Genomic DNA, 459,330 nt, shown 5'->3' with positions numbered 1-459,330 from the left:
ACAATTCAAAATGTGGGAGCTGGCTTGCCTGCGATGAGGCCATTAGCATCACCACAAGCCTCAAGGCTCCAACCCGATCCCGCGCAAAATCACACTCGTGACCGTCTGAATCGCCTTCTCGAACTGCATGTCCGACAACGGCTGATGATCGTTCAGAATCTTCACCTGATGATCAAAGTCCGCGTAGTGCTGGGTCGAGGCCCAGATCATATACAGCAGGCTCGACGGCTCCACCGGCAGGATGCGTTTGTCCTCCACCCACTGGCGGATTTTCGCTTCCTTCATCTTGGCCCAGTCATACAGGCTTTCATCCAATGCCTCACCGAGAGTGGGCGCGCCGTGGATGATTTCATTGGCCCAGACTTTGGAGCCATACGGCCGCGTGCGCGAGCGCTGCATCTTGGCGCGGATGTAGCTGCTGAGCACCACACGCGGGTCGTCGAAGGTCTCGAAACTCAGCGCGTCCTGCTTCCACACTTCCAGCAAGTCAAACAACACCGCGCTGTACAGCTCGCTTTTGGTGGTGAAGTAGTAATGCAGGTTGGAGCGCGGCAGTTGCACTTCTTCAGCGATGTCGGCCATGGCGGTACTGCCATAGCCCTTCTCGGCGAAGATTTTCTCCGCCGCCAGCAGGATTTTTTCGACGTTGGTGCGGCGAATTCCGATCTTGTGATTGCCCATAAGGGCTCCCTGACAACAACTTGGGATGAAGACTACCATCGGCTTCAGGTCGCGGCGACAAGGCATAATGAAACTTCTTGCGCGAAGCTTTCCCCTCCAAAAAGGATTGGTTAGGATCGCGGTCCCTTTGAAGGATCATTGCCATGACTATTCGACCTCGCGTGGCTGCCGACGACCCAGTGCTCGGAGCACTGTGGGAGCGCTCGGTGCGAGCCACTCATGACTTCCTCCCCGAGGATGACATCCAGCGTTTGCTGCCTTTGGTGCGTGACACCTACCTGCCGATGCCGGCACTTGATGTGTGGGTGTACGAAGACGCCCAGGGCATCGCGGGTTATATCGCCACCGGCGGGCACAACGTGGAAATGCTGTTTATCGAACCCGCACGCCGTGGCCAGGGCATCGGCCTCCAGTTGCTGGACCACGCGCTGGCGCGCCACGACACGCTGACGGTGGACGTCAACGAACAAAACCCCCAGGCCGTGGGTTTCTACCTGCACTATGGGTTTATTCAGGTGGGGCGTTCGCCACTGGATGGCGAAGGCAAGCCCTTTCCTCTGCTGCACCTGGCTCTACCGACCCCCAAACCTTGAGGTATTGAACCATGCTGATCAAGAAAGCCCTGACCACCGTCGCCCTGCTCGCCTCTTTGCTCGGTGCCTCGGCGGCATTTGCCCATGCTCATCTCAAGAGTGCGACGCCGGCCGCCGACAGCACCGTCGCCGCGCCCGCCGACCTGCGCCTGACCTTCAGCGAAGGCGTCGAAGCCACCTTCACCAAAGTGTCTCTGAGCAAAGATGGCACCGAAATCGCGATCAAAGGCCTGGAAACCACGGACGCCGACAAAAAAGTGCTGGTGGTCACCCCCGCCGCGCCGCTGGCGGCCGGTAACTACAAGGTGGTGTGGAACGCCGTGTCGGTCGACACTCACAAAAGCAACGGTGAATACAGCTTCAAGGTCGGCCAATAACCCATGGCGACCGCGCTGGTGCTGTGCCGTTTCCTGCATTTCATTGTCGTGTTGCTGATGTTCGGGGCCTGCGTATTCAGGCCCCTGTTGCTTGGCAAGGAATTGCAGCCGGTACTGGACCGGCAACTCTTGCGCCTCACGCGCGGCCTTGCCTGGGTCGGGCTCGGCTCTGGTGTGGCGTGGTTGCTATTGATCACCGCCAGCATGGCAGGCAGTTGGGACGCCGCGCTGCAACCGGCCACCGTGCAGTTGGTGCTGGGCAAGACCTTCTTCGGTCAGGTGTGGACCTGGCATCTGCTGCTGAACCTGTTGCTGGTGATCGCGCTGATCAAACCCTGGCAAGCCGTGCGTCTGCCGCTGATCGCGCTGCTGTTGGCGACCCTCGCACCCGTGGGCCATGGCGCCATGCTCAATGGCTTGAGCGGGCAACTGCTGATCCTCAACCAGGTGGTGCACCTGGTCTGCGTCGGAGCGTGGCTGGGGGGGTTGTTGTTGCTGGTGCTGGTCCTCCGGCTGCCGAACCGCCTGGCACTGGAACCGGTTTTACGGCGCTTCAGCGGCGTGGGTTACGGCCTGGTGGCCGGCCTGCTGGTGACCGGGCTGATCAACGTGCGCGTGCTCACCGGGCAGCTGTGGCCCACGCCGCTGTTTGATGGCTTTGCGCTGATTCTGCTGATCAAGGTACTGCTGGTGCTCGGCATGCTGGCGCTGGCGCTGTTGAATCGTTTGCGGATTGAACGCTGCGAAGAGCGCCTGGGCAGTTTGAAGGCCAGTGTGATGCTGGAATGGTTACTGGGTATTTCAGCAGTGGCCGCCGTTTCCCTCCTGGGCACCCTGCCGCCGATGGTCATGGCAGGCTGAAAATCCCCCTGCAAACACGCCCAACCGGTGGAGCTGGCTCGCCTGCGATAGCATCGCCGACGTATCACTGATAGACCGAGGTGTCTGCATCGCAGGCAAGCCAGCTCCCACATTGATCGTGTCCGTTTTTTGAGCGATTAAAGCCAAGTCATCGTATAACTTCTGCTTGACACCCCACGAAAACCCCGCAAATATTCGTCAAATGTTGTACGACGACGTACGACAAATAATAAAAACAACAAAAGAAAGGGAGTTTCACTGTGAGTCATTTCGCCCGCAATTCCTCCATCCGTATCGGCCTTCTCGGCCTCGGCAGCCTGGCGTTCACCCTTCCCATCAATGCCCAGGCAGACGGCTTCATCGAAGACGCCACCGCCACGCTCAACCTGCGCAATGCCTACTTCAACCGCAACTTCACCAACCCCACCTACCCACAAGCCAAGGCCGAAGAGTGGACGCAAAACTTCATTCTCGATGCCAGGTCCGGCTTCACTCAGGGCACCGTGGGGTTCGGGCTGGATGTGCTGGGCCTGTATTCGCAAAAACTCGATGGCGGCAAGGGCACGGCCGGCACACAATTGCTGCCGACCCACAGCGACGGCCGCCCCGCCGATAACTTCGGGCGCCTGGGCGTGGCCCTGAAAACCCGGCTGTCCAAGACTGAACTGAAGGTCGGCGAGTGGATGCCGGTACTGCCGATCCTGCGTTCCGACGACGGACGTTCGCTGCCCCAGACCTTCCGTGGCGGCCAGCTCACGTCCAAAGAGATCGACGGCCTGACCCTCTACGGCGGCCAGTTTCGCGGCAACAGCCCGCGCAACGACGCGAGCATGGAAGACATGTTCATGAACGGCAAAGCGGCGTTCACCTCAGACCGCTTCAATTTCGGCGGCGGCGAATACACCTTCAACGACAAACGCACCCAGGTCGGCGTGTGGTACGCCGAGTTGAGCGACATCTACCAGCAAAAATACTTCAACCTGACCCACAGCCAGCCCGTGGGCGACTGGACCCTGGGCGCCAACCTCGGTTACTTCACCGGCAAGGAAGACGGCAGCGCACTGGCCGGCGACCTCGACAACAAGACCGCCTTCGCCCTGCTCTCGGCCAAATACAAAGGCAACGCCTTCTATGTGGGCCTGCAGAAACTCACCGGCGACAGCGTCTGGATGCGCGTCAACGGCACCAGCGGCGGCACGTTGGCCAACGACAGTTACAACGCCAGCTACGACAACGCCAAGGAGAAGTCCTGGCAGGTGCGGCATGACTTCAATTTCGTGGTGCTGGGCATTCCGGGGTTGACCATGATGAACCGCTATATCAGCGGCAGTAATGTGCACACCGGCGCGATCACCGATGGCAAGGAATGGGGCCGCGAGTCGGAACTGGCCTACACCGTACAGAGCGGTGCGCTGAAAGACTTGAACCTGCGGTGGCGCAATTCGACCATGCGTCGGGATTTCAGCAACAACGAGTTTGATGAGAACCGGATCTTTATCAGCTACCCGATTTCGCTGCTGTAACCCGATTAATGTGGATGTTGGCTATCTGAGATCCAGCTTTTTGTGGGAGCTGGCTTGCCTGCGATGGCATCGCTGCGGTGTGGCTGACGTACCGAGGTGTCTGCATCGCAGGCAAGCCAGCTCCCACACAAGCCCAACACTTGCCCTCATTCGTCAGCACGGGCGTTGACAACCCGGGGAATCAATAACGATACTTCCACCAAGTCATACGACAACCTACAACAACAATGGAACCCCCATGACCACCACCACCTCCAACCCCGTTCCATTCAACCGCCTGCTGCTCACCGGTGCTGCCGGCGGCCTGGGTAAAGTCCTGCGTGAACGCCTGCGCCCTTACGCGCAGGTACTGCGCCTGTCGGACATCGCCGACATGGCCCCCGCCGCTGATGCTTCTGAAGAAGTGCAGGTGTGCGACCTCGCCGACAAACAAGCCGTGCACCACCTGGTGGAAGGCGTCGATGCCATTCTGCATTTCGGCGGTGTGTCCGTTGAGCGCTCCTTCGAAGAAGTGCTCGGCGCCAACATCAGCGGCATTTTCCATATCTACGAAGCCGCGCGTCGCCATGGCGTCAAGCGTGTGATCTTCGCCAGTTCCAACCATGTGATCGGCTTTTACAAGCAGGGCGAAACCATCGACGCCCACTCCCCGCGCCGCCCGGACAGCTACTACGGCCTGTCCAAGTCCTACGGCGAAGACATGGCCAGCTTCTATTTCGACCGCTACGGCATCGAGACCGTGAGCATCCGCATCGGCTCCTCGTTCCCGGAACCGCAGAACCGCCGGATGATGCACACCTGGCTGAGCTTCGACGACCTGACCCAACTGCTCGAACGCGCGCTGTACACGCCAAACGTGGGCCACACCGTGGTCTACGGCATGTCGGATAACCTCGACACCTGGTGGGACAACCGCTACGCCGCGCACCTGGGTTTCGCCCCCAAGGACAGCTCCGAAGTGTTCCGCGCCCAGGTCGAAACCCAGCCACCGGTGGCGGCCGATGACCCGGCCAAGGTGTATCAGGGCGGCGCGTTCTGCGCGGCAGGGCCCTTCGGTGACTGAGTACACATCAACTACCCAAAGGAATGAGTGGTCATGACAGCCGAATTGATTGTCGACGCCCGCAATGCAGTGGGCGAATGCCCAGTGTGGGTGCCGGAAGAAAACGCACTGTACTGGGTGGACATTCCCAACGGCGGCCTGCAACGCTGGAGCGCCGCCAGCGGGCATGTCGCCGCCTGGAAAGCCCCGCAGATGCTCGCCTGCATCGCCCGCACCGACGCGGGCAACTGGGTGGCGGGCATGGAGACGGGCTTTTTCCAGCTCACCCCGCACAACGACGGCAGCCTCGACACCACGCCACTGGCCGGGGTGAAACACCCGCGCCCGGACATGCGCCTGAACGATGGCCGCTGTGATCGCCAGGGCCGCTTCTGGGCCGGCAGCATGGTGCTGAACATGGGCCTGAACGCCGCCGAGGGCAGCCTTTATCGATATGCATCAGGCTCGGCACCCCACGCGCAACTGGGCGGGTTTATCACCCTCAATGGCCTGGCCTTCAGCCCCGACGGCCGCACGATGTACGCCTCGGATTCGCACCCGCTGGTGCAGCAGATCTGGGCCTTCGACTACGACATCGACACCGGCACGCCGTCCAACCGCCGCGTGTTTGTAGACATGCACCACTTCCTCGGCCGCCCCGACGGCGCAGCCGTGGACGCCGATGGCTGCTACTGGATCTGCGCCAACGACGCCGGCCTGATCCACCGTTTCACCCCCGACGGCCGCCTCGACCGCTCCCTCACCGTGCCAGTGAAAAAACCCACCATGTGCGCCTTTGGCGGCAGCCGCCTGGACACGCTGTTCGTCACCTCGATTCGCGACGACAACAGTGAGCAGTCGCTGTCCGGCGGCGTGTTTGCCCTCAACCCCGGCGTACAAGGACTGGCCGAACCCCGCTTCACCCTCTGAAAGCTGCATCGCTGTGCCTTGAATACAACAATAACAAGACAGGAGAGTCACCCCATGGACTTCAAACGCACCTTGCTCGCTGCTGCACTCGCTACCCTCGCCAGCGCCGCCCATGCGCTGGAAATCAAAATTGCCGACATCCACCCCGCCGGCTACCCCACCGTCGTCGCCCAGGAAAACATGGGCAAGGCCCTGACCAAAGAAAGCAACGGCGAACTGACCTTCAAGTACTTTCCGGGCGGCGTGCTCGGCTCCGAGAAAGAAGTGGTCGAACAAGCCCAGGTCGGCGCGATCCAGATGGCCCGGGTCAGCCTCGGCATCGTCGGGCCGGTGGTGCCGGACGTGAACGTGTTCAACCTGCCCTTCGTGTTCCGCGACCAGGCGCACATGCGCAAAGTCATCGACGGCGAGATTGGCGATGAAATCCTCGCGAAAATCACAGACTCGGAGTTCGGCCTGGTCGCCCTGGCCTGGATGGACGGCGGCACGCGCAATATCTACACCAAGAAACCGGTGCGCTCGATCGCAGACCTCAAGGGCATGAAAATTCGTGTGCAGGGCAACCCACTGTTCATCGACGCCTTCAATGAAATGGGGGCCAACGGCATCGCCATGGACACCGGCGAAATCTTTAGCGCCCTGCAAACCGGTGTGATCGACGGCGCGGAAAACAACCCGCCCACCCTGCTCGAACACAACCATTTCCAGAACGCGAAGTTCTACACCCTCACCGAACACCTGATCCTGCCCGAGCCCATCGTGATGTCGAAAATCACCTGGAACAAGCTCACCCCCGCGCAGCAAGTCATGGTGAAAAACGCCGCCAAGGCCGCCCAGGCCGACGAGCGCGTGCTGTGGGACGCCAAGTCCGCCAGCAGCGAGACCAAGCTCAAGGCCGCCGGCGTCGAGTTCATCACCGTCGACAAAAAACCCTTCTATGACGCCACGGCCCCGGTCCGCGCCAAATACGGTGCGGCCTACGCCGACATCATCCAGCGCATCGACGCCGTCGAGTAATCACCCTCCCCTTTAACAAGGCCCGGCGCGGTCGGCATCGACGCGCCCGGTTACGGTGAACGCCATGAAGAATTTACTGCTGCGCTTCAATGACCGGCTGTACATGACCTGCATCTGGGTCGCCGGCCTCTCGGTACTGGGGGTCGCGCTGATCATTCCCTGGGGCATCTTCGCCCGCTACATCCTCGGCACCGGCTCAAGCTGGCCGGAGCCCACCGCCATCCTGCTGATGCTGGTATTCACCTTTATCGGCGCCGCCGCCAGCTACCGCGCCGGCGCACACATGTCGGTGGCGATGATCACCGACCGCCTGCCACCCACTCAGCGCCGCCTCGTCGGCATCGTTTCCCAACTGTTGATGGCGACCATTTGTCTGTTCATGACGGTGTGGGGCACCAAGTTGTGCCTGTCCACCTGGAACCAGTTCATGAGCGCCATCCCCACCTTGCGCGTGGGCATCACCTACATGCCGATCCCGATTGGCGGGCTGTTGACCCTGGTGTTCGTGCTGGAAAAACTCCTGCTCGGCGATCAAAGCCAGCGGCGCGTGGTGCGCTTTGACCTGGTTGAAGAAAGCGAAGGAGCCGCCTGATATGGACGCATTGATTCTGTTGGGCAGCTTTATCGCCTTGATCCTGATCGGCATGCCGGTGGCCTACGCCCTCGGGCTGTCGGCGCTGATTGGCGCGTGGTGGATCGACATCCCGTTCCAGGCCCTGATGATCCAGGTGGCGGGCGGGGTGAACAAGTTTTCGCTGATGGCGATTCCGTTCTTCGTGCTCGCCGGGGCGATCATGGCCGAGGGCGGCATGTCGCGCCGTCTGGTGGCGTTTGCCGGGGTGTTGGTGGGCTTTGTGCGCGGCGGTTTGTCGCTGGTCAACATCATGGCCTCGACGTTTTTCGGCGCGATTTCCGGTTCGTCGGTGGCGGATACGGCCTCGGTCGGCTCGGTGCTGATTCCGGAAATGGAACGCCGCGGCTATCCCCGCGAGTTCGCAACCGCGGTGACCATCAGCGGCTCGGTGCAGGCATTGTTGACGCCACCCAGCCATAACTCGGTGCTCTACTCGCTGGCGGCCGGCGGCACCGTGTCCATCGCCTCGCTGTTCATGGCCGGCGTGGTGCCGGGCTTGCTGATGAGCGCGTGCCTGATGGTGCTGTGCCTGATCTTCGCCAGGAAGCGCGACTACCCCAAGGGCGAGGTCATCCCGCTCAAACAAGCCCTGAAAATCTGCGCCGACGCGCTGTGGGGCCTGATGGCCATGGTGATCATCCTCGGCGGCATTCTCTCAGGCATTTTCACCGCCACCGAATCCGCCGCGATTGCCGTGTTGTGGGCATTCTTCGTGACCATGTTCATCTACCGCGACTACAAATGGCGCGAGCTGCCCAAGCTGATGCACCGCACGGTGCGCACCATTTCCATCGTGATGATCCTGATCGCCTTCGCCGCGAGCTTCGGCTACATCATGACGCTGATGCAGATTCCGGCGAAGATCACCACGCTGTTTCTGACCCTGTCGGACAACCGCTATGTGATCCTGATGTGCATCAACGCCATGCTGCTGTTGCTGGGCACGGTGATGGACATGGCGCCGCTGATCCTGATTCTCACGCCGATATTGCTGCCGGTGATTCTCGGCATCGGCGTCGACCCCGTGCATTTCGGCATGATCATGCTGGTCAACCTCGGCATCGGCCTGATCACCCCGCCGGTGGGCGCGGTGCTGTTCGTCGGCGCGGCGGTGGGCAAAACCACCATCGAGAAAACCGTGAAGGCGCTGCTGCCGTTTTATGGCGTATTGTTCCTGGTGCTGATGGCGGTGACCTACATTCCCGCGCTGTCGCTGTGGCTGCCGGGCCTGGTGTTGTAAACGATCGTTCCCACGCTCTGCGTGGGAATGCATCCTGTGACGCTCCGCGTCACGGCTTTCAAAAGCAAACGCAGAGCGTCCAGGGCGGCATTCCCACGCAGAGCGTGGGTACGATCCTGTACCGAGGTAAACACATGCTGGAACTCTCAGATCATTTAACCCACCTCACCCTGGCCCCCGCCACCGGCGGCAGCATCGTCAACTGGACCGTCATCGCCACCGGCCAGCCGCTGCTGCGCCACAGTGACGAGCAGGCCGTGAACACCGGGTTGCCGGGCAAACTGGGCTGCTACCCGCTGGCGCCCTGGTCCAACCGGATTGCCGAAGGCGGTTTCAACAACCCGGACGGCTGGCTGGCGCTGGAGCAAAACAGCCTGCTCGACCCGCTGCCGATTCACGGTTCGGCGTGGCAGCAAGCGTGGCAAGTGGTCAGCCAGACGGCGGATGAAGTGGTGCTGGCAGTGGAATGCGAGACGCCTTTCGCCTACCGCGCCGAGCAACGTTTCAGCTTGAGTGACGGGGTGTTGAGCATCACCTTGCGCGTCACCCATCTGGCGGAAAAACCGGCGTGGCACGGGCTGGGTCTGCACCCCTACTTGCCACGCAGGCCCGGTACGCGGTTGCAGGCCAAGGCTTCACAGGTATGGATGAGTGATGCGTCCAAATTGCCCACTGCCCTGGCGCCGATACCGGCCGACTGGGACTTCCAACAACTCAAAAGCCTGCCCGACAGGCTGGTGGACAACGGCTTCTGCGCGTGGGACGGGCATTGCCGGGTTGAACAGCCGGAGCTGGGTTATGCGCTGGAATGCCAGGCCAGCGGCGCGGATTACTTCCTGCTGTTCTGCCCGCCGGCGTTCGAGTTCTTTTGTATCGAGCCGGTGAGCCATCCGGTGAATGCCCACCATTTGCCCGGACGACCGGGGCTGAAATTGCTGGAACAGGGCCAGTCAACCCAGCTCGAATTCCGCATGAAATACGTTCCCATTGTGGGAGCTGGCTTATGTGGCGAGGGAGCTTGCTCCCGCTCGGGTGCGTAGCGCCCGCAAGTTTTTTGGGGCTGCTTCGCAACCCAGCGGGAGCAAGCTCCCTCGCCACAGAAAGCAGCCCCACATTTTTGCTCGTTGTAGTGTCAGGGCGGGCTGTTTTTCAGCCGCCCCGCCGTGTCGATACTCACCACCACCGACAACCCCGGCCGCAACCGCTCGCTCTCGGCCTGATCCGGGTCCACGGTAATCCTCACCGGCACACGCTGGGCGATCTTCACAAAGTTGCCGGTCGCATTGTCCGCCTGCAACAGGCTGAACTCCGAGCCGGTCGCCGGGGAAATATGCTGCACCGTGCCGTGAAACTTGCGGTGGTTCAGCGCATCCACGGTGAAGGTCACCGGCTGGCCGACCTGCACGTTATCCATCTGGGTTTCTTTCATGTTGGCAATCACCCACAACTGCGGCGGCACCAGCGCCATCAGTTGCGCGCCGGAATTCACGTAGGCGCCCAGCCGCACGCCAATCTGCCCCAACTGGCCGTCACGCGGGGCGGTGATGCGCGTGTTGGACAGGTCGATACGCGCCAGCTCCACTGCCGCATCAGCATTCGCCACGGCCGCTTCCAGTGAGCCGCGGTTGACGATCACCGTCTGCAGGTCCTGCCGCGCAATCTCCAGGCTGGCCTGGGCCTGGGCCACGGCGGCGATGGTCTGCGCGTTGGCGGCGCGGGTCACGTCCAGCTCGCGCTTGGACACCGAACCGTCGCTGATCAGTTCTTCATTGCGACGCAGGTCCGCCGTGCTCTTGCGTGCCTGGGCTTCGCTGTCGGCCAACGCGGCCTGGCGCAGTTTGATGGTGGCCTCGGCACTGTTGCGCTGCTGCACCACGTTGGCCAGCCCGGCCTTTTGCACCGCCAGTTGCGCCAGCGCCTGGTCGAGGCGCTGCTTGTAGATGCGGTCATCCAGACGCACCAGCAGGTCGCCGGCCTTCACGTACTGGAAATCCTGCACCGGCACTTCGAACACATAGCCGCTCAGTTGCGGGCCGATAATCGTCACCTGCCCGCGCACCAGAGCATTTTCGGTGGTCTCTACCGCGCTGCTGAACGGCGGCAATTGCCAGGCGTACAACACGATCAGCACGCCGACGATGGCAATCGCGGCAAAGCCCAGCGTGGAGACAATGCGCACCCGCAACGAGCGCGGCTCAGTCACGGTTGACCCTGCGGGTGGTGTGCCTTCAGGGGTGGAGGCGACGGCATTGGTGGTAGTGGTGGTTTCGGTCATTGAGTCACGCCGCTGGGTTGAACGGGAGGGGCTGCTGCTTTGGTGGTACTCATCAGCCACAGGCTGCGGATGAAGATCCAGATCATGGTCAGGATCGCGATGATCGCAATCAACATGAAGACATCGTTGTAGGCCATCACGTTCGCCTCGCGGGTGGCCGCTGTGGCCAGGCTGCGGATACCCATGAGGTTGCGCAGTTCGGGGTCGGCGATGACGCCGCCATAGGCCGAGCCGCCGCTCTGAACGCGTGCGGCCACACGCGGGTCGAGCAGGGTCAGGTGCTCGGTGATCATGCTCGAATGGTATTTCTCGCGCACGATCTGAAAGGTGCCGAGCAAGGCCGCACCGATCAGGCCGCCGAGGTTCTGGCAAATGCCGAACATCACCGAAAAACTCACCAGGTTGCGCGGGTTGGTCAGCACGTTTTTCGTGCCCAGCACCATGGTCGGGCCGAGGAAGAACGTGCCGCCAAACCCCAGCAGGAACTGGCTGACATACAGGTTTTCCGGCCGGGTCAGGTTGCTGGAGAAACTGTCCATCACCGAGCCCGTGGCCATGAAGGCCAATGAGATCACCAGCGGCATCAGCAGGTGCGCGGGGTTGATGGTCAGTGCGCTGACCGCAAGCCCCGCAATCGCCCCGGCCAGCATCACCACGTACAGCGTGTGCATCTGCTGATAACTCATGTTCAGCATCTGCATGAAGCCCACGGCGCCGGTGGACTGTTCCGACAGCACCATGCGAATCAGCACCACCGCCAGCGCCAGGCGGATCATCACGCCGCTGCCCAGCCAGCGTGTCATCAACATCGGGTTGGCGCGGTTATGCTCGATGGCCAGGCCGGCCATGATCAGCACCAGCGAGCAGGCTGAGGCGATGCCGATCCACGGCGCCTCCAGCCACCAGTCGATGCGCCCCAGCGACAGCACCGCGCAGAGCAACGCCACGCCGGTGGCGAGGATGGCGAAGGTCAGGAAGTCGAGTTTTTCGAAGGTTTTGAAACGGTCGCCGGGCGGCAGCTTGAGCAGGAACACGCAGCCCAGGCAAATCAGTGCCATACCCAGTTCAAACAGGTACAGGCCGCGCCACTCAGCGATTTGCAGCAAATCTTCGGAGAACAGCCGCGCCAGGGGCAACGCAAGCTGCGCAGTGCCCAGCCCCAGCACCAGCGCTTTTAAACGCCATTTGGCCGGGAACGCCTGAATCATGTAGTACAAACCCAGCGAACTCAGGGCCGCGCCGACCATGCCGTGGGCCGCGCGCACCGCAATCGCCGAGCTGAGGTCGTTGACGAATAAATGGCCGAAGGTCACCAGCGCATACAGCACCAGGAACACTTCGGTGAACGCCCGCAAGCCGAACTGCTGGCGAAACTTCACCAGCAGCAGGTTCATGCACACGTTGGTCATGACATAGGCGGCGGGCAGCCAGGCCATTTCGGCGGTGGTCGCGCCCAGTGCGCCTTGCAGGTATTGCAGGTTGGCGATCACCAGCGCGTTACCCAGCCCCCCGGTGATCGCCACCAGCACGCCCACCAGCGCAAACAGCCAGCGCCTGGGCGTGGAATGCAGCGGCGTCGACGGCGAGCCGGGCAGGCTCGGCCGCTCGTGGGGCTGCCAGGTGTGGGGGGTGTATTTATCCATTGCATGACCTTGGTGAGCCGACGTGCAAGGTCGGTGGAGCGCTTACTCTAGAGTAGTAAACCTGAGAGGCGTTCATATTGCCAAGCCCAAGGCGCTCGCGGTCAAAAAGGTGGGAGCTGGCTTGCCTGCGATGGCGGTGGGTCAGTTACACCGTTATCGCAGGCAAGCTAGCTCCCACATTTGAACTGTATTTCAAGTCAGGATCAGAGCGCAGCCTTTAGCAACATGCCAGCGGCGACCACCACACACAGGCTGGCAAAGCCCACTTGCAGGGTGCGCGCCTTGACCATCGAACACAGCCGGCGGCCAACCAGCATGCCGACGATACTCGCGCCAATGAACACCCAGCCCATCGGCTGGATGCTGACGCCCGCCTGCATAGCGCCCGCCACGCCGATCAACGAAATCAGGCTGATCACCATCAACGAGGTGGCGACGATGCCGCGCATCTGCACATCGGTGAGCTGCTTGAACGCCGGCACGATCAAAAAGCCGCCGCCCACGCCGAGCAGGCCCGACACCGCGCCGGTCACCGCACCGAGCGCCGCCAGGGTGGCGCTGCATTTGGCGGTCCACGCCAGGCGCCCGGTCTGCTGGTTGAGCATGCAGTTCTTCTGGCCCCAGGAGGCGGCGCCGTGGTCACTCGGCCCGGCTTCGACCTTTTCACGCTGCAACATGCGCCAGGCCACCAGCACCATCAGCGCGCTGAACAGGCCCATCAGCAGTTTCTCCGGCAACTGGTGGGCGAAATACACCCCCAGCGGCGAGAACAACGCGCCGAGCAGCGCGATCAACAGCGCGGCGCGGTAGCGCACCAGCCCATGGCGCAAGCCGTCGATGGCCCCCACCGCTGCCGCCGCCCCCACTGCGAGCAATGACACCGGCGCGGCCTGGGTCATGCTCAACCCCAGCCCCAACACCAGCGCCGGCACCCCGAGGATGCCGCCGCCCGCGCCCGTCAGGCCCATGACCAGGCCCATCAACACCCCCAACATACTCGCCAGCAGCATTCAATCCACCTTGCTCAAGCGGGTCAGCCACTCGCGGCCCTTGAGCATGCCGTTCCAGTAGAACCACGGCAGCAGCGTCGCCTTTAGGAACCACATTGAACGGCGCGCCCGGGTCGGGTCCAGCGGAAAGGTCGGCAGCAGCTTGCCGCCATAACCGAACTCGGCCAGCACCACCTTGCCCTTCTCTACCGTCAGCGGGCAGGAACCATAGCCATCGTACTTGAGCGGCAACGGCGCCTGTTTGCGCAGGGCCAGCAGGTTTTCGGCCACCACCACGATTTGCTTGCGCACCGCCGCAGCGGTTTTCGCGTTGGTGGTGCCGCACACATCGCCCAGCCCAAAGATGTGCGGGTAACGCAGATGTTGCAGGCTCTGCGGGTTCACCTCGCACCAACCAGCGGCGTCGGCCAGCGGGCTTTGGCGGATGAAATCCGGGGAAACTTGCGGCGGGACCACGTGCAGCAGGTCGAAGGTCTTTTCTTCGACAGTGACGTTACCGTCGGCGTCCTTCACTTCGAACCAGGCCTGGCGTGCCGGGCCATCAACCTTGATCAGGTTGGAATTGAAGGCCAGGTGCGCGTTGTACTTTTCGATGTACTTCATCAAGGGCGGCACAAAGGTCGGCACGCCGAACAGTGCAGCGCCCGCCAGGTTGAACTCCACGTTGATGGTGTTCAGAACGCCCTGTTTGAGCCAGTGATCACAGGACAGGTACAGGGCTTTTTGCGGCGCGCCCGCGCATTTGATCGGCATGGCCGGCTGGGTAAAAATCGCCTTGCCGCCCTTGAGTTGCTGCACCAGTTGCCAGGTGTAGGCGGCGTGCTGGTAGCTGTAATTGGAGGTGACGCCGTTCTGGCCAAGGGTGTCTTGCAGCCCTTCGATTTTCTCCCAGGCCAGGCGCAGGCCGGGGCACACGATGAGGTTTGTCCAGCTCACGCGCTGGCCGCTGTCGAGCACCAGGGTGTGCTCGTCGGGCAACAACTCGGTAACAGCGGCTTGCACCCAGGTGACGCCATGGGGCAGCACGTCGGCCAGCGGGCGACGGGTCTTCTTTACGTCGTAGGCGCCGCCGCCTACCAGCGTCCAGGCCGGCTGGTAGCAGTGGAACTCACTCGGTTCGATGAGGATGATGTTGAGGTGGGGGTCGCGCTTGAGCAGGCTGGCCAGCAGGCCAATGCCCGCCGAGCCGCCGCCGATGACTACGATATCGCCACTGATGGTTGGGCCACCGTGTTGGTCATTCATGGTCAGTCGCCTTTCTTATGGTGCACACAAGGGTCGCTGCCGGATGGCGTCACGCCCAGCTTTTCATCACCGCGCCGCAGTACAGCCCGGACAGGGTTTTCATCACTTGAATCACTTCGTGGCTGGCCAGCCCGTAGAAAATGTATTTGCCTTCCCGACGGGTGGCGACCAACCCTTCGTCACGCAGGATGCCCAATTGTTGCGACAGCGTAGGCTGGCGTACGCCGGTCAACGCTTCGAGCTCGCCGACGTTGCGCTCGCCCTGGGTCAACTGGCAGAGGATCAACAAACGGTCTTCATTGGCCAGCGCCTTGAGCAGCGAGCAGGCCTTGGACGCCGACGCGCGCAACTGGGCGACTTCGCCTTCACTCAGAGTAGATTCCATTTGCCTCGGGTCCTTTGCTTCACTTAAGCTCAAAACATTATGTGTAAATGTAAACTGATTGTAACCACTTTTTTCTTCATCCGGGACAACCGCCATGCCAGCGCTGATTCAAGCCTTTCTGGACGACGCCTCTTCGACCTACACCTACGTCGTTTATGAAGCCGATGGCGGCCTCTGTGCCATCGTCGACTCGGTGCTCAACTACGACCCGGCCTCGGGGCGTACCGACACACGGCAGGCCGACAAGGTGATCGCCTTCGTGCGCGAGCACAGCCTGCAGGTGCAATGGCTGCTGGAAACCCATGCCCACGCCGACCACCTGTCGGCCGCGCCCTACTTGCGCCGGGCGTTGGGCGGCAAGATCGCCATCGGCCAGTCCATCAGCAAGGTGCAGGACGTCTTCAAAAACCTGTTCAACCTGGAGCCGGAGTTTCGCGTGGACGGCTCGCAGTTCGACCACCTGTTCGCACCGGATGAAGTCTTCCACATCGGAAACCTCAAGGCACAAGCGCTGCACGTGCCCGGCCACACCCCGGCCGACATGGCCTACCTGATCGACGGCCGTTTGATTCTGGTGGGCGACACCCTGTTCATGCCCGACGTAGGCACCGCCCGCTGCGATTTCCCCGGCGGCGATGCACGGCAGTTGTATGCCTCGATGCGCAAGTTGCTGGCCTTCCCGCTCGAAACCGAACTGTACGTGTGCCACGACTACCCACCCGAAGGCCGCGAGGCCAAATGCCTGACCACCGTCGCCGAACAGCGCGCGGGGAATATTCATGTGCATGACGGCGTGGATGAAACGGCGTTCGTCGAGATGCGCACCAACCGGGATGCGGGCCTGGGCATGCCGACATTGCTGCTGCCAGCGATCCAGGTGAATGTGCGGGCGGGGAACATGCCACCGGCGGAAGAGAATGGGGTGACTTACCTGAAGATCCCCCTCAACCAGCTCTGAAACACAAAACCCTGTGGGAGCTGGCTTGCCTGCGATGGCGGCGGCATTGCCAAAAGAAATATCGCCTGACCCACCGCCATCGCAGCCTCGCTAAAGCTCGACAGCTCCCACAGGCGACCGCGTCCATCCTTTGAAATGCGGTCGAATGTGGGAGCTGGCTTGCCTGCGATGGCGGCACATCAGTAGCAAATGTGCCAGCTGACCCACCGGTATCGCAGGCAAGCCGGCTCCCACATTTGAATCGAGTGGATTCAGGAACCGAGGTTGATGCCGTTTGCGGGCAATGGCAGTGCGGTTTTGTAGCGCACTTGCTTAAGCGCAAAGCTCGACCGAATGTTCGCCACCCCCGGCACCTTGGTCAAAAAGTCCATCATGAAACGCTCCAGCGACTGAATCGTCGGCACCAGCACCCGGATCAGGTAATCCGGGTCACCCGCCATCAGGTAGCACTCCATCACTTCCGGCCGATCGGCAATCGCCCCCTCAAACTGTTGCAGCGCCAGCTCGTTCTGTTTTTCCAGGCTTACGTGGATGAACACATTGACGTGCAGTCCCAGCAAATCGGCGTCGAGCAGCGTGACCTGGTCGCGAATCAGCCCCAATTCCTCCATCGCCTTCACCCGGTTGAAACACGGCGTGGGCGACAGGTTCACCGAACGGGCCAGGTCGGAGTTGGTGATGCGGGCGTTCTCCTGCAAGGCGTTGAGAATGCCGATATCGGTACGGTCCAGTTTGCGCATGAGACAAAATCACCTGTTTATTATGTTTATGCAGTTTTTTTATCCGCAAATGATCGGCAGCGCAATGAAACACAGATAAATATTCTTCTACGCCCCGCCTATGATTGTTGTAGGACAAGATTTCTCCTACCCGGAGGCTGACTGTCAGCTAGCGCGCCCACTACAAGAAATTCACAAGATAGAGCGTAGAAAGCCATGACCCAGCAGTACGAACCACTGCGCCTGCACGTTCCCGAACCTTCGGGCCGCCCAGGCTGCAAAACCGACTTTACCTACCTGCGCCTGACTGACGCGGGTACGGTGCGCAAACCCGCCATCGACGTAGAACCCGCCGACACCGCCGACCTGGCCAAGGGCCTGATTCGCGTGCTCGACGACAAGGGCCAGGCCCTCGGCCCGTGGGCTGAAGGTGTCTCGGTCGACATCCTGCGCCGCGGCATGCGTGCCATGCTCAAGACGCGCATCTTCGACAACCGCATGGTGGTCGCCCAGCGCCAGAAAAAAATGTCGTTCTACATGCAAAGCCTTGGCGAAGAAGCCATCGGCAGCGCCCAGGCCCTGGCCTTGAACATCGACGACATGTGCTTCCCCACCTACCGCCAGCAAAGCATCCTGATGGCCCGCGACGTGCCGCTGGTGGACCTGATCTGCCAACTGCTGTCCAACGAGCGCGACCCGCTCAAGGGCCGCCAGCTGCCGATCATGTACTCGGTCAAGGACGCCGGCTTCTTCACCATTTCCGGCAACCTCGCCACCCAATTCGTACAAGGCGTGGGCTGGGGCATGGCTTCGGCGATCAAGGGCGATACCAAAATTGCCTCAGCCTGGATCGGCGACGGCGCTACCGCTGAATCCGACTTCCACACCGCCCTGACCTTCGCCCACGTGTACCGCGCGCCGGTGATCCTCAACGTGGTCAACAACCAGTGGGCCATCTCCACCTTCCAGGCCATCGCCGGCGGTGAAGCCACCACCTTCGCCGGACGCGGCGTGGGTTGCGGCATCGCTTCCCTGCGCGTGGACGGCAACGACTTTATCGCGGTGTATGCCGCCTCCGCCTGGGCTGCCGAGCGTGCGCGCCGCAACCTGGGCCCGACGCTGATCGAGTGGGTCACCTACCGCGCCGGTCCGCATTCCACCTCCGATGATCCGTCCAAGTACCGCCCCGCCGACGACTGGAGCCACTTCCCCCTGGGCGACCCGATTGCCCGTCTCAAGCAGCATTTGATCCAGATTGGCCAGTGGTCCGAAGAAGAACACGCGGCGGTCAGTGCCGAACTTGAAGCTGAAGTGGTCAAGGCGCAAAAAGAAGCTGAAACCTACGGCACCCTCGCCGGCGGCCAGATTCCAAGCGCCGCGACCATGTTCGAAGACGTCTATAAAGAGATGCCGGAGCACTTGAAGCGCCAGCGTCAGGAGTTGGGGATCTGACATGAACGATCACAACAACAGCATTGAAGTGGAAACCGCGATGACCACAACCACCATGACCATGATCCAGGCGCTGCGCTCGGCCATGGATGTGATGCTCGAACGTGACGACAACGTGGTGGTGTTCGGCCAGGACGTGGGTTACTTCGGCGGCGTGTTCCGTTGCACCGAAGGTTTGCAGAACAAATACGGCAGCTCGCGGGTGTTTGACGCGCCGATCTCCGAAAGCGGCATTGTCGGTGTCGCCGTGGGCATGGGCGCCTACGGCCTGCGCCCGGTCGCCGAGATTCAGTTCGCCGACTACGTGTACCCGGCCACCGACCAGATCATCTCCGAAGCGGCGCGCCTGCGTTATCGCTCGGCCGGCCAGTTCACCGCGCCACTGACCATGCGCATGCCCTGCGGCGGCGGCATCTACGGTGGCCAAACCCACAGCCAGAGTATCGAAGCGGTGTTCACCCAGGTCTGCGGCCTGCGCACGGTGATGCCGTCCAACCCCTACGACGCCAAGGGCCTGCTGATCGCCTCCATCGAAAACGATGACCCGGTGATCTTCCTGGAGCCCAAGCGCCTGTACAACGGCCCGTTCGACGGCCACCACGACCGCCCGGTAACCCCGTGGTCGAAACACCCGCAAGCCCAGGTGCCGGACGGTTATTACACCGTGCCGCTGGACGTGGCCGCCATCGTGCGTCCGGGCTCGGCCGTCACCGTGCTGACCTACGGCACCACCGTGTATGTGTCGCAAGTGGCCGCTGAAGAAACCGGCATCGACGCCGAAGTCATCGACCTGCGCAGCCTGTGGCCCCTGGACCTGGAAACCATCGTCAAATCCGTGAAGAAAACCGGCCGTTGCGTGGTGGTGCATGAAGCCACGCGTACCTGCGGTTTTGGTGCCGAGTTGGTATCACTGGTGCAAGAGCACTGCTTCCATCACCTGGAAGCGCCGATCGAACGCGTCACCGGCTGGGACACCCCCTACCCGCATGCGCAAGAGTGGGCGTATTTCCCAGGGCCGTCCCGAGTGGGCGCGGCGTTGAAACGGGTCATGGAGGTCTGAATGGGCACGCACGTTATCAAGATGCCGGACATTGGCGAAGGCATCGCGGAAGTTGAGCTGTCGGTGTGGCATGTGAAGGTCGGTGACCTGGTGGTTGAAGACCAGGTGCTGGCGGACGTGATGACCGACAAGGCGATGGTGGACATTCCCTCGCCGGTGCACGGCAAGGTGATTTCCCTCGGCGGCGAGCCGGGTGAAGTGATGGCCGTGGGCAGTATTTTGATCAGCATTGAAGTGGAAGGCGCGGGCAATGCGAAGGAAGCCCCCGCCGTGAAGGAAGCGGTGAAGGAAGCGCCGAAGGCCGCACCGGTGGTCGAAGCCAAGCCTGCACCGGTGGCGGTTGAAAACAAACCGGCGCCGGTTATCGCAGCCCAGGCGCCTGTGGCGCGTGCAGCCGATGAACGCCCACTGGCCTCCCCTGCCGTACGCAAACACGCACTGGATGCCGGGATTCAATTGCGCCTGGTACAGGGCACCGGCCCCGCCGGGCGTATCCTGCACGAAGACCTCGACGCCTACCTGCAACAAGGCGCGGCGAAGTCATCGACCGCCGCCAATCCTTACGCAGAACGCAACACCGAAGAACAGATCCCGGTGATCGGCATGCGCCGCAAGATCGCCCAGCGCATGCAGGACGCCACCCGGCGCGCCGCGCATTTCAGCTACGTGGAAGAAATCGACGTCACCGCCCTCGACGAGCTGCGCGTGCACCTCAACGAGAAGCACGGCGCCACACGCGGCAAACTGACCCTGCTGCCCTTTATCGTGCGCGCGATGGTGGTGGCCCTGCGAGATTTTCCACAGATCAACGCGCGTTATGACGACGAAGCCCAGGTCATCACCCGCCTCGGCGCGGTGCATGTGGGCGTCGCCACGCAAAGCGACGTCGGCCTGATGGTGCCGGTGGTGCGTCACGCCGAAGCCCGCAGCCTGTGGGGCAATGCCGAGGAAATCGCGCGGTTGGCCAGCGCCGCGCGCAATGGCAAGGCCAGCCGCGATGAGCTGTCGGGGTCGACCATCACGCTGACCAGCCTCGGTGCTCTGGGCGGTATCGTCAGCACGCCGGTGCTGAACCTGCCGGAAGTGGCCATCGTCGGTGTCAACCGCATTGTCGAACGGCCGATGGTGATCAAGGGCCAGATTGTGGTGCGCAAGATGATGAACCTCTCCAGCTCCTTCGATCATCGCGTGGTGGATGGCATGGACGCGGCGCAATTCATCCAGGCCATTCGCGGCCTGCTCGAACAACCCGCCAGCCTGTTTCTGGAGTAAGCCATGCAAACCTTGAACACCAAACTGCTGATCATCGGCGGCGGCCCTGGCGGGTATGTGGCGGCGATTCGTGCCGGCCAGTTGGGCATTCCGACCATTCTGGTGGAAGGTCAGGCACTGGGCGGCACCTGCCTGAACATCGGCTGCATTCCGTCCAAAGCCTTGATTCACGTCGCCGAGCAATTCCAGCAGACCGTGCACCACAGTCAGGGCTCCAAGCTGGGCATTGAAGTGGATGTGCCGACGCTGGACATTCGCAAAAGTGTGGAATGGAAAGACGGCATCGTTGATCGCCTGACCACGGGCGTGTCGGCGCTGCTGAAAAAACACAAGGTTCAGGTGATACACGGCTGGGCCAAGGTGGTGGACGGCAAAACCGTCGACGTCGGCGACCAGCGTATCCAGTGCGAGCACCTGCTGCTGGCCACCGGCTCGAAAAGCGTCAACCTGCCGATGCTGCCGATTGGCGGGCCGATTATCTCGTCCACCGAAGCCCTGGCGCCGAAAAGCGTGCCCAAGCGTTTGATTGTGGTGGGTGGCGGCTACATCGGCCTGGAACTGGGCATTGCCTACCGCAAGCTGGGGGCCGAAGTGAGTGTGGTCGAGGCGCAGGATCGAATCCTGCCGGCCTACGATGCGGAGCTGACAGCGCCGGTGGCTGAATCCCTCAAGCAACTGGGTGTGAAGCTGTACCTCAAACACAGCGTTACCGGGTTTGCCGACAAGCAGTTGCAAGTGCGCGATCCGAATGGCGACACGCTGTCGCTGGAAACCGACCAAGTGCTGGTGGCCGTGGGGCGCAAACCCAATACCCAGGGCTGGAACCTCGAAGCGCTGAACCTGGAAATGAATGGCTCGGCGATCAAAATCGACAGCCGTTGCCAGACCAGCATGCGCAATGTGTACGCCATCGGCGACTTGAGCGGCGAGCCGATGCTGGCTCACCGCGCCATGGCCCAGGGTGAAATGGTTGCCGAGCTGATCGCCGGTGAACCGCGTGAATTCAACCCGGCAGCAATTCCGGCGGTGTGTTTTATCGACCCGGAAGTGGTGGTGGTCGGCAAGACGCCGGACGAGGCGAAGGCTGCCGGGCTGGACTGCGTCGTGGCCAGCTTCCCGTTTGCGGCCAATGGCCGGGCGATGACGCTGGAGTCGAAAACCGGCTTCGTGCGGGTGGTGGCGCGGCGTGATAACCACCTGATCGTGGGCTGGCAGGCTGTGGGTGTTGGGGTTTCGGAGCTGTCCACGGCCTTTGGCTTGAGCCTGGAAATGGGGTCAAGACTGGAAGATGTGGCGGGCACCATTCATGCCCACCCGACGCTCGGCGAAGCGGTGCTGGAAGCAGCGTTACGGGCATTGGGCCACGCGTTGCACCTGTAAAACCGGGGTGCGGCCATCGCGGGCAAGCCCGGCTCCCACAGGAGAATGCATTCCAGATGTGGGAGCTGGCTTGCCTGCGATAGCGGTAGATCAGCCACTACAGATGCTGAACGGCCGCCCCACCCGCTCCCACACCGGCCAAGAATGAAGTATTGTTGCGCCCATCCAGAAAAAAACCGACAAGCCTGCCTTCGACCAGGCGGTTGACCAGAGATAGAGGGTGTCATGGGTAACGAAAGCATCAATTGGGACAAGCTGGGTTTTGACTACATCAAGACCGACAAGCGGTTTCTCCAGGTCTGGAAAAACGGCGAGTGGCAAGAAGGCACCCTGACCGACGACAACGTGCTGCATATCAGCGAGGGCTCCACTGCCCTGCACTATGGCCAGCAGTGCTTCGAAGGCCTCAAGGCCTACCGCTGCAAGGACGGCTCGATCAACCTGTTCCGCCCGGACCAGAACGCCGCCCGCATGCAACGCAGCTGCGCGCGCCTGCTGATGCCACATGTGCCGACCGACGTGTTCATCGACGCCTGCAAAAAAGTGGTCGCGGCCAACGAGCGCTTCATCCCGCCGTACGGCAGTGGCGGCGCGCTGTACCTGCGCCCGTTCGTGATCGGCACCGGTGACAACATCGGCGTGCGCACCGCGCCGGAGTTCATCTTCTCGGTGTTCGCGATCCCGGTCGGCGCTTACTTCAAGGGCGGCCTGGTGCCTCACAACTTCCAGATCTCCACCTTCGACCGCGCCGCGCCACAGGGCACCGGTGCGGCCAAGGTCGGTGGCAACTACGCCGCCAGCCTGATGCCAGGTTCGGAAGCCAAGAAATCCGGTTTCGCCGACGCGATCTACCTGGACCCGATGACCCATTCGAAAATCGAAGAGGTCGGTTCGGCCAACTTCTTCGGGATCACCCACGACAACCAGTTCATCACGCCGAAGTCGCCTTCGGTGCTGCCGGGCATCACCCGCCTGTCGCTGATCGAACTGGCCCAGACCCGACTGGGCCTGAAAGTGGTCGAAGGCGAAGTGTTCATCGACAAACTGGACCAGTTCAAGGAAGCCGGCGCCTGCGGCACCGCTGCCGTGATCTCGCCGATCGGCGGCATCCAGTACAACGGCAAACTGCACGTGTTCCACAGCGAAACCGAAGTGGGCCCAATCACCCAGCAGCTCTACAAAGAGCTGACCGGTGTGCAGACCGGGGACGTTGAAGCGCCGGAAGGCTGGATCGTCAAGGTTTAATCGCGATACGGCGTACCCATGTGGGAGCTGGCTTGCCTGCGATGGCGGTGTATCAGTCACTACCGAGTTGACTGTTGCCCCGCTATCGCAGGCAAGCCAGCTCCCACATTTTTTTGTGGTGTGTTCAGGATTTCGGGATGTTCTGCGCAATCTTCTTGCCCATACTGATCCTCGGTTCCTCGCCATACCCCAGCGCTTCATAGAACCCCATCACCGCATCATTGCCGCCGGTGATCTGCAGGTTGATCTTCATGCAGCCCAGCGCAATCAACGCCTGTTCGGCATGCCGCACCAGTGAAGACCCCAGGCCATGGCGCCGATAGTCGGGGTGCACCGCCACCGAATACAACCAGCCGCGATGCCCGTCGTAACCCGCGAGAATGGTGCCGATCACGGCTTTTTTATCCGTCGCCACAAAAAACAAACCGTCGTTGACCGCAAGCTTCTTGTCGATCGCCAGGGTCGGCAGGTTATGTGCTGCGTCATAACCAAACGCCTGCTGCCATAACGCGACCACTTGCGCGCGATGCTGACGGTCGCGGTACGGGCCGATGGGGTGACGCGACAGCAAGGCTTTCTCCATCACCAGCGTGCGCTCGTTGCCGTGGTAAACGTCGCGTACCGTGTTGAATCCAAGCCTGGTGTAGAAGGGCTCGGCCGTCAGCGAGGCCGGCACGCTCAGCACCGTTACCCCGGCCTCGCGGGCACGCAGTTCGATTTCAATCATCAGCAACCGGCCAATCCCCTGCCCTTGCAGCGCCGGGTTGACGAACACCGAGCGCACCACATTGGCATCCAGCGCAGCAGTGGCCACAATCACCTGATCCTGCACCGCCACCAGTACCACGCGACGCTTGAGCAATGCGAGCACCGCGTCCGGGGTGAAATTGCTCGCCACCCGGGCGATCACTTCCGCCGGGTAATCCCGCGCATTGCTGCTGTGCAACGCCGCCAGGATGACCTGGCTGATTCCTTCGGCATCGGCGGTTTGGGCGAGACGAACGGCGGTAGACATGCACTCTCCTTCTTGGCTCGGGGTTTGGACCGTCACCATACTAATGTGGGAGTCGGCTTGCCTGCGATAGCGGTCTGTCAGTCAACCCCGTGATTGCAGCCAAGCCTCATCCGCATACAGACGTTGACGGTGGAAGGCCGTACCATGTGACGGTCAGGCAAGCGCGCAACGTTTGCCGTTTTTTCAACTGTTTGAAGTGAACGCCATGGACACCAAGGCCCCCGGCCCTCATTCCGCCCCCGCACTGGACCGCATCGATGAGGCGATCATCGACGTGCTGCGCCATCAGGGGCGTATCACCTACGAAAAGCTTTCCGCGCTGGTGCACCTGACACCCAGGCCGTGCCTGGAACGGGTGCGTAAACTGGAGCGGCACGGGGTGATTCGCGGGTACGGCGCGATCATCAATGTGCAGATGATCTCACCGGGGTTGTCGTTGCTGGTGCTGGTGTCTTTATCCAATCAAAGCGGGCGCTCGGCGCAGAAAGCCTTCGAAGCGTGCGTAAACGCCTGCCCTCAAGTGTTCGAATGCCAGTTGATCAGCGGGCCTTTCGATTACAGCCTGCGCGTCCGCTGCCGGGACATGGAACATTATCGGGTGTTGACGGAGAGCTGGTTGAACAACGCCGAGTTGCATATCGACAAGTTGGTGGCGCATCCGGAGTTGGCGGTGGTCAAGAATACTGCCACGGCACTGATCTGAAACCCGGTCTTCCAAACACTGCATAACCCTGTGGGAGCTGGCTTGCCTGCGATAGCTGAGTGTCAGTCAACATTGATCCAATTGGCCGACCGCCATCGCAGGCAAGCCAGTTCCCACTGTGGCCGGGTTAGCAATTTTCTTCCCGGGCCGGGCGCCAATCAGTTTCGCCTGCCCATCCTTCTGCTTGCCCGTGCGCGCTTCGCTGATCAAGCCGGGTATCAACTTGCCCTCCGGCAGGTTTTTCCAGAACCGGCTGGGCAAGTGCCCTTCCATGACCTTGGGGTTCAAGCGCGCCGGGTTGAAGATGTGGCTGTAATAGGTCAGCCACATGGCGCTGTGGGGGTCTTCCACGTTTTGCGCCAGTTGCCGCCACGCCTCGGGGCATTCGCGCTGGTGGATCAATTGCTCGCCGTCGTAATACACCCCGTCCAGCGGTGTGGCGATCATCCAGCGATGGCGCCCCATTCGCCCGACAAAATGCCTGCTGGCCGATTTCAAAATATCGTGAGCCGGTTCATGCCAGGCCACGTACTCGGGCAGTTCCGGCCCGGCACCAGCCGGTAGCGCAATAAACCGCACAAACGCATGCAGGTGGTGGGCTTCGCGGCTTACCTGTTTGATCCGCCGCTGCAGTTCACTGCCCAGCTTGTCACCGGCCAGCATCGCCGTGCGGTCGCCATGGCTGACCCGCCACAACACCTCATACAACAGGCTCCAGCGCTGGTCGCCATGGTAGCAGGCCGCGGACTCCAGCAACTCCAGCAGCGCCTTGGGGATACGCGCCTGGAATGGGCCGAGCCCTTCAGGAATCGGCTCGTCGGTGGCAAACAGGTCAGCCACTTCAGCCTCGCCCCAGCTCACCTGGCTGGGGTCGACCTGATGACTGAGCAGCCAGCGCGCCTGTTCGCGCCAGGTACCGAACAGGTTGCCGCATTCAAGACTGATCATCCCCACAACCCCATTTGTTGGGGCGCGGGGCGGTCGCGCAGTTGCTCACGGAGCAATACGCTGGTGCTGTCGGCCTGTTGCGGGTGGTAGTCACTGGTGATGAAAAACGGTTTGGCCTTGGCCAGCACGCAGCGCATGCGCGCCAGGTCTTCGAAGCGGATTTTGCGCTCGCGGCGCAGGTCCACCAGACGCTGGGTGGTGCGCAGGCCAATGCCGGGAATGCGCGCGATCAGGGTCGGCTCGGCGCGATTCAAATCCAGAGGGAACACCTCGCGATTATCCAGGGCCCAGGCCAGCTTGGGGTCAATATCCAGCGCCAGATCGCCCGGTCCTTCGAACAGCTCGTTGGCCCTGAAACCGTAGCTGCGCAGCAGAAAGTCCGCCTGGTACAAACGGTGTTCACGCATCAGCGGTGGCGCGGCCAGCGGCACGCTTTTCGGGCTGTTGGGAATGGGGCTGAACGCGGAGTAATACACACGGCGCAGCTTGTAGTTGCCATACAGCGCCTCGGCACCGTGAAGGATGGTGCTGTCGTCGGTTTCGTCGGCGCCGACGATCATCTGCGTGCTCTGCCCGGCCGGAGCGAAACGCGGCGCGCGTGGCTCGTTGAGCACGGTCTGCTCGCCGGTGTAGATGGTCTGCATGGCTTGCTTGATCGACACGATCTGCTTTTCCGGCGCCAGGGTTTGCAGGCTGGCATCGGTGGGCAATTCGATATTCACGCTGAGCCGGTCGGCATAACGTCCGGCCTCGGCAATGAGCGCCGGGTCCGCTTCGGGAATGGTCTTGAGGTGGATATAGCCGCGAAAGTCATGCTCTTCGCGCAGCAGCTTGGCGACGCGCACCAACTGTTCCATGGTGTAGTCGGCCGAGCGAATGATGCCGGAGCTGAGAAACAGCCCGCTGACGCAATTGCGCCGGTAGAAATCCAGGGTCAGCGTGACCACCTCTTCCGGGCTGAATCGTGCACGGGGCACGTCGCTGGAGCGGCGGTTGACGCAGTACTGGCAGTCATACAGACAGAAGTTGGTGAGCAACACCTTGAGCAACGACACGCAGCGCCCGTCAGGCGTGTAGCTGTGGCAGATGCCCATGCCGTCGGTCGAGCCCAGCCCGGCCTTGCCCTCGGAGCTGCGCTTGGGCGCGCCGCTGCTCGCACAGGAGGCGTCGTACTTGGCGGCGTCGGCGAGGATGCTGAGTTTTTCGATCAACTGCATGGAGGGCTACCGATACTGGTTTTTTGTACAGTATCAGCAGCCACTGCGTGTCACAAGTACAGCCTGTCAGCTCGCGGTTGCCAGCAGCAGGTCCTGCACCGAACGGCCCTTGCCACGGTGACGGTCATGCTCATACAGCGACGCGGCGATCTCATCGGCGCGAATCGGCAGGATCGACAGCAACGTATCGCTCAAACCATGGCTCGCCTGGCTGAAACCCTGAATATAGATCCCGGCCTTGCAGCGTTCATCGGTGACGATGCGGTAATCGCGGCTGACCTCGAAGTCGCCCAGGTAGTCATCCAGCGGCGCCAGCAGTTCGCGGTGCATCTGGCGCTCGTAGCCGGTGGCCAGCACCACGGCGTCGTAATGGCCGAGGGTGGTGTCGCCGTTTGCGTTGTTGCGCAGGGTCAGTTCGATGCCCAGCGGGCCGGCGGCGGCCTTCTCGACCACGGTCATGGTGCGGAAGGCATGACGGGCGATCCCGGAAACTTTCTGGCGATAGAAAATGCCATAGATGCGTTCGATCAGGTCCAGGTCCACCACCGAATAGTTGGTGTTTTGGTACTCCGCCACCAGGCGCTCGCGCTCGGCGCCGACTTGCTGGAACACCAGGTCGGTGAAGGCCGGCGAAAACACTTCGTTGACGAACGGGCTGTCATCGGCCGGCTTCAAGGCCGAACCGCGCAGGATCATGTCGACCTGCACCGATGGGAAGCTGTCATTCAGGTCGATAAAGGCTTCGGCCGCACTCTGGCCGCCGCCGATAATCGCAATGCGCATCGGCTTGCCTTGCACACACGGCTGTTGGGCCATGCGCGCCAGGTATTGCGAGTGATGAAAGACGCGGCTGTCATCCTTGAGCCCCTTGAACGCGACCGGCACACGCGGCGTGCCGCCGGCACTGACCACCACCGAGCGGGTGGTGCGCACATGCTGCTCGCCCTGAGCATCGCGGGAAATCACGCGCAGCGCTTCGACCTGCTGTTGATGCAGGATCGGCTCGATGGCCAGCACGTCCTCGCCATAGCGGCCCTGGGCCTGGAACTGCGCCGCCACCCAGCGCAGGTAGTCGTTGTACTCCATGCGGCAGGGGTAGAAGGTGCCCAGGTTGATGAAGTCCACCAGGCGGTCATGGGCTTTGAGGTAATTGACGAAGGAATAAGGGCTGGTGGGGTTGCGCAGGGTGACCAGGTCCTTGAGAAAGGAGATCTGCAGCTCGCTCTGGGTCACCAGGGTATTGCCGTGCCAGCGGTAATCGGCCTGTTTGTCGAGAAACAGCGCGTCCAGTTTGCCCTGGGTTTTCTCGCGTTCCTGCAGCGCGATGGCCAGTGCAAGGTTCGAGGGGCCGAAACCGATGCCGATCAAGTCATGAACCGCGGGCGAAGCAATTGCCTGTGTCATTCCAGTGTCCTCTGGATAAACCCCGTCGGGGTGGGGCGGGAATACCTTCGAGACCTGAAGGCTGATCAACAGGTCATGTGTTGATAGGAAACGAGGACAATGAAATAAAATTTAGCCAGCGTGTCAGTCAGTGGGCGTCCCACTCGCGCATGCGTACCCGGCAATGCTTCATGGCGTTGACGATGTGCTTTTCCACCACGCTGCGGGAAATGCCCAGACGCTCACCGATTTGCAGGTGGCTCAGGCCATCGAGTTTGCGCAGCAGGAAACTGTCGCGGCACGCCGTCGGCAGCTCGGCAAGGGCCCGCTCGAGCATTTCAAGGCGCAGCCCCTGGTCGTGGCTGGTGTGGGGCGAGCAATGGGCGAAGCGCCCTTCGCTGTCCAGCACTTCCAGGGGTTCGACCTGACGCAAGGCATTGCGCCGATGGCCGTCGATCACCAGGTTCAGTGCGGTGCGGTACAAAAAAGCGCGCGGCTGTTCGATCGGTGTGTCGCTGGAACGCTCCAGCACCCGCACATAAGCGTCATGCACCACATCCTCGGCCACCTGACGGTTGCCCAGCCTGGCGTTGAGGAAACACACCAGCTCGCGATAGTAGTTTTCCAACATGACTCCCGACCGTCCGGGTGGACGGCATCCGATCCTTGATGGCTGAAAAGGCAGCCTACCGATGATGGCAGTTTGAACGTGTGCAATTTATAATAATTCTCATCTACTTTTAAAGATTTCTTGTGGCTGTCGCCGATTTTTTATTCTCCGCACCTGTTACCGATTGTGTAACGGCCTAAATCCCCACGCAATTTCCTCGTTTAACTGTCAGCTCTGCGCGACTGCGCTCCGATCTTTCCTGGCTGGAACCTAAGCATGAAACGCCCTCGACCCGCCCGACGCGCCCTGCTTGTGGTGGCGTGCCTGATTCCCGTGTTCGCCGTCGCCGCCTGGCAAGTGTTGCCCTCGGGTCGCGACACCCTGGCCACCGTCACCGTGACGCGCGGCAATATAGAAAGCAGCGTCACCGCCCTGGGCACCCTGCAACCGCGTCGTTATGTGGATGTGGGTGCGCAGGCGTCCGGGCAGATCCAGAAAATCCACGTCGAGGCCGGCGATCAGGTCAAGGAAGGTCAATTGCTGGTGGAGATCGACCCGTCCACGCAAAAGGCCAAGCTCGACGCCAGCCGCTATGCCATCGAAAACCTCCAGGCCCAGTTGCAGGAGCAAAAGGCCCAGCACGAACTGGCGCGCCAGAAATTCCAGCGCCAGCAGCGTCTGGCTGCCGGCAACGCCACCCGCGAAGAGGACGTGCAAACCGCAAAGGCCGAGTTGAGCGCCACCCAGGCGCGGGTCGACATGTTCCAGGCGCAGATCCGTCAGGCCCGCGCGAGCCTGCGCAGCGACGAAGCCGAGCTGGGCTACACACGCATTTTCGCCCCCATGGACGGCACCGTGGTCGCGGTGGACGCACGGGTCGGCCAGACCCTCAATGCACAACAGCAGACGCCCTTGATCCTGCGCATCGCCAAGTTATCGCCAATGACGGTGTGGGCGGAAGTTTCCGAAGCCGACATCGGTCACGTCAAACCGGGCATGAGCGCCTACTTCACCACCTTGAGCGGTGGCAGCCGCCGCTGGACCAGCACCGTGCGCCAGATTTTACCGATCCCGCCCAAGCCGCTGAATGAAACCTCCCAGGGTGGCGGCAGCCCGAACAGCACGAACAAGAGCGGCAGCGGCCGCGTGGTGCTGTACACGGTGCTGCTGGACGTGGACAACGCCGACCAGGCGCTGATGGCCGAGATGACCACTCAGGTGTTTTTCGTCGCCAGCCAGGTCAAGGACGCCCTTACCGCACCGGTCGCGGCACTGTCCAATGGCGCGGGCAGCGACACGTCGATCGCCCGTGTCGTCGCGAAGAACGGCGCCATCGAAGAGCGCGAAGTACGCACAGGCATCAGTGATCGCCTGCGGGTCGAAGTGCTGGGCGGCTTGAATGAAGGCGATCATCTGCTGATCGGCCCGGCCAGCAGCAATGGGGGTTGAGTTGGCCACGCCCCTGATCGAACTCAAGAACATCCGCAAGTCCTACGGCGGTGGCGACAGCCCTCAAGTGGATGTGTTGCGCGGGATCGACCTGTCGATCCACGCCGGGGAATTCGTCGCGATTGTCGGCGCGTCCGGCTCGGGCAAATCCACGCTGATGAACATCCTCGGCTGCCTCGACCGCCCCACCGTCGGCGACTACCTGTTCGCCGGCGAAAATGTCGCACACCTGGACAGCGACGCACTGGCCTGGCTGCGCCGTGAAGCCTTTGGCTTTGTGTTTCAGGGCTACCACCTGATTCCCTCGGGCTCGGCCCAGGAAAACGTCGAGATGCCGGCGATTTATGCCGGCATCAGTGCAACCGAGCGCCACGCCCGCGCCAAGGCCCTGCTCACTCGCCTGGGCCTGGGCGAGCGCACCGGCAACCGCCCGCATCAACTTTCCGGCGGCCAACAGCAACGCGTGTCGATTGCCCGCGCATTGATGAACGGTGGCCATATCATCCTCGCCGACGAACCCACCGGCGCCCTCGACAGCAGCAGCGGCGCCGAAGTCATGGCGTTGCTGGACGAGCTGGCAGGCCAGGGCCACGTGGTGATCCTGATCACCCACGACCGCGAGGTCGCGGCGCGGGCGAACCGCATCATCGAAATCCGCGATGGCCTGATCATCAGTGATTCGTCGCAAGACGCAACCTTCATCCCCGCAACCGCCCACAGTGGCGCCTTGCAAGCCGTGGACCTGCGCCAGCGCCTGGTCGACGGCGCCGAGCACAATGGCGCGTGGAAAGCCGAGCTGGTGGACGCGGTCCAAGCGGCGTGGCGGGTGATGTGGATCAACCGCTTCCGTACGGCGTTGACCTTGCTGGGCATCATCATCGGCGTGGCGTCGGTGGTGGTGATGCTGGCGGTGGGCGAAGGCAGCAAGCGTCAGGTCATGGCACAAATGGGCGCGTTCGGTTCCAACATCCTGTACCTGGGCGGTACGGCACCCAACCCACGCACGCCGCCGGGCATTATCACCCTCAACGATGTGGCCGCCCTCGGCGCCTTGCCCCAGGTCAAGCGCATCATGCCGGTCAACGGTGCCGAAGCAGGCGTGCGTTTCGGCAATGTCGACCATATGGCGTATGTAGGCGGCAATGACACCAACTTCCCGGCCATCTTCAACTGGCCCGTGGTCGAAGGCAGCTATTTCACCGAAGCCGACGAGCGCGCGGGCGCCACCGTCGCCGTCATCGGTCACCGGATCCGCGAAAAACTGTTCAAGCACCTGTCCAGTCCGATCGGCCAATACATCCTTATCGAAAACGTGCCCTTCCAGGTGGTCGGTGTGCTCGCGGAAAAAGGCGCCAGCTCGGGCGACAAAGACAGCGACGACCGGGTGGCAATCCCCTACAACGCAGCGAGCGTACGCCTGTTCGGCAGTTACAACCCTGAATACGTGGCGATCGCCGCGGCCGACGCACGCAATGTGCACGAGGCCGAGCGGGCCATCGACCAGTTGATGCTCAAGCTGCACAACGGCAAGCGTGACTACGTGCTGACCAACAATGCCGCCATGATCCAGGCCGAAGCGCGCACCCAGAACACCCTGTCATTGATGCTCGGCTCGATTGCCGCAATTTCCCTGCTGGTAGGCGGCATCGGTGTGATGAACATCATGTTGATGACCGTACGCGAACGCACCCGCGAAATCGGCATCCGCATGGCCACCGGTGCACGCCAGCGCGACATCCTGCGCCAGTTCCTCACCGAAGCGGTGATGCTCTCGGTGGTTGGCGGATTGTGCGGTATCGCCCTGGCCCTGCTGGTGGGCGGTGTACTGGTGCTGGCCAACGTGGCGGTGCAGTTTTCCCTTATCGCGGTGTTCGGCGCGTTTGGGTGCGCGCTGGTCACCGGCGTCGTATTCGGCTTCATGCCGGCCCGTAAAGCTGCCCGGCTCGATCCGGTTAAGGCGTTGACCAGTGAATAAACATTCCTCCCTGCTTGGCCTGTGCCTGTTGCTCAATGCCTGCACCGGCACTCCGCCCGCCAGCGACAGTGGCATCGCGCCGCCTGCCGCGTGGCAATACACCGAGCGTGACGCGGCCCAGGTGGTCAACCAGCGCTGGTGGACACAATTCGGCAGCCCGTCACTGAACCGGCTGATCGACCAGGCCCGCCGCGACAGCTTTGATGTGGCCGCTGCCATGGCACGGGTGCGTCAGGCCCAGGCAAGTGCCGTGATTGCCGGTGCGCCGTTGTTGCCCGAGGTGAAATTCAACCTCACCGCCAGCCGTGAAAAGCTGCTGCGCGGCACCGGCAACTCAGACCTGGATGCCACCGAAAGCAACAAGACGGTGGACAGCTTCGGCGCCAACTTCACCGCCAGCTACGAGTTGGACTTCTGGGGCGGCCGCGCCGCCGCACGCGACAGTGCCCTGCAAACCCTGCGTGCGAGCGAGTTCGACCAGGCCACCGTCGAACTGACCCTGCTCAGCAATGTGGCCGACCGTTACGCGCAAACCCTCGCCGCCCGCCAACGCCAGCACATCGCCGAGCTGAACCTGGCCAACGCGCGCAATGTGCTCAACCTGGTGCAGACTCGCTACGACGCCGGTTCCGCCACCGCGCTGGAGCTGGCCCAACAGAAAAGCCTGGTCGCCAGCCAACAACGCCAGCTGCCGCTGATCCAGCAGTTGGCCGAAGAATCCCTGATCACCCTCGCCGCCTTGCTCGGCCAGCCCGTACAGGCGCTGGACCTGGGCAGCGAACCCTTCCAGGCGTTGACCTGGCCCGGCATTGGCCCCGGCGTGCCCAGCCAATTGCTGAGCCGGCGCCCAGACCTGGCCCGGGCCGAAGCCCAGTTGGCGGCCGCGAGCGCCGACGTTACGGTGGCCCGTGCGGCCATGCTGCCTACCGTCACCCTGGGTGCCACGCTGGGCTCGGGTTCCTACAAGGCCGCCGAAGTTCTGCACAGCCCCTTTTACAACCTGACATCCGGTCTGGTGGCGCCCATCTTCAACAACGGCCGCTTAAGTGCCCAGCGCGACCAGGCCCGCGCCCGCCAGGATGAACTGCTGCAAACCTATCGTGGCGCAATCATCAACGGTTTTGCCGACGTGGAAAAATCCCTCAGCAGCATCACGCGCCTGGACGAGCAGCGCCAATGGCAAGCCGAGGAGCTGCAACAAGCCCGGACCGCCTTTCAAATCGCCGAAAGCCGCTACCAGGCCGGGGCCGAAGACTTGCTGACCGTGCTCGAAACCCAACGCACGCTCTACGCGGCCCAGGACCTGGACGTACAACTGCGGCTTGCGCGGCTGCAAGCAAGCATTGCTCTGTACAAGGCGTTGGGCGGCGGCTGGAAAGCAGATATCTGATCACGAAACTCCATTTCCTTACACAAAGCGTTTACTTGCCCTACATTCCTTGACCCCGGGTCCTTGGTAAAAAGCCGTCCTCAAACGGCTGCCCGGAACCTCCTGATGAAACCCAGCGTTCTTGTAAAAGGCCTGGCGTGCGCGTGCCTCTGGCTGAGCGCAAGCCTGGGCTTTGCCGAGCCTCTGATCACATCGAGCGCAATTGACTGGCTGCTGGACTGCCCCTTTCCCGCGGTGGCGCGTCCGGACCCCGAAGTGCTTGACCGAACCCAATGCGGCACCGTGCGCGTGCCGCGCGACCATGCGGCCCCGACGCGCGGCAGCCTGCGCCTGACCCTGATCCGTGTGGGCGCCCGGCAGCCGCTGAACCGCGAAGGCGTGGTGTTTATCCAGGCCGGTGAGCCGCAACGCGGCCAGGGCGCGGCGTTCGCCGTCGATCTGGCCAGCCGCTGGGAGTCTTACGCCACACCAGCCTATCGCACGCTGGCCAACCGTTATGACGTGATCGAGCTAAGCGTGCGCGACCTCACTCAAGACAACTCGGCCGAGCAGGCCGCGAGGGACATGGATTTTGTGCGCGCACAACTGGGAGACGCGCAGCTCAACTTCCTCGGCATTGCGCAGGCGACCCGGCTTGGCGGGCGATACGCCGCGCTGTTTCCCGAGCGCGTTGCACGCATGGCCCTGGTGAACGCCGGCAGTGAAGAGCCGGCTATCTCGGGTGTCGACCTGCTGCGGCTCAAGGAAGTCACGCGACCGGGCGCCGTCACCAGCGGATGCGTCAACCAATGGGTCGGGGACTTTCTGGTGTTCGGCAAACAGCCGCCCGTGTCCACGCGCTGCCTTGATCGCGGCGCTTGGGAGTAGCCCGCATTGATCGCATTCCTTCGGAGCATCGCTCTACAATGCCCCCATTCAATACCGGGGGTTTCATGGACATCGAACTGGCACGCACCTTCCTCGAAATCACCCGCTGCGGCAGCCTGGCGGCAGCGGCCGAGAAACTGCACGTCACCCAGACCGCCATCACCGCGCGGGTCAAAAGCCTGGAAAGCCAACTGGGCAGCACGCTGTTCATCCGCAACCGCGCAGGCGCCCGGCTCACCGCCGACGGCGAAGCGTTTGTGGTGTATGCCAACCAGTTGCTGCAAACCTGGGAAGCCGCCCGGCGCGACCTGCCGTTGCCCGATGGCTACCGCAACGTGCTGCATATCGGGGGCGAGGTCAGCCTGTGCAACCCGCTGATGCTCGGCTGGACGCAGGCACTGCGCGAGCATATTCCAGGGCATGCGCTGCGCACCGAAGTGCGTGACGGCGAGTATTTGTTGCGCCAGCTGGAATTGGGCGTGCTCGATGCCGCACTGGTGTTCCAGCCGCAGTATTGGCCGGGGTTGCAGGTGGAGCAGGTACTGGAAGAGAAACTGATCCTGGTGCAGCTGGCAAGCAAACCCGACCCTTACGTGTACATAGACTGGGGCCCCGGCTTTCGCCAGCAACACGACACCGCCCTGCCCGACAAGGCCCGCGCCGCCCTGAGTTTCAACCTTGGGCCGTTGGCCTTGCAGTACATTCTGGAAAACGGCGGCGCCGGCTACTTCCGTACCCGCGTGGTGCAAAGCTACCTGGACAGCGGCGTGATGCAGCGAGTCCCCAAGGCGCCGGAGTTCAGTTTCCCCACGTTTCTGGTGTACTCACGGGCGCGTGATTCGGCGGTGTTGCAACAGGCGCTGGAACTGCTGCGCGGTGTGGTCAAGGCTGAAAGCGACTGGTCGCAACGCTGGGACCCGCTGATTTGAGTCACAGTGGCCGCCCGTGCATGCTAGCCTGCGGATGTTTCCTCTTGTTGCAGCCTTACCGATGACCAAGAAAAAGTCCGTCACCATCAGCGACATCGCCAAACGGGTTGGCATGACCACCATCACGGTGTCCCGCGCCTTAAGCAAACCTGACCTGGTCAAGCCCGCTACCCTGGCGCGCATCCTTGAGGTGGCGAGGGAGCTGGACTACGTGCCCAACGCCTTTGCGCGCGGGCTCAAGCGCAGTGAAAGCCTGATCATCGGCGTTATCACCGCGTCCGTGGACAACCCGTTCTACAGCGAGATGATCAAGGCGATTTCCCGCGAGGCCAAACAACACGGTTACACCATCATGCTGGTGGACACCGACGAACTGGAAGAGCTGGAAAACAAGGCCGTGGATACCCTGCTGGGCTACCGCGTGGCGGGGATTATCCTGTCGCCGGTCTCCGATGAGCCGAACTACCAGCCCGATTATCTTGAACGCCTGGGCAACGGCAAGACCCCGGTGGTGCTGCTCGATCGCACGATCCACGACAGCCCGTTCAGCCGCGTGGTGCTCGATAACTACCACAGCGGCATCCAGGCCGCGCACTACCTGCTGCGCCAAACCCCGAATCTCAAGCGCTTGCTGGTGCTGACCGGCCCCGCGCATTCGCGCATTACCGTGGAACGCCTCAAAGGCTTGCGCGAAGTACTGGCCGAACACCCGCAGGTGCACATCGAAGTGCAGGCCGGCGACTACACGCTGATGCCGTCTTACCTGCACACCCTCGACTACCTGGCCGAGCACTCGGCACCCGACGCGATCATGGGTTTCAACCAGTTGATCACCCTCGGCGCCCTGCGTGCGCTGCGCATGCACGACATTCCCCACGACAGCCTGACCATCTGCGGCATCGACCGCCTGCCCTTTGCCGATATCTTCGGCGTGCCGATCGCCTGCGTGGCCCACGACGCCTCCCTGGCCGGCACCAGCGCGGTCCGCCTGCTGCTCGATCGCCTGGAAGACCCGTACAAACCGCGGGACAAAGTGGTGATCCCAGGCCGTCTGGAAAACGGTTAGCGGCTGGTATAGCCGCCGTCGATGGGCAGGCTGACGCCGCTGATCATGCTGGCGGCGTCGCTGAGCAGGAACAGCACCGGCAAGGCCACTTCCTCCGTTTCGGCAAAGCGCCCCAGTGGTATCGCCGCCAGCGCCGGGTCGCGTTTGGTCGGGTCGGACCAGGCCATGGTCGCCATCGGCGTCAGTGTTACCGTGGGGTTGACGCTGTTGACGCGAATGCCGAAGCGGCCCCATTCGGCGCATTGCACGCGGGTGATCGCGTCCAGCGCCGCCTTCGAGGCGCAGTAGCCGAGGTGGTCGTCCAGCGCCACCAGCGAGGCCTGGCTGGAAACGTTGACGATGCTGCCGGCGATCCTGGCTTCGATCATCTTTGCGGCGACCCGGCTGGCGACCTGGGCGGCGGCGCGGGCGTTGACGTTCATGACTTGGTCGAACGCCTCGGCGCTGATGGCGACAGCGGGCTCCAGCCGCGAGATGCCGGCGCAGTTGACCAGACCGTGGAGCGGCGGCAGGCCCTGCAGGGCTGTATCGAGCGCGGCGCTGTCGGCGATGTCCAGGCACAGCGTTTGGCAGCCGAGTTGGGCGAGTGCCTGGGCGTCGCGGCCCAGGGCAAAGACCTCGGCGCCACTGGCGATCAGTTGCAAAGCGATTTCACGGCCAATGCCGCTGCTGGCGCCAGTGACGAGGATGCGGTGGTGAGTAAAATCAAAGGCTGCGTTCATGAATGAAAATCTCAAAAACAACGAAGATCCCCTGTGGGAGCTGGCTTGCCTGCGATAGCGGTACATCCGTCACATTTGCATGACTGATACACCGCTATCGCAGGCAAGCCAGCTCCCACGTTGGAATGTGTGGGTTCAGGTGGATTGCAGGTTGTGCATGATCGGTTTCAGCGCGGGATACAACTGCAAGTACTCGGCAAAGCCACGGTCATACACCTCGACGTTTTCCGCCTTCGGCTCGGCCCTTAACGCCAGCTGCACCCAGCCTGTCTCCATCTCCCCGTCACTTACCAGCCCCACCGTGTGCGCCGCCAGCAGCGCTGCGCCCAGCGCCGCTTCCACCTCCTGAATAATGGTGTAAACCGGGTAGCGGGTGACATCCGCAATAATCTGCATCCACAAATCCGAATGGCTCGCCCCACCGACCACAATCAGCCGCGGGTCCAGCGAGTGCGCCCCGCGCGTGCCCGCCTCGATGTTGTGGCGCAGGGCAAAACTCACGCCCTCGAGCACCGCGCGGTAGAGGTGGATGCGGCTGTGATACAGGTTCAGCCCGACAAAACTGCCGCTGGCGCGGTCGTCCCACACCGGGCTGCGCTCGCCCATCAGGTAGGGCTGGAACAGCACGCCTTCGCTGCCTGCCGGTATGTTGGTCGCAGCCTGTTCCAGCAACACCAGGCTGTCCTGGCCGGTGGCGTTGGCCTGCTGCTCTTCCGCCTGGCAAAACTGCTCGCGAAACCAGCTCACCGACGCCCCGGCCGTGATCGCGCCGCCGAAGATGTACAGGTCCCGATGGCCGTTGTAGACATGAGGCATGCTCACCAGACCATGACGCGCATCCACCTGCTGGTTCAAGTAACCCCAGCACATGCTGGTGCCGATCATCGCCACATGGTTGCCCGGCCGGGTCACGCCCGCGGCCAGCGTGGCCATGGCTGCATCCACGCCACCGGCCAGCACCGGCGTGCCTGCCTGCAAGCCCAGGCGCGCCGCCCAGTTGGCCTGCAAGGCGCCCACCACGTCGCCGGAATACACCAACCGCTCAGGCATCATCGCCTGTGGAATGCCCAGTGCATCAAGCATCTCGGCTGACCAACCGCGCGCCTTCACGTCATAGACGCCGCCGATATTGCCCGCACTGCTGTGGTCCACCGCCAGCTCGCCGGTGAGGCACCAGTTGATGTAGCTGTTGGGCGGCACCAGGTAGCGCGTGTTGGCCCACACTTCAGGCTGATGCTGTTTGAGCCAGAGCATCTTGGTGAAGCCGTAGTAGCTGTCCACCGAGTTGCCGGTCACCTCGAACAGCCGCTCAAGGTTCACGTTGTCTCGCACCCACGCCACCTGCTCACCCGCGCGGCGGTCCATCCAGATCAGGCACGGGTGCAGCGGCGTAATCTGCGCATCCACGGCAATTCCCGAGCCGCCATACAGGCTGCTGATGCACAGCGCCTTGACCTGCCCGCTGACAACCCCGGCCTTGTTCATGCACTGCAAAACGCAGGCCTCTACAGCGTCCAGCCACACCTGCGGCCATTGCTCGGCCCAGCGCACTTTCGGGGTGTCCACGCGATACCCCTGGCTGTGCTGGGCGATGATCGTGCCTTGACCATCCACCAGCAGCGCCTTGGTGCTCTGGGTTCCTATGTCGACCCCCATTACATAGTCCATGGATCAAACCACCGGCTTCAACAGCACCTTGATCGACTTGGTCGAGTTGGCCAGCTCAAAGGCTTCGGCCCAGTCGTCCAGCGGGAAATCATGGGTGACGATGCCTTTGGAGGTGACCAGGCCGCGCTCGAACAGGTCGATGGCGATCGGGTAGCAATACGGCCCGAGGTGGGCGCCACGAACGTCCAGCTCCTTGCGGTCACCGATGATCGACCAGTCAACGCTGGTTTCGGCGCCGAACACACTGAATTCGACAAAACGCCCGAGTTTGCGGATCAGGTCCAGGCCTTGGGTCACGCCCGCCGGCACACCGGTGGTTTCGATATACACGTCGCAACCATAATTGTCGGTCAGGCCATTGATGATCGCGCGGGCATTGTCACGGGCCGGGTTGATTACCACGTCGGCGCCGAATTTTTTCGCCAGTTCCAGGCGCTCGTCGACCATGTCGATCACCACCAGTTTCTTCGGCGTTTTCAGCGCGGCCACCTGCACCATGCACAGGCCGAGGGTGCCTGCGCCGGCAATCACCACCACGTCATCGAGCTGGATGTCACCCCGGTTGACCGTGTGAATCGAGCAGGCCATCGGTTCCACCAGCGCCGAGTCTTCCAGCGACACCGACTCCGGAATCTTGTGCACGATGGCAGTTTTCGGAATGCGCATGTACTGGGCCATGCCGCCTTCGGCGACCTCACGCTGGAAGCCAAAAATGTTGTGCACTTCGCACATCCAATACTTGCCGGATTTACAGAAACGGCACTTGCCGCACGGCACGATCTGTTCGGCAATAACCTTGTCACCGACCTTGACCTCAAAGTGCTCCTCGGCGCCCTCGCCCGCTTCCACCACGTAGCCAAAAAACTCGTGGCCCGGCACCACCGGCGCCTTGACCCACGGGTTGTCGCCGCCCCAGAACATCGCAGCGCCCGAATGGCATTTGCAGTCACTGGCGCAGATGCCGCAGGCGGCAATGCGGATCACCAGTTCATTGGGGCGCGCCTGGGGTTTGCCGATGCATTGCAGGCGGTAGTCTTTCGGGCCGTGGCAGACGACGGCTTGCATTTCGGTGTGCTTGTCCATGGGTTCGGTCCTGTTCTTGTGAGTTTATTTATGGCGCTGACGGCTGATAAAGATCGCCAGCAAAATGATCCCGCCCTTGATCACGCTCTGTACGTAGGGCGAGACCCCGAGCATGTTCAATCCATTGTTCAAAACGCCGAGCAGCATGGCGCCGAGCAAGGTCCCGACAATGACCCCGCGCCCGCCGGCGATGGAGGCACCGCCGAGTACCACGGCGGCAATCGCATCCAGCTCGAACGACACGCCGGCATTCGGCTGGCCGCTCATCAGGCGTGATGTGAGTACCAACCCGGCAATCGCCGCGGTCAGGCCGCTGATGCCATACACCAGCAACTTGAACCGCGCCGCGCGCACGCCGGACAACCGCACCGCTTCTTCATTGCCGCCGATGGCGTAGATGTAGCGGCCGATGCGCGTGTGCTGCAGCAACACGTAGGCGGCGAAATAGGTGATCAGCATGATCAGAATCGGCACTTCGATGCCGAACAGGCTCTGGCGGCCGAAGAAGCCGAACCAGTCCGGCAGCCCGGAAATCGGGTAGCCGTCGGTGTACATCAGGCCCAGGCCACGGGCGATGCCCATGGTCGCCAGCGTGACGATGATCGGCGGCATGTGCAGGTACGCCACAAACAGCCCGTTGCCGATGCCGAACGCCACACCCACCAGCATCCCGGCGCCGATCGCCAGGCCCGGTGGCAGGCCCGCGACCATCAAGCCCGCCGTGAGCGTGCCCGACAGGGCCATTACCGGCCCCACCGACAAATCGATGCCGCCGGTGAGAATCACGCAGGTCATGCCCACCGCGATAATCGCGTTGATCGACACCTGGCGGGCGATGTTCGACAGGTTGCTGGTGGTCAGGAAGGTGTCGCTGGCGAGGATCATCACCAGGGTCACCACCACCAGCCCCACAAAGGGATAAAACGCCGGCGAACGCACCAGCCGCGCCACGTTCAGGCGCAGCCGGGCGCTGTCGGCGGTTTTAATGGACATATTCACTTGAGCCCCCTGTTGCATGGCGCATGACCTCTTGAGGATTGACGGCAGACGCTTCGAGTACCTTGACGATGGCGCCCTTGTGGAACACTGCGACGCGGTCGCACATGCCGATGACTTCCGGCAGCTCGGAAGAAATCATGATGATCGCGTAGCCCTGTTCGGTAAGGCTGCGCATCAAGGCGTAGATCTGCGCCTTGGCGCCCACGTCAATGCCGCGCGTGGGTTCGTCGAACACCAGCACGTCGCAGTGGTGGTTGATCCAGCGCGCGATCACCACCTTTTGCTGGTTGCCGCCGCTGAGGTTGAACACCCGGCTTTCGCCACTGGGCGCCTTGATCGCCAGCTGTTTCATCAAGCCTTCGACACTCGCGCATTCACGGCTTTTGTCGATCAGGCCCGAGGCGTTCTGGTATTTGGGCAGGTTGTTCAGGGAGATGTTTTCGCGAATGCTGAAATCGGTGATCAGCCCTTCGCTCTTGCGGCTTTCGGGCAACAAACCGATACCGTGGGCCAGCGCCTGGGCCGGGTCGTCGAGGCTGACTTTCTCGCCGCGCAGCCACACGTCTTTGCTCACCGACGGCAGCGCGCCCATCATGCCCAGCGCCAGTTCGGTGCGGCCGGAACCGACCAGCCCGGCGAAACCGAGGATTTCGCCCTTGTGCAGCTGGAAGCTGTTGTGGGGCCCGTTGCGCACCAACTGGATGTCTTTGACGTCCAGCAACAGCGGGCCGCGCGCCTGGCTCGGTTTAGGTGGAAAACTGCTTTCCAGACGGCGCCCCACCATCATCTCGACCAGGCGGTCGATATCGCTGTCGGCCACGTCGGTCACGCCCACATTGCCGCCGTCACGCAGCACACTGATGCGGTCGCAGACCTGGAAAATTTCCTCCAGGTGGTGGGAGATAAAAATCACCGCCACGCCCTGGCGCTTGAGTTCGCGCATGATGTCGAACAGCAGCTCGGCTTCGCTGGGCGTAAGGGTGGCGGTAGGTTCATCGAGCACCAGCAGACGCGCGTCCAGGGCCAGGGCCTTGGCGATTTCGACGAATTGTTGCTCGGCCACACTCAGGTGCCTGACTGCGCATTGCAGGTCAATGGTCACACCCAGGCGCCGGAACAACGCTTCGGACGCTTCGACCATTTCGCGTTTGCGCAACAGGCCGAAACGGTTGCTCAACTCATGGCCCAGGAAGATGTTTTCCACCGCCGTGAGGTAAGGAATCAGGCTGAACTCCTGAAAGACGATGCCGATGCCGGCGGCGATTGCATCGCGGTACGTCGCGAATTGCTGTGCCTGGCCGTCGATCAGGATCTGGCCTTCGTCCTGATGCTCGACGCCGCCGAGGATCTTCATCAACGTCGATTTGCCCGCGCCATTTTCCCCGAGCAACGCGTGAATTTCGCCGCGCTCCACCTGCAGGTTGATGGACTTGAGGGCCTGTACGCCCGGGTAACGCTTACAGATATTTTCCAGTTTCAGAAGACTGCTCATACCGCCGACCTCGTATTCAGAAGGAAACCTCAAGCCCCACGGTTCATGTGGGGCCCAGGTGATTTACCAGCTGAAATCCTTGGCCTTGGCCTGGTCGATCAAGGTGATGTCCACCGGGATCGTGGCGGGCACTTGCGAGCCCCACTTCCTGGCCAGAGCGATACCGAGGGCCAGGCGAATCTGGTCGCGCGGGTATTGCGCCGAAGTAGCGATGAATTTGCTGCCCGGCTTCTGGATCGCCTTGATCGCCTCCGGCGCGCCGTCGACGCTGACCAGTTTCACGTCCAGACCGCTGGCTTCGATGGCCGAGAGTGCGCCGAGGGAGCCGTTGTCATTCACGCTGAAAATGCCCTTGAGGGTGGGCTGGGCCTGCAACATGTTCTCGGTGACGGTGAGGGCCTGGTCACGTTCCTGCTTGCCGTTCTGGACGCTGACAATCTTGATGTCCGGGTGCTTGGCCACGGCCTCTTTGCAACCGCGCACACGCTCCAGAATCGGCACCACGGCGATGCCGTCGAGAATCGCGATGTTGCCCTTGTCGCCGATGTTTTTGGCCAGGTATTCGCAGGCCTGGAAGCCGGCGTCGAAGTTTTTTGAACCGACGAAGGAATCCAGCGGGCCGTCGGCCTGGGCATCCACGGCCACCACGACGACACCTGCGGCGTGGGCGGATTTGACGGCCGATTGCACGCCGACCGAGTCGGTGGGGTTGATCAGCAGAATGTCGATGCCTTTTTGCAGCATGTCTTCGACGTCACTGACCTGCTTGGACACGTCGTGGCGGGCGTCGGTGATGATCAGCTTGGCACCGATGGTCGCGCCGGCTTCTTCCAGGGCGTTTTTCATGGTGACGAAATAGGGGTTGTTGATTTCCTGGAACGAGGCGCCGATACGGATGGGCTTGGCGGCATCGGCGAACGCGGGGGCTGCGACGCCCAGGGTGACGCTGGCGGCCAGTAAACACAGGGTTTTCGGAAGCATTTTCATGGCGTGGGTCTCTGTTTTGTTTTTATTTTTAGAGCAAATGTTATCGATAACATTTTGTCAGAAGCTAACAAGGAATCCCGGGGCGTGCAAGCCCCCGTCTGTCGCTCGGGGTTCAAGCCCCCCCTAAACCATTGTGGGAGCTGGCTTGCCTGCGATAGGGCCCTATCAATCACCCTTTCAGTGACTGATACACCGCTATCGCAGGCAAGCCAGCTCCCACATTTGAATCTCGTATCTGGCAAAAACTCGCACATTCCCCGCTACCGACTAAGCTCAGCCTCCAACAAAAAAACGCCGAGTTTCCCATCATGGCCCACCCCACCGAGACCTTCCGCGCACGCTACCGCGCCAATGTGTCATCGCTCTACAACCCCTGGCTCCACGCCACATTCGTGCTGGCCTACGGCATTACCTGCATCACCTTGGCCTGGTCCTCCACCGAGCACATCACCCCGTTGCAGTGGCTGACGGTTCCTCTGACGCTGGTCTTCTTCAACCTGTGCATCTACCTCGTACACCGTCATCTCGGCCATCACAAACATCACCTGGGCCGGCTGTTCTATGCCCGCCACACCGGCGACCACCACAGTTTCTTCACCCCCGGCCACATGACCTTCGACAACCCGCGCGACTGGCGCGTGATCCTGTTCCCTGCCTGGCTCATCGTGCTGCACAGCCTGGCCGTTACCCTGCCCGCCTGGTGGTTGCTCAGCCAACTGAGCCCCAACGTCGCCGGGCTGTTCGCCGGGTGCATGATCCTCGGCTACCTGCTCTACGAAGTGTTCCATGCCTGCGAACACCTGCCCGCCGATCACCCGGTGGCGCGCCTGCCGTGGATTCGCCAGATGCACCGGTTGCACGCCCTGCACCACCGTCGCGAGCTGATGCAGGGGCGCAATTTCAATATCGTTCTGCCGCTGATGGATTACCTGTTCGGCACCCTGCATTGGGAACCCGACAGCCCCCAATACAACAGGAAGTCGTCATGAGTACAGGCTCCAAAAAACTGCGTCATTTGGTATTCGTCGTGTTTCTTGCCGTGATCGCGTTTCTGTTGCTGATGCCAACCAAAGTCCAGCCGGTGAACTGGGCGCCGCCCAAGGCCCCATCGATGAAGGACGGCCCCTACGCCGAAAACCAGCGGCTCAAAGGCGTGCAAAGAATCGGTGCCCAAGGCATCGCCGGGCCCGAAGCCCTGCTGCTGGATGCCCAGGGGTTTCTGATCAGCGGGCTGCATGACGGGCGCATCATCCGCACCGCGCCCGACAGCCACACACTGGAGGTACTGGCCAACACCGGCGGGCGCCCGCTCGGCATGGCGCGCCACCCGGACGGGCGCTTGATCATTGCCGACGGCGTCAAAGGCCTGCTGGCCCTGGATGCCAATCGCCAACTCACTACCTTGAGCACCGCCGCCAATGGCGTGCCCCTCGGTTTCACCGACGACGTGGCGGTGGACGCCAGCGGGCGGTACGCCTATTTCAGTGACGCCTCCAGCCGCTGGGGCTACGGGCAGGATGGCGAGGCCGTGATCGAACATGGCGGCGATGGCCGCCTGTTGCGCTATGACTTCAGCACCGGCGCCACAGACGTTTTGCTCGACCATTTGCAGTTCGCCAACGGCGTGGCGCTGGGCCCGGATGAACACTACGTGCTGGTCAACGAAACCGGCGCCTACCGCATCAGCCGCTACTGGCTCAAAGGCGAGCGTGCGGGCAACCACGACCTTTTTATCGACAACCTTCCCGGCCTGCCGGACAACCTCAGCTTCAATGGCCGCGACCGCTTCTGGGTCGCCTTGTATTCACCCCGCAACCCGCTGCTGGATGGCTTCGCCGGCTACCCCCTGCTGCGCAAGGTGATGGTGCGAGCGCTGATGGTGGTGCCCAAGCCCCTCGAGCGCAAAGCCTTTGTGCTTGGGCTGGACACCGACGGCAACGTCATCGCCAACCTGCAGGATGGCAGCGCCGGCAATTACTCACCCATCACCACCGCTCGTGAATATGGCGACTGGCTGTACCTGGGCTCATTGAAAAGCACGAGCATGGCGCGGCTGCCGTTGAAGCTGGCGCTGGCCCGCGAATGACAAAAAAGGGGCAACCGGTGAAGGTTGCCCCTTTGCATGAACCTCAACGCATCAGTGGATGATGTCCTGGGTGCCGATAGGCGGCAGCCCCAAACCCCAGACGCCGCGTTCTTTCAGAAAGACCACGGCGTTTTTATGGGGCCGCTACGCAGCCCAACGCGGGCAAGCCCGCTCGCCACAGGGAGCCCCCTCACCAGGAAAATCGCATTCGCCACGCCAGCCTGCCTAGATGCGGAACTGCCCCACCAATTGCCCCAAACGCTGGCCCAAATCCGCCAGGCTGCGGGACGTCTGGGCACCCAACCGGGTCTCATCCGCCACACTGTCCACCGCTACGGCAATCTGATGCACGCTGCGGTTGATTTCTTCGGCCACGGCGGTTTGCTCTTCGGCGGCGCTGGCGATTTGCGCGTTCATGGAATTGATGGTGCCGATCAACTGCGCCATGGTGTCCAGCGACGCCCCGGCTTCATTGGCCTTCACCGAGGTGCCGTCACCGGCATCGCTGGAGCGGCGCATGGCATCCACGGCGGCGACCGTGCCTTTCTGCAGGCGGTCGATCATGCCCTGGATTTCCTGGGTGCTGGTTTGAGTGCGGCTGGCCAGGGCACGTACTTCATCGGCGACCACCGCAAACCCGCGCCCGGCCTCCCCGGCCCGCGCGGCTTCGATGGCGGCGTTAAGCGCCAGCAGGTTGGTCTGCTCGGCAATGGAGCGGATCACCCCGAGCACGCTGACAATCGACGACACGTCCTGCTGCAGGCTGTCGAGGGACACGCCGCTGCTGCGGATGTCGTTCACCAGTGCATGGATCTGCGCAATGCTGCCGTCCACCACGCGCTTGGCGGCCAGGCCTTCGACGTCGGTCTGCTGCGCGGCGACGGCGGCCCCCTGGGCACTGCGCGCCACTTCATGGGCGGCGGACGACATCTGGTTGATCGCGGTGGCCACCTGGTCAGTCTCGTGACGCTGGCGTTCCATGGCCTGTTCGGACCGCTGGGCTTGATCCGACACCTGGCTCACCAGGCCGGTCAGTTGCGAGGTCATCTCGGTAATCTGGCGCACCAGGCCGTGGATTTTGTCGACAAAACGGTTGAACGCGCCCGCCAGGTCACCCAACTCATCCCTGCTGGTGATGGCCAGGCGACGGGTCAAATCGCCCTCGCCTGCGGCGATGTCATCGAGGTTGGCTTTCATCAGATGCAAGGGGCGCAAGATGGTATTGGCCAGCACCATGCCCACCGCCGCAATCACCAACAGCACCACCACCGCCACGCCGAGGATACTCAGCAGTACGCCTTGCATGCGTTTCTCAACCTTGGCCTCAACCACCGCCACTTGGGTTTCAATAACGTCGAGGTTCACCGAAGTGCCGATGACCATGTCCCATTTGGGCAGGTATTCGGTGTAGCCGAGTTTGGGCACCAGCTCGGTCTGGCCGGGCTGGGTCGAGCTGTATTGCAGGTAGTGGGTACCGTCCTTGCCGACCTTGACCAGGTCGCGGTTGAGGTAGACGCCGTTGGGGTCGCGGTTGTCCTTGAAGCTTTTGCCTACACCGTCGGGACTGTTGCCCTTGAACAGGCGGACGGTTTCGGAATCGTAGCCGAAGAAGTAGCCGTCCTTGCCGTAGCGGGTATTGGACAGGAGCTTGACCACTTGGGCGCGCGCGGCCGTGTCGCCTGGGGCGGCGGCGTCGTAGAGCGGTTGGATGGTGGTCATGGCCACCTCAACGTAACTTTGCAGGGTGGCCTTGGCGTCGTTGAGCAGGCGCTGGCGGGTTTCGTCCACCTCATTGCGGGCCTGGGTCTTGAGGATCCACACGGTGGTCAGGCTGATGACAGCGGCGAACAGCAATACGGGCACTATGGCGAGGGACAGGACTTTGGCCTTCAGGCTCAGACGCATGGGATTTTCTCTCTTGTTCGGGGCGACTTGAGAGGTTAACGGCGGGCTGGGGGGAATCTGAAGGTGTGGCTTGTGGCGCAAAGACGGACATACGCACCACCTATCTTCCCTCCCGGGGCCTCAAAAGCTGCATCTGCTCCCGATAATCATCCGTCACCTGCCGCGCCTGCCCGCTGCTGGTCACCACCCGCGGGGTGATCAACACAATCAATTCCGTACGTTCCTTGGACTTGCTGGTACTCCCGAACAACCACCGCAACCCCGGAATCTTGCCCAAATAGGGCACAGCGCTGACCCCCTCGGCGTTGTCTTGCTTGATCAACCCGCCAAGCAACACCGTTTGCCCACTCTGCACCGCCACTTGCGTCGACACCGAGCGCGTCGAGATGCGCGGGTTCACCGGCGTATCGCTGTCGCCCGTCTGGCGCTCGGCATCACTGACCTGCTGCTGAATATCCATATACACCAGCCCCCCCGGATTGATGCGCGGCACCACATCCAGAATCACCCCGGTCTGCACGTATTCGACACTGCTCAGCGTGGTGTCCGAGGCGCCGGTATTGACCGTGGTCTGGCTGATCGGAATGTTGTCGCCCACCTGAATCTGCGCCGGCTGGTTATTCATCACCACCAAAGACGGCGCCGACAGCACTTGGGTGCGCCCGTTCTTCTCCAGCGCGTGCAAGGCCACTTGCAGGTTGGCACTGACAAACGAATAGAACAGCGAATCCGTCGCCCCCAACCCCGCCCCGCCACCGCCCAGCGCGCCCTGGCTGCCTGAGGCGTTGGCCACGGTGGTGCTGGAAGCATTGCCGGCCAGACGCCCCAGATACCACTGCACGCCGAGGTCCAGTTCACCACTGAGTTTGACTTCCAGAATGCGCGTCTCGATCTGCACTTGCAGTGGCGGGTTGTCGAGGCGCTTGATCGCCGCCTCGATTTCTTTCCACTGCACCGGGCGGGTACGCACCAGCAGTTGGTTGCTGCTTTTCTGCGCGGTAATACGGGTGCCGGCTTCAAGGCGGGTGGCGGGTGCCACCTCGGTATCGTCCGGTTCAGCGTCTTCCGGAACGGGCGCAGGGTTCTGCACGCTGTTGTTGGGCGAAGACAGGGTCGCCGTGCGCAACCCCGGCGCCACCTTCGCCGGCGGGTCATCCTTGATCGCGCCCGTACCGTAGATCTGCCGCAGGTACCTGGCAAGATCGGCAGCCTTCATGTTGCGCACGTCGTAAACGTACATCTGCGGCTCGTTGCCGCCGCCTTCATCGATGGTGTGAATCCAGTTGCCCACCTCACTGAGGTACTGCGGCTGCGAAGAAATCGCCACCACCGAGTTCGTTCGCTCAATCGGCAAAAACCGCAGCATGCCCGCCAACGGGCTGCCGCTGTCGGCGCCGAACATGGCCTGCAACTCGGGCATCAGCTCGGCCACTGACGCACGTTGCAGACCGAACACCCCCACCGACATGCCTTTGAGCCAGTCCACGTCGAAGGTGTCGATGGTGTCCTGATAATTGGCCAGTTCCTCCGGCGTGCCGGCCAGGCTCAGAACGTTGCGCGCCGGGTCCACCAGCAAAAACGCATTTTCCCGGGCGAAGGGTTTGAGCAGTTTCTGCATCTCGGTGGCGGAGATGTACCGCAGCGGAAACAGCCGGGCCGAAAGCCCGCTGGACGGCGCGGCAACGTTCATCTGCGGCACCAGTTTGCCGGCTACCGCCTGATCGGCGGGCAGGATCACATAGCGCTGGCCCTGGCGGATCATCGCGTTGTCGGTCCAGGACAACAGGGTTTCGAGGATCGACAGCGCCTGCTTTTTGTCGACTGGTTTGGAGGTGGAAAAGCTCACATTGCCCTTCACGCCCTGGGCAATGCTGTAGTTTTCGTGCAACAGGTCGCCCAAGACGCTGTTGATCACCGCCTCAATGGGCTGGTCGGCAAAGTTGAACACGATGTCGCCGCCCTCCTCCTTCGCGGCCATCGTTGCGGCCGGCGGGCGCACGAACTGCTGGTTGCCACGGATCACCTGGCGTTGCGGTACTGAGGAGGTTTCAGGCCTGGGGCTTTCGGGCGCAGGCGTCTGGGTTGGCGGGCGTTGCGAGCCGGTGCCTTGCAGGGCTTCGTGAAGCAGGTCATCGTCCGCGTCGAGGCGGTCGGGAAAGGCGCCGCAGCCACCCAGGGAGACGGCGGTGGCCAGGCAAAACAGGGAGGTGCGCATGTCGATCAAGGGAGAGGCTCGCGGGGCAAAGTCACGGGTGGGCGGGTGGACGGCGGCGGCAAACGCTTGGCGTAGAGGCTCAGGGTTTGGGTGCGGCCATCCAGCGCGAATCGGGCGTATTGCGGGGTGAGGTGTTCCAGGCGCCAGCCGTTGGGCAAACGCTGGCCCAGGCGCACGGTCAGGGCCGGGCCATTGGCCTGCTTGAGCCAGGCCATTTGCAGGTTGCCGGTGATCATGATGCCGCTGAGGGTGAAGTTGGCCAGGTTCGAGACCCGGGTCGGGCCCGCCTCGCGGTCCGGGCTGCGGTCCGGGCTGAACAGTGGCGTCTGCCAGGTGGCGGAGAAGTCTTCCAGCGGCACATTGGGCGCCACCTGCACGCGGGGAGAAGGATGGGCGCGGGTGCCCGGTTCAGGCAGCCAGTGCGGTTCATCACCGATGCTGCTGAGGATCACCGCCATCAGCACGCCGAGCAACGCGGCCAGACCGAGCAAGCCCCATTCCAGCGGGCGCAATACACCGATCATCGCGCCACCTCGGGTTGCAGGTAACCGCGCACCAGCAAGTGCACCACCAGTTTGCCCGCACCGCCAATGGCGGGGGCCTCGCGGCTGCGGCGGATGCGCAACTCATCGACAAACAGAAACGGCGGCTGATACTCCAGCTCATGCAGCAACGCTTCCAACGGCTCGATGGCGCAGTTGAGCGTGAGACTGACCTGCACCTGGCGGTAGGGCTCGCCGCCGTCCTGCTCCGGCGTGATGGGTTTGCGCTGAGTCAGGCTGCAACCGCCGCCGAGGCTGGCATGGCTACTGACCAAATCGGCCAGGCGTTGCATCAGGTCGGCGGCAACCACGTCGGGGTCATCGCCGGGCAACAGGCTGGTGCTGCTGGCCGGGTCCTGCCGTGCCTGCTCAAGCTGCTGGCGCAAGGCCTCGCGCTGGCGCAATACACCGGCATAGCGTTGCTGCTGCTCGCGCAATTGTTCAGCATGTTCGCCCATGGCACGCAAGGGCCCGGCAAACCAGCTGTCGACCAACAACCAATAGGCGATCCCCACGACCAGCGCCAACAGCAACAAGGCCGCACCACGGCGTTCACGGGGTGTGAGGGGTCGGCGCATCGGCAGCCTCCTGGCGCAAGTGGGCACGCAGCGCAAACTGGTCTTTGCCGGTGCGGACATCGGGTTGAATCACCCCTTCGAACTGGGCGTTTTCCAGGCGTCGGCAGCCTTTGATCCGTGTGATCAGGCCGCTGGCTTTGGCACTCTGCCCGGAGATCGTGATTTCGCCGTCCTTGACGTCCAGTTGGTCGAGCCAGGTATCGGCGGGCAGGCAGGTGGTGAGGTCATTCAGCAGCGCCGCCAGCGGTGGCTGGGCGAGTTTGCGCCGTGTGAGGTATTGCGCCGCCCCCCGGGTATTGAGCAGTTGCTGGCGCAGGGCATGCACCTGGGCAACCTCGGCTTTTTGTTGTTCCACGCTGGCGCGCATGGCATCGACCACACGCTGGCGGTCGTTGAGCCACAGCAGCATCGCCGCAATCAGCAACGCGCCGCACAGCCAGGGCAGGCTGCGTTGCAGGCCCAGGCCACGCGGCGGCTTGCGAGGGCGCAGCGGTGCCGGGAGCAAGTCGATGCCCAGGCCACCCGCATCCACCCGATGAGGGTGCAGGCCCAGGGCGGCGCAATCGGCGAGGATTCGGTCCAGGTGTTCGCGCAGGATCGCCACCAGCGTCACGTCAAGGTGAGTGGCCGTGCGCTGCCGCAGATGCGCGACAAAGTACAGCTGCCCGGCTTCGAAGGGCGTGAAGCGGTCCAGCTCATAGCCGACCACCGTGTTCAGGTCCCGCGCGGCGGCCAGCGGCAGTTGCACGTTTTGCAGGAGCACCGCATCCGGCGCCAGCATCAGCACCTGGCGCGAAGGGCCGGGCAAAACGGGCGCGTTGAGTGGCCAATGGTGGACCTGCTCCGGCGGTTCCGGGCGTGCCAGCCAGCCCGGCACACACGCGCGCAGTTCCGCAAGCCACAGGCGCCAGCCCTGTTGCAACAGGCTGCCGCGCCAGTGCCGGGCGATGGGTTCCAGTCGATTCATTCGTGCCAACGCAGCACCCGGTAGGGTTGCGCGCCGTCCTCCATAGGGCTCGATAAAACAGTCACTTGCCGCCGCGCCACATAGCCGCCGGGGCGTTCGGCGCGGCTGTCGATTTCCAGCATCTCGCCAGGGTCCGCACCTTCGGCGTCCGCGTGCGGCAGGTTCAGTGCCTCGCGCATCAACGGGCTGGCGAAGGCCGGATCGGGGCGATCGAGGTCGCTCCACAAGGTGATTTCCGGCAGCAATTGGCGGTACAGCGCCGGGGTCATGCCCGGCAATTGATGGAGTTCTTCCAGCACCCGAAACGGCGCCTGGCCTTGATGGCGGCGCGCGTCGAGGGCCTTGGCGATTTGCGTCGCCTGGGCCTGGGTCGCGCCGCACGCCAGGGCCAGGCGCATGACGTCATCCGCCTCGGCGTTGACCAGATACAACTTGCCGCGCTCGCTGCGCAGGCTGACGTGCAATCGGGCGTCGCCGAAGGTCAAGAGGGTCTCGCGGCCATCGGCCACCTGGGGCTGCGCGGCCATGACCAGCGCAATACCCGCCTCGGCGGCCAGTACCGTTTGGGCCTGCTGACGCAGCCACAACGCCTGGCGACTTTGCAACTGCACCCAACCGGCCAGACCGCCCAGCAACACGCTGAGCAAGGCCAATACCCACAGCACCAGCAACAGCGCCGCACCGCGCTGACGCCTCATTCTGCGGTCGCTCCACGGGGCACGCTCAGGCGCAGGGCAACCACCTGGGTCACCCACGGCAGCGGCCCTTTGCCGGTTGCCGCGATGCGCACTGCGTCAGGCAACCGCTTGGGCCATGGCCATTCACCCAGCCAGCCGGTGGCCTGGCCCAGGGGCGTGAGGCCGCGATAGCTGAATTGAACGCTGTCGATGTCGCTCAACAGCACTTGGGGCTCCAGCTCGGAGAACGCTGCCTGCAAATCCTGCCCGACGCGCTGCACAGTCACCCGCTGAATACCGCCGCCGAGCACACCGGGAGAGGTGGTCACGAACGTCAGGCGTTCGGGCGCACCGCTGAAAAACCCTTCGTCGGCGTCGATATTCAGCGGCAACGCCTCGCTGATTGACCGGCGCAAAAACTGTTGGGCCGCGCGCACCTCATCCAAACCCGCCGTGTAGCGCTGGGCCTTGGCCACCGCGCGATTGGCGCCCAGCAAGGCTCCGCCGACCAGCACTAGCAACACGCTGAGCAGGCTCAATACCACGAGGATTTCCAGCAAGGTAAACCCCTGCTGACGGCGCCTCACAGGCGTGCCTTCAAGGTGCTGAAGCGGGCCTGATGCGAGCCCTCGCTCACCCGCAGGTCGAGACGAAACAGGTGCGGCGGCTGACGGGTTCGGGTCAGTTGCCAGTGAACCCCTTCCAGCTCGCCCTGGCTGACGCCTTCGGTCAGCGGGCCGGACGCTTCCTGATCCAGCACCGTCAACGCCGCATGGGTCAGGCGATCGCTGCGGGCGACCTGCGCCAGCGAGCGTGCGCTCTGGCCAAATGCGACCAACAGCACCGTGCTGCCCACCGCCATCAGCGTCAGGGCGGCGAGCATTTCGAGCAGGGTGAACCCGCGCTGGTGTTTCATGGCAGCGCTCGGGATTGCACGCTGCCGGTCAGCCAGCCGATGTCGATACGCCAACGTCGACTGCCGTTGGCCACCAGCAGGTTGCCACCGGTGGAGCTGCCGTCCGGGTAAAACTCTACGGCCGCCCCCAGAACCCCGGCACTCTCGACGGTGACCTGAAGCTCTGGCGGCCATCGTTTGAGCGCACGCCCCGGCGCCTGAAAGGTTCGCCTTTGCAGATCAAACTCGGTGCGCGCCGCCTTGCCGCCGATGACGGCGCCAGCGCGCGTGGCACGCAGTGCGTCGACCATTTCGCCGACCACCCGGCGCTCTTTCGCCGCCTGCAACCCCTGGCGCACCCCCAGCCCCAGCAAGCCCGCAGCGAGGCTGATCAGCAGGATGACCACGAGCATTTCCATCAGAGTAAAGCCACGCTGGTTCATGGCGGGCTACTCCCAATTGCCCAGATCGGCGCTGTAGCCTTCGCCACCTGGCTGGCCGTCCTGGCCATAAAAAATCAGGTCGAAGGCACCGTGCTGGCCCGGGAACCGGTAACCGAAGGCATGGCCGAACGGATCCTTGAGGTCGGAGGGTTTGGCATAGGGCCCGGACCAGCCGGACGCGTTGCCAGGCTTGTCGAGCAGTTGTTGCAAGTTATTGGGCGGTGAGCCGACATCAAGTGCGTAGCTGTCGATCTTCATGCTCAGCCCGGCGAGTTGAGCCTTGCCGGCGCCGTATTTGCCCTTGTCCACATTGCCGCCGACCTGGCGCACCACAATCGTTGCGACAATGCCTAACAGCACGATCACCGCAAGCATTTCCAGTAGGGTGAAACCGCCTTGGCGGCGCGAACTTTTCATCGGTCTGGCTCCTTCAAATAGTGCTGGTCAGGCTCATCAGCGGCAGCATGATCGCGAGCATGATCACCGCCACCAGCACGGCCATGATCACGGTGAGGGTGGGCACCAGCGCAGCGAGCAGCCGGTCGATGCCGCGTTTGGCTTCGACGTCGAGCACGTCGGCGACCTTGAGCAACAGGCTGTCCAGTGCACCGGCCTGTTCGCCGACTTCAATCATTTGCAGGGCCAGTTCGGGCAACAACGGCTGCACGCCGAATGCGCCGGCCAGGGTGCCGCCGCCTTTCACCGTCTCCGCCGCCCTTTCCACCTGCGCCTGCAACGCACGGTTGCTGCAAACCTGCCGCGCGATCACAAGTGCCGCCAGCAAGGCCACGCCGTTGTTGAGCAGGGTGCCGAGGGTGCGCGTGAGCCGCGCCGCTTCGACGCGTTGCAACAACGGACCGACGACGCGGATGCCGAGCAGGCGACGGTCGTATTGCTCGCGCCGTCGTGGATCGCGCAGACGGGCAACAGCAAACCCTGTGATCGCAATCAGAGCCGCCAGCACCATCAACCCGTAACGGCCGAGGAACTGGCCCGACGCAAGAATCACCTCGGTGATCAGCGGAATCGGCACGCCCAGGTCCTGGAAAATCGGCACGAATTGCGGCACCACATACGCCAGCAACAACGCCAGGGAGCCGAGCACGCCCACCACCAGAAATGCCGGGTAGATCAGCGCATTGACCACCTCGCCGCGCAATAACTGGCTGCGTTCCAGGTAGTCGCCGAGCTGGCGCAAGGCGCTTTCCAGCGCGCCGCCCGCTTCCCCGGCGCGCACCATGCTCAGGTACAACGGGGAGAAGGTCTCGCCCTCTTGGGTCAGCGCGGCGGACAATGGCTTGCCGGCCTTGACGTGGTCGCGCACGCGCTCGATCAGCGCGCGCACCGAAGGCGGGCCGGGTTGCCTGAGCAGCAATCCAAGCGAGCGCTCGAGTGGCTGACCGGCCCCCAGCAATGTCGCCAGTTGTTGGGTGAACCCTACCAATGCCGCCCCCTTCAACTGCCCGCGCGTGCGCGGCAAAAAGGGGCTGCCTGCCGCGTCGATCTGCAACAGCAGCAAGCCGCGCTGGTGCAGCATGGCCACGGCGGCAGCTTGATCGACCGCCTCCAGCGTGCCGTGGTGGGCGGTGCCCTGGCCATCCAGTGCGCGGAACGTGAACAGGCTCACGTGCCCTCCCCGCGGGTCACGCGCAACACTTCTTCCAATGAGGTGATGCCCGCCAGCGCCTGACGCAACCCCTCTTCGTACAGGGTGCGCAAACCGGCGCGGCGCGCGGCGTGCTCAAGCGTGGCGGCGTCCGCGTGGCGCATCAACAAGTCGCGCAACTCGTCGTTCATCACCAGCAGTTCGGTGAGCGCGCTGCGGCCGTGATAGGCGCCCTGATAGAGCAGAATCGGGCGCTGCGCGGTCAGGCGATCCAGCCCATGCTCGGCGATCAGTTCCGCCGGCGCTTCAAATGCCACGCGTGTGGCCGGGTCCAGGCGGCGCACCAGTCGCTGCGCGAGAATGCCGCTGACGGTGGAGGCAATCAGGTAGCTCTCCACGCCCATGTCCAGCAGGCGCGTGATGCTCGCGGCGGCGCTGTTGGTGTGCAGGGTCGAGAGCACAAGGTGCCCGGTGAGGGAAGACTGGATGGCGATGCGGCAGGTTTCCAGGTCACGGATCTCGCCGATCATGATCACGTCCGGGTCCTGACGCACGATGGAACGCAGCGCGCCGGCAAAGTCCAGGCCGATGGCGGGCTTGACCTGAATCTGATTGATGCCTTCGAGCTGGTATTCCACCGGGTCTTCCACGGTGATGATCTTACGCTCGGCGGTATTGAGCCGCGACAGCGCGGTATAGAGCGTGGTGGTTTTGCCGGAACCGGTAGGGCCGGTGACCAGCAAAATGCCGTGGGGCCGCTCAAGCAGATCGAGGAAGGCGTTGAGCCGTTCACCATCAAAGCCCAGGCTTTGGAATTCGAACCTGACGGTTTGCCGGTCCAGCAGGCGCATCACCACCGACTCACCAAAACTGGTGGGCACACTGGACACGCGCAAGTCCAGCTCCTTGCCCTGAATACGCAGCATGATGCGCCCGTCCTGCGGCAGCCGGCGCTCGGCAATGTCCAGCCGCGCCATGATTTTCACCCGCGAAATCACCGCCGCCGACGAACTGGCCGGCGGCGCTTCGGCGTCGTGCAGCACGCCGTCAATGCGGTAGCGCACCTTGAGCTGGTTTTCGAAGGGCTCGATGTGGATATCCGACGCGCGCTGCTCGACGGCGCGCTGCAGAATCAGGTTGACCAGGCGGATCACCGGCGCTTCGGACGCCAGGTCCTTGAGGTGCTCGATATCTTCGAGCGTGCCGCCCTGCTCATCGAGGTTTTCAATCAGCGTACCCATGGCGGTGCGGCCCTGACCGTAATAGCGCTCGATCAGGGTATCCACCTCAGTGCGCGGGCCGATGGCCAACCACACCCGCACCCCGCATGCGTAGGCCAATGCCTGGAACGGGTACAACTGCGCGGGGTTGGCCGCCAGCACATGCAACCCTTCTTGAGACCAACCGATGGGCACAACCTGGTAGTGGCGCATGAAGCGCTCGGTCAGGGCGGGCAAAGGGTCAAGCAAGGATGGCGCAGCCTCGGCCAGCAACAAGGGGGCGCTGAGCAAATCCGCCCAGGCGCGCGCCAGTTCGGTTTCAGAAACCAGCCCCAGGCGCGTGAGCAACCCAAGCAGATCACCGGCCTGTGTGGACAAACGTCGAGCACGCTCCAGATCTACAGGTTTCAGCCCCGCGTGGTGCATCAGCCACGCGCACACTTGATCAGTGTGCGGTATCTGCAGATGGCAGGTATCGATAAGGGCTGACGACATAAAGTTAAGGTCTGGTTGCGAGAAAGTATGGCTATTTGGAACTACCGCTAAGTGCCATTAGTTCGCCACGCCCGAAGAGAGAGTTAGCCGGGGTAATCGACTGAAAGTTGTAAATCTAGTTCCTGAGATGAGTAAACAAACTGAAATGAGTGGATTAAGGCTGTCCCGGTTTTCCGGTACAACCCCTGCCCCACGGCTCTTTAGGACTGGGAGCCGGACCTAGCTAATTGCAATTAGCCACTTCGTTAGTTACTCCACCGATCTAACGCTTGCCCGGACAGCCCTATAAAAGAGGCCTTCATGCAACTTCATCTTCAGCGGCTGCGCGTCTGAACTTTCAAGCACTTGTGCAGGGGCCATTACTCACATGTTCAGCGAGATGGGAAAGAACGCTTTGCAAGCCAACCGAACTCTTGATTGTGGGAGCTGGTTTGCCTGCTCCCACATGTGTAAACGCGTCAGGCGTGAGTGCGGGTGCTTTTCTCGACGAGGCACATCGGCGTGCCGGAAACCGGCTCATTGATGATCTGCACCTGCACCTCGAATACCTGGCGCATCAATTCGGCACTGATGACAGATGAAGGCGCCCCGTCAGCCACCAGCTTGCCGCCATGCATGACCGCCAGGTGGTCGGCGTAGCGACAGGCCTGGTTAATGTCGTGAAGCACGGTGATTACGGTTTTGCCTTCGACCGCCAACTCGCCCATCAGGTCGAGCAGTTCGACCTGATGGCTGATGTCGAGGTAGGTCGTCGGCTCATCCAGCAGCACCACCGGCGCATTCTGCGCCAGCACCATGGCCAGCCAGGCGCGTTGGCGCTGGCCGCCGGACAAGTCTGCCAGGGCGCGGTCGGCCAGGCTGTCCAGCTCCAGGCGCTGCATCGCCTGGGTCACTTGGCGCCTGTCGCTACCGCTCAAACGCCCCCACAACGACGTGTGTGGGCTGCGGCCATAAGCCACCAACTGGCGCACACTGACGCCTTCCGGCACCGGCAATACCTGGGGCAAAAAGGCGATCTGCTGCGCCATCTGGCGCGCGGACAAGTCTGTATAGGCCTGGCCATCCAGCGTGAGCTGGCCCCGAGTCGGCACGAGAATGCGCGCGAAGGCCTTGAGCAAGGTGGACTTGCCGCAGCCGTTCGGGCCGATCAATGCGGTGACCTTGCCCGCCGGCGGCGTAAACGACAGGCCTTGCACGATGCGTGTGGCGCCGTAGCCGATATCGAGTTGATGTGCCTGGAGAATGCTCATGTCATCAGCCTTTGAACCGTGCCAGCAACCAAAGAAAATACGGTGCACCGATCACCGCCGTCAGAACGCCCGCCGGGATTTCGCTGGGCGCGATCAGCGTGCGCCCGAAGGTGTCGGCCAGCACCAACAACAAGGCGCCGATCAGCATCGCCGCGGGCAGCAGGAATGGGTGATGCCCGCCCACCAGTCGACGCGCCATATGGGGCGCCACCAGGCCGATAAAACCGATCGGCCCGATCACGCCCACGCCCAGGCTGGTGAGCAACACCGCACAGGCCATAGCCAGCCAACGCGTGCGGTTCAGCGCCGTGCCCAGGCTGTGGGCCGCTTCGTCGCCGAGGGCGATCAGGTTCAGCGGCTTGGCCAGGCACAGGCCAAGCGGAATCAGCAGCAGAAACGGCAACACCAGCGCCACATGGTGCCAATTACGGCTCCACAAACTGCCGGTGAGCGCGAGCAATGCGGTGTTGATGTCCAGCGGGTGGGACAGGATCAGAAATTCGGTGACGCTGGACAAGGTCACCGCAATGGCGACCCCGGACAGCGCAAAACGCACCCCGGAAAAACTCACGCCGGTGTTGTACAGCGCCAGCAGCAAGGCCCCGCCGGCACCGCCCAGGCAGGCCACCAGCGGCAGCCAGGTGATGGGCAGGTGCGGCCAACCGATGATCGCCACGGTCAGCGCGAGACCTGCGCCCTGGGTCACGCCGAGGATTTCCGGTGAGGCCAGCGGGTTGCGGATCACGCCCTGCACAATCGCGCCGGCCAGGCCGAACGCTGCCCCTGCAAGGATCGCGATCAGGCTGCGCGGCAGCCGGTGGTTCCACACCTCAAAGTCGAGGGCGTCGTGGGCCAACAGGCGTTCCAGCACAGTGGCAGGTTTGAGCCACACAGTGCCCGCGCTGAGGCTGACGAACGTCGCCAGCGTCAACAAGGCCAGCAGCAGAAAGAGGCGCAAGCGTGGCCGAGTCATAGGGTGCGCCTGGCGAGAAACAGGAAGAACGGTGCGCCGATCAGCGCAGTCACGACACCGGCCGGGGTTTCCACCGGAAAGGCCACGGCGCGGCTGAGCAAATCCGCGCCCAGCACGATCACCGCGCCCAGCGCCGCGCTCAACGGGATCAGCCAGCGGTAGTCGTTGCCGAGGAACTGGCGAACGATATTCGGTGCGATCAGCCCGACAAACCCGATGGGCCCTACCGCGCAGACGCTGGCGCCCACCAGCAAAAGGCTGGCGATAAACACCTGCAAGCGCAGGCTGGCGATGCCGACGCCCAGGGAGCGCGCGGCGTCTTCGCCCAGGTTGATCAGGTTCAGGCGCGGCGCGCACCACAGGGCCCACAACCCGCCAATCAAGGTGCAAGGCCACAGCAGTTGCACCTGTGCGGCGCCGACGTTGGCCAATGAGCCCGCCAACCAGTTCAACACGCTTTGCGCCTGGGCCTCGACCAGAATGACCGTGAGTCGGGTCAAGGCCGCACACAACGCAGCAACGGCGACACCGGCCAATACCAAGCGGCCTTGGGCCGTGGTCGGCGACCAGGCACCGCCCAGGCTGAACACTGTGACCCAGGCCAGCGCTCCCCCCATGCAGGTCATCAACAACGCACCACCGGCAAAGGGAGGCGCCACCAAACCGGTCGAAAACAGCGCCAACCCCAGCGCCGCCCCCGCCGTGACACCGAACAACGAAGGCGACGCCAGCCGGTTGCGCGTAATGCCCTGCATCAACGCACCGGCCAGGCCCAGGCACGCACCCACCAATGCAGCGCAAACGGCGCGCGGCACCCGCAATTGGGCGACGACATAAGCCATATTGCCGCCCACACGGCCCTGATGGACCAAGCCATTCCATGCGTCCGCCGTGGTCAGGGTGAACGGTGAAAAGCTGTACAGCGAGAGCCAGAACAACCCGGCCCCCAACAGCACGATGGCCAGCGCGGCAACACTGCGTTGCACGCTTATTGGCTCAGTACGGCTTTGCCGCCTTTGAGGATGGCCAGGGCATCTTCGGCAATTTGCTCAGAGGCCAGCACTCCACGGTTGCGCGCCCAACTGTCGCCGTCCACTTCGGCCACATGCTGGTTGTGCACCGCTCCCAGCACCTGCCACAGCGGCTGCTTGCTCCAGGTGTCGACGATGCTCGGGCGACGGTAATGCCCGACCAGCAACCAACCCGGGTCCAGCGCGAGCAGTTGCTCCAGGCTGACGAACTCGGTGGGGGCGGCGTTGGTCCGCACCGACGGGACTTTCAGGCCGATGGCTTGCAACACGCTGCCGGCGTAGGAATCAGGGCCATGTACGGAGAAGCTGTCCTCACGCGCCACGCCAAACAATACGCTGGCACCGGCAGGAATCTGCCTGGCGATCGCTTGCAAGTGTTCGCGGTTCTGCGCGATGCGCGTTTCCATCAACGGGCTTTTACCCAAGGCTTTGCCGATCAGTTCGGCGGATTTGAGGCTGCCCTCATAGTCTTCACCGCGCGACGGCAGCAACAGCGTCGGCGCGATGCTCGCCAAATCGCTGTAAAGCGCCTGATGGCGGTTGAGGTCGGCAACGATCAAATCCGGCTTGAGTCGGGCGATCTCCTCGATGCTCGGTTGCGAGCGCAAGCCGACGGATTTCCACCGGCCGATAGCCTTGCGCACACGCGGCAGCACGCGGTTGGCGTCGCCATCGTCGGCGGCGCCTACAGGCGTCACATCGACGGCCGCCAGGCTGTCGAGAAAGGAGAATTCCAGCACCACCACGCGCTTGGGCGCGTCGGGTAAGTGCACGGCGTGCTGGCCGTCATTGAGGTCGATGGGAGCGGCGCTTGATAGGCTGGAGGACAACGCCAGGAGGCCGGCGGCAAGGGTCGGGATGAAGCGCAGCATTCGCATGGAAAGTACCTCGGCGTTGAAACACCCCGGCTAGACAGGCCGGGGAAAACGGCGGGTACTATTCCATATCGGCGCGCTGCAATCAAAAAACATTCTCATTGGCGCCACCCCACCGGGCATTGGGCGGGCTTTTTGTGGGAGCCGGCACACATCAGGATCAGCGATTAGAAATCAACCGTGGCCGACAACAGGTAGGTACGCGGTGTCGACAGCGTCAGCCCCGGCTCGCTGTCATCGGAGGCTCCCGCCGAGCTCCAGTAGCGCTTATCGGCGACGTTCTCCACATTCGCGCGCAACGTGACCTGTTTTTCATCCACCTTGAAGGCATAACGCGCGCCGACGTCGATGTGGTTCCAGGCATCGATTTGCTTGACGTTGGACTGGTCAAGGTACTGCGAGCTGGAATAAATGCCCCGGCTGGACAGGGTCAGGCCTTGCACGGTCGGCACATCCCATTCGGCGCCGAGGTTGATGTTGTATTTGGGGGTGGCCGGCGCACGGTTGCCATCAAAAGTGCCATTGGTGGTATTCGTCAGTTCACTGTCGATGTACATCACCCCGCCAAGCAGCCGGAAACCCTTCAACGGCTCGCCGAACACGCTGAGCTCCACTCCGTCGTTCCGGCGCTTGCCATTGGGGCCGAATACGCGGGTGGTGGCGTTGGTTTCATAAGCCGGCTGTTTGATGCGGAACACGGCGGCCGTCACGGCAAAGGCGCCTGCATCGTATTTGGCGCCGACTTCAACCTGGCGGCTGATGAAGGGCGGGAAGATTTCGTCTTCGTTGACCGAGGTGGACGGCGCGATCTTGCCCTGGCTCAGGCCTTCCATGTAGTTGGCATACAGCGACAGCTTGTCGGTGGCCTTGAACAGGATGCCGCCCGAGGGTGAGAGTTTTTCTTCGTCGTAAGCGGTGTCGCCTTTGACGTCGTCAGCCCAGTCATCCACCTTCACGCGCTGCCAGCGTGCGCCGAGGGTGAGCAGCAAGCGGTCGTCTAAGAAACCCAGGGTGTCGGACAGCGCCACGCCACTGAAGCGGTTTTCGGTGTAGACCCTGGCGTCCAGACGCGTTGGACGGGATGGCGCCGGGGTTTGCACCGGGTTGTACAGGTTGCTCGGCGCGGCGGCGTAACGGGCGCCGCCGTTTTCAAAATCCATATAGAAATAGCTGGCCGCGAGGTTGAGCTCATGGCTGACCGGCCCGGTATGGAACCAGCTGCGTACACCCGCGGTGGCGGTGCGCACGTTTTCATCGCGGGTGAAATCCCTTGGCTGTACGCTGAAATCCCCGGCGTCATTAGTGACGGCCACGGCGTGCCGCAAGAAGTCGTGGTTGCTTTTACGTGCGCCCACGCCGCCGTACAGCATCACGCTGTCACTGAGGTCGAACTCGCCGTTGACGGTGCCGAAGGTATCGCGAGTGCTGGCCTTGCTCCAGGGCTGCGCGTAGTTGCGGTGCACGTCAGTGGCGCTCGGCACCCTGGCGTTGGCGCCGACCTGCACGCGTTCCTGAGGGGCATCGGTATCGCGCTCGGTGTGGCCGATATCGCTGGAAAGGCGCAGGCGCTCGCCACGAAAGTCCAGGCCCAATACCGCCATTTCACGGTCGACGGTCTGGTGGTCCCATTCGGTGTCGCCGGACTGTTTCACGCCGTTGAAGCGGATACCGAATTTGTTGTCCTCGCCAAAACGCCGCCCCACATCCACCGCACCACCCGCCTGGCTGCCGGATGCCCAGGTACCGGTCAACGAAGTAATGTCTTGATCGGTGGCGCGTTTGGGCACCACGTTAATGCCGCCGCCCACGCTGCCGCGCGGCGAGATGCCGTTGATCAATTGGCTCGGGCCTTTGAGGACATCGACGCGGTCGGCCATTTCCATGTCGATGGTGTATGTAGGCAACACGCCGTACAGCCCGTTGTAGGCCACATCGCTGTTGAACAGGCTGAAACCGCGAATGGTGAACTGCTCATAACGCCCACCGGCCGGGTTGGTGGCGCGCACCGATGGGTCGCTGGCGATCAGGTCGCCGAGGGTGCGCGCCTGCTGATTCTTCACGGCCTCCTGGGTGTAGGTGGTCATGCTGAACGGAGTCTCCATGAAATCCCGCGCACCCAACAGGCTCTGGGAGCCGCGCCGCGCCACCTGCCCTCCGGCGTAGGCGTCAGCATTGGACACATCCGCCGCGCCGAGAATAGACGTCGGCGCCAGCTGCACACTACCGCCCTGCGGCACGGGCACCACCTGATACGCCTGCTCTCCCATCGGCTGCACTTGCAGGCCGGAGCCCTGAAGCAAACGCAAGAAACCCTCCTCCACCCCGTATTCACCCGACAACCCTGTGCTGCTACGCCCGCTGACGAGCGCCGGGTCTACCGACAGATTGACACCGGCCAACCCGGCAAAGCGGGTCAACGCCGCACTCAAACTGCCGGCGGGTACTTGGTAGGTGCGGCGCACGGAGCTGTCTTCGGCATAGCTGACAGCAATGAATAACGGGCTGGTACTGAGGCTCAACAACAGGCTCAGGTTGAGCAAGGGACGCAGGCGCAAGGGTGGGGCTGCAGGCATTGGAGGAAGCTCTCAATTTGTTCACGTGCCTGAAATGACAGGCCAGGTGAAAAAAGGGGACAGGCTTTCGCCAATTTCTTTCGATCAAGGCTGCGAGCATAACCTTGGTTGTCGATGTTCTTGTTCCTCGCCGGGGGCAGGATCTGCGGCCGTTCAAGCAAGCGTGCTGGAGGTGGCTTATGGGAACCCATCAGACTCAACTCGCACTTAACTCGCTGCGTGGCGTGGCAAAAGTGAGTGCACCTAAGGCGTTTGATGATCCGAACACTGCGCCGGATGCGCCGCCAACACGAGGTATCGAACTGCAGACATGGGTGTTTTATGCGGGTTAGCCATTTTTTCACGGGCATGAAAAAGCCCAGCCTTTTCAGGCTGGGCTTTATCGAAAATATGGTCGGGACGGAGTGATTCGAACACTCGACCCCTAGCACCCCATGCTAGTGCGCTACCGGACTGCGCTACGCCCCGACTAGGCGTGTTACTGGGTTCGCTTCTTGACGAAGCGAACCGGAATATACCGCAAGCTTTTGAAATGTGGAAGTATTTTAAAAGCAGGAATCACTTTTTCAAAACCACCAGCACATCTTCAAGCTCGGCGATCATCTGGCGGATCATTTGCTTGTATTGGGTGGTGTCGTCTTTGGCTTCATCACCGGACATGCGCTGGCGCGCGCCGCTGATGGTGAACCCCTGGTCGTACAGCAACGCGCGGATCTGCCGGATCATCAGCACATCCTGGCGCTGATAATACCGACGGTTCCCGGTGCGTTTGACGGGGTTGAGTTGAGGAAACTCCTGCTCCCAGTAGCGCAGCACGTGCGGTTTTACCGCACAGAGCTCGCTGACTTCACCAATGGTGAAGTAGCGTTTGCCCGGAATGACGGGTAGCTCGTCGTTATGACTTGGTTCCAGCATAAGCCTCAACTCGGGCCTTCAATTTCTGCCCTGGACGAAAGGTGACCACACGGCGAGCCGTGATCGGGATTTCTTCTCCCGTTTTTGGATTGCGGCCAGGCCGCTGGCGTTTGTCCCGCAGGTCAAAATTGCCGAAACCTGACAATTTGACCTGCTCGTTGTCTTCCAGAGCGTGCCGAATTTCTTCAAAGAACAGCTCGACCAATTCCTTGGCCTCGCGCTTGTTCAGACCCAACTCTTCGTACAGACGTTCCGCCATCTCAGCTTTCGTCAAAGCCCCCATACGTCACTTCCTTAACGTGGCGTTCAACCTTTGTTCGAGCGAGGTGAGGATATTTTGTGTCGTGGTATTCACCTCATCGTCATTAAGAGTGCGCGATGGATGCTGCCAGGTCAAGCCAACTGCAAGGCTTTTTCTATGCGGATCAATGCCTTTACCCTGATAGACGTCAAATAGCCTGAGGTCTGTCAGCCATTCCCCTGCATTTTCACGGATTACATCCAGAACGGCAGTGGCGGCGACTTCACGGTCGGCAATCAGCGCGAGGTCACGACGCACTTCAGGGAAGCGCGACAACTCGCTGAATTTAGGCATTTTGCCCGATGCGACTTCAGCCAGGACCAGCTCAAACACGAAGACCGGACGGTCGAGACCGAGGGTTTTCGACAGTTCGGGGTGAATGGCGCCGACGAAACCAACCAGACGACCTTCACGCTCGATGCGCGCGGTCTGGCCCGGGTGCAGAGCCGGGTGGCTGCCTGGCAGGAAAGTGAAGTCATCCAGTGCACCGGCAAAGCCCAATACCGCTTCCACGTCAGCCTTGACGTCGAAGAAGTCCACCGCATCGCGGCCCTGCGCCCAGCCTTCCGGCAGACGGCTGCCGCACACCACACCGGCCAGCATCGGCTCTTGCTTCAAGCCGTCCAGTTGGCCGACAAAACGCAGTCCGCTTTCGAACATGCGCACGCGGTCTTGCTGACGGTTCAGGTTGTGGGACAGCGCCTTGACCAGGCCTGGCCACAGCGTCGAACGCATCGCAGCCATGTCATTGGAGATCGGGTTGGCCAGCAACAGCGGCTCGACGCCCGGATTGAACAGTTCGAACTGCTTAGGATCAATGAAGCTGTAGGTCACCGCTTCCTGATAACCGCGAGCAACCAGCAGGCGACGCAGTTCCGGCAGGTGCGCACGCGCCTCAGCCTTGGGTTGCGGCGCCAGTCGCGCTTGCGGGTAACGAACCGGCAAGCGGTTGTAGCCATACAAACGGGCCAGCTCTTCGATCAGGTCGACTTCCAGGCTGATATCGAAACGATGGCTTGGCACTTCAACGTGCCACTGCCCTTCCCCGTCGGCGGTGATACCCAGGCCGAGAGCGGACAACAGTTGCTCGATTTCAGCAGGCTCGATCACCAGGCCGAGCATTTGCTCAACGCTCTTGGCGCGCAAGGTGATCGGAGCAACGGACGGCAGGAAATGCTCGTTAACCGTTTCGGTGATCGGACCGGCTTCGCCACCGGTGATTTCCAGCAGCAGGCCAGTGGCGCGCTCCATGGCTTCACGGGCCAGCTTCCAGTCCACGCCACGCTCGTAGCGGTGCGAAGCGTCGGTGTGCAGGCCATAGGAACGGGCTTTGCCAGCGATGGCGATCTGGTCGAAGAATGCGCTCTCAAGGAACACATCGCGAGTGGTCGCGGATACACCGCTGTGCTCGCCACCCATCACGCCGGCAATCGCCAGGGCGCGGGAATGGTCGGCAATGACCAGAGTGTCGGCGCGCAGGCTGACTTCCTGACCGTCGAGCAATACCAGCTTCTCACCCTCTTCGGCCATACGCACGCGGATACCGCCGTTGATTTCGGCGAGATCGAAAGCGTGCAGCGGCTGACCCAGTTCCAGCATCACGTAGTTGGTGATGTCGACGGCCGCATCGATGCTACGCACGTCGGCGCGACGCAGGCGCTCAACCATCCACAGCGGGGTTGGCCTGGACAGGTCGACGTTACGGATCACACGACCCAGGTAACGCGGGCAGGCGTTCGGCGCCAGCACTTCAATCGGGCGCACTTCATCGTGTACCGCAGGCACGGCGGCAACGACCGGGCGGGTGACCGGGGCGTTGTACAACGCGCCGACTTCACGGGCCAGGCCAGCCAGGGACAGGCAGTCGCCACGGTTCGGGGTCAGGTCGACCTCGATGCTGGCATCTTCCAGTTCCAGGTAAACGCGGATGTCCTGGCCCACTGGCGCGTCGGCCGGCAGTTCCATCAGGCCATCGTTGCCCTCGCCCACTTGCAGCTCTGCCTGGGAGCACAGCATGCCGTTGGATTCAACGCCACGCAGCTTGGCTTTCTTGATCTTGAAGTCGCCCGGCAGCTCGGCACCGATCATGGCGAACGGGATTTTCAGGCCCGGGCGCACGTTGGGCGCTCCGCACACGACCTGGAAGGTTTCCGCGCCATTGCTGACCTGGCACACACGCAACTTGTCGGCATCGGGGTGCTGCTCGGTGCTCAGCACCTCGCCCACGACCACACCACTGAAAACACCAGCGGCCGGGGTAACGCTATCGACCTCAAGACCGGCCATGGACAGACGGGCAACCAGCTCGTCGCGACCTACCTGCGGGCTTACCCAGCCACGCAGCCATTGTTCACTGAATTTCATCCTGCTCTCCTAAAGATTCGTTACGACTTAGCGAAATTGCGCGAGGAACCGCAAGTCGTTGTCGAAGAACAGACGCAAGTCGTTCACGCCGTAACGCAGCATGGCCAGACGCTCAACGCCCATGCCGAAGGCAAAGCCCGAGAACTCTTCCGGGTCGATCCCGGACATGCGCAGCACGTTAGGGTGAACCATGCCGCAGCCCATCACTTCCAGCCAGCCGGTCTGCTTGCAGACGCGGCAGCCTTTGCCGCTGCACATCACGCATTCCATGTCGACTTCAGCGGATGGCTCGGTGAACGGGAAGAACGATGGGCGGAAACGCACCGCCAGCTCCTTCTCGAAGAACACCCGCAGGAATTCTTCGATGGTGCCTTTGAGGTCGGCGAAATTGATGTCGCGATCAACCAGCAGGCCTTCGACCTGGTGGAACATCGGCGAGTGGGTGATATCGGAGTCGCTGCGGTACACACGGCCTGGGCAGACGATGCGGATCGGCGGCTTGTTCGCTTCCATGGTGCGGACCTGTACCGGTGAGGTATGGGTGCGCAACAGCATGTTCGCGTTGAAATAGAAGGTGTCGTGCATCGACCGGGCCGGGTGGTGGCCTGGGATGTTGAGCGCCTCAAAGTTGTGATAGTCGTCTTCGACCTCAGGGCCCTCGGCAATGCCGTAGCCGATATGGGTGAAGAACTGTTCGATACGTTCCAGAGTCCGGGTAATCGGGTGCAGACCGCCCGACGCCTGGCCACGGCCAGGCAAGGTCACGTCAATCGACTCGGCGGCGAGTTTGGCCGCTAGATCGGCCTCCTCCATCGTCGCTTTGCGCGCATTGAGAACCTCTGTGACACGCTCCTTGGCGACGTTGATCAGCGCACCGACTTGCGGACGCTCTTCAGCCGGCAAATTCCCCAGGGTCTTCATCACCTGAGTCAATTCACCTTTTTTGCCAAGGTAGTGAACCCGGATTTGCTCCAGGGCATTTACATCTTCAGCGCTTTGCACAGCCTCAAGGGCTTGGGCGACGAGCGCGTCCAGGTTTTCCATGTACAGACTCCAGATACAAAATAGGGGAAGAGCTTGAAGGCTCTTCCCCTATTTATGACGTTTACCACCCTGGGCTGCGCGAGCAACCCGGAATGACTGTCGGGGGTACTTAAGCCAAGGTGGCTTTAGCTTTCTCGACAATCGCGGCAAACACCGCTTTTTCGTTCACTGCCAGATCAGCCAGAACCTTACGGTCGATCTCGATGGACGCTTTTTTCAGGCCGGCGATGAAACGGCTGTAGGACAGACCGTTAACACGTGCACCAGCATTGATACGAGCGATCCACAGAGCGCGGAACTGACGTTTTTTCTGACGACGGTCACGGTAGGCGTATTGGCCTGCCTTGATTACCGCTTGCTTGGCAACACGGAATACGCGTGAACGCGCGCCGTAGTAGCCTTTAGCAAGTTTCAGAATTTTTTTGTGACGTTTACGGGCAATGACGCCACGCTTTACACGAGCCATGAGTTACTTCCTCTATTCTTGATCCAAAAATTAACGAAGGCGCAGCATGCGCTCGACTTTTGCCACGTCAGACGGATGCAGCAAGCTGCTACCGCGCAGTTGACGCTTACGCTTGGTCGACATTTTGGTCAGGATGTGGCTCTTGAAAGCGTGCTTGTGCTTGATACCGTTAGCAGTTTTCAGAAACCGCTTAGCAGCACCACTTTTAGTCTTCATCTTTGGCATGTTCGGATACTCCGCATTCAGTTGATAAACATAATCAGAAGGCCTGCCGTGCCCTGTTGATTACTTCTTCTTTTTCGGGGCGATGACCATAATAAGCTGGCGTCCTTCCATCTTAGGATGCTGTTCGACCGAACCGTACTCGAGCAGGTCAGCTTCAACCCGCTTGAGGAGTTCCATCCCCAGCTCCTGGTGGGCCATCTCACGGCCGCGGAATCGCAAGGATACCTTGGCCCTGTCCCCATCACTCAGGAAACGTACCAGGTTGCGCAGTTTTACCTGGTAATCCCCTTCCTCCGTCCCTGGACGAAACTTGATTTCTTTTACTTGAATCTGCTTCTGGTTCTTCTTCGCCGCAGCAATCTGCTTCTTCTTTTCGAAGATCGACTTGCCGTAGTCCATCACCCGGCAAACAGGCGGGACTGCGTCGGCGGAGATTTCCACCAGGTCCAGTTTGGACTCTTCAGCGATACGAAGCGCTTCATCAATCGAGACGATGCCAATCTGCTCGCCGTCAGCGCCAATTAACCGAACCTCGCGTGCCGAGATATTCTCGTTGATCGGGGCTTTCGGTGCAGCTCGTTTATCTTGTCTCATTTCACGCTTAATAATAATTACTCCGAATCTGGGCGACCACGCCGGGAAACCGCTTGCGCGAGGAACTCAGCGAACTGGGCGACGGGCATCGAGCCCAGGTCAGCACCTTCACGAGTACGCACAGCGACAGTCTGCATCTCGACTTCCCGATCTCCGATAACCAAAAGATAGGGAACCTTGAGCAAAGTATGCTCGCGGATTTTAAAGCCGATCTTTTCATTTCTCAAGTCGGACTTGGCACGAAACCCGCTTTCGTTGAGAGTTTTTTCAACTTCAGCGGCAAAATCTGCCTGTTTATCAGTGATATTCATGATCACTGCCTGGGTCGGCGCCAGCCACGCAGGGAATGCACCCTCGTAGTGCTCGATCAGGATCCCGACGAACCGTTCGAACGAGCCGAGGATCGCCCGGTGCAGCATTACCGGGTGTTTGCGGCTGTTGTCTTCGGACACATATTCGGCGCCCAGACGAATCGGCAGGTTAAAATCGAGCTGCAGGGTACCACACTGCCAGACGCGGCCAAGGCAATCTTTCAGCGAGAACTCGATCTTCGGACCGTAAAAAGCCCCCTCCCCCGGCTGCAGATCGTACGCAAGGCCCGCACTGTCAAGCGCGGCGGCCAGTGCAGATTCAGCGCGATCCCACAACTCATCGGAACCCACGCGTTTTTCCGGACGAGTGGACAGCTTCATTTCGACTTCGGTAAAGCCGAAATCGCGATAAACATCCATGGTCAGCTTGATAAAGGCGGCGGACTCTTCCTGCATCTGCTCCTCAGTGCAGAAGATGTGGGCGTCGTCCTGGGTGAAGCCACGCACGCGCATGATGCCGTGCAGCGCACCCGATGGCTCGTTGCGGTGGCAGGCACCGAACTCGGCCAGGCGCATCGGCAACTCGCGGTAACTCTTCAGGCCCTGGTTGAACACCTGCACGTGGCACGGGCAGTTCATTGGCTTGATGGCGTAGTCGCGGTTTTCCGACTGCGTGGTGAACATATTGTCGGCGTAGTTGGCCCAGTGTCCGGATTTCTCCCACAGGCTGCGATCAACGACTTGCGGCGTCTTGATTTCCAGATAGCCGTTGTCACGCTGAACCTTGCGCATGTATTGCTCAAGCACCTGGTACAGGGTCCAACCGTTCGGGTGCCAGAACACCATGCCCGGCGCTTCTTCCTGGAGGTGAAACAGGTTCAGGCGCTTGCCGATTTTACGGTGGTCGCGTTTTTCAGCTTCTTCGATGCGCTGGATGTAGGCGGCCAGCTGCTTCTTGTCAGCCCAGGCGGTACCGTAGATCCGTTGCAGTTGCTCGTTCTTTGCGTCGCCGCGCCAGTAGGCACCCGACAGCTTGGTCAGCTTGAACGACTTGAGGAAACGCGTGTTAGGCACGTGCGGGCCACGGCACATGTCGACGTATTCTTCGTGGTAGTACAGGCCCATGGCCTGTTCGTCCGGCATGTCTTCCACCAGACGCAACTTATAGTCTTCCCCGCGAGCGGTGAACACATCGATCACTTCAGCGCGCGGCGTGACTTTCTTGATCACGTCGTAATCTTTTTCGATCAACTGATGCATGCGCGCTTCGATAGCGGCCAGGTCGTCCGGCGTGAAAGGACGCTCGTAGGCGATATCGTAATAGAAGCCTTCGTCAATGACCGGGCCGATCACCATTTTCGCGGTCGGATACAGTTGCTTGACCGCGTGGCCAATCAAGTGCGCGCAAGAGTGGCGAATGATCTCGAGCCCCTCTTGATCCTTTGGCGTGATGATTTGCAGGCTGGCATCGCCGGTGATCAGGTCGCTGGCGTCAACCAGCTTGCCGTCGACCTTGCCGGCCACCATGGCTTTGGCCAGGCCTGCGCCGATGGATGCGGCGACTTCGGCTACGGAAACCGAATGATCGAATGAACGTTGACTGCCGTCGGGAAGAGTAATAGTTGGCATGGCGCCTCCTCTCCTAGTGGTGACCCCTACCAAAGGTCACGTGGGTTGGGATGAGCCAGTACAAGATCCAATACCAGGCCGTTCAGTGATGAACGCCTGCCTTACAGCGGCAGGAGCCTTTCGGCCAACCGATAATCGAACCAGAGTGACTGGAGTGATCTAAAAAGAACATGGCAAGGCGGCAATGGGCACGCCTGGAAATAGCCAAGCGAAGGATGCTAGCACAGATGAACGGTCATCGCGCCGACACCGCCTTGCGAAATACAAATTCCTGCGTCTATAGCGCCAAAAGTGAACTTGAGCTGTACGCCAGGCCTCAAACCCATCGAGAATCGCCGTTCGTCCTCGACCCAAAGGAGCATCCACATGATGCGTTTTACCTCGACCCTCGCCATCGCAGCTTCCCTGGCTTTCCTGTCTTTCGGTGCCCAGGCCGCCGCCCCGTCGAACTGGCCAGCGGGCGCCCGCGACAGTTTCGTCAGCGACTGCAGCGCAGCCGCCAGCCAGAACGTAGACGCTAAAACCGCCAAAGACCATTGCGAATGTGGCGCCGACAAAATCAATGCCGAATTGAGCACCGCAGAAATCAAAGAACTCATGACCAACCCGAACGCCAGCCCGGAGCTTAAAAACAAAGCTGTCGCGGCTATTTCGTCCTGCAAGGTCGTGAAGAAAAAGTAAGATTGAGCTGGATTCAGGCGCGCATTTCGCTGAAAAAACAGCCTGAAAACTGCCATTTCTCACAAATTACGCAGGTTTTACGGCTTTTTTTAACTGTTGGTATTTTGCGCCAAAGCCCCGTAGATCGGGGCTTACAGCCGATCAAGGCATTAAACGCAACGCTATTGATTAGCAAACAATGCCTTGGGGGGGCTCCCAAGCCGAACATTTCGACTATGATAGCCCGGTGTGCCCAGTTGGCCTGAGCAGCACAGCACTACTGAAAATATATGTTTCTTGGAGATACACCATGTCTAATCGCCAAACCGGCACCGTTAAATGGTTCAACGATGAAAAAGGCTTCGGCTTCATCACTCCTCAAGGTGGCGGTGACGACCTGTTCGTACACTTCAAAGCTATCGAAAGCGACGGTTTCAAAAGCCTGAAAGAAGGCCAAACCGTTTCCTTCGTGGCTGAGAAAGGCCAAAAGGGTATGCAAGCTGCACAGGTTCGCGGCGAGTAATTCTCCGCTGAGCTAAAAAAACCCCGTCCATGTGACGGGGTTTTTTATGGGCGCTGCAAAAGCCTTGAAAGACTTAACCGCAATTGACGCGCGTGATCACCAGGTTTTCATCGGTGTTCAGGTTCAAACGGTCGGAACGATATTCCAGGGTAATCATATCGTTCGGCTTGAGAATGCGTGCGTTCTGGGCGCCGGCACGGCTACGCGCCTGCTCCAGCAGCTGGGGCGACGCCTTCTGGCCGATGGTGAATTCGGCGGCTTTCGACTCACAGCGGCTATGACCGGCATCTGCCGCAGCGGCGTCTTTGCCTGGCTCAGAGGCACCCGGGGTGCTGCAACCCGCCAACGCGAGTGCTGCCAACAAAGTACCGAATGATGCGAGCTTCCAAGGCATGAAGCCTCCTATGATAAAAAATGGACAGAGATCGTGCGACAGCGGTATGACGGATTGGTTTCAAGACGTAAACCGCGCCGGGCAAGTCTGCCTGACTCTCGTCCCGCCTTCGCCCGGTCAATCGTGACCAGATATGAACGCATTCAGTAGATATCGATGTAGTCGGACGAGGGCTTGGGCCAGTTCTGTTTCAGGGCATTGAAAATCTGCGTCACCCAGACCTCATCGCTCGCTGCGACGTTACCGACGTAGCCAGACCCCTTGGCCCAGGTTTCCAGGCGAAACAGCAGCCCGTCGATATCCACACCACCGACGATTCGACCCGAGGAAAGATAGGCAATACCCGCCTTGCTGACTCTCAGTTGAGCGTGCTCGTCGTCGCTGGCGCTGGCGATCAGTTGGCGCACGGCAGACAGGGTGAGGTTTTCGGGGTTGTTCAAATCGATCTGCACGCGGTGTTTCCCGGCAATTGGACAGGGGCACAGTGTCGCACAGCCCCCTCCTCATGCCTAAGTCGCAGTGCCAAACGCCGCGCAAAATGGTTAACTGGCCGGGTAAAAGCCGCGTTTTAGCGCATTGCCCCGTATTTCCAGCTCGCGAGACACCCATGACCACCGTAACCCTGCAAGCCGACATCAAAGCCAAGTGGCCTCAAGGACAAAGTTCCTACAGCCCCGGAAGCCCGGAGGAGCTGGCAATCATCGGTATCGACCTGCTGGTCAAGGAATTGGGCACACAGGCTGCGCAGGCGTTTATCGGCCAGATATTCGAAAAATACCCGGCCGACCATATGGGGGCACACAACCCCGAGCGCGAATAAGACCCGGCCGGCGAGCGCCGACCGGTCAACACGTTACTTCAGGCGCGCCAGGCGCTCGGTCAGCAGATCGAAGAAGCCCTGAGCGTTGCCGTTCTCCACCCAGAATGCGTTCTTCGGCTGTTTGAGGCCATCGTACCAATCGACGATGGTCTGGCCGAAGGTCGGGCCTTCGCGACTGTCCACCACCACGTTGACTTCACGGCCGGTAAACAGCTCGGGCTTGAGCAGATAGGCAACCACCGTGGCGTCATGTACAGGGCCGCCCGGAATACCGTAGTGCTCCATGTCGCCTTTGACGTATTCATTGAGAATACTGCTGACAACCTTGCTCGCATTGTTGTTCAGATCGGCGATCTTCTTCAGGCGAGCATCGCTGGTCAGGACCTTATGGGTCACGTCCAGCGGCAGATAGGTCAGTTTCACGCCGCTTTTGAGCACAATCTCCGCCGCCACCGGGTCGGCAAACAGGTTGAATTCCGCCACCGGCGTGATATTGCCGCCGTTGAAGTGCGCCCCGCCCATCACCACCACTTCCTTGATGCCTTGGGTAATTTCCGGGGCCTGGGTCAGCGCCAGGGCCAGGTTGGTTTGCGGGCCGAGCATGGCGATGGTGATGCTGTGTGGCTTGGCAGTGCTCAGGGTCTTGATCAGGTAATCAACGGCATTGCCTTCGGCCAGGCCTTTTTTCGGCTCATGCACCGTCACCCCGGAAATGCCTTCCTTGCCGTGAATGTTCTCGGCGTAGATCGGCTTGCGCAGCAGCGGCGCCGGGGCCCCTGCGTACACCGGAATGTCTTCGCGCCCTGCCCACTCGCGCGCCAGGCGCGCATTGCGGGAGGTTTTGTCCAGGCGCACGTTGCCGGCAACGGTGGTCAGCGCACGAATACTCAACTCCTCCGGAGACGCCATGGCAAACAGCAAGGCCACCACGTCATCGGCACCCGGATCGGTGTCGATGATCAGGTCGATTTTCTCCGCCGCATGGGCGTTGGCTGCAGTGAGTGCGGACAAAAGCAGGACACTCCGAAACAGGTTTTTCAGGGATGGAAGACCACGTTGCATGAAACACTCCTTGTCATAGGGAAACGCTAGAACGTAACGCCGGAGACCAGCGCGATATTGCAATAAGGTTGGCATTCGCCCGTGCGAACGACGGCGCGAGCGCTGCGGCTCAATTGCTTGAATGCTTCATGGCTGACGAGGCGGCGCTCACCCAGCGCGGCCTGTTCAGTCAGGGTATTGAGCTCGGTCAACGCGAGCGGCTGCTTGAGCAGGATTTCTTCGGCCAGCACATGGCTTTCTACCTGCATTTCGCTGAGCACAATGCGCAGGGTGCTGATGAAATCCGGAATGCCCTGGGTCAACGCCAGGTCGATCAATTCGACGCCCGGCGGTACGGGCAGGCCGGCATCACCAATCACAAGAATGTCACCGTGCCCCAGAGAGGCGATCACGCGCGACAGGGCGATATTAAGCAGAGGTGTCTTTTTCATGAGGGCACAAAACCTTGAACGTCGTGCAGCATAGGAATAGAGGGTTGCGCACCGGCACGGGTCACCGACAGCGCCGCCGCAACCTGGCCAAAGCGGATCGCCTCGGCCTCGCTTTTGCCATTGGCGAGCGCCGCGGCAAAGCCGCCGACAAAGGTGTCACCGGCTGCCGTGGTGTCCACTGCCTGGACCTTGGGCGCTGCCAGGTGTTCAAAGCTGCTGCCGTCGGCGAATAACGCGCCCTGGGACCCCAGGGTGATGATGACCTTGCCTGCGCCTGCCTTGATCAGTTCGGTTGCGGCGGCTTTGGCGCTGTCGAGAGAGTCGACCGTCACGCCGCTCAAGGCCGTGGCTTCGCTTTCATTGGGGATCAGGTAATCGACCGAGGCGTACCACTCGGCCGGCAAAGGCCCACTGACCGGCGCCGGGTTCAGGATGACGGTCTTGCCGAGTTCGCGACCACGCTTGAGGGCATGACCCACCGTGTCCATCGGTACTTCCAGTTGGCAGACGATCACGTCAGCCGCCTGCATGACCGCGTCAGCTGTGTGCAACGACGCAGGCGTCAGCGCTCCGTTGCTGCCGGCCACGATCACAATTGCGTTTTGACTGCTGTCATCCACCACAATCAGCGCCACGCCGCTGGAACCGTCCACGGTGCCGACGGCCTGACAATCAATGCCTTCAACCAGCAGCGCATCGCGCAGTTGAGCGCCGTAGGCGTCGGTGCCGACGCAGCCGATCATCGACACCTCAGCGCCAAGTCGAGCCGACGCCACCGCCTGGTTGGCACCCTTGCCGCCCGGGACGGTGGAGAACGTCTGGCCGATCAGGGTTTCACCGGCACGCGGCAAGCGGCTGGCGCGGGTGACCAGGTCCATGTTCAAGCTGCCTATTACCACTACTTTTGCTGGCATACATCAGTACTCATCAATTCGGTTCAGCGGTACTGGGCGAACACACCGGCAAACGGCGCCGTGGATTCACGCAATACGATGCTCGGCGTCACGATGCGCTGATCGATCGGCAGTTGGGGTGTCGCAATTCTTTGCAATAAAAGCTCGGCCGCCGTCTCGCCCAATTGCACGATCGATTGCCCGACCGTGGTCAGTGCGGGGTACACGTAGCGGCCCATTTGAATGTCATCAAAACCGATCACCGACAGCTCGCCCGGCACGCGGATATTGCGCTCTGCGGCGGCGCGCAACACGCCGAAACCAATCATGTCGTTGCTGGCGAAAATCGCACTGGGCGGGTTGTTCGCCAGCAACTGCACAGCAGCGGCATAACCACCGGTACTGGTGAAGTCGCTTTCGCGGGTACGCGCGGCATCCACTTCCACACCCGCCTCACGCAGCGCGCGGTGGTAGCCCGCCAGACGCATTTGCGCCACCCGGGTGTGGCCCGGGCCGCCGATGCAGGCGATATCCCGATGGCCCAGCTCCAGCAAATGCCGGGTTGCGAGGTAAGCGCCCTCTTCGTGGTCAATGCGCACCAGGTCGACATCAATGCCGTCCAGCGCCCGGTCGACGATCACCATGGGCGTGCGCACCGCACTCAGGCCGGCGGCGAGGCCGCTGTCGTCGCCGCCTACTGAGGTCACGATCAAGCCGTCGATGCGCTTCTCCAGCAGCACGCGCAAATAGTTGCGCTGCTTTTCAGCATTGTCGTCGGAGTTGCACAGGATCACGCAGTAGCCGTTACGCTCGCAGTAATCCTCAATGCCGCGCGCCAGTTCCGCGAAATACGGGTTGAGGCTGTTGGGCACCAGCAGGCCAATGGTCGCGGTGGTCTTGGCCTTGAGCGAGCGCGCCACCGCACTCGGCACATAGTCCAGTTGCTTGATAGCCGCCTCGACCTTGATCCGCACAGGCTCGCTGACCGGGCGCGTCTTGTTCACCACATGGGACACGGTGGTGTAGGAAATACCCGCAAGCGCCGCCACATCCTTGATCGTTGCCATGATTCAGCCCCGCCGACTGGCGCGCTGGCTGCGGTAAGTGTCGAGGACCACGGCGATCACAATCACCGCACCGGTAATGATGCGTTTGGTGGGCTCCGTGGCACCGATCTGCGCAAGGCCGGCGGCCAGTACCGAAATAATCAATACGCCAAAGAACGTGCTGATCACCGAACCGCGCCCGCCCATCAGGCTAGTACCGCCGATGACGACCGCAGCGATGACCTGCAACTCCAGGCCGGATCCGGCATTCGGGTCCGCCGCTTCCAGACGTGAAATCTGGAACAGCGCCGCCACACCGGCCAGCAGGCCCATCAGGCTGAACACCAGAATTTTGTAGGGCTTGGGGTTGATCCCGGCCAGGCGCACAGCCTCTTCGTTGGTGCCGATGCCGATCAGGTAACGACCAAATACCGTGCGGGTCAACACCAACTGCGCGGCGATGATCACCAGCAACGCAATGATGAAAGACGGCGAAATACCAAAGGCCACCGGGTTGGACAGCCAGGCGAACGAGTCACCGATATAGGCGGTGCGCGAGCCGGTCATCTGGTACGCCACACCGCGTGCCATTTCCAGCACACCCAGGGATACGATGAACGACGGGATGCGCCAGGCCACGGTGATCGAACCGGTGACGGTACCGGCCAGGGCCGCACAGCCCATGCCAAGCAAAGCGGCCGGCAAGACGCTCCAGCCCCAGCCCAGAATCGCCACGCTGACGGCCGACGCCGCCAGGGCCAGCACCGAGCCTACCGACAGGTCGATACCGCCGATGATCAGGATGAAGGTCATGCCCACCGCCAGCACCATCAGGTCGGGGATCTGGTTGGCCAGGGTGCTGAAGGTGTCGTAAGACAGGAAATGATCGCTCAATACAGAGAACAACGCGATCATCGCGAGCAAGGCACCGGCCAAGCCCAGATAAGTGCCCAGACCGTAGAAGTTGCCGCCGGTTTTACCGGGGGAATGTGTGGTTTTCATGGGGTTTCCCTAAGCAGTGCGTCGTTGAGCAGCGCATCACGTTTTTGATAGCCGGCAAACGCGGCGGCGAGCAGTTCGTCCTGGGTCCAGCTGTCGCGCTCGAAGGTCTCGATCAGGCGCCCGGCGGACAACACACCGATGCGATCGCAGATCAGCATCAGCTCGCGCAGGTCACTGGACACCACCACCAGCGCTTTGCCCTGGCGAGTCAGTTCGCCGAGCAAGGCATAAATATCGAACTTGGCTCCCACGTCGATGCCGCGGGTGGGCTCGTCGAACAACATCACCGCGCAGTCGCGCTCCAGCCAGCGGCCGATCACGACTTTCTGCTGGTTGCCGCCCGAGAGCTCGGAAACGAGCTGGGCCGGGCTGGAGCTGCGGATACGCATGGCATCCACCTGGCGCTTGGCCAAGGCAGTTTCGTCGCGGCTGTTGACCACGCCGCCGCCAGAGATTTTCGGCATGTTGCCCAAGGCAATGTTGGCGCTGATGGATTGGGTCAGCAGCAGGCCTTCGCCCTTGCGGTCTTCGGTGATCAAGGCAATGCCATGGCCCACCGCGTCGACGGGCGAGCGGATGCTCACCACTTGAGCGGGCGAACCGAGCGCCACAGTGCCGCTGTCGGCAAGGTCGGCGCCGAAGATCAGGCGCAGCAGTTCAGTGCGGCCGGCGCCAATCAGGCCGGAGATGCCGTAGATCTCGCCGGCGCGCACTTCAAAGGAAACATCCCGAACCTTGTCTGCGCGGGTCAACCCTTTCACCGTCAGGGCGGGGCCGCCGATGGTGCGCGGGCCCAGATCGATGTGCTCACCCAGCTCGCGACCGACCATCAGGGTGACCAGTTGCTCGCTGTTGTAGTTGGCCATCGGCTCGACGCAGACCAGCTTGCCGTCGCGCAGTACCGCAATGCGCTGGGCGACACGGGCCAACTCTTCGAGCCGGTGGGAAATATAAATGATCGCCACGCCCCGGGCCTGCAAGCGGGTGATTTGCTCAAACAGCATCTCGACTTCACGGGCCGTGAGCATGGCCGTGGGCTCATCGAGGATCAGTACATGGCAGTCGCCGATCAGGTTACGGGCGATTTCGACCATCTGTTGGTGACCGATGCCCAGGCTGCCGACGAGGGTGTCCGGGTCGATGGCGTCGAGGCCGACCTGGGCCATGGCCTCGATCGCGGCTTTGCGCAGTTGCTTGCGGCTGATCCAGCCGCCATGGCTGGGCAGGTTATCCAGGAACAGGTTTTCGGCCACGGTCAGGGTCGGCAACAGGTTGAGTTCCTGCATGACCATGCGCACGCCCAGCCCTTCGGCCTGGGTGCGGCTGCCCGGACGGTAATCCTGGCCGTTGAACTGCATGTGCCCGGTGGTCGGCGTGACCAGCCCGCCGATAATCTTCGACAACGTGCTTTTACCTGCGCCGTTCTCGCCGGTCAGCGCCAGCACCTCGCCGCGATTGAGCGTCAGGGTGATGTCGGACAGAACCGGTTGGGCATAGGTCTTGCCGATACCGCTGACCGAGAGGACAGCGTTCGGGGCGGAAGATGACATAGGAAAATCTCCAGGCGCCCGCTCAGGACGAGCGGACGCTGTTGGGTGCAGCCAGGATTACTTCTTGAGGACGAGTTCGACCGGGGTTTCGATCATGCCGTCAACCGCGTCGACTTTTTCACCCTTGACCAGCTTCAGTGCGTTCTGGATACCGAACACCGCTTGCTGGGCCGCAGCCTGGTCGGCGGTGGCGAGTACGCGGCCGTCCTGCAGCATGGGCTTGATGGCCTCGATGTTGTCGTAACCCACCACGAGGACTTTGCCGGCCTTGCCTGCGCCACGCACGGCGGAGACAGCGCCCAGCGCCATGTTGTCGTTGCCGGCCAGCAGGGCCTTGATGTTCGGGTTGGCCTGCAGCATGGCGGCGGCGATCGCGTTGCCCTTGTCGATTTCCCACTCACCGGACTGGGTGGACACGATTTTCATGCCGGCAGCGTCCATCGCATCCTTGAAGCCTGCGGTGCGTTGCTGAGCGTTGGTGGTGGTGGACACGCCTTCGATGATGGCAACCTCATCGCCTTTGGTGAGGTGCTTGGCGAGTTCTTCACCCACCAGGCGAGCGCCTTTGCGGTTGTCCGGCCCCACGAACGGGATATCCAGGGATTTGCTTTTCAGCACGTCCACATCAAGACGGTTGTCGATGTTGACCACCTTGATGCCTTTATCGGCAGCTTTCTTCAGCACGGTAACCAGCGCCTTGGAGTCGGCCGGCGCGATCACGATGGCGTTGACCTTGGCGAGGATCATCTGGTTGACGATGTCGATTTGCGCACTGGTGTCGGTTTCGTTCTTGATCCCGTTGGTGATCATGTCGAAATCGGCGGCGTGTTCTTTCTGGTACGTCTTGGCACCGTCTTGCATGGTGACGAAGAATTCGTTGGCGAGGGATTTCATGACCAGGCCGACCTTGGGTTTGGCGGCAGCGTCATCGGCAAAAGCAGAGGAGAGAGGCAGGGCAGCGGATGCGGCGGCAAGCACAGCGACAGCAAGTAGACGTCCGGCGAATGGCAGCTTCATGGGTTCACTCCGATCTTATGATTATTGTGAGCAACGCTCGCGCTGTGAAACATCTCGCAAACGTTTGCGTTGTTCAAACTATGAGAACGTTGCGGGGATTTGTCAACGGAAGAAAATCGTCTTTCATCTACGCCCGTCTGCCTCTGCGATCACACAAATCCGCTGAAACGATTAAACATCGCCTACGCCCGAGCGTTCTCTAAAACGACAGGCGGCGAACCTCTCGTCATACGTGAAGCTTCAATATTCCATCATAGTTTTCGGCCAACCGAACGCAAGACCACCGCCTGTTCGGAATGCCGGACAGAGGCTGATGGAGACAAACCAAAAAATCGATTTAAATTGTTTGAAATCAATAAGTTAATTAAAAAAAGCAAACACAATCAGCTTGGTACAAATCCTGCTCTTTCTCAGCACCTCGTGGCATTCAGAACCGCCCGGGTGTTCTAGATGAACCTGCTACCGCACTCATCAAAAACCAGAGAGAAAAATAATGAAATCTGCACTGAAATCCTTTGTTCCGGGCGCCCTCGCCCTCCTGCTGCTGTTCCCCGTTGCCGCCCAGGCAAAGGAAGTTGAAACCAAGACCAAGCTCTCCAATGTGGTGATTCTTGCCACCGGCGGCACCATTGCCGGCGCCGGTGCCAGCGCCGCCAACAGTGCCACCTACCAGGCCGCGAAAGTCGGCATCGAACAATTGATCGCCGGCGTGCCCGAGCTCAGCCAGATCGCCAACGTACGCGGCGAGCAAGTGCTGCAAATCGCCTCCGAAAGCATCAACAACGAAAACCTGCTGCAACTGGGCCGCCGCGTGGCCGAGCTGGCCGACAGCAAGGACGTGGACGGCATCGTGATCACCCACGGCACCGACACTCTGGAAGAAACCGCTTACTTCCTGAACCTGGTGGAAAAAACCGACAAGCCAATTGTGGTCGTCGGCTCCATGCGCCCAGGTACCGCGATGTCGGCTGACGGCATGCTCAACCTGTACAACGCCGTGGCCGTCGCAGGCAGCAAAGACGCACGCGGCAAAGGCGTGCTGGTGACCATGAACGACGAGATCCAGTCGGGCCGTGACGTCAGCAAGATGATCAACATCAAGACCGAAGCGTTCAAAAGCCCTTGGGGCCCACTGGGCATGGTGGTTGAAGGCAAATCCTACTGGTTCCGCCTGCCTGCCAAGCGCCACACCATGGATTCCGAGTTCGACATCAAGAACATCAAGAGCCTGCCCGATGTTGAAATCGCCTACGGCTACGGCAACGTGAGCGACACCGCCGTCAAAGCCCTGGCCCAGGCTGGCGCCAAAGCCATCATCCATGCCGGCACCGGCAATGGCTCGGTGTCGTCCAAGGTCGTTCCCGCCCTGCAGGAACTGCGCAAGCAAGGCGTGCAGATCATTCGTTCTTCCCACGTGAACGCTGGCGGTTTCGTACTGCGCAACGCCGAACAGCCTGACGACAAGTACGACTGGGTTGCCGCACACGATTTGAACCCGCAGAAAGCGCGGATCCTGGCGATGGTCGCCCTGACCAAAACCCAGGACAGCAAAGAGCTGCAACGGATGTTCTGGGAATACTGATTCCTGGTAATCGTTGCATAGAGGCGGGTTTACCCGCCTCTACTTTCTTCGCAGCCCCTCTATAAAACATCCGCTTCCTACGTCAAAAAGCCTTGAATGCTGTCAGACGAACTACTTGAACGTTAAGTAGTTGCGAAACTGCCCACAGTTAAATACTGTATGCACATACAGCAAATCAAGGAATACTCCGTGGCAAAGTCTTCTTCCGCAACACTCACCCCCCCTGATGCTTACGAACGCCTCGCCCTTCGCGTGCAGAAGATTATCAACTCGACGAACGCCCAGAAGGCCAAAGCGGCTTTGATCTTTCGTCTACCGGATGAGCCCGAAGATGAATGGGCGCGCTTGCTGGAAGAAATTGCCGAGAACGACAACGTTACTCTCGCCTACCGCGATGATGGTGGCGTGCAGATTTTCTGGGTCGTACCAAAGGAAGATTGATTGAATGATTGCCCGCGTTACCGCTGTGTTTTGCCTGCTTTTTGTTGTCACCGCCAATGCCCAGGCGCCTCGCACCTTCAGCGAGGCCAAGAAAGTCGCCTGGAAACTTTACGCGCCGCAATCCACCGAATTCTATTGTGGCTGCAAATACACGGGAAACCGTGTGGATTTGAAGGCCTGTGGCTACGTTCCGCGTAAAAATGCCAGCCGCGCCGCACGCATCGAATGGGAACACATCGTCCCGGCCTGGCAGATCGGGCATCAACGCCAATGCTGGCAGGACGGCGGGCGCAAGAACTGCACGCGCCGTGATGAAGTATTCAAACGCGCCGAGGCCGACCTGCATAACCTCGTACCCAGTATCGGCGAGGTCAATGGCGACCGTAACAACTTCAGTTTTGGTTGGCTGCCGGCACAGCGTGGGCAGTATGGTTCATGTTTGACGCAGGTGGACTTCAAGGCCAAAAAGGTCATGCCCCGCCCGTCAATTCGCGGGATGATCGCCCGCACGTACTTTTACATGAGCAAACAATATGGCTTGCGCCTGTCCAAACAGGACCGCCAACTGTATGAAGCCTGGAACAAGACCTATCCGGTGCAGGCGTGGGAGCGTCAGCGCAACCAAACCGTGGCTTGCGTGATGGGGCGCGGTAATGAATTTGTCGGCCCGGTAAACCTGAAAGCCTGCAGTTGAAAGCGGGCGGGAAACCCGCCCGATCGGCCTCTACTGCGCAGCCTTGTGCTCGACGACCTGTGAGACGGTGTCATTTTTCTTGGCGCGCGCCATTTTCTCGTTCAACAGCGCTTGCTTGGCTTCGGCTTCTGCCTTGCTGGCGAACGGCCCCAGAAACACCTCGTCCTTGCCGTCGATCCTGGCAATGTAAAAATTGAAACCATGCTCAAGCAACCAGGCAGTCAGGTCGGTGATCGCCTGCAACTTGTGGTCGGGCGGGCCAACCCACACGTCCCATTCCTGGGCGGCAATCGCTCCGGTTTGCGGCTGGCTCTCAGTCACGGAAGGCTTGGCTCTGGGGGTATCCACGCTTTTTCCTTCACCGCAACCGGCCAATGCCAACACCGCAATTGCCATCGCTACTTTACGCACTGCCCTGCTCCTTTGAGGATAAAGAGGCAACTTTATCATTCACTGTCTATTCTGGCCGTCATAAACATTGGCTTAAACAATGCGAATGATGTATCGCAGACCTGTATGATGCCGCCATGGGAATTAATGTCGCCTCTATGCGTCCTAAAAGAGGCAGTCACAGGGAAGCGCTTAGCAGTAAGCTACACACATCCGACACCTGCCCTGTCTGAAACATGTGTCCTTAAAAGTAATCAAGGAGAAGTCCATGCTTATACTCACCCGCAAAGTCGGTGAAAGCATAAACATCGGTGATGACATCACGATCACCATCCTGGGCGTCAGCGGCCAGCAAGTACGAATCGGCATCAATGCACCCAAGGATGTTGCCGTGCATCGCGAGGAGATTTATCAGCGCATCCAGGCAGGCCTGACTGCTCCGGACAAAAACCAGACGCCTTGAAGCACGCTCAGTAGCCAGCCCTTTCGTTCACGGTAACGGCTGGCGAAGACCCTCTGTTTGCGCACGCGGCTCGTCTTTGGCGTTGCTTCAAGATGAAACTGCGTAAATGCCTGGAACTTGTTACAAAATTAGTAGCCGAACCTCCTGAATGTGATTTTGCCGCCCTGGCAAATTCGGGAGCGCTCAAATGAGGCCTACGATAAGGCAACCGCTAGTGTCCAGGTCCTGGATGATCGCCCTGTTGATCGGGCTGGTCTTTGTGATACTGGGATATGCCCTGAAATTCGAAATTGAAGGTGTCGACGACCCAGGCAAGCGTTCCTGGCTGGACTTGGCACTCTTTCTTTGCGGCTACGTTTTTGTGTTCTGCATCAAGCCCATTCAAAAAGCCGTCCTGCGCAAGTTGTGCCAGCGAGCCGCTCACCGCGGCCACCCATAATCGCAAGATGACACCTGGCTGCCTGCCACCGGATTATCGGTATTGATACTGGCGTACCACCACCTATGCTATGGCTTGCAGGGTCAGTGAAGGCGTTAGAGCAGATGGACACCCTCAGTAAACTCGAAATCGAATCAGCTTTGGCAGCCCGGCTGCCCAGCTACAGTGTGACTTGCACACTCCACGCGGACGGCACCTTGTCCGCGATCCTCAGCGGTCCGGAAACCGACCATTTTGCAATCACCGGAATCGTCCGCGCCCACTATCGCGGCGCGGAAGCCATCGCTCGACTCGCCAACGAGATACTCAGAGAGATGGTGCTGTCTCGCCAGGGCCTCAGAAGCAATCGGCTACAGGCCTCCTCTGACCCACCCTTCTGCGAATAAGCCCGGCGCGTCATGCCTGGCGCTGCACACTCAAAAAGCCGTCTGCATCCGTTGCCGCGTGCAGCCCTTCATAACCGTCAATGCAAACATGCGCGGTAACCAACGGCCTGGAATGCGTTGCGGTCACGACCACCACATCCGCCCCCGCCGCCTCGCCTGCCCGGATGCCTACCGGCGCATCCTCAAACACAAGGCAATCCTGCACCGCCACACCCAAACGCTGGGCGCCCAGCACATAACAGGCCGGATCGGGCTTGCCGATCGCAACGTCCTCAGCCGTTACCCACACGGTTGGAGGCTTGATACCAGCCGCTTGCAGACGACGCAACGCCAACGCCCTGGGCGCCGACGTGACCAGTGCCCATTGGTCGCCCGGCACGCTATTCAGGAACTCCGCCGCGCCGGCAATGGCCACGACACCCTCCACGTCGTCGATTTCCGCCTCGGTGATCCACTGCGCTTCAACCTCGGCGTCGACACCGGGCAGCGCCTGACGGGTAATCGTGTCGATCGCCCGGGCGCCGTGAATCGTCTTTAGGAAAGCCGCCACATCCAGACCATGGCGCTCGGCCCAACGGCTCCAGACACGCTCGGCGGCGGCAATGGAGTTGAGCAAGGTCCCGTCCATATCGAACAGAAAGGCACGGTAACGTCGGATCAATACGGCGGAGTCTGAGGTGGACACTGCGGGGCTTTCCTTTTAGTCGGTAACAAAGGCTGACCCCGAAGCAATCTACGGATCACCCCCCAACTTGTAAACGCCGAAGACAACCTGACAGCGCATTGCATTACAACCTTGTAATGAAGCTGTAAGTCTTCGCAGCCCCCTCACTTCATACAGTGGAGTCGTCAGTCACCCACACCGGTTGACGTCACTTCCTACTGATGAAAAAGGGTCCACCCATGAAACCTGCAAGCAAACTCTGCCTGATCGCCGCCAGCCTGTTGATGCTGGGCACCGGCACCGCGATGGCCGGTACGGTCGCGCCGGTCAAAGCCAACAACGTGGTGCTGGTGCACGGTTCCTGGGCTGACGGCTCGAGCTGGTCCGAGGTCATCACCCGCCTCCAGGCCGCCGGCCTGCACGTCACCGCGGTACAAAACCCGCTGACGTCGGTTGCCGATGACGTCGCCGCCACCAATCGCGTACTCGATCAACAGGACGGCCCTACCGTGCTGGTAGGCCACTCCTACGCCGGCACCGTGGTCAGCGACGCCGGGGCCAACCCGAAAGTCAGCTCGCTGGTTTACGTGGCAGCCCGTGCGCCGGACGCCAACGAAGACTTCGTCGCGCTTTCCGCCAAGTACCCGACCATGCCCGTACGTGCCGGTGTGGAAGATCACGACGGCTACCTGACCCTGAGCCAGGACGCCTTCCTCAAGTACTTCGCCGCCGACGTACCGCGCGCCAAGGCCCTTGAGCTGTACGCCGTGCAGCAACCCATCACCAAGACCCTCTTCAGTGGCCGCACAGTGAATGCCGCCTGGCACACCAAACCGTCGTGGTACGCGGTGTCGAGCAATGACCAGACCATCAACCCGGACCTGGAACGCTTCCTGGCCAAACGCATGAACGCCACCACCATCGAGCTGCCTTCGAGCCACTTGTCGCTGGTGTCCCACGCCAAGGAAATCACCGACCTGATCCTCGAAGCGTCCGGTCGCCAGCCTTGATCCCTGAATGACGAACTTGTCATCAACCTGTTGGTTGGCTGTTGGGTACCGCTGGTTAACGTGAACTCACTGCCACGAACCGGCAGCCAACCCTTAAAGAGAGATACCGCCATGAAACTGTTTATCCTGGGCTTTGCCGCTTTACTCGCCACCGGTTCCGCGTTTGCTGCCGACACCCCTGCCGCCAACAACGTGATCCACGACAAGACCGGCTTCTTCGTGCACCTGGACGTCGACAAAGTGCTGTCGAGCACCGACACCTACGGCCAGTGCGGCATCGTGCCGGCCCGCCTCGACTACCTCGATCACCAGGGCCGTGAACACGTGCTGGACTACCAGGTACAAGGCATTGGTTGCGCCAGTGACAATTGATCGGGCTACACTTGCGCCACGTACAGAACCAGGGCACTTCCCATGAACATTCTTGTCGTCGAAGACGAACCCAAGGCCGGCAATTACCTGCTCAACGGCCTGCAGGAACTGGGCTACTCCGTGAGCCTGGCCCGCGACGGTGTGGACGGCTTGCACCAGGCGCTGGAAACGCCGTTCGACGTGATCGTGCTGGATGTCATGATGCCGAAAATGGATGGCTGGGAAGTGCTGCGCCGGCTGCGCAAAGAGGCCGACACGCCGGTGCTGTTTCTCACCGCCCGTGACGACATTGCCGACCGCATCAAGGGTCTGGAGCTGGGCGCCGATGATTACCTGATCAAACCGTTCTCCTTCGCTGAACTGGTTGCGCGCTTGCGCACCCTGACACGCCGTGGCCCCAGCCGCGAAGAAGAACAGCTGCAGATCGCCGACCTGCAAATCGATGTGCTCAAACGCCGCGTCACCCGCGCCGGTACACGCATCACCCTGACCAACAAGGAATTCGCATTGCTGCACCTGTTCGCCACCCATCAGGACCAGGTGCTGTCACGCTCGATGATCGCTTCGCGGGTGTGGGACATGAATTTCGACAGCGACACCAACGTGGTCGATGTGGCCGTGCGCCGCCTGCGCCTGAAAATCGACGACCCGTTCCAGCTCAAGCTGATCCACAGCGTGCGCGGTATCGGCTACCGCTTCGATACCCAGCCATGAACCAGCGCCGCCATTATTCGCTGACCCTGCGCCTGGCGCTGATCTTCGCCCTGCTCGCCTTTGCCCTGCTCGCGACCCTGGGCGTGGCGCTGTACCGCGAGCTGGAGCGCGAGTTGATCAAGCGTGATGATGCGGCGCTGATCTACCGCGCCGACCAGTTGCGCAACCTGCTCAATGACAGCAACACCCTGGACCTGATCAAGACCAAGCCGGAACTGTTCCAGAACATGTTGGGCAACAGTGAATCGGTGCTGAGCATCGCGGCGCCGGGGCAGAAGCCGCTGTTACTGGTCAACCCGGGCAACATTGAAATGCCGTCGGTGACACCGGTGCCGAAAAATCAGGAACTGGGGTTTTCCGACGTGCACCATTTGCCGGGTGTGAATGGCGTGCCCTTCGCCACCGTGGCCGCGTCCATCGACTCAGGCGACCTGGGCAGCCTGCAGGTCACCACCGGGCGCCTGATGACCGAGCGCACCGCCATGCTCGCCAGTTATCGCTTGAGCGTGTTTATCCTGGCCAGCATTGCCGCGATCATACTCGCCGTGGTGAGTTACGTGATGGTGCACCGCGGGTTGGTGCCACTGCGGCGCCTGGCCACACACGCCCAGGGCATCGGCGTGGGCAACCTGGCCGAACGCCTCGACAGCCACGGCGCGCCGAAAGAGCTGCTGCCGATGATCGACTCGTTCAATACCATGCTCGAACGCTTGGCCAAGGGTTTTGTACAGCTGGGTCAGGTCTCCACGGACATGGCCCATGAACTGCGCACACCGATCAACAACCTGCTGGGCGAAACCCAAGTGGCCCTGCATCAAAGTCGCAGCATCGAGAGCTATCAGCAGTTGCTCGCATCGAATGTCGAAGAGCTCGAACGCCTGGCGCGCATGCTCGACAACATGCTGTTCCTGGCCCGTACCGACCCGGCCAGCGCGCTGCGTCAACGCCAGGAACTGAGTGCCGCCGATGAAGTGGAGCGCATGGCCGATTACTTTGAAGGGCCGGCCAGCGATGTGGATATCCGCATTGTCGCCGAAGGTGACGGCGTGATCTGGGCCGAGCCGATGCTGCTGCGCCGTGCGCTGGCAAATCTTTGCGCCAACGCCATCAAGTACGGTGCGTCGAGTTCCGAGCTGGCCATTCAGGCGGTTCCGGACGCTGAAGGAATATGCCTCAGGGTCACCAACACGGGCGCAACCATTCCCGCGCAGCACTTGCCCCGATTGTTCGAACGATTTTACCGGGTGGATGAGTCCCGCGAGCGTTCCGCGCAGTCCAACGGGCTGGGCCTGTCGATTGTGGCGACCATCATGCAGTTGCATAACGGTCGTTACAGCGTCACCAGCGAGGAAGGCGTGACGTGTTTTGAGTTGTTCTTTCCGCGCCGAGAGGGCTGAAACGGCAGGTCAACTGACCTGCCCGCCGACCTCGGCGACATCCACCCGTGTATGCCAGGCGGCGGAAGCTGCCACGCGCAAGCCTTCAACCATCGTCGCCAGCGCCATCGACGGCTGCCCGCTCATGACCACTTGTTCCGGCAAATACGGCACATGGATAAACCCACTGCGCACGCCTGTTTCAGCCAACGCATGCTGTAACAGATAAAACACCTGATTGCAGACAAAGGTGCCGGCAGTTTGCGAAACCGAAGCCGCGCCCCCTGCCTCGCGCACGGCGTTGACCATGGCCTTGATCGGCAATGTGCTGAAATACGCCGCAGGCCCGTGGGCCACGACAGCTGTATCCACCGGCTGCTCGCCCAGGTTGTCGGGAATGCGTGCATCGTTGACATTGATCGCCACCCGCTCCACCGAGAGGTCGCTACGACCCGGCCCGAGCCCGGTGGCTATCACCATCGCTGGCTGCAACTCGTTAATCATTTGCGTCAGGCACGCCCCTGCCGTGGCAAACGCACAGGGCAGTTGGCGCGCAACAATTTGCACATCCTCACTCAGCTGTACGCCGTCCAACCGGCGCACGGCTTCCCAGGACGGGTTGATCAAGTCTTTGTCAAAGGGCTCGAAGCCGGTCAGCAATACAGTGTGCATCTGCGCCTCACATCAGCAGGTAAAGCAGGACGATGTTGACCACCAGCATCATCAGCGCGGTCGGCAGTTGCGCCTTGATCACTGCGTTTTTGTCCGGTAGCTCCAGCAGCGCCGCCGGGACGATATTGAAGTTGGCCGCCATGGGCGTCATCAGCGTGCCGCAATAGCCGGAAAACATCCCGATCGCCGCCATCACCGCCGGGTTGCCACCATAGATGCCCACCAGTACAGGCACACCAACGCCACCAGTCATCACCGGAAAGGCTGCGAAGCCGTTCCCCATGATCACGGTGAACAGCGCCATGCCCAGCACATACACCATCACCGCCACCAGTTTGAAATCCAGGTTGATGTAAGTGGTCGTGACATGGGCGACGGCCGTCCCGACGCCCGCTTCATTGAACAATAACCCGAGCATCGCCAGCATCTGTGGCAACACCATGGCCCAGCCCAGCGCTTCGGTCAGGCGCCGGGACTCACGCAGGGCTTGCACCGGCGTATCGCGAGTCAGCCAGCAGGCCAGGCCGAGGGCGATCAGGCAACCGATGCCCAGGGACACAAACGTGGTGTTTTTCGGATCCAGCAGCGGCACGCCGCCGATTTCGGTGTGTTTGAGCAACACCGAACCAATCACCGTGGTCAGCGGAATGGCCAATGCCGGAATAAACAATTTGTGGCCCAGGCGCCCGGCGCTTGCACGCGCAGCCTTGTCGTGCAACTGGCCGTGAGCACCACGACCCACCCCGCCGAAACCTGCGATCAGCGCCATCACCACAACGCCTGCGCCGATCACCACCGACGGCAAGCGCTCGCCTACCAGAAATGGAATGGCAAACAACAGCCAGAACAACGCGGTGGACCAGCGCTTGGGATGGGTCCGATCCATCAGGATCATGCCCGCCGTAATCAGCAGCAAAACGCCGGCCAGCCAGTAGAGGTATTGAATGGAAATGATCATTGCGCAGCCTCCACCGCAGTAGAGGCTGTCATTTCGCGGGTCAGCCTTCGGTCAAATCGGTGCAAGCGCATCGCGTGGATGATAAAGGCGCAAATCGCCGTCGGGATGCCCCACACGGCAATGTGCAAAGGCTCTACATCAATGCCTGAACCCAGCAGGAAAGTGTGCATCAGCGCAATCGCACCAAAGGCGACGAAAATATCCTCGCCGAAAAACAGCCCGACGTTATCGGTCGCCGCGCACATGGCCAGTACCTTGTGGCGCAACTTATCGGGCAGCTTGCCGTAGCGCTTTTCCGCCGCACCTTCGGCCATCGGCGCGAGCAGCGGCCGTACCATTTGCGGGTGCCCGCCCAGGCTGGTCAGGCCCATGGCGGCTGTGGATTCACGCACGAACAGATAGATGATCAACAAACGCCCGACGGTTGCCCGCTCGAACCGCGCGATCCAGTTCTGCGCATGCAAGCGCAAGCCATGACGCTCCAGCAGGCCAATGACCGCCAGGGGCAATAACAGGATCAGTTGCAGGGCACGGGTCTGAAGGAAACCGTCACCCATGCTGGCGAGAATTTTTTCGAGGGGAAACTGGGCGGCAAGCCCGGTGGCGATGGCGGCGGCGGTCACCACCAACAGCGGATTGAAGCGCAAGACAAAGCCAACCACGATGACAAGTACGCCGATCAACGGCCATAGGTTCACAACAGTTTGCATGACGATGAGGTCCTTGGATGCGCGCTGCGGCGCCATTACAGCAGGATGCGAACAAAGGGTTCACAGCATGAACGTGGCGTGCAGCCCGGCGCGGTTTTTATTGTTGACCTGAGAGGTCGAGCGTCAGTGGCGGCAACTTTGCTGCCTGTGGGCGGGGGTGTCCAACAAGAAAAATTGTAGCTGCGGACCAATAAATTTTGTGGGAGATGGGCGCCGGATAATCCGGCGCCGCGCGGGGATTCACACCAACCGTTTTTGAAAGAAATAGCGCTGATGACCTGGCGGGTAATCAGCGATATGGCCTACCTCGCTGAACCCCAGCTTGCGATAAAAGCCAGGCGCCTGGAAGCTGAAGGTGTCCAGCCAGATTCCCGTACAGCCCTTTTCCCGGGCGAGGTTTTCAGCGGTACGCATCAGTCGCGTCCCGGTGCCCTGGGTGCGCATTGAATCAGGAATGCTCAGTAACTCGACGAACATCCACTTGTAGGAAATTTTCCCGTAGAGCCCTCCCACCACCTCTTGGCTGTCGGGGTCACGCAGTAAAATCCCCACGGTTTCGTAAGGCAATTCGCCGGTGTGGCTGCGGTTGTAGGCCAGCAGAGGCTTGAGGATGGCTTCCCGCTCTTGCGCCGTTACGTCAAACGACACTTCCATTGCCAGTTCCATTTTTTGCTCCCAACTCTGAGTTCAATCACGGGCCAGTATGCCCGCCTCACTCGGATTTGAGCAGCGCCTCATAGTCCGGGCTGATCTCAGCCAGAATCATCAACGCCGCCGCGCCCAGCGCCACCGAGTCCTGCCCGGCCGCGCCTCTCTGGATGCGCGGATGCTGTCGGTCGGAACGGCTGCTGATGGAGCGGCTCAGCGGTTCCAGACGAGCCATAAGCCGCGCGAGCAGGGTCTCGGGCAGGAAGCCGCTGATCAGGATGGTCTGCGGGTCGAGCACCGACTCAAGGATGTTGATGGCCTGACGCAACGCAGGGGCCGCTTCATCCAGCCACACATCGACGCGCGCATTGAGGGCCTGATCGTTTTCGTCCCAAACGCCAAGATCATGTTCGGCCGGCAAGCCGAGGTGCTCCAGCAACGCGGCGATGGAAATGTAGCGCTCCAGGCAGCCCTGGTTGCCGCAATCGCAGGGCTTGCCGCCGGGAATCACTGTCATGTGGCCGATTTCACCGGCGTTGTGCCAGTGCCCGGAGTACAGGCGGTTATCCAGATACAAACCGGCGCCCAGGCCGCTGCCGATAAACAGGTGCACGAAATTGTTCAGATCGCTGGCGACACCGTACAAACGCTCGCCCATGGCGGCAGCGGTGGCATCATTTTCAATCAGCACCGGCAGGCCAAGGGCCTGTTGCAAACGCTGCGGAATGTCCGCTGCGTCCCAGCCGGACATCGCCGTCGGGCCCACGGCGGTCATGCCTTCGACACTGAACGGCCCGGGCAAGGCAATGCCCACGCCGAGGAATCGCCCCTTTGGTCGCTGCTCACGAAAGCCCTTCACGCTGTCGAGAATCAACGGCAGCGCTTGCTCGAAGGTCGGGTAACTGACCGTCAGCGCGACCTGAGCCACGGCCTGCCCCAGCAAATCAAGCAGCACGCCGATGATGCGGTGCTGTTCGACATGAATGCCTATTGAATAGCCGCCGTCAGGGTTGAGCGACAGCGGCACCGGCGGCTGGCCCCGCCCGCCCTTCTGCGCCGCGTGGGCCAACAGCGCGCCTTCTTCCTGTAACTCGGTGACGATATTGGAGATGGTCTGCGCAGTCAGCGACGTCAGGCGCGTGAGGTCGGCGCGGGTCAGGCGCCCGTTCTGGCGGATGGCTTCGAGGATCACCCGGCGGTTGTGTAACCGGGCATGCTCGGCATTGGTGCCGGTGGTGAGGGAGCGTTGGTTCTGGGGGCTTTTCATGCCTTGATGATCTGCGCTGCCGATTAATTAAATCAAGTTGAATTAATAGTCTTGCTGTGGTTTTCTAGGCGCCTCGGTCTCTCGCAGCCATTGCGAACGCCGGTTACGCCCCATAAAAACAATGACGGGTCGACAGAACCCTCGATGGCAAGCAGGCCCTTTTGCACACTGCCCTCACGCGTCTGTCACTCGAACAAGAGGTCGTCCCCATGAGCACGCTGACCCCCGTCGATCCGGATTTGCCTGGCGGCAAACGCAAAATCGGCCTATTCCCCGCCATTACCCTGAACATGAGCCAGATGTGCGGCGTCGGTCCGTTCATCACCATCCCGGCCATGATCGTGATCATGGGTGGCCCTCAGGCCTATCTCGGCTGGATCCTCGGCGCCTTGCTGGCTCTGTGTGATGGCTTGGTCTGGGCCGAACTCGGCGCTTCATTGCCCGGTGCCGGCGGCACTTATGTTTACCTGCGCGAAGCCTTCGGCAAACGCACCGGCAAACTGCTGCCATTCCTGTTCGTGTGGACGGCGATGCTGTTTATCCCCCTGATCATGTCCACCGGCATCATCGGCTTCGTGCAATACCTCACCTGGTTCTGGCCCGACATGAGCCAGACCGCCGGCAACCTGATCGGCCTGGTGGTGATCTGGCTGATCATTGCAATGCTGTGGCGCAAAATCGAATCCATCGCCAAATTGAGCGTCGTGTTGTGGGTGATCATGCTGGTCAGCATCGGCGCGCTGATCGCCGCAGCGCTTTCCAACTTTCATGCCGACCTGGCGTTCACTTTCCCCGAAGGCGCGTTCAACCTGGCCGACAGCGGTTTCTGGTTCGGCATGGCGGGCGGTTTGACCATCGGCATTTATGACTACCTGGGCTACAACACGTCGGCTTACCTGGCCGGTGAGGTCGAGCAACCGGGCCGGGTGATTCCCAAATCGATCATCCTGTCGATCCTCGGCATTCTCGCGATTTACCTGGTGATGCAGGTGGGCGTGCTGGGCGTGGTGGATTGGCACCGCATGCTCGACCCGGAATCTGCCGCCTATAAATCGGTGGCGTCCGTGGTACTCAGCGAAACCTGGGGCAGCACTGCTGCCGGGATCGTCACGGTGCTGATCCTGATCACCGCCGTCGCCTCGGTCTTCGCGGGGTTGCTCGGTGGCTCCCGGGTGCCGTTTGAGGCGGCCAAAGACAAGGTGTTCTTCAACGCCTTCAGCAAAACCCACCCCAAACATGAATTCCCGACCTGGGGCATCTTGAGCATGGGCCTGCTGACTTCGGTGGGTTTCATGATCGGTCGCCTGACTGACCTGAACACGCTGATCCAGTTGCTGACCACGGTGATGATTCTCGTGCAGTCGGTGGCGCAGATCGTCTCGCTGCTGGTGCTGCGCAAAACCAAACCGCATCTGGCGCGGCCTTACAAAATGTGGCTCTACCCGGTGCCGGCCTTCATTGCGCTGCTGGGCTGGGTCTATATCTATATGGCGTCCAACCACAATGCGCCGGGCGCTTACCCGATCCAGTGGTCGCTGGTGTGGGTGCTGGCGGGCAGCGTGGCCTATCTGTTCTGGGCGCGGGTTCACCGGCTGTGGCCTTTCAATAAGTGAATAACGCAATGTATGAACCCTTGGCAACCACCGGCGCCGCGGCGCCGCAACAAGGCTTGCTGCTGGCGATTGACGTGGGCGGCACCAAGACCCAGGTCGCCTGCTACGACACCGCTCGCCAGCGCATGACCACACGGATTCTCGCCACCCATGCCGAGGGGCTTTCGGGGGCGCCTGCCTTGCAGCGCATCCTCCAGGCAGCCCGCGATTGCGTGGTCGAATTCGACAACGCCCAAGTGTTGAGCGTGGCGGCCGTGTTCCCCGGCGTAGTGCGTGGCCCTACCCTGCTGATGGCGCCCAACACGCCGGGGTTTGAAGGCCTGGACCTGCAGGCGCTGATCGCCCAGGCATTCGGCAACGTGCGGGTCAGCCTGGATAACGACGTGAAAGCCGGCGCGCTCGCGGAGGTGCGCTGGGGTTCGCTGGCGGGCGTCGACAATGCCATTTACCTGAACCTGGGCACCGGCCTGTCGGCGGCGGCCATTGCCAATGGCAAGTTGATTCGCGGCCATAACGGCGCAGCCATGGAGATCGGCTACCTGCTGTCACCCTTTCTCGACCCGTTGCGGCCTGAAGAATGGGCAACCTATCAAAATGGCCATGCCGCCCTGGAAGAGCTGTTTTCCGGAAATGCCCTCAGCCGGTTGGCACAGGCGATGTTGGGCGACGGATGCCAGCCGCTGGACCTGTTCAACAGTGCCGACACCGAGGTGCGCCAGGCGCTGGAACGGCGGATCGCCGCCTGCGCCGTGCAGGTGGCCAACCTCGCCGTGGCACTCGATGTCGAACGCATCACGGTGGGCGGCGGCCTGTACCGTCAGGCCGCGCTGCTGGCGCCGATGATTGAGCAATTGATCCAGCGCGTGGTGCCTTTCCCGCCCGCCCTCACCACCGCGCACTTCACCCATGACGCGCCGCTGTGGGGCGCCTTCAGCATGGCCATGGAAGCGGCCGGGCTGGACGCGATCGCTCAACCGCTGATCGCTGCGGGCAAGCGCATCGACCTCTCTGGAGATTGACCATGTCATTGATGCTGAGTGAAACCCAGTCCATCCCCTCGATTGTGCAGCACATGCTGGAGGATGACCGTGCGGTGCGTGAGCTGAGCCAGCAATGGGCGCGATCCCTGCCGGAACTGATGATCACGGTAGCGCGCGGCAGCTCCGACCATGCCGCGGCCTTTTTCAGTTACGCGCTGATGAGCCAGATCGGCGTCCCGAGCCTGTCGATTCCTCTGTCACTGGTGAGCCTGCAACAGCCGCCGCTGCGCTTGAAGAACGCCTGGGTCGCGGCCTTTTCCCAGTCCGGCAAGAGCCCTGACTTGATTGACAGCGTGCATTACTTGCAGCAGTGCGGCGCCCGATCCGTGGCACTGGTGAATACGCCCTCCTCCCCGTTGGCCGCCGTCAGCGAACACGAAATTCTGCTGCCGGCCGGTCTTGAGCACAGCGTGGCCGCCACTAAAAGCTATGTGGCGATGCTGATGGCTGGCGCTCAAGCCGTTGCCCATCTGGCAGACAGGCTGGCCATCGGCAACGGGCTCAATGAGGCGCTGCAGCGCTTGCCCGACCAACTCAACGCCGTTGAAGACTGGCTGCCCATGCTGACCCTGCTGGCGACCGCCGACAAAATGATCGTCGTGGGGCGCGGCGCGGCCCTGCCGATTGCCCAGGAAGCCGCCCTGAAGCTCAAGGAAACCTCCGGCATCCAGGCCGAAGCGTTCTCGAGCGCAGAAGTAAGGCATGGCCCGATGGAAATCATCGAAGAGGGATACCCGGTACTGGTGTTTGCACCCTCCGGCCCGGAACAACCCGGAACGTTGGCGTTTGCCAAAGAGATGCGCGCGCGAGGTGCCCGCGTACTGGTGGTCGCGCCTGAAGGGACGGCCTGCGAGGGCTTGCTGCCAAGTGCACCGACGGCGCATCCATTGCTGGAGCCGTTCACGATGATTCAGGGGTTTTACTTGAACGCGGCGCGGCTGGCCGTCGCGCGAGGGCGAAATCCCGACCAGCCGAGGTTTTTGCAGAAGGTGACGCAGACGCGATAATCAGGAGAGGGACAATCTGAGTTTGCCCCCTTGAAGCAGTCTCAAAGCTGCTTGAGCGTCTCGCGCGACACTTCCTGCAAGCCTGCCTCAGTGATTTTCTTCCAATCGTTTTCAGTGACGGCCTGCATGCTTTCGTTTTTACGGGTCACCACGTTCAACTCGGCAGCGCCTGGCGTTTCAATACGCAGGTGCGATTTATTGCTGACGTCCACCGAGAAAAATCCGGGGGTAAACCACGACCAGAACTCGACGATATGCACGTTGACCGCGGTCGCATCCGTCGCGCCCTTCTCGGTGACAACCTGATAACCCGCTTGCTTGTAAGCGGCTGCAACCGAATCATTTACCAACTGTGAAACGGTACGTCCGGACGGCAGCAGCACGTCACCCAAACCCTTGCCGTAACTGTTGCGTTTACGCGCAATGGCACGCTCGGTGATGGATTTGTCCGTCACTTCGTCGTTTTTCAGCGAAGGAACATCGGGGCTGCGCGGGGAAATCTGGAAAACGCGATCATCCACAGTGCTGATCAGCACTTTTTTGCCATTGCTGGCAGCGGCGGGCTGAGTGGTACTCAAGGGCGCAACATTGATATCCACTTCCGACCGACTGGTGGCGCATCCCGACAGCACCACCAATGCCACTATCCCTAACGCTATCCGAACGCTCATCAGTACCGCTCCTTTGGACCTTATTGAATTGACCGCGAATCGGTCGAGCGCGATTGCACTCGGATAATGGCATTTTGAAATCAATCACCCCCCATTAAACATGAGAGCTGAATACAAGGTGCGCTCACAGCCACGAGACGCCTGGTATTGGCTCAACGGCTCTAAACAGAACCGGCCATGAAGAATTCGATTCAGCACCTATACTCACTACAAGCTGTTGCGCGTTCCAGCGCAGGCTCACGGCACCGATGCCGACAGAGAGGGTAGCCACTATGTACGCCGGACAAACAGGTATGGCGACAACCAATGGTGAAATTCGCTGCCAGATGGTGGTGCAAATCATCTGCCTGCTCTCGGTGGCGACGCTTTTCTGCTGAATCCCCCCGTCGCGCCGATATTGGCGTTTTACGCCAAGGCGAACGCCTGCCAAAAACTCAAGAAAACAAAAACCGCGCGCTTCCAGACTGCCAAGCGAGGCTGGTTTATTTGGCAGGCGCAATTGGACTCGAACTAACGACTGCGATCATTTCCGACAAGCGTGGCAAGAGACAAGAATGGAGCGTACCAGGCTGACATAACGCTCAAGGAGACTCTCAGGGTTTCGAAGCCCGAGTATCGCTGGCATGGTTCGCGATGATGGTTTCAAAGATAACCGCATACTTGTGATTGTGACTTGCACGTGCGGCGGCTGAACCGGTATCGGGCACTTCGTCAACAGCCCTCTTTTGCTCAAGAACCCTTGCCAGCGTGTCATCGTTATTACGTATTGCGCGCGATTGCAGATTGATCATTACCTTCTCCTGAAGAGCTCAACCGGAATGAGACGTCACCTGCTAAATGTGAGCTGTCCGATAGCTCGCTGGAAGTAAAGAAATGTGAGTAATTGCGCTATTACTATGAGAGCCACACAGGAGGCTTTCGATGCACCCGAGACGAACGGCACATCCTTTGCCAGCCTCCCGGAAGCAAAAAGGCATTGCGCATAAAGCCGACTCAATGACCGGACTTAATGCGCCAAAACGATCAGTTATCTGGATGTTCGCTTGCCACTGAGTCAGCAGCGTCCACATCCGACATGTCCTCCTCCAGAGGCGCATCGTCGTCCGGTGGCAGTGGGGTCTTATCCTCACCGCGCTTCGGGTCGTGACCTGTTTCGTTATCCGTACCTCGTGTCACGGCCTGCTGCGAAAGGTTGCCTGGGGCATTCTCATTGATTTCCATGCTGGCTCTCCGTTTTTGCGCACGGAATATCCGCGCTTAAAGATGGGAGCCAGCAGTGGTCAGCGAGTGCCATGTGCTGGACGAACGGCAGAAAGCAGAAAGCCCCGCACAATGGCGAGGCTCTTCGGTGACAATCATCGGCGCGGAAGATCAATAGACAACAAAAAAGGGCCCACCTTTCGGTGAGCCCTTCCAGACCGCCCAGCAGAGCGGATTTTGTTTGGTAGGCGCGATTGGACTCGAACCAACGACCCCCACCATGTCAAGGTGGTGCTCTAACCAACTGAGCTACGTGCCTGCTGTGAGGCGGCATTCTACGGAATTCAGAAGGTGTGTCAACATCTTTTTTGCAGCTAACCCTATGAATATGCGAATTTTTTATTTGCGGTGAGCACATCTGCGGTTTTCGGGTGGCTGGCAGGCAATTTTCAACTCAGGTAGGATCTCGGCACTCGTAAAAAATATAAAACAGAGGTTCCAGGATGGCGAACACCCCCTACCCCCAGTCCTATTACGCCGCTTCCGCCAATGCGGTTCCGCCTCGTCCGACCCTGCAAGGTGAAGTCGAAACGGATGTGTGTGTAATCGGTGCCGGCTATACCGGCCTTTCCAGTGCGTTGTTTTTGCTGGAAAACGGCTTTCGCGTGACTGTCCTGGAAGCCGCCAAAGTGGGATTCGGCGCCTCGGGCCGCAATGGCGGGCAAATCGTCAACAGTTACAGCCGCGACATCGATGTAATCGAGCGTAGCGTCGGTCCCAAGCAAGCGCAGTTGCTGGGAAACATGGCGTTTGAAGGCGGCAAGATCATTCGTGAGCGGGTGGCCAAATATCAGATCCAGTGCGACTTGAAAAACGGCGGCGTGTTCGCCGCACTCAACAGCAAGCACATGGGTCACCTGGAATCGCAGAAACGCTTGTGGGAACGCTATGGCCACACTCAGCTGGAATTGCTGGACGAGCGCCGCATCCGCGAGGTGGTGGCCTGCGACAACTATGTCGGCGGCCTGTTGGACATGAGCGGCGGCCACATTCACCCGCTCAACCTCGCACTGGGCGAAGCGGCCGCCGTAGAGTCGCTGGGCGGCACGATTTATGAGCAATCGGCCGCCGTGCGCATTGAGCGAGGTGCCAACCCGGTGGTGCACACTGCCGAGGGCCGAGTCAGGGCCAAGTTCATCATCGTGGCGGGCAACGCTTATCTGGGCAACCTAGTGCCGGAACTGGCCGCCAAGTCGATGCCGTGCGGTACTCAAGTGATCACCACTGCCCCATTGGGAGACGAACTGGCCAAGACATTGCTGCCACAGGATTACTGCGTCGAAGACTGTAACTACCTGCTCGACTACTACCGGCTCACGAGCGACAAACGCCTGATCTTTGGCGGCGGCGTGGTATACGGCGCGCGCGACCCGGCGAACATCGAAGCAATCATCCGCCCGAAGATGCTCAAAGCCTTCCCGCAGCTCAAGGATGTGAAAATCGACTACGCCTGGACCGGCAATTTCCTGCTGACCCTGTCACGTTTGCCGCAAGTGGGCCGCCTGGGCGATAACATCTATTACTCCCAGGGCTGCAGCGGTCATGGCGTGACATACACGCACCTGGCGGGCAAGGTATTGGCCGAAGCGTTGAGAGGCCAGGCTGAGCGTTTTGATGCGTTTGCCGACTTGCCGCATTATCCGTTCCCGGGCGGACAGCTGTTGCGCACGCCGTTCGCGGCGCTGGGGGCGTGGTATTACGGGCTGCGGGATAAGCTGGGGTTCTGATCGTATTAAGGGATTTGCCTGTGATGGTGAACATCACGTCTCGTTGATGAGACTGCGTCTATGCTATCGCAGGCAAGTCAGCTCCCACAGGTATCCCAGGTGGTCTTTAGAGATAAATGTAACAGGCGCCAAATCGCAGAAACAAAAAACCCCGGTCTTTCGACCAGGGTCTTTGCTATCGGATCAAAGTCAGCCATTGGCTTTCTTTGTGCTTCAAGGCGTTCAGTGGGCCTTGAGGCAGATATGGCGCAGCGGACGGGACTCGAACCCGCGACCCCCGGCGTGACAGGCCGGTATTCTAACCGACTGAACTACCGCTGCGTATCGCTTGACCGGCTGAGCCAAAAACCCTCAACCGTCTTTAAACGTCTGACTGACCAGCGTTGCTGTTCAATCTCAAACCCGACAAGTCAGGCCTGGAAAATATGGCGCAGCGGACGGGACTCGAACCCGCGACCCCCGGCGTGACAGGCCGGTATTCTAACCGACTGAACTACCGCTGCGCGTCGGTGCAACCTCTAACGTTGCTCTCAAGAAGTGGTGGGTGATGACGGGATCGAACCGCCGACCCTCTGCTTGTAAGGCAGATGCTCTCCCGGCTGAGCTAATCACCCTTTGCTTCGTTGAGGCCGCGAAATTTACGCAGGTAACGGACCTAAGTCAATAGCCTGCTTGAAGTTTTTCTGAAAAAGACAAAATAACTTCAAGACGGCCACACGCCCTACTCGCTGTAAATCATCTTCTTGCTCATGCCGCCATCCACGACAAACTCCTGCCCGGTGACAAACCCGGCCTGGCGTGACAACAGCCACGCCACCATCGCCGCCACATCCTCAACCGTACCCACCCTGCCCGCCGGATGCTGGGCATGGTCGGCGTCAGTCAAGGGCTCTGCGCGCCGAGCGGCCGGATCACGCGCGTCGATCCAGCCAGGGCTGACCGCATTGACGCGTACTTCCGGCCCCAGGCTCATCGCCAAGGCGTGCGTGAGGGCCAGCAGGCCACCCTTGCTCGCCGCATAGGCCTCGGAGTCAGGCTCGGACTGGCGAGCCCTGGTCGAGGCCAGGTTGACGATCGCGCCGCCGTGAGCACGCAGATACGGCGCACAGTGCTTGGCCAACAGCATCGGCCCACTCAGGTTGACCGCCAACACGCGGTTCCAGTAAGCCAGGTCCAGGCTTTCCAGCGTGATGTTGTGCGGATCGGCCACCGCCGCGTTGCACACCAACGCATCCAGCCGCCCAAACTGCCCAAGCACCTCGGCAACGCCTTGCGCGACCTGTTTCTCGTCGGCCACATCCATGGTGATGAACCAGGCATTCTCGCCCAACACCCTGGAGACCCTGGAGCCACGCTCGCGGTCCAGGTCAGTCAGCACCACTTGCCAGCCTTCGCTGATCAGCCAGGCGGCAATCCCGAGGCCAATACCCCGCGCCGCGCCGGTGACCAGCGCGACACGTCCGTTACTGGCCGTCGCCGCCTCCATGGACCACTCGATCACAAGGCTGCCAGCCCGCGAGCGAGGTCTGCCTGCAAGTCGGCCACATCTTCCAGGCCCACGGCGATGCGGATCAGGCTGTCGCGAATACCGGCCGCTTCACGCTCCTGCGGCGCCAAACGGCCGTGGGACGTGGTGCTTGGGTGAGTGATGGTGGTTTTGCTGTCGCCCAGGTTGGCCGTGATGGAAATCAAACGCGTCGCATCGATAAAGCGCCAGGCGCCCTCTTTGCCACCCTTCACTTCAAAACTCACTACCGCGCCGAAGCCACGCTGCTGGCGCTGGGCCAATGCGTGTTGCGGGTGGCTCTTGAGGCCGGCGTAATGCACCTTCTCGATACCGTCCTGCTGCTCCAGCCACTCAGCCAGCGCCTGGGCATTGGCGCAATGCGCCTTCATGCGCAGGTTGAGGGTTTCCAGGCCCTTGAGGAAGATCCAGGCGTTGAACGGACTCAGGGTCGGGCCGGCGGTGCGCAGGAAACCGACAACTTCTTTCATCTGCTCGCCGCGCCCCGCCACCACACCGCCCATGCAACGGCCCTGGCCGTCGATGAACTTGGTGGCCGAGTGCACAACGATATCGGCGCCCAGCTTCAACGGCTGCTGCAGCGCAGGCGTGCAGAAACAGTTGTCGACCACCAGCATCGCGCCTTTGGCGTGCGCCACTTCAGACAATGCAGCGATATCCACCAGCTCGGCCAACGGGTTGGACGGCGATTCGACGAACAGCAATTTGGTGTTGGCCTTGATCGCCGCATCCCAGCCGGAAAGGTCCGCCAGAGGCACGTAGTCCACTTCGATACCGAAGCGCTTGAAGTACTTTTCGAACAGGCTGATGGTCGAACCGAACACACTGCGCGACACCAGCACGTGGTCGCCAGCACTGCACAGGCTCATCACCACTGCCAGGATCGCCGCCATGCCGGTGGCCGTGGCCACGGCCTGCTCGGCGCCTTCCAGCGCCGCAATACGCTCTTCGAACGCACGCACGGTCGGGTTGGTATAGCGCGAATACACGTTGCCCGGCACTTCACCGGCAAAGCGCGCGGCAGCGTCGGCGGCAGTGCGGAACACATAGCTGGAAGTGAAGAACATCGGATCACCGTGCTCACCTTCCGGGGTGCGGTGCTGACCGGCGCGCACAGCCAGGGTATCGAAAGCTACGCCATCGAGGTCGCTGTCCAACCGACCGGCATCCCATTCCTGACTCATGCTGCGACTCCTTACTCAATACTTTATTTAAGATACAAAACCGGCCCCTCAGGGCCGGTCGTCACTCAGTTGTTGTACAGGTCGATGATCGCACTGACCGCCTGGGTCTTGATCTTCGACGAGTCGTTACGCGCCTGCTCGATCTTGTTCAGGTAGGCCTCGTCGACATCACCGGTCACATACTTGCCGTCGAATACGGCGCAGTCGAACTGGTCGATCTTGATCTTGCCCCCGCCGACCGCTTCGATCAGGTCCGGCAGGTCCTGATAGATCAGCCAGTCGGCGCCGATCAGGTCGGCAACGTCCTGGGTCGAACGGTTGTGGGCGATCAGTTCGTGCGCGCTCGGCATATCGATACCGTACACGTTCGGGTAGCGCACGGCCGGGGCCGCGGAACAGAAGTACACGTTCTTCGCACCGGCTTCGCGGGCCATCTGGATGATCTGCTTGCAGGTTGTGCCACGCACGATGGAGTCATCCACCAGCATCACGTTCTTGCCGCGAAATTCCAGCTCGATGGCGTTGAGCTTCTGGCGTACCGACTTCTTGCGCGCGGCCTGGCCGGGCATGATGAACGTACGACCGATGTAGCGGTTTTTGACGAAGCCTTCGCGGAACTTGACGCCCAAGTGGTTGGCCAGTTCCAGCGCAGCAGTACGGCTGGTATCCGGAATCGGGATCACCACGTCGATATCGTGCTCCGGACGCTCGCGCAGGATCTTCTCGGCCAGTTTCTCACCCATGCGCAGACGGGCTTTGTAGACCGAAACGCCATCAATGATGGAATCCGGACGCGCCAGATAAACGTGTTCGAAAATGCACGGAGTGAGTTTCGGCGCCACGGCGCACTGGCGGGTGTGCAGCTTGCCGTCTTCGGTGATGTACACCGCTTCGCCCGGCGCGAGGTCGCGAATCAGGGTGAAGCCCAACACGTCCAGGGACACGCTTTCGGAGGCGATCATGTACTCGACACCTTCGTCGGTGTGACGCTGGCCGAACACGATCGGGCGGATGCCGTGGGGGTCGCGGAAGCCGACGATGCCATAACCGGTGATCATCGCCACCACGGCGTAACCGCCGACGCAGCGGTTGTGCACGTCAGTTACGGCGGCAAACACGTCTTCTTCGGTCGGCTGCAGCTTGCCGCGCTGCGCCAGCTCGTGGGCGAACACGTTGAGCAACACTTCCGAGTCGGAACTGGTGTTGACGTGGCGCAGATCGGATTCGTAAATCTCCTTGGCCAGCTGTTCAACATTGGTCAGGTTGCCGTTGTGCGCCAGGGTGATGCCGTAAGGCGAGTTGACGTAGAACGGCTGAGCTTCGGCCGACGTCGAGCTACCGGCAGTCGGGTAGCGCACGTGGCCAATGCCCATGTGCCCGACGAGGCGCTGCATGTGACGCTGATGGAACACGTCACGCACCAGACCATTGTCCTTGCGCAGGAATAACCGGCCGTCGTGGCTGGTCACAATACCGGCAGCATCCTGGCCGCGGTGCTGGAGGACGGTTAGCGCGTCATACAGCGCCTGATTGACGTTCGACTTACCGACGATACCGACGATGCCACACATGCGACGCAACCCCTACTTAATGAATCTTGACTGAACACAACTTACTGAGGCGTTTTGGCCGGCAAGAGGTGTTCCTTGAACGGAAGATCAGCGGGTACGCTGATTCCGCTGGCCAGCCACTGACTGCTCCACCCCAAAATGAGGTTTTTGGACCAATCTGCAACCAATAGAAATTTTGGCACGAGTACCGACTCCTGCCACCACGAATCCTGCTGTACCGGCCCCAGGCTCAAAAGCCCGACCGCCACGACCACCAGCAACGCGCCACGCGCGGCACCGAAGGCCATGCCGAGAAATCGATCGGTCCCGGAGAGGCCGGTGACACGTATCAACTCGCCAATAAGATAATTGACCATTGCCCCCACCAGCAGCGTGGCGATGAACATGATGGCGCAGCCCGCGATGACGCGAGCCGAAGGTGTTTCGATGTATCCGGCCAGGTAAACCGACAATGAACCGCCGAACATCCAGGCTACGACTCCTGCGATGATCCAGGTCAGCAACGACAATGCTTCTTTTACGAAGCCGCGGCTTAGACTGATCAAAGCGGAGATGGCGACGATGGCAACGATCGCCCAATCAACCCAGGTAAATGGCACAGTGCAGCCTACGTACGGATAAGGCGGCGCATTTTAGCAGAGCGCCGGGCTATCGGTAAGCTGTGATTGCGGCTGCGTTGCAAATCAACAGTTTAGGGTTGGAACATCCGATTTCAACCTCACCCCAAAACCAATGTGGGAGCTGGCTTGCCTGCAATGGGGCCGGAACATTCAACATCACTGTTGACTGAACCACCTTCATTGCAGGCAAGCCAGCTCCCACATTCAGCTTGCATTCCAACCAGAAACCGACGGTATTAACCGCGTTCAGGCTGGAATCGGGTGACAAAGCCTTTGAGGTTCTGCTGGCGATCCAGCAGGTCGCGCAGGCGGTCCGCCTCGGCACGCTCGATCAGCGGCCCGATAAACACGCGGTTCTTGCCTTCGGCGCTGCGGATGTAGGCGTTATAGCCCTGGCTGCGCAGCTTTTTCTGCAAGGCATCAGCACCTTCACGATTACCCAGGCTGGCCACCTGGATGGACCAACTGATTGGCAAGCCATTCGGATCGATGCGGCTCTGACCCACATCCGGCTTACCCGGCGCAGCAGGCTGCGGCGCTACCGGCTTGGGCGCAGGCGCTGGTGCGGCCGGTTTGCCGGCCACGGCCGGCGCCGGAGCAGGTGCCGGCTTGACCACCGGCACGCTCGGCTGCACAGGCGCTGATGGCGGCTGCTGGGCAGCCACTTCCGCATCGGTCGGCACCGGTTCTTCCTCCGGCAATGCCTGCGGCTCAGGCACCACCACGGGTTCAACCTGAACCTGGGGCATCGCGGGCGCCTGGGGTGCAGCAGGAGCCTCCACCACGACCTGACGCTGCTCATCCTGACGGGAAAACAGCATCGGCAGGAAAATCACCGCCAACGCCACCAACACCAGGGCTCCGACCATTCGCTGCTTGTATGCGCTATCCAGTAATGCCATGTGCAGCTTCCTCCGTGGAGCGCCGGGCCAACCACTCGAGCGCCTCGGCAACACAATAAAATGATCCGAACAACAGAATCTCGTCGTCCGTCGTCGCCACCGCACACTGCGCTTCAAGTGCCGCCGTAACGCTTGCATACGACGCCACCGGCGCGCCAAGGTTCTGCAAGGCCGATTCAAGCTCGGCAGCCGGGCGGCTGCGCGGCGTATCCAGCGGCGCTACTGCCCAGGACTGAACGTTGTCCAGCAACGGCGCAACCACGCCCTCCAGGTCCTTGTCCGCCAGCAAGCCAAACACCGCGAGGCGACGGCCGGCGGGCGGCGTACGGGAGAGGCGTTGCGCCAGGTATTCGGCGGCATGAGGGTTGTGCCCCACGTCCAGCAGCAGGTTCAGCCGCTTGCCATTCCACTCGAAGAAACGACGATCCAGGCGACCGACGACACGCGTCGACAGCAAGGTCGCAGCGATCTGCTCGGCATTCCATGGCAGATCCAGCAGCAAATAGGCCTGCAAGGCCAGCGCTGCGTTTTCCATCGGCAGGTTCAGCAGCGGCAAATCGCGTAATTCAACCACTTGCCCGCGCGCATCCCGACCGCGCCACTGCCAGTATTGAGTGCCAATTTCCAGATTGAATTCACGGCCGCGCAGGTAGAACGGACAATCCAGCTCGCGCACCTTGTCGAGCAAGGTGTGCGGCGGATCGATATCACCACACAATGCAGGCTTGCCGTGGCGGAAAATCCCGGCCTTTTCAAAGGCCACGGACTCGCGGGTATTGCCCAGGTAATCAGCATGGTCGACACCAATGCTGGTGATCAACGCCAGGTCGGCATCCACTACGTTGACCGTGTCCAGGCGCCCGCCCAGGCCGACTTCCAGCACGACCACATCCAGTTGCTCACGCTCGAACAACCAAAATGCCGCGAGAGTGCCCATTTCGAAATAGGTCAGGGAGATATCGCCTCGGCCCACATCCAGCGCGGCGAAGGCTTCGCAGAGTTGCTCGTCCGTGGCTTCTACGCCATTGAGCTGCACCCGCTCGTTGTAGCGCAGCAGGTGTGGGGAGTTGTACACACCCACTTTCAGCCCTTGGGCCTGCAGCAGTGCGGCGACAAAGGCGCACGTCGAGCCTTTGCCATTGGTGCCGGTCACCGTGATCACTCGCGGCGCCGGGCGGCCCAACCCGAGGCGGGCCGCTACCTGTTGCGAGCGCTCCAGGCCCATGTCGATGGCTGACGGATGCAACTGCTCAAGGTAGGCGAGCCATTCGCCCAGGGTACGTTGGGTCATAGGTTTGCTGGCACCGGTGGAACGACGATAGGTTCGATTTTAGGCGCGACGTAGACAGGGGTCGGCAAGCCCATCATCTGTGCAAGCAGGTTGCCCAGGCGTGGACGCAGCTCACCGCGCGGAATGATCAGGTCGATCGCGCCATGCTCCAGCAGGAACTCGCTGCGCTGGAAGCCTTCCGGCAGTTTTTCACGCACGGTCTGCTCGATCACACGCGGGCCGGCAAAGCCGATCAGCGCTTTTGGCTCGCCGACGATCACGTCACCCAGCATGGCCAGGCTGGCGGAAACGCCGCCGTAGACAGGGTCGGTCAATACGGAGATGAACGGAATGCCTTCTTCGCGCAGACGCGCCAGTACCGCGGAGGTCTTGGCCATTTGCATCAGGGAGATCAAGGCTTCCTGCATGCGCGCACCACCGGAGGCGGCGAAGCAGATCATCGGGCAACGGTTTTCCAGCGCGTAGTTGGCAGCGCGCACAAAGCGCTCACCGACGATGGCGCCCATGGAACCGCCCATGAAGGAGAACTCAAAGGCCGACACCACAACCGGCATGCCCAGCAGCTTGCCGCTGACGGAGATCAGCGCGTCTTTCTCGCCAGTCTGCTTTTGCGCAGCGGTCAGGCGGTCCTTGTACTTCTTGCCGTCGCGGAACTTGAGACGGTCAACCGGCTCCAGGTCCGCACCCAGCTCGTTGCGGCCGTCGGCATCCAGGAAGATGTCGATGCGGGCGCGAGCGCCGATACGCATGTGGTGGTTGCACTTGGGGCAAACATCCAGGGTCTTTTCCAGCTCAGGGCGGTACAGCACCGCGTCGCAGGATGGGCACTTGTGCCAAAGACCTTCAGGAACCGAGCTTTTCTTCACCTCGGAACGCATGATCGAAGGGATCAGTTTGTCTACTAACCAGTTGCTCATGCTTTCTTTCTCCAGTACCGGTGGCTTGAACACAGCCCCGCGTATGCCCTTGAGCTAAATTCATATGTGGCGATGATGCGTGCGGGACGGGGTCAGACGTTCGACCTGCCAATTCCTGCCTGCATCCTCAGCCTTCCAGACAACCTGCCCGTGCAGGGTTGCCACTTCATTACCGGGCCTCCCACAGGCGGCGCCGGGCTGTTTTACACAGTGGTAGTTATGGACGGCGGCAGACTGCCAGCCGTCACATACCGTTACCACTGTCGCGCACGACCCGCATGAATGCGCGGATCTTGCCGTGATCCTTGATGCCCTTGCCCTGCTCCACCCCGCCGCTGACATCCACGGCGTAGGGCCGGACCTGCTCGATGGCCGCCCCGACATTCGCCGGGTTGAGCCCGCCCGCCAGGATAATCGGCTTGCTCAACCCCAAGGGAATCAGCGACCAGTCAAACGCCTCGCCGGTGCCGCCGGGCACGCCTTCAACATAGGTGTCGAGCAGAATCCCGCGGGCGCTGGTGTAGGCAGCACACGCTGCGGCAATATCATCCCCGGCCTTGACACGCAGCGCCTTGATATACGGCCGCCCGTAGCTCTCGCATTCATCGGGGCTTTCGTCGCCATGGAACTGCAACATGTCCAGTTGTACGGCATCCAGGGTTTCATTAAGTTCGCAGCGGCTGGCGTTGACGAACAACCCCACGGTGGTCACGAACGGCGGCAGCTCAGCGATGATCGCCCGCGCCTGCAGCACGTTAACTGCCCGGGGGCTTTTGGCATAAAACACAAAACCGATGGCATCCGACCCCGCTTCGACTGCCGCCAGCGCGTCTTCGATGCGGGTGATTCCGCAAATCTTGCTGCGAACGGCTGGCATGTCGTGAAACCTCAGGGGTTGGACCGAGAAAGTCCCGGATGGTAACAAAAGCAATTCCGGGCGTCAGCCGCCAAGTTCGCTGAAACCTGTGAGGAAGTGTGGCCCGATGAAACGTTCCGGCAACTCGAACTCATCGCGATATTCGACATCGACCAGATAGAGCCCGAAGGGGTGCGCCGTCACGCCGCCAGTGCGACGAATGCGGCTCTCCAGCACTTCCCTGGCCCATTCGACCGGACGCTCACCGGTGCCGATGGTCATCAACACACCTGCAATATTGCGCACCATATGGTGCAGGAACGCCCCGGCGCGGATATCCAGCACAATCATCTTGCCATGACGGGTCACCCGCAGATGATGCACTTCCTTGATCGGCGACTTGGCCTGGCACTGGCCGGCCCGAAACGCGCTGAAGTCATGCACACCGACCAGATACTGCGCGGCCTCGGCCATGCGCTCGGCATCCAGCGGGCGATGATTCCAGGTGATTTCTTCGTTGAGGTGCGCCGGGCGGATCTGGTCGTTGTAGATCACATAGCGGTAGCGCCGGGCGATGGCCTTGAAGCGCGCATGAAAATGCGCAGGCATGACCTTGGCCCAACTGACACTGACGTCATGGGGCAAATTGATATTGGCGCCCATCACCCAGGCCTTCATCGACCGTTCAGCCTGGGTGTCGAAGTGCACCACCTGACCACAGGCATGCACGCCCGCGTCGGTACGCCCGGCGCACATCAGCGACACCGGCGAGTCGGCGACTTTCGACAGTGCGTTTTCGAGGGTTTCCTGCACCGTCAGCACACCGGAGGCCTGGCGCTGCCAGCCGCGATAGCGCGAACCTTTGTATTCCACGCCGAGGGCGATGCGGTAAAAGCCTGCGGCCGCCATTTCGGCGGCCGCGTTATCTATATTTGCCAAGAACTGAGAGCCTGATGGGTTACGCAAAGGCGGCCATTATAGGCGGCAAACCTGAACTTGGGCCATTTTGTGGGGCTGCCCCTTGAGTCGCTGATTTCTGTGGGAGCTGGCTTGCCTGCGATTCAGGCGGCTCGGTCTTTCAGGCAAGCCCGGGTGATACTATCGCAGGCAAGCCAGCTCCCACAGAAAAGCAAAACGGCGACCCGAAGGTCGCCGCTGGATCAGACGCTAAAATTTACGCCAACCGGCCAAGCATTTCCTTGGCCTCGCCACGCTGGGCCTCATCCCCCTCGGTCAGCACTTCGGAAAGAATGTCCCGCGCGCCGTCGGCATCGCCCATGTCGATGTACGCCTGGGCCAGGTCCAGTTTGGTGGCGACCTCGTCGGTGCCGGACAGGAAGTCGAATTCCGGCTCATCACTGTCCAGCGCGGCGTCGTCAGCGGTGAAAGACGGCTCGATCGGCGGATGTTCCAGGCTTTGGGACAGACGATCCAGCTCGGCATTCACGTCATCCAGTTCCGACGCAAACGCATCCGGCTTCGCACCGGTCGCAGCGGCAGGCTCATCAGCCAGGGACAGATCGAAATCTTCCGGCAAGTCGAAATCGTCCAGCGCGGCAGGCGTCAACGTCGGCGGCTCAACCGGTGGCACGTCCTTCATCTGCGCTTCAAGACCGGAAAGAAAGTCATCATCGGATTGCGACGCAGGCTGTTCCAGTTGCAGGTCAAGGTCAAAGTCCGACAGATCGTCCCGGCTGGCCTTGGCTTCGGTCTGTTGTTGCAGCACCGACTCGAAGCTCAACTCGTCTTCGGGCGTGACCACAGCAGGCGAAGCGGCTTCCAGATCATCCAGGCTCAGGTCGAAATCCGTGTCGAAAGCCTCAGGTTCCGGGGCCGGCGCTGCCGGTTTGTCTTCCAGTAATTCTTTAACGTATTGCGCATCGAGCGCTGCGGCGGCCACGGCGGCACTTACGCCGGCGGCCAGCACCGCCATGGCCGGGAAGCGGCTCTTGAGCTGTTCAACCTGGGCGTGGTTTTCACCATTGGCCACCAGTTGGCGCTCCTGAGTGACGAAACCGTCCTTGTCGCCTTGCAGGCCATACACTTCCAGCAATTTCAAACGCAGGTCGCTGCGTTTCGGCTCGTGCTTGATCGCTTGCTGCAATACATCTGCAGCCTGGTTCAGGTGGCCGCGGTCGATATGGGACTGGGCTTGCGCCAACGCGTCGCTGGAATTCTGCGGTGCCACGGCAACCGCCAGGGGTGCCAGCACAGAGGCGACCGTCGGCACCACAACCGGCTCAACTGCGGGTGCAGGGGCCGGAGCGGCGGCGAGTTTGACGTTTGGCGGCGGGACTTCCAGGCCTTCGAAGCTGTCAGGCGGCAGATCGTGATCAACGTTGGCGGTGAATGCCGGCTCCTCGGCCAGCGCGCGCGCCATGCGCAGGTGTTTTTCCTCTTCGCGGCGAGCATTGCGATGGCGCGCCCACAGCAGCAGGAGCAGCAACACCACCAGCCCCGCCGCACCGCCGATTACGCCAAGCACAATCGGGTTGGTCAGCAGGTCATTGAATTTGCCTTCGGTGTTGGCAGGCGCCGCATCCGGCTTGACCGGCTCAGGCGTGGGCGCGGCGGTGGCGGGCGCTGCCGCAGGCGCAGGTGCGGCCGCAGTGGCCGCCGGTTCAGCGGCCAACTGAGCCGGCATCGCGGCGGCTGCCGGGTCGCCTTTTTCGGCTTGCAAACGCGCCAACTGGTCGTTTTTCAGCTGAATCAGTTTTTGCAGCTTGTCCAACTGGCTCTGCAAGTCGGCCGCACGGCTTTTCAGCTCTTCGTTGTCGCGGCGCGTAGTGTCCAGTTGTTCCTGGGTCATCGCCAGTTTGTCGCTCAGCGCCCGGCTGTCGCCAGCTTTGCCTTTCGCACCTTTTTTGGCGGACTCGGCAGACACCAGGCTCAAGTTGTCCTTGGCATTGGTGCTCGACGGCGCATTGCCCGCCTCGGTGCGCCGGGTGGCATCCAGCTGTTGCTTGCCCAGCGCCTGATTACTGGCCGTGCGACGACCTTCACGCCAGGCGGCGTTTTGCGCGCTTACTTCAGCAATGGCCTGGGGTTGCGGCAGGCTGGTGGCTTGCACGCGATCCGGCAGGCGCAGGACCTGGCCGGTTTTCAAACGGTTGATGTTGCCGTCGACAAAAGCGTCCGGGTTGAGCGCCTGGATGGCCAGCATGGTCTGTTGTACAGACGCCCCATTGCGATTCTTCTCCGCAATTTCCCACAACGTGTCGCGAGAAGTCGTGGTGTGCTGGGCAGACTTACTGACGGCAGGCGCCTTGTTGCCCGGCGCGCTCAAGCGCGGAGCGGCAGGAGTCGGGCTGGCGGTCGGCGCAGCCTGATCGAATTTGGCCGGGTCGAGCAACACGCTGTAGTCGCGCATCAGGCGGCCATTGGGCCACTGCACCTGCAGCAGGAATCGCACGTAAGAATCCGGAAGCGGCTTGCTGGAGGTGACACGCACCACGCTGCGACCGCTCGGGTTGACCACTGGCGTAAACGTCAGGTCGTTGAGAAACGCTTGGCGATCCACGCCCGCATCAACAAATGCCTGGTCGGATGCCAGGCTCGGCGTGATCTCGGAAGCGGTGAGGCCGCCGACATCAAGCAATTCAATTTCCACCGACAAGGGCTGGTTCAACTTCGACTTGAGGGTCATCTCCCCCAGCTGCAGCGCCTGCGCCATACCGGAAGACAGCGCCGAGGCGGCCGCTATTGCTAACACCAGTTTGCGAACTTGAACCATAGCCTCATCCTTTGTCTGAACACTCCCCGGCTTGCGAGAAGGTGGGTAACCGCTGCCATAAGGCATGGCGAGCCGATAGGTCACCGACGCGCAACTGTTCCTGCTGGGGCCAAGCATAGCGCCTGGTTAGAATCAATCTACAAATTGCCGCCAAGTATCTTTTACACAAGGCCTTTTATCAACAACTGAGCCAGCTGGACGGCGTTGAGCGCAGAGCCTTTGCGTACGTTATCTGACGTCAGCCACAGATTTAGTTCCGCGGGGTCATCCACGCCTGTGCGGACCCGCCCTACGTAAACCACATCCTGCCCCACCGCATCGCCCACGGCTGTAGGGTAATCGCCCTCCTCCACCCGCTCGATGCCTGGCGCAGCGTCGAGCGCACGGTTGACTGCGCCAAGGTCAACCGGTGCTGCCAATTGCAACGACACCGTCAGGCTATCGCCAAAAAACACCGGGGCTTGAACGCAGGTTGCAGAAACCTTGAGTAAAGGAGTTTCCAGCACCGCGCGCAATTCGTGTACGAAACGTTTCTCCAGGGCTGTATGACCCTGGGCGTCCGGCGTGCCGACTTGTGCCAGCAGGTTGAAAGCCATCTGCCTATCAAAAAACTTCGGCTCCAGCGGGCGCACGTTCAACAACTCGGCGGTCTGACGGGCCAGCTCGCTGACGGCTTCACGGCCCTGGGCGGAAACGGCCAGATTAGCGGTGACATTGACGCGCTGGATATCCAGCAAACCGCGCAACGGCGCCAGCACGACCGCCAGGTTGGTGGCGGACGGGCTTGGGCTGCCGAGCTGGAAGGGTTTTTTCAGGCCTTTGAGCACGTGGGCATTGGCTTCGGGCACCACCTGCGGCGCCTGTTCAATCGGCAAGGCGCCAGACAGATCGATCACCGAGCACCCCGCAGCCGTGGCGCGCGGGGCAAAACTCAGGGTCACGGCCGGGCCGGCGGCGAAGAACGCCAGCTGGGCCTTGCTGAAGTCAAACTCATCCACTTCCCTGACCCGCACGTTCTTGCCGCGAAACGCTACCGACGCGCCCGCGGAGTTGCTGCCTGCCAGCAGGTACAGGGTGCCTACCGGAAAATCCAGCTCTTCGAGAATCTGCACCAGGGTTTCACCCACGGTGCCGGTGGCGCCGATCACGGCGATTTCAAAGGTCTGGGTCATGGAGGCTGCCTCGGGTATTACGGGGGGAGCGGCACTTTACCGGGTGGCGGGGCAATTGGGCCAGTTTTTGTGGTGGGGCTGATGGCCTTATCGCAGGCAAGCCAGCTCCCACACTTTGGATTGTGAACCCACTCAAATGTGGGAGCTGGCTTGCCTGCGATGAGGCCTGAAAGGCAATAAAAAACCCGCGCCTGTCACCAGTCGCGGGTTTTTCGTACCGCCCTGAGCGATCAACGCTCCAGCAAAATCCGCAGCATGCGACGCAGCGGCTCGGCCGCGCCCCACAGCAGTTGGTCGCCGACGGTGAACGCGCCGAGGAACTGGCTGCCCATGTTCAGCTTGCGCAGACGGCCGACGGGTACATTCAGGGTGCCGGTGACCTTGGTCGGGCTCAGCTCCTGCATGCTGATGTCGCGGTTGTTCGGCACCAGCTTGACCCAAGGGTTGTGCTGGCTGATCAGCCCTTCGATATCGGCGATCGGCACGTCCTTGTTCAGCTTGATGGTCAGCGCCTGGCTGTGGCAGCGCATTGCGCCGATACGCACACAGATGCCGTCCACCGGGATCGGATTCTTGAAGCGGCCGAGGATCTTGTTGGTTTCGGCCTGGGCCTTCCACTCTTCCCGGCTCTGGCCGTTCGGCAGTTCCTTGTCGATCCACGGGATCAGGCTGCCGGCTAATGGCACGCCGAAGTTCTCGGTCGGGTAGGCATCGCTGCGCATGGCTTCGGCCACACGGCGGTCGATGTCGAGGATTGCGCTGGCCGGGTCAGCCAGTTGATCGGCAACGGCTGCGTGGGTCGCGCCCATCTGCTTGATCAGTTCACGCATGTTCTGCGCGCCGGCACCAGAGGCCGCCTGATACGTCATGGCGCTCATCCACTCGACCAGGCCGGCTTCGAACAGACCACCCAGGCCCATCAGCATCAGGCTGACGGTGCAGTTGCCACCGACGTAGTTCTTGGTGCCCGAATCCAGCTGCTGGTCGATGACCTTGCGGTTCACCGGATCGAGGATGATCACAGCGTCGTCCTGCATGCGCAGGCTGGAAGCCGCGTCGATCCAGTAACCCTGCCAGCCGGCTTCGCGCAGCTTGGGGAAGACTTCGCTGGTGTAGTCGCCACCCTGGCAGGTCAAAATCACGTCGAGGGTTTTCAGCTCTTCAATGCTGTAGGCGTCCTTGAGCGGGGCAATGTCCTTGCCCACGGACGGCCCTTGGCCACCTACGTTCGAAGTGGTGAAAAACACCGGCTCAATAAGATCGAAATCCTGCTCTTCCAGCATCCGCTGCATGAGCACGGAACCGACCATACCGCGCCAACCGATCAGACCTACACGTTTCATCGCAACTACACCTTGTTAAAAAGTGGGCCGCCTGCAGCAAACTTCTGCAAGGGGGCCCGAGAGATTACAGATTCCGCAGCGCGGCGACTACTGCGTCGCCCATTTCTTGCGTCCCGACCTTTGTGCAACCCTGCGACCAGATGTCGCCAGTGCGCAACCCCTGGTCCAGCACCAGGCTCACAGCCTTCTCGATGGCGTCTGCCGCTTCACTCAGGTTGAAGCTGTAACGCAGCATCATGGAGACCGACAAAATGGTCGCCAGCGGGTTGGCAATGCCCTGCCCCGCGATGTCCGGTGCCGAGCCGTGGCAAGGCTCGTACATGCCCTTGTTATTGGTGTCCAGGGACGCCGACGGCAGCATGCCGATGGAACCGGTGAGCATCGAGGCCTGGTCAGAGAGGATGTCGCCGAACAGGTTGTCGGTGACGATCACGTCGAATTGCTTGGGCGCACGCACCAGTTGCATGGCGGCGTTGTCGACGTACATGTGGCTCAGCTCGACGTCCGGGTAGTCCTTGGCGACTTCTTCGACGATTTCACGCCACAGCTGGCTGGAGGCCAGTACGTTGGCCTTGTCCACCGAGCAGACCTTCTTGCCACGTACACGGGCCATGTCGAAGCCGACACGGGCGATACGGCGGATTTCACTCTCGCTGTACGGCAGGGTGTCATAGGCCTGGCGCTCGCCGTTTTCCAGCTCGCGCACGCCCCGTGGCGAGCCGAAATAGATACCGCCGGTCAGCTCGCGCACGATCAGGATATCCAGGCCCGCCACCACTTCCGGCTTGAGGCTCGACGCGTCGGCCAGTTGCGGGTAGAGGATGGCCGGGCGCAGGTTGCCGAACAGGCCCAGTTGCGCACGGATTTTCAGCAGGCCGCGCTCAGGGCGGATATCACGTTCGATCTTGTCCCATTTCGGGCCGCCCACGGCGCCGAGCAGTACGGCGTCGGCCGCACGGGCACGGTCCAGGGTTTCGTCGGCCAGGGGCACGCCGTGCTTGTCGATGGCCGCGCCACCGATCACGTCGTGGCTCAGTTCGAAGCCCAGGCTGTACTTGGTGTTGGCCAGTTCCAGCACCTTGACCGCTTCGGCCATGATTTCCGGACCAATACCGTCGCCAGGGAGAATCAGAATCTGCTTGCTCATGCGTTCCTCATTTCATCAAGCGACCCGCCCGCGGGCAGGTCGGGAAAAATCAATCAGCGTTCGGCGAAGACCACCAGCACGTCGGTGCTGAAAGTGCCGTCGGCCTGTATTTCGTAGTAATCGCGCACTTCCTGGCCCATCGCCTGTTGCAGCTCAAGGATTGCCGCACGCAGCACCTGCGGCGTGCGCATGCGCTCGACCCACGAGGTGTATTCCAGACGCAGGCGCTGACGACTGCTGTTGCGCACATGCAAGCCGGACTCGCTGAGCTGCTGCATCCATTCGGCGGCGGAATAATCGCGCACGTGGCTGGTGTCACGCAGCACTTCGACGGTTTGCAGGTAAGTGTCCAACAGCGGGCTGCCCGGTGACAAGACGTCGACAAACGCCGCTATGCCGCCCGGTTTGAGCACCCGCCGTACTTCACGCAGGGCCGCGCCGAGGTCGCTCCAGTGATGAGCGGAGTAGCGGCTGAAGACGAAGTCGAACTCACCGTCGACGAACGGCAAGCGTTCGGCGGCGCCGTGCACGGTGCGAATGTTGCGCAGGCCACGGTCTTTTGCAGCGGCTGCAACCACGTCGAGCATTTGTTGGGACAGGTCGTAGGCCACCACGTCTTTCACCAGCGGCGCCACATTGAAACTCACATGACCGGCGCCACAGCCCAAATCCAGCAGTCGCGCACCACTCTGCCCGGCCAGTTCGGCCTGCAGCAGCGCGAATTCGGTGCCCTGGGCGTGCACGGCACTGCTCAGGTAAGCGGAGGCTTGCTCGCCGAATTGTTTTTGCACGACTTGGGTGTGGGCGGTGCTGGTCATGGTGGTTTTCCTTGGGTTTCGGGGTGTTGGTACTGGCGCTATCGCAGGCAAGCCAGCTCCCACAGTTGACTGTATTGACAGATCAAAATGTGGGAGCGGGGCTTGCCCGCGATGGGGCCCGCACGGCCTACCGCCAATCAGGCATCACGAAACAACCAGGGCTGGCTGGCCCGGTGTTTGGCTTCAAACGCGGCAATCGCATCGCCGTCCTGCAAGGTCAGGCCGATGTCGTCCAGGCCGTTGATCAGGCAATGCTTGCGGAACGCGTCCACCTCAAAGTGATACACCTTGCCATCCGGACGGGTCACGGTTTGCGCGGCAAGATCGACGGTCAGGTGGTAGCCCTCTTCGGCTTCCACCTGTTTGAACAACTCGTCGACTTCTTCGTCGGTCAAGATGATCGGCAGCAAGCCGTTCTTGAAACTGTTGTTGAAGAAGATGTCGGCGTAGCTCGGCGCAATGATGCTGCGAAAGCCATATTCTTCCAGGGCCCACGGCGCGTGTTCACGGCTGGAACCGCAACCGAAGTTCTCGCGGGCCAGCAGCACGCTGGCGCCCTGGTAACGGTCGGCGTTGAGCACGAAGTCCTTGTTCAGCGGGCGCTTGGAGTTGTCCTGGTAGGCATAGCCCACGTCCAGGTAACGCCACTCGTCGAACAGGTTGGGGCCGAAACCGGTGCGTTTGATCGACTTCAAGAACTGCTTGGGGATGATCTGGTCAGTGTCGACGTTGGCACGGTCCAGCGGGGCGACAAGGCCGGTATGTTGGGTAAAGGCACGCATCGGGTATTCCTCAGATCAATTCGCGAACGTCGATGAAACGACCGTTGACGGCAGCGGCAGCGGCCATGGCCGGGCTGACCAGGTGGGTGCGCCCGCCGGCGCCCTGGCGCCCTTCGAAGTTACGGTTGGAAGTGGACGCGCAATGCTCGCCCGACTCCAGGCGGTCCGGGTTCATCGCCAGGCACATCGAGCAGCCCGGCTCGCGCCATTCAAAACCGGCTTCGAGGAAGATTTTGTCCAACCCTTCCGCTTCCGCCTGCGCCTTGACCAGGCCCGAGCCCGGCACGACGATGGCCTGCTTGATGGTCGACGCCACTTTACGGCCCTTGGCGATCACCGCCGCAGCGCGCAGGTCTTCGATCCGCGAGTTGGTGCAGGAACCGATGAACACGCGGTCCAGCTGGATATCGGTGATCGCCTGATTGGCCTTCAGGCCCATGTACTTCAACGCGCGCTCGATGGAGCCGCGCTTGACCAGGTCGGCCTCTTTGGCCGGGTCCGGCACGTTCTGGTCGACGGCCAACACCATTTCCGGCGAGGTGCCCCAGCTGACTTGCGGCTTGATCTGAGCGGCGTCGAGTTCAACCACGGTGTCGAACACTGCATCGGCGTCGGACACCAGGTCTTTCCAGGCTTCTACGGCGGCATCCCAATCGGCGCCAGCCGGTGCGAAAGGACGGCCCTTTACGTACTCGACGGTCTTTTCGTCCGCCGCCACCATGCCTACACGCGCACCGGCTTCGATGGACATGTTGCAGATGGTCATGCGGCCTTCGATGGACAGGTCGCGAATCGCGCTGCCGGCAAATTCGATGGCATGGCCGTTACCGCCGGCGGTGCCGATCTTGCCGATCACGGCGAGCACGATGTCCTTGGCGGTCACGCCGAACGGCAAGGTGCCCTCGACCTTGACCAACATGTTCTTCATCTTTTTGGCGACCAGGCACTGGGTAGCGAACACATGTTCCACCTCGGAGGTGCCGATGCCGTGGGCCAAAGCACCAAATGCGCCGTGGGTCGAGGTGTGGGAGTCGCCGCAGACCACGGTCATGCCCGGCAAGGTGGCGCCCTGCTCCGGGCCGATCACATGCACGATGCCTTGACGCACGTCATTCATCTTGAATTCGGTGATGCCATATTCGTCGCAGTAGTCGTCGAGGGTTTGCACCTGCAAACGCGACACCTGGTCGGCGATGGCGTCGATACCGCCCTTGCGCTCGGGGGTGGTCGGCACGTTGTGGTCCGGGGTGGCGATGATGGAATCGACGCGCCAGGGCTTGCGCCCGGCCAGTCGCAGGCCTTCGAACGCTTGGGGCGAGGTCACTTCGTGGATGATGTGACGGTCGATATAGATCAGCGACGAGCCATCGTCGCGCCGTTTCACTTCATGGGAATCCCAAAGCTTGTCGTAAAGCGTTTTGCCAGCCATCAGTCGGTCCTCATCATCGGTCTTTCTATGCCCCGGGTCTTGAGACATTCAATAACCCTTTGGCTTGTGAGGCTGATGGTATGGCGCTACATTAAATAACTCAAATTCATATTTTTTATGCTTTGGATTACCAACTGGAATAGCTCAATGGACCTGGCCAACCTCAATGCCTTTATTGCCATCGCCGAGACCGGCAGCTTCTCCGGCGCCGGTGAACGCCTGCACTTGACCCAGCCCGCCATCAGCAAACGCATTGCCGGGCTGGAGCAGCAATTAAAGGTGCGCTTGTTCGACCGCCTGGGCCGCGAAGTCGGTTTGACCGAGGCCGGGCGCGCCTTGCTGCCGCGCGCCTATCAGATTCTCAACGTGCTCGACGATACGCGCCGCGCCCTGACCAACCTGACCGGCGAAGTCAGCGGCCGTTTGACTCTGGCCACCAGCCATCACATTGGCCTGCACCGCCTGCCGCCGGTGCTGCGCGCGTTTATTCGCGAATACCCCAACGTGGCGCTGGATATTCAGTTCCTCGATTCGGAAGTGGCCTACGAAGAAATCCTCCATGGCCGCGCCGAAGTGGCGGTGATCACCCTGGCACCCGACCCTCATCACCTGGTACGCGCTACCCCGGTGTGGGACGACCCGCTGGATTTCGTGGTGGCGCCGGAACACAGCCTCACCGGCAACGGCACGGTCAACCTGGCGGATATCGCCGGCCACCCGGCGGTGTTTCCCGGCGGCAATACCTTTACCCACCACATTGTGCAGCGGCTGTTCGAGGCCCAGGGCCTCACGCCGAACATCGCGATGAGCACCAACTACCTGGAAACCATCAAGATGATGGTGTCCATCGGCCTGGCCTGGAGCGTGCTGCCGCGCACCATGCTGGATGATCAGGTGGCAAGCATCGCTTTGCCGGGCGTACAACTCAGTCGCCAGCTAGGCTATATCGTGCACACCGAAAGGACGCTGTCGAACGCTGCGCGGGCTTTCATGAGCCTGTTGGATGCACAAGTCGATCTGCCAGGGATACCGGCATGAAGCTGTGCGGCCTCAAGGCCTGAAAAAGCCGCGCCGAATGCCCATCGAGCCAAGGCCCTTTGATAATGCGCAACCCCGTCGATTCCGTGCCACCTCTGCCCCGCATCTACGCCCTCGACCCTCAAGAGGCGGAGCAAAGCTGGGACAGCGCCCCGCAGTTGCTGGCCGCCCTGAACGCCGCCCGGCTGGGGGCGTGGTGCTGGGAAATCGACACGGGAAGAATAAGCTGGTCGCGAGGCACCCAGGCGCTGTTCGGCTTTGACCCACGCCAACCACTGCCCAAGGACCTCGACTACCTCGACCTGCTGGCGCCCGAAGACAGCGCCCGCGTGGTGCGCGCCTTTCATGCCGTGCTGGCGGGTGAGCCTTTCGAGCAGGCCATGCACCACCGCATCCAATGGCCCGACGGCAGCCTGCACTGGCTGGAGATCAACGGCAGCCTGGCGCCGGACAAGAATGGGCGACGGCGAATGATCGGCGTAATCCGCGAGATCACCCACCAGCGCGACCGTGAAAATGCCCTCAGCCACTCAGAAAAACGTTTCGCCACGCTGTTTCACCTGTGCCCGAACATGGTGCTGTTGACCCGCCAATCGGACGGCCGAATCAGTGAAGCCAACCAGTACTTCGAAATGCTGTTCGGTTGGCCGGTCGCCGATGTCATCGGGCGCACCACCCTGGAGCTGGGACTCTGGCGCCATCCCGAACAGCGCGCGCTGCTGGTCAAGGCCACCCAGCGCAAGGGCGAACCGATCACCATGGAAGTGCAATTCTGCGCCAGCAATGGCCAGATCCACGATGGCACCCTCAGTGCGCAAAAGGTCGAGCTGGAGGGTGAGGCGTACCTGATCAGCACTTTTCTCGACACCACCGAGCGCAAAAACGCCGAGCAAGCCCTCAAGGACAGCCAGGAACGCCTCGACCTGGCCCTGGACTCGGCGCAACTGGGCACCTGGGACTGGCACATTCCCAGCGGCATGCTTTACGGCTCGGCCCGCGCCGCCCAGTTGCATGGCTTGCCGCCGGAACCCTTTCACGAACCCTTCGATGCGTTTTTCGAGGGCATGTCCGATGAAGAGCGCGACGGCATGCGCAATGCCTACCGCAGCCTGCGCGAAGGCCCGGACGGCAACTACCAGTTGACCTATCGCGTGCTGATGGAAGACGGCAGCCCGCGCTTTCTGGAAAGCCGCGCGCGGCTGTATCGCGATGAAGCCGGCAAACCCTTGCGCATGGCCGGCACGCTGCTGGACATCACCGACCAGGTGGAGCGCGAACAACGCCTGACCGCGTCCGAAGAAAAATTCGCCAGCCTGTTCCAGGCCAGCCCCGACCCAATCTGCGTGACAGACCTGGAAAGCGGTGCCTTTATCGAAATCAACCCGGCCTTCACCCAGACCTTTGGCTGGACCGCCGCCGAAGTCATCGACAGAAGCGCCGAGCAGATTGGCCTGTGGGATGACTCAAGCAAGCGCCTGCAGCGCATCGAGCGTGTAATTCGCGAGCAGTCCCTGAACAATGTGGCCATCGTGGCGCATCACAAAAATGGCCAAATGCTGACCTGTGTGATTTCCAGCCGGTTGATCAAGGTCAGCAACCAGTCCTGCATCGTCACCACGCTGCGTGACATCACCCAGCAACAACGCTCGGAAGCCGCGCTGAAAGCCAGCGAAGAGAAGTTCGCCAAGGCCTTTCATTCCAGCCCCGACGCGATTTCCATTACCGAACGCGACACCGGGCGTTATGTGGAGGTCAACGACGGTTTCTGCCGCCTCACCGGCTACCGCGCCGAAGAAGCCATCGGCCTGACGCTGTACCAGATCGGCATCTGGGCCGATGAAAACCAGCGCGCGGCGCTGCTGGCCGAACTGCACATCAAGGGCCGCATTCATCACCTGGAAATGCTCTGGCACAACAAGCGCGGCGAACTACTTGCCGTGGAAGTGTCGGTCGAGCCGATCACCCTGAACGAAACGCCGTGCCTGCTGCTCACCGCCCGGGACGTGAGCCTGTTGAAAAACGCCCAGGCGCAGATTCGCCATCTTGCTTACCACGACCCGCTGACCAACCTGCCCAATCGCGCATTGCTGATGGACCGCCTGAGCCAGCAGATCGCCCTGCTCAAACGCCACAATTTGCGCGGCGCCCTGCTGTTTCTCGACCTGGACCACTTCAAACACATCAACGATTCCCTCGGCCACCCGGTGGGCGACACCGTGCTGAAGATCGTCACCGCGCGCCTGGAGGCCAGCGTGCGCATGGAAGACACCGTGGCGCGCCTGGGCGGCGATGAGTTTGTGGTGTTGCTCAGCGGCCTGGAGGGCACGCGCACGGAAGTCAGTGCGCAGGTGCAGGAGCTGGCCGACACCCTGCGTGAATTGCTCTCGGAACCGATGTTCCTCGACGGCCATCGCTTGCAGGTCACGCCGAGCATTGGCGTGGCGCTGATCCCCGACCACGGTTCGACCCCGGCCGACTTGCTCAAGCGCGCCGACATTGCCCTTTACAGGGCCAAGGACTCAGGGCGCAACACGACCCAGATGTTTCACAACAGCATGCAAAAAACCGCCAGTGAACGGCTGCGCATGGAAACCGACCTGCGTTTGGCCCTGTCTCGCGGCGAGTTCAGCGTGCATTTCCAGCCTCAGGTGGACGCCCGTGGCAACAAGATCGTGGGCGCCGAAGCCCTGGTGCGCTGGCAGCATCCGCAGCTGGGCGCGCAGTCACCCACCGAATTCATCAAGGTGCTGGAAGACAGCGGCCTGATCCTGGAGGTCGGCACCTGGATTCTCGACGAGGTCTGTGGTGCCTTTGCACAGCTGATTGCCGACGGCCTGGTGGACCCGTTGAACTTCAGCTTGTGCGTCAACATCAGCCCGCGTCAGTTTCGCCAGAACGACTTTGTTGAACGAGTAGAGCGCAGCCTCAAGCGACATCAGTTGCCTTTCAGCCTGCTGAAACTGGAAATCACCGAAGGCATCGTCATTCAGAACCTCGACGACACGGTGGTGAAGATGCGCCGCCTGAAACGCCTGGGCGTGAGCTTTGCCATGGACGACTTCGGTACCGGCTACTCGTCGCTGACCTACCTCAAGCGCCTGCCGGTGGATGCACTGAAAATCGACCAGTCCTTCGTACGCGATGCCACCCATGACCCCAACGACGCGGAAATCATCCGCGCCATTGTGGCCATGGCCCGCAGCCTGAACCTGGAAGTCATCGCCGAGGGTGTGGAGACCGCGGAACAACTGGCATTCCTGCAAAAGCTGGGTTGCCATTTGTTTCAGGGTTATTTGCACAGCAGGCCCTTGCCGATCGAGGGGTTCAGGCGGTTGCTGGAGTGACTCAAACAGACTTCGATGGGAAGCTGAGTCCGTCAGAGCAAGGCGATCGCGTCACCGTGAAAAGGCACCCCGCCTCGACGGCCCCACAGCTCTTCGCGCCCATTGATAACCGCAACCGAATGGCCTCTGCGATTGCAAATACCCAGTTGGCCACGGGCGAGGTCCTGCGCACTCACGGTGCGCATGTGCTCGCTCAGGCCCAGTCGCTTCAAGCCTTCCCCAGGCCCCCACTCATCTTCCTTATCGTTCAGACTGTTCCTGGCGGCGGCAAAACAGCATTCAGCCGTCCCGTCGTTGTTTTCCATTTGCGCGCGCTTGGCACTGGCGGCGTAAAGAAAATGCGCATCCTTGAGCATCCCTGCGTCAACCCCGACAAACTGTGCTCCACGTACACCCTGCATTAATTCCTGCTCCGTCAGCGTGAGCATAAAATCGTCGCGCATGACGACTCGGTAACCCCCGGCAATTTTTGTGACCTCCTTGTAGATATCCGTCGGGCTCTGCCCGAAACGGTGCATGGCCGCCTTGATCGCCGATACCGTTACACAGTTGCCTGCAGACCCTTGACGAAAACCGCCCCAGATATCGTTCGCCTTCGCACCATGCCGCTTCATTGAGAGGCCCGGTATAAACCCTGCGGGAGGGTTGGACGGTTGTAACTCAGGCTCTGGGAACGTTTTTACAGTCTCCCTGAACTCGCCCCCCGTTAACGCACTGGCAAAACGATTGAACAGGGTTGCAAGCAGCGATCCCAATTTGGAGATGGCGCCAACAACACCGTTTCTTGCCGAGTAACCCTTCACATCACTTTTGGCCCGCTCAAGTGTGGGCGAATAATGAATATCCCGGATTGAGTCGTTACGTTGCGGTTTATATTCCGCCTCCCTGGCAGGCTTGGAAATTCCCAGGGGTGGCCGCACCCAACCCCTGCCATTAGTCATGGAGCAACAGCGCATACAGGCGTCTCCTTGCAATTACTTCCCCGAATTAATCCAGAGAAGTAATTGGTTTAATCAACAGTTTAAACAAGTCTCAAATTATCGAGCGCCAAAACCGGATCGCATATTAAAGCGTCCGTGACGGGGACCGAATGAATGTGCATCAGACCCCGGGCTCGCTATATCAAGTTTCTCTTCTTGAGGCGGATGGTTGTGGGGGACCTCAAGTTGAGGGTCCACCTTTAGTTCTTGATCGGTATGCGGGTTCATTTCCGGCACGAGGCGTGGTGTCACTTCCAATTTGCCGCCCTCCTCCGGTACAGGCGTCGAAACCAGCAGCTGCGGTATGGTTGCCGGGTTCCGCCCAGGCCTCAGTGGGCGATTCGTGTCCGGGCAGTGACAGTGGTCAATGTTCACACTCACGTGCACATTCGCGTTGGCATCATTGGTCACGGTGACCTCCGGTTTCGAAACCGGAGGCAATATCGGGGCTGTCTGGTGCTTGAGCGTGTTGAGTATCGCTTTCGGCAGATGGCCTGTGTCGGGATCAGGGGTGTCGGCCATTTCCGGCTTAAGCTCAGGCGCCAAAACAGGCGTTGACAGTTGCTTCAGCGCGTTGCGCGTCATTAACGGTAACTCGTCTGTTTTCGAAGTCGAGGAATGCGTGGCCGCTTCCAGGTTCACCTCCGGTACATCGACCTTGTCCGGCAATACACTGGACTTCGCTTGTTTGCCGGCGAACATTTCCCGCAGCGCTTTGAACACCAGTTCCATCATGTCAAACAGTTTGTTCAGGGTCGCCGAGTCAACCGTCACATCGCCTTTTGCAGTACTGAACAGATTCTGGGCAGGCTTACCCGCTATTGAAGGCGGGCTAATGGTTTCGGGCGTTTTGGGTGAGTGATCAATAGGTGCGTTATCAATTCTTGTGAACACGGGCGTATTTATCGAAAGAGACATCAGCAAGTTCCTTATTCAGTAAGTTCCGGCCCAAACACAAACCGGCAAAGCGTAACGTTGATAACGTGAAAGCATTCGTCGTCGCTTCCAGTCCCTGAATTCGTGGAGTTTTCCAACGCCTGGTTCCCGTTATCACGCTTCATATAAGGAAACCAAAATAAAACCCGGGACTTTTCCCGTGTACTTCTCGGCAAAAGCCCCTGCGCGCGCTACCGGTCATCCAGAAATCTGAAATACACGTTAATAAACCGCCAACTAAGCAACTTACGGAAATCATTGCACGGCAGCGCCACCGGCCAATTATGTTAGCGCGCACAAAAAAGGCGCCTGCGGCGCCTTGGGTACAGCGAGTTTTTATGGATCTATTGCGCCAGGGCGACCGGATGGCTCATCCCCAACAAACGGCTGACCTGCTCCAGATCAGTCTCGCGGCGCAACGCCGTGAACAGCTCGACCGCCTCCGGATAATTGCGCGTCAGCATTGCCAGCCATTGCTTAAGGCGACCAGGCGCCTGGCGCTCCGTCAATTGCGCCACCGACTGGGTCCAGAATTCCTGGAGCATCGGCTGCATCTGCGCCCAGGTCATCTCCACCACGTCTTCACCGGCCTTTGCCGCCACAATCTGCCGCGCCAGGTCGGGGCGCGCTACCAGGCCGCGGCCGAGCATGATGTCTTCGGCGCCACTGACTTCACGGCAACGCTTCCAGTCCTCGACGCTCCAGATGTCGCCATTGGCGAATACAGGCACCTTGACCACATCTTGCACACGCGGGATCCACTCCCAGTGAGCAGGCGGCTTGTAGCCATCGGCTTTAGTCCGCGCATGCACCACAATGTGTGCCGCACCGCCTTCGGCCAGGGCCGTGGCGCACACCAGCGCGCCGTCCGGGCTGTCGAAGCCCAGGCGCATCTTGGCCGTGACCGGGATATGCGCCGGAACGGCACGCCGCACGTGCTCGACGATTTGGTTGAGCAACTCCGGCTCCTTGAGCAGGACCGCGCCACCACGGGACTTGTTGACGGTTTTGGCCGGGCAGCCGAAGTTGAGGTCGATCACCTCGGAGCCCAGTTCACAAGCCAATGCGGCGTTTTCCGCCAGGCACACCGGGTCCGAACCCAGCAACTGCACACGCAACGGCACGCCCGCCGCCGTGTGGGCACCGTGCAGCAGTTCCGGGGCGAGCTTGTGGAAATAGGCAGGGGTCAGCAGGCGGTCGTTGACGCGAATGAACTCGGTCACGCACCAGTCAATACCGCCCACGCGGGTCAACACATCCCGCAGGATGTTGTCGACCAACCCCTCCATGGGCGCCAAAGCAATTTGCATGGAAAACACTCAACAAAAATCGTGGCGCAGTTTACTGGGTTTCCTGCAACAACCGTTAACCCCCTGTCAGGGCAGGGCCGTAACCGTCAAGAAACTCGGCCGGCATGCGCTTGGGCTTACCGCTGGAGAGTTCGATACAGACAAAGGTGGTTTGCGCGCGCAGCAAGGTCGCGCCATCGCGCGGGCGGACCAGCTGGAAGCGCCGGGTCATTTTCAGGCGTTGGTCCCAGTCGACGATCCAGGTGGCCAGTTGCAGCTCATCGCCCTCATAACCGGCGGCCAGGTAGTCGATCTCGTGGCGCACCACCGCCATGGCGCGGTCGAGCCTGCGGTATTCGGTGAGGTCCAGCCCCAGACGCTGGGAATGGCGCCAGGCGCAACGCTCCAGCCAAGACACGTACACCGCGTTATTGGCGTGGCCCAGGCCGTCGATGTCTTCAGCGGCGACCTGCAGGTCGATGATAAACGGCGTTGCCAAATCCCAGCCCATGCCTTGCTCCTGTCGATTGATGTCGGCAAGGCAGTGTATCAGGCGGTCTGTCGCGCTTGTAAGCGACGGCCTGCGAGCAGCGTCAGCACCCCTTCTATCACGCGGGGATCGGCCAGTACCTTTTGGTGTCCACCCTGCTCCAGGCGCAGCAGGCGGCTGTCGAACCAGGCCTCGTGAATGGCTTGCGCCGCCTTGACCGGCACGAAGGTATCGTCCTCGGCGTGCACGATCAGACCCGGAATATTCATCTGGTAGTGCGCCACATCCAAATGCTTGAGCGGCATGCCAAAAGTCAGTTCGACCTCCTGAATGAACGCTGAGCGCGCGCGCGGTGGCAAACCCACCATGCGCGTGAAACCGCGCAGCACATCGAGGAAGCGCGACGGTGCGGCAATGCTGACCAGCGTCTCGGTGCGCAGCCCCAGCTGCACCGCCAGCATCGCACTGGCGCCGCCCATCGAGTGGCCGATGACCGCGTGCAGCGGCGGCAACTCATTGGCCGCCTCCAGCATGGCGCGTGCAAACAGCAACACATGCGCTTCACGGCCCGGCGAACGGCCATGGGCCGGGCCGTCCAGGGCAATCACCGAATAGCCGTTGTCCACCAATGCAGTGATCAGGCTGGCGAATTGCGTGGGGCGCCCTTCCCAACCGTGCATCAATAAAACCGCGGGCCCCTGGCCCCAGCGCAACGCCGACAAGCCAAAGCGCAGGGTGATGCGCTCCGATTGCGCCAGCAGCGGCAACTCCCAATCCCTCGGCGGCAGGTGGCGAGGCGTCATGAAGGTGCGGCGCAATTTGTTGGCAACCGTCCGCGGCGCGAGGCGGCCGACGGTGCCATTGAAGCCGCGGATCCAGGTCAAGGCGTCCATCTTGAGTCTCCCTGTTCAGCGCACCGCCGATTTGGCTGCACGCAATACGCGGTCCGACAACTCGCCCGGGCCGAGTGCACGCGCCAGGGCCAGGCCACCGATCATCAGCGCCATGTCTGCCAGGGCTTTGTCGGTGTCTTCGGGGCTGGCGGCCAATTGCGCGGCCATCAGTTCGACATGCTCATTCAGCGCCTCGCGAAACACCTCCGGCAGGCGGCTCATCTCGCCGACAGTCGCCGGAATCGGGCAGGCCTGGGCGGTGGAGTCGCGATGCTTGCGTGACAGGTAAAACGCCGCCACCAGGCTTCTGCGCTCTTCGCCGGTAAGCTGCGCATCCATGTCGTCAATCGACGCGCGGCGCCGAGCCAAAAGCTGGGTGAAGGCCTCCAGCATCAACGCGTCCTTGCTTTCAAAGTGTGCGTAAAAGCCGCCGACCGTGAGGCCTGCGGCACCCATGACTTCGCCGACACTTGGCTCGACCGGGCCACGCTGGATCAAGGCAGAGCTGGCTGCCTGCAGAATGCGCTCGCGGGTTTGCGCTTTTTTATCACTCATCACAGCCTCCGTTTTTCATGGGCTAGATATTATTATCATAATAATATTTGGCAAGCCATTGATGCGACCACCCGTCCGGGACGGCCATTGAAAACAAATGGAATAAAAACCGCGCATCAACCGTTTTCGATGCAATGACTGCACGACTGCGCGGAGAACACCATGGCCTGGACGCAGCAAAACGAGAACTGCTCATGGGTAGCCGGCGAGGCGCCTTACATCTTTGATAATGAATACACGGCCAACTTCATCAGCGGCTTTCGCACGGTGCTGATAGCGAAGATTGAAGCCGAAGGTGTTGGCAATCAACCGTTCGGCAAATTCTTCAATGACAGTGACGGACACGCCGAAGCCAACTTCCTGCAGGCCTTGCGCGCCAATGAGTGGGTCTTCGATGCGGGCTATCAGGAGATTGTGATCAGTATCAACAACTCACCCTGCCGCCAATGCTGCGTACTGTTCAAACAATACATGGAAGAAATTCAGGTTCGCTTTCCGAACACGACGCTGGTGATCGAAACCGCCAACATCTATCACCCGAATGACCCACAGGATCAGGCCTGTTTACGGGCGCTTTCACGCCTGCCGGGCATCCGCGTGGAGTTGTGGAATGTGGCACTGGTCAATGCGCAGAACCAGGGTCCGCAAGTCAGTCCTGCGCAGGAGCTGGCACGCATCAACAAATCCTTGCGCACTGCCGACGTGGTTAGAAGAATGCCTTGAGGTGCTTCGGGGGCAAAAACCCAAACGCCAGACAAACAAAAGGGCCATTCAATAATTGAATGACCCTTAAAAATCCCGCAGAGCGGGTAATCGTGGCGTCCCCTAGGGGACTCGAACCCCTGTTACCGCCGTGAAAGGGCGGTGTCCTAGGCCACTAGACGAAGGGGACACAAACCTTCTATACAACTGATCAGCGCTGAGAACTGATCGATTCAAGGACGGTGTGGCCAGACCTTGAACCTGTAAATTGGTGGAGCTAAACGGGATCGAACCGTTGACCTCTTGCATGCCATGCAAGCGCTCTCCCAGCTGAGCTATAGCCCCGGATTTTTCGTCTCGCGACGCAGCAGACCTTTCGAGCTGCTTGTTGAAACTGGCGTCCCCTAGGGGACTCGAACCCCTGTTACCGCCGTGAAAGGGCGGTGTCCTAGGCCACTAGACGAAGGGGACAAAACCTTCTGTACAACTGATCAGCGCTGAGAACTGATCGATTCAAAGCCGGTGTGGCCAGACCTTGAACCTGTAAATTGGTGGAGCTAAACGGGATCGAACCGTTGACCTCTTGCATGCCATGCAAGCGCTCTCCCAGCTGAGCTATAGCCCCTCATCGGTGAGGACGGGGCGAATCTTAATGGCGGTTTGGAAACGTGTCAAATTTATTTTCAACAATTTTCAAAATTTTTTGCCGGGATAACAATCACTTACCGGCGAAACCCCGGAAAACCGGGGTTTCGCCGTTTCAACGGCTTGCTCAGGCGATCGCGCCCAACAGCTTTTCCCACTCTTTGTTTTCTTTCTTGGACACACCTCCAAGCAAATCAAGGGCTTGGCGCAGACGGAAACGCGTCAGGTCCGGCCCCAGGATTTCCATTGCATCAAGCACCGACACCGAACTCGCCTGCCCGGTGATCGCGGCAAACATCAGCGGCATGGCATCGCGCAATTTCAACTCCAGGGATTCCACCACCGCCTGGATCGTCGCGGTGATCGCGTCCTTCTCCCACTGGCGCAGGCTTTCGAGCTTCCACAGGATCAACTGCATCAACTGGCGCACCTGGTCGCCCGAGAGCTTCTTGGACTCGAACAGCCTGGCATCCGGGTTCACGCCCCCGGCAAAGAAGAAACTCGCCAATGGCGCGACCTGACTGAACGTCTCCACCCTGCCCTGCACCAGCGGCGCGATCTTCATCATGTACTCAGGGTTCAACGCCCACTGCTGCACACGGCTGGCGAACTCTTCCACCGGCAGGTCACGCAGCCACTGGCCGTTAAGCCACGACAGTTTTTCGATGTCGAAAATCGGCCCACCCAGCGATACGCGGGACAAATCAAAGTTATCGACCATTTCCTGCAGCGAGAACTTCTCGCGCTCGTCCGGCATCGACCAGCCCATGCGGCCCAGGTAGTTGAGCATCGCTTCAGGCATGAAGCCCATGCGCTCGTAGAAGGTCACCGAGGTCGGGTTCTTGCGCTTGGACAGTTTGCTCTTGTCCGGGTTACGCAGCAGCGGCATGTAGCACAGCTGCGGCTGTTCCCAGCCGAAGTACTCGTACAGCAGGATGAGTTTCGGCGCCGATGGCAACCACTCTTCGCCGCGCAGCACGTGGGTGATGCCCATCAGGTGGTCGTCGACCACGTTGGCGAGGAAGTACGTCGGCAGGCCGTCGGTCTTCATCAGCACCTGCATGTCCATGCGGTCCCACGGGATCTCGACGTCACCGCGCAGCATGTCCGGCACCACGCACACGCCTTCGCTCGGCACCTTCATGCGGATCACATGGGGTTCACCGGCGGCCAGGCGTGCGGCCACCTCCTCTTTGGACAGCAGCAGCGCACGGCCGTCGTAGCGCGGGGTTTCGCCACGGGCCTGTTGCTCGGCGCGCATCTGGTCCAGTTCTTCGGCGGTGCAGAAGCACGGGAACGCGTGCCCCATGTCGACCAGCTGCTGGGTGTACTGCTTGTAGATGTCGCTGCGCTCGCTCTGGCGATACGGGCCGTGCGGGCCACCAACGTCCGGGCCCTCCGCCCAGGTAATGCCCAACCAGCGCAGGGCATCGAAAATCTGCTGCTCCGACTCACGGGTGGAACGCAGTTGATCGGTGTCCTCGATCCGCAGGATGAATTCACCGCCGTGCTGCTTGGCAAAGCAGTAGTTGAACAAGGCGATGTAGGCAGTGCCGACATGGGGATCGCCAGTAGGCGAAGGCGCAATGCGCGTGCGGACGGTGGTCATGGCAGGTCTCGAATGGGCGATAAAACTGAAAATTGAAACAAGGGGCGAATGGTAACACCAGCGCGGGGGGTTCTGGCAGACCGAGCTGACCCTATCGCAGGCAAGCCAGCTCCCACACCCGACTGCATTCACAGATCAACATGTGGGAGCCGGGCTTGCCCGCGATGAGGCCAGCCCAGCCAGTGAAAATCAAACAGCCAGCAACCGCTCGCGCAACTTGCCGATCTCGTCCCGCGTCTGCGCCGCGGCTTCAAACTCCAGGTCCCGCGCCAACTGGTACATCTTCTCTTCCAGCTGACGAATCCGCTTGGTGATCTCACTCGGCGAGCGCAGTTCGTTCTCGTACTTGGCGCTTTCCTCGGCCGCCTTGGCCATGCCCTTGCGCTTCTTGCTGCGCGAGCCGGGCACGGTGGCGCCTTCCATGATGTCGGCGACGTCCTTGAACACGCCTTTGGGGGTGATGCCGTTTTCCAGGTTGAAGGCGATCTGCTTGTCGCGACGACGCTGCGTCTCACCGATCGCGCGCTCCATGGAGCCGGTGATGCGGTCCGCGTAAAGAATGGCGCGGCCATTGAGGTTACGCGCCGCCCGGCCGATGGTCTGGATCAACGAGCGCTCGGAACGCAGGAAGCCCTCTTTGTCCGCATCGAGAATCGCCACCAGCGACACCTCCGGCATGTCCAGGCCTTCACGCAGCAGGTTGATGCCCACCAACACGTCAAAGGTGCCCAGGCGCAGGTCGCGGATGATCTCTACGCGTTCCACGGTGTCGATGTCCGAGTGCAGGTAGCGCACGCGCACGCCGTGGTCGGCCAGGTAGTCGGTCAAGTCTTCGGACATGCGCTTGGTCAGCGTGGTTACCAGCACCCGCTCCTCCAGCGCTACGCGCTTGGTGATTTCCGAAAGCAGGTCGTCCACCTGGGTCAACGCCGGGCGGATTTCGATTTCCGGATCGACCAGCCCGGTCGGGCGCACCAGTTGCTCGATCACACGGCCCGCATGCTCAGCCTCATAGTTGCCGGGCGTTGCCGACACAAAGATGGTCTGCGGGCTGATGGCTTCCCACTCGTCGAAACGCATCGGCCGGTTGTCCAGCGCCGAAGGCAGGCGGAAACCGTATTCCACCAGGGTCTCCTTACGCGAACGGTCACCCTTATACATGGCGCCCACCTGCGGCACGCTGACGTGGGACTCGTCGATCACCAGCAGCGCATCAGGCGGCAGGTAGTCATAGAGGGTCGGCGGTGCAGCGCCGGCTTCACGCCCCGAGAGATAGCGCGAGTAGTTCTCGATGCCGTTGCAGTAGCCCAGTTCAAGAATCATCTCCAAATCAAACCGCGTGCGCTGTTCCAGGCGCTGGGCTTCCACCAGCTTGTTGTTGGAGCGCAGGTATTCCAGGCGCTCGGCCAGCTCGACCTTGATGCCGTCAATGGCGCCCATCAGGGTCTCGCGCGGGGTCACGTAGTGGCTTTTCGGATAGAAGGTGAAGCGCGGCAGCTTGCGGATCACCTCGCCGGTCAACGGATCGAAGGCCGAGAGGCTTTCGACCTCATCGTCAAACAGCTCAATGCGGATCGCTTCCAGGTCGGATTCCGCCGGGTAGATGTCGATCACGTCGCCGCGCACCCGGAAGGTGGCGCGGGCAAAGTCCATGTCGTTGCGGGTGTATTGCAGGCTCGCCAGGCGACGCAACAGTTCGCGCTGGTCGAGTTTGTCGCCCCGGTCGACGTGCAACACCATCTTCAAATAGGTTTCCGGGCTGCCCAGGCCGTAGATGCACGACACTGTGGTCACGATGATCGCGTCCTTGCGCTCCAGCAGCGCCTTGGTCGCCGACAGCCGCATCTGCTCGATGTGGTCGTTGATCGACGCATCCTTCTCGATAAAGGTGTCGGAGGACGGCACATAGGCTTCGGGCTGGTAGTAGTCGTAGTAGGAAACGAAGTACTCCACCGCGTTGTTCGGGAAGAACGCCTTGAATTCGCCATACAGCTGCGCAGCCAGGGTTTTGTTCGGGGCCAGCACCAGGGTCGGGCGGTTGATCTGTGCGATCACGTTGGCAATGCTGAAGGTCTTGCCTGAACCGGTCACCCCGAGCAGCGTCTGGTGGGCCAGGCCGGCCTCGATGCCTTCGACCATTTGGCGAATGGCTTGCGGCTGATCGCCGGCGGGTTCAAAACGGGTGACGAGCTGGAAATCCGACATAACGTACCTCGTGAAGTCACCCCAGACTCGAAACCGCCAGGGACGAAATAGCTCAGCAACCCGCGAATTGTCTTCGCAGGCTGCAGGAAAAAACCATGATAGCTGTAGAAGTGGTGCCGAATGTGACGGGTTTCAAGGCAATCGTCCGACAGGCGCTGCCGGATCAACATTGCAATAAGACTAACGGTCGGCAAATAAACCGAAAAACTTGGCCGAAAAGCCGTTTCTGTGGTCGCCCTCGGCGTGGATGGCCTCTATACTAGCTCCCCGTTTGTGCACCGCTCTAGTGCATTCGGCTGGAGCGCGACACGTCCCTCCTACCCCCCATAGAGCTGCCGCAAAAATGAGCCTGTTCTCCGCTGTCGAAATGGCACCACGCGATCCAATCCTGGGCCTCAACGAAGCATTCAACGCCGACACCCGAACCACCAAGGTCAACCTTGGCGTGGGCGTTTATTGCAACGAGGAGGGGAAGATTCCACTCTTGCGTGCCGTTGCCGAAGCGGAAGCCATTCGCGTAGCGCAACACGCCGCCCGTGGCTACTTGCCGATCGACGGTATTGCAGCCTATGACAAAGCCGTGCAAACCCTGCTGTTCGGCGCCGAGTCGCCGCTGCTGGCAGCCGGCCGCGTCACCACCGTGCAAGCGGTCGGCGGCACCGGTGCGCTGAAAATCGGCGCCGACTTCCTCAAGCAACTGGTGCCGAACGCGGTCGTCGCCATCAGCGATCCAAGCTGGGAAAACCACCGCGCGCTGTTCGAAACCGCCGGTTTCCCGGTGCAGAACTACCGCTACTACGACGCCGCCACCCACGATGTGAACCGTGCCGGCCTGCTTGAAGACCTCAACGCCCTGCCGCCACAGTCGATCGTGGTGCTGCACGCCTGCTGCCACAACCCGACCGGCGTCGACCTGAGCCCGGCCGACTGGCAGAACGTGCTGGACGTGGTCAAGGCCAGGAACCTGATCCCGTTCCTCGACATGGCGTACCAGGGCTTTGGCGACGGCATCCACGAAGACGCCGCGGCCGTGCGCCTGTTCGCCGAGTCGGGGCTGACCTTCTTTGTGTCCAGCTCGTTCTCCAAGTCGTTCTCCCTGTACGGCGAACGTGTGGGCGCCCTGTCCATCGTCGGCGAATCCAGGGAAGAAAGCGCGCGCATCCTGTCCCAGGTCAAGCGCGTGATCCGCACCAACTACTCCAACCCGCCAACCCACGGCGCCGCGATTGTGGCGGCAGTGCTGAACAACCCTGAGCTGCGCGCCCAGTGGGAAGCCGAACTGGCCGAAATGCGCCTGCGCATCCGTGGCATGCGCGAGCAGATGGTCGCCACCCTGGCCAAGGCCGCTCCGGGTCAGGACTTCAGCTTCGTCGGTCGCCAGCGCGGGATGTTCTCCTACTCCGGCCTGACCGTTGAACAAGTCACCCGCCTGCGTTCCGAGTTCGGCATCTACGCGCTGGACACCGGGCGTATCTGCGTAGCCGCACTGAACCAGTCGAACATCGGTGCCGTGACTGAGGCGATTGTTAAGGTGTTGTAAGCCTGAGCTGATGTAAAAAAGGGGAAGCCGATGGCTTCCCCTTTTTTATTGTGGCGAGCGGGCCGCAAAAAAATATCGCAGCGCAGAGCGCCCAAGCCCTAGACTGAACCCGACTGCCCCTTTGCTGTGAGAGCCCTATGAGAAACGACGACCTGGACCTGCGCGCCGACCGCGACGAGCTGCATGACTACACCCCACGCGCCCCGCAAGCCAAGCGCCAGAAGAGCCTGGTGCTGCAAGTGGCACTCGGTGTTTTTCTCGGCGGTCTGGCACTGTGGCTGGTGCAATTGGGCGCGACGGCCATCATGGCCAAACTGGCGATGGGCACCTTCCAGTTCGGCGGCTGACACCGGTCAATCTGTGGGAGCTGGCTTGCCTGCGATACAGACACCTCAGCGTGTCAGTCACACCGCAGTGATGCAATCGCAGGCAAGCCAGCTCCCACACAAGCCAGCTCCCACATTGGATCTAAGCAGCTACGAGACCACGGTCTTCCAGTAACTTTACAAAACTGTTCAAACTCTGCGACACCGTGCCCCGGCGCCAGATCAGCCAGGTATGCAGAATGCGGAAGTTGTCCGTCAGCGGCCATACACTCACCGCCGCGTACCCCGGCATGCTTTCCAGCATGCTGCGCGGCATCAGCGCCAGCCCGGCCCCGGCGCTGACGCAGGCGAGCATGCCGTGGTAGGACTCGATCTCGAAGATCTTGCCCGGCACCGCGCCATCCTGTGAAAACCAGCGTTCCAGGTGGTGGCGGTATGAACAGTTGGAGCGAAAGGTGTAGATGCTCTCCCCGTTCACATCCTGGCCCCGAGTAATGGGTGCGTGATGCAGAGGCGCAATCACCACCATCTCCTCTTCAAACACCGCGACCCCTTCCAGTGTGGCGTGCAACAACGGCCCGTCAACGAACGCCGCCGTCAGCCGCCCCGACAACACGCCCTCGATCATCGTGCCGGACGGTCCGGTGCTCAAGTCCAGCTCGACCTTGGTGTGCTTCTGGTTATACGCCGCCAGCAGCGCCGGGATGCGCACCGCCGCCGTGCTCTCCAGCGAGCCCAGTGCAAAGGCGCCCTGGGGTTCCTCCCCCGCCACCGTGGCGCGGGCTTCCTGTACCAGGTCGAGAATGCGCCGCGCATAGCCGAGGAAATTCCACCCGGCCGGAGACAGACGCAGGCGGCTCTTCTCGCGGATGAACAATTCCACGCCAAGGTCCTGCTCCAGTTGCTTGATGCGCGTGGTCAGGTTCGACGGCACGCGATGAATCAACTGCGCGGCGGCGCTGATGCTGCCTTGCTCGGCAACGGCCTTGAAAATTTCCAGTTGCACCAGGTCCAAATCATTCTCCAATCGTGAACGTATTGCTTAATATTATTCAGTTTCCAGAAAAGAGATAGCCCCGTACGCTGAACGCAACTTAAATCACTCAGCAGGACGGTGTCATGAACGCGACTACCCACGCCCTCTCGATCAACCCGGCCAATGGCGAAACCGTCGGCAGCTACCCGTACGAAACCGATTTGCAGCTGGACGCCACCCTCAACCGTGCCACTGGCGCCTTCCGCACCTGGCGCCGCCAGCCGGTGAGCCAACGCGCAGAACGGTTGCTGGCCCTGGCCACCGCCCTGCGTGAACAAGCTGAAGACATGGCGCAAATGATCACCCTGGAAATGGGCAAACCCATCGCCCAGGCCCGCGCCGAAATCGAAAAATGCGCCTTGCTCAGCGAGTGGTACGCCACCCACGGCCCGGCCATGCTCGCCCCGGAGCCGACGTTGGTCGATAACGGCAGCGCCCACATCGAATATCGCCCGCTGGGCCCGATCCTTGCCGTGATGCCGTGGAACTTCCCGGTCTGGCAAGTGTTGCGTGGCGCCGTGCCAACCCTGCTCGCCGGCAATACCTACGTGCTCAAACACGCCCCGAACGTGATGGGCAGCGCCTACCTGATCCAGCAAGCGTTTCAGAAAGCCGGCTTTGCCGAAGGCATCTTTGAAGTGATCAATGTGACCACTGACGGAGTGTCCAAAGCCATCGACGACCCCCGCATTGCCGCCGTCACCCTCACCGGCAGCGTGCGCGCCGGTATCGCCATTGGCTCCCAGGCCGGTGCCGCGCTGAAAAAATGCGTGCTGGAACTGGGCGGCTCCGACCCGTTCATCGTGCTCAACGACGCCGACCTCGACGCCGCTGTCCAAGCCGCCCTGATCGGCCGTTTCCAGAACAGCGGCCAGGTCTGCGCCGCCGCCAAACGCCTGATCATCGAAGCCGGCGTGGCCGAAGCCTTCACCGCCAAATTCCTCGAAGCCAGCCGTGCCCTGGTGATGGGCGACCCGACCTCGACAGACACCTACGTCGGCCCGATGGCGCGCTTCGACCTGCGTGACGAGCTGCATGGCCAGGTCCAGGCCACCCTGAAAGAAGGCGCGACCCTGCTGCTGGGCGGCAACAAGGTTCCCGGCGCCGGCAACTACTACGAGCCCACCGTACTGGCAGGCGTCACCGACCAGATGACGTCGTTCAAACAGGAACTGTTCGGCCCGGTCGCCTCGATCATCGTCGCCCGCGACGCCGACCACGCCGTGGCACTGGCCAACGACAGCGAATTCGGCCTGACCGCCAGCATCTTCACTGCCGATGCGGCGAAGGCACGTGACATTGCAGACCAACTGGAAACCGGCGGGATCTTCGTCAACGCCTTTAGCGTGTCCGACCCTCGTGTAGCGTTTGGAGGTGTGAAAAAGAGTGGTTTCGGGCGGGAATTGTCGCACTTCGGCGTGCGGGAATTCTGCAATGCGCAGACGGTATGGCTGGATCGCAAATAACCTCAAACAGGCCTTGCGTGGCGAGGGAAGCTCTCCCTCGCCATGTGTCACAGGCTCACGTCACTTCTTGACCGGCGCATCCCAGCAATCGGGTTTGCGCGCACACACGCCGAACTGCCGGTCCATCAATGCCATACGGTTCAGGTGCGCATCGGTAGCGCCTTTGAACGACTGCTCGCTGGTCGTAATGTAGTTCACCATGCGGTCGCTCATCCGCGCATTCAATTGGCTTCGGGTATTGGCATCTACCGCCTGAGGGTGGGTGGCCAAGGCCTGCAGCGTCGAATCACTCATACGGCTCAACTCATCGCGATAGGCCTGCGTGTACTGCTCGCGCGCCGCATCGTGCTGGTGATTCAGGTCATATTGCATCGCCTCCAGGTTTTGCTTGTAGAGCGACCAGTAGCTGTCCGGCAATACTCCGCCATCCTGTTTGCGCAAGCGGGCGATGCGCTCATCGTTGCTTACCGGAGCTTTCAACACGGGCTTGAGCGATGAAACCACCACCGGGTCCTGCTGGATGATCTGGTCGATCCACCCCGCCCGCGCAGGGCTCGAGGCCAGCGGCTGGCCCAGGGCTTCAAGCTTTACAGGGGCAACCGGCGCAGGCGGTGCCACGGACTGGGCACAGCCCGAAAGCAGCAATACAGCCGACAAGTGAGTCAGCGCAACAACATGGCGAAACTGCATAAGCTCTCCATGAGCAAGGGGCATGAACGCGGCAGATGATATTACTAAGCCACCTTCGAGAAACTCCCCTCACTGACACTAATCGACTACCATACCGCGCCGGTTCCCAAACGGGACTAATAGGGAATTCGAAGCGCAACCCTTCGCGCCAATCGAAACTGCCCCCGCAACTGTAGGTGCCGAGCCTGCTCCCCAAACGCCACTGAGCCTTGCTCGGGAAGGCCGGAGCGTGGCGACGACGCATCAGTCAGGAGACCTGCCGGCCCAGCGTTATCACTGACCGGCGGGGTGTCCGGGAAGGACGTCCTCGCCTGCCTCACACGCAGCCATCGAGGGTGTGTTTCCGAACCGTACCTCTCCCGTTTCACTTACGGTTCTCACGGAGATCGCCCCATGCTGCCACGCGTTACCGCCCTGCTCGCAGGCGTTGGCTTCTGCACACTTGCCCAGGCTGCGCCCACTCAATACCCGCTCACCGTGCAGAACTGCGGCAGCGCGGTGACCTTCCAGCAGGCGCCGGCACGCAGCGTGACCATCGGCCAGGCCGCCACCGAAATGCTCTACGCCCTGGGCGTGGCCGATAAAGTGGTCGGCACGTCGCTGTGGTTCAACAACGTGCTGCCACAGTTCAAGGCGCAAAACGACAAGATCGAACGCCTGGCCGACAACGAGCCCAGCTTTGAAGCCGTGATCGCCAAGCGCCCGCAACTGGTGGCCGCCGAGCTGGAATGGGTGGTCGGCCCACAAGGTGTGGTCGGCACCCGCGAGCAATTTCACGAACTGAAGATTCCCACCTACCTGCTGCCCTCAGACTGCGAAGGCAAAGACAACCTGGTCGGCGCCGACGGCACGCGCCTTGAGCCGTTCCATATCGAAACCATCTATAAAAGCATCCGCCAGCTTGCCGAGATTTTTGACGTGCAGGACCGCGGCCAGCAATTGAACGACGAACTCAAGGCACGCCTGGCCAAATCCGTCGCCACCGCACACGGCAAAGGCCTCAAACAGGCCAGCGCCTTGGTGTGGTTCTCCAGTTCCGAAATGGCCAGCGACCCTTACGTTGCGGGCCATAAGGGCATCCCCGAGTTCATGCTGGAAACCCTCGGCCTGTCCAACGTGGTGCAATCCGACGAAGAGTGGCCCGCCGTCGGCTGGGAAACCATCGCCAAGGCCAACCCGACCTTCCTGGTGATCGCGCGCATGGACCGCCGCCGCTACCCCGCCGACGACCATGAAAAGAAACTTGCCTTCCTGCGCAGCGACCCGGTGACCCGTAACATGGACGCCGTGAAAAACAACCGCATCATCATTCTCGACGCCCTCGCGTTACAGGCCAGCATCCGCATGTTCGAGGGCCTTGAGCAACTGGCCACGGCCATCGACGGCTACGACCTGCCCAAATGATACGCACCCTGCTCGCCCTCGCCTTGCTGCTGGCGGCCGTGCTGGCTGGCGTGGCCATCGGCGAAACCGCCATCTCGCCGCAGGTGGTGCTGCAAGTGCTGGCCAACAAGCTGTGGGCCGCCGGTTATGCGCTTGACCCGATCGACGAAGGCGTGGTCTGGAACTACCGCCTGACCCGCGCTCTGGTGGCCGCCGCGTGCGGGGCCGGGCTGGCGACGTGCGGGGTGATCCTGCAGTCGCTGCTGCGCAACCCGTTGGCGGATCCATACTTGCTGGGCATCAGCGCCGGGGCGTCCACCGGCGCGGTGTTGGTGGCGCTGATCGGCGTGGGCGGCGGTTTGATTTCGCTATCGGCGGGAGCGTTTGTCGGCGCCATGGCCGCGTTTGCGCTGGTGATTCTGCTGGCGCGGGCCAGCGGTTCCAACAGCGGTACCGGGCAGATCATCCTCGCGGGTATCGCCGGCTCGCAGCTGTTCAACGCGCTCACCGCGTTCCTGATCACCAAGTCCGCCAGCTCCGAACAGGCGCGCGGCATCATGTTCTGGCTGCTGGGCAACCTCAGCGGCGTGCGCTGGCCGTCGGTGTGGCTGGCGGTGCCGGTGGCGGTCGCCGGTTTGGCGGTGTGCCTGTGGCACCGTCGCGCGCTGGATGCGTTCACCTTCGGCACGGATTCGGCGGCCTCGTTGGGCATTCCGGTGCGCCGCGTGCAGCTGGTATTGGTGGGATGCGCAGCGCTCGTGACGGCGGTGATGGTGTCGATTGTCGGCTCCATCGGCTTTGTCGGGCTGGTGATTCCCCATGCCGCGCGCCTGTTGCTTGGCACCGGGCATTCACGCTTGCTGCCGGCCAGCGCCCTGGGCGGCGCGCTGTTTCTGATTGCCGCTGATGTGCTGTCGCGCACGCTGATCAAGGGCCAGGTAATTCCGGTCGGCGTGGTCACCGCGCTGGTCGGCGCGCCGGTGTTTGCACTGATACTCATCGGCCGGAGGAATGCGCGATGAGCGTGCTCAGTTGCCATGGGCTGGGCTTCAAGGTACGTGACGCCGAGTTGCTGCGCGGTATTCACCTGACGGTTGAAACGGGCGAAACCCTTGGGATTGTCGGGCCGAACGGCTCCGGCAAATCCACCCTGCTCAAACTGCTGGCAGGCCTGCGGACTCCAGCCTCCGGCGAAGTGCTGTTGGGCGGCCAGCGCCTGGGTGATTTGTCCCGCCGAGCCATCGCACAGCAACTGGCCGTGGTGGAACAGCAGGCCGACACCGACGACGCCATTCGTGTGTTCGACGCCGTGGCGCTGGGCCGCACACCGTGGCTGTCGGCGCTGAGCCCGTGGTCGAGCGAAGACCACGCCATCGTGCGCCAGGCCTTGCACGACGTGGACGCCACTCACCTGAGCCAGCGCGCCTGGCGCAGCCTCTCCGGCGGCGAACGCCAACGCGTGCACATCGCCCGTGCACTGGCACAACGGCCGCAGATTCTGCTGTTGGATGAGCCGACCAATCACCTGGACATTCAGCATCAACTGGGGATTTTGAAAGGCGTGCAGGGCTTGCCCGTAACCACCTTGATCGCCTTGCATGACCTGAACCAGGCGCTGACGTGTGATCGCCTTGCGGTGCTGGACCGCGGCAGCATGGTGGCGCTGGGCAAGCCACTGGAAGTGCTGACGCCTGAGCGCTTGCGCGACACGTTTGGCGTGCAGGCGCATTACCTGACAGACCCATTTGACGGTGCGCAGATTCTGCGGCTGCGCCCTATCTGACAGATCAAGCGCAAATCCGCGTGGGAGCTGGCTCCCACACGGGATGGGTGGTGTTTGGAAAAACACTGTCCGCAGGGTCCTCGCGCCGGGCACTCTCTCACCCGCGATGAAGATCAAAGGTGGGAGCTGGCTTGCCTGCAGAGGCGGTGGCATTGAGCCTATACACGTGCAAACCTGTGCGGCATCAGCTAAACCTCACTGAACCCCGTCACGGAAGACTTCAACAATGATCAATGCAAAAGCGTTGTTCAGTGTTTGCCATGAAAGCGGCTGGCGCTGCGTTCACCTGTTCCTGCAATCCAGAAAGCAAGACTTTTACCTGACTATGGAACAAGGCAGTACGGGCAACTTCCACCTTTTTATAAAGGCCGCAGACGCCCCCAGGTTGTCAGCTTTTTTTACGGCTTCAGCTCCGGGGTGCGTGGTGAAGTGGAAACCTGCCCGCTTCATCTGGAACCGGCTATCACTGGTAAAAAGCAAAAAGCCTGGCGAAATCCATCTGCGCATCCTTTACGTAACCCCCATTTCCTTGCGGTTCACTTCTGCCCCTTTCCCGATGGAGAAACTGGTCCAGCTTGGCTTGGCCTGGCAGGCGTTGTTGGTCAGCCATCAAGAGCAGGCGTGAGCATTTTCCGAGTGATCCACTGGTGGTTGTAAGCCAATACACTGGCGCCCAGCGACACCGGAAAATGGATAAACCCATGGGCTGCCTCCGGCAGCAAATAGGCCTCGGCCTGCGGCCAACGCTCAGCCAGCAGCAGCGTGTCATCCTTCAACGGGTCCAGGTCGCCCACGAACATCAACGCCGGCGGCAGGTCGGTGAAGTCGCCATACAAGGGTGACAGCGGCGGTTGCCGACGCTGCTCATCACTCAAACCCGGCGTCAGCAGTTGCAACGCTGCGACCATTCCCGGCCCGTCCAGCAGCAACGTATCCGGCCTCGCCATGCGCACGCTGGGAGTGCCAGCCAGATCGTATACGCCGTAATACAGCACCGCCCCGCAAACCCGCGCGAGCAATTGTGGCCATTGCTTGAGCGCCAGCAAGGTCGCCGCCGCCAGATGCCCGCCCGCCGACTCGCCGACGACGATCACCGGTAAATCAGCAAACTCCGTCTCACTCAGCAACCAGCGTGCAGCCGCCAAACAGTCTTCCATCAGCCCCTCAACCGGCGTGTCGATTGCCAACCGATAATCCACTGACACCACGGCGACGTCGCAGGCCTGCACCATGCCCAGGTTCAGGTCATCGTCCATCTGCGCGTTGCCGATCACCCAGCCGCCACCATGGATGTCCAGCACCACACCCTTGGGTTTGCCTTGCGGGCGCAGGATGCGCACCGGCACTTGCACGCCGCCTGCGCTGATCAATCGGGTTTGCGCCGCAACAGGTTTCCTGACCTTTTGGCTGACGCGCAGCAGCGCCTGGATCAAACGCGGCGTAATGCGGTTACTACGGATCCTGAAGCGCGGCATCCACGCGAGTTTTTTGTTGAATGCGCGCATCTGCGCCAGCTCGGGCTCGCTGGCAGGCCAAGGTCTATGGGCCATCAGCGGTTATTGCGCAAAATCGAAAAATTCAAGGCTGCCGCTACACTCAGCCACGCCAGGTACGGAAACAGAATCAACCCGGTGATCAAATCCAGGCGAACGGCCAGCACCACCATGGTCGCCACGGTCACCCAGAGCAGCGTGATCACCAGCATTGCCGCGAAGATGCGGTGCGCGCCGAAGAACACCGGCGTCCACAGTGTATTCAACGCGATTTGCGCCGCCCATAACGCCAGCACGATCTGGCTGTCCGGTATCAGGCTTAACCGGTAACCGGCCCAGGCAAGCAACAGATAGATAATCGTCCACGCGACCGGGAACAGCCAATTGGGCGGGGTAAAGCCCGGCTTAACCAGCGCCTCGTACCAGGCACCCGGCTTGAAGAGCAGTCCGGTACTCGCCGCAGCGGCGCAGGCTAGCAGGAAGATAAAGAAGGTCATCGACTGTCCTCGGTTGGTCATTTCAACCTTGGACGCCTGACACGCCGGTAAAAGTTCACTGCAATCACCTGTGAGCTTCAGCAAGGCTGCGAAGGCGGTGGGTCAGGCGAGTTCTTTATCGGCAATGCCGCCGCCTTCGCAGGCAAGCCAGCTCCCACCTTTGATCTTCATTGCCTGACAGAACGTGCCCGGCGCCAGCGGCTTGGCAACAGCGATTTTTCAGGCTCTGCCAATCCCCTGTGGGAGCTGTCGAGCCTTGGCGAGGCTGCGAAGGGATCACCGCGCATTCACTGCCAACCGACAAAGCCTGCATCGCTAAACTGATTGCGGTGTCACAATCCTGAGCCACGGCCAGCGCGCCTGATAACTTCGGGCCTTGGCGGCAAACAACTCAGGCTCCGGGTGCAGCGGGTTGATCCGCAAAATACCCTGCGCCACGTCTTCCAGCCCGTTCGGCGCATACACCTCGCCTGTGTCTATCTCAAGCCCGATACACGTTCCCGCCACCAGGTAACGGTCGACTCCCTGTTTAGCCGTGTGCAACTGCGGATAGGGCCGGCCAAAACGCTGGGGATACCAGAGATGCACCCGCGCCTGGTTCTTCACTTCTACATTGACGCCAAGGTCTTGAAATAAATGCTCAGCCGCGCGAATGACCTTGTCTTCCGCCTCGTAGGAAAGGTCGGTGTCAAAATAAAAAACGTCATAGTCCTTCACGCCTTGATCAGCAGGCAAATTCGCCTGGTGATTCCACACCGCCTGAAACAGACAACCCGCCGTGAGCATGCACTGGTCCACACCAAGAGTCGGCAGGCGCGCGGTAATTTCGGCGTTGACGGGGTTGGCCATGGCCAGGTCGAGGAAGGTGTTGACGGTCAATGTCATGTTTATGCGTCCTTGAATTGCCCCGGCTGAAGATCAGCCCTTCAACTCACCTGCCCGATGACTCGCTGCGTCATCGTAAGCTACATACAACGACTCGGCGATCTGGCTTTTGATCGCCTTGGTGGCTTCCAGCCCCAACACAAAACCCTCGGCTTTCCCGCCTGCGCGGTTGAGTGCTTCGTGGGTGGCGGCGCCGGTGATGGCGTCGAGCAGCTTGGCGGCGTGTGGGCCGACGCCTTTGGGCAGGGAGATTTGGTCGATGGACATGGCGGTACCTTTAAACAAGAAGAATCGGTAGCGCGTGGAACCACTGCCGGGGAGGCATGGTAGACCTGTTTGGCGAAAAAGGGGCGGGTTTACTGCGCCGCGAGGTTGCAATATTGCCCCTTGAAGTACAGCAAGGGTTGCGCCGAAGCCGCTTCCTGCAGGCTCAGCGCCTTCACTTCGCCAATCACGATCAGGTGATCACCGGCGACGTGTTCGGCGTGAACTTCGCAATCCAGCCAGTGCAGGCTGCCGCCAAGGATGGGGTTACCCAGCGGCGAGGCCTGCCAGTCGACGCCTTGCCATTTGTCCGTGCCGCGCCGGGCGAACCGGTTGGAAATACCCACCTGCTCGCCCGACAGGATATTCACGGCAAACCGGCCGGCCTGGCGGATCCTGGGATAACTGGCCGAACTGCGCATAACGCTGAACGACACCAGCGGCGGGCTCACCGATACGCTGTAGAACGACTGGCACGTAAAGCCAACCGGCTCATCGTCAACGTGAGAAGTGATGACCGTGATGCCGGACGCGTAGTGCCCGAGCGCTTCGCGAAAGCTCAAAGGCTCGATGGCCGTGGTGGGAAGTGACATGGTCCGTCCTGACTACCTATTTCAAGAGTTCTCTACGGACTATCTCAGCGCCCGCACTGAGCGCATTCAGTTTGCCCCTGGCGACCCCGCGGGAAAGCGGCGCCATGCCGCAGTTGGTGCACGGATAAAGCTTGTCGGCATCCACAAACTGCAGGGCTTTGCGCAGGGTATTGGCGACTTCTTCCGGTGTCTCAACGGTGTTGGACGCCACGTCAATGGCACCGACCATCACTTTTTTACCGCGAATGAGTTCAATCAACTCCATGGGCACGTGGGAGTTGTGACATTCGAGCGAGACAATATCGATACTGGATTTTTGCAGTTTGGGAAACGCCTCTTCATATTGGCGCCACTCCGACCCCAGGGTCTTTTTCCAGTCGGTATTGGCCTTGATTCCGTAGCCGTAGCAAATGTGCACCGCCGTTTCACACTTAAGGCCTTCGATGGCCCTTTCCAGGGTGGCAACGCCCCACTCGTTCACTTCATCAAAGAAGACGTTAAAGGCCGGCTCATCAAACTGGATGATATCCACGCCCGCCGCTTCCAGCTCGCGGGCCTCTTCGTTGAGAATCCTGGCAAACTCCCAGGCGAGTTTTTCGCGGCTTTTATAGTGGTTGTCGTAGAGCGTATCGATCATTGTCATGGGGCCCGGCAGCGCCCATTTGATGGGTTGATCGGTTTGCTGGCGCAGGAACCTGGCATCCTCGACAAACACCGGCTTTTGACGACTGACCGCGCCCACCACCGTGGGCACGCTGGCGTCATAGCGGTCACGAATGCGCACGGTTTCACGCTTCTCGAAATCAACGCCGTTGAGGTGTTCGATAAAGGTGGTGACGAAGTGTTGGCGCGTTTGCTCACCGTCGCTGACGATATCGATACCGGCTTGCTGTTGCTCTTGCAACGCCAGGCGCAACGCATCCTGCTTGCCCTCAACCAAGCCTTCATCCTGCAATTTCCAGGGAGACCACAGCGTCTCGGGTTGGGCGAGCCAGGACGGTTTAGGCAGACTGCCTGCCGTTGAGGTGGGTAACAGTTTTTTCATGACAGATAACCTTGTATTTAAATAAATCAGAGCGCGTGGCCGGCAGACCATTGTTGAAGAACCGTTTGATAGGGCTTGATAAAGTGCTCTTCGACAAACTTGCCCTGTTCAATTGCCAGCCGGCTGCGCTCTTCACGGTCATAAACAATCAGCGTGAGTGAATAATCCTGATGTTTCAAACTCGGCTGATAGGACTTTCCTGCGGCTGAGTTCGCGTTGTAAATCTCGGGCCGGTAGATCTTTTGAAAGGTGTCCATGGTGCTGATGGTGCTGACCAACTCAAGGTTGGTGTAATCACCCAGCAAGTCGCCCGAGAAGTAAAACGCCAGAGGCGCGACACTGTTGGCAGGCATGAAATAGCGAACCTTCAACCCCATCTTCTTGAAGTATTCATCGGTCAGGGAACATTCATCCTGCCGGTATTCAATGCCCAATACCGGGTGCTGGTTTTCAGTCCGGTGATAGACCTTGCCGCTGGAAACACTCAGGCAGATGACCGGCGGTTTTTTAAAGTTTTCCTTGTACGCCTTTGAGTTGACGAAATGCTTGAACAGCTTGCCATGCAGCTCGCCAAAGCCTTCAGGAACACCGAATTCGGGCTTGCCCTTATTGTGTTCCAGCAGTACCACGCTGAAGTCATAATCGCGCACGTACGAGGAAAAATTGTTCCCGACGATACCGTCAACACGCTCGCCGGTGGTTCGGTCAACAATCGTTGTTTTCAATATTTCGATCAGGGGAATGGCAGTGCCACTGCTTTCAACCGCCAGGTCCATTTCGACGGATATGATGTCAAGTTCGACGGTATAACGGTCGCCTTTGGGATTATCCCAATGGGCAAGGGCATTAAAGCGGTTATCGATCATTCTCAGGGTGTTGCGCAAATTCTCTTGACGGCTTTCACCCCTGGCCAGGTTGGCAAAGTTGGTGGTGATGCGCGTGTTTTCCGAGGGATGGTAATCCTCGTCGAAATCAATGCTTTTAATAGCAAATGAAAAGTCGTTATTCATTTTAATCCGGCACCCTGAATATCGAGATAACGCCTCAACAGATCAAACCTCGACAAGTTCGAACTCTGCCCTACCGGCCATCACCTATAAATAGTTATGAAGGTCTTTAATTGACGGGCATTTTAGGCAGAGCCATTGTTCAAGAGATAATGAATTGATTTCACTGAACCTTTAGGCCGCCTCATGATGGCGTTTACGCCGGGTTTCAGGCCCCGCCCCACGTCCCGATCCCGCGCAAAACCTGACCCGATCCCGCGCGCCAAAAAAAATCCCCCATCGCATGCTTCGCCCTGACACGTCCGGTTTGCGACGTGCGCAACTCGTTTAAGACCGATCAAAAAAATAATCAAAGAGGTTCTTATGCCCGCACTCCCCCGCCCGTTATCGCGCTTCAAACACCACCCGCTTCACGCCCTGATGTGCGCTTCAACGCTCGCGCTGTCGCTGGCCGCATGCGCCACTCAACCCGACGCAGCCAAGCCCTACCCCCACGCCCAGGAACCGATCGGCGACGTACAGGCCATTTACGACGGCAGGCTCAGCGAAGCGCTGGCGGTCACCACGTTCCGCAACACTGACCGTCTGTTCCCGGTGCGTACGATCAAGGCCGGCGGCCACCCTTTCCCTCTGCCGCGCAGCAGCCAGCCGTTGGCGCCAGTGGCGTTTGACTTCAAGGGCAAGCACTACACCCTTGATGATTACGTGGCGACCAACCGGGTGACCGGGCTGCTGGTGCTCAAGGACGGCAAAATCGTTGATGAGCGTTATGAAAAAGGCAACACGCCACAGACGCGGTGGATGTCGATGTCGGTGGCCAAGTCCGTCACCTCGACGCTGGTGGGCGCGGCCTTGCAGGACGGTTCCATCAAGAGCCTGGATGACAAGGTGACGCGCTATTTGCCGGCACTGGCGGGCAGTGCTTACGACCAGGTCACGGTGCGGCAGATCCTCGCCATGCGCTCCGGAGTAAAGTGGAACGAGCAGTACACTGACCCGTCCTCGGACGAACGCCATTTGATCCAGCTGCGCAGCGAACAGGTGCCCGGCTCGTTGCTCAAGTTCATGGCAAGCCTGTCCACCGCCGCGCCGCCAGGCACACGCACCAACTACAGCACCGGCGAAACCCAGGTGCTCGGGCAACTGGTCAGCGCGGCGGTGGGCAAGCCGCTGACGCAATATTTGAGCGAGAAAATCTGGGGCCCGTACGGCATGCAAACCGATGCCAAGTGGTGGCTCGACGGCCCCAATGGCAATGAAGTCGGCGGCAGCGGTATCAGCGCAACGCTGGAGGATTACGGCCGTTTTGGCCAGTTCGTACTCAGCGGCGGTGTGGCCGCAGGGCAGCCGGTATTGCCCAAGGGCTGGTTGAGCTTCGCCAGCGCGACCACGGGTTCAGACGCCGCATACGGTGATTTCGGGTCGATGTGGTGGCCAGGCTGGACGGACGCATCCAGGGCCGATAAAGCCTTCACGGCGGCGGGCACGTTTGGTCAGTACGTGTACATCAACCCGACCAAAAACGTGGTGATTGTCGTGTGGCAGGCGCAGACCCAGCCCACCGGCGGCAAGATTATCGACGACATGGTCGCGTTTGACGCGATTGCCAAGGTACTGCCGTAACCGAAATAACCTAAGCGGGCTTTCTTGTGCCGAGAGGGCCTCCTGTGGCGAGCGGGCTTGCCCCGCGTTGGGTTGCGCAGCAGCCCCAGCACCTGACGACTCGGTTGCTCAGTTACACCGCGTCGCTTGAGTCGGGAGCGCTGCGCACTCCAACGCGGGGCAAGCCCGCTCGCCACAAAAAACTGTCAGGCACAGGGGCAGTGTTCGCTTTGGGTCTTTGTACATCCCTGGAAGACAGGCTCCTAGCGCCCCAACAACTCCCTCACCCGGCCACCCAAGACCTCCACCGCAAACGGCTTGGTCAACACGCCCATCCCCGCGCCCAGTTGCTCATACCCCATCACCGCATGCTCCGCGTAGCCGGTGATAAACAGCGTTTTCAAACCTGGCCGCAACGCCATCCCCGCCTCGGCCATTTGCCGGCCGTTCATGCCGCCGGGCAGGCCGACGTCAGTGACCAGCAGGTCGATGTGCACGTCCGAGCGCAGCAGTTTCAAGCCGGCGGCGCTGTCGGCAGCCTCGATCACGGTGTAGCCGAGCTCGCCAAGCACGTCGGCCAGGAGCATGCGCACGGTGGATTCATCGTCCACCAGCAGCACGGTTTCGCCGTGTTGCGTCGCTTCGATTTCGACTTGGCCAAGGGCGAGTTGGTCCAGCTGCACGGCGCCATGGTGACGAGGCAGAAACAGCGAGACGCACGTACCTTCGCCTACGGCGGAGTGAATGTGCACCTGGCCGCCGGATTGCTGGGCAAAGCCATAGATCATCGAGAGGCCCAGGCCGGTGCCCTGCCCGATCGGCTTGGTGGTGTAGAAGGGTTCAAACGCGTGGGCAAGCACGTCAGGCGGCATGCCGGTACCGGTGTCGCACACGCTCAGGCACACGTACTGACCTTCGGGCAGGTCATAGGCGCGGGCCGTGTTGTGGTCGAGCCAGCGGTTGTTTGTTTCAAGCGTGATACGGCCGCCTTCGGGCATGGCGTCGCGGGCGTTGATGCACAGGTTGAGCAGTGCGTTTTCCAACTGGCTGGCGTCGACAAACGCGTTCCAGGCATCGGCCGCGCCGAGGGTTTCAATCTGGGTGCCGGGGCCGACGGTGCGCTGGATCAACTCGGCCATGCCATACATCAGGCTGTTGACGTTGGTGGCGCGCGGCTCCAGGGTTTGCCGGCGCGAGAAGGCGAGCAGGCGCTGGGTCAGCACGGCCGCGCGTTTGGCGGCGCCCTGGGCGGCGACCATGTATTTGTCCACGTCGCTGAAACGCCCCTGGCTGATGCGCCGGTTCATCATTTCAAGGGCGCCGGAGATGCCCGCCAGCAGGTTGTTGAAGTCATGGGCCAGTCCGCCGGTCAATTGGCCGACGGCTTCCATTTTCTGCGACTGGTGCAGTTTTTCTTCGGCCTGCATCAGCATGGCGGTGCGCTCGGCGACGCGCTGTTCGAGGGTTTCGTTGAGCGCCCGCAGCTCGGCCTGGGTTTCGCGCAGGGCCTCGTCGGCGAGGGTACGTTCCAGCAGGTCGGCGGCCTGTCGCGCAAGGATGTCGAGCAGGCGCAGGTCACGCTCGGACGGCTGGTGCGGTTGGCTCCAATGGGTGGAAATCATGCCGAGCAAACGGCCATCGCGCGAGCGCAGCGGCGTGGTCTGCGCCGCGCGAATGCCCGCGCGGCGAAAAGCCTGCAGGTCTTCGGTGCCGGCGATCTCCGCCCATTGCTCAAAGTCGGGGATGATTGCGCGCTCGCCCAACTTCAGCGCCATGGTGCAGCTGCTGTAGGCAAACGGGCTCACCCACTGCCAGAAGCCGATGGCCTCCGGCGGCAAGCCGTAGGAACAGAGCAATTGCAACTCACCGTCGTGCCCGGATGCATGGCCTTGCGGGCAAAGCATCTGCATGGTGCCGAACTGCGAACCGGTGATGGACACGGCCGCGGCGACAATCTTGGAATAAAGGGCTTCGAGGTCCTGCTCGCCGATCAGATCAAGGCTGATGCGATGCAGGAATTCGATGTCGGAAAGTGCTGTTTCCGAAGCGCGGGAGGCGCCACGGGGGAACGCGGCCGGAAAGGCGGTGCGCAAGGTTTTCATGGAGGCCCCTGGGGAGCTGGCATTGAGCTATTAGCAGATTATCAGTAAAGCTCTGACCGCGCGAAGTGGGCGGATGTTCGGTGGTGGTGTGCCTACAGCCCCATCCCGCGCAGAAATGCGTGCACCTGCTGTTCAAACCCAGGCCTTTCAAACTTCACCAACGCCATACGCCACAGGCCCTGCAAGTAGGTCAGAAGTACCGAGGCGGTCACCTGCGGGTCCAGTGAGGCTGGCAGCACACCGCTGGCCTGATCCTCCGTCAAGCGCTCACACATGATTGCGCGCACCGCTTCCAGCCCTTGCTCGGCGCGCTCGCGCAGCTCCGGGTCGGACAACACCACATCGGTGACCATGGCCGCGACCATGCACAGCGGCGACGGCAGTTGCGCGGTGTCGAGGTCATCGAGGATGGCCGTAAAAAACGCCTGGATGCCGGCCGCAGCACTGGGTGCAGACACCAATGCCTCCAGGCGCCGGGCCACCACGTCATCTTCGTAACGCTGCACGCAAGCCAGGTAGAGGTGCTTTTTGCTCTTGAGGGCGTTGTAGAAAGAACTCTCGCCAATGTCCATCACCGTCAACAAGTCACGCAGGCCTGTGGCAACGTAGCCACGCTGCCAGAACAGGACCTTGGCCTTGTCCACGGCCTGGTCGTAATCAAATGCTCGTTTTCTCGCCATTGGGTACACCCGTCGGTTCTGTATCGGGCGATACAATATCATTGACACGGCATTTCTGTCCGGACTATTTTGTAGCACTCGCTACAAACAACTGTCCCGGAGAAAGAAATGCCCGATACAACCGTCCTCAATCACCCAACTGCGCGCCATGCGCTGGTATTGCCACCCGCCACCGAAGCGGTGACTGCGTTTGAGGTCAAGGTGCCTCAGGCGGCCCTCGATGATTTGCGCCTGCGTCTGAGCCTGGCGCGCTGGCCGGACCAGGAACTGGTAAGCGACTGGTCCCAGGGGGTGCCGCTGGAGGCGGCCAAAGCCCTGATCGACTACTGGCTCAACGACTATGACTGGCGCGCCTTCGAAGCGCGTTTGAACGGGTTCGCACAGTTCCGTACGCAGATCGATGGCGTAGGGATTTACTTTATCCACGCCCGCTCAAAGCACCCTGGCGCCACGCCGATTCTGCTGACTCACGGTTGGCCGGGCTCGGTAGCGGAGTTCCTGGAGGTGATCGAGCGACTGACTGACCCGGTAGCGTTTGGCGGCAGTGCCGAAGACGCGTTTGATGTGGTGGTGCCGGCGATTCCGGGCTACGGGTTCTCCGACAAACCCGCCGAACAGGGCTGGAACCCGGCCCGCATCGCAAAGGCCTGGGCGGTACTGATGACCGAGCGCCTGGGCTACACACACTGGGTGGCCCAGGGCGGCGACTGGGGTGCAGCGATCACCACCGCACTGGCAGGCCAGGCACCCGAAGGGTTGATGGCAGCACACGTGAATTTGCCGATGGTGGTACCGGCCAGGTTGCCCGCCAACCCGACCGAAGAAGAACGCCAGGCCCTGGCCGACATCGAACGCTACGTGTCCGACAAGGCCGGCTACGCCAACCAGATGAACACCCGCCCGCAAACCATCGGCTATGGCCTGAGTGATTCGCCCATCGCCCTGGCCACCTGGATGTACGAAAAATTCCAGGAATGGACCGACAATAACGGTCGCCCGGAGGACGCCCTCACCCGCGACCAGATGCTTGATGACATCTCCTTGTACTGGTTTACCGGTACCGGTACCTCCAGTGCGCGCCTGTACTGGGAAGGCGTGGGCGCGACCATTCGCGGGGCGGATTTCTTCTCGGCCGCACGAGGTGGCGTTGAACGCATTGAAGTGCCGATGGGCGCCAGTATTTTCCCGGCCGAAACCTTCAAGCCGCCACGGGCCTGGGCCGAGGCGGCGTGGGCCAATGTGTTTTATTGGAATGCGGTGGAAAAAGGCGGGCACTTTGCAGCGTTTGAACAGCCGCAGCTCTTTGCGCAGGAACTGTGGAAGGCCTTTCGCCCGTTCCGGCTGGCAGCTCGCTGACGAATGACCGACGCCGGCAGTGTCTCAGGCCGGCGCCTCGAGGTTCTCGATCGACGCCCACGCGGCCTGCGCCAACAGCTCGGCGTAGGCCGCCGGGCTTTGCTTGACCCGCCCGGACAGCCAGGCGCGGGAGTAGCTTTCCGCCGCGCCGATGATCAGCGAAAACAGCAGTTCCGCCGGCACATGGCTCAACTGCTCGCGACGCCCTTCTCCACCGAACCATTCGCTCATGTGCCGGTTGCGCAGCTGGTTACGGGTCAGCAGTTCGTCCTTGAACGGACCGTTTGCCACGGCAAAGCGGCTCTGGAACACAAACCGCGCCCAGTCGGGTTGCGCGTCCACCCACTGCACATAACTGCGCACCAACGCCGCCACGCCCTCGCGGGCGCTTTTGGCATCGCCCAGGAACTGCTCCCGCAATGCGGCCTGGTCCTCAAGGGCAGCAAAAAACAGCGCGGCGACGAGGCCTTCCTTGCTGCCGAAATGGTGGTAGATGGCGCCCACGCTGGTGTCGCACAACGCGCGGATGGTTTCGATATTGGTGGCTTCGATGCCCACCTCGTTAAAGCACGCCAGTGCCTGGCGCAAAATGGTGCGCTTGAGCTCGCTGCGCCGGCCGGGAAAGGTGCGTTCGATCAAATCAGCTGCGTGCATGAAGAGGCTCGCCAAATCAGCCGAGTCTAAAGGTACATCGGCCTGCAGAGAAGGCGCGGCTTGACACGCCTCAAATTAGCGGAATATTGTTCCGTTACAGAATATTATTCTGTAAGCCTATTTTTTGAGGATTCCCCATGAGCCAGTTCCTAACCATGTTCAACAGCGTCGGCCCGGCTGCGTTCAGCCAAATGGCGTGTCAGGTTGCCCCGTATTTCAGCACCATCACGCCGGAAATCTCCGAGCTGCGCCCCGGCCACGCAGTGGTCAACGTGCCGTTTCGCAAGGAAATCACCAACCATCTGGCCTCGGTGCACACCATTGCCCTGTGCAACGCCGCCGAACTGGCGGGCGGCACGATGACGGATGTGTCGATTCCGGCAGGCGCCAAATGGATTCCCAAAGGCATGACCGTCGAATACCTGGCCAAAGCCAAGTCGAACATCCGCGCGGTGGCCGACGGTTCGGGCATCGACTGGGAAACCGCTGGCGACAAGTTCGTGCCGGTGTCGATTTTTGATGAAGCCGGAATCAAGGTATTTACCGCGAGCATCACCATGAATGTGAAGCTCGGCTAGAAACCGGCGAGGCTGCGGTGGCGTATCAGTCGTTGAGCTGCAACTCGGTCAGGTGCCCTAGGCCGGGCTCATCAACGACGACGCCACCAGCAAATCCCGCGTGTACGCGTGCTGTGGCGCCTCGAACAACTGCTCGGTGCTCCCCGCCTCCACCACCACGCCGTCCTTGACCACAATCAAATCGTGGGCCAACGCCCTGACCACCGCCAGGTCGTGGCTGATAAACAGGTAAGTCAGCCCGTGTTCTTCCTGCAACCGGCGCAACAAACTCACCACCTGTTTTTGCACCGTACGGTCGAGGGCCGAGGTCGGCTCATCGAGCAGAATCAAGTCCGGCTTGATCACCAGCGCGCGGGCAATGGCGATGCGTTGGCGCTGGCCGCCGGAGAATTCATGGGGGAAGCGGTGCCGGGTGTCAGGGTCGAGGCCTACGTCGCGCAGTGCTGCGATCACTTGGGCTTCGCGGGCTGAAGCGTTGAGGTCGGTGTGCACGCGCAGGCCTTCTTCGATGATTTGCTGCACGCTCATGCGCGGGCTGAGGCTGCCGAACGGGTCCTGGAACACCACCTGCAACTTGCGTCGCCAGGGGCGCAGGGCCTTGCCCTGGAGTGCATCAAGCGGCTGGCCCTGAAAACGGATGCTGCCTTCGGCGTCGATCAACCGCAGAATCGCCTGACCGAGTGTGGATTTACCCGAGCCGGACTCGCCGACAATGCCCAGGGTCTTGCCGCGCTGCACACGCAAGTCGATGCCATCCACCGCCTTGATCGGCGGTTTGCGCCGCAACAGGCCGCCCTGGGCGAACCAGACCCTGAGGTTATCCACTTCCAACAGGTTGCTCGCCGGTTCGCGCTCGACCGCCCGCCCCTGTGGCTCGGCTTCCAGCAACTGGCGGCTGTAGGCATGCTGCGGCGCGGCAAACAGCGCGTGGCATTCGGCCTGCTCGACAATTTGGCCGGCGCGCATCACCGCCACCCGCTGGGCGATGCTGCGCACCACGTTGAGGTCGTGGCTGATCAACAGCAGCGCCATGCCCAGGCGTTGTTGCAAGTCTTTGAGCAGCGCAAGGATGCGCCGTTGTACGGTCACGTCCAGCGCGGTGGTGGGCTCGTCGGCAATCAGCAGCACCGGCTCGCAGGCCAGGGCCATGGCGATCATCACCCGCTGACGCTGCCCGCCGGACAGTTGATGAGGGTAGGCCGCAAGACGTTGGCGCGGTTGCCGGATGCCCACCAGCTCCAGCAGTTGCAGCACCCGTTCACGTGCCGCCGCTCCGCCCAGGCCCTTGTGCAGCAGCAGGGTTTCGGACAACTGCCGTTCTATGCTGTACAGCGGGTTGAGCGACGTCATCGGCTCCTGAAAAATCATCGCAATGCGGTCACCGCGAATCTGCCGCAACCGCTCCGGGGGCGCGCCGAGCAGTTCCTCGCCGCAGTAGCGAATGCTGCCACGGGTGCGGGTGGTATGCGGCGCCAGCAATTGCAGGATGGAATGAGCGGTCACCGATTTACCGGAACCCGACTCCCCCACGAGCGCCAGGCATTCGCCCGCGCGAATATCCAGGTCGATGCCACGCACCGCCTTGTGCCCCTCGAACGCCACCTGCAGGTTACGAATTTCAATCAACGCATCAGTCACGGCACAGGCTCACTTATCAGGATCGGGGGTCGAAGGCGTCGCGGCAGGCTTCACCGATAAACACCAAGAGGGACAGGATCAGCGCCAAGGTAAAAAACGCGGTGAGCGCCAGCCAAGGGGCTTGCAGGTTGTTCTTGCCCTGGCCGATCAATTCCCCCAGGGAGGCGCTGCCGGCAGGCATGCCGAAGCCGAGAAAATCCAGCGCCGTCAAGGTGGAAATCGCCCCGGTCAGGATGAACGGCAGGTAGGTCAGAGTGGCAGTCAGCGCGTTGGGCAGAATGTGCCGCAGCATCACCTGAAAATTCCCCACGCCCAGCGCCCGCGCGGCCTTCACGTACTCCAGGTTGCGCCCGCGCAAGAACTCGGCGCGCACCACGTCAACCAGGGTCAGCCAGGAAAACAGCGCCATGATTCCCAGCAACCACCAGAAATTGGGCTCCACAAACCCGGACAGAATAATCAGCAGATAGAGCACGGGCAGCCCGGACCAAATCTCGATCAGGCGCTGCCCGAACAGGTCGACCCAACCGGCGTAATAGCCTTGCAACGCGCCGGCCGCGATACCGATCACGGCACTGACGAGGGTCAACGCCAAAGCAAACAACAGCGACACACGGGCGCCGAAAATCACCCGCGCCAGCACGTCGCGCGCCTGGTCGTCGGTGCCGAGCCAGTTGCTCGCGCTGGGCGGTGTGGGCGATGGCACCTTGAGGTCATAGTTGACCGTGTCATAACTGAACGGGATGGGCGCAAACAGCATCCAGCCGCCCTGCCCTTCGATCAGTTCACGCACGTAGGGGTCACGGTAATCCGGCTGAAACGGCAACGTGCCGCCGAAGTCCTGTTCGGTATAGCGCTCGAACGCCGGAAAATACAGAGCGCCGTGCCAGGCCATCACCAGCGGTTTGTCATTGGCCAACAGCTCACCGCCCAGGCAGGCGGCGAACAACGCGATAAAAACCCACAGCGACCACCAGCCCCGGCGATTGCGTTTGAAGTGCAGCCAGCGGCGCCGGCCGATTGGAGAAAAAGCCTGCATCAGTGGGCCCTCCCGGCGAAGTCCAGGCGAGGGTCCAGCACGCGGTAACACAGATCGCCCAGCAGCTTGATGACCAACCCGGCCAGGGTAAAGATGAACAGCGTGCCGAACACCACGGGATAGTCCCGCGCCACCGCCGCTTCGTAGCTCAGGCGGCCAAGGCCGTCGAGGGAGAAAATCACTTCAATCAGCAGCGAGCCGCCGAATAACATGGCGGTAAGCGCCTGGGGCAGGCCGACCACAATCAGCAGCATGGCGTTGCGAAACACATGCTTGTAAAGCACCTGCCTTTCGCTGAACCCCTTGGCCCGCGCGGTAACCACGTACTGGCGGCTGATCTCGTCCAGAAAGCTGTTTTTGGTGAGGATGGTCAGCGTGGCAAAGCCACCGATCACCAGGGCCGACACCGGCAACACCAGGTGCCAGAAGTAGTCGACGATTTTGCCCGCCCACGACAGGTCGGCGAAGTTTTCCGAGACCAGCCCGCGCACCGGAAACCAGTTCAACAGGCTGCCCCCGCCAAATACCACGATCAGCAGCAACGCGAACAGAAACGCCGGCATGGCATGCCCGATGATCACCGCCGCACTGCTCCACACATCAAAGCGGCTGCCATGGCGCACGGCCTTGCGGATACCCAGCGGGATCGACACCAGGTAACTGATCAGCGTGGCCCAGAAGCCCAGCGACAAGGTCACCGGCAGCTTTTGCAGGATCAAGTCGGTGACTTTGGCACCGCGAAAGAAGCTGTCACCGAAGTCCAGCCGCGCGTAGCTGCCGAGCATCAGCCACAGGCGCGCGCCGAGGGGTTTGTCGAAGCCGTATTGGCGTTCGATGTCCGCCACCAGTTGCGGGTCCAGGCCACGGGTGGTGCGCGATTCACTGTTGCCACTTTCCACGCGCGTGCCCGCCACCGACGCCTGGCTGCCGATGCCCTGCAGCCGCGCGATGGCTTGCTCCACGGGGCCGCCGGGCGCCGCCTGCACAATGAAAAAATTGACCAGCAAGATGCACAACAAGGTCGGCACGATCAGCAATAGACGGCGCGCGCTATAGGCCAGCATGTTGGGCTCCTTCATTGAGTTGGCGCATTTGCGCGGTGGTCAGCGGCGTCGGGCTGACTTCCCACCAGGTGTCGATGCCCACGTCGTTCAGCGGCGCTGTGCCCGGGCGGCCAAAACGGTTCCACCACAGCGAGGACGAACCCGGCGGGTAGTAGTTGGGAATCCAGTAGAAGCCCCACTGCAACACACGGTCCAGCGCGTGGGCGTAACGCACCATGGTCGGGCGGTCGTTGGCGCGTACCAGGCCGTCGATCAAGGCGTCCACCGCCGGGTTGCGCAGCGCCATGTAGTTGTTCGAGCCGGGGTCGTCGGCACTCTCGGAGCCGAAGTAATTGGCCAGTTCGCCCCCCGGTGAAGGGCTGACCGGGTAGCCGGTGACGATCATGTCGTAGTCCCGCGCCCGCACGCGGTTGGCGTACTGGGCGGAATCGATCATGCGGATGGTGAAGCCGATGCCGATCTGCGCCAGGTTACGTTTATACGGCAGCAGCAAGCGTTCGAAGCCTTTCTGGCTATTGAGAAAGGTGAACTGCAACGGCGTGCCCTCGGCGTTCACCAGTTGATCACCGCGCGGCGTCCAGCCCGCCTGCGCCAACAACTTCAAGGCTTGCGCCTGCTGTGGGCGTACGCGCCCGCTGCCGTCGGTGTGCGGTGGCTGGTACACCTGAGTGAACACCTCATCCGGGATTTGCCCGCGCCAGGGCTCCAGAATCGCCAGCTCCCCGGCATCCGGCAGTTGGGTGGCCGCCAATGCACTGCGAGAAAAGAAGCTGCGCTGGCGCAAGTACATGCTGTGCATCATCTGGCGGTTGCTCCAATCGAAATCCCACAGCAAGCTCAACGCCTCGCGCACGCGGCGGTCCTGGAACGGCGGTTTTTGCAGGTTGAACACAAACCCCTGAGTGCCCTGCACGGCATTCGGCGCCAGCTGTTCACGTTGCAGGCGACCGTCGCGCAGGGCCTCGCCGTCATAACCCACCGCGTAACGAGTGGCGGAAAATTCGCGATTGAAGTCATAGCCCTGGGCTTGCAGGATCTGACGCGACACGTCGGTGTCTGCGAAAAACTCCAGGCGCAGCGTGTCGAAGTTGTATTGGCCCTTGTTCACTGGCAAGTCTTGCCCCCACCAGTCCTTGACCCGCTCAAAGGTCACGCTGCGGCCGTTGTCCACTGCACTGATGCGATACGGTCCGCTGCCCAGCGGTGGCTCAAAGCCGCCGCCATTGGCGAAGTTGCGCCCCTGCCACCAATGTTCCGGCAGCACCGGCAGCGAAGCGATGTCCAGCGGCAAGGTGCGGTTGTCGGTACTTTTGAAGGTAAAACGCACTTGGGTCGGCGACTCCACCAGTACCTGGTCGACATCGGCAAAGGTTTGGCGGTAGGCCAGGCTGCCTTCGGTGGTGAACAACTTGAAGGTATAGGCGACGTCTTGCGCGGTAATCGGCGTGCCATCGGCAAAGCGTGCCTTGGGGTTCAGGTAAAAACGCAGCCATGAATGGTCGTCGGCCAACTCCATGCGCTGCGCCACCAGGCCATACACCGTGTAAGGCTCATCCTTGGAGCGATACGCCAGCGGGCTGTACAGCCAGCCCTGGATCTGGGTGATGCCGGTGCCTTTGTCGACATACGGAATCAGGTGGTCGAACGCGCCGTCTTCCATGGACGAGCGGCGAAACGTACCGCCCTTGGGAGCGTTCGGGTTGACGTAGTCCAGGTGTTTGAAACCTGGCGCGTACTTGGGCGCTTCGCCGTAAACCGTCAAGGCGTGGGTCGGTTGAGCAAGCAGTGACGGGGCCCAGAGGCCAAGCAACAGCGCCCCCAGCATCGAACGAAACAGGATCACCACGGTGACTCCTTTGTTGAAAACACTGAAGGGCAATGTGGGAGCTGGCTTGCCTGCGATAGCGGTACATCAGCTAGCGAATAGTTGACTGACACGGCCGCATCGCAGGCAAGTCAGCTCCCACACAGATCGTGTTCCACGCTTAAAAGTTGTAGGAAACCCGGCTATACAACGTGCGCCCGAACGGGTCGGAATAGCGCGGGTCGTAGCCACTCTGGAACGTCGACGTCTGGTTGCTGAATGGCGGCTCACGGTCGAACAGGTTTTGCACACCCACGGTGACCTGCGCGGTGTCGCGCCAGGTGTAGGTGCCGGCCAGGTCCCACACGCTCCAGGCGCTGACCTTGTCGTGATAGGCACGGTTGTAGTCGTTGTAGCCGCTGGTGTACCGGTTGGTCAGCGAGGCACCTAACGGGCCTTTGCTCCAGCTGCCGGTCAGGCTGTGACGCCAGCGGGCCACGGCGCCGGCCGAAGCGAAATCACCACCGCGATAGTCGCCGGCCTTGTCAATGAAAGGCCCCTTGAGCTGCTGCTGATACTTGTAGGTATTAACGTAGGTGCCCTGCAGGTTGACGCCGAACAGCCCCAGTTTTGATTCGGGAAAGCGATAGTCCGCGCTGACGTCCACGCCATTGGTCTTGACCTTGCCCAGGTTGGCCAGGCCGGTGACGATGTGATCGATCGAGCCGTCGGCCTTGCGCACGATGCGCTCGGGGTACAGGTCCGGCTGCTCAAACACGGCCGACTCGGGGAATTCGGCGATCTGGTTGGCGATCTTGATCCACCAGAAATCCAGGCCCAGGGACAAGTCGTGGACCGGTTGGTAGACAAAGCCCAACGTCACGTTGCGCGCGGTCTCGGGGCTCAAGTCCTGATTGCCGCCCGTGCGGCTGAAAAACTGCTGGGCACAATCGCGGTTGGCCAGGCCGCCGTTGCTCGGCGAGCCCCCGGCACACAGACGCGGGTCGTTATAGTTGGCGATGGTGAAACCGGTGCTGGCCGGGTTGTACAGCTCATACAACGACGGTGCGCGGAACCCTTCGCTGTAGGCGCCACGCACCACCAACTCACGGAACGGCTGAAAGCGGAACGAGTACTTGGGGTTGGTGGTGTCGCCAAAATCGCTGTATTTGTCGTGACGCACCGCGGCGGAAAGCTCAAGGCTGTCGAGCACCGGCACATTCACCTCGGCATATTGCGCCGAGACGGTACGATCCCCCGACACACTCGCGGCCGGGTCAATGCCCAGGCTTTGCACGTTGGCGGCGAAGTCTTCGAAGTCCTGATGAAAGTCTTCCTTACGGTATTCACCGCCCAACGCCAATGCCGACGGGCCCGCACCAAACCAGTCACCGATGTCGCGGCTGATGCGCCCATCGATGCTTTTGACGCGGCCGATGGCGGTGGCGTAGTCGCCGTCCACCGCGTTGGCGCCGAGCAGCGCGGCACCGGCGGCCGACTGCGGGCCGAATGGGTTGATCACACCTGTGTTGATGCCGGTGGTAACCGCGCGGTCGTCCACATAACCGCTGAGAATCGAATTGGTGACCTTGTTCTGGTTGTAGGCTGCGCCGACGTTGTAGTCCCAGCCTGCCAGCGTGCCTTCAAAGGTCAGCAGCAGGCGCTGGCTGACGTTGTCGTCCTCATGCTTGCGTGGCCCCACCTCACTTTCGCGCCAGTTCGCATCGACCGGTTGGGTCGGGTCCAGGGCAAAAGTGGTCGGCCCTGGCGTGATGCCGTTGCCGGGAAAATACGGCGTACCGGGCTGCACTTGCAGGCCTTGCAACAGGCCCGGACCGATCTGTGTGCGGTTGAGGTTGCGCGCCCAGAAGTATTCGAGGCTGGCGGTGTGGTCATCGGCCAGCTTGGCGCTGGCCTTGCCGAAGAACGAGGTCTTTTCCGTCTCCGGCACCAGGTCCAGGTAACTCCACAGCGATTGCCTGCAGATGCCGCTGCGCGCGATCAGCCCCGGCGCATTGCAGCCTGACGCCGCCAGCGGGTTACTGGCATTCGAGCCCTGGCTGTAGTTGGCCGGCGAAGCCACGCCCGAGGAGTAGTCCAGGCCGCGACCCGGCTGGTAGTTGTAGGTGAAATCGCGGTCTTTGGCCTTCAGGCTCTGCTGTTTGTCGTGGCTGACCACGCCGAACACGTTGAAGCGGTCGTCTTCCAGGTCGCCAAAGCCCCAGCTGCCACTGAAGTTGTTTGTCTCGCCGCCACCGGAACGGGTCGGCGTGCTGCCGCCCAGGGTCAGTTGACCGTCGGTGACGCTCTTTTTGGTGATGAAGTTGATCACGCCGCCAATGGCGTCGGTGCCGTACAGCGCCGACGCGCCATCACGCAGGACTTCCACGCGGTCGATGGCGGCGAACGGGAGGGTATTGAGGTCGACGCCCGAGGCGTTGATGGCATTGGTCGCGTTGTTGCTCAGGCGTCGGCCGTTGAGCAACACCAGGGTTTTGTTGGGGCCGATGCCGCGCAAATCAGCAAAAGACGCCCCGCCGCTGCTGGAGCCGATCGAGCGGCCGGCGCCCACCGAGGACTGGTTGGCCGCGATGCGGTTGACCAACTGCTCGGTGGTGGTGACGCCCTGCTTCTTCAGCTCTTCGGTGCGCAAAATGGTGACCGGCACCGCCGTCTCCGCATCGACCCGGCGAATCGCGCTGCCGGTGACTTCGATGCGTTGCAGTTGCGGAATCACCGAGGGGCTTTCAACACCCTCGGCGTCTGCGGCCAGGGCACTGCCGGAGGCCGCCGTGGCAGCGAGTGTCAGTAAAAAACCGATGTGTTTGGGATCAAGCATGGCGTCGACGGCTCCCTGTCCGTTATGGGGGTATGCAGGGTTGTGTGTCGACGCCAGGTTTTTTATAGAGCACCGATTAGACCGTAATCGCATGTGCTTATGCGCTACTTGCCGAAGTGGTAACTCACGTCCAGCCAGACCTGACGGCCATAGGGGTCATAGTTGCCGCTGGGGTAGTACGGCCAGCCGGCGGAGTCATCGTGCTTGACCTGATTGAGCAGGTTGTTGACGGTCAGGCCCACACTGGCTTGCTCGTTCACCTGGTAGCGGGCACTGGCATTAAAGGTGGTCCAGGGCGACAGGCGACCGTCGCCGGCGCCATTGGTCACGCTGCCGTAGCGGATGCCGGTGAGCGTGGCGGAGAGGTGCTGGTAGTCCCAGGTCAGGCTGGCGTTGACCTTGCTGCGCCAGTCGTGATTATCCGTGCTGGAGCGCAGGTTCTGGGTTTGCGCGTCATCCGATTCCTTGAGGTAGTGGGACAGCACCAGGCTGTAGCCAATCGCCGAACTGAACGCACCGTACTGGCCTGCACCCCAACGGATATTGCTCTTGAGGTCCAGGCCGCTGACCCGTTCGCTGGCAGCGTTGATCGCGTTGACCTGCACGCGTTGCAGCACGTTCGGGTCGACTGCCGCGGTGCTGGCGTTACGCTGAATGCGCGCCAACACGTCGGCGCAGGTGGTCGCGTCGAGCTGGCCGTTGCGGCACTGGTTTTCCTGTTGCAGCAAGCGGTTGATGTCGACGGTGGTCAACAGGTCCTTGATTTCAACGCGCCAGAAGTCGGCGGAGAAATCGAACTGATGGGACGGCGACCAGACAAACCCGTACGTCCAGGACTTGCCACGCTCGGAGGCGAGGTCCGAATTGCCGGTCTGGGTGTAATCCACCCGGCCTCGGTCACACGCCCCTTCTACGCCTTTGCTGCAACCGTAATAGTCGATCTGGTCAGGCGTGTAGCCGTTGGTAGCCGCCTGGTAGAGATAGTTGAGGTCGGGGGCGCGAAAGCTGGTGCCGTAGCTGCCACGCAGCAGCAGGCTGGTGACCGGGCGCCATTCCAGGCCCAGGTTGTAGGTTTTTTGTTGCTCGGTGCGGCCACTGAATTTGTACTGGTCCCAACGCCCCGCAGCCGATGCCAGCAAGGTATCGGTCAGCGGAATGCTCAGCTCGCCACCGGCTGCATAGCGGTCACGCGCCCCCCCCGAATTGGAGGCGGGCGTGGTGTTGTAAAACGTGCCGTCATTGAGCTGGTCATCGACGTGAACGCTGTAGGACTGACGCCCCACTTCCGTCACACCGGCAAAGCCCACCGGGCCCGCCGGCAGCTCGAACAGGTCGCCATTGATGTTGGCGCTGAAGGTTTGCGAGACCGATTTACTCTTCTGCACCAGGCTGCCGCGAAACTGGTCCCACTGCTCCGGGGTCAACGGCTGATCCAGACGCGAAGGGTCCGGGGCGAAGACCGGATGACCATCCTGCGTGCCGAGTTGCGGCCCGAGGAAGTAATCCCGGATGCCGCTCAAGGGTGTGTAGCGTGTGGTGCGATCGCTGGTGTACTCGGAGCGGTTGGCCGCAATTTGATACCCCCAGTCGCTGTTGTTGAACTTGTCTTCCAGGCCCAGGGTGCCGGTCCAGGACACTTCGCGCCATTGGCTGTTGTTGCTGGTTTTGCCGCCGATTTCCTCGCTGGCAAAGTTGCGCGACCAGCGCTCCAGGTTGCCGGTGTTCCGGTTGATGAAGTCGGGCGAGGTGAAGCTCGGCCCGCGTGTATTGTTCTGGGTGTGATCAAAGCCAAACATCAGGTCGGCGAACACTTTGCCGGTGTCGCTGAAGTGCCAGGTGCCCCGGGTATAGCCGTCGTAGTTTTCCTTCTGCGCCTGCAAGGTCCAGTAATCGTTGTAGTACTGGTTGGTGGTGCAACGGTTGCCGCTGCCGCCAAGCTTGCCGTTGTAGATACCGCCGTAGGCACCGCAACCGGGGCCGAGGTAAGCGCCGCTGTCGAGGTTGCGGCGGTAGCCCACATCCTTCGCCGGGCCGTCGCTCATGAAGCCGCGCTGATTGCCCCAGATCGGCTGGCGCTGGGTCAGCTCCAGGCCGAATACCCCGTCAAAATCGCCCCAGGTATCACCACCGCTGATTTGCAGGCGCTGGTTATCACCGCCGCCGCGCTGGGCTTCGCCACCGCGCAGGTTGACATCCACGCCGCTGATTTTGTCTTTGAGGATGATGTTCACCACCCCGGCAATCGCATCCGAGCCGTACACGGCCGAGGCGCCGCTGCTGAGAATTTCGATGCGCTCGATCATCACCGCCGGGATGTTGGCAAGGTTGGTGAAATTGACCGTGCCGTCGTACGCCGTGGGGTAGTCGGCCACGCGCCGGCCATTGATCAGCACCAGCGAGTGGTTGGGGCCCAACCCGCGCAGGTTGAGGGCGCTGGCGGCGGGCTGGAACGTGTTGCCGTAGTCTTCGCCCTGGGTCATGCCGGTATTCTGGGTTTGCGAAGCAATGGCGTCGTAGACGTTCTTGTAACCACGGCGGGTGACTTCGTCAGCCGTGATGACCGTGACCGGCGACGGTCCTTCGACCTGGGCACGGGCAATACGCGAACCGGTGACCACGACTTTTTCCAGCGCGACATCCCCCGCCACTTTTGCCGCCGTGGGCGCAACCTTGACCGCAGCCGCCGGCACTGTGGCCGCACGGCGCAAGGTCCAGCCGCCGTCGCCGCTCGGCACCGCCTCAAGAGACGAACCGCGCAGTGCCTGCTGCAGCGCTTGCTCGGTGGTAAAGGCCCCGCGCACGGGCGCACTGGTGAGGCCTCGCACCAGGTCTTGCTGAAAGGAAATGATCTGCCCGCTGCGGCGTGACAGGGTCAGCAGCGCCTGGTCGAGTGGCCCGCTGGCGATATCAAAGTCAAAGGCCTGGGCCGCCGAAACGGCTGACGACGGTTGTGCCAGCGCCGTCGTGCCATGGCTTGCCAGCGCCAGCCCGATGGCCAAAGACAGCGCCGCCAGGGATGCTCGACTGAGGTGTTTGAATTGCATGCTTGAGGTTCCCATCATTGATATGCCGTTGATGGGTTGAACAACAGATCACAGGTTTTTATAGGCAGCCGTTAGGCTAAAAAAGCATGGGTTTATAACGCCCTGAAAGCACGCGGGCAGGCAGACAAACCTTTGCCTGCAACCGTTTGTGCAACAACCCCAGGCTTTTTATAGAGGGCCGGCGAATTATTTATCGACGCTCGATGCTGACCCAATACGGGCTGTGGTAATCGATCTGCACCGGCAACGATTTGGCCAGCAATTGCAGCGCGCTTTGGCTGTCATCCAGCGGGAAAATCCCGCTCAACCTGAGGCTCGCCGCCTCGGGGCTTATGCGAATGATGCCGCGCCGGTAGTCACGCAGGGCCTCGACCACTTCACCCAAGGAGCGGTCACGTACTTCCAGCAACCCCTGTGTCCAGGAAGACTCGCCCCCGCTGGCGGCTTCCAGTGTGAGGATGCCTTGGGCATTGAACGTGGCTTTCTGGCCGGCTTTGATGACCTGCACCGCGCCGTCGCGTGTGGTGATCTCCACTTGAGAGTGCAGCATTGTGATGTGGGTGTGATGCTCGCCCTGCTGCACCAGAAAACGCGTGCCCAACGCGCGCATGCGGCCGTGTTCGGTCTCGACAATAAACGGCCTGAGGCTGTCCTTGAACACATCCACCAGCAACTTGCCATCCAGCAGCTGCAGCAGCCGCTGCCGAGCATCAAAATGCGTCACCACCCGGCTGCGCGCATCCAGCGTCAATGCACTGCCATCTTCCAGAGTGAGGTTCAGGCGCTCGCCGGTGCCGGTGCGCAACGCGCCCAAGGGCAACCAGGTGTCAGACAGCCGCGTGACAATGCCCGCTAAGGAAACAAAGCCCACCAAGGCGAGCGTGTTGCGCAAGAAGCGGCGCCGGCCCGACGGCGCGTTGAGGGTGTGCAGCAGGCTGTCGCGAGGCATGCGGCGCAGTTCGTCGTTGGCCAGCACGGCCAGGCCGCCGCCCATCATGTTGAAGACTTCGGCTCGTCGCGGATCGCCTTCACGCCAACGACGGAAAGCCGTGTGTTCCTGCGCACTGGCATGCCCGGACTGCAACAGCGCCATCCACTGCGCGGCCTCGTCGATAATCGCCTCATCCGGCACACTGTGACTCATGACGGCGCCATCGCCAGATAACAGCGCTTGAACGCATCGACCATGTACTGCTGGACGCGGCTGACCGAGACCTGCAATTGCTCGGCAATTTGCGCGTAAGTCAGACCGTCCAACTGGTGATACAAAAACGCCGCCTTGGCCTTGGCGGACAAACCGTCGAGCAGGCGGTCCACCTGCAGCAAGGTTTCGATCAGCAGCAACCGCTCCTCGGGCGACGGGTGAACCATCATCGGCGCCTGCGCCAGTGCTTCCAGGTAAGCACGTTCCAGGTCCTGGCGGCGCCAGCCCTCATACATCAAGCGTCGCGCGATGGTGGTCAATAATGCCCGCGGCTCGCGGATGCTGGCGGGGTCCGGCAATGCCAGCACCCGCAGAAAGGTTTCCGACGCGATGTCCTGGGCGCCATGCGGGCAACCCATCGCCCGGCTGACCCGGGTACACAGCCAGCTGTAGTCACTCTTGAACATCTGCCCAATCAGACCGAAATGTGGGTTCTGATTCACACCCATTGCATGCTCCATGCGAATAACGGCCACTCAGCCTGGCGGTTGACAAGCGGTGGCAGGCCACCGCTGGAAGGGCGGACTGTGCATGAACGCGGTATAGCTTAGGAAAGAATAAAAAATTTCAAAGGCCTTTGGATTTGGCATATACCCGCACTGGCGGAACCTGCCTACTTCGCGAACGCATACTCGCCGCCCTTCTCCACCGCCTTGCGGTAAGCCGGGCGTGCCTGGAAGCGCTTCACCCACGCCACCAGGTTCGGATACGCCTGCAATTTGCCCTGGGCACCGGCCACTTCACCGATGAAACTCAGCTGGATATCCGCGCCGCTCAGCTCGTCACCCAACAGGTACGGGGTGTCCGCCAGCACGTCGTTCAAATAACCCAGGTAGTTGGCCACTTCCGATTGAATACGCGGTTGCAGCGGCGCGCCTGCGTCGCCGAGGCGGCCGACGTAGAGATTGAGCATCAGCGGCAACATGGCCGAGCCTTCGGCGAAGTGCAGCCATTGCACGTATTTGTCATAGGCGGCGGTGCTCGGCTCGGGCTGCAGGCGGCCCTGGCCGTGGCGGCGGATCAGGTAGTCGATGATGGCGGCGGATTCGATCAACACCAGGGAGCCGTCTTCAATCACCGGGGATTTGCCCAGCGGGTTGATGGCCTTGAGTTCAGCCGGGGCGAGGTTGGTTTTCGGATCGCGGCTGTAGCGCTTGATTTCGTAAGGCAGGCCGAGTTCTTCGAGCAGCCAGAGGATGCGTTGCGAGCGAGAGTTGTTGAGGTGGTGGACGGTGATCATCGGGGGCAACTCCATGGGATGAGCGTTGAGGGTATATCAGCAGACTGCACAGGTGCAGTGGAGTGCCCTGAAGTTGCTGACATGCCGTCGTGGCGAGCGAACTTGTTGTGGCGAGCGGGCTTGCCCCGCGTTGGGCTGCGAAGCGGCCCCAAACCTGACAACGCGGTTCATCAGTTGCACCGCGTTGGCTCAATTGGGAGTGCTTCGCACTCCAACGCGGGGCAAGCCCGCTCGCCACAGGAAGCCCGTTCGACAGGTCGAGCTATTCAGTTCCTCAGACCAGACGAAACCGGGCGGTGTTGTCACTCAGGGCGCGGCTGCCTTTGCTCAGGGTGTCGGCGGCCTGGTTCACGGCTCGGGCGCCGTCGAGCAGGCGCCCTGCCGCCTGGTCCACCTGCTGGATATTGCCGCTGACTTCATCCGCCGTCGCCGCCTGTTCTTCCACCGCCGCCGCAATCTGCGCGAGGGTGTCGGTGACGTTTTGCACCGCGCCGGCAATCTCGCCCAGGCGCGTGCCCAGCCCGGTGACGGACTCGGCATCGGTCAGCGCCTGATCGCAAGCAGCGCCCATCAAGCTGACGGCCTGGCTGACGGTTGAACGCAGGCTGTCGACGGTGCCGGCAATCTGCGCCGTCGAGGCCTGGGTGCGTTGCGACAGGCTGCGCACTTCATCGGCCACCACCGCAAACCCCCGGCCCTGCTCGCCCGCGCGGGCGGCCTCGATGGCGGCGTTCAGCGCCAGCAGGTTGGTCTGCTCAGCGATGCCGCGAATGGTGTCGACCACCGACTGAATCTGCTGGCCTTGCTGGCTGACCTGTTCCAGCGCGTTGGCCGTGTCGGTGAGGCGTTGGTTGAGCTGCTGGATGCTGGCCGTGGTGCGCTGGCTGTCGCGGCTGCTGTCTTCGGCAATACGCCGGGTGTTCTGGGCACTGCCCGAAGCCTGCTCACAGCTTTTGGCGACGCCCATGGAGGTGGCGGCCAGCTGTGTCGCCGCGGCGGCGATCTGGCTGATTTGCTGTTGCTGGTCTTCGACTTCCGTGAGCGTACTGCCCGACTGCGAATTCAGCGTGAGCACCGCCGAGCCGAGCTGCTGGGTCTCGTGGTTCACGCCCAACAGGCTGGTGCGCAACTGCACCACCGCGACGTTGAGCGCGGTGCTGATGGCCGCGAGTTCATCGCGGCCTTCCACCGCCACCTCCACGCACAGGTTGCCGTCCCGCAAGGACTCGGCCAGCGTGGTGATGCCACTGGCACTGCGGCGGATCGAGGCTTGCAGGCAGATAAACAGATACAACGCCGCCAGCGCCAACAGGCTGAACGTCGCCACCACCGGGATGAACTGTTTGAGCGAGCGATCGCGGTAGTAAGCCAGGCGCTCATCCAGCGAGTTCAACGACTGGCTGCGCAATGCGCCCAGGGCGCCGAGCGTACTGTCGACACTGCGGTCGAAGCCTGCGATGTCGAGCTTGATGCTGCCGCCGAAGACCCCATCGTCCAGGGCTTTAAGCTCGCTATCCAGCAATTGCAGACTGTTGTCGTATTGCGCGGTCCAGGGTTCAAGCCCGGCATACTGCTTGGCTTTGAGCGAGGTCGCCGCCTTGGCCAACTGGTCGCGAGCGTCCCCGATGCGGCCACGCAGGTCGCGCATCTGCAAGCGGCTTTGCAGGGTGAACTGCCCGGACGCCACGGACGATTCGCCAACACTCGCCGTGCGGCCGATACGCTCGATCAGGTCCGGGGTGTGCTGGGTGGAGATCTGCATCAACAGATAGGTTTCCAGCCACGGGTCCAGAATCAGCCCGGTGTCCAGGGTGATTTGTTCACGCAGGGTTTGCATCGCGGTCAGGGCTGCGGTGAAACGGTCGTAGCCGTCCGGCCACCAGCCCACGGTGCGCAGGGCCTGGCTGTCCATGCCCTTGACCGTCGCCTGCAACGCCTCGAAACGCGCCAGGGTGTCGGCGCTGGCATTGTGTTGTTTGAGCGCATCGCCCAAGGCCTGCAGGCTTTGGGCAATGGCAGGGCTACCGGCGTCCACTTTGTCCATCGCGGCCTGGGCCGCCGGTGTTGGCGTGTGCTGGATGTCCAGGGCTTTCCAGCGCGCAGCCAGGTTGCGCTGCGCGGTCAACTGGCCATCCAGCGTGTCCAGGGCCAGCAACTGGCGCACGCCGGATTGTTCACTGGAAATCACCGCGAGCTTGTCGCGATAGTCCTGGCCGATCATCCACAGGCTCCCGGCCAGGGGCAGCATGAACAGGAAAAACAGGATCTGGAACTTGCGCGCAAAACCGAAACGGCCGAGCAGACGGATACCGGGTGATAAAAGACTGTGCATGGCCGACCACTCCCTGAAGCAACCTGAAAAATGACTAGAAGCAAAATGCCATGTCATTGATTAGTTTGGCACTAGCAAGATATGGGCCGTCGGGATAGGGGCTGGAGATAGGCGCTGCGCCAGCCGATCGTCAACGCCGCGCGCACAAATATGGGGCAAAAACACTCAATACCGAGCACACGCCTGTAACCCCCGGAGACGCCGATCGGATGTTCAGGGGGTCAGCAAAGGGTTGCCGACTTTTTAGAGGAGTCTGATCAACCCTCTGCTTTCACCCGCATGTACTGACTGAAATTATTGATGTGATCATCCAGGTTGTCTTCCAGCATCATGCGGTACTGATCACAGAAATACGTCAGCATCGCCTCACGGGCCGCGGCCATTTCGGCGCCTGACTTGAAGTTGCGTGCACTGGCCCAGGCATTGAAGCGTGTGGTGCCGAACATCATTGAAGCACTGACTTCACCGAGGTTTTCGCAGGTGTTGAGCTGTTCGTTCGACAGCTCGATATGGGCGTCTGCGCGGTCGTAAAAGGCTTGGTCGGTGGTGTCGGCCATGGTCGGGTTCCCGGGTGATTAAACGAAGGCGGCCATTGGAGCATATCCGGCGGCGGGTTGGCAGGCGTGCCCTCACCGTGAGGCGATCAACTGTTGCGCCGGCCATTCAAGCCAGCAGCTCACTGATCCACCGCACCTGCTGCGCGACCTCCTGCAGCCTCTCCTGCGGCACCGCCTGCCGCGCCTGTTCGAAGCTGGCGAGGGTCTTGTGTTTCTGGCGCAGCATGCGCTGCCACTTGGCCAGGAACTGCGGGCTGCGCGCCTGTATGTGCAGGGGGCCGAAGTACAGTTCTTCCTGGGTGTAAGTCACAGGCTCGCCGCGTTCGGCGACGATAATCTCGTAGTAGAAACGATTTTCCAGCAGCAACTCTTCAGTGAGGATGCGGTAACCGTTGTTCATCAACCATTGACGCAGCGGTTGCTCGCCGCCGTTGGGCTGCAGGACCAGGCGCTCCCTGCCGCCGAGCCGCGCCTTGCCGGCTTCAAGAATGTCGCGAATGGTCTCGCCGCCCATACCGCACAGGCTGATGGCGGTGATGCCGTCGCCCGGTTCAATCGCCGCCAGGCCGTCGGCCAGGCGCACGGTGATGTGCTGTTCCAGCGCGTTTTCGCGCACGGTGCGCCGGGCCGCGTGAAAGGGCGTGGCCGCCACCTCCCCCGCCACCGCCGCCGTGATCAGGCCGCGGCGCATCATTGCCACCGGCAGATAGCCGTGGTCCGAGCCGATATCGGCCAGGCGCGCGCCGGCAGGCACGTTCGCCGCCACGCGCTCAAGGCGTCTGGATAACGTGTGTTCGTTCAACGTGTGTTCCTTATCACCAGAGGGTTACTCACCCGAGAAACGGTCACGGCTGTTGGTCAGGTGCAGCACCATCGCCGCGCGCGCCGCATCGGGGTCCTGGCGCTTGATCGCATTGAAGATCGCCTCGTGCTCCAGGTTGGCCAACTGCCCGAGCCGGGCGAAGTCGGCGCCACCGCGCTCGGCGCCCTTGACCTGGGTACGCGGGATCATTGCATTGCCCAGGTGCAGCATGATCTCGGTGAAAAACGTATTGCCGGTGGCCTCGGCGATCAGTTGATGAAAGCGTTTGTCTTCCTCCACACAACTGTCGTTGTTGGCCAGCGAGGCCTGGTAGTCGTCCAGCGCCTGACGCATCTGCGCCAGTTGCTCGCCAGATCGGCGCAGCGCGGCCAGCGCGACGGCCTGCACCTCCAGGCCCAGGCGCAGTTCGAGCATGTTGCGCACACTGGCGACCGTGTCCACGTTCAAACGCAAGCCCTGTTGGGCGCGAGGCGCCAGCACAAAGGTGCCGATACCGTGGCGCGTTTCCACCAGGCCCGACGCCTGCAATTTGGAAATGGCCTCGCGCACCACCGTTCGGCTCACGCCGTGCTCCAGCACGATGGTGGATTCCGAAGGCAGTTTTTCACCGGGTTTAAGCTGGCCGAGCAAAATGCGCTGGGTCAGCGCTTCGACCACGCCTTGAGCGAGGTTGCTGGAACGTCTACGGACGAGATTTGCACTTTCAACAGGCATCGCTGCGGGTCCACGGGGTTGGGCTGGAGGGAGCTTAACACCCTCACGGGCCGGATTCGAAAAGCAATCGACTTGTATGACAACTCATCTATTTTTACCGAAATCAAAAATGCGCCACTGCAGCCTCAAAGCGTGAATCCTGACGACAACCGGCGCGAAAAATTCGACAGAAAGCCCTATATCCATTGAGCAAATAACCAAAACGCTCACTCAACTCATTCGCTTATAAAAACAAAAACAGCCACCACTGCATTGCGGTATTCAGAAAACCACTTGTATGATGTCTATCAACAAGACACGCAAACCCGCATAAAAATAATCAGGGGGAGTTTTGAATTGTGAACAATTCAAGCCATGCATCTGCCGCTTCAGAAAGTGATTCAGTCCTCGCGCGTGCCGTGAGCAAAGTGAAGGGCCATGTGCTCCCACTGTTCGTGATCATGTTCATCCTCAACTACATCGACCGGGTCAATATCGGCTTCGTGCGCACGCACATGGAGCATGACCTGGGCATCGGTGCCGCCGCCTATGGCCTGGGTGCCGGGCTGTTCTTCATTGGCTACGCGCTCTTCGAAGTGCCCTCCAACATGCTGCTGCAAAAGGTTGGCGCGCGCATCTGGCTGACCCGCATCATGTTCACCTGGGGCATCGTCGCCACGTTGATGGCCTTCATCCAGAACGAAACCCAGTTCTACATCCTGCGTTTTCTGCTGGGCGTGGCCGAGGCGGGTTTCTTTCCCGGCGTGATCTATTACTTCACCCGCTGGCTGCCTGGCGTTGAGCGCGGCAAAGCCATCGCGATCTTCCTCAGTGGCTCGGCGGTGGCCTCGCTGATTTCCGGGCCGCTGTCGGGTGCGCTGCTGCAGATCGAAGGCTTTGGCTTCCACGGTTGGCAATGGATGTTTGCCATCGAAGGCCTGGCCTCGGTGGCGCTGGGCTTTTTCGTGTGGTTCTGGCTGGACTCCAAACCCCACGACGCCAAATGGCTGAGCCGCGAAGAGCAGGACGCGCTGGTGGGCGTCATCGACCAGGAACAGCGCGACCGCGAAGCGCTGACCACCGTCAAACCCACCCTCGGCAAGCTGCTCAAGGACCGTCAGATCCTGCTGTTCTGCGTGCTGTATTTCTGCATTCAACTGACCATCTACGCCGCCACCTTCTGGCTGCCGAGCATCATCAAAAAGATGGGCGACCTCAGTGATGTGCAGGTGGGGTTCTTCAACTCGATCCCGTGGCTGATCTCGATCATCGCCATGTACGCCTTCGCCTCGCTGTCGGGCAAGTTCAAGTTCCAGCAGGCCTGGGTGGCGGCAGCGCTGTTGATCGCAGCGGCCGGGATGTTCATGTCCACCACCGGCGGGCCGATTTTCGCCTTTGTTGCGATTTGCTTTGCGGCAATTGGTTTCAAGTCGGCCTCGTCGTTGTTCTGGCCGATCCCGCAGGGCTATCTGGACGTGCGCATCGCCGCTGCCGTGATTGCGTTGATCAACTCCATCGGCAACCTGGGCGGGTTTGTGGCGCCGACCACCTTCGGTTTTCTGGAACAGACCACCGGCTCGATTCAAGGCGGCCTCTATGGTTTGGCCGGTACGTCTATCCTCGCGGCGATCCTGGTGTTCTTCGCCAAGACCTCGCCCTCCTCCGTATTGATTGCGCCGGGTGCTGTGCCCGCCGGTGTCGCCCTCAGCAAACCTCTTTAAGCAGACTCAGGACCTTGCCATGACTACCCCTGTCGTTACCCATTTTCAGGTCATCCCCGTTGCCGGCCATGACAGCATGCTGCTCAACCTCAGCGGCGCTCACGGGCCATTTTTTACCCGCAATATCGTGATTCTCAAGGACAGCAGCGGCAACACCGGCGTGGGCGAAGTGCCCGGCGGCGAACGCATTCGCCAAACCCTGGAAGACGCCCGCAGCCTGGTGGTCGGCCAGCCGATCGGCCAGTACCAGCGCGTCCTCAACCAGATGCGCACCACCTTTGCCTCGCGGGATTCGGCGGGGCGTGGCCTGCAAACCTTTGACCTGCGCATCACCATTCACGCCGTCACGGCGATGGAAGCGGCGTTGCTCGACTTGCTGGGGCAGTTCCTGGAAGTGCCGGTCGCGGCCTTGCTCGGCGAAGGGCAACAACGCGATGCGGTAAAAATGCTCGGCTATCTCTTCTACGTGGGTGATCGCACGACCACCGACCTTGCCTATCGCAACGAAGCCGACGCCGACGATGACTGGTTCCGCCTGCGCCACGAAACGGCCCTGACCAGTGAAGCCGTGGTGCGCCTGGCCGAAGCCGCCAAAGCCAAATACGGCTTCAACGACTTCAAACTCAAGGGCGGCGTGCTGAGCGGCGATGCCGAAATCGAAGCCGTCACGGCGCTGGCCGAACGCTTCCCGGATGCGCGCATCACGCTCGACCCCAATGGCGCCTGGTCGCTCAAGGAAGCCGTGCGTCTGTGCCGCGACCAGCATCACGTACTGGCTTACGCCGAAGACCCGTGCGGCGCCGAAAATGGCTACTCGGGCCGCGAAGTCATGGCTGAATTCCGCCGCGCCACGGGCCTGAAAACCGCCACCAACATGATCGCCACCGACTGGCGCGAAATGGGCCACGCAATCCAGCTGCAATCGGTGGACATTCCCCTGGCCGATCCACACTTCTGGACGATGCAAGGCTCGGTGCGTGTCGCGCAGATGTGCCATGAATGGGGCCTGACCTGGGGCTCGCACTCCAACAACCACTTCGACATTTCCCTGGCGATGTTCACCCAGGTCGCCGCCGCCGCACCCGGCGACATCACCGCGATCGACACCCACTGGATCTGGCAGGACGGCCAGCGCCTGACCAAAGAACCGCTGAAAATCGAAGGCGGCTACGTGAAGGTGCCGAGCAAGCCGGGCCTTGGGGTGGACATCGACATGGACGCCGTGGCCAACGCCCACGAAGTGTACAAAGGCATGGGCCTGGGGGCGCGGGACGACAGCGTGGCGATGCAGTTTTTGATTCCGGGCTGGCGCTTCAACAACAAGCAGCCGTGCCTGGTGCGTTAACGCCCGCCCAATCACAGATGAGGGAGGTAGCAGGCTTACTGTGGCGAGCGGGCTTGCCCCGCGTTGGGCTGCGAAGCAGCCCTAAAACCTGACGACGCGCTTTATCAGTTGCACCGCGTCGCCGGAGTTTGGGAGCGCTTCGCACTCCAACGCGGGGCAAGCCCGCTCACCACAACAAACCCCATCCGCCACAAGAAGACCGCTCACCACAACAAGATCACTCGAAATGTCATGGGTACTGTCGGATTCAGGGTTTTCCAGCCGACACCGATTTAGCCCTGGCGGCTTTCCCGGACGCAATCGGCTGCACCGTAAGCTCAACCCCCAGGGCCAGCATCAACTTCTGCACCGTCTCATAACGGGTTTTCGAGCCGCCTTTGAGGGTTTTATAAAGGCTCTCCCGATTGACCCCCGCCGCCTCGGCCACCTTGTTCACGCCTTGGGCCTTGGCAACCTCGGCAAGTGCCTTCATGAGTATTTGGGGGTCGTGCGATTTCATGCTTTGCGCCAAATACGCACTGATCACCTCCGGGCTGTCGAGGAAGCGCGAAGCCTCGTAAACGCTGGTTCCGGACGTATCAAGATCGAGGATCGGCATATCCTCGGGTTTGAATTTCTGTTCACTCATTTCATTTACCTTTTAGAGTACTAAAGGTCACCGTTACCTCGCTGTTTTTGTAGCCTAGTGGCTACCACCTGCTAAAGCTAGTGAGTTTTCAGTTCCGGTGAGCTCCGGATCAAAAAAACCTGGCCCAGCCCCGCAGGAGCAGCCGTTCAATTCTATTAGCGCTTGTTTCCCTGCCGTTTAAAGCGCCCGATCAAACAACGGCGTCACGTCGTACCGCTGCTTGAGCATCTGCGCGTCCACCAGGAAATCCGCCGTGGCCTGGGCTTCGCTGACAATCGTCGGCGAGATCGGCAGCACCTTGATCGCATCGCGCTTGAACCACACCTTGGCAATTTCCGGCGCGGACTGGTTGGCCTTCGACCAGGCTTCGGCGTACTCGTCGACATGGCTGTTGCTCCACACCCGCGCGCGGGTCAGCCGGGCGATGAAGTCTTTGATGATTGCGCCTTTTTGCGCCAGTGCCGGCTCATACGCGACGATATAGGTCGGCGCGCTCATCAGGCCCTTGGCATTGCGAATCAGCGTGCTGCCCTCTTTTTCCTGCAGCGACACATAGGGCTCCCATGTGCCGAAGGCGTCGATATCGCCCTGGGTCAGCGCCAGGCTGGCTTCGGCCGGCAGCAGGTATTTGAACGTCACACTGCTGCGCGGCACACCGGCTTCATCCAGCGCCTTGTAGGCCAGTTGCTGGCTCCAGGAACCGTTCCAGATCGCAACGGTTTTGCCTTTTAGGTCAGCCACCGACTGAATGCCTTTGCGCGCCACAATGCCCACGCCGTCGAGGCTGGTTTGCGTGCTGGCCACCACCTTCACCGGCGCGCCATTGGCGGCGAGGCTGATCACCGGCGTGTCACCGACAATCCCCACATCCAGCGCGCCGCTGGCCACGGCCGAGGCCACCGGCGAGCCAGTGTTGAAGCGCTTGAAATCGATCTTGTACGGCAGGTCTTTCAACTCGCCGGACAGCTCCAAAACGATGCGATTGGAGAAGAACTGGTCACCCACAGTGAGGGTGGGCGGCTCTGCTGCCCATACCGAAGAACCCTGCAGCGAGAGAGAAGCCAGGCCCAGCAGGGCAAGCATATTGCGACGGTTGATCATGAATACGATCCACAGGTTGATGGCGGACTCAACCATCTGTGGGCGTGCAGTCTGGTAATGAGAAAAGGGTTTGAGGGTCGCCGAGCGTGGCGCCCGTAGAAGCTATCGCAATAAAAGCGCGAGGTTTAATACTGTTGCGCACTATGGATAGAACCACCGCGCAGCTTCATAGCAATTTTTCGTATTAAAAACTTCGCCACCCGTGGGTTAGGGTGACGTCACCAGACCACTGGGCCTCGCTTCCAACCCCCTTTTACAGCGCCGTCGCGACCACGCGTACCGGCCCGGCAAGGTCAATCATGTCCAATCCTGCTTTGAATCTCTGGGGCGCACCGCCGTCTGCCCGCTATGAACAACTGGCTGCACCGTTTCGCCCGCTCTTTGCCCACATTCTCGCCGGGGCTGCCGAAGCGGATCAGACCCGCGCCAGCCTGGCCGACGTCATCCAGCAACTGAACGCACTGGGCTTGCCGCGCTGGCGTCTACCTGAAAGCCATGGCGGCCAGGGTGCCACCTTCGCCGAACTGCTGGCCTTGCTTACCGAGCTGTCCGCCGCCGACTCCAACATTACCCAGGCGCTGCGCGGGCACTTTGGTTTTTGCGAAGACGTGCTGTGCGCCAAGGACCCCGACTGGCGCGCCCGCTGGCTCGACCGCCTCGGCCAGGGCGCCCTGCTCTCCCCGGGCAGCACCGAAGTGGGCAACCAGACGCGCGGCGAATTTGAAACCCGCCTGCACCGCGATGCCGACGGCACCCTGCGCATCAGCGGCAGAAAGTTCTACACCACCGGCGCGCTCTACAGCGACCTGATCAACACCATCGCCACCGGCGAAGACGGCGAAACCCACAGCGTGGTCGTCGACCTCAAGGCGCCGGGCGTGCAGATCGTCGACGACTGGAACGGCTTTGGCCAACGCCTCACCGCCAGCGGCACCTGCATTTTCGACAACGCACCGCTGGAAGACGAAGGTCGGCCTACCACGCACCGTTTCGGTTATGGGCAATCCTTCTTCCAGATCTACCACCTCGCCACCCTCGCCGGCATCGCTCGCCGTGCGGCACTCAGTGGTGCCGAAGAGCTCAGAGCGCGCGCCCGAACCTTTACCACCGGCAACGCGGATTCCGCCGCGCAAGACGTGCAATTGCTGCAAGTGATCGGCGAAGTCGCCAGCCAGGCCTACGCCGCGCACGCCATCACCCAGCAAGCCGCACGGCGTCTGGACGACACCGCGCACTACCTGATCACCCACGACCAACCGCTGCATGACGATGACCCGCAGGTGGCACTGGCGGAACTGGAAGTGTGCCTGGCGGTAAACCCGGTGATTGATGCCACACTCGCCGCGACCACGGCATTGTTCGATGCCCTGGGCGCCAGTGCCACGGCCAGCAACAAGGCGCTGGACCGGCTGTGGCGCAACGCGCGCACCCTGGCGAACCACAACCCGCGGGTGTACAAGTCGCGGATTGTGGGCAACTACCTGGTCAATGGCGTGTTGCCGCCCGCGCAGTGGCGAGTGGGTGTAGCGAAGCACTGAAAACACCACCCATCCCCTGTGGGAGCTGGCTTGCCTGCGATAGCAATCCATCAGTCAAACATGGGGCTGCTGACCCACCGCTATCGCAGGCAAGCCAGCTCCCACATTTGTTGACCGTGCTACTGGCTCACAAACGCAACCACCCGCGCCAGCATCCGGTCGCACGCCGCCAACTGCTCCATGCTGATGAACTCATCCGGCTTGTGCCCCTGCTCCATGCTGCCCGGCCCGCACACCACGGTGGGGATGCCCGCCTGGTCAAACAGCCCGCCTTCGCTGCCAAACGCCACCGTGCCGTAATCCCGAGAGCCGCAGAATTGCGCCACCCACTCGGCGGCCTGGCTTTCGACCGAGGTGGCCAGGCCTGGGTAACTGGAAAGTTCGCTGAAATGGATCGCGCACTGGCCACTGACTGCCTGCATCGCGGGCAGTAACTGCTTCTCGGCGTAGTCGCGCAACTGCTCTGCGATATGCCAGGGGTTCCCGGCCGGCAGCGAGCGCACTTCAAAATCAAAACTGCAGTTCTGCGGCACGATATTCAGCGCCTTGCCCCCCGCGATTACACCGGTTTGTACCGTGGAAAACGGCGGATCAAACCGCGCATCCTGATGCTGCGGTGCCTTGAGCGTTTCGCCCAGTCGCACCAGCTCACCCACCAGGCGCGCGGCGTATTCAATGGCATTCACGCCCGAGGGCGCATACGCCGAATGGCAGGCAGCGCCGTGCACTTCGCAGCGCATCGCCAGTTTGCCTTTATGGCCCAGCACCGGTTTGAGCTCAGTGGGCTCACCGATCACACACAACAGAGGCTTGACCGGTTGCCCGTGAAACCTTTCGATCAGCGAGCGTACGCCCAGGCAGCCCACCTCTTCGTCATAGGACAGCGCGATATGCACCGGCATGCGCAACGGCGCCGCCACCAACGCCGGCACGCTGGCCAACACGCAGGCGATATAACCCTTCATGTCTGCCGTGCCGCGGCCATACAAGTTGCCGTCTTTTTCCGTCAGCTCGAACGGCGCCACGCTCCAGCGCTGACCGTCCACCGGCACCACGTCGGTATGGCCGGACAACACAATGCCGGGCACGTCAGCCGGGCCGATGGTCGCCAGCAGGTTGGCCTTGTTTTTATGCTCGTTGAACACCAGTTCGCACGCCACGCCGTGGCCCTGCAGGTAGGTGCGCACACCGTCGATCAACGCCAGGTTGGATTCGCGGCTGGTGGTGTCGAAGCGCACCAGTTGCGCAAGCAGGTCGCGGCTGCTGCTCATCGGTCATCTCCCGGCACAGCGTAACCCGGCGCCTGTTGCGGGTTGAGGGCGCGGTCGATGTAGGCCTGCAACTGGCCGCGATAGGCTTGCCAAAGCTGGTCGAGGGCGCCGATCGGGTCTTCATCGGCCCAGTCCACGCGCAGGTTGACGATGGGCCACAGCAAATCGTCCACCACCACCAGCGCCGCCGAATGCACCGGCCCGGCTTCACCGCCTTTGGCCTGGCCGGTGTGCAGCGCGGCAAGCAAGCGGTCGGCAAGGTGCCCGGAGGCGTGCTCGAACGCGCGCACCATGGCACCGACCACACCGGGGTTGGCGAGCATATTGCCGGCGGCCACGCATTGCTCACCACTCAGTGCCGAGTGAATCCCCAACGTTTGCGCGCCGCTGAAATGCGCGGTGCGGCCCTCTTGATCAATCACCGTCACCTGGCGGTATTCGCGATGTTCCTCGTTTTCCAGCACGCGGGCCAGCGCCTCGATCGGCGCCATGCCCTGCTCCAGCCGGTCCAGCACCGACGGCCCCAGGCTGGGCAAGGTGATGTTCTGTGACGCCACCGCGCCCACACCGGGGCGCAACCACGGGCAACGCGCGCCCACGGCAATGCTCGACGAGCTGATGGCAATGCCCAGCTGGCCGGTTTCAGCGCAGCGGGCGACAACGGAAAACGTCATAAAAAGCCCTCAGTCGAGCACCGACGGGTCGGCGTCGATCATCAATTGCTTCATCTCTTCAAAGTGCTGGCGCGAGAAGTCGGCAATCCCTTCCCAGCCCCGTGCGGTTTTCTCCGCCACGTCGTCCGACAGCACACGCAGCGGCTGCCCGGTAGACCACGCCGTGACCAGAATCTGGCAGGCGCGCTCCAGGTTCCAGATGTCGTCAAAGGCCTCGCCAATGGAAACGCCGGTGACCATCACGCCATGGTTGCCCATCAGCAGGCGGCTTTTGCCGTCGAGCAGGCCGGCCAGGCGCGCGCCCTCGGCTTCGGTGTCGGCCATGCCGCCGTAGAGTTCATCCACCGCTACGCGGTTGAAGTAGCGCGCGGTGTTCTGGTCGATCGGCGGAATGTGCGGCTTGGCCAGGCACGCCACCGCCGTGGTGTAGACCGGGTGCAAATGCAGCACGGCGCGGGTGTGCGGCAACAGGCGATGAATCTGCCCGTGAATCGCCCAGGCGGTGGAATCCACATTCGGGTGGTCGGCGCTGGCCGGGTCGTCGGCATTCAGCAACAGCAAGTCACTGGCGCGAATACGCGAGAAATGCTTCCACTTGGGGTTGAGCAAAAACTGTTTGCCATCGGCCGACACGGCGGCGCTCAGGTGGTTGGCCACCGCTTCGTGCATGCCCACATGGGCGATGATGCGAAAGGTCGCCGCCAGGTCGATGCGCGCCTGTTCTTCGAGGGATAACGCCATGAATCGGTCTCCACAAGGCGCGCGCCGCAACAGGTTGCGGCGCGCTCGATTGGCTTACTTGGGCATCAGTTCGGCGATGTCGGCGTCGGTGGGTGCCTCGAAGTTGTACTTCTTGAGCAACGCGGCGTATTCCGGGGTAGCGCGGTATTTGGCCAGGCCATCGACCAGGGCTTTTTTCACCTCGTCATTGCCCTTTTTCACGCCAAAGCCATTGAGCACCGGGTAGATCAACGTGTCGGAGGAAATCACCACGCGGCTGCCCAGCTTGTCGATCACACCACGGGCCACGGCCGCGTCGGTGATCTGCGCTTCCACCGCGTGGGCGAGCAGGGCCTGGGTGGTTTGCGGGTCGGTGCTGTATTCGCTGATCTGGATCGGCTTCAGGCCCTTGGCCACGCAGTACTCATCCGACAGCTTGTGCATCTGCGCCAGCCAGGACGTGGCGCCCATGGAGCCGAGCTTGTGGCCGCAGAACTCTTCCGGGGTCTTGGGTTTATAGGCGCTGTCCTTGAGGGTGAGGATCGACTCGCCGCTTTTCAGGTAGGGGATCATATCGATGACTTTGACGCGCTCGGCGGTGATGTACATCGACGAGTTGGTCACATCAAAGCGCCCGGCTTGCAGGCCGGTGATCAGGTTGGGAAAGCGCGTGTCGAGGGTCTCGACCTTGCGCCCCATGACCTTGCCCAGGCCTTCCATGAACTCGATGTCAAAACCCGCTGGCTTGTTGTTGTCCATGTACTCATACGGAAAGAAGGTCACGTCGGAACCGGCGATGATCTTGCCGTCCTGCTGGAACGCCGAAGCGGCCAGCGAGGTCAGTGCCACCGCAGTGCCCAACAGGCACACGGCAAGGGGGCGAACACGTTTACGAAATGCTGTCATGGTCATTACCTGCAAGGGTTTAAGAAGCGCGTGGATTAAGCAGTCAGGCCGTGGCGGAATCCTGGCCGGCCTGTTGCACGAAAAAGGAGGCGCCACGGGGTTTCTGCGGCAAGCGCAGCTGGTTGTCCGTGGAGCGCACCAAACCGCTTTCTTCACCGGCCACCAACAGGCCGGCGTGTGCGCTGGGCAACGGGTTCTCGCCGAATGGCAGCGCGTCTTCAGCGGCGTAAACGCTGATAAACAAGGTGCGCGGCAGTTCGGTCTCGTTAGGGCTCGACGCATGCAAAAGCCGGGTGTGCATGAAGCACACAGAACCGGCCGGGCCGTAGCAGGCCACCGGTTGCTGGCAGTGTTCGGCGACCACCGCATCATCCACCGAGCCGGTGAACCGCTGGTTCTGCCAGTGCGACCACAGCGGGCCTTTATGGCTGCCGGGGATCACATTCAGCGGGCCGTTTTGCGGGGTCACTTCGCTGACCATCAGCAAGGCGGTGACGATGTCGTCGTTGCTGTGGGGCGTGAACAGAAAGTCCTGATGCCACTTCACCTGGGTCGCGGTGTGGGGCAGTTTCGAGTTGATCTTGCTGTGATGGAAACGCGCACCGCCGGCGCCGACCAATTGCGCCGAAATCGCCGCCATGCGCGACTGCAACGCCACCCGCTCGTAGGCCGGGGAAATCTCCGTGGGCGAACTGACCCGGCGCAACGACGGGTGATCCGCACGGTGATCGCCCTCCAGGTCAAAGCGCGCGCGGCCATCCACGGTAGCGCCCCAGCCTTCAACATGGCCGCGACTCTCCTCAACCCACTGGTCGAAGTCGTGCTGCAACGCGGCCACTTCCTCCGGCGAGAGCACGCCTTCTACCACCAAAAAACCGTCACGCTGGAATTGTTCGACTTGTGCTTGCCCGATCATTGTTTTGTTCCTGAAGGTTAGAGGGTTCACGCCAGCGAGACGTCCTTGAGGAACGCCTCCACGCGTGGGTTATGGCCGCTGCGCAAGGCAACCGGTGTGTCGTCGCAGACCACGCGGCCCTTCTCCATGAAGACGATGCGGTCGGAGACCTTGAAGGCGAAATTCATCTCGTGGGTGACGATCACCATGGTGATGCCCTCCCCGGCCAGCGCCTCGATGACCTGGAGTACTTCGTTGACTTTCTCCGGGTCGAGGGCCGAGGTGGGCTCGTCGAACAGCATGATTTGCGGGCGCATCATCAAGGCGCGGGCAATCGCCACGCGCTGCTGCTGGCCGCCGGACAACTGGTGCGGGTACTTCCAGGCGTGGTCGAGCATGCCCACCTTGTGCAACAGCGCGTAGGCCTGCTGTTTCAGCTCACTGGTGGCGCCCAGGCGATGGTATTTGGGCGCCATCAGCAGGTTGTCGAGCACGCTCAAATGCGGGAACAGGTTGAAGCTCTGGAACACCATGCCGATGTTCAGGCGGTGCTCGGTGTGCTCAATGAACTGGGGTTTAAGCGCGCCGGTTTTATGCAAATGAATGAACGGCAGGCCGTTGATATGAATCTCGCCGTTGTCCAGTTGCTCCAGGCCGTTAAGCAGACGGATCAGCGTGGTTTTCCCCGAGCCCGACGGCCCGATCACCGACACCACTTCCCCCGGCTGAATCTGCAGATTGACCGAGCCCAGCACCTCGATGTCGTTGTAAGCCTTGTGCAACCGCGAGGCCTGCAACGCGGCCACGCCAGTGCTGGCCGGGCGCGCAATGGCCGGGCGTTGTTGAGTGGCCAGGGCCAGCACCGCCGCGTCCGGCACGCGGGAAACGTTGCGCTGGTTGACGTCGAGAAAGCGCTCCAGGCGTTTGAGCAGGAAGTCGAAGACGGTGACGATAAACACATAGAAGAACGCCACCGCCGCCATGGTTTCAATCACCAGGAAGTTCTGCGAATACAGGCGCTGGCCGACCATCAGGATTTCAGTGAGGGAGATCACCGACACCAGCGACGTGAGCTTGACGATGGAGATGTATTCGTTGGCCAGCGACGGCAAGGCCACGCGCAGCGCCTGGGGAATCACCACGCGTATTTGGGTACCGAAAAACCGCAGGCCCAGCGCCCGCGCCGCTTCGCCCTGGCCCTTGGGAATAGAGAGCAGACCGCCGCGATGAATCTCGGCCACGTAGGCGGTTTCGCAGATCACCAGCGCCAGCAGGCCGGACCAGAACGGGTCGGCCAGAACCGCCGAAGTCCCCGGCAGCGCCTGGGGCAGGTTGTAGATGAAAATCAGCAGCACCAGCAGCGGCAGGCTGCGAAACAGCCAGATATAGCCACGAGCCGGCAGGCTGAGCAGCGGGCTTTTCGATTGCTTGGCCAGCGCCAGCAGAAAGCCCAAGGCGATGCTCAACAGCCAGGTCAGGGTGCTGAGCTTGATGACCGTCCACGTCGCGCGCCAGAACTCGGCATCGCCGAGCAAACCAAACATGTAGTGCCAGTCGAAAGTCATCGTGGTGGTGCCCTGAATAAGTGGATCGACATCGATGGGTTCAGAGTCGTGGCGGGAGGTGCCCAGGGTCAATTCGTAAAAGCCGGGGCACTGGGTAGGCAGAACCTATGCAGCCCTCTGAAGGCACTGATAGCGAATGTGGGAGCTGGCTTGCCTGCGATGGCGGTGGCTCAGTTGGCATCTCATCCACAGGCAGACCGCTATCGCAGGCAAGCCAGCTCCCACAGTAGATCTGTGTTACGCCTGGCATGGCGCCCTCATCCAAAATAGTGCGCGAGCAAAACGCGCACGCCACTTATTGGTGCAACCTCAACTCACCCCACTCATTACCCGCACCGCGTGCGGATCAAAAAAGCTCGGCGGCGCCATGCCGGGGATGTACTGGTCGGACACAAACATGCGGCAACGCTCGGCAAACGCCGACACCACCCGCGACAGCTGGGTGTTGCTGGCCGTGGCGTAACCCAGGCGCATCGGCCGGTGCGAGCCCGCCAGGCGCAGGCGGATCACGCGTTTGCCGTCCTGGGACAGATTCGATTTGGGCCGCGCATTGGCAAAGGAATAACCAATGCCATTGCCCACCATGGCGCGCACCGTTTCGAGGTTGGTGGAGCGCATGATGATGTTCGGCGTGGTGCCCGCCTGAATGAACAGGCTGAGGAAATAATCGCGGCTCCACGGCGTGTCGAGCAGCACCACCGGGTAGGCCTCGAGGTCTTGCATGCTGACCGCCGGCAGGTTGGCCAACGGGTGATACTCGCCGACCATCACATATGGCGGCAGTTGCGCCAGGGGCTGGAAGTCGATATCGGGGCTGGTCACCAGGTCATAGGTCAGGGCGATATCCAGCTCGCCGCTGCGCAGTTTTTCCAGCAATTCCTCATGGTTGCCCTCGGCCTGGGTCAGGCGTACGCCGGGAAACGCGCGGCCAAAACCAAACACCAGTTCCGGGGTGATCATCGGCGCCAGCGACTCCAGGCAACCCACCCGCAACGGCCCGCGCACGCTGTTCAACGACTCCGAGGCGATGGTGTAGAGGTTGGTCATCTGTTCCAGAATCAGCTTGGCCTCCTGCATCACCTGGCGCCCTACGGCGGTGAGGGAAATGCCCTGGGCGTGATGGCGCACAAACAGCTGAATCCCAAGCTCCGCCTCCATATGGGTGATCGCCGCCGAAATCGACGGCGACGACACATGAATGCGTTCCGCCGCTGCACTGATGCTGCCGGCCTCGCCGGACGCGACGAAATATTCCAGCTGGCGTTGGGTTATACGACTGAGCATCACGCCTCCACAGCAACAAATGGGTGTACGCAGCGGGTATTGCAGAGTTCGTGCCGGGTCGCGGCGCCAGCCGACGAGGCGCAGGGCTTCGGTTTTTCCTAAGCACTACCCCGCACAAATGCTGGTTTCGCCACGGCGGGCGCGGTGTGAAGCTGTTTTCATCCCGCTGCCGACGAGCCACCGCCATGCCCACTCACACCCGCATCCGCATGTTCAACACCCAGCAGACCTACCCCAACCAGGCCCTGGACAACGACCTGTGCCAGGCCGTGCGCGCCGGCAACACCATTTATGTACGAGGGCAGATCGGCACCGATTTCGACGGCAACCTCGTCGGCCTCGGCGACCCGCGCGCGCAAGCGGAACAGGCGATGAAAAACGTCAAGCAACTGCTGGAAGAAGCCGGTTCCGACCTGAGCCACATCGTCAAAACCACCACCTACCTGATCGACCCGCGCTACCGCGAACCGGTGTACCAGGAAGTCGGCAAGTGGCTCAAAGGCGTGTTTCCGATCTCCACCGGGCTGGTGATTTCCGGCCTTGGCCAGCCGGAATGGCTGATGGAAATCGACGTGATCGCCGTAGTGCCGGACGACTGGCAGCCTTGACCAACCTGGAGTACGCCATGACCCACCGCGTGTTTTTCCTCAATGGGCCCAACGCCAACCTCTACGGGCTGGACAAAAACGGCACCTACGGCAGCGAGAGCTTCGCCAGCATCGAAGCGCGTTGCCAACGCCACGCCGCCGAGCTGGGTTTGAGCCTGGAGTTTCGCCAGAGCAACCACGAAGGCGTGCTGGTGGACTGGATTCAAGAAGCCCGGCTGCACGGCGACGCCATCGTGATCAACGCCGCCGGGTTGAGCTACAGCTCGGTACCGATCCTGGATGCGCTGTTGGCCTTTGACGGTCCGATCATCGAAGCGCACATGAGCAACATCTGGAAGCGCGAGGGTTTTCGGCATCACTCGTACGTGTCCAAAGCCGCCACAGGCGTAATCGCCGGGTTGGGCGCGCTGGGCTACGAACTGGCCCTCACGGCGGTGGCCACCTTGCTGAAACCCTAAAAAACACCACCGCCCAACTGTGGGAGCTGGCTTGCCTGCGATGCGGGCACCGCGGTGCATCAGACAGACCGGGTTGATGCCATCGCAGGCAAGCCAGCTCCCACAGTTGGAACCCGGTGTTGCGCAGATAAATTTCTTATTCTCAGGAAACGCCCCATGTCAGTAGAAACCATCAACACCCTGGTCGTCGGCGCAGGCCAGGCCGGGGTTGCCATGAGCGAACACCTGTCACTGATGGGCGTGCCGCATATTGTGCTGGAGCGCCACCGCATCGCCGAACGCTGGCGCTCGGAGCGCTGGGACTCACTGGTCGCCAACGGCCCGGCCTGGCACGACCGCTTTCCGGGGCTGAAATTCGAGGGCGTCTCCCCCGAAGCCTTCCCGCCGAAAGAGCGCATGGCCGACTACTTCGAAGCGTACGTGGCCAAGTTGCAGGCGCCTGTGCGCACCGGCGTGGAAGTGCTGCAAGTGCAGCGCCACACGGGCCGCCCCGGCTTCAAGGTCACCACCTCGGCGGGCGTGATCGAAGCCGCCAACGTGGTCGCCGCCACCGGCCCGTTCCAGCGACCTTCGATTCCCAGCATCGTCCCGGCGTCGGCGCCGCTGCATCAACTGCACTCGTCCGCCTACAAGAACCCCGGCCAACTCCCCGAAGGCGCCGTGCTGGTGGTGGGCGCCGGCGCCTCCGGCTCGCAGATCGCCGAAGAACTGCAAAAGGCCGGCAAAACCGTCTACCTCTCCGTCGGCGAGCACTACCGCCCGCCCCGCGCCTACCGTGGCCGCGACTACTGCTGGTGGCTCGGCGCGCTGGGCTTGTGGGACGAAGTCAAAATCCAGCCGAAGAAAAAGCACGTGGCCTTTGCCGTCAGTGGCTACGAAGGCGGCAAGACCGTGGACTTTCGCCGGCTGGCCCACCAGGGCATCCACCTCGTCGGCGTCACCCGCGACTGGAACGACGGCGTCATGACCTTCGCACCGGGCCTGGCCGCCAACGTAGCCGAAGGCGACCGCGCCTACTTCGACGTGCTGCGCGACGCCGATGCCTACATCGAAGCCAACGGCCTGCCCTTCCCCCAGGAACCCGAAGCCTGGGAACTGCTGCCCGACCCCGAATGCCTGCTGAACCCCACGCTCAGCCTGAACCTGGCCGAGGCCGGCGTGACCAGCATTCTGTGGGCGACCGGATTTACGTTCGATTTCAGCTGGCTGCAAGTCGATGCCTTCGACGCTAAAGGCGAGCCCTTCCACAAGCGCGGCATCTCGGCGCAGAGCGGGATTTACTTCCTTGGCCTGCCCAACCTGGTCAACCGTGCATCGTCGTTTATTTACGGCGTGTGGCACGACGCCAAGTACGTGGCCGACCATATTGTTTTGCAGAATGAGTACATGTCCTACAGCAAGCCCTGAAACAGCAAAGTCCGAGGCGACAGCGCCTTGCTCCCTTGCCTACGCTTGCGTCAGAATCCGCCGGCTTGTGCGCTGCAGTGGGCGTCTCTAAGGTTGCCCGGTCGCTGACAACTCAGTGATCGGGTTTAGTAGCCCGCGTGACAACATAAAGTGCATGAGCCTCATCTCTCAGATGTTCTTGTCTGTACTTGATGGTGGCTGTGCGCAGGGCGCCCTCGGGCGCGCCGGCTTTGTGTGTTTCCCCGGTCTACTAACCTGTGCACAGCTGCCACCCCTTCGTTTAGTAGCGAAGAGGTGCTGGCCCTAATCAGGTACAACACACATGCATAAAGTCACGCCCAACCCGCCTCCACCATCCAGCCTGTTCAGCGTCGCCGCCGACGCCAGCAACGAAACCCTGATCACCAACAGCTACGAAACCTTTTCTTCTGTCACTGCCTTGTTGCTCGACCTGTCGGAGGACCTGACCGGCAAGCAACGCGATGTCGCCCTTGCGATTCACCAATTGAGTGAGTTGGGGGTTTTGTTGATGGACAGGTTGATGGAGCGGGAAGCTGCTGTGGTGGGGAGTTAAGCTTTCGAACCCACAGCTGGCAGACCATTGAGCCGTCGGTAGTGTTGACGGCTTGATGGCCTTCGGTTGCTGTGACGTTTTTAAAGGCTGTTTCTGCCATGGACAGTCGGCAACAAGAGCAAGCGCTTCACTTAACGGCTCAACGCCTGCGCATACTTCCCGCATGCCCCGACATCACCGTCATACGACGCGTTGCGAATGATCTCTTGACCATCCACTTCGATATCAATCTTGCACGTCGCATTCATCTGAACGGTGGTCCCGCCGATGCTGGTCCCCGAATAAGTAGATTTACCGCTACCGGTCGGCACTTTACCGGTGGAGACACTGCTGCTTGGCTGATAGGTGGATACCATTTGCGAGGTGGTCCAAGTGTAGACGTGGCGGCCGGCCAACGTTCGTTCGCTGGTCGGAACGCCCAGCCTGTCGATCGCCACGGACACGGGTTGTCCCCGCAGGCGTGCGAAGCCGTTGTCCAGTTGGTCGGTCACACATGCCGAAAGCAGCAGCAGTGGAAACAGCACAAACATTCCCTTCACGGTTTTTATTCTCCGAAATTTGTTGGGTTGGATACATTGCATACTCGGAGAAAATATAACCGATTAGGTAGAATACCTACCAAATCGGTTTGTTCTATTTTTGTAAAAATACTTCCAGTAGCCAACAATCGCCCCTGATTTCCTAAACGCTCTTGACTGGCTCCTGTTGGCCGGAAGCGGACGGTCAGGAGCGGCAGCTAACGGCCCAGAGTGTGTAAAAACTCCAAAGCCAGCTCGGATGATTAAAAATCGCCCCCCAACGCGCATTGCCGCATCTGTCCGGCGTCAGTAGGATTCGGTCATCGCTGACATAAGTGGATGTGTATATGGAAAGCATGCCGAGACTGGAAATTGAGCGCGTTGCGTATCAAGAGTTTTTAACTCTTTGGGAACGCGGAACATTCGATAATCAGCGCTTAGGCCAAGCGTTCTATAACCATTTTCGGCTTCATCGTCTGAGCGACCAAAGGCGCCTGTTCGGTCTCTATGAAACTGACGGAGACAAGGCCATGACCGCGATCTCCCGCCTGTTCCAAATCAGATAACTCCGACCCCGCGTTTCGCGAGAGCAGGGTCAGCCTTGGGTCAATATTCGCCTCTCATAAGAGACTGCGTTGGCTCAGAGTGGGTAAACGCTTTTGCGAACCCTTGCTATGATTTCTGAGGATTTCATCGCAGGGATCGCCCATGAAGCGCTTTATTCAAGGTGAACATCGAGGCCAAGGCACCTTACTTCCGGCTAGCCTCGACGACTACGTCAGCGATACCAATCCGGTGCGCGTAGTCGACGCCTTCGTCGACGAACTAGACTTGGTCAATCTGGGTTTTGAAGGTGCGATCCCAGCCGATACTGGCCGGCCTGCTTACCACCCTGCAATCCTGCTGAAGATCTACATCTACGGCTATCTCAACCGCATCCAGTCGAGTCGACGTTTGGAGCGAGAAGCCCAACGCAACGTCGAACTGATGTGGTTGACCGGGCGTTTGATGCCGGACTTCAAGACCATCGCCAACTTCCGAAAAGACAACAGTAAAGCCATCCGAGGCGTCTGCCGCCAGTTCGTCGTGTTGTGTCACCAGTTGGGACTGTTCGGAGAGCATCTGGTCGCCATCGATGGCAGCAAATTTAAAGCCGTCAACAACCGCGACCGCAATTTCACCAGCGCCAAACTGAAGCGGCGAATGGAAGAAATTGAATCGAGCATCAACCGTTACCTGACGGCACTCGATGCTGCTGATCGGCAAGAACCAACAGCTACCGAGCCCAGCGCCGTGCGACTGAAAAAGAAAATCGCCAAGCTCAAAATTCAAATGAAAGAGCTTCAGGCGATCGAGATTCAGCTCAATGATTCACCGGATAAGCAGGTCTCACTGACCGATCCAGACAGCCGATCCATGATGACGCGCGGCACGGGAATTGTTGGCTATAACGTGCAGACAGCGGTCGATACGCAGCACCATTTGATCGTTGCGCACGAGGTGACCAACGTTGGTTCCGACCGCGATCAACTCAGCTCGATGGCTATGCAAGCCCGCGAGGCGATGGCGTCAGATGCGTTGTCGGTAGTGGCTGACCGAGGTTACTTCAAAAGCGAGCAAATCCTGGCTTGTCACGATGCAGGCATCACCGCCTATGTACCCAAGCCGATAACCTCTGGAGCCAAGGCTGACGGGCGTTTCAATAACGATGCCTTCATCTATGACTCGGCAAAGAACGAATACATTTGCCCGGCTGGAGAGGCGCTGATCTGGCACTATTCCTACGTTGAAAAAGGCCTGAAGCTGCATCGTTACTGGAGTTCGAAATGCCAGGGCTGCGCGTTGAAATTGCAGTGCACACCGAGCACGGAACGACGAGTTCGACGCTGGGAGCATGAAGCCATATTGGAGGAGATACAGCTTCGGCTGAGCAAAGCACCGGAGATGATGCGAGTCCGAAAACGGACTGTTGAGCATCCCTTCGGGACGCTCAAACAATGGATGGGTGCGACGCACTTCCTGAGCCGAAAGCTGGCCGGGGTGAGCGCGGAGATGAGTTTGAATGTGCTCGCCTACAACTTGAAACGGGTCATGAAAATCATTGGTGCTAACGGTTTAATGAAGGCGCTGTCGCCATAAAAAAGGCTGGTTTTGGCCCATCCCAGAGGCTGTAAAAACAGCGTTACGTGTTCCAGGTCGCGACCGATGCGACTCGAAGCATTGACCGTGCGATCGCTCAGCCAACGAACGTCAATGGCTCAAGACGATCAGGTTATGAGCGTTTTTACACACTCTGGGCCAGAAGCGGACCTTCATTTCAGACGCATGTATTCGCCTATAGTGGCATCTAGTAGGATGCGGATTTGAACAAAAGAAGTTTCATCATGAATGTTCACGTACTTGAAGAAAGCAATGTCTTATCGATCAAAGTTGATCATGCCCATCGCTATTTCGAGATGATTGTCAGACTGGGTGACGGGACCAGAAACAAGCTGATGGCATGGAACGCGGACGGCACTGAGCTAACGATCAGGCTTGGTGCTCTTAACGTTCAAAACTCCAGCGAACTCGGAGAGCTTGAAGGGATAAACATCGTTGATAATGTTCTATCCCTTGAAGGTGATTTTGGAGATATAACGATCACAGCCACCTCGATTTTGATTGAAAAGCTGACGTAACTACCGTGCGGGAGGCTACTTCGAGCTGAATGCTCCCCGTCACGGATGTCTGTATCTGGCCGACTGCGCACTCTGTCCAGCAATTATTGAGGAGCCGCAGGCGTCAGGAAACGAATCACCAGCATGATGTATCCGAGGAGCCCCCCCTTTTTTCTTTGATCAACCTGTTGGCTCGGCAAATTGGCGTTTACGTCCGGGCTTGCTCGAGCGGGCGGTCCAGTACCGTCCGCAGAGAGCAGCTTCATTTACCTTCGCTCAATTCAGCAAGGTAGAGCAGTGAGTCGATAATTCATAAACCATTGCGCGCCGACCTCCGACTGACTTCAAAATGCCTCCAATCAGTCATATTTCTGCAATGAAAACCTGCGAGTTTTGTCGGCGAAAACAAGACGGAACGGTATGTTTTAGCTCGCTAAAATGCTGTTTTAATAATGGAAAATGGATTTTAAGGAAAATCGATGTCGACGTTTTGTCAGATTATGGATCAATCTGAGAGTGGTGGGTGCGGGTGCAAGATTCCATCCAGTGTTTTAACGAACATTCTGTCGCAAACTGCAGCAGCCAATACGGTCTCGGATGACAAGGTGGTAATGGGTTTTGAGTCTTCTGACGATTGCGCCGTCTATGATGCAGGTGAAAAATATCTTTTATTCACCACCGATTTTTTCTCCCCGATAGTCAACGATCCTTTTGTCTTTGGCCAATTGGCAGCCAGCAATGCTGTAAGCGATATCTTTGCTTCAGGCGGGAGCCCGCTTATCGCCAACTCGATCATGGCGTTCGACCCGGAATTGGTTTCAGTCGAGCAAGTAACGCAGATGATCCTCGGCGCCCAGTCAGTGATGAACAAGTTCAATGTCAGCATCGTCGGTGGCCATACGATCAAGAACAGTCAGCCCTTGTACGGTTTCTCGATCATTGGTGAGGTGGAAAAACACCGTTTAAAGAAAAATAACACGGCCAGGGTCGGTGACTTGCTGGTTATGACGCGTCCGATCGGTGTCGGCATCCTCGCCAATGCCCTGAAGACCGGAGTGATTGAACAAGAAGATATTGCTGCGTCGACCCTTGCACGGATTACCGGCGACAACGCGTTCGGCCGTACGCTGAGCGAAACCCCTGAGGTCAGCAGTTTGACTGATATCACTGGGTTTGGATTGATCGGCCATATCAGTGAGTTGGTCGGGCTTGGGCAACTGGATGTTGACCTGAATACGGGCAGCCTGGTTTTTTATGACGGCACGGAGTCATTGGCGGTGGCGGTGACGTCGGCTGACAGCGGTATTTTTTCTAACATTAAAAAGTACGCGCAGAACGTGGAGTACCTGGCTGATCTTCCATTAGCTAAAAAGTTTCTGTTGCATGATCCGCAAACGAATGGCGGCTTGCTATTCACTGTGAGTGCCGAAGGATTTGAACAGAATCGTCAGAGGTGGCAGGCGCTTTGCCCTGACCTGATTATTATTGGTCGGATGACGGAAGGGACCGGCAAGATCAAGGTTTACTGAGATGGTAGCCGTGACAATCTACCCGGTTATGGTCGGTGTGGGCGTGATGGCTGGCTTCATGTCAGGGTTGTTCGGTATCGGTGGGGGCATCATCGTGACGCCTCTGCTGGTGCTCATTTACCCGATATTGTCCGGTCAGAAACTGCCGATTGAAGTCGTGACAGGACTGTCTTCCGCACAGGGTTTCTTTTCGTCCCTCGTGTCGTTCGCGCTGCACCGCATCAAGTTCCAGCCGGATTGGAGAGTGATCAGAAGCTTTGCCATACCAATGGCTGTCGCCAACTTTTTTGCCTCGCTTCATGCTGAGGCATTCAGCGAAGACTTCATCCTGTTTGTGTTCGGACTGCTGGGGTTGATGTCACTGCTGGTGACGTACCTGTTCCATAAACCGGTGGCCCTGTTCTGCGACCATCCATCGCTGTCGTTACCACTGATAGGGCTGGTGCTTGGCGTATTGTGCGGGTTGGTCGGGCAAGGGGGCGGGTTCATCTACCTGCCTGTACTGATCAGCTTGTTTGGCCTGCAGATAAAGCAAGCCATTTCGACCTCGGCGCTGATCGGTATTATCGGAGCCAGTGGGGCGTTATTCGGCAGAGTCGGTTCATCCATGGACTTCCTCGGCTACACCGGTGAATTGGTACTGGGGATAGTGGTGGGTGGCTTCCTCGGCGCCATGCTTTCTCATCGGCTGGACCCGCGGCATCTGAAACAGGCGCTGAATGCTTTCATTTTGCTGTGCTCAATCCAGCTCATGCTGCGCTTGCTTATTTGACCGGTGAGTCTCTGTTCGCATGTTGCAAGCATCATTTTGAATGACATAAAACAGAAAACCTGGAAGTGTTTTGATATGGATATTGCTGTGGATGCAATTTATGCCGACATCTGTGGTTCGGCACCTGTTTCAAAGGGTGTCAGCAACATGCTTCAGGCGCTATTTTCGAACCGCCAATGCGCCAACCCCAATGCCAATCACGCCCTCGGCGTTCAGTTGCTCGAACGCGTCGAACGGGCGCGCGGCAACATCGCCAGCCTGTTGAAAGTGGACGCCGATTGCCTGATTTTCAACAGCGGATCCAGTGAGGGCTGTGCCCAGGTGTTTCATGGTTTTTTCGAACGCTACAAACATGAGCAACCCTTGGTGTTGTACTCAGCGATCGAACACTCCTGCACCCTGCAGAACATAAACCGCTACGGTCTGGAAGGCCTGCAAGCCATGGCGATCGGGCACAAAATGAACGGACTGCTCGACACCGAACAATTGGCGCAGTTGCTCCAGGCCCATACCGGTCGCCCGATATTGGTTTGCGTTATGGCAGTGCACAACGAAACGGGCGTAATTCAACCGATCGAAGAAATCGCCCGACAAGTGAAGGCTCGGGGTGGGTTGCTGTTTTCGGACATGACCCAGGCCATCGGCAAAATCCCTGTGGATCTGCATGCATCCGGCGTCGATTTCGCCATTGCGTCAGGACACAAGTTCGGAGCATTGCCCGGCGCCGGCTTCCTGTACGCAAGAAGTCGCTACGGGTTGTCGCCATTGATTGCTGGCGGCGGTCAGGAAGGTGGATTGCGCGGCGGTACTCAGAATTATCCGGGCATTCTTTCGATTGAAACCGCGCTGCAGGAGAAACAGCACACATACGGCACCGGTGAAGTCGCAGTACAACAGAGCCGGGAAACGTTTGAACTTGCGCTGCAAGCGATGCTGGGTGAAGTGGTCGTGATCGGTCAGCAAGCACCGCGTGTACCGTGTGTGAGTTTTGTTGCATTGCCAGGGGTTAATACAAAAAAACTGCAGTGGGCCTTGAACATGCAGTCGATCTACATAACCGGGGGGTCGGCATGCTCGGACAAGAAACTGAGCCTGTCCAACACGGTTACACAACTGGGATATTCCGACCGGATCGCCGGGGCCACGGTGCGTATTTCCATCGACGAAAATCAGTGTCAATTCGCGTATAAGCGGATTCTGGAAGGTATCTCCCAAGCGCTGAAGCTGTCCAGGACGGGCTCGGCAGCTCGCACTGGGAACCACGAGTTATGAGGGTGGTGACCTCCGGTTCGGCGTACCTGGACATCGACGCGTATGCCTGTTGCATTGCGTACGCCGAGCTGTTGAATCACCAAGGCGTTGAAGCTCGGGCCGTCAGTAGCGCCCCGCTCAATGCCAGCATTTCCAGGACCGTGCTCGGATGGCAATCTTCTCTGGACGATTATCTGCCGAGAGCGGGTGATGAGTTTGTGTTGGTGGATGTCTCCGACTACCACCATTTCGACCCGCTGGTGGTGCTTGAACAGGTGGTGGAAGTCATCGACCATCATCCTGGCTTTGAAAATTATTGGGCGCAGAGGCTCGGATCTACGTCAGATATCCTGCCGATCGGCGCAGCGGCGACCCTGATTTTTCAGCGTTGGGAAGCGGCAGAGCGGTTGCCGCTGATCAGCGAAAAAAGTGCTGCGTTGCTGGCCACGGCAATTCTGGACAATACCCTGAATTTCACCGGGCAGTTGACCACTCAATCGGATATCCGGGCTTATGAAGCCCTCGCATGGCGGGCGAAACTGGAAACGGACTGGCCCGAGCGGTATTTCGCCGAGTGTCAAGCCACTATCGAGTCAGACCTGATTGGTGCGTTGGCGGTTGATTTGAAGCGGCTGAAAGCCGACAGCAATCTGCCGCAGGTTTTCGCGCAGATGGCGGTGTGGGATGCCAGTGCGCTCATGCGAACACATCGCTCAACGATCGCTCACTGGCTGGCGACGCAGGGTGGAGACTGGCTGTTGAACGTCATCAGCATTCGCGAGTGCAAAAGCTACTTTTTGGCCGAATCCTTGGTCAGCCAACAAAAGTTAAGCCGTTTGCTGTCGATCGAATGGCAGGCGGGAATGGCTGTGCTTGAGCGCCCGCTGCTACGTAAGGAATTGTTGAAGTTGGGATTGGAGCGCTTCGCGACAACCGAAACAACGTAGGAAAAACATGGCACTTAAACCCGGCCCGCTTCACCGATTGCACAATTAATCGGTGAAGCGGGCTCAAACTTCATACTCACAACACTGGCCTGCTTAGCTTCAAACATCTTCACGTCGCCTGACTTGATTGAATAAGGGCCAACCGATACCTCACCTCCACCAACCCCACTCCCCCCCTCTCCAACCCCCGCTCACTCCCCACATCCTCCCCACACCCCACCCCACGGTAAAACCGAATAGCCCGGGCATTCCCGCTCAACACCCACAGCGTCAACGCCTCAAACCCCTGCCCCGCCAACCACGCCACACCCGCCTGCCACAACGCCAACCCCACTCCCGTTTGCCAATAGGCCGCCAGCACATAAATGGCCATGACCTCTCCCACCTTGCGCCCCTCAACATCCTCATCCCGGCTGGCCCCCACGGCGATCCACCCCACCACTTGCCCGTTCACCTCAGCAACGAATACGCACGGCTCCCCCGCTTCAATCGCGTGAGCCCAGTGCGCTTCGCGTTTGGCCAGGGTAGTGCCCAGCGAATCCAGGTATTGGGCAGGCATCAGGTCGCGGTAAGCCGCCTGCCAACTGCTGACGTGTACATGGGCGATGGCGTTGGCGTCGGTGGGTTGGGCGTGGCGAATCATTGAAATCGTCCTTGGTCAACGTTGAGGGTGCCTGTGTGTTTATCACAACTCGATGACGCCAGCCGCGCTGCCGCCTCTGCTTGCGCGCAGGTGTTCCACGTCCCGGGCCGGGGGCGCGCCGAACAGTCGGGCGTAGTCGCGGTTGAATTGAGAGGGGCTGTTGTAGCCGACTTCGAAGCCTGCGCTGGCGGCGTCGGCGCCTTCGGCGAGCATCAGCCTGCGGGCTTCTTGCATGCGCAGTTGGGTGCGGAATTCGAGCGGGCTGAGCGAGGTGACGGCGCGAAAGTGCAGGTGGAAGTTTGAGCGGCTCATGCCGGCGACGTCGGCGGCCTGTTCGATTCGGCAAGCCTGGCGAAAGTGTTGGCGGATCCACACCACGGCGCGGGCGATCTGGTTGAGCCGGCTGTTGGCGTGCGCCATGTGGCGCAGGGTGCCGCCGCCGGGGCCGGTGAGCAGCCGGTAGTAGATTTCGCGCAGCACCATCGGCGCCAGCGCGGGTACGTCGGCGGGGGTTTCGAACAGCGCCACCAGCCGCGTGGCAGCGTCGAGCAGCACCGGTGAGGTTTCGTTGAGTGACAGGCCCGAGGCCGGCGCGGCGGCGCTCATGCCGCCGGGATGGCGCATGACCAGTTCGGCGATTTCCTTGATATCCAGGTCGATCTGCAGGCACAGGTAGGGCTCGGCCGTGCTTGCCTCAATCACCGAGCCCATAACCGGCTGGGCGACGGAGGCGATGAGGTGGCGCGCCTGATCATAGACATAGGACACGGTGCCCACGCTCGCGCGCTTTCGGCCCTGGGCGACCAGGCACACGGTGGGCTCGTAGATCACCGGCATCGGCTCGCTCGGCACCGACCAGCGGATCAGCTTCACCCCGGCCACCGGCGTGTCGAAGGTGCCGTCGGTTGGGGTCTGGCGTGAAATCAGGCGGGCGAAGCTGGTCAGTGGGGTCATGCAGGTTCACCGGTTGGGACATGCAGCCGTTTTCTCATGATTTGGCCGAGGGCGAAAGCCAGGCGTCCACGCCTCTGGACGATCGTGCAAGCATCCGGGACAAGCGTGCTACCGACCCGCGCCGCACCGGGCCGAGGATAAACCTCGAAACGGGGTCGGCCTTACGCCGCCCTGCCTTGTCCGATTGACCGCAGGAGTTCGTGATGAAATACAAACAACTGGGCAACACCGGCCTCATCGTCTCGCAGCTGTGCCTGGGCACGATGACCTTCAGCAGTGGCACCGGCATCTATAAACATATTGGCGCCGTGGGGCAAAGCGCGGCGGATGAGCAGGTCAAGGCCAGCCTGGACGCGGGGATCAATTTCTTCGACACCGCCGACATTTATTCAGGCGGCGAGAGCGAGCAGATCCTCGGCCAGTCGTTTCGCAACCTGGGCCTGGCCCGCAGCGATTATGTGCTGGCCACCAAGGTCGCCGGGCGCATGGGGCCGGGGAAAAACCAGGTGGGCGCCTCCCGCGGGCACATCATGGACGCGGTGCACGCCAGCCTGAAACGGCTCGGCACTGACCATATCGACCTCTACCAGATTCACGCCACAGACTCGCTCACGCCGCTGGACGAAACCCTGCGCGCCCTCGATGACCTGGTACGGCAGGGCAAGGTGCGTTACGTCGGTGTGTCCAACTGGCAGGCGTGGCGGCTCGCGACCGCGCAGGGCATTGCCGCCCGCGCCGGGCTTGCGCGGTTCGAATGTTTGCAGGCGTATTACTCGGTGGCCGGGCGCGACCTTGAGCGCGAACTGGTGCCGCTGCTGGAGGCCGAGAAAATGGGATTGCTGATCTGGAGCCCACTTGCGGGCGGCCTGCTGTCGGGCAAGTACAGCCGCGAAACCCCATCACCCGAAGGCGCGCGGCGCTCAGGCTTTGATTTCCCGGTGGTGGACAAGGAACGTGGCTGGAAGGTGATCGACGTGCTGCGCCCGATTGCGCAGGCCCATGGCTGCAGCCCGGCCCGCGTCGCACTGGCCTGGTTGCTGGCCAAGCCGGCGGTGACGTCAGTGCTGATCGGCGCCAAACGGCTGGATCAGTTGGCGGACAACCTCGCCGCCATCGACCTGACGCTCACCGCCGATGACATGCGCCAGCTGGATGAGGTCAGCGAGCTGCCGCGCGAATACCCCGGCTGGATGGTCGAAACCCAGGGCGCCGACCGTTTCGGCGAGACGGACCTGTGGGACGCCGCGACGGCCCACACGTCCTGACCCGCTGGGGCCTGCCAGGTTTCATCCGCGCTTGGGCAGCTTCCAGTTCGGCCGGATGAAGTGGCAGGTGTACCCGTTGGGAATGCGCTCCAGGTAATCCTGGTGCTCGGGCTCCGCTTCCCAGAACGGGCCCGCCGGTTCGATCTCAGTGACCACCCGGCCCGGCCACAGCTTCGAGGCGTCGACGTCGGCGGCGGTGTCTTCGGCGATGTCGCGTTGTTGTTCGCTCAGGTAGTAAATCGCCGAGCGGTAGCTGGGGCCCCGGTCATTGCCCTGGCGGTTGGGCGTGCTGGGGTCGTGGATCTGGAAGAAGAATTCGAGAATCTGCCGGTAGCTGATCACGGCCGGGTCAAACACGATTTCAATCGCTTCGGCGTGGTTGCCGTGGTTGCGGTAGGTGGCATTCGGCACATCGCCGCCGGTATAGCCGACGCGCGTGCGCAGCACGCCGGGGTAGCGGCGCAACAGGTCTTGCATGCCCCAGAAGCAGCCGCCGGCGAGGATGGCGGTTTCGGTCGGGTTGGTCATGGTCGGTCACCTCAGTGGATACGGGTGTAGTTATGGGGACGGGTTGGCGGATACCAAGGACTAACGTTTTTTGTACGCAGGGGCTGCAAAAGGCACGGCGTTAAGTTCATGATGCGTCCACAAAAAATCAAGGACGATAACAACAGTGAAAAACGCCCTCACCGCCCTGTTTCTGCTGTGCCTGGCCGCCCCGGCTCTCGCTGAAGAAAGCCCCGTCGGTTTCCGCACCGCCACCCTCCCCGACGTACAGAACAACCGTCCACTGCAACTGGTGGTTTGGTATCCCGCTGCAACAACCGCCAAACCCGAGCTGATCGCCGACACCGTGGTGTTCGTGGGCGCCCCTGGCGTTCCCGACGCACCGCCGGCTGCAGGGGCGCATCCCCTGGTCGTGCTGTCCCATGGTTACGGCGGCAACTGGGGTAAACAGGTGTGGCTGGCCAGTGCATTAGCGCACAAGGGATACATCGTGGCGGCGGTCAATCACCCCGGCACCACCACCAAAGATCGAACCCCTGAAGTCGCCGCACACGTCTGGAAGCGCCCCGGCGACCTGAGCCGCGCGATCGATGCGGTACTGGCGCAGCCGCAACAATTTGGCGCAGTCGAGAACACGCGGATTGCCGCCATCGGCCATTCCCTCGGCGGCTGGACGGTACTGGAAATCGCCGGCGCCCGCTTCGACCCCGACCTGTTCAGCCGCGACTGCAAACTGCACCCCAAACTGGGCGGGTGCATCGCCTACCAAGAGATGAACCCCGCCGGGACGCCGGCCCTGAAGGCGCACTTGGCCGCCGATTTGAGCGACAAGCGCGTCACCGCCATTGTGTCCCTGGACCTGGGCCTGTCCCGTGGCTTCACCGACGCCAGCCTGGCCGCACTGACGGTGCCGACGCTGCTCATTGCCGGCGGCGCGCCCTCGGAGGATATGCCTGCCGAACTGGAGTCCGCCGACCTGGCCAGGCGGCTACCCAAAGCTTCGACGACCTATGTGGATATCCCCGACGCCAACCACTTCAGTTTTATGTCGATATGCAAGCCGGGGGCAATTGAGCTGATTGAAGAGGGTTCGCCGGGCGATGGCATGATCTGCCTGGACGGCAAAGGCGCCCGGCCACGGGAGGTGATTCAGCAGCAGGTGATCGGGTTGATTACCGAATTTCTGGCGAAATAGCCCCCGATCACTCGAAACATCCATTTCAGAAAACGCAGCCAATGCACAAGACCCGGTCGCCTGACGGCGCCGGGTCTTTTGCTGTGCAATCAGAACGGCTTGGTCGGCAAATACTTGCCATCCAGCGTGATCACCGCACGCGAACCGCCGTCCGGGTCCACGACCTTTTTAACCTCAAGCTTGAAGTTGATGGCGCTGATAATGCCGTCGCCGAACTTCTCATGCACCAAGGCCTTCAGCGTGGTGCCATAGACCTGAATCATCTCGTAGAAACGGTAGATCGTCGGGTCGGTCGGAATGCCATTGCCGAGGCTGCCACGCAGCGGGATGGTTTGCAGCAAGGCGACCGCGTCGGCATCCAGGCCCAGGGTGTCGGCGACCGCCTGGGCAGCGCTGGCCGGCAGCGGATGCTGGCCGAGCAAGGCGGCGGTGACGAACGCCTCGGACAGGCCGGTGCCTTCGGCGATTTGAGCGAACGACAGGTCTTTGCGGGCCTTGGCCAACAAAATGACGTCGGTCAGGGCAAGGCGGGAGTTCTGACTGATTTGCGACTGGATCATGGGGTTATCTCCGTGGGTGAAAAATAAGGGTTAAAACCGGCTGTGACTGAGGGGTGAACATCCACCATCGTTAGAACACCACCGCTCAAATGCGGGAGCTGGCTTGCCTGCGAAAGCGGCGGAACTGCCACTACCTATGTCGCCTGTGCCGCCGCCTTCACAGCCTCGCTGGGGCTCGACAGCTCCCACAGGGGTTCTGTGGGGGTTGGACTATCTCCCTTCAGAAGGCTGACCGGCTCGATGTGAAACAGCGCGTACATCCGGGTTGTCGGCAAGGGGCACGAACTGGCCGGTACGACCATCAACGGCCTGAATGCAACCGGTTTCGATGTCATAGACCCAGCCATGCAGTGTCACGCGCTGTTCCTCGAGGGCGAGGCGCACCGAGGGGTGGGTCTGGATATTGGCCAGTTGCGCGATCACGTTTTCACGCACCATGGAGGCCACCTTGGCCTGCAGGTCCTGATGCTTTCGGGCTTCGTTCACCACGCGGCCCGAGTCGGCGTAGCGCAGCCAGGCGGCCACGGCGGGCATGTGGTCGAGGCATTTGCACGTAGCAATGGCGGTCATCGCGCCGCAGTCCGAGTGCCCGCAAATCACGATGTCGCTGACCTGCAACGCCGCCACGGCGTACTCCACCGAGGCCGACACCCCGCCCGGCTCAGGGCCGTAGGACGGCACGATATTGCCCGCATTGCGAATCACAAACAGGTCGCCCGGCTCGCGCTGGGTCACCAGTTCCGGCACGAGGCGGCTATCGGAGCAGGAGATAAACAGCGCACGCGGGCTCTGCCTGTTGGCGAGGTCTTTGAACAGCCCTGCACGCTCGGGAAAGGCGTTGCGCTGGAATTTCAGGAAACCGTCGATGATGTCTTTCATGGGTGACTCCTTTGAGCCGCGAAGCGATGGATCAAAGGTTACGCAGCCCATCAAATAAGGTAAAAGTCTCATACCTGATCACCTGCATTCGATAATCTTATGGGCAGAGACATGCTTGCACGACACCTCCAATACTTCCTGGCCGTGGCGCAACACGAAGGTTTCACCAAGGCTGCTGCGGCCTTGCACGTGTCGCAGCCGGCCCTGTCACAGCAAGTGCGGCAACTGGAAGAAAGCCTTGGCGCGCAGTTGTTCGACCGTTCCGGGCGCAAAACCCGCCTCACCGATGCCGGCGAGGTTTACCTGCGTTATGCCCTGCGTGCTGCGCAGCAACTGCAGGAAGGCAAACGCGCACTCCACGACGTGGGCGACCTCAGCCGCGGCGCGTTGCGCATAGCAGTGACCCCCACCTTCACCCCCTATCTGGTCGGGCCGCTGGTGGCAGCCTTTCACGCTCGCTATCCGAACATCACGTTGACCGTGCGCGAACTCGCCCAGGAACAGATGGAAAACCAATTGCTGGCCGACGAGCTCGATGTGGGCATCGGGTTTGACGAGGTACACGCACAAGACATCGACGCCCTGCCCTTGCGGGTGGAAACCCTGGCGCTGGTGGTCGGACGTCAGCATCCGTTGGCGGGTGAACGCACAATCGGGCTGGAGGCGTTGAGCGCCGAATCACTGATTTTGCTCAGCACCGAATTCGCCACCCGCGAGCAGATTGATCGCTACTGCAACAAACACGGCATCCGCCCGCGTGTGGTGATGGAAGCCAATGTGATCGGCGCACTGCTTGAAGTGGTGCGCAGGACAGGGCTTGCGACCGTATTGCCCGCCGCCATCGCGCGGGCGCATCCGGACCTTAGTGCAATTGAATTGGCGCCGCAGCGCTTGCAAAGAACTGCCGTGCTGATGCAGCGCAAAAGCGGCTATCAGTCTTCGGCCGCACGGGCCTTTGTTGAAGTGGCCAAAGCGGTTGCGTCAGACGAGACTTGAGCCAGCAGCCACTCCCGAAAGGCTTTGATTTTCTCCAGGTCCGCCACCTCCGGCCGATGCACGATGTAATAGGCGAACGCCAGCGGGCAGCTGGCCTCGCCAAAGGGGCGGATCAAACGGCCCGCCGCCAGATCGTCCCGCAGCATGACGCTGCGCCCCAGCGCCAGGCCCTGGCCGTCAATCGCCGCCTGAAGCACCGCCGCCGCGTTATTGATGCGCAGCCCGTGTTCGGCATTGATGTGTGCAAAACCCGATGCGTCGAGCCAGGTCCGCCACGTCGGGTAATGGGGGTCGCTCGCCATCGACAGGTCGTGAATCAGCGTCGCCTGTTCGAGCTTGTGCGGCGGGAGCCGACCGTCTTCGAGCAACCCATAGCCGGGTGCGCAGACCGGGTACATGTCCTCGTCCATCAGCTTGGTAGCCACCAGCCCCGGCCAATGGCCGGTGCCGTAACGCACGCCGATATCCATGCCTTCGGCGATGAAATCCACCGGCTTGAGGTTGGTGTCCAGCAGCACATCGGTCCGGGGGTGGACCCGTTGAAAATCCTCAATGCGCGGCAACAGCCATTTGGCGGCGAATGCCGGGCTGACCGTCACCGTAAGCCCGGTGCTCAACGAGCCCTCCTTGAAACGCGACAGCCCCATGCGCAGGCGATCAAAGCCTTCACGGATATCCGGCAACGCATCGCGCGCCACATCGGTCAGTACCAGACGCGCACTCCCGCTCGACGCACGGTTGAACAGCGGCGCCCCCAGCCAGGCTTCCAGTGTGCGCACCTGTTGCCCCACGGCGGCCGAGGTCACGTGCAATTCGCTGGCGGCGCCTGAAAAGCTTTGATGCCGGGCGGCGGCTTCAAACGCGCGGAGGGCATTAAGGTGCAGGAGTGTGTTCATGATTAAAGTTTTTCTTTAACGATGGAGAATGAATTCTGATTTGTCGGGCCCTGGTTCCGAGCGAAGAATAGCAGCCAGGACCAACGCACCAAAGCTCACCTGTAGATCATTTACCATTGAACCGGCACAGGACACATTCAACATGCAAAGATTTTCTTCCAAAGTCGCCATCGTCACCGGGGGTGGTTCGGGTATCGGTAAAGAAGTCGCCCAGCGCCTGGTCGCCGAAGGCGCCAGTGTGGTGATCAGCGGTCGCGATGCGGCCAAGCTCGAACAGGCCGCCGCGCAAATCGACCCAAGCGGCAAACACGTGCGCACCCTGGCCGCCGACATTGCCCAACCTGCCACCGCCAACGCCTTGGTAGACCTGGCAACCGCTGCGTTCGGCGGCGTGGACATTCTGATCAACAACGCCGGCGTGTTTAACCCCAAACCCTTCCTGGAAGTGGAAGAGCACGAATACGACGGGTTTATCGACATCATCCTCAAGGGCAAATTCTTCATGGCCCAGGCTGCGGCCAAAGCCATGCAACAACGCGGTGGCGGCACCATCGTGCAAACCGGCTCGCTGTGGGCCTTGCAGGCCATCGGCGCCACACCATCGGCGGCTTACTCGGCGGCCAATGCGGGCGTGCATGCCCTGACCCGCAACCTGGCAATCGAACTGGCCTCGGCCAATATCCGTATCAACACCGTAGCGCCTGCGGTGGTGGAAACGCCGGTGTACACCACCTTCATGGACGTCGAGCAAGTCAAGGCGGTATTGCCGACGTTCAACGCCTTCCATCCGCTGGGGCGCAATGGCCAGCCCGCCGATGTGGCCGAAGCCATTTTGTTCATGGCCAGCGAACAGGCCGCGTGGATCACCGGCACGGTGCTGCCGGTGGATGGCGGCGTGACGGCCGGGCGCATTTAAAGCGCCTGCGGCACCGCCCGGTTTGCAGCCGCCAGCCGTTCGGCCGCGCGTGGAAACAGGTTCAGTGCATTGCGCCCGATGAACTGAACCTGTTCAGGCGTGAGGCAAGAGAGTTTCAGCATCGCCGCCCGGTTGGCCAGAATCGTCTCGTCAGAATTGCAGGCCACGCCGCAGTCGGAGCCATACACAATGTGCTTGCAACCGACCACCTCCAGCGCCGGGCCGATGGTGTGCGCCGAGCCGGTCATGGCCGTTGTACTTGCCTGTCACGACAAAGTTACAGCACGTCATCGGCGTTTATCGCCATGTTCAAGCGCGAGTGCGGCACGACGCCCGAGCAATTCAGGCGGCAGATGCTCACCTGAACCCAACCCCGCCACCAACGCCTCGACCAGTATTTGAACCTTGGGCTGCACCTCACGGCTTTTGACCCAGGCCACATGGATCTCCGCGCCCTGGATCGCCCCTTGCGGCAATACCTGCACCAACGTGCCCGCCGCCAACTGCTGCCGCACCAGCCATAAAGGCAACTGCACAATTCCGAAACCCGCCTCGGCAGCCATCACCAGCCCCTCGCCATTGCCCACCACCAATTGCGGGGTGACGGACCGGCGCAGGGTTGCGCCTTTTTCGTCGGCATGTCGCCAGGGGCTGACCCGACCGTCCCGCCAGCCGTAGGCGATGCAGTGATGTTGCTCCAGGTCGCACTCGGTCAACGGTTCGCCATGACGCGCCAGGTAGTCCGGCGAAGCGCAGAACAGATGCCACTCCTGCGCGAGCAGGCGGTGCCCCAGCGTTTGCGGCCAGGCGTCGGCATGGCCGATGCGCACGACGATATCCACGTCGTCCTTGAGCGGGTCAGTGTCACCCTCGCTGAACGTGATGTGCGGCACGAGCAAGGGGTGGGCTTTGGCCACGCGCAGCAGCACCGGCAGCACCTCGGCGCGGCCATAGGCGCCGGGCAAATCAATGCGCACGCGCCCGCGCGGCTCGCTGCTTTCGCTTTTGAGGGACAGCTCGGCTTCTTCCAGGTCGGCCAGCACACCGGTGCAGGTGCGCAGAAATGCAGTGCCCGCATCCGTCAGCGCCAGTTTGCGCGTGGTGCGCTGGAACAGTTGAACCCCCAGGCGCTTTTCCAGGCGGGCCACGCTTTTACTGATGGCGGAGCCTGTGAGGTTGAGTTTGTCGGCGGCCGCCGTAAAGCTGCCCAGTTGTGCGACGCACACAAACACGTCGATGCCCTTCAAGCGTTCGGACGAAAACATACCCCTCCTTGATTGATGAACTCAGTTCCGGCGTTTCGATAGAAAACATCCTAAATCAGAAATTGCGTCAACAGTAAGCTGCCCGGACTTTATCAAGACCGACCCCGAGGCACGGATGCTGGCCACACTCAAAAATTACCCTGCGACCCTCAACCTGCTGCTGTCTGCCTCACTGGTATTGACCCTCGCCCGTGCGATCACCCTGCCTTACCTTGTGATCTATTTGTCGGGCCACTTCGGCTTGAGCGTCGCCGATGTCGGCCTGGTGATCGGCAGCACGCTGATCCTCGGCTCACTGCTGAGCCTGTACGGCGGGTTTCTGGTGGACAGCCTGTCGAGTTATCGGCTGATCCTGACCTGCTGCGGCGTGTTCAGCGCGGGCTTTCTCGCAGCGTACGCCGCGCCCGAACTGTGGCTGTTCTACCTCGCACTGGTGACGGTCAACCTGGCGTACTCGGTGATCGACATCGCGGTGAAATCCGCTTTTGCCAGCCTGGTGCCCGTTGGCGAACGCGCTGAAGTGTTCTCGATCAAATACACGCTGACCAACATCGGCTATGCCGTCGGGCCTTTCCTGGGCGCGGGCCTGGCCGCGATGGATATCAGCCTGCCCTTCCTGATGTCGGCAGGGCTCGGCGCCGGGTTCTTTTTCATCTATTTCGTCTGGGGCGACAGGAACCTGGCAATCGGTGGAGCCCGTGTGAAAACACCCTTCCTGGCGGTGGGCAAACTGCTGCTGCGCGACTACCGGCTGGTGTGTTTTACCCTGGGCGGGTTGCTCAGTGCGGTGGTGTTCGGCCAATTCACGGCATACCTCTCGCAGTACCTGGTCGTGACCACCACGCCCCAGGCAGCCTACGAACTCATCAGCACGCTTGTCGCCACCAATGCGTTGATGGTGATCGGCCTGCAATACAGCCTCGGCAAGCGCATCGGCCACGCACACCTGAACCTGTGGCTCGCGACGGGGCTGGGCATGTTCATCATGGGGCTGGGCGGGTTTGCGCTGTCCACCACGATGATGGGCTGGATGTTGTCGATGGCCGTGTTTACCGTCGGCGAAATCATCGTGTTTCCCGCCGAGTACATGTTCATCGACAACATCGCCCCCAGCCACCTGCGCGGCATGTACTACGCCGCGCAAAACCTGAACAACGTCGGCGCAGCGCTGGGGCCGGTGCTGTGCGGGATCGTACTGGCCACGCAGCCGCCCCAGCATATGTTTTATGTGCTGGCGCTGTTCGTCATTGCGGGAGGTTTGTTGTACTGGCTGGGTGTCGCCCTGGCGCGAAGACACACAGGATGACGCGGCCTCAAGCGTAAGCGGCGGAAAAATTTTGCACGGCCCGCCGTATTCCCGGCAGACTGCCGGGAATGATATGAGTCATTCCAACGGGGAATAAAATGGATCGACTGGCGGCGATGGAAACTTTTGTCTACGTGGTAGAGACGGGTTCTTTTTCTGCAGCGGCCCGGCGTCTCAACGTCGGGCAGCCTGCCGTTTCAAAAAACATCGCTCAGCTGGAAGAGCACCTGGGCGTTCGTTTGCTCAGCCGTTCCACACGCGGGCTGTCGCCCACCGAAGCCGGCCTGCTGTATTTCGACCAGGCCAAAAAGGTCATCGAAAACGCCAACGAAGCCGAACTGCTCGCACGCGGGGCCGCCACCGGGTTGGCGGGGACTTTGCGAGTGTCCACCACCGTGACGTTTGCGCGGCTGTACATCCTTCCCTTTCTGGGTGGTTTTCTCGACCGGCACCCCTTGCTCGACGTGGATGTGCGCCTGGATGACCGTTCGATGAACCTTATTGAGGAAGGTACTGACGTTGCCCTGCGCATGGGCAACCTCAGCGATTCGAATTTCACCGCGCGAAAGATCGGCAAGTGCCGGCGACGGGTGATCGCCACGCCGGCTTATCTTCAACGGTACGGCACACCGCAGTCACCGGCCGAATTGGCCAATTATGAAGCGGTGATCTACATGATCGGCGCCGGTGGCGCTTCATGGGTGTTCAAGAAGGGCGAGGTTGAACAGGCAGTCACTTTGAGCGGGCGCATACGCATGAGCGCTGCCGAAGGCGTGCGCACCGCGGTGCTGTCGGACTACAGCCTCACCGTTTCCTCGGAATGGGTGTTCGGGCCCGAACTGGTAAGCGGCGAAGTGGTGGCGGTGCTGCAGGATTGGGAATTGCCGGCGCTCGACCTGTGGGCGATCTTCCCCACCGGGCGCATGGCCAGCGCCAAGGCCCGCGCGTTTGTCGACTATGTGGAGCAGTTGCTGAAAAACATTCGGGTGTGAAGCACAGCCTCTGTGGCAAGCGGGCATATTGTGGCGAGCGGGCTTGCCCCGCGTTGGGTGGCGCAGCCGCCCCAATAAAAACGCCGCGGCTTGTCAGACAGAACGCGGCACCCGGTTTTAGGGCTGCTTCGCAGCCCAACGCGGGGCAAGCCCGCTCGCCACAGGAAGACCGCTCACTGCAACAAGCGGTGTTTAACCACGCAGCGCCGGCAGCAACTCCGATGGATCCGGGCGCTGGGTGTAGTCCGGATTGACTTCGGCGTAGGTGATCACGCCGTCCTGGCCAATCACATAACGTGCCGGCATCGGCAGTTCCCAGGCCGGGTTGTTGTTGAAGGCCGGCAGGTCGTTGCCGAAGGATTTGTACAGATCCACCAGATAATCAGGCAGGGTGAAACGCAGGCCGAACGCTGCCGCCACATCGCTCAGGGTGTCGGACAAAATCGGAAAACTCAGGTGGTTTTCGCGCACCGATTTGCGACTGTTGACGGCGTTCTGCGGCGAGATCGCCACCAGGTTGGCGCCCAGTTCACGCAAGCCCGGCAATGCGGTTTCCAGCGCTTGCAGCTCCATGTTGCAGTAAGGGCACCACACGCCCCGGTAGAACGTGATGATCAACGGGCCCTTGGCCAGCAGTTCCACGGAGGACACCGGCTTGCCATCGGGGTCGTTTAGGGTAAATTGCGGAGCCTTGTCGCCGACTTTCAACGCGCGTTCAGCCTGGCCGCTGGCAATCAGCTCGGCGGTGGCCCGCTTCATGATGACGTGCACTTGAGGCGGCGCGTTGTAAGGCGGTTTGCCTGCAACGAAGTCAGCATTAAAGGCATCAAGTTTGGCTTGAAGTGTCATGTTCAATTCCTGAAGGTATGGAGGGAGGGTGTCTCTCGACGTGAGGTGAATCCCCGGGCCACGCTTAGCTCAAGGTGAATTTCCCGGTCGAAAATTCGATGCTGAGGTTCAGTCGCCCTTCATTGACCAGCCAGGGGCGAACCGAGAAAGTGCGCGCGCCGCATTTGTGCATGGGGTCCTGCGCGGCAATGCGGTTGGCATGCTCAATCGAGGTAGCACGGATGATGAACAGGCCGTCGCCATCCCAGTACTGCTCGTCATCACTCCAGTGCGGGCCCGCCGCCACCAGAATACCGTCGCGCTCTATCTGGCACTGATGTTCAAGATGCTCATGCAAGTTTTCCATCACGGCTTCGATGCCGTTGGCGGGCGTTGAAAAGACGGCATAAAACTGCTTCTGCAGCATGCCTTTGCTGGCTTCAAGTACTTGCGTTCGTGTCACTCGCTTGCTGGTCATAGCGCTACCTGTAGAACAATGCCGACTGGATGATTCAAGGGGACTGTTGGCCGCCGCAGGAGCGGCCAGGTGAACCGTTGAACAAGCATTGTCCAGGCAGGTTTGCCACGGTAGAGCAGAGGGGGGAATAGTATTTATTCTTTTCGGGAATGCGGCCGGCAGAATGGGCTCGCATCAACGTTCTATTTGCCGTCGATCAACCGAACCGCCAGCTCGGCACTGAACGTACCGGCGGCCGGGCCGCCGTGGCAGTCGGCCTTGGGCGAAGATGCACCGTCCGAGTTACCCGGTTGCTTGATCCACAACGCCAGAAGGTTCGGGGACAGCGTCTGTGGCGGCAAACCCAGCTTGCGCCCGGGCGGGTTGCACCAATCACCGGGGTGGGCGCCGTTGCCGTTGCGGCTGGTGTCGACCACGACCGCTCTGGTGTAGGCATGGTCAGCTGCGAGCTTGTTGTTGATGAGGTCGGCGTACTGCCGTGATTGGTCGAGGCTGTAGAAATTCGAGATATTCAGGGCAAAACCGCGTGCGTCCTTCACGCCGGCTGCGTGCAAGGCGTCCGCCATTGACGCTGCGGGTTTCCAGCCGGCATTGCCAGCGTCAAGGTAAACATTGGCCTGGGGCGCACGCCGTTTAAAACCTGATACGGCGTAATTGAACAGCGACAGGCGCTCACTCCGGTCAGCCGGGCTGAGGCATTGCAGGTCGGGCAAGGCATCCGGCTCAAGAATAAGCACGGCCGGGTTGCCGCCGACGCCGTTGATCACCTGATCGATCCAGCCACGGTAAGCGGCCGCATTCGCAGCCCCGCCCGCCGATGCGCCACCGCTGCAATCGCGGTGTGGCAGGTTGTACGCAACCAGAACCGGCGTGGTGTGAGCGCTCGCGGCAGCGGACACGTAGTGGGCGACGCGCGCCTCCAGTTGGTCGGTGGCCTGACTGGTGCCGGTCAACCAAAGGGCGCTGGGCACGCTGGCGATGGCGGCGCGGATTTTCGCGGCGTCAGGCGCGTCGGGGTTTTGCTTGACCCACTGCGCAGCGGTCGACCCAGGGTTGACGTAGAAAACCTCGCCCGCCTGGGCCACCGACTGCATCGACAACAGGACAGTGCTGGCAACCCAAACGGAAAACTTAAGCATGTTTCGACTCCACAATGCAGGCACCGTCGCTGATATCATTCAAACCATTACCCGTTGAGTAGCTACCCATGAACCGCCAGAAAAAACTGCAACAGCTCTTCAAGGCCAAAGCGAAAAAGGCCAGCGCCAAACTGGCGCCCAAGAGCAAAGACCGCTACATCAGCAAAGCCGACCGCCTGAAACTCGAAGCCGAAGCCGCTCAAGCCTCACCCGAAACCGCCGACACGCCCAGCTGACGGCGTGCCCGCTTCATATTTACCCCAGATACGCCGCAAGTGACGCGCCGACCCAAAGCCTGCGCGCTCTGCGACCGTTTCCATGTCCAGGCTCGACTCCGCCAACAACTCCCGAGCAACCGCCAAACGCAGCCGGTGCAGATAGTCCAAGGGGCTGGCCCCCACATGTTCATGAAACAGTCGCGCCAGGTGGCGGCTGCTGGTGAAGGCCAGCCCGGCCATGCGCGTAACGGTCCAGGCCTCACAGGGTGCGGCAGCGACAGCGTCCTGCACGCGATGCACCGCCGGGTGCAGGTGATTGCGCCCCCAGGTCCACGGCGATAATTGCGGGTCGGCGCCGCTGCGGCGCATGTACACCACCATGTCCCGCGCCACCGCACTGGCCAGCCGTGGGCCGGCCAGTTCGGCCACCAAGTGCAGCATCAGGTCGATGCCGGCGGTGACCCCGGCGCTGCAACTGATCGGGCCATCGGTGACGTACAGGCGGTTTTCCAGCACTCGGGCGTTGGGAGCCAGGGCTTGCAACGTCTCGCACAGTGCGTGGTGCGTGGTGCACTGGCGACCGTCGAGCAACCCTGCCCGCGCCGCCGCCAACGCACCGGCACACACGCACACCAACCGTTCGCCCGAGGGCGCGAAAACCGTTTGCAGCCACTGCACCAGCGTATTGCTGGCGGCTTCGAAGGCCTGCCGCTGCGCGTTCGACACCTTCGAGGTGGACCCCACCAACACCACCAGCGTACCGGGTTCAAGGCGCTGCGGCAGTGGCGCCAAACCGCTCAGCGGCAAGCCGATGGACGTTTGCAGCGCGTCCACCGGGCTGACGTACTGCAAGTCAAATCCGACGGCTGCCGGGTCGTCGACCTGCCCCGCCAGGCGCAGCACCTCCGCCGGGCCTGCCAGGTCCAGCATCAGCGCATTGGGCAACAGCACGAACAGCACCGGCACGCTCATGGGGTCAACGCTCCAGCGCTTCGGCGACGGTGACGATTCGCGCAAAGCGGTCTTCCAGGACCAGCTCGGTGCACTCGCGAATTTCCGCCGCCGAATACACCCGGCCGCTGCGCGAATAAGCCATCGGGAACGTCAGCGTGGCTTCGCTGACGAAGTCCACGCTGAAACCGCTGTCCGAGCCGTGGCGCGTGGTGGTTTCGCAGCACTGTTCGGTGCGGATGCCGCTGATGATCAACGAGGTGACGCCCATCTGCGTCAGCCGGGCGGCCAGCGGCGTGCCGGCGAACGCACTGTGATGACGCTTGTGAATGATCAGGTCAGGGTTGATCGATAACCCACTCAATGTCCTGACGTTGCCCGATGCCATGGAGAAATGCCCCTGCTCTTCAACATGGAAAACTTGTACCACCGGGATACCTTGTTGAACACACCCATCGATCAGGGCTTGTTGCTTTTCCAGATACGCCGGCAGGTCATTTTCGGACCAATAGGTGGAATGGCGAAACGACTGCTGGGCGTCGATAACGATCAGGGCTTTGCGGCTCATGGTAGGTCCTCTTGGCATGCAATGGAGTGGTTGATGCATGCCATGCTAAGAGGGTTACTCAAGCGCCGACAGACACGCCAAAGACCACTTGCGGACGGATTCGGACATGCTGCCTCAGCGCCGCAGTTCGCCCTGGGACGTCTCCCGCAATGTGGTCAGCGCCACCAACGCACACACCGCCGCCCCGGCCATGAAGAACCCCGGCACCAGCAAATTGCCGGTCGACCCGATCAACGCGGTGACGATGTACGGCGTGATGCCGCCGCCCAGAATCGCCCCCAGGTTGATGCTGATGGCCATGCCCGTATACCGCACGCGGGTCGGAAACTGTTCCGCGTACGTGGGGTAACCCACGGACTGGATCACCGGCATCGGCAGCGTCGCCACGAAAAACGCGATGACGGCAATCAGCAAGCTGCTGTTGTTCATCACCACCATCATCGGGATCACCAGCACGGCGTAGCCGACAAAGCCGATGGTCAGCGCCTTCTTGCGCCCGATGCGGTCCGACAGCCCGCCCCAGAACGGCATCATCGCCGCCATGCACAGACTGATGCCGGCGATGACCCAATAGATTTTGGCCTTCTCGAAATGCAGGTATGTGGTGAGGTAGATGTTCATGAACACCAGGCCGATGTAGTAACCGGCGTTCTGCGCAAAGGCAAACACCACCACCCGCAACACCGCCGGCAGGTTACGCGTGAGCACTTCCCTCACGGGCGCGGCAGGTGGTTTATCCACGGCGAGAAAGGCTTTGAACTCAGGGGTTTCCTCGACGTTGTGGCGCATCACGCAGGAGAAGATCACCAGGGGAATCGCAAGAAAAAACGGGATGCGCCACGCCCAGGCTTGCAATTGCTCGGCATCGACGAGGCCTGTGGTAATGCCGCAGATAATCGCCGCCATCGACCCGCCAATCGCCACGCCCACCGGGGTGAACGCGCCGTAGAAACCGCGCCGCCCCTTGGGCGATGACTCGGCCAGAAATGCCGCGGCACCGATCACTTCGCCCCCGGCAAAAAAGCCCTGGGCAAGGCGGATCAACACCAGCAGAATCGGCGCGACGATGCCCACCTGGGCGGAGGTCGGCAACAGCCCGATCGCCGCCGTCGCCGTGCCCATGCCGATCACCGTGCTCAACAACACTTTGCGCCGGCCAATACGGTCCGCCAGACGCCCGAGCAAGATGCCGCCCAAGGGCCGGATCAAAAACGCGCTGCCAAATACCGCCAGCGTGGCCAGCAAGGCAGCGGCGGCGTTGTCGCTGGGGAAGAATAACGGCGCGATGATCGTCGCCATGAAGCCGTACACACCGAATTCGTAATACTCCACCGCCGTGCCCGTGGCGGCCGCAATGGCGGCGCGTTTGGCAATTCGGGTGGTGCTGTTTTCAGTGATTTTTTCCGGCTCGTCGAAGCTGACTGACGGGGCCGTCGCTGGGAAAACTCGAGACATAAACACCTTCCACTCTGACCGCTGGTCATTTGAGTTGTTGAGGCGGCTCGCGCCACCCAGAAGTAAACCCGTCGGGAACCGAAGGGTTTTAATGCTCGACAGTAGGAATGTTGAAAATGGGCTTAATCATGTAGCGCTCCTGTTTTTATTATTGGGTAGCGGCGGTGGTTATGAGTGGGCAGCCTCCAGTCTTTTCAGGGTGCGGGCGCGTGTCACCCACAGTTGCTGGGCCGTGCGCAGGTCGATCAGGGAGAAGCGGATTTCATCGCCCGGCATCAATTGCGCCAACCTTGGTAAATCCACACTCGCTACCTGTGCGATGCGCGGATAACCGCCGGTGGTTTGCCGATCCGCCATCAACACAATGGGCTGGCCGCCGACGGGCACCTGCACGGTGCCGAAGGCCACGCTTTCGGACAGCAGCTGTTTGGGCCGGGTCAGCGCCAGCGCGGCGCCGTCCAGCCGGTAGCCCATGCGGTCCGAGGCGGCGGTCATTCGGTAGGGTTCGTTGAGAAAGTCGTGCCGGGCGGTTTCGCTGAAATCGCCCCACTCGCGCCCCTGAAGCACCCGGACACCCACGGGGTAAGCAGGCTCGGCAAACAGCAACCCCGCCGGAATATTCAGGCGCGGCGGGTTGGCGAATGACGAGCAGATCGGAATCACGTCCCCGGCTTTCAGTGCACGACCACAGAGCCCGCCAAACCCGCCGCGACTATAGGTGCTGCAACTGTTCATCACGGGGTCGAGCAGGTAACCGCCGCTGACGGCCAGGTAGGCGCGGGCACCGTATTCGCGCCTTTCAAAACGCAGCACGGTGCCCGGTTGGACGCGGGCGGCCTGCCCCGGTTTCAGTACGACGCCATCAAGGCTCGCGCCAAGGTCGGCACCGGCCAGCGCGATCAACGCCTTGGCCTGGAAACACAGCACGGGACCTTGAATCGTGATTTCCAGCGTGGCGGCACTCATCGGGTTGCCGACCAGCAGGTTCGCCAGCGCATGAGCGTCGGCGTCCATGGCGCCGTTGACGGGCACGCCCCAGTGCTGAAAACCCGTGCGGCCGGTGTCTTGAAAGGAAGAAAACAACCCGGGTCGCAGCACGTTGATGGTCATGGCTGCTCTGCGCTCATCAGTTGAAATTCACGGGCCGTGATCGGCACAAAACGCACCTGGTCGCCTCCCGTCAGCAGGCAAGGCGGCTCATTGGCGGGTGAAAACATCGTCAATGGGGTGCGCCCGACAATGTTCCAGCCACCCGGCAGATCCGTGGGGTAAATCACGCTCTGGCGGTTGGCCAACCCCACGCTGCCCTGCAACACCCGTGTGCGCGGCACGGCCCGGCGCGCCAGTTGCAGCGTGGGTTCGTGCATGCCGATGTAAGGATGGCCCGGCGCGAAGCCCACCATCAGCACATCCACCCATTGGCCACTGTGGGCGGCGATCACCTCGTTGGGAGTCAGGCCGCAGGCACTGGCGATGGCCGACAGGTCCGGCGCGCAATCGCCCGCGTAGCACACCGGAATGTCCAGGCGCCTTGGGGTTGTGCGGGGTGCGTTTTGCAGGTGCGCCAGGGCGTGGTCGAGCGCGTCGACCACGGAGTCATAGGGCAGCGATTCAGGGTAAAGCGTGGCGTAGACTTCCGGGGAATAGTGGACCCCCACCGAAACCATCGCCGGGATCACGTCCGTGATGCCTGCCAGCAACCCGTTCGCCATCTGTTGATGCAGGCTCGCACTGAACGCCACCGCGCGGCGGTTGGCCTGGGCGCTGAACACCGAGGCAAATACCACTACGATGCAACGGTCGCCACAGGGTTCGAACCGCCAATGCGGCTCGGCGCGCAGCGGACGGACCGGATCACGCACATCACAGTTAACGTCGGACATAACGTCGTTTCTCGCATGCGGCAGGCATGAAGATCCGCCCGGTCAGGCTTCACGTATTGTTTACGCCGTCGCTCTGCTGGCGACGGTCGCGCGGGTCAGGCTTACTTGGCGAACAGCAGGCTCATGTCCTTGAACGCCTTGAATTCCAGAGCATTACCACACGGGTCGAACAGAAACATGGTGGCTTGCTCGCCGACCTGGCCCTGAAAGCGGATGTAGGGCTCGATGACGAATTGTGTTTCGCGGGCGCGCAGGCGGTCGGCCAGGGCTTCCCACTGCTCCCACTGCAAAATGATGCCGAAATGCGGGACCGGCACGTCGTGGCCGTCCACCGGGTTGGAGTGCACCGATTCCTGGGATTCGGTCTTGGGGTGTTCATGGATCACCAGTTGGTGCCCGTAGAAGTCGAAGTCGACCCATTGCGCGCTGGAGCGGCCTTCCGAAAGGCCAAACACGTCGCCGTAGAAGTGGCGCGCGGCGGCAAGGTCGTAGACGGGAATTGCCAGATGAAAGGGCGAAAGGCTCACGGTGGTTACCTGCACGTTCTGTTATTTAGAACTCGATTCTTCACCAGAAAACCATGGGAATAAAGCGGATATCTTTCGCCCTGAGCCTCAATAATTTCGATGCTCGCGCCCTATTTCGGCGCAGCCAGCACTTCCATGACGCACGACCGGAACAGCGCGAAGAGCGGCAATTGGCGCTGGGTGTACTTGGTCAGCAGCACAATTTCGCGGTGGAACGTGAGCGTGTCCAATCGCAAAATCCGCACCTCGGGATCGTGTTCCAGCCACAAGCCCGCCAGGGGCACCAGGGACACGCCGAGGCCACTGCGCACCATCTTGACGATGGCGTCCAGCTCGTCGAGTTCCAGGGCTTGTTGCGTCTGGATCTTGTGTTCCTTGAGAAACTGGGTGACCTGGCGCCCGCCAAACGAGCCGCGGTCGTAACGTACAAACGGTTGCTCGCGCAGGATTTGCAACGGGTCGTCGCCCTCCACGTCTTTTGCAGTGATCAGCACAAACGGCTCGCGGGCGATGACTTCGGTGTTGAGGTCTTTGGGCAGGTTGAACGGCGGATGGATCATGATCGCCAGGTCCAGCTCGCCCGCGTCCACCTGGCTGAGCAAGTTGAGCGACACGCCGGGCACCAGGCTCACTTCGATGAACGGCGCACGGCGTTTCAGCGCCACCAGCGCCTGGGGCAGGATGCCGGTTTGCACGCTGCCGATGGCGCCGATGCGCAACGAGCCGTGAAAATTGTTGGCACTGTCGGGGGCGCCCATGCGCGAGAAAATATCGAGGATTTCCTCGGCCAGCGGCACTGCGCGCTGCCCGGCGGCATTGAGGGTGGCGGAGCGGCCGGTGCGGTCGAACAGCTTGACCCCCAACGCGTCCTCCAGGTGCTTGATCTGCGCGCTCACCGCCGATTGCGTCAGCCCGACCTGCTGCCCGGCGGCGGCAAACGTGCCGCGCCGCGCGGCGGATACGAAGGTTCTCAACTCTCGAATCATCCTGGCACCCTACCGCTCAAGGTTAATCATTCAGCAACCGCTCAACGCCACCTGCGGCCGCTCGCCCGCAAAGAAGAAGGGCCGCAGGCGCACGCCCACGCTGTTGCCGATAAACGCCGCCACCAGCCACACCCAGCCATGCAGGCTGCCCGAGGCGATGCCGCTGAAGTACGCGCCGATGTTGCAACCATAAGCCAGGCGCGAACCATAGCCCAGCAGCAAGCCGCCGATCACTGCCGCCACCAGCGAACGCGCCGGGATTTTCAGGCTCGGCGCAAAACGCCCGGCCAGGCCTGCGGCCAGCAACGCGCCAAGGATGATGCCCACGTCCATCACACTGGTGATGTCTTCCCACACCGGTGCCGCCAGGGCCTTGGCGTTGCCCGGCATCTGCCAGAACGCCCAGCTGGCCACGTCCACACCCAGGCCGCTCGCCACTTTGGCGCCCCACAGCGCGAACGCCGACGTAATGCCCCACGGCCGCCCGGCCAAGGCCAGGGTCGCGTAGTTAAGCAGTGCCAGGCCAATCGCGCCCCACACCAGCGGCCACGGCCCACGGAGGAAACGGCGCAGGCCGGTGTGCGGGCTGGTGATGCCCTCTTCGAGCTGGCCATGGCGGCCCTTCTCAAGGCGCACGGTGATCCAGGCAATCAGCGCGAACACGGCCAGGCTCAATACCAGCGCCGGCATTACGCCGAAACTCTTGACGATGGACACGGCGGGGAACGCCGGCAGTGCAAACCACCAATCCACATGGTGGGTGGCGATCAGCGAACCGCAGATAAAGAAGAACAGCGTCACCAGCATGCGCGCGTTGCCGCCGCCGACGGTGAACAGGGTGCCCGAGGCACAGCCGCCGCCCAGTTGCATGCCGATGCCGAAGATAAAGGCACCGAATACCACCGAGATTCCGGCCGGGGCTACCAGCCCTGTTACTGGCTGACCGAACAAGGTGCCTGCCCCCAGGGCCGGGAAGAACAGCACTACGGCGATGGCCAGCATCACCATTTGAGCGCGCAAACCGGCGCCGCGACGGTCGTTGATGAACACCCGCCAGGCCGAGGTGAAGCCGAACGCGGCGTGGTAGAGGGTCAGGCCCAGTGCGGCGCCGACTACCAGCAACAGCACCTGGCGCGAGCCGACGCTGTTTTGCAGGAACAGGGCGCCGAGCACCAGGATGATGAAGGCCAGCAGCGGCGCGACGGGCTTGCGCGTGGGGATGGGGAGAGTGGTGCTCATGGGGGTTCCGGGTTGTTTGGATGAGGGGGCGGTCGAGTATAAACGGGGGTTAAACCGTAGGTATCTACACATTTTTTTATGGTGGGGGATTTTTGGGGGGCTGGGGGTATATCCGTTATTTGGATGAAGGCGGCTTATGGTTCCGCCCTTACGGCGGGTCACTTTCGAAAAGCGCGAAAGTAACCAAAGCGCTCTTGCCCCAACACTCGGCACCTCGCCTAGGCTCGGTGTGCCCGTAATCCGACAGGCATTTGGGGGGCCGCCGCCACGCGCCATCCATGGCGCGGGGCGGCTAAACCGGCATCCCTGCCGGTTTACCCCCCAAATCCCTGTCGAATTCCGGCCAGCGTGTTTTAACGGGGCTCCCAGGATCAAGATCAAGATCAAAAGCACGGCGGCCTGAGTGGTTAGATCAAAAAACAATACAGCAAAACTGTACAGTTTCCCTTCCCTCATGCTACCGTCCCGGCATGACCAAATCCCACTCCGACCTCAATGCCGAAGCCGCCACCCTGGCCGCCGAGCTGCGCATCTCTCTGGGCAAACTGATCCGGCGTCTGCGCGAGCAAACCCACCCCGACGACTTCACCTCTGCGCAAAAATCCGTGCTGCTGCGCCTCGATCGCGACGGCCCGACCACCGTGTCCGCCCTCGCCCGCGCTGAAAGCGTGCGCCCGCAATCCATGCGCATCACCGTCGCCGGGCTTGAGGCGATGCAAGCAGTCAGCGGCCAACCCGACCCCAGCGATGGCCGTCAAACGCTGATCCAGTTGACACCTTCATTGCGCAAACACCTGATCGAAAGCCGCGCCGCCAAAGACGACTGGCTGCTGCACGCCCTGCAAGAACAGCTGACACCCCAGGAACAACACGAACTCGCCGCTGCGGTAAAACTGCTGGAGCGACTTGCCGATTTTTAAACGCACCGATTGAGGAAATAGCATGGCTGTCACCTCGCTGGACGCAACCACCGCCCTGATCATCGTCGACCTGCAACAGGGCATCATCGATTACCCCTTTATTCACCCCGTCAAGGACGTCATCAAGCACTCCCGCGCGTTGCTCGACGCCTTCCGCGAGCGCGGTTTGCCGGTGGTGCTGGTCAATGTCACCGGCTTCGCGCCGGGGCGTACCGAACGGCCACGGCGCAGCGATGCGCTGCCCGACGGTTGGGCCGACCTGATTCCTGAGCTCGGGCAACAGCCCGGCGATATCCAGGTGACCAAACGGTCCTGGGGCGCATTTGCCAATACGGACCTCGAAGCACAACTCAAAGCACTGAACGTCAGCCAGGTAGTGATCACCGGCGTCGCCACCGGCACCGGCGTCGAAGCGACTGCCCGGCAAGCCTACGAAGCCGGTTTCAACGTGACGCTCGCCACCGACGCCATGACCGATGCCAGCGCAGAAGCCCACGCCTACAGCGTCAATAACGTGTTCCCCAAGCTCGGCGAGTCGGGCACCACACAGGCCATCCTGGGTTTGCTCGACAACCGGGAGGCATGAAAAAAACATGGGTTTTCTCGGCACCTTTCGTTCCCTGCGCAGCCCCAACTACCGCATCTGGGCGGCCGGGGCGCTGGTGTCGAATATCGGCACCTGGATGCAACGTACGGCCCAGGACTGGCTGGTACTCACCCAGCTCACCCCGCACAACGCGGCAGCCGTCGGCATAGTCATGGCGTTGCAATTCGGCCCGCAGTTGCTGTTGCTGCCCTGGACCGGCTTTGCCGCCGACCACTACGACCAGCGCAAATTGCTGATCACCACCCAGGCGGTCATGGGCCTTTTGGCATTGACGCTGGGGGTGTTCACCATCACCGGGTTTGTCGAGTTGTGGCACGTGTATGTGTTTGCGTTTTTGTCCGGCTGCGCCTCGGCATTCGATGCGCCGGTGCGGCAGATTTTTGTGGCGGAACTGGTGGGCGAGAAGGATTTGTCCAATGCCATTGCACTCAACTCGACGTCGTTCAACATGGCCCGCATGATCGGCCCCGCAGTGGCCGGCGTGACCATCGCGTCAGTCGGCACCGGCTGGGCATTTCTGCTGAACGGCTCAAGTTTTTTTGCGGTGCTGGCGTCGCTGTTTTTCCTGCGGGTATCCAGGCAGACCAAAGTACGCGCGCTGCGCACCAAAGGCAGCCTCACCGAAGGTATTCGCTACGTATGGGCAAGGCCGGATTTGAAGGCGATTTTGCTGATGCTGTTTTTGATCGGCACCTTTGGCATGAACTTCCCGATCTTCATCTCGACCATGGCCGTCAGCGTGTTCCATGCCGACGCGCGCGGCTATGGCCTGCTGACCTCGACCCTGGCCATCGGCACCATCGCCGGGGCGTTGATCGCGGCGGGCAGTGAGCGGCCGCAGTTCAAATCGCTGCTCACCGGCGCGGCAGTCTTCGGCCTGGGTTGCACATTGGCCGCCGTGGCGCCGAACTATTGGACGTTTGCAATTGCGCTGGTGATCATCGGCGTGGGTGCGATGACCTTCAGCAATACCACCAACAGTTTGATGCAGCTCACCACCGAACCGGCCATGCGTGGCCGGGTGATTGCCTTGCGTGTGGCGGTGGCGCTGGGTGGCACGCCGATTGGCGCGCCCATCGTCGGCTGGGTCGCCGACCACCTGGGGCCGCGCTGGTCACTGGTGGTCGGCGCGGCGTCCGGCATCCTGGCCGTGGGCGTGGCGATCTGGACGATCAAACGCCAGCTGGACAAGCCTCAGTGGGTCAAGTCCGACCCACCGACCCCGTGACCGGAAGGTTGCCGAGCAACTTGAGCCCGGTGGTCTTGACGAAAGTCTCGTAGTCCATCGGCCGTTCGATACGGGTCTCAGCGTTGGGTAGCACGTAGGCCCAGGCGCGTTTCGAGGACGCGTCGTACACCAGCTTGAACAGGCGCGTCGGCACCCAGACCTTGTTGTCACCGATGGTGCCGTAGCCCGCATCAAACAACGGCCCGGTGAACACGAACACATCACCGCCGGCACGCACGGCGAACTTGCGCACGTCGGCCTCGACCTTGCTCCAGATCTTGCGGTTGTTGGTCGGGTCTTGCGGCACCATGTTCGACAGTGCGAACGACTGGGCCATGGCGTTGGCACTCGGTGCGTCGGCGGCCGGGGACTGATGGCCGCGGTCCATGGCCGGATGCTGGGCGCGGTAGTCGCTCAACTCGGCGCGGGCGCCCTTGGGAATACGCGGGTCGGCATAGAACTGGTTGGTGCGCTCTTCGCCTTTGGCGTCTTTCAATTGCGCGGCGTTGAGGCGTTCAACCACCACCAGCGGGGTCTTGCTGGTTTGCGAGTAGAGCACCGCAAAATTGTCCGAGCACAGCGCCAGCGGCTTCATGGTGGCGGGAACGGTCGCGGTGTTGATGGGGTTCGAGGCCGGGAACAGGTCGGCGCAACTGGCAAACGACAGCTGTTTTTCCTGCGGGGAGTAAAGGTCCGGAAGGTTGCGCGCCGCGGCGCCGGTGGAGAACAAAACGAGGGCTGACAGCCCGACTGCAATGTTGCGCAGGTGCATGGATGACTTCTTTGAAGAGGATGGAGGCGGCAGGCTCCGGCAAGCGGAGCCAAGTGAATGATATTGCGAGGGTTATTGACCCGAACAAGTCACTTTAGTGCCCGGCGGCAGCCGGTTTTCCTCCCGCGCGAGCACCCGGTTTGAAACCATGGGCATGTGCCGACCAGGCAATCATGAACGCCCCCCCAATCAGCAACAGCATGGCCCAGGGAAACGACGAGACACCCCAGGTATCCAGCAATACGCCGCCGACCACACCGCTGCCTGCAATCGCGCTGTTCCAAGCCACCACATTCAGCGACAACGCCACGTCTGCACCGTCACCTGCCGCATCGGCGAGTGCCGTTTGCAACAGGGTTGCCGCACCACCAAAGCTCAACCCCCACACCGCCACGCCGAGGTAAACCACCGTCGGAACGTCTCCCAGCCATCCCAATACCCCGCTCACCAAGGCAAACACCGCCAGACTCACCAGCACCGTCTTGCGCAACAAAGGCTCGACCAACCTGGCCGTCACCCAGATACCCGCCAATGCGGCAACGCCAAACACCAGCAACACCACGTCCACACGCTCGCCCAACCCGGCCAGCGCCACGAACGGCGCGATGTAGGTGTACAAGATGTTGTGCGCCAGCATCCAGCAGATCACCACCGCCAGCACCGGTCGCACGCCGGGCGTAGTCAGCACGTTGCCCAAAGACAGGCGTTGATGCGCGGCCTGTGGCGGATAGTCCGGGACTTTCACCAGTACCCACACAATCAAAACCAACGTGAGTGCCGACATCAGCCCGAACGTAATGCGCCAGCCCACTAGCCCGCCGAGCCATGTGCCCAGAGGCACGCCGAGAGACAACGCAATCGGCGTGCCGACCATGGCCAGCGCCAGCGCCCTGCCCTGCTGATGCGGGGCGACCATACGCCGGGCATAGCCGGCCAGCAGGCTCCACGCGAGCCCCGCCGCCACCCCGGCAAAGAACCGCGCTACCAGCGTGACGCCGTAGTGGGACGACAATGCCGTGATTGAGTTGAACAGCAGAAAGCCAACGATGGTCAGCAGCAGCACGTTGCGCCGACGCCAGCCACGGGTGGCGATGGTCATCGGGATCACCGCCAGCACCGATCCCAGCGCATACGCAGTGACCATCTGCCCGGCCATGGACGGCGAAATCGCCAGGCCTTCGCTGATCAACGGCAACAACCCGGCAGGCAGGGTCTCGGTGACGATGCAGATAAATCCGGTCATCGCCAGGGCCAGCAAGGCACCGATGGGCAAGCGCTCGGACGAGGCGGACAAACTGAGTGAAGGGGTCACGGGAAGCTCCTTGAGGCGACTTAAATACTGATCGATACAAATGTTGCGGGCGACCGCTACGCGTTGTCAATAACTTATGTATCGACTAGTATCTATCTCGTTTCCACAGGAGATCCGCACATGGCACAAATGGGCCGCCCGCGCAATTTCGACCGCGACCAGGCCGTAGAACAGGCAATGCACCTGTTCTGGCAACACGGTTACGACGCCACCTCGCTTGCCCAACTCAAGACGGGCCTGGGCGGTGGCATTTCCGCGCCGAGTTTTTACGCTGCGTTCGGCTCCAAGGAGGCGTTGTTCGATGAATGCGTGCAGCGCTACCTCGCGACCTACGCCCAGGTCACCGAATGCCTGTGGGACGAAAGCCTGCCGCCGCGTCGGGCAGTCGAGACCGCACTGCGCCAATCAGCGCGCATGCAGTGTGACAATGCTCACCCGAAGGGCTGCATGGTGACATTGGGTGTGATGAGCGCCCCGAGCCCCGAGAACGCGCGGGTGACCGATGCATTGACGCAATCACGTTTGCGCACGCGGGCGGGGATCGTGGCGTGTGTAGCGCGCGCGGTAGAGGCCGCAGAGTTGCCTGGCTCGCTGGACCCGCAAGTGATGGCGACCGTGTTTGACAGTTTTCTGCAGGGCATTTCGATTCAGGCACGGGACAACACGCCTTTTGAGACCATTGACGCAGCGATCAGCCAGCTCTTGCTGGTGTGGCCAGCGCCGCCCTCTCATCCCGAGATGCCAGCAAAAAATCCACAAACGCCCTGACCCGATGCGGCACATAACGCCCGTGGGGGTACAGCAGCGTGTAGGGGCGCGAGCGGCCGCCAAAGGGTTTCAACACTTCCACCAGGCTGCCGTCCGCCAATGCCTGCTCGACGATAAATCGGTAGGTCTGAAACAACCCCGCGCCATGGCGAGCCAGGGTGACGCCGCCCAGCACGTCGTCGGAACAGCTGTAACCCGCCTCCCCCGTAAACTCCCGCGCTTTGCCCTCCACGTTGAACAGCCACGAAATGCGTCGGCCATTGCTCGGCAGTTCGTACTGGATGCATTCGTGGGCGGCCAGTTCTTCCAGGGTTTGCGGCACGCCGGCGCGTTGCAGGTAAGAAGGCGCCGCGACGACCACCAGTTCGGCGTCTTCGAGCAATCGGGCGATCAGTGAGGAATCCGGCTGCGCCCGCACACGCACGGCCAGGTCATAGCCCTCGGCGACGAAGTCGATGTTGCGGTTGCTGATGTGAACATCCACGGTCACTTGGGGGTACAACGCGCGAAATTTCGGCAGCAAGGGCAGCAGACGATGATGCGCGTACGTGGTGGGAATACTGATACGCAGCAGGCCGGACGGCACGGCTTGGGCGCCCATCACTTCCTGTTGCGCCTCCACCAGTTGGGTCAGGGCCTGGCGGCATTGCTCGAAGAACGTGCGGCCGCTGTCGGTCAGGCGAATGCTGCGGGTGGTACGCACGAACAGGCGCGAACCCAGGCGTTCTTCCAGGCGCGAGACGCTGCGGCTGACGGCCGCCGGGGTGACACCCGCCACCTGCGCGGCGGCCGTGAAGCTGCTGGCTTCGGCGGCGAGGCAGAACAACTCGATGCTGCCCAATTGCAGGTCTTCGAAATGGCGCTTCATGATGGATTACACCGGGTATTGATAAGGGAAGAATAAGCCCTGTTTATCAGTACCCGGCGCACAAATCCAACGGTGGCGAAGCAGGAGCTTCCGGTGGCGAGCGGGCTCACCTCAATGCAGAAAGCTCAACCAGCAACGCTTCGCTCAATGCGTGCGGCTCGCCGCTGAACAGCACCTCCAGGGGCTTGCTGGTTTCCAGGTGTTGATACAACGCCAAGCGCTCGGCATAACTCCCCGCCATCCGCACTGCCGCGTCCACATATTCTTCAGGGGTTCGCGCCACTGTCCAGGGCGGCAACCCTACCCGCCGAAACAACCCTTCATCGATATGCTCAAATACCTGCGGCCCGGTCTTGCAAACGCCTGGCAGGCCCACGGTAAAGGCGTCAATAATGCCGTTGGTATTGCCGAACGGAAACGGACTGAGGAACAGGTCGCAGCCGTTGAGCGTGGCCATGTAGTCCGCATAGGCCTGGTGCGGGTACACCGTGGCATTGCCCACATAACGCTCGATCAAACGCACCAGTTGCGGAAACAGAAGCCCCTGCGCCTGCCCCACCAAAAAGTGAAAACGCACACGCTTGCCGAACGCGTGCAAGGTACGCACGGCGATCGCCTGGCACGCGCGCAAAAAGGCCGGGTTGAGTTTCATGGTGGTCGCCGCAACGGCGACGTTCACCCATTCAGTGTCCGTGCGCGCCCTGCGCGGCAGCTCAACCGTAATCGCCGAGGGCCGATACGGCTGCCCATTGGCCGGCAATTGCAACAGGCGTTCGGCGAAGCAATCCGGATCGCCGACAAAATCCGCCTCCACACTGATGCAGTCGATATGCCGCGACGCGGTCGTCGCCGGGTGCCCCAGTGCCGCCACCTGCAACGGCGCAAAGCGCAGGTTGCTGGCAAACATCGTGATCTGGAACATGCCGACACTGGGCATGTAGAACACGTCCGGCTGGTACTCGGTGGCGAATGCCGTGATTTGCCGCAGGCAAGAGAACAGGTCATCGGGCTCGCGCAATTCAATGAATTCATCGAAGACTTCACGCCCCAGCGCATCCACATTGGCCGCGTACCCCATCGCCACCACGTGGAAGTCGCGTCGCGCCGCCTGCAAGGTCAGCGAGTGGGTGCGGTAGATCGAATGCCCGCCGGAAAACCACTCCAGCAGCACCAGCATCAGCGGCTTTTGTCGCGCCGGCTTAGCGGTCACCGCCACGCTGTGGATGCCCACGCTGTCGAGCTTGCGCTCGATCAGCCCGTTGATCGACGCCTTGATGCGGTGGCGCTGCGGCAGGTCGGCGTAGCTGCAATGCATGTACACGTCATGCAGTACGTTCAGCGGCAGTGCATCCAGACTGTCCAATTGCTCCAGCCGTTCCGGCAGCCAGGCCAGCAAGGCTTCGCGCTTGGAATGCGCCGCCGGCGTGCCGAGAAAGCGCGGCGACATCAAGGCCATGAACAGCGCCGCCGCCAGGCTGGGGTTCTGCGCCCACAGCAACTCCACGTCCAGCGGCAACTGGGATTCGGGCGAATACAGCAGGCAGAACTTCACCAAGTCCTGCTCGGCGAGTCGGTAATCATTGCCGTTCGGCCCCAGCAGGTTGAGCGAACGCAGGATGTGGTCGCAATTGATAAACGCGCTGGCGGCAAACAGCGAAGACAACCAGCGTTGCAGGTTGATCAACTGGCCAAAACCGCCGGGGCTGAGGGTAAACCCCGGATCGGACAGCAGCGCCGTGATCGCGCTGGTGAGGCGTGTCAGCACATGGTTTTCCAGCTCCCCCGGCGTCAGCGCCGGGGACACGCTGAGGGAAAACTGCTCGGATAACTTGCCGTAGTTACGGTCGATCAATTGCAACAAGCGCACCAGCTCGCGGGCGCCGCCCTCGTGGTCGCGGGTGTAGCACAGGTATTCGAAGGCTTCGAGGGAGAACACCGGCTCGGTCATTGCGACGCTCCCTGCGCAACATCAATACTCACCGCATCCGTCACGCTGCCCAGCGGCGTGAGGTGATAGTCGCCCGTCAGCGGTTTGCGCCAGGTGTCGCTGACCATCTGGCTCTGGTGGTATTGCCGCGTGGGCTCGGAGGTGATCGGCAGCAGCCCGTTGTGAATAACCCCACCACGGTCGATCAGCACGGCCCCGTTGCCAGTAGCGGTGATTGCGGTGCTGTCGTTGTTTTGGCTCAGGTAGTTGCCCGAAGGCGTGTCCAGGTCCAGGCGCAGAATGCCGTCGGCCACCTGCAAAGTGTTGGTGCCGCTGTCGACACTCAAGGCCGCGCCGCTCGTGCTGCGCCCGGTGAGGTTAAGGTTGCCGCCGCTCTGCAGCGTGTTGAAACCGCGGGCATTGGTGGCGCCAATGGCCACCCCGGCGCCGCTGCCAAGGGCGGTGCCCTTCAGGTTGATGTCACCGCTGCCGGACACAATCTTCACGCCGTTGCCCGCCCCCGACGCCCCGCTGCGAATGCTGATCCCCGGCGCACTCGACGCTGGCCCCGCCGTACCCGTGAGCGACAGTTCACCACTGAGTGTGGATATCGTCACGGCACTGCTGCTGCCGGACGGAAAGATGTTGATCCCCGACGCCGTATCCGACGTGCCGTTGAGCGTCACCGAGCCGCTACCGGTGGCGCGGAGCGAGTTCTGCCCGGTCAACAAACCAATCCCATCCCCCGCGCCGCTGCTGCCGTTGAGGGTGAGCGCGCCATTTTCCACACTCAGTTGCGCCTTGCCATTGCCATACACCTCGATGCCGCTGCCCAGGTCGCGGGCGCTGCCGGTCAGGGTCACGTTGCCGTTACCAGTGGTCTGAATGAGGTTATTGACGCTGAGGATCGCAATGCCGTGGTCCAGCTCGCCGGCGTTGGGCGAGTGGAAGTTGCCGTTGAGGCTGATGTCGCCGCCCTTCGAGGTAATGCGGTTGCTGGCCGTGCCATTGCCGGTGCTGCCGCCGAGGGCGATGGCGTCGGAGGTGCCCACCGAATCGCCGCGCAGGGTGATGTCGCCAGTCTCTGTGCTGACGTTGACGCCGCGCGAGTTGCCGGTGGAGTTGAAGAAGATCCCGTAACCACCAAACGACGTGGTGCTGTTGCCATTGAGGTTGATGTCACCGCTGGTGGTCGCCAGGTTGATCGCCGCGCCGGCACCTGAAGGCGCAATGTCCACGCCGCGCCCGGAGGTGCTGGTGCCGTCCAGCGTGAGGTTGCCGCTTTGAGTCGACAGGCTGATGGCTGAAAACGCCCCGCCGGCGTCCAGGGAAATCGCCTTGAACGAGCCGGTCGCCGTGCTGACGGTGTTGTGGTTGGCATTCAACCGCAGGTTGCCGCGCGTGCTGGTCAGGTTGATTTGCGCACCCGGCGCGGCGGCGGTGCCATTGCCCGAAGCAATCAACGCCAGAGCAGGCGTGGTACCGCCCGAGGTTGCCCCGGAAACCGTGATGTTGCCGTCGGTGGTGAGGTTGATTGCCGACGTGGCGCCGGTGGAATTGAAAATCGTGCCATAGCTGCCTGTGCTGCTGCCGTCGATCACGATGTCGCCGCCCTGCGCCGCATTCAGGTTGATGGCGCCGTTGCCCGACGCTGCGAGGAACACCCCACGCCCACCGCCGCTGCCCTGCACGGTCAGCTTGCCGCTGCCCACGCTGAGTGTCTGGGTCGAACCCGCTGCCGTGGAGCACACCAGCACCGCCGCCCCCGACGCCGCATTGCCACGCACGCTGACATTGCCACTGCCGGTGGCCGCAATGATGTTGCTGGTACTGAAAATGCGCGTGCCGTTGCCGCTGCCCAGGTTGGTGCTGTCGACATTGATCGAGCCCGCGCCCGAGGTCAGCAGGCTGCTGCCGCCGGTCAGCACGAAAGCATCGCCGGTCCCGCTGGTGCTGGCCTGCAAGGCGTTAATGCTGATATTGCCGCCCCCGGCGTTGAGCGTACTGCCACTGATGTTGATCGCGGTGGCCGTGGAGCCCGCCGCCAAGGTGGACGACGTGGCGCCACGCAGGGTGATGTCGCCGCCGCTGGTGGTCAGCCGCGTGCCATTGCTCAACGAAATGCCCGTGCCGTTGCTGACGTTGGTGCTCGCCCACGCGGTCGCCGGGTTCACCGCACCGCTGAGGGTCAGGTTGCCGCCGTTGGTGCTGATGCTCGCGTTGCTCAACGCCACCGAGCCGTTGCCGCTGTTGTTGAAGTTCGACACCAGCGACACGTTCAGCGTCTTGCCGGTGCCATTGCTGATGCTGGTATTGGTCATCACGATATTGCGGTGCGCCTGCAGGGTCAGGGTGGCATTGCCCACGCCCTTGACGTTGGACAGCACGTTGATATCCCCCGAGGTGCCCGCCCCCGAAGAGGTGGTCACCCGGATATTGGCGCCTTCCGACAAGGACGCATTCAGCGTGGCCGAACTCAGGTTGGAACTGCCGCCGGCATTGGGCGTGAACGGCGAACTGCTCGAGGTACCGCTGCTGGCGCCGCTGGTGATATTGATATTGAACGGGTCAATCAACCAGCTGCCGCCCTGCCCCGACACCGCGCTGAGGTCGACGATACCGGCCACGTCCAGCGCATGCCCGGAGGTTTCCACCAGCCCGCCACGCCCCTGTTTTCCGGCACCGCGCACGCCAATGTTGCCGTAGAACTGCGTGCTGTCTTTGGACCAGAGGATCACCTTGCCGCCGTCGCCGTTGCTCAAGGCATTCGCGCTGATCCGCGCATCGCTGCCCATGAAGGTACTGTCAGCCTGGTGCAGACTGCCACTGCCTTGATAATCCCCGCCCATCAACACCGTGCCGCCGCCGACATCGCCATCGGCGTCAATGCGGCCACTGTCGAACAGGCCGACGTATTGCCCGGTCATGGTCACGTTGCCACCGCGCTCGCCGGCATTTTTGCCCGACACATCCAGCACGCCGCTGTTGACCACCACACCGCTGTCGCCGCCGTCGAGGATGATGCGGCCGTTGCGTTGTTGCAGGCTGCGCGCCTCGATCACGCCTTCGTTGTTCACCACGTTGCCAAGCATGGCCTGGGAGTCGCGGGCGGTCATGGCCACGGCGCCGCCGTTGGCACTGAGCAAGCCCCGGTTGACCACGCTGGCGCCGATGGCCGGGTCGTTGACCTCGACGTTGATCAAGCCGTCGCCGTTGAAATCCAGGGTAATTTTCTCGCCACCGCCCAACACCACCGAACCGAGGCGCGCGACCACCGTGCCTTCGTTACGCACCTGCGCACCGAGCAGCGCCACGCTGCCACCGTCCCGCGCGCTGATCGTGCCCTGGTTCACCACCGCGCCACCGCTCGGCCCGGCAAATACGTTTTTACCCGCCATGAAATCGCTGTTGGAAATGTTCAGCGAACTGGCGACCAGCCCACCCACATCCACCATGGCCCCGGCACCGAACAGCACGCCTTGGGGGTTGACCAGAAACACCTGGCCGTTGGCATTCAGGTGCCCGAGGATCTGCGAACCGTCGCTGCCGGTGACGCGGTTGAGCGCCACCGACGAGGCACCGGGTTGCAGAAAATTCACCTGGGCATTGCTGCCGATGTTGAACGTGTCCCACGTGGTGATCAGGCGGTCGCTGCCTTGGTGCACGGTGAGCACATTGCCGTTGCTGCTCAGGCTGCCGCTGCCGGCGACCACCTGGCCGTTAGTGGGCAGCGCGTTGCTGTCCAGGGCCAGGGCGGGCATCGGGGCCAGGCTGTACAGCGCGCAGAGCACGGCAAAACTCAAGGGTTTGAGAACAGGCAGCGCGGTTTGGATTTGTGGTTTGCTCACAGCCTTCTCCTCAGAACGAATAGTTGATGCCAGTGCCGATGGCGCTGATGGTGGTGCCCACGCCGGGCGAGTAGCCGCTGGCGGCCGTCACGCCGGTGAGGGCGAAGTTGTAGTTGGCCAGTGAGTTGTTTTTCAGCAGCACGTACTGGCCGAACAGGTCGATGCGCTTGGTCAGTTTGTAGTTGGCGCCCACCGCATATTGGGTGGCGCCCATGCCGTGGGTGTCGCAGTCGGGCGCGGCGGCACCGATCATTTCGCACTTGCCCGGCAGGGCCTTGCCGTAGCTGGCCTTCAGGGTCCAGGGGCCTATCTTGTGGCTCGCCCCCAGCAAATAGGCGCGGCGGCGGTAACGCGAGAGGTCGCTGGAGGTGGTGCTGGTGTTGATCACCCCGTCTTCGGAGTACGACAGGTCATCGGCGATCACCGACAGCTTGGTGTCGCCGAAGTCGTAGGCCAGGCCGTAGCGCAGGCTGAAATCATCCGAAGAAGTGCCATCGGTGACGTGAGTGCTGCTGCCCAGCCCACGGGCGTTGCGGCCCAGGTCGGCAATGCCGAAATAGTTGATGTGCCGCTCGGCGGCGAACACCGCGGTGAAACCGCCGTTGTTGTAGCTCAGGCTGGTGCCGTAGATGTAGCCCTTGTCCACATCATTGGCGACGCTCATGCCGTTGTTCGAATACGCCAGCTTGAGCTGCAGGCCGTTCCACACCGGCGTCCAGTACTCCACCACGCCGGACTGGCGACGGTTGAAGGCCGCATCGCCATTCACCGCCGTGTCGTCAAAGCTTTGCGGGCCGTTGACGTTGGTCGACAACCCGGCGCTGAAACCCGGCGAACCGATGATGTTGAAGTAGGCGGCGCTGGTCTTGCCGTTGAACGGGTCGAGGCTGGTGGTCGCCTCTTTCATCGGCATGTCCCACACGCCGTACAGCAACGTACCGTAATCGGTGTTGTTGAAGGCGGCGCCGGTGTTGCGCAATTTGGTACTCGGCGATGCCGACGGGTTCACCGACTTGTCGTTGCTGGCGGTGTAGTTCATCGAGATGCCGTATTCGAGCTGCCAGAGCAGTTTCCAGTCGTCGCTCAAGCCATAGCCGCCGTGCACGCCGATGGCCGAGACGTTATCGCGCGCGCGCCAGAAGCTCGCCATGTTGCGCCCGTTCGGCGTGGCCAGGCGGTTCTGGTCTGCCGGCGCGGCCGGTGTCGAGCCGTGACGGTCGACGTACTCGGGGACGATGCCGAAGTCGCCATAGATCACCGTGTCGGTTTCGGCCACTTCGAAGTCTTCACCTTTGGAACCGAGGTCGCTGGCCAGCCCGGCAAACGCCTGGGGCGAACCGGAAATCGAGAACCACAGGCGCTTGGCGGCACGGTCATCGCTGGTGGGGTCGGCGCCCGGCGAGAACGCCAGGCTGGTGTTCATCACCAGGTCGCGGTGATAGAGGTTCAGACCCACGCCGTAGCCGTAGCGTGTGAGGGTATTTTCACTGGCGTCCCACGGGTTCTTGTTGACCTTGACCTTGCCCGCGTCGGCAAACAGCGTGCCTTCGGCGATGGCGCCCTGAAAGCGCCCGAGGTATTTGCGCAACTCCAGACGACCCAGCAGGCCCTCGTCGCCTGCGACTTCACCCACCGGGTAAGCGCGCACGCCGTTAGGCCCGCCGAGGCTGAGTTTTTCCGAGGCATCGAGGTTTTTGTCGGCCCACTGCCCGGTCAGCGAACCGAACAACGAGTAGCCGCCACCGAGGTTTTGCAGGCGGCTGAAACTGGCATTGGCTTTCTTGTAGCGCCCGGCGGCGTTGGCGGTAAGCGCGTCCAGCGCGGCATCGGCAGCGGTGTTTTTGTCCAGGTCGCCAATGCCGTAAGACAGGCTCCAGGCGTTGCTGCCCTGCCAGTCATCGCGCCAATTGCCGTACAGCGTGGCGCTGCGAAACACCGCCGATTTGTTCACGGTAAAACCGCCCGCGGAGTCTTCAAAGCGGCGGTGATCTTCAGCGAGGTTGAAGCTGATATTGCTGTCGCGCGAGCGCAGCAACGTGCTGTTGATAAACACCGAGGACACCTGCGCAGTGCCGTCGGCGTCCAGGCCCTTGAGGTTTTTGCCGATCTTGTATTCAAGTTCGGCGTAGTTGGCGCCCACCGAAATGCCCGTCGCGCCCAGCGGCTGCTGGTAGCCGACGCCCTTGATGTTCAGGCCTTCGAAAGAGTTCTGCGACGTGGCGGTAAAGCTGTCACCCAGGCCCAGTGCATCGTTAAGGCTGACGCTGGAGGTCAGACGGTTGGCGCCGGTGTAGTAGTTACCGTAATTGTCGATCGTCGCGCGGGCGGTGATCGCGGTCATTTCACTGAGCTTGAGCACAATGTCGGCGGCGCCAGGCTGCTGCGACGGACGCAAAATGGCGTGCACCGCCACGCCTGTGATGTCCGACAAGCGCAGCAGCACGCGCTCCAGGTCCTGCTCGCGGATGATGGTGCCGGTGGGCAGTGCATTGATGAATTGCTGTTGCACGCCGGGGCGCAGGCGTACATCGGCGTCGGGCAAGGCGCTGACCTGGCCGATCACGCCTTCGGAAATGCCGACCGTGACCTGGCCGTTTTGAATATCCTGCGCCGGCAGATAGGCGCGCGCCACCAGGTAACCGCGTGCGCGATACAACGCAGTGACCTGCGCCGCCGCGTCACGCAAACCGTCGAGGCCGAGGGTCTTGCCGACATAGGGTTGCAATGCGGCCTGCAGCTGGGCGTCGCTGAGTTCGCGATTGCCCTTCACCACAAACCGGCGCACCTGCAACTGCAGGGTCGAGGTGCTGGCAGTGGGCACCGGTTCATCGTTCTGGCTTTCGATGCGCACACTGCCGGGCGGTGCCGGCTGCGCGTTATCCGTGGGACGCAGCACCGAGCGGCTGTTGTCGAACAGCGTGCCGGAGGACGGCAATGTGTCGGCTTGGGCGTGGGCGGTGAGCAAGGCAACGGCCAGCAGCGACAATGCGCCAGGCCCCCAGGCGCGATGCGCCCGGGTGATGGGAAGTGTTGGGCTCATACAGTTCTCTTATTGTTTTTATCGAGACGCAGCGTTGGGCGAAAACGTGGGGCTTAAGGGAACAGCATCCGTGCGACGGCTTTATCACCGAGCAATCGCGCCGCGTTGTGGCCGATGCCTGGAATCGTGTGCTGCGGGTGGCGCAGCGGGATCTGCCACTGGTTCGACAGGAACTGCTCGTAGCTCACGAAGTTCAGCTGCCGATCGAGCCGCGTGTCACCCTGGTAATTGGCGCCACAGGAGGTGTCGAGCACGCGGCTGGTGGGGTTGTTGTCCTGCGCACCGACCAGGTAGGTGATGTCCCGCGCGGCATAGCGGGCAAACACCTGGCGGCTCGACAGGTGCTGGTTCAGCAGGTACGCGGGCGCGCCCTCGATGCCGTAGCGGTAGCGGCTGTAGCTGGGGCAAAGGATGGAGACCACGGGTTTGAACACGCCGTTCTGCAGGCGATTGTCGTCGAAGTACACATAGCTCGAAGGGCTGGCGACCACGTAGCGAATCGTCAGGCCATGGGCCTTGAGGCCGGCGTCGAGGTCATTCATCACCGCGTAGCGCTGCATCAACTGCGCGCCGGCCGAGTGGCTGACCATCACGATTTCCTTGAGCGCCGGGTAGCGCTGGCGGTCGGACAAATAGCCGACCACGTCATCGAGTACCTGGAAGGCCGGAATGCCCTTGCGCCCGAACTGCGACTCGATGCCATGCATCCACTTGTCGCGGGGCCACAGCGGCATGTCATCGCTGACTCCGGAGTCGGTGGGAGTAAGGAAGTTCGGCGCGATCAACAAGGTGCTCGCACTCGGCAGGTGAGCATTGCCCAGCAACTTGCGGCCGGTGTTGAAGTACTGGTCACCGTCGCGTTGCACGCCATGCAGTATGATCACCGCGCGCTCGATGGTTGGAGGCGGGTTGTAGAGGTCGGTGTTGGCGTAGACCAAAAATGGATAGGCACTGGCGTCGTGGCCCAGGCGCAAGACCTGGCGGGCATCGGCGTCGGGCTTGTCGGCGCTTTCGCCGTGCACATCGACCTTGGCGCAACTGGTCAGTGTGCCCATCAGGGCGAGGGTCGCAAAAAGGCGGCAGAAGGGTTTCATGGAGGTGGACAGGCTTATGAACATGACCGGCACTTCTCTTGTTTTTTTAAGAGCCTACCAGTGCCGCCCACCTATGAAAAATATCTAAATAACGGGGTTTGAATACTTTAAATATATGAGGCTCAACGTGCGTTTATACGCTCGCTGACCACTTCCCACACCTCGGGATTGAGCAGGTGGGGCGGCCGTTCACCGCGCAGGATCGCCGCGATCTGCGCTGCCGACGAGCGCGCCACATTGCGTCGGCCGCCGTGGGTAACGCCCGCCGTGTGAAAGGTGGCGACCACATTCGTCAGGCTCAACAGCGGCGCATAGTGAGGCGGGGGTTCACAGGCCCACACGTCCAGCCCGGCGCCACTGAGCTGGCCTTTTTTCAGCGCTTCGAACAGGGCCGCTTCATCATGAATGCCACCGCGGGCGGTGGATAAGAACACCGCGCCCGGTTTCATCGCCGCGAACTGGTCGGCGCCCATCAGGTGGCGGGTGCCGGCATCCAGCGGGCAGTGCAGCGAGACGAAATCACTGCGCTGCAACAGCTCGGCCAGGGTCACCGGCGTTGCGCCGCGCGCCTGTATTGTTTCGCGGCTCAGGTGCGGGTCGTAAGCCAACACGTCCAACCCAAAGCCGTGGGCGATGCGCGCCACGCGCCCGCCGATTTCTCCCAGCCCGATCAGGCCGATGGTGCGCCCGTGGATCTCTTCGCCCATCAAATCTTCGCGGCTGAAACCCTTGGCATGCCGCAGCGTGTGATCCGACTCGACGATACGTTTGACCACCGCCAGCAAAAGGCCAAAGGTGTGTTCGGCCACCGAATGGGCATTGGCCCCGGCCTGGTTGACTACGGCAATGCCGGCGCGGGTGCAGGCGGCCACATCCACCGTGTCGAACCCCGCACCGCCGGAAGAAACGCAGAGCAGGTGCGGGCACTGTTCGATCAGCGCCTGGTTGGCGAACCAGTGCGCGGGCAATTCGTCTTTGGCCGCCGACACGTGGTAGGCATGCGCATTGCGCAGTGCCGCCAGGGTGCGGGCGTCGTCGCCCTGGCGCGGCATGACCTGCAAGGCCAGTTGCGGGTGGCTGCGGATCATCTCGTCGAACACGGGGCTGATCCAGAAATCGAGACGACAGACCTGCATGACGCTATTCATACGCGCTCCTGGGCATTAACGGGTGTGGCAGGACGTGGCTCGATCATGGTGAGCACAATGGCGAAGGTGATCAGCGAACTCACGCCGAGAAAACCAAACACGTAGTCCCAATTGAAATGGTCCAGCAACAGCCCGACCACGAACGGCGTGAACGCGCCGCCCAGCGAGCCGCCGGTGTTGACGATGGAGGCGGCGAACGGCACGCGGGCCTTGGTCGCCAGACCCATCGGGTACACCAGAAAGGTCGAGTAACCGATGTTCAACAGGATGCCGGCCAGCAGGAATACCGCCGACAGCAACAACGGATCGGTGGGCGCGTTGAGCAGCACGAACATCATGATCACGGTGGCGAGGGAGCTGATCAGCATCGCCGGTTTGCGCCGGCGGTCGAACACGCGGTCCGACAGCCAGCCGCCCAACAGGTTGCCGATGATCGCGCCGACCCACGGCGCCGAAGCGACCATGCCCATTTTCAATACGGAATACTGTTTGACGGTGATCAGGTAGGTGGGCACCCACGTCATGATCGAATAGGTGATGCCGACCATCAGGAAGTAACCCAGCGCACAGGCCCATACGTTCCATGAGGCGAGGATGCTTTTGTTGTCACTCAGCAAAGGGGTTTCACGGGTGCGCATCAGCCGGTCGAACCCGGCCGGAATGCGCACCATCGGTGTGTTCAGTGCCTGGCTCTGCGGGCCGCTGTCCTGAATATAGTGCAGCTCGGCCGGCGAGCAATGGCGGCTGTCGGCCGGGTCGTCCTTCACCAGCCACCACCACAACACGCCGACGAAAAACCCCGGGATGGCGAAAATAAAGAACACTTCGCGCCAGCCATACAGGTGCACGATCCACGCGCACAACGGCGGCACGATGGCCGGGGCCACCTTGGCCGCCGACATGAAAATACCGGTGGCGAAGCCCTTCTCCCGTGCCGGGAACCAGCGGTTGATGATCGAAATGATGCCGATATTGATCGGCCCTTCCGCCGCCCCCAACAAGGCACGCGCCAGCTTGAGTTGCAGCACGCTGCTGGTGAAGCCGATCAGCAAGGTGGAGAGCGACGTCAGAATCAGCGAGCCGGTCAGCAGTTTGCGAATGCCGTAGCGGCCGAACAGGTAACCGGCGGGAATCTGCACGATGGCGTAGGTCAGGTAGAACAGGCTGGCCAGGGCACCGATGTCGGTGTTGCTTAAGTGGTATTCCTGCTTGATGAAGGGCACCACCACGCCAATGTTGGCACGGTCGGCACCCGCCACCATGTACGCAAGGAAAAACAGCGCCGCCACGACCCAGCGAAAACGGCTGGCGGGTTTGGAATCAGCTTTCATTTCTTCACCGGTTTTTCTTGGAGTTATGGTCGGTACGTCGTGAAGAAACCCTCACGCCAGTAGGCCGTGAGCCAGATAGTGCCGAGGAAATTTAAGTAGACATAGAGATATTCCGTGAACTAAAAATATTCCAAATCATGATGAGAATATCTCGGTGCCTACCTTCAAACAGCTGGAAGCGTTGATCGCCGTGGTCGACCACGGCACCTTCGACGGCGCCGCCAACCGCCTGGGCCAAGTGCAATCGGCCATTTCGCGGCAAATCCAGGAACTGGAACACTGGCTCGGTTTTGCCCTGTTCGACCGCAGCGGTCGTGGGGCCAAACCCACGGCACTGGCGGCGCAGGTGGTGGCCCAGGCGCGGGACGTGCTGCTGCAACGCGAGATCGTCAACAGCTGCCTGCTCAGCCCCGAAGTGCTCAGCCGCAAGCTGCGCATCGGTATCACCGAGTTGAGCGCCCTGACCTGGCTGCCACGCCTGATCCAGGCGATTGCCGCCGACTACCCCAGGGTGCGCATCGAGCCCGAGGTGGAGCTGAGCGTACGCCTGCACAGCTTGCTGATGGCCGGGCATGTGGACGTGATCGTGGTGCCGGATGCCTTCAGCAGTAACGGGCTGATCAAGGTGCGGCTCGATGAAGTGCACAACAACTGGTTCTGCGCGCCCGGCCTGCTGGACCCGAGCCAGCCGCTGACGCTGGAAGACCTGACCCGCTTTACCCTGCTGGCCCAGGGCAAATCCTCCGGTTCCGGCTTGCTGATGGACAGCTGGCTGGCGGCCCATCAGGCCAGCCCCAGTGCGCATATTCCGTGCAGCAGCCTGGCGGCACTGATCGGCCTCACCGTGTCCGGCCTGGGCGTGACCTACTTGCCGGACGCCACTGCTGCGCCCTACCTGCTCACCGGGCAGCTGGTGAAACTCGACGTCGAACCGCCGCTGCCCACCACGCCCTATGTGGCGCTGGCCCGGGCCGACAGCTACAGCCCGTTCCATCGCCACGTGGTGGAACTGATGGGCCAGCATTGCGACCTGCAACAACCTTTCGGGCAGCCGGCATGATCAATATCAAACAGATCGAAGCGTTCTACTGGACCTCAAAACTGGGCACCGTGCAACGCGCCGCCACACGCCTGTTCATCACCCAGTCAGCCACCAGCAAACGCTTGCAGGAACTGGAAAAACAGGCCTGCCTGCCCTTGTTCCAGCCCGGCAACCACAAGGCGCAGTTGAGTGCCAAGGGCGCGGAATTGCTGGAAGTCAGCGAGGGCCTGATCCACAGCCTGGCAGGCCTTGAAGCCTTGCGTCACGCCAGCCGCCAGCCCCTGCGCACGGTACGCATGGGCCTCACCGAGCTGGTGACCATCACCTGGTTTACCGATTTCGTGGCGCGCAGCAAGGCGGCATTGCCGGACATCGAATTGCACCCCGACGTGGACCTCTCCGCGCGCCTGCAACGCAAGCTGCTGGACGGCGACCTCGACCTGGTCGTGATCCCGCAGGACTACGTGACCGCCGCCATGGCGGCCATCCCGCTGCAGTCCATCGAATTCACCTGGCTGGCCCCGCCGGGGCTGTTTCCGGTCGGTACCACGCTGTCACTCAAACAGCTCGCGCTGTGGCCGATCATCGTGCAGGGGCCGGACTCGGGCATCACCCACCGTTGCGAGCAACTGTTCGCCGAACAGGGTCTGGAGTTCAACCATGTGTACGGCAGCAACAGCCTGTTTGCGTTGCTCGCATTGATTCGCGCCGGGGTCGGCATCAGTTGCTTGCCCAGGGGATTGTTTGTGGGGGAAATCGAGCGCGGTGAATTTCAGGAAGTGGTACTGGAGGTGCCGCCGGTGCCGGTGAATTATCAACTGGCGTTTCTCAAGCATGGGCGCAGTGAGTTGATCGACCGGCTGGCGGGGCTGGCCAGGTTGTCGGCCATGAATGCCTGAATCTGGAGCGAGCAGGGCTTGTTGTGGCAAGCAGGCCAGGCTCACAGCAACAACTTCGAATAATCACAACACTCCTGCGCCAGCTGCGCCACGTCCTGGTTCAAGCCAAACTGCCGGTCCACCCGGTGCAGCGCCACGTACTGAATGCTCGGCAGTTCCGGCTGGGTGATCAGGGCGCGCAAGGTGCCTTGCTCGATCAGGTGCGACAGGCACGCCTTGGGCAGGTAACTCACGCCGATCCCCGACAGCGCCAGCCCCACCTGCACCAGCAGGTTATGGCTGGTCAGGGTGCGCGGCATCTGCACGTTGTGCGCCGCCAGCCAGCGTTCGTAGATCAACCCCGTGCCGGAATGCGCGCCCTGGGTGAGCACGGTGTAACTGGCCAGGGTTTCCAGGCTGATCGGGTCGGCATCCGGGATCAGGCCGGGCGAACACATCCAGGCGTTTTCCACGCACTGCAGCGGCGTGCTGTGAAAACGCGGGTCGCTGTAGACATCGGGCACGATCACCAGATCGAGCTGATCGCTCTCCAGCTTGCGAAACAACTCGCTGCTCAGTTCCACCGACGGTTCGATCTGCACTTTCGGGTAAGCCTGACGCAGCGCCTCCACCAGCGCCGGCAACCAGGTCAGGGCAGTGAGTTCGGTGACGCCCAGGCGAAACCGGCGCACCAGCACCTTGCGCGCGCTGACCCGCTCAAGCAATTGGTCGCGGCTCTGGAGCAAATCCTTGGCGTAATCGAGCAGTTCGCCGCCCTTTTCGGTGAGCCGGGCATTGCGTTTGCTGCGGTCGAAAATCTCCACATCAAAGGTCTCTTCCAACTCCTGGATGCGCTTGGAGATGGCCGATTGAGACATGTTGAGCTTGTTGGCCGCCGCTTCAAAACTGCCCAGTTCGGCGATCCAGTACAGCGCATCGATTTGTTTGAAGGTAATCAAGGCGGCCAGACTCATGAGAAAAAGCGATGCTATCACATCATAAAATATCGCTAAAACTGTCGCTTCATCGCTCCTAAGATCCGGCCATAGCTCATCGCTATCTAATAATTCTGGAGATTTGCCATGTCCTTGCCCGGTTCCCGCATCCTTCCCAACGCCCCCATGGCCCCGGCCGAGCTGGTCGAAGCGTTTGCCCACGTGGTCACGCCGCACATCAGCGACAACCTCGGCCGGCACATCGGCGCCCGCGGCCTGACGCGCTACAACCGCACCGGCAAACTGGTGGGCACGGCGATCACGGTAAAGACCCGGCCTGGCGACAACCTGCTGATCTACAAGGCGATGAGCCTGCTGCAGCCCGGCCATGTGCTGGTAGTGGATGGCCAGGGCGACACCAACAACGCGGTGATCGGCGAGCTGGTCAAGCTCTACGCCCAGCAACGCGGCTGTGTGGGGTTTGTGATCGACGGTGCAATCCGCGATGTCGCGAGCTTCGACGACACCCCCTGCTACGCCCGCGCCGTGGTGCACACCGGCCCCTACAAGACCGGCCCGGGCGAGGTGAACGTGCCAGTGTCCATCGGCGGCATGCTGATCAACCCGGGTGACCTGGTGGTGGGCGATGAAGACGGCCTGGTCGCGTTCTCCCAGGCCGACGCCGCCGAAGTGCTGCGCCGGGCCGGAGCACATGCCGAGCATGAAGAAGCCGTCAAAGCCGAAATCGCCACCGGCAACCTGCGCCAGAGCTGGATCGACAAAGTGCTGCAAAACGCTGGCCTGGCGGACTGAAGGAAGCCCTCATGAGTACTGCATTTTTGTCCGAACGGGTGCTGGGCATTGCGCCCTCCCCCAGCGTGGCGGCCAATGCCCTGGTCACCGAGCTGCGCGCCCAGGGCCGCGATATCGTCAACTTCACCGTCGGCGAGCCGGACTTCGACACCCCCGCGCATATCCTCGAAGCCGCCAGCCAGGCGATGCGCAGCGGCGACACCCACTACACCGCCACCGCCGGCACCCTCGCGTTGCGCCAGGCGATCTGCCTGAAACTGCAACGGGACAATGACCTGGTGTACGGGCTGGACGAAGTGGTCGCCGGCTGCGGCGGCAAGCACATCATCTATCACGCGCTGGCGGCCACACTCAATCGCGGCGATGAAGTCATCGTGCACACGCCGTACTGGGTGTCGTACCCGGACATCGCGCGGCTCAATGACGCCACGCCGGTGATCATCCCCGGCGACGAGAGCCTGGGCTTCAAGCTGACCCCGCAGGTGCTGGAACACGCCATCACCGCGAAGACCAAATGGGTGATCCTCAACAGCCCGAACAACCCCAGCGGCGCGGTGTACACCGAAGCCGAGCTGCTGGCGCTGGCCGAGGTGTTGCGCCGTCACCCCCATGTGCTGGTCATGGCCGACGAGATCTACGAACACTTCGTGTATGGCGACGCCCGGCACCTGCCGCTGACGCGCCTGGCGCCCGACCTCAAGTCGCGCACGCTGATCGTCAACGGCGCCTCCAAAGGCTACGCCATGACCGGCTGGCGCCTGGGTTTTGGTGCAGGCCCCGCGTGGCTGATCGCGGCCATCGCCAAACTGCTCTCGCAAACCACCACCTGCCCAAGCTCCCTGAGCCAGGCCGCGGCGGTGGCGGCGTTTGCCGGTGACCAAACGCCCATCGCCGACATGCGCGAAGAATACCGCCAACGCCGCGCCTTGATGTTGGTGTTGCTGGCCGGCATTCCCGAGTTGAGCGTGACCCCGCCGGACGGCGCGTTCTACGTGTTCGTCAACGTCAGCCGGCTGATGGGCAAGCTCACGCCACAGGGTGATCGCCTGGAAAGCGACACCCAATTGGTCGACTACCTGCTGCGCGACTACGGCCTGGCCACAGTGAGCGGCGCGGCGTACGGCATGTCGCCGTATGTGCGCCTGTCGTTCGCCAGCTCCCGGAGCGTGATCGAAGAAGGCTGCCGCCGCCTGCAAGACGCCTGTCACGACCTGCGCTGATACCCCGGCTGCACCCGGCGGCCAGCGGACGGCCGCCTTTTTGACTGCCTAGAACAACAACTTAAAAATCATTGATCTCAGATGAGGCATTCCCATGCACACGCCCCGTATTCCGCTGGTCTGGCAAATCATGCTCGGCCTGCTCGCCGGCATTGCCATCGGCGCCCTGCTGCATCGTTTTCCCGAATCCCGGCCGTGGCTGGTGGATAACGTTTTACAACCGGCCGGCGATATTTTTATCAAGCTGATGAAGATGATCGTGGTGCCCATTGTGTTCGCCTGCATGGTCGTGGGCATCGCCGGGCACGGCGACGGCAAAACACTGGGCCGCATCGGGGTGAAGTCCCTGGGCTATTTCTTCTGCATCACTACCCTGGCGATCATCGTCGGCCTGGTCATCGGCAACCTGCTCCAGCCCGGCGCCGGGACCGAACTGGCCAGCCTGCAGGCGGCGAATATCACCTTGCCAACCAGTGGCGGCGGCAGCCATAGCCTGGGGCAGATCATCGTCGGCATCATCCCTGACAACGTGATCAGTTCCATGGCCCAGGGCAGCCTGTTGTCGGTGCTGTTCTTCGCGGTGATGTTCGGCCTGGGCGTGTCGCGTCTGCCGGCTGAACGCAAGGACCCGGTGATCGCACTGATGCGCGGCGTGTCGGATGCGATGTTCAAGGTCACCTCAATGATCATGGCCTACTCGCCCATCGGCGTGTTCGGCATGATCGCCGTGACCGTGGCCAACTTCGGCTTCGGCTCGCTGCTGCCGCTGGCCAAGCTGATCATGGTCAGCTACCTGTCCATCGTGTTTTTTGTGCTGGTGGTGCTCAACCTCATCGCGCGGCTGTGCGGGATCAACCTGTTTGCGCTGATGCGCCATATCAAGGATGAGCTGGTCCTCGCCTTCTCCACCGCCAGCTCGGCGGCGGTGATGCCGCAACTGATGAAAAAACTTGAAACCTACGGCGTGCCGCCTTCGCTGGTGAGCTTTGTGGTGCCGGTGGGCTACTCATTCAACCTCGACGGCGCCTCGCTGTTCCTCGGCATCGGCACGCTGTTCGTGGCGCAGCTGTACGGCATCGACCTGAGTCTGGCCGACCAGGCGCTGCTGGTAGTGACCATGGTGCTCACCTCCAAGGGCGCCGCCGGGGTGCCGGGGTTCATGTTCGTGATTCTGTCGGCAACCCTGGGCAGCGCCGGGCTGCCGCTGGAAGGCATTGCATTTATTGCCGGCGTGTACCGGCTGATGGAAATGCCGACGACCGCGCTGAACGTGCTGGGGAATGCGCTGGCGCCGTTGGTGATTGCGAAGTGGGAGGCAAGGACTGCCCCTGAGCACAGTGCAGAGAAAATGCCCGCCCACTGATTTCGAGTACAGGTATCAACAGTCGCGGGCCAACGCCACACACCGCTTCGCCAGTAGCGTCGTGGGGTCCACCAGTGCCACCCGATACCTGTTGATCTCAAAACCCTCGCTGTGCGCCAGCACCAGAGGCAACTCGGTGCAGCCGAGAATCAGCACCCTCGCCCCCAGTTCACACAAATGCTCCGCCGCGAGCAGCAGTTGCTCGCGGCACACGCCTTCGGTAAACCCGGCCTTGATGCCTTTTTCGCCATAGATCGACGCCATCACCAGCGCCTGGTAATCAAAACCCGGCGTGATGATGTGCAGGCCCGAACGCCGTGCGGCGTGGTGGTAGACCTGGCTTTGCACGGTGCCCGAGGTGGCGAGCAAGCCGACTGGCTGGTCGGTGCCATGGGTGCGTGCAATCCACTCGATGGTTTCCGTGAGCATATTGACGATCGGCACGCGCAAATGCGCCTGGATGCGCTCGACAAAGGCATGGGCCGTATTGCACGGAATCGCGATGGCCTGGGCGCCGGCGCTTTCCAGGCGTTTGCACGTGGCGTACAGCGCCAGCGTCGGGTCGGTTTCATCGCGCAACAGATTGGCGGTGCGGTCGGGGATCTGCGGGTTTTGCTCCACCACCATTTTTATGTGGTCCTGGTCTTTGCCCGCCGGGGTGTGGGCGACCACCTTGCCCATGAAATCCACCGTGGCGGCGGGCCCTACGCCACCCACAACCCCCAGTTTGAAGGGCGGGCGACGGGCTGGGCCTTCCGCCTGGGTGGCAAAGTCGGCGTAGAGCCGGTTGATGTCCAAAACGCGGATGCCGCGGCGCTGCAAATCATCGCAGACCAGCGACAGTTCGGTCATGCCCGGCACCATCAGCGTGGCACCCTGTAAGTGCAACGACAGGCACGTCTGGTAGAGGGTTTCCAGCGGCTCGCCTTCCAGGTGGCCATCCTTGATGCCGTTGACGCCGTACATCGCCTCCATCAACGCGGCCTGGGTATCGGCGTCGGGGTAGACGAGGTTGAAGTCCTGCCCGAGGTGGCGCTCAAACAAACCGCAGTGGCGCACAAAGTCCGAGGCGATCACGCCCAGGGTGGTGCCCGGCGGGACGCTCTGGCGAATGTGGCGCACCAGGGCCTGCATCATGTCCAGCACCGGAATACCCAGCTCCTGCTGGATTTCGTCGCGAAAGGTCTGGCTGGCGAAGCACGGCAACAGCACGGCATCCACTCCGCTGGTTTCGAAACCCTTGCACACCTGGAACACGTAGAATTTGCGCGAGGTCATGCTCGCATTGCGGTCCAGCGGCAGCGCCACATCCTTGAACGGGTGCTGCTCGAACAGGAAGTGATAGCGGCCCGGGTCCGCCAGCACAGCGCGGGACCTGACCAGCTTGTAGAACAGATCACCGCCCGCCAGAGAGCCCAGCCCGCCGACGATGCCCAACCGCGACGTGCTGCTCATGCGCGCGCCACCTCTGGTTGCCCGGCGGCTTGTTCGTCTGTTTCCGATTGCGCGACCACCGCCGTGGCAATGCTGTTGCCCACCACGTTGGTGGCGGTGCGTGCCATGTCCAGGAACTGGTCGATACCGATGATCAGCAGCAACCCGGCTTCCGGCAGATTGAACATCGGCAGGGTCGCCGCCACCACCACAACCGATGCCCGCGCCACCCCGGCCATGCCTTTACTGGTGATCATCAGCGTCAGCAAAATCAGCAGTTGTTGAGTGAAACTGAGGTCGATGTTGTAGGCCTGGGCGATAAACAGGATGGCGAACGCCTGGTACATCATCGAACCGTCAAGGTTGAACGAGTAACCCAGCGGCAAGACGAAACTGGAGACACGTTTGGGGGCACCGAACTTCTCCAGCGCCTCCATGGTTTTGGGGTAGGCCGACTCGCTGCTGGCGGTGGAAAACGCCAACAGGATCGGCTCACGGATCAGCTTGCCGAGGGTGAACACCGAGCGCCCGAGAAACAGGTAACCGGCAGCAAACAACAATACCCACAGCAAGGCGATGCCCAGGTAAAACTCGGCGATCAGTTTGGCGTAATCGGCCAGCAGGCCCAGGCCATTAGTGGTAATCGCCGAGGCAATCGCGGCAAATACGCCGACCGGCGCGAAGGCCATCACGTAGTCGGTAATCTTGAACATCACCTTGGCCAGCTCTTCCACCGTCTCGGTGATGCGCGTGTAGCCGGCACGTTTCACGCCGGCCAGGGCGAAGCCGAAGAACAGCGAAAACACCACGATTTGCAGGATCTCATTATTGGCCATCGCTTCGGCCATGCTGCGCGGGAATACATGGCTGATAAACGCCTTGAGGCTGAAATCCCCGGTGCTCACCGGCACTGCCGCCGCAGCCTGCTGTGCCACCTGCAGATTCAACCCGGCACCCGGCTGGAACAGGTTCACCAGCGCCATGCCAAGCATCAGCGAAACCAGTGACGCGGTGACAAACCACAGCATCGCACGCAAGCCGATGCGCCCCACCGAACGCGAGCTGCCCATGCTCGCAATGCCGCCGACCAGCGTGGCGAACACCAGCGGCGCGATGATCATCTTGATCATGCGCAGGAAAATATCGGTGACCATCGAAAAGTACCCGGCCAGCGCCTTCGCGGCCTGCTCGCTGCCTGCAAAGTGGTGACACGCCCAACCCGTCAGCACGCCCAGGGCGATACCAACGGCAATGCGACGGGGGAGTTTGTTGTGTTTCACAGTGCTGCCCTCAGGTGGATTTTTGTTGTTGTGGTGATGGGGGCGATTCTAGGGACGACCCCAGGCCGCCATGATGAGTAATCCGGCTAACCCCATGCGCTTTTGGAATAAAGTATGAAAACCCCAGCCTGGCCTGGGCGCGAAGACATACACTCAGGGCTCATCAAGGGGGAACCCACATGCAGATCAAGTGGCTGGACGACCTGTTGGCCATCGCCGAATGGAAGAATTTTTCCCGCGCCGCCGAGGTGCGCTGCGTGACGCAATCGGCGCTGTCGCGACGCATTCGCTCATTGGAAGACTGGGTGGGCGTCGAGCTGGTCGACCGGGGCACCTACCCGGTGCAACTCACCGCCGCAGGCCAGGCGTTCTGCGCGGAAAGCCGTGACGCCCTCGCCGGCCTGATGCGCCTGCGCGCCAGCCTGCGCGAGGTGGAGCGCATGCCCGGCCGCTCGATTCAGGTCACCGCCGGGCACAGCCTGTCGATGACCTTCCTGCCCAAGTGGCTGGCGCAGTTCCAGCGCCAGACCGAGCAGTTCAACGCACGGGTGGTGGCGGCGAATATTCATGACGCGGTGATCGCGCTGGAAGAAGGCAGTTGCGACCTGATGATCGTCTACCACCACCCGCTGGCGCCGATCCTGCTCGACCCGGAACGCTTCGGCAGCCTGGCGCTGGGGCATGATGCGTTTATCCCGTTGTGCGCACCGGACAAACGCGGGCGGCCGCTGTTTCGTTTGCCCGGCACCACAGCCAAACCCGTGCCCCACCTGGCCTACACCGCCACGACATTTTTGGCGCGCGTCGCCGAAATCGTGATCAAGAACGGCCCGGCGCCTGCCACCATGGAACGTTGCTACGAGGCTGACATGGCCATGCTGCTGGCGCGCATGGCGGTCGAAGGTTACGGCGTGGCGTGGTTGCCCCAGAGCGCGGTGGCCGATGAACTGGAACGCGGCGTGCTCGTGCGCGCGGGCGGCGAAGAATGGAGTACGCGGCTGGAGATTCGCTCGTATTGCGCAAGTGCCAACCAGAACCCGACCATGAGAAAGCTATGGCGCACGTTGGAAGCCGGAGCTTGCAGCGCGCATCTTTGAGACGATCAGACAAAAAACTGAGCCTTGCGAGACAAGGCGCAACGGGGCAAAACCGCACACTTCTCCCACGTTCACACACCCCGTGGAATGACTGGAGAAGCCCTCATGTTGCACACGTTCACTGCTGGCCTGCGGGTCGTCGGCAAGCTCGACACCCTGGGTACCCACCTGATGCGCCTGGCGATTGCCATCGTCTTCTTGTGGATCGGCGCACTCAAATTCGTCCCCTATGAAGCCGACAGCATCACCCCTTTTGTCGCCAACAGCCCGTTCCTCTCGTTCTTCTATCAGCACCCGCAGGACTACAAGGCGCACTTGACCCACGAAGGCGAGTTGGCACCTGAGCAGCGCGCGTGGCAAACCGCGAACAACACCTACGCCTTTTCCAATGGCCTGGGCGCTGTGGAAATCCTCATCGGTTTGCTGGTGCTGTCCAACCCGCTCTCACGCAAGACCGGCCTGCTGGGCGGCGCGCTCGCCTTTGCCACGCCGTTGGTCACGTTGAGCTTTCTGATCACCACCCCTGAAGCCTGGGTGAGTGCGGCGGGTGATGCCCAGCACGGTTTTCCTTACTTGTCCGGCGGCGGCCGCCTGGTGCTCAAGGACGTGCTGATGCTCGCCGGCGCCCTGCCCGTGATGGCCGATTCCGCTCGTCGCTTGTTGCAAGAACACACCCTTTGATCCCCTGGAGAGCTGCCATGAAAATTCTGTTCGCCTTGCCCCTCGCCCTCGTCGTCAGCCACGCATTCGCCGCCCCGGCACCTGAACCTGCACGCACCGGCGTACCGCTGGATGTGGCCAGAACCATCAGCGTCACCGACACCAGCCAGGCCTGCGGCGTGGTGCCGGTGGAATGGGTCTACGACGACTCCCAGGGCGTGCGGCACATCGCAACCTACCTGGTGATGGGCGGCGGCTGTAACAGTTGAATGCCCGACGCTACCGCAGGCGCCGTGCGGTCAGTTGCCGGCCAGGATACGAATACCGTGTTGCTCTGCCAGCGCAACCACTGCCCGCAACTGCGCCTCGTTCGGTGCCTCCATCGGTGGCACCACCCCATCGATAACTGGAATGCCCGCGGCGGCGACAAACTCGTCAAACCCACCGGGCGTGCCCATCACCACGGCACGCACCGTGGTGCTCCCCAGGTTACGCAACCGTTGCGGCACATTGCGCGGGGCGAAATAGCTTTCACCCGCCTTGAGCGTGAACACCTCGTCGCCGATGGTGACCTCCAGCTCCCCTTCATACAAATACATCGACTCGTCTTCGTGGATGTGCAGGTGCAACCCGGCATCGCAACCGGGGGGCATCAGCCCCTCGACCATCGAGAACTGGCCCGCGGTTTCGCGGCTCGACAGCAGGATTTTCAACTGCACACCAAAGAGCAGGTAAGTGTCTGGATCCGTTTTATGAACAGCGGGTTCGACCAACATCGCGCGACCTTCAGCAACTGGAATGGGAACCGAAAGTTGAGCATGGCGCGCGCCGGTCATGCGTGCCGAAACGTGCGCCGGGTTGCCGAATCGTGCTTATTGGCAAGCGCGCCGAAAGTCAGTGGGGCTCATGCCGGTCAGGCCGCGAAAGGTTCGGGAAAAATGTTGCGGGGTCTGAAAGCCACAGGTCAGGGCGATGTCCAGCACCGACAGCGCCGGCTGGCGCAGCAGCAGCCTGGCCTTCTCGATACGGGCCTTGAGCACATACTGATGCGGCGCCATGCCGAACGTGGCCAGGAACAACCGGGAAAAATGCGCCCGGCTGAAACCGGCGCACTGGGCCAGTTCGTGCAACGACAGGCGTTGGTCGAGGTGAGTGTGAATGTAGTCCTCGACCCGACGTGAGCAATAGAGCGGCAGGCTGTTGAGGGGTTTTCCCGCCGCCGGGGTAAACACGTTGTAGCGGTTGACCAGCGAGGCGGCGATTGCCTGCTCGATCCCGTCAACAAACAGCCGCCCGGACGGGAAACCGTCAGCCTGCTCCTGGTACAACGCCTGAAACAACGCGCTCAGCCGCTCATCGCGCACCCCGGGACACGCCAACAACTCGAAGCGACCCTTGCCACGCTCTTCAGCCGCAGCCTGCAGGGTGTCATCACTGAGGGTGACGCTGACCAAATGAGCCGGAGCCAGCCAGCGGATGCTTTCATCGCGCCCGCGCAATGAAAACGCCAGTGAGCGCGCGGCGACCGGAATCTGCCGGGCATCGGCCTTTTCGGTGCAATGCAGCAAGCGACTGCTGCGCAGGAACAGCGTCAGCATCTGCGCATCCAGCCGGTGGGTATGCCAATGGCCAGGCTCAATGCGATGGGTTTCCACCGGCATGGCGGCGGGAGACGCAGCCCCGGTGACGCTGGAGCCGAACAGCGGGATCAGCGCGCCGTTGTGCCGCGCCGCGATTTTTGCGTGTGTCATCGAGCCAACCTCCCGAATGCCAGCGAAGTGCAGGTGGGGGTCCGTCCTTGAACACAAGGCAAGGATATTAAGCCGTGGCCGAATCCAGGGCAAAAAAAAGCCTGCATTTCTGCAGGCTTTTCTCTATCTGGCTCCACGACCTGGACTCGAACCAGGGACCCAATGATTAACAGTCATTTGCTCTACCAACTGAGCTATCGCGGAATGCGCCGTATGTTACTGATTAAAAAGAAGAAGTCAAGCACTTGCACGTATTCGTCCGGATGAGCGGTGCCGTCACTGTGCCGGGCTGGCCATTTCCCTGGCCAGATCCAGCCAGGCACGCGCCGCCGGTGGCAGATGCGCGCCGGCACGCCAGGCCAGGGCGATGTGCCAATCGGTGTGGGCTTCGTCCAGTGGAATCAGGGCGATGCCTGCGTGTTGGTGCTTGTGCGCCAGCATGCGCGGCAGGAAGGCCACACCCAAACCGGCCGCCACCAGATCGACAATAAAATCGATCTGCCCGCTGCGCGCCGTCACTCGCGGCGTCACGCCTTTGCGCTCGCAGGCGGCGAGAATCTTGGCGTTCAGGGCAAAACCGGCTTCGAACAGAATGAACGGCGAGTCGGCCAGGTCGGTGAAGTCGATGCGGGTGCGACCGGCCAGCGGGTGATTCAGCGGCAGCACGGCCACCAGCGGTTCATTGCGCACGGGCTGGTAGTCAAAATCCTCGTCCACCGGTAACAGCAGCGCAGCAAGGTCCACCTCGCCGGCGTCCAGACATTCCCGCAGCTTTTTACTGCCGTATTCGGTGAGCTCGATTTCGATGTCCGGATAGCGGCTGCGATAAGCCGTGAACATTGCCGCAAACAGCACGCCGCAGCCCACCGGCGGCAGGCCGATGCGCAGCAGGCCGCGCTTGAGGCCGCGCAGGTCATTGATCTCGGCCACCAAATCGTTGCGTTCGGCGAGCAACACCAGGGCGCGGCGGTAGGCAATTTCTCCGGCAGCCGTCAGTTCGTTCTTGTGGCCAAGACGATTAATCAACGGAGTGCCCAGCTCCTCCTCCAGCGTCTTGACTGCCTTGCTGACTGTGGATTGCGTCAGCGATACCACCTCGGCCGCCTGAGAAAAGCCGCCCTGGCGCACCACCTCAACGAACGCACGCAGTGTTCTCAAGTTCATCGGTATTCCTTTTGCGACTTCATGCCAGCGATAAAAGTTGTTTTTATCATGACAGATGTTTGCTTATCGTGAACCCACCTTGCCCCGTGGAGACACCGTTCATGATCATCTCGTCTGCGTCCGATTACCGCGAAGCCGCCAGGCGCAAACTGCCGCGCTTTCTGTTTGACTACATTGATGGCGGCGCTTACGCCGAACACACCCTGCGCGCGAACAGTTCGGACCTGGCCGACATCAGCCTGCGCCAGCGCATCTTGCGCAATGTCGACAACCTGAGCCTGAAGACCACACTGTTCGGCCAGGAACAGGCGATGCCGGTCATCCTCAGCCCCGTCGGCCTGACCGGCATGTATGCACGGCGCGGCGAGGTGCAGGCAGCCAAGGCGGCAGCCAATCAGGGCATACCGTTTTGCCTGTCGACGGTGTCGGTGTGTTCGATTGAAAAGGTGGCGTCGCAAAGCCCGCAGTCGATCTGGTTCCAGCTGTACGTGCTCAAGGACCGCGGCTTCATGCGCAATGCGCTGGAGCGTGCGCAGGCGGCCGGGGTGACCACGCTGGTGTTCACCGTCGATATGCCGACGCCGGGCGCGCGCTACCGGGATGCGCACTCGGGCATGTCCGGGCCATTTGCCGCCTCGCGGCGCCTGTTGCAAGCAGTGACCAAACCGCAATGGGCTTTCGACGTCGGCGTGATGGGCCGCCCGCACGACCTGGGCAACATTTCCAAATACCTCGGCAAAGCCACCACCCTTGAAGATTACGTCGGCTGGCTGGCCAACAACTTCGACCCGTCCATCAGCTGGAAAGACCTGGAATGGATCCGCGACTTCTGGAAAGGCCCGATGATCATCAAAGGCATCCTCGACCCACAGGACGCCAAGGATGCCGTGAGTTTCGGCGCCGATGGCATCGTGGTTTCCAACCACGGCGGCCGGCAATTGGACGGTGTGCTGTCCACCGCCAAAGCCCTGCCGCCGATCGCCGAGCGGGTGGGCGATGACCTGACCGTGCTGGTGGACTCGGGCATTCGTTCGGGCCTGGACGTGGTGCGCATGCTCGCCCTCGGCGCCAAGGCTTGCCTGTTGGGCCGCGCCACGGCCTATGCACTGGCCGCCGATGGCCAGCGCGGCGTGGAAAACCTGCTGGATATTTTCGCCAGGGAAATGCGCGTCGCCATGACCTTGACCGGTGTGACATCAATCGACCAGATAGATCGCAATACGCTGGTACAAAGTTGACCGCAAACTTGCCAAATAACTGGCACGCCTCACTATCGGCTGAGGCTAACTTTCAGATCAGCCGATTGATTTATAAAGAATTTTATCGAGTTATTCGAAGTGGCATGAATCTCGCTCTAACTTTCTACAAGCAGGTTAAGCGATGACAAGACGTGTGGCAGGGCCCAGGGGTTATAAAGCCACGGCAAAGCGGTTTAAACTGTTTCCAATGTTTTACGGAACTGAAGGAACAGTAAGACGCTTGGCACTCGCCACTCTCATCGAGCCTGTAAGACAGTTAAGTGCTTAGAGGCCGTCAGCTTATGAAAACACCGACCCAGACCAACGCAATTGACTTCGACAGTGCCAAATTGCAACGCCTGGGGTTTGGTCAACCAGCTCTGCGCCCCCACCGCCCCGTCACCTTCGCGCAACTGCGCCAGCAGCTGAGCCAGCAATTGCAGACCAGCCTGGAGCCGGAACGCATCCTCGGTTTGTTCTTTCGCGAGATCCAGCGCCTGGTGCCTTTGGATGCGCTGCACTATCGCCACCAGGCCAGCGACCTGCGCCTGGAGTTCGGCCATCGCGGCCACCACTCGGTGAGCTACACCTTGAGCCATGAAGGTGAGCATTTGGGTGAATTGATATTTCGCCGCAACCAGCGTTTGATCGAAGATGAACTGAACCAGCTTGAGTCTCTGCTGGCAACGTTGCTCTACCCGATGCGCAACGCTCTGCTCTACCGCGCGGCTACCCGCAGCGCCCTGCGCGACCCCTTGACCGAAACCGGCAACCGCATCGCCATGGACCAGACCCTGCAACGGGAAATAGACATGGCGCGTCGGCACCTGCACCCGCTGTCGTTGCTGATGCTGGACATCGATCACTTCAAGAGAATCAACGACACCCACGGCCATGCCGCCGGCGACAACGTGCTGCGTGCGGTGGCCGCGTCAATCAAAAGCCAGCTGCGCAACGTCGATATGGTGTTTCGGTTTGGCGGGGAAGAGTTTCTGATCCTGCTGTCCAACACCGGCCGGGACGCGGCGGGCATGGTCGGCGAACGTCTGCGCCGGGCGGCACAAGCTCGGGAATATTGGGCGGACGGTACGCGGATCGAATTGACGGTGAGCCTGGGTTGTTCGACTTTGCTGGCTGCAGAGTCTGCCGAAAGCCTGCTGCGCCGCGCCGACAATGCTTTGTATGTGGCCAAGCGTGAAGGCCGCAACCGCCTGGCCATGGCGGGGTAAAGCCTGTGGCGGGGGAGCTTGCTCCCTCGCCACAGGTTATCTGCCGTTTAGGCTTCGCTGGCGACGCGAGCCGGTCGCTCACGCACGGCTACGGGCGCCTTTTCCTTTTCCTTCTCCAACCGCATGCAGCTTTCCAGAAACAGATACATGTAGTCGTAACTCTTGCACACGGCCTGACGCAGCTCCACTTGCAGGGCCTTGGTCGGGTTCATGCCGGCCAGGGTGCAGATGATTTCCAGGGCTTCCCACGGGTGCGCATCGTCGTACTGCGCGTGCATCTTCAGCCACTTCATCGCGCGCTTGCGGTCTTCCTCCGGGAAGGCGGCCGCGTAGACGCCGGTAGAGCAGACCACGGCGGACCACTCCCCAGTCGCCCCCTCGATCGCATAGTTGGTGGCGGCAATCGCGACAATCAACGAATCGGCCGAACTGGTGTGCCAGCACCAATGGCTCAGTGCGTGCAATTCCGGCGCTACGTTCTGCGCTTGCAGTTCTTCCAGGCTCACGCCGTGTGCGCGGGCCCAATTGACCCAATAATCGGCGTGGTTCAGTTCCACGCGAATATTGCGCATCAGCCAGCGCCGCGCCATATCCTCCCCAGGATGGCGGGCAAACTTGGTTTTGGTGAGGTTTTGTGCCATGTACAAGGCAAACTGTTCGACCACAGGCCAGCCACCGATCAGGTAGTGGCGCAGAGTCTTGGCGCTGAGCGTGTTGTCGCGCATGCGCTGATACAGTTCGTGCTCGACAACTCGGCGCTTGCTCTCGCTACAGTCCTGGATGAGCTTTTGCGCCCAGGCGGGGTAACTGGAGGCTTCCATAAGCGGGCCGGTTCTGTTGAAGGTGTCGATCACTGTAGGGCTCCTTTTTTAGTGTGATGTACAGACCAGCAAATGTTTCAGCGGAATGTGCCGGGCGCCTTGAATAACAGAGGCTGCGGCCGCACAGGTCGACACTGCAAGCTATCAAAGGTAAACAATTGCGGGCGTTCGATCAGGTAACCCTGAGCGTAATCCACACCTATCTCAAGTAAAGCCTGTTCGATGTGCGGTGTTTCAACAAACTCGGCAATTGTGCGCTTACCCATGACATGGCCGATGTGATTGATCACTTCGACCATTGCGCGGTTAATCGGGTCGTCCAGCATATCCTTTACGAAACTTCCATCGATCTTCAGGAAGTCTACAGGTAAATGTTTGAGATAGGCGAATGAGGACATTCCGGCACAAAAGTCATCCAGCGAGAAATGACAACCTAAGGCTTTGAGTTCATTAATAAAACGAATGGCGCTGCCTAAATTGGCGATTGCACTGGTTTCTGTTATTTCAAAACAGATCATTGTGGGTGGAATGTTATAAGCGGCGAATTTCTCACGTAAAAAACCGAGAAAGTCTTCATCGCCAATAGTTATACCTGACAGATTAATCGCACATATGGCCATAGGACGGCCTGGTCGTTCGCGCAGGCAGTCCGCAATAATTTTAAATACATTTTCCACCACCCAACGGTCCAGCGACGTCATCAATCCATAACGTTCGGCGGCGGGAATGAAGCTGTCGGGAAGAATGATCCTGCCGGCTTCATCGTGCAGACGCAGGAGGATTTCGATGTGGCCAGTACCGCCGTCGGTCAGCCCCAAGGGAGAGATCTCCTGGGCGTACAGGCAGAAGCGGTTTTCTTCCAGCGCCATGTGCAACCGTTGCACCCAGGCCATCTCACCAAATCGCACCGACAGTTCCGAGTCATCGGCGTGGTAGACCTGCACGCGGTTGCGGCCCTTCTCCTTGGCCATGTAGCACGCCATATCGGCGGCGCGCAGTGACGTTTCCAGCGTGGTGGGCGTGTTCGAAATGTGCACCAGCCCAATGCTCACGGTGGTCATGAACGGCCGGCCCTTCCACACAAAATGCAGGCTTTGTACGGTATGGCGCAGGCTCTCTGCGATTTTCTCCGCCACCGGCGCCGGGCAGTTTTCCAGCAGGATGCCAAACTCGTCCCCGCCCAGACGCGCCAGGGTGTCGCCTTCACGCAGGTCCGATTGCAACAGCGCGCAAATGTGCCGCAACAATTCGTCGCCCGCCGCATGGCCACAGGTATCGTTGACCAGCTTGAACTGGTCCAGATCGAGAAACATCAAGGCGTGGCGCCCGTTCTGATGGCGCCCGGCCTGATGCAACACCTGCTCCAGACGGAACTCGAACTCACGGCGGTTGGCCAGGCCGGTCAAGGCGTCATGGGTGGCCTGCCACGACAGGTTGGCGATGTATTGACGTTCCTGCGTCATGTCGTGCAACACCAGCACGGCGCCGCTTACCTTGCCGGCGCTGCGGATCGGCGCACCCACCAGTGTGACCGACACCGTGCTGCCATCCAGGCGCTGGATCAGCTTGGAATGTTCGCTGCCACCGCTGAGCTGGCCCTTGATGATGTGTTCGATGAGCGTGAAACCGTCAGGCTCGGCGTTTTCGTCGAGCAACTTGAACAGCGCCGCCAGCGGCAAGCCTTGGGCCTGGGCGGATTTCCAGTGAGTCAACGCTTCGGCAGCCGGGTTCATGTAGGCAATGGCACCGTCGACATCCGTGGTGATCACGCCGTCGCCGATGGACTCCAGCGTGATCTGCGCCCGCTCCTTCTCTGCCTGCAGGGCATTGGCGAACGCGTGGCGCTGGGCCAGGAGTTTGTGGGTACGCAGCAACGCGAGGACGATCAAGCCCAGTGCAGTGGCCAGGTTGGTGATCAGCAACAGGCGCAAAATCACCCGCGAGCCTTCGCCCAAGGCATCGCTGAATGCCTTGGCCGCCGGGGTCACACCGTCATTGATCGCGATAATCCGAGCCTTCCATTGGCGCACTTGATTGCCGCTGACCTGATCACTGCTGACGACGCGGTGCATCTCCTGGGCCAATTCGTCCAGTTGCACCAGGTAACCGTCGCCGACGGTCCACAGCTCAATGGCTTTTTCCAGGTAGCTGAAATGGCGAAAGTTCAGGTACAGCCAGATCAGGCTGGACACGTCATCGGGGTGGTTGCCGCCCTTGAGAATACCCTGGCGCGCGGCGGCAAGGTCGGGGGTGGAGTGGTCCAGCGCAATGCGCAGCTCATGCCCGCCCTGGGGCACGGCAATCGCCTGCTGGTATTTGAGGTAAGTGCCTTCGTCGCGGTTATCGGCGTAAAGCGTCAGGTAATAGATGGCGTCTTTCTGACCCTTGGACCACAAGCTTTCGCCTGCCACGTAGCCGCGCACCGCTGAAAGCACGTAGAGACTGACACAGCCCAACAATGCCTGGAACAGCACAACGGCGATAAAGGGCCAGACGATGCCCAACAGCCGTGGCGTTCCGAGAGTCCGCTTTTGCTTCATGAAGTCCCTTGCACATGCACTGCAGGATACGCACGCGAAAATCCGCTTCCGATAGCTCAGCCTAGGCTAAATCAACGAACTTGTTGCAAGTGCCCGTACAACTTGGCGTACAAGCCTCCGTCGGCAATCAACTGCTGGTGATCGCCATCCTCGGCAATATGACCACCGTCAAACACCAATACTCGATCCGCCTGTTTCACCGCCGACAGACGGTGGGCGATGATCAGTGTAGTACGACCACTGAGAAACCGCGCCAGCGCCAAATGCAGGTTGTATTCGGTGGCGGCGTCCAGTGCCGAGGTCGCCTCGTCCAGAATCACCACTTTGGGTTCGGCCAGCACCATCCGGGCGATCGCCAGACGCTGGCGCTGACCTCCGGAAAAGCGTACGCCAGAGCGCCCCACCACGCTGTCCAGGCCCAGCGGCAATGCCTTGACGGTCGTGTCCAGCTGGGCGATCTCCAATGCTTGCCAGCAGGCCTGGTCCGTGCGTTCGCGGCCCATGGTCAGGTTGGCGCGCACGGTGTCGTTGAACAGCGCCGGGTGTTGCAGCACCACCGCGACGTTTTCGCGGATGGTCTCCAGGCCGATGTCCTGCTGGGTCGCCCCACCGAAGCGAATACTGCCCGCCTGCGGTGTGTAGAGGCCCAACAACAATTGCACCAGGGTACTTTTGCCGCCGCCGCTGGCGCCGACAATGGCCACCTTTTCACCCGGCGCGATGGCCAGGTTCAATCCATTGAGCACCAGGTCTTCGCCGTAGCCGAAGTTGAGGCCACGCACCTCGATGCCCACGGTTTCACGCCCGGAGAAAGGGTCTTCGCCCCCGGCATATTGCGGCTCATCGGCACGCGCCAGCAGTTCGTTGATACGCGTCACCGCGCCGCCTGCCGCGTAGTAGGCATATTGCAGGTTCAGCAGTTGTTCCACCGGGCCGATCATGAACCACAGGTAGCTGAACACCGCGAGCATCTGGCCGATGGACAGGTCGGAAAACAGCACAGTGAGCATCGCCGCCGCGCGAAAAATGTCGATACCGAACTGGAACAGCAAGCCGCTGGCGCGGCTGGAGGCGTCACTTTTCCACTGGGAGTTGACGGCAAAGTCGCGCACTTCCTGGGCGCGCTGGCCGAGGCGGCCGAGGAAAAACCCCTGGCGGTTGCCCGCGCGCACCTCCTGGATCGCGTCCAGCGTCTCGGTCAACGCCTGGGTGAAGCGTGAGGTGCTGTCGTTCTCCAGTTTTTTCAGATGTTTGACGCGCTTGCCCAACTGCACGGTGGCGTAAATCACCAGCGGGTTGAACAGCAGAATCAACAATGCGAGCTGCCAGTGCATCCACACCAGAATGGCCGAGGTGCCCACCAGCGTCAGCATGGCCACCAGGAAACGGCTGAGGGTTTCACCGACAAACTTGTCCAGCGTATCCAGGTCCGTGACCAGGTGCGTAGTGACCGTGCCACTGCCCAGGCTTTCGTATTCGCCCAGGGAAATGCGCTTGAGTCGTTCGATCAGGCGCACGCGAATGCGGTACACGATGTCCTTGGCCAACCGCGCAAACAGCCGCGCCTGCACCACGTTGAACACCAATGCGCCACAGCGCAGGCACAGCGTCACCAGCAGCATCAGGCCGATGTAACCGGCGGCCTTCTGCCACCCCAGCGGCAACGCGTGGTTCATGACTTTGAGCGCGGCATCGCCGTGGCCGAGCAGCACTTCGTCCACCAGCAACGGCAACAGCAGGGGGATGGGCACGCTGCACAGCGTTGCCAGCACGGCAACGCCATTGGCGATCCACAGGGATTTCTTGTGGCGCAAGGCCAGGCGGCGAATTTCCGACCAGGTCAGGCGGTCGGTGCGTTTGGGCGGGTCATTGAGGTCGGGCTGATCATGCACAGGCTGCTCGCTCCAGCCATCGGCCCAGCAACGGCGACAGCTCGGACAGCGGCTGGTAGCCGTTGGTCAGCAAGGCCAACTGGCCATTGCGCTCGGCCAACAGCGTGGGGAAGCCGGCGATGCCCAGATCCTGCACCCAGGTGAAATCCGCGGCGGTGGCGGCGTGTTGTTCAGCCCGGTCGAAAGCATCGGCGAACTCGATCCGCGGAATGCCCGCCTGTTCGGCCAACTCCACCAGCACGCTGGCCAGGGTGACATCGCGGCCCTCGACATAAAACGCGCGCTGGATCAGCCCCAACAGCTTCCACGCGCAATCCGGTGCCAGGCTGCGTGCGGTGACGATGGCGCGGCACGCAGGCTCGGTGTCGTAGACAAACCCATCGGGCAAGGCCCCTTCACGCTTGAACGGCTGGCCGGTGGCATCGGTGACGGCCTGCCAGTGCTCCAGAATGTAGCGCCGGGTGGTCGGCTCCAGCGCCGCGCCGCTGCCGGTGCGCAGGCCGCCCACCACCAGGTGCAGCTCCACACCGGCCGCCTGGGCCTGCTCCACCAACGCCTCGGCCACCGGGGCAAAGCCCCAGCACCAGGAACACATCGGGTCCATTACATAGAGCAGGCGTGCGGACATGGCTCAAGCCTCGGAAGGGGTTTGCTTGTAGTTGAAGCCAATCGGGTGCGGCATGTTGCGGGCTTTGGCCAGCTCGATCTGCTTCTGCCGGTCGATGGCACTGCGGCGGGTCTTCTCCGGCAGCTTATCCCAGCAATGCGGGCAACTGATGCCGGCCACATAGTGCTCGGACGCACGGTCTTCGACGCTCACCGGCGTGCGGCAGGCATGGCATTGATCGTAGTCGCCTTCGCTCAAGTCGTGGCGCACGGTTACGCGGTTATCGAACACGAAGCAGTCGCCCTGCCACTTGGTTTCTTCCTGCGGCACCTCTTCGAGGTACTTCAGAATGCCGCCCTTGAGGTGGTAAACCTCATCGAAGCCTTCACTGAGCATGTAGCTCGACGCCTTCTCGCAACGAATGCCGCCGGTGCAGAACATGGCGACTTTCTTGTGTTTGGCCGGGTCGAAGTTGGCTTTGATATAGTCGGGAAATTCGCGAAAACTGGTAGTTTTCGGGTCGATCGCGCCTTCAAAGGTGCCGATCGACACTTCGTAGTCGTTACGGGTATCGATCAGCAATACTTCCGGGTCGCTGATCAGCGCGTTCCAGTCTTGCGGGTCCACATAAGTGCCGACCTTTTTGTTCGGGTCCACGCCTTCGACGCCCAGGGTCACGATCTCTTTCTTGAGCTTGACCTTGGTGCGGTAGAACGGCTGCTCGTCGCAGTAGGATTCCTTGTGGTCGATGTCGACCATGCGCGGGTCGTTCTTCAACCAGGCCATCAGGCCATCAATGCCTTCGCGGCTGCCGGAAACGGTGCCGTTGATGCCTTCTTCGGCGATCAGCAAGGTGCCTTTGATGCCGTTGTCGACCATCGCCTGCAGCAGTGGCTCGCGCAGGGCGACGTAATCTTCGAGGGTGACGAACTTATACAGTGCCGCCACGACAATCGGTTGAGTCATGGGTGTTTTCTCCAGGTGGCTACCCTCGTAAGGGGTGAACCGGATGCAAAAAAAACGCGCCGGCTAAGCGGCGCGTTGCGGATTCTAACAAATGCCCGGTGTCAGAGACACCCGCTCATCAATCATGCCCGCCGGCGCAGGTCGGCGAGGCCGGGGCTGCGTCGATTTTCGCCCATTCGTCAGGCGTGTAGGTATGCAGCGCCAACGCATGAAACTCGCTCATCAAGTCACCCAGGGTGGCGTAGACCGTCTGGTGGCGCTTGACGCGGTTAAGCCCCTCGAACTGCTGGCTGACCAGCACGGCCTTGAAGTGGGTCTGCAACCCACGGCTGTGCATGTGGCTTTCATCCAGCACGCTCAAATGTTGCGGGCCCAGGGCGGCGAGCGCCGTTTCGATACGCTGTTGCATGGTCATTCCTGCTTACTTCTTCTTGGCCGGAGCGGCGGCTTTGGCCGGTGCCAGCTCGTTGGTCATGTCTTCCAGCAGCTTGTTGACCACCGGCACGGCGCTTTCCAGCTTGGCCTGGGTCATCTGGGCCGATTGCTGGGTCAGCTGCGGCATTTTTTCCAGGACTTTCTTGCCCAATGGCGACTGGTAGAACGCAACCAGGTCCTTGAGCTCGGATTCGCTGAAGTTGCTGGTGTAAAGCTTGACCATGTCCGGTTTCAGCTTCGGCCAGCCGATGGCCTGGTCCAGAGCCGCGTTCGCCTTGGCCTGGTAGCTGTCCAGTACGGACTGCTTGGCGGCAGGCGCCTTGGTCTGTTCGAAACGCTGGGCGAACATTTGCTGCACTTGCATGTACACCGGGGTACCCAGCTTGTCAGCGTGGGCCAGGGTAAGGAAGGCTTCGGCACTGGCGTTATGGCTGGCGGTATCGGCAAAAACCTGGCCGCTGGCGCAAACCAGAGCAACCGCGGTACAGATGGCACGAAGACGAGTCATCGAGTTTCCTTTTCTAGCAGGCGAGGTAAGACCCCAAGGGCGCCCATTCTGCGCCTAAAAAACCTCGCGGCTCAACCCCAGGCCTTGCAGGACCTGGTTTTGCGGGGCTGGCGGCCGATGAAACGTCTTTTATGGAACCCCACTGGCCGATCACAGCCTAAACTGCGCAAACGAACCTGAAGGAGTGTGCCCGATGAGCCGTATCGAAACCGACAGCCTGGGAGAAGTCCACGTCCCGGATGACGCTTACTGGGGCGCTCAGACCCAACGTTCGCTGGTGAATTTCGCCATCGGCGAGCAACGCATGCCGCTGGCGGTGCTGCACGCCCTGGCGCTGATCAAAAAGGCCGCCGCACGGGTCAACGACCGCAACGGCGACTTGCCCGCCGACATCGCCCGCCTGATCGAACAGGCCGCCGATGAAGTCCTCGCAGGCCAGCATGACGACCAATTTCCGCTAGTGGTCTGGCAGACCGGCAGCGGCACCCAGAGCAACATGAACGCCAACGAAGTGATCGCTGGCCGCGCCAACGAGCTGTCGGGCAAGACCCGTGGCGGCAAGAGCCCGGTGCACCCCAACGATCATGTGAACCGCTCCCAGAGTTCCAACGACTGTTTCCCTACGGCCATGAGCATTGCCGCGGTGCAGGCTATCCACACTCAGTTGCTGCCGGCGATCGGCAACCTGTCCGGTGGCCTGGCGGAGCTGTCGGCGCGGCATGTGAAGCTGGTGAAAACCGGCCGCACCCACATGATGGATGCCACGCCGATCACTTTCGGCCAGGAGCTGTCGGCGTTTATCGCCCAGCTCGATTACGCCGAACGCGCCGTGCGCAGCGCCCTGCCCGCCGTGTGCGAGCTGGCCCAGGGCGGCACCGCCGTCGGCACCGGGTTGAACTCCCCCCACGGCTTTGGCGAGGCGATTGCCGCCGAGTTGGCCGCCCTGTCGGGCTTGCCGTTTGTGACCGCGCCGAACAAGTTCGCCGCCCTGTCCGGCCACGAGCCGCTGGTAACCTTGCACGGCGCTCTGAAAACCCTGGCCGTGGCGCTGATGAAACTGGCCAACGACCTGCGCCTGCTGGGCTCCGGCCCCCGTGCGGGGCTGGCCGAGGTGAAGTTGCCGGCGAACGAACCGGGCAGTTCGATCATGCCGGGCAAGGTCAACCCGACCCAGTGCGAAGCGCTGTCGATGTTGGCCTGCCAGGTGCTGGGCAATGACGTGACCATCGGCATCGCCGCCAGCCAGGGGCACTTGCAGCTGAACGTGTACAAGCCGGTGATCATCCACAACCTGCTGGAATCAATCCGCCTGCTGGCCGACGGCTGCAACAACTTCCAGGAACACTGCGTGGCCGGCCTTGAGCCCGACGCCGAACAGATGGCCGAGCACCTGGAGCGCGGTCTGATGCTGGTGACCGCGCTCAATCCGCACATTGGTTATGACAAGTCGGCGCAGATTGCCAAGAAGGCTTACGCCGAAGGCTTGACTCTACGCCAGGCCGCGCTGGACCTGGGCTACCTCACCGACGCCGAATTCGACCAGTGGGTGCGCCCGGAAAACATGCTCGAAGCCGGCCACTAAGACGCCAGACGCAACCGCCGGGCCTTGAGCCCGGCTATCAGCGACGGCGCCAGCGCCACAGTCGCCGAGCCCAGCATCACCACCAGCGCCCCGGCATAGCCCAGGGCGTTGATCTCTTCAGCCTGCACGAAATCGGGCCACAACCACGCCGCCACCGCCACCGCCACGAATGTCACCAACGGCGTGAGCGCCAACGTTGCACTGACCCGCGAGGCCTCCCAATGGGCGAGCGCTTCGGCAAACGCGCCATAGGCCACCAGCGTGTTCATGCAGCAGGCCAGCAGCAGCCAGCCTTGCAACGGGCTCAGGTCCAGCGCTTCCAGCGGATGGGCCCACGGCGTGAGCAGCACGGCACATGACAGGTAGATCACCATCATCACCTGCAGCGAATTCCACACCGTCAGCAATTGCTTCTGGCCCAGGGCGTAGAACACCCAAATGGTGGTGGCGAGCAAAATCGTGAGCACGCCTGCGGTATAGGTGCCCAGCGACGTCAGCATTTCCACCAGCCGCTGGTTGAAGAACAACCCGAAGCCGATGATCAGTACCACAAACCCCACGCCCTGCCCCAGGCTGAAACGCTCCTTGAACACGAACACGCTGGCGACCATCAGAAAGATCGGCCCCATCTGCACCACCAACTGCGCCGTACCGGGGCTGAGCATTTTCAGGCCGACCAGATACAGCACGTAATTGCCCACCAGCCCGCACACCGCCATGCCCACCAGCCAACCGCCCCTGGGGCCGAGTACCTTGCGGCTGGGCAGGCGTTTGGTCAGCGCCAGGTAGACAAACAGGCAACTGCCGGCGACCACCAGGCGAAACCAGGTGACGGTGATCGGGTCCATCACCTGCAGAACTTGCTTGAGTTTGATCGGCAGGATGCCCCAGAGAAACGCGGTCAACAGGGTCAAGCCAAAGCCATAAACCCAGCGACCGGAAGAGATGTGCATGAGCGCCCCGAATGCCTGAGGAAGTGGAGCCGCATTCTAGGGGCAAGCGCAAGAATTGGGCTACGACGCAATTTAAATGTGGGAGCTGGCTTGCCTGCGATAGCGCAGTGGCAGCCAAAGAATGGCTGACTGATACACCGCCATCGCAGGCAAGCCAGCTCCCACACTTAACCGGTTTAGCGCACGGCTTCGAACAGGCCGGTAGCCCCCATGCCCCCGCCCACGCACATGGTGACGATGCCATAGCGCAGGTTGCGCCGCTGCAACTCACGCACCAGGTGCCCCACCTGCCGCGAACCGGTCATGCCGAACGGGTGCCCGATGGAGATCGAGCCGCCGTTGACGTTGTACCTGGCGTTATCAATTTCCAGGCGATTGCGCGCATACAGACACTGGGACGCGAACGCCTCGTTAAGCTCCCACAAATCGATATCCGCCACCTGCAAGCCCTTGGCCTTGAGCAACTTGGGCACCGAGAACACCGGACCGATGCCCATTTCGTCCGGCTCGCAACCGGCCACGGTGAAGCCACGGAAAAACGCCTTGGGCTTGAGCCCCAGCGCCAGGGCTTTTTCCAGGCTCATCACCAGCGTCATCGACGCGCCATCGGAGAGTTGCGACGAATTGCCCGCCGTCACCGACCCGTCTTCGGCAAACACCGGCTTCAGGCCTTGCAGGCTGGCCAGCGTGGTGTCCGGGCGATTGCAGTCGTCGCGGTCGACCACGCCATCAAGGATTTGCACCGCGCCGGTGTTCTTGTCTTCGACCTTGTACTTGACCGTCATCGGCACGATTTCATCGCTGAACAAACCGTCGGCCTGAGCCTTGGCGGTGCGCTGCTGGCTTTGCAGGGCGTACAGGTCCTGCTCTTCGCGGCTGACGTTGTAGCGGCGGGCGACGATTTCGGCGGTCTGCCCCATGGGGAAATAGATGCCCGGCACCTGCTCCTTGAGCAGCGGGTTAATGAGGTTGTCGGTGTTGACGCTTTTCATGGTCAGGCTGATGGACTCGACACCGCCGGCCACGATGATGTCGCTGCAACCCGAGGCAATCTGGTTGGCCGCAATCGCGATTGCCTGCAGGCCCGAGGAACAGAAACGGTTGAGCGTCATGCCCGCCACACCTGTGCCCAGTTGCGAGAGCACCGCCACGTTGCGCCCGATGTTGTAACCCTGCGCGCCTTCGTTGGAGCCCGCGCCGACGATGCAATCTTCCACTGAGGCCGGGTCAATGCCATTGCGCGCCAGCAACGCATTGACGCAGTGGGCGGCCATGTCATCGGGACGGGTCTGGTTGAATTTGCCGCGAAAGGATTTGGCCAGGCCGGTTCGTACGCTGTCGACGATCACTACTTCACGCATGGGCTACCTCGATCTTATGGTTGTTGGGCGATGGATCGAGCATAGATCCAGGCCCCGGCAACCGCGACGATCATTCATCCCGCCTATACAAAAGCATGATTGCACTGCCTCCTGTGGCGAGCGAGCTTGTTGTGGCGAGCGGGCTTGCCCCGCGTTGGGGCGCGAAGCGGCCCTGATCCAGGCACCGCATTCTTTCAGTCAAAACTCGGTGGCAGGTTTTAGGGCTGCTTCGCAGCCCAACGCGGGGCAAGCCCGCTCGCCACAACAAGTTTTTTCACAACAACAAACCCGGCACCGAGCTATTTCTTTTTCTTCTTGTCGTGCTTGTCGGTCTTGTCGAACGCCTCTTCCAGCGCCCGGTTGATGGTGCGCAGCACTTTGACCCGTGCCCAGCGTTTGTCATTGGCTTCCACCAGGGTCCAGGGCGCGATTTCGGTGCTGGTGCGGTCCACCATGTCGCCCACGGCGGCGCGGTAATCGTCCCATTTGTCGCGGTTACGCCAATCGTCTTCGGTGATCTTGAAACGCTTGAACGGGATGTCTTCCCGGGCCTGGAAACGCTCCAGCTGCGTGTCCTTGTCGATGGCCAGCCAGAACTTGACCACGATCACGCCCGCATCGCGCAACTGTTCTTCAAAATCATTGATCTCGCCATAGGCACGCATCCAGTCGGCCGGGGTGCAGAAGCCTTCGACGCGCTCCACCAACACGCGCCCGTACCAGGAACGGTCAAACACGGTAAACATGCCGCGCGCCGGGATTTTCTGCCAGAACCGCCACAAGTATGGCTGGGCGCGCTCGTCTTCACTCGGCGCAGCAATCGGCACGATATGGTATTGGCGCGGGTCCAGCGCCGCCGCCACCCGGCGGATCGCCCCGCCCTTGCCCGCCGCATCATTGCCCTCAAACACCGTAACCAGCGCGTGCTTGCGCATGCGTTTGTCACGCATCAGGCCGGAAAAGCGCGCCTGTTCGGTAATCAGCTGTTCTTCGTAATCGTCTTTTTCCAGGCGCTGGTTCAGGTCCAGGCTGTCCAGCAGGCTTTTTTTGTCCACCGACGCAATCAACGGCGCCGGGTTCTGGCCGCTCGCCTTGCCCTTGGGTACCTTCAAGGCATTTTGCAGGCTTTCAAGGAGGATCTTGCCCACAGTAAGGCTGCGGTAATGTGCATCGACGCCTTCGATCACATGCCATGGCGCATAGTCGCGGCTGGTACGACGCAGGATGCGCTCTCCGAAGTGCACAAATTTGTCGTAGGTCTCGGACTGCTGCCAGTCCAGCGGGCTGATGCGCCAGCTGTGCAGCGGGTCATCGGCCAGGGCCTTGAGCCGCGCTTTCATTTGTTTTTTGGACAAGTGAAACCAGAACTTGAAGATCAGCGCGCCTTCATCGCAGAGCATCTTTTCCAGGCGCTCGGCGCCGGCAATGGCCTGGTCCAGGCGCGCATCCTTGATCTGCCCGTGTACCCGGCTTTGCAGCATCTGGCTGTACCAGTTGCCGAAAAAGATGCCCATGCGGCCCTTGGCCGGCAGTTGGCGCCAGTAACGCCAGGCCGGCGGGCGCGCCAGTTCTTCATCGGTTTGCTGGTCAAAGGTACGCACCTCGATCAGGCGCGGGTCCATCCATTCATTGAGCAGCTTGACGGTCTCGCCCTTGCCGGCGCCTTCGATGCCGTTGATCAGGATGATCACCGGGAAGCGCTTCTGCTGTTGCAGTTCATACTGCACTTCCAGCAAGGCTTCACGCAGGGCCGGGACTTCGGCGTCGTAGGTGTCTTTGTCGATGGCGTGACCGATTTCGGCGGATTCGAACATGGGCAGCTCCGTTTCAAGATGGATCAAGACTAGCGGATTGGGCAACAACACGCGGGAGGAAATTCCACCCGCGCTTGCCATGGGTCAAATCATTGCCCATTGATCGGCTAGAATGGCCGCCTTGTCTTTAACGAGCCGCCCATGAGCCCCATCACCCACGCCCAGCTCGACTGGGACGAACAAGGCCGCCCGCACTCGCGGGTCTTCGACGACGTGTACTTCTCCGACAAGTCAGGCCTTGAAGAAACCCGTTATGTATTCCTTGAACAAAACCGTTTGCAGGAGCGCTTCGCCGCCCTGCCGGCGAATGGGCGACTGGTGATTGGTGAGACCGGCTTTGGCACCGGCTTGAACTTCCTGTGCGCCTGGCAGTTGTTCGAACAACACGCCGTGGCCGGTGCGCGCCTGCATTTTGTCAGTGTGGAAAAATACCCGCTGACCAACACCGACCTGCAACGTGCCCTCGCCCTCTGGCCTGAGCTTGCGCCGTTTGCCGAGCAACTGTTGGCCCAGTACATCGCCATCCACCAGGGCTTCCAGCGCCTGGTGCTGGACAACGGCCGCGTAACCCTGACGCTGTTGATCGGCGATGCCCTCGAGCAATTGCCGCAACTGGACGCGCAGATCGACGCCTGGTTTCTCGACGGTTTCGCCCCGGCAAAAAACCCGGGTATGTGGACCGCCGAGCTGTTTGCCGAACTGGCGCGCCTGGCCGCGCCCGGCTCGACCATCAGCACCTTTACCAGCACCGGCTGGGTGCGCCGCCTGATCAACGCGGCGGGCTTCAAGATGAAGCGCACGCCGGGCATCGGCCACAAGTGGGAAATCCTGCGGGGTGAGTTTCTCGGTTGGCCCGAAGAAGCGTCGGCGCTGCCAGCAGCCAAGCCGTGGTTCGCCCGGCCGCCGGCGATTGCAGGCGAGCGCCACGCGATAGTCATCGGCGGCGGCCTCGCAGGTTGCGCCAGTGCCGCCAGCCTCGCGGCACGCGGCTGGCGGGTCAGCCTGCTGGAACGTCATGACGCACTCGCCCAGGAAGCCTCAGGCAACCCCCAGGGCGTGCTGTACCTGAAACTGTCGGCTCACGGCACGGCGTTGTCGCAACTGATCGTCGCCGGTTTCGGCTACACCCGCCGGCTGCTGGAACACCTGCATCGCGGGGTGGACTGGGACGGTTGCGGCGTCTTGCAGCTGGCGTTCGATGCCAAGGAAGGTCAGCGCCAGGCGCAACTCGCCGAGGCCTTTGCGCCGCAATTGCTGCACCAGTTGGACCGCGAACAGGCCCAGGCCAAAGCCGGTGTCGCCCTGGCACACGGCGGGCTGTTTTTCCCCGAAGGCGGTTGGGTGCACCCACCCGCCCTGTGCGCATGGCAAGCCGGCCAACCCGGTATCAGCCTGCTGCCCCACCATGACGTGCTCGACCTGCGCAAGGCCGACGGCGGCTGGCAAGCCTGGGACGGCGACCGCCTGTTGGCCAGTGCCCCCGTAGTGGTCCTGGCGGGTGCCGCCGACGTCCAGCGGTTCGCCGACCTGCCCCTCAAGCGCATTCGCGGGCAGATCACCCGCCTGCCGCAAACGGCCGAGAGCGCTGCGCTTGCAACCGTGGTGTGCGCCGAAGGCTATGTGGCGCCGCCGCGTTTGGGCGAGCACACGCTGGGAGCCAGCTTCGATTTCAAGAGCGATGACCTCACGCCCACGGCAGCCGATCACGCCGGCAACCTGGCGCTGCTGCAAGACATCTCCACTGACCTGGCCCAGCGCCTGCACGCCGAAGCGCTGGACCCGGCCACCTTGCCCGGGCGCGCGGCGTTTCGCTGCACCAGCCCGGATTATTTACCCATCGTCGGCCCGCTGGCGGACCGCGAGGCCTTTGACCAAACCTATGCCGTGCTGCGCAAAGATGCCCGCCAGGTGCCGGATACGCCTTGCCCCTGGCTCGACGGTTTGTATGTCAACAGCGGCCACGGTTCACGCGGCCTGATCACCGCGCCCCTGTGCGGCGAGTTATTGGCGGCCTGGATCAATGACGAACCGTTGCCACTGGCGGCCAGCGTCGCCGAGGCCTGCCATCCGAACCGCTTTGCCCTGCGGGCGCTGATTCGTGGAAAAACCGCTTGATCGTTCTCAGCGCAATGGGCAGATACCCACGTCATCGATGCGCAAGGCATCTTCGCTCAGGCTGCGGATCTCGGCGGCCTGGGCCTGCTCCTGCTCCCTGAGGATCACGTTCATCCGGTCGCGATAATCGACGTCGCTCAGCGTCAGTCTTTGATCGAACACAGCGTTGACGCGCTGGCTGAAAGGCTCATTCAACCGCTCGAAACGGCTGTCGAAGGTCCGCTTCAAATAATCGGTCCAGAACGGCAACTCAACCAGGTAATCCAGCAGGCTCGGCGACAGCTCAGCCGCCTTCACCTGCACTTCGGCACTGTCCAACGCACTGGGCGTCACCCCGCCCAGATGCGCGAACCGCATGTGCAAGGGCTGGCCCGGCAAGTGGAAACGGTCGGCCAGCCCGGTGCGGTACGCCAGGCTGACCTCCAGCGGGTCCACCGCCGGGTTGCCGTCACTGTGGTGCCGCGCGATAGTTTCCAGCTGGTCGAGACGAAACAAACCTCTGGCCAGTTTCAACAAGGGTTTGGCGGTGATCACCCGGCCTTCAATCAGGCGTGTGGCCTCACTGATTTCCGTCAGGACTTCCAGGGCACTGAAACTGCTGGCCGCCGCATCGTCGCACCGCAACGGTGTGGCGGCCCGCTGAAACACCTCATCGCGCAGGTCTTCGTCGTCGGCGCAGCTCATTAACACGCGCCACACGCGCCGATCGAGGTCTTCCCGTACGAAGCGCGCATCGGCGGTACCGCCCAATTCCGCGAGCAATTTGAACAAACCGTCGGAGCCCGGTTCATCCATCAGCCCCTTCCACACCTGTTCTTTTTCCGCGTAATCACGTACCCGCTCATCAAACAGCCACAGCTCCCGGGCCTTCTGTTCGTTCAAGCGCGCGATGTCATCTTCAAGAAAGCCCATGCCCGTACCGGCGCTGCTACGATAATTTTTGAGCGCCACCTGGCTGGTAAACGATAACGGGTTGAGCCGCAGGTTGAATGCCTTGGTGAAACGCCGCGGCATGCTGAACAGCCAGTCCGGCAACGTCGTGATTTCGTTCTGGCGCAAGTCCACATGCTCGAGCCACGGCAACCGCCGGCACTCGTCAGGAAAGCCGCTCAGTTTGCAGTCACGCAGCAGCAGCTCACGCAGGTCGAGCATTTTTCCCACGTTGGGTACGTCCAGCAGCGGGTTACCACTCAGGTTGAGCGAACGCAGCTTTCGCAGCTCCGCCAGTTTGCGAAGGCTGTATTCATCCAGCTGCAACCGGTTATCAGCCATGCGCAGACGTGCCAGCTGCGGCATCTGCCCGAGCACCTCGGGCAGCCGGGCAATGATGTTTTTGGTCAGGTCCAGTGTATGCAAACCCTTGAAGTGCTTGAGAAAGTACGCGACGTCATCACCCAGTTGCATATTGCGCAGCGACAGGTGCTGAACATGATCGAAGTGAATCTGCGGCGGCAACGTGGGCAAGCCGCCCAGCAGCATGCCATCAAGTTCCAGCGCCGGCACACGCAGGCCGCGCTCATCGCGCGTCACGAGCATGCCTCGCCAGCATTGCTCGATCAGTTTCATGGCGTGGAGTCGGCTAAGTCGGTGGTCCCAGGGCGCAATGGCCTCGGCACTGCCTGACGCCTTCTGATTGCTCCAGGTTTTCAGCGCACGGTGGAGCGAAGAAAAATCCCGTTCAAGCGCCTCCACCTTTGTGGCACGGGACAAGTGATCGTGACCAGCGCCCTCGATCAATCGTGCGATCTCCACCTCGCTCAAGCGCGGGTACAGTTTTTTGACTTTGTGCACCAGCGCCGGCGGGGGCGCGGGCAGTGTGCTGGTCTGTGCCAGAACACAGCTGGGCGGCGCCGCTTCAGGCATGCCGCGTTCAGGCCACAGGTAGCCTTTCACCCGGTAGCGTTCGTCCTGGGATTTGAAGCGCAGTTGGCTGCGCAAGCGGCTGCCAGAGTGGGGCCCATCCAGGCGCAGCGTGGCACGCTGTGAACGCGACAGGCCGTCCACGATCGCCTGGTACACCCCGTCCGGTCCTGTCACCCGTGCGTCCAGATCATTCCCTTTTTCATCAAAGGCCTGGAAACCTTCGGCAGACTGGATGATTGTGCGGCGAACTGCGGCATCGGCCGGCCCGACCTGCTCAAGCAGGCGCCCGCTCAAGCGCTCTTCTCGAATCTGGAACGACACATCCCGGGGCCAGCCCTGCAAGCGCTCAAGCGTGCCCAGCGCGATGCGTCGCGTCCCTTCGTTGGCCAATTGCGGCCAATACAGCCCCATCAGCGCCTGGTCTTCGTGCAATTTGTCCAGGACATTTCGCGTCTGCCGGGCCAGGCGAAGGGGGACGCGACCCGTTTCGCGCAGAATCTTGCGGTCGATCGTGCGCGCATGGGTGGCTAGCTCCCAGGCCACCCGCCGCGGTAACTGTGGGTATCGAGCGACCAAGGGCACCAATTCGCCCGTGGCAACGCCTTCATAATCCTGGTAAAGCCGACGGTGCACCGCTGCATGCTGTGTGTTGACCGTCTCCAGCAGTCGCTTGCGAAGGCGCGCGGGAGCCTGTTCCAGCTCAACGGCTTCCCCCAGCAAATGCGTGCGCTCATCAGCGCTGAGCGCTTGCAGCAGCACGTCCAGCACCTGGCCATCCTTGAGCTGTTGCTCGGTGATATGAATGCTCATGTCTTCATAGTCGAAGGGCTCATGGTGCGACAGGCTTTCCAACAGGTTTTCGTGCTCGTCGAGCACCTCGAAAAAGCGCCCCTCGGGCCATCCCGGCATTAATGGCAACGCGAGCATTTGCGCGCGCGCCAGGGAAGCATCAGGCTGCACACCCTGCTCCAGGGCGTAAGTGAGTTCGCCCATCTTGTGGTGCAGGCGCAAGCGTGCCACGGCGTTCTGCACGCGCTCGGGCAGCGGTTGGTGTTCAAGAGCCAGGTGCTGCACGTCTTCCAGCTCCAGCTCGGTGATCGTCGCGAGGCTGCTCAAATGGTCCGAGCGCATCGCAATCAGCGTCGGGTCGATCCGCCCAAGGTTATAAAGAGGAGAACGCCAGTTTTGAGGGCGCTCGAAGGTGTGTTGCCAGCCGCCCTGCCCGTTATGCTCCAGCGGCGGACGCCAGGCCGCCGGCCGCGTGGGATGCAGGGCTCGCCACTTGCCGATGAGCGGATCGAAGCGGATGGCATACAGCGCACCATCGATGTTGGCGTAGGCATTCCCGTTGACCTGATAAATCCCCCTCGAATCGGCTCGCCACCCCGGCTGAAAGGTCTTCGGCGGTTGGCTGTAAGGCGCCAGCCGCGGGCGCCACAGCCGCGGGCTTTGATTCTGCAACGTAACGGGTTCGACTTTCTCAAAGAACTGCGATGAAGGGATGAGCTCACGCTTGAGTGTGCCGACAACCTTTCCACCGGCCGCGAACAACATCATGCCCGCAATGTTTTCCGCCACGCTGAACAGGTGCCTGAGGGCTTCATCCTTGTCGCCATGGGCCCAGTCCTCGACGCCTTCAAACACCTCGCCGAGCAGTTGGCCGACGGCCACGCCCAGCATCAGCTGGCCCAGCACCGGTACCACAAACCCGGCGACGTTGAGCAGGTTCAACCCGATATCCAGGTAGGTTTGCAGGCGCTGCTGCCAGGCCTCGGCATCCACTTGAGCCTTGGGCACCGCCAATACCTGGGCGTCGAGCTGGATCTTGCCGATGCAGGCCTGAACCTGGAAATCCGACAAGCGTGCCTGCACTGGAATCACCCGCAGCGGGCCAAGCTCGCGATCCTCGTCAAAACGCTGGAAAAACCCCAGGCGCTCAGACTCATCCAGATAAGCCCCGAACGCTGTGCGGTAAGACTGCGCCCGCAACATCAGGGATAGATAAAGGGTGAAGTCTTCCAGGCACGCGTATTCGTACCACGGGCGCAGCGGTTCGTTGGGCATGTAGACCACGAAGCCCTTGGCCGGCAGCTGCCCGGGCGGCTCTGCGCTGAACAGCATGACGCCCCACAGGCATGCGCCGTCGATGTTCAGACCTTGCCACGTCCACGGTAGGTTGGCCGGCATCATCTGGTGTGATTCATCCGCCGGCAGGTCGGCCTTGATCACCCTGAGCAACCCGGTATAGATCGATTCACTGACGTATCCCTTGGCGAAGGCGATGTGCAGGTCGATTTGCAGGTCGGCGCTTTTGGACCCGCCAAGGTCCAGGGCAGCCTGGCTATAACCCCGCGTGACCGCGCCTGGGTCGAGCACGTTGAACACACTGCGCACGTGGGCCTGGTAGGCGCCACCAAGATCCAGCTCACGGCAATATCCGACAAACTCCGCCACTGTCATGCCGACGATGGCCTGCCCGGTGGCTGCGCTGCGCAAAACAACCGCAGCGGACATGCCGTCCGGTTCAGCCTGGTCCTCAGAGAAGTTGCGCATCGCCGCCTGCACCAGGCTCAGGGTCTCGACGGTGACCGTCGTTTGCAGGGCGCCACCCAGGTCCGGGCCGACACCCGACAAGCTTCGTTTGGGCAGTTCCAGCAGGTCGCGCTGCACATCCACGCCGGTCACGCCTTTGGCGATTAAAAAAGCCTGCAGTTGCTCAATGCAAAAGGTATCGAGCGACTGCAGGCGCCCCAGCAGTTGCTGCGCGCGCTCACGGGTCTGCTGGCTGTCCCGGTGGGTTTGCTCAATCGCTCTGAGGGTATTCGGCCTGGCCTCAAGCAACCAGTGTGGGAGGGTCGACTGCAGTACTCGGGCCTTGCCCAGATCACCGGTCATTTCCAGCAGCCCGGCGTTCAGCTCGGCCTGGGTCACAGGGTGTGCGACCTCATGTAATTCGCGTTTTTGCACCATCGGCAACGTCTTCCTTAGCGTTGAATAATGGTCGATTACGATAAGCGCGAAACCCAGGAAAACAGATTCGAATAACCGTGCATTGAGCCCTCTGATAGCCGCAGATTTTCCATCAAGACGGGCGTTATTTAACGCCGATTCGCTGCGAGCCGCGCCAGACGCAGGTCGGGGCAAAACCCGTCACGGCCAATTGCCTTATAACTTATCGGTCTAAAACTCCACAGATAGCACCGGGTCAGTTTCTGGGTACGCGCCCTTCGGGGCGTATTGAGTGTTGACCCTCCCCAACGGAAAAACCGGTAAGGAATTTATGTGCGGATTAGCTGGAGAATTACGTTTCGATGCCCAACCTGCCGACCTGGCGGCCATTGAGCGCATCACCCACCACCTGGCCCCTCGTGGCCCCGACGCCTGGGGTTTCCATGCCCAAGGGCCGATCGCGTTGGGCCACCGACGCCTGAAAATCATGGACCTGTCGGACGGCTCGGCCCAACCGATGGTCGATTCGTACCTGGGCCTGAGCCTAGCCTTCAACGGTGCGATCTATAACTTCCCGGAATTGCGCGAAGAGCTGGAAGCCCTGGGCTACGCCTTCTACTCCGGCGGCGACACCGAAGTGCTGCTCAAGGGCTACCACGCCTGGGGCGAAGCCTTGCTGCCCAAGCTCAACGGCATGTTCGCGTTCGCCATTTGGGAACGTGACGCCCAGCGCCTGTTTATCGCCCGCGACCGCCTCGGCGTGAAGCCGCTGTACCTGTCGCGCACCGGCCAGCGTTTGCGCTTTGCCTCTGCTTTGCCGGCGCTGCTCAAAGGCGGTGATATCAACCCGATCCTCGACCCGGTGGCTCTCAACCACTACCTGAACTTCCATGCCGTGGTGCCTGCCCCGCGCACGTTGCTGGCCGGCATTGAAAAGCTGCCGCCAGCCACCTGGATGCGCATCGACGCCAGCGGCAAGACCGAGCAAAAAGTCTGGTGGACCCTGCCCTACGGCCCGCGTGACGATGAAAAGAACCTGACGCTGGAAGACTGGACCGACCGCGTGCTCGACAGCACCCGCGAAGCCGTGGCCATCCGCCAACGCGCCGCCGTGGATGTGGGCGTGCTGCTCTCCGGCGGTGTGGATTCAAGCATGCTCGTGGGCCTGTTGCGCGAAGTCGGCGTGGAAGACTTGTCGACCTTTTCCATCGGTTTTGAGGACGCCGGTGGCGAGCGCGGCGACGAATTTCAATATTCGGACCTGATCGCCAGGCACTACGGCACCCGTCATCACCAACTGCGCATTGCCGAAAGCGAGATCATCGAACAGCTGCCTGCTGCGTTCCGCGCCATGAGCGAGCCGATGGTCAGCCATGACTGCATCGCCTTCTACCTGCTGTCGCGGGAAGTGGCCAAGCACTGCAAGGTGGTGCAAAGCGGCCAGGGCGCCGACGAACTGTTTGCCGGTTACCACTGGTACCCGCAAGTCGACGGCGCCAGCGACCCTTACGCGGCGTACCGCGATGCATTTTTCGACCGCAGCTACGACGACTACGCCGCCACCGTCGCGCCGAAATGGCTGACCGCCAACGACGCCGCCGGTGACTTCGTGCGCGAGCATTTCGCCATGCCCGGCGCCGATGCGGCCGTGGACAAGGCCCTGCGCCTGGACAGCACGGTGATGCTGGTGGACGACCCGGTCAAACGCGTCGACAACATGACCATGGCCTGGGGCCTGGAAGCGCGTACGCCGTTCCTGGACTACCGCCTGGTGGAGCTCTCGGCACGCGTACCGGGCAAGTTCAAGCTGCCGGACGGCGGCAAGCAGGTGCTCAAGGAAGCCGCGCGTCGCGTGATCCCCGGTGAAGTCATCGACCGCAAGAAAGGCTATTTCCCGGTGCCGGGCCTCAAGCATTTGCAGGGCGACACGCTCAACTGGGTCCGTGAACTGCTGCTCGACCCGAGCCAGGATCGCGGCCTGTTCAACCCGGCCATGCTCGACCGCCTGCTCACCGACCCGCAAGGCCAACTGACGCCCCTGCGCGGCTCCAAACTGTGGCAACTGGCAGCGCTGAACCTGTGGCTGAGCGAACAAGGAATCTGATCAATGAAACCCCATTCAGCGGCTTACAGCCAACGCTTGCTCAAGGGCCAGGCGCCGTCGTATGAGCGCCTGCAAGCCCGGCTGGCCGAAGATGGCAGCCCGCAAAACGCTGAACCGATTGCCGTGCATTGCGGTTGGGGGCGCCTGTTGATCGGGCATACGTTTCCCGACCCGGCGACGCTGGCGGAAGAACTGCTCAATGAGCAGGCCGGCGAACGCGACATTGCGCTCTACGTGGCCGCGCCTCAGCAAATTCTGGGGATCGACCCGCAGCAACTGTTTCTCGACCCGTCCGACACCTTGCGCCTGTGGTTCACCGACTATCGCCCGGCCACCCGCGTGTTTCGCGGCTTTCGTATTCGCCGGGTGCAGACCGACGCTGACTGGCAGGCCGTTAACCAGCTCTATCAGGGCCGTGGCATGTTGCCGGTCGACGCCGAACGCCTCACGCCGCGCCATCAAGGCGGCCCGGTGTATTGGCTGGCGGAAGATGAAGACAGCGGCGCGGTGATCGGCAGCGTGATGGGCCTCAACCATCAAAAAGCGTTCCACGACCCGGAAAACGGCTGCAGCCTGTGGTGCCTGGCGGTTGACCCGCAATGCACCCGCCCCGGCGTGGGCGAGGTGTTGGTTCGCCATCTGGTCGAACATTTCATGAGCCGGGGTTTGAGCTACCTGGATCTGTCGGTGCTGCACGATAACCGCCAAGCCAAAAGCCTCTACGCCAAGCTGGGTTTCCGCGCGCTGACCACCTTTGCGATCAAGCGCAAAAACGGAATCAACCAACCGCTGTTTCTCGGCCCGGGACCGCAGGCGGGGTTCAACCCGTATGCGCGGATCATCGTCGAAGAAGCCCATCGACGCGGCATTGATGTGCAGGTGGACGACGCTGACGCAGGCCTGTTTACCCTCAGCCATGGCGGGCGCCGCGTGCGTTGCCGCGAATCCCTGAGCGACCTGACCAGCGCCATCAGCATGACCCTGTGTCAGGACAAGAGCCTGACCCACAAGGTGCTCAAGGCCGCCGGCCTGCAACTGCCGCAGCAGCAACTGGCGGGCAGCGCGGATGACAACCTGGAGTTTCTCGACGAACACCAGCGCATCGTGGTCAAGCCACTCGATGGCGAGCAAGGCCAGGGTGTTGCGGTGGACTTGCAGACCATCGAAGAGGTGCAGAAAGCCATCGAAGCCGCGCGCCAGTTCGACAGCCGTGTGTTGCTCGAAAGCTTTCATGAAGGCCTGGACCTGCGCATTCTGGTGATCGGCTTTGAAGTGGTCGCCGCCGCCATTCGCCGCCCGGCCGAAGTGACCGGTGACGGTCATCATTCCATTGGCGCGTTGATCGAAGCCCAGAGTCGGCGGCGCCAGGCGGCGACTGACGGCGAAAGCAAAATCCCGCTGGACGCCGAAACCCAACGTACCCTGCACGCTGCCGGTTTCGACTACAGCAGCATCCTGCCCCGTGGCCAGACCCTGGCCGTACGCCGCACCGCCAACCTGCACACCGGCGGCTGCCTGGAGGACGTCACCGCCATCCTGCACCCCACGCTGGTGGACGCCGCCGTACGCGCGGCGCGTGCGCTGGACATCCCCATGGTCGGCCTGGACCTCATGGTGCCCGCCGCCGACCAGCCCGAATACGTGTTCATCGAGGCCAATGAACGGGCGGGCCTGGCCAATCATGAGCCACAACCGACTGCGGAAAAATTTGTGGATTTGTTGTTTCCCCACAGTTAACCCAAGGCTTGATCGATGGGTGGCCTGTCCCGCCCTCATCGCGGGCAAGCCCGCTCCCACGTTGGAATGCGCTCAACCTGTGGGAGCTGGCTTGCCTGCGATGAGGCCATTAACGGCCCCCACCCCGACACGCTATCAGGAGTCTTTATGAGCCTAACCATCCCCGAACCGGATCTGAACTACCTGCAAAAAGTGCTGCTGGAAATGCTCGCCATTCCCAGCCCCACCGGGTTCACCGACACCATCGTGCGCTACGTCGCCGAGCGTCTGGAAGAACTGGGCATCCCCTTTGAAATGACCCGGCGCGGCACCATCCGCGCCACCCTCAAGGGCCAGAAAAACAGCCCTGACCGCGCGGTATCTGCGCATTTGGACACCATCGGCGCCGCCGTGCGGGCCATCAAGGACAACGGCCGCCTGACCCTGGCGCCCGTAGGCTGCTGGTCAAGCCGCTTTGCCGAAGGCAGCCGCGTCAGCCTGTTCACCGACAATGGCGTGATTCGCGGCAGCGTGTTGCCGTTGATGGCGTCCGGGCATGCGTTCAACACCGCCGTGGATGAAATGCCGGTGAGCTGGGACCACGTGGAGTTGCGCCTGGACGCCTACTGCGCCACCCGCGCCGACTGCGACTCGCTGGGGATCAGCGTGGGCGATTACGTGGCCTTCGACCCGCTGCCCGAATTCACCGAGAGCGGGCATATCAGCGCGCGTCACCTGGATGACAAGGCCGGTGTCGCCGCCCTGCTCGCCGCGCTCAAGGCGATCGTCGACAGCGGCGAACCCTTGCTGATCGACTGCCACCCGCTGTTCACCATCACCGAAGAAACCGGCAGCGGCGCCGCAGCCGCCCTGCCCTGGGACGTCAGCGAATTCGTCGGCATCGACATCGCTCCGGTCGCCCCCGGCCAGCACTCCAGCGAGCACGCGGTGAGTGTGGCGATGCAGGATTCGGGCGGGCCGTATGACTATCACTTGTCCCGGCATTTGCTGCGCCTGGCCTCGGACAACGACCTGCCGGTACGCCGCGACCTCTTTCGCTACTACTTCAGCGATGCACATTCGGCGGTCACGGCCGGCCATGACATCCGTACCGCCCTGCTGGCGTTCGGTTGCGATGCGACCCACGGTTATGAGCGCACCCACATCGACAGCCTTGCGGCGCTGAGTCGCCTGCTCGGCGCGTACATCCTCAGCCCGCCGGTATTCGCCAGCGATGCGCAGCCCGCCCAGGGTTCTCTCGACCGGTTCAGCCATCAGCTGGAGCATGAGACGCAAATGGAGAGCGACACCCGCGTGCCGTCGGTGGACAGCCTGGTGGGCAACAAGTTCTAGAGGCTGGCAACTATGATCCCGGCGCAGTAGCATCGCCGGGATCCATCACCCGAGGCTTGTATGCTGATTCCCTACGACGCACTTGAAGTCGACACCCTGACCCGCCTCATCGAAGATTTCGTGACCCGCGACGGCACCGACAACGGTGATGACACCCCGCTGGAAACCCGCGTACTGCGCGTGCGCCAGGCCCTGACCAAAGGCCAGGCGTTGATCGTGTTTGACCCTGAAAGCGAACAATGCCAATTGATGCTCAAGCACGATGTGCCCAAGCATCTGTTTGACTGAGGATGTTCAAGGGTTGGCCTGGGGTTCTGCGGCCTGGCGTTCGAGGATCTTCTGGTAGACCTCGGCCCGGTGCACGTTGACGCCTGACGGGGCCTGGATACCGAATTTCACTTGGGTACCGTTCAGTTCGAGAATGTGCAGGGCGATGTCATCGCCGATAGAGATGATTTCGCCTACGGCGCGGCTCAAGACCAGCATGGCGGTTGTCCTTTTTTGAGTGACAGGACCTTGAACATGCGCGCTTGGAGGGAGCCGGGCAATGGCTTGCGGTTAAATCAGGCGGGGCCTACATTTTTGGGTAATTTTGCTGACAGACTTGAGGTGATTTGAGCAGCCTCACAGCCGACCTGAGTGATGTGGGAGCTGGCTTGCCTGCGATGCAGGCACCTCGGTGTGTCAGGTGCACAGAGGTGATTCAATCGCAGGCAAGCCAGCTCCCACAGGCTATACCCCCCCAAAGCAACTCAGCCCTTAACCGCTCCCGCCTGCGCCTTGGCCCGCATCTTGTCCGCCATCAGCGTCATTTCGTCATACAGCAACTGCGGGTTCTTCTGCTTCAATGCCCACGCCATCCGCCCCTGCTCGTGGGGCAGAATCATGAACTCGCCCTCAGCCACCCGCTGGTAGATGTAGTCGGCAATGTCCGCCGCCGAAATCGGCGAACTCTCGAGCAGCTTGCCCACCTGGGCCTTCATCGCCGGCGTCGGCCCACGGAACGAGTCCACCAGGTTGGTCTGGAAAAACGACGGGCACACCACATGCACCCCCACTTCCTGCTGCTTGAGCTCCACCAGCAAACTTTCCGACAACGCCACCACGCCCGCCTTGGCCACGTTGTAATTACTCATCGCCGGGCCCTGCATCAACGCCGCCATCGAAGCGATGTTGATAATCCGGCCCTTGCTCTTCTCCAGCAGCGGCAGGAACGCCTTGCAGCCCTTGACCACACCCATCAGGTTGATTGCGATCTGCCAGTCCCAATCCTCCAGCGATAACTCGGCAAAGAACCCGCCCGAAGCCACGCCGGCGTTATTGACGATCACATCAATGCCGCCCAGCTTCACTTCACACGCCTGGGCAAACGCCGTGAGCTGGCTGTAGTCGCGCACATCGCAGCGCTGCACAAACCCGTCGCCGCCCGCTTCGCGCACCATTTTGAGGGTCTCCTGCAGGCCGGGCTCGCTCACGTCCGACAAGGCCAATTGCCAACCCTCGCGGGCCCAGCGCAGAGCGATTTCACGACCGAGGCCCGATCCGGCGCCCGTGATCATCATGCGATTTTGCATAGGAACATTGCCTTGTGGTTCACAGAAGAAGTGATCGGCAGTGTAGCGAAGGTTTTTCCCGCACCCACGCACCATCCAATTGATGAATGCCTCGGGCAAACCGGGGGCCGGGTGCGAGGCGGGCTTATAGCGTAAGTTCAATATTTTTCAACTAATACGCTGTTTTTGCGAACGCATTAAAAGAAATAAGCAAGTTTGCGAAATGCTTTAAAGAATCATGGAATTTTTCAGCAAGGCGCACAGTCGGAGTTGTTAAGGCGTCCGCATTTAAATGACGGCCTCTCGTTTAATAACCGGTCTTATAGAAGGCCTATAAGGAAAAAACCATGAGCCTCATTCTAATCATCATCCTGATCCTGCTGCTGGTTGGCGGTTTGCCAGTATTCCCTCACTCGCGCAACTGGGGTTATGGCCCGTCAGGCATTCTGGGCGTTGTCCTGGTAGTTCTGGTGGTGTTGTTGTTACTCGGCCGTATATAAACGCAGGGTAAAAAAAAGAGGCCTCATTGAGGCCTCTTTTTTATTGCCGATTTATTAGTCCGGCTTGCCGTCAACCACACCGGCGGTGTTATCCAACAGGCTCTTGGTCGCGGTTTGCAGGAACGACTCAAGTTTCTGCTTCAGCGCGGCTTCGTCCGGCGATTCGGGAATCACTTTGCCGGTCGGTTCGGCGCCCAGTTCGTATTCCCACAACTTCGGCGGCATTTCCTTGGGCAGTACCAGAATACGGTCGGCTGTCACCAGCGCAACGGTCTGGTCGCTGCCCGACGGCTTGATCACGCCAAAGCCCTTGTCGCCTTCGGGCAAGTTCAGCAGATCGCGGCCCCAGCATTGGTGCAAGGTGTCGCCGCCGAGACGGCCCATGATGGTCGGCACGATGTCGATTTGAGTACCCACGGTGTGGTCACGCTGGCCGAACTTTTCCTGCATGCCCGGCGCGATCATCAGCATCGGCACGTTGAAACGGCCCAGGTCCATTTCGGTGATCTGCTGCTCGTTGCCGAAGCCGTGGTCACCCACAATCACAAACAGGGTTTCCTTGAAGTACGGCTCCTTGCGGGCTTTTTCAAAGAACTGGCCCAGGGCCCAGTCGGAGTAGCGCATGGCCGTCAAATGCTCGTCCAGGCTGCCACGACCGGTGACCTTTTCGACCGGCAACGGCGTCGGCAAGGCATATGGCGTATGGTTGGACAGGGTCTGCAACAGCGCATAGAACGGTTTGCCGCTTTCACCGCGGGTTTTCAGTTCTTCCAGGCCACGGCTGAACATGTCCTGGTCAGAGACGCCCCATGTCGGGTCGGAGAACACCGGGTTCACGAAGTCGTTGCGCCCGATGAAATTGGTCATGCCCTGGTTGCTGAAGAACCCGGACTGGTTGTCCCAGGCAAAATCGCCGTTATAGACATACACGTCGTCAAACTTGCGCGCGCTCAGCAGCTGTGGCAGGCCCGACAGCTTGTGGCTGCCTTCCGGGGTCTGCATCAGATATTCGAAGCCCGGCAGGTTCGGGAAGCACGCCATGGTGGCGAACATGCCCTGGTGGGTGTGGGTACCGTTGGAGAAGAAACGGTCGAACAACAGGCCTTCCTTGGACAGCTTGTCGAAGTACGGCGTGATATTGCCTGGGCGGCCCAGCGCGCCCACCGAGTGACCGGCGAAGCTTTCCATCAGGATGACCACGACGTTCTTGATCGGCAGGGTCTTGTCGGCCGGTGGCGTGTAGTCACGGCGCACGGCGGCGGTGTCGGTATCCACCAGTTTTTCCTGCGGCAGCACCAGCATGTCACGCACGGTCTGGGTCGCCAGCGGCTGATCCAGGGTGGCTTTCCAGATATTCGAACGCTCTTCGGAGAAGCGCGACTTGGCGGCGGCAATCAGCGACAAGGTGCCGTTGAGGCCGAGCTGGTTGGCGAAGTTGGAGTCGGTGGTGTAGACGTCACCCCAACGCAGCGGTGGACCCTGGCGCAGCGTGCCGCGAATGGCGACCACCGCGATCAACAGGCAGACCACGAACACGGCGATGCGCGTGTACCACGGCGCCACCTGGCGGGTGCCGATGCTGCCACCGCTGAACGGGCCACGCGGGCGGGTGGCACGGTCGGCGCCCTTGAAGGCGATGCTCAGGATCAGCGTGCCCACGGCCCAGGCCAGCAGGTAGCGCACTACCGGGAAACCGTACCAGAGCATGCTCATCACGGTTTTCGGGTCTTCCTTTACATACTGGAAGACCAGGCCGTTGAGGCGCTGGTGGAATTCACGGTAGAAGTCCATTTCCATCAGGCCCAGGAACAGGGCAATGCTGGACGCGACAGTCAGCCACAAACGGAAGAAGCCCCGTGCCGCCATGGCCCGAACGCTGAACAAGGCCAGCAGCAGCGGAACCAGCACGTACATCACCAGGCGTATATCCAGGCGCAGGCCGTTGGCGAACGCTTCAAGGAAGGTCGAGGCCGGCGTGTCGAGGATCATCTCGCGGTTGTAGACCAGCAGCGCCAGGCGCAGCAGGGAGAACATCACCATCATGACCAGTGCGCAGAGCAGCGTGTACGCCAGATGGGATTTGACGGTCGGTTGCAGCAGGCGATTAGAAGCTCGCTGCTGACTCAGGGCGTCCGGGTTTGCCATGTCGTTTCAGGACCCATTGGAAGTTTAAGTTACGAAATAATGCAGTGGCGTCCGTCCCTCGCCCAGGCGAGCTGGGGTAGGCGGTTAACGCGGTGGCGCAAATGGTGCCCGATCAATAGCATCAACGCTATTAATTACTGAACGTGCGCGGTTGCAATGCCTTTAGCGGCCCTGGCGTTAGAGCCTTGGCCGCACTGTAAAAGCGGGCGAATTGTCTTGGATAAGATGTGAAAATTGTGTGCAGTGAATATTTCGAAACATAAATCCAATGAGTGTACTGAAACCAATGTGGGAGCGGGCTTGCCCGCGATTGCGGTGTCTCAGCCACAGATGTGCTGATTGACATACCGCTATCGCGGGCAAGCCCGCTCCCACATTTACTGTGCCTGTTTCACATTGAGTGAAATGCTTAAATCCGCACATTCCCCCGTGGCCCGGCAATCGCCCAGATAATCAGGCCCAGGACCGGCAACAGCAGGATCAACAGAATCCACAGCACTTTGGCGCCCGTGCTGGCACCGCTTTTGAACACATTGATGATCGCCCAGATATCCAGTGCCAGGATGATCAGGCCAATCAGGCCATTAAACGTCGAACCCATGGTGTCGCTCCTAAAGTGAGGGCATGCCTCTTTAGGATAGTCAGCCGTGACGGCGGTTCCGTTTTATTTCAGACGTGTACTGCCACGCGCAGCGCTTCCAGGGACGGCTCGGCCTTGATGCCGACCTCGGCGCACAGCTCCAGCACGCGCGGCAGGTCGTTGCCGTACACCAGCACCGTCTGGATTTCGTCATCGAGCAACTGGCTGAAGTTGAGCAGCACGTAGCCGCCGTCTTCCGGGCTGAGGGCACTCATCTGGATCTGGATGCGGTTCAGCGCAGTCAGGGCCTCGGTCCTGGCCAGTTGCTTGGGCTTGAGGTTGAAAGCCACGCCCGGGCCGAACGAGGCGACGATCTGCGCAAACAGATCGCCATAGGTGTCAGCCTGGAACAGCACCGTGTCGGGCAGGCTGCCGACCACCACCCACTCCCCCAACGGAATAGGGAAAGTATCGTCGTAGTTGATATCCGGATTGTCCGTCAGAAACGCCGCAGGGTCCGCATAAGCCTGGGCCGCTTCTTCGGCGATGCGCGCCACCTCGTCCGCCCCCATCACGCCGGCGCTGATTTTGCTGATAAGTTCGACGAGGGCAGCGTGCATGAGGTGATCCTGTGACGGGCGGGTTTTTGAGGGCGCGTAGCCTACACCAGTTTCTGCAACTGCGCCGCCGTATCCACTGCGCCCATGGTCTGGGCCGCCGCCAGTGCGGTGGCGCCCTGGGCATCGGTGGCCTTGGGGTTAGCGCCCTGGCCGAGCAGGTAGTCCACCATTTCGACGCGGTTGAACATCGCCGCCATCATCAAGGCGGTGCGCCCGTCGGAGGAGGTCGCATCCACGGGTGCGCCGCCTTCAATCAGCGCCCTGACCACCGGCAGATTGCCCTTGAACGCCGCGCCAGCCATCGGCAGCTGGTTTTTGTCGTTGGCGATTTGTGGGTCAGCCTTGAATTCAAGCAGCACTTTTACCGCGTCGGCGTGGCCGTGGTAGGCCGCGAGCATCAGCAAGGTGTCGCCATTATGGTTACGCAAGTTGGCCGGCAAGCCTTTGGCCAGCAGTGCGGCAAGCATGGCCGCATCGCCACGGCGGGCGACGTCGAAAACCTGCTCGGCAAACTCGGCGGCTTCGTCTTCGGTCATTTGTTTGGGCTGCTCTGACATGTGGGGCTCCTTGGCGTGTGCTTTCTAAGGTCGCCAGTGTCGCCAGTGAGTTCCCCACCTGTCATGGCTTTTTTGTCAAAAACGGCCATAGGCAGAATCAATAAGCCGGTTTTCAGTAACGAAAGTGCCCGCCCTGAATCTGCGCCAACAACGGCCCGGTGACCGGCACGTAACAATCCGAACCCGGCAGCCAGGCGAACACCGGGTCATTCCCCGCCTTGTCCGGGTCAAACGCCTCCTCCTTGAGCTTTACCTTCTGGTATTTGAAGGTGCCGGTGGTTTCCATCTGCACCTTGATGCGCAAGAACAGCGGCACCGCATAGTGCGGCAACTGGCCATGGGCGAACTGCAGCAACTCGCGCATGTCCAGGGAGGCCAGGGATTCGCTCGGCGTGATGGCAACCATGCCGGCGCGGCCATTGGTGTTTTCGATCTCGACGCCGTAGGCCACTACCTCAGCAATCTGCGGGTGTTGCAGCAGCACGTTTTCCACTTCGGTGGTGGAGACGTTTTCGCCTTTCCAGCGATAGGTGTCCCCCAAACGATCGACAAATTGCGCATGGCCGAAGCCGATACTGCGCAGCAAATCGCCGGTATTGAAATAGCGGTCGCCCTTTTCGAACACGTCGGTGAGCACCACCTTGCGATTTTTTTCCGGGTCGGTGTAGCCATCAAAGGGCGACTTCTCATCGATCCTGGCCAGCAACAGGCCCTGCCCGCCTGTTTGCACCTTGCGCATAAAACCATCGCTGCCACGCAGGGGCTCGCCGGTGTCAGGGACGTAGTCCACCAGCGCCCAGTGCTGCAGGCAAAAACCGATGGTGTTGTCGAAATTCAGCACATTGGTAAAGCCGATATTGCCGTCGCTGGCGGCATACAGTTCACAGATGTGATCCACGCCGTAGCGCTGCTTGAACTGCGCCCACACACCAGGGCGAAGGCCGTTGCCGACCATTTTGGTTACACGGTTATCAAGATCTTGCGCACCCGGCGGCTGGTCGAGCAGATAACGACACAATTCGCCGACATACCCCAGAGTCGTGGCCTTGAACTTGCGCGCGTCCTCCCAGAACTGGCTCGCGCTGAACTTGCGCCGAATCGCGAACCCTGACGCGCCGACAATCGCCGAGCCCCAACACACGCACAGGCCCGTGGCGTGATACAGCGGCAACGTGCAATACAGGACGTCATCCGGCCCCATGTCCAGAGCGATGCTGCCAAAGCTCACGGCGGTTTTGGTCCAGCGCCCGTGCTTCATGATGCCGGCCTTGGGCAGGCCGGTGGTGCCGGAGGTGTAGATATAGAAGCAGGGGTCGTTGAAAAAGATCTGCGCGGTGCTGGCCGGGTTGTCTTCGGCACATTCGGCGCTGGCAGCCATCAAGTCGATATAGCCCTCGGGCGCCGGGGCTACGCTGCTGTCCGCGACAAACCAGGTCCGGTCGGCCGCGATCGCTACCTGATCGCGCACGGCGTCAAACGCGCCGGCCAACTCTGCGCCCACCACAATCGCCACCGGGGTCACCAGGTTGAGGCTGTGCACCAGCGTCGCCTGGGTTTGGGAGGTATTGAGCATGGCGCAGATGCCGCCCAGCTTGGTCACGGCCAGTACGCTCAATAACAATTCGGGGCGATTTTCAATAAACAGCGCGACGACATCCCCTTTGGCAATGCCTTGAGCCTGCAGGTAATGAGCGAGCCGGTTCGCGCGCCGGTTGGCTTCGCTATAACTGAGCACGGTTTCGCCATACAACAAGGCCGCGCCATCCGGGTTGCGCAAGGTGGCTTGTTCGAAGTGCCAGCCCAGGCCGCATGGCTGTACGGGGTCGGTCACATTGGCAGCGCGCATGCCGCGCACCACGCGAGGCAGGGCTTTAACAATGGAGGGCACCTTACGCAGCATCATGCCCCAGGTGATCATCTCGTCTTGCTGATGGCTCATGGAGGAACGTCCTTTTTCTTATTCTTGGCCGGATCCGACACATCGGCATGCCTGTAGGCAGGATGCCGATGCCTTGCAGGAAAATACGCCCAGGGTTCTTTGGCTGTACACGCAGGATTTGAAAAGTTTTGTATCCCGGCGGCAGTACGACAGGAATGGAATTTCACGCTGACGCGCAGGTCATTAAGAGAAGCCACACGCGCAAACAGCCGGTGGCGATAACGCAAAATGCAGGATGCACGATGGCCATTCATGCAAATTGCACGAAAACAAAAATCCGAGAAAATTTTAAGCTGTTGTTTTATAAAGACTTTTTATAAAAACCAATACTGGCACAATCACTGCACCTATCACTCCATGCTTGCCAACTTGAGCCAACGGAGCTGATAGACATGAGCCTGATCCAAGACAAATTCGCTTCTGTATTCTCCCAATACGATGTCACCACCCAGCCACGCCCTGACGGCGGCATTTTGCTGACCCTGCGCAACAGCGAAGGCAAACAGGTCAAACGCTCGATTTCGTACCAGCAATTGCACACCGCCGACCAACTGACCTGGGTTATCAGCGCCATCCGCCGTGATCTGGCTGAACAAGCCAGTGAGCTGCCGCAAATTTCCATGCTGCAAAGCCAAAACCGCTTTGCACTGCCGACTTACCACTCGGCTTAAGCGTACAAATACAAAAAGGGCCGCGACGCCATCCAGCGTCGCGGCCCTTTTTCATGCCTTCAGAACAGTCCCTGGCGAGCGGCTTCATTCATCGCCTGTACCCGGTTCGTGACCTGCAACTTGCCGTAGATGTTGCGCAGATGGAATTTCACCGTGGCCTCGGATGTGGCGCGAATCCGGCTGATTTCCCAAACCGTCTTGCCCTCGGCAGCCCAGCGAAGAATTTCCAGTTCGCTCGCCGTCAGTGGTTTCCCGCTCAAACTCAGGCGTTTTCTGACAGCCATCGGTACGATAACAGGCGTACGACACGACTCCTCTCGGCCACTCATTGTTCTCTCTCCTTTCGTTAGCGGATGCCTTGCCACCCTTCGGATTCCTCCTATTGACAGGTGACATAAACATCGAGATAGAGAGAGTTACACAGTGAATGGAATGAAAGCATAAGACGCGAAATAACCAGCCGAGCCTTACAGATATCCAGGCTTCTTCCCACAGCAACTTACAACTCGCCGGGGTTGAAAACCTGGATTCTTCAATTTAATCGTCCAGACCGGGGAAATCTCGCGATAGCGCGTCACCGGTAAACTCCGGCACTGAACCTTGAGCGCTGTTGAATGGGCGCAGCGTTACTAAGTGCGGGTTCTCACCCATATCAAACCAATGGGCCAAACCGGCGGGAATAACCAGCAAGTCATTTTTCTCGCAACGTACGGCGTACACGTAATCGCCGACATGCAGGCTGAACAGTCCCTGGCCGGCCACGAAGAAACGTACTTCATCCTCGCTGTAACGGCGCTCACCGAGGAACCCGGCACGCCCTTCGTCTTTTTGCGGGTGATCGCTTGTGATACGGACGACTTCCACCGAACGGTAACCCAGCGCGTCGATCTGCGGCTGATAGGCGGCGATGATGTCCGCATCACTGGCGCCCTTCTCAATCGGGGCCGGCTGCCAGCGCTCGAAGCGCACGCCGTGTTCGGCGAGGGTCGAGGCGATGTCGTCGAAGTGGGTCAGCACCTTGTTGGGGGTGTCCGCAGTGGCGATGTGATAGACGGCTACATAACTCATTGCACGTTTCCTGTGTTCGGCTCTTGCAATCGAAGGCCAATGATAACGGCAGCAGCCAACGCCGCGACGCTGGCAATACTAAAGGTGAAGGTCGGGCCCAGCAGGTTCCAGCTGTAACCGGCGTAGAGTGCGCCCAATGCGCCGCCGGTGCCGGCCAGGGCCGCGTAAAGCGCCTGGCCCTGGCCCTGTTGGCGGTCGCCAAAGCTGCGCTGCACAAAGGCAATCGCCGAGGCGTGAAAACTGCCGAAGGTGGCGGCGTGCATCATTTGCGCCAGCAACAGTACCCACAGGTGTTCGGCAAACGAGCCCAGCAGCAGCCAGCGCAGTGCCGCCAACAGAAAGCTCGCCAGCAACACCCGGCGCACCGAAAACCGCATCAGGATGCGGCTCATGGCCAGGAACATCAGCACTTCCGCCACCACGCCCACGGCCCACAGCATGCCGATCACGCCACGGCTGTAGCCGAGGTGTTCAAGGTGCAGGGTCAGAAAGGTGTAATACGGGCCGTGGCTCATCTGCATCAGCGCCACACAGGCATAAAACGCAAGCACGCCGGGGCTGCGCAGTTGCTTGAAGAACCCGTCGGCGGCCAGGCGGTTGCCATGGGCGGCAGGCTGGGCGTTCGGCACCCACAGGCTGGCACCGATGATGCCGGCCATGATCACCACAACCACCACCGGGTAGATGTCCAGGCTCAACCAGTCGAACAGCCGGCCCATGATCACCACTGTGAGGATGAAACCGATGGAGCCCCACAGGCGAATCTGGCTGTAGCGCGAGGTCTGTTTTTGCAGGTGGGCCAGGGTGATCACTTCAAATTGCGGCAACACCGCGTGCCAGAAGAACGCGTGCAGCGCCATCACCAGGGCCAGCCAGGCATAGGTCTTGCTGACGAAAATCAACGAAAAGCTCGCCAGCGTGCACACTGCGCCGAAACGCACGATGGCCAGGCGTCGGCCGGTGTAGTCCCCCAGCCAGCCCCACAGGTTCGGCGCCACGCAACGCATCAACATGGGAATGGCCACCAGCTCGCCGATTCGCGCGCTGGAGAAGCCCAGGTGATCGAAGTACAGCGCCAGGAATGGCGCCGTCGCCCCGAGCAGGGCGAAGTAGAAGAGGTAGAAGCTGGAGAGGCGCCAGTATGGGAGGGCTGGAGTCATATTGTAGGGGGCTGCTTCGCAGCCCGGCGGGACGGTGCGACGATTCGACAAGCTCCCTCGCCACAGTAGCGCGTCACAGCTGGCCCAGCACCGGCGTACTTACACGCACATCGGCGTTTTGCCCGCGGTTGCGCAGCAGGTGGTCCATCAACACGATGGCCATCATGGCTTCGGCGATCGGCGTGGCACGGATGCCGACGCACGGGTCATGGCGGCCCTTAGTGATCACGTCCACCGGGTTGCCGTGCACGTCGATCGAACGACCCGGGGTGGTGATGCTCGACGTGGCCTTGAGGGCCAGGTGCGCCACGATCGGCTGGCCGGAGGAAATGCCACCGAGGATGCCACCGGCGTTGTTGCTCAGGAAACCTTCCGGGGTCAGTTCGTCGCGGTGTTCGGTGCCGCGTTGGGAGACGCAGGCGAACCCGGCGCCGATTTCCACGCCCTTGACCGCGTTGATGCTCATCAGCGCGTGGGCCAGTTCGGCGTCAAGGCGGTCGAAGATCGGCTCGCCCAGGCCTGGTTTCACGCCTTCGGCGATCACGGTGATCCTGGCGCCGACCGAATCCTGGTCGCGACGCAGCTGGTCCATATAGGCTTCCAGCTCCGGCACCTTGTCCGGGTCAGGACTGAAAAACGCGTTGTTTTCCACGCTGTCCCAGGTCTTGAACGGGATTTCAATCGGGCCCAACTGGCTCATGTAGCCACGCACCACGATGCCCTGGGTCGCCAGGTACTTCTTGGCGATGGCACCGGCAGCCACGCGCATCGAGGTTTCGCGCGCCGAGCTGCGGCCGCCGCCACGGTAGTCGCGCTCGCCGTATTTGTGGTGGTAGGTGTAGTCGGCGTGGGCCGGGCGAAACAGGTCCTTGATCGCCGAGTAGTCCTTGGACTTCTGGTCGGTGTTGCGGATCAGCAGGCCGATGGCGCAACCGGTGGTGCGGCCTTCGAATACGCCGGAGAGGATTTCGACTTCGTCGGGCTCCTGGCGCTGGGTGGTGTGGCGGCTGGTGCCGGGCTTGCGGCGGTCGAGGTCGCGCTGCAGGTCTTCCAGGGACAGCTCGAGGCCGGGCGGGCAGCCGTCGACAATGGCGACCAACGCCGGGCCATGGCTTTCGCCCGCGGTGGTGACAGTGAACAGCTTGCCGAAGGTATTGCCGGACATGCAGGGCGCTCCGTGAAATCAGTTGAATCAAGTCAACCGTAATAACTTAAGGCGGCCAGTATACGCAGGCTATTCGACTAGTTCATCCTCGAAACCTTACCGGTAGACATCTGTCCAACCGGCACCTTCCCGATGATGGCGCGATGATGCTGCGAGTTCTGCTTTTAACCCTCACCCTGTTTTCCAGCCTGGGCTTCGCCGCCTCCCCTGTGGTGCTGCAACGCCCCATCAGCCTCGACACCGGCAGCGGCGAGCTGTTTGGTTCGCTGTTGCTGCCGCAATCGGACAAACCCGTGCCCGTGGTGCTGATCATCGCCGGCTCCGGCCCCACCGACCGCAACGGCAACAGCGCCGACGGCGCGCGCAACGACAGCCTCAAGCGCCTGGCCTGGGTGCTGGCCCGCAACAACATTGCCAGCGTGCGTTATGACAAACGCGGTGTCGCCGCCAGCCTGGCCGCCACCCCGGACGAGCGCAACCTGACCCTCGACGCCTACGTGGCCGACGCCGTGGCCTGGGGCAAACTGCTCAAGGCCGACAAACGCATGGGCCCGCTGATCGTGCTGGGCCACAGCGAAGGTGCATTGGTCGCCACCCTCGCCGCGCCGCAACTGCAACCCGCCGGCGTGATTTCCCTCTCCGGCAGCGCCCGGCCGGTGGACCAGGTGATCCGCCAGCAACTGGCCGACCACCTGCCCCCTGCCCTGCTGTTGCGCAGCAATGAAATGCTCGATCACCTCAAGGCCGGCCAGGTCGATGCGGATGTGCCCGGCCCGCTGGAGGGCATCTTCCGACCCACCGTGCAGCCATATCTGATCAGCCTGTTTCGCGCCGACCCATCGGCCGAATTCGCCAAACTCACGATGCCGGCGCTGATTATCCAGGGCACCAACGATATTCAAGTCGGTGTCGCCGACGCTCAACAATTGAAAAAGGCCAAGCCCGATGCGCAACTGACCGTGATCGAAGGCATGAACCACGTAATGCGCATCGTGCCCAAGGACGTAAAGGAGCAACTGGCCTCCTATAACGACCCCAAACTGCCGCTGGCGGCCGAACTGGGGGCACGCATCGTGCGCTTTATCGACGGACTTCAACCCCGTTAAGCGACTATTGGCCTCCAGTCCTCGGCAAAACGGCCGATAAGCCAGGAGTCGACAGCAACAAGGCTGTCGGCTCGCAAGGCTTGGACAGGATCGCGCCGCATGACAACCACTGAAGCAACACCCGAACCTACCGCCGACACCCCGGCTGACAACACCGAGGCCGTCGCGGCGGCGGCTCTGCCGTGGGCGGACGTACAGGCCGAACACTTCAAGATGTTGCGCCTGGCCCCACTGGCGACCGACCGCGCCACCGGGCCACGCCCGTTGCGGTTTGTGCAGTTCGGCTACGCCGAGCGCAACGACAAGCATCGCAGCCTGCTGCGCATGGTCATTCAATTGCCGGGCCAGCGCGTACGCCGCGAACAGAACCATCTGGACATCTGGGTCGATCACGACACCCACCGCGTGCATTTCGGCCCAGGCAACAGCCTGGAAATCGAACCGGCCAACCGTGGCCTGGGGCGTTTCCTGGTGGCGCAAGGCGCCGCCTGGGCGAAAAAACGCTGGTCGCATTACCGCGTCGACGGCGTGGACCTCGCCAACAAGGACGCACTCAACGAAGCCACCCGCCTGCGTCGCGATCACTTCCTGCGCATCCAGGGTTTTGACGTGGCTTACGCCGACGTGCAGCACCTCAAAGGCAACGTGCAACCGGGCAAGGTCAGCGACGTGCTCGACAGCTGGAACTCCGAGAAGGTGCAGTTTGTGGAAATTCTCGAAGCTGCGCAGATGTTGCAACAGGCCGAGCACAACCTGGCCGAGCAGGAAGTGAAGCTGCGCAAGGAAGAAGAAAAGGTCACCAAGTTCAAGCGTGAGGACAGCGGCTTGCGCTTCACCATTACGTGTTTGGTGGCGTTTACGGTATTTCAGGCGGGGTTGTTGATCTGGATTGCGACACACCGGTAGTCGATTGGAATGCAACCTGAATTGTGGGAGCTGGCTTGCCTGCGATAGCGGTAGTGCATTTGTTACTGATGACCGCTATCGCAGGCAAGCCAGCTCCCACACCGGGCGCATATTTGCCGTTAAACCCTGGCGGCGAACACGGCCTGATGCTGGCGGCACTGCTCGGCCGTCAGCATGAACACGCCGTGGCCGCCGCGCTGGAATTCCAGCCAGGCAAAGTCCACTTCCGGGTACAGCGCTTCAACGTGCACCTGGCTGTTGCCCACTTCGACAATCAGCAAGCCTTTCTCGGTCAGGTGGTCGGCGGCTTCGGCCAGCATGCGGCGCACCAGGTTCAAGCCGTCATCACCGCAGGCCAGGCCCAGCTCCGGCTCGTGCTGGTACTCGTCGGGCATGTCGGCGAAATCTTCGGCGTCCACGTACGGCGGGTTGGACACGATCAGGTCGAAACGCTGGCCCGGCAAACCGTCGAAGCCGTCGCCTTGCACGGTGTACACGCGCTCATCAACGCCGTGGCGCTCAATGTTCTGGTTGGCTACTTCCAGGGCTTCGAAGGACAAGTCACCCAGCACCACTTCGGCGTCCGGGAATTCGTAGGCGCATGCAATGCCGATGCAGCCGGAGCCGGTGCACAGGTCGAGGATGCGTGCCGGTGATTTGCCCAGCCAGGGTGCGAAGCGGTTTTCGATCAGTTCGCCAATCGGCGAGCGGGGGATCAACACACGCTCATCAACGATAAACGACATCCCGCAGAACCAAGCCTCTTTCAACAGGTAAGCCGTCGGCACGCGCTCGTGGATACGGCGGTGCAGCAAGCGCTGGACGTGGGAAATTTCCTCTTCTTCGAGGTTGCAATCCAGATAGCTGTCGGCAATTTCCCACGGCAGATGCAAGGCACCCAACACGAGCTGGCGGGCTTCGTCCCAGGCGTTGTCGGTGCCATGCCCGAAAAACAGGTCTTCCCCATGGAAACGGCTGACAGCCCAACGGATGTGGTCGCGCAAGGTGCGCAGGCGGGAGGTGATCACGGGGGCAAGCTCCTGGAAAAAACGACTGGGGATTCTAACAGCCTTCGCCTGTCCCTTCGATGTCTGAAACCTCTGCGCCACCCGTCGGAATTCATCCAATTTGCCATCATTGCGCTACACAAGCCGTGCACTTGACATCGCTGCACGTCAACAACGGCGTACCTTACGATGGTAGCGATTCACAGAACCGCTCAGCCAGTGGACAATGTGACAAAAGCCCCCCTCACAGGAGCCCCAGAATGTCCGTTCCAAAGACGATGTTTCAACTCAGCGGTCGCGGTTACGCAGCAGCCAACCTGAACCATGCGACCCTCGTGATCATCGACGCCCAGAAGGAATACCTCAGCGGCCCGCTCGCGCTGTCCGGCATGGACGCGGCGGTCGACCACATCAAGCAACTGGTCGCAGCCGCCCGCAACGCCGGGCGCCCGATTGTGCATGTGCGCCACCTGGGCACCGTCGGCGGCCTGTTTGACCCGCAGGGTGAACGCGGCCAATTCATTCCAGGCCTTGAACCCCTGGGTGACGAAACCATCATCGGCAAACTGTTGCCGAGCGCCTTCCACGGTACCGGCCTGGAAAAGCACCTGCAGGACCTGGGCTCCCTGGACCTGATCGTCTGCGGTTTCATGAGCCATTCCAGCGTCAGCACCACCGTGCGCGCCGCCAAAAATCTGGGTTTTCGCTGCACCCTGGTGGAAGACGCCTGCGCCACTCGCGACCTGCCTTACAAAGGCGGCGTGCTGAGCGCCGAACATGTGCACCAGACTGAAATGGCCATCATGGCCGACAACTTCGCCACCCTCGCGCTGACCAAAGATCTGATCTGATCGACCTTCTGATGAGCGGCGCGGCAATGTTTATTGCCCCGCTCATCCGCAAAGCCCTTTCATTTGGCGCATTTACCCCTGCCCCCGGAACAACCTGTGTATCTTCCGGTCGAAGGGCCGATACCCTGGAGGAAAGGTCGGAATGAAGATATCCGATGGTTTTGATGCTCGTCGCTTGCGCCCCAAGGGCCCGAGCAACTGGCGTCTGCGCCTGGTGGCGGGCTTTGCCGCGCTGCTGGCGATTGTTGGTGTGTTGTTGGCCGGCGCTGGTGGCGCCGGGCTGTTTGGCCACTCGCCAGCCCTTGGCGAGTTGAATGCCAGCCCTGGTGGCTCGGCGATCCTGGCCGTGGTCGGCCTGCTGGTGTTGTGGTTGGGCGTGTGGTTATGGCGCCGCAGCCGTCGGAAAATGCGCCAGCCCTTGTCGTTGAATATCGCTTCGCACCTGATGAAAAAGCACGACTGATGGCACCTGGATAGCGTTTCCTGCGCCCCGGCCGCCGCGATTTAGGTAAACTGCCCGCCCTTCGCGGAGGCTGACATGCAAGACGACGATTTTTCCCTGTTCAAAAACGAGCTGCGCGGCGTCAAGCCGATCAAGCACGACCGCGCCGACACCGGCAAACCCAAGGCTGACCGGGCGCAGATCGCCAAACTGCGCCAGGCCGCGACCGTGCGCACCGATGCGACCACGGTGGATGGCTTGTCGGACCAGTTCGTTATCGACGTAGGCCCTGAAGACGAACTGATGTGGGCCCGCGACGGTGTGCAGGAAAGCCAGATGCGCAAGCTCAAGATCGGGCAGATCCCCTTCGAAGGCAGCCTCGACCTGCACGGCATGAGCGTGGAGAAAGCCCGCGAAACCCTTTGGGCCTTCCTCGCCGAAGCCACCCAATTCGAAATCCGCTGCGTACGCGTCACCCACGGCAAGGCCGTACGGCTTGACGGCAAGCGCCCGATGATCAAAAGCCACGTCAACACCTGGCTGCGCCAGCATGCCCAAGTGCTTGGCTTTACCTCGTGCCAGGCACGCCACGGCGGCGCCGGTGCGGTGTATGTGATGCTCAAGCGCACCATGATGGAAGGCCGCGACGAGTAACAAGTGCCATCGTCAAGCTTGCAGCGATGTGCCCGCCGCCGTACCCTTGCGCTTTGCGAAAATCCCACAGGTAGTTTCATGTCCCTGGAACAGAATTACACGGCGATCCTCGGCCAGCTCGGCGAGGACGTTTCCCGCGAGGGCCTGCTTGACACGCCAAAGCGTGCCGCCAAGGCGATGCAGTACCTTTGCCGCGGTTATGAACAGACACTGGAAGAGGTCACCAACGGTGCCCTGTTCAGCTCTGACAACAGCGAAATGGTGCTGGTCAAGGACATCGAGTTGTACTCGCTGTGCGAACATCACCTGCTGCCGTTTATCGGCAAGGCTCACGTCGCGTATATCCCGAGCGGCAAAGTGCTGGGCCTGTCGAAAGTCGCACGTATCGTTGATATGTATGCGCGCCGCCTGCAGATCCAGGAAAACCTCAGCCGCCAGATCGCCGATGCCGTGATGCAAGTCACCGGTGCCCTGGGCGTGGCGGTGGTGATTGAAGCCAAGCACATGTGCATGATGATGCGCGGTGTGGAAAAACAGAATTCGTCAATGATCACCTCGGTGATGCTGGGTGAGTTCCGCGAAAACGCGGCCACCCGCAGCGAATTCCTCAGCCTGATCAAGTAACGGGCTGCGCAGGAAAAAGCCGGCGTTCATCGCCGGTTTTTTTTCGCCCGTAAAATTCAGGTAAGCTGCCACCCCTTCGGTATCGGGCAAGAGGTTTCAGCATGTTCGTCAAAGCACTTCGAGTGGGTCTCGGCCACGTCATCATCGCGGGCGACTTTCTGACCCGCCCGCGCAAAAAGCAGCGCTCCGCCGAGCAACAGGCTCAGGTGAATACGGCGGCCAAAGCACTGACCCTGTATCAATTCCACGCCTGCCCGTTCTGCGTGAAGACCCGTCGCACCCTGCACCGCCTGAACGTACCGGTGGCCCTGAAGGACGCGAAGAACAACGAGCAGGACCGCCAGACCCTGCTGGAGCAAGGCGGCAAGATCAAAGTGCCGTGCCTGCGCATCGAAGAAAATGGCCAGACCACCTGGATGTATGACTCCAAGGTGATCATCGATTACCTCGACAAGCGCTTCGCGGCAATCTGACAGACTCCGGTCACCCCGTGGGGGAGCTGGCTTGCCTGCGATGACGGTGTATCAGTAGCAGAAATGCCGGCTGACCCACCGCCATCGCAGGCAAGCCAGCTCCCACATTCAGTTTTGTATTTCCAGGTTCAACAGCGCCGAACCCAGGCACTTGCCATGGGCATCCAGCGCCAGCGAGCGCGTCACCCCGCCACGCAGGATCCCCGGCAGTACAAAATTCAGTGCCTGCACATTGGGTAATTCATAACGTCGCACCGGCGCCGCGCCCGGCTCCCGTAGTCCGCTGAAAAACGCGGCCACACGCTCGGCCGTGAGCTGCTCGCACAGCAACGGATAGTCCTCGGCGCGATAGGCAATGATCGAGATGTTCGACGTATCGCCCTTATCCCCGGTGCGGGAATGGGCCAGCCTCTGCAGCTTCATGCTTCGATCCTCGGGTTGACCTGGCCACGCGGCAGCAACAACGACGCCACCGCCACCACCTGCCGCACACTTTTACTCGCACCGCCGCCGCCCGACGGGCCATTGGTGTAGAGCGTCTCCACCTCGTTGCCGACGCGCACCGCTTCACTGCGTTCGTCACAGCGGGCCGCCACGCGCAGGCGCACTTCCCAGGGCTCGACGCCGCTGCGCGGGCCGTGCAACGAATCCATGCCGATCAGTTCAGCGCGCACGTCCTGCATCTTCACCCCCATCATTTCGAGACGCTTGAGCACGACATCCCGCGCCAACTGCGCTCGTGCGACAGCGCCCGGGCCGCCGTAGGACATTTGCCCCTCGCCGATCCAACCGTCCAAAAAACCGACGCTGACCTTCAACTGCTCGGGCCGCGCCCGGCCCGTGGCGCCTTGTGCGCGCACGCGGTCAATACCCTCCTCCACAAAGCCTACGTGGGAAAAGTCGGCCGTCACATCCGGGGTCAGATACGCCGCCGGGTCGTGCACTTCATAAATCAACTGCTCGGTGCAGGTGGCGCGGCTGACCCGCCCACCCGACCCCGCGACTTTGGTGATCAGCGCCTCGCCGTCAGCGGTGATTTCAGCCAATGGAAAACCCAGGCGCGCCAAATCTTCCACATCCTTGAACCCCGGATCGGCAAAGTAGCCGCCACTGACCTGCCCGGCGCACTCCAACAAATGCCCCACCAGCGTGCCGCGCCCCAGGCGCTGCCAATCATCCGCCGCCCAGCCGAATTCAAACATCTGCGGCGCCAGGAATAGCGACGGGTCAGCCACGCGCCCGGTGATCACCACGTCCGCATCGGCACGCAACGCTTCCAGAATGCCGTCGACGCCCAGATAGGCATTCGCAGAAATCAGCTGATTGCCCAAAGAACCGAGGGTTTGACCGTTGTCCAGCACCTGCTCGGGCTGCAAGACACCCAGCACGTCATCGCCCACCACTGCCACCACCTTGAGGCTCAGCCCCAATTCGCCGGCAACACGGCGCACTTCAACCGCCGCCGCCAGCGGGTTGGCTGCGCCCATGTTAGTGATCACTCGCAGACGGCGGCGGCCTTCACGTTCACCCACAAATGGCAACACGCGGCGCATGCGCTCGCTCAGCAAAGGGTCGTAGCCACCCTGCGGATCGCCGATGCGCGCCTGTTGCGCCAGGGCGATGGTGCGTTCGGCCAGGCATTCGAACACCAGGTAATCCAGGTCACCCCGTTCGGCCAACTCCACGGCAGGCTCGATGCGGTCGCCGGAATAGCCGGCGCCGGAACCGATGCGCAAGGTTTTCATTTAAATCACTCCCAAGAGCAATGCCGTCAGGGTCATCAACACCGACGCGGCAAACAGAAAAGGGATGGTGAAGCGCTGGTGGTCGGCCAACTCGACCTTGCACAGCCCCACCAACAGGAAGGTCGCGGGGGTCAGCGGGCTGACCGGAAAACCAGTGGTGTGCACGCCCAGCAGCGAGGCCTGGGCCACTTGCAGCGGATCGACGCCCAGGGCTTTGCCGACCTCGGCGATCACCGGCATCACGCCGAAATAGTAGGAGTCGGGATCAAACAGCAGGCTCAACGGCATGGAAATAAAGCCCACCACCGCAGGAATCAGCTTGCCGTGGCCCGCCGGAATCTGCGCCACCGCGACTTCGGCCATGGCCTTGAGCATGCCGGTGCCTTGCATGATGCCGGTGAACACCCCGGCGGCGAGCAGGATACTGGCCATGGTCAGCGCGGTTTTCGCATGGGCATCGATGCGCGCACGCTGGGCGTCTACATTCGGGTAGTTGATGCACAGCGCCACCACGGTGCCGAGCATGAACATCACCACCGGATCGACCCAGCCGGCAATCATCACCACCATGACCAGCACGGTGAGGATCAGGTTGAGCCAGAACAGCCGGGGGCGGCGCAGTTTGATGTCGTCTTCACTGAGCACCCGCTGCGGCACCGCGTCCACGGAGGCGCCAGCGCCGAGGCCCAGACGTTTTTCTTCACGGCGGCCCAGCCACCAGGCGCAGGCGAATACAAAGGCCAGACCGACGATCTGCACCGGAATCAGTGGCTGGAACAGGTCTGCCACCGGCACATGCAACGCCGCCGACGAGCGCAGCACGGGACCGGTCCACGGCAGAAAGTTGACCCCCGCGGCCATGGCGCAGACGCAGGCAAGAATGCGTTTGTCGATACCCAGCCGCGTATAGAGCGGCAGCATCGCCGGCACCGTCACCAGAAAGGTCACGGCGCCGGAGCCGTCCAGGTGCACCAGCAGCGCCAGGGTCGCGGTGCCAACGACAATTCGCGTAGGACGCGTCCCAACCGTACGCAGGATGCGGTCGATGATCGGGTCGAGCATGCCGGCGTCGGTCATGATCCCGAAAAACAGGATCGCAAACACAAACATGCCAACCACGGGGGCGACGTTCTTGATACCGGTGATGATGAAGGCGCTGGTTTGCAGGCCGAAACCGCCGAGCAACGCGGCGATGATCGGCAAGGCGATCAGGGCCACCAGCGGCGAGAGGCGTTTGCTCATGACGGCAGCGAGCAAGCACAGGATGGTGATGACACCCAGGGTAGCGAGCATGGGGTACTCCAGAGCGGCCTTTGTGGCCGGTTATTGTTTTCCCTGGAGTATTGGAAGCGGGTTAGTCTTTGTAAATTGGAATATTCACCCGCTCGTGTTCGGAAAAACAAAATGAAGAACAGTATCCAGCACATTCAGGCATTTCTCGCCGTCGCCCGCACCGGCAGCTTCACCAAGGCGGCCAATGAGCTGCACCTGTCGCCATCGGCATTGACGGTTCAGGTACAGCAACTGGAGGACTGGCTGGGCGTCGCCCTGCTCGACCGCAGCCCGCGCCATGTGAGCCTCACCGCCGCCGGTCAGGAAGCGCGCGGGCCGATGGAAAAACTGCTGCTGGACCTGGACAACATCGTCACCGGCTCCCGCGACCTCGCCGCCCTGCGCCGGGGTGTGGTCACCATCGCCGCCCTGCCCTCCGTGTGTGCTGGCGCGCTGCCACCGGCCCTGCGCCTGTTTCGCGAACGCTTTGCCGGCATCGAAGTGCGCCTGCACGACCTGGTGGCCCACCGCATTCATGCGCAGGTGCGTGCCGGTGAAGTGGATTTCGGTATCGGCGTGCGCGCGCGGCTCAGCCACGGCCTGGATTTTTTGCCGGTACTCAATGATCGACTGTGCGCGTTCGTGCCGAAGGATCATCCCCTGACCCGTCACCGCCAACTGACGCTGGCACAGCTGGCCGACCAGCCGATCATCCTGACCGGACGCGACAGCAGTGTGCGCGAGCAAGTGGATGCGCTGTTCGACGAGACGCGGCTGACGATGAACGCGGGGATGGAGGCCAACTACATGTCGACGGTGTTGGCGTTGGTGCGTCAGGGGCTGGGGATCAGTGTGCTGCCGGAATCGGCGGCCGACAGTCTGGAGGGGTTGGTGCGGATCGCGATCGACCATCCGGGCGTCAATCGGGAGATTGGATTGATCAGTCGTAGTGGAATGGGCTTGAGCCCTGCGGCGCAGCGTTGTTTCGATATGCTCAGCGAAGAACTCTCTGACACACCACCCAGCTAGATGTTGAAGCTGCTTCGTGTGGGAGCTGGCTTGCCTGCGATGGCCTCACCGCGGTGCAACTGATACACCGCTATCGCAGGCAAGCCAGCTCCCACATAAGTCTGCACACAGCGTTGGCGCTGCGTTTAATCCAGCATCGCGACGTGCTTCGGATGGCTGGCCACCCGCGCCAGCCACGCCTGCACGGCCGGGTACGGTGCCAGGTCGAAGCCACCCTCATGGGCCACGTGGGTGTAGGCATACAGCGCGATATCGGCAATCGAATACTGCTCGCCCACCAGGTACGGCGTGGCTTGCAATTGTTTCTCCATCACCTTTAACGCCTTGTAGCCGCGTTTGTGGCAGGTTTTGTACTCCTCCAGGCGGTCCTGCGGCATGTTCAGGTAGAACTGGATAAACCGCGCCACCGCAATGTAGGGCTCATGGCTGTATTGCTCGAAAAACTGCCATTGCAGCACCTGGGTACGCAGGCGTGGCTCGGTGGGCAAAAACGCGCTGCCGTCGGCGAGGAAGTTGAGAATCGCGTTGGATTCCCACAGGCAGGTACCGTCTTCCAGCTCCAGTACGGGGATCTTGCCGTTGGGGTTCTTGGCCAGGAACTCGGCGGTCTGCGTGTCACCCTTGAGGATGTCGACATCGATCCATTCGTACGGGATGCCCAGCAGGTTGAGCATCAATTTGACCTTGTAGCAGTTGCCCGACTTGTAATCGCCATAAACCTTGTACATGACACTCCCCTTATGCCGCTCGCGCGTGCTGTGCTTGACGTACCACCGCAGCCAGGCGTTTGAGACCTTCGTCCAAACGGGCCGGGTCAATATGGCTGAAATTGAGCCGCAACGAACCCAGGTGTCGGTCCGGCTCGGAGAAGAAGGGTTCACCGGGCATGAACGCGACGTTTTGATCCAGCGCTTGCGCCAACAAGGTGCGGGTATCGAGCGGCTGTTTCAAGGTGAGCCAGAAGAATAATCCGCCCTGGGGCGTTTGCCAGTCGGCCAGGTCGGCGAAATGACGTTGCAGGGCTGCTTGAAATGCGTCACGGCGCTCTCGGTAAAAACTGCGCAGTTCTACCAAATGCTGTTGATAGGTGTCGGTGCCGATCCACTGCATCGCCTGCCACTGGCCCACGCGGTTGGTGTGCAGGTCGGCCGACTGCTTGAGCTTGAGCAAGTGCGGAAACAGATCCGGGCTGGCAATCAGGTAACCGACGCGCAGGCCCGGCAGCAGGGTTTTGGACACCGTACCGGTGTAGATCCAGCTGGCCTTCTTCAGGCGCCCGGCGATCGGCTGCGCGCGCCGCCGTCGAAGGTCAGTTCGCGGTAGGGCTCGTCTTCAATCAGCGTCACGTCGAACTCATCGAGCAACGCAGCGACGGCAGCGCGCTTGGCCTCGCTGTAGCGCACGGCGGACGGGTTCTGGAAAGTCGGGATCAGGTAGATGAACGCCGGGCGGTGCTGTTCCAGGCTGTTGCGCAGCGCGGCCAAGTTCGGGCCGTCGGCTTCCAGTTGCACGGTGAGGCAATCGGCGCCGAACAGCTGGAAGATCTGCAGTGCGGCCAGGTAGGTCGGGCCTTCCAGCAAAATTTGCGTACCTTTGTCGAGATACAGCTTGGCCGCCAGGTCGAGGGTTTGCTGGGAGCCGCTGACCACCAGCACCTGGCTGGCCTGGCACGGCACACCCAGCGCACGCGCCTCGGCAGCGAGCAACTCACGCAGCTGCGGCTCGCCCTCGCTCATGCCGTATTGGCCGATGTTCAGCGGCATGTCGTCCCAATTCAGCGCGGGCAACATGGCTTCGGCGGGCAGGCCACCGGCGAATGACATCATTTCCGGGCGCTGGGCCGCGGCGAGGATTTCACGAATCAAGGAGCTTTTGAGGCGCGTAACACGTTCTGAGAAGGCCATAAGGTCACCGCTGGCGAAGCTTGGGGGAAATACGTCAAACTGGTTGACCGAAATTACGACGACTTCAGTGGATACGTCAACATGCTTGACCTTAAAAACCCGATTCACCAGCAAGAGGCCATGAAAGCGTTCTTCTTCGGTTACCAGGCGTTTACCGCCAAGGCCGATGAGATGCTTGAACGCCGGGGCCTGAGCCGCGTGCATCAGCGCATCGTATTTTTTATTGCGCGTTATCCCGCGCTAAGCGTGAAAGAGCTGCTGGAACTGCTGGGTGTGAGCAAGCAGGCGTTGAACATGCCGTTGCGTCAATTGCAGGAAATGCACCTGGTCAACAGCGTTGCGTCCGAGACCGACAAGCGCAAACGCCTGCTGGAACTGAGCGAGGAAGGTTTGCGTTTTGAGCAGTCATTGCGCCGTGAGCAGGTGAAATTGCTGCAGCGCGCGTTCGGGGATGCCGGGGAAGACGCCGTGGCGGGATGGCTGGCGGTGAATCAGGCGCTCGCTAAAGCTTGATGGTTGCGATGCTAACAACAACGCCCCTGGGTAAGCCTTTCATCCCCTTTCGCCCAGCCGATCGAAAACATTATTTGCTTTATTTGTATACAAAAGCATAATCCACTGCGTGCGAGTTCTTGACCTATTGGTCAACAAAACCCGCCAGTACCTCAAAGCGCTGTTGCCCACTTTTTGTGACCGGCGCTGGAAATAACAATAAAACTCTTGAGGAGTACTCGCTGTGGAAAGCCGCAAATCCGAAGCCCCTACGCTGGAAATCGCCCGGCCCAACAACCGTTGGCTGGAACGTCTGTTCAAACTCAGTTTGCACGGCACCACAGTGAAGACCGAACTGATCGCCGGCCTCACGACCTTCATCACCATGGCCTACATCATCTTCGTCAACCCCAACATCATGGCCGACGCCGGTATCGACCATGGCGCGGCGTTCGTTGCCACCTGCATTGCCGCCGCGCTGGGCTGCCTGCTCATGGGCCTGTATGCCAACTGGCCGGTGGGCCTGGCGCCGGGCATGGGCCTGAATGCGTTCTTTACCTACACCGTGGTCGGCACCATGGGCTACACCTGGGAAACCGCGCTGGGTGCGGTGTTCATTTCCGGCGTGCTGTTCATGGGCCTGACCCTTTCCCGCGTGCGCGAATGGCTGCTCAACAGCATTCCGGTGAGCTTGCGCCATGCCATGGGCGCAGGCGTGGGTTTGTTCCTCGGGGTGATCGGCTTGAAGACCGCCGGCATCATCGTCGACAGCCCGGCCACCCTGATCAAGCTCGGCTCCCTGCATGAACCCGCGCCGCTGCTGGCCGCCGTGTGCTTTTTGCTGATCGCCATCCTCAGCTACCACCGCGTGTTCGGCGCGATCCTGATCAGCATCATCGCCGTGACACTCGCCGGCTGGGGCCTGGGCCTGGTGCACTACAACGGCATTCTCTCCACACCACCCAGCCTGGCACCCACCTGGATGGCGATGGACGTGAAGGGTGTATTCAATGTCAGCATGATCAGCGTGGTATTTGCCTTTCTTTTTGTACACATGTTCGACACCGCAGGTACACTGATGGGCGTCGCGCAGCGGGCGGGCCTGGTGAACGCCGAAGGCAAGATCGACAACCTGTCTCGTGCCCTGAAGGCTGACAGTGCGTCGAGCGTATTCGGCGCCATGGTCGGCGTGCCGCCAGTGACCAGCTATGTGGAAAGTGCTGCGGGCGTGGCTGCCGGGGGCCGCACCGGGTTGACGGCGGTGACCGTGGGCGTGCTGTTTGTGGCGGCGATGTTTTTTGCGCCATTGGCGGGGATGATCCCGGCCTATGCCACGGCGGGCGCGCTGATTTATGTGGCGATGCTGATGATGGCGAGCATGGCCCATATCAATTGGGATGAAGCCACCGACAGCATTCCGGCGATTGTCACCGCGATCATGATGCCGCTGACCTTCTCGGTCGCCGACGGGATCGCCCTGGGCTTCATCACGTATGTGGCGCTCAAGGCCGGTACCGGCAAGTACCGCGAGATTTCCGTCAGCCTGTGGGTGTTGTGCGCGATCTTTATCGCGAAATTTATCTTTCTATAAAGGAGCAACGAATGAACCTGGAAACCTGGCTACTGTTCAGCGGCGCGGCACTGGTGGTGATTCTGATCCCCGGGCCGTTGTCACTGTTGATGATCAGCAACAGCCTCAATTATGGCTTGCGTCGGTCGTATCCAGCGTTTCTGGGCGGGGTGTTTGCCTCGATCTGCCTGCTCAGCGCCTCGGCCCTCGGTTTGGGCGCGCTGTTGCTGGCCTCGGAGCAGCTGTTCAGTGCCTTGAAAGTGCTGGGCGCGGCGTACCTGTTTTATCTGGCCTGGCAAAGCTGGCAGCAATCGCGGCAGCCGGCGCACGCTGCCGAAGTCCCGCAGGTGGCAAGCACGCCGCGCTTTGGCGCCCTGTTTGGCCGTGCGTTTGTACTGGGCGCCAGCAACCCCAAGGACATCCTGTTTTTTGCTGCGTTCCTGCCGCAATTTCTCAGCAGCCAGCAGGCGTTCCTGCCGCAGCTGCTGATAATGATTGCGACGTGGACGCTACTCGATTTGTGCTGCAAGCTGGCCTACGGACTGGGCGCACACGGCGCTGCCCGCTACTTGCGCAGCGGCAAGGGCCAAAGTTGGTTCAACCGCATCAGTGCCGCCCTGTTCAGTGGGGCGGGCATTGTTTCGCTGATCAAGGTCAGGCTGCCAGTTTGATGAAATAAACGGTGGCAGAAACCCGCCCATGAACGGGCCACTGAATGCCAGCCAAAATACGCACCAACCGTTGCTCACGCAGTGCGAGGTGAACCTCGGCCGACAACGCCGTGCTCATGTAGAGAGTGGATCGCGCCACGAACCAATGATCCGTCAACCTGGCGCCCAGGGTGAGGTGGCCCTGTTCAAACCAGTAAAAAGACAGGTAGTAGAGTGTGTCGGGTGAACGGGGATGCGTGGCGATGGCTTCCCGTACGGCTTTACCGCCGCGTATGACTTCGAACTCCCGAACACTGAACCCTTGCTCCTGCAGCACGCTCTTGACGGCATCGCGCTGCGCAATTTCGCGTTGCGCCGCCAGCCCTTTGCCTTCGCGCTGCAGTGGTCTTGCCAAGGGGCGCGGCGGCGTGAAGTCAATGCGCGTGAAGCCTGGGGCGGCACCCTGGTAGCTGATGAATGTGCTGTTTCGCCCTCGTTCAGTCGGCCGCAACATCCTCAATAAGTCGTCGGTCTGCCCGGGTTTTGCAGGGGCTGGCGGCAACCAGCTGTCCAGCGTTGCGCGCACATTGAGCAAATGGGTCGCCGTCGCCGCCCTGCTCGAATCCGACAGCTCAATCATCCTCGCTACGGTAAATTCGCGGCTTTTATGTGTCATGGAAGGAAAGGCGTCCGCCACATACGCCGTGAGCGGCTTATCGAACAAGGGCGCATGCAGCTGCCACCCGCCGGTTGGCGTGCGAGACGCCGCGAGGGGTTGTTCAAGCAGGTGCGTGCTTGTCCAACGCTCGATATCGGCCCGAGCCAACGAGACCGGGGGCTCATTCTTCGTAATAAACACGATATGGTTCAGCGGTGCTTGCCCACCCTGCGGCAGCAAGCGGTAAAAACCGCTCGAGGGGTCCGTCAGGCTTGTATAGGCGGGGGCGACCCGCAGGGCATTGTAGGAAAACCCGTGAGCATCCAATGGCACAAAAAAAATGCCCGGTGCGGGGGAGCTCAATTGCGTACTGATCGGGACTTGCATACGCCAATCGAGCCAATGGAGTGCGGGGTTGGAGGACTGGAGGATCCTGTTTTCCGTGGCACTGCGCACCACAGGTGGCCACCAGTCCGGCGCCGGCGATGCCCGCGCGGGCCATGGATCAAGCACGCCCGAACTGGTTCCGGCTGCCGGCAGAGGCGAATCCGCGCCGAGCAACCACTCCCTGGGCTCGTGAATATGGATGATCAGTTCGTCCTGTTCCGGCAACTGTGTGTTTTTCAAGCGCAACGACGGCTCGTTCCCGCGCCGGTAAGCCGGATAATGGTGAGTGCCATCTTCCACAAACAGCTCGCCATTTTTGACGTAGACACCTTCCCGCCCTGGCCCCTTCAACGCCACTGCGCCTTCGGGCACCGATTTGACTTTAAACCGCTCCAGTGCCGGAAGCTGCCTCACCGATGGAGCCGAACGGGGAGCGAGGCTCGGCTCGACACGCCAGCGATGCATCCGCCGCAACGCAGGCGGCAGAGCAGACCGGACAGCACCGGCCCCCGCTCTACCCGGGCCAGGTATGAAGGTCATGACCAGGCCGACCATGAAAAATTTTATCGTATCGGCCAGCACGTCTTTATCACGAGGATCACCAGAGCGTTGATAACGTTGCGCCGCGACGTATAACTCATAGAGGTCACTGAACAGACCGAAGACCGGAACAAAGAGGCTTAGCACCATGCGGACTTTGGCAATGCTTTCGTCGCGACGACGGCGTATTCGATATTCTTCCAGTGCCTTGTTGGAGTAACTGGCCGCCTGTGTCTGGCGCTGCAGTTCCTGCACGTACCCGCGATACAGCAACGCCTGGGCATTGCAGCCGGGGTTGGGGACAATCGCCAGCCAATCCTGAGGGTCACTGGCAATCTGTTCGAACACCTGCTCCTCTATCTGCTCAAGTGCCAGCGATGGCTCACGATGCTGCACGCGAAGTGCGCGCGACAGCCGCCAGATTCCTTTCACAAACGCGAAACCGGTGGCCACATCGAACAGGCTGGTGGCCTCCGGTTCGAGCATTGCCTGAAAGGCCCAGCCAGGCGCGACCTGCCGCGCCAGTGCCCTGGCGTTATCAGGCAATGCGCCAAGACGGTTCAACTCAGCCCGGGCCGTTTCAAGACAGTTGTACTCGGTAAGCACCAACGCTTGCGGGGCCTGGGGCCAATACACCAGGCAAAGCCGGGAACGCTTGTCTTCTATCACCACGATCCCGGCGACATAGCGATCATGCTGCATCGTATGCCCCACCACATGCACCCCGTACAGTTGTAATGCATGCCGGTTTTTCAACAGGTCCTGGGGCGCTTGTGCAGCCATTGCCGTGCTGAACACGCTTTGCGCTGTCGCCGACAACCCCTGTTGAACCGCAGAAAACAGATGATAGTCAGCGCCTGTGCGCAGCACGCGGTTCAACAATTCGGGAATACGTCCTTCGCTGGGCGAATACTCGGGGCTGGCCGGCGGGTAAAAGGTCGTTTTGATCAACGCGTCGTAGCGACCGCCGACATCCAGCGAAGACATCATTTGCCTCAGGTGGCCCGTGGAAAGTTTGCTCGGCCACATCCAACGCAGAAAGCATGCACGGTTGAGTGCGTATTGCGTCCAGGGGGCCAACGGGTCGAGGTTATGCAGCGCCAACTCGAGCAGGCTGAAGGCTCTGCACGCAGAGGTGGGGGGTAATGCCCGCTGGGGGTCCTTGAGCCGGCAAGCTTCGGCATGATCGCAATAGGTGCCGTGGATATCGCCTGACATCGCGATAAAGGGCTCGTCTATTTCCACCCCCAGGACGATCCCTTCCTGATGCAAACGGGCGGTCAACGCCTGGCGGGCAAACGTGTTCAAGTCCGGCAGGCGGTGTTCTTGCCGCGCCAAAAAGGCCCAGACGCTGCTCAGGTAACGCTTTTGCAAGCGCCTGAAGTGTTTACGCTGTGCCTGGGTTGAGCCTGTTAACCAGGAGGGCCGTTTTTTCGCGTCAAGCGCCGCCTTGCGCAACAACTCGATATTGGTCTGCGCCCGGCTCAGCGCGCTATTGGTCGGCACCTGCAGGTGGGTTTCCAATTCGGTCAGCAGCAGTGCACGGCTCAGCTCGGCGTCCTTGACCTCACTGAAAAGGCGCGTGACGTCATCGCCGCTTTTGTACAACCGATCACAGGAACCCAGCAGTTTCTTGAGGCATACCAAGGCAGGCTTGCCATCAATGGGCACATAGCGCACCCCCAGGGTGTGATGCGCCGCCAGTGCGCGCAAGCCGTTACGCTTGTCACGCGCAACGCTGCCCCAGAGCACCGAATCGTCCCGACTGGACAGGCTGGCCTTGACGCTTCGAGTCAACGCGTCCACACCGGCCAACGCGCTCAAACCACCGACCTCCCCGAAAACATACAGCACCACGGGCAGTTGCCGACGGGGGACCCTCACCGCTGCTGCAGTCGTCACCACCCAGGCGTTATGAAGCGGGTAAAACCCTTGCGACTCGCTGCCGATGACAACGCCCAGCACGCGGGTCTGGCTGTCGGGGCGATGGCTGGGCAGAGGCTGCTCCAGCACCTCCATCACCAGGTCGCGATGCGCCGTACTCAGCAGCTTGAGCCCGTGCTGCACCTGCACCTCGCAGCGCAACGCCTGGGTTTGCGCGTTCAGGAACGCCGTGACCCTTCTGGGCGTGCCCGCGCCACTGAGACGCGCGGACCAGAAATCAACCTCGAGCAAGCGTTGTCGAGCCCCTTGCGAAAACGTATTCAAGGTGTGGGCATGAACCTTGAGTTGGTCCACCCAGGCGACAAGTTCCTGATACGCCGCTGTCTCGGCGCCCGGATCAAGCGGGTCCAGTAAAGCGACCAGGCCTTTCTCATAACGCTCGACCTGCTGTTCCTGGGCGCGCAAGGCCAGCCCGGACGCGGAACCGGCGAGGACGATTTCGGCGTGCCGTCGCTGGTAGTCCCAGGTGAGCAGCTCGTCACACACTTCGCCAAGCCGGCCTCCACCGACCAACTGTTTCCTGTTGCCCTCCACAAACCTGAGGAAAGAGGCGGTATCAAGGGTAGGTGGCCGGTCCCGGGCAAATATTTGCGGGTGATAACGCGTTCCGGCACACGCCAATTCATTCTCCCACTGCTGCGTCAGCAACGCGTGCGCCTGCAGCGCCAACGCATCTCCCTCGATCTCCAGGCCACGGGTCACGCTCAACGCAGCGGACAAATCCGCAGGGCGGCATAGCACTTGGCGACGGTTCAAGGGCAGGCATTGCCAAAGCTCGTCAAACCTCGCCTTGCTCAGTTCCAGCAAGCCGCACTGAAGGGCCACGAAAGAAGGGTATTCATGGAAATTACGGGCGACGCCGGGCAGGTAAATAATGTGGGGCACGCCAACGGGGTCTCCTTCACGATAGATATGCAAGGCGCCTGCAATCGCAATCGAAGGCGTGCCTGGCCACAACAACCCGCCCACTCGAACCCGCGCCCAGTCACCACCGGCGCATCGACGCAACTCAGCGCTCGGCGCATCCGTCACCGCCTGCACCAACTCCATTCCGGCGCTCGACAGCTCATCCAGATGCCGCGCGATCAAGGCACGGTCGGCAAACAGCTCCTTGTGCAAGGCGACCCAGTACTCCCGTCGCGTCAGCCAGGAACCGTAAGCCAGGCTGTCCCAATACTGGGTCGTGGCCAAAGTCAGTCGTTCGAAGAGCCCCATCGCCCTCACCCGCTGCAAGGCTTCCAACGGCGTAAAGGGCAATCGATAGCCCGGTTTTCCTTTGACGCTCAGGGTGGTTGACGCGTAAACACTGGCGTCCATTGCGTGCTGAAAGAGCCACACAAGTGCCTGGCCCGTCAGGCTATCGACCTTCTCGGGCTGCCCGTCCTGTGCGGGCAGGGTAAACAGCACCTTGTCCGGATCCTCATCGAACGTGTTGAGCAACTGCGCGCGGATCACCTTCAGAATTCTGGGCGAGCGGCCGATCAGATGGGTCAGCGCCTGCGCCGATTCGCGACAGCGCATGTCGGCAAGGCAAAGCTGATTGATCAGGCGACTGGGATGAGTGCAAGTATTGATGCGCCGTTTCACCTGGCCGCGAATCGCCTGCCATTCGGCTTCGGCGGCCACTTCGGCGTGCGGGGTGTCGTCACTATCGCCGGTGTCCGACGCAGGGTTGGCAGCGAGAGGAAGGTGGGGCGTTTCGAGGGTCGAGGTCATGGCTGTTTTCTTCGCGTGGAAAAAGCCAGCCTAGGTAACGCGAGTATTCAAGGAAGGTTAGATAAATAACGCAGACGAAAAAAAGCCCGCAGTGTGGGCGGGCGAAAAACCAACGAAGAGCTTGGGGGTGTGTAGCGAGGTGACGCTCAGCTACCGCGATAGGTGGAGTAGCTGTAAGGCGAAATCAGTAGCGGGACATGGTAATGCTCCTGCTCGGCGCTGATGCCGAAGCGCAGGACCACCACGTCGAGAAAAGCCGGCTCCGGCAGTTGCACACCACGGGCACGGTAGTAGTCGCCGGCGCTGAATTGCAGCTGGTACACACCACTGCGGTAATCATCGCCTTGCAACAAAGGCGCGTCGCAGCGGCCGTCGCTGTTGGTCAAGGCCGTACCCACCAGCTCAAGTTGCGCGCCTTCGACGCGATACAGCTCAACCTTGATGGCACTGCCGGGGCTGCCGTGTGCGGCGTCCAAAACGTGTGTGGTCAAACGTCCCATGGCGTCTACGCGCCTCCCGAAGTCAGTAGAAAAGAAATCCGCACTTTTTCAGGGCAGCGAAAAAGCCGGCGATGACTGATTAAGACACTTTTCAAAAAAATTGTACACAATAAAAATCACAAAGTTATGGATCCACCCGCTGGCATTGGCTCAAGGACCAATCGACGAGTAAACCTTGCTTTTTAACGACCTTTTGTCCATTAGCTGACCAGTCAGGCAAGTTTCTTGCTACACCCTTTGCCAAGAGCTTCACAGAAAAAATGCAGAAATGTAGGCTTACAAAGTCGACGATAAGTTGTATACAATCACTCATCGCTGTGACGCCACCCAGTCATTTCGCTGCCCGGCCGCCACATGAATGATCACGAACAAGAAGGAAGACTGCAGTGAGCGCTGACTACCCACGCGACCTGATCGGTTACGGCAGTAACCCTCCTCACCCCCAATGGCCGGGCAAGGCGCGCATTGCGCTGTCTTTCGTACTCAACTACGAAGAAGGCGGCGAGCGCAACATTTTGCACGGCGATAAAGAGTCCGAGGCCTTCCTCTCGGAAATGGTCTCGGCCCAGCCGCTGCAAGGCGTGCGCAACATGAGCATGGAGTCGCTGTACGAATACGGCAGCCGTGCCGGCGTATGGCGCATCCTCAAGTTGTTCAAGGAATTTGATATCCCGCTGACCATCTTCGCCGTGGCCATGGCCGCCCAGCGCCACCCGGATGTGATCCGCGCGATGGTCGACGCCGGCCACGAGATCTGCAGCCACGGCTACCGCTGGATCGACTACCAGTACATGGACGAGGCTCAAGAGCGCGAGCACATGCTCGAAGCCATCCGCATCCTCACCGAGCTGACCGGAGAACGGCCGCTGGGCTGGTACACCGGGCGCACCGGCCCCAACACCCGCCGGCTGGTGATGGAGGAAGGCGGCTTCCTCTACGATTGCGACACCTACGACGACGACCTGCCCTACTGGGAACCCAACAACCCCACCGGCAAGCCGCACCTGGTGATCCCCTACACCCTGGACACCAACGACATGCGCTTCACCCAGGTGCAGGGTTTCAACAAGGGTGATGACTTCTTCGAATACCTGAAAGACGCGTTCGACGTGCTCTACGCTGAAGGCGCCGAGGCCCCGAAGATGCTGTCCATCGGCCTGCACTGCCGTCTGATTGGCCGCCCTGCGCGCCTGGCCTCATTGAAACGTTTTATCGAATACGTCAAAGGCCACGACCAGGTGTGGTTCACCCGCCGCGTTGACATTGCCCGCCACTGGCACGAAACCCATCCGTTCAAGGGAGCGGCCAAATGACTGCGTTCCAGACCGTCCAACCTTCGACCTTGAGCCGCGACGCATTCGTCAACGCCTTCGCCGACATCTACGAACACTCGCCATGGGTGGCCGAAAAGGCCTTCGACCTGGGCCAGGACCCTTCGATCGACGAAATCGAAACCCTGCACCAGCGCATGAGCGACATCCTGTTGAGCGCCGATCATGCCAGTCAACTGGCCTTGATCAACGCTCACCCGGACCTGGCCGGCAAAGCTGCCGTCCAGGGGCAACTCACCGAAGCCAGTACGAATGAACAAGCTGGCGCCGGTATTCACCAATGCACGAGTGAGGAGTTCTCGCGCTTCACCGAGCTGAACGATGCCTACAAGGCCAAGTTCAAGTTTCCCTTCATCATGGCGGTAAAAGGCAGCAACCGACACCAGATCCTGGCGGCGTTCGAAACGCGTATTCACAACTCGGTAGACGCCGAGTTCAAATGCGCACTGGCCGAGATCAACAAAATCGCGTTGTTCCGTTTACTGACTCTTTAAGCAACCCTCGCCCGAGTGTTCATGAGCACCCAGGGCCTGGTGAGCATCCCAAGCCACTCAATTCAAGGCAGACAAGAAGAATGAAAGCTTACGCCGTACCTTTCGAGAAGTTCGTCAACCTGGCCGACGCGCGTCTGGGCACCAAGATCCTTTCGGTGACCGATGACTGGTTCGCTGATGCCAACCGCCTGTTCCAGCCGACCCCGGCCGTGTGGAAGGAGGGCGTTTTCGATGACAACGGCAAGTGGATGGACGGCTGGGAGTCGCGCCGCAAGCGCTTCGAAGGCTACGACAGCGCGGTCATCCGCCTGGGCGTACCTGGCTCGATCAAGGGCGTGGACATCGACACTTCATTCTTCACCGGCAACTATCCACCGTCCGCCTCCCTGGAAGCCTGCTTCCTGGCCTCGGGCGACCCGGATGAAAACACCCAGTGGGTGGAAGTGCTGTCGGCCGTCGAGCTGCAAGGCAACAGCCACCACTACCACGAGATCAGCAACGACCAGGCGTTCAGCCACCTGCGCTTCAACATCTACCCGGATGGTGGCGTGGCCCGTCTGCGTGTGTACGGCATTCCGTTCCGCGACTGGTCCTCGATTGGCGACAACGAACAGGTTGACCTGGCTGCCGCGCTGAACGGCGGTCGTGCCCTGGCCTGCTCCGATGAACACTTTGGCCGCATGAGCAACATCCTCAACCCGGGCCGTGGCATCAATATGGGCGACGGCTGGGAAACTGCCCGTCGTCGCACGCCGGGCAATGACTGGGTGATCGTCGCCCTGGGCCATCCGGGCGAGATCGAGAAGATCATCGTCGACACCCTGCACTTCAAGGGCAACTACCCGGACACCTGCTCGATTCAGGGCGCCTTCGTCAAAGGCGGCACCGACAGCCAGATCGAAACCCAGTCGCTGTTCTGGCGCGAACTGCTGCCGGCGCAGAAACTGGAAATGCACGCCGAACACACGTTTGCCGAGCAGATCAAGGCGCTGGGCCCGATTACGCACATCCGCCTGAACGTGTTCCCGGATGGCGGTGTGAGCCGCCTGCGCGTCCTGGGCAAAGTAGCCAAGTAACGGCAGATCGTTCCCACGCTCCGCGTGGGAATGCATACCGTGACGCTCTGCGTCACAAAAGCGGACGCAGAGCGTCCGAGGCAGCGTTCCCACGCAGAGCGTGGGAACGATCGATAGACAGGATTAAGAGACAACCATGCGCACACTCGTGATCGAACCCCTGACCAAAGAAGCCTTCGCCCCTTTCGGAGACGTCATCGAAACCGACGGCAGCGATCACTTCATGATCAACAACGGGTCGACCATGCGCTTTCACAAACTGGCGACGGTCGACACCGCTACGCCTGAAGACCACGCCATCATCAGTATTTTCCGCGCCGACGCGCAGGATATGCCGCTGACCGTGTGCATGCTGGAACGACACCCGCTGGGCAGCCAGGCTTTCATTCCGCTGCTCGGCAACCCCTTTCTGATCGTGGTCGCGCCACTTGGCGATGCACCTGTATCGGGCTTGGTCCGCGCCTTCGTCACCAACGGCAGGCAGGGCATTAATTACCATCGCGGCGTCTGGCACCACCCGGTGCTGACGATCGAAAAGCGGGATGACTTCCTGGTGGTTGATCGCAGTGGCACAGGCAATAACTGCGATGAGCATTTTTTCAAAGAGGATGAGCGGTTGATCCTCGCCCCCCACCAATAAGAGAAGGTCTGATCACCCGACAACAGGGTGACAGGCGAGAGGTAAAGACTGTGGAAGCACATTTGATGGAATGGCTGAACCTGAGCGTGCGCTGGGTTCACATGATCACGGGCGTCGCGTGGATCGGCGCTTCTTTCTACTTTGTCTGGCTGGAAAACAACCTCAATCGCGTCAACCCCAAGAGCGGCCTGGCCGGTGACTTGTGGGCGATCCACGGTGGCGGTATCTACCACCTGGAAAAATACAAACTGGCCCCGCCGACCATGCCGGACAACCTGCACTGGTTCAAATGGGAAGCCTATTTCACCTGGATGTCGGGCATTGCACTGTTGTGCGTGGTGTTCTACTGGAACCCGACCTTGTACCTGCTGGCTCCGGGCAGCAGCCTCAGTGGTCCGGAAGGCGTGTTGCTGGGCATTGGCTCACTGTTCGCCGGCTGGTTCATCTACTCTTTCCTCTGCGACTCGGCCCTGGGCAAGCGCCCTGCCCTGCTCGGGTTCATCCTGTTCGTGCTGTTGATTGCCGCCGCGTACGGCTTCAGCAAAGTGTTCAGTGGCCGTGGCGCCTACCTGCACGTGGGTGCGGTGATCGGCACCATCATGGTCGGTAACGTGTTCCGCATCATCATGCCCGCCCAGCGTGCACTGGTGGCGGCGATTGCCGAGAACCGCACGCCGGACCCGGCACTGCCGGCCAAGGGCTTGCTGCGTTCGCGCCACAACAACTACTTCACCTTGCCGGTGCTGTTCATCATGATCAGCAACCACTTCCCGAGCACCTACGGCAGCCAATACAACTGGCTGATCCTGGCGGGCATCGCGGTGGCGGCGGTGTTGGTGCGGCACTACTTCAACACCCGTCATGACAGCCAGAAATATGCGTGGACGCTGCCGGTCGGGGCGTTGGCGATGATTACCCTGGCTTACGTGACCGGGCCCAAGCCCGTCGCCGAAGTGGCCACGGCCCCTGCAGCCATCGAATACCAGCCCTTGCCGGAAACCGCATTGGGTGGTGGCCTCAAACCTGCCGCGCCGGCAGAACCGGCTGCCGCACCGGCGTCGGCGCCTGCCCAGGCCTCGATTGATTTCGACAAGGTGCACGGCGTGATCCAGGAGCGCTGCGCCGTGTGCCACTCGGCCAAGCCCACCAGCCCGCTGTTCAGCACTGCACCGGCGGGCGTGATGTTCGACACCCCGGCGCAGATCCAGCAGCAGGCGGCGCGCATTCAGGCGCAGGCGGTGGCCAGCCAGATCATGCCGCTGGGCAACATCACCCAGATGACCCAGCAGGAGCGGGACTTGATTGGCACCTGGATCAATCAAGGAGCCCGCACTAACTGACTGCTCCCGCTCATAGGTAGGAGGGCTTTGTGTGGGAGCTGGCTTGCCTGCGATGCATGCGCCTCGGTGTAGCAGGTCTACCGAGATGATGCCATCGCAGGCAAGCCAGCTCCCACACAGGTCAACTCTCACAATTGAGATCAGCTTTGCTCTGAAAATTGAGTTCCACCCGGCAATTGAATGCCGAACAACACAACAATAAAAAAGATTCGAGGTGTTGCATGACCGAGTTAGCCGAACCGCAGATTCCTGCCGCACCCGCCATGGTGCGGCTGCCCCTCTTGCAACTGATTCTGGTAGGCCTGCAACACGTCTTGCTGATGTACGGCGGCGCCGTCGCCGTGCCCCTGATCATTGGCCAGGCCGCCGGCCTCGGCCGTGAAGAAATCGCCTTTCTGATCAACGCCGACCTGCTGGTGGCCGGTATCGCCACCATGGTGCAGTCGTTCGGCATCGGCCCGGTGGGCATCCGCATGCCGGTGATGATGGGCGCCAGTTTCGCCGCCGTCGGCAGCATGGTCGCCATGGCCGGCATGCCAGGCATCGGTTTGCAGGGCATCTTCGGCGCAACCATCGCCGCCGGGTTCTTCGGCATGCTGATCGCGCCGTTCATGTCCAAGGTCGTGCGCTTCTTTCCGCCATTGGTAACCGGCACGGTGATCACCGCCATTGGCCTCTCGCTGTTCCCGGTCGCCGTGAACTGGGCCGGTGGCGGCAGCGCTGCGGCCACTTTCGGCTCGCCGGTATACCTGGCGATTGCCGCACTGGTGCTGGGCACCATCCTGCTGATCAACCGCTTCATGCGCGGCTTCTGGGTGAACATCTCGGTGCTGATCGGCATGGGCCTGGGCTACCTGCTGTGCGGCCTGCTGGGCATGGTCGATCTCAGCGGCCTGGCCCACGCGCCCTGGGTGCAAGTGGTGACGCCGCTGCACTTTGGCATGCCCACGTTCGAATTGGCGCCGATTTTGTCGATGTGCCTGGTGGTGGTGATCATCTTTGTCGAGTCCACCGGCATGTTCCTCGCGCTGGGCAAGATCACCGGCCAGGACGTCACCTCGAAAATGCTGCGTCGCGGCTTGTTGTGTGATGCCGGCGCATCGTTTTTCGCCGGGTTCTTCAACACCTTCACCCACTCCTCGTTCGCACAGAATATCGGCCTGGTGCAGATGACCGGCGTGCGTTGCCGCTCGGTGACGATCATGGCCGGCGCCTTTCTGATCGTGCTGAGCCTGCTGCCCAAAGCTGCATTCCTGGTGGCATCGATCCCGCCGGCAGTGCTGGGCGGCGCAGCGATTGCCATGTTTGGCATGGTGGCGGCCACCGGTATCAAGATTTTGCAGGAGGCCGATATCGCCGACCGGCGCAACCAGTTGCTGGTCGCCGTGAGCATCGGCATGGGCCTGATTCCGGTGGTGCGCCCCGAGTTCTTCGCGCAACTGCCGCTGTGGATGAGCCCGATTACCCACAGCGGCATCGCCATGGCCACCCTCAGCGCGTTGTCGCTGAACATACTCTTCAACATCCTCGGTGGTTCTGAACGACCTGCCGTCGCCCATACGCATTGATTCCGCCCGTTATCCAATAACAACAAAAACAATAACGAACAGGAAACACCCACATGCACGCCATTCACCCGGGGCCGGCCACAAGCTGCGCCCCATTCTCGCCCCACGCGCTCTGTAACAGCGCACTTGAGCCAAGGCCTGGGAGCCAGTATTCTCCGCGCCCGCTCGAATCGACTCAAAAAAAAACAGCGAATGTAAAAGCTGACTGCAGGGCCAACTTATCCGGGCCTGATGTCTGCGGCCAACCTGTACTGAAAACCTCTGGTTTCGACTGCATCAAGTGCAGCCGAAGGCGTTTTATTGGCTTTTTGAACAGCTTGGCGCAGCTCTTGCTAAAAGCATTAAAGCTGACCAAACAGACGATTTTTGCAGCGAACCAAAAGGCGCCACACCAGAGCGCCTGCGTAGAAAAACAACCATAAAACTTTGACTCGGGAGCAACCGAATGAAACCTATGTTGAAAGGCTTGATGCTGGCAGGATCCCTGCTGGCTGGCGGTCAGGCCGTGGCCGGTGACTTGTTGCAATGGCAGAACAACAGCCTGACGTACCTGTGGGGCAAGAACTTCACTGTTAACCCGCAGATCCAGCAAACCGTCACTTTCGAACATGCTGACGCATGGAAGTACGGCGATAACTTTATCTTCGTCGACCGCATCTTTTACAACGGCAAGGAAGACGGCAACGTCGGGCCGAGCACTTACTATGGCGAGATCAGCCCGCGCTTGTCGTTCGGCAAGATCTTCGACACAGACCTCTCATTCGGCCCAATCAAAGATGTATTGCTGGCCTTCACTTACGAGTTCGGCGAGGGCGATAACGAGTCCTACCTGCTCGGCCCGGGCTTTGACCTGAACATTCCCGGTTTCGACTACTTCCAGTTGAACTTCTACCAGCGCCAGACCGAAGGCAACCGCCCGGGTGACGGTGTTTGGCAGATCACGCCGGTATGGTCGTACACCATCCCTGTCGGCAACTCCAACGTGTTGATCGACGGCTTCATGGACTGGGTGGTGGACAACGACAAGAACGCCCGTGGCACTTACCACGCCAACCTGCACTTCAACCCGCAGATCAAATATGACTTGGGCAAGGCGCTGCATTGGGGCGACAAGCAGTTGTATGTGGGTATCGAATACGACTACTGGAAGAACAAGTACGGGATTGAGGACAGTGGCGCGTTTGAAACCAATCAGGACACCGCGAGCCTGCTGGTCAAATACCACTTCTAACTGACACCGCCGCTCTCCTGTGGGAGCTGGCTTGCCTGCGATAGCGGTCTTTCTGTGCCAATGTTATTGGCTGACCCACCGTTATCGCAGCGGTGCGGCGGTCCGACAAGCCAGCTCCCACATTCAGTTCGGTGTGAGCCCCAGGAATTTCAACAATTGCTCACGCTTGGCCATCGCATCCCGCCGCCCCAACTCGATCAACTCGCTGCAATACCCCGCCTCGAACAGCAAGTAACTCAGCACCCCCGCCCCACTCGTCTTGGTCGCCCCCGGCCCGCGCAAAAACAGGCGTAGCGCCGCCGGTAATTCCTGGCGATGCCGCGCGGCGATTTCATCGATGGGCTGGCTCGGCGCAATCACCAGCACTTCCACCGGCGCCAGGCCCTGTATGGCAGCATCGGACGGTAACAGGTGGCTGAACTGGTTCAGGCGCTCCAGCAGTTCGATGTCACTCTCCAGGCTGTCAATGAACGTGCTGTTGAGCATATGCCCGCCGATCTGCGCCAGCGTCGGCTCCTGGCCGGTGTAGGTGCGCTGGGCCGACGGCTCGTTCCCCCGCGGGTTACCGCTGACGCCCACCACCAGCACGCGGCTGGCACCGAGGTGCAAGGCCGGGCTGATGGGCGCCGACTGGCGCACCGCGCCGTCGCCGAAATATTCCTGATCAAGTTTGACCGGGGCAAACAGCAAGGGAATCGCCGAACTGGCCAGCAAATGCTCAACGGTCAATTGGGTGGGCACGCCGATTCGCCGATGACGCAGCCACGGGTGGATGGTGCCGCCACCTTGATAAAAGGTCACCGCTTGCCCGGACTCATAACCGAACGCGGTGACCGCCACCGCATGCAGACGTTGCTGGCGAATGGCCTCGTTGATGCCTTCCAGGTGCAGTTTGTCGCGAAGCAACTCTCGCAACGGCGAGCTGTTGAGCAGCGCCACCGGCCGTTGCGCGCCGAACCCCAGCAAGCTGTGGGTAAAGAAACGGCTGGCTTGACGCACCACGCCGGGCCAGTCGCTACGCAACACCAGATGGCTGCGAAAGCCTTGCCAGAACGCGGTCAGGCGTTCGATGGCGGCCGTAAAGTCCATGGCGCCGCTGGCCAGGCTCACCGCGTTGATCGCACCGGCCGAGGTGCCGACGATCACCGGAAACGGGTTCGGCGCCCCTGGTGGCAATAACTCGGCAATCGCCGCCAACACCCCCACCTGATAAGCCGCTCGCGCCCCGCCGCCGGAAAGAATCAAACCTGTGACCGGTTCAGCTGGGCGCATCGCATCACTCCATGTTGGAAAGGTCAGTCGTATTGTTTGTCTCAGCGAGGGCGTTTTTCGTACAGCTTGGGCTCACCCGGCGGACGGCTCTTGAAGCGGCGATGCGTCCACAAGTATTGCTCCGGGCATTCACGCACCGAGGCCTCGACCCACTGGTTGATGCGCAGGCAATCGATCTCGTCGGTTTCGCCGGGGAAATCCGTCAGCGGCGGGTGAATCACCAGGCGATAACCACTGCCATCCGCCAAGCGTTCCTGAGTGAATGGCACCACCAGCGCCTTGCCCAGCTTGGCAAACTTGCTGGTGGCGGTGACCGTAGCGGCCTGAATGCCGAACAGTGGCACGAAGATGCTTTGCTTGGCGCCGTAGTCCTGGTCGGGTGCGTACCAGATGGCGCGACCGGCGCGCAGCAGCTTGAGCATGCCGCGTACGTCGTCACGCTCCACCGCCAAGGAATCGAGGTTATGCCGCTCGCGGCCACGGCGCTGGATAAAGTCGAACAGCGGGTTGCCATGCTCGCGGTACATGCCGTCGATGGTGTGCTTTTGCCCGAGCAGTGCCGCGCCGATTTCCAACGTGGTGAAATGCAGGGCCATCAGGATCACGCCCTTGCCGTCCAACTGCGCCTGCTTCAGGTGCTCCAGCCCTTCAACGTGGGCCAAACGCGCCAGGCGCGGCTTGGGCCACCACCAGCTCATGGCCATTTCAAAAAAGGCGATACCGGTGGACGCAAAGTTTTCCTTGAGCAGGCGCTTGCGCTCCTGGGCGGTTTTTTCCGGGAAGCACAATTCCAGGTTGCGCGCGGCGATGCGGCGGCGGTCACCGGCCACACGGTACATGCCCGCGCCGAGTAAACGACCAATGGTCAACAACGCCCGATACGGCAACAGAGTGATCAGCCACAGCAGGCCGAGCCCCAGCCATAGCAGCCAAAAACGCGGGTGAAGAAATGCAGCACGAAAACGCGGGCGATCCATTACAGATTCCGGTAAAGACAAGGGCCGCGCATTCTACAACGGATCGACTCGGCTTGCGGCCCGGGGTTGTTCTCGTTATAAGTCTCGACACTTTTCGTGACAAGCCGCTTTTGCCGACCATGAGCCAAACCGAACCGCTAGACCAAGATCCCGTGTTCCAGCTGAAAGGCAGCATGCTCGCCATCACCGTGCTGGAGTTGGCCCGCAACGACCTCGACGCCCTGGACCGCCAACTGGCTGCCAAGGTCGCCCTGGCGCCGAATTTTTTCAACAATGCGCCGCTGGTGCTGGCCCTGGACAAACTCCCGGCCGGCCAGGGCGCAATTGACTTGCCCGGCCTGATGCGCGTGTGCCGCTCCCATGGTTTGCGCACCCTGGCCATTCGCGCCAGCCGTATCGAAGACATCGCCGCCGCCATCGCCATTGAACTGCCAGTATTGCCGCCGTCCGGTGCCCGCGAGCGTCCGCTCGAACCGCTGGAAGGTGAGGTGAAGAAAAAACCGGAAAAACCACCTGAGCCGATGATCAAGCCTACAAAGATCATCACCTCCCCCGTACGCGGCGGGCAGCAGATTTACGCCCAGGGCGGTGACCTGGTGGTGGTCGCTCCGGTCAGCCCGGGGGCGGAACTTCTCGCCGATGGCAACATCCATGTATACGGCCCGATGCGCGGCCGTGCCCTCGCCGGCATAAAGGGTGATACAAAGGCGCGGATTTTTTGCCAGCAGTTGACCGCTGAGCTAGTGTCCATCGCAGGCCAGTACAAGGTTTCAGAAGATTTGCGCCGTGATCCGCTGTGGGGGGCCGGGGTACAAGTCAGCCTGTCGGGCGATGTGTTGAACATCATCCGTCTTTAACGGATACTGCCGCATTTTCCAAGCATCTCTAGACTCTGATAGCACAGCGAAACCGGCAAGACTTGCGTAGGAATAATTGGAAGTTAGTGTTTGCCTCGCGCAAACCAGATCTTTTTCCTACAAAGGCTGTCCGCCTGCAGCGAGTTCCAAGAGATGTTTTTCAGGGACCGAAAAGTCCTTTTTCCTTAGGGGTGAAACACCTTGGCCAAGATTCTCGTGGTTACATCCGGCAAGGGTGGTGTGGGTAAGACCACCACCAGCGCCGCTATCGGTACCGGCCTCGCTCTGCGCGGCCACAAAACAGTCATCGTCGACTTCGACGTCGGTTTGCGTAACCTCGACCTGATCATGGGCTGCGAGCGCCGCGTGGTGTACGACTTCGTCAACGTGGTCAACGGCGAAGCCAACCTGCAACAGGCCCTGATCAAGGACAAACGCCTTGAGAACCTGTATGTGCTGGCCGCCAGCCAGACCCGTGACAAGGACGCGCTGACCAAAGAAGGCGTGGGCAAAGTCCTCGCCGAGCTGAAAGAAACCTTCGAATACGTGGTGTGCGACTCCCCGGCCGGGATCGAGACCGGTGCTCACCTGGCGATGTACTTCGCCGATGAAGCCATCGTGGTGACCAACCCGGAAGTTTCCTCGGTACGTGACTCGGACCGCATGCTCGGCCTGCTGGCCAGCAAGTCCCAGCGCGCCGAAAAAGGCGAAGACCCGATCAAGGAGCACTTGCTGCTCACCCGCTACAACCCTGAGCGCGTCAGCAATGGCGAAATGCTCGGCGTTGAAGACGTGAAGGAAATCCTCGCAGTGACCCTGCTGGGCGTGATCCCCGAATCCCAGGCCGTACTCAAAGCCTCCAACCAGGGTGTTCCGGTCATTCTCGACGACCAGAGCGACGCCGGCCAGGCGTACAGCGATGCCGTTGATCGCCTGCTGGGCAAGTCCGTGGAACATCGCTTCCTCGATGTCAAGAAGAAGGGATTCTTCGAGCGTATCTTTGGAGGCAACTAAACAATGAAATTTCTCGACTTCTTTCGCGCCAACAAAAAGCCAACGACCGCGTCGGTCGCGAAAGAGCGTCTACAGATCATCGTGGCGCACGAACGCGGCCAACGCAGCACCCCGGACTACCTGCCAGCCTTGCAGAAGGAACTGGTGGAGGTGATCCGCAAGTACGTCAACATCGGCAACGACGACGTCCATGTCGCCCTGGAAAACGACGGCAGCTGCTCGATTCTGGAACTCAATATCACCCTGCCTGATCGTTAATCGAAAAGGCGGTTGCCACGGCGGCTCGGCCACCTCGATCCCTTTTCGGGAACCGGGTGGGCGAGCCGCCGTTGGCGTTTGTTACGAGGCTGTTTAATGCCGCTGTCCAATATCCACATCCTGCATCAGGACGACGCCGTCCTGGTGGTGAACAAACCGACCCTGCTGCTCTCGGTACCTGGCCGCGCCGACGACAACAAGGACTGCCTGATCACCCGCCTGCAGGAAAACGGTTACCCCGAAGCCCGCATCGTCCATCGCCTGGACTGGGAAACCTCGGGGATCATCCTGCTCGCCCGCGACGCCGACACCCACCGCGAACTGTCGCGCCAGTTTCACGACCGCGAAACCGAAAAGGCCTACACCGCTTTGGCCTGGGGCCAGCCGGCACTCGACAGCGGCAGCATCGACCTGCCCCTGCGCTACGACCCGCCGACCAAACCCCGCCATGTGGTGGACCACGAGTTCGGCAAACACGCGCTGACCTTCTGGAAAGTGCTGGAGCGTTGTGGCGACTGGTGCCGTGTGGAGCTGACGCCGATTACCGGGCGCTCCCATCAACTGCGTGTGCACATGCTTTCGATCGGCCACCCGTTGCTGGGTGATGGCCTCTATGCCCATGAACAAGCCCTGGCCGCGTGGCCACGCCTGTGCCTGCATGCCAGCATGCTGAGCTTCACCCACCCGCAAAGCGGCGAACGCCTGCGCTTCGAGTGCCCTGCACCTTTTTAATCTGCAAACCCAATCAACTGTGGGAGCTGGCTTGTCGGACCGCCGCACCGCTGCGATAGCGGTCTATCAGAAACAAATGTGGCGCTGATACACCGCTATCGCAGGCAAGCCAGCTCCCACAGTGGTTTTGTGTTGTCCACAAGCAGGCAGCTTCACTTCAAATGTGGAGCCAATACGGTAAACTCCGCGCACTGCTGTCTGGAGCTATTTATGCGCGAAGCGTTGAATCAAGGCCTGATCGACTTCCTCAAGGCCTCCCCTACTCCTTTTCATGCCACTGCTGCCCTGGCCCAGCGCCTGGAAGCGGCCGGTTACCAGCGCCTCGACGAGCGCGAAACCTGGGCCACCGAGGCCAACGGGCGCTATTACGTGACCCGCAACGATTCTTCGATCATCGCCTTCAAGCTCGGCCGCCATTCGCCGCTGCTGGGCGGGATTCGCCTGGTCGGCGCCCACACCGACAGCCCGTGCCTGCGGGTCAAGCCGCAGCCGGAACTGCAGCGCCAGGGCTTCTGGCAGTTGGGCGTGGAAGTCTACGGCGGCGCGCTGCTGGCCCCGTGGTTTGACCGCGACCTGTCCCTCGCCGGCCGCGTAACCTTCCGCCGCGACGGCAAGGTTGAAAGCCAGCTGATCGACTTCAAGCTGCCGATTGCCATCATCCCCAACCTGGCCATTCACCTGAACCGTGAAGCCAACCAGGGCTGGGCGATCAATGCCCAGACCGAGCTGCCACCGATCCTCGCGCAATTTGCAGGTGACGAGCGCGTCGACTTCCGCGCCGTGCTCACCGAGCAGTTGGCCCGGGAACACGGCCTGAACGCCGACGTGGTGCTCGACTACGAGTTGAGCTTCTACGACACCCAAAGCGCTGCGGTGATCGGCCTCAACGGCGACTTCATCGCCGGCGCGCGCCTCGACAACCTGCTGTCGTGCTACGCCGGCCTGCAAGCCTTGCTGACCAGCGAAACCGACGAAACCTGCGTGCTGGTGTGCAACGACCACGAAGAAGTCGGCTCCTGCTCGGCCTGCGGTGCAGACGGCCCGATGCTGGAGCAGACCCTGCGCCGCCTGTTGCCCGAAGGTGATGAATTCGTACGCACCATTCAGAAATCCCTGCTGGTCTCGGCGGACAACGCCCACGGTGTGCACCCCAACTACGCGGAGAAGCACGACGCCAACCACGGCCCGAAACTCAACGCCGGCCCGGTGATCAAGGTCAACAGCAACCAGCGTTATGCCACCAACAGCGAAACCGCCGGGTTCTTCCGCCACCTGTGCATGGCCCAGGAAGTGCCGGTACAAAGCTTCGTGGTGCGCAGCGACATGGGCTGCGGTTCCACCATCGGCCCGATCACTGCCAGCCACCTGGGCGTGCGCACCGTGGACATCGGCCTGCCGACGTTTGCCATGCACTCCATCCGTGAACTGTGCGGCAGCCATGACCTGGCGCATCTGGTGAAGGTGCTGGGCGCGTTTTACGCCAGTCGCGATCTGCCCTGAGACCGAGGCGCGACCATCGCGGGCAAGCCCGCTCCCACAGGGAAATGCATTCCAAACTGTGGGAGTGGGCTTGCCCGCGATGGCCATTCCAAACACACCCAACTCCATCTGACACACATCAACACCACTTCCTGTAATCCGACCTAAACTTGTCAGTATTCCCACTCCGACAAGGCCGTCGCCCCATGATTTCCATGTCCTCGTTCCACGCCATGCTCATCCCCATTCTGATCGGCATGATCATGCTCGCCGTAGGCTTCAACTTTCGCGACAAGCCCTTGGGCGTATTTGGCATGTGGGTCGGCATGCTGTTGATCCTGGGCACGGTGGTTTACAAGATCCTCGCCAAACTGGCGGAATGACAAATGCACTCGCATCTGGCATAGCGGCCTCGTACACTCGGTCAATTCGTCGTTTTCAAGGTTGACCGCCTCGTGCTCTCCCGTCTGTTTGCCCTGCCCTGCTGTTTTCTGATTGCCCTGCTCACGTTGCTGCCGCTTGCGCCTGCCCAGGCCGTGAGCCTGCCCGGCTTGCTGGGCAACGCCACCAAGACCCAACCCCAGGCCGACGTGCCGCTGGGCCAGTCGCTGGACGAGGTGATCAAGACCCTGGAGAACGACCAGCAACGCACCCAGTTGCTCGCCGACCTGAAAAAATTGCGCGAGGCCACGCAAAAAGCCCAGCCGGCCACCGAACAAGGCGTACTCGGCCTCATCGGCGGCACCCTGTCCAGTCTGGAAGCCCAGTTTTCCGGAGCCGACAGCCCGCTGCAGCGCTGGTCCAACGAAGTCGACCAGGCCAGGGATGAACTTGGCGCGCTGATGCTGCCGGCCAACGAATGGCTGCCGATCATTTTCGGTTTTGCGGTGATCCTCGCCGTGTGGAGCCTGCTCGCCGCCGCGCTGATCTGGCTCAGCCACCGCGTACGCGAGCGCTTCGGCCTGCCCGAAGAACTGCCGCAACACCCGCGCACCTGGGACATGGTGCGCTTCGCCCTGCGCAAACTCGGGCCGTGGATGATCGCCCTGATCATCACGGTTTACCTGAGCTACGCCCTGCCCTCGTCCCTGGGCAAATCCCTGGCGATGGTGCTGGCCTATGCGCTGGTGGTCGGCACCTGTTTCTCGGCCATTTGCGTAATCGCCTTCTCGGTGCTCGACGGCCCGCACCGTCATCGCGCGCTGTATATCCTGCGGCACCAGGCCTTCCGGCCGCTGTGGTGGATCGGCAGTTTCGCCGCGTTCGGCGAGGCCCTGAGTGACCCGCGACTGGTGCAAGCCCTCGGCCAGCACCTGGCGCACACCGCCGCGACCGTCGCCAATGTGATGGCCGCGCTGTCGACCGGCGTGTTTATCCTGCGCTTTCGCCGACCCATCGCCCACCTGATCCGCAACCAGCCGCTGTCGCGCCGCCTCACACGCCGGGCGCTCACCGACACCCTCTCGATCATCGGCAGCTTCTGGTACTTGCCGGCGCTGTTGCTGGTGGGGATTTCGCTGTTTGCCACCTTCCTGTCCGCCGGCGACACCAGCACCGCCTTGCGCCAGTCGCTGCTGTGCACGGTGTTGCTGGTGTTGTGCATGGTGATCAACGGCCTGGTGCGCCGTCATGCGCTCAAGCCGCAACGCGGGCACAAACGCCATGCGCTGTACTCCGAACGCCTGAAAAGCTTCCTCTACACCCTGGCCCACCTGGTGGTCTGGCTGGTGTTTATCGAGCTGGGGCTGCGCGTATGGGGCCTGTCGCTGATTCGCTTTACCGAAGGCGACGGCCATGAAATCAGCGTCAAACTGTTCGGCCTCGGCGGCACGCTGCTGTTTGCCTGGCTGATCTGGATCCTCAGCGACACGGCGATCCACCACGCCCTGACGCGCTCGCGCAAAGGCCTGGCCAACGCGCGCGCGCAGACCATGATGCCGCTGATCCGCAACGTGCTGTTCGTGACCATTTTCATCATCGCCGCCATCGTCGCCCTGGCGAACATGGGCATGAACGTCACGCCGCTGCTGGCCGGTGCCGGTGTGATCGGTCTGGCCATTGGTTTTGGTGCGCAGTCGCTGGTGGCGGATTTGATCACCGGCCTGTTCATCATCATCGAAGACTCCCTGGCCATCGACGACTACGTGGATGTCGGCGGCCACCTCGGCACCGTCGAGGGCCTGACGATTCGCACCGTGCGCCTGCGCGACATCGACGGCATCGTGCACACCATCCCGTTCAGCGAGATCAAGAGCATCAAGAACTACTCGCGGGAGTTCGGCTACGCGATCTTCCGGGTGGCGATCCCCTACAACATGGAAATCGACGACGCGATCAAGCTGATGCGCGACGTCGGCCAGAAAATGCGCAACGACCCGCTGCAGCGCCGCAACATCTGGTCGCCGCTGGAGATTCAGGGCGTGGAGAGCTTTGAATCCGGCAGCGCCATCCTGCGCGCACGCTTCAAAACGGCGCCGATCAAGCAGTGGGAAGTGTCGCGGGCATTCAACCTGTCGCTCAAGCGCCATCTGGACGAGGCCGGGCTGGACCTGGCCACGCCGCGCCTGAGTGTGCAAGTGGTCACCGCCGGCACGGTGCAGGAGAAAGATCAACAACAATAAACATGGAGAGGTTTTTATGCGTTTGAACGGTCTGACACACCCATGGGTGCTCGGCGCCCTGTGCGGGTTGGCCAGTAGTGCGGTCATTGCCGCCGGCGGCGGCCAGGACAGTGCCCGGGAGGAAATCGCCGCCCAGGCAAAAATCCTTGAACCGGTGCTGCTGGAAACCCGCCGCGACATTCATGCCCACCCTGAACTGGGCAACACCGAAACCCGCACGGCGGAGCTGGTCGCCAGGCAACTGCGCGACCTGGGGCTGGAGGTCAAAACCGGCGTGGCCCGCACCGGCGTGGTGGCCGTGTTGAAAGGCGCCCTGCCCGGCCCGACCGTGGCCTTGCGGGCCGACATGGACGCGCTGCCGGTCAAGGAAGTCGCCGACCTGCCGTTTGCGTCCAAAGCCAAGGGCACCTACCTCGGTAAGGAAGTCGACGTGATGCACGCCTGCGGCCACGACGCTCACACCGCCATCCTGCTCAGCACCGCGAAAATCCTGACCGGCATGCGCGACCGCCTGCCCGGCACCGTGGTGTTTTATTTCCAGCCGGCCGAGGAAGGCCCGAGCGACTTTATCCCCGACGGCAAAAACACCTGGGGCGCGAAAATGATGGTGCAGGAAGGTGTGATGAAGGCGCCCAAACCAGACGCGGTGTTCGGCCTGCACGTGTGGGCCGGTGTGCCCGCCGGGCAAATCGCCTATCGTCCGGGGCCGACCCTCGCCAGCTCCGACGACCTGCGCATCAAGATCCTCGGCAAACAGACCCATGCCGGGCGTCCGTGGGACGGCATCGACCCGATCACCGTCGGGGCGCAGACCATTGTCGGCCTGCAAACCGTGGTGAGCCGCCGTACGGATATCTCCTCATTTCCGTCCGTGGTGAGCATCGGCACCATCAACGGCGGCACGCGCTACAACATCATTCCCGAGTCGGTGGACATGAGCGGCACGATTCGCTCCTACGACTACGGCATCCGGCAGAAACTGCACAGTGATGTACGCCAGACCGTGGAGAAAATCGCCGAAAGTGGCGGGGCCAAGGCCGAAGTCACGATCATCGAAAAATACGACCCGACCATCAACAACCCGGCGCTGACCGAGAAAATGCTGCCGAGCCTGCGCTGGGCGGCCAAGGATGATGTGGTGCAAGGGCCATTGGTGGGCGGTGCCGAGGACTTCTCCTTTTATGCCAAGGAGGCGCCGGGGCTGTTTGTGTTCCTGGGGGTAACCCCGCGGGATCAGGACATGAGCAAAGCCGCACCGAACCATAATCCGGGCTTCTTTGTGGATGAGTCGGCGCTGGTGGTAGGGGTGCGGACGCTGGCGTCGTTGGCGACGGATTACCTTTACACCAATACACCGTAGGCGTGCTTTTCTGTGGGAGCGGGCTTCCGTGGCGAGGGAGCAAGCTCACTCGCCACAAAAAAGCCGCGGTGTGTCAGTTGGTCAATGCCACGCTGTCCATCTTCTGGCGCAAGCTCAGCGGGCGCATATCGGTCCAGACTTCTTCGATGTAGGCCAGGCACTCCTTCTTCATGCCGCTTTTGCCCACGGTGCGCCAGCCCTCAGGCACCACCTTGTAGTCGGGCCAGATGGAATACTGTTCTTCGTGGTTGACCACTACCTGAAACAGGATGTCGTCGCGGTCAAATACTGAGGTCATTGCTGTTCTCCATCGTTTATAGGCTGGCTGCGCGACACGCGCAGCGCTGATATCTGTAAAAACGTTTAACGCTCGCCAAAAATTAGAGGCTGGCGACCGCCGCCGCCAATGCGCGACCAAAAATGTCGGCCACTTCATCCACTTCAGCCGCCGTGATCACCAATGGCGGCAGGAAACGCACCACCGCGCCATGCCGGCCGCCCAGTTCCAGAATCAGGCCACGCTTGAGGCATTCGCGCTGCACCCGCGGTGCCAGTTGGCGGTGAACCGGTGGATGGCCCTGGCTGTCCGGCGTGTCAGACGGGTCGACCAACTCGACACCGAGCATCAGCCCACGGCCACGAATGTCGCCCAGTTGCGGGAAGTCGCGTTGCAGGATGCGCAAATGTTCGCTCAGCCGTTCACCCATGGCCGCGGCATGGCCCGCCAGGTCGTGCTCCTTGAGATAACGCATCACCGCCGAACCCGCCGCCATGGCCATCTGATTGCCGCGGAAAGTCCCGGCATGGGCGCCCGGCAGCCAGGTGTCGAGCCAGTCGCGGTACACCACCACCGCCAGCGGCAGGCTGCCGCCGATGGCCTTGGACAGCACCACCACGTCCGGAACGATGCCCGCGTGTTCAAACGCGAACATCTTGCCGGTGCGCCCGAAACCGCTCTGGATTTCATCGACGATCAGCGCCACACCGGCCTGTTCGGTGATGCGTCGCAGGCCGCGCAGCCAGTCAAGATCCGCCGGAATCACGCCGCCCTCGCCCTGCACCACTTCCACGATCACCGCCGCCGGCAGCAACACTCCGGCTTCCGGGTCGTTGAGCAGGTTTTCCAGGTAATGCAGGTTGACCCGTACGCCTTCTGCGCCGCCCAGCCCGAACGGGCAGCGGTAATCATAAGGAAAGGGCAGGAACTGCACCCCGTTGCCCAGCAACGCGCCCAGCGGTTTTTTCGGCCCCAGGCTGCCCATCAGGCTCAACGCGCCCTGGCTCATGCCGTGGTAACCGCCCTGGAACGAGAGCACGGTGCTACGACCAGTGGCGGTGCGCACCAGCTTCAATGCGGCTTCCACGGCATCCGTGCCGGTGGGGCCGCAGAACTGGATTTTCGCTTCTTTAGCCAGCGCTTGCGGCAACAGGCCAAACAGGTCCTGCACAAATTGGTCCTTGACCGGCGTGGTCAGGTCGAGGGTGTGCAGCGGCAACTCGTCGCTCAGCACCTGGCGGATCGCTTCGATCACCACCGGGTGGTTGTGCCCCAACGCCAGCGTGCCGGCGCCGGCCAGGCAGTCGATGAAGCGGCGGCCTTCCACGTCTTCCACATGAATGCCCTTGGCACGCTTGAGCGCCAGGGGAATGCGCCGCGGGTAGCTGCGCGCGTTGGACTCCTGTTGGCGTTGGCGGGCGAGCAACGGCGTTTCTTCGAACTGGTAGAGCGTTTCCACAGGTTCGGGGTTGACCTGGTGGGCTTCGATACGGCTGGTAGCGACTGACATCTCTCGATCCCTCAATACGCTGGTGGGGGTGACCAAACTGCCGATCCGCTGGCGTCTGGCCCAAGGGCATGCGCACGGATTTACTGTTCTGGAAACGCACCAGCGCCGGGCGGATTTACTCCTCTGGTCGCGAAAAGGCCTCAGCCACACAAGCCCAGGTACTTTTCATTCAGGGCATACAGAATGGCGCAGGTCTCGGCGTCCAGAAATCCGCAGTAATCGCGGCTGCGAAAGTGCATCTGAAACGCCCGGGTACGCTGCTCAAACGCCCGGCGGTTTTGCGCAGCCTTGTACCCGTAGCGCTGGAAAGCCCGCTCCACCTCCACCTCCACCTCCGATGGCAAGCCCATGCAAAACCGTCGCTGATACATCGCCCGCGTGGCCTCATCAAACCAGGCGCCAATACCCGCCTCATGTAAACACTGCCATGGCAGCCGGGGCCCCGGATCGCTCTTGCGCCAGTACGCCACGTCCGAATGCCCGAGGATGTCCGTCGGCCCTATGTGCGGATACCGCTCGAGCACGTCACGAAGCAAGGCAACCAATACCTCGATCTGAGCCTCGGGGTAGGCGGGAAACGTAAACACCCCGCCGTCATCCCGCGCCAGGTTGACGATTTCGACGCCAATCGCGCGGCTGTTGAGGTTATCCCGCCCGCCCCAGTGGCTGACGCCGGCATGCCAGGCGCGCTTGTCCTCTTCGACCAGGCGGAACACTCGCAATTCGTCGTAGCCACGAACACGGTAGCCGGGCTCCAGCGGGTCAGGCAGCAAATAATGGGCGCTGACGCCATTGTGGGTCAGTGTGTGCAGGGACGACGCGAAAGGCGCGGCGGTGTAATGCAGGATTACCTGACGCACGGGCTCACCGTTGCGTTCATCAAAGTCCCGGGAGGGGAAACTGGTATCGATCACCAACATAGAAGTTGTCCTTTTCCATCCAGGCCAAGTCATTCGGCCGGTTCAAGCGCAAAAAAATTACCGCCATCCTGAGGTGTTCATTCTCGAGAAGGCGGTAATTATTTAGGGCTGGAGGAAAAGGAATCAGCGACGCAGTGGCATGCCCAGATCAACCCGCAGGCCGTCCGGCTGGCTGTCGAACTTCAACGAACAGGAACAGCGCTGCACGATGGCCTGAACGATCGCCAGCCCCAGACCGCAGCCTTCGCTGCTGCCATTGCGCCAGAAACGTTGGGTCAGGTGTTGCAGGTCCTCACTGGAGATCTGCTTGCCGTGGTCGCGCACGCGAAACACCACGTTGTCGGTACCGGTGAACACGCTCAATTCTACGCGGGTATCCGCTGGAGTATGGCGCAAGGCGTTATCCAGCAGGTTGCGCAGGGCCGCGACGGCCAGGCCCACCGGCATTTCCACCGGCGTGTCGGACAGGTTGGCGGGCAGAATCAGGTCGATGCGCGAATTGTCGCCGGCATTGGCATCCTGAATGGCCAGCCGCGCGACCTGTTCGGCGCTGGAGTGCATGCCGTCATCAAATGACAGGTTGCCCTCTACCCGCGCCAGCAAGAGCAACTGTTCCAGCGTGCGGTGCAAACGGTCGGCGCCTTCCTCGGCGTGAGCCAGAGACTGGTCGCGCGCTGCGCCATCGGTCATGCGTGCCACTTGCAGGTGGGTCTTGATCGCCGTTAGCGGGCTGCGCAGTTCATGGGCCGCATCACCGGTCAGGCGGCGCTCACGTTCGATGGTCTTGGCGATGCGCTGCAACAGCTGGTTCTGGGTGTCGAGCAGCGGTTTCAGCTCGCTGGGCAGCGGGTGAATCTGCAGCGGTTCGAGGGAGTCGGCGCTGCGGCGCATCAAGGCATCGCGCATGCGGTTGAGCGGCACCAGGCTCTGGCCGATGCCCAGCCATAACAGGCACAGGCAGCCGAGCAACGCCACGGCCACCGGCACCGAGGCGGCCAGCAAAATCGACAGGTTCAAGGCCTCGCGCTCCACCTGGCGGTCGGCGGTGGTAATCAGCAAATCGCCACGGGACAGAGTAAAACTGCGCCAGCCCACACCGTCGATCACCTGATCGCGAAAGCCGCTTTTGCGCGACTCCAGGCCTTCATCGGGCGTGGTGTGGCTGCGCGCGAGGATTTCCCCGCGCAAGGAGCTGACCTGACAGGCCATGCCCCCCGGCACATTCAGTTGTTCGGTGCGCAAGTGCGTGGTGCTGCCCACGCTCGCAAGCCCCGGCATCTGCTCGGTCAACCCCGCCACCATGCGCGCTGACGCCACCAGGCGCTGGTCGAGGGAAAACATCATCTGATTGCGCAGATCGTTCAGCATCCAGGCTGCCGCCAGGGCCCAGATCAGCACAAAAGCGGCGCCCAGCTTGAACGTCAGGCGCAGGCGCAAACTCATCACGAAACGGTTTCCCCCTCTTCCACCGCGCCACCGTCGGCAGTGCCCAGGCGGTAGCCCAGGCCGCGCACGGTCTCGACAATGCCGTTGCCCAATTTGCGTCGCAGGTGGTGGATGTGCACGTTCAGGGCATTGCTTTCCAGCTCGTCGTTGAAGCCGTAGACGCTGTCTTTGAGTTGTTCGCTGGACAACACGTTGTGCAGCAGGGCTTGCAGCAGCGCCTGCTCGCGGCGGGACAGATCAACCGGCTGGCCACCGAGGAAGGTCTCGCGGCTGCTCGGGTCGTAGGCCAGGCGGCCGTGTTCGATCAGGTTGACGCTGCGCCCGGCCACGCGTCGCAGCAGGGTTTGCAGGCGGGCGGCGAGTTCGCGCAGGTCGAAGGGCTTGAGCAGGTAGTCGTCGGCACCGGCCTGCAGGCCGTCGACGCGGTTGGTCACCGAGTCGCGCGCGGTGAGAATCAGCACCGGAATTTCCAGGCCCTGGCTGCGCTGTTGCTGCAACAGCTTGAGGCCATCTTCGTCGGGCAGGCCGAGGTCGAGCACAATGATGTCGAACGTGGCGGCCTTGAGCATCGCGCGCGCAGCGCCGGCGCTGGCCACGCGCTCGACGGTAAAGCCCTGGGCGCTGAGGCCGGCCACAATGCCGCTGGCGATCAGTTCGTCGTCTTCACAGACCAGTACGTGCATGGTGAACCCTTCATGAAAGATGGGGGGAATTAAAAGTGCCACGGATTAAGCGCAGATTATGCCGCTAAAACCGGCCCGCACCCTCTAGAATAGCCGCGGTTAATCATCGGTTAATCAACGCCACACATTGTGTGCCTCACTTGCATCGAACTAAGGCTTGACCATGCGGCATCTGTTTACCTTTTTGCTGGTGTTGTTCGCAGGGTTTGCCCAGGCTGCGCCGGGTAACCCCTTTGAGACCAAACCCGACTTCCTCCCGGTGGGCAAAGCCTTCACGTTTACCTCCGAGCGTCTTGAAAGCGGTGAAACCCAGCTGTATTGGCAGATTGCCGACGGATATTACCTGTATCAGCAGCGCCTGAAGTTCGACGGCCTCGCCGAAAAACCGGTATTGCCGCAAGGCGAGGCCCATAGCGATGAATTCTTCGGCGAACAGCAAGTGTACCGCCAGGGCCTGGAAGTGAAGATTCCGGCGGGCGCCACCGGCCAGGTCAAGCTGGGCTGGCAAGGCTGCGCCGATGCGGGCCTGTGCTACCCGCCGCAATCGATCACCGTGGACCTGGGCGGCAATCCCGCCGTGGCTGCCACCGCACAGGCCCAGGATCAAAGCCTGGCCAGCGGCCTGCAACAACGCAGCCTGGGCTGGAGCCTGCTGGTGTTCTTCGGCTTGGGCCTGCTGCTGGCGTTTGCGCCGTGTTCATTGCCGATGCTGCCGATACTGGCCGGTTTGGTGGTCGGCAGCGGCGCCAGCCCGCGTCGCGGCTTTGCCCTGGCCAGCAGCTACGTGGTGTGCATGGCGCTGGTGTATGCGGCGCTCGGCGTATTGGCCGCGCTGGCGGGCGGCAACCTCGCCGCGCTGCTGCAAACTCCCTGGATCCTCGGCAGTTTTGCGGCGCTCTTTGTGATCCTCGCCCTGCCGATGTTCGGCTTCTTTGAACTGCAACTGCCCGCCTTCCTGCGTGACCGCCTCGACAACGTGAGCCGTCAGCACAGCGGCGGCAGCCTGGTAGGTGCCGGAGTGCTCGGCGCCTTGTCCGGTTTGCTGGTCGGCCCGTGCATGACCGCGCCACTGGCCGGCGCCTTGCTCTATATCGCCCAGAGCGGCAATGCACTGCACGGTGGGTTGATCCTGTTCGCCATGGGCATCGGCATCGGGGTTCCACTGCTGTTGCTGGTGACCGTGGGCAACCGCTTCCTGCCTAAACCCGGCACCTGGATGAATGTGCTCAAGGGCGTCTTCGGTTTCCTGTTCCTCGGCACCGCCGTGCTGATGATTCGCCCGGTCGTGGATGCAAGCCTGTGGATCGGACTGTGGGGCGCCCTCGCCCTGGTTATGGCTTACTGCGGCTGGACGCTGGCCCGCGAATACGGCCTGGCCGCCAGGGTGTTCGGCGCCGGTTCACTGGTACTCGGCCTGTGGGGCGCGGTGCTGGTGGTGGGTGCGGCCGGTGGCAGCGACGACCTGTGGCAACCGTTGAAGGTCTATGGTGGCTCGAACACCGCCGCCGCCCCGAACGCCCACGACGCCTTCATGACCATCAACGACCCGGCCGTGCTGCAAAGCCAGCTCGACAGCGCCAAGGCCCAGGGCCAATGGGTGCTGGTGGACTACTACGCCGACTGGTGCGTGTCGTGCAAAATCATGGAAAAACAGGTGTTCGGCCAACCCGCAGTGATGGATGCCCTCAAGGACGTGCGCCTGTTGCGTCTGGATGTGACCGCCGACAACGCCGCCAGCCGCGAACTGCTCGGCCGCTATAAAGTGCCGGGGCCACCCAGCTTTGTGTGGATCGGCCCGGACGGTGAAGAGCGCCGAGCCCAACGCATCACCGGCGAAGTGGATGCCGCTGCCTTCCTGCAACGCTGGACGCAAACCCTGGACGCGCGCTAATGCTGACCCTGACCATCGGCACCTTTGCCATCGCCCTGAACCACATCCTGCTGATCGGCGCGCTGGTGCTCGCCACCCTGGTGGGCTGGCGCGTGGCCAAGCGCGGTGGTGAAAACCCGGAATCGGTGCTGTTCAGCCTGTTCCTGCTGGGCATGCTGGTGGCGCGCATCAGTTTTGTATTGATGTACTGGAGCGACTACCGCCACGACCCGCTGCAAATGGTCGACCTGCGTGACGGTGGCTTCCTCGCCTGGCCGGGCGTAATCGCCCTGATACTCGGCGCCCTCTTGTACGGTTGGCGCCGCCCCGCCCTGCGCACGCCACTGGGCGCCGGCGTGGTCACCGGGCTGGTGTTCTGGGGGCTGGCCAGCTTGTCGCTGAGCCTTTACGACAAGGGCGCGCAATTGCCGCAGATCACCTTGCGCAACGCCAATGGCGACGAGGTGCAACTGGCCGACTACAAAGGCGGCCCGCTGGTGATCAACCTCTGGGCCACCTGGTGCCCGCCGTGCCGCCGTGAAATGCCGGTGCTGGAGCGCGCGCAACACCAACTGCCGGACGTGACCTTCCTGTTCGTCAACCAGGCCGAAAGCATGCAAAGCGTCAGCACCTTTCTCGCAACCCAGGGCCTGACCCTCGACAACGTACTGTTCGACGCCAGCGGCCGCCTCGGCCAGGCCGTGGGCTCCATGGCGCTGCCCACCACCTTGTTCTACCGGGCCGACGGGCGCCTGATCAACAGTCACCTGGGCGAACTCTCCCAGGCCAGCCTGGCCCGCGCCATGGAACCCTTCGACACCGCCCCTGCAAGGAAACCGACATGCCAAGACTCCGCCACCTGCTGACCCTGCTGCCACTGACGCTGGCGGCTGCCCTGGCCCAGGCCGAAGACTGGCCCGCGCCGATCAAACAGATCGAGGCCAAAGGCGCCAAAATCCTCGGCAAATTCGACGCGCCCAGCGGCCTCACCGGTTACGCCGCGCAGTACCAGAACCGTGGCATGGCGCTGTACCTGACCGCCGACGGCAAAAGCGTGATCGCCGGCAACCTGTACGACGCCCAGGGCAATGACCTGAGCAGCGCGCCGCTGGAAAAACTGGTGTACGCGCCGATGGCCAAGCAAGTCTGGGCCAAGATGGAACACAGCAACTGGATTCAGGACGGCGATAAAAACGCACCGCGCATTGTCTACCTGTTCAGCGATCCCAACTGCCCGTACTGCAACATGTTCTGGGAACAGGCACGGCCGTGGGTCAAGGCCGGCAAGGTGCAGTTGCGCCACATCATGGTCGGTATCATCCGCGAGGACAGCCCGGGCAAATCCGCCGCCCTGTTCGCCGCCAAAGACCCGCAGAAAGCCCTGGAAGAACACGAAGCCGCCGGCAAGGGCAGCAAATTGCAGGCACTGGACAAGATTCCGGCGGATATCGAAGCCAAGCTCGATGCCAACATGAAGTTGATGGATGAGCTGGAGTTGTCGGCGACCCCGGCAATTTTCTATCTGGATGACAAGGGCGGCCTGCAGCAACAGCAAGGGGCGCCTTCGCCGGAGAAATTGGTCAAGATACTCGGACCGAAATAGGCGGCGCCTGGGCTGACGCCATCGCGGGCAAGCCCGCTCCCACACTTGAATGTTTTCACCGTTCAAAATGTGGGAGCGGGCTTGCCCGCGATGAGGCCCTGACAGGCAAAGCGGATTAAAGCCCTTCCAGCTCCGCCATCAAATCACTCAAACGGTCCACCTTCTCGGCACTGATGTCATTGGCTGCCAACCCTTCGATGTATTCGGCCAGCTCCGCCACCGTGCTGCACTCGAACATCGCCCGCAGCGGCACATCCCGTTGCAGGGTTTTCTGCACGCGGGAGGCGATCTGCGTGGCCAGCAACGAGTGCCCGCCCAGTTCGAAGAAGTTGTCCTGCACGCCGACTTTTTCAACTTTCAGCACGTCGGCCCAAATCCCGGCCAATGTGCTTTCCAGTTCGTTGCGCGGTGCCAGGTAGTCCTGGCTGTGCAACTGGCCGATGTCCAGCGCGGGCAAGGCCTTGCGATCAAGTTTGCCGTTGGCGTTCAACGGCAGGCGTTCAAGCCACAGCCAGTGCAGCGGCACCATGTATTCCGGCAGTTCGGCACGCAGGCGCTGCTTGATACGGTCGAGGCGTTCGCTCGGGTTCAGGGCCGCATCGGCAGCCACCAGGTAACCCACCAGATGCTTGCCGTTGACGCCTTCCTGCACGCCCACTGCGGCGTCACGCACTTCCGGCTGTTCGTGCAGGCGCGCCTCGATTTCACCCAGTTCGATGCGATAGCCGCGAATTTTCACTTGGTGGTCGATACGCCCCACGTACTCCAGCACGCCATCGCTGCGGCGGCGCGCCAGGTCGCCGGTGCGGTACAAACGTTCGCCGGGTGCGCCGAAGGGGTTGGGCACAAACACTGAAGACGTGCGCAGCGGATCACTGACATAGCCACGCCCTACCCCCGTCCCGGCCACACACAACTCGCCGACCGCGCCTTGCGGCACCAGCTCCAGCGCGCCGTCCAGCAGGTACAGGCGGTTGTTGTCGGTCGGCGTCCCGATCGGCAGGTAGGTGCCACGGGTAGAAGCCAAATCCACGCGGAAGAACGCCACATCATCCGAGCATTCCGCCGGGCCATACGCGTTCACCAAGCCAATCTGCGGGTAACGCAGCAACCACTGGTGCGCCAGCTCCGGCGGCATCGCCTCGCCGGTCGGCAGCATCCAGCGCAGGCCGTCCAGGCTGATGTGTTCCTGGGCAAGCATGCCCTGGATCAGCGACGGCACGCTTTCCAGCACGGTGATGCCCTGGGCCTGTACGTGGGTCAGCAAACCTTGCGGATCGTGGGCGATGGTATTCGGCACGATAGCCACCCGCGCACCAAACAGCGGCGCGGCGAGGAACTGCCACACGGAAATATCGAAGCTCTGCGACGCGGTTTGCGCGATCACGTCCGCCGGGCTCAAGTTCAGGTACGGCACCTTGCTCAACTGGTTATTGAGCATGCCACGCTGTTCCACCATCACGCCCTTGGGCAAACCGGTGGAACCCGAGGTGTAGATCACATAGGCGAGGTTATCCGGCCCACTGTAAATGCCCGGGTTGGTGTCGGCCTGCGCCAGCGCCTCCCAGATCAACAGCTTTGGCCGCGCGGAACAGGCGAACGCTTCGAGCAGTTCCAGCGCCTGCTCGCGGCACGCCTGCGTGCACACCAGCAACGGCGTGCGGCTCAGGTCGATAATGCGGCTCAGGCGCTGGCTCGGCAGGCCCGGGTCCAGCGGCAGATAACCGGCACCGGCCTTGAAGCTGCCGATGATCATGCCCAACAGGTCGAGGCTGCGCTCGGCCAGCAAGGCCACCGGCTGATCCAGCCCGACGCCCGCCTGCAACAGCGCATTCCCCAGGCGGTTACTGCGCCGGTTCAGCTCGGCGTAGCTCCATTGCCGGTCGAGGCAACTGGCGGCGATCCGTTGCGGGTGCGCGGCCACCTGCTCTTCGAACAGCTCGATGTAGCTGCGCTCCAGCGGGTAGTCATGGGCGCTGCTGTTGCAACCCTCCACCAGAAATTCACGTTCCTGCTCACCGATCAACGGCAGGTCGGCCATGTCGCCATGGAACCCTTGCACCAGTGCCAGCAGCAGGCGCTTGAACTCGCCGAGCATGCCTTGCACGGTGGTTTCGTCGAAGTAGCGTTTGTCGTAAGACAGGTGCAGGCCAAGGTCATCGCCGGGGTAGCACACGGCCGTCAGCGGGAAGTTGGTGTGGGTGCGGCCGGAATCCGAGGTGGCGTTCAGGCTTTGCGCACGATCCAGCACCGAGACTTCCACCGGGGCGTTTTCGAACACAAACAGGCTGTCGAACAGCGGTTGGCCCTTGGGCAACTCGCTGTGTTCCTGGATCGTCACCAGCGGCAGGTATTCGTACTCGCGCAGCTGCATATTGCTGTCGAGCAGCCCGCTCAACCACTGGCGCACGCTGCAACGCTGGTCATCCTCGGGCAGTTTCACCCGCAGCGCGATGCTGTTGATGAACAGGCCCACCGTGCGCTGCATTTCAGGCATTTCCACCGGGCGACCGGCCACGGTGACGCCGAACAACACGTCGCGGTCGCCACTCAGGCGGCGCAACACCAGCGCCCACGCCGCCTGGGCGAAGGTATTGACGGTGAGTTGGTGGGCCTGGGCCAGTTCGCGCAAGTGCGCACCCTCGCGGGCATCTAGGCGGGTGTAACAATCGCCCACTACCATGCCGCCGCTGTGGCCTGCGTGTTCACGCAGGAAAGGCCGGTCGCTCGGGATCGGCGTGGTGCGCTCGAACCCTTGCAGGTTCTGTTGCCACCACTGGCGCGCTTCGGCGAGGTTCTGCCGTTGCAGCCAGGCGATGTAGTCGCGGTAGCGCGGCGGCGTGGCCAGCTGCGCGTCGCGGCCTTCGCCGAGGGCCATGTAAATCTCGAAGAAATCATTCATCAGCAGGGAGCGGCACCACGCATCGATCAGGATGTGGTGGTTGCTCATCATGAACCAGTAGCGCGCTTCCCCCACACGGATCAGGCGCAGGTGAAACGGCGCCTGGTTGAGCAAATCGAACCCTGCTTCGCGCTCAGCCTTGAGCAGCGCTTGCAGGCGCGGCTCGTGCTCGGCTTCGGGATCATTGCTCCAGTCGAGGTACTCAATGGGCGTGCTGCCCGGTTTGTGGATCACTTGCAGCATGTCCTCGCCGACGTTCCAGCAGAACGACGCGCGCAAGGCTTCATGCCGTGCGATCACCGCCTGCCAGGCCTGGGCGAAACGCTCCGGGTCCAGGGCGCTGTTGATGCGGTAGCGGTCCTGCATGTAGTACAGGCCGGTGCCCGGTTCCAGCAAGGTGTGCAGCAGCAGGCCTTCCTGCATCGGCGTCAGCGGGTACACGTCTTCAATGGCACTGGCGGGTACCGGCAAGGCGTCCAGCTGCGGTTGGGTCAGGCGCGCCAGGGGGAAGTCGGACGGCGTGAGGCCGCCGGCTTCGCCCGTGAGGCAATGCACGATCAGGCTTTGCAATTCGGCCAGATACGCCTCGGCCAGCGCGACAATGGTCTGTTGATCATGACGCTCGCGGCTGAAGGTCCAGCGCAGCACCAGCTCACCGCCGTACACCTGGCCGTCGACACTGAGCACGTTAGGCAGCGGCGCATCCGGGTCATGGGCCAGACCGGCCGACTCGTCCAGCGGATGGAACAGCGCATCGGCACCAAAGCTCTGGTCGAACTGCCCCAGGTAGTTGAAGGTGATTGGCGCCTGCGGCAACGCCTGCAGGGTCTGCCGGGTCGGGTCGTCGGCCAGGTAGCGCAGCACGCCATACCCCAGGCCTTTGTGCGGCACGCCGCGCAGTTGCTCCTTGATCGCCTTGATCGAAGCGCCCTGCTCGGCCTGCGGCGTCAAACGCAGCGGGTAAGCACTGGTGAACCAGCCGACGCTGCGGGTCAGGTCGATTTCATCGAACAGGGTTTCGCGGCCGTGGCCTTCCAGCTGGATCAACGCCGAGTCATGGCCGCTCCAGCGGCACAGCACGCGAGCCAGGGCCGTCAGCAGCAGGTCGTTGACCTGAGTGCGATAGGCGCTCGGCGCCTGCTGCAGTAACTGGCGGGTGTGTTCGGCATCCAGGCGCACGCTGACGGTGTCGGCATCACGGTTGCGCAGCGAACCCTGCGCGCGATCCACCGGCAACTCCACAGCCGGGCCCGCCAGTTGAGCCTGCCACAGGCTCAACTCTTCGCGCAGGGACTCGCTGCCCGCGTAGGCCTGCAAGCGTGCGGCCCAGTCACGCAGGGCGCTGGTCTTGGCCGGCAGGCTGACGGACTGGCCATCGCTGAGTTGGCGGTAAACGTTTTGCAGGTCTTCCAGCAGCACACGCCACGACACGCCGTCCACCACCAGGTGATGGATCGCGATCAGCAAGCGTTGTTGACCCTCGGGGCCGTCCACCAACAAGGCGCGCAGCAGCGGGCCGTGGGCAAGGTCAAGGCTGCGCTGGGTGTCGGTAAACAAGGCGGTGCACTGGTCCATATCACGCACTTGCGCCTGCATCAGCACGCCGCCCTGAGGCACGGCCAGGTGTTCGGCATGCCACTGGGCATCGCGCGGGGTGAAGCTCAGGCGCAAGGCGTCGTGATGTTCCAGTACCGCCAGCAGCGCCTGCTCCAGGCGGTGGGGGTCAAGCAATTGCAGCGGCTTGAGCAGCAGCGCCTGGTTCCAGTGCTGACGGTTGGGGATGTCGGTATCGAAGAACCAATGCTGGATCGGCGTGAGGCCGGAAGGGCCGGTCAACACACCTTGCTCGGCGGTGACCTGCTCGGTTCGCGTGGCCACGGCCGCCAGGGTTTGCACGGTCTGGTGCTGGAACAGGTCGCGGGGGCTGAAGTGAATCCCGGCCTGCCGCGCACGGCTGACCACCTGGATCGACAGGATCGAATCGCCGCCCAGTTCGAAGAAGTTATCGTCCAGGCCGACGCGCTGCACGTTCAGCACCGCGCACCAGATCGCCGCGAGGGTTTGCTCCAGCTCGCTGCGCGGCGCCACGTACTGCTGGCGGTTGGCTTCAGGATCAGGCTGCGGCAATGCGCGACGGTCGAGTTTGCCGTTGGCGGTCAACGGCATGCCGGCCAGCACGATCAGGTGCGCGGGCACCATGTAGTCCGGCAGTTGCGCTTTCAGATGCGTCTTGAGGGACTCGCGCAAGGCACCGTGCTCGGCGTCGCTGACCAGGTAGGCCACCAACTGCTTGCCACTGGGCGAATCCAGCGCCAGCACCACCGCTTCACGCACGGCCTCGTGTTCGAGCAGGCGGGTTTCAATCTCGCCCAGCTCGATGCGGAAACCACGGATTTTTACCTGATGGTCGATACGCCCCAGGTACTCGACTAACCCGTCGGCGCGTTGGCGCACCAGGTCGCCGGTGCGGTACAAACGGCCACCGTTCAAGGCAAACGGGTCGGCGACAAACCGCTCCGCCGTCATCCCCGGCCGCTCGTGGTAACCCTGGGCCAGACCGGCCCCGCCCACATACAGTTCACCCTGCGCGCCCTGGGGCACCAGTGCCAGGTCGGCGTCGAGAATGTAAGCCACGCGATCACCAATAATGCTGCCGATCGGCACACTGCCCGCGCCCTCTTCCAGGTGCTGCGGCGCGAGGCTGGCCAGTGGCATCACCACGGTTTCAGTCGGGCCATAGGCATTGAAAAACACTTCGGGGCGGAACGCGGCACGGATGCGTTGCAGGTGTTCGCCGGTCAGCGCCTCACCGCCGGTGATGCACATGCGCACCGGCAGGGTTTGCTGTTGGGTCGCCAGCCATTGCGCCAACTGGCTGCCGTAGCTCGGCGTGAACCCCAGAATGGTGATGCGATGGGCGCGGATCAGCGCGCAGATTTCCTCCGCGTCCCACTGGCCCTGGGCACGCAACACCACGTGCGCGCCACTGAGCAACGGCACCAGCAAACGCTCGGTGGCGGCGTCGAAGTTGATCGAATAGAAGTGCAGCTCACAATCGTCAGGGCGCATGCCGAAACGCTCGATCACAGCCTGGCAATGCATGGCGATTTCACCGTGGGACACCACCACGCCCTTGGGCTTGCCGGTGGAGCCCGAGGTGTAGATCAGATACGCCTGATGCTGCGGCAGGCTGATCGACGGCAACGCATCTGCCGGGTAATTGCCCAGCACGGGCAGGTCATCTTCCAGGCACCAGCAAGCGACCGTCGCCGGCAACTCGCCCAGGGCTTCGAACATCGCCGCGTCACTGAGCAGCAGGCCGATGCCGCTGTCTTCGATCATGTAATGCAGGCGGTCCAGCGGGTATTCCGGGTCCAGCGGCACGTAGGCGCCGCCGGCCTTGAGAATCGCCAGCAGGCCGATGACCATTTCCAGTGAGCGCGGCAGCGCCAGGCCGACGCGCACCTGCGGGCCGACGCCGCGCTCGCGCAGCATCCAGGCCAGGCGGTTGGCACGCGAATCCAGCTCGCGGTAGTTCAGCGTCTCTCCCGCGAAGGTCAGCGCCGGCGCATCACCTCGGGCCATCGCTTGCTGGCTGAACAGTTGATGCAGGCACTGATCGAGACGATGCTGACCTTTTTCGGCCCCCAGACTGTCTTGCAACACGCGCTGTTCAGCCGCGCTCAGCAACGGCAATTCGCTGAGGCGTTGTAGCGGGTCGGCGATCAAGGCTTCCAGCACGTTGCGCCAATGCTCGGCCATGCGGGCAATGCGCGGCTCGTCGAACAGGTCGGTGCTGTACGTCAGGCAGCAACCCAGGCGATGGTCGAGGTCAGTGACTTCCAGGTTGAGGTCGAACTTGGTCGCGCGGGCATCGTTGGCCAGGTATTCGACGGTCATGCCCGCCAGTTGGCGGCTTTGCTGGAACTCCCAGCGCTGCACGTTGCACATCACCTGGAACAGCGGGTTGTACGCCGCACTGCGCGGGGGTTGCAGGGCTTCCACCAGATGGTCGAAGGGCAGGTCCTGATGGGACTGGCCTTCGATCACGGTGTGGCGCACTTGCTCGAACAGCTCGCCGACGCTCATCTGCCCATCGAGCCGGCAACGCAGCACTTGAGTATTGAGGAATGCACCGATCAGCCCTTCACTCTCCGGGCGGATACGGTTGGCCACCGGCGCGCCGATGCGCAGGTCGGTCTGGCCGCTGTAGCGGTAGAGCAACACGGCCAGCGTGGCGGTCATGGTCATGAACAGCGTGAGGCCGCGCTCGGCATTGAAAGCCCGCACGCGGGCGGCGAGGTCATCACTGAGGTCGAAACGGTACAGCTCGCCCTGATGGCTTTGGACCGGCGGGCGCGGGCGGTCACCGGGCAGTTCCAGCAGTGGATGCTCGTGACCCAGTTGCGCGGTCCAGTAGTCCAGTTGGCGCTGACGCTCGCCGGACTCCAGCCACTGACGTTGCCACACGCTGTAGTCGAGGTATTGCACCGGCAACGGCGCCAGCGGTGACTCGCGCTCGTCGATAAAGGCTTCGTAGAGCGCGCTGAGTTCACGGGCAAAAATGTCCATGGCCCAGCCTTCGGTGACGATGTGGTGCAGGGTCAGCACCAGGTAATGCTCCTGCTCACCGGCCTTGACCAGGCAGGCGCGCAGCAAAGGGCCGGTTTCCAGGTTGAACGGAGTGTGAGCCTCCACGTCCGCCAATTGTTGCAGGCGCTGCCGGCACTCGGTTTCGTTCAGCGCAGTGAAATCCTGCCAGTCCATGCGCAGGCCGGTTTGTGCCGAGACCTGTTGATACGCCACGCCGTCGACACTCGGGAAGGTGGTACGCAGGGTTTCGTGGCGCATGATCAGCGCTTGCAGCGCCGCCTCGAAACGCCCCACGTCCAGCACGCCACGCAGGCGCGCCATGCCGCCGACGTTATAGGCCGGGCTGTCCGGCTCCATCTGCCAGAGGAACCACATGCGCTGCTGCGAATAGGACAGCGGCACCGGCTGGCTGCGGTCGACTCTGGCAATGGCGGTTTGTTGGTTGCGCTGGCCAGCAGCCTGAAACCGGCTCACCTGCTCGGCAAACGCGCCCAGCTCGCTGGCTTCGAACAAGGTGCGCAACGGCAGCTCGACGTCACAGGCCTGACGGGTGCGGGAAATGATTTGCGTGGCCAGCAACGAGTGGCCGCCGAGGGCGAAAAAGTCATCGCGCAGGCCAATACGTGACAGGCCCAATACCTCGCGCCAGATGGCGGCGATCTGTTGCTGTAATGGGGTTTCAGGCTCCACATGTTCACGGATTTGCCACACCGGCTCGGGCAGCGCGCGGCGGTCGAGTTTGCCGCTGGGGCTCAAGGGCATGGCGTCCAGGCGCATCAACAGTGCAGGCACCATGTATTCCGGCAGCTCGGCGGCCAGAGAGGCTTTCACCTGGTGTTCATCCAGCCCGGCAGGGGCGGTGTAGTAGCCGATCAGTTGCGCGTCGCGCACCAGCACCACGGCCTGGGCGATACCGTCGAGGGCCAGCAGGCGCGCTTCGATTTCTTCGGGCTCCACCCGGAAACCTCGCAGCTTCACTTGCTGGTCGAGGCGGCCGAGGTATTCGAGCACGCCGTCGGCGTTCCAGCGGGCGCGGTCGCCGGTGCGATACAGCCGCGCACCCTGGTCATCCGCGACAAAACGCTCGGCGGTCAACCCGGCGCGCCCCAGGTAACCCCGGGCCAGGCCGATGCCGCCAATGCACAGTTCGCCCGGCACGCCCAGCGGCACGGGGTTGAGCTGCTCGTCCAGCACGCGGCAGATGACATTGCCCAACGGGCGGCCGATCGGCGAGCGCTCGCCGTCTTCCACGCGACAGTGCCAGTGAGTCACGTTGATCGCGGTTTCCGTCGGGCCATAACGGTTGTGCAACTGCACCGCCGGCAATTGCGCCAACACGCGGTTGCGCAGCTCGGCAGGCAAGGCCTCGCCGCCGGAGAACAGGCGACGCAGGCTGGTGCACTCGGCCACCAACGGTTCGTCGATAAACAGCTGCAACAACGGCGGCACGAAGTGCAGCGTGGTCACGCCATGCTCCTGCACCAGTTGCGCGATGCGATGCGGGTCACGATGCTCGCCCGGCCCCGCCAGCACCAGGCGGCAACCGGTGATCAGCGGCCAGAAGCATTCCCACACCGACACGTCAAAACTGATCGGCGCCTTTTGCATCAGCACGTCGGTGGCGTCCAGCGCGTAGGTGGCCTGCATCCATTGCAGGCGCTCGGCAAGGGCCGCGTGGGTGTTGCCCACGCCTTTGGGCTGGCCGGTGGAGCCGGAGGTGTAGATCACGTAGGCGAGGTTGTCGCCGTGCAAATGCAGGCCCGGCGCCTGGGTTGGCCAGCTGTCCAGATGCAGGCTGTCCATGGCGATCACGCACACGCCTTCAGGCGTCGGCAATTGTTCCAGCAACGCGGTCTGGGTGAGCAACAGGTGCACGCCGCTGTCGTGCAGCATGTAGGCCAGGCGGTCAGTCGGGTAGTCCGGGTCCAGCGGCACGTAGGCGCCACCGGCCTTGATGATCGCCAGCAGGCCGATCAACAGCTGTGGCGAACGCTCGGCGGCGATGGCCACGCACACGTCCGGGCCCACGCCTTTATCGCGCAGGTAATGGGCCAGGCGGTTGGCCTGGGTATGCAACTGGGCGAAGGTCAGGCTGCCGCCCTGCCAGACCAGCGCGGTGTCGTCGGTGGTGTTGCGGTTGAGCAATTCCGGCAGCCATTGCTGTGCGGGCGTGCACGGCGCTTCGTTCCAGGGTTGCTGCTCGTCATGCGGCATCAGCTTGAGGTCGCCGATGGCCTGCTGCGGCTGTTCGGTGATGGCGTGCAGCAGGTTGATGAAGTGTTCGGCCAGGCGCTGGATCGTGGTGACATCGAACAGTTCGTCGGCGTAGTCGAACGCCAGGCTCAGGCGCCCGTTGCGGTCTTCTTCGCTGTGCAGTTGCAGGTCGAACTTGGCTTCACGGCTGTGCCACGGCAGCTCATCGGCCAGCATGCCCGGCAGGCGGCGCAAGGCGCTCAAGTCGCGTTGCTGGTGGTTGAACATGACCTGGAACAAGCCCTGTTCGCGGGCTTGCGGGAAGGCTTCGAGCAGTTGTTCGAATGGCAGGTCCTGATGGGCCTGGGCGCCTATGACTGTCTCGCGGGTGGCAGCCAGCAACTGGTTGAACGGCAGTTGCCCGTCCAGCTCGGCGCGCAGTACCAATGTGTTGATAAAGAAGCCGACCAACCCCTGGGTTTCCTGGCGCGGGCGATTGGCATTCGGCACGCCGATACGAATGTCGCGCTGGCCGCTGTAGCGATGCAGCAAGCTCTGGAATGCCGCGAGCAACAGCATGAAAGGCGTGGACTGATTGGCCTGGGCCGTCTGGCGGATCGCCTCGCTGAGGCTGACGCTCAGGCGCACGCTGTGCCGCGAGGCACTGTGAAGGTGCTGCGCCGAGCGCGGGTGATCGGTGGCCAGGCTCAGACTCGGGTGTTCCTCGCCCAACTGCGTTTTCCAGTAGGCCAGTTGGCGCTGCCCTTCTCCTTGCGCCAGCCATTGGCGCTGCCAGCTGCCATAGTCGGCGTATTGCAGGGCCAATGGCGGCAGCTCCAGGGTTTGCCCCTGAATGGCGGCGGCATACAGGCTGGAAAATTCGTCGATCAGAACAGTCAGCGACCAGCCGTCGGCAATGATGTGATGCAGGGTCACCAGCAACTGGTGATCTTCATCGTCAAGGCGCACCAGGGTCACCCACAGCAGCGGGCCCTTTTCCAGATCGAACTGGGTTCGCGCTTCATCTTCGCGGATTTGCTGCGCGCGGGCCTCACACTCGGCCGCGGGCAGGTCGCTGAGGTCGATGACTTGCAGGTCGAAGTCGGCCGTTGCCTCCACGCGCTGGAAGGCTTGGCCATCGCGCTCGTAGAAGCGCGTGCGCAGGGCTTCGTGGCGCCCGATCAGGTGCCGGAAGCTGGCGCGCACGGCATCTTCATCCAGCTCGCCGCGCAGGCGCAGGCCGCCGGGAATGGTGTAGGCGCTGCTGTGCGGGTCCAATTGCCAGGTGATCCACAGGCGGTTTTGCGCCAGGGATTGAGGCAGTTCTTCCTGACGCGACAGCGCATGAATCGCACCCTGCGCCACGCCGCCGTCCTGCTGCAAGCGCGCCACACTGGCGGCAAATGCGGCCAGGCTCGGTGCCTCGAACAGCAAACGCAGGTTCAGCTCCAGGCCCAGGGTTTCACGCAAGCGCGCGACCACTTGGGTCGCGGTGATGGAGTTACCGCCGAGCAGGAAGAAATGGTCATCACTGCAGACGGTGGCGATATTCAACTGCTCACACCAGATCGCTGCAATGTGGCTCTGCAGCTCGGATTCCGGTACTGCATCGCCCGTCTGCGCCGGCAGGTCGGGGAATTGCGCATAGCGGTCGAGGCTGCCATCGGCATGGCGCAGGCCGCATGCGGCGCGCTGCACCTTGCCGCTGGAGGTTTTTGGCAAGCCGCCGGGGTTGAGCAGCACCACCACGCTCGGGGCCTGCTGATACGCCTCGGCCACGGCCTGGCGGATCGCCTTGATCAGCGCCTCGGGCGGTAGGATTTTCTGCACGCTGCGGCTGATTTCCGCGGCGATGCCGATGCCTTCCAGGCCCGCGTCCTGCACAGCAAACGCTGCGACCCGGCCTTTGCGCACCACTTCCACTTCACGCTCGATGGTCTGCTCAATGTCCTGCGGGTACAGGTTGTGGCCACGCACGATCAGCAGGTCTTTCAGACGCCCGGTGATGTACACCTCGCCGTCACGGATAAACCCCAGGTCGCCGGTGCGCAGCCAGGTGCGACCTGCCTGCTGCACAAAGGTTTTGGCCGTGGCTTCGGGGTTGCGCCAGTAGCCGTGGGCGATGCTCGGGCCGCTGGCCCAGATTTCGCCGACGCGGTTATCCGGCAGTTCAGCGAGCGTGTGCGGGTCGGCGATCAGCACCGCGTGTTCAGGCTGGCTGGTGCCACAGCTCATGATCGCACTGCCCTGCCCCGGCTCGGCACGATTGGCGGCCAGCGCTTGCTCGTCCACGCGCAACGCCGGGATTCCGTTGCCACGGGTGCCGCCGGCGACAAACAACGTCGCCTCGGCCAGCCCGTAAGAGGCGAAGAAGTTGTTCGGTGTAAAACCACAAACGGCGAACTTTTCGGCGAAGCGTTCCAGGGTGTCCAGGCGGATGGGCTCGGAGCCCGAATAGGCTACGCGCCACCGGCTCAGGTCCAGACGTTCCAGCGCGGTGTCGCTGACCCGCTCGCTGCACAGGCGGTAGGCGAAATCCGGGCCGCCACTGATGGTGCCGCCGTATTCGCTGATCGCTTCAAGCCAGCGCAATGGCCGGCCCAGGAAGTAAGCAGGCGACATCAACACGCAGGGCACGCCACTGAAAATCGGTTGCAGCAGGCCGCCGATCAAGCCCATGTCGTGGTACAGCGGCAACCAGCTGACGATCACGTCGTCCGGGTTGAGGTCGATGCCGAAGCCCCGGCGGATCAGCACTTCATTGGCCACCAGGTTGCCGTGGCTGACCTGCACGCCCTTGGGCAATGCGGTGGAGCCGGAGGTGTATTGCAGAAAGGCAATGTCATCGGCTTGCAGTTCGGGGGCGACCCAGTTGCCCGCAATGCCGGCGTCCAGCGTGTCGACGCTGAGCACCGGCGGCGCGTTGTCGATCTGCGCCAGGCCATCGCCCAGGCTGGCAATGGTCAGCAGCAAGCGCGGCTCGGCGTCGGCGATGATCGACAGCAGGCGTTCCTGATGGTGACGGCGAGTGGACTCCGGCGGATAGGCCGGCACCGCGATCACGCCGGCATACAGGCAGCCGAAAAACGCTGCAACGTAATCCGGGCCGCTGGGGAACAACAGCACCGCACGGTCGCCCAATGCCGCATTGGCTTGCAACGCAGCGGCAATGGTGCGGGCGCGCTGGTCCAGTTCGTGATAACTGAGCACCACGTTCTGCTCGGCACTGTCGGCAAGGAAGCGCAAAGCGATCTGGTCCGGGGTTTGCGCGGCGCGGCGTTGAAGGGACTCGACCAGGGTGCGGGGAAGTTCGAAGGCGTCCATCATGGGGTTCCTGCCTGAAATCGGCTTGCGGGAAATTCGGGAAATAAAGGGCGTTCAGCCGGCGACCAGGGACCGCGCCGCGCCATTGCGCCAGCGGGCCAGGTGTTCGTCGGCATAGCGGCGCAGGCAGCGCAATACCGCGCTTTCGTGCTGCACGAGAAAGAAGTGGTGGCCGTCAAACAGGTCCAGGGAAAATCCACTGGCCGCATCGGCCTGCCAGTCGAGCAACTGGTCGGCGCGCACGCTGTCTTGCTTGCCGCCGAATACGTGGATCGGCACGTCCAACGGCGCTCGTTCGCCATAGTTGAAACTGCCGCACAACAGGAAGTCGGCACGCAGGATCGGCAGCATCAGTTGCATCAATTCGGGGTCGGCCAGAGCCTCTTCGGTGGTGCCCTTGAGCTCGCGCAGGCGGGCGATCAGTTGCTCGTCAGTCTTTTCGACGGCGTATTCGCTGACATCACGGCAGGCCGGGCCGGCAGTACCGGAGGCGAACAACGCCAATGGCGCAGGCAGGCCACGCTCGCGCAAGGCATGCACCAATTCAAACCCCAGCAGGCCGCCGAGGCTGTGACCGAACACGGCATACGGGCCGTTCAGCTCATGGCTGATTTCGCCGGCCAGCTGCACCGCCAGTGCTTTGATGTCGCGCTGCAAGGGCTCGTCCATGCGCATGCCGCGCCCCGGCAATTCCAGCGGGCACACCTGCAACCATTCGGGTAAAACCCGGCGCCAGCGTGCATACACCATGGCACTGGCCCCCGAGTAAGGCAGGCAAAACAGACGCAATCGGGTCGGCGCACTCATGGTGTGAGGACTCCAAACTGAAACACGCTGTGTGCACGATAAAAACCCATCTCGCCCTCCTGCGGGTGCTGATCCATGGCCGTCTGCGCAACGGACCTGTCACCCAAGAGAACGGACGGAGGCGCCGGATAATTAGTCGCGAGGGGCGAGTGAGACGCGCCTGGCACCTAACGGGAAGGCATAAGATTAGTTCGCCTTCTCATTTGACAATCATTATCATTCAACATAATTTGTTGCCCGATGTGTAGGAGGCCTCAGCAAGGACGCCCTCCCCCAACCTCTTTTGCAACAAGGTGATTTCCATGACGGAACAAGTATCCACAGGCAGGTGCGACTCACCGCTTCTCCAGGCCTTCGTCGACAACCGGCTGATCCTGGTGAAGATCGCGGCACGCATTACCGGCTGTCGCTCCCGCGCTGAAGACGTCGTGCAGGACGCCTATTTCCGGCTGCAATCGGCGCCGACGATCACCTCATCGTTCAAGGCCCAGCTCAGTTACCTGTTCCAGATCGTGCGCAACCTGGCAATCGACCACTACCGCAAGCAGGCCCTGGAACTCAAATACTCCGGCACCGAAGAGGAAGGCTTGAATGTGGTCATCCATGGCGCTTCACCGGAAACCTCCCACATCAACTTCAACACCCTGGAAAACATCGCCGACGCCCTGACGGAGCTGCCCCAGCGCACCCGCTACGCCTTCGAGATGTACCGCCTGCACGGCGTGCCGCAAAAGGACATCGCCAAGGAACTCGGCGTGTCACCGACCCTGGTGAACTTCATGATTCGGGATGCGCTGGTGCACTGCCGCAAGGTGTCGGGCAGCCAGAGCGATACGTTTGCACGGCGGGTTTGACCGCCCGATCAAGCCCGATGAAAGCTGGCTGTTGTGTGGGAGCTGGCCTGCCTGCGATGGCATTAACCGGGTTTAACTGAGAGACCGAGGCGCCTGCATCGCAGGCAAGCCAGCTCCCACATCAGCCAGGCGCCTGCGGATTCAATGCCGACTCAGACCAACCCGCACCGCTCAAAAAAACGCTCCCGCCCCAGAATCATCAGCGCCGCGCGCTTGTGGGGGAAGTCAAATTCCTTTTCGCAGTGAAAACACTGGTTGTGCATATGGCCGATCATCTTCGCGTTATCGGCACGAGGTTCTGCCACCACGCGCTGGGTGCGCGGGTCGTCGAGAAACAGGTAGTGCACCAGCGCCGACAACCAGCTGGCAACCTTGTGCGGCCCGCGGTGATGCTCTTCGCCCACCAGCATGTGAATGCCACGATCGTAATCACCCGCGTCGTAGAACGGGGCGATGCGGTCTTCCTTGGCCCAATAGGCTTCGAAGTAGGCAAACGGCTCGTCGTCGAAGCATCCGATCAGCGTCAGGGTGTGGGGGTCGGCGTCGAGCTTGTCGAGGTACTCGCGGTGCTGTTCCAGGCTGCCGGTTTCCTGCCAGAAATTCGCCACGCGGGTGCTGTTCTGCCAGCGATTGAAGCGAGCCAGGTCCACGTCGATTTCAACGGTGCGCAAGGAAACCCAGGCGCCCAGACGCGCATCGAAACGCCGGTAGACCTCGCCGCGCGGTTTGGGTGCGCGGGTCGGGTGGCGTTTGCCGGCGCTGATGACCATCTGTTGCGGGTAACTGCCGCTGAAGGATTGGCCCAGCCACGGTTGAGGCAGTTGCCAGAACAGTGTGCGCTCGCAGCGAAATTGCCCCGGCGTTTCGGTTGCCACCAGCAAGCCGCTGCGCAGCGCATCTTCCGGCGCATGCTCCAGGTGCCAGATCACACGCTGGCGCGCCGGCTCCCTGGCGAACAACCAGTAACAGGCGCTCCACAACGCGCGGGCGTTGGCGACGCTGTTGGCCTCCTGCAAATGCACCTGCAGTTCATCGCCGCGTTCCAGACGCAGGCGAATCAGCGGCTGGCCTTCGAGGGTCAGGCTCAGGCGGCTGTCGGTTTCATCGGCATTCAGGGCAGGCCCGGCCGGCAATGGCAGGGCAGATAAATCATTCATGGTGGCGGCTCATGGTATTCGTCGGCAGATAGAAGAAGTGACGTGAGCAGCGCCGGAAAATTTACCCGTCAGGGCGACGCGGGGACCGTCGTGACGTCAATACGGTAGGGTTCGAAGATTTTCAGCATCTGGCCATTGTCCCGCAGCCCCTTGAGCAACCCGGCGAACGTCGGGCCGCTGATCGGCGCCTTCGGCCTGAGCAAGGCGAAGTGATGATAGATCTGGTCGATGCGCTCCGACACCAGGAATTGCCCGGCCAAATCCGCATTGCGCACCATGAAGTCGCTCAGGTACGAACGGGTGACCAGCGCGATATCGGCGCGCCCGCGTGCCACCATCAACAGGTTGCTGTCGTGGGAGTAGGTCAACGTGGCGTTGAAGTGCTCGGCCATGTTTTTCGGGTCGGGATTGAAGTTGGCGAACGCATAGTGATAGCCGCTGAACACGGCGAGGCGCTTGCCGGTCAGGTCGGCGAAGTAGCTTTGATCGCGGCCGGGCTCACGCTGGGCGACGAAAATTTCCGCGTCTTCCAGGCCCATGTCGACGCTGGTGTGGGGAATGCCTTGCCAGCCCCAATTGGGGTTTTCGAAGATCGCCATGTCGACCCGGCCCTGCTCGAAGTCACGAAAACGACGCGGGATCGAGGTGGGCACCAGCACGAATTGGTAGTCGGTCTGCTCGGCATTCAGGGCTTCCACCAGTTGCGGCAGCAAGCCCGTGTCGGCCCCTTGCTCGGGACGTACGGTGTAGGGCGGAAAGTGCGCGGCGCCTATCCTGACCAGTTGCGCAGCCGAAGCCGGCAACCCGTATGCAGTGCCCAGTGCCCATAAAGTCAGTCCTGCAGCCAGTCGCCATGGCGATAACATCAAGGCACACACCGTTAAACACTCTGATGGCGATAAGCTAGGCGTTTTTGTCAGTCGAGACAACTTTTGCCATCAAATTAGTGGCTTAGTCGGCCTTGAGCACCATCAACAAGGCTTCTTCGGCCAATTGTTCCAGGGTCAGACTGCCTTCGGCGCGGAACCAGGTAGTGGTCCAGGACAGCGCACCTGTCAAAAAACGCCGGGTGATAAACACGTCGCCACGGATGTAACCGGCCGCCCTGGCCTCGCCCAGCACCTGCAGCCAGATCTGCTCATACACATCACGCAGTGCCAGCACCTGGGCCTGGCCTTCGGCCGACAACGAGCGCCACTCGTACACCAGCACCGCCATCGCCTCGCCGCTGCCGCCCATGATCGACTGCAATTCGCAGCGAATCAGCGCCAGCACGCGCTCGCGCACATTGGTTGCCTCTTCCAGCGAGGCGCGCATCATGGCGGTGTTGTAATGGATGGTTTCTTCCATCACCGCACGCAGGATCTCGTCCTTGCTCTTGAAGTGATGAAAGATACTGCCCGACTGAATGCCCACGGCGCTGGCCAGGTCACGCACGGTGGTGCGCTCAAAACCCTTGTTGCGAAACAGGTGAGCCGCGGTTTGCAGCAACTTGCCCCGGGCACTGTCGGGGTCGGTCAACTGGCCGCCTTCGACCATGGTGCGCATCACCCGCAGGGCTTTTTGCTCATCCATGCCACTCTCCTTCACTTCTGCTGACATCTTGGGCGGCAATTTAGGCCGTGGCCGCCAACCAAGCAAGCGCTTGGGTAAAACTTGTTTCGCACGTTTACAAACCAAGCGCTTGCTTGGTAGTCTCGACACCAGCCATTCGGGGGAAGGATTTCTCATGAGCAAGACGGTTCGTATCGGCTGCGCCAGCGCCTTCTGGGGCGACACCTGCACTGCCGCTGCCCAGTTGGTGCACGGCGGCGCGCTGGATTACCTGGTGTTCGACTATTTGGCCGAAGTCACGATGTCGATCCTTGCCGGCGCACGAATGAAAGACCCCGAAGCCGGTTATGCCACGGACTTCGTTGAGGTCCTGACACCCCTGCTCGCCGATATCCACCGCCAGGGCATCCGCGTGATCAGCAACGCCGGGGGCATCCACCCCCAGGCCTGCGCCGCTGCGCTGCAAGCGGCCTGCGACAAGGCCGGGGTTGCGCTGAAAATCGCCGTGTTGCTCGGCGATGACCTGCAACCCCAACTCAAACACCTGCACGGCATCCGCGACATGTTCAGCGGCGCACCTTTGCCGCCGGTTTGCGTGTCCGCCAACGCCTACCTCGGCGCGCCGGGCATTGCCAAAGCGCTTGAACTGGGTGCCGATATCGTCATCACCGGCCGGGTAGTCGACAGCGCCGTGGTCAGCGCCGCGCTGGTGCATGAATTCAACTGGTCGTGGCAGGACTATGATCGCCTCGCCCAGGCCGCATTGGCCGGGCACATCATCGAATGCGGCGCGCAGTGCACCGGCGGCAACTTCACCGACTGGCGCGACGTGCCGGACTACGAGCACATCGGTTTCCCCATCGTCGACGTCAGCGCCGACGGGCAGTTCACCGTCAACAAGGTCGAAGGCACCGGCGGGCTGATCAGCGAGCTCAGTGTCGCCGAGCAACTGCTGTATGAAATCGGCGACCCACGCGCCTACCTGCTGCCGGATGTGATCTGCGATTTCAGCCAGGTCAAATTGCAGCAACAGGGTAAAAACTGCGTGCGCCTGCACGGTGCCAAGGGCTCACCGCCCACCGACCAGTACAAGGTCAGCGCGACCTGCCCGGACGGTTTCCGTTGCACCGCCAGTTGCCTCATTGCCGGGATGGATGCCGTTGAAAAAGCCGAACGCGTCAGCCAGGCCATCCTCCACAAAACCTCGGAGCTGTTCAGCCAGCGCGGCTGGGCACCCTACACCGAAGTGAACATCGAACTGCTTGGCAGCGAAGCCACCTACGGCGCCCACGCCCGACGCCAGGATTGCCGCGAAGTGGTGGTGAAACTGGCGGTGCGTCACCCGAGCAAACCCGCGCTGGTGCTGTTTGCCCGCGAGATCGCCCAGGCCGCCACCGGCATGGCGCCGGGGCTGACCGGCATTGTTGGCGGACGGCCCACGGTGTATCCGCTGATTCGTTTGTTTTCGTTCCTGATCGATAAATCCGCCTGCGACCTGGTGATCGACCTTCAGGGCGAGCACCACCGGTGCGAATTGCCCGTGGCCGCAGCACTCGCCACAGCCGGCGCTCCGATTGATCCGCCCAAACCCGAGGGCCGCGCCGATGCCAGCGTGCCGTTGGTGAAGCTCGCCGTGGCGCGCTCCGGCGACAAAGGCAACCACAGCAATATCGGCGTGATCGCCCGCCAACCGGACTACCTGCCGTGGATTGCCGAGGCGCTGACGCCTGAAGTCATCGTCGACTGGATGGGCCACGTGCTCGACCCACAGCTCGGCCGCGTCGAGCGCTGGTACCTGCCCGGCAGCCACAGCCTGAATTTCCTGCTGGAAAACGCCCTCGGCGGTGGTGGCATCGCCAGCCTGCGCATCGACCCGCAGGGCAAGGCCTTCGCCCAGCAACTGCTGGAAATCCCCATCGCCGTGCCGCAACACATCGCTGATCAATTCAAATAAAGGAGCGTTGCCGTGGCCTTCGACTCGATCTTCAAAGCCGACTTGTTCCAGGGGCAAACCGTGATTGTCACCGGTGGCGGCAGCGGCATTGGCCGTTGCACCGCCCATGAACTGGCGGCCCTCGGCGCCAGGGTTATTCTGGTGGGGCGCAAGCCGGAAAAACTGCAGAAGGTGGCGGCGGAAATTGCTGAAGATGGCGGCAGCGCCCATTGGCAGGCCTGCGACATCCGCGAAGAGGACGCTGTGAAGGCGCTGGTCACGCAGATCATTCAGGCACACGGACCGATCCATGGGCTGGTCAACAATGCCGGCGGCCAGTACCCGTCACCCTTGGCGTCGATCACCCAGAAGGGCTTCGAAACCGTGTTGCGCACCAACCTGGTCGGCGGTTTTTTGATGGCGCGGGAAGTGTTCAACCAATCCATGAGCAAACACGGTGGCGCTATCGTCAACATGCTCGCCGACATGTGGGGCGGCATGCCCGGCATGGGCCATTCGGGCGCGGCGCGTGCAGGCATGGACAATTTCACCAAGACCGCCGCGTTTGAATGGGGTTACGCCGGTGTGCGCGTCAACGCCGTGGCGCCGGGCTGGATCGCTTCCAGCGGCATGGACACCTATGAAGGCGCGTTCAAGGCGGTGATCCCGACCCTGCGCGAACACGTGCCGCTCAAGCGCATCGGTACCGAATCGGAAGTCAGCGCGGCCATCGTGTTTCTATTGAGCCCCGCTGCCGCATTCGTCAGCGGCAGCACCTTGCGCATCGACGGCGCCGCCACCCTCGGCAACCGCGCCTGGCCACTGCACAAGGCACAGCCGCCCAGCGACCCCTTTAACGGCTTCCACCGTGCGTATCTGCCCGACGTACTCAAGGCGGAGCAATAAACCATGCCGATGATTGAAACCCTGATCGACGCCCACAGCCCGCAGTTCGCGCAGAACCGCGACGCCATGCTGGCGGCCATCGCGCACCTGCGCCAGCTGGAGCAGAACCTGCTGAACAAGGCTCAGGAAGCCAAGCCCAAATTCGACAAACGCGGCCAATTGCTGCCCCGCGAGCGCCTCAACCGGCTGCTGGACCCCGGCGCGCCATTTTTGGAGCTGGCCAGCCTGGCCGGCTACAAACTCCACGACGACAAGGACGGCAGCGCCGCCGGTGGCGGCTTGATCGCCGGCATCGGCTACGTCAGCGGCGTGCGCATGCTGGTGGTGGCCAATAACAGCGCGATCAAGGGCGGGACGATTTCGCCCTCCGGTTTGAAGAAGTCCCTGCGCCTGCAACAGATCGCACTGGAGAACAAACTGCCGGTGGTGACACTCGCCGAGAGCGGCGGCGCCAACCTCAATTACGCCGCCGAGATTTTCGTCGAAGGCGCGCGCAGCTTCGCCAACCAGGCGCGCATGTCGGCCATGGGCTTGCCGCAAATCACCGTGGTGCATGGTTCGGCCACGGCGGGCGGTGCCTACCAGCCGGGGCTGTCGGATTACGTGGTGGTGGTGCGCGGCAAGGCCAAGCTGTTCCTGGCCGGGCCGCCGTTGCTGAAAGCGGCGACCGGCGAGGTGGCGACGGATGAGGCATTGGGCGGCGCCGAAATGCATGCGCAAACCGCCGGTACCGCTGAATACCTGGCGGAAAACGATGCCGATGGCGTGCGCATTGTGCGCGAGATCGTGGCGTTATTGCCTTGGGATGATCGTCTGCCGCTGGCGCAAAAGCGCACGTACGCCGAGCCACTGTACCCCATCGACGACCTGCTGGGCCTGATCCCCGACGATCCGAAAAAGCCTTACGACGTGCGTGAAATCCTCGCGCGGCTGGCCGACGGTTCCCGTTTCCTTGAATTCAAAAGCGAATTCGACGCCCACACTGTCTGCGGCCACCTGCACATTCAGGGCCGCGCCATCGGCGTGATCGGCAACAACGGCCCGATCACGCCCAAAGGGGCGAGCAAGGCCGCGCAATTTATCCAGCTGTGTGACCAGAGCCGCACGCCGCTGCTGTTTTTGCACAACACCACCGGTTTTATGGTCGGCACTGAATCGGAACAACAAGGCGTGATCAAGCACGGCGCCAGGATGATCCAGGCGGTGGCCAATGCGCGGGTGCCCAAACTCACGGTGGTGGTCGGTGGCTCCTACGGCGCCGGCAACTACGCAATGTGCGGTCGTGGGCTGGACCCGCGCTTTATCTTTGCCTGGCCCAATAGCCGCACGGCGGTGATGGGCGGCGCGCAGGCCGGCAAAGTGCTGCGCATCGTCACCGAGGCCAAGCAGTTGAAAGACGGTTTGGTACCCGACCCCAAGGTGCTGGACATGCTCGAACAGGTCACCGCGCAGAAACTCGACAGCCAATCCACAGCGCTTTACGGCAGCGCGAACCTGTGGGATGACGGGCTGATCGACCCACGGGACACCCGGACCTTGCTCGGCTTTTTGCTGGACATCTGCCACGAAGCCGAACTGCGGCAATTACAACCCAACAGCTTCGGCGTGGCGCGTTGACCGTTCCCACGCTCCGCGTGGGCATGCAGCCAGGGGCGCTCCGCGTCCCAACAGGGAGAACAATAAAAATGATCTTCACCCAGGAACACCAGGAACTGCGCCGCACCGTGCGCTCCTTCGTCGACCGCGAAATCAACCCGCACGTGGACGAGTGGGAAAAAGCCGGGCGTTTTCCCATCCACGCAATCTTCCGCAAGGCCGGCGACCTCGGCCTGTTGGGCATCTCCAAGCCGGAGAAATTCGGCGGCATGGGCCTGGACTACAGCTACTCCATCGTCGCGGCTGAAGAGTTCGGCACCATTCGCTGCGGCGGCATCCCCATGTCCATCGGCGTGCAGACTGACATGTGCACCCCCGCCCTCGCCCGCTTCGGCTCCGATGAACTGCGCGAAGAATTCCTGCGCCCGGCCATCAGCGGCGAGCAGGTGGGCTGCATCGGCGTGTCGGAAACCGGCGCCGGCTCCGACGTGGCCGGACTGAAAACCCACGCGCGCAAGGACGGCGACGATTACGTGATCAACGGCAGCAAAATGTGGATCACCAACTCGCCCAGCGCCGATTTTATCTGCCTGCTGGCCAACACGTCCGATGACAAGCCGCACATCAACAAATCCTTGATCATGGTGCCGATGAACACGCCGGGCATCAGCGTCAGTCCGCCGCTGGAAAAGCTCGGCATGCACAGTTCCGAAACCGCCCAGGTGTTTTTCGACGGCGTGCGCGTGCCGCAACGCAACCGCATCGGCCATGAAGGCGCAGGCTTTATGATGCAGATGCTGCAATTCCAGGAAGAACGCCTGTTTGGCGCGGCCAATATGATCAAGGGCCTGGAGTACTGCATCGACAGCACGATTGAGTACTGCAAGGAGCGCCAGACCTTTGGCAAGGCGCTGATCGACAATCAGGTGATCCACTTCCGCCTGGCCGAACTCGCCACCGAAATCGAATGCCTGCGTGCGCTGGTCTACCAGGCCACCGAGCAATACATCAAGGGCCAGGACGTGACGCGCCTGGCCTCCATGGCCAAACTCAAGGCCGGGCGCCTGGGCCGTGAAGTCAGTGACAGCTGCCTGCAGTACTGGGGCGGCATGGGGTACATGTGGGACAACCCCGTAGCCCGCGCCTATCGCGACGTGCGACTGGTGTCGATCGGCGGCGGCGCCGACGAAATCATGCTGGGCATCATCTGCAAACTGATGGGCACCCTGCCCGGGAAAAAACCATGAACACCCTGCTGCTCGAACCGCATAACGGGGTGCTGCACATCACCCTCAACCGCCCCGAATGCCGCAATGCCATGAGCCAGGAAATGGTCGACGAATTGCGCGCCGTGCTGGCAGACCTGGACAGCCGCACGCGCGCACTGGTGATCAGTGGCGCGGGCGGGCACTTTTGTGCGGGCGCGGATGTGAAAGACATGGCCAGTGCAGGCGAGCGCATGCAGGCGTTGAACCGGGCGTTCGGCGCCCTGTTGCAGGCGGTCGAGGCCGTGCCGCAAGTGGTCATCGTGGTGCTGCAAGGCGCAGTGTTGGGTGGCGGCTTTGGCCTGGCGTGCGTGAGTGATATCGCGATGGCCGACCATCAGGCGCAGTTCGGTTTGCCGGAGACGGGCCTGGGTTTGCTGCCCGCGCAGATTGCGCCGTTTGTGGTCAAGCGCATCGGGCTGACCCAGGCTCGCCGGCTGGCACTGACCGCGGCGCGGTTTGATGGGATCGAGGCTGAACGGCTGGGTGTGGTGCACTTTACCGAGCGTGACCCGCAGGCGTTGGCCGAGCGGTTGGATGACGTGTTGGGGCAGGTGCTCAAGTGTGCACCGCAGGCGAATGCGCGAACCAAGGCGCTGTTGCTGGCAAGTGTGGAGGAGCCGCTTGAAACCGTACTGGATCGCGGGGCGCAGTGGTTTGCCGAGGCGGTCAAGGGCGAGGAAGGGATAGAGGGAACGCAGGCGTTTGTACAGAAACGCAAACCGGGTTGGTCCCGATGACGCTATCGCAGGCAAGCCAGCTCCCACTTTTGAAAGTATTCACAAATCCAAATGTGGGAGCTGGCTTGCCTGCGATGAGGCCCCAACTCACACCGAATACTCAGGAATGACCCAATGCCCACATTCAGCAAAATCCTGATCGCCAACCGCGGCGAAATCGCTTGCCGCCTCCAGCGCACCGCCCAGGCCCTGGGCTACCGCACCGTGGCCGTCTACAGCGACGCCGACGCTCAGGCCCTGCATGTGCAGATGGCCGACGAAGCCGTCAACATCGGCCCCGCCCCCGTTCAACAGTCCTACCTCAGCATCGACGCCATCCTTCACGCCGCCAAACTAACCGGCGCGGATGCCGTTCACCCGGGCTACGGTTTCCTCTCCGAAAACCCCGAATTCGCCCGCGCCTGCCAGCAAGCCGGACTCACCTTCATCGGCCCCAGCGTCGAAGCCATCGAGCTGATGGGCAGCAAACGCCAGTCCAAGCTCGCCATGCTCGCCGCCGGCGTGCCCTGCATCGCCGGCTATCAGGGCAGCGCGCAAGACGACCAAACCCTGCAACAGGAAGCCGACCGCATCGGCTACCCGCTGATGATCAAGGCCAGCGCCGGTGGTGGCGGCCGTGGCATGCGCCTGGTGCATCATCCGGAAAGTTTGCTGGACAACCTGAATACCGCCCGCTCCGAAGCAAAAAACGCCTTTGGCAGCGACGAGCTGATTCTCGAACAGGCGCTGATCAACCCGCGCCACGTGGAAGTCCAGCTGTTCGGCGACAGCCACGGCAACCTTCTCTACCTCGGTGAACGCGACTGCTCGGTCCAGCGCCGTCATCAGAAAGTCATCGAAGAAGCGCCCTGCCCGGTCATGACGCCCGAGCTACGCCAGGCCATGGGTGAAGCCGCGCTCAAGGCGGGCCGGGCCGTGAATTACGTCGGCGCAGGCACCGTGGAGTTCCTGCTCGACCGCGACGGCACGTTCTACTTTCTGGAAATGAATACGCGCCTGCAGGTCGAGCACCCGGTCACCGAACTGATCACCGGCCTCGACCTGGTGGCCTGGCAACTGCACGTCGCCACCGGCCTGCCGTTGCCCTTGCAGCAAGCCGACGTGACCTTGAGCGGCCACGCGATGGAAGTGCGCCTGTACGCCGAAGACCCGGCGCAGGGGTTTCTGCCGCAAACCGGCGACGTGCTGCACTGGGAGCCCGCCCCCGGCGTGCGGATCGACCACGGCCTCTGCGAAGGCCAGCGTATCAGCCCGTTCTACGACCCAATGCTGGGCAAGATCATCGCCCATGGCGCCACTCGCGAAGAGGCGCGGCGCAAGCTGCTGCGCGCCGTGGAAGACACGGTGTTGCTCGGTGTCACCACCAACCAGCGGTTGCTCACCGACCTGCTCACACACGCGGATTTTGTCGCGGGCGACTTCAGCACCGGGTTTATCGCCGAGCATTTCAAGGAAATAACGCTTCAACCCGCCTCCCCCGACCAGCTCGCCCTGGCTGCCGCGTTGTTTTATCGACACAGCGCCAGCCGGCATGCGCAGGGTTTAGCGGGGTGGAGCAACAACGCCGTTTCGCCTGCGAGCTACCGCCTGGAGGCCAATGGTGAAATTCACGACGTGAGCGTCGATGCCCTGCAGCTCACTGCCGACGGCCGCTACGCCACCGTGGTGCTCAACGGCATTCGCCGACGCATCGCCTACCACCTCGACGGCACGCAGCTATGGCTGCCGGGCCTGCGGGTGGTCAACCGTACCCAGCAAACCGCCAGCCGCCAGGCCGGCTTCAGCAGCGGTATGGTCAAGGCGCCGATGGACGGTGCCATTGTGGAGGTGCGCGTGAGCGCGGGGGAAAACGTGGTCAAAGGTCAGCTGTTGGTGGTGCTCGAAGCCATGAAAATGGAGCATCCGCTGACCGCCGGCATCGATGGCGTGGTCAAGGGCGTACAGGTAACCGCGGGCGACCAGGTGCGCAACCGCCAGGTTTTGCTGGAGATCGAATAGGCCTGGGCGGAACTACAAGGCCGGGCTACGCTCTATCCCCATCAGAAAGGGATGAGTACGGGAACCTGCGCAATGCCTCATTGGCTGATTATTGACCTTGAAGCCACAACGGATGAAGGCGGCTGGCCCGTGACGGAGATGGAAGTCATCGAGATCGGCGCCAGCCTGGTGAACCGCGAGGGCCGCGAGCTGGACCATTTCCAGCGCTTCGTGCGCCCGCAGCGTCGCCCGTTGCTGACGCCGTTTTGCCGCCAGTTGACCCACATCACCCAGGCCAACATGGACAGCGCCGCGCCGTTCACCGAGGTCTGGCCGCTGTTCGAGCGCTGGCTCGGTCAGCACCAGACGCGCCTGGAAGGCTGGGCCAGTTGGGGTGATTACGACCGCGCGCAGCTTGAACTGGAGTGGCAACGCCACGGCCTGACCAGCGCCCTCGCCCAAACGCCCCACGTGAACCTCAAGCAGCGCTTCGCCAAGGCACGGCGCCTGGACAAGCCACTGGGGCTCAACGGCGCCCTGCAACTGGCGGGCATGCAGTTTCATGGCCAGCAACACCGCGCGCTGGAAGATGCGCGCAATACCGCACGCTTGCTGCCGCTGATACTGCCGGTCTAGGCAGCCCTCGTGCCCTTGGGCATACTGGCCGACCTTTCCAGACCCTTTTCCGAGGATTCACCCATGTTTAAAGTCAACGAGTACTTCGACGGCACCGTCAAGTCGATCGCTTTTGGCACCGCAGAAGGTCCGGCGACGATCGGCGTGATGGCCCCGGGTGAATACGAATTCGGCACCGCCCAGCGTGAAATCATGCACGTGGTGTCCGGCGCCCTGACCGTGAAACTGCCGGATGCCAACGACTGGGAAACCTTCGCCGCCGGCAGCCAGTTCAACGTGCCGGCCAACAGCAAGTTCCAGCTGAAGGTTGCCGTGGAAACCGCTTACCTGTGCGAATACCGCGGCTGATCTTTCAGCCGGTCAAAAAAATGCCCGTCTCTTGCGAGACGGGCATTTTTTATGGGTGCTGACTTTATTTGAAAGCCTTACTCGAGAATCGTCACCGGCATGCCCACTTCCAGGCGCCCCGTGCCATCGTTGACCAGGTTCTGACCAAAGAACACGTCGCCATCCTGTTCGCGATAGGTTTTGAGGGTCGCCAGGGGTTCACGGTCGGCACTGCGCTCGCCGCTGGCCGGGTCGATGGTGGTGAGGATGCAACGGGAGCACGACTTGACCACACGGAACTCCACATCACCGATGCGCAGGCGTTTCCAGCCGTCTTCGGCAAACGCCTCGCTGCCTTCGATCACCAGGTTCGGGCGAAAACGCAGCATTTCCATGGGGCGGCCAATGCGCCCCGACAGGTCATCGAGGGACGCCTGGCCGATCAGCAGCAAAGGAAAACCGTCGGCAAACCCGACCTTGTCGTCATCCTTGCCATAACCGGCTTCGGTGCTGCGTGCGCGATCAACCGGCACGTGCACCAGGCGCGTGGGCTTGCCGATAAAGTCGCTGACCCAGGCGGCGGCCGCCTCACCGGCATCGGGCACGCGCAGGGTGTCGCGCCAGATGGTGACGCCCCGCAGCTCGGCCTCGCTGCCGGGCAATGCCACGTCCAGCGGCGCATAGCCTGCGCTACTCAAGGTCAGGCCACCGGCGCCGTTCCACAACGCCGACAACTGGCTCATCTTTGCTACGGCACGCTGGGTGAGGAAACGCCCACTGGCTTCGTCCACCAGCATCCAGCGTCGATCCCCGTCCAGCCCGAGCGTATCCAGGTCGATCTGCGGCAAGGTTTCGGCCTTGCCGGATTTCAAAGGGTAACGGTACAACGCGCTGAGACGAAGCATGGGCCTGCTTTCCTGAGGGGTAAAGCAAACACCCTATAGGAGGGCGGTTCCGGAATCAAAGGGCACTGAAACTCCCTATTGCGGGTGGGCTGACTTGTGGCGAGCAGGCTCAGGCGGGCACTTCGTCCAGCAGCAGACGCTGGCGCACCACATCCACCAGTTTGTCGGGCTGGAATTTGGACAGGAAGTTGTCGCAGCCGACCTTCTTCACCATCGAATCGTTGAAGCTGCCCGACAACGAAGTGTGCAGCACCACATAAAGGCCACGCAGGCGCGGGTCGTTGCGGATTTCGGTGGTGAGACGGTAGCCGTCCATCTCGGGCATTTCGGCGTCGGTGAAGATCATCAGCAACTTGTCAGTCATCACCTGGCCGCTGTCGGCCCAGGCCTTGAGCATGTTCAGCGCCTTGAGGCCGTCACTGGCTATGTGCATCTTCACGCCCAGTTGGCCGAGGGTATCGCGCAGTTGAGAGAGGGCCACGTTGGAGTCGTCCACCAACAGCACTTCGCGGCCACGGGCACGTTCCAGCACCGGGTCTTCGAGTTTTTCACGGGAGACCTTCGCGTTGTACGGCACGATCTCGGCGAGGACTTTTTCCACGTCGATGATTTCCACCAACTGGTCATCGACCTTGCTGATAGCCGTCAGGTAATGCTGGCGACCGGCGCTGGTCGGCGGCGGCAGGATGGCCTCCCAGTTCATATTGACGATGCGGTCCACGCCGCCGACCAGGAAAGCCTGCACCGAACGGTTGTACTCGGTGACGATAATCGTGCTGTTGGGCCCCGGCACCAGCGGGCGCATACCGATGGCCTGGGACAGGTCGATCACCGGCAGGGTCTGGCCACGCAGGTTGACCACGCCGCACACGAACGGATGGCGCTGGGGCATCAGGGTCAGCTTGGGCAGTTGCAGCACTTCCTGCACTTTGAACACGTTGATCGCGAACAGCTGGCGCCCTGCCAGGCGAAACATGAGGATCTCCAGGCGATTCTCACCCACCAGTTGCGTGCGTTGATCTACCGTGTCGAGAATGCCGGCCATTAAAAGCTCCTGATGTGGGATTGTGCTGCGCAGTTAAGGCTGGTTATCGGCGACGAACGCCAAACCTTGACCCCTGTAAAATGCCACGTAAATGAATTGATGTCACACTGACATCATGCTTTACTGCAAACGCCTCCACACACGGCACTCCAGCAACCCTGCACGACAGGTGATTCGCCGCGAGGTTCCGCTGCGTAAGGGATTCCCCTATGAACAATCAGGCCCAACCTGATATTCGCGATATCTAATAGCCATTAATGTGACGCCATTCTCATTGCATGAATGGAGTCAGGCTTTTGTTTGCCATCCCAAGCCCTCGGCCCACGCGTCTTCCAGACACTTGCGTGACGGCAACTGAAGTTGTGCAACAGCCCCTGACAAACAGGGCCACACGCCGTGCTTGCTATTTAGTAAATAAAAGGCCTACTAACATTTCAGAAGTGGGCTACAGATTTCAGTCATATTTCAGCGGTAGTTTTACGCCATTCACCCGGTGCAGCACTTCATCACCCGAGCTAATGTTGCGGAGACTTGCAGGATGAACAGCGCAAACGAATGGCAAACCGCACTTCCTGAATTCTTGCTGGAAGCTGAAATGCTTTTGGCCAAATCGGAAGAATGCTTGAACCACCTGCACTTGATTCGCAACGACAGCGATGCCATCGACTGCATGAAAGCCAGCCTCGCCAAACTGGCCGAGAAGGCTGAGGGCCTTGCCTTGCAGGCGATCAGCGAGTTCTCGCGACATATTCAGGACCTAATCGCCAATGCCGTCAGCCCTCTGCATTTGCATGACCAGGCGCTGAATGCCTTGCATGACTGCCTGACTTTATTGGCCTGGCAACTGGAACTGATTGATTCGCGCACGGGCGAATTGAGCCTGGATGAAAGCGAGCAAACTACGTTGATTGCCACCGTGACGCTGCAGATCCCGCAGAAAGACTTCGCGAATAAACCGCAGCAGCGAATGCATCACGCCTCGTGATGTATCGCGCAGGTCGTATTTAATAATCGGCTTATCTAAAAGCGACCCTTCCCACTAAATGGCCAGTACCGCTTTGCGGGCAAACATATCAATTAGCCATCAATGCAAGAGTGATACAAACCCACTTAATTAATACAACGGCTCACTCTTTGGGCACTGGGATTACCGCCCAGAACGCTCGCCTGCTTAATAAGCCTTCAACGAGAAGCGCCAGGCGACCAACGGTAACAGTGGTGGTACTATGCCCCGCTCGAAGTGGCTCAACTTCATCATGTATAAAAACGATTCCACACAAAGCCCTGTCAGCCGAATTGGCCGGGTTTCCCGCAGCGAACCTTCAGTGGCTCCATCCGCTATGTACGCCAGCCTCAAGTCACTCATCGCAAGATCCGTGTCCCGCCGCCATGCGCGCCGCATGGTGCTGGTTCTGTGCCTTTGTTCGTTGCTGGTCAGCCTGTGGGCCTACACCCGTTCCGCACCGTTGCCGCTGTCGATCCTGCTGCTCAACCTCGCGACCCTGCTGGTGGCAGGCCTGCAGCAATGGAGCTCACGCAAGTCGATCAAATTCCAGCCTCAGGAGCTGGCCGACCGCCTGCTGCAAGTCCAGGAAAACGAACGGCACCGTCTCAGCCGCGAGCTGCATGACGATATCGGCCAACTGCTCACCGCCGCCAAACTGCAGAGCGAATGGCTCAAGCGCCGCCTGCCCGAAGACCTGCAGAGCCAGTGCACGGTGCTGTGCAACACCCTGAATGAAACCCTCGCCAAAGTGCGCGACGTGTCCGCCATCCTCAACCCCCGGCAGCTGGCAAGCCTGGGCCTTGAGGCAAGCCTGCGTGCGCACCTGCTCAAGACCCTGGAAAACACCCCCGTTCACTGGAGCCTGGAATGCCAGCAACGGCTGACCGGGATCCCGGAAGAAATGGCGGTGGCGGCGTTTCGCATCACCCAGGAAGCGGTGACGAACATGCTTCGCCATGCCCAGGCGCACAACTTGCTGGTACGCCTGCAACGCTTGCCCGAAGGCTTGTCGCTGATGATCTGCGATGACGGCCTGGGCTTCTCGCCTGCCGCCAACCCGGGCAGAGAAGGCCAACGGGGCATGGCCGGCATGTCCGAACGCATCGATCAACTGGGCGGCTCCTTGTCCGTCACCAGCCAGCCTGGCAAAGGCACGCGCATCGACGCGCTTTTCCCCTGGGCGCCCCGCGCCCTCGAACGGGCCAGTTCCCCTAAGGTTCTCGAGTGACGTGCAAATTACTCTTGGTAGATGACCACGCATTGATCCGGGCCGGCGTTCGCGCGCTGGTCCAGGACATCCCCGGCTACAACGTGATTGGCGAAGCCAGCGATGGCGCGCAGTTACTCGAGAAATTCAGCACCCTGCAGCCCGACATCGTGCTGCTGGACCTGTCGATGAAACACATCGGCGGCCTGGACGCCTTGCAGCAGCTCAAAGCGGCTTATCCCAGAAGCAAGGTGCTGATCCTGTCGATGCACACCGACCCGGAACTGATCATGCGCGCGCTGGAATCCGGCGCCCATGGCTACCTGCTCAAGGACACCACCGCCAACGAGCTGGAACACGCGCTATTGGCGTTGCGCAACAACGAACGCTACCTGAGCCCCGCCATCGCCCACACCGTGATCAACCAGGCGCTGATCCGCAGCCAGGGCCCGGCCTCCCCCGTCGCCCAGAGCCACAACCTCACGGCGCGGCAGCTGGAGATCCTGCGTTTGATCGTGCGCGGCAAGTCCACCCGTGAAATCGCCCAGGGCCTGGGCTTGAGCATCAAGACGGTCGAGGCCCATCGCTCGCAGATCATGAAGCGCCTGCAGATTTTTGACGTGGCGGGCCTGGTGTTATTCGCCGTTCGCGAGCAGATCATCAGCCTGGACGACTAGCGGCGAATTCACCGGCAGATGCACGCGCAAGGCGTTGGGCAGTGCGCTGAAACGCAGCTCATCGCCTTTGAGCGGCTCGCCGTCAAGGTTGATGTACAACCCTTCGGCCACCTTGATCTCGACCCACGGCAGACGCGCACGCACGAACAGGTTGTCCAGGCCCCAGCCGTCGCTCATCAGCGTCATCAGGGTGCCGACCACTTCCTGCGGCGCCGGCAGGATGCTGATATCGAGCAGGCCGTCATCGGCCAACGCGCCGGGGCACAACACATGCCCACCGCCCGCCTGGCGGCCGTTACCGATGCCCAGCGCCAGCAAGTCGCCTTTCCAGTGGAAACCCGGGCCTTCCAGTTCGCCGTAAGCGGCTTTCAACTCACTGAAGCGGGTCAGACCGGTGAACAGGTAGGCGGCGCCGCCCAGTACTTTTTTCAGGTCTTCGGAGGTGTTGGCGGTGACCTGGCTGCCGAAGCCGCCGGTGGCCATGTTGAGGAACATTTGGCTGCCCGCCTGGCCGAGGTCGATGGCCCGGGGTTCGACATCGAGCAATGCCAGGGCTTCGGCCGGTTGCAGCGGTACACCGGCAGCCTTGGCAAAGTCGTTGGCGGTGCCCAAAGGCATCAACACCAGGCTGGCATCGGTTTTGGCCAGGGCCATGGCTTCGGCCACGTCGCGCAGGGTGCCGTCGCCACCACCGGCGATGAGATGGGTGTAGCCGTCGGCCAGGGCTTCGTTGACCAGGCGCTGGGCGTCGCCGCCTTCCCAGGTGACTCGTACGGCCAGTTCCCACCCCTGTTCACGCCGGGCCTGCACGGCGGTGCGCACGTCCTCGTTGAGGGCTTGCTTGCCGTGGAGGATCAGCAGGGCTTTGGGGGTGGTCATGGGGGGTACTCCTGGGGTTTAGTGGTTCCTGAAGGATGTGGACATTTGGGGAGGGGGTTTGGTTTACCGGGGGCCTGTCCATTTTTTGGGTAATGGAGGCCTGACAGCCGGTCTGAGAGGTGTGAAGCAAAAGAGGTTCAGTGTGGGAGCGGGCTTGCCCGCGATGGCAGCGTGTCAGTCAATACATTCTTGGCTGAACCACCGCGATCGCGGGCAAGCCCGCTCCCACACAGGTGTCCGTTCAGTACAACGCTTCAAAAATTGACCGCCGTAAGCGCGGAACCCTAAGTCGCCGTTACCGCAGCAACGGTTATGTACACAATCAGCCTTTGTGCAACTTACTCATCAACTGCGCCTCAGCCTGAGTCAACCCACAAGACTGAGTAAGCTCATCCACCGTCGCCCCCATCCCGACCAGCTTGGCCGCCTGGGCAAACGACAGGCTCGACGGATCCCGTTGCTCCAATTGCGCCAACTTGTCAGGCAAAGGCCCAAGAATCGCGCGCAACTCGTGCACCTCATCCCCCACTTTCACCGCACTCTGCTGAAAGTGATCCACCCGCTTGACCAGATCCAGAATGCGCCGGTCGCGCACGGCATCCCGCTCGGCCTGTTGCTGGGCCAACTCCCGTTGCTGGCGCATGTAGCGCAGCAGGAACGCCAGGGTCCCGGCCCACAACAGGGCCAGGACAATCACCGCCGCCTCAAAGAACAATCAGATGCTCTCCAGTTCCGACCATTCTTCTTCGCTCATCATCTTGTCCAGCTCAACCAGAATCAGCAGTTCGCCGTTCTTGTTGCACACGCCCTGGATAAACTTGGCGGATTCTTCGTTACCCACGTTCGGCGCGGTTTCCACTTCCGATTGGCGCAGGTAAACCACTTCGGCCACGCTGTCGACCATGATCCCGACCACTTGCTTGTCGGCTTCGATGATCACGATACGGGTGTTGTCGTTGACTTCAGTCGGCACCAGGCCAAAACGCTGGCGGGTGTCGATCACGGTCACCACGTTGCCGCGCAGGTTGATGATGCCCAGCACGTAGCTTGGCGCACCCGGCACCGGGGCGATCTCGGTGTAGCGCAGCACTTCCTGCACGCGCATCACGTTGATGCCGTAGGACTCGTTGTCCAGTTTGAAGGTTACCCATTGCAGGATTGGATCATCGGCCAAACCTTGTGCGGACGCTGACTTGTTCATACCCCTTTGCCCCTTCTGTGTGTGCTTCTTTGGCCACGCAACCGCACGGCCCTTATTGTTCAATCAACTGCGTTTGTTCTGTGGCATCGATTTGACGGCGCCACTGGCGATCAACTCGGCCAGCTCGGCGACATCAAGCAACGCGCACATGTGTTCGATCACGGTGCCCGCCAGCCATGGCCGCTGGCCCCGGTGGCTGCGCCATTTGATTTCGTTCGGGTCCAGGCGCAATGAGCGGCTGACTTGATGCACCGCCAGCCCCCACTCGTAACCCTGCACCGAGATCACATATTGCAGGCCCTGGCGAAAGTCATCGCGGTAGCGGTCGGGCATCACCCAGCGCGCGGTATCGAGGACTTTAAGGTTGCCGGCCTGGCTGGGCAGGATGCCAAGGAACCACTCCGGTTGCCCGAACAGTGGCGTCAGTTCCTGGCCTTCCAGCGAGTAGATCGAGCCCAGGCACACCAGCGGCACCGCCAGAGTCAGCCCGGCGACGTCGAACAGCAGGCATTCGAACGGCTCGGCGGCCCACGCCGGGCGGTCATCGCCCGTCACCGGCGGTGGGGTGATGCTTGGCGGCAGGTGAACTTCCACCACCGGCTCGACCACAACCGGTGCAACCACTACCGGCGCCGAAACAACCGGTGCAATCGGCACCACCACCAAGGCATCCCGGGCTTGCTCTTCCAGCACCGCCAACTGGAATTCATCCAGCGCGGCTTCCGGTTCGACCGCCGGTTCCAACACCAGAATCGGCTCAGGCAGTTCTTGCGCAGTCGCATCCTGCAGCAAGGCATCCAGGTAGGATTCCAGTGCCAGTTGCGGCCGGGTCTTGAGTTCTACGGGACGGGTCATCACGCCACCTGCGCCACAAGCTGCTGCGACAGCAGGTGCTTGAGCAACGCGCGGTAGGCCAGCACGCCACGGCTCTTGCCGTCGAACTGCGACGGCGTCAGACCGGCGCGGCTGGCGTCACGCAGGCGCGTGTCCACCGGGATGTAGCCATTCCAGATGGTGTCCGGGTAGGCATCGCGCAATACGCGCAAAGTCCCCAGGGACGCCTGGGTGCGGCGGTCGAACAGGGTCGGCACGATGCTGAACGGCAGCGCCTGTTTGCGCGAGCGGTTGATCATCGCCAGGGTGCTGACCATGCGCTCCAGGCCTTTGACCGCCAGGTGCTCGGTCTGCACCGGGATCACCAGCTGCTGGCTGGCCGCCAAGGCGTTGACCATCAGCACGCCAAGCAACGGCGGGCTGTCGATGATCGCGTAGTCGAAGTCCTGCCACAGTTGCGCCAGGGTCTTGGCGATCACCAGGCCCAAACCGCTCTGCCCCGGCGACTGGCGCTCAAGGGTGGCCAAGGCGGTGCTGGACGGCAGCAGGGAAATGCTTTCGTTGCTGGTGGGCAGCAGCAGTTGCCCCGGCAAATCCGCCGGCACGCTGCCCTTGTGCAGGAACAGGTCGTAGCAGCTGTGTTCCAGCGCATCCGGGTCGTAACCGAAATAGCTGGTCATGGAGCCGTGGGGGTCCAGGTCGACCACGACCACGCGCTTGCCCGCCTCTGCCAGCAAACCGGCCAGGGCGATGGACGTGGTGGTCTTGCCGACCCCACCTTTTTGATTGGCAACTGCCCAGACTCTCATTCGGTTGGTTCCTCCCGGCAGGCATTGGCGCGACCGAGACAGTGCATAAAGTTATTGAGCCGGTGACGGAGAATTGACGGCACTCTGACGAACCGACGGTTTAACGGTTGGCGGTGCAGTTTGTGTGCCAGCCCGCTTCAACGCCGCGTCCGGCGTTGCATTGGCCGTGCCGGTGCCGGTCAGGCTGCGGCGCACGTCCAGGTTACGCGAGACCACCAGCACCACCCGGCGGTTGCGCGCGCGGCCTTCCGCCGTGGCGTTGTTGGCCACCGGCTGGAATTCGCCATAACCCACCGACGCCAGGCGCCCGGGGTTCACACCCTGCATCGCCAGCATGCGCACAATGCTCGCGGCACGGGCCGAAGACAATTCCCAGTTGGTCGGGTATTGCGCCGTGCTGATCGGAAAGTTGTCGGTAAAGCCTTCTACGTGCACCGGGTTTTCAAACGGTTTGAGGATCGCCGCCACCTTGTCGATGATGGTGAACGCCTGGTCGCTCGGCATCGCATCGGCGCTGGCGAACAACAGGCTGGAGTTCAACTCGATCTCCACCCATAGCTCGTTACCGCGCACGGTCATCTGGTTGGACTTGATCAGGTCGCCAAACGCGGCGCTGATGTCGTCGGCAATGCTTTTGAGCGGGTCGCTGGTGCCGCCGATGCCCGCCGCGGTTTCGTCGCTGTCATTGACCAGCGGCTTGGCCGGGGTCACGGTCTTGGGCCGTTCATCGCCAATCGGAATCGGCTTGAGGGAACGGTCAGCGTCGTTGAACACCCCGACCAACGCCTGGGAAATCACCTTGTACTTGCCTTCATTGATCGACGAGATGGAGTACATCACCACGAAAAACGCGAACAACAAGGTGATGAAGTCCGCGTAGGACACCAGCCAGCGTTCGTGGTTAACATGTTCTTCAGGCTCGCGACGGCGACGGCTCACAAGTCTTTACCTCCGAACGATTCACTGTGGCGAGCGAGCTTGCTCGCGCTGGGGCGCGAAGCGGCCCCAATGAACTCACCACCGCTCTCCTGCCGAAACCGAGTCGCCAGTGTTGGGGCTGCTGCGCAACCCAGCGCGAGCAAGCTCGCTCGCCACAATAAGCTCGCTCGCCACAACGGCGCAGTTCGCCACACGTCGATACCCATCATCAATCCATGAAGCCCTGGAGCTTCAATTCGATGGAGCGCGGGTTTTCGCCCTCGGCAATCGACAGGATGCCTTCCAGCAGCATCTCGCGGTAACGGGACTGGCGCATGGCGATCGACTTCAACTTGCTGGCCACCGGCAGCAGCACAAGGTTGGCACTGGCCACGCCGTAGATGGTGGCGACAAACGCCACGGCAATGCCGCTACCCAGTTGCGAGGGGTCAGCCAGGTTGCCCATCACATGAATCAGGCCCATCACCGCACCAATGATGCCGATGGTCGGCGCGTAGCCGCCCATGCTTTCAAAGACCTTGGCGGCATTGATGTCACGGCTTTCCTGGGTGTAGAAATCCACTTCCAGAATGCTGCGGATCGCTTCCGGCTCGGCGCCGTCCACCAGTAATTGCAGGCCTTTGCGCGCGTAACTGTCGGGCTCGGCATCGGCCACGCCTTCCAGACCCAGCAGGCCTTCCTTGCGCGCGGTGAGGCTCCAGTTGACCACGCGGTCGATGCCGCCCGGCAAATCCACGCGCGGCGGGAAAATGATCCACACCAGAATCTGCATGGCGCGCTTGAATGAGCTCAGGGGCGACTGCAGCAACGCAGCGCCCACGGTGCCGCCGATCACGATCAGCGCGGCCGGGCCGTTGGCCAACGCGCCGAGGTGGCCGCCTTCGAGGTAGTTGCCGCCAATGATCGCGACAAACGCCATGATGATGCCGATCAGGCTCAATACATCCATCAGAGGCAGGCCTCCACCAGATGTTTGCCGATGTCGTCCAGGCTGTAGACCGCGTCGGCCAGTTCAGCCTTGACGATGGCCATGGGCATGCCATAGATCACGCAACTGGCTTCATCCTGGGCCCAGATGGCACTGCCGCCCTGCTTGAGCAGGCGCGCGCCTTCACGGCCGTCGGCGCCCATGCCGGTGAGTACCACCGCCAGAACTTTGTCACCGTAGGATTTGGCCGCCGAACCGAAGGTGATATCCACGCACGGCTTGTAGTTCAGGCGCTCGTCGCCCGGCAGGATTTTCACCGCGCCACGGCCGTCCACCATCATTTGTTTGCCGCCGGGGGCCAGCAGCGCCAGGCCAGGGCGCAGGATGTCGCCATCCTCCGCTTCCTTGACGCTGATGCGGCACAGCTTGTCCAAACGCTCGGCGAACGCCTTGGTAAACGCGGCCGGCATGTGTTGTACCAGCACAATCGGCGCCGGGAAGTTGGCCGGCAGTTGGGTCAGCACGCGTTGCAGGGCGACCGGGCCGCCCGTGGACGTGCCGATAGCCACCAGCTTATAGGCTTTGCGTTTCGGCGCAGGCGAGTGGGCAGTTGCAGGCGCAGCGGCGCGAACCGGCGCCACGGCAGGCCGTGCAACCGGCGCGGGCGCTGGGCGAGCAAACGATGACGTCGGCGCAGCCGGTGCCGCAACCGATGCAGGCGTCGGCGCAGGCGCGCTGAACAGACTGCGACGGTTACTGCGTGAAATGCTGTGCACCTTCTCGCACAGCAGTTGCTTGACCTTCTCGGGATTGCGCGAGATGTCTTCGAAATTCTTCGGCAGGAAGTCCACCGCACCGGCGTCCAGCGCATCCAGGGTCACCCGGGCGCCTTCGTGGGTCAGTGAGGAAAACATCAACACCGGGGTCGGACAGCGCTGCATGATGTGCCGCACGGCCGTGATGCCATCCATCATCGGCATCTCGTAGTCCATGGTGATCACGTCCGGTTTCAACGCGATGGCCTGATCAATCGCCTCTTTGCCGTTGGTGGCCGTACCGACCACCTGAATCGTTGGGTCGGCGGAAAGAATTTCCGAGACGCGGCGGCGGAAGAAACCCGAATCGTCCACCACCAGGACCTTGACTGCCATAAACACTCCGTTAGGCGGGGCGGGCACTACCGCCCTGCCCCTCCAGAATCAAATACGCCGAGCGGCGTAACGCTTGAGCATGCTCGGAACATCGAGAATCAGCGCGATCCGACCGTCACCGGTGATGGTCGCACCCGACATGCCCGGGGTTCCCTGCAGCATTTTGCCCAAAGGCTTGATGACCACTTCTTCCTGGCCCACCAGTTGATCGACCACAAAGCCGATGCGCTGGGTGCCCACGGAGAGAATCACCACATGGCCTTCGCGCTGCTCTTCATGCTTGGCCGATGCCACCAGCCAGCGCTTGAGGTAGAACAGTGGCAACGCCTTGTCGCGCACGATCACCACTTCCTGGCCGTCCACCACGTTGGTGCGCGACAGGTCGAGGTGGAAGATTTCGTTGACGTTGACCAGCGGGAAAGCGAACGCCTGGTTGCCCAGCATCACCATCAGGGTCGGCATGATCGCCAGGGTCAACGGCACCTTGATGACGATCTTCGAGCCCTGGCCCTTGGTCGAGTAGATATTGATCGAGCCGTTGAGCTGGCTGATCTTGGTCTTCACCACGTCCATGCCGACGCCACGGCCGGACACGTCGGAGATCTCGGTCTTGGTCGAGAAGCCCGGGGCGAAGATCAGGTTGTAGCACTCGGTGTCGGTCAGACGGTCGGCGGCGTCCTTGTCCATCACGCCGCGCTTGACCGCAATGTTGCGCAGAATCGTCGGGTCCATGCCTTTGCCGTCATCGGTGATCGACAGCAGGATATGGTCGCCTTCTTGCTCCGCCGCCAGAATCACCTTGCCGTTGCGCGACTTGCCTGCGGCTTCGCGCTCTTCCGGGGTTTCCACGCCGTGGTCGACGGCGTTGCGCACCAAGTGGACCAGCGGGTCGGCCAGGGCCTCGACCAGGTTTTTGTCGAGGTCGGTTTCTTCGCCCACCAGCTCCAGGTTGATCTCTTTCTTGAGCTGACGCGCCAGGTCGCGAACCAAGCGCGGGAAGCGGCCGAAGACTTTCTTGATCGGCTGCATCCGCGTTTTCATCACGGCGGTTTGCAGGTCGGCGGTGACCACATCCAGGTTCGACACGGCCTTTTGCATGGCCTCGTCGCCGCTGTTCAGGCCCAGGCGCACCAGGCGGTTACGTACCAGTACCAGCTCGCCGACCATGTTCATGATGTCGTCCAGGCGCGCGGTATCCACCCGCACGGTGGTTTCGGCTTCACTGACGGGTTTCTCGGCCACCGGTGCCGGAGCAGCACGCGCGGGAGCCGGGGCAGCCGCCGCTGCCGGAGCAGGCTTGGCGGCGGGCGCGGCGGCTTTGGCGGCCACCGGTGCCGCCGTGGCGACGGCGGCCGGTGCCACTTCGCTGAACTTGCCTTTGCCGTGCAGCTCGTCGAGCAGGGCTTCGAACTCGTGGTCGGTGATCAGCCCGTCGCCGGCAGGCTCCGGGCTTGCAGCCGGCGCGGCGCCAGTGGCAGCAGTGGCAGCGACTTCCGGCAAGGCTTCGGCAGCAAAAGTGCCTTTGCCGTGCAATTGGTCGAGCAGCGCTTCGAATTCGTCGTCGGTAATGTCGGTGTTGGCGTTGGTCGCTGGCGCTTCAGGCGCGGCGGCAGGTGCCACGGCGTCAGCGGCGAACTGGCCTTTGCCGTGCAACTGGTCGAGCAGGGATTCGAACTCTGCGTCGGTGATGTCTTCGCTGGCGGGTTCGGCAACCGGTGCCCGCGGCGCCTCGGCTTCGGCCTTGACCGCGCTGAGGGAGTTGAGCAGCTGTTCGAACTCACTGTCCGTCACATCCGGCTCGGCTTGCACCACAGGCTCGGGTGCCGCAACGACAACCGGCGCCGCCGATGGGTCGGCAGGTTCGGCCAGGCGCGCCAGGGCAGCCAGCAGTTCCGGGGTGGCAGCGGTGATCGGGGCACGTTCGCGAACTTCGCTGAACATGCCGTTGACTGCATCCAGTGCTTCGAGAATCACGTCCATCAATTCCGAATCAACGTGGCGTTCACCCTTGCGCAGGATGTCGAACACGTTCTCGGCGATGTGGCAGCACTCCACCAGCTCATGGAGCTGGAGGAAGCCGGCGCCCCCTTTTACAGTGTGAAAACCGCGAAAAATTGCATTGAGCAGGTTCGCATCATCCGGTCGGCTTTCCAGCTCGACCAGTTGCTCGGACAGTTGCTCTAAAATTTCGCCGGCCTCTACAAGGAAATCCTGAAGGATTTCTTCATCGGCGCCGAAGCTCATGTGGGTGCTCCTTAGAAGCCTAAACTGGACAACAAATCGTCTACGTCGTCTTGCCCGGATACAACGTCTTCACGTTTATCGGCATGAATCTGCGGACCTTCACCCTTGGCGAGATGTTTTTTTGGATCTTTTTCCGAGAGGATCGCCGCGCGGTCATGTTCGATACCGGCAAAACGATCGACCTGGCCAGCCATGAGCACCAGTTTGAGCAAATTGCTTTCCACTTCGGTGACCAGTTGGGTCACGCGCTTGATCACCTGGCCGGTGAGGTCCTGGTAATCCTGAGCCAGCAGAATGTCGTTGAGGTTGCTGGAAACCGTGCGGTTTTCCTGCTCGCTGCGCGACAGAAAGCTGTCGACCCGACGCGCCAGCTCACGAAACTCTTCGGCGCCCACTTCGCGACGCATGAAGCGGCTCCAGTCGTGGCTCAGGGCCTGGGCTTCGTTGGCCATGCCGTTGACCAGCGGCGTGGCGTTTTCCACCAGGTCCATGGTGCGGTTGGCCGCCGCCTCGGTCAGCCTGACCACATAGGACAGGCGTTCGGTGGCATCGGTGATCTGCGAGATCTCTTCGGCCTGGGGCATGTGCGGGTCAATCTGGAAATTGACGATCGCACTGTGCAGCTCGCGCGTGAGCTTGCCCACTTCCTGATACAGGCCGCGGTCACGGGTCTGGTTGAGCTCATGGATCAACTGCACCGCGTCGCCGAACTGGCCTTTTTCAAGGCTGTCGACCAACTGATGCGCATGCTTTTTCAGGGTCGACTCAAAGTCTCCCTGCGACGTTTCTTTATGCTCCATAGCTCCCCCGTGATGACATCAGCCGTGGATGCGTTCGAAGATTTTTTCAATCTTCTCTTTCAAGGCCAATGCGGTGAATGGCTTGACCACGTAACCGTTTACCCCGGCCTGGGCGGCTTCGATGATCTGTTCACGCTTGGCTTCGGCGGTCACCATCAGCACGGGCAGGCTGCGCAGTTTTTCATCCGCGCGCACGTGGCGCAGCAAGTCGATACCGGTCATGCCCGGCATGTTCCAGTCGGTTACCAGAAAGTCGATGCTTCCGCTGTTGAGGATCGGGATAGCCGTCAGGCCGTCATCCGCCTCGACCGTGTTGGTGAACCCAAGGTCACGCAACAGGTTTTTTATGATCCGCCGCATCGTTGAGAAGTCATCAACGATGAGGATTTTCATGTTCTTGTCCAATTCGACCTCCAAGCAGTCTTAAACGCGCCCAGCACCTGGACGCGCCATTTCAATCAACAGGCGTTACACAAAAAGGACTGCCCAGGGCACCACGGAACTGATCCGCGAAAACATGAAGCCTTCGCGGTAGCGTCTGCAGTGTCCCCACACTGCCTGTCAGCGCGCGCGCCACTCTCCCAATCGCCCCCGCAAGCGGGCTGCGCACTGGCTGTGCAGCTGGCTGACACGCGACTCGCTGACCCCCAGGACCTCACCGATTTCCTTGAGGTTCAGCTCTTCGTCGTAGTACAGCGCCAACACCAGTCGCTCACGCTCCGGCAAATTGGCAATCGCCTCCGCCAACGCCCCCTGGAAACGTTCGTCTTCCAGGTCACGCGACGGTTCGAGATGTGCACTCGCGCCGTCCTCGTGCAGCCCTTCGTGTTCGCCGTCCTGCAACAGGTCGTCGAAACTGAACAGGCGGCTGCCCAAGGTATCGTTCAAAATCCCGTAGTAATCGTCGAGACTCAATTGGAGTTCGGCCGCAACTTCATGATCTTTAGCGTCACGACCGGTTTTTGCTTCAATTGCGCGAATGGCGTCACTGACCATTCGCGTGTTGCGGTGTACCGAACGCGGCGCCCAATCCCCTTTACGCACCTCATCGAGCATCGCGCCACGGATGCGGATGCCCGCATACGTCTCGAAACTCGCACCCTTGCTCGCGTCGTATTTGGTCGACACTTCGAGCAGGCCGATCATGCCGGCCTGGATCAGGTCTTCCACCTGCACGCTGGCGGGCAGGCGTGCCAGCAAGTGATAGGCAATGCGCTTGACCAGAGGCGCATAACGCTCGATCAATTCGCCCTGGCTGTCACGGGCCGACTTTTTGTAAAGGTTGTAGCCGCTGGATGTCATAGCACCGGTCCTGCGCTCGTCTGATGCACCAAACGCTCGACGAAAAACTCCAGATGCCCCCGCGGGTTGGCAGGCAACGGCCAGGTATCGACCTTCTGGGCAATGGCCTTGAACGCCAGTGCGCACTTCGAACGAGGGAACGCTTCATAGACCGCACGCTGCTTTTGCACGGCCTTGCGCACACACTCGTCATACGGAACTGCGCCGACGTATTGTAAGGCGACATCGAGGAAGCGATCCGTGACCTTGGTCAACTTGGCGAACAGGTTGCGCCCTTCCTGCGGGCTCTGGGCCATGTTGGCCAGCACGCGGAAGCGGTTCATGCCGTAGTCACGGTTAAGCAGTTTGATCAGGGCGTAGGCGTCGGTGATCGAAGTGGGTTCATCGCAGACCACCAACAGCACCTCCTGCGCCGCGCGCACGAAGCTGACCACGGACTCGCCGATCCCGGCGGCGGTGTCGATCACCAGCACGTCGAGGTTGTCGCCGATGTCGCTGAAAGCCTGAATCAGGCCGGCATGTTGCGCCGGGCTCAGGTGCACCATGCTCTGGGTGCCCGAGGCTGCCGGCACGATGCGAATGCCGCCGGGGCCTTGCAGCAGCACATCGCGCAGCTCACAGCGGCCTTCAATCACATCGGCGAGGGTGTGTTTGGGTGTCAGCCCGAGCAAAACGTCGACATTTGCCAACCCCAGGTCAGCATCCAGCAGCATGACGCGACGGCCAAGCTCTGCCAGGGCCAGGGACAAATTCACTGACACGTTAGTTTTCCCGACGCCACCTTTGCCGCCGGTCACCGCGATCACCTGTACGGGATGCATGCTGCCCATTTTATTTCTTTACCTTGTCTTGCTTAGACGCAGGCTACATGGCTTGGCCGCGTGAATCGCTTGCAGACCATCGATGTAGATACTTTTCACGGTGTTCACTGCCCTCAACCGACCCGTTTTGCCGGGTTGTGGTAGAGGTCCGCGAACATGTCAGCCATCGCTTCCTCGCTAGGCTCTTCTTGCATTTGCACACTGACGGCACGGCTGACCAACTGATGACGGCGCGGCAGATGCAGATCATCCGGAATCCGCGGGCCGTCGGTCAGGTAAGCAACCGGTAATTCATGGCTGATCGCCAGGCTCAACACTTCACCCAGGCTCGCGGTTTCATCGAGCTTGGTCAGGATGCAACCGGCCAGGCCGCAACGCTTGTAGCTGTGGTACGCAGCGGTAAGAACCTGTTTCTGGCTGGTGGTTGCAAGCACCAGGTAATTTTTCGACTTGATGCCACGCCCGGCCAGGCTTTCGAGCTGCATGCGCAAGGCCGGGTCGCTGGCTTGCAGGCCGGCGGTGTCGATCAGCACCACGCGCTTGCGCAGCAGTGGATCGAGGGCATTGGCCAGGGACTGGCCCGGGTCGACGTGGGTCACCGGCACATTGAGGATGCGGCCCAGGGTCTTGAGCTGTTCCTGGGCGCCGATGCGATAACTGTCCATGCTCACCAGCGCAATATTCTGCGCGCCGTATTTGAGCACATAACGCGCGGCCAGCTTGGCCAGGGTGGTGGTCTTGCCCATGCCGGCAGGGCCGACCATGGCGATCACACCGCCCTCTTCCAGGGGTTCGATTTCCGGGGTGACGATCATGCGCGCCAAGTGCGCCAGCAGCATGCGCCAGGCCTGGCGCGGCTCTTCGACTTCGGCGGTGAGCGCCAGCAGGTCGCGGGACAACGGGCCGGACAGGCCGATCCGTTGCAGGCGGCGCCACAGGTTGGCCTGTTGCGGTTTGCTGCCTTGCAGTTGGGTCCAGGCCAGTGAGCCGAGCTGCACTTCCAGCAGTTCACGCAGACCGTTGAGCTCAAAACGCATCGAATCGAACACGCGCGGGTCAACCGCAGGCGCCGGGGCAGGCGCAGCAGGACGCGGTGGTTCTTTGAAAGTGGGCTCGACCAACGGCTCGGACGCGGTCAGCGGCAACCCGGCGAACAGCTGGCGATTGGTGGTGGCATCGCTGTCGCCACGCATGCTCAATTCCGCCTGGGCCGACACAATGCGCGAGGCGGTCTTGCGCAACTCGTCTTCGAGCTCCATGTTCGGCACGCGCGGCGCCAGCGCCTGGGGAGTGTAATCCAGGGCAGCCGTCAGCTCGACACCGCCGGCAATGCGACGGTTTCCGATAATCGCGGCATCGGCGCCCAGCTCATCACGAACCAGTTTCATGGCCTGACGCATATCGGCGGCGAAAAAACGCTTAACTTGCATAACCCACTACCTCAGCCGTTGGGCCCTACTGTCGCGACGATAGTCACTTGCTTGTTGTCAGGAATTTCCTGATAAGCCAAAACGTGCAAATTCGGAACTGCCAGGCGACCAAACCGCGACAACATCGCTCGAACCGGGCCCGCCACCAGCAGGATCACCGGGTGGCCCGCCATTTCCTGGCGCTGTGCGGCTTCGATCAACGAACGCTGCAGTTTTTCAGCCATGCTTGGCTCCAGCAGAACGCCCTCTTCCTGGCCTTGCCCTGCCTTCTGAATACTATTGAGCAATATTTGTTCCAACCTTGGCTCCAGGGTGATCACAGGCAGCTCAGACTCAATGCCTACAATGCTTTGCACGATGGCACGGGACAGGCCGACACGCACCGCAGCCACCAGAGCGGCAGTATCTTGACTCTTGGCGGCATTGTTGGCGATGGCCTCGGCAATGCTGCGGATGTCGCGCACCGGCACCTGTTCGGCCAACAACGCTTGCAGCACTTTGAGCAATTGCGAAAGTGACAGCACGCCGGGCACCAGTTCTTCGGCCAGTTTTGGCGACGCTTTGGCCAGCAACCCCATCAATTGCTGGACTTCCTCGTGGCCGATCAGCTCGTGGGAGTGCTTGTACAGAATTTGGTTAAGGTGGGTGGCGACCACCGTGCTGGCGTCCACCACGGTGTAACCGAGGGACTGCGCCTGACTGCGCTGGCTGACTTCGATCCACACCGCTTCCAGGCCGAAAGCCGGATCTTTGGCGGTAATGCCGTTGAGCGTGCCGAACACCTGGCCCGGGTTGATCGCCAGTTCGCGGTCCGGGTAGATCTCGGCTTCGGCGAGAATCACGCCCATCAGCGTCAGGCGATAGGCGCTGGGCGCAAGGTCGAGGTTGTCGCGGATGTGCACGGTGGGCATCAGGAAGCCCAGGTCCTGCGACAGTTTCTTGCGCACCCCTTTGATCCGCGCGAGCAATTGCCCACCCTGGTTGCGGTCCACCAAGGGAATCAGGCGGTAGCCGACTTCCAGGCCGATCATGTCGATCGGGGTCACGTCATCCCAGCCCAGCTCCTTGGTTTCCTGGGCGCGGGCCGGGGATGGCAACAGGTCCTGCTGGCGGGCGATCTCTTGCTGGGCGAGTACCTTGACCGCATTTTGCTTGCGCCAGAACAGGTAGGCAGCGCCGGCCGCCATGGCCGCCATGCTCAGGAACGACACGTGGGGCATGCCCGGCACGATGCCCATGATCGCCATGATGCCCGCCGCCACGGCCAGCGCTTTGGGCGAGGCGAACATCTGGCGGCTGATCTGCTTGCCCATGTCTTCGGAGCCCGACGCACGGGTCACCATGATGGCCGCTGCTGTGGATAACAACAGTGATGGCAATTGCGCCACTAAACCGTCACCGATGGTCAGCAAGGCGTAGACCTTGCCCGCATCGCCAAAGGTCATGCCGTGCTGGAAGATCCCGACTGCCATGCCGCCGATCAGGTTGATGAACAGAATCAACAGGCCGGCGATGGCATCACCGCGCACGAATTTGCTCGCACCGTCCATGGAGCCGTAGAACTCGGCTTCCTGGGCGACTTCCAGACGGCGTGCCTTGGCCTGGTTCTGATCGATCAGGCCGGCGTTGAGGTCGGCGTCGATGGCCATTTGTTTGCCGGGCATGGCGTCGAGGGTAAACCGTGCGCTCACCTCGGAAATCCGCCCGGCGCCCTTGGTCACTACCACGAAGTTGATGATCATCAGGATCGCGAACACCACAATACCGACGACATAGTTGCCGCCGATCACCACCTCACCAAAGGCCTGGATCACTTTACCGGCGGCGGCGTGGCCGTCCTGGCCGTGCAGCATGACCACACGGGTCGAAGCCACGTTCAGCGCCAGCCGCAACAGGGTCGCCACCAGCAGAATGGTCGGGAATACCGCAAAATCCAGCGGCCGCAGCGCGTACACGCACACCAGCAGTACGACGACGGACAGGGCGATGTTGAAGGTGAAGAACACATCGAGCAGGAACGGCGGCATCGGCAACATCATCATTGCCAGCATCACCAGCAACAACAACGGCACGCCCAGGTTGCCCCGCGACAGGTCAGTCAGGGTGCCACGGGCCGTGCTGAGCATTTGAGAGCGATCTACCACCGGTATTCCTCGTGTTCCTTGAAGCAAAGTTTTGACGCCTGAGGGCGTCTTGAAGGCGGTATTGCAAGAAGCCTTCCAACTTTGGTTTCAAGACGACGATCATCGAGGGACACCCCGTTCAAGTGTGGGAGCTGGCTTGCCTGCGATGGCGGTGAGTCAGTCGAGGATGAGCAAGCTGACCCGGCGCTATCGCAGGCAAGCCAGCTCCCACACTATTGGCCTGTGCAGGCAGGCAGGCCGCTAAATAACCTTGATATAGAGCGCAAAAACGCCCTTGGGCCGGTGGATTCTACCGAACTGCACGCGCTGGCCTTGTTGCAGCCATACCCCCGCCGAGCTCTTGAGGTCGACACGCACGGATTCGCCCGCGTCGTCCAGCAGGATGAACCCCTCGCCGGTGCTGCGGTTATATGACTTGATCGTGCCGGTGATCGCTTCCATGGCCCAGTCCTCTGCATCTCTTGACTACGTGTGCGCAGGTGCCTGGCGCTATGGAACCGCGGGGCCGCACCCCTGACTACTGTCAACATTGACAGTCAGCAGGGGTTTCGGACGAATGGAACGGTGTCAATTTTTCAGACATGAGCGTCGCGCAAAAGCCGGCAATCAGGCGTCGCGACGCAACTCCGGTGGAATCGGCAGATCCTTCAGCGGCTCCGGACGTTTGCCTTTGCCCGCGCGGTATTGGCGGATTTGATAGACATAGGCCAACACCTGCGCCACGGCGAGGTACAGGCCGGCAGGGATTTCCTGATCGAGATCGGTGGAATAGAAGATCGACCGCGCCAGTTCCGGCGACTCCAGCAACAGGATGTCGTTGGCCACGGCAATTTCGCGGATTTTCAGTGCAGTAAAGTCACTGCCCTTGGCCAGCAGCATCGGCGCACCACCCTTCTCCGGGTCGTACTTGAGGGCCACGGCGTAGTGGGTCGGGTTGGTGATGACCACGTCGGCGTCGGGCACCGCCGCCATCATCTTGCGCTGGGACATCTCGCGCTGCAGCTGGCGAATGCGTTGCTTGACCTCCGGGCGCCCCTCCTGGTCCTTGTGCTCGTCGCGCACTTCCTGCTTGGTCATCAGCAGTTTCTTGTGGGCTTCCCACAGCTGGATCGGCGCATCCACGGCAGCAATGATGATCAACCCGCACGCCATCCACAAAGAACTCCAGCCCACCAATTGCACGCTGTGAATGATCGCCGACTCCAGCGGCTCATGGGCGATGCGCAGCAGGTCGTCGATGTCGGACGACAATACGGTCAGCGCCACGAACAGAATCAGGATGAATTTGGCCAGGGCCTTGAGCAGCTCCACCAGCGCTTTGCTGGAAAACATGCGCTTGAGCCCGGGCCCCGGGTTCAGGCGGCTGAATTTGGGCGCCATGCTGCCCGGCGCAAACAACCAGCCACCGAGGGACACCGGGCCGATCAACGCCGCCAGCAGCAACGTGATCAGCACCGGCTGCACCGCCAGAATCGCGATTTTGCCGGAATGCAGCAGGTACAGTCCCATGGCGCCAGGGCTGAGCAGCACCTCTCGGGGCAACGCGAAGTTGAGCTTCATCAACTCCATCAGGTCCAGCGCCAGGCCACCACCGTAGATCAGCAGGCCACCGGCACCGGCGAGCATCACCGCCAGGGTATTGAGCTCTTTGGAACGAGCAATCTCACCCTTTTCCCTGGAGTCCTTTTTGCGTTTCTCCGTGGGGTCTTCTGTTTTGTCCTGGCCACTCTCGCTTTCGGCCATGGCTCAACGCGCCCGTGCCAAGTCACGTAAGAACTGCAAGGCGTCGGTCGCCAGCGGTTGATACTGATTGAGAATGTCGGCCATGCCGATCCAGAAAATCCCCATGCCCAACACCAGCGTCAGGGGGAAACCAATCGAGAAGATGTTCAGTTGCGGCGCCGCGCGGGTCATCACGCCGAACGCGATGTTGACCACCAGCAGCGCCGTGATCGCCGGCAGCACCAGCAGCAACGAGGCGCCGAGCACCCAGCTCAGACGGCCCACCAGTTCCCAGAAATGATTGACCACCAGCCCCGAGCCCACCGGCAAGGTGGTGAAGCTCTCGGTCATGACTTCGAACACCACCAAATGGCCGTTCATCGACAGGAAAATCAAGGTCACCAGCATGGTCAGGAACTGCCCGATCACCGCCACCGACACGCCGTTGGTAGGGTCGACCATGGACGCGAAGCCCATGCCCATCTGGATCGAGATGATTTGCCCGGCGATCACGAATGCTTGGAAAAACAGCGTGAGCGAGAAGCCCATCAGCGCACCGATCAGGATTTGCTCGGCAATCAGCAGCAAGGCACTCAGGTCCAGGGCATTGACCGGCGGCATCGGCGGCAAACCGGGCACGATCACCACGGTGATGGCAAAGGCGAAATACAGGCGGATACGCCGCGGCACTAGGGTGGTACCAAATACCGGCATGGTCATCAACACGGCCGTGACGCGGAACATCGGCAGGATGAAGGACGCGACCCAGGTGCTGATCTGGGTGTCGGTCAGGGCCAGGACAGACTGCATGCGGTCAGCCGATCAACTGCGGAATACTGCCGTACAGCTGCAGGATGTATTCCATGAAGGTTTGCACCAGCCACGGGCCGGCGACGATCAGGGTGATCAGCATCACCAGCAGACGCGGCAAAAAGCTCAAGGTCTGTTCGTTGATCTGGGTGGCCGCCTGGAACATCGCCACCAGCAGGCCCACCAACAGGCTCGGCACCACCAGTACGGCGACCATCATGGTGGTCAGCCACAACGCTTCACGGAACAGGTCGACCGCAACTTCGGGCGTCATCGCGCTATACCCCGCCGAAACTGCTGGCCAGGGTGCCGATAATCAGCGCCCAGCCGTCAACCAATACAAACAGCATGATCTTGAACGGCAACGAAATGATCAGCGGCGACAGCATCATCATACCCATGGCCATCAACACGCTCGCCACCACGAGGTCGATGATCAGGAACGGGATGAAGATCATGAAACCGATCTGGAATGCGGTTTTCAGTTCCGAGGTCACGAACGCAGGCACGAGGATGGTCAGCGGCGCCTGATCCGGCGTGGCGATGTCGGTACGTTTGGACAAACGCATAAACAGCTCAAGGTCGCTGGAGCGGGTTTGCGACAGCATGAAATCCTTGATCGGGCCCTGGGCCTTTGCCACCGCGTCCTGGGCCGAAAGCTTTTCCGCCAGATAGGGTTGCAGCGCCTGCTGGTTCACCTTGTCGAACACCGGCGCCATGATGAACAGCGTCAGAAACAGGGCCATGCCGGTGAGGATCTGGTTCGACGGCGTCTGTTGCAGGCCCAGGGCCTGACGCAGGATCGAGAACACGATGATGATGCGCGTGAAGCTGGTCATCAGCATGACGAACGCCGGGATAAAGCTCAGCGCCGTCATGATCAACAGGATCTGCAGGCTGACCGAATATTCCTGCGCCCCGGCCGCGTTGGTGCCCAAGGTAATCGCCGGGATCGACAACGGGTCGGCCGCAAATGCCAACGGCGCGGCCAGCAACAGCATGAGCGTCAATAAAACGCGCATTACTTCTTATCCTTCTGATCCTTGCCCAGCAACTCCATCAGGCGCTGGGCGAATTCCGGCGTGGCAGCCTCGGTTTTGGCCACTTCGACCGGCGACTTGAGCACGTGCAACGGTGTGATGCGCCCGGGCGTGATGCCCAGCAGAATCTGCTCATCGCCGACCTGCACCAGCACCAGCCGATCACGCGGGCCGAGGGCGCGCGAACCGACCATTTCGATCACCTGCGCATTGCCCGGCCCGATTCGCTGCACGCGGCGCATCAGCCAGGCCAGCACGAAGATCAGGCCCACCACCAACAGCAAACCCAGCACCAGCTGGGTCAACTGGCCGCCAATGCCACTGCTGACCACCGGCGCAGCCGCTGCCGCCTGGGCCACCGGCTCAGCCGCCAAGGCGCTCAATGGCAGCGCCAGAAACAGTCCCGCCATCGAATACTTCATATCAGCGCAACTTCTTGATGCGTTCGCTCGGGCTGATCACGTCCGTCAGACGGATGCCGAACTTCTCGTTGACCACCACCACTTCGCCATGGGCGATCAGCGTGCCGTTGACCAGTACGTCCAGCGGCTCGCCGGCCAGGCGGTCCAGCTCGATCACCGACCCCTGGTTGAGTTGCAGCAGGTTGCGGATGTTGATTTCGGTGCTGCCCACTTCCATGGAGATCGACACCGGAATGTCGAGGATCACATCCAGGTTCGGTCCATCAAGGGTCACCGGGTCATTGTTCTTCGGCACGCTGCCGAATTCTTCCATCGGCAGGCGCTTGCCGGCGGGCGACGTCGCGGCGTCGGCGGCGAGCAGCGCGTCAATGTCGTCCTGGCCAACATCGCCGGTTTCTTCCAGGGCCGCAGCCCATTCGTCAGCCAGGGCCTGGTCTTCGGCGGAAGTGTTTTCGTGTTCGGTAGCCATTACATGTCCTCGGCGCAGCAAAAATTAAGGTTGATCAGCGGCGGTTGATCGGTTCGATCACTTGCAGCGCCAGGTTGCCTTTGTGGGAACCCAGCTTGACCTTGAACGACGGCACGCCGTTGGCGCGCATGATCAGCTCGTCCGGCAGCTCGACCGGGATCACATCACCCGGCTGCATGTGCAAAATATCGCGCAAACGCAACTGGCGACGGGCCACCGTGGCGCTCAGCGGCACGTCGACGTCCAGCAGATCTTCGCGCAGGGCCTTGACCCAGCGCTCGTCCTGGTCGTCGAGGTCGGACTGGAAGCCAGCGTCGAGCATTTCACGCACCGGCTCGATCATCGAGTACGGCATGGTCACGTGCAGGTCGCCGCCACCGCCATCGAGTTCGATGTGGAACGTGGACACCACAATGGCTTCGCTGGGGCCGACGATGTTGGCCATGGCCGGGTTCACTTCCGAGTTGATGTACTCGAAATTGACTTCCATGATCGCCTGCCAGGCTTCCTTCAAGTCGATGAAGGCTTGCTCCAGCACCATGCGCACCACGCGCAGTTCGGTGGGGGTGAATTCACGGCCTTCGATCTTGGCATGGCGGCCGTCACCGCCGAAGAAGTTGTCCACCAGCTTGAACACCAGTTTGGCGTCGAGGATGAACAGCGCGGTGCCGCGCAGGGGTTTGATCTTGACCAGGTTGAGGCTGGTGGGCACGTACAGCGAGTGCACGTATTCGCCGAACTTCATCACCTGCACGCCGCCCACCGCCACGTCCGCCGAGCGACGCAGCATGTTGAACATGCTGATGCGGGTGTAACGGGCGAAACGCTCGTTGATCATCTCCAGGGTCGGCATGCGCCCACGGACGATGCGATCCTGGCTGGTGAGGTCATAACTTTTGACGCTGCCGGGCTCGGCAGCCATTTCGGTCTGTACCAGACCATCGTCGACGCCGTGCAACAGCGCGTCGATTTCATCCTGGGACAGCAGGTCTTGCACGGCCATGTCGTGATCCTACTGCAATACGAAGTTAGTGAAGAGCGCCTGCTCGACCACGACTTTGCCGAGCTCTTTCTGGGCCACTTCCTGCACGCTGGCAGTGACCTTCTGACGCAGCATTTCCTGGCCGACGGGCGTGGCCAGGCTGTCGAAGCTCTGGCCGGAGAACAGCATCACCAGGTTGTTGCGGATCACTGGCATGTGCACTTTGAGCGCATCCAGGTCCGCCTGGTTACGCGCCAGCAAGGTGATGCTCACCTGCAGGTAGCGTTGACGACCGTTCTGATTGTAGTTGGCGACAAAGGCCGGAAGCATCGGCTCGAAGATTGCCGGTTGCTTGACGTTAGTGGCGGCCTCGGCCACAGGGGCCGGTTTGCTGGCGCTGCTGTGCATGATGTACCAGGTGCCGCCGATCGAGGCGCCAATGGCCAGCAGCAGGCCCAACACAATCAACAGGATAAGCTTGAGCTTGCCCTTGGCTGCAGGTGGTTTTGCTGCGTCGTCGCTCTTCGCCATGCCAATAATCCGTCACTATTCTGGGATTCATAGATCTACGGAATGGCAAGAGCAAGTGTTATGCCAGAGTTGTCTGGCACTCTGGGGGAAGAGCGGGCAACACCAATCAAATGTGGGAGCTGGCTTGTGTGGGAGCTGGCTTGCCTGCGATGCCTACGCCTCGGTCTGTCAGCCATACCGAAGTGATGCTATCGCGGGCAAGCCCGGCTTCCACACAAGCCAGCGCCCACACTCAGGGCTGTGTACGGCCTGGGTCAGGCGTAATAGTCGACGGCGCTGGAGCCAATCACGCTGGTGGTGACCGGCGCGACGGCTGCTGCGACTTCGGCGTGATCGGCCACATCACCGCCGTCCCCACGCCCGCCGCCGCCACTCACACCGCGCGCCTGGTTCTGCTGCTGTTGTTCCTGGCCTTGCCCCTGCCAGCCGCGGGACTGGTCGGAGACGTTAACGTCCACCTGCCCCATGCCCTGCTGGGCGAACATCTCACGCAGGCGGCCGGACTGGCTTTCCAGCGCTTCACGCACCACCGCATGACCGCTCATGAAGGTGACCTGGGCCTGCTGGTCGGCGGCCATATTCACTTTGATATCCAGGCGCCCCAGCTCGGCCGGCTGCAACTGGATCTCCGCCGACTTGAGGTTGGCGCTGGACAGGTACATCACGCGGTTGACCACTTCTTCGGTCCAGCCACTTTGATGCATCGCCAGCGGCGCGTTGGCCACCGGCGGCAAGGCGTTGGCGGCTTTCGGCGTGGCGGCCTGGGTCAACGCGGCGAGGCGGTTGGCGAAATCGTCGACGCGGGTGTCGCTGCGGGCGTCTTTCAAATCCTTGAGGCCGCCTTCGATCAAGCCGCTGAAGGCTTTGTCGCCGCCGTCAGTGCTGTCTTTGGTGGCTTGTTGATCGACCATGTTGGCCAGGCCCGCAGCAAAGTTTTGCGCAGCGGTGGGCTGATCCTGAGGCGTGGTGGGGGCGGCTTTCTGCGGCGTCTGGCTGCTGGCCGAGACGTGACCGCCCTGCTCCATCGCCAGGCGTACGGCGGGCATCGAATCCAGCGGATCGGCCGTGGGGTCGAACGCAGGTTGCTTGGCATCTTCGGTGGCGGCAACGGGCGCTGCGACGACGGGCTGGGCCTTGTCGTCCTGGGTGGCCGCAGGTGCCGGTGTTTGCACAGGCGGCGGAACAACCACCGGCGTGACGGCGGCGATCACGGCCGGGTCGACGACCGGGTCTGCCGGGGGCTGCTGCGCGACGGCCGGGTCGGTGGTTTTGTCGTCGTCAGTGCTGGCACTGTCGTCAGACTTGGCCGCGGGTTTGGCTGGCAAGGCATTGCCGCTATCGGCAACCGCTGGCGTGCTGGCGGCAGGTTTGTCGTTGCCCGCTGCAGGCTTGGCGCTGGCGTCGGAAGACTTGTCCCGCGAGGGTTTGGCGGGGGTGTCGTCGGATTTGATGGCCGGTTTTGAGCCTTGGCTGGCGAACACCTGAGCGAAGCCAGGGGCTTTATCCCGCGGGTCCGCAGCTGCCACCGAGAGGGTGGGAGCAGGCGCTTGAGGCTTGGCCGCGGGGGCAGCCTGAAGGAGCGAATTCGGGGCGACTGGCATAGGTAAGGGTCTCCACTGCATTGGGGGTCGGGGATGCAGTATGGGGAGGGAGAGCAAGAGTTGGGCCAGGTTTTGGTTTGGAGTGAATATCCGTTATTGGGGTGATGGCTGATATTGGTTCCGCTCTTACAGCGGCTCACTTTTGAAGAGCGCAAAAGTAAGCAAAACGCTCTTGCCCCAACACTCGGCACCTCGCCCAGGCTCGGTGTGCCCGTAATCCGACAGTGATTTGGGGGGCCGCCGCCACGCGCCATCCATGGCGCGGGGCGGCTAAACCGGCATCCCTGCCGGTTTACCCCCCAAATCCCTGCCGAATTCCGGCCAGCGTGTTTTAACGGGGCGCCTCAGATCAAGATCAAAAGCACGGCGGCCTGACAGCCGGCCTGAGTGGTGTAGAGCAAAAGCCAGCTCCCACAGAGAAGCAGATTTGTGCAGAGATTAGAGGCTCACTCGGTCAAAAAATGTGGGAGCGGGCTTGCTCGCGAATGCGGTCTGTCAGTTACATGGATGCTGGCTGACACACTGCTTTCGCGGGCAAGCCCGCTCCCACAGTTGGATATTCATTTATCAGGGTGAATGCAACCTGCCCTGGCAAAAACAGCGCTTTTGATCCAACCACTCAGGCCGGCTGTCAGGCCGCCGTGCTTTTGATTTTGATCTTGATCTCAGGCGCCCCGTTAAACACGCTGGCCGAACGCAGGCTTGAATCCGTGGGTAACCCGGCAGGACGCCGGGTTAGCCGCGCTGGGCCAAGGATGGCCCATCGCGGCGGCCCACGGATTCAAGCCGGAGTGAGGGCACACCGAGCCTAGGCGAGGTGCCGAGTGTAGGGGCAAGAGCGTTTGGTTACTTTGCGCTTTTCAAAGTGACCCGCCGTAAGGGCGGAACCAATAGCAGCCTTTACCGCAGCAACGGATATGTACTCAACTCAACTCAACTCAACTCAACAAAACCTAAATCTGAAACCGCTCCCGCTCCGACTCATACAACGGCCGAACCAACGCAAACTCATGATCTATCTGATCAACCAGCGCCCCGAGGTCCGCAACCGCCGTCCCCACAGACTCAGCTTCCAACCGCTGACACAACTGCGCCAACTTCACCGCCCCAAGGTTCCCGCTACTGCCCTTGAAGCTATGGGCAATCCGCCCCAACGCCTTGGCATCATCCCGCGCCTTGCGCAGTGCCTCGACGCGCTTTTGCGAGTCATCGAGAAAGGTATCCAGCAACTTGGGATACTCGCCCTCCATTACCTCCTGCAAACCCGACAACACGTCGGGGTCCAGATGAATCTCGGCCACTTGCTCGCTCCTTGATCAAGAATCGGCGGATTATGCCAGAGCCCCCCAGCAAAACTCCACGCACACACTGCGCCCGCCATCGGACCAGCGTACATCGCTGCTCAATTGACGCACCAGGCTCAGGCCCCGGCCAGACAGACGGTCAACATCCAGCGGTCGCGCCAGCACCTGTTCCACATCAAACCCCGGCCCGCTGTCTTCGATGCGCAAGGTCATCTTGCCGCCCGTGTCAGTCGGCACCACCTGCACATGCACGCGCACATAACCACTGTTCAACTGCGCCAACCGTTCATTGCGCTCGCGATAGTAGTGGGCAAACCCCTGGGCATCGCGCTTGAGCCTCGAATCCAGACACAGCACGCCATGTTCGAGGGCGTTGGAGTACAACTCGGCCATCACACTGTAAAGCGCCCCGCTCTGCGCACGCAGACCGTGGATCTCCAACAGCAGTTGCAGCAGATACGGCAGCGGGTTGTAACTTTTGAGGGTCTGGGCGCGAAATTCGAAACTCACTGACCAGTCCAGCGGGCACGACTGGCCGCTGTCCGCATACAAAGGTTCGGCGGCGCGCAGCGGCTGACCGGGTTGCAGGGTGATTTCCACCATGCTCACATCGTCCCGCGCTTCGCCCCGAAACGCCGCCAACGCTTTCTCGATGTCTTCAAACAGCCGGTCAGGCTCGCGGTTGGCAGCGAATACCTGCTGCAAACGCTGGGCGCCGAAAAGCTGGTCATTGGCGTCTGCCGTGTCGAGCACACCATCGGAAAGCAGAAAAACCCGGTCGCCCAGGGCCATTGGCCAGACTTCGGTGCTGTCATCAAAGGTTTCCGCCGACAGCACACCCAGCGGCAAATGCCGTGACACCAACGCCGTGCGCTTACCCGTGGCGACTTCATGCACATACCCCTCGGGCATGCCGCCGTTCCACACCTCCACCACGCGCCGCTGGGCGCTCAGGCACAGCAGTGTGGCGCAACAAAACATGTCCACCGGCAGGATGCGCTTGAGCTTGACGTTCATCTCGCGCAGGGTCTGCGCCAGGCCGTAGCCCTTGGCGGTCATGCCGTAGAACACTTCCGCCAGCGGCATGGCGCCCACCGCCGCCGGCAAGCCGTGGCCGGTGAAGTCGCCGAGCAGCACATGCATGTCGCCCGACGGCGTGTAGGCCGCCAGCAGCAAGTCACCGTTGAACAGCGCATAGGGCGACTGCAGGTAGCGGATATTCGGCGCGGCGTTGATGCAGCCGGAGTGGGCAACCTTGTCAAAGACGGCCTTGGCCGCGCGCTGCTCGTGCAGCAGGTAATCGTGGTGCCGGGCGATCTGGTCGCGCTGCTGCAATACCGTGGCTTGCAGGCGGCGCAAACGGTCCATGGCGTTGATCTTTGCGGCCAGGATCAGCGGGTTGTAGGGCTTGGGCAGAAAGTCATCACCGCCCGCGTCCAGGCATTGCGCCAAAGCTTCGCTTTCACGCAAAGAAGTGAGAAAGATGATCGGCACCAGCGCTTCGCCCGCCAGTTGCTTGATCTGCCGCGCCGCTTCGAAACCGTCCATCACCGGCATCAGGGCGTCCATCAACACCAGTTGCGGGCGTTCGCGGGCGAACAGCTCGACAGCTTGCGCGCCATTGTTGGCAGTCAGCACCTCATGGCCCTGACGCCGGATGATGGTCGACAGCAACAGCAAATCCGCCGCGCTGTCTTCGGCGATCAGGATCGTCAGCGCTTCAAGGACAGGGGCCAGGGCGCTCAACTGATGTCGAACAGTTTGTCGAAGTTGGAGATGGCGAGGATCTTGCGTACATCGGAATTGCTGTTGACCACCTGCACTTCCGAGTCGTCGCCACCGGCGTGGTCACGCAGCAAAAGCAGCATGCCCAGGGCCGAGCTGTCCATGTAAGTGGTGTCTTTAAGGTCGACCACATACAGCTCGGGGACTTTATAGAACCGCTCGTAAGCGTCACGAAAGGTCTGGTGGCTACCGAAATCGAACCGGCCCTTGACCGCGATCGTCAACTTCTTCCCGTCCAGGGATACTTCTGACTCGACTGACATGCGACTGCTTCCTTGTCATTGGCAATATGAGACAAGGTTTAGCAGCTGTACCGGATCTGAGCAACACAGAGAATCAAATGTGGGAGCTGGCTTGTGTGGGAGCCAGCTCCCACAGTAGACCAGGCAGGTGATTAGTATTGGGATTGACGGGGCAGGCGCTGGGACAGCTCATCGAGCAATTTCTGCTCACGCTTGTCTTCAATCGCCCGCGCCTCATCAATATAGCGCTGCACCAGCTTGCGCAAACCCTCGACCCGGGCGAACGCCGCCTGCCAGCTTTCGCGGGCTTTATCGAGGTTGTTCTGGTGCCACGCCAGGCTCTGGCGCTGCTGGCCCACGGCGGTTTCCAGCTGGTTGAGAAACCCCTGATAACCCATCAGCCACTGGCCCGAGACACCTTTGCTGCCGCGCTCGATCCACTGCTGCTGGTATTCGCCGCGAAAGCGCTCAAGGTCGCCCAGCTTGCTCTCGGCCAGGCGCACTTGCCCCTGGAAATACCCCAGGCGTTGCACGGCGGTTTTCTCGGCCTTTTCGGCCATGTCCACCACGGGAGCCAGGCGAGAAGAACGGGTGCTGGCCATGGCTTAGCCGCCTGGCGCCGGGGCGAAGATCGAACCCAGGTGCGCTTCGCTTTCGCCCATGCTGATCTTGTCGTTGAGGCCTTGGCGCAAGTAGGTCACCAACTGCGGTTGCAGGGCAATCGCCAGGTCGGTTTCGCGGTCACCACCGGCCACATAGGCGCCGACGCTGATCAGGTCGCGGCTCTGCTGATAACGCGACCACAGCTGCTTGAAATGCTGCGCTCTGGCCATGTGTTCCGGCGTGACCACTGCCGGCATCACCCGGCTGATGGACGCTTCGATGTCGATGGCCGGGTAGTGCCCTTCTTCGGCCAGGCGCCGCGACAGCACGATGTGGCCGTCGAGCACGCCCCGCGCCGAATCGGCAATCGGGTCCTGCTGGTCATCGCCTTCGGACAACACGGTGTAAAACGCGGTGATCGAGCCCCCGCCCGCCTCGGCATTACCGGCGCGCTCCACCAGTTTCGGCAGTTTGGCGAACACTGACGGCGGATACCCCTTGGTCGCCGGCGGCTCGCCGATGGCCAGGGCGATTTCCCGCTGGGCCTGGGCGAAACGCGTCAGCGAGTCCATCAGCAACAGGACATTTTTGCCCTTGTCGCGAAAATATTCGGCAATGCGCGTGCAATACATGGCCGCCCGCAAGCGCATCAGCGGCGCATCATCCGCCGGCGATGCCACCACGACCGAGCGCTTGAGGCCTTCCTCGCCAAGGCTGTGCTCGATGAATTCCTTCACCTCACGACCCCGCTCACCGATCAGCCCGACCACGATAATGTCGGCCTCGGTAAAGCGCGTCATCATGCCCAGCAACACCGATTTACCCACGCCGGTACCGGCGAACAGGCCCAGACGCTGGCCACGGCCGACCGTCAATAAACCGTTGATGCTGCGAATGCCCACGTCCAGCGGCACGCTGATGGGGTTGCGGTTGAGCGGGTTGATGGTCGGGCCGTCCATCGGCACCCAGTCTTCGGCCTTCATGCCGCCCTTGCCGTCCAGCGCGCGACCGGCGCCGTCGAGTACGCGGCCAAGCATGCTCATGCCCATCGGCAAGCGGCCGGTGTCGGCCAAAGGCACCACGCGCGCACCGGGGGCAATGCCCGCCAGGCTGCCCACGGGCATCAGGAAAATCTTGCTGCCGGAAAAGCCCATCACCTCGGCTTCAACCTGCACCGGGTGGTAGCTGTCGTCGTTGATCACCAGGCAGCGGCTGCCCATGGCGGCGCGCAAGCCTTCAGCTTCGAGGGTCAGGCCGACCATGCGCAACAGGCGCCCTTCGAGAATCGGCTGGCCGGGCAACTCGGTGGCCTCGGCATAACCGCCCAGGCGCTTGGCGAAGCTGGTGCGGTCAAGGCGCATCGGGGGCGTCCAGGTCAACGCTCAGGTCAGGCTCGGCCGGGTGCAAAGCCTGCTCGTGAAGTTGATCGAAGAGTTTGGCCATGATCTGGCTGATGCGGGTTTCCACCGTGGCATCGATGCGGCTGTGCTCGGTTTCGACGCGGCAACCGCCGGGCTGCAGGTTCGCGTCTTCGACAATGCGCCAGGTTTCTTCATGACGCTCGCGCAGGGCTTTGACCTGCTCGAAGTCCTGCGGGTTGATGTACAACCGCACATTGCCGACGCCCAGGGGCAGCAGCTTGAGCGCCTCGCGCATCACGCTTTCGATGTGGCTGGAGTCGAGCACCAGTTCGCGCTGAATCACCTGGCGGGCGATGTGTTCCACCAGACCGACCATGGCTTTCTCGATCTGCGAATCCTGCTCGGCAATCGGGTTGAACAGCGTGCCCATCAAGCGTTCCAGGCTGGTGAGCTTGACGCTCAGCGCCTCCTCGGCTTCCTGGCGAACTTTCAGGGTGGTGCTGCGAAAACCGTCTTTTTCACCCGCCGCGAAGCCTTCGTTATAGGCCTCCTGGCGGATGGCTTCGAGTTCTTCGAGGGTCAGCGGCTGGACTTCATCCAGCGGCACTTCTTCCATTTCCACCGGCGTTTCAATCACCGGCTCCGGCTCAGGCTCCGGCACATGGGGGTCGAAGCTGGGCAACGACCAGATGTCGAACCCGCCGACATCCCGCGCGCGAATCAGATCGCTGGGCGCCTCATCTTTGTTCGACATGGGGCGCGCCTTAGATCATTTCTTCGCCGCCCTTCCCGCCGAGAACGATTTCTCCGGCTTCGGCCATACGGCGGGCAATGGTGAGGATTTCCTTCTGGGCGGTTTCCACGTCGCTGACGCGCACCGGGCCCTTGGCTTCGAGGTCGTCGCGCAACAGCTCGGAAGCCCGCTTGGACATGTTCTTGAAGATCTTCTCTTTGACGTTCTCGTCCGAACCCTTGAGGGCCAGCACCAGCACGTCGGAGGACACTTCGCGCAACAGCGCCTGGATGCCACGGTCGTCGACATCGGAGAGGTTGTTGAACACGAACATGAGGTCTTCGATCTGAGTGGACAGGGTGTCGTCGATCTCGCGGATCGAGTCCATCAACTGGCCTTCGACCGAGCTGTCGAGGAAGTTCATGATGTCGGCCGCACGCTTGATGCCACCCAGGGTGGTACGCGAAGCGTTCGAATTGCCGGAGAACTGTTTCTCCAGAATCGTGTTGAGTTCTTTGAGCGCCGCCGGCTGCACAGTATTCAGCGACGACACGCGCAGGATGATGTCCAGGCGCACTTTATGGTCGAAGTGGCCGAGCACTTCACCGGCCTGGTCGGGGTCCAGATACGCCACCACGATCGCCTGGATCTGCGGGTGCTCGTAGCGGATCACGTCGGCGACCGCGCGCGGTTCCATCCATTTCAGACTGTCGAGGCCACTGGTGTTGCCGCCCAGCAGGATACGGTCGATCAGGCCATTGGCCTTGTCTTCACCCAGGGCCGAGGTGAGCATCTTGCGGATGTAGCTGTCGGAGCCGACGCCGAGGCTGGTCTGGTCGCCGACGATCTCGACGAACTCGCTCATCACCTGCTCGACTTGCTCGCGGTGCACATTGCGCATTTGCGCCATGGCCACGCCCACGCGCTGAACCTCTTTGGGGCCCATGTGGCGCAGCACTTGGGCGGCGTCGGTTTCACCCAGGGACAGCAGCAATACAGCGGCTTTGTCGACCTTGGTGAGCTTGGCAACGGCGGCTCGATTATCACTCATCTGCGTTGATCCACTCTTTCACGACCTGAGCCACACGGCCCGGGTCTTCTGCTACCAGACTCTTGATTGCGTTCAGCTGAGCGTCGTAGCCTTCGCTCGGGCTTGGCAACAGAATACTTTGCGGGCCACCGAGGCTGACGCGGTCGTTGGCCAGTTCGCCGTCCAGGCCGCCCATGCCACCCAACTCGACATCGCCACCGGCCAGGGCCAGCTGTTTTTTGCCATGGCCGGTGATGTTGTTGAGCACTGGGCGCAGCACGCCGAACACCAGCACCAGGATGAACAACACACCCAGCACTTGCTTGACGATGTCCCAGAACCACGGCTGGGTGTAGAACGCCGGGTCGGCGATCACTTCGCCGCGCTCGGCGGAGAACGGCATGTTGATCACGCTGACGCTGTCGCCACGGCTGGCGTCGAAACCGACGGCGTCCTGCACCAGGCGGGTGAAGCGTGCCAATTCATCGGCGCTCCATGGCGCACGGGTGACGGCGCCGTCAGCCGGGTTGACCTTGACCTGATCATCGACCACCACCGACACCGACAGGCGATTGATTTTGCCCTGCTGCTGCTTGGTGTGGCTGATGGAACGGTCGAGTTCGAAGTTCTTGGTGGACTGGTTACGCTTGTCCGCCGGGTACGGCGCGAGCATCGGCTGGCCGGTGGCCGGGTCCATGATCTGCTGGCCGTTGGCGTCCAGCAGTGGCTGGCCCGGCTGGATAGCCCCGGCGGTCGCGGCAGCGCCACCGGTGGTTTGCGGCGCAGAAGCCGGCGCGGGTGGCTGGTTGCTCAAGGCACCCGGCACACCTTGCGGGCCATTGCTGGCGGTGCGTTGTTCGCTGGTCGACTGCTCGCTGCGCAGGGCGGGCTGGTCGGGGTTGAACTGTTCGGAGGTCGACTCCACCGCGCTGAAGTCCACGTCGGCGGACACTTCGGCCTTGTAGCGGTCATTGCCCAACACCGGTTGCAGGATGTTGTGCACGCGCTGGGTCAGCATGCTTTCCATGCGACGGCTGTAGTCGAACTGCTTGCCGGCCTGGGTCAATGCGGAGTTTTCGGCCTGGTCGGACAGCAGGTTGCCCTTCTGGTCGACCACGGTGATTTGCGACTTGCTCAATTCGGGAACGCTGGTGGCCACCAGGTTGATGATCGCCAGCACCTGGCCAGGCTCCAGGGAGCGGCCGGCAAACAGTTCGACCAGCACCGAGGCGCTTGGCTTGCGTTCATCGCGCACAAACACTGAGCTTTTAGGGATCGCCAGGTGCACACGGGCGCCCTTGACGTTGTTCAAGCTGGAAATGGTGCGCGCCAGTTCGCCTTCCAGGCCACGGCGGTAGCGCGTGGCTTCCATGAACTGGCTGGTGCCCAGGCCCTGGTCCTTGTCGAGGATTTCAAAACCAATGTTCGCGTCAGACGGTGTCACACCGGCGGCGGCGAGTTTCATGCGCGCACGGGCCACGTCGTCCGCCTTGACCAGCAGTGCGCCGGAGTTGGGCTCCACGGTGTAGGCGATGTCGGCGGCGGCCAGGGTTTCCATGATCGCCTTGGAATCCATGCCGGCCAGGCTGCCGTACAACGGGCGGTAATCCGGTTGTTGCGACCACAACACCACGGCAAAACCAATCGCCACGCTCGCCGCCAGCCCGACCATCAGGCCGACCTGACGCAACATGGTCATTTCCGAAAGGTTTTCCAGGAACGACAGGCCAAACAGCGGCGGCTTGCCGTCTGCCTTGGCGGGTGCGTTGTCCACGACTGCTTCTGCCATGACTTAAATCTCGTCCTTAAACCGGCATCTGCATGATGTCTTGATAAGCCTGAACCAGCTTGTTGCGTACCTGGGTCAAGGCCTGGAAGGAAACGCTGGCCTTTTGCGAAGCGACCATCACATCGGTGAGGTCCACGCCGCTTTTGCCGATTTCGAAGGCGGTCGCCAACTGGTTGGAGGCCTGCTGGGTATCACTGACTTTGTTGATTGCCTGACCTAGCATGTCGGCAAAACTGCTTTGGCCCAATTCCGGCGCTGGCGCGACGGATTTCGGTTGAGCCATGGCATCCATTTGCATGGAGCGCATATCCAACATCAACCGATTGAACTCAATACCCTGGCTCATGACCTTCTCTCTCCGACGACCCGCAATTTTTTGACACTACGCAGCGGTTACTGGGGGTAGTAGCAACAAGGGTGCCAGCTCCGTGGCAGCTTGTAAGAAAAGGCGACAAACCCTGTCGGCTTGGATATTTCTCAGGTGGCGAACAGGTAGGCTTCCACGTCCATCCCGGCATCACGCATCTGCGCCAGCTTGTAGCGCAAGGTGCGCGGGCTGATGCCCAGGCGCTCGGCGGCCTCTTTGCGGCGGCCGCGCTCGGCGCGCAGGGTGTCGATAATCATCTGGAATTCGCGGCGACGCAGGTCATCGCCCAGCCCGCCGGCAGGCTCGGTTTCGGTGACGGCCGGCGCCGGCGCTGGGGCCAGGCTCGGCAACGGCGCAGCGCTGGTACCCATCGCCAGACAGAAGTCTTGCGGCTGAATCAGCCCGCCCTGCTGCAAAATCAGCGCGCGCTGGATCGCGTTGTCCAATTCGCGCACGTTACCGGGCCATGGGTAGCCGATCAGGCACGCTTGTGCCTCGGCCGACAACCGCGCCTGGGCGTGCTTCATTTTTTTGACGTGGTTGTTCAGCAGGCGCTCGGCCAGCGGAATAATGTCCGCTGGGCGCTCGCGCAAGGGGCGCCACGCCAGCGGAAACACCGAAAGACGGTAAAACAAATCTTCACGGAAGCGCCCCGCCGCCACTTCACCCGCCAAGTCACGGTTGGTGGTGGCAACCACGCGGATATCCAGCTGGATCGGCTTGCGCGCGCCAACGCGCTCCACTTCACGCTCCTGCAATACCCGCAGCAGCTTGGCTTGCAGGCCCAGAGGCATTTCTGAAATTTCATCGAGCAGAATGGTGCCGCCGTCGGCCTGTTCGAACTTGCCGGCCTGGGCCGCGATGGCGCCAGTGAACGAGCCCTTTTCGTGGCCGAACAGTGTGGCCTCGAGCATGTTGTCGGGAATGGCCGCGCAGTTGATCGCAATGAACGGCTGTTTGGCGCGGCTCGATTGCTGATGGATATAACGCGCCAGCACTTCCTTGCCGGTGCCTGACTCGCCGGAGATCAACACCGTGGAATCGCTGCGCGCCACCCGGGCGGCCAGTTCCAGCAATTGTGCGCTGGCCGGCTCGAAAGCGATCGGGCCTTCGCCATCGGCGGCCGGGCTCACGCCGAGGGCATGCCGGGCGACCAATTCAATCAAGGCTTTGGGTTCGAACGGCTTGACCAGGTAATCCGCCGCGCCCTGGCGCATGGCGTCGACCGCACGCTCCACGGCGCCGTGGGCAGTCATCAGCAATACGGGCAATTGTGGCTGGCGCGCGCGCAGCAGGCCGAGCAATTGGTGGCCGTCCATGCCGGGCATGTTCACGTCGCTGACCACCAGGCTGAACGCCTCTTGCTCAACGGCCTCCAAGGCCTCTTCGGCAGAACCGACCGCCCGGTAGTCATGGCCCGCCAACAGCAGCGTGTCAGCCAATGCTTCACGCAGGGCGCGGTCGTCTTCAACCAATAGAACCTTGATAGCCATCATTCCTTTACTCCGCGCTCGCCGCGCTTGAAAACAGCGGCAAGGTCATCAATGCACAGGTGCCACGCCCCAACCGGGAACGCAGTCGCAATTCTCCCTGATGGGCGCGTGCCACTGCCTTGACCACGGTCAGGCCCAGGCCGGTCCCGTTGGTTTTGGTGGTGAAAAACGGTTCGCCCAGGCGCTGCAGCACCACGGGGTCAATGCCGGCGCCACGGTCGCTGATACACAGGCGCAATGTTTGCCCGCGGGCATACAGGTGCACTTTCAGGCGCGCGCCGGGGCCACTGGCCTGGGTGGCGTTTTCGATCAGGTTGAGCAAGGCGCCGACCAGGGTGTCGCGGTTGCACAGCAACTCGCCGTGGTGGCTGTCGCACTGCCAACGCAGTTGAGCGTCCTGCACATGGGTGGCGGCCGCCGCTTGCAGCGACTGCATCAGCGCCGCCGGCGTCACGCGGTCGGTCAGCGGCAGTTCGCCACGGGCAAACACCAGCATGTCACGCACCTGGTGCTCCAACTCATGCAGGCGCTCCTTGAGACGGCCAGCAAACCGTTGGTGGGTGGCGGCCGGCAATTGCTCATCAGTCAAATGACTGGCGTAGATCAACGCGGCCGACAGCGGCGTGCGGATCTGATGCGCCAAAGAAGCGACCATCCGCCCCAGCGACGACAAGCGTTCATGGCGCGCCAGTTGGTCTTGCAAGTGACGGGTTTCAGTCAGGTCGTTGAGCAGCACCAACTGGCCGGGCTCGGCGTCGAGGGAGCGGGTGGCGATGGACAGGCGGCGCCCGTCCTTCAGGGAGATTTCGTGGCCGTCGTCTTCACGCGGGGCGAAGCAGCGGGTGATGACTTCACGCCACAGTTCGCCTTCGAGCGGCAGGCCGAGCATGTCGATGGCGGCCGGGTTGGCTTCGCGCACGCGGCCATGGTCGTCGATCACGATCACACCGCCAGGCAGCAGCGACAGCAGGTTTTGCAGGCGGTTGGCCAAGCGCTCCTTTTCCGCCAGCTCTTCCATTCGCTGGGCACTGACCACCGCCAGTTCGCCTTTAAGCTCGGAAACCCGGGCCTCCAGCAAGCTGTAGGAGTCAGTCAATTGGCTCGACATCTGGTTGAACAGAGAAAAAGCCTGCTCAAGACCTTGTCGGCTTTGTTGCTCTACAGAAGGGAGTAGCCCCGCGAGATCGGGGGCTGAAGCGTGTTGGGCGGCGTGGGGCATCATGCTCTCTCGCTTGGCTGACCGTCAGTTAAACGGAACGTTGCGAGGGCTGTAGCAATACCCGTGCCGAAAAAAAACCGCTGAGTAATCAGCGGTTTGTATTTCAGGCGTCAATCATCTGTCTGTTCATCGCCTTCGCGGCGGCTCATTCCGTACTTGCGCATCTTCTCCACCAGGGTGGTTCGGCGGATGCGCAGGCGCTCGGCGGCACGGGCGACGATACCATTGGCATCATCCAGGGCTTGCTGGATCAGGCCCTGCTCGAGGTTGCCCAGGTAGTCCTTGAGGTCGAGGCCTTCGGGCGGCAGCATTGCGGTGGAACCGAAGTCCGGCGTATGGCCGTTGATGGCCACGCGCTCTTCCATGTCGCTGCGGATGCTGTCGACCATTTGCTCGTCTTCGTCGTCGACGTAGCGGAATTTCTTCGGCAACTCGACCACGCCGATCACACCATAGGGATGCATGATCGCCATGCGTTCCACCAGGTTGGCCAGCTCGCGAACGTTGCCCGGCCAGCCGTGGCGGCACAACGACATGATGGCGGCAGAATTGAAGCGGATCGAGCCGCGCTTTTCGTGCTCCATGCGCGAAATCAGCTCGTTCATCAGCAGCGGAATGTCTTCCACACGCTCACGCAACGGCGCCATTTCGATCGGGAATACGTTGAGGCGGTAGTACAGGTCTTCGCGGAAGCTGCCGACCTCGATCATGCTTTCAAGGTTTTTGTGCGTGGCCGCGATAATGCGCACATCGACGCTCTGGGTTTTGTTGCTGCCCACGCGTTCGAAGGTGCGCTCCTGCAATACGCGCAGCAACTTGACCTGCATCGGCAGCGGCATGTCGCCGATTTCGTCGAGGAACAGGGTACCGCCGTTGGCCAGCTCGAAACGCCCGGCGCGGCTGGTGATGGCGCCGGTAAAGGCGCCCTTTTCGTGGCCGAACAGCTCACTCTCCAGCAACTCGGCGGGAATCGCCCCGCAGTTGACCGGCACGAAGGGCCCGTCGCGGCGCTTGGAATGGTAGTGCAGGTTGCGTGCAACCACTTCCTTGCCGGTGCCGGACTCGCCGAGGATCAGCACACTGGCGTCGGTATCGGCCACCTGCTGCATCATCTGGCGTACATGCTGAATCGCACGGCTGGTGCCGACGAGGCTGCGGAACAGGTTGGGTTCGCGGTGACGGCCGCGCTCGCGGGCCTGGTCGTACATCTCGCGATAGACCTGGGCACGGTGCAGGGAGTCGAGCAATTTGCTGTAGCTGGGCGGCATTTCCAGGGTGGAAAGTACCCGGCGGCGCTGGTCTTCAGGCAGGTCGACAGAAGAAATATCGCCCATCAGCAACACGGGAAGGAACTCATCCCAGGTTGAGAGTGTCTTTAACAGGCCCAGAACTGCGCCAGGAGCGTTTACCGTCCCGATCAGCACACAAATGACTTCACGGCTCGACGACAATGAGCTGACCGCCTGCTGCCAGTCATGGCTGCCGCAGGGCAAATTTTCTTCACCGAGAAAATTTAAAATGACCGCTAAATCGCGGCGGCGGACGCTATCGTCATCAATCAGCAGAATTTTGGTTTCACGCCACATGCAATAGCAACTTCCCTAGTTAACTCAAATGCCCTGAACTCGCGGGCAATCTAGATGGTTGTAGGCATTTTCTGCGTCACAACCGTCTGAAATCTGAAAACAGCACTAGTTAAGTCAAAAAATCGCTCGCAGTCAAATTTATGACGCGGGTTCGGATTAACTGCGCCCGTTCAGCTGAACAGATGGTAAACCTTTGACGCACTTTGCGCGCGATTGATCTGCGACATCTCTTCGAAAATCGCCTGGCGTTCGCCGGTCGTCACCTCAAGCAGTTGCTGGTAAACCTCCAGCAGGCTCTCCAGCTTTTCACGCAGCGCATCTTCGTCCACCGGCGCATTGTGCAGCGCCTCATCGATCACCGCACGGCAACCCAAATCCAGTTCACCGATGGCGTCCCAGTTGCGTGCCGCCAATGCGTCGACCAAGGCTTCGCGGGTCTCGTCAATCCGTTGCAGGGCGTGGCTCATGACATCATCCTCAGGCCAAAGGCCTACAGTGTTGCAATACCGTCCCAGCCTTCCTTGAGCGTAATCATCAGGCCGGCTACTTCGTCGATCATGGAGACATCGTTCTTGCTGTTGGCTTCCAGCAGGCGCGTGGTCATGTAGGCGTACAGGTTGTCCAGCTGCTGCAGCGCGGCCGGATCATCGGTTTTTTCCGGATTCAGGCCGTCACGCAGGCCGATCAGGATGTCGATCGCCTTGCCGAGCAGCAGGCCTTTTTGCGCGATATCGCCACGAGCCATGGCGCCCTTGGCCTGAGCCATGCGATCCAGCGCGCCTTCCATCAGCATCTGGACCAGACGGTGCGGGCTGGCCTCGGAGACTTGGGCATGGGAATTGACCTTCTGGTATTGGCGAAGGGCTCTCATGGGATTCATGTTTCTACCTCGTGACAGGCAACGACTAAATAGGATGGGCTATGAACATTATGTCGACGGGATCACACAAAACTTTAACCCGCCGATCATCTGAAGGCCGCGCCCGGTGAGGGATCACCGGGCGCCTTCAGCCGGGATCAACTGTCCGAAGACGACGACTTGTTCAGCGCGTTGAGCGTGCTCATGACACTGGAACGCTGGCTGGTGAGCTGGGCCACCAGGTTGTTCATCGTGGTGTACTTGGCGGTTAGGCTGGTGGTCAGGTCGGCCATGCGCTTGGTCAGGGTATCCTGCTGGGTTTGCAGGTCCTGCAGGGTAGCGGTAAGCGTTGACGAACGGGACGCAAGCACGCCCGTGCCGCTCAACGCATAACTGTCGGTCGCCGACTTCATACGCGCCAGCAAACCAGTATCACCGTTGAAAATACCGCCGATATCGGTGGGGTTGGTCGCCACAGCCGCACCGAATACCTTGTCGTCAATGCTGAGCTTGCCGGTTTTCTGGTCAGTGTTCACACCAAATTGGGCCAGGGACTTCAGGGTCCCGGTGCCGCCCAAGGCATTCAGCTCGCTGCGCAAGGCCGTCTGCAGGGTGCGTATGGTCGAGTCGCCCGTCAGCGCGGAAGGTGTCGTCGTACCGTCCGGGTTGGTGGTGACGGCCGTTTCAGTGTTCATGGCCGTGATCAGCGCGTTATACGTATCGACGAAGCCCTTGACCGAACTCTTGAGGGTATCGTTGTTGCGACTGACGGTGATGGTGGACGCGATCCGGTTCTTGCTGTTCGGGTCTGTATCACCGGCAGGCAAAGGCGACAGCGCCGTGAGCTTGATGCTTACGCCACTGATTGCATCGGTCAGCGTGTTGCTCTTGGATTCCTGAGCCGTGCCGTCAATGGTGTATTTGGCATTCTGTGGAGGGTTACCCACTACCGAGGTGCCGACTTCCAGCCCGGAGTTGCCGCCGATGGTGATGTCGGTGCCGACGCCCGTGCTGGTCGATGTCAGCACCATCCGCGAACCCGTGGAGTCGGTCAGAATGTTGGCACTCAGGCCCGAGCTGCTGAGCTGCGCGTTGATCGAGTCACGCACCTGCTGCAGGGTTGCGCCCGGCGGAACGCTCACGCCGTAGCTCTGGCCCGATTGGGAGATGGTCAGGGAAGTCGCCGTAGTGCCAGCGTTGACGACCGTGGAAGCACCCGTTGCGAACGTCTTGGTGGAAACCTTCGAAGCCGTGGCCAGTTGATTGACCACCAGTTGGTAGCTGCCCGCAGAAGCGCCGGCGCCCAGGGTGACGCTCGATACGTTGGCGTCCGAGGTGGTCGCCGCCAGGCCGCCGATACTCGCGTCCTTGGACATGTTGTCCAGGGCGCCGCGGAACGCATCCAGAGCCGCCTGAATCTTGCCGATCGAGGAAAGCTGGGCACTCGATGTCTGCGTCTGCTTGTTGATCTGCGACTGCTTGGGCGCCTGTTCAGCACCCACCAGGGCCTTCACGATCGACTGGGTATCAATACCCGTGACGGGGCCGCTAACCGTAATACCACCCATGACTTTTCTCCTGATCCGGGGCTGGCGCTTTATTGACGAACGACGCCTCAAGCAGCTACAGCAACAAAATTCATGCCAGCTCAGACTTTGGCGTCAAACAGCACATTGCTGGCGTCGTGAAGGCTTTGTGCGAGTTTCAATGCGGTTTCCGACGGGATCTGGCGAATCACCTCACCACTGTCGGTCGCGATGACCTTGACCACCACCTGATGGGTGGAGTCATCGATCGAAAATTCCAGGTTGCGCTGGGCCGCCTGGACGAATTTGCGAATATCCGTGACCGCCTGTTCCAGGTCGGACGGTTTCGAGTCCTGCTTTGTCTGAACCGCGGCCGGTACAGGATCTACCTTGGCTTGCTGCGGGTCGTTGCTCACGGGTGCAGGAGCACTCTGCGGTGCCGCTGCTGGATAAGACAGGTTCAGCTTCACACTCATGTCCATGTCCAATCTCCTCATCACGCAAAAGACAAAAGGGCACGTAAACGCGCCCTTCCGTCAGTCATCTACCGATGGCTATTACTGAAGCAGCTTCAGTACAGCGGAAGGCAGTTGGTTGGCCTGGGACAGGATCGCAGTGGAAGCCTGTTGCAGGGTTTGTTGCTTGGTCAGCTGAGCAGTTTCAGCAGCGTAGTCAACGTCCTGGATCTGGCCGCGAGCGGCAGTGGAGTTGTCGGCAATGCTCTGCAGGTTGGCAACGGTGTTGTCGAAACGGTTTTGAACAGCACCCAGACCAGCACGTTGGGAGTCGATGTCGGAGATCGCTTGAGTGATCACGTCGATCGCGTTTTGCGCGGTGGCAGCAGTCGTTACGTCGGTGTTGTTGACGGTGGTTTTTGCGGAGTTTGCAGCGTTACCTGCCGCGAACACACCAGCCACACCCGGGCCGCTCAGCGAGTAGCTGGAGCTGGAGTTCAAGGACACGGCACCAGTGGCCTGCAAGGTAGTAGCGTTCAACGCGACAGCGTTGCTGTAGGTAGCGCCGTCACCAGCCAGGGAAGCAACCTTGATACCGGCCTGAGCGGTGGCATCGGCAGCACTGAAGGTCAGGTTCTCGCCGGTATCGGATTTGACCGACAGGCTTTGAGTCGACGAATCATAGTTAACACTGATGCCCAGTTTGGCAGCGTTGGATTTCAGTTGGTCAGCCAGGTCGGAAGTGCTGGTCACACCAGTGAACTGAACGGCGGCACCGCTACCAACTTGCAGCTTGAAGTTGGCGTTGGCAGGCGTGCCGGCAGCAATGGCTGTGGCGTCAACGCTGAACTTGACTGTAGTGCTGGCGCTAGCGCTCAGACCACCAACTGCGCCGTTCATTTTAGAAGCGATCGACTTGGCGGACTCGCCTGCACCAAGGGTAACACCAGTCGCCTGGCCACTACCGGTTACGGTGATCAAACCACCTACAGCACCCGTGGCGCTTGGATCCTGAGCTACGGACTTCAGCTGCTGCGAACCAATGTTGTTGGCTGCAACGTTACCGATGCTCATGTCGATGGTTTGGTTGGCGTTGGCGCCGACCTGGAACGAAGTGGTACCGAAAGAACCGTCCAGCAGGTTCTTGCCACCAAAGGTGGTGGTGGTTGCGATACGGGTCAATTCAGCCGTCAGAGCAGCGTATTGAGCCTGGTTCGACTTGCGGTCTTCAGCGCTTGGCGAGCCGTTGGCCGATTGCAGAGCCAGGGTACGCATGCTTTGCAGGATGTTGGTGGACTGCTGCATGGCGCCTTCAGCGGTCTGAGCAATGGAGCTACCGTCGTTGGCGTTTTTGATTGCAACGCCCAGGCCGTTGATCTGGCTGGTCAGACGGTTGGAGATTTGCAGGCCGGCCGCATCGTCTTTGGCGCTGTTGATACGCAGGCCGGAGGACAGACGCTGCATGGAGGTTTGCAGGGCGCCGGAAGCCTTGTTCAGGTTGTTCTGAACGGTCAAGGAAGCAAGGTTGGTGTTTACTGTTAAAGCCATGACGAAATCCTCGTGGGTGGTGTACTGCGGCTTCCGGCCCTGGCAACCGCCGGGTGTGGCCTAGAGAACCTTCGTAATAGTTATCGTCGTATAAGCCCGTTGCTTGAGGACTTTTTTGGTTTTTTTTACTGGCACCGCGCCACTCCTTGCAATTCAAGCATTTACGATAGCCCAACCCCCTACAAATGCTGGCTTTTCTGGCGCCAAATAAAAAACGCCCAGGCTTTTTCAAGCCTGGGCGTTTTTTATGCAGCCTATCAGGGTGTCACGGGCGATAGAGAATCGCCGAGCCCCACGACAGGCCTACACCAAATCCGCTGATTGCCACACGCTTCCAGTCGGCATCCATCATGTGCTTTTCCAGCAGCAGCGGAATGCTCGACGACACGGTGTTGCCGGTCTCGACCATGTCCTTGATGAACTTCTCCACCGGCGCCTCTTCGAAACGCCGCGCCACCGCATCGACAATCGCCGCACTGCCCTGGTGAATGCAAAACGCGTCTATTTCGTCGGCCTTGAGGTCAGACTCATTGAGCAGTTCGTGCAAATGCGCCGGCACTTTGAGCAAGGCAAAGTTGAACACCTGGCGGCCGTTCATGAAAAACACGCCGTCGGAGACTTTCAAATGCGGGGCGCCGGAGCCGTCGGTGCCGAATTTCGACTTGCCGAGCAACCACGGGGCGTCTTCGCCCATCCAAGTCGCGGTGGCGGCGTCGCCAAACAGCATGGTGGTGTTGCGGTCTTCCGGGTCGACGATCTTCGAATAGGGGTCGGCGGTGATCAGCAGGCCGTTTTTCAGGCCGGTGGCTTCCATGAAGCCCTTCATCGCATAGATGCCGTAGACGTAGCCCGAGCAGCCCAGGGAAATATCGAACGCCGCCACGTGGGTCGGCAGGCCCAGTTTGTCCTGAACGATGGCAGCCGTGTGCGGCAACCCCTCTTCGTCACCGTTCTGGGTCACGACGATCAGCGCGTCAATGGATTCGCGCTTCAGATCCGGGTTGTTGGCAAACAGGGTGTTGACCGCTTCGACACACAGGTCGGAGGTTTCCTGCGCAGCATCCTTGCGCGGCAGGAACGCCGAACCGATCTTGCCGATGATGAATTCTTCATCCTTGGCGAATTTGGCGCCCTGGGCGTAGTTATCGACCCCGTCTGCCGGCACGTAACTGGCGATGCTTTTTATGCCAATCATTGTGGCTTCCCAATACTAAATAGCTGGAGAACACCCCTCGGGCTACGCCGGGAGTGCTGACAATAAAGGGGATAACCCCATAAAAATCTCGCTGAAAGCGCCGCGCAAAGACCCGCTGACGACTTATCCTTTTCACACGATACAGTGAAGATGCGCTTTATGACTCACAGGTCACTCAATTTTGTGCGCTTTATGCAAAACCCGGCAACATTTGCGCCTGCCCGAAACGAGAACGGCCCACCCTGTTGCCAGGGTGGGCCGTCTGTTATTACACCGATCACATGCGGCTGAACAGGCTCAATTGGGAGATCTTCACAAAGGCCAGCTGCGAGGCCTGCAACATGGTTTGCTGCAATGTCAGGTCAATCGCCGCCTGGCCCATGTCGACGTTGGCCAGGGAGGTCATGGTCGAGGTATTGGCCAGGCCCAGGCTGGTGTTCTCCTGGCCCTGGATATCCAGGGCATTCTGACGCGCACCGATAGAACCGCGCACCTGGTCGATCTGCGCCGAAGCGTTGGCCAGGTTGGCGGTGGTGGTGTTCAGCACGTCCTTGAGGTTGTTCTTGGCAACCTGATCGCCATCCGCCGGCGTCAGCAGGATCTTGCGCAATTGGCCCAGAGTGTCCAGGGCATTCATGTTTTTGTTGCTGGTGGCGCCGACCGAAAATTGATCCCCGGCGCCCGGCGTACCGCTGATGCCAAACGTGACCCCGGCCGCCGTGATCGACGTTGCGCCGGCCGCGATGGTACCGCTGGCAATGGCTTTGCTGTCGGCACTGTAGGGCTGGGCGAACACCTGGTAATCGGTACCGCTGGTGAACTTGATGACCGCCCCCGCGTTGGGGAAGGTACTGGCGTAAGCCGTCTGATCGGTGACACTGCCGCCCGTCAATTGTGCGGTGGACGCATTGCTGGCCGTGCGCGACACACTGAAGCTGTCCGGCTTGCTTTCCAGGGTGAACGCCTTGCCCGCCACCAGCGCATCGGAAGGTGCGCCCGTTGCAACATCCGGCCCAAGGTTCAGCCTGATATCGAATTTGACCCCGCGCAGGTTGACGCTGGAGGCGCCCTCCTTGGTGGAGTCAAACGTGCCGTTGCCGGTGATTTCGGAGGTTACATCGTTACCGTCCTTGTCGGTCACGCTGTACTGGGTACTGCTGGAGAAAGTCAGCTTGTAGGGCTGGCCGTCGGCAAAACTCTTGGTGTAAGCGCTGCTTGAAGTCACCAGGCCCGCCGAGATCGAGACCTTGCCGTCGTTGACCGAAGGCGGCAACAGCGTGGCCTGGGTGCGGCCCGCGTTGGAGGAGCTTTCAAGCAAGGTCTTGCCGGTATCGCCGGCAGCAATCGACAGGTTGCTCGACACTTGCAGGCTCAACGGGGTTTCATCGCCCTGATAGCTGTAGGTGCCGTCATTGTTGCGGGTGTAAGGCGGCGTATCGGTCTTGGCCCCGGAGAACATGTAGTTGCCGCTGGAGTCCTTGGAGTTGAGCAAACCCAGCACCTGATCCTCCAGCGCGCCGACCTGGGCGGCAATCGCCTTGCGGTCGTCATTGCTCAACTGCAGGTTACCCGCCTGCAACGCCAGGCCCTGGGCAGTCTGCAACGCGGTGTTGATGCTCGACAGCACGCTTTCTTCGTTGGTCAACGAGTTCTGCAGGCTGGTGATGTTGCCGTTGTACTGGCCCAGCATGTCTTTTTGTTGCTGCAACAGCAGGAGCTGGGCGGCGGCGACGGGATCATCCGCCGCGGTCTGCACGCGTATGCCCGAGCTCGCTTGATCCTGAGCCTTGACCACACCCGAATAGTTGTCCTGATATTTGCTGGAGCTGGTGTCGAAATACTGCTGTGTAGAGATACGCATCGTTCCAGACTCCTTTAAAGGGCGTTGATCAATGTGCTGAAGGTTTCTTGTGCGGCCTTGATGATCTGCGACGACGCGGTGTAGTACTGCTGGAACTTGATCATGTCGCCCGCCTCTTCATCCAGGTTGACCTGGGACACCGAGTTGCTGGCCGCCTTGTTCGCCGCCAGGAGCGCGCCGGTAGCGGTGCTGTCGGTATTGGCCTGGGCCGCTTTCGAGCCGACCTGGGACACCAGCCGGCTGTTGGCCGACACCAGGCTCACGCCCGCATTGCCATCCACCGCACCCACCGTTGCCTTGGTCTGCAAGCCCAGCAATTGTTGGGCATTGCGACCATCGGACGTCGCGCCGCTGTTGAATGAAAAGGTGGTGCTGTCGCCATTGGCAGGCGAACCGGCGACGGTGGTGTCGAAGCCGAACGTCTTGCCAGGGATCAACGCGCCGCTGGCATCACGCATCGGCACGTTGACGGTAATCTTGTTGTCCTGGCCCGGGATGATGGTGCCGGTGCCGATCGAGTTGCCTTGGGCGTCGCTCAACGTGTAGGACTGGGTGCCGTCCGCCGCCGGTTTGCCGAACACCATTTTCACGGGCATCGAATTTTCGATCCCGGTGCGCAGTTGCGCACTGGCAGCCCCACCATTGATATCGATGGGCAGGGTCAACGTCGGCGGCGTGAAGGTGCCGGTACCGGTGTTGGTCTTGCTGGCGTTACCGGCCAGAGGCCCGGCAAACGCAATTTTGTTCGGGTCCTTCAGGTCGGCGGAAATGCCGCTGGCGCCGTTGGCGGTCGGGCTAACCTTGAAGCTGTCACCGGCGGCAACCGGCCCAGCGCCATTGAGCGCGAGGGTAAAGCCGTCGATCACCGGCGGCGGCGTGGTGGTGGTGTCAAACGAGCCCATGGCCTTGCCATCGGAGCGCACCACGTTGTACTGGTTGCCGCTGGTGAAGGTGACCTTGTAGTCAAAGGTCGACAGCTTGCTGCTGTCGGCAATCGTCACGTTCAGGTTGCCCGACCCCGCACTGTTACCCGCGGCCGCCTGGCTGCGCTGGGAAATCGCGGCCGGGCTGTTGATGTTGCCAAACAGCGAAGAGCCAAAATCGCCGTTCAGGTCCAGGCCTTGGCCCAGTTGCTTGTTGACGCTGTCGGCGGTGGCGATGGCGATGCGCCCGAGGTCGTTGATGGCCGGCATCAGCACATCATCGCGGTAGCGCAGCAAGCCACCGATGCTGCCACCGGAAATCACCGAGCCGATGTCCATCGAGGTGTCGCCCACCTTCAACTGGATGGTGTACTGGCTGTTATCGGTCTTGCTCGGCACCGCCGAGATGGTATTGGCAATACCGCCTTCCACCAGGGACTGCCCGGTGCCGGTGGTCACACTGAACTGGCCGTTTTTCTCGGTCGCGGTCACGCCGATCAGCTCATTGAGCGAACGCACCGCTTCGTTGCGTGCGTCCAGCAGGTTGGCCGGTGCGCTGGTGGACGAGCCCTGAGCCGTTGCAATTTGCGTGTTCAACGAGGCAATCGACGCGGTCAGCTTGTTGACCTGATCACTCATGGTCCCCAACTGGCCGTTGATCGACTCTTTCTGCTGGGTCAATTGCGTGGAAATCGAGTTGAAGCGGTTGCTCAAGGTCTGCGCGCTGGTCAGCAACAATTGCCGGGCCGACACATCGCTGGGCGTGGCGGCAGCGGTTTGCAGCGAAGCGAAAAACGCGCTGAGGGCGGCCGACATACCGGTGGACTTGTCCGACAGGGTCTTGTCGATCGCGGCGGCCTGGCCTGCGTAAGCCGTGGCGTCGCTGTTGAGCGCGGTGCTGCTTTGATAGGCCGCGCCGAGGAAATCGTTATAAATGCGGCGCACGTCCGCCAGGGTCGTGCCGCTGCCGATGAACACCCCGCCATACTGGTTGTTGGCGCTGGCGTTCTGCGTGGTCTGCTGACGCGAGTATCCCGGGGTATTGACGTTGGCAATGTTGTTACTCAAGACCGACAGCGATCCTTGAGCGGCGTTGAGCCCTGACATCCCGATACTGAGCAAACTCATGATTCAGACCTTATAAATGAGTGGTCGCGCCCGCGGCAGCGTAATTCTGGTAACTGTTCATCGTTTTGGCGATCTGCGAAATCTTGCTGGCGTAGTCCGGGTCGGTTGCATATCCGGCTTTTTGCAACTCGCGTACAAACTGCTCTGGGTTGTCGGCTGACTTCACAACTTCTTTATAGCGATCATTGCTTTGCAGCAATGTCACCAGGTCATGGAAGCTGTCCTGGTAGGAGTTATAGGAACGGAACTGCGCCGTCTCCTTGACCATCGCCCCATCGCGAAACTCGCTGGTAATCGCACGGGCCTGGCCGCCCTGCCAGCTTTGCCCGGCCTTGATGCCGAACAGGTTGTGGCTGCTGCTGCCGTCCTCGGCGCGCATCACCGATTTACCCCAACCGGTTTCCAGCGCGGCCTGGGCGACCAGGTATTTCGGATCGACACCAATACGCGCGGCTGCGGCCTTGGCCATCGGCAACATGGTGGCGACGAATTCGTCCTGGGAGCTGAAGGCCTTTTTCGCCGGCGCCAGTGGCGGCTGGGCGATGGCGCGGCCGTACACCTGCATGCGCCCGCTCGGCACGGCAATATTGTGGGCGGTGCTGTTGATCACATTGTCGTCGGCGGCGCTGTTGCGCAGCGGCGCGGCTTTGGCGGCAGCGGCGTCGGTGCTCGGCACGATGCCGGCGAGCAGGCGGTCGGTCAGCCGGCTCGGCAGGGAGATACGCCGCTGGTTCATCAGTTCCATGTCGTTGGCGTGTGTGTGGGTGTTTTCCGGCACGGCCACACGCACCGCCCACAGTGGGCGCTGACCGTTGGAGCGGCCCAACGGTCCGTCGGCCTGGGTGCCCGCCGCAATCTCGGTCGGCACATCCGGCTTCTTCGCCGGTGCTTCGGCGGCCGGGCCCTGCAACGTGGCCGCCTGGGCGTCCACCGGTTTGTTCTTCTGCATCTGGCGTATCAGCACGTCAGCCAGGCCGATACCACCGCCTTCACGCGACATCGAAACCGCCAGCTGCTGGTCGTACATTTCCTGATACTGCTTGGCCGCCGGAGTGTTCAGCGGGTTGTCCTTGCCCAGCGCCTCGGTGGCCGAGCGCGCAGACTTGAGCATCTCGCTCAGAAACAGCGATTCAAACTCCTGCGCCACTTTGCGCACGTTGGCATCGCTGTTCTTGTCGGCGCCGACCTTGAGCTGGTTAAGCCGGTTCAAGTCGGAGTAAGACCCCGAGTCCGCCGTGCTGCTGATTCCGCTCTTGTGCATATCCATGGCCATGGCCTCAGATCACAATCAGGTCGGCTTGCAAGGCGCCGGCCTGTTTCAAGGCTTCAAGAATCGCCATCAAGTCGCCTGGGGCGGCGCCCACCTGGTTCACCGCGCGGACAATCTCGTCCAGGGTGGTGCCGGGGCCGAACTTGAACATCGGCTTGGCTTCTTGCTGGGCGTTAACCCGCGAGCGTGGCACCACGGCCGTCTGGCCGTTGGACAAAGGCCCCGGCTGGCTGACGATGGGGTCCTCGGTGATGGTGACGGTCAGGCTGCCGTGGGTCACCGCGGCCGGCGACACCTTGACGTTCTGGCCGATCACGATAGTGCCGGTACGCGAGTTGATGATGACTTTGGCGACGGCCTGGCCCGGATCCACCTCGAGATTTTCCAGGATCGACAGGTAATCGACGCGCTGGCTGGGGTCCAGTGGCGCGGTGACGCGCACCGAGCCGCCGTCGATGGCTTGCGCCACGCCTGGGCCGAGCATGTCGTTGATTTTGTCGACCACACGCTTGGCGGTGGTGAAGTCCGAGCGGTTGAGGTTCAGCGTCAGGCTGTTGCCCTGGTTGAAGCCGCTCGGCACGGTCCGTTCAACGGTGGCGCCGCCCGGAATGCGACCGGCCGAAGGCACGTTCACGGTGATTTTCGAACCGTCGCGGCCTTCGGCGTCAAACCCGCCCACCACCAGATTGCCTTGGGCGATGGCGTAAACATTGCCGTCGATACCCTTGAGCGGGGTCATCAACAAGGTGCCGCCGCGCAGGCTTTTCGAGTTACCCATCGACGAAACGGTGATATCCACCACTTGGCCCGGCTTGGCGAATGCAGGCAGGTCAGCACTGATGGACACGGCCGCCACGTTCTTCAACTGCACGTTGCCCGAACCTGGCGGCACTTTGATACCGAACTGCGAGAGCATGTTGTTGAAGGTCTGCAGGGTGAACGGGGTCTGGGTGGTCTGGTCACCCGTGCCGTTGAGCCCCACCACCAGGCCGTAGCCGATCAACTGGTTGGAGCGCACGCCGGAAATGCTGGCGATGTCTTTCAATCGCTCGGCACAGGCGCCTGCGCTCAAGGCCAGCAACACTGCCGCAGCCATCAGCTGTTTGAGTTTCAAAATGGCCACCTAGAAAGGGAACAGCGGGCTAAGGAAGAAACGGTCGAACCAGCCCGGCTGACTTGCGTCGGCAAACGAACCCGTACCCGAGTAGGTAATGCGTGCATCGGCGATTCGCGTCGACGGCACGGTGTTGTCAGTGGAAATGTCATCGGCACGCACCATGCCCGCGATACGCACCAGCTCGTCGCCGGTGTTGAGGGTCATCCACTTCTCGCCGCGCACGGCAATGATGCCGTTGGGCAACACGTCGGCCACGGTCACGGTGATCGAACCGGTCAGGCTGTTGCCCTGCCCCGCCGCGCTCTTGCCGTTGGTGGCGCGGTCGCCGCTATAGCCGGCGTCCAGGCTCAGGTCGCCACTGCCCAGCGGGTTGTTGGTGTTGGGCACACCGCCGAACAGCGAAGTCAGGCCGATGCTGGTCTTGCTGGTCTTGCCGATCTGCGAGTTGGCGTTCTTGCTGGCCTGGGTCTTCTCGTTCAGGGTGATGGTGATGATGTCACCGACCCGGAACGCCTTGCGGTCGCTGTACAGGTTCTGTTCGAAACCGGCCTGGTAGATCGAGCCGTTGTTGGCCGCCGCCGGCAGCGGCGTGCGCGGCAGCACCGGTGCGTAGTACGGGTCATTGGGCTTCGGCGTCGGGGCGACACAGCCCGCGAGCACGGCGATCCCACTCAATGCCAGAACAGAAACATAGCGATTCATGACCCTTACCTCACGGTGTTGCAGGCGCCGCAAAAAGCGCCCCATAGACTTGATTACAGATTCTGCGTTACGAACGAAAGCATCTGGTCGGCGGTGGAAATCACCTTGGAGTTCATCTCGTAGGCGCGCTGGGTGGTGATCATGTTGACCATCTCCTCAACCGTGCTCACGTTGGAGGTTTCCAGGGTGCTTTGCAGCGTGGTGCCGAAGCCGTTCAGGCCGGGCGTGCCGATTTGCGGCGCGCCGCTGGAAGCGGTTTCCAGGAACAGGTTGTTACCCATGGCCTGCAGACCGGCCGGGTTGATGAAGTCGGCGGTTTGCAGGTTGCCGATCACTTGCGACGCCGGGTTACCGGCCACGGTGATCGACACGGTGCCGTCAGTGCCGACGGTAAAGGTCTTGGCATCCGCGGGGACCACCACCGCAGGCTCGAGGGCGAAGCCGTTGGCAGTCACGATCTGGCCATTGGAGTCCAGGTGGAAAGTACCGTCGCGGGTGTAGGAAGTGGTGCCATCCGGCTGCAGGATCTGGAAGAACCCACGACCATTGATGGCCATGTCCAGCGGCTGGTTGGTTTGCTGCAGGTTACCGGCCGTGAAGTTTTTCTGGGTGCCGACGATCTGCACACCGGTACCCAATTGCAGACCCGACGGCAGTTCGCTGTCCTGGGTCGACTGGGCGCCTGGTTGGCGTTTGATCTGATAGAGCAAGTCCTGGAACTCGGCGCGGTCGCGTTTGAAACCTGTGGTCGACACGTTGGCCAGGTTGTTGGAAATGGTGGTCAGGTTGGTGTCCTGCGCGGCCAAACCTGTTTTGGCAACCCATAGAGCCGGAAGCATAGTGTTCTCCTTCGTGCGCCTGTTTGTTGGCGCTGCGCTGCAAAATTAGTCTTCAGTGACGCTGCCAATCAGCTCATCGACAGAACGCGGGTCATGGCCTGGTCGTCTTCCTTGGCGCTGTTCATCATCTTGATGTGCAGCTCGAACTGCTTGGAAAGCGCCAGTACCGCCGTCATTTCTTCCACCGCGTTGACGTTGCTCGCCTGCAGGAAACCCGAGGTCAGCCGCACGTTCGCGTCGGCCTGTGCCGGCTGGCCATCCTTGGTGTGGATGGTGCCGTCCAGGCCTTTGGTCATGTTCTTGAGGTCGGGGTGGACCATCTTGATACGGTCCACTTCAGCCATCACCCGCGGGCCTTCGCCCATGGCGCGGATGCTGATGGTGCCGTCGGCCCCCACTTCAACCTTCTGCTCGGGCGGCACGGCAATCGGCCCGCCGTTGCCCATCACCGGCATGCCGTTGCCGGTGCGCAGCACGCCGAGGGCATCGATGTTCATGCTGGCGCTGCGCACATAGGACTCGCCGCCATCAGGGGTTTGCACGGCAATCCAGCCGTCGCCGCTGACCGCCACGTCGAGGTCACGACCGGTTTCGATCATGGCGCCCGGCGAGAAGTCCGTGCCCGGCCGCTCGGTCAGGGCAAAGGCCCGCGCCGGAAAGCTGTCACCGAACACCGGCATCGATCGCGCCTGCTCCAGGTCACGCTGAAAACCGTTGGTGGAGATGTTCGCCAGATTGTTGGCATGGGCCTTCTGCGCCAGAGCATTCTGGCTGGCGCCGGTCATTGCCACATAAAGGTACTTGTCCACGCGTTATCCTCTTTCTGACGGACGCTTGCCGCCCACCGCTGTACTGATGAGGCTTAAGCAATTTGCGGTCCAACTTTTTAAAAGAGGATGAAGCCCAGGCGGGGCGGGGGTTTGCGGGAACGCGTGAAGATTTCAATGCACTGGCAGAGTCGAAAAAACGGCGGACTACTGCCGCTAACGGCAAGCCTCGGTCTCACTGACAAAAAAGATCAAATGTGGGAGCTGGCTTGCCTGCGATGGCGGCGAATCAATCACACATGAGCCAGTTGAACTACCGCTATCGCAGGCAAGCCAGCTCCCACAGTTTTACCCTAGGGTGCCAGGTGGTTTACTTGTCGCTCTTGAGAATTTCGTAATCACGCAGCTTGTTGGCGATGGTCGTGTGCGAAACCCCCAGCCGCTTACCCAACTGCCGGCTGCTGGAGTGTTCGGCATACAAGGCTTCCAGCACCGCCTTCTCAAACCGCCCGACGATCGCCTCCAACCCGCCCTCCAGCGAAAAATCGCCAAGCGGTTGGCGCACGCCATAATCCGGCAAGCGAATATGTTCGGCCTTGACCGTGCCACCGTCACACAGCGAAACCGCCTGAAACAGTACGTTTTCCAGCTGCCGCACATTGCCCGGCCAGTGGTAGTGGCTGAGACGATCCATCGCCGCCGGCGCCAGTTTGGGCAGCGGGCAACCAATCTGCCGGCTGGCCTGATCCAGAAAGTGGTCAACCAGTGGCGCCAGCCCATCAAGACAGTCACGCAAAGGTGGGATGTGCAGCGACAACACATTCAGGCGGTGATAAAGGTCCTGGCGAAACTCGCCACGGGCGCATAACTCGGACAAGTCCACCTGGGTTGCGCAGATCACCCGCACATCCAGGTACACCTCTTCATCACTGCCTACACGGCGAAAGCAGCCGTCCTGCAAAAAGCGCAGAAGCTTCACCTGCAACCGCGCGCTCATTTCGCCCACGCCGTCGAGAAACAACGTACCGCCCGCCGTCAGCTCCAGCAGCCCCAGCTTGCCTTCGGCCCGCGCCCCTTCAAATGCGCCGGGGCCATAGCCGAACAATTCGGTTTCGGCCATCGACTCCGGCAGCCCTGCACAATTGAGCGCCATCAACGGTGATTGCCCACGCGGGCTGGCCAGGTGGCAAGCGCGTGCCAGCAGTTCCTTGCCGGTGCCGGTTTCGCCTTCTATTAATAGCGGCGCGTCCAATGGCGCCATGCGCCGGGCTTCACGCACCACGGCGGCCATGACTTTGGAGCTCTGGAAGATGCTGTCGAAGCCGCGCAACTCCTGCTTGCGTACGTTGTAGATACGCTCGCCCACCCGGTCGGCGCGGTGCAGGGTCAACACGGCACCGGCCATGGCTTCGCTGTCGTCATGCTCGGACGATTGCAGCGGCGCGATGTCCGCCAGAAACACGTCACCCTTGACCTTGACCCGCAGGCCATTGATCCGCGACTTGCTGGCGCGCACCAGTTCCGGCAAATCGAAATCCTCGGCATACCGCGACAATGGAATGCCCGGCACCTCGTCCACGCGCACCCCGAGCAGCTGCGCCGCGGCGCGGTTGGCGGCGACGATGGAGCCGCCCATGTCGATGGACAGCACTGGAAACTCCAGCGCGCCGAGCAGCGCATTGAGCTCCATGTGCCTGCGCTCGCTGGGCATCAGCCCTACCCGCTTGACGCCAAACACCCCGGCAATTGCCTCGAACTGCGGGCGCAACGCCTGGAACTGCATGTTCACCAGGTTCGGGCAAAACAGGTAGATGGCGTTGCCGTGTTCGCCGCCCACCTCGCCCTTGGCGACGTTGACGCCGTATTCCACCAATAGGTTGAGGATGTCCCGCAGAATGCCGATGCGGTTCTGGCAGTGCACTTTGATACGCATGAAAAGGCCCGAAAGGTGGGAAGGCGCCGCAACTTTTTGCGGTCTGACACAGATAGTCGTCAAGATTATGTGACAGAACGTGACCTTTTCACAGCCCGCCGCGCCGATCAATGGCACGCTCGTAACGAAAACTTTACGGAAAACGGTAAACTTTCCTACATCCCCCGCCCGCAGCCCGATGGCATCCGCCGTCGTCCGCGCTATCAATAGGCTCATCGCAGGACATAACAAGAACGAATGCCTAGCAGGAGAGCCGTATGAAGCAGACGCAATACGTGGCCCGCGAGCCCGATGCGAGTGGTTTTATCCACTACCCGCCGGAAGAGCACGCGGTGTGGAACACCCTGATCACGCGCCAGTTGAAAGTGATCGAAGGCCGCGCCTGCCAGGAATACCTGGACGGCATCGACAAGCTCGGCCTGCCGCTGGACCGCATTCCGCAACTGGGCGAAATCAATAAAGTGCTGGCCGAAACCACCGGCTGGCAAGTCGCCCGGGTACCGGCGCTGATCCCCTTCCAGACCTTCTTCGAATTGCTCGCCAGCAAACAGTTTCCGGTGGCGACCTTTATTCGTACCCGCGAAGAACTGGACTACCTGCAAGAGCCGGACATTTTCCACGAGATCTTCGGCCACTGCCCGCTGCTGACCAACCCCTGGTTCGCCGAATTCACCCACACCTACGGCAAGCTCGGCCTGGCGGCCACCAAAGAGCAGCGCGTCTATCTCGCGCGCCTGTACTGGATGACCATCGAATTCGGTTTGGTGGACACCCCGCAAGGGCGGCGCATCTACGGTGGCGGTATTTTGTCGTCGCCCAAGGAAAGCGTGTACTGCCTGTCGGATGAGCCCGAGCACCAAGCCTTCGACCCGCTGGAAGCGATGCGCACGCCGTATCGCATCGACATCCTGCAACCGCTGTATTTCGTCCTGCCCGAGCTCAAGCGCCTGTTCGACGTGGCGCAGGAAGACATCATGGGCATGGTTGAGCGCGGTATGCAGTTGGGCTTGCACGCGCCGAAGTTTCCACCGAAGCCTAAAGCCGCGTGAACCTTACATCTCGAGGCCAGGTGAGCCTTTTCCCTGGCCGTGCGTTGCTTTAGGGTGACGCCACTGATCTTCACACTTTCGAATTCAGGACACCTTCATGACCACCTTGAACCAAGCCCACTGCGAAGCCTGCCGCGCCGACGCCCCGCAAGTCAGCGATGAAGAGTTGCCGGTACTGATCAAGCAGATCCCCGACTGGAACATCGAAGTCCGCGACGGCGTGATGCAGCTGGAAAAGGTTTTCCTGTTCAAGAACTTCAAATTCGCCCTGGCCTTCACCAACGCCATGGGTGAAATCTCCGAAGCCGAAGGCCATCACCCGGGCCTGCTCACCGAATGGGGCAAAGTCACCGTGACCTGGTGGAGCCACTCCATCAAGGGCCTGCACCGCAACGATTTCATCATGGCCGCGCGCACCGACGACGTCGCCAGGGACGCCGAGGGCCGCAAGTAATGTATTTCGACGCGATTGCCCGCGTGCCCGGCGACCCGATCCTCGGGCTGATGGACCTGTACGCCCAGGACGCCAATCCGAACAAGTTCGACCTGGGCGTCGGCGTGTATAAGGATGACCAGGGCCTGACGCCGATTCCGCACTCGGTCAAAGTCGCCGAGCAGCGCCTGGTAGACACCCAGACCACCAAAACCTACATCGGCGGCCACGGCAACCCGGCGTTCGGCACGCTGATCAGCGAGCTGGTGCTGGGCGCCGACTCGGCCTTGATCCGCGACCACCGCGCCGGCGCCACCCAAACCCCGGGCGGCACCGGTGCGCTGCGCCTGAGCGCCGACTTCATTGCCCACAGCCTGCCCGGTCGTGGTGTGTGGCTGAGCAACCCGACCTGGCCGATCCACGAAACCATCTTCGCCAAGGCCGGGCTCAAGGTCAGTCACTACCCTTACGTGGGTGCCGATAACCGCCTGGATGTGGCGGCAATGCTGGCGGTGCTCGCCACCGTGCCAAAGGGCGATGTGGTGTTGCTGCACGCCTGCTGCCACAACCCGACAGGGTTCGACCTGTCCCGGGACGACTGGCGCCAGGTGCTGCAGATCGTGCGCGAACGCCAATTGCTGCCGCTGATCGACTTCGCCTACCAGGGCTTTGGCGATGGACTGGAGCAGGACGCCTGGGCCGTGCGGTTGTTTGCCGCCGAGTTGCCGGAAGTGCTGGTCACCAGTTCCTGCTCGAAGAACTTCGGCCTGTACCGCGACCGCGTCGGCGCACTGATCGTGTGTGCGGCGGATGCCGAAAAGCTCACGGATGTGCGCAGCCAACTGGCAAATATCGCGCGTAATTTGTGGTCGACACCGCCGGATCACGGCGCGGCGATCGTCGCAACGATCCTCGGTGACAGTGAGCTGAAAAAGGTCTGGAGCAACGAAGTGGAAGCCATGCGCTCGCGCATTGCACTCCTGCGTTCCGGGCTGGTGGAGGCGCTGGCGCCTCACGGGCTGGCCGAGCGGTTTGCACATATTGGTGCACAGCGTGGGATGTTTTCCTACACCGGCTTGAGTGCCGAACAGGTCAGGCAGCTGCGGGAGAAGCACAGCGTGTACATGGTGAGTTCCGGCCGGGCGAGTATGGCGGGCATCGACGCCACGCGTTTGACCCTGCTGGCCCAAGCCATCGCGGACGTCTCGAACATCTAGCTGAAGAAACACAAAACAGTGTGGGAGCTGGCTTGCCTGCGATAGCGGTGTATCAGCCAACTGATCAGGTACAGACATACCGCCATCGCAGGCAAGCCAGCTCCCACATTTGTCACACCGAGTGAATCCTTTAGCCTGTGACCATCTCGGCCTTCAACTGCGCCTGTTTCGCCTGCGCATCCGCCAACCGATACAACTCGATACTGCCATCCCAGTGCTCGATCAACGCCGTGCACGACTCCACCCAGTCCCCGCAATTGAGGTAATCCACCTCGCCCACCTTGCGAATCTCGGCATGGTGAATGTGCCCGCAGACCACGCCATGCAACTCACGCTTGGTCACTTCGTGGGCGATGGCTTCTTCAAAATCGCTGATAAAACTCACGGCCGTCTTCACCTTGTGCTTCAGGTAGGCCGACAGCGACCAATAACCGTAGCCATACCGTGCGCGCCAGTGGTTCAGCCAGCGGTTCAACGTAAGGGTGAATTCGTAGGCCGAATCCCCCAGGAACGCCAGCCAGCGGTGGTAACGGGTGATCACGTCAAACTGGTCACCGTGGATCACCAGCAAATGCCGGCCGTCGGCGGTAACGTGCACCGCCTCGTCCACCAACTGGATATTGCCCAGGATCAGCTTGGAATAGCGGCGCAGGAATTCGTCGTGGTTGCCGGTGACGTAAATCACTTCTGTGCCGCGCTTGGCCATGGTCAGCAGACGGCGGATCACGTTGGTGTGGGCCTGGGGCCAATACATGCCGCCGCGCATTTTCCAGCCGTCAATGATGTCGCCTACCAGGTAAACCTTGTCGGCGTGGTAGCCCTTGAGGAACTGCGACAGGTGTTCGGCCTGGCAATCCCGGGTGCCCAGGTGCACGTCGGAAATCCACAGGGTACGAACCCGTTGTTTGCGGCTGGGTTTGGCGAATTCGGCACTGGTCATGGGCATCCCTCGACGGTGTTTTCGCGAGCTTGCGCCCCGGCAGTTAATAGCCCATGACAACTTCGCGTCAGTCTGATGACAGCGCTCAAACCCCTTGAAGCGTTGTAGACTGGCGGCCTGCAGCCCTGGAGACCGTGATGAGCCCGACCCTCACACTGCGCCACTACATCGAAGCGCCCCTCGCCCACAGCCATGACCATGCGCAGTTGGTGTTCGGATTGTCCGGGCATCTGGACCTTGAGGTGGATGGCCGTGGCAGCCAGGTGCACGAAAGCAGCGTGATGGTGCTGCCCTTCTCCGCCCACCACGCCTGTGGCAGCCGCGACGGCAGCCGTTGCCTGGTGCTGGATGTGCCGACGGAACACTGGGTGCTGCAGTCGCTGGGTGAACACGCCGACGCCAGCCGCCGCCTGCTCGACCGACCCGCGCGGCTGACCCTGGATTCACGCCAAAGCCAACTGGTGCAATGGCTGGCGCACAGCCCGGTGGATGACCCGCTGATCGTCCAGCAAGGCGCGGTGCTGTTGCTGGCCAGCCTCAACCATCCCCTTGCCCAACCTGTGCCAGGCCGGCGCCTGCCCTATGCGGCGTTCAACGCGCATATCGAACGACACGCGGCGCACCCTCTTCAAGTGGCCGACCTTGCGCGGCTGGCCGACCTGTCGGTAGCACGTCTGCACGCGCGGTTTATGGCCGAATGCGGGCAAACGCCCATGGACTACATTCGCAGCCGTCGCCTGAAAATGGCCTTGACCCTGCTGCGGGAGACGCCTCTGCCCATCGGTGAAATCGCCGAGCGCGTCGGCTACAGCTCACAAAGTGCGTTTGCCGCCGCGATGCTGCGCGAATTTGGCGCGTCCCCCGGCGCACTGCGGCGGGCGTCGTAGGAAGAGTCTTGCGCTAAACATCGCGAGCCGGACGACAGACATTCGCCCCGGCCACGCTCTAGACTGGGCTGTCTGTCACCCGTTGGTTCAAGGATTGCAATGACTCCCCGCTCAGCCCTCGGCGCCCTGCATATCGGCGCATTGATGTTTGGCCTCACCGGCGTATTCGGCAAACTGGCGGCCGCCTCGCCGGCCATCATCGTGTTTGGTCGCGCCGCCTTTGCCGTGGTGGCGCTCGCGGTATTCGCGCGCTTTGCCAGCAATGCCCCGTGGAAAAATCTGGAAATGCGCGACTGGCGCCGGCTGTTGATCAGCGGCTTGCTGCTGGCGGCCCATTGGGTGACGTTTTTCATTGCCGTGAAAGTTGCGGGCGTAGCCGTGGCAACCCTCGGGTTTACGGCCTTTCCCGCCTTCACGGTCATGCTGGAAGGGTTGATCTTCCGCGAGCGCATCCGCGCCAATGAAGTGTTGCTGGTGGCCCTGGTGACCGTCGGCCTGGTGCTGGTCACGCCGGATTTCAACCTTGCCAGCGAAGCCACGGGCGGGCTGCTGTGGGGCATTGCGTCGGGCCTGCTGTTCTCGTTGCTGTCCTTGAACAACCGCGCCAGCGCCGGGCGGATTCCGGCGGTGCAAGCTGCGCTGTGTCAGAACGTGGTGGTCGCCGCCTGCCTGTTACCCGTGGCGGCGCCGGGGCTGGCCGAGGTGCGCGCACTCGACTGGCTGTGGATCGGCCTGCTCGGTGTGTTCTGCACCGGCCTGGCCCACAGCCTGTTTGTCGCGAGCCTCGCGGTGATCAAGGCGCGTACTGCGTCGGTGGTATTCGCCATGGAGCCGCTTTACGGCATCACCGTGGCGTGGCTGCTGTTCGCCGAAACCCCGACCTTGCGCATGCTGCTCGGCGGCGCACTGATCATCATCGCCATCGTGCTGTCCGGCCTGATGGGAGGCGCCAGCCAGGCCAAGCAACCGGCAGCGGCTGCCTGACCGTCAGACCGTACGGTCGTTGTGCCCGAGGTCGCGCTGCGGGTCGATCCTGTCGCGCACGCGCTGCTTGAGCACCTTGGCTTCCGGGAAGCCGCCATCGGCCTTGCGTTCCCAGATCTGCACGCCATCGCAGGTAATGCGGAACGCCCCGCCGGTGGCCGGCTCCAGTGCCACGCGGCTCAAGTCGTCGCTGAACGTACTCAATAACTCCTGGGCCAGCCACGCGGCGCGCAGCAGCCACTGGCATTGGGTGCAATAGGTTATGACGATCTCGGGTTTGTTTGCGGACATAATTTGAGAGGTTCCTGGCGTAACGGGCTCGGTGGATCAGGCGGCTATAATACCGGCCTTTATCGCCCAGCCCCGAGATTCATGATGCGCCGCCTGCTGTCCTGCCTGTTTCTGTGCCTGATCCCCCTTCTTGCCGACGCCGTTGAAGCACCACGCCCGAAAATTGGCCTGGTACTGTCCGGCGGCGCTGCCCGTGGTTTGGCGCACATCGGTGTGCTCAAGGCGCTTGAAGAGCAAGGCATTCAGATCGATGCCATTGCCGGTACCAGCATGGGCGCGGTAATTGGCGGGCTGTACGCGTCGGGCTACAAGATTGATGAGCTTGAGAAGCTGGCGCTGAATATCGACTGGCAACAGGCGCTGTCCGACGCACCGCCGCGCGAGGATGTACCGTTTCGGCGCAAGCAGGATGACCGGGATTTCCTGGTCAAACAGAAACTCAGCTTCCGCGACGACGGCAGCCTCGGCCTGCCGCTCGGCGTGATCCAGGGCCAGAACCTGGCACTGCTGCTGGAAAGCATGTTCGCCCACAGCAGCAACACGCGAAACTTCGACAAGCTGCCGATCCCGTTTCGCGCCGTGGCCACCGACATCACCACCGGTGAAAAGGTGGTGTTCAACAAGGGCCATCTGCCCCAGGTGATTCGCGCCAGCATGTCGATCCCGGCCGTGTTCGCCCCGGTAGAACTCGACGGCCGGCTGCTGGTGGACGGCGGCATGACCGACAACATCCCGCTGGACGTGGCGCGGGAGATGGGCGTCGACATCGCCATCGTGGTCGATATCGGCACCCCGCTGCGTTCGCGCAAACAGCTGAACACCGTGGTGGATGTGCTGAACCAGTCCATCACGCTGATGACCCGGCGCAACTCCGAAGAACAACTCAAGGCGCTGCATCCCAAAGACGTGCTGATCCAGCCGCCGCTGGCCGCCTATGGCGTGACGGACTTTGGCCGCGCCAAAGACATGATTGACGCAGGCTACCGCGCCACCCGTGCCCTCGACCTGCGGCTGGCTCACCTGCGCCCCACCACCCCTATCGACCCGGAACTGGTGGCTGCGCGCACGCCGGGCGAACGGACCCCGGTGATCACCGCCATCAAGGTCGAAAACGACTCGAAAGTCAGCGATGACGTGATCCGCTATTACATCCGCCAGACCCTCGGCGAGCCGCTGAACCTGGGCCGCCTGCAAACCGACATGGGCACCCTGTACGGCCTGGACTACTTCGAGCAGGTGCAATACCGAGTGGTAAAAAAGGGCCAGGACAACACCTTGGTGATCAGCGCGCGCGGCAAGCGCGCCGGCACCGATTACCTGCGCCTGGGCCTGAACCTGTCGGATGACATGCGCGGCGACAGCGCCTTCAACCTCGGCGCCAGCTACCGCATGAATGGCATCAACCGCCTCGGTGCCGAATGGCTGACCCGCGTGCAGATCGGCGATCGCCAGGAGCTGTACAGCGAGTTCTACCAGCCGCTGGATACCGGCTCACGTTACTTCGTCGCGCCCTATATCAGTGCCCAGGCGCAGAACGTTGAACTGATTCTGGACAACGACCCCATCTCTGAATACCGCCTGGAACGCTACGGTTTTGGCTTGAACGTGGGTCGGCAGATCGGCACCAGCGGCGAGATCCGCTTCGGCGTTGGCGAGGCCTGGGGCAAGGCGGACGTGCGCATTGGCGACCGCGACCTGCCCAGCGTGAACTTCAGCGAAGGCTTCTATGAGCTCAAATACTCCTTCGACTCCCTGGATAACGTGTACTTCCCCCATACCGGCGAAGACATCGGCCTGGCGTTGCGCGAATTCGAACCCGGCCTGGGCTCGGACCAACGTTATCGCCAATGGGAGTTCAAGCTGGACAAAGCCATGAGCCACGGCCCGGACACACTGATATTGGGCGGCCGTTACGGGCGCACTCTGGATAAATCCGACGTGGTGATTTCCAGCTTCCTGCTGGGCGGTGCACGACAGCTGTCAGGCTTTCGCGAAGATGCCATTTCGGGGCAGAACATCGCCCTGATGCGAGCGGTGTACTACCGGCGCCTGACACCGCGTTCGTACCTGCCACTGGATTTCCCGCTGTACCTCGGGGCCTCGGTGGAACGTGGCCGGGCGTGGAACAATGACAACCAGTTCGACAGCGGCTACATCAACGCTGCGAGCATTTTCCTGGGGTTTGATACGCCATTGGGGCCGCTGAATTTCAGCTACGGATTCAATGATGCCAATGAGCAGGCGGTGTACCTGAATCTGGGCCAGACGTTCTAAAAACCCGAATGCAAAACCCACTGTGGGAGCTGGCTTGCCTGCGATGGCGGTGTATCAGTCAACAAGCAAGCTGACTGAGCCACCGCCATCGCAGGCAAGCCAGCTCCCACATTTTGATTATCAGTGTGCTAGGGATCAGGGCTTTTCCAGATTCGCCAGAATGTGCCCATGCACGCGCATGCACACGCGCAGATCCTCTTCATCCACCCCCACGAACAGTTCGTGGCGCAAGGCGGTGGCGATGGTTTCAATCTGATCAATCAAGGGCCGGGCGGTGTCGCACAACAGAATGCGCTTGGCGCGGCGGTCTTCCACCACGGCCTGGCGTTGCACCAGGCCCTGGCCTTCGAGGCTGTCAAGCAAGCGTGCGAGGGTCGGCCCTTCAACCCCGACACTTTGCGCCAGCTCGCGCTGAGTCGGTGCTTCTTCAAAGCGGGCCAGGTGCAAGAGCACCAGCCAGCGCGCCTGAGACAGGCCCATCCCCGCCAGGCGTCGGTCCAGTTCGGCGCGCCAACCTCGCGACATTTGCGCCAACTGCATGCCAAAACGGTGTTGATCGGTTAACGACATAAAAAACTCTTGTTTTAGACTGAAAATAAAGTGTGGCTAATTATTAGTCAGCTAAGCATGAGCCATGCCAGTAGGCAAGCGTCGCTATGTACTGATTCGTTACATTGTCGTAATTGATGCATTAAATTTCGAATTCGGACTGCAAAGCGGCCCGCACACAGTACAAAACACCCTCAGGAACACGTCCGGTAAACAGCGGTGCGATTTCCGCAACTGCTGGCAATTCGCCTTCTCCGTCGAGGAAAGCGTCCTGGATTTCACCGAGTAAATCTTCCGGCAAATCAAGAGCCTGCTCCAACGACAACTGCTGCTTGCCGATCGATTCGGCAAGCAAGGTGTAGACGTTTTTTTCCGAGCATTGAAGCTGACCGGCGATCTGGACCGGGGTCATGCCGGCACGCGCCAAACTGATCAGCTCGTGGCGAATATCGGCGACCTCCTTGGGCGCTTCAGCCTGCCCGCCGAGCACCTCGAGGAACGCCTGACCGTAACGCTCCAGCTTGCGCGCACCGACGCCACTGACCCTGGCCATCTCGGCCATGGTGGTTGGCTGCTCGCGCAGCATTTCCAGCAAGGTGGAGTCGGGGAAAATAACGTAAGGCGGCACACTGTGTTCCTGCGCCAGTTTGCGGCGCAGCGTGCGCAAGGCTTCCCACTGTTCGCGCTCCTCGCCACGCACCAGCTGGCTGGCCTGGCTGGTGCTGCTCTTGACGGTGGTTTGCGGCTTGAGGTCGCGGCGCAGTTCAAGGCTCACTTCGCCCTTGAGCAACGGCCGGCAACTGTCGTTCAAACGCAGGCCGCCATACCCTTCAATGTCGATGTCCACCAGATTGCGCGCGACCATCTGGCGGAACAACGACCGCCACTCGCCTTCTGCACGGGCTTTGCCGATGCCGTAGACCGAGAGTTTTTCGTGGCCGAAGCTGCGTATTTTTTCGTTGTCCTTGCCCAGCAACACGTCCACCAGGTGGCCCACCCCGTAGCGTTGGCCGGTGCGGTGAATGGTCGACAACGCCTGACGCGCAGGTTCGGTCGCATCCCAGGTTTGCACGCCATCGATGCAGTTATCGCAGTGCCCGCAGGGTTCGGGCATGTCTTCATCGAAGTACGCCAGCAGCGTTTGCCGGCGGCAGCGGGTCTCTTCACACAACGAGAGCATGGCGTCGAGCTTGTGCTGCTCCAGACGCTTGTGGCGCTCGTCACCTTCGGAGTTTTGCAGCATTTGCTTGAGCATCACCACGTCTTGCAGGCCATAGACCATCCAGGCATCCGCGGGCAGGCCATCACGACCGGCGCGGCCGGTTTCCTGGTAATAAGCCTCGAGGGATTTGGGCAGGTCCATGTGCGCAACAAAGCGTACGTTGGATTTGTCGATACCCATTCCGAATGCAATGGTGGCCACCATGATCAGGCCTTCCTCATTGAGGAAGCGCTTCTGGTGGTAGGCGCGCAGATCATTGGGCAGACCGGCGTGGTAAGGCAGCGCCGGGTAGCCCTGTTCGCACAGGAAGGCGGCCACTTCATCGACCTTCTTGCGCGACAGGCAATAGACGATGCCCGCGTCGCTGCGCCGCTCGGACAGGAACGCCAGCAACTGCTTGCGCGGCTGTTCCTTGGGCACGATGCGGTAAAAAATATTCGGACGGTCAAAGCTCGACAGGAAACGCTCGGCGTTCTGCAAATGCAGGCGCTCGACGATTTCTTCGCGGGTACGCTTGTCGGCGGTGGCGGTCAGGGCGATGCGTGGCACATCGGGAAACAGTTCGGCCAACTGGCCCAATTGCAAATATTCACGGCGGAAATCATGGCCCCATTGCGACACACAGTGGGCTTCGTCGATGGCAAACAGCGCGATTTCCAGGCTCTGCAGAAAGGCCAGCATGCGCGGCTGCACCAGGCGTTCAGGCGCGAGGTAAAGCATCTTCACTTCACCGCGCTTGATCCGCGCGGCCAGGTCGCGCTGCTGCTCGGGGCTGAGGGTGGAGTTCAGGGACGCGGCGGCCACACCCAACTCTTCGAGGGTGGCGACCTGGTCATCCATCAACGCGATCAACGGCGATACCACCACCGCCAGGCCGTTGCGCAACAGCGCCGGTACCTGGAAGCACAGCGACTTGCCACCGCCGGTAGGCATCAGCACCAGGGCATCACCGCCGCTGGCCACGCGCTCAATGATCGCACCCTGGCGGCCACGAAAGCTGTCGTAGCCGAAGATGTCCTTGAGGACGCGTTGAGCCTGCTCGAGCATGTAAAACTCCAAAATGGTGCCGAAATCCCTCTGTACAGGCTGGTCGAAAAAAACCGCGCTCACGGGAAATAATCCGTAAGCGAAGTTTTCCCGAAGTGGCGCTCGGCCTGCAGGGGCATCACAAAACGCGGCAGTATACCCGAGCAACATCCGGCAGAGGGCACCGCTGACGAATTGCAGCCCGTCCCTAAAACCTGGCAAATCTGCATGGCGGCTGGCCTGGGCGCTCAAGAAAGCCTAGAATTCAGCATCGTTTATTCCCAAGGTAGCCCTTCAATGTCCTTCGCTGAGCAACTAACCCGCCTGCAAGCCTTCCTCGACGCCGATGAGCTGCATGACGAGGCGCTGGACTACGTGGCCGCCCACGGCTACCTGACCGCCCTTTCCATCTGCTCCGAAGTCGTGCCCGATCGTGAATGGATCGACGCGCTGTTCGCCGAGGAGCCTCACTACACCGACGCCGCCCAGCGCGAAGAAATTGAATCCACCCTGCTGGCCCTCAAGGCCCACATCGGTCGCCAGCTGGCCTCCGACGAGGAATTCGAGCTGCCGTGCGAGCTGGACCTGGGCGAAGAGCCGGACGACTCCGACCTGCGCGGCTGGTGCATCGGTTTCATGGAAGGTGTGTTCCTGCGTGAAGCCGCCTGGTTCGAAACCGCCGAAGAAGAAGTCAGCGAAATGCTGCTGCCGATCATGGTCGGTTCGGGCCTGTTCGACGACCAGCCGGAGTTCTCCGACATCGCCGCCGACGCCAACCTGATGGACGACATGATCGTTCAGATCCCTGAGGCCTTGACCGCGCTGTACCTGCTGTGCAACGCGCCTGACGAAAAACCGGCGATCCTCAAGCCACGTCACCACTGAGTCGTTTGCCCGTGACACCCATGGGCAACCGCTCGCTGCTCCTGCGCTACGGGCTGCTGGCCATCGGCTGGCTGAGCGTAGCGCTGGGGGTGATCGGCATCTTCCTGCCGGTACTCCCCACCACTCCCTTCCTCCTGCTTGCCGCCGCTTGCTTCGCTCGAAGCTCCCCACGCTTTTACCAGTGGCTGGTGGAACACCCGCGCCTGGGGCCGTGGATTCGCGACTACCTGGACGGTAATGGCATCCCGCTCAAGGGCAAGGTCTACGCCATTGGTCTGATGTGGCTGAGCATTGGTTTTTCCTGCTACCTTGTGCCCCTGCCGTGGGCGCGCGGGTTCATGCTGACCAGTGCCGTGCTGGTGACGATCTACATTCTGCGCCAGAAAACCCTGCCTCCCCGCGAACTGTAGGACCTGTCTTGTGTGGGAGCGGGCTTTTGTGGGAGCTGGCTTGCCTGCGATGCAATCACCTCGGTGCATCAGTTGCACTGCAGCGATGCTATCGCGGGCAAGCCCGGCTCCTACACAAGCTGCTCCCACAAAGCAGCGCACGCGACCTTGGTCGACACTGACTAACCCCAGGCATCATGCGAGACTGTTCCACCGGGCCCGGAATGCCCGGGTGTTCCCACGCTCGGAGTTACCATGACGCTGTCCAGCGGGCTGATCGCCGCCGTTGCCCTGGCCTATATGGCCATTATGTTTGCCATCGCCTTTTACGGCGACCGCCGCCGTGCGCCACTGCCGCCGCGCGTTCGCGCCTGGGTGTACAGCTTGTCGCTGGCCGTTTACTGCACCAGTTGGACCTTCTTCGGCGCTGTAGGCCAGGCCGCCGAACAATTGTGGGCGTTCTTACCGATCTACCTCGGACCCGTGCTGCTGCTGGTGCTGGCCCCCTGGGTGCTGCAGAAGATGATTCTGATCAGCAAGCAGGAAAACATCACTTCCATTGCCGACTTTATTGCCGCGCGCTACGGCAAATCCCAATCCCTGGCCGTGGTGGTTGCGCTGATCTGCCTGGTCGGCGTGTTGCCCTACATCGCCCTGCAGCTCAAAGGCATTGTGCTGGGCGTCAACCTGCTGATCGGTGCCGGCGTCGACACCTCCGGCACTCGCGCGCAGGACACCGCGCTGATCGTGTCTCTGGTGCTGGCGCTGTTCACCATCGTATTTGGTACGCGCAACCTCGACGCCACCGAGCACCACCGGGGCATGGTGCTGGCAATCGCGTTTGAATCGCTGGTCAAGCTGTTCGCTTTTCTCGCCGTCGGCGCGTTTGTAACCTACGGCCTGTACGACGGTTTTGGCGACCTGTTCAGCCAGGCCATGCTCGCGCCGCGCCTGGAGGAGTACTGGCAAGAAACAGTCAACTGGCCATCGATGGTGGTGCAAACCGGCGTGGCGATGATGGCGATCATCTGCCTGCCTCGGCAATTTCACGTCACCGTGGTGGAAAACATCGACCCGCAGGACTTGCGCCTGGCCAAGTGGGTGTTCCCGGCGTACCTGATCCTCGCTGCACTGTTCGTGATCCCTATCGCCCTCGGCGGCAAAATGCTGCTGCCGGGCTCGGTGCTGCCGGACTCCTACGTGATCAGCCTGCCCATGGCCGAAGCCCACCCCGCCCTCGCGGTGCTGGCATTTATCGGCGGCGCATCGGCGGCGACCGGCATGGTGATTGTGGCGAGCATCGCCTTGTCGACCATGGTGTCCAATGACATGTTGCTGCCCTGGCTGCTGCGTCGCTCCAGCGCCGAGCGGCCGTTCGAAGTGTTCCGCCACTGGATGCTGTCGGTGCGCCGGGTCAGCATCGTCATCATCTTGCTGTTGGCCTATGTGAGTTACCGATTGCTCGGCTCCACCGCGAGCCTGGCGACGATCGGCCAGATCGCCTTTGCCGCCGTGACCCAGCTCGCCCCGGCCATGCTCGGCGCGCTGTACTGGAAGCAGGCTAACCGTCGGGGCGTGTTTGCCGGCCTCGCGGCGGGCACATTCTTGTGGTTTTACACCCTGGTCCTGCCGGTGACGGCGAAAAGTCTGGGCTGGTCGCTTAGCCTTTTTCCTGGGCTCACCTGGATGCATTCCCACCCGTTTGGCCTGTCCGTGACCTCGTTGACGTTGGGCACCGTGTTCTCGCTGGCAGGCAACTTCACACTGTTCGTCTGGGTTTCGATGCTTTCACGCACACGAGTGTCGGAACACTGGCAGGCCGGGCGCTTCATCGGCCAGGAAATCAGCCAGCGCGCCAGCGCCCGCTCGATGCTCTCGGTGCAAATCAGTGACCTGCTCAGCCTCGCGGCGCGTTTTGTCGGTGAAGAGCGCGCCCAGCAGAGTTTTATTCGCTTCGCCTACCGACAAGGCAAAGGGTTCAACCCCAACCAGAATGCCGACAATGACTGGATTGCCCACACCGAACGGTTATTGGCCGGTGTACTGGGTGCTTCTTCGACACGTGCGGTAGTAAAAGCCGCAATTGAAGGTCGGGAGATGCAACTGGAGGACGTAGTCCGCATCGCCGACGAAGCCTCCGAAGTGTTGCAGTTCAACCGGGCTCTGTTGCAGGGCGCGATCGAGAACATCACTCAAGGCATCAGCGTGGTCGACCAATCGCTGAAGCTGGTGGCGTGGAACCGGCGTTATCTGGAGCTGTTCAATTACCCCGACGGTTTGATCAGCGTGGGCCGGCCGATTGCCGACATCATTCGCTACAACGCCGAGCGCGGTCTGTGCGGGCCGGGCGAAGCCGAGGTGCATGTGGCGCGACGCCTGCACTGGATGCGCCAGGGCCGGGCGCACACCTCCGAGCGTTTGTTCCCCAATGGCCGCGTGATCGAACTGATCGGCAACCCGATGCCCGGCGGTGGTTTTGTCATGAGTTTTACCGACATCACTGCGTTCCGTGAGGCCGAACAGGCACTCACCGAGGCCAACGAAGGCCTGGAACAACGCGTGGCCGAGCGTACCCATGAACTGTCGCAACTGAATGGGGCGCTGACCGACGCCAAGGGTGTTGCAGAGTCGGCGAGCCAGTCGAAGACGCGTTTTCTGGCCGCGGTGAGCCACGACCTGATGCAGCCGCTGAACGCCGCGCGATTGTTCTCCGCCGCCCTCTCCCACCAGAACGACGGCCTGTCCACCGAGGCACGCCAGTTGGTGCAGCACCTGGACAGTTCGCTGCGCTCGGCCGAAGACCTGATCAGCGACCTGCTGGATATTTCGCGTCTGGAAAACGGCAAGATCAACCCGCAACGCCAACCCTTCGTGCTCAACGAGTTGTTCGACACCCTGGGCGCCGAATTCAAGGTGCTGGCGCAGGAACAGGGCCTGCGTTTCCGCCTGCGTGGCAGCCGTTTGCGGGTCGACAGTGACATCAAACTGTTGCGCCGGATTTTGCAGAATTTTCTGACTAATGCCTTCCGTTATGCCGACGGCCCGGTGCTACTTGGCGTACGTCGGCGCAAGAATGAACTGTGCCTGGAAGTCTGGGACCGTGGCCCCGGCATTCCGCTGGATAAACAGAAGGTCATCTTCGAAGAGTTCAAGCGCCTGGACAGCCATCAGACCCGCGCCGAGAAAGGCCTGGGCCTGGGCCTCGCGATTGCCGATGGCCTGTGCCGCGTGCTGGGCCATCGTTTGAGCGTACGCTCGTGGCCGGGCAAGGGCAGCGTGTTCAGCGTGCGCGTGCCGCTGGCGCGCAGCCAGGTCAGCGCGCAAGCCAGGATCCCCCAGAACCATGGTTTGCCGCTGAGCGGCGCGCAGGTGCTGTGTGTGGATAACGAAGAGAGCATTCTGATCGGCATGCGCAGCCTGCTGACGCGCTGGGGCTGCGAAGTGTGGACTGCCACCGACCAGGCCCAATGCGCGAAGCTGCTGGCCGAGGGTGTGCGCCCGCAACTGGCGCTGGTGGATTACCACCTGGACCATGGCGAAACCGGTACCGAGCTGATGGGCTGGTTGCGCGCGCAACTGGCAGAGCCGATTCCCGGCGTGGTGATCAGCGCCGACGGCCGCCCGGAAATGGTGGCCGAGGTGCATGCGGCGGGGCTGGATTACCTGGCGAAACCGGTGAAACCGGCGGCGTTGCGAGCGTTGCTCAGTCGGCATTTGCCGCTGTAGGAAGATTCACTCAAGATGGTTGCAAACTGGCTTGTGTGGGAGCTGGCTTGCCTGCGATGCAGACACCTCGGTCTGGCAGTAAGACCCCGGTGATGCCATCGCAGGCAAGCCAGCTCCCACACAAGCGCCCCACAGCCTACTCCGGCAAATGCGCCACACCATCAGCATCGGTCATCGCCCGCTCCAGCAAATCCGCCGGCAAACTTTTACTGGCACGCGCGCCCAGCAACCTTAGCTGCTCGGTACGACTGACCAGATTCCCACGCCCGTCGGTCAGCTTGTTTCGCGCCGCGCTGTAGGCCTTGTCCAACTGTTGCAGACGGTTACCCACCTCATCCAGGTCCTGGATAAACAGTACGAACTTGTCGTAGAGCCAACCGGCGCGTTCGGCAATCTCACGTGCGTTCTGGCTTTGGCGCTCCTGCTTCCACAGGCTGTCGATGACCCGCAAAGTCGCCAGCAAAGTGGTGGGGCTGACGATCACGATGTGACGGTCGAAGGCTTCCTGAAACAGGTTCGGCTCGGCCTGCAACGCGGCGGAAAACGCCGCTTCGATCGGCACGAACAACAGCACGAAATCCAGGCTGTGCAGACCTTCCAGGCGCTTGTAATCCTTGCCGGCCAGACCTTTGACGTGATTGCGCAGGGAGAGCACATGTTGCTTCAGCGCCGCTTGACCAATGACGTCATCATCGGCCGCCACATATTGCTGGTAAGCGGTGAGGCTGACCTTGGAATCGACGACCACCTGCTTGTCGCCCGGCAACATGATCAACACGTCCGGCTGGAAGCGCTCTCCATCCGGGCCTTTGAGGCTCACTTGGGTCTGGTACTCGCGACCCTTTTCCAGCCCGGCATGTTCCAGTACGCGCTCGAGGATCAGCTCGCCCCAGTTGCCCTGGGTTTTCTGGCCCTTGAGGGCACGGGTCAGGTTGGTGGCTTCGTCCGACAGGCGCAGGTTCAATTGCTGTAGGCGTTCAAGCTCTTTAGCCAGGGAAAAGCGCTCACGGGCTTCGTTTTGGTAGCTTTCTTCCACGCGCTTTTCGAATGATTGAATGCGCTCCTTCAACGGGTCCAGCAGTTGCCCCAGGCGCTCCTGACTGGTCTCGGCAAAGCGCTGTTCACGCTCATCGAAAATCTTGCCGGCCAACTCGGCGAACTGCGCACGCAGTTCATCGCGCGAGCCTTGCAGATCGGTGAGGCGCTGCTGGTGGCTTTCCTGTTGTTCACGCAGTTCGGCGCGCAGGGCGGCGGCCAGCGCGTCCAGGCGGCGCAGCTCGGTCTCCTTGGCGCTGCGGTCGAGGTTCCAGGCGTGCGCTGCGTCGCGAGCGTTGTCGCGGTCGATTTGCAGCAGCTCGACCTCACGGCGCATGGCGGCCAGGTCAGCCTGTTTGGCGGCGTTGGCCTGGCTGAGGTCGCTGATTTCATCACGGCTGGCGTCAAGCTGAGCGGCCAGGCCTTCCTGGGCCAGTTGCGCGGTGGCCAGGCGCTCTTCGAGCAACTCCCAGCCCGTCATGCGCGCAGTCAGTCGCCGCTGGAGCTGCCAACACAGGGCCAATAGCGGCACTGCTGCGCCCGCAAGGCCCAGGGCAACACTGGTCCAGTCAAAAGCCATAGCCATTTTCTGCCATTACCTGAAAAGGGAGAGGTTAACGGAGCGCAAGGCTGGATGACAGTGTCAGTCTTCGACCTGGCCCAATTCGCGCTGGGCGCGGCGGTCACCGGCACGGGCGGCGGAGCGCAGCAGGTCATGACCGATACGACGGTCGCGGGCGTTGCCACATTCACGGCACATCAACTGCCCCAGGCGGCTTTGCGCGGCGACCACCCCTTCACGCGCAGGTTGCTTGAGCAAACGCCCGGCGAAGTGTTTGACGTTGGTGTTGTGGCCCAGGCGCGGGCTGTCGAGCAACCACAGGGCGACCTTCAAGGAAAAGCGCTTGGGTGCGGTAACAGTTTGAGGAGTGTCGGTAACAGAAGGTGATACTGAGCGAAACTTCATAAAGCACTGCGGGACAGAACGGAAGGCGCGCCACTCTACTCTTTTTTTCGTACAGGTAAAGCTGAAAAAACCCTGCACGCCCGTTCTAGAGCAAGCGCTCGGGACAATCCACAGAAGCTGTGGATAACTCAGTGGACAACCCTCCTTTAACTCGCGCAAAGCCCCATGGAATGGGGGCCGCAGTCAAACTGACGATTTTTTCACCAATAAAAAAAAGCGATATTTTTCATTGACTTAAATTTTCATTGCAGGCAAATGCCAGCGCTTCCGGGCCATTGAAAGCGTGGTTACACACCCCGCAACTAATGTGCACAAGTACCCATCCAGTGGTTATATCGCCGGCGCTTTTTGCTTCAACACGTCGAAAAAATGTTACCGCCCGGCAAAACCTCGGGACTTTTCAAACGCGTCCCGGCTCGCCACACTGCCCCACCGGCAATACACGTGTGATGCAACCACCCTGTAGGCGACGATGAAAGGAATTCTGTTATTTGCCCTGTTGCTGCTCGCCATCTGCGCGACGTCGCTCGGAATCAATGCCGCGCTGCCCTCGCCCGACGGCGCGCTGTTCGCCATCGCCATCCTGCTGTCAGCGGCTTTTACCGCCGTGAGCCTGTGCATCGAGCTGGGCGATGGCAGGATCAATGACATGCGTGATGTGATGCAGGTGATCGAGGCTGGCCGCTCCTGGCGCCTGACCCTTGCCGCTTACGGGCTGGGCTGCTCGCTGGCGGCTGCCGTCACGGTGCTGGTCTATCGCGGGCTGTTGGGCGGCTGATTGAAGTTTTTTGGTTAGCACACTTTCTTTCCTTGTTTCAATCCGTTACTATCCGCGGCGTTAGTACCAAGCTGAAAGTCAATTCTGGTCGAACAAGTCCCCTGTACAACACGGGATCGGCCACCTCGATGGTTTCCAGGTATCACTTGCGACGACACTGCCTTTGAACAAGCAAAGGGTGCCGCGAAGTTTCAATACTCTGACCGAACCAACCTGCAAATTGATCAGGATCTTCACCCCGGGCCCAGAACCTTTGCCCCTGTTGTGTTGCCTGCCCTCCTAAGTACCTACCTGCCAGCCCAAGCGCGCCTGACTTAATTCAGCGCTTCAAACTGGCTGCTTTGTTCCAGTCGGGTTCTTCGTTTGATCAATGGTGATCAGCGTTACTGGAACGTTTTAACGTTGCACGGTTCTTAAACCGTGTCATTTGTAGGAACACCAATAATATGAACACTCAAATCCACACTCAGGATGCCATTCGCACCCTCACCAACGCTTTTGCTCCAATGAACTGCCTGATCATGGCCGCTCGCAAAGGCTGCTTCAGCTTCACTCTGGTCAACGAACACGGCATCGCCCGTCACAGCGAACGCCTGTACCCCGATCAATACTCCAGCGCAGAACCGCTGCAGGCTGTGATCGAGCGTACCCGTCAGGCACTGACTGCCTGATCGACCCGAACGGCTGAAACACAAAAAACCCTGTTTAAAACACAGGGTTTTTTATTGCCTGAAATTCGGGTTTTCAGTCGACGCACTAAGTTCAAATAGATATAAACGTTATAACTAAATGAAGAAGATGTTTTAAAAACAGTCCTTTACATCACAAATATGACACTACACTTCAACTCAAGCGGCGTGATCCGCTTGCGACGGGCCTGAGATCCGATTCACAGCTGCCAAGCTCCCCCCTCAGGCACCGTCGACCACTTTCATGGACCGAGGCTTGTATGGGTATCGCCGCCAGCGAATTGTGTCGTTATGTGATCAGGCCGACGTTGTCGTACCTCGGCTGCCATGACCAGACTGCGGAATCCCTGTTGCTGGGCATTGCCGCCAGCCAGTCGGAATTAGGGTCGGCCCTGCATGATCGGCGCGGCCACGGCCTGTACAGCATCACCGAACCCCGCCACCGCGCCTTGTGGGACGACTACCTGGCGCAGGACCCCGAACGCGCCAGCCTGGTCCGCGGGCTGGCAAGCCAGCATGCCTTCCTCAGCGCGCCCCAGCTCGAGCTCACGGTCAACCTGCGCTACGCCACGGCCATTGCGTGGTTGCTGGTGGAACAACACCGCCCCGCCCTGCCGCCGCCCGGCGATGTGGTGGCCATGGCGCGTATCTGGAAAGAAATATTTCACCCACAAGGAAGGCTGCGAGATTTCACCCACGCCTGGAAAACCTGTGTTTCACCCATGAATCAGGTCACTTGTTGATCAGGCGTTTTGCAAGATTCGGCTAAAAACGCTGACTTTGGTCTGATTGTCCTACAAAACCGCTCTATCTCCTGCATTACAGCCTATAGCGCGAACTTAAATTTATTGTTACTTTCCGCAGCGGTGATCACCACGGAGTTCTAATAATGAAAAAAGTAATGCTCAAGACCACACTTAGCCTCGCCGTCGCCATGGCATCCTCCCAACTGTTTGCAAGCGGATTTGCACTTAACGAACAGAGCGTCAGCGGGATGGGTACGGGTTTCGCAGGTCGATCCTCTTCTGCCGATGATGCAAGTACTGTTTACGGTAACCCTGCCGGTATGGCTCGCCTGAGCGGCCAGCAAATCACCGGCGGCGTTGCAGCCATTGATGCCTCCACCGACATCAGCGATGTCAGCGGCCGTTCCCGCGGCAGCAACAAAGGCGATATGGTGCCTTTCACCGCTGTGCCTTTCGGTTTCTACACCAACAAACTCAATGATCAGTGGGCAGTCGGTTTCGGCGTCTATGCGCCGTTCGGTCTGGTGACTGATTATGAAAACGGCTTCCAGGGTCGTGGCTTCGGCAGCAAGAGCGAAGTTAAAGTCATCACCCTGCAACCGACCGTCAGCTATGCCTTCAACGATCGCGTTTCCGTTGGTTTCGGCCCGACCATCAACCGTATCGCCGGTACCCTGGAATCGGACCTGACGCTGAACCCTGCCGCGCCGGACACCAATATCAAGATCAAGGGTGACGACACTGCGCTCGGCTTCAACATCGGCGTGCTGGTACAGGCCACCGACACCACCCGCGTCGGCCTGACCTACCACTCCAAGGTCAGCTACAAGCTGGACGGTCACACCGAAGTCAAGGCGCCTGCTGCGACCTCCGGCTTCCTGCGCAGCAACCGCTACGACGCCTCGCTGAAGATCGACACGCCTGAATCCTACGACCTGTCGGTCACCCAGGACCTCACCGACGCATGGAAACTCTATGCCGGTGCCACCTGGACCCGCTGGAGCCGCCTGAAAGACATCACCGTCAAGAACGAAGGTGTGGTTGGCGGGGCAACCGGTGGCGCACTCGCGCCGGCGCTGGTCGGCACCATCAAGGAAGACCAGAACTGGCATGACACCTGGGCTTACGCCGTGGGTACTTCTTACCAGCTGACCAAGCAAGTGGTATTGCGTACCGGCCTGACGTTCGACCAGTCGCCAACCAATAACACTGACCGCTCGCCACGCATTCCTACCGGCGACCGCACCATCTTCAGCCTGGGTCTGGGCTATGAGGTCATGCCAAACATGACGGTCGACCTGGCCTACTCCTACTTGAAGGAAGAAGACGTCAAGGTCAACCGCTCCAACGCACTGGCCAGCTACAACGCCAAGTACGAAAACAGTGCCAACGGCTTTGGCCTGGGCATGACTTACCGCTTCTGATTCAAAGCGGTACAAAAAGCCCCGCTCTCCTGCAAAGGAAGCGGGGCTTTTTTAATGCTGGAGCATCAGGGTTTCGACGCCAGCGCCTGCTCGACAGCCTTGATCATGTCCGGGCTGTCCGGCTTGGTCAGGCTGGAGAAATTGGCGATCACCTTGCCCTGACGGTCCACCACGTACTTGTAGAAATTCCACTTCGGCGCGCTGGTTTGCTGGGCGAGCACCTTGAACAGGTGCACCGCATCCGGCCCCTTGACCTTCTGCGGCTCGGTCATGGTGAAGGTCACGCCGTAATTCACGTAGCAGACCTTGGCCGTTTCTTCGCCGGTCCTGGCTTCCTGCTTGAAGTCATCGGACGGCACGCCAATCACTTCCAGACTTTGGCCCTTGTAGCGTTGATACAGAGCTTCGAGGCCTTTGAACTGCGGCGCAAAACCACAGAAACTGGCGGTATTGACGATCACCAACGGTTTGCCGGCGAAGCGCTGGCACAGGTCGATGGATTCCTTGGCGCGCAGCTTGGGTAATTGGCCCTCAAGCAACGGCGGGCAATTGGCGGCCATGGCGACGCTGCCAATGACCATCAGGGCGGGTACTGCAAGCCAGCGCATCTGCATGTCGTGAAGTCCTTGAACGATTCCAGACCCCGAACTTAACAGATCGACATACCCAGTTGCATCAACGCCAACCCGCCGCGCTGCCAGCCCCACCAGGCCAACAGTGCCAGGGTGACGAACGCCGCAATGGTCAAACACCGCACTGCCACACTCATGCTGCCTCCATCTGCGCCTGCAAACGCGCCACCGGCCGCTCGCGCACCGGCCAGTTCAGGGCCGCCGCGAGCAGGCTCAACAGGATTGCTACTTGCCAGATCAAATCGTAGTTACCGGTTCGATCATAGACCACGCCGCCCAGCCAGCCGCCCAGAAACGAACCGAGTTGATGGAACAGGAACACAATCCCGCCGAGCATCGAGAGGTTTCGCACACCAAATAACGTCGCAACCGTGCCGTTGGTCAGCGGCACCGTGGACAGCCACAAAAAGCCCATGGCCATGCCGAACAGGTAAGCCGTGACCTCAGTCACCGGCGCCCACAGAAACAGCACAATCACCACCGCACGCAGCAGGTATAACCCGGTCAGCAAGCGTGGTTTGGACATGCGCCCGCCGAGCCAGCCGGCGGTGTAGGTGTCGAACACGTTAAACAGCCCGATCAACGCCAGCACCGTAGTGCCCACCGTCGCCGGCAAGTGCTGGTCCACCAGATACGCCGGCAGGTGCACGCCAATAAACACCACCTGGAAACCGCACACGAAAAAGCCGAACGCCAACAGCCAGAAGCCTGAGTGGGAACACGCCTCTCGCAGCGCTTCGCCCAGGGATTGCTGGCCGACCACCGCCGGCAGGGGCTTGTCCTTGAGCATCGCCACCAACGGCAGAATCAGCGCCACCATCAAGCCCAGCGCCAGCAAGGCTTCCGACCAGCCCAGCCAGCCGATTAAACCCAGCGTGCCCGGCACCATGGCGAACTGGCCAAAGGAGCCTGCAGCACTGGCGACGCCCATGGCCATACTGCGTTTTTCCGGCGCTACAGCGCGGCCGACCACGCCAAGAATCACCGAGAACGAGGTGCCCGACAGGCCGATGCCAATCAGCAAACCGGCGCTCAACGACAGCGACCACGCCGAATCCGACATGCCCATCAACACCAGGCCCACGGCGTACAACACGCCGCCGACAAACACTGCCTTGGTCGCGCCAAAACGGTCGGCCAGGGCCCCGGTAAAGGGTTGCGACAAGCCCCAGATCAGGTTCTGCAAGGCGATGGCAAAGGCGAAAGTCTCACGCCCCCAGCCGAATTCGTTGCTCATCGGCGCCAGGAACAGACCGAAGCCGTGGCGCACGCCCAACGACAACGCCAGGATCAGCGCACTCCCCAAAAGAACCCATCCGCTGGTGCGCCACATCGAAGTCATTTCTTGTTCTCCGTTCGCGGGTATATACCCGCTTGTATTCAAACAAACCCGCGCTCAGGCGAGTTCGTCCAGCAAGGCCAACAGGGTTTCGCGTTTTTCCGCGCCCAGTTGATCGATCAATTTCTGTTGTGCCGCTTCCCACGCCGGCAAGGCCGCCGCCAGCCGCTCTTCACCGGCCTGGGTCAGCAACACCAGGCGGTTGCGCAGGTCGTCGCCCTCCACCAACTGCACCAGCCCCTCGCCTTCCAGCACCCGCAGGTTACGGCCGAGGGTACTTCGGTCCAGTCCCATGGCTTCAGCCAGGCTGGAAATGCTCGGCTGGTCGAGGCGCTGCAGGTTGCACAGCAGAGAATACTGGGCAACGTTGATCCCGAAGCCGTCGAGAGCGCCGTCGTAATGCCTGCTGACGCCACGGGCGGCGCGTCGCAGGTTGGTGCATAAACATTGGGAGGCAAGCATTGAGCGTGTATATACCCGGAATTAGTGAATTGCAAGCAAGCGTTACAGCGCCAGACCGACCAGCACGGCCACCTCCAGCAGCTCCAGCAAGGCGCCAGCCGTGTCGCCAGTGGTGCCGCCCAAGCGGTTGACCATCAATTGGCGCAGCCACACAAAGCAGATGGCTGCGAGCAGAACTGCCATTCCGCCATTGAAACCACCGATCAACACACACGCCAGGCCGCTGAGGATCAGCACCTGCTGGCCGACAACCCGTGGTAAATGATCGGACAACGCCTGGCCCAAGCCTCCTGCGCGCACGTAGCGCGTGGTCAGGAACAGCGCCAGCATCGACGCGCGCCCGATCAGTGGCGCAAGCACCAGCGCGGCACCGTTGTGCTGCTCGATCAACGCCACCAGCGCGGCAAATTTGAGCAGCAACACCAGGCCCAAGGTGACCACGGCGATCGGGCCGCTGCGCGGGTCTTTCATGATGGTCAGCGTGCGCTCACGGTCGCCGAAACCGCCGAGCCAGGCATCGGCGCTGTCGGCCAGGCCGTCCAGATGCAAGCCGCCGCTGAGCAACACCCACGCCGTCAGCAACAACGCGGCGTGCAGCAACAATGGCGCGCCGGCCAGTGCCAGGTTCAGGCCCCACAGCAACGCGCCGAACAGCAGGCCCACCAGCGGATAAAACAGCAGTGAGCGTCCCACTTGCTGCGGTTCCGGCATGCCCGGCAGCTTGATGGGCAGGCTGCTGAGAAATTGCAAGGCGATCAGGAACGGCAACATGCTCAGACGCCTTCCTTCAACACGCCATCCACCCCGACCTGCAAACGGAACAGACCACCGTGGCCGACTTCGACATTCAGCAATTGCTCCCGGGGCAGCCCACGCGCCCGCGCGAGCAACAGTTTCATCACACCGCCATGGCTGATCAGCAATACGCGTTCACCGGCATAAGCCTGATGCAGACGCGAGACTGCTCCCAAAACACGGTGGGAAAAATCACTGACCGCCTCGCCTTCGGGCGGCGTGAAACGGTAGGGGTCGGCCCAGAACAGCCCCAGGGCCTCGGCATCGGTCTGCATCAACGCCGCCGCGCTCTGACCTTCCCACGTGCCGAAGTGCAATTCCTGCAGATCCTTTTCCAGGCTCACCGGCAGATTGAGCCGTTCGCCCAACTCGCGGGCGAACAACGCGCAGCGCTGCAAGGGTGAGCTGACCACACGGTCCCAGGGCCCCTGCTCCACCACGGCGGTGCGCATCTGCTCCCAGCCTTTGGCGGTCAGCGCATCATCCAGACTGCCGCGCAGGCCGCCACCCAGCTCGGTTTCGCCGTGGCGCAGCAGGTCCAGGTGCAAGGTCATGCCGGGCGATCTGCCACGGCCGCCTCGGCGAAGGTCGCCATCTGCCCGTGCAATGCACAAGCCAGACGCAGCATGGGCACCGCCAGCGCCGCGCCGCTGCCTTCGCCCAAACGCAAGCCGAGTTCAAGCAATGGCTGGGCATCGAGGCTTTGCAGCACATGACGATGGCCGGGCTCGGCGCCCCGGTGGCCAAACACCAGCCATTCACGGCATGCGGGGTTCAGGCGTGTCGCCACCAGGGCGGCGACGGTGCAAATAAAACCGTCCACCAGCACCACGATGCCTTCCTGGGCACAGGCCAGATAGGCGCCGACCAACGCAGCGATCTCAAAACCACCGAGGTTGAACAGGGTTTGCAGCACGTCGCCATGCTGCCCGGCATGCAGCGCCAGCGCGCGTTCAATGACCGCGACTTTGTGGCTGACGCCCTGGGCATTCAAACCGGTGCCGGGGCCAGTCAGGTCACTCACCGCGCAATCGAGCAAGGCACACGCCAACGCACTCGCCGCCGTGGTGTTGCCAATGCCCATCTCGCCGCCGATGAACAACTGCGCACCGGCTTCGCGCGCGCGAAGCACACTGTCTCGGCCCGCTTGCAGCGCCAATCGGCCCTGAGCCGCCGTCATCGCCGGCCCGTTAACAAAGTTGGCTGTGCCGGCACCGATATTCAGATGGCGCACACCGGGCAGATTCAGCGACGGCGTTACCGTGCCGAGGTCGACCACTTCCAGTTGCGCGCCCAACTGCCGCGCCAATACGCTGATGGCGGCGCCACCGGTGACGAAGTTATGCAGCATTTGCCCGGTCACTTCCTGGGGAAACGCCGACACGCCCTCGGCTACCACGCCATGGTCACCGGCAAAAATGGCGATCCACAGCTGATCCACCGACGGTTTGACCTGGCCCTGCAAACCGGCCAATTGCACGGCGACCGCCTCCAACCGGCCGAGGGAGCCAGCAGGTTTGGTCAGTTGCTGCTGGCGGGCCAGCGCTTGTTCATGGGCCGAAGCGTCGACGGCCTTGCACGGGTTGAGCCACCAGGAATCAGTCATAACGGGGTACCTTTCAAAGTCAGGGGCAGGCCGGCAACCGTCAGGACAACACGCTGACACCGCTCGGCCAAGGCTTGATGCAGCCAACCGGCTTCATCCACATAGCGGCGAGTCAATTCGCCCAGCGGCACGACACCCAGACCGGTCTCGTTGCTGACAAAAATGATTTCACCCGGCAACGAGGCCAGGGTTTCCAGCAATTGGTCACGCTCAAGTTTCAGGCGCTCGGCGGCTTCAAGCATCAGTAGATTGGTGAGCCACAAGGTCAGGCAATCTACTAGCAGGCAACGATCCACAGCGGCGTTTTCACGCAACACGCGGGCCAGTTCGACCGGTTCTTCGATCAACCCCCAAGCGTCTGGGCGACGCTGGCGATGCAGAGCCACGCGCGCGTTCATTTCCCCATCCAGCGGTTGGCTGGTGGCAATGTAAATGACGGGCAAACCGCTGTCGCCGGCGAGCTTCTCAGCCAGGCGGCTTTTGCCGGAGCGAGCGCCGCCGAGGATCAATTGGAGCATGGGATGGCACCTGGGGTTGGCTGAATTGGGTTGGCCGCCAGGCCGCCATCGCAGGCAAGCCAGCTCCCACATAAAAACCGCGTACACATGCTCAAATCCCACATAGCTTGCGCAGCAGATCGGTATCCAAGTGGTTTTCCACCAGGTCCGCCAACCGCTCGATGTCCCGCTCGCGCAGGGCGTGGTAATCCACTGCCTGCACATCCTGCAAACCTGCCCAGCGCAACAAGGCGCCGCAGGCGGCCGGGGTTTCGAACAGGCCATGCAGGTAGGTGCCGAGAATTTGCCCGTCGGCACTTTGGGCGCCGTCGTGGCGGCCGTCGTCCAACTGCACGGCGGCGTGTTCCAGGGCGCTGCCTGAGGTCACGCCGGCATGGATTTCATAACCACTGACCTCGGCGTCCTCCAGCAGCAGGCGCCCGCGTACATTGCGCAATTGTTTCTCTTGCTCAAGGGTCGTGCTGAACGCCAGCAGCCCCAGCCCTTCGCTGGAGCCGGCCGGGCCTTCCAGGCCGAGCGGGTCGTGCACCTGTGCGCCGAGCATCTGCAAGCCGCCGCAAATACCCAGCACCTTGCCGCCATAGCGCAAGTGGCGCGCGATGGCGGTGTCCCAGCCGTTGGCACGCAGGTAGGCCAAATCACTGCGTACGCTTTTCGAGCCGGGCAGGATGATCAAATCCGCCGCCGGAACCGGCTGGCCCGGCCCGACGAACTGCAAATCCACCTGGGGATGCAGGCGCAGCGGGTCGAAATCCGTGTGGTTGCTGATGCGCGGCAGCACCGGCACCACCACCTTGAGCACCTGCGCGGCCTTGTCGGTCTGGCGCCTGTCGATGCCGTCTTCGGCTTCAAGGTGCAAGTCCATGACATACGGCAACACGCCCACCACCGGTTTGCCGGTGCGAGCCTCCAGCCAGTCCAGCCCTGGCTGCAGCAGGGCGATGTCGCCGCGAAAGCGGTTGATGATGAAGCCCTTGACCCGGGCCTGTTCGCTGGGCGACAGCAACTCCAGCGTGCCGACCAGGTGGGCGAAAACCCCGCCGCGGTTGATGTCGGCGATCAACAGCACCGGGCAGTCCACGGCTTCGGCAAAGCCCATGTTGGCGATGTCATTGGCGCGCAGGTTGATCTCCGCCGGGGAGCCGGCGCCTTCGACCATTACCACCGGGTAGGCTTCGCTCAACCGCGCGTGGGAGGCCAGCACCGCTTGCATCGCGACGGCTTTGTAGTCGTGATAGGCGACCGCGTTCATGCTGGTGACGGCGCGGCCATGGATGATGACCTGGGAGCCGGTGTCGCTGTTGGGCTTGAGCAGCACCGGGTTCATGTCGGTGTGCGGTGCCAGGTTGGCGGCCTGGGCCTGCACGGCCTGGGCGCGGCCGATCTCGCCGCCCTCGGCGGTCACCGCGCTGTTGAGTGCCATGTTCTGCGGCTTGAATGGCGCCACCGCCACGCCCTGGCGCACCAGCCAGCGGCACAGCGCAGTCACCAGGGTACTTTTGCCGGCGTCGGAGGTGGTGCCCTGCACCATCAGCGTACTCATGGTGCTTCCTTATAGGCAGTCAGCGCTGCGTCCAGCCGCCGCCAATCCGCCTCGGTGTCGGGCAGGCCGAAACGCACGCTGCTGTCGTGAACAAACAGGCGCAGCAGAATGCCGCGCTGGGCCATGAATTCGTGCAGCCGTTCGGCATGGGGCGTGATCAGCCACTGGAACAGTGCGCAGCCGCCATGGGGTTGAAAGCCATGGCCTTCAAGCAGTTCGAACAAGCGCTGGCCGGCCTCGACACAGCGCGCTCGTTGCCGAACATGCCCGGCGGTATCGCGCAGGCACTCCTGGCCCAGCACCCGCGTCGGCCCGCTGACGGCCCAGGGCCCGAGCTGCTCGGCCAACAACCTGAGCAAGCGGCGCTCGGCCAGCACGAAGCCCAGGCGCACACCGGCCAGGCCGAAAAACTTGCCGAACGAGCGCAACACAATCAACCCGACCTGATGCGTCTGGCCCGCCAGGCTTAACTGCGGGGTGACGTCCATAAACGCTTCGTCCACCACCAGCCAGCCGCCGCGCTGGGCCAGGCGCGAGTGCCAGTCCAGCAGGCGCTGGGGAGCCAGGTTCAAACCCGTGGGGTTGTTGGGGTTGACCACCACCAGCACGTCGAGGCTGTCGAGGAAGAAGTCGACTTCCTGCTCCTGCACTTCACGCACCACATACCCGGCGCGGCGCCAGGCTTCAGCGTGCTCGGCGTAACAGGGTGACAGCACGCCAACCTTGCCGGTGCGGCGCAAACGCGGCAGCAACTGGATCGCCGCCTGGGAGCCCGGCACCGGCAGCACGTGGGCGGCGCCGTAATACTCACTGGCGGCCTTTTCCAGGCCGTCGTCGGTTTCCGGCAAGCGCGCCCAGGCCCGCAAGGGGATCTCGGGGATCGGCCACGGCCAGGGCGCCAGGCCGCTGGACAGGTCCAGCCAATCAGCCTCGGCAATCCCGTACTGCATGGCTGCCTTGCGCAGCCGACCACCGTGCTCAAGCATAAAATTGCGCCCCCGCGCACAGGATCAGCAGCCACAACCATACGCCGCGCTGCACCAGCTGCCAGCCCCGGTCAATGGAATCGGCATCGGCCGCCGGGCCTTCGCCCAACTGCGGGCGCTGATGCAACTCGCCGTGATAGATCGCCGCTCCGCCCAACTCAACCCCCAGGGCACCGGCACCAGCGGCCATGACGGGCCCGGCGTTGGGGCTGTCCCATGTCGGCCCCTGGGTGCGCCAGCATTTGAGTGCCAGCCGGGTTTTGCCCAATACGGCGTAGGTCAATGCCACCAGCCGTGCAGGAATATAGTTCAGTACATCGTCGATTTTGGCCGCCGCCCAGCCGAAACGCTCAAAGCGTTCATTGCGATAGCCCCACATGGCGTCAAGGGTGTTGCTCAGGCGATAGAGCACCACGCCCGGCACCCCGGCGACGACAAACCAGAACAGCGCGGCGAACACCGCATCGCTGCCGTTCTCCAGCACCGACTCGGTGGCGGCACGGGCCACTTCGGTGCTGTCCAGCTCACTGGTCTGACGGCTGACCAGGTAGCTCACGCGCTTGCGCGCCTCTTCAAGGTCGCCACTGCGCAGAGCTTGGGCCACCGGAATCACATGCTCACCCAGGCTGCGCATGCCGAGGGCGCAGTACAGCGCCAGAATCTCCAGCACCCACCCGATATAGGGTGCCCACGACAAGGCGGTGGCGAGCAGGGTCAGCGGCACCACGGCGATAAACCACGCGGTCACACCATGGCTGCGCCAGCCACGGCCACCGCTGTTGAAACGCCGCTCGATGCGCGCGGCGAAATTGCCGAACGCCACCAGCGGATGCCAGCGCCTCGGTTCGCCCAGCAGCGCATCCAGCGCCACTGCCGCGACACACAGCAAGGCCACACTCATTGACTCACTCCCCACCTATTTTCATACAACATGTCACTCAGCGGCCGCGGTTCGGTCCAGCCTTCGAGCTGCAACATCGGTGCCGGGTAGAACTCCGCTACCGGACCCAGGCACAGCACCGCCAAGGGTTTTGCGCCGGGCGGCAAGCCCAGCAAGTCGGCCAGGGCCTGGGGTTCGAACAACGACACCCACCCCATGCCGAGGCCTTCGACGCGCGCCGCCAGCCACAGATTCTGGATCGCGCAGGACAGCGACGCCATGTCCATTTCCGGCAACGTGCGCCGGCCAAAAATGTGGCGCTCGCGATCATCCATCAGCGCTGCCACCAGCACCTCTGCGCAATCGTGGATGCCTTCGACCTTGAGCTTCATGAACGCGTCGGAGCGCTCGCCCAGGGCGTCGGCGGTGCGCACACGTTCTTCCTCCACCAATTGCTGAATTTTCCCACGCAATTGCCGGTCGCTGATGCGGATGAACCGCCAGGGCTGCATCAAGCCGACACTGGGCGCCTGGTGCGCGGCCTGGAGCAAACGTTGCAGCAATTGGGGCGCGACGGTGCCGCCGGTGAAGTGGCGCATGTCGCGGCGTTCGGCGATGGCGCGGTAGACGGCCTGGCGGTCGGCTTCGGGGAAGGCGCTGTCGGTCATGACCTCTTCGCGGGCAAGCCCGCTCCCACACTGGATTGGGTTTCAACTCGGTACATTGTGGGAGCTGGCTTGCCTGCGATGGCGGCCTCCCGGTCGGGCGCGAACAGTGCAGCCACCGCCGCCGGATTCGACGGAAAATAAAAGTGCACGTAGGACGCGGTCATTCGCCCCTGCCGGTAAACCGCCTCGGCGCCGCGCCCGCCATTGGGGCTCAGGCCACGGGCAATCGGCTGCCATTCGGTGCTGGTCAGGGAATGGTGATAGGTGTGGCCACGCAGTACGCCTTCCGGCAATTCGACACTTTGCAGGGCCAGCGCCGCGAGTTTTTTCTGCATCACCGCGTCGCCCTGCAACAAGCCGACCAGCTCGGCACGGGTGCCGTCTACGTCGGTGAGCGAATCCAGCAGATAAAGCATGCCGCCGCATTCAGCGAGCAAGGGTTTGCCGGCGGCGTGGTGGGCGCGGATGGCGCTGAGCATCGAGGTGTTTTCCGACAGCGCCTTGTGGTGCAGTTCCGGATAACCGCCGGGCAGATACAGACTGTCGGCGTCAGGCAATTCGCGGTCGTGGATCGGCGAGAAAAAGTGCAGCTCGGCGCCCATGGCCCTTAACAGATCCAGGCTGGCGCCGTAGGTAAAGGCGAACGCTTCGTCACGGGACACGGCGATGCGCACACCATGAAGCAACGGCTCGGCCTCAATCACATGCGGCGCGGCAAACGTCACCGGCGGCGGCAAGGCGACTTCACAGCTGCTGCCCAATGCCTGGGCGGCGGCATCCAGGCGTACGTCGAGGTCGTTCAACTCGCTGGCTTGCACCAGGCCAAGGTGGCGGCTGGGCAATTCGATGCCCGTTTCCCGAGACAACGCGCCGTACCAGCGCAGGCCCTCGGTGAGGCTGCCCTCCAGCAATTGCGCGTGACGCAGGGTGCCGACGCGGTTGGCCAGCACGCCGGCGAACGGCAGGTCCGGCTGATAGCGCGCCAGGCCCAGGGCCAGCGCGCCGAACGTCTGGGCCATGGCGGTGCCGTCGATCACGCCGAGCACCGGCACACCGAAATGCCGCGCGAGATCGGCGCTGGACGGGGTGCCGTCAAACAGACCCATCACGCCTTCGATCAGGATCAGGTCGGCCTCGCCGGCTGCTTCCCACAGCAAACGGCGACTTTCCTGCTCGCCCACCATCCACATGTCCAATTGATACACCGGCGCACCGCTGGCGCGCTCGTGAATCATCGGGTCGAGAAAATCCGGCCCGCATTTGAACACGCGCACTTTACGCCCCAGGTTGCGGTGCAAACGGGCGAGCGCGGCGGTGACGGTGGTTTTGCCCTGGCCGGACGCCGGTGCGGCGATCAGTACGGCCGGGCAATGACGGGGCTGATTCAAAGTTCGACGCCCTTCTGTGCCTTGATACCGGCCTGGAACGCGTGTTTGAGCATGCCCATTTCAGTGACGGTGTCGCCCATTTCGATCAATTCGGGCTTGGCGCCACGGCCGGTGACCACTACATGTTGCATCGGCGGCCGGGCTTGCAGGTCGCTGAGAACCTGGTCGAGGTCAAGGTAGCCGTGCTTGAGGGCGATGTTCAGCTCATCCAGTACGACAAGGCCGATGGAAGGGTCTTGCAGCAATTCGCGGGAAACCGCCCAGGCCGCTTCGGCCGCCGCGATGTCGCGCTGACGGTCCTGGGTTTCCCAGGTGAAACCTTCGCCCATCACATGGAAACGCACCTGCTCGGGGAAACGGCGGAAAAACAGTTCTTCGCCTGTGCTGTTGCGCCCCTTGATGAACTGCACCACGCCGCACTGCATGCCGTGGCCCATGGCGCGGGCGAGCATGCCGAACGCCGAACTGCTCTTGCCTTTACCGTTACCGGTGAGTACCAGCAGCAATCCGCATTCGTTGGGGGAGTTGGCGATGCGCTCGTCGATCACGGCTTTTTTGCGCAGCATGCGCGCCAGGTGACGCTCGTCGCGGTCGGGGGAATCAGTCATGGCAGCTCTCCGTTGGGGCTGGACAAAAACGGCGGGCAGGAAAAAGACAAAACAGACAGCCAAGCATCGCCCACCGTGATGCTGTTGGATGCTTCAGGCCGGTCTCCGGACTCATGAGGGGCGCGCTCTGCTGGAAAGCGGCCGACGATGCACCTTCCCATATCGCGCGCGATACAGTGGCAAAAAGCATCGTTTCACTCATTTACCGTTGCGGGGGCAGCGCCGGAATCGCGGCGGCACTGTGTACAAGTGCGCTCACTCACCGGCTTCCCTGTTTCACTCCGTCGACACGCGGGCCACAGAGCACCTGGAACAAGCCGCGAAGGTTAGTGGGTTGGGGGTGGAGCGTCAATTAAAGCTGGCCTCTGACTTGAACCATCTGACAGCCCTGCTTCTCTACCCTTACAGGTATTCAGGAGAAAACCATGCATAAAACAAGACTTGCCTTACTCATCATGGTCGCAGGCACCCTCGCTGCCTGCGGTGAAAGCTCTACCCTGCAGGTGTCCGATGGCACCGGGCCGTCGCCCAAGCTGCCGGAACCCAACAAAACTCTGATCCCCACCGTGAATATTGCACCGGCGATTG

At 61.6% G+C, this 459,330-nt stretch carries 423 protein-coding genes, 10 tRNA genes, 1 pseudogene and 2 riboswitches (1 of these 436 only partly in view); of the genes and pseudogenes, 154 read left to right on the top strand and 280 right to left on the bottom strand.

Annotated features, from left to right (window positions below; genetic code table 11):
- Positions 1–60 precede the first annotated feature (60 nt).
- Complete coding sequence (locus tag ATI14_RS18395; protein WP_016974112.1) at positions 61–681, bottom strand: TetR/AcrR family transcriptional regulator; 621 nt, start codon at positions 679–681, stop codon at positions 61–63.
- Between the two features lie 143 nt (positions 682–824).
- Here ATI14_RS18395 and ATI14_RS18390 point away from each other — a divergent pair, with 143 nt between their 5' ends.
- From ATI14_RS18390 to ATI14_RS18340, 10 genes are all read left to right on the top strand, one after another.
- Positions 825–1,274 (top strand): GNAT family N-acetyltransferase, encoded by a 450-nt coding sequence (locus ATI14_RS18390; RefSeq protein ID WP_016974113.1) that lies wholly within the window; start codon positions 825–827, stop codon positions 1,272–1,274.
- Positions 1,275–1,285: 11 nt separating this feature from the next.
- Positions 1,286–1,651: a copper homeostasis periplasmic binding protein CopC gene (copC, locus tag ATI14_RS18385; protein WP_016974114.1), complete on the top strand. Its 366-nt coding sequence runs from the start codon at positions 1,286–1,288 to the stop codon at positions 1,649–1,651.
- Positions 1,652–1,654: 3 nt separating this feature from the next.
- Positions 1,655–2,512, top strand: a complete 858-nt coding sequence (copD, locus tag ATI14_RS18380) for a copper homeostasis membrane protein CopD (protein WP_016974115.1) — start codon at positions 1,655–1,657, stop codon at positions 2,510–2,512.
- A gap of 260 nt (positions 2,513–2,772) precedes the next feature.
- Positions 2,773–4,035: an OprD family porin gene (locus tag ATI14_RS18375; RefSeq protein ID WP_016974116.1), complete on the top strand. Its 1,263-nt coding sequence runs from the start codon at positions 2,773–2,775 to the stop codon at positions 4,033–4,035.
- Between the two features lie 238 nt (positions 4,036–4,273).
- Positions 4,274–5,098, top strand: coding sequence for an NAD-dependent epimerase/dehydratase family protein (locus ATI14_RS18365; protein ID WP_016974117.1), 825 nt, complete (start codon positions 4,274–4,276; stop codon positions 5,096–5,098).
- Positions 5,099–5,131: 33 nt separating this feature from the next.
- Positions 5,132–6,007: an SMP-30/gluconolactonase/LRE family protein gene (locus tag ATI14_RS18360; protein ID WP_016974118.1), complete on the top strand. Its 876-nt coding sequence runs from the start codon at positions 5,132–5,134 to the stop codon at positions 6,005–6,007.
- A 54-nt stretch (positions 6,008–6,061) separates the two neighbouring features.
- On the top strand, positions 6,062–7,024 hold the full coding sequence (locus tag ATI14_RS18355; RefSeq protein ID WP_016974119.1) for a TRAP transporter substrate-binding protein: 963 nt from the start codon (positions 6,062–6,064) through the stop codon (positions 7,022–7,024).
- A gap of 64 nt (positions 7,025–7,088) precedes the next feature.
- Positions 7,089–7,616 (top strand): TRAP transporter small permease, encoded by a 528-nt coding sequence (locus tag ATI14_RS18350; RefSeq protein ID WP_016974120.1) that lies wholly within the window; start codon positions 7,089–7,091, stop codon positions 7,614–7,616.
- Position 7,617: 1 nt separating this feature from the next.
- Positions 7,618–8,898 (top strand): TRAP transporter large permease, encoded by a 1,281-nt coding sequence (locus ATI14_RS18345; RefSeq protein WP_016974121.1) that lies wholly within the window; start codon positions 7,618–7,620, stop codon positions 8,896–8,898.
- Positions 8,899–9,032: 134 nt separating this feature from the next.
- A complete protein-coding gene (locus tag ATI14_RS18340) occupies positions 9,033–9,938 on the top strand; it encodes an aldose 1-epimerase (RefSeq protein ID WP_016974122.1) in 906 nt (301 codons plus the stop codon).
- Between the two features lie 92 nt (positions 9,939–10,030).
- Here the strand turns inward: ATI14_RS18340 and ATI14_RS18335 are convergent, their stop codons facing one another.
- From ATI14_RS18335 to ATI14_RS18315, 5 genes are all read right to left on the bottom strand, one after another.
- Entirely contained in the window at positions 10,031–11,173 is a 1,143-nt protein-coding gene (locus ATI14_RS18335) for an HlyD family secretion protein (RefSeq protein ID WP_016974123.1), read from the bottom strand.
- Entirely contained in the window at positions 11,170–12,816 is a 1,647-nt protein-coding gene (locus ATI14_RS18330) for an MFS transporter (RefSeq protein WP_016974124.1), read from the bottom strand. Before ATI14_RS18330 ends, ATI14_RS18335 begins: the two co-directional genes overlap by 4 nt.
- Before the next feature lie 203 nt (positions 12,817–13,019).
- The gene (locus ATI14_RS18325; protein WP_016974125.1) at positions 13,020–13,826 is read right to left on the bottom strand and encodes a sulfite exporter TauE/SafE family protein; all 807 of its coding nucleotides are present in this window, start codon (positions 13,824–13,826) and stop codon (positions 13,020–13,022) included.
- Positions 13,827–15,071: an FAD/NAD(P)-binding oxidoreductase gene (locus ATI14_RS18320; protein ID WP_016974126.1), complete on the bottom strand. Its 1,245-nt coding sequence runs from the start codon at positions 15,069–15,071 to the stop codon at positions 13,827–13,829.
- A gap of 49 nt (positions 15,072–15,120) precedes the next feature.
- Complete coding sequence (locus ATI14_RS18315; RefSeq protein ID WP_016974127.1) at positions 15,121–15,456, bottom strand: ArsR/SmtB family transcription factor; 336 nt, start codon at positions 15,454–15,456, stop codon at positions 15,121–15,123.
- Positions 15,457–15,550: 94 nt separating this feature from the next.
- On the opposite strand from ATI14_RS18315, the gene ATI14_RS18310 reads away from it, so the two are divergent.
- A complete protein-coding gene (locus tag ATI14_RS18310; RefSeq protein WP_016974128.1) occupies positions 15,551–16,414 on the top strand; it encodes an MBL fold metallo-hydrolase in 864 nt (287 codons plus the stop codon).
- A 251-nt stretch (positions 16,415–16,665) separates the two neighbouring features.
- Here ATI14_RS18310 and bkdR read toward each other — a convergent pair whose 3' ends face one another.
- Positions 16,666–17,154, bottom strand: coding sequence for a Bkd operon transcriptional regulator BkdR (bkdR, locus tag ATI14_RS18305; protein WP_080520409.1), 489 nt, complete (start codon positions 17,152–17,154; stop codon positions 16,666–16,668).
- A 195-nt stretch (positions 17,155–17,349) separates the two neighbouring features.
- Here bkdR and ATI14_RS18300 point away from each other — a divergent pair, with 195 nt between their 5' ends.
- The 5 genes from ATI14_RS18300 to ATI14_RS18280 all read left to right on the top strand — a co-directional run bounded on the left by ATI14_RS18300 (position 17,350) and on the right by ATI14_RS18280 (position 23,542).
- A complete protein-coding gene (locus ATI14_RS18300) occupies positions 17,350–18,585 on the top strand; it encodes a 3-methyl-2-oxobutanoate dehydrogenase (2-methylpropanoyl-transferring) subunit alpha (RefSeq protein ID WP_017256359.1) in 1,236 nt (411 codons plus the stop codon).
- Between the two features lies 1 nt (position 18,586).
- On the top strand, positions 18,587–19,645 hold the full coding sequence (locus ATI14_RS18295; RefSeq protein WP_016974130.1) for an alpha-ketoacid dehydrogenase subunit beta: 1,059 nt from the start codon (positions 18,587–18,589) through the stop codon (positions 19,643–19,645).
- Complete coding sequence (locus tag ATI14_RS18290; protein WP_016974131.1) at positions 19,646–20,917, top strand: dihydrolipoamide acetyltransferase family protein; 1,272 nt, start codon at positions 19,646–19,648, stop codon at positions 20,915–20,917. It begins immediately after the preceding gene.
- A 3-nt stretch (positions 20,918–20,920) separates the two neighbouring features.
- Positions 20,921–22,297 (top strand): dihydrolipoyl dehydrogenase, encoded by a 1,377-nt coding sequence (lpdA, locus tag ATI14_RS18285; RefSeq protein WP_016974132.1) that lies wholly within the window; start codon positions 20,921–20,923, stop codon positions 22,295–22,297.
- A gap of 225 nt (positions 22,298–22,522) precedes the next feature.
- Positions 22,523–23,542, top strand: a complete 1,020-nt coding sequence (locus ATI14_RS18280) for a branched-chain amino acid aminotransferase (protein WP_016974133.1) — start codon at positions 22,523–22,525, stop codon at positions 23,540–23,542.
- A gap of 124 nt (positions 23,543–23,666) precedes the next feature.
- Here ATI14_RS18280 and ATI14_RS18275 read toward each other — a convergent pair whose 3' ends face one another.
- Positions 23,667–24,557, bottom strand: coding sequence for a GNAT family acetyltransferase (locus tag ATI14_RS18275; RefSeq protein WP_016974134.1), 891 nt, complete (start codon positions 24,555–24,557; stop codon positions 23,667–23,669).
- Between the two features lie 205 nt (positions 24,558–24,762).
- Here ATI14_RS18275 and ATI14_RS18270 point away from each other — a divergent pair, with 205 nt between their 5' ends.
- Entirely contained in the window at positions 24,763–25,260 is a 498-nt protein-coding gene (locus tag ATI14_RS18270; protein ID WP_026083202.1) for an Lrp/AsnC family transcriptional regulator, read from the top strand.
- A 66-nt stretch (positions 25,261–25,326) separates the two neighbouring features.
- On the opposite strand, the gene ATI14_RS18265 is transcribed toward ATI14_RS18270, so the two are convergent.
- From ATI14_RS18265 to ATI14_RS18250, 4 genes are all read right to left on the bottom strand, one after another.
- On the bottom strand, positions 25,327–26,208 hold the full coding sequence (locus ATI14_RS18265; RefSeq protein ID WP_016974136.1) for a TIGR03915 family putative DNA repair protein: 882 nt from the start codon (positions 26,206–26,208) through the stop codon (positions 25,327–25,329).
- The gene (locus tag ATI14_RS18260; protein WP_016974137.1) at positions 26,205–27,425 is read right to left on the bottom strand and encodes a putative DNA modification/repair radical SAM protein; all 1,221 of its coding nucleotides are present in this window, start codon (positions 27,423–27,425) and stop codon (positions 26,205–26,207) included. Before ATI14_RS18260 ends, ATI14_RS18265 begins: the two co-directional genes overlap by 4 nt.
- Positions 27,426–27,491: 66 nt before the next feature.
- Complete coding sequence (locus ATI14_RS18255) at positions 27,492–28,829, bottom strand: lysine N(6)-hydroxylase/L-ornithine N(5)-oxygenase family protein (protein ID WP_080520339.1); 1,338 nt, start codon at positions 28,827–28,829, stop codon at positions 27,492–27,494.
- 127 nt (positions 28,830–28,956) lie between these two features.
- Positions 28,957–29,439 (bottom strand): sigma-70 family RNA polymerase sigma factor, encoded by a 483-nt coding sequence (locus tag ATI14_RS18250; protein ID WP_016974139.1) that lies wholly within the window; start codon positions 29,437–29,439, stop codon positions 28,957–28,959.
- A gap of 255 nt (positions 29,440–29,694) precedes the next feature.
- Between ATI14_RS18250 and ATI14_RS18245 the strand changes: the two genes are divergently transcribed.
- The 6 genes from ATI14_RS18245 to ATI14_RS18220 all read left to right on the top strand — a co-directional run bounded on the left by ATI14_RS18245 (position 29,695) and on the right by ATI14_RS18220 (position 37,094).
- Positions 29,695–30,867, top strand: a complete 1,173-nt coding sequence (locus ATI14_RS18245) for an efflux RND transporter periplasmic adaptor subunit (RefSeq protein ID WP_016974140.1) — start codon at positions 29,695–29,697, stop codon at positions 30,865–30,867.
- Complete coding sequence (locus tag ATI14_RS18240) at positions 30,857–32,842, top strand: MacB family efflux pump subunit (protein WP_016974141.1); 1,986 nt, start codon at positions 30,857–30,859, stop codon at positions 32,840–32,842. Before ATI14_RS18245 ends, ATI14_RS18240 begins: the two co-directional genes overlap by 11 nt.
- Entirely contained in the window at positions 32,835–34,232 is a 1,398-nt protein-coding gene (locus ATI14_RS18235) for an efflux transporter outer membrane subunit (RefSeq protein WP_016974142.1), read from the top strand. The genes ATI14_RS18240 and ATI14_RS18235 overlap by 8 nt, the downstream gene beginning before the upstream one ends.
- Positions 34,233–34,337: 105 nt before the next feature.
- A complete protein-coding gene (locus ATI14_RS18230; RefSeq protein ID WP_016974143.1) occupies positions 34,338–35,099 on the top strand; it encodes an alpha/beta fold hydrolase in 762 nt (253 codons plus the stop codon).
- A 65-nt stretch (positions 35,100–35,164) separates the two neighbouring features.
- Positions 35,165–36,028 (top strand): LysR family transcriptional regulator, encoded by an 864-nt coding sequence (locus tag ATI14_RS18225; protein ID WP_026083309.1) that lies wholly within the window; start codon positions 35,165–35,167, stop codon positions 36,026–36,028.
- A gap of 61 nt (positions 36,029–36,089) precedes the next feature.
- The gene (locus ATI14_RS18220; protein ID WP_016974145.1) at positions 36,090–37,094 is read left to right on the top strand and encodes a LacI family DNA-binding transcriptional regulator; all 1,005 of its coding nucleotides are present in this window, start codon (positions 36,090–36,092) and stop codon (positions 37,092–37,094) included.
- Here ATI14_RS18220 and ATI14_RS18215 read toward each other — a convergent pair.
- The 6 genes from ATI14_RS18215 to ATI14_RS18190 all read right to left on the bottom strand — a co-directional run bounded on the left by ATI14_RS18215 (position 37,091) and on the right by ATI14_RS18190 (position 44,045).
- The gene (locus ATI14_RS18215; protein WP_016974146.1) at positions 37,091–37,816 is read right to left on the bottom strand and encodes an SDR family oxidoreductase; all 726 of its coding nucleotides are present in this window, start codon (positions 37,814–37,816) and stop codon (positions 37,091–37,093) included. The genes ATI14_RS18220 and ATI14_RS18215 overlap by 4 nt on opposite strands.
- A 135-nt stretch (positions 37,817–37,951) precedes the next feature.
- Entirely contained in the window at positions 37,952–39,484 is a 1,533-nt protein-coding gene (locus ATI14_RS18210) for an FGGY-family carbohydrate kinase (protein WP_080520338.1), read from the bottom strand.
- A 3-nt stretch (positions 39,485–39,487) separates the two neighbouring features.
- On the bottom strand, positions 39,488–40,567 hold the full coding sequence (locus ATI14_RS18205) for an alcohol dehydrogenase catalytic domain-containing protein (RefSeq protein WP_080520337.1): 1,080 nt from the start codon (positions 40,565–40,567) through the stop codon (positions 39,488–39,490).
- Positions 40,568–40,591: 24 nt separating this feature from the next.
- Positions 40,592–41,584 (bottom strand): ABC transporter permease, encoded by a 993-nt coding sequence (locus tag ATI14_RS18200; protein WP_016968951.1) that lies wholly within the window; start codon positions 41,582–41,584, stop codon positions 40,592–40,594.
- On the bottom strand, positions 41,550–43,058 hold the full coding sequence (locus tag ATI14_RS18195) for a sugar ABC transporter ATP-binding protein (protein WP_016968952.1): 1,509 nt from the start codon (positions 43,056–43,058) through the stop codon (positions 41,550–41,552). The genes ATI14_RS18200 and ATI14_RS18195 overlap by 35 nt, the downstream gene beginning before the upstream one ends.
- Before the next feature lie 63 nt (positions 43,059–43,121).
- The gene (locus ATI14_RS18190; protein WP_016968953.1) at positions 43,122–44,045 is read right to left on the bottom strand and encodes a substrate-binding domain-containing protein; all 924 of its coding nucleotides are present in this window, start codon (positions 44,043–44,045) and stop codon (positions 43,122–43,124) included.
- A gap of 308 nt (positions 44,046–44,353) precedes the next feature.
- Between ATI14_RS18190 and ATI14_RS18185 the strand changes: the two genes are divergently transcribed.
- Together ATI14_RS18185 and ATI14_RS18180 are read left to right on the top strand one after the other, a co-directional pair.
- Entirely contained in the window at positions 44,354–45,034 is a 681-nt protein-coding gene (locus tag ATI14_RS18185) for a sterol desaturase family protein (RefSeq protein WP_016968954.1), read from the top strand.
- Positions 45,031–46,131 carry an SMP-30/gluconolactonase/LRE family protein gene (locus tag ATI14_RS18180; protein WP_016968955.1) on the top strand — a complete coding sequence of 367 codons (1,101 nt, stop codon included), beginning with the start codon at positions 45,031–45,033 and terminating at the stop codon, positions 46,129–46,131. Before ATI14_RS18185 ends, ATI14_RS18180 begins: the two co-directional genes overlap by 4 nt.
- 225 nt (positions 46,132–46,356) lie before the next feature.
- On the opposite strand, the gene ATI14_RS18175 is transcribed toward ATI14_RS18180, so the two are convergent.
- The 26 genes from ATI14_RS18175 to thrS form a co-directional block, all read right to left on the bottom strand.
- Positions 46,357–48,036 carry a methyl-accepting chemotaxis protein gene (locus tag ATI14_RS18175; RefSeq protein ID WP_016971015.1) on the bottom strand — a complete coding sequence of 560 codons (1,680 nt, stop codon included), beginning with the start codon at positions 48,034–48,036 and terminating at the stop codon, positions 46,357–46,359.
- A gap of 100 nt (positions 48,037–48,136) precedes the next feature.
- Positions 48,137–50,251, bottom strand: coding sequence for a type II secretion system secretin GspD (gene gspD, locus ATI14_RS18170; protein WP_016971014.1), 2,115 nt, complete (start codon positions 50,249–50,251; stop codon positions 48,137–48,139).
- A 5-nt stretch (positions 50,252–50,256) separates the two neighbouring features.
- Complete coding sequence (locus ATI14_RS18165) at positions 50,257–50,775, bottom strand: general secretion pathway protein GspN (protein ID WP_016971013.1); 519 nt, start codon at positions 50,773–50,775, stop codon at positions 50,257–50,259.
- The gene (gspM, locus tag ATI14_RS18160) at positions 50,772–51,371 is read right to left on the bottom strand and encodes a type II secretion system protein GspM (protein WP_016971012.1); all 600 of its coding nucleotides are present in this window, start codon (positions 51,369–51,371) and stop codon (positions 50,772–50,774) included. The genes ATI14_RS18165 and gspM overlap by 4 nt, the downstream gene beginning before the upstream one ends.
- The gene (locus ATI14_RS18155; protein ID WP_016971011.1) at positions 51,346–52,338 is read right to left on the bottom strand and encodes a PilN domain-containing protein; all 993 of its coding nucleotides are present in this window, start codon (positions 52,336–52,338) and stop codon (positions 51,346–51,348) included. The genes gspM and ATI14_RS18155 overlap by 26 nt, the downstream gene beginning before the upstream one ends.
- Positions 52,335–53,036: a type II secretion system protein GspK gene (locus tag ATI14_RS18150; RefSeq protein WP_016971010.1), complete on the bottom strand. Its 702-nt coding sequence runs from the start codon at positions 53,034–53,036 to the stop codon at positions 52,335–52,337. Before ATI14_RS18150 ends, ATI14_RS18155 begins: the two co-directional genes overlap by 4 nt.
- Positions 53,033–53,602, bottom strand: coding sequence for a prepilin-type N-terminal cleavage/methylation domain-containing protein (locus ATI14_RS18145; protein ID WP_016971009.1), 570 nt, complete (start codon positions 53,600–53,602; stop codon positions 53,033–53,035). Before ATI14_RS18145 ends, ATI14_RS18150 begins: the two co-directional genes overlap by 4 nt.
- Positions 53,599–53,931: a type II secretion system protein gene (locus ATI14_RS18140; RefSeq protein ID WP_016971008.1), complete on the bottom strand. Its 333-nt coding sequence runs from the start codon at positions 53,929–53,931 to the stop codon at positions 53,599–53,601. Before ATI14_RS18140 ends, ATI14_RS18145 begins: the two co-directional genes overlap by 4 nt.
- The gene (locus ATI14_RS18135; RefSeq protein WP_016971007.1) at positions 53,928–54,353 is read right to left on the bottom strand and encodes a prepilin-type N-terminal cleavage/methylation domain-containing protein; all 426 of its coding nucleotides are present in this window, start codon (positions 54,351–54,353) and stop codon (positions 53,928–53,930) included. The genes ATI14_RS18140 and ATI14_RS18135 overlap by 4 nt, the downstream gene beginning before the upstream one ends.
- 6 nt (positions 54,354–54,359) lie before the next feature.
- The gene (gspG, locus tag ATI14_RS18130; protein WP_016971006.1) at positions 54,360–54,770 is read right to left on the bottom strand and encodes a type II secretion system major pseudopilin GspG; all 411 of its coding nucleotides are present in this window, start codon (positions 54,768–54,770) and stop codon (positions 54,360–54,362) included.
- 13 nt (positions 54,771–54,783) lie between these two features.
- The gene (gspF, locus tag ATI14_RS18125) at positions 54,784–55,980 is read right to left on the bottom strand and encodes a type II secretion system inner membrane protein GspF (protein WP_016971005.1); all 1,197 of its coding nucleotides are present in this window, start codon (positions 55,978–55,980) and stop codon (positions 54,784–54,786) included.
- Positions 55,977–57,674, bottom strand: a complete 1,698-nt coding sequence (gspE, locus tag ATI14_RS18120; protein WP_016971004.1) for a type II secretion system ATPase GspE — start codon at positions 57,672–57,674, stop codon at positions 55,977–55,979. Before gspE ends, gspF begins: the two co-directional genes overlap by 4 nt.
- 458 nt (positions 57,675–58,132) lie before the next feature.
- Entirely contained in the window at positions 58,133–58,924 is a 792-nt protein-coding gene (gene fecE / locus ATI14_RS18115) for a Fe(3+) dicitrate ABC transporter ATP-binding protein FecE (RefSeq protein ID WP_016971003.1), read from the bottom strand.
- Between the two features lie 4 nt (positions 58,925–58,928).
- On the bottom strand, positions 58,929–59,897 hold the full coding sequence (locus ATI14_RS18110; RefSeq protein ID WP_016971002.1) for an iron chelate uptake ABC transporter family permease subunit: 969 nt from the start codon (positions 59,895–59,897) through the stop codon (positions 58,929–58,931).
- Positions 59,894–60,883, bottom strand: coding sequence for an iron-dicitrate ABC transporter permease FecC (fecC, locus tag ATI14_RS18105; protein WP_016971001.1), 990 nt, complete (start codon positions 60,881–60,883; stop codon positions 59,894–59,896). Before fecC ends, ATI14_RS18110 begins: the two co-directional genes overlap by 4 nt.
- 2 nt (positions 60,884–60,885) lie before the next feature.
- Complete coding sequence (locus ATI14_RS18100; protein WP_016971000.1) at positions 60,886–61,800, bottom strand: Fe(3+) dicitrate ABC transporter substrate-binding protein; 915 nt, start codon at positions 61,798–61,800, stop codon at positions 60,886–60,888.
- Positions 61,801–61,970: 170 nt separating this feature from the next.
- Positions 61,971–64,376, bottom strand: coding sequence for a TonB-dependent receptor (locus ATI14_RS18095; protein ID WP_016970999.1), 2,406 nt, complete (start codon positions 64,374–64,376; stop codon positions 61,971–61,973).
- 391 nt (positions 64,377–64,767) lie between these two features.
- Positions 64,768–64,844: transfer RNA gene (locus ATI14_RS18090), tRNA-Pro, on the bottom strand.
- Between the two features lie 90 nt (positions 64,845–64,934).
- Positions 64,935–65,291 (bottom strand): MerR family transcriptional regulator, encoded by a 357-nt coding sequence (locus tag ATI14_RS18085; RefSeq protein WP_010209127.1) that lies wholly within the window; start codon positions 65,289–65,291, stop codon positions 64,935–64,937.
- Positions 65,272–65,574, bottom strand: a complete 303-nt coding sequence (ihfA, locus tag ATI14_RS18080) for an integration host factor subunit alpha (protein ID WP_002553164.1) — start codon at positions 65,572–65,574, stop codon at positions 65,272–65,274. The genes ATI14_RS18085 and ihfA overlap by 20 nt, the downstream gene beginning before the upstream one ends.
- Positions 65,575–65,577: 3 nt before the next feature.
- A complete protein-coding gene (pheT, locus tag ATI14_RS18075; RefSeq protein ID WP_016970998.1) occupies positions 65,578–67,956 on the bottom strand; it encodes a phenylalanine--tRNA ligase subunit beta in 2,379 nt (792 codons plus the stop codon).
- Positions 67,957–67,983: 27 nt separating this feature from the next.
- Positions 67,984–69,000: a phenylalanine--tRNA ligase subunit alpha gene (gene pheS / locus ATI14_RS18070; RefSeq protein WP_010209123.1), complete on the bottom strand. Its 1,017-nt coding sequence runs from the start codon at positions 68,998–69,000 to the stop codon at positions 67,984–67,986.
- Positions 69,001–69,109: 109 nt separating this feature from the next.
- Entirely contained in the window at positions 69,110–69,466 is a 357-nt protein-coding gene (gene rplT, locus ATI14_RS18065; RefSeq protein WP_007913489.1) for a 50S ribosomal protein L20, read from the bottom strand.
- A 30-nt stretch (positions 69,467–69,496) separates the two neighbouring features.
- Positions 69,497–69,691 carry a 50S ribosomal protein L35 gene (gene rpmI, locus ATI14_RS18060; RefSeq protein ID WP_002553160.1) on the bottom strand — a complete coding sequence of 65 codons (195 nt, stop codon included), beginning with the start codon at positions 69,689–69,691 and terminating at the stop codon, positions 69,497–69,499.
- A 60-nt stretch (positions 69,692–69,751) separates the two neighbouring features.
- Entirely contained in the window at positions 69,752–70,303 is a 552-nt protein-coding gene (infC, locus tag ATI14_RS18055) for a translation initiation factor IF-3 (RefSeq protein ID WP_169850653.1), read from the bottom strand.
- Positions 70,303–72,225, bottom strand: a complete 1,923-nt coding sequence (gene thrS, locus ATI14_RS18050) for a threonine--tRNA ligase (protein ID WP_080520336.1) — start codon at positions 72,223–72,225, stop codon at positions 70,303–70,305. Before thrS ends, infC begins: the two co-directional genes overlap by 1 nt.
- A gap of 366 nt (positions 72,226–72,591) precedes the next feature.
- Between thrS and ATI14_RS18045 the strand changes: the two genes are divergently transcribed.
- Positions 72,592–72,906 (top strand): hypothetical protein, encoded by a 315-nt coding sequence (locus ATI14_RS18045; protein ID WP_016970996.1) that lies wholly within the window; start codon positions 72,592–72,594, stop codon positions 72,904–72,906.
- 289 nt (positions 72,907–73,195) lie between these two features.
- Complete coding sequence (locus ATI14_RS18040; RefSeq protein WP_003234260.1) at positions 73,196–73,408, top strand: cold-shock protein; 213 nt, start codon at positions 73,196–73,198, stop codon at positions 73,406–73,408.
- Positions 73,409–73,481: 73 nt separating this feature from the next.
- Here ATI14_RS18040 and ATI14_RS18035 read toward each other — a convergent pair whose 3' ends face one another.
- Together ATI14_RS18035 and ATI14_RS18030 are read right to left on the bottom strand one after the other, a co-directional pair.
- Positions 73,482–73,802, bottom strand: coding sequence for an I78 family peptidase inhibitor (locus tag ATI14_RS18035; RefSeq protein ID WP_016970995.1), 321 nt, complete (start codon positions 73,800–73,802; stop codon positions 73,482–73,484).
- Positions 73,803–73,945: 143 nt separating this feature from the next.
- Complete coding sequence (locus tag ATI14_RS18030; protein ID WP_016970994.1) at positions 73,946–74,254, bottom strand: hypothetical protein; 309 nt, start codon at positions 74,252–74,254, stop codon at positions 73,946–73,948.
- Between the two features lie 155 nt (positions 74,255–74,409).
- Here ATI14_RS18030 and ATI14_RS18025 point away from each other — a divergent pair, with 155 nt between their 5' ends.
- Positions 74,410–74,622 carry a hypothetical protein gene (locus ATI14_RS18025; RefSeq protein ID WP_015884938.1) on the top strand — a complete coding sequence of 71 codons (213 nt, stop codon included), beginning with the start codon at positions 74,410–74,412 and terminating at the stop codon, positions 74,620–74,622.
- Between the two features lie 33 nt (positions 74,623–74,655).
- Here ATI14_RS18025 and ATI14_RS18020 read toward each other — a convergent pair whose 3' ends face one another.
- The 7 genes from ATI14_RS18020 to ATI14_RS17990 are packed head-to-tail and all read right to left on the bottom strand — an operon-like array spanning position 74,656 to position 81,623.
- Complete coding sequence (locus ATI14_RS18020; protein WP_016970993.1) at positions 74,656–75,684, bottom strand: nucleoside hydrolase; 1,029 nt, start codon at positions 75,682–75,684, stop codon at positions 74,656–74,658.
- Between the two features lie 26 nt (positions 75,685–75,710).
- Complete coding sequence (gene rbsD / locus ATI14_RS18015) at positions 75,711–76,115, bottom strand: D-ribose pyranase (protein ID WP_016970992.1); 405 nt, start codon at positions 76,113–76,115, stop codon at positions 75,711–75,713.
- Entirely contained in the window at positions 76,112–77,029 is a 918-nt protein-coding gene (gene rbsK, locus ATI14_RS18010) for a ribokinase (protein ID WP_016970991.1), read from the bottom strand. The genes rbsD and rbsK overlap by 4 nt, the downstream gene beginning before the upstream one ends.
- A gap of 23 nt (positions 77,030–77,052) precedes the next feature.
- Positions 77,053–78,075: a LacI family DNA-binding transcriptional regulator gene (locus ATI14_RS18005; protein ID WP_016970990.1), complete on the bottom strand. Its 1,023-nt coding sequence runs from the start codon at positions 78,073–78,075 to the stop codon at positions 77,053–77,055.
- Positions 78,076–78,078: 3 nt separating this feature from the next.
- Positions 78,079–79,056: an ABC transporter permease gene (locus tag ATI14_RS18000; RefSeq protein ID WP_016970989.1), complete on the bottom strand. Its 978-nt coding sequence runs from the start codon at positions 79,054–79,056 to the stop codon at positions 78,079–78,081.
- The gene (locus ATI14_RS17995) at positions 79,053–80,606 is read right to left on the bottom strand and encodes a sugar ABC transporter ATP-binding protein (RefSeq protein ID WP_016970988.1); all 1,554 of its coding nucleotides are present in this window, start codon (positions 80,604–80,606) and stop codon (positions 79,053–79,055) included. The genes ATI14_RS18000 and ATI14_RS17995 overlap by 4 nt, the downstream gene beginning before the upstream one ends.
- 57 nt (positions 80,607–80,663) lie before the next feature.
- Entirely contained in the window at positions 80,664–81,623 is a 960-nt protein-coding gene (locus tag ATI14_RS17990) for a sugar ABC transporter substrate-binding protein (RefSeq protein WP_016970987.1), read from the bottom strand.
- 493 nt (positions 81,624–82,116) lie between these two features.
- Between ATI14_RS17990 and ATI14_RS17985 the strand changes: the two genes are divergently transcribed.
- The 3 genes from ATI14_RS17985 to ATI14_RS17975 all read left to right on the top strand — a co-directional run bounded on the left by ATI14_RS17985 (position 82,117) and on the right by ATI14_RS17975 (position 84,340).
- A complete protein-coding gene (locus ATI14_RS17985; RefSeq protein WP_016970986.1) occupies positions 82,117–83,205 on the top strand; it encodes an asparaginase in 1,089 nt (362 codons plus the stop codon).
- A 189-nt stretch (positions 83,206–83,394) separates the two neighbouring features.
- Positions 83,395–83,646: a DUF1654 domain-containing protein gene (locus ATI14_RS17980; RefSeq protein ID WP_020372586.1), complete on the top strand. Its 252-nt coding sequence runs from the start codon at positions 83,395–83,397 to the stop codon at positions 83,644–83,646.
- 4 nt (positions 83,647–83,650) lie between these two features.
- Positions 83,651–84,340: an endonuclease gene (locus tag ATI14_RS17975; protein ID WP_016970984.1), complete on the top strand. Its 690-nt coding sequence runs from the start codon at positions 83,651–83,653 to the stop codon at positions 84,338–84,340.
- 30 nt (positions 84,341–84,370) lie between these two features.
- On the opposite strand, the gene ATI14_RS17970 is transcribed toward ATI14_RS17975, so the two are convergent.
- A complete protein-coding gene (locus ATI14_RS17970; protein ID WP_016970983.1) occupies positions 84,371–84,736 on the bottom strand; it encodes a hypothetical protein in 366 nt (121 codons plus the stop codon).
- 262 nt (positions 84,737–84,998) lie between these two features.
- Between ATI14_RS17970 and csrA (ATI14_RS17965) the strand changes: the two genes are divergently transcribed.
- The 3 genes from csrA (ATI14_RS17965) (at position 84,999) to ATI14_RS17955 (ending at position 86,018) form a co-directional block, all read left to right on the top strand.
- Positions 84,999–85,193: a carbon storage regulator CsrA gene (csrA, locus tag ATI14_RS17965; RefSeq protein WP_003192511.1), complete on the top strand. Its 195-nt coding sequence runs from the start codon at positions 84,999–85,001 to the stop codon at positions 85,191–85,193.
- A gap of 187 nt (positions 85,194–85,380) precedes the next feature.
- Positions 85,381–85,632: a hypothetical protein gene (locus tag ATI14_RS17960; protein ID WP_016970982.1), complete on the top strand. Its 252-nt coding sequence runs from the start codon at positions 85,381–85,383 to the stop codon at positions 85,630–85,632.
- Positions 85,633–85,736: 104 nt separating this feature from the next.
- Complete coding sequence (locus ATI14_RS17955) at positions 85,737–86,018, top strand: hypothetical protein (protein WP_031319746.1); 282 nt, start codon at positions 85,737–85,739, stop codon at positions 86,016–86,018.
- Between the two features lie 10 nt (positions 86,019–86,028).
- Here ATI14_RS17955 and ATI14_RS17950 read toward each other — a convergent pair whose 3' ends face one another.
- Positions 86,029–86,703, bottom strand: a complete 675-nt coding sequence (locus ATI14_RS17950; RefSeq protein ID WP_016970980.1) for an HAD family hydrolase — start codon at positions 86,701–86,703, stop codon at positions 86,029–86,031.
- A 218-nt stretch (positions 86,704–86,921) separates the two neighbouring features.
- Here ATI14_RS17950 and ATI14_RS17945 point away from each other — a divergent pair, with 218 nt between their 5' ends.
- The 4 genes from ATI14_RS17945 to ATI14_RS17930 all read left to right on the top strand — a co-directional run bounded on the left by ATI14_RS17945 (position 86,922) and on the right by ATI14_RS17930 (position 90,175).
- On the top strand, positions 86,922–87,692 hold the full coding sequence (locus tag ATI14_RS17945) for an alpha/beta fold hydrolase (protein ID WP_016970979.1): 771 nt from the start codon (positions 86,922–86,924) through the stop codon (positions 87,690–87,692).
- A gap of 111 nt (positions 87,693–87,803) precedes the next feature.
- Positions 87,804–88,064: a DUF2790 domain-containing protein gene (locus ATI14_RS17940; RefSeq protein ID WP_016970978.1), complete on the top strand. Its 261-nt coding sequence runs from the start codon at positions 87,804–87,806 to the stop codon at positions 88,062–88,064.
- A gap of 42 nt (positions 88,065–88,106) precedes the next feature.
- On the top strand, positions 88,107–88,778 hold the full coding sequence (locus ATI14_RS17935; protein WP_016970977.1) for a heavy metal response regulator transcription factor: 672 nt from the start codon (positions 88,107–88,109) through the stop codon (positions 88,776–88,778).
- Entirely contained in the window at positions 88,775–90,175 is a 1,401-nt protein-coding gene (locus ATI14_RS17930) for a heavy metal sensor histidine kinase (RefSeq protein ID WP_016970976.1), read from the top strand. The genes ATI14_RS17935 and ATI14_RS17930 overlap by 4 nt, the downstream gene beginning before the upstream one ends.
- Before the next feature lie 9 nt (positions 90,176–90,184).
- Here ATI14_RS17930 and pcp read toward each other — a convergent pair whose 3' ends face one another.
- The 5 genes from pcp to ATI14_RS17905 form a co-directional block, all read right to left on the bottom strand.
- A complete protein-coding gene (gene pcp, locus ATI14_RS17925) occupies positions 90,185–90,826 on the bottom strand; it encodes a pyroglutamyl-peptidase I (protein ID WP_016970975.1) in 642 nt (213 codons plus the stop codon).
- Positions 90,827–90,833: 7 nt separating this feature from the next.
- On the bottom strand, positions 90,834–91,784 hold the full coding sequence (locus ATI14_RS17920) for a DUF979 domain-containing protein (RefSeq protein ID WP_016970974.1): 951 nt from the start codon (positions 91,782–91,784) through the stop codon (positions 90,834–90,836).
- Entirely contained in the window at positions 91,781–92,494 is a 714-nt protein-coding gene (locus ATI14_RS17915) for a DUF969 domain-containing protein (protein WP_031319745.1), read from the bottom strand. The genes ATI14_RS17920 and ATI14_RS17915 overlap by 4 nt, the downstream gene beginning before the upstream one ends.
- A 240-nt stretch (positions 92,495–92,734) precedes the next feature.
- Positions 92,735–93,160 (bottom strand): GNAT family N-acetyltransferase, encoded by a 426-nt coding sequence (locus ATI14_RS17910; protein ID WP_031319744.1) that lies wholly within the window; start codon positions 93,158–93,160, stop codon positions 92,735–92,737.
- Positions 93,161–93,206: 46 nt separating this feature from the next.
- Positions 93,207–94,409 carry an ROK family transcriptional regulator gene (locus tag ATI14_RS17905; RefSeq protein WP_016970971.1) on the bottom strand — a complete coding sequence of 401 codons (1,203 nt, stop codon included), beginning with the start codon at positions 94,407–94,409 and terminating at the stop codon, positions 93,207–93,209.
- 209 nt (positions 94,410–94,618) lie between these two features.
- On the opposite strand from ATI14_RS17905, the gene ATI14_RS17900 reads away from it, so the two are divergent.
- Genes ATI14_RS17900 through ATI14_RS17890 form a run of 3 tightly spaced genes read left to right on the top strand, consistent with a single transcriptional unit; the run spans position 94,619 to position 98,069 of the window.
- The gene (locus ATI14_RS17900) at positions 94,619–96,022 is read left to right on the top strand and encodes an APC family permease (RefSeq protein WP_016970970.1); all 1,404 of its coding nucleotides are present in this window, start codon (positions 94,619–94,621) and stop codon (positions 96,020–96,022) included.
- 8 nt (positions 96,023–96,030) lie between these two features.
- Positions 96,031–97,041, top strand: coding sequence for an ROK family protein (locus ATI14_RS17895; RefSeq protein ID WP_080520335.1), 1,011 nt, complete (start codon positions 96,031–96,033; stop codon positions 97,039–97,041).
- Positions 97,042–97,043: 2 nt separating this feature from the next.
- On the top strand, positions 97,044–98,069 hold the full coding sequence (locus ATI14_RS17890; protein ID WP_016970968.1) for an SIS domain-containing protein: 1,026 nt from the start codon (positions 97,044–97,046) through the stop codon (positions 98,067–98,069).
- 41 nt (positions 98,070–98,110) lie between these two features.
- Here the strand turns inward: ATI14_RS17890 and ATI14_RS17885 are convergent, their stop codons facing one another.
- The 5 genes from ATI14_RS17885 to ATI14_RS17870 form a co-directional block, all read right to left on the bottom strand.
- The gene (locus tag ATI14_RS17885; RefSeq protein WP_016970967.1) at positions 98,111–98,707 is read right to left on the bottom strand and encodes a YajG family lipoprotein; all 597 of its coding nucleotides are present in this window, start codon (positions 98,705–98,707) and stop codon (positions 98,111–98,113) included.
- 157 nt (positions 98,708–98,864) lie between these two features.
- Positions 98,865–99,239: a hypothetical protein gene (locus ATI14_RS31180; RefSeq protein WP_155773653.1), complete on the bottom strand. Its 375-nt coding sequence runs from the start codon at positions 99,237–99,239 to the stop codon at positions 98,865–98,867.
- Between the two features lie 94 nt (positions 99,240–99,333).
- Positions 99,334–99,531: a hypothetical protein gene (locus ATI14_RS17880; protein WP_016970966.1), complete on the bottom strand. Its 198-nt coding sequence runs from the start codon at positions 99,529–99,531 to the stop codon at positions 99,334–99,336.
- Positions 99,532–99,763: 232 nt separating this feature from the next.
- The gene (locus tag ATI14_RS17875) at positions 99,764–99,961 is read right to left on the bottom strand and encodes a hypothetical protein (RefSeq protein ID WP_016970965.1); all 198 of its coding nucleotides are present in this window, start codon (positions 99,959–99,961) and stop codon (positions 99,764–99,766) included.
- 221 nt (positions 99,962–100,182) lie between these two features.
- Positions 100,183–100,259, bottom strand: a tRNA-Val gene (locus ATI14_RS17870).
- Between the two features lie 184 nt (positions 100,260–100,443).
- Here ATI14_RS17870 and ATI14_RS17865 point away from each other — a divergent pair.
- Positions 100,444–101,727, top strand: a complete 1,284-nt coding sequence (locus ATI14_RS17865; RefSeq protein WP_016970964.1) for an NAD(P)/FAD-dependent oxidoreductase — start codon at positions 100,444–100,446, stop codon at positions 101,725–101,727.
- A gap of 244 nt (positions 101,728–101,971) precedes the next feature.
- Here ATI14_RS17865 and ATI14_RS17860 read toward each other — a convergent pair.
- From ATI14_RS17860 to leuC, 19 genes are all read right to left on the bottom strand, one after another.
- Positions 101,972–102,048: transfer RNA gene (locus ATI14_RS17860), tRNA-Asp, on the bottom strand.
- A gap of 105 nt (positions 102,049–102,153) precedes the next feature.
- A tRNA-Asp gene (locus ATI14_RS17855) sits at positions 102,154–102,230 on the bottom strand.
- A gap of 35 nt (positions 102,231–102,265) precedes the next feature.
- A tRNA-Val gene (locus ATI14_RS17850) sits at positions 102,266–102,341 on the bottom strand.
- Between the two features lie 107 nt (positions 102,342–102,448).
- The gene (locus ATI14_RS17845; protein WP_020372585.1) at positions 102,449–103,213 is read right to left on the bottom strand and encodes an SDR family oxidoreductase; all 765 of its coding nucleotides are present in this window, start codon (positions 103,211–103,213) and stop codon (positions 102,449–102,451) included.
- A gap of 11 nt (positions 103,214–103,224) precedes the next feature.
- Entirely contained in the window at positions 103,225–104,436 is a 1,212-nt protein-coding gene (locus ATI14_RS17840) for an O-succinylhomoserine sulfhydrylase (RefSeq protein WP_016970962.1), read from the bottom strand.
- A gap of 65 nt (positions 104,437–104,501) precedes the next feature.
- Complete coding sequence (gene purF, locus ATI14_RS17835; protein ID WP_016970961.1) at positions 104,502–106,007, bottom strand: amidophosphoribosyltransferase; 1,506 nt, start codon at positions 106,005–106,007, stop codon at positions 104,502–104,504.
- Positions 106,008–106,048: 41 nt separating this feature from the next.
- The gene (locus tag ATI14_RS17830) at positions 106,049–106,606 is read right to left on the bottom strand and encodes a CvpA family protein (RefSeq protein ID WP_003192538.1); all 558 of its coding nucleotides are present in this window, start codon (positions 106,604–106,606) and stop codon (positions 106,049–106,051) included.
- Between the two features lie 257 nt (positions 106,607–106,863).
- Positions 106,864–107,529, bottom strand: coding sequence for an SPOR domain-containing protein (locus tag ATI14_RS17825; RefSeq protein ID WP_031319740.1), 666 nt, complete (start codon positions 107,527–107,529; stop codon positions 106,864–106,866).
- Positions 107,513–108,820: a bifunctional tetrahydrofolate synthase/dihydrofolate synthase gene (gene folC / locus ATI14_RS17820; RefSeq protein ID WP_016970958.1), complete on the bottom strand. Its 1,308-nt coding sequence runs from the start codon at positions 108,818–108,820 to the stop codon at positions 107,513–107,515. Before folC ends, ATI14_RS17825 begins: the two co-directional genes overlap by 17 nt.
- The gene (accD, locus tag ATI14_RS17815) at positions 108,817–109,737 is read right to left on the bottom strand and encodes an acetyl-CoA carboxylase, carboxyltransferase subunit beta (RefSeq protein ID WP_003234319.1); all 921 of its coding nucleotides are present in this window, start codon (positions 109,735–109,737) and stop codon (positions 108,817–108,819) included. The genes folC and accD overlap by 4 nt, the downstream gene beginning before the upstream one ends.
- A 244-nt stretch (positions 109,738–109,981) precedes the next feature.
- Entirely contained in the window at positions 109,982–110,614 is a 633-nt protein-coding gene (locus ATI14_RS17810; protein ID WP_016970957.1) for a phosphoribosylanthranilate isomerase, read from the bottom strand.
- A 63-nt stretch (positions 110,615–110,677) separates the two neighbouring features.
- Entirely contained in the window at positions 110,678–111,502 is an 825-nt protein-coding gene (gene truA, locus ATI14_RS17805) for a tRNA pseudouridine(38-40) synthase TruA (protein WP_016970956.1), read from the bottom strand.
- A gap of 265 nt (positions 111,503–111,767) precedes the next feature.
- A complete protein-coding gene (locus ATI14_RS17800) occupies positions 111,768–114,326 on the bottom strand; it encodes a FimV/HubP family polar landmark protein (protein WP_016970955.1) in 2,559 nt (852 codons plus the stop codon).
- A 161-nt stretch (positions 114,327–114,487) separates the two neighbouring features.
- The gene (locus ATI14_RS17795) at positions 114,488–115,498 is read right to left on the bottom strand and encodes an aspartate-semialdehyde dehydrogenase (protein ID WP_016970954.1); all 1,011 of its coding nucleotides are present in this window, start codon (positions 115,496–115,498) and stop codon (positions 114,488–114,490) included.
- Between the two features lie 230 nt (positions 115,499–115,728).
- Positions 115,729–116,841 (bottom strand): aspartate-semialdehyde dehydrogenase, encoded by a 1,113-nt coding sequence (gene asd, locus ATI14_RS17790; protein WP_016970953.1) that lies wholly within the window; start codon positions 116,839–116,841, stop codon positions 115,729–115,731.
- Between the two features lie 64 nt (positions 116,842–116,905).
- Positions 116,906–117,988: a 3-isopropylmalate dehydrogenase gene (leuB, locus tag ATI14_RS17785; RefSeq protein ID WP_016970952.1), complete on the bottom strand. Its 1,083-nt coding sequence runs from the start codon at positions 117,986–117,988 to the stop codon at positions 116,906–116,908.
- A 53-nt stretch (positions 117,989–118,041) separates the two neighbouring features.
- The gene (locus tag ATI14_RS17780; RefSeq protein ID WP_016970951.1) at positions 118,042–118,806 is read right to left on the bottom strand and encodes a class I SAM-dependent methyltransferase; all 765 of its coding nucleotides are present in this window, start codon (positions 118,804–118,806) and stop codon (positions 118,042–118,044) included.
- 137 nt (positions 118,807–118,943) lie between these two features.
- Entirely contained in the window at positions 118,944–119,588 is a 645-nt protein-coding gene (gene leuD, locus ATI14_RS17775; RefSeq protein WP_016970950.1) for a 3-isopropylmalate dehydratase small subunit, read from the bottom strand.
- 10 nt (positions 119,589–119,598) lie between these two features.
- A complete protein-coding gene (gene leuC, locus ATI14_RS17770; RefSeq protein WP_016970949.1) occupies positions 119,599–121,017 on the bottom strand; it encodes a 3-isopropylmalate dehydratase large subunit in 1,419 nt (472 codons plus the stop codon).
- A 147-nt stretch (positions 121,018–121,164) separates the two neighbouring features.
- On the opposite strand from leuC, the gene ATI14_RS17765 reads away from it, so the two are divergent.
- Together ATI14_RS17765 and ATI14_RS17760 are read left to right on the top strand one after the other, a co-directional pair.
- Positions 121,165–122,055, top strand: a complete 891-nt coding sequence (locus tag ATI14_RS17765) for a LysR family transcriptional regulator (protein WP_080520334.1) — start codon at positions 121,165–121,167, stop codon at positions 122,053–122,055.
- Positions 122,056–122,120: 65 nt separating this feature from the next.
- Positions 122,121–125,399, top strand: coding sequence for a PAS domain S-box protein (locus tag ATI14_RS17760; protein WP_080520333.1), 3,279 nt, complete (start codon positions 122,121–122,123; stop codon positions 125,397–125,399).
- Positions 125,400–125,431: 32 nt separating this feature from the next.
- Here ATI14_RS17760 and ATI14_RS17755 read toward each other — a convergent pair whose 3' ends face one another.
- The 6 genes from ATI14_RS17755 to ATI14_RS17730 all read right to left on the bottom strand — a co-directional run bounded on the left by ATI14_RS17755 (position 125,432) and on the right by ATI14_RS17730 (position 130,542).
- The gene (locus tag ATI14_RS17755; RefSeq protein ID WP_016970947.1) at positions 125,432–126,355 is read right to left on the bottom strand and encodes a hypothetical protein; all 924 of its coding nucleotides are present in this window, start codon (positions 126,353–126,355) and stop codon (positions 125,432–125,434) included.
- An 81-nt stretch (positions 126,356–126,436) separates the two neighbouring features.
- The gene (locus ATI14_RS17750; protein WP_016970946.1) at positions 126,437–127,297 is read right to left on the bottom strand and encodes a hypothetical protein; all 861 of its coding nucleotides are present in this window, start codon (positions 127,295–127,297) and stop codon (positions 126,437–126,439) included.
- A 362-nt stretch (positions 127,298–127,659) separates the two neighbouring features.
- Positions 127,660–128,625: a tRNA dihydrouridine synthase gene (locus ATI14_RS17745; RefSeq protein ID WP_016970945.1), complete on the bottom strand. Its 966-nt coding sequence runs from the start codon at positions 128,623–128,625 to the stop codon at positions 127,660–127,662.
- A gap of 55 nt (positions 128,626–128,680) precedes the next feature.
- Positions 128,681–129,115 (bottom strand): acyl-CoA thioesterase, encoded by a 435-nt coding sequence (locus ATI14_RS17740; RefSeq protein WP_016970944.1) that lies wholly within the window; start codon positions 129,113–129,115, stop codon positions 128,681–128,683.
- A gap of 38 nt (positions 129,116–129,153) precedes the next feature.
- Positions 129,154–129,987, bottom strand: a complete 834-nt coding sequence (locus ATI14_RS17735; protein WP_016970943.1) for an alpha/beta hydrolase — start codon at positions 129,985–129,987, stop codon at positions 129,154–129,156.
- A 15-nt stretch (positions 129,988–130,002) separates the two neighbouring features.
- A complete protein-coding gene (locus ATI14_RS17730; RefSeq protein ID WP_016970942.1) occupies positions 130,003–130,542 on the bottom strand; it encodes a TetR/AcrR family transcriptional regulator in 540 nt (179 codons plus the stop codon).
- Positions 130,543–130,704: 162 nt separating this feature from the next.
- Between ATI14_RS17730 and ATI14_RS17725 the strand changes: the two genes are divergently transcribed.
- Complete coding sequence (locus ATI14_RS17725; protein ID WP_016970941.1) at positions 130,705–131,265, top strand: hypothetical protein; 561 nt, start codon at positions 130,705–130,707, stop codon at positions 131,263–131,265.
- A gap of 93 nt (positions 131,266–131,358) precedes the next feature.
- Here ATI14_RS17725 and ATI14_RS17720 read toward each other — a convergent pair.
- From ATI14_RS17720 to uvrB, 6 genes are all read right to left on the bottom strand, one after another.
- Positions 131,359–131,434 (bottom strand) — tRNA-Glu (locus ATI14_RS17720).
- Between the two features lie 79 nt (positions 131,435–131,513).
- A tRNA-Ala gene (locus ATI14_RS17715) sits at positions 131,514–131,589 on the bottom strand.
- A 50-nt stretch (positions 131,590–131,639) separates the two neighbouring features.
- Positions 131,640–131,715 (bottom strand) — tRNA-Glu (locus ATI14_RS17710).
- A 78-nt stretch (positions 131,716–131,793) separates the two neighbouring features.
- Positions 131,794–131,869: transfer RNA gene (locus tag ATI14_RS17705), tRNA-Ala, on the bottom strand.
- Between the two features lie 147 nt (positions 131,870–132,016).
- Positions 132,017–133,498 carry a glutamate--tRNA ligase gene (gene gltX, locus ATI14_RS17700; RefSeq protein ID WP_016970940.1) on the bottom strand — a complete coding sequence of 494 codons (1,482 nt, stop codon included), beginning with the start codon at positions 133,496–133,498 and terminating at the stop codon, positions 132,017–132,019.
- 189 nt (positions 133,499–133,687) lie between these two features.
- Positions 133,688–135,703 (bottom strand): excinuclease ABC subunit UvrB, encoded by a 2,016-nt coding sequence (gene uvrB / locus ATI14_RS17695; RefSeq protein WP_016970939.1) that lies wholly within the window; start codon positions 135,701–135,703, stop codon positions 133,688–133,690.
- A 343-nt stretch (positions 135,704–136,046) separates the two neighbouring features.
- Here uvrB and ATI14_RS17690 point away from each other — a divergent pair, with 343 nt between their 5' ends.
- Positions 136,047–137,243 carry an amino acid aminotransferase gene (locus ATI14_RS17690; protein ID WP_016970938.1) on the top strand — a complete coding sequence of 399 codons (1,197 nt, stop codon included), beginning with the start codon at positions 136,047–136,049 and terminating at the stop codon, positions 137,241–137,243.
- A 137-nt stretch (positions 137,244–137,380) separates the two neighbouring features.
- On the top strand, positions 137,381–137,590 hold the full coding sequence (locus tag ATI14_RS17685; RefSeq protein ID WP_016970937.1) for a hypothetical protein: 210 nt from the start codon (positions 137,381–137,383) through the stop codon (positions 137,588–137,590).
- 121 nt (positions 137,591–137,711) lie between these two features.
- On the opposite strand, the gene ptrR is transcribed toward ATI14_RS17685, so the two are convergent.
- Positions 137,712–138,584, bottom strand: coding sequence for a putrescine utilization regulator PtrR (ptrR, locus tag ATI14_RS17680; RefSeq protein WP_017256221.1), 873 nt, complete (start codon positions 138,582–138,584; stop codon positions 137,712–137,714).
- A gap of 104 nt (positions 138,585–138,688) precedes the next feature.
- Here ptrR and ATI14_RS17675 point away from each other — a divergent pair, with 104 nt between their 5' ends.
- The gene (locus ATI14_RS17675) at positions 138,689–140,071 is read left to right on the top strand and encodes an aldehyde dehydrogenase family protein (RefSeq protein WP_016970935.1); all 1,383 of its coding nucleotides are present in this window, start codon (positions 138,689–138,691) and stop codon (positions 140,069–140,071) included.
- A gap of 60 nt (positions 140,072–140,131) precedes the next feature.
- Here the strand turns inward: ATI14_RS17675 and ATI14_RS17670 are convergent, their stop codons facing one another.
- Positions 140,132–140,761, bottom strand: coding sequence for a hypothetical protein (locus tag ATI14_RS17670; protein WP_016970934.1), 630 nt, complete (start codon positions 140,759–140,761; stop codon positions 140,132–140,134).
- 83 nt (positions 140,762–140,844) lie between these two features.
- Positions 140,845–141,039, top strand: a riboswitch (cobalamin riboswitch).
- A 115-nt stretch (positions 141,040–141,154) separates the two neighbouring features.
- Between ATI14_RS17670 and ATI14_RS17665 the strand changes: the two genes are divergently transcribed.
- The 4 genes from ATI14_RS17665 to ATI14_RS17650 all read left to right on the top strand — a co-directional run bounded on the left by ATI14_RS17665 (position 141,155) and on the right by ATI14_RS17650 (position 144,552).
- Complete coding sequence (locus tag ATI14_RS17665) at positions 141,155–142,165, top strand: ABC transporter substrate-binding protein (protein WP_016970933.1); 1,011 nt, start codon at positions 141,155–141,157, stop codon at positions 142,163–142,165.
- A complete protein-coding gene (locus ATI14_RS17660) occupies positions 142,162–143,166 on the top strand; it encodes a FecCD family ABC transporter permease (protein ID WP_016970932.1) in 1,005 nt (334 codons plus the stop codon). The genes ATI14_RS17665 and ATI14_RS17660 overlap by 4 nt, the downstream gene beginning before the upstream one ends.
- Complete coding sequence (locus ATI14_RS17655; protein ID WP_016970931.1) at positions 143,163–143,927, top strand: ABC transporter ATP-binding protein; 765 nt, start codon at positions 143,163–143,165, stop codon at positions 143,925–143,927. The genes ATI14_RS17660 and ATI14_RS17655 overlap by 4 nt, the downstream gene beginning before the upstream one ends.
- A gap of 226 nt (positions 143,928–144,153) precedes the next feature.
- A complete protein-coding gene (locus ATI14_RS17650) occupies positions 144,154–144,552 on the top strand; it encodes a hypothetical protein (protein WP_016970930.1) in 399 nt (132 codons plus the stop codon).
- Here ATI14_RS17650 and ATI14_RS17645 read toward each other — a convergent pair.
- The 7 genes from ATI14_RS17645 to ATI14_RS17615 all read right to left on the bottom strand — a co-directional run bounded on the left by ATI14_RS17645 (position 144,530) and on the right by ATI14_RS17615 (position 149,714).
- Entirely contained in the window at positions 144,530–145,477 is a 948-nt protein-coding gene (locus ATI14_RS17645; protein ID WP_016970929.1) for an alpha/beta hydrolase fold domain-containing protein, read from the bottom strand. The two genes, ATI14_RS17650 and ATI14_RS17645, sit on opposite strands and share 23 nt — an antisense overlap.
- On the bottom strand, positions 145,477–145,917 hold the full coding sequence (tspO, locus tag ATI14_RS17640) for a tryptophan-rich sensory protein TspO (protein ID WP_016970928.1): 441 nt from the start codon (positions 145,915–145,917) through the stop codon (positions 145,477–145,479). The genes ATI14_RS17645 and tspO overlap by 1 nt, the downstream gene beginning before the upstream one ends.
- Before the next feature lie 315 nt (positions 145,918–146,232).
- A complete protein-coding gene (locus tag ATI14_RS17635) occupies positions 146,233–146,802 on the bottom strand; it encodes a nucleotidyltransferase family protein (RefSeq protein WP_016970927.1) in 570 nt (189 codons plus the stop codon).
- A gap of 33 nt (positions 146,803–146,835) precedes the next feature.
- Positions 146,836–147,069, bottom strand: coding sequence for a hypothetical protein (locus ATI14_RS17630; RefSeq protein ID WP_016970926.1), 234 nt, complete (start codon positions 147,067–147,069; stop codon positions 146,836–146,838).
- Between the two features lie 89 nt (positions 147,070–147,158).
- Complete coding sequence (locus ATI14_RS17625) at positions 147,159–147,659, bottom strand: flavin reductase family protein (RefSeq protein ID WP_016970925.1); 501 nt, start codon at positions 147,657–147,659, stop codon at positions 147,159–147,161.
- Between the two features lie 16 nt (positions 147,660–147,675).
- Positions 147,676–148,704 carry a methionine synthase gene (locus ATI14_RS17620; RefSeq protein ID WP_020372584.1) on the bottom strand — a complete coding sequence of 343 codons (1,029 nt, stop codon included), beginning with the start codon at positions 148,702–148,704 and terminating at the stop codon, positions 147,676–147,678.
- A gap of 26 nt (positions 148,705–148,730) precedes the next feature.
- A complete protein-coding gene (locus ATI14_RS17615; RefSeq protein ID WP_016970922.1) occupies positions 148,731–149,714 on the bottom strand; it encodes a DUF1852 domain-containing protein in 984 nt (327 codons plus the stop codon).
- Positions 149,715–150,074: 360 nt separating this feature from the next.
- On the opposite strand from ATI14_RS17615, the gene ATI14_RS17610 reads away from it, so the two are divergent.
- Positions 150,075–151,334, top strand: coding sequence for a serine hydrolase domain-containing protein (locus tag ATI14_RS17610; protein ID WP_016970921.1), 1,260 nt, complete (start codon positions 150,075–150,077; stop codon positions 151,332–151,334).
- 242 nt (positions 151,335–151,576) lie between these two features.
- Here ATI14_RS17610 and ATI14_RS17605 read toward each other — a convergent pair whose 3' ends face one another.
- On the bottom strand, positions 151,577–153,415 hold the full coding sequence (locus ATI14_RS17605; protein WP_016970920.1) for an ATP-binding protein: 1,839 nt from the start codon (positions 153,413–153,415) through the stop codon (positions 151,577–151,579).
- Between the two features lie 92 nt (positions 153,416–153,507).
- Entirely contained in the window at positions 153,508–154,095 is a 588-nt protein-coding gene (locus ATI14_RS17600; RefSeq protein WP_016970919.1) for a TetR/AcrR family transcriptional regulator, read from the bottom strand.
- Between the two features lie 108 nt (positions 154,096–154,203).
- Between ATI14_RS17600 and ATI14_RS17595 the strand changes: the two genes are divergently transcribed.
- Positions 154,204–155,451, top strand: a complete 1,248-nt coding sequence (locus ATI14_RS17595; protein WP_016970918.1) for an epoxide hydrolase family protein — start codon at positions 154,204–154,206, stop codon at positions 155,449–155,451.
- A 24-nt stretch (positions 155,452–155,475) separates the two neighbouring features.
- Here the strand turns inward: ATI14_RS17595 and ATI14_RS17590 are convergent, their stop codons facing one another.
- Entirely contained in the window at positions 155,476–156,105 is a 630-nt protein-coding gene (locus tag ATI14_RS17590) for a TetR/AcrR family transcriptional regulator (protein ID WP_016970917.1), read from the bottom strand.
- Positions 156,106–156,242: 137 nt separating this feature from the next.
- Here ATI14_RS17590 and ATI14_RS17585 point away from each other — a divergent pair, with 137 nt between their 5' ends.
- Complete coding sequence (locus tag ATI14_RS17585; RefSeq protein ID WP_080520332.1) at positions 156,243–156,683, top strand: hotdog fold domain-containing protein; 441 nt, start codon at positions 156,243–156,245, stop codon at positions 156,681–156,683.
- A gap of 57 nt (positions 156,684–156,740) precedes the next feature.
- On the opposite strand, the gene ATI14_RS17580 is transcribed toward ATI14_RS17585, so the two are convergent.
- The 13 genes from ATI14_RS17580 to ATI14_RS17520 form a co-directional block, all read right to left on the bottom strand.
- Complete coding sequence (locus ATI14_RS17580; RefSeq protein WP_016970915.1) at positions 156,741–158,321, bottom strand: ABC transporter ATP-binding protein; 1,581 nt, start codon at positions 158,319–158,321, stop codon at positions 156,741–156,743.
- Between the two features lie 16 nt (positions 158,322–158,337).
- A complete protein-coding gene (locus ATI14_RS17575) occupies positions 158,338–159,360 on the bottom strand; it encodes an ABC transporter permease (RefSeq protein ID WP_016970914.1) in 1,023 nt (340 codons plus the stop codon).
- On the bottom strand, positions 159,360–160,424 hold the full coding sequence (locus ATI14_RS17570) for a microcin C ABC transporter permease YejB (protein ID WP_016970913.1): 1,065 nt from the start codon (positions 160,422–160,424) through the stop codon (positions 159,360–159,362). The genes ATI14_RS17575 and ATI14_RS17570 overlap by 1 nt, the downstream gene beginning before the upstream one ends.
- Positions 160,411–162,249, bottom strand: a complete 1,839-nt coding sequence (locus ATI14_RS17565) for an extracellular solute-binding protein (protein ID WP_031319737.1) — start codon at positions 162,247–162,249, stop codon at positions 160,411–160,413. Before ATI14_RS17565 ends, ATI14_RS17570 begins: the two co-directional genes overlap by 14 nt.
- 160 nt (positions 162,250–162,409) lie before the next feature.
- The gene (locus tag ATI14_RS17560) at positions 162,410–165,067 is read right to left on the bottom strand and encodes a TonB-dependent receptor (protein WP_016970911.1); all 2,658 of its coding nucleotides are present in this window, start codon (positions 165,065–165,067) and stop codon (positions 162,410–162,412) included.
- Between the two features lie 104 nt (positions 165,068–165,171).
- Positions 165,172–168,111 carry a TonB-dependent receptor gene (locus ATI14_RS17555; protein WP_080520331.1) on the bottom strand — a complete coding sequence of 980 codons (2,940 nt, stop codon included), beginning with the start codon at positions 168,109–168,111 and terminating at the stop codon, positions 165,172–165,174.
- A 190-nt stretch (positions 168,112–168,301) separates the two neighbouring features.
- The gene (locus ATI14_RS17550) at positions 168,302–169,255 is read right to left on the bottom strand and encodes a FecR domain-containing protein (RefSeq protein WP_016970910.1); all 954 of its coding nucleotides are present in this window, start codon (positions 169,253–169,255) and stop codon (positions 168,302–168,304) included.
- Positions 169,252–169,764 carry a sigma-70 family RNA polymerase sigma factor gene (locus tag ATI14_RS17545; protein ID WP_016970909.1) on the bottom strand — a complete coding sequence of 171 codons (513 nt, stop codon included), beginning with the start codon at positions 169,762–169,764 and terminating at the stop codon, positions 169,252–169,254. Before ATI14_RS17545 ends, ATI14_RS17550 begins: the two co-directional genes overlap by 4 nt.
- A gap of 164 nt (positions 169,765–169,928) precedes the next feature.
- Positions 169,929–170,555 (bottom strand): glutathione S-transferase family protein, encoded by a 627-nt coding sequence (locus ATI14_RS17540; protein ID WP_016970908.1) that lies wholly within the window; start codon positions 170,553–170,555, stop codon positions 169,929–169,931.
- A gap of 274 nt (positions 170,556–170,829) precedes the next feature.
- A complete protein-coding gene (locus ATI14_RS32105) occupies positions 170,830–171,522 on the bottom strand; it encodes a methyl-accepting chemotaxis protein (RefSeq protein WP_370590101.1) in 693 nt (230 codons plus the stop codon).
- A 1,622-nt stretch (positions 171,523–173,144) separates the two neighbouring features.
- On the bottom strand, positions 173,145–173,444 hold the full coding sequence (locus ATI14_RS17530; RefSeq protein WP_016970906.1) for a DUF3144 domain-containing protein: 300 nt from the start codon (positions 173,442–173,444) through the stop codon (positions 173,145–173,147).
- A gap of 106 nt (positions 173,445–173,550) precedes the next feature.
- Positions 173,551–174,246 (bottom strand): tRNA (adenine(22)-N(1))-methyltransferase, encoded by a 696-nt coding sequence (locus ATI14_RS17525; protein ID WP_016970905.1) that lies wholly within the window; start codon positions 174,244–174,246, stop codon positions 173,551–173,553.
- Positions 174,247–174,270: 24 nt separating this feature from the next.
- Complete coding sequence (locus ATI14_RS17520; protein WP_016970904.1) at positions 174,271–174,981, bottom strand: FadR/GntR family transcriptional regulator; 711 nt, start codon at positions 174,979–174,981, stop codon at positions 174,271–174,273.
- Between the two features lie 338 nt (positions 174,982–175,319).
- Between ATI14_RS17520 and ATI14_RS17515 the strand changes: the two genes are divergently transcribed.
- Positions 175,320–176,681 carry an MFS transporter gene (locus ATI14_RS17515; protein WP_016970903.1) on the top strand — a complete coding sequence of 454 codons (1,362 nt, stop codon included), beginning with the start codon at positions 175,320–175,322 and terminating at the stop codon, positions 176,679–176,681.
- A gap of 19 nt (positions 176,682–176,700) precedes the next feature.
- On the top strand, positions 176,701–178,026 hold the full coding sequence (gudD, locus tag ATI14_RS17510; RefSeq protein ID WP_016970902.1) for a glucarate dehydratase: 1,326 nt from the start codon (positions 176,701–176,703) through the stop codon (positions 178,024–178,026).
- A gap of 247 nt (positions 178,027–178,273) precedes the next feature.
- Here gudD and ATI14_RS17505 read toward each other — a convergent pair whose 3' ends face one another.
- Entirely contained in the window at positions 178,274–178,654 is a 381-nt protein-coding gene (locus tag ATI14_RS17505) for an addiction module antidote protein (RefSeq protein ID WP_016970901.1), read from the bottom strand.
- 177 nt (positions 178,655–178,831) lie between these two features.
- Positions 178,832–179,791, bottom strand: a complete 960-nt coding sequence (locus ATI14_RS17500) for an ABC transporter substrate-binding protein (RefSeq protein WP_016970900.1) — start codon at positions 179,789–179,791, stop codon at positions 178,832–178,834.
- Positions 179,792–180,054: 263 nt separating this feature from the next.
- Between ATI14_RS17500 and ATI14_RS17495 the strand changes: the two genes are divergently transcribed.
- A complete protein-coding gene (locus tag ATI14_RS17495) occupies positions 180,055–181,293 on the top strand; it encodes an acyl-CoA dehydrogenase family protein (RefSeq protein WP_016970899.1) in 1,239 nt (412 codons plus the stop codon).
- Between the two features lie 119 nt (positions 181,294–181,412).
- Here the strand turns inward: ATI14_RS17495 and argE are convergent, their stop codons facing one another.
- The 7 genes from argE to ATI14_RS17460 form a co-directional block, all read right to left on the bottom strand.
- Positions 181,413–182,564, bottom strand: coding sequence for an acetylornithine deacetylase (gene argE, locus ATI14_RS17490; protein ID WP_016970898.1), 1,152 nt, complete (start codon positions 182,562–182,564; stop codon positions 181,413–181,415).
- A complete protein-coding gene (locus tag ATI14_RS17485; protein ID WP_080520326.1) occupies positions 182,561–183,238 on the bottom strand; it encodes a DUF1028 domain-containing protein in 678 nt (225 codons plus the stop codon). The genes argE and ATI14_RS17485 overlap by 4 nt, the downstream gene beginning before the upstream one ends.
- Before the next feature lie 9 nt (positions 183,239–183,247).
- Positions 183,248–183,979, bottom strand: a complete 732-nt coding sequence (locus ATI14_RS17480; protein ID WP_017254116.1) for a class II aldolase and adducin N-terminal domain-containing protein — start codon at positions 183,977–183,979, stop codon at positions 183,248–183,250.
- A 54-nt stretch (positions 183,980–184,033) separates the two neighbouring features.
- Positions 184,034–184,864 carry an ABC transporter substrate-binding protein gene (locus ATI14_RS17475; protein WP_016969976.1) on the bottom strand — a complete coding sequence of 277 codons (831 nt, stop codon included), beginning with the start codon at positions 184,862–184,864 and terminating at the stop codon, positions 184,034–184,036.
- 43 nt (positions 184,865–184,907) lie between these two features.
- Positions 184,908–185,780, bottom strand: coding sequence for a phytanoyl-CoA dioxygenase family protein (locus ATI14_RS17470; RefSeq protein ID WP_016969979.1), 873 nt, complete (start codon positions 185,778–185,780; stop codon positions 184,908–184,910).
- Between the two features lie 26 nt (positions 185,781–185,806).
- Complete coding sequence (locus ATI14_RS17465; protein ID WP_031319614.1) at positions 185,807–187,324, bottom strand: amino acid ABC transporter permease/ATP-binding protein; 1,518 nt, start codon at positions 187,322–187,324, stop codon at positions 185,807–185,809.
- Positions 187,325–187,633: 309 nt separating this feature from the next.
- Entirely contained in the window at positions 187,634–188,608 is a 975-nt protein-coding gene (locus tag ATI14_RS17460; RefSeq protein WP_016969984.1) for a LysR family transcriptional regulator, read from the bottom strand.
- 185 nt (positions 188,609–188,793) lie between these two features.
- On the opposite strand from ATI14_RS17460, the gene ATI14_RS17455 reads away from it, so the two are divergent.
- The 4 genes from ATI14_RS17455 to ATI14_RS17440 all read left to right on the top strand — a co-directional run bounded on the left by ATI14_RS17455 (position 188,794) and on the right by ATI14_RS17440 (position 191,655).
- The gene (locus tag ATI14_RS17455) at positions 188,794–189,216 is read left to right on the top strand and encodes a RidA family protein (RefSeq protein WP_016969985.1); all 423 of its coding nucleotides are present in this window, start codon (positions 188,794–188,796) and stop codon (positions 189,214–189,216) included.
- Between the two features lie 17 nt (positions 189,217–189,233).
- Positions 189,234–189,674, top strand: coding sequence for a type II 3-dehydroquinate dehydratase (locus ATI14_RS17450; protein ID WP_016969986.1), 441 nt, complete (start codon positions 189,234–189,236; stop codon positions 189,672–189,674).
- 156 nt (positions 189,675–189,830) lie between these two features.
- The gene (locus tag ATI14_RS17445; RefSeq protein ID WP_016969987.1) at positions 189,831–191,081 is read left to right on the top strand and encodes a flavin-containing monooxygenase; all 1,251 of its coding nucleotides are present in this window, start codon (positions 189,831–189,833) and stop codon (positions 191,079–191,081) included.
- Between the two features lie 322 nt (positions 191,082–191,403).
- On the top strand, positions 191,404–191,655 hold the full coding sequence (locus ATI14_RS17440; RefSeq protein ID WP_016969989.1) for a DUF6124 family protein: 252 nt from the start codon (positions 191,404–191,406) through the stop codon (positions 191,653–191,655).
- A gap of 131 nt (positions 191,656–191,786) precedes the next feature.
- Here the strand turns inward: ATI14_RS17440 and ATI14_RS17435 are convergent, their stop codons facing one another.
- Positions 191,787–192,194 carry a hypothetical protein gene (locus ATI14_RS17435; RefSeq protein WP_130886685.1) on the bottom strand — a complete coding sequence of 136 codons (408 nt, stop codon included), beginning with the start codon at positions 192,192–192,194 and terminating at the stop codon, positions 191,787–191,789.
- A gap of 326 nt (positions 192,195–192,520) precedes the next feature.
- Between ATI14_RS17435 and ATI14_RS17430 the strand changes: the two genes are divergently transcribed.
- The 7 genes from ATI14_RS17430 to ATI14_RS17400 all read left to right on the top strand — a co-directional run bounded on the left by ATI14_RS17430 (position 192,521) and on the right by ATI14_RS17400 (position 199,329).
- Entirely contained in the window at positions 192,521–192,739 is a 219-nt protein-coding gene (locus ATI14_RS17430) for a hypothetical protein (RefSeq protein WP_016969992.1), read from the top strand.
- 142 nt (positions 192,740–192,881) lie between these two features.
- Entirely contained in the window at positions 192,882–194,312 is a 1,431-nt protein-coding gene (locus ATI14_RS17425; protein WP_016969993.1) for an IS1182 family transposase, read from the top strand.
- Between the two features lie 245 nt (positions 194,313–194,557).
- Positions 194,558–194,851 carry a hypothetical protein gene (locus ATI14_RS17420; protein WP_016969994.1) on the top strand — a complete coding sequence of 98 codons (294 nt, stop codon included), beginning with the start codon at positions 194,558–194,560 and terminating at the stop codon, positions 194,849–194,851.
- A gap of 458 nt (positions 194,852–195,309) precedes the next feature.
- Entirely contained in the window at positions 195,310–196,359 is a 1,050-nt protein-coding gene (gene selD, locus ATI14_RS17415) for a selenide, water dikinase SelD (RefSeq protein WP_016969997.1), read from the top strand.
- 1 nt (position 196,360) lies between these two features.
- Positions 196,361–197,131 (top strand): sulfite exporter TauE/SafE family protein, encoded by a 771-nt coding sequence (locus ATI14_RS17410; protein ID WP_016969998.1) that lies wholly within the window; start codon positions 196,361–196,363, stop codon positions 197,129–197,131.
- 75 nt (positions 197,132–197,206) lie between these two features.
- Complete coding sequence (locus ATI14_RS17405) at positions 197,207–198,403, top strand: cysteine desulfurase family protein (protein ID WP_016970000.1); 1,197 nt, start codon at positions 197,207–197,209, stop codon at positions 198,401–198,403.
- A complete protein-coding gene (locus ATI14_RS17400) occupies positions 198,400–199,329 on the top strand; it encodes a DHH family phosphoesterase (protein WP_016970003.1) in 930 nt (309 codons plus the stop codon). Before ATI14_RS17405 ends, ATI14_RS17400 begins: the two co-directional genes overlap by 4 nt.
- A 109-nt stretch (positions 199,330–199,438) precedes the next feature.
- Here the strand turns inward: ATI14_RS17400 and ATI14_RS17395 are convergent, their stop codons facing one another.
- Positions 199,439–199,972 (bottom strand): GNAT family N-acetyltransferase, encoded by a 534-nt coding sequence (locus ATI14_RS17395; protein ID WP_016970005.1) that lies wholly within the window; start codon positions 199,970–199,972, stop codon positions 199,439–199,441.
- A gap of 42 nt (positions 199,973–200,014) precedes the next feature.
- The gene (locus ATI14_RS17390; protein WP_016970006.1) at positions 200,015–200,926 is read right to left on the bottom strand and encodes an AraC family transcriptional regulator; all 912 of its coding nucleotides are present in this window, start codon (positions 200,924–200,926) and stop codon (positions 200,015–200,017) included.
- Between the two features lie 203 nt (positions 200,927–201,129).
- Between ATI14_RS17390 and ATI14_RS17385 the strand changes: the two genes are divergently transcribed.
- Complete coding sequence (locus ATI14_RS17385) at positions 201,130–202,191, top strand: aldo/keto reductase (protein ID WP_016970007.1); 1,062 nt, start codon at positions 201,130–201,132, stop codon at positions 202,189–202,191.
- A 21-nt stretch (positions 202,192–202,212) separates the two neighbouring features.
- On the opposite strand, the gene msrA is transcribed toward ATI14_RS17385, so the two are convergent.
- Positions 202,213–202,719, bottom strand: a complete 507-nt coding sequence (gene msrA, locus ATI14_RS17380; RefSeq protein ID WP_016970009.1) for a peptide-methionine (S)-S-oxide reductase MsrA — start codon at positions 202,717–202,719, stop codon at positions 202,213–202,215.
- A gap of 145 nt (positions 202,720–202,864) precedes the next feature.
- Between msrA and ATI14_RS17375 the strand changes: the two genes are divergently transcribed.
- Positions 202,865–203,893, top strand: coding sequence for an alpha/beta hydrolase family protein (locus ATI14_RS17375; protein WP_016970010.1), 1,029 nt, complete (start codon positions 202,865–202,867; stop codon positions 203,891–203,893).
- Positions 203,894–203,982: 89 nt separating this feature from the next.
- Here the strand turns inward: ATI14_RS17375 and cynS are convergent, their stop codons facing one another.
- Complete coding sequence (gene cynS, locus ATI14_RS17370) at positions 203,983–204,453, bottom strand: cyanase (RefSeq protein ID WP_016970012.1); 471 nt, start codon at positions 204,451–204,453, stop codon at positions 203,983–203,985.
- A 210-nt stretch (positions 204,454–204,663) separates the two neighbouring features.
- Complete coding sequence (locus ATI14_RS17365) at positions 204,664–205,332, bottom strand: carbonic anhydrase (protein WP_080520318.1); 669 nt, start codon at positions 205,330–205,332, stop codon at positions 204,664–204,666.
- A gap of 111 nt (positions 205,333–205,443) precedes the next feature.
- Here ATI14_RS17365 and cynR point away from each other — a divergent pair, with 111 nt between their 5' ends.
- Positions 205,444–206,328, top strand: coding sequence for a transcriptional regulator CynR (gene cynR, locus ATI14_RS17360; RefSeq protein ID WP_016970014.1), 885 nt, complete (start codon positions 205,444–205,446; stop codon positions 206,326–206,328).
- On the opposite strand, the gene gcvA is transcribed toward cynR, so the two are convergent.
- Positions 206,265–207,224 carry a transcriptional regulator GcvA gene (gene gcvA / locus ATI14_RS17355; RefSeq protein WP_080520319.1) on the bottom strand — a complete coding sequence of 320 codons (960 nt, stop codon included), beginning with the start codon at positions 207,222–207,224 and terminating at the stop codon, positions 206,265–206,267. The two genes, cynR and gcvA, sit on opposite strands and share 64 nt — an antisense overlap.
- 142 nt (positions 207,225–207,366) lie before the next feature.
- On the opposite strand from gcvA, the gene ATI14_RS17350 reads away from it, so the two are divergent.
- Positions 207,367–208,140: an SDR family NAD(P)-dependent oxidoreductase gene (locus tag ATI14_RS17350; protein ID WP_016970017.1), complete on the top strand. Its 774-nt coding sequence runs from the start codon at positions 207,367–207,369 to the stop codon at positions 208,138–208,140.
- On the opposite strand, the gene ATI14_RS17345 is transcribed toward ATI14_RS17350, so the two are convergent.
- Together ATI14_RS17345 and ATI14_RS17340 are read right to left on the bottom strand one after the other, a co-directional pair.
- Positions 208,137–208,388, bottom strand: coding sequence for a hypothetical protein (locus tag ATI14_RS17345; RefSeq protein WP_016970018.1), 252 nt, complete (start codon positions 208,386–208,388; stop codon positions 208,137–208,139). The two genes, ATI14_RS17350 and ATI14_RS17345, sit on opposite strands and share 4 nt — an antisense overlap.
- 39 nt (positions 208,389–208,427) lie before the next feature.
- Positions 208,428–209,405, bottom strand: coding sequence for a LysR family transcriptional regulator (locus ATI14_RS17340; protein WP_016970020.1), 978 nt, complete (start codon positions 209,403–209,405; stop codon positions 208,428–208,430).
- Positions 209,406–209,520: 115 nt separating this feature from the next.
- Here ATI14_RS17340 and ATI14_RS17335 point away from each other — a divergent pair, with 115 nt between their 5' ends.
- Both ATI14_RS17335 and ATI14_RS17330 read left to right on the top strand, forming a co-directional pair.
- Positions 209,521–210,711: an MFS transporter gene (locus ATI14_RS17335; RefSeq protein WP_016970021.1), complete on the top strand. Its 1,191-nt coding sequence runs from the start codon at positions 209,521–209,523 to the stop codon at positions 210,709–210,711.
- Positions 210,712–210,809: 98 nt separating this feature from the next.
- Positions 210,810–211,703, top strand: coding sequence for a LysR family transcriptional regulator (locus tag ATI14_RS17330; protein ID WP_026083335.1), 894 nt, complete (start codon positions 210,810–210,812; stop codon positions 211,701–211,703).
- A 192-nt stretch (positions 211,704–211,895) separates the two neighbouring features.
- Here ATI14_RS17330 and ATI14_RS17325 read toward each other — a convergent pair whose 3' ends face one another.
- From ATI14_RS17325 to ATI14_RS17315, 3 genes are all read right to left on the bottom strand, one after another.
- Positions 211,896–212,552 (bottom strand): peroxiredoxin-like family protein, encoded by a 657-nt coding sequence (locus ATI14_RS17325; RefSeq protein ID WP_016970023.1) that lies wholly within the window; start codon positions 212,550–212,552, stop codon positions 211,896–211,898.
- 64 nt (positions 212,553–212,616) lie between these two features.
- The gene (locus ATI14_RS17320; protein WP_016970025.1) at positions 212,617–213,009 is read right to left on the bottom strand and encodes a YciI family protein; all 393 of its coding nucleotides are present in this window, start codon (positions 213,007–213,009) and stop codon (positions 212,617–212,619) included.
- A gap of 182 nt (positions 213,010–213,191) precedes the next feature.
- Entirely contained in the window at positions 213,192–214,148 is a 957-nt protein-coding gene (locus ATI14_RS17315; RefSeq protein WP_016970026.1) for a glycoside hydrolase family 6 protein, read from the bottom strand.
- 68 nt (positions 214,149–214,216) lie between these two features.
- On the opposite strand from ATI14_RS17315, the gene ATI14_RS17310 reads away from it, so the two are divergent.
- Positions 214,217–214,384: a DUF2986 domain-containing protein gene (locus tag ATI14_RS17310; protein ID WP_016970027.1), complete on the top strand. Its 168-nt coding sequence runs from the start codon at positions 214,217–214,219 to the stop codon at positions 214,382–214,384.
- Here the strand turns inward: ATI14_RS17310 and ATI14_RS17305 are convergent.
- The 8 genes from ATI14_RS17305 to ATI14_RS17270 form a co-directional block, all read right to left on the bottom strand.
- Positions 214,355–215,338 carry a GlxA family transcriptional regulator gene (locus tag ATI14_RS17305; protein WP_016970028.1) on the bottom strand — a complete coding sequence of 328 codons (984 nt, stop codon included), beginning with the start codon at positions 215,336–215,338 and terminating at the stop codon, positions 214,355–214,357. The two genes, ATI14_RS17310 and ATI14_RS17305, sit on opposite strands and share 30 nt — an antisense overlap.
- A 4-nt stretch (positions 215,339–215,342) precedes the next feature.
- The gene (locus ATI14_RS17300; protein ID WP_016970029.1) at positions 215,343–215,885 is read right to left on the bottom strand and encodes a cysteine hydrolase family protein; all 543 of its coding nucleotides are present in this window, start codon (positions 215,883–215,885) and stop codon (positions 215,343–215,345) included.
- A 114-nt stretch (positions 215,886–215,999) separates the two neighbouring features.
- On the bottom strand, positions 216,000–217,340 hold the full coding sequence (locus tag ATI14_RS17295) for an MFS transporter (protein WP_016970030.1): 1,341 nt from the start codon (positions 217,338–217,340) through the stop codon (positions 216,000–216,002).
- A gap of 168 nt (positions 217,341–217,508) precedes the next feature.
- On the bottom strand, positions 217,509–218,450 hold the full coding sequence (locus ATI14_RS17290) for a 5-oxoprolinase subunit C family protein (RefSeq protein WP_016970031.1): 942 nt from the start codon (positions 218,448–218,450) through the stop codon (positions 217,509–217,511).
- The gene (pxpB, locus tag ATI14_RS17285) at positions 218,447–219,223 is read right to left on the bottom strand and encodes a 5-oxoprolinase subunit PxpB (RefSeq protein ID WP_016970033.1); all 777 of its coding nucleotides are present in this window, start codon (positions 219,221–219,223) and stop codon (positions 218,447–218,449) included. The genes ATI14_RS17290 and pxpB overlap by 4 nt, the downstream gene beginning before the upstream one ends.
- A 101-nt stretch (positions 219,224–219,324) precedes the next feature.
- Entirely contained in the window at positions 219,325–219,750 is a 426-nt protein-coding gene (locus tag ATI14_RS17280) for a VOC family protein (protein ID WP_016970035.1), read from the bottom strand.
- Between the two features lie 110 nt (positions 219,751–219,860).
- The gene (locus ATI14_RS17275) at positions 219,861–220,736 is read right to left on the bottom strand and encodes a LysR family transcriptional regulator (RefSeq protein WP_020372580.1); all 876 of its coding nucleotides are present in this window, start codon (positions 220,734–220,736) and stop codon (positions 219,861–219,863) included.
- Between the two features lie 30 nt (positions 220,737–220,766).
- Positions 220,767–221,975 (bottom strand): YeeE/YedE family protein, encoded by a 1,209-nt coding sequence (locus tag ATI14_RS17270; protein WP_016970037.1) that lies wholly within the window; start codon positions 221,973–221,975, stop codon positions 220,767–220,769.
- Between the two features lie 470 nt (positions 221,976–222,445).
- Here ATI14_RS17270 and ATI14_RS17265 point away from each other — a divergent pair, with 470 nt between their 5' ends.
- Genes ATI14_RS17265 through ATI14_RS17255 form a run of 3 tightly spaced genes read left to right on the top strand, consistent with a single transcriptional unit; the run spans position 222,446 to position 224,730 of the window.
- Positions 222,446–222,895 carry a MarR family winged helix-turn-helix transcriptional regulator gene (locus ATI14_RS17265; RefSeq protein WP_016970038.1) on the top strand — a complete coding sequence of 150 codons (450 nt, stop codon included), beginning with the start codon at positions 222,446–222,448 and terminating at the stop codon, positions 222,893–222,895.
- Between the two features lie 22 nt (positions 222,896–222,917).
- Positions 222,918–223,481: an isochorismatase family protein gene (locus ATI14_RS17260; RefSeq protein WP_016970039.1), complete on the top strand. Its 564-nt coding sequence runs from the start codon at positions 222,918–222,920 to the stop codon at positions 223,479–223,481.
- A 7-nt stretch (positions 223,482–223,488) separates the two neighbouring features.
- Entirely contained in the window at positions 223,489–224,730 is a 1,242-nt protein-coding gene (locus tag ATI14_RS17255; protein WP_016970040.1) for an MFS transporter, read from the top strand.
- On the opposite strand, the gene ATI14_RS17250 is transcribed toward ATI14_RS17255, so the two are convergent.
- Positions 224,705–225,502, bottom strand: coding sequence for a DNA/RNA non-specific endonuclease (locus ATI14_RS17250; RefSeq protein WP_016970041.1), 798 nt, complete (start codon positions 225,500–225,502; stop codon positions 224,705–224,707). The genes ATI14_RS17255 and ATI14_RS17250 overlap by 26 nt on opposite strands.
- A gap of 94 nt (positions 225,503–225,596) precedes the next feature.
- Positions 225,597–226,814 (bottom strand): MFS transporter, encoded by a 1,218-nt coding sequence (locus tag ATI14_RS17245; RefSeq protein WP_016970042.1) that lies wholly within the window; start codon positions 226,812–226,814, stop codon positions 225,597–225,599.
- A gap of 120 nt (positions 226,815–226,934) precedes the next feature.
- Here ATI14_RS17245 and ATI14_RS17240 point away from each other — a divergent pair, with 120 nt between their 5' ends.
- Entirely contained in the window at positions 226,935–227,582 is a 648-nt protein-coding gene (locus ATI14_RS17240) for a TetR/AcrR family transcriptional regulator (protein ID WP_016970043.1), read from the top strand.
- On the opposite strand, the gene ATI14_RS17235 is transcribed toward ATI14_RS17240, so the two are convergent.
- The 7 genes from ATI14_RS17235 to ATI14_RS17205 all read right to left on the bottom strand — a co-directional run bounded on the left by ATI14_RS17235 (position 227,506) and on the right by ATI14_RS17205 (position 240,838).
- Positions 227,506–228,450 (bottom strand): LysR family transcriptional regulator, encoded by a 945-nt coding sequence (locus tag ATI14_RS17235; RefSeq protein ID WP_016970044.1) that lies wholly within the window; start codon positions 228,448–228,450, stop codon positions 227,506–227,508. The two genes, ATI14_RS17240 and ATI14_RS17235, sit on opposite strands and share 77 nt — an antisense overlap.
- 106 nt (positions 228,451–228,556) lie before the next feature.
- Positions 228,557–230,398, bottom strand: a complete 1,842-nt coding sequence (locus ATI14_RS17230) for a peptide transporter (protein WP_080520320.1) — start codon at positions 230,396–230,398, stop codon at positions 228,557–228,559.
- Positions 230,395–234,225, bottom strand: a complete 3,831-nt coding sequence (locus ATI14_RS17225) for a beta strand repeat-containing protein (protein WP_080520321.1) — start codon at positions 234,223–234,225, stop codon at positions 230,395–230,397. The genes ATI14_RS17230 and ATI14_RS17225 overlap by 4 nt, the downstream gene beginning before the upstream one ends.
- 10 nt (positions 234,226–234,235) lie before the next feature.
- Positions 234,236–237,265: a porin gene (locus ATI14_RS17220; protein ID WP_080520322.1), complete on the bottom strand. Its 3,030-nt coding sequence runs from the start codon at positions 237,263–237,265 to the stop codon at positions 234,236–234,238.
- Positions 237,266–237,318: 53 nt separating this feature from the next.
- Positions 237,319–238,383 (bottom strand): hypothetical protein, encoded by a 1,065-nt coding sequence (locus tag ATI14_RS17215; RefSeq protein ID WP_080520323.1) that lies wholly within the window; start codon positions 238,381–238,383, stop codon positions 237,319–237,321.
- A gap of 98 nt (positions 238,384–238,481) precedes the next feature.
- Entirely contained in the window at positions 238,482–239,507 is a 1,026-nt protein-coding gene (locus ATI14_RS17210) for a hydroxyacid dehydrogenase (protein WP_016970051.1), read from the bottom strand.
- Positions 239,504–240,838 carry an MFS transporter gene (locus tag ATI14_RS17205; protein ID WP_016970053.1) on the bottom strand — a complete coding sequence of 445 codons (1,335 nt, stop codon included), beginning with the start codon at positions 240,836–240,838 and terminating at the stop codon, positions 239,504–239,506. The genes ATI14_RS17210 and ATI14_RS17205 overlap by 4 nt, the downstream gene beginning before the upstream one ends.
- A 154-nt stretch (positions 240,839–240,992) precedes the next feature.
- Here ATI14_RS17205 and ATI14_RS17200 point away from each other — a divergent pair, with 154 nt between their 5' ends.
- Together ATI14_RS17200 and ATI14_RS17195 are read left to right on the top strand one after the other, a co-directional pair.
- Positions 240,993–241,898 carry a LysR family transcriptional regulator gene (locus ATI14_RS17200; protein WP_016970055.1) on the top strand — a complete coding sequence of 302 codons (906 nt, stop codon included), beginning with the start codon at positions 240,993–240,995 and terminating at the stop codon, positions 241,896–241,898.
- Complete coding sequence (locus ATI14_RS17195) at positions 241,895–242,779, top strand: LysR family transcriptional regulator (protein ID WP_017255267.1); 885 nt, start codon at positions 241,895–241,897, stop codon at positions 242,777–242,779. The genes ATI14_RS17200 and ATI14_RS17195 overlap by 4 nt, the downstream gene beginning before the upstream one ends.
- 41 nt (positions 242,780–242,820) lie before the next feature.
- On the opposite strand, the gene ATI14_RS17190 is transcribed toward ATI14_RS17195, so the two are convergent.
- Positions 242,821–243,717 carry a LysR family transcriptional regulator gene (locus ATI14_RS17190; RefSeq protein WP_031319621.1) on the bottom strand — a complete coding sequence of 299 codons (897 nt, stop codon included), beginning with the start codon at positions 243,715–243,717 and terminating at the stop codon, positions 242,821–242,823.
- A gap of 123 nt (positions 243,718–243,840) precedes the next feature.
- On the opposite strand from ATI14_RS17190, the gene ATI14_RS17185 reads away from it, so the two are divergent.
- The 3 genes from ATI14_RS17185 (at position 243,841) to ATI14_RS17175 (ending at position 247,089) form a co-directional block, all read left to right on the top strand.
- Positions 243,841–244,506 (top strand): RraA family protein, encoded by a 666-nt coding sequence (locus ATI14_RS17185; protein ID WP_016970061.1) that lies wholly within the window; start codon positions 243,841–243,843, stop codon positions 244,504–244,506.
- A gap of 11 nt (positions 244,507–244,517) precedes the next feature.
- Positions 244,518–245,726, top strand: coding sequence for a pyridoxal phosphate-dependent aminotransferase (locus tag ATI14_RS17180; RefSeq protein WP_016970063.1), 1,209 nt, complete (start codon positions 244,518–244,520; stop codon positions 245,724–245,726).
- A gap of 94 nt (positions 245,727–245,820) precedes the next feature.
- Positions 245,821–247,089 (top strand): cation:dicarboxylate symporter family transporter, encoded by a 1,269-nt coding sequence (locus tag ATI14_RS17175; protein WP_016970065.1) that lies wholly within the window; start codon positions 245,821–245,823, stop codon positions 247,087–247,089.
- A gap of 15 nt (positions 247,090–247,104) precedes the next feature.
- Here the strand turns inward: ATI14_RS17175 and cuyB are convergent, their stop codons facing one another.
- Both cuyB and ATI14_RS17165 read right to left on the bottom strand, forming a co-directional pair.
- Positions 247,105–248,544 (bottom strand): cysteate racemase, encoded by a 1,440-nt coding sequence (cuyB, locus tag ATI14_RS17170; RefSeq protein WP_080520324.1) that lies wholly within the window; start codon positions 248,542–248,544, stop codon positions 247,105–247,107.
- Positions 248,541–249,803 carry a dicarboxylate/amino acid:cation symporter gene (locus ATI14_RS17165; RefSeq protein ID WP_016970069.1) on the bottom strand — a complete coding sequence of 421 codons (1,263 nt, stop codon included), beginning with the start codon at positions 249,801–249,803 and terminating at the stop codon, positions 248,541–248,543. The genes cuyB and ATI14_RS17165 overlap by 4 nt, the downstream gene beginning before the upstream one ends.
- 179 nt (positions 249,804–249,982) lie before the next feature.
- Between ATI14_RS17165 and ATI14_RS17160 the strand changes: the two genes are divergently transcribed.
- The 3 genes from ATI14_RS17160 (at position 249,983) to ATI14_RS17150 (ending at position 251,829) form a co-directional block, all read left to right on the top strand.
- Positions 249,983–250,900 carry a LysR substrate-binding domain-containing protein gene (locus tag ATI14_RS17160; RefSeq protein WP_016970071.1) on the top strand — a complete coding sequence of 306 codons (918 nt, stop codon included), beginning with the start codon at positions 249,983–249,985 and terminating at the stop codon, positions 250,898–250,900.
- A gap of 105 nt (positions 250,901–251,005) precedes the next feature.
- Entirely contained in the window at positions 251,006–251,581 is a 576-nt protein-coding gene (gene rclC / locus ATI14_RS17155; RefSeq protein ID WP_016970074.1) for a reactive chlorine resistance membrane protein RclC, read from the top strand.
- Between the two features lie 17 nt (positions 251,582–251,598).
- Complete coding sequence (locus ATI14_RS17150) at positions 251,599–251,829, top strand: DUF2790 domain-containing protein (RefSeq protein ID WP_016970076.1); 231 nt, start codon at positions 251,599–251,601, stop codon at positions 251,827–251,829.
- 30 nt (positions 251,830–251,859) lie between these two features.
- Here the strand turns inward: ATI14_RS17150 and ATI14_RS17145 are convergent, their stop codons facing one another.
- From ATI14_RS17145 to ATI14_RS17130, 4 genes are all read right to left on the bottom strand, one after another.
- Complete coding sequence (locus ATI14_RS17145; protein WP_016970078.1) at positions 251,860–252,336, bottom strand: cupin domain-containing protein; 477 nt, start codon at positions 252,334–252,336, stop codon at positions 251,860–251,862.
- Between the two features lie 96 nt (positions 252,337–252,432).
- Positions 252,433–253,311 carry an AraC family transcriptional regulator gene (locus tag ATI14_RS17140; protein ID WP_016970080.1) on the bottom strand — a complete coding sequence of 293 codons (879 nt, stop codon included), beginning with the start codon at positions 253,309–253,311 and terminating at the stop codon, positions 252,433–252,435.
- 128 nt (positions 253,312–253,439) lie between these two features.
- A tRNA-Asn gene (locus ATI14_RS17135) sits at positions 253,440–253,515 on the bottom strand.
- Between the two features lie 72 nt (positions 253,516–253,587).
- Positions 253,588–254,475, bottom strand: coding sequence for a LysR family transcriptional regulator (locus tag ATI14_RS17130; RefSeq protein WP_016970082.1), 888 nt, complete (start codon positions 254,473–254,475; stop codon positions 253,588–253,590).
- Between the two features lie 101 nt (positions 254,476–254,576).
- Between ATI14_RS17130 and lldD the strand changes: the two genes are divergently transcribed.
- Together lldD and ATI14_RS17120 are read left to right on the top strand one after the other, a co-directional pair.
- Entirely contained in the window at positions 254,577–255,713 is a 1,137-nt protein-coding gene (gene lldD, locus ATI14_RS17125; RefSeq protein WP_080520325.1) for an FMN-dependent L-lactate dehydrogenase LldD, read from the top strand.
- A gap of 302 nt (positions 255,714–256,015) precedes the next feature.
- A complete protein-coding gene (locus ATI14_RS17120; RefSeq protein WP_016970086.1) occupies positions 256,016–256,942 on the top strand; it encodes a GGDEF domain-containing protein in 927 nt (308 codons plus the stop codon).
- A gap of 47 nt (positions 256,943–256,989) precedes the next feature.
- On the opposite strand, the gene ATI14_RS17115 is transcribed toward ATI14_RS17120, so the two are convergent.
- The 7 genes from ATI14_RS17115 to ATI14_RS17085 form a co-directional block, all read right to left on the bottom strand.
- On the bottom strand, positions 256,990–257,763 hold the full coding sequence (locus ATI14_RS17115; protein WP_218166430.1) for an iron-containing redox enzyme family protein: 774 nt from the start codon (positions 257,761–257,763) through the stop codon (positions 256,990–256,992).
- A gap of 77 nt (positions 257,764–257,840) precedes the next feature.
- Entirely contained in the window at positions 257,841–260,303 is a 2,463-nt protein-coding gene (locus tag ATI14_RS17110) for an EAL domain-containing protein (RefSeq protein WP_016970088.1), read from the bottom strand.
- A 71-nt stretch (positions 260,304–260,374) separates the two neighbouring features.
- Positions 260,375–262,195 (bottom strand): ABC transporter ATP-binding protein, encoded by a 1,821-nt coding sequence (locus tag ATI14_RS17105; RefSeq protein WP_016970089.1) that lies wholly within the window; start codon positions 262,193–262,195, stop codon positions 260,375–260,377.
- Positions 262,188–262,790, bottom strand: coding sequence for a DsbA family protein (locus tag ATI14_RS17100; protein WP_177007286.1), 603 nt, complete (start codon positions 262,788–262,790; stop codon positions 262,188–262,190). The genes ATI14_RS17105 and ATI14_RS17100 overlap by 8 nt, the downstream gene beginning before the upstream one ends.
- Before the next feature lie 36 nt (positions 262,791–262,826).
- Positions 262,827–263,768, bottom strand: coding sequence for an oxygen-dependent tRNA uridine(34) hydroxylase TrhO (gene trhO / locus ATI14_RS17095; protein WP_016970095.1), 942 nt, complete (start codon positions 263,766–263,768; stop codon positions 262,827–262,829).
- Positions 263,769–263,886: 118 nt separating this feature from the next.
- Positions 263,887–264,183, bottom strand: a complete 297-nt coding sequence (locus ATI14_RS17090) for a BolA family protein (RefSeq protein WP_016970096.1) — start codon at positions 264,181–264,183, stop codon at positions 263,887–263,889.
- Positions 264,184–264,189: 6 nt separating this feature from the next.
- Entirely contained in the window at positions 264,190–264,711 is a 522-nt protein-coding gene (locus tag ATI14_RS17085) for a DUF2059 domain-containing protein (RefSeq protein WP_016970097.1), read from the bottom strand.
- 193 nt (positions 264,712–264,904) lie between these two features.
- Between ATI14_RS17085 and ATI14_RS17080 the strand changes: the two genes are divergently transcribed.
- Complete coding sequence (locus ATI14_RS17080) at positions 264,905–266,293, top strand: class II fumarate hydratase (protein ID WP_016970098.1); 1,389 nt, start codon at positions 264,905–264,907, stop codon at positions 266,291–266,293.
- Here the strand turns inward: ATI14_RS17080 and ATI14_RS17075 are convergent.
- The 3 genes from ATI14_RS17075 to pap all read right to left on the bottom strand — a co-directional run bounded on the left by ATI14_RS17075 (position 266,290) and on the right by pap (position 270,421).
- Positions 266,290–267,246: a DMT family transporter gene (locus ATI14_RS17075; protein ID WP_016970099.1), complete on the bottom strand. Its 957-nt coding sequence runs from the start codon at positions 267,244–267,246 to the stop codon at positions 266,290–266,292. The genes ATI14_RS17080 and ATI14_RS17075 overlap by 4 nt on opposite strands.
- Before the next feature lie 176 nt (positions 267,247–267,422).
- Positions 267,423–268,607 (bottom strand): thiolase family protein, encoded by a 1,185-nt coding sequence (locus ATI14_RS17070; RefSeq protein WP_016970100.1) that lies wholly within the window; start codon positions 268,605–268,607, stop codon positions 267,423–267,425.
- A gap of 299 nt (positions 268,608–268,906) precedes the next feature.
- A complete protein-coding gene (gene pap, locus ATI14_RS17065; RefSeq protein WP_016970101.1) occupies positions 268,907–270,421 on the bottom strand; it encodes a polyphosphate:AMP phosphotransferase in 1,515 nt (504 codons plus the stop codon).
- Positions 270,422–270,562: 141 nt separating this feature from the next.
- Here pap and mnmC point away from each other — a divergent pair, with 141 nt between their 5' ends.
- Positions 270,563–272,536, top strand: coding sequence for a bifunctional tRNA (5-methylaminomethyl-2-thiouridine)(34)-methyltransferase MnmC2/FAD-dependent 5-carboxymethylaminomethyl-2-thiouridine(34) oxidoreductase MnmC1 (gene mnmC / locus ATI14_RS17060; protein ID WP_016970102.1), 1,974 nt, complete (start codon positions 270,563–270,565; stop codon positions 272,534–272,536).
- Between the two features lie 6 nt (positions 272,537–272,542).
- Here mnmC and ATI14_RS17055 read toward each other — a convergent pair whose 3' ends face one another.
- Positions 272,543–277,369 carry an NEL-type E3 ubiquitin ligase domain-containing protein gene (locus tag ATI14_RS17055; protein ID WP_080520328.1) on the bottom strand — a complete coding sequence of 1,609 codons (4,827 nt, stop codon included), beginning with the start codon at positions 277,367–277,369 and terminating at the stop codon, positions 272,543–272,545.
- A gap of 310 nt (positions 277,370–277,679) precedes the next feature.
- Here ATI14_RS17055 and ATI14_RS17050 point away from each other — a divergent pair, with 310 nt between their 5' ends.
- The 4 genes from ATI14_RS17050 (at position 277,680) to ATI14_RS17035 (ending at position 282,809) form a co-directional block, all read left to right on the top strand.
- On the top strand, positions 277,680–279,452 hold the full coding sequence (locus ATI14_RS17050) for an N-acetylglutaminylglutamine amidotransferase (protein WP_016970104.1): 1,773 nt from the start codon (positions 277,680–277,682) through the stop codon (positions 279,450–279,452).
- 3 nt (positions 279,453–279,455) lie between these two features.
- Complete coding sequence (gene ngg, locus ATI14_RS17045; protein ID WP_080520329.1) at positions 279,456–281,189, top strand: N-acetylglutaminylglutamine synthetase; 1,734 nt, start codon at positions 279,456–279,458, stop codon at positions 281,187–281,189.
- 147 nt (positions 281,190–281,336) lie between these two features.
- Positions 281,337–282,521, top strand: a complete 1,185-nt coding sequence (locus ATI14_RS17040) for an osmoprotectant NAGGN system M42 family peptidase (RefSeq protein ID WP_016970106.1) — start codon at positions 281,337–281,339, stop codon at positions 282,519–282,521.
- Positions 282,522–282,581: 60 nt separating this feature from the next.
- Complete coding sequence (locus ATI14_RS17035; protein WP_003192759.1) at positions 282,582–282,809, top strand: YheU family protein; 228 nt, start codon at positions 282,582–282,584, stop codon at positions 282,807–282,809.
- Between the two features lie 6 nt (positions 282,810–282,815).
- On the opposite strand, the gene csrA (ATI14_RS17030) is transcribed toward ATI14_RS17035, so the two are convergent.
- Positions 282,816–283,007, bottom strand: a complete 192-nt coding sequence (gene csrA / locus ATI14_RS17030) for a carbon storage regulator CsrA (protein ID WP_016970107.1) — start codon at positions 283,005–283,007, stop codon at positions 282,816–282,818.
- Between the two features lie 266 nt (positions 283,008–283,273).
- Entirely contained in the window at positions 283,274–284,095 is an 822-nt protein-coding gene (locus ATI14_RS17020) for an SDR family oxidoreductase (RefSeq protein WP_080520330.1), read from the bottom strand.
- A gap of 326 nt (positions 284,096–284,421) precedes the next feature.
- On the opposite strand from ATI14_RS17020, the gene ATI14_RS17015 reads away from it, so the two are divergent.
- The gene (locus ATI14_RS17015) at positions 284,422–284,574 is read left to right on the top strand and encodes a DUF3309 family protein (protein ID WP_003236711.1); all 153 of its coding nucleotides are present in this window, start codon (positions 284,422–284,424) and stop codon (positions 284,572–284,574) included.
- Between the two features lie 54 nt (positions 284,575–284,628).
- Here ATI14_RS17015 and ATI14_RS17010 read toward each other — a convergent pair whose 3' ends face one another.
- From ATI14_RS17010 to ATI14_RS16990, 5 genes are all read right to left on the bottom strand, one after another.
- Complete coding sequence (locus ATI14_RS17010) at positions 284,629–286,719, bottom strand: LTA synthase family protein (RefSeq protein ID WP_016970109.1); 2,091 nt, start codon at positions 286,717–286,719, stop codon at positions 284,629–284,631.
- A gap of 409 nt (positions 286,720–287,128) precedes the next feature.
- Complete coding sequence (locus ATI14_RS17005) at positions 287,129–287,320, bottom strand: PLDc N-terminal domain-containing protein (protein WP_003172956.1); 192 nt, start codon at positions 287,318–287,320, stop codon at positions 287,129–287,131.
- A 68-nt stretch (positions 287,321–287,388) separates the two neighbouring features.
- Positions 287,389–287,919 (bottom strand): hypothetical protein, encoded by a 531-nt coding sequence (locus ATI14_RS17000; RefSeq protein WP_016970110.1) that lies wholly within the window; start codon positions 287,917–287,919, stop codon positions 287,389–287,391.
- A gap of 41 nt (positions 287,920–287,960) precedes the next feature.
- Positions 287,961–288,476, bottom strand: a complete 516-nt coding sequence (locus tag ATI14_RS16995) for an ankyrin repeat domain-containing protein (RefSeq protein WP_016970111.1) — start codon at positions 288,474–288,476, stop codon at positions 287,961–287,963.
- Positions 288,477–288,588: 112 nt separating this feature from the next.
- Positions 288,589–290,415, bottom strand: a complete 1,827-nt coding sequence (locus ATI14_RS16990) for a long-chain-acyl-CoA synthetase (RefSeq protein ID WP_016970112.1) — start codon at positions 290,413–290,415, stop codon at positions 288,589–288,591.
- 392 nt (positions 290,416–290,807) lie between these two features.
- Here ATI14_RS16990 and ATI14_RS16985 point away from each other — a divergent pair, with 392 nt between their 5' ends.
- Entirely contained in the window at positions 290,808–291,086 is a 279-nt protein-coding gene (locus tag ATI14_RS16985) for a DUF3509 domain-containing protein (RefSeq protein WP_016970113.1), read from the top strand.
- Between the two features lie 59 nt (positions 291,087–291,145).
- Here the strand turns inward: ATI14_RS16985 and ATI14_RS16980 are convergent, their stop codons facing one another.
- From ATI14_RS16980 to aroC, 4 genes are all read right to left on the bottom strand, one after another.
- Positions 291,146–291,415 carry a response regulator transcription factor gene (locus tag ATI14_RS16980; protein ID WP_016970114.1) on the bottom strand — a complete coding sequence of 90 codons (270 nt, stop codon included), beginning with the start codon at positions 291,413–291,415 and terminating at the stop codon, positions 291,146–291,148.
- Positions 291,416–291,623: 208 nt separating this feature from the next.
- Positions 291,624–292,154, bottom strand: coding sequence for a 1,2-dihydroxy-3-keto-5-methylthiopentene dioxygenase (locus ATI14_RS16975; protein WP_016970115.1), 531 nt, complete (start codon positions 292,152–292,154; stop codon positions 291,624–291,626).
- A complete protein-coding gene (locus tag ATI14_RS16970; RefSeq protein ID WP_016970116.1) occupies positions 292,151–293,314 on the bottom strand; it encodes an MFS transporter in 1,164 nt (387 codons plus the stop codon). The genes ATI14_RS16975 and ATI14_RS16970 overlap by 4 nt, the downstream gene beginning before the upstream one ends.
- 73 nt (positions 293,315–293,387) lie before the next feature.
- On the bottom strand, positions 293,388–294,479 hold the full coding sequence (aroC, locus tag ATI14_RS16965; protein WP_016970117.1) for a chorismate synthase: 1,092 nt from the start codon (positions 294,477–294,479) through the stop codon (positions 293,388–293,390).
- A 143-nt stretch (positions 294,480–294,622) separates the two neighbouring features.
- Here aroC and ATI14_RS16960 point away from each other — a divergent pair, with 143 nt between their 5' ends.
- Both ATI14_RS16960 and ATI14_RS16955 read left to right on the top strand, forming a co-directional pair.
- Positions 294,623–295,585 carry an alpha/beta hydrolase gene (locus ATI14_RS16960; RefSeq protein ID WP_016970118.1) on the top strand — a complete coding sequence of 321 codons (963 nt, stop codon included), beginning with the start codon at positions 294,623–294,625 and terminating at the stop codon, positions 295,583–295,585.
- Between the two features lie 99 nt (positions 295,586–295,684).
- On the top strand, positions 295,685–296,491 hold the full coding sequence (locus tag ATI14_RS16955; RefSeq protein WP_016970119.1) for a hypothetical protein: 807 nt from the start codon (positions 295,685–295,687) through the stop codon (positions 296,489–296,491).
- Positions 296,492–296,610: 119 nt separating this feature from the next.
- On the opposite strand, the gene prmB is transcribed toward ATI14_RS16955, so the two are convergent.
- Positions 296,611–297,519, bottom strand: coding sequence for a 50S ribosomal protein L3 N(5)-glutamine methyltransferase (prmB, locus tag ATI14_RS16950; RefSeq protein WP_016970120.1), 909 nt, complete (start codon positions 297,517–297,519; stop codon positions 296,611–296,613).
- Between the two features lie 239 nt (positions 297,520–297,758).
- Here prmB and ATI14_RS16945 point away from each other — a divergent pair, with 239 nt between their 5' ends.
- The 5 genes from ATI14_RS16945 (at position 297,759) to ATI14_RS16925 (ending at position 300,542) form a co-directional block, all read left to right on the top strand.
- The gene (locus ATI14_RS16945; protein WP_016970121.1) at positions 297,759–298,349 is read left to right on the top strand and encodes a cysteine hydrolase family protein; all 591 of its coding nucleotides are present in this window, start codon (positions 297,759–297,761) and stop codon (positions 298,347–298,349) included.
- A gap of 142 nt (positions 298,350–298,491) precedes the next feature.
- Positions 298,492–298,812 carry a hypothetical protein gene (locus ATI14_RS16940; protein WP_016970122.1) on the top strand — a complete coding sequence of 107 codons (321 nt, stop codon included), beginning with the start codon at positions 298,492–298,494 and terminating at the stop codon, positions 298,810–298,812.
- 75 nt (positions 298,813–298,887) lie between these two features.
- The gene (locus ATI14_RS16935) at positions 298,888–299,445 is read left to right on the top strand and encodes a Smr/MutS family protein (RefSeq protein ID WP_016970123.1); all 558 of its coding nucleotides are present in this window, start codon (positions 298,888–298,890) and stop codon (positions 299,443–299,445) included.
- Between the two features lie 78 nt (positions 299,446–299,523).
- Positions 299,524–300,069, top strand: coding sequence for a GTP cyclohydrolase I FolE (folE, locus tag ATI14_RS16930; RefSeq protein ID WP_003442011.1), 546 nt, complete (start codon positions 299,524–299,526; stop codon positions 300,067–300,069).
- A 101-nt stretch (positions 300,070–300,170) separates the two neighbouring features.
- Entirely contained in the window at positions 300,171–300,542 is a 372-nt protein-coding gene (locus ATI14_RS16925) for a glutathione S-transferase N-terminal domain-containing protein (RefSeq protein WP_016970124.1), read from the top strand.
- Between the two features lie 108 nt (positions 300,543–300,650).
- Here the strand turns inward: ATI14_RS16925 and ATI14_RS16920 are convergent, their stop codons facing one another.
- From ATI14_RS16920 to ATI14_RS16910, 3 genes are read right to left on the bottom strand one after another with little or no spacing between them, the layout of a single operon-like run.
- The gene (locus ATI14_RS16920) at positions 300,651–300,965 is read right to left on the bottom strand and encodes an AtuA-related protein (protein ID WP_016970125.1); all 315 of its coding nucleotides are present in this window, start codon (positions 300,963–300,965) and stop codon (positions 300,651–300,653) included.
- Positions 300,962–302,287, bottom strand: coding sequence for an acyclic terpene utilization AtuA family protein (locus tag ATI14_RS16915; protein ID WP_016970126.1), 1,326 nt, complete (start codon positions 302,285–302,287; stop codon positions 300,962–300,964). Before ATI14_RS16915 ends, ATI14_RS16920 begins: the two co-directional genes overlap by 4 nt.
- Positions 302,288–303,580, bottom strand: coding sequence for a CitMHS family transporter (locus tag ATI14_RS16910; RefSeq protein WP_016970127.1), 1,293 nt, complete (start codon positions 303,578–303,580; stop codon positions 302,288–302,290).
- A 111-nt stretch (positions 303,581–303,691) separates the two neighbouring features.
- Between ATI14_RS16910 and ATI14_RS16905 the strand changes: the two genes are divergently transcribed.
- Positions 303,692–304,588 (top strand): LysR family transcriptional regulator, encoded by an 897-nt coding sequence (locus tag ATI14_RS16905; protein WP_016970128.1) that lies wholly within the window; start codon positions 303,692–303,694, stop codon positions 304,586–304,588.
- A gap of 125 nt (positions 304,589–304,713) precedes the next feature.
- Here the strand turns inward: ATI14_RS16905 and ATI14_RS16900 are convergent, their stop codons facing one another.
- Positions 304,714–305,316, bottom strand: a complete 603-nt coding sequence (locus ATI14_RS16900) for a glutathione S-transferase family protein (protein ID WP_016970129.1) — start codon at positions 305,314–305,316, stop codon at positions 304,714–304,716.
- A 10-nt stretch (positions 305,317–305,326) separates the two neighbouring features.
- Positions 305,327–306,492: pseudogene (locus ATI14_RS16895) on the bottom strand (aminotransferase-like domain-containing protein).
- A gap of 81 nt (positions 306,493–306,573) precedes the next feature.
- On the opposite strand from ATI14_RS16895, the gene ATI14_RS16890 reads away from it, so the two are divergent.
- The 3 genes from ATI14_RS16890 (at position 306,574) to ATI14_RS16880 (ending at position 309,225) form a co-directional block, all read left to right on the top strand.
- Positions 306,574–307,005, top strand: a complete 432-nt coding sequence (locus ATI14_RS16890; protein WP_016970132.1) for a MarR family winged helix-turn-helix transcriptional regulator — start codon at positions 306,574–306,576, stop codon at positions 307,003–307,005.
- Between the two features lie 223 nt (positions 307,006–307,228).
- Positions 307,229–308,575, top strand: a complete 1,347-nt coding sequence (locus ATI14_RS16885; RefSeq protein ID WP_016970133.1) for an NCS2 family permease — start codon at positions 307,229–307,231, stop codon at positions 308,573–308,575.
- Between the two features lie 11 nt (positions 308,576–308,586).
- Complete coding sequence (locus ATI14_RS16880) at positions 308,587–309,225, top strand: LysE family translocator (RefSeq protein ID WP_016970134.1); 639 nt, start codon at positions 308,587–308,589, stop codon at positions 309,223–309,225.
- Here ATI14_RS16880 and ATI14_RS16875 read toward each other — a convergent pair.
- Both ATI14_RS16875 and uraH read right to left on the bottom strand, forming a co-directional pair.
- Positions 309,209–314,449 carry a dermonecrotic toxin domain-containing protein gene (locus ATI14_RS16875; protein ID WP_016970135.1) on the bottom strand — a complete coding sequence of 1,747 codons (5,241 nt, stop codon included), beginning with the start codon at positions 314,447–314,449 and terminating at the stop codon, positions 309,209–309,211. The genes ATI14_RS16880 and ATI14_RS16875 overlap by 17 nt on opposite strands.
- A 146-nt stretch (positions 314,450–314,595) precedes the next feature.
- Positions 314,596–314,949 (bottom strand): hydroxyisourate hydrolase, encoded by a 354-nt coding sequence (gene uraH, locus ATI14_RS16870; RefSeq protein ID WP_016970136.1) that lies wholly within the window; start codon positions 314,947–314,949, stop codon positions 314,596–314,598.
- A gap of 386 nt (positions 314,950–315,335) precedes the next feature.
- Here uraH and puuE point away from each other — a divergent pair, with 386 nt between their 5' ends.
- From puuE to ATI14_RS16835, 8 genes are all read left to right on the top strand, one after another.
- Complete coding sequence (puuE, locus tag ATI14_RS16865) at positions 315,336–316,262, top strand: allantoinase PuuE (protein ID WP_017254848.1); 927 nt, start codon at positions 315,336–315,338, stop codon at positions 316,260–316,262.
- Entirely contained in the window at positions 316,259–316,774 is a 516-nt protein-coding gene (uraD, locus tag ATI14_RS16860) for a 2-oxo-4-hydroxy-4-carboxy-5-ureidoimidazoline decarboxylase (protein ID WP_016970138.1), read from the top strand. The genes puuE and uraD overlap by 4 nt, the downstream gene beginning before the upstream one ends.
- 80 nt (positions 316,775–316,854) lie before the next feature.
- On the top strand, positions 316,855–317,850 hold the full coding sequence (gene alc / locus ATI14_RS16855) for an allantoicase (protein WP_016970139.1): 996 nt from the start codon (positions 316,855–316,857) through the stop codon (positions 317,848–317,850).
- A gap of 136 nt (positions 317,851–317,986) precedes the next feature.
- Positions 317,987–318,490 (top strand): ureidoglycolate lyase, encoded by a 504-nt coding sequence (locus ATI14_RS16850; RefSeq protein WP_017254847.1) that lies wholly within the window; start codon positions 317,987–317,989, stop codon positions 318,488–318,490.
- 50 nt (positions 318,491–318,540) lie between these two features.
- Positions 318,541–319,830 carry a urate hydroxylase PuuD gene (locus ATI14_RS16845; RefSeq protein WP_016970140.1) on the top strand — a complete coding sequence of 430 codons (1,290 nt, stop codon included), beginning with the start codon at positions 318,541–318,543 and terminating at the stop codon, positions 319,828–319,830.
- 221 nt (positions 319,831–320,051) lie between these two features.
- Positions 320,052–321,398 carry a nucleobase:cation symporter-2 family protein gene (locus ATI14_RS16840; protein ID WP_080520592.1) on the top strand — a complete coding sequence of 449 codons (1,347 nt, stop codon included), beginning with the start codon at positions 320,052–320,054 and terminating at the stop codon, positions 321,396–321,398.
- 53 nt (positions 321,399–321,451) lie between these two features.
- A complete protein-coding gene (locus ATI14_RS31175) occupies positions 321,452–321,820 on the top strand; it encodes a hypothetical protein (protein WP_130886683.1) in 369 nt (122 codons plus the stop codon).
- A gap of 23 nt (positions 321,821–321,843) precedes the next feature.
- Entirely contained in the window at positions 321,844–322,629 is a 786-nt protein-coding gene (locus ATI14_RS16835) for an outer membrane protein OmpK (RefSeq protein ID WP_016970142.1), read from the top strand.
- A 123-nt stretch (positions 322,630–322,752) separates the two neighbouring features.
- Here ATI14_RS16835 and ATI14_RS16830 read toward each other — a convergent pair whose 3' ends face one another.
- Together ATI14_RS16830 and ATI14_RS16825 are read right to left on the bottom strand one after the other, a co-directional pair.
- Positions 322,753–323,901, bottom strand: coding sequence for a patatin-like phospholipase family protein (locus ATI14_RS16830; RefSeq protein ID WP_016970143.1), 1,149 nt, complete (start codon positions 323,899–323,901; stop codon positions 322,753–322,755).
- Between the two features lie 41 nt (positions 323,902–323,942).
- A complete protein-coding gene (locus tag ATI14_RS16825) occupies positions 323,943–324,878 on the bottom strand; it encodes a lipid A biosynthesis lauroyl acyltransferase (RefSeq protein WP_016970144.1) in 936 nt (311 codons plus the stop codon).
- Positions 324,879–324,997: 119 nt separating this feature from the next.
- Here ATI14_RS16825 and minC point away from each other — a divergent pair, with 119 nt between their 5' ends.
- The 8 genes from minC (at position 324,998) to ATI14_RS16790 (ending at position 333,199) form a co-directional block, all read left to right on the top strand.
- Complete coding sequence (gene minC, locus ATI14_RS16820) at positions 324,998–325,735, top strand: septum site-determining protein MinC (protein ID WP_016970145.1); 738 nt, start codon at positions 324,998–325,000, stop codon at positions 325,733–325,735.
- A gap of 201 nt (positions 325,736–325,936) precedes the next feature.
- Positions 325,937–326,749, top strand: coding sequence for a septum site-determining protein MinD (minD, locus tag ATI14_RS16815; protein ID WP_016970146.1), 813 nt, complete (start codon positions 325,937–325,939; stop codon positions 326,747–326,749).
- 3 nt (positions 326,750–326,752) lie between these two features.
- Positions 326,753–327,007 (top strand): cell division topological specificity factor MinE, encoded by a 255-nt coding sequence (minE, locus tag ATI14_RS16810; RefSeq protein WP_010208824.1) that lies wholly within the window; start codon positions 326,753–326,755, stop codon positions 327,005–327,007.
- Positions 327,008–327,103: 96 nt separating this feature from the next.
- On the top strand, positions 327,104–327,739 hold the full coding sequence (locus ATI14_RS16805) for an RluA family pseudouridine synthase (protein ID WP_003192838.1): 636 nt from the start codon (positions 327,104–327,106) through the stop codon (positions 327,737–327,739).
- Between the two features lie 210 nt (positions 327,740–327,949).
- Positions 327,950–329,239: a M18 family aminopeptidase gene (locus ATI14_RS16800; RefSeq protein ID WP_016970147.1), complete on the top strand. Its 1,290-nt coding sequence runs from the start codon at positions 327,950–327,952 to the stop codon at positions 329,237–329,239.
- Positions 329,240–329,424: 185 nt separating this feature from the next.
- Positions 329,425–329,601: a hypothetical protein gene (locus tag ATI14_RS31420; protein ID WP_016970148.1), complete on the top strand. Its 177-nt coding sequence runs from the start codon at positions 329,425–329,427 to the stop codon at positions 329,599–329,601.
- 72 nt (positions 329,602–329,673) lie between these two features.
- Positions 329,674–331,839 (top strand): mechanosensitive ion channel family protein, encoded by a 2,166-nt coding sequence (locus ATI14_RS16795; protein ID WP_016970149.1) that lies wholly within the window; start codon positions 329,674–329,676, stop codon positions 331,837–331,839.
- Between the two features lie 16 nt (positions 331,840–331,855).
- Complete coding sequence (locus ATI14_RS16790; protein ID WP_016970150.1) at positions 331,856–333,199, top strand: amidohydrolase; 1,344 nt, start codon at positions 331,856–331,858, stop codon at positions 333,197–333,199.
- A 73-nt stretch (positions 333,200–333,272) separates the two neighbouring features.
- Here the strand turns inward: ATI14_RS16790 and ATI14_RS16785 are convergent, their stop codons facing one another.
- The 5 genes from ATI14_RS16785 to ATI14_RS16765 all read right to left on the bottom strand — a co-directional run bounded on the left by ATI14_RS16785 (position 333,273) and on the right by ATI14_RS16765 (position 338,035).
- Positions 333,273–333,497, bottom strand: a complete 225-nt coding sequence (locus ATI14_RS16785; protein WP_016970151.1) for an MbtH family protein — start codon at positions 333,495–333,497, stop codon at positions 333,273–333,275.
- An 82-nt stretch (positions 333,498–333,579) separates the two neighbouring features.
- Positions 333,580–334,986, bottom strand: coding sequence for an aspartate aminotransferase family protein (locus tag ATI14_RS16780; protein ID WP_016970152.1), 1,407 nt, complete (start codon positions 334,984–334,986; stop codon positions 333,580–333,582).
- 140 nt (positions 334,987–335,126) lie between these two features.
- Positions 335,127–335,906, bottom strand: a complete 780-nt coding sequence (locus ATI14_RS16775; RefSeq protein ID WP_080520591.1) for an N-acetylmuramoyl-L-alanine amidase — start codon at positions 335,904–335,906, stop codon at positions 335,127–335,129.
- Between the two features lie 123 nt (positions 335,907–336,029).
- Positions 336,030–337,349, bottom strand: coding sequence for an ATP-binding protein (locus ATI14_RS16770; protein ID WP_016970154.1), 1,320 nt, complete (start codon positions 337,347–337,349; stop codon positions 336,030–336,032).
- The gene (locus tag ATI14_RS16765; protein ID WP_080520590.1) at positions 337,349–338,035 is read right to left on the bottom strand and encodes a response regulator; all 687 of its coding nucleotides are present in this window, start codon (positions 338,033–338,035) and stop codon (positions 337,349–337,351) included. Before ATI14_RS16765 ends, ATI14_RS16770 begins: the two co-directional genes overlap by 1 nt.
- A gap of 163 nt (positions 338,036–338,198) precedes the next feature.
- Between ATI14_RS16765 and dsbD the strand changes: the two genes are divergently transcribed.
- From dsbD to dsbG, 3 genes are read left to right on the top strand one after another with little or no spacing between them, the layout of a single operon-like run.
- Positions 338,199–339,926 carry a protein-disulfide reductase DsbD gene (gene dsbD / locus ATI14_RS16760; protein ID WP_016970156.1) on the top strand — a complete coding sequence of 576 codons (1,728 nt, stop codon included), beginning with the start codon at positions 338,199–338,201 and terminating at the stop codon, positions 339,924–339,926.
- Positions 339,926–340,771, top strand: coding sequence for a TlpA disulfide reductase family protein (locus ATI14_RS16755; protein ID WP_080520589.1), 846 nt, complete (start codon positions 339,926–339,928; stop codon positions 340,769–340,771). The genes dsbD and ATI14_RS16755 overlap by 1 nt, the downstream gene beginning before the upstream one ends.
- On the top strand, positions 340,747–341,508 hold the full coding sequence (gene dsbG / locus ATI14_RS16750; protein ID WP_016970158.1) for a thiol:disulfide interchange protein DsbG: 762 nt from the start codon (positions 340,747–340,749) through the stop codon (positions 341,506–341,508). The genes ATI14_RS16755 and dsbG overlap by 25 nt, the downstream gene beginning before the upstream one ends.
- A gap of 115 nt (positions 341,509–341,623) precedes the next feature.
- On the opposite strand, the gene ATI14_RS16745 is transcribed toward dsbG, so the two are convergent.
- Complete coding sequence (locus ATI14_RS16745; protein WP_080520588.1) at positions 341,624–354,523, bottom strand: non-ribosomal peptide synthetase; 12,900 nt, start codon at positions 354,521–354,523, stop codon at positions 341,624–341,626.
- Positions 354,524–354,574: 51 nt separating this feature from the next.
- Entirely contained in the window at positions 354,575–355,327 is a 753-nt protein-coding gene (locus ATI14_RS16740) for a thioesterase II family protein (protein ID WP_016973404.1), read from the bottom strand.
- Positions 355,328–355,629: 302 nt separating this feature from the next.
- Here ATI14_RS16740 and ATI14_RS16735 point away from each other — a divergent pair, with 302 nt between their 5' ends.
- Positions 355,630–356,181, top strand: coding sequence for an RNA polymerase factor sigma-70 (locus ATI14_RS16735; protein WP_016973403.1), 552 nt, complete (start codon positions 355,630–355,632; stop codon positions 356,179–356,181).
- A gap of 152 nt (positions 356,182–356,333) precedes the next feature.
- On the opposite strand, the gene ATI14_RS16730 is transcribed toward ATI14_RS16735, so the two are convergent.
- From ATI14_RS16730 to ATI14_RS16720, 3 genes are all read right to left on the bottom strand, one after another.
- Positions 356,334–357,338, bottom strand: a complete 1,005-nt coding sequence (locus tag ATI14_RS16730; protein WP_016973402.1) for a GNAT family N-acetyltransferase — start codon at positions 357,336–357,338, stop codon at positions 356,334–356,336.
- A gap of 68 nt (positions 357,339–357,406) precedes the next feature.
- Positions 357,407–358,204 (bottom strand): substrate-binding periplasmic protein, encoded by a 798-nt coding sequence (locus ATI14_RS16725; protein WP_031320251.1) that lies wholly within the window; start codon positions 358,202–358,204, stop codon positions 357,407–357,409.
- A gap of 85 nt (positions 358,205–358,289) precedes the next feature.
- Positions 358,290–358,913 (bottom strand): TetR/AcrR family transcriptional regulator, encoded by a 624-nt coding sequence (locus ATI14_RS16720; protein ID WP_016973400.1) that lies wholly within the window; start codon positions 358,911–358,913, stop codon positions 358,290–358,292.
- A gap of 154 nt (positions 358,914–359,067) precedes the next feature.
- On the opposite strand from ATI14_RS16720, the gene ATI14_RS16715 reads away from it, so the two are divergent.
- From ATI14_RS16715 to ppnP, 8 genes are all read left to right on the top strand, one after another.
- Positions 359,068–360,846: an acyclic terpene utilization AtuA family protein gene (locus ATI14_RS16715; protein ID WP_016973399.1), complete on the top strand. Its 1,779-nt coding sequence runs from the start codon at positions 359,068–359,070 to the stop codon at positions 360,844–360,846.
- A 12-nt stretch (positions 360,847–360,858) separates the two neighbouring features.
- Positions 360,859–361,731: an SDR family oxidoreductase gene (locus ATI14_RS16710; protein WP_016973398.1), complete on the top strand. Its 873-nt coding sequence runs from the start codon at positions 360,859–360,861 to the stop codon at positions 361,729–361,731.
- 3 nt (positions 361,732–361,734) lie between these two features.
- Positions 361,735–363,348: an acyl-CoA carboxylase subunit beta gene (locus ATI14_RS16705; protein ID WP_016973397.1), complete on the top strand. Its 1,614-nt coding sequence runs from the start codon at positions 361,735–361,737 to the stop codon at positions 363,346–363,348.
- Between the two features lie 68 nt (positions 363,349–363,416).
- Positions 363,417–364,574, top strand: coding sequence for a citronellyl-CoA dehydrogenase (atuD, locus tag ATI14_RS16700; RefSeq protein WP_016973396.1), 1,158 nt, complete (start codon positions 363,417–363,419; stop codon positions 364,572–364,574).
- Entirely contained in the window at positions 364,571–365,332 is a 762-nt protein-coding gene (locus ATI14_RS16695) for an enoyl-CoA hydratase/isomerase family protein (RefSeq protein ID WP_016973395.1), read from the top strand. The genes atuD and ATI14_RS16695 overlap by 4 nt, the downstream gene beginning before the upstream one ends.
- 114 nt (positions 365,333–365,446) lie before the next feature.
- Positions 365,447–367,330: an acetyl/propionyl/methylcrotonyl-CoA carboxylase subunit alpha gene (locus ATI14_RS16690; protein ID WP_016973394.1), complete on the top strand. Its 1,884-nt coding sequence runs from the start codon at positions 365,447–365,449 to the stop codon at positions 367,328–367,330.
- 72 nt (positions 367,331–367,402) lie between these two features.
- Positions 367,403–367,945, top strand: a complete 543-nt coding sequence (locus tag ATI14_RS16685; RefSeq protein WP_016973393.1) for a 3'-5' exonuclease — start codon at positions 367,403–367,405, stop codon at positions 367,943–367,945.
- Positions 367,946–368,008: 63 nt separating this feature from the next.
- On the top strand, positions 368,009–368,293 hold the full coding sequence (gene ppnP, locus ATI14_RS16680; protein WP_016973392.1) for a pyrimidine/purine nucleoside phosphorylase: 285 nt from the start codon (positions 368,009–368,011) through the stop codon (positions 368,291–368,293).
- 77 nt (positions 368,294–368,370) lie between these two features.
- Here ppnP and ATI14_RS16675 read toward each other — a convergent pair whose 3' ends face one another.
- Both ATI14_RS16675 and ATI14_RS16670 read right to left on the bottom strand, forming a co-directional pair.
- Entirely contained in the window at positions 368,371–369,177 is an 807-nt protein-coding gene (locus tag ATI14_RS16675; RefSeq protein WP_016973391.1) for an MOSC domain-containing protein, read from the bottom strand.
- A gap of 109 nt (positions 369,178–369,286) precedes the next feature.
- Positions 369,287–370,222, bottom strand: coding sequence for a chemotaxis protein CheV (locus ATI14_RS16670; protein WP_016973390.1), 936 nt, complete (start codon positions 370,220–370,222; stop codon positions 369,287–369,289).
- A gap of 538 nt (positions 370,223–370,760) precedes the next feature.
- Between ATI14_RS16670 and ATI14_RS16665 the strand changes: the two genes are divergently transcribed.
- The 3 genes from ATI14_RS16665 to ATI14_RS16655 all read left to right on the top strand — a co-directional run bounded on the left by ATI14_RS16665 (position 370,761) and on the right by ATI14_RS16655 (position 373,112).
- Complete coding sequence (locus tag ATI14_RS16665) at positions 370,761–371,207, top strand: hypothetical protein (RefSeq protein ID WP_016973389.1); 447 nt, start codon at positions 370,761–370,763, stop codon at positions 371,205–371,207.
- A gap of 355 nt (positions 371,208–371,562) precedes the next feature.
- Positions 371,563–372,456 carry a sensor histidine kinase gene (locus ATI14_RS16660; protein WP_026083073.1) on the top strand — a complete coding sequence of 298 codons (894 nt, stop codon included), beginning with the start codon at positions 371,563–371,565 and terminating at the stop codon, positions 372,454–372,456.
- Complete coding sequence (locus ATI14_RS16655; RefSeq protein ID WP_016973387.1) at positions 372,453–373,112, top strand: response regulator transcription factor; 660 nt, start codon at positions 372,453–372,455, stop codon at positions 373,110–373,112. Before ATI14_RS16660 ends, ATI14_RS16655 begins: the two co-directional genes overlap by 4 nt.
- Here ATI14_RS16655 and yegS read toward each other — a convergent pair.
- The 51 genes from yegS to ATI14_RS16395 form a co-directional block, all read right to left on the bottom strand.
- On the bottom strand, positions 373,071–373,991 hold the full coding sequence (gene yegS, locus ATI14_RS16650; RefSeq protein WP_016973386.1) for a lipid kinase YegS: 921 nt from the start codon (positions 373,989–373,991) through the stop codon (positions 373,071–373,073). The genes ATI14_RS16655 and yegS overlap by 42 nt on opposite strands.
- Positions 373,992–374,313: 322 nt before the next feature.
- Positions 374,314–374,706, bottom strand: a complete 393-nt coding sequence (locus ATI14_RS16645; protein ID WP_016973385.1) for a DUF2802 domain-containing protein — start codon at positions 374,704–374,706, stop codon at positions 374,314–374,316.
- Positions 374,707–375,192 (bottom strand): chemotaxis protein CheW, encoded by a 486-nt coding sequence (locus ATI14_RS16640; protein ID WP_016973384.1) that lies wholly within the window; start codon positions 375,190–375,192, stop codon positions 374,707–374,709.
- 63 nt (positions 375,193–375,255) lie between these two features.
- Positions 375,256–376,047, bottom strand: a complete 792-nt coding sequence (locus ATI14_RS16635; RefSeq protein WP_016973383.1) for a CheW domain-containing protein — start codon at positions 376,045–376,047, stop codon at positions 375,256–375,258.
- Entirely contained in the window at positions 376,047–376,835 is a 789-nt protein-coding gene (locus tag ATI14_RS16630; RefSeq protein ID WP_014719332.1) for a ParA family protein, read from the bottom strand. The genes ATI14_RS16635 and ATI14_RS16630 overlap by 1 nt, the downstream gene beginning before the upstream one ends.
- Positions 376,836–376,886: 51 nt before the next feature.
- Positions 376,887–377,774 carry a flagellar motor protein MotD gene (gene motD / locus ATI14_RS16625; protein WP_016973382.1) on the bottom strand — a complete coding sequence of 296 codons (888 nt, stop codon included), beginning with the start codon at positions 377,772–377,774 and terminating at the stop codon, positions 376,887–376,889.
- Positions 377,775–377,982: 208 nt separating this feature from the next.
- Positions 377,983–378,723, bottom strand: a complete 741-nt coding sequence (locus tag ATI14_RS16615; protein ID WP_010208778.1) for a flagellar motor protein — start codon at positions 378,721–378,723, stop codon at positions 377,983–377,985.
- Positions 378,723–379,853 carry a protein-glutamate methylesterase/protein-glutamine glutaminase gene (locus tag ATI14_RS16610; RefSeq protein ID WP_016971732.1) on the bottom strand — a complete coding sequence of 377 codons (1,131 nt, stop codon included), beginning with the start codon at positions 379,851–379,853 and terminating at the stop codon, positions 378,723–378,725. Before ATI14_RS16610 ends, ATI14_RS16615 begins: the two co-directional genes overlap by 1 nt.
- 48 nt (positions 379,854–379,901) lie before the next feature.
- A complete protein-coding gene (locus tag ATI14_RS16605) occupies positions 379,902–382,097 on the bottom strand; it encodes a chemotaxis protein CheA (protein WP_080520587.1) in 2,196 nt (731 codons plus the stop codon).
- A gap of 11 nt (positions 382,098–382,108) precedes the next feature.
- Positions 382,109–382,897: a protein phosphatase CheZ gene (locus tag ATI14_RS16600; protein WP_016973419.1), complete on the bottom strand. Its 789-nt coding sequence runs from the start codon at positions 382,895–382,897 to the stop codon at positions 382,109–382,111.
- Between the two features lie 18 nt (positions 382,898–382,915).
- Complete coding sequence (locus tag ATI14_RS16595) at positions 382,916–383,290, bottom strand: chemotaxis response regulator CheY (RefSeq protein ID WP_003192908.1); 375 nt, start codon at positions 383,288–383,290, stop codon at positions 382,916–382,918.
- 168 nt (positions 383,291–383,458) lie between these two features.
- On the bottom strand, positions 383,459–384,199 hold the full coding sequence (gene fliA, locus ATI14_RS16590) for an RNA polymerase sigma factor FliA (RefSeq protein ID WP_016973417.1): 741 nt from the start codon (positions 384,197–384,199) through the stop codon (positions 383,459–383,461).
- Positions 384,196–385,029, bottom strand: coding sequence for a flagellar synthesis regulator FleN (gene fleN / locus ATI14_RS16585; protein ID WP_003192912.1), 834 nt, complete (start codon positions 385,027–385,029; stop codon positions 384,196–384,198). Before fleN ends, fliA begins: the two co-directional genes overlap by 4 nt.
- 104 nt (positions 385,030–385,133) lie before the next feature.
- Entirely contained in the window at positions 385,134–386,450 is a 1,317-nt protein-coding gene (gene flhF / locus ATI14_RS16580) for a flagellar biosynthesis GTPase FlhF (protein WP_016973416.1), read from the bottom strand.
- Positions 386,451–386,461: 11 nt separating this feature from the next.
- Positions 386,462–388,576, bottom strand: a complete 2,115-nt coding sequence (gene flhA, locus ATI14_RS16575; protein WP_031320259.1) for a flagellar biosynthesis protein FlhA — start codon at positions 388,574–388,576, stop codon at positions 386,462–386,464.
- Between the two features lie 258 nt (positions 388,577–388,834).
- The gene (locus ATI14_RS16570) at positions 388,835–389,035 is read right to left on the bottom strand and encodes a cold-shock protein (protein WP_016973414.1); all 201 of its coding nucleotides are present in this window, start codon (positions 389,033–389,035) and stop codon (positions 388,835–388,837) included.
- A 165-nt stretch (positions 389,036–389,200) separates the two neighbouring features.
- Positions 389,201–390,337 carry a flagellar biosynthesis protein FlhB gene (gene flhB, locus ATI14_RS16565; protein WP_016973413.1) on the bottom strand — a complete coding sequence of 379 codons (1,137 nt, stop codon included), beginning with the start codon at positions 390,335–390,337 and terminating at the stop codon, positions 389,201–389,203.
- A 3-nt stretch (positions 390,338–390,340) separates the two neighbouring features.
- Positions 390,341–391,126: a flagellar biosynthetic protein FliR gene (gene fliR / locus ATI14_RS16560; RefSeq protein WP_016973412.1), complete on the bottom strand. Its 786-nt coding sequence runs from the start codon at positions 391,124–391,126 to the stop codon at positions 390,341–390,343.
- Between the two features lie 4 nt (positions 391,127–391,130).
- Positions 391,131–391,400, bottom strand: a complete 270-nt coding sequence (fliQ, locus tag ATI14_RS16555) for a flagellar biosynthesis protein FliQ (protein ID WP_003214552.1) — start codon at positions 391,398–391,400, stop codon at positions 391,131–391,133.
- A gap of 4 nt (positions 391,401–391,404) precedes the next feature.
- Entirely contained in the window at positions 391,405–392,148 is a 744-nt protein-coding gene (fliP, locus tag ATI14_RS16550) for a flagellar type III secretion system pore protein FliP (protein ID WP_016973411.1), read from the bottom strand.
- A complete protein-coding gene (gene fliO, locus ATI14_RS16545; RefSeq protein ID WP_016973410.1) occupies positions 392,148–392,588 on the bottom strand; it encodes a flagellar biosynthetic protein FliO in 441 nt (146 codons plus the stop codon). Before fliO ends, fliP begins: the two co-directional genes overlap by 1 nt.
- 1 nt (position 392,589) lies before the next feature.
- On the bottom strand, positions 392,590–393,057 hold the full coding sequence (fliN, locus tag ATI14_RS16540) for a flagellar motor switch protein FliN (protein WP_016973409.1): 468 nt from the start codon (positions 393,055–393,057) through the stop codon (positions 392,590–392,592).
- Positions 393,058–393,091: 34 nt separating this feature from the next.
- Positions 393,092–394,060: a flagellar motor switch protein FliM gene (fliM, locus tag ATI14_RS16535; protein ID WP_016973408.1), complete on the bottom strand. Its 969-nt coding sequence runs from the start codon at positions 394,058–394,060 to the stop codon at positions 393,092–393,094.
- 9 nt (positions 394,061–394,069) lie between these two features.
- Complete coding sequence (gene fliL, locus ATI14_RS16530) at positions 394,070–394,570, bottom strand: flagellar basal body-associated protein FliL (protein ID WP_016973407.1); 501 nt, start codon at positions 394,568–394,570, stop codon at positions 394,070–394,072.
- Positions 394,571–394,824: 254 nt separating this feature from the next.
- Complete coding sequence (locus ATI14_RS16525; protein ID WP_016973406.1) at positions 394,825–396,171, bottom strand: flagellar hook-length control protein FliK; 1,347 nt, start codon at positions 396,169–396,171, stop codon at positions 394,825–394,827.
- A gap of 953 nt (positions 396,172–397,124) precedes the next feature.
- The gene (locus tag ATI14_RS16520; RefSeq protein ID WP_016972021.1) at positions 397,125–397,472 is read right to left on the bottom strand and encodes an Hpt domain-containing protein; all 348 of its coding nucleotides are present in this window, start codon (positions 397,470–397,472) and stop codon (positions 397,125–397,127) included.
- A 30-nt stretch (positions 397,473–397,502) separates the two neighbouring features.
- Positions 397,503–399,221, bottom strand: coding sequence for a fused response regulator/phosphatase (locus ATI14_RS16515; RefSeq protein WP_016972022.1), 1,719 nt, complete (start codon positions 399,219–399,221; stop codon positions 397,503–397,505).
- Positions 399,218–399,523 carry an STAS domain-containing protein gene (locus tag ATI14_RS16510; protein WP_016972023.1) on the bottom strand — a complete coding sequence of 102 codons (306 nt, stop codon included), beginning with the start codon at positions 399,521–399,523 and terminating at the stop codon, positions 399,218–399,220. Before ATI14_RS16510 ends, ATI14_RS16515 begins: the two co-directional genes overlap by 4 nt.
- Before the next feature lie 131 nt (positions 399,524–399,654).
- On the bottom strand, positions 399,655–400,104 hold the full coding sequence (fliJ, locus tag ATI14_RS16505) for a flagellar export protein FliJ (RefSeq protein WP_016972024.1): 450 nt from the start codon (positions 400,102–400,104) through the stop codon (positions 399,655–399,657).
- A gap of 3 nt (positions 400,105–400,107) precedes the next feature.
- The gene (gene fliI, locus ATI14_RS16500) at positions 400,108–401,466 is read right to left on the bottom strand and encodes a flagellar protein export ATPase FliI (protein WP_016972025.1); all 1,359 of its coding nucleotides are present in this window, start codon (positions 401,464–401,466) and stop codon (positions 400,108–400,110) included.
- Complete coding sequence (gene fliH / locus ATI14_RS16495) at positions 401,456–402,220, bottom strand: flagellar assembly protein FliH (RefSeq protein ID WP_016972026.1); 765 nt, start codon at positions 402,218–402,220, stop codon at positions 401,456–401,458. Before fliH ends, fliI begins: the two co-directional genes overlap by 11 nt.
- A 10-nt stretch (positions 402,221–402,230) precedes the next feature.
- Entirely contained in the window at positions 402,231–403,250 is a 1,020-nt protein-coding gene (gene fliG / locus ATI14_RS16490) for a flagellar motor switch protein FliG (protein WP_016972027.1), read from the bottom strand.
- Positions 403,243–405,018 carry a flagellar basal-body MS-ring/collar protein FliF gene (gene fliF / locus ATI14_RS16485; RefSeq protein ID WP_016972028.1) on the bottom strand — a complete coding sequence of 592 codons (1,776 nt, stop codon included), beginning with the start codon at positions 405,016–405,018 and terminating at the stop codon, positions 403,243–403,245. The genes fliG and fliF overlap by 8 nt, the downstream gene beginning before the upstream one ends.
- Before the next feature lie 16 nt (positions 405,019–405,034).
- Positions 405,035–405,364, bottom strand: coding sequence for a flagellar hook-basal body complex protein FliE (fliE, locus tag ATI14_RS16480; RefSeq protein WP_016972029.1), 330 nt, complete (start codon positions 405,362–405,364; stop codon positions 405,035–405,037).
- Positions 405,365–405,495: 131 nt separating this feature from the next.
- A complete protein-coding gene (locus ATI14_RS16475; RefSeq protein WP_026083264.1) occupies positions 405,496–406,878 on the bottom strand; it encodes a sigma-54-dependent transcriptional regulator in 1,383 nt (460 codons plus the stop codon).
- Between the two features lie 7 nt (positions 406,879–406,885).
- Positions 406,886–408,097, bottom strand: coding sequence for a sensor histidine kinase (locus ATI14_RS16470; RefSeq protein WP_032807124.1), 1,212 nt, complete (start codon positions 408,095–408,097; stop codon positions 406,886–406,888).
- 110 nt (positions 408,098–408,207) lie between these two features.
- Positions 408,208–409,683 carry a sigma-54 dependent transcriptional regulator gene (locus tag ATI14_RS16465; RefSeq protein WP_016972032.1) on the bottom strand — a complete coding sequence of 492 codons (1,476 nt, stop codon included), beginning with the start codon at positions 409,681–409,683 and terminating at the stop codon, positions 408,208–408,210.
- A gap of 170 nt (positions 409,684–409,853) precedes the next feature.
- On the bottom strand, positions 409,854–410,150 hold the full coding sequence (gene fliT / locus ATI14_RS16460; protein WP_016972033.1) for a flagellar protein FliT: 297 nt from the start codon (positions 410,148–410,150) through the stop codon (positions 409,854–409,856).
- Between the two features lie 23 nt (positions 410,151–410,173).
- Positions 410,174–410,563 (bottom strand): flagellar export chaperone FliS, encoded by a 390-nt coding sequence (gene fliS / locus ATI14_RS16455; protein WP_016972034.1) that lies wholly within the window; start codon positions 410,561–410,563, stop codon positions 410,174–410,176.
- A 137-nt stretch (positions 410,564–410,700) separates the two neighbouring features.
- Positions 410,701–412,110: a flagellar filament capping protein FliD gene (gene fliD / locus ATI14_RS16450; protein WP_016972035.1), complete on the bottom strand. Its 1,410-nt coding sequence runs from the start codon at positions 412,108–412,110 to the stop codon at positions 410,701–410,703.
- Positions 412,111–412,190: 80 nt separating this feature from the next.
- Positions 412,191–412,550: a flagellar protein FlaG gene (locus tag ATI14_RS16445; protein WP_016972036.1), complete on the bottom strand. Its 360-nt coding sequence runs from the start codon at positions 412,548–412,550 to the stop codon at positions 412,191–412,193.
- 75 nt (positions 412,551–412,625) lie between these two features.
- Positions 412,626–414,071 (bottom strand): flagellin N-terminal helical domain-containing protein, encoded by a 1,446-nt coding sequence (locus ATI14_RS16440; RefSeq protein WP_016972037.1) that lies wholly within the window; start codon positions 414,069–414,071, stop codon positions 412,626–412,628.
- A 265-nt stretch (positions 414,072–414,336) separates the two neighbouring features.
- Positions 414,337–415,266: a ketoacyl-ACP synthase III gene (locus tag ATI14_RS16435; protein ID WP_016971814.1), complete on the bottom strand. Its 930-nt coding sequence runs from the start codon at positions 415,264–415,266 to the stop codon at positions 414,337–414,339.
- A 277-nt stretch (positions 415,267–415,543) separates the two neighbouring features.
- A complete protein-coding gene (locus ATI14_RS16430) occupies positions 415,544–417,127 on the bottom strand; it encodes a flagellar hook-associated protein 3 (protein ID WP_016971815.1) in 1,584 nt (527 codons plus the stop codon).
- 14 nt (positions 417,128–417,141) lie between these two features.
- Positions 417,142–419,178 carry a flagellar hook-associated protein FlgK gene (gene flgK, locus ATI14_RS16425; RefSeq protein ID WP_016971816.1) on the bottom strand — a complete coding sequence of 679 codons (2,037 nt, stop codon included), beginning with the start codon at positions 419,176–419,178 and terminating at the stop codon, positions 417,142–417,144.
- Between the two features lie 10 nt (positions 419,179–419,188).
- Positions 419,189–420,451 carry a flagellar assembly peptidoglycan hydrolase FlgJ gene (gene flgJ / locus ATI14_RS16420; RefSeq protein WP_016971817.1) on the bottom strand — a complete coding sequence of 421 codons (1,263 nt, stop codon included), beginning with the start codon at positions 420,449–420,451 and terminating at the stop codon, positions 419,189–419,191.
- A gap of 4 nt (positions 420,452–420,455) precedes the next feature.
- Positions 420,456–421,565: a flagellar basal body P-ring protein FlgI gene (locus ATI14_RS16415; protein ID WP_165448228.1), complete on the bottom strand. Its 1,110-nt coding sequence runs from the start codon at positions 421,563–421,565 to the stop codon at positions 420,456–420,458.
- Between the two features lie 6 nt (positions 421,566–421,571).
- Entirely contained in the window at positions 421,572–422,267 is a 696-nt protein-coding gene (gene flgH / locus ATI14_RS16410; protein WP_003214607.1) for a flagellar basal body L-ring protein FlgH, read from the bottom strand.
- A gap of 53 nt (positions 422,268–422,320) precedes the next feature.
- Positions 422,321–423,106 (bottom strand): flagellar basal-body rod protein FlgG, encoded by a 786-nt coding sequence (flgG, locus tag ATI14_RS16405; RefSeq protein ID WP_016972468.1) that lies wholly within the window; start codon positions 423,104–423,106, stop codon positions 422,321–422,323.
- A gap of 68 nt (positions 423,107–423,174) precedes the next feature.
- Complete coding sequence (locus ATI14_RS16400; protein ID WP_016972467.1) at positions 423,175–423,915, bottom strand: flagellar basal body rod protein FlgF; 741 nt, start codon at positions 423,913–423,915, stop codon at positions 423,175–423,177.
- A 328-nt stretch (positions 423,916–424,243) separates the two neighbouring features.
- A complete protein-coding gene (locus tag ATI14_RS16395; RefSeq protein WP_016972466.1) occupies positions 424,244–425,806 on the bottom strand; it encodes a sigma-54-dependent phenylalanine hydroxylase transcriptional regulator PhhR in 1,563 nt (520 codons plus the stop codon).
- 257 nt (positions 425,807–426,063) lie between these two features.
- On the opposite strand from ATI14_RS16395, the gene phhA reads away from it, so the two are divergent.
- The 3 genes from phhA (at position 426,064) to ATI14_RS16380 (ending at position 428,505) form a co-directional block, all read left to right on the top strand.
- A complete protein-coding gene (gene phhA / locus ATI14_RS16390) occupies positions 426,064–426,855 on the top strand; it encodes a phenylalanine 4-monooxygenase (RefSeq protein WP_016972465.1) in 792 nt (263 codons plus the stop codon).
- A gap of 97 nt (positions 426,856–426,952) precedes the next feature.
- A complete protein-coding gene (locus ATI14_RS16385; protein ID WP_016972464.1) occupies positions 426,953–427,309 on the top strand; it encodes a 4a-hydroxytetrahydrobiopterin dehydratase in 357 nt (118 codons plus the stop codon).
- Positions 427,309–428,505: an amino acid aminotransferase gene (locus ATI14_RS16380; RefSeq protein ID WP_016972463.1), complete on the top strand. Its 1,197-nt coding sequence runs from the start codon at positions 427,309–427,311 to the stop codon at positions 428,503–428,505. The genes ATI14_RS16385 and ATI14_RS16380 overlap by 1 nt, the downstream gene beginning before the upstream one ends.
- Positions 428,506–428,635: 130 nt before the next feature.
- Here ATI14_RS16380 and ATI14_RS16375 read toward each other — a convergent pair whose 3' ends face one another.
- Complete coding sequence (locus ATI14_RS16375) at positions 428,636–429,445, bottom strand: UDP-2,3-diacylglucosamine diphosphatase (RefSeq protein ID WP_016972462.1); 810 nt, start codon at positions 429,443–429,445, stop codon at positions 428,636–428,638.
- A 137-nt stretch (positions 429,446–429,582) separates the two neighbouring features.
- Here ATI14_RS16375 and ATI14_RS16370 point away from each other — a divergent pair, with 137 nt between their 5' ends.
- Both ATI14_RS16370 and ATI14_RS16365 read left to right on the top strand, forming a co-directional pair.
- Positions 429,583–430,332, top strand: coding sequence for an AraC family transcriptional regulator (locus ATI14_RS16370; protein ID WP_016972461.1), 750 nt, complete (start codon positions 429,583–429,585; stop codon positions 430,330–430,332).
- Positions 430,333–430,431: 99 nt separating this feature from the next.
- Complete coding sequence (locus tag ATI14_RS16365) at positions 430,432–431,316, top strand: DMT family transporter (protein WP_016972460.1); 885 nt, start codon at positions 430,432–430,434, stop codon at positions 431,314–431,316.
- Between the two features lie 3 nt (positions 431,317–431,319).
- Here the strand turns inward: ATI14_RS16365 and ATI14_RS16360 are convergent, their stop codons facing one another.
- Positions 431,320–431,607, bottom strand: coding sequence for an Rdx family protein (locus tag ATI14_RS16360; RefSeq protein WP_016972459.1), 288 nt, complete (start codon positions 431,605–431,607; stop codon positions 431,320–431,322).
- 84 nt (positions 431,608–431,691) lie between these two features.
- Between ATI14_RS16360 and ATI14_RS16355 the strand changes: the two genes are divergently transcribed.
- The gene (locus ATI14_RS16355) at positions 431,692–433,881 is read left to right on the top strand and encodes a patatin-like phospholipase family protein (protein ID WP_016972458.1); all 2,190 of its coding nucleotides are present in this window, start codon (positions 431,692–431,694) and stop codon (positions 433,879–433,881) included.
- A 135-nt stretch (positions 433,882–434,016) separates the two neighbouring features.
- Here ATI14_RS16355 and ATI14_RS16350 read toward each other — a convergent pair whose 3' ends face one another.
- Positions 434,017–434,451 (bottom strand): MarR family transcriptional regulator, encoded by a 435-nt coding sequence (locus ATI14_RS16350; RefSeq protein WP_016972457.1) that lies wholly within the window; start codon positions 434,449–434,451, stop codon positions 434,017–434,019.
- A 121-nt stretch (positions 434,452–434,572) separates the two neighbouring features.
- Positions 434,573–436,699, bottom strand: a complete 2,127-nt coding sequence (gene recQ, locus ATI14_RS16345; protein ID WP_031320093.1) for a DNA helicase RecQ — start codon at positions 436,697–436,699, stop codon at positions 434,573–434,575.
- A 276-nt stretch (positions 436,700–436,975) separates the two neighbouring features.
- Between recQ and ATI14_RS16340 the strand changes: the two genes are divergently transcribed.
- The 3 genes from ATI14_RS16340 (at position 436,976) to ATI14_RS16330 (ending at position 441,678) form a co-directional block, all read left to right on the top strand.
- Complete coding sequence (locus ATI14_RS16340; protein ID WP_016972455.1) at positions 436,976–437,563, top strand: UPF0149 family protein; 588 nt, start codon at positions 436,976–436,978, stop codon at positions 437,561–437,563.
- Positions 437,564–437,583: 20 nt separating this feature from the next.
- A complete protein-coding gene (locus ATI14_RS16335; protein WP_026083318.1) occupies positions 437,584–437,973 on the top strand; it encodes a YbaN family protein in 390 nt (129 codons plus the stop codon).
- 234 nt (positions 437,974–438,207) lie between these two features.
- Positions 438,208–441,678, top strand: a complete 3,471-nt coding sequence (locus ATI14_RS16330) for a hybrid sensor histidine kinase/response regulator (RefSeq protein WP_016972453.1) — start codon at positions 438,208–438,210, stop codon at positions 441,676–441,678.
- Between the two features lie 136 nt (positions 441,679–441,814).
- On the opposite strand, the gene ATI14_RS16325 is transcribed toward ATI14_RS16330, so the two are convergent.
- On the bottom strand, positions 441,815–443,179 hold the full coding sequence (locus ATI14_RS16325) for a DNA recombination protein RmuC (RefSeq protein ID WP_177007901.1): 1,365 nt from the start codon (positions 443,177–443,179) through the stop codon (positions 441,815–441,817).
- Positions 443,180–443,356: 177 nt separating this feature from the next.
- Positions 443,357–443,680 carry an SEL1-like repeat protein gene (locus tag ATI14_RS16320; RefSeq protein WP_032807236.1) on the bottom strand — a complete coding sequence of 108 codons (324 nt, stop codon included), beginning with the start codon at positions 443,678–443,680 and terminating at the stop codon, positions 443,357–443,359.
- 472 nt (positions 443,681–444,152) lie between these two features.
- Here ATI14_RS16320 and ATI14_RS16315 point away from each other — a divergent pair, with 472 nt between their 5' ends.
- From ATI14_RS16315 to ATI14_RS16295, 4 genes are all read left to right on the top strand, one after another.
- Positions 444,153–444,458, top strand: coding sequence for a hypothetical protein (locus ATI14_RS16315; protein ID WP_016972450.1), 306 nt, complete (start codon positions 444,153–444,155; stop codon positions 444,456–444,458).
- A gap of 446 nt (positions 444,459–444,904) precedes the next feature.
- Complete coding sequence (locus ATI14_RS16305; RefSeq protein ID WP_016972449.1) at positions 444,905–445,129, top strand: hypothetical protein; 225 nt, start codon at positions 444,905–444,907, stop codon at positions 445,127–445,129.
- Between the two features lie 278 nt (positions 445,130–445,407).
- Complete coding sequence (locus ATI14_RS16300) at positions 445,408–445,890, top strand: hypothetical protein (RefSeq protein ID WP_016972448.1); 483 nt, start codon at positions 445,408–445,410, stop codon at positions 445,888–445,890.
- A gap of 146 nt (positions 445,891–446,036) precedes the next feature.
- Entirely contained in the window at positions 446,037–447,317 is a 1,281-nt protein-coding gene (locus tag ATI14_RS16295) for an OmpP1/FadL family transporter (RefSeq protein ID WP_016972447.1), read from the top strand.
- A gap of 65 nt (positions 447,318–447,382) precedes the next feature.
- On the opposite strand, the gene ATI14_RS16290 is transcribed toward ATI14_RS16295, so the two are convergent.
- The 13 genes from ATI14_RS16290 to cobO form a co-directional block, all read right to left on the bottom strand.
- Entirely contained in the window at positions 447,383–447,931 is a 549-nt protein-coding gene (locus ATI14_RS16290) for a glutathione peroxidase (protein WP_080520133.1), read from the bottom strand.
- Between the two features lie 151 nt (positions 447,932–448,082).
- On the bottom strand, positions 448,083–449,291 hold the full coding sequence (locus ATI14_RS16285) for an MFS transporter (protein WP_080520134.1): 1,209 nt from the start codon (positions 449,289–449,291) through the stop codon (positions 448,083–448,085).
- 54 nt (positions 449,292–449,345) lie between these two features.
- On the bottom strand, positions 449,346–449,750 hold the full coding sequence (locus tag ATI14_RS16280) for a MarR family winged helix-turn-helix transcriptional regulator (protein ID WP_016972443.1): 405 nt from the start codon (positions 449,748–449,750) through the stop codon (positions 449,346–449,348).
- Positions 449,751–449,792: 42 nt separating this feature from the next.
- The gene (locus ATI14_RS16275; RefSeq protein ID WP_016972442.1) at positions 449,793–450,521 is read right to left on the bottom strand and encodes an adenosylcobinamide-GDP ribazoletransferase; all 729 of its coding nucleotides are present in this window, start codon (positions 450,519–450,521) and stop codon (positions 449,793–449,795) included.
- 2 nt (positions 450,522–450,523) lie between these two features.
- Positions 450,524–451,099, bottom strand: a complete 576-nt coding sequence (gene cobC, locus ATI14_RS16270; protein ID WP_016972441.1) for an alpha-ribazole phosphatase family protein — start codon at positions 451,097–451,099, stop codon at positions 450,524–450,526.
- The gene (gene cobT / locus ATI14_RS16265) at positions 451,096–452,151 is read right to left on the bottom strand and encodes a nicotinate-nucleotide--dimethylbenzimidazole phosphoribosyltransferase (protein WP_016972440.1); all 1,056 of its coding nucleotides are present in this window, start codon (positions 452,149–452,151) and stop codon (positions 451,096–451,098) included. Before cobT ends, cobC begins: the two co-directional genes overlap by 4 nt.
- On the bottom strand, positions 452,148–452,669 hold the full coding sequence (gene cobU / locus ATI14_RS16260; protein WP_016972439.1) for a bifunctional adenosylcobinamide kinase/adenosylcobinamide-phosphate guanylyltransferase: 522 nt from the start codon (positions 452,667–452,669) through the stop codon (positions 452,148–452,150). The genes cobT and cobU overlap by 4 nt, the downstream gene beginning before the upstream one ends.
- A gap of 91 nt (positions 452,670–452,760) precedes the next feature.
- Positions 452,761–454,212 carry a cobyric acid synthase gene (locus tag ATI14_RS16255; RefSeq protein WP_016972438.1) on the bottom strand — a complete coding sequence of 484 codons (1,452 nt, stop codon included), beginning with the start codon at positions 454,210–454,212 and terminating at the stop codon, positions 452,761–452,763.
- On the bottom strand, positions 454,209–455,198 hold the full coding sequence (gene cobD / locus ATI14_RS16250; protein ID WP_016972437.1) for a threonine-phosphate decarboxylase CobD: 990 nt from the start codon (positions 455,196–455,198) through the stop codon (positions 454,209–454,211). Before cobD ends, ATI14_RS16255 begins: the two co-directional genes overlap by 4 nt.
- Complete coding sequence (cbiB, locus tag ATI14_RS16245) at positions 455,191–456,099, bottom strand: adenosylcobinamide-phosphate synthase CbiB (RefSeq protein WP_016972436.1); 909 nt, start codon at positions 456,097–456,099, stop codon at positions 455,191–455,193. The genes cobD and cbiB overlap by 8 nt, the downstream gene beginning before the upstream one ends.
- Positions 456,096–456,746 (bottom strand): 5,6-dimethylbenzimidazole synthase, encoded by a 651-nt coding sequence (gene bluB, locus ATI14_RS16240; RefSeq protein WP_016972435.1) that lies wholly within the window; start codon positions 456,744–456,746, stop codon positions 456,096–456,098. The genes cbiB and bluB overlap by 4 nt, the downstream gene beginning before the upstream one ends.
- Positions 456,743–458,134, bottom strand: a complete 1,392-nt coding sequence (locus ATI14_RS16235; RefSeq protein ID WP_016972434.1) for a cobyrinic acid a,c-diamide synthase CobB — start codon at positions 458,132–458,134, stop codon at positions 456,743–456,745. Before ATI14_RS16235 ends, bluB begins: the two co-directional genes overlap by 4 nt.
- Positions 458,131–458,742, bottom strand: a complete 612-nt coding sequence (cobO, locus tag ATI14_RS16230; protein WP_010208674.1) for a cob(I)yrinic acid a,c-diamide adenosyltransferase — start codon at positions 458,740–458,742, stop codon at positions 458,131–458,133. Before cobO ends, ATI14_RS16235 begins: the two co-directional genes overlap by 4 nt.
- Before the next feature lie 79 nt (positions 458,743–458,821).
- Positions 458,822–459,068, bottom strand: a riboswitch (cobalamin riboswitch).
- Positions 459,069–459,167: 99 nt separating this feature from the next.
- On the opposite strand from cobO, the gene ATI14_RS16225 reads away from it, so the two are divergent.
- Positions 459,168–459,330: the start of a PQQ-dependent sugar dehydrogenase gene (locus ATI14_RS16225; protein ID WP_016972433.1), read on the top strand. It continues 1,151 nt past the right edge of the window; only the first 163 of its 1,314 coding nucleotides appear in the window; the start codon lies at positions 459,168–459,170; its stop codon lies off the right edge, out of view.

It is taken from the genome of Pseudomonas tolaasii NCPPB 2192, assembly GCF_002813445.1.
Taxonomy (GTDB): domain Bacteria; phylum Pseudomonadota; class Gammaproteobacteria; order Pseudomonadales; family Pseudomonadaceae; genus Aquipseudomonas; species Aquipseudomonas tolaasii.
This window is presented reverse-complemented; position numbering and strand designations above follow the sequence as displayed.

Bases quoted from the DNA above. Each gene is read 5' to 3' on its own strand.
- ATI14_RS18395 (WP_016974112.1), bottom strand. From the start codon at position 681: ATGGGCAATCACAAGATCGGAATTCGCCGCACCAACGTCGAAAAAATC.
- ATI14_RS18390 (WP_016974113.1), top strand. From the start codon at position 825: ATGACTATTCGACCTCGCGTGGCTGCCGACGACCCAGTGCTCGGAGCA.
- copC (WP_016974114.1), top strand. From the start codon at position 1,286: ATGCTGATCAAGAAAGCCCTGACCACCGTCGCCCTGCTCGCCTCTTTG.
- copD (WP_016974115.1), top strand. From the start codon at position 1,655: ATGGCGACCGCGCTGGTGCTGTGCCGTTTCCTGCATTTCATTGTCGTG.
- ATI14_RS18365 (WP_016974117.1), top strand. From the start codon at position 4,274: ATGACCACCACCACCTCCAACCCCGTTCCATTCAACCGCCTGCTGCTC.
- ATI14_RS18360 (WP_016974118.1), top strand. From the start codon at position 5,132: ATGACAGCCGAATTGATTGTCGACGCCCGCAATGCAGTGGGCGAATGC.
- ATI14_RS18355 (WP_016974119.1), top strand. From the start codon at position 6,062: ATGGACTTCAAACGCACCTTGCTCGCTGCTGCACTCGCTACCCTCGCC.
- ATI14_RS18350 (WP_016974120.1), top strand. From the start codon at position 7,089: ATGAAGAATTTACTGCTGCGCTTCAATGACCGGCTGTACATGACCTGC.
- ATI14_RS18345 (WP_016974121.1), top strand. From the start codon at position 7,618: ATGGACGCATTGATTCTGTTGGGCAGCTTTATCGCCTTGATCCTGATC.
- ATI14_RS18340 (WP_016974122.1), top strand. From the start codon at position 9,033: ATGCTGGAACTCTCAGATCATTTAACCCACCTCACCCTGGCCCCCGCC.
- ATI14_RS18335 (WP_016974123.1), bottom strand. From the start codon at position 11,173: ATGACCGAAACCACCACTACCACCAATGCCGTCGCCTCCACCCCTGAA.
- ATI14_RS18330 (WP_016974124.1), bottom strand. From the start codon at position 12,816: ATGGATAAATACACCCCCCACACCTGGCAGCCCCACGAGCGGCCGAGC.
- ATI14_RS18325 (WP_016974125.1), bottom strand. From the start codon at position 13,826: ATGCTGCTGGCGAGTATGTTGGGGGTGTTGATGGGCCTGGTCATGGGC.
- ATI14_RS18320 (WP_016974126.1), bottom strand. From the start codon at position 15,071: ATGAATGACCAACACGGTGGCCCAACCATCAGTGGCGATATCGTAGTC.
- ATI14_RS18315 (WP_016974127.1), bottom strand. From the start codon at position 15,456: ATGGAATCTACTCTGAGTGAAGGCGAAGTCGCCCAGTTGCGCGCGTCG.
- ATI14_RS18310 (WP_016974128.1), top strand. From the start codon at position 15,551: ATGCCAGCGCTGATTCAAGCCTTTCTGGACGACGCCTCTTCGACCTAC.
- bkdR (WP_080520409.1), bottom strand. From the start codon at position 17,154: ATGCGCAAACTGGACCGTACCGATATCGGCATTCTCAACGCCTTGCAG.
- ATI14_RS18300 (WP_017256359.1), top strand. From the start codon at position 17,350: ATGACCCAGCAGTACGAACCACTGCGCCTGCACGTTCCCGAACCTTCG.
- ATI14_RS18295 (WP_016974130.1), top strand. From the start codon at position 18,587: ATGAACGATCACAACAACAGCATTGAAGTGGAAACCGCGATGACCACA.
- ATI14_RS18290 (WP_016974131.1), top strand. From the start codon at position 19,646: ATGGGCACGCACGTTATCAAGATGCCGGACATTGGCGAAGGCATCGCG.
- lpdA (WP_016974132.1), top strand. From the start codon at position 20,921: ATGCAAACCTTGAACACCAAACTGCTGATCATCGGCGGCGGCCCTGGC.
- ATI14_RS18280 (WP_016974133.1), top strand. From the start codon at position 22,523: ATGGGTAACGAAAGCATCAATTGGGACAAGCTGGGTTTTGACTACATC.
- ATI14_RS18275 (WP_016974134.1), bottom strand. From the start codon at position 24,557: ATGTCTACCGCCGTTCGTCTCGCCCAAACCGCCGATGCCGAAGGAATC.
- ATI14_RS18270 (WP_026083202.1), top strand. From the start codon at position 24,763: ATGGACACCAAGGCCCCCGGCCCTCATTCCGCCCCCGCACTGGACCGC.
- ATI14_RS18265 (WP_016974136.1), bottom strand. From the start codon at position 26,208: ATGATCAGTCTTGAATGCGGCAACCTGTTCGGTACCTGGCGCGAACAG.
- ATI14_RS18260 (WP_016974137.1), bottom strand. From the start codon at position 27,425: ATGCAGTTGATCGAAAAACTCAGCATCCTCGCCGACGCCGCCAAGTAC.
- ATI14_RS18255 (WP_080520339.1), bottom strand. From the start codon at position 28,829: ATGACACAGGCAATTGCTTCGCCCGCGGTTCATGACTTGATCGGCATC.
- ATI14_RS18250 (WP_016974139.1), bottom strand. From the start codon at position 29,439: ATGTTGGAAAACTACTATCGCGAGCTGGTGTGTTTCCTCAACGCCAGG.
- ATI14_RS18245 (WP_016974140.1), top strand. From the start codon at position 29,695: ATGAAACGCCCTCGACCCGCCCGACGCGCCCTGCTTGTGGTGGCGTGC.
- ATI14_RS18240 (WP_016974141.1), top strand. From the start codon at position 30,857: ATGGGGGTTGAGTTGGCCACGCCCCTGATCGAACTCAAGAACATCCGC.
- ATI14_RS18230 (WP_016974143.1), top strand. From the start codon at position 34,338: ATGAAACCCAGCGTTCTTGTAAAAGGCCTGGCGTGCGCGTGCCTCTGG.
- ATI14_RS18225 (WP_026083309.1), top strand. From the start codon at position 35,165: ATGGACATCGAACTGGCACGCACCTTCCTCGAAATCACCCGCTGCGGC.
- ATI14_RS18220 (WP_016974145.1), top strand. From the start codon at position 36,090: ATGACCAAGAAAAAGTCCGTCACCATCAGCGACATCGCCAAACGGGTT.
- ATI14_RS18215 (WP_016974146.1), bottom strand. From the start codon at position 37,816: ATGAACGCAGCCTTTGATTTTACTCACCACCGCATCCTCGTCACTGGC.
- ATI14_RS18210 (WP_080520338.1), bottom strand. From the start codon at position 39,484: ATGGACTATGTAATGGGGGTCGACATAGGAACCCAGAGCACCAAGGCG.
- ATI14_RS18205 (WP_080520337.1), bottom strand. From the start codon at position 40,567: ATGGACAAGCACACCGAAATGCAAGCCGTCGTCTGCCACGGCCCGAAA.
- ATI14_RS18200 (WP_016968951.1), bottom strand. From the start codon at position 41,584: ATGCAACAGGGGGCTCAAGTGAATATGTCCATTAAAACCGCCGACAGC.
- ATI14_RS18195 (WP_016968952.1), bottom strand. From the start codon at position 43,058: ATGAGCAGTCTTCTGAAACTGGAAAATATCTGTAAGCGTTACCCGGGC.
- ATI14_RS18190 (WP_016968953.1), bottom strand. From the start codon at position 44,045: ATGAAAATGCTTCCGAAAACCCTGTGTTTACTGGCCGCCAGCGTCACC.
- ATI14_RS18185 (WP_016968954.1), top strand. From the start codon at position 44,354: ATGGCCCACCCCACCGAGACCTTCCGCGCACGCTACCGCGCCAATGTG.
- ATI14_RS18180 (WP_016968955.1), top strand. From the start codon at position 45,031: ATGAGTACAGGCTCCAAAAAACTGCGTCATTTGGTATTCGTCGTGTTT.
- ATI14_RS18175 (WP_016971015.1), bottom strand. From the start codon at position 48,036: ATGCGTCTGAGCCTGAAGGCCAAAGTCCTGTCCCTCGCCATAGTGCCC.
- gspD (WP_016971014.1), bottom strand. From the start codon at position 50,251: ATGCGCACCTCCCTGTTTTGCCTGGCCACCGCCGTCTCCCTGGGTGGC.
- ATI14_RS18165 (WP_016971013.1), bottom strand. From the start codon at position 50,775: ATGATCGGTGTATTGCGCCCGCTGGAATGGGGCTTGCTCGGTCTGGCC.
- gspM (WP_016971012.1), bottom strand. From the start codon at position 51,371: ATGCGCCGACCCCTCACACCCCGTGAACGCCGTGGTGCGGCCTTGTTG.
- ATI14_RS18155 (WP_016971011.1), bottom strand. From the start codon at position 52,338: ATGAATCGACTGGAACCCATCGCCCGGCACTGGCGCGGCAGCCTGTTG.
- ATI14_RS18150 (WP_016971010.1), bottom strand. From the start codon at position 53,036: ATGAGGCGTCAGCGCGGTGCGGCGCTGTTGCTGGTGCTGTGGGTATTG.
- ATI14_RS18140 (WP_016971008.1), bottom strand. From the start codon at position 53,931: ATGAAACACCAGCGCGGGTTCACCCTGCTCGAAATGCTCGCCGCCCTG.
- ATI14_RS18135 (WP_016971007.1), bottom strand. From the start codon at position 54,353: ATGAACCAGCGTGGCTTTACTCTGATGGAAATGCTCGTGGTCATCCTG.
- gspG (WP_016971006.1), bottom strand. From the start codon at position 54,770: ATGAAAAGTTCGCGCCGCCAAGGCGGTTTCACCCTACTGGAAATGCTT.
- gspE (WP_016971004.1), bottom strand. From the start codon at position 57,674: ATGTCGTCAGCCCTTATCGATACCTGCCATCTGCAGATACCGCACACT.
- fecE (WP_016971003.1), bottom strand. From the start codon at position 58,924: ATGAGCATTCTCCAGGCACATCAACTCGATATCGGCTACGGCGCCACA.
- ATI14_RS18110 (WP_016971002.1), bottom strand. From the start codon at position 59,897: ATGACTCGGCCACGCTTGCGCCTCTTTCTGCTGCTGGCCTTGTTGACG.
- ATI14_RS18100 (WP_016971000.1), bottom strand. From the start codon at position 61,800: ATGCTGCGCTTCATCCCGACCCTTGCCGCCGGCCTCCTGGCGTTGTCC.
- ATI14_RS18095 (WP_016970999.1), bottom strand. From the start codon at position 64,376: ATGCCTGCAGCCCCACCCTTGCGCCTGCGTCCCTTGCTCAACCTGAGC.
- ATI14_RS18085 (WP_010209127.1), bottom strand. From the start codon at position 65,291: ATGCTGGAACCAAGTCATAACGACGAGCTACCCGTCATTCCGGGCAAA.
- ihfA (WP_002553164.1), bottom strand. From the start codon at position 65,574: ATGGGGGCTTTGACGAAAGCTGAGATGGCGGAACGTCTGTACGAAGAG.
- pheT (WP_016970998.1), bottom strand. From the start codon at position 67,956: ATGAAATTCAGTGAACAATGGCTGCGTGGCTGGGTAAGCCCGCAGGTA.
- pheS (WP_010209123.1), bottom strand. From the start codon at position 69,000: ATGGAAAACCTGGACGCGCTCGTCGCCCAAGCCCTTGAGGCTGTGCAA.
- rplT (WP_007913489.1), bottom strand. From the start codon at position 69,466: ATGGCTCGTGTAAAGCGTGGCGTCATTGCCCGTAAACGTCACAAAAAA.
- rpmI (WP_002553160.1), bottom strand. From the start codon at position 69,691: ATGCCAAAGATGAAGACTAAAAGTGGTGCTGCTAAGCGGTTTCTGAAA.
- thrS (WP_080520336.1), bottom strand. From the start codon at position 72,225: ATGCCAACTATTACTCTTCCCGACGGCAGTCAACGTTCATTCGATCAT.
- ATI14_RS18045 (WP_016970996.1), top strand. From the start codon at position 72,592: ATGATGCGTTTTACCTCGACCCTCGCCATCGCAGCTTCCCTGGCTTTC.
- ATI14_RS18040 (WP_003234260.1), top strand. From the start codon at position 73,196: ATGTCTAATCGCCAAACCGGCACCGTTAAATGGTTCAACGATGAAAAA.
- ATI14_RS18035 (WP_016970995.1), bottom strand. From the start codon at position 73,802: ATGCCTTGGAAGCTCGCATCATTCGGTACTTTGTTGGCAGCACTCGCG.
- ATI14_RS18025 (WP_015884938.1), top strand. From the start codon at position 74,410: ATGACCACCGTAACCCTGCAAGCCGACATCAAAGCCAAGTGGCCTCAA.
- ATI14_RS18020 (WP_016970993.1), bottom strand. From the start codon at position 75,684: ATGCAACGTGGTCTTCCATCCCTGAAAAACCTGTTTCGGAGTGTCCTG.
- rbsD (WP_016970992.1), bottom strand. From the start codon at position 76,115: ATGAAAAAGACACCTCTGCTTAATATCGCCCTGTCGCGCGTGATCGCC.
- rbsK (WP_016970991.1), bottom strand. From the start codon at position 77,029: ATGCCAGCAAAAGTAGTGGTAATAGGCAGCTTGAACATGGACCTGGTC.
- ATI14_RS18005 (WP_016970990.1), bottom strand. From the start codon at position 78,075: ATGGCAACGATCAAGGATGTGGCGGCGCTTGCGGGTATTTCCTACACC.
- ATI14_RS18000 (WP_016970989.1), bottom strand. From the start codon at position 79,056: ATGAAAACCACACATTCCCCCGGTAAAACCGGCGGCAACTTCTACGGT.
- ATI14_RS17995 (WP_016970988.1), bottom strand. From the start codon at position 80,606: ATGTCATCTTCCGCCCCGAACGCTGTCCTCTCGGTCAGCGGTATCGGC.
- ATI14_RS17990 (WP_016970987.1), bottom strand. From the start codon at position 81,623: ATGAAGCTGCCATTCGCCGGACGTCTACTTGCTGTCGCTGTGCTTGCC.
- ATI14_RS17985 (WP_016970986.1), top strand. From the start codon at position 82,117: ATGAAATCTGCACTGAAATCCTTTGTTCCGGGCGCCCTCGCCCTCCTG.
- ATI14_RS17975 (WP_016970984.1), top strand. From the start codon at position 83,651: ATGATTGCCCGCGTTACCGCTGTGTTTTGCCTGCTTTTTGTTGTCACC.
- ATI14_RS17970 (WP_016970983.1), bottom strand. From the start codon at position 84,736: ATGGCAATTGCGGTGTTGGCATTGGCCGGTTGCGGTGAAGGAAAAAGC.
- csrA (WP_003192511.1), top strand. From the start codon at position 84,999: ATGCTTATACTCACCCGCAAAGTCGGTGAAAGCATAAACATCGGTGAT.
- ATI14_RS17960 (WP_016970982.1), top strand. From the start codon at position 85,381: ATGAGGCCTACGATAAGGCAACCGCTAGTGTCCAGGTCCTGGATGATC.
- ATI14_RS17955 (WP_031319746.1), top strand. From the start codon at position 85,737: ATGGACACCCTCAGTAAACTCGAAATCGAATCAGCTTTGGCAGCCCGG.
- ATI14_RS17945 (WP_016970979.1), top strand. From the start codon at position 86,922: ATGAAACCTGCAAGCAAACTCTGCCTGATCGCCGCCAGCCTGTTGATG.
- ATI14_RS17940 (WP_016970978.1), top strand. From the start codon at position 87,804: ATGAAACTGTTTATCCTGGGCTTTGCCGCTTTACTCGCCACCGGTTCC.
- ATI14_RS17935 (WP_016970977.1), top strand. From the start codon at position 88,107: ATGAACATTCTTGTCGTCGAAGACGAACCCAAGGCCGGCAATTACCTG.
- ATI14_RS17930 (WP_016970976.1), top strand. From the start codon at position 88,775: ATGAACCAGCGCCGCCATTATTCGCTGACCCTGCGCCTGGCGCTGATC.
- pcp (WP_016970975.1), bottom strand. From the start codon at position 90,826: ATGCACACTGTATTGCTGACCGGCTTCGAGCCCTTTGACAAAGACTTG.
- ATI14_RS17920 (WP_016970974.1), bottom strand. From the start codon at position 91,784: ATGATCATTTCCATTCAATACCTCTACTGGCTGGCCGGCGTTTTGCTG.
- ATI14_RS17915 (WP_031319745.1), bottom strand. From the start codon at position 92,494: ATGCAAACTGTTGTGAACCTATGGCCGTTGATCGGCGTACTTGTCATC.
- ATI14_RS17910 (WP_031319744.1), bottom strand. From the start codon at position 93,160: ATGGAACTGGCAATGGAAGTGTCGTTTGACGTAACGGCGCAAGAGCGG.
- ATI14_RS17905 (WP_016970971.1), bottom strand. From the start codon at position 94,409: ATGAAAAGCCCCCAGAACCAACGCTCCCTCACCACCGGCACCAATGCC.
- ATI14_RS17900 (WP_016970970.1), top strand. From the start codon at position 94,619: ATGAGCACGCTGACCCCCGTCGATCCGGATTTGCCTGGCGGCAAACGC.
- ATI14_RS17895 (WP_080520335.1), top strand. From the start codon at position 96,031: ATGTATGAACCCTTGGCAACCACCGGCGCCGCGGCGCCGCAACAAGGC.
- ATI14_RS17890 (WP_016970968.1), top strand. From the start codon at position 97,044: ATGTCATTGATGCTGAGTGAAACCCAGTCCATCCCCTCGATTGTGCAG.
- ATI14_RS17880 (WP_016970966.1), bottom strand. From the start codon at position 99,531: ATGATCAATCTGCAATCGCGCGCAATACGTAATAACGATGACACGCTG.
- ATI14_RS17875 (WP_016970965.1), bottom strand. From the start codon at position 99,961: ATGGAAATCAATGAGAATGCCCCAGGCAACCTTTCGCAGCAGGCCGTG.
- ATI14_RS17865 (WP_016970964.1), top strand. From the start codon at position 100,444: ATGGCGAACACCCCCTACCCCCAGTCCTATTACGCCGCTTCCGCCAAT.
- ATI14_RS17845 (WP_020372585.1), bottom strand. From the start codon at position 103,213: ATGGAGGCGGCGACGGCCAGTAACGGACGTGTCGCGCTGGTCACCGGC.
- ATI14_RS17840 (WP_016970962.1), bottom strand. From the start codon at position 104,436: ATGAGTCAGGAATGGGATGCCGGTCGGTTGGACAGCGACCTCGATGGC.
- purF (WP_016970961.1), bottom strand. From the start codon at position 106,007: ATGTGTGGCATCGTCGGTATCGTCGGTAAGTCGAACGTCAATCAGGCG.
- ATI14_RS17825 (WP_031319740.1), bottom strand. From the start codon at position 107,529: ATGGCATTACTGGATAGCGCATACAAGCAGCGAATGGTCGGAGCCCTG.
- folC (WP_016970958.1), bottom strand. From the start codon at position 108,820: ATGACCCAACGTACCCTGGGCGAATGGCTCGCCTACCTTGAGCAGTTG.
- accD (WP_003234319.1), bottom strand. From the start codon at position 109,737: ATGAGCAACTGGTTAGTAGACAAACTGATCCCTTCGATCATGCGTTCC.
- ATI14_RS17810 (WP_016970957.1), bottom strand. From the start codon at position 110,614: ATGCCAGCCGTTCGCAGCAAGATTTGCGGAATCACCCGCATCGAAGAC.
- truA (WP_016970956.1), bottom strand. From the start codon at position 111,502: ATGGCGGCCGCAGGCTTTTACCGCATCGCCCTCGGCGTGGAATACAAA.
- ATI14_RS17800 (WP_016970955.1), bottom strand. From the start codon at position 114,326: ATGGTTCAAGTTCGCAAACTGGTGTTAGCAATAGCGGCCGCCTCGGCG.
- ATI14_RS17795 (WP_016970954.1), bottom strand. From the start codon at position 115,498: ATGACCCAGACCTTTGAAATCGCCGTGATCGGCGCCACCGGCACCGTG.
- asd (WP_016970953.1), bottom strand. From the start codon at position 116,841: ATGAAACGTGTAGGTCTGATCGGTTGGCGCGGTATGGTCGGTTCCGTG.
- leuB (WP_016970952.1), bottom strand. From the start codon at position 117,988: ATGAGCAAGCAGATTCTGATTCTCCCTGGCGACGGTATTGGTCCGGAA.
- ATI14_RS17780 (WP_016970951.1), bottom strand. From the start codon at position 118,806: ATGACCAGCACCGCCCACACCCAAGTCGTGCAAAAACAATTCGGCGAG.
- leuD (WP_016970950.1), bottom strand. From the start codon at position 119,588: ATGCGTGCCTTTACCCAACATACCGGCCTTGTCGCCCCGCTGGACCGT.
- leuC (WP_016970949.1), bottom strand. From the start codon at position 121,017: ATGGCTGGCAAAACGCTTTACGACAAGCTTTGGGATTCCCATGAAGTG.
- ATI14_RS17765 (WP_080520334.1), top strand. From the start codon at position 121,165: ATGGACCTGGCCAACCTCAATGCCTTTATTGCCATCGCCGAGACCGGC.
- ATI14_RS17760 (WP_080520333.1), top strand. From the start codon at position 122,121: ATGCGCAACCCCGTCGATTCCGTGCCACCTCTGCCCCGCATCTACGCC.
- ATI14_RS17755 (WP_016970947.1), bottom strand. From the start codon at position 126,355: ATGCGCTGTTGCTCCATGACTAATGGCAGGGGTTGGGTGCGGCCACCC.
- ATI14_RS17750 (WP_016970946.1), bottom strand. From the start codon at position 127,297: ATGTCTCTTTCGATAAATACGCCCGTGTTCACAAGAATTGATAACGCA.
- ATI14_RS17745 (WP_016970945.1), bottom strand. From the start codon at position 128,625: ATGCAAATTGCTTTGGCGCCCATGGAGGGGTTGGTCGACAACATCCTG.
- ATI14_RS17740 (WP_016970944.1), bottom strand. From the start codon at position 129,115: ATGGGCTGGGATTTGGCAACGCCGTTTATCATCGACCTGCAGGTCGCC.
- ATI14_RS17735 (WP_016970943.1), bottom strand. From the start codon at position 129,987: ATGGACGCCTTGACCTGGATCCGCGGCTTCAATGGCACCGTCGGCCGC.
- ATI14_RS17730 (WP_016970942.1), bottom strand. From the start codon at position 130,542: ATGAGTGATAAAAAAGCGCAAACCCGCGAGCGCATTCTGCAGGCAGCC.
- ATI14_RS17725 (WP_016970941.1), top strand. From the start codon at position 130,705: ATGGCCTGGACGCAGCAAAACGAGAACTGCTCATGGGTAGCCGGCGAG.
- gltX (WP_016970940.1), bottom strand. From the start codon at position 133,498: ATGACCACCGTCCGCACGCGCATTGCGCCTTCGCCTACTGGCGATCCC.
- uvrB (WP_016970939.1), bottom strand. From the start codon at position 135,703: ATGTCGGATTTCCAGCTCGTCACCCGTTTTGAACCCGCCGGCGATCAG.
- ATI14_RS17690 (WP_016970938.1), top strand. From the start codon at position 136,047: ATGAGCCTGTTCTCCGCTGTCGAAATGGCACCACGCGATCCAATCCTG.
- ATI14_RS17685 (WP_016970937.1), top strand. From the start codon at position 137,381: ATGAGAAACGACGACCTGGACCTGCGCGCCGACCGCGACGAGCTGCAT.
- ATI14_RS17675 (WP_016970935.1), top strand. From the start codon at position 138,689: ATGAACGCGACTACCCACGCCCTCTCGATCAACCCGGCCAATGGCGAA.
- ATI14_RS17670 (WP_016970934.1), bottom strand. From the start codon at position 140,761: ATGCAGTTTCGCCATGTTGTTGCGCTGACTCACTTGTCGGCTGTATTG.
- ATI14_RS17665 (WP_016970933.1), top strand. From the start codon at position 141,155: ATGCTGCCACGCGTTACCGCCCTGCTCGCAGGCGTTGGCTTCTGCACA.
- ATI14_RS17660 (WP_016970932.1), top strand. From the start codon at position 142,162: ATGATACGCACCCTGCTCGCCCTCGCCTTGCTGCTGGCGGCCGTGCTG.
- ATI14_RS17655 (WP_016970931.1), top strand. From the start codon at position 143,163: ATGAGCGTGCTCAGTTGCCATGGGCTGGGCTTCAAGGTACGTGACGCC.
- ATI14_RS17650 (WP_016970930.1), top strand. From the start codon at position 144,154: ATGATCAATGCAAAAGCGTTGTTCAGTGTTTGCCATGAAAGCGGCTGG.
- ATI14_RS17645 (WP_016970929.1), bottom strand. From the start codon at position 145,477: ATGGCCCATAGACCTTGGCCTGCCAGCGAGCCCGAGCTGGCGCAGATG.
- tspO (WP_016970928.1), bottom strand. From the start codon at position 145,917: ATGACCTTCTTTATCTTCCTGCTAGCCTGCGCCGCTGCGGCGAGTACC.
- ATI14_RS17635 (WP_016970927.1), bottom strand. From the start codon at position 146,802: ATGACATTGACCGTCAACACCTTCCTCGACCTGGCCATGGCCAACCCC.
- ATI14_RS17630 (WP_016970926.1), bottom strand. From the start codon at position 147,069: ATGTCCATCGACCAAATCTCCCTGCCCAAAGGCGTCGGCCCACACGCC.
- ATI14_RS17625 (WP_016970925.1), bottom strand. From the start codon at position 147,659: ATGTCACTTCCCACCACGGCCATCGAGCCTTTGAGCTTTCGCGAAGCG.
- ATI14_RS17620 (WP_020372584.1), bottom strand. From the start codon at position 148,704: ATGAAAAAACTGTTACCCACCTCAACGGCAGGCAGTCTGCCTAAACCG.
- ATI14_RS17615 (WP_016970922.1), bottom strand. From the start codon at position 149,714: ATGAATAACGACTTTTCATTTGCTATTAAAAGCATTGATTTCGACGAG.
- ATI14_RS17610 (WP_016970921.1), top strand. From the start codon at position 150,075: ATGCCCGCACTCCCCCGCCCGTTATCGCGCTTCAAACACCACCCGCTT.
- ATI14_RS17605 (WP_016970920.1), bottom strand. From the start codon at position 153,415: ATGAAAACCTTGCGCACCGCCTTTCCGGCCGCGTTCCCCCGTGGCGCC.
- ATI14_RS17600 (WP_016970919.1), bottom strand. From the start codon at position 154,095: ATGGCGAGAAAACGAGCATTTGATTACGACCAGGCCGTGGACAAGGCC.
- ATI14_RS17595 (WP_016970918.1), top strand. From the start codon at position 154,204: ATGCCCGATACAACCGTCCTCAATCACCCAACTGCGCGCCATGCGCTG.
- ATI14_RS17590 (WP_016970917.1), bottom strand. From the start codon at position 156,105: ATGCACGCAGCTGATTTGATCGAACGCACCTTTCCCGGCCGGCGCAGC.
- ATI14_RS17585 (WP_080520332.1), top strand. From the start codon at position 156,243: ATGAGCCAGTTCCTAACCATGTTCAACAGCGTCGGCCCGGCTGCGTTC.
- ATI14_RS17575 (WP_016970914.1), bottom strand. From the start codon at position 159,360: ATGCAGGCTTTTTCTCCAATCGGCCGGCGCCGCTGGCTGCACTTCAAA.
- ATI14_RS17570 (WP_016970913.1), bottom strand. From the start codon at position 160,424: ATGCTGGCCTATAGCGCGCGCCGTCTATTGCTGATCGTGCCGACCTTG.
- ATI14_RS17565 (WP_031319737.1), bottom strand. From the start codon at position 162,249: ATGCTGGGGGCGCTGTTGCTTGGCCTCTGGGCCCCGTCACTGCTTGCT.
- ATI14_RS17560 (WP_016970911.1), bottom strand. From the start codon at position 165,067: ATGCTTGATCCCAAACACATCGGTTTTTTACTGACACTCGCTGCCACG.
- ATI14_RS17555 (WP_080520331.1), bottom strand. From the start codon at position 168,111: ATGCAATTCAAACACCTCAGTCGAGCATCCCTGGCGGCGCTGTCTTTG.
- ATI14_RS17550 (WP_016970910.1), bottom strand. From the start codon at position 169,255: ATGAGTCACAGTGTGCCGGATGAGGCGATTATCGACGAGGCCGCGCAG.
- ATI14_RS17545 (WP_016970909.1), bottom strand. From the start codon at position 169,764: ATGGGTGTGAATCAGAACCCACATTTCGGTCTGATTGGGCAGATGTTC.
- ATI14_RS17540 (WP_016970908.1), bottom strand. From the start codon at position 170,555: ATGATCACCGTCCACCACCTCAACAACTCTCGCTCGCAACGCATCCTC.
- ATI14_RS32105 (WP_370590101.1), bottom strand. From the start codon at position 171,522: ATGGGCGTCGCCAAAAGCTGTGAGCAGGCTTCGGGCAGTGCCCAGAAC.
- ATI14_RS17530 (WP_016970906.1), bottom strand. From the start codon at position 173,444: ATGGCCGACACCACCGACCAAGCCTTTTACGACCGCGCAGACGCCCAT.
- ATI14_RS17520 (WP_016970904.1), bottom strand. From the start codon at position 174,981: ATGCCTGTTGAAAGTGCAAATCTCGTCCGTAGACGTTCCAGCAACCTC.
- gudD (WP_016970902.1), top strand. From the start codon at position 176,701: ATGACTACCCCTGTCGTTACCCATTTTCAGGTCATCCCCGTTGCCGGC.
- ATI14_RS17505 (WP_016970901.1), bottom strand. From the start codon at position 178,654: ATGAGTGAACAGAAATTCAAACCCGAGGATATGCCGATCCTCGATCTT.
- ATI14_RS17500 (WP_016970900.1), bottom strand. From the start codon at position 179,791: ATGGTTGAGTCCGCCATCAACCTGTGGATCGTATTCATGATCAACCGT.
- ATI14_RS17495 (WP_016970899.1), top strand. From the start codon at position 180,055: ATGTCCAATCCTGCTTTGAATCTCTGGGGCGCACCGCCGTCTGCCCGC.
- argE (WP_016970898.1), bottom strand. From the start codon at position 182,564: ATGAGCAGCAGCCGCGACCTGCTTGCGCAACTGGTGCGCTTCGACACC.
- ATI14_RS17485 (WP_080520326.1), bottom strand. From the start codon at position 183,238: ATGACGTTTTCCGTTGTCGCCCGCTGCGCTGAAACCGGCCAGCTGGGC.
- ATI14_RS17480 (WP_017254116.1), bottom strand. From the start codon at position 183,979: ATGGCGTTATCCCTCGAAGAACAGGCGCGCATCGACCTGGCGGCGACC.
- ATI14_RS17475 (WP_016969976.1), bottom strand. From the start codon at position 184,864: ATGACAGCATTTCGTAAACGTGTTCGCCCCCTTGCCGTGTGCCTGTTG.
- ATI14_RS17470 (WP_016969979.1), bottom strand. From the start codon at position 185,780: ATGATCGGGCAAGCACAAGTCGAACAATTCCAGCGTGACGGTTTTTTG.
- ATI14_RS17465 (WP_031319614.1), bottom strand. From the start codon at position 187,324: ATGACTTTCGACTGGCACTACATGTTTGGTTTGCTCGGCGATGCCGAG.
- ATI14_RS17460 (WP_016969984.1), bottom strand. From the start codon at position 188,608: ATGCTCAGTCGTATAACCCAACGCCAGCTGGAATATTTCGTCGCGTCC.
- ATI14_RS17455 (WP_016969985.1), top strand. From the start codon at position 188,794: ATGCCCACTCACACCCGCATCCGCATGTTCAACACCCAGCAGACCTAC.
- ATI14_RS17450 (WP_016969986.1), top strand. From the start codon at position 189,234: ATGACCCACCGCGTGTTTTTCCTCAATGGGCCCAACGCCAACCTCTAC.
- ATI14_RS17445 (WP_016969987.1), top strand. From the start codon at position 189,831: ATGTCAGTAGAAACCATCAACACCCTGGTCGTCGGCGCAGGCCAGGCC.
- ATI14_RS17440 (WP_016969989.1), top strand. From the start codon at position 191,404: ATGCATAAAGTCACGCCCAACCCGCCTCCACCATCCAGCCTGTTCAGC.
- ATI14_RS17430 (WP_016969992.1), top strand. From the start codon at position 192,521: ATGGAAAGCATGCCGAGACTGGAAATTGAGCGCGTTGCGTATCAAGAG.
- ATI14_RS17425 (WP_016969993.1), top strand. From the start codon at position 192,882: ATGAAGCGCTTTATTCAAGGTGAACATCGAGGCCAAGGCACCTTACTT.
- ATI14_RS17420 (WP_016969994.1), top strand. From the start codon at position 194,558: ATGAATGTTCACGTACTTGAAGAAAGCAATGTCTTATCGATCAAAGTT.
- selD (WP_016969997.1), top strand. From the start codon at position 195,310: ATGTCGACGTTTTGTCAGATTATGGATCAATCTGAGAGTGGTGGGTGC.
- ATI14_RS17410 (WP_016969998.1), top strand. From the start codon at position 196,361: ATGGTAGCCGTGACAATCTACCCGGTTATGGTCGGTGTGGGCGTGATG.
- ATI14_RS17405 (WP_016970000.1), top strand. From the start codon at position 197,207: ATGGATATTGCTGTGGATGCAATTTATGCCGACATCTGTGGTTCGGCA.
- ATI14_RS17400 (WP_016970003.1), top strand. From the start codon at position 198,400: ATGAGGGTGGTGACCTCCGGTTCGGCGTACCTGGACATCGACGCGTAT.
- ATI14_RS17395 (WP_016970005.1), bottom strand. From the start codon at position 199,972: ATGATTCGCCACGCCCAACCCACCGACGCCAACGCCATCGCCCATGTA.
- ATI14_RS17390 (WP_016970006.1), bottom strand. From the start codon at position 200,926: ATGACCCCACTGACCAGCTTCGCCCGCCTGATTTCACGCCAGACCCCA.
- ATI14_RS17385 (WP_016970007.1), top strand. From the start codon at position 201,130: ATGAAATACAAACAACTGGGCAACACCGGCCTCATCGTCTCGCAGCTG.
- msrA (WP_016970009.1), bottom strand. From the start codon at position 202,719: ATGACCAACCCGACCGAAACCGCCATCCTCGCCGGCGGCTGCTTCTGG.
- cynS (WP_016970012.1), bottom strand. From the start codon at position 204,453: ATGATCCAGTCGCAAATCAGTCAGAACTCCCGCCTTGCCCTGACCGAC.
- ATI14_RS17365 (WP_080520318.1), bottom strand. From the start codon at position 205,332: ATGAAAGACATCATCGACGGTTTCCTGAAATTCCAGCGCAACGCCTTT.
- cynR (WP_016970014.1), top strand. From the start codon at position 205,444: ATGCTTGCACGACACCTCCAATACTTCCTGGCCGTGGCGCAACACGAA.
- gcvA (WP_080520319.1), bottom strand. From the start codon at position 207,224: ATGAACACACTCCTGCACCTTAATGCCCTCCGCGCGTTTGAAGCCGCC.
- ATI14_RS17350 (WP_016970017.1), top strand. From the start codon at position 207,367: ATGCAAAGATTTTCTTCCAAAGTCGCCATCGTCACCGGGGGTGGTTCG.
- ATI14_RS17345 (WP_016970018.1), bottom strand. From the start codon at position 208,388: ATGACCGGCTCGGCGCACACCATCGGCCCGGCGCTGGAGGTGGTCGGT.
- ATI14_RS17340 (WP_016970020.1), bottom strand. From the start codon at position 209,405: ATGTTTTCGTCCGAACGCTTGAAGGGCATCGACGTGTTTGTGTGCGTC.
- ATI14_RS17335 (WP_016970021.1), top strand. From the start codon at position 209,521: ATGCTGGCCACACTCAAAAATTACCCTGCGACCCTCAACCTGCTGCTG.
- ATI14_RS17330 (WP_026083335.1), top strand. From the start codon at position 210,810: ATGGATCGACTGGCGGCGATGGAAACTTTTGTCTACGTGGTAGAGACG.
- ATI14_RS17325 (WP_016970023.1), bottom strand. From the start codon at position 212,552: ATGACACTTCAAGCCAAACTTGATGCCTTTAATGCTGACTTCGTTGCA.
- ATI14_RS17320 (WP_016970025.1), bottom strand. From the start codon at position 213,009: ATGACCAGCAAGCGAGTGACACGAACGCAAGTACTTGAAGCCAGCAAA.
- ATI14_RS17315 (WP_016970026.1), bottom strand. From the start codon at position 214,148: ATGCTTAAGTTTTCCGTTTGGGTTGCCAGCACTGTCCTGTTGTCGATG.
- ATI14_RS17310 (WP_016970027.1), top strand. From the start codon at position 214,217: ATGAACCGCCAGAAAAAACTGCAACAGCTCTTCAAGGCCAAAGCGAAA.
- ATI14_RS17305 (WP_016970028.1), bottom strand. From the start codon at position 215,338: ATGAGCGTGCCGGTGCTGTTCGTGCTGTTGCCCAATGCGCTGATGCTG.
- ATI14_RS17300 (WP_016970029.1), bottom strand. From the start codon at position 215,885: ATGAGCCGCAAAGCCCTGATCGTTATCGACGCCCAGCAGTCGTTTCGC.
- ATI14_RS17295 (WP_016970030.1), bottom strand. From the start codon at position 217,340: ATGTCTCGAGTTTTCCCAGCGACGGCCCCGTCAGTCAGCTTCGACGAG.
- ATI14_RS17290 (WP_016970031.1), bottom strand. From the start codon at position 218,450: ATGACCATCAACGTGCTGCGACCCGGGTTGTTTTCTTCCTTTCAAGAC.
- pxpB (WP_016970033.1), bottom strand. From the start codon at position 219,223: ATGTCCGACGTTAACTGTGATGTGCGTGATCCGGTCCGTCCGCTGCGC.
- ATI14_RS17275 (WP_020372580.1), bottom strand. From the start codon at position 220,736: ATGATTCGAGAGTTGAGAACCTTCGTATCCGCCGCGCGGCGCGGCACG.
- ATI14_RS17270 (WP_016970037.1), bottom strand. From the start codon at position 221,975: ATGAGCACCACTCTCCCCATCCCCACGCGCAAGCCCGTCGCGCCGCTG.
- ATI14_RS17265 (WP_016970038.1), top strand. From the start codon at position 222,446: ATGACCAAATCCCACTCCGACCTCAATGCCGAAGCCGCCACCCTGGCC.
- ATI14_RS17260 (WP_016970039.1), top strand. From the start codon at position 222,918: ATGGCTGTCACCTCGCTGGACGCAACCACCGCCCTGATCATCGTCGAC.
- ATI14_RS17255 (WP_016970040.1), top strand. From the start codon at position 223,489: ATGGGTTTTCTCGGCACCTTTCGTTCCCTGCGCAGCCCCAACTACCGC.
- ATI14_RS17250 (WP_016970041.1), bottom strand. From the start codon at position 225,502: ATGCACCTGCGCAACATTGCAGTCGGGCTGTCAGCCCTCGTTTTGTTC.
- ATI14_RS17240 (WP_016970043.1), top strand. From the start codon at position 226,935: ATGGCACAAATGGGCCGCCCGCGCAATTTCGACCGCGACCAGGCCGTA.
- ATI14_RS17235 (WP_016970044.1), bottom strand. From the start codon at position 228,450: ATGAAGCGCCATTTCGAAGACCTGCAATTGGGCAGCATCGAGTTGTTC.
- ATI14_RS17230 (WP_080520320.1), bottom strand. From the start codon at position 230,398: ATGACCGAGCCGGTGTTCTCCCTCGAAGCCTTCGAATACCTGTGCTAC.
- ATI14_RS17220 (WP_080520322.1), bottom strand. From the start codon at position 237,265: ATGAGCCCAACACTTCCCATCACCCGGGCGCATCGCGCCTGGGGGCCT.
- ATI14_RS17215 (WP_080520323.1), bottom strand. From the start codon at position 238,383: ATGTTCATAAGCCTGTCCACCTCCATGAAACCCTTCTGCCGCCTTTTT.
- ATI14_RS17210 (WP_016970051.1), bottom strand. From the start codon at position 239,507: ATGAATAGCGTCATGCAGGTCTGTCGTCTCGATTTCTGGATCAGCCCC.
- ATI14_RS17205 (WP_016970053.1), bottom strand. From the start codon at position 240,838: ATGAAAGCTGATTCCAAACCCGCCAGCCGTTTTCGCTGGGTCGTGGCG.
- ATI14_RS17195 (WP_017255267.1), top strand. From the start codon at position 241,895: ATGATCAATATCAAACAGATCGAAGCGTTCTACTGGACCTCAAAACTG.
- ATI14_RS17185 (WP_016970061.1), top strand. From the start codon at position 243,841: ATGTCCTTGCCCGGTTCCCGCATCCTTCCCAACGCCCCCATGGCCCCG.
- ATI14_RS17180 (WP_016970063.1), top strand. From the start codon at position 244,518: ATGAGTACTGCATTTTTGTCCGAACGGGTGCTGGGCATTGCGCCCTCC.
- ATI14_RS17175 (WP_016970065.1), top strand. From the start codon at position 245,821: ATGCACACGCCCCGTATTCCGCTGGTCTGGCAAATCATGCTCGGCCTG.
- cuyB (WP_080520324.1), bottom strand. From the start codon at position 248,544: ATGAGCAGCACGTCGCGGTTGGGCATCGTCGGCGGGCTGGGCTCTCTG.
- ATI14_RS17160 (WP_016970071.1), top strand. From the start codon at position 249,983: ATGCAGATCAAGTGGCTGGACGACCTGTTGGCCATCGCCGAATGGAAG.
- rclC (WP_016970074.1), top strand. From the start codon at position 251,006: ATGTTGCACACGTTCACTGCTGGCCTGCGGGTCGTCGGCAAGCTCGAC.
- ATI14_RS17150 (WP_016970076.1), top strand. From the start codon at position 251,599: ATGAAAATTCTGTTCGCCTTGCCCCTCGCCCTCGTCGTCAGCCACGCA.
- ATI14_RS17145 (WP_016970078.1), bottom strand. From the start codon at position 252,336: ATGTTGGTCGAACCCGCTGTTCATAAAACGGATCCAGACACTTACCTG.
- ATI14_RS17140 (WP_016970080.1), bottom strand. From the start codon at position 253,311: ATGACACACGCAAAAATCGCGGCGCGGCACAACGGCGCGCTGATCCCG.
- ATI14_RS17130 (WP_016970082.1), bottom strand. From the start codon at position 254,475: ATGAACTTGAGAACACTGCGTGCGTTCGTTGAGGTGGTGCGCCAGGGC.
- lldD (WP_080520325.1), top strand. From the start codon at position 254,577: ATGATCATCTCGTCTGCGTCCGATTACCGCGAAGCCGCCAGGCGCAAA.
- ATI14_RS17120 (WP_016970086.1), top strand. From the start codon at position 256,016: ATGAAAACACCGACCCAGACCAACGCAATTGACTTCGACAGTGCCAAA.
- ATI14_RS17115 (WP_218166430.1), bottom strand. From the start codon at position 257,763: ATGGAAGCCTCCAGTTACCCCGCCTGGGCGCAAAAGCTCATCCAGGAC.
- ATI14_RS17110 (WP_016970088.1), bottom strand. From the start codon at position 260,303: ATGAAGCAAAAGCGGACTCTCGGAACGCCACGGCTGTTGGGCATCGTC.
- ATI14_RS17100 (WP_177007286.1), bottom strand. From the start codon at position 262,790: ATGTGTTCCTGGTGCTGGGGCTTTGCCCCGGTGGCCGAGGCGTTGGTG.
- trhO (WP_016970095.1), bottom strand. From the start codon at position 263,768: ATGACTCAACCGATTGTCGTGGCGGCACTGTATAAGTTCGTCACCCTC.
- ATI14_RS17090 (WP_016970096.1), bottom strand. From the start codon at position 264,183: ATGACCATGCAACAGCGTATCGAAACGGCGCTCGCCGCCCTGGGCCCG.
- ATI14_RS17085 (WP_016970097.1), bottom strand. From the start codon at position 264,711: ATGACTCGTCTTCGTGCCATCTGTACCGCGGTTGCTCTGGTTTGCGCC.
- ATI14_RS17080 (WP_016970098.1), top strand. From the start codon at position 264,905: ATGAGCCGTATCGAAACCGACAGCCTGGGAGAAGTCCACGTCCCGGAT.
- ATI14_RS17075 (WP_016970099.1), bottom strand. From the start codon at position 267,246: ATGCACATCTCTTCCGGTCGCTGGGTTTATGGCTTTGGCTTGACCCTG.
- ATI14_RS17070 (WP_016970100.1), bottom strand. From the start codon at position 268,607: ATGCGTGAAGTAGTGATCGTCGACAGCGTACGAACCGGCCTGGCCAAA.
- pap (WP_016970101.1), bottom strand. From the start codon at position 270,421: ATGTTCGAATCCGCCGAAATCGGTCACGCCATCGACAAAGACACCTAC.
- mnmC (WP_016970102.1), top strand. From the start codon at position 270,563: ATGAGCCCCATCACCCACGCCCAGCTCGACTGGGACGAACAAGGCCGC.
- ATI14_RS17055 (WP_080520328.1), bottom strand. From the start codon at position 277,369: ATGGTGCAAAAACGCGAATTACATGAGGTCGCACACCCTGTGACCCAG.
- ATI14_RS17050 (WP_016970104.1), top strand. From the start codon at position 277,680: ATGTGCGGATTAGCTGGAGAATTACGTTTCGATGCCCAACCTGCCGAC.
- ngg (WP_080520329.1), top strand. From the start codon at position 279,456: ATGAAACCCCATTCAGCGGCTTACAGCCAACGCTTGCTCAAGGGCCAG.
- ATI14_RS17040 (WP_016970106.1), top strand. From the start codon at position 281,337: ATGAGCCTAACCATCCCCGAACCGGATCTGAACTACCTGCAAAAAGTG.
- ATI14_RS17035 (WP_003192759.1), top strand. From the start codon at position 282,582: ATGCTGATTCCCTACGACGCACTTGAAGTCGACACCCTGACCCGCCTC.
- csrA (WP_016970107.1), bottom strand. From the start codon at position 283,007: ATGCTGGTCTTGAGCCGCGCCGTAGGCGAAATCATCTCTATCGGCGAT.
- ATI14_RS17020 (WP_080520330.1), bottom strand. From the start codon at position 284,095: ATGCAAAATCGCATGATGATCACGGGCGCCGGATCGGGCCTCGGTCGT.
- ATI14_RS17015 (WP_003236711.1), top strand. From the start codon at position 284,422: ATGAGCCTCATTCTAATCATCATCCTGATCCTGCTGCTGGTTGGCGGT.
- ATI14_RS17010 (WP_016970109.1), bottom strand. From the start codon at position 286,719: ATGGCAAACCCGGACGCCCTGAGTCAGCAGCGAGCTTCTAATCGCCTG.
- ATI14_RS17005 (WP_003172956.1), bottom strand. From the start codon at position 287,320: ATGGGTTCGACGTTTAATGGCCTGATTGGCCTGATCATCCTGGCACTG.
- ATI14_RS17000 (WP_016970110.1), bottom strand. From the start codon at position 287,919: ATGCACGCTGCCCTCGTCGAACTTATCAGCAAAATCAGCGCCGGCGTG.
- ATI14_RS16995 (WP_016970111.1), bottom strand. From the start codon at position 288,476: ATGTCAGAGCAGCCCAAACAAATGACCGAAGACGAAGCCGCCGAGTTT.
- ATI14_RS16990 (WP_016970112.1), bottom strand. From the start codon at position 290,415: ATGAGCCATCAGCAAGACGAGATGATCACCTGGGGCATGATGCTGCGT.
- ATI14_RS16985 (WP_016970113.1), top strand. From the start codon at position 290,808: ATGAGCCTGATCCAAGACAAATTCGCTTCTGTATTCTCCCAATACGAT.
- ATI14_RS16980 (WP_016970114.1), bottom strand. From the start codon at position 291,415: ATGAGTGGCCGAGAGGAGTCGTGTCGTACGCCTGTTATCGTACCGATG.
- ATI14_RS16975 (WP_016970115.1), bottom strand. From the start codon at position 292,154: ATGAGTTATGTAGCCGTCTATCACATCGCCACTGCGGACACCCCCAAC.
- ATI14_RS16970 (WP_016970116.1), bottom strand. From the start codon at position 293,314: ATGACTCCAGCCCTCCCATACTGGCGCCTCTCCAGCTTCTACCTCTTC.
- aroC (WP_016970117.1), bottom strand. From the start codon at position 294,479: ATGTCCGGCAATACCTTCGGCAAGCTGTTCACTGTCACCACCGCGGGC.
- ATI14_RS16960 (WP_016970118.1), top strand. From the start codon at position 294,623: ATGATGCTGCGAGTTCTGCTTTTAACCCTCACCCTGTTTTCCAGCCTG.
- ATI14_RS16955 (WP_016970119.1), top strand. From the start codon at position 295,685: ATGACAACCACTGAAGCAACACCCGAACCTACCGCCGACACCCCGGCT.
- ATI14_RS16945 (WP_016970121.1), top strand. From the start codon at position 297,759: ATGTCCGTTCCAAAGACGATGTTTCAACTCAGCGGTCGCGGTTACGCA.
- ATI14_RS16940 (WP_016970122.1), top strand. From the start codon at position 298,492: ATGAAGATATCCGATGGTTTTGATGCTCGTCGCTTGCGCCCCAAGGGC.
- ATI14_RS16935 (WP_016970123.1), top strand. From the start codon at position 298,888: ATGCAAGACGACGATTTTTCCCTGTTCAAAAACGAGCTGCGCGGCGTC.
- folE (WP_003442011.1), top strand. From the start codon at position 299,524: ATGTCCCTGGAACAGAATTACACGGCGATCCTCGGCCAGCTCGGCGAG.
- ATI14_RS16925 (WP_016970124.1), top strand. From the start codon at position 300,171: ATGTTCGTCAAAGCACTTCGAGTGGGTCTCGGCCACGTCATCATCGCG.
- ATI14_RS16920 (WP_016970125.1), bottom strand. From the start codon at position 300,965: ATGAAGCTGCAGAGGCTGGCCCATTCCCGCACCGGGGATAAGGGCGAT.
- ATI14_RS16915 (WP_016970126.1), bottom strand. From the start codon at position 302,287: ATGAAAACCTTGCGCATCGGTTCCGGCGCCGGCTATTCCGGCGACCGC.
- ATI14_RS16910 (WP_016970127.1), bottom strand. From the start codon at position 303,580: ATGCTCGCTACCCTGGGTGTCATCACCATCCTGTGCTTGCTCGCTGCC.
- ATI14_RS16905 (WP_016970128.1), top strand. From the start codon at position 303,692: ATGAAGAACAGTATCCAGCACATTCAGGCATTTCTCGCCGTCGCCCGC.
- ATI14_RS16900 (WP_016970129.1), bottom strand. From the start codon at position 305,316: ATGTACAAGGTTTATGGCGATTACAAGTCGGGCAACTGCTACAAGGTC.
- ATI14_RS16890 (WP_016970132.1), top strand. From the start codon at position 306,574: ATGCTTGACCTTAAAAACCCGATTCACCAGCAAGAGGCCATGAAAGCG.
- ATI14_RS16880 (WP_016970134.1), top strand. From the start codon at position 308,587: ATGAACCTGGAAACCTGGCTACTGTTCAGCGGCGCGGCACTGGTGGTG.
- ATI14_RS16875 (WP_016970135.1), bottom strand. From the start codon at position 314,449: ATGACCTCGACCCTCGAAACGCCCCACCTTCCTCTCGCTGCCAACCCT.
- uraH (WP_016970136.1), bottom strand. From the start codon at position 314,949: ATGGGACGTTTGACCACACACGTTTTGGACGCCGCACACGGCAGCCCC.
- uraD (WP_016970138.1), top strand. From the start codon at position 316,259: ATGACTGCGTTCCAGACCGTCCAACCTTCGACCTTGAGCCGCGACGCA.
- alc (WP_016970139.1), top strand. From the start codon at position 316,855: ATGAAAGCTTACGCCGTACCTTTCGAGAAGTTCGTCAACCTGGCCGAC.
- ATI14_RS16850 (WP_017254847.1), top strand. From the start codon at position 317,987: ATGCGCACACTCGTGATCGAACCCCTGACCAAAGAAGCCTTCGCCCCT.
- ATI14_RS16840 (WP_080520592.1), top strand. From the start codon at position 320,052: ATGACCGAGTTAGCCGAACCGCAGATTCCTGCCGCACCCGCCATGGTG.
- ATI14_RS31175 (WP_130886683.1), top strand. From the start codon at position 321,452: ATGCACGCCATTCACCCGGGGCCGGCCACAAGCTGCGCCCCATTCTCG.
- ATI14_RS16835 (WP_016970142.1), top strand. From the start codon at position 321,844: ATGAAACCTATGTTGAAAGGCTTGATGCTGGCAGGATCCCTGCTGGCT.
- ATI14_RS16830 (WP_016970143.1), bottom strand. From the start codon at position 323,901: ATGCGCCCAGCTGAACCGGTCACAGGTTTGATTCTTTCCGGCGGCGGG.
- ATI14_RS16825 (WP_016970144.1), bottom strand. From the start codon at position 324,878: ATGGATCGCCCGCGTTTTCGTGCTGCATTTCTTCACCCGCGTTTTTGG.
- minC (WP_016970145.1), top strand. From the start codon at position 324,998: ATGAGCCAAACCGAACCGCTAGACCAAGATCCCGTGTTCCAGCTGAAA.
- minE (WP_010208824.1), top strand. From the start codon at position 326,753: ATGAAATTTCTCGACTTCTTTCGCGCCAACAAAAAGCCAACGACCGCG.
- ATI14_RS16805 (WP_003192838.1), top strand. From the start codon at position 327,104: ATGCCGCTGTCCAATATCCACATCCTGCATCAGGACGACGCCGTCCTG.
- ATI14_RS16800 (WP_016970147.1), top strand. From the start codon at position 327,950: ATGCGCGAAGCGTTGAATCAAGGCCTGATCGACTTCCTCAAGGCCTCC.
- ATI14_RS31420 (WP_016970148.1), top strand. From the start codon at position 329,425: ATGATTTCCATGTCCTCGTTCCACGCCATGCTCATCCCCATTCTGATC.
- ATI14_RS16790 (WP_016970150.1), top strand. From the start codon at position 331,856: ATGCGTTTGAACGGTCTGACACACCCATGGGTGCTCGGCGCCCTGTGC.
- ATI14_RS16785 (WP_016970151.1), bottom strand. From the start codon at position 333,497: ATGACCTCAGTATTTGACCGCGACGACATCCTGTTTCAGGTAGTGGTC.
- ATI14_RS16780 (WP_016970152.1), bottom strand. From the start codon at position 334,986: ATGTCAGTCGCTACCAGCCGTATCGAAGCCCACCAGGTCAACCCCGAA.
- ATI14_RS16775 (WP_080520591.1), bottom strand. From the start codon at position 335,906: ATGTTGGTGATCGATACCAGTTTCCCCTCCCGGGACTTTGATGAACGC.
- ATI14_RS16770 (WP_016970154.1), bottom strand. From the start codon at position 337,349: ATGAGTTTGCGCCTGCGCCTGACGTTCAAGCTGGGCGCCGCTTTTGTG.
- ATI14_RS16765 (WP_080520590.1), bottom strand. From the start codon at position 338,035: ATGCACGTACTGGTCTGTGAAGACGACGAACTGATCGCCAGCGGCATT.
- dsbD (WP_016970156.1), top strand. From the start codon at position 338,199: ATGCGGCATCTGTTTACCTTTTTGCTGGTGTTGTTCGCAGGGTTTGCC.
- ATI14_RS16755 (WP_080520589.1), top strand. From the start codon at position 339,926: ATGCTGACCCTGACCATCGGCACCTTTGCCATCGCCCTGAACCACATC.
- dsbG (WP_016970158.1), top strand. From the start codon at position 340,747: ATGCCAAGACTCCGCCACCTGCTGACCCTGCTGCCACTGACGCTGGCG.
- ATI14_RS16745 (WP_080520588.1), bottom strand. From the start codon at position 354,523: ATGATGGACGCCTTCGAACTTCCCCGCACCCTGGTCGAGTCCCTTCAA.
- ATI14_RS16740 (WP_016973404.1), bottom strand. From the start codon at position 355,327: ATGAGTGCGCCGACCCGATTGCGTCTGTTTTGCCTGCCTTACTCGGGG.
- ATI14_RS16735 (WP_016973403.1), top strand. From the start codon at position 355,630: ATGACGGAACAAGTATCCACAGGCAGGTGCGACTCACCGCTTCTCCAG.
- ATI14_RS16730 (WP_016973402.1), bottom strand. From the start codon at position 357,338: ATGAATGATTTATCTGCCCTGCCATTGCCGGCCGGGCCTGCCCTGAAT.
- ATI14_RS16725 (WP_031320251.1), bottom strand. From the start codon at position 358,204: ATGTTATCGCCATGGCGACTGGCTGCAGGACTGACTTTATGGGCACTG.
- ATI14_RS16720 (WP_016973400.1), bottom strand. From the start codon at position 358,913: ATGGATGAGCAAAAAGCCCTGCGGGTGATGCGCACCATGGTCGAAGGC.
- ATI14_RS16715 (WP_016973399.1), top strand. From the start codon at position 359,068: ATGAGCAAGACGGTTCGTATCGGCTGCGCCAGCGCCTTCTGGGGCGAC.
- ATI14_RS16705 (WP_016973397.1), top strand. From the start codon at position 361,735: ATGCCGATGATTGAAACCCTGATCGACGCCCACAGCCCGCAGTTCGCG.
- atuD (WP_016973396.1), top strand. From the start codon at position 363,417: ATGATCTTCACCCAGGAACACCAGGAACTGCGCCGCACCGTGCGCTCC.
- ATI14_RS16695 (WP_016973395.1), top strand. From the start codon at position 364,571: ATGAACACCCTGCTGCTCGAACCGCATAACGGGGTGCTGCACATCACC.
- ATI14_RS16690 (WP_016973394.1), top strand. From the start codon at position 365,447: ATGCCCACATTCAGCAAAATCCTGATCGCCAACCGCGGCGAAATCGCT.
- ATI14_RS16685 (WP_016973393.1), top strand. From the start codon at position 367,403: ATGCCTCATTGGCTGATTATTGACCTTGAAGCCACAACGGATGAAGGC.
- ppnP (WP_016973392.1), top strand. From the start codon at position 368,009: ATGTTTAAAGTCAACGAGTACTTCGACGGCACCGTCAAGTCGATCGCT.
- ATI14_RS16675 (WP_016973391.1), bottom strand. From the start codon at position 369,177: ATGCTTCGTCTCAGCGCGTTGTACCGTTACCCTTTGAAATCCGGCAAG.
- ATI14_RS16670 (WP_016973390.1), bottom strand. From the start codon at position 370,222: ATGGCCGGCATTCTCGACACGGTAGATCAACGCACGCAACTGGTGGGT.
- ATI14_RS16665 (WP_016973389.1), top strand. From the start codon at position 370,761: ATGAACAGCGCAAACGAATGGCAAACCGCACTTCCTGAATTCTTGCTG.
- ATI14_RS16660 (WP_026083073.1), top strand. From the start codon at position 371,563: ATGTACGCCAGCCTCAAGTCACTCATCGCAAGATCCGTGTCCCGCCGC.
- yegS (WP_016973386.1), bottom strand. From the start codon at position 373,991: ATGACCACCCCCAAAGCCCTGCTGATCCTCCACGGCAAGCAAGCCCTC.
- ATI14_RS16640 (WP_016973384.1), bottom strand. From the start codon at position 375,192: ATGAACAAGTCAGCGTCCGCACAAGGTTTGGCCGATGATCCAATCCTG.
- ATI14_RS16635 (WP_016973383.1), bottom strand. From the start codon at position 376,047: ATGACCCGTCCCGTAGAACTCAAGACCCGGCCGCAACTGGCACTGGAA.
- ATI14_RS16630 (WP_014719332.1), bottom strand. From the start codon at position 376,835: ATGAGAGTCTGGGCAGTTGCCAATCAAAAAGGTGGGGTCGGCAAGACC.
- ATI14_RS16615 (WP_010208778.1), bottom strand. From the start codon at position 378,723: ATGGATGTATTGAGCCTGATCGGCATCATCATGGCGTTTGTCGCGATC.
- ATI14_RS16610 (WP_016971732.1), bottom strand. From the start codon at position 379,853: ATGGCAGTCAAGGTCCTGGTGGTGGACGATTCGGGTTTCTTCCGCCGC.
- ATI14_RS16605 (WP_080520587.1), bottom strand. From the start codon at position 382,097: ATGAGCTTCGGCGCCGATGAAGAAATCCTTCAGGATTTCCTTGTAGAG.
- ATI14_RS16600 (WP_016973419.1), bottom strand. From the start codon at position 382,897: ATGGAGCATAAAGAAACGTCGCAGGGAGACTTTGAGTCGACCCTGAAA.
- ATI14_RS16595 (WP_003192908.1), bottom strand. From the start codon at position 383,290: ATGAAAATCCTCATCGTTGATGACTTCTCAACGATGCGGCGGATCATA.
- fliA (WP_016973417.1), bottom strand. From the start codon at position 384,199: ATGACATCCAGCGGCTACAACCTTTACAAAAAGTCGGCCCGTGACAGC.
- fleN (WP_003192912.1), bottom strand. From the start codon at position 385,029: ATGGGCAGCATGCATCCCGTACAGGTGATCGCGGTGACCGGCGGCAAA.
- flhF (WP_016973416.1), bottom strand. From the start codon at position 386,450: ATGCAAGTTAAGCGTTTTTTCGCCGCCGATATGCGTCAGGCCATGAAA.
- flhA (WP_031320259.1), bottom strand. From the start codon at position 388,576: ATGCTCAGCACGGCCCGTGGCACCCTGACTGACCTGTCGCGGGGCAAC.
- ATI14_RS16570 (WP_016973414.1), bottom strand. From the start codon at position 389,035: ATGGAAGCGATCACCGGCACGATCAAGTCATATAACCGCAGCACCGGC.
- flhB (WP_016973413.1), bottom strand. From the start codon at position 390,337: ATGGCCGAAAGCGAGAGTGGCCAGGACAAAACAGAAGACCCCACGGAG.
- fliR (WP_016973412.1), bottom strand. From the start codon at position 391,126: ATGCAGTCTGTCCTGGCCCTGACCGACACCCAGATCAGCACCTGGGTC.
- fliQ (WP_003214552.1), bottom strand. From the start codon at position 391,400: ATGACGCCCGAAGTTGCGGTCGACCTGTTCCGTGAAGCGTTGTGGCTG.
- fliP (WP_016973411.1), bottom strand. From the start codon at position 392,148: ATGCGCGTTTTATTGACGCTCATGCTGTTGCTGGCCGCGCCGTTGGCA.
- fliO (WP_016973410.1), bottom strand. From the start codon at position 392,588: ATGAAGTATTCGATGGCGGGACTGTTTCTGGCGCTGCCATTGAGCGCC.
- fliN (WP_016973409.1), bottom strand. From the start codon at position 393,057: ATGGCTACCGAACACGAAAACACTTCCGCCGAAGACCAGGCCCTGGCT.
- fliM (WP_016973408.1), bottom strand. From the start codon at position 394,060: ATGGCCGTGCAAGACCTGCTGTCCCAGGATGAAATCGACGCGCTGTTG.
- fliL (WP_016973407.1), bottom strand. From the start codon at position 394,570: ATGGCGAAGAGCGACGACGCAGCAAAACCACCTGCAGCCAAGGGCAAG.
- ATI14_RS16525 (WP_016973406.1), bottom strand. From the start codon at position 396,171: ATGCCAGTCGCCCCGAATTCGCTCCTTCAGGCTGCCCCCGCGGCCAAG.
- ATI14_RS16510 (WP_016972023.1), bottom strand. From the start codon at position 399,523: ATGTCAGTCGAGTCAGAAGTATCCCTGGACGGGAAGAAGTTGACGATC.
- fliJ (WP_016972024.1), bottom strand. From the start codon at position 400,104: ATGGCCAGCACCCGTTCTTCTCGCCTGGCTCCCGTGGTGGACATGGCC.
- fliI (WP_016972025.1), bottom strand. From the start codon at position 401,466: ATGCGCCTTGACCGCACCAGCTTCGCCAAGCGCCTGGGCGGTTATGCC.
- fliH (WP_016972026.1), bottom strand. From the start codon at position 402,220: ATGTCGAACAAAGATGAGGCGCCCAGCGATCTGATTCGCGCGCGGGAT.
- fliG (WP_016972027.1), bottom strand. From the start codon at position 403,250: ATGAGTGATAATCGAGCCGCCGTTGCCAAGCTCACCAAGGTCGACAAA.
- fliF (WP_016972028.1), bottom strand. From the start codon at position 405,018: ATGGCAGAAGCAGTCGTGGACAACGCACCCGCCAAGGCAGACGGCAAG.
- fliE (WP_016972029.1), bottom strand. From the start codon at position 405,364: ATGAGCCAGGGTATTGAGTTCAATCGGTTGATGTTGGATATGCGCTCC.
- ATI14_RS16475 (WP_026083264.1), bottom strand. From the start codon at position 406,878: ATGGCTATCAAGGTTCTATTGGTTGAAGACGACCGCGCCCTGCGTGAA.
- ATI14_RS16470 (WP_032807124.1), bottom strand. From the start codon at position 408,097: ATGCCCCACGCCGCCCAACACGCTTCAGCCCCCGATCTCGCGGGGCTA.
- ATI14_RS16465 (WP_016972032.1), bottom strand. From the start codon at position 409,683: ATGTGGCGTGAAACCAAAATTCTGCTGATTGATGACGATAGCGTCCGC.
- fliT (WP_016972033.1), bottom strand. From the start codon at position 410,150: ATGAGCCACGCCCTGCAACGGATTGACGAGACCCGCGAAGCCTTGGTC.
- fliS (WP_016972034.1), bottom strand. From the start codon at position 410,563: ATGAATCCCATGAGAGCCCTTCGCCAATACCAGAAGGTCAATTCCCAT.
- fliD (WP_016972035.1), bottom strand. From the start codon at position 412,110: ATGGGTGGTATTACGGTTAGCGGCCCCGTCACGGGTATTGATACCCAG.
- ATI14_RS16445 (WP_016972036.1), bottom strand. From the start codon at position 412,550: ATGGACATGAGTGTGAAGCTGAACCTGTCTTATCCAGCAGCGGCACCG.
- ATI14_RS16440 (WP_016972037.1), bottom strand. From the start codon at position 414,071: ATGGCTTTAACAGTAAACACCAACCTTGCTTCCTTGACCGTTCAGAAC.
- ATI14_RS16435 (WP_016971814.1), bottom strand. From the start codon at position 415,266: ATGATTGGCATAAAAAGCATCGCCAGTTACGTGCCGGCAGACGGGGTC.
- ATI14_RS16430 (WP_016971815.1), bottom strand. From the start codon at position 417,127: ATGCGTATCTCTACACAGCAGTATTTCGACACCAGCTCCAGCAAATAT.
- flgK (WP_016971816.1), bottom strand. From the start codon at position 419,178: ATGAGTTTGCTCAGTATCGGGATGTCAGGGCTCAACGCCGCTCAAGGA.
- flgJ (WP_016971817.1), bottom strand. From the start codon at position 420,451: ATGGCCATGGATATGCACAAGAGCGGAATCAGCAGCACGGCGGACTCG.
- flgH (WP_003214607.1), bottom strand. From the start codon at position 422,267: ATGAATCGCTATGTTTCTGTTCTGGCATTGAGTGGGATCGCCGTGCTC.
- flgG (WP_016972468.1), bottom strand. From the start codon at position 423,106: ATGCTTCCGGCTCTATGGGTTGCCAAAACAGGTTTGGCCGCGCAGGAC.
- ATI14_RS16395 (WP_016972466.1), bottom strand. From the start codon at position 425,806: ATGCGTATCAAAGTGCACTGCCAGAACCGCATCGGCATTCTGCGGGAC.
- phhA (WP_016972465.1), top strand. From the start codon at position 426,064: ATGAAGCAGACGCAATACGTGGCCCGCGAGCCCGATGCGAGTGGTTTT.
- ATI14_RS16385 (WP_016972464.1), top strand. From the start codon at position 426,953: ATGACCACCTTGAACCAAGCCCACTGCGAAGCCTGCCGCGCCGACGCC.
- ATI14_RS16380 (WP_016972463.1), top strand. From the start codon at position 427,309: ATGTATTTCGACGCGATTGCCCGCGTGCCCGGCGACCCGATCCTCGGG.
- ATI14_RS16375 (WP_016972462.1), bottom strand. From the start codon at position 429,445: ATGACCAGTGCCGAATTCGCCAAACCCAGCCGCAAACAACGGGTTCGT.
- ATI14_RS16370 (WP_016972461.1), top strand. From the start codon at position 429,583: ATGAGCCCGACCCTCACACTGCGCCACTACATCGAAGCGCCCCTCGCC.
- ATI14_RS16365 (WP_016972460.1), top strand. From the start codon at position 430,432: ATGACTCCCCGCTCAGCCCTCGGCGCCCTGCATATCGGCGCATTGATG.
- ATI14_RS16360 (WP_016972459.1), bottom strand. From the start codon at position 431,607: ATGTCCGCAAACAAACCCGAGATCGTCATAACCTATTGCACCCAATGC.
- ATI14_RS16355 (WP_016972458.1), top strand. From the start codon at position 431,692: ATGCGCCGCCTGCTGTCCTGCCTGTTTCTGTGCCTGATCCCCCTTCTT.
- ATI14_RS16350 (WP_016972457.1), bottom strand. From the start codon at position 434,451: ATGTCGTTAACCGATCAACACCGTTTTGGCATGCAGTTGGCGCAAATG.
- recQ (WP_031320093.1), bottom strand. From the start codon at position 436,699: ATGCTCGAGCAGGCTCAACGCGTCCTCAAGGACATCTTCGGCTACGAC.
- ATI14_RS16340 (WP_016972455.1), top strand. From the start codon at position 436,976: ATGTCCTTCGCTGAGCAACTAACCCGCCTGCAAGCCTTCCTCGACGCC.
- ATI14_RS16335 (WP_026083318.1), top strand. From the start codon at position 437,584: ATGGGCAACCGCTCGCTGCTCCTGCGCTACGGGCTGCTGGCCATCGGC.
- ATI14_RS16330 (WP_016972453.1), top strand. From the start codon at position 438,208: ATGACGCTGTCCAGCGGGCTGATCGCCGCCGTTGCCCTGGCCTATATG.
- ATI14_RS16320 (WP_032807236.1), bottom strand. From the start codon at position 443,680: ATGAAGTTTCGCTCAGTATCACCTTCTGTTACCGACACTCCTCAAACT.
- ATI14_RS16315 (WP_016972450.1), top strand. From the start codon at position 444,153: ATGAAAGGAATTCTGTTATTTGCCCTGTTGCTGCTCGCCATCTGCGCG.
- ATI14_RS16305 (WP_016972449.1), top strand. From the start codon at position 444,905: ATGAACACTCAAATCCACACTCAGGATGCCATTCGCACCCTCACCAAC.
- ATI14_RS16300 (WP_016972448.1), top strand. From the start codon at position 445,408: ATGGGTATCGCCGCCAGCGAATTGTGTCGTTATGTGATCAGGCCGACG.
- ATI14_RS16295 (WP_016972447.1), top strand. From the start codon at position 446,037: ATGAAAAAAGTAATGCTCAAGACCACACTTAGCCTCGCCGTCGCCATG.
- ATI14_RS16290 (WP_080520133.1), bottom strand. From the start codon at position 447,931: ATGCAGATGCGCTGGCTTGCAGTACCCGCCCTGATGGTCATTGGCAGC.
- ATI14_RS16285 (WP_080520134.1), bottom strand. From the start codon at position 449,291: ATGACTTCGATGTGGCGCACCAGCGGATGGGTTCTTTTGGGGAGTGCG.
- ATI14_RS16280 (WP_016972443.1), bottom strand. From the start codon at position 449,750: ATGCTTGCCTCCCAATGTTTATGCACCAACCTGCGACGCGCCGCCCGT.
- ATI14_RS16275 (WP_016972442.1), bottom strand. From the start codon at position 450,521: ATGTTGCCGTTCCTGATCGCCTTGCAATTTCTCAGCAGCCTGCCCATC.
- cobC (WP_016972441.1), bottom strand. From the start codon at position 451,099: ATGACCTTGCACCTGGACCTGCTGCGCCACGGCGAAACCGAGCTGGGT.
- cobT (WP_016972440.1), bottom strand. From the start codon at position 452,151: ATGACTGATTCCTGGTGGCTCAACCCGTGCAAGGCCGTCGACGCTTCG.
- cobU (WP_016972439.1), bottom strand. From the start codon at position 452,669: ATGCTCCAATTGATCCTCGGCGGCGCTCGCTCCGGCAAAAGCCGCCTG.
- ATI14_RS16255 (WP_016972438.1), bottom strand. From the start codon at position 454,212: ATGAGTACGCTGATGGTGCAGGGCACCACCTCCGACGCCGGCAAAAGT.
- cobD (WP_016972437.1), bottom strand. From the start codon at position 455,198: ATGCTTGAGCACGGTGGTCGGCTGCGCAAGGCAGCCATGCAGTACGGG.
- cbiB (WP_016972436.1), bottom strand. From the start codon at position 456,099: ATGAGTGTGGCCTTGCTGTGTGTCGCGGCAGTGGCGCTGGATGCGCTG.
- bluB (WP_016972435.1), bottom strand. From the start codon at position 456,746: ATGACCGACAGCGCCTTCCCCGAAGCCGACCGCCAGGCCGTCTACCGC.
- cobO (WP_010208674.1), bottom strand. From the start codon at position 458,742: ATGACTGATTCCCCCGACCGCGACGAGCGTCACCTGGCGCGCATGCTG.